402 protein-coding genes, 1 tRNA gene, 2 pseudogenes and 1 riboswitch (1 of these 406 running past the window's edge) are annotated in these 426,908 nt (G+C 70.5%); of the genes and pseudogenes, 255 read left to right on the forward strand and 150 right to left on the reverse strand.

What is annotated here, in order from left to right; genetic code table 11:
* Positions 1 to 71 carry the start of a glucose-6-phosphate dehydrogenase gene (locus ACFC1J_RS04575; RefSeq protein ID WP_375902926.1) on the reverse strand. Its footprint begins 1,303 nt before the window's first position, so the window shows 71 of its 1,374 coding nt (coding positions 1–71); the start codon lies at positions 69 to 71; the stop codon falls past the left edge of the window.
* 59 nt (positions 72 to 130) lie between these two features.
* Here ACFC1J_RS04575 and ACFC1J_RS04580 point away from each other — a divergent pair, with 59 nt between their 5' ends.
* Positions 131 to 2,041, forward strand: a complete 1,911-nt coding sequence (locus tag ACFC1J_RS04580) for a glycoside hydrolase family 15 protein (protein ID WP_375902928.1) — start codon at positions 131 to 133, stop codon at positions 2,039 to 2,041.
* A 151-nt stretch (positions 2,042 to 2,192) separates the two neighbouring features.
* On the opposite strand, the gene ACFC1J_RS04585 is transcribed toward ACFC1J_RS04580, so the two are convergent.
* From ACFC1J_RS04585 to ACFC1J_RS04620, 8 genes are all read right to left on the reverse strand, one after another.
* The gene (locus tag ACFC1J_RS04585; protein WP_105688746.1) at positions 2,193 to 2,777 is read right to left on the reverse strand and encodes a nitroreductase family protein; all 585 of its coding nucleotides are present in this window, start codon (positions 2,775 to 2,777) and stop codon (positions 2,193 to 2,195) included.
* Positions 2,778 to 3,008: 231 nt separating this feature from the next.
* Positions 3,009 to 4,118, reverse strand: a complete 1,110-nt coding sequence (locus ACFC1J_RS04590) for an ABC transporter permease (protein WP_375902931.1) — start codon at positions 4,116 to 4,118, stop codon at positions 3,009 to 3,011.
* Positions 4,115 to 4,999 carry an ABC transporter ATP-binding protein gene (locus ACFC1J_RS04595; protein WP_375903619.1) on the reverse strand — a complete coding sequence of 295 codons (885 nt, stop codon included), beginning with the start codon at positions 4,997 to 4,999 and terminating at the stop codon, positions 4,115 to 4,117. The genes ACFC1J_RS04590 and ACFC1J_RS04595 overlap by 4 nt, the downstream gene beginning before the upstream one ends.
* 238 nt (positions 5,000 to 5,237) lie before the next feature.
* Entirely contained in the window at positions 5,238 to 5,633 is a 396-nt protein-coding gene (locus tag ACFC1J_RS04600) for a PIN domain-containing protein (RefSeq protein ID WP_375902932.1), read from the reverse strand.
* Positions 5,634 to 5,653: 20 nt separating this feature from the next.
* Positions 5,654 to 5,917 (reverse strand): AbrB/MazE/SpoVT family DNA-binding domain-containing protein, encoded by a 264-nt coding sequence (locus ACFC1J_RS04605; RefSeq protein WP_375902934.1) that lies wholly within the window; start codon positions 5,915 to 5,917, stop codon positions 5,654 to 5,656.
* Between the two features lie 144 nt (positions 5,918 to 6,061).
* Positions 6,062 to 7,279, reverse strand: coding sequence for a benzoate/H(+) symporter BenE family transporter (locus ACFC1J_RS04610; RefSeq protein ID WP_375902936.1), 1,218 nt, complete (start codon positions 7,277 to 7,279; stop codon positions 6,062 to 6,064).
* 170 nt (positions 7,280 to 7,449) lie between these two features.
* On the reverse strand, positions 7,450 to 8,235 hold the full coding sequence (locus ACFC1J_RS04615) for a response regulator (RefSeq protein WP_375902938.1): 786 nt from the start codon (positions 8,233 to 8,235) through the stop codon (positions 7,450 to 7,452).
* Positions 8,232 to 9,530 (reverse strand): sensor histidine kinase, encoded by a 1,299-nt coding sequence (locus ACFC1J_RS04620; protein WP_375902940.1) that lies wholly within the window; start codon positions 9,528 to 9,530, stop codon positions 8,232 to 8,234. Before ACFC1J_RS04620 ends, ACFC1J_RS04615 begins: the two co-directional genes overlap by 4 nt.
* 75 nt (positions 9,531 to 9,605) lie before the next feature.
* On the opposite strand from ACFC1J_RS04620, the gene ACFC1J_RS04625 reads away from it, so the two are divergent.
* The 13 genes from ACFC1J_RS04625 to ACFC1J_RS04685 all read left to right on the forward strand — a co-directional run bounded on the left by ACFC1J_RS04625 (position 9,606) and on the right by ACFC1J_RS04685 (position 21,080).
* The gene (locus tag ACFC1J_RS04625) at positions 9,606 to 10,784 is read left to right on the forward strand and encodes an MFS transporter (protein WP_375902942.1); all 1,179 of its coding nucleotides are present in this window, start codon (positions 9,606 to 9,608) and stop codon (positions 10,782 to 10,784) included.
* 96 nt (positions 10,785 to 10,880) lie between these two features.
* Positions 10,881 to 11,321 (forward strand): VOC family protein, encoded by a 441-nt coding sequence (locus tag ACFC1J_RS04630; RefSeq protein ID WP_375902944.1) that lies wholly within the window; start codon positions 10,881 to 10,883, stop codon positions 11,319 to 11,321.
* Positions 11,322 to 11,339: 18 nt separating this feature from the next.
* Positions 11,340 to 12,020 (forward strand): winged helix-turn-helix transcriptional regulator, encoded by a 681-nt coding sequence (locus ACFC1J_RS04635; protein WP_375902946.1) that lies wholly within the window; start codon positions 11,340 to 11,342, stop codon positions 12,018 to 12,020.
* 74 nt (positions 12,021 to 12,094) lie between these two features.
* The gene (locus ACFC1J_RS04640) at positions 12,095 to 12,712 is read left to right on the forward strand and encodes a dihydrofolate reductase family protein (RefSeq protein ID WP_375902948.1); all 618 of its coding nucleotides are present in this window, start codon (positions 12,095 to 12,097) and stop codon (positions 12,710 to 12,712) included.
* Between the two features lie 308 nt (positions 12,713 to 13,020).
* The gene (locus ACFC1J_RS04645; RefSeq protein WP_375902950.1) at positions 13,021 to 15,054 is read left to right on the forward strand and encodes a collagen binding domain-containing protein; all 2,034 of its coding nucleotides are present in this window, start codon (positions 13,021 to 13,023) and stop codon (positions 15,052 to 15,054) included.
* Positions 15,055 to 15,232: 178 nt separating this feature from the next.
* Positions 15,233 to 15,514, forward strand: a complete 282-nt coding sequence (locus tag ACFC1J_RS04650; RefSeq protein ID WP_375902952.1) for a hypothetical protein — start codon at positions 15,233 to 15,235, stop codon at positions 15,512 to 15,514.
* Positions 15,514 to 16,827 (forward strand): C2 family cysteine protease, encoded by a 1,314-nt coding sequence (locus ACFC1J_RS04655; RefSeq protein ID WP_375902954.1) that lies wholly within the window; start codon positions 15,514 to 15,516, stop codon positions 16,825 to 16,827. The genes ACFC1J_RS04650 and ACFC1J_RS04655 overlap by 1 nt, the downstream gene beginning before the upstream one ends.
* An 89-nt stretch (positions 16,828 to 16,916) precedes the next feature.
* Positions 16,917 to 17,684, forward strand: coding sequence for a hypothetical protein (locus ACFC1J_RS04660; protein ID WP_375902956.1), 768 nt, complete (start codon positions 16,917 to 16,919; stop codon positions 17,682 to 17,684).
* Positions 17,685 to 17,763: 79 nt separating this feature from the next.
* On the forward strand, positions 17,764 to 18,528 hold the full coding sequence (locus ACFC1J_RS04665) for a hypothetical protein (protein WP_375902958.1): 765 nt from the start codon (positions 17,764 to 17,766) through the stop codon (positions 18,526 to 18,528).
* Between the two features lie 62 nt (positions 18,529 to 18,590).
* A complete protein-coding gene (locus ACFC1J_RS04670; RefSeq protein ID WP_375902960.1) occupies positions 18,591 to 19,178 on the forward strand; it encodes a suppressor of fused domain protein in 588 nt (195 codons plus the stop codon).
* A gap of 60 nt (positions 19,179 to 19,238) precedes the next feature.
* Complete coding sequence (locus ACFC1J_RS04675) at positions 19,239 to 19,817, forward strand: hypothetical protein (protein ID WP_375902962.1); 579 nt, start codon at positions 19,239 to 19,241, stop codon at positions 19,815 to 19,817.
* A 47-nt stretch (positions 19,818 to 19,864) separates the two neighbouring features.
* Positions 19,865 to 20,413: a hypothetical protein gene (locus tag ACFC1J_RS04680; RefSeq protein WP_375902964.1), complete on the forward strand. Its 549-nt coding sequence runs from the start codon at positions 19,865 to 19,867 to the stop codon at positions 20,411 to 20,413.
* Positions 20,414 to 20,492: 79 nt separating this feature from the next.
* A complete protein-coding gene (locus tag ACFC1J_RS04685) occupies positions 20,493 to 21,080 on the forward strand; it encodes a hypothetical protein (RefSeq protein ID WP_375902966.1) in 588 nt (195 codons plus the stop codon).
* A 48-nt stretch (positions 21,081 to 21,128) separates the two neighbouring features.
* Here the strand turns inward: ACFC1J_RS04685 and ACFC1J_RS04690 are convergent, their stop codons facing one another.
* On the reverse strand, positions 21,129 to 22,103 hold the full coding sequence (locus ACFC1J_RS04690) for a Cof-type HAD-IIB family hydrolase (RefSeq protein WP_375902967.1): 975 nt from the start codon (positions 22,101 to 22,103) through the stop codon (positions 21,129 to 21,131).
* Positions 22,103 to 22,948 (reverse strand): exodeoxyribonuclease III, encoded by an 846-nt coding sequence (locus ACFC1J_RS04695; RefSeq protein ID WP_375902969.1) that lies wholly within the window; start codon positions 22,946 to 22,948, stop codon positions 22,103 to 22,105. The genes ACFC1J_RS04690 and ACFC1J_RS04695 overlap by 1 nt, the downstream gene beginning before the upstream one ends.
* A gap of 166 nt (positions 22,949 to 23,114) precedes the next feature.
* Between ACFC1J_RS04695 and ACFC1J_RS04700 the strand changes: the two genes are divergently transcribed.
* A complete protein-coding gene (locus tag ACFC1J_RS04700; RefSeq protein ID WP_375902971.1) occupies positions 23,115 to 23,642 on the forward strand; it encodes a DUF6611 family protein in 528 nt (175 codons plus the stop codon).
* A 125-nt stretch (positions 23,643 to 23,767) separates the two neighbouring features.
* Here ACFC1J_RS04700 and ACFC1J_RS04705 read toward each other — a convergent pair whose 3' ends face one another.
* From ACFC1J_RS04705 to ACFC1J_RS04715, 3 genes are all read right to left on the reverse strand, one after another.
* Positions 23,768 to 25,948 carry a malate synthase G gene (locus tag ACFC1J_RS04705; RefSeq protein ID WP_375902973.1) on the reverse strand — a complete coding sequence of 727 codons (2,181 nt, stop codon included), beginning with the start codon at positions 25,946 to 25,948 and terminating at the stop codon, positions 23,768 to 23,770.
* On the reverse strand, positions 25,945 to 26,376 hold the full coding sequence (locus tag ACFC1J_RS04710) for a heme-binding protein (RefSeq protein WP_375902975.1): 432 nt from the start codon (positions 26,374 to 26,376) through the stop codon (positions 25,945 to 25,947). Before ACFC1J_RS04710 ends, ACFC1J_RS04705 begins: the two co-directional genes overlap by 4 nt.
* Before the next feature lie 128 nt (positions 26,377 to 26,504).
* Positions 26,505 to 27,047, reverse strand: coding sequence for a YbhB/YbcL family Raf kinase inhibitor-like protein (locus ACFC1J_RS04715; RefSeq protein ID WP_375902977.1), 543 nt, complete (start codon positions 27,045 to 27,047; stop codon positions 26,505 to 26,507).
* Between the two features lie 118 nt (positions 27,048 to 27,165).
* Between ACFC1J_RS04715 and pyrE the strand changes: the two genes are divergently transcribed.
* Genes pyrE through ACFC1J_RS04730 form a run of 3 tightly spaced genes read left to right on the forward strand, consistent with a single transcriptional unit; the run spans position 27,166 to position 29,902 of the window.
* Positions 27,166 to 27,741 carry an orotate phosphoribosyltransferase gene (pyrE, locus tag ACFC1J_RS04720; RefSeq protein ID WP_375902979.1) on the forward strand — a complete coding sequence of 192 codons (576 nt, stop codon included), beginning with the start codon at positions 27,166 to 27,168 and terminating at the stop codon, positions 27,739 to 27,741.
* Positions 27,738 to 28,691 (forward strand): ROK family protein, encoded by a 954-nt coding sequence (locus ACFC1J_RS04725; RefSeq protein WP_375902981.1) that lies wholly within the window; start codon positions 27,738 to 27,740, stop codon positions 28,689 to 28,691. Before pyrE ends, ACFC1J_RS04725 begins: the two co-directional genes overlap by 4 nt.
* Before the next feature lie 2 nt (positions 28,692 to 28,693).
* Positions 28,694 to 29,902 (forward strand): anhydro-N-acetylmuramic acid kinase, encoded by a 1,209-nt coding sequence (locus tag ACFC1J_RS04730; RefSeq protein ID WP_375903621.1) that lies wholly within the window; start codon positions 28,694 to 28,696, stop codon positions 29,900 to 29,902.
* Between the two features lie 50 nt (positions 29,903 to 29,952).
* Here ACFC1J_RS04730 and ACFC1J_RS04735 read toward each other — a convergent pair whose 3' ends face one another.
* The 5 genes from ACFC1J_RS04735 to ACFC1J_RS04755 form a co-directional block, all read right to left on the reverse strand.
* The gene (locus ACFC1J_RS04735) at positions 29,953 to 30,108 is read right to left on the reverse strand and encodes a hypothetical protein (RefSeq protein WP_375902982.1); all 156 of its coding nucleotides are present in this window, start codon (positions 30,106 to 30,108) and stop codon (positions 29,953 to 29,955) included.
* Positions 30,105 to 30,677 carry a YdeI family protein gene (locus ACFC1J_RS04740; RefSeq protein WP_375902984.1) on the reverse strand — a complete coding sequence of 191 codons (573 nt, stop codon included), beginning with the start codon at positions 30,675 to 30,677 and terminating at the stop codon, positions 30,105 to 30,107. The genes ACFC1J_RS04735 and ACFC1J_RS04740 overlap by 4 nt, the downstream gene beginning before the upstream one ends.
* A 3-nt stretch (positions 30,678 to 30,680) precedes the next feature.
* A complete protein-coding gene (locus ACFC1J_RS04745) occupies positions 30,681 to 31,511 on the reverse strand; it encodes an HAD-IIA family hydrolase (RefSeq protein WP_375902986.1) in 831 nt (276 codons plus the stop codon).
* A 168-nt stretch (positions 31,512 to 31,679) separates the two neighbouring features.
* Complete coding sequence (locus ACFC1J_RS04750; RefSeq protein WP_375902988.1) at positions 31,680 to 32,312, reverse strand: metal-dependent transcriptional regulator; 633 nt, start codon at positions 32,310 to 32,312, stop codon at positions 31,680 to 31,682.
* Between the two features lie 109 nt (positions 32,313 to 32,421).
* Positions 32,422 to 32,772 (reverse strand): hypothetical protein, encoded by a 351-nt coding sequence (locus ACFC1J_RS04755; protein ID WP_375902990.1) that lies wholly within the window; start codon positions 32,770 to 32,772, stop codon positions 32,422 to 32,424.
* Between the two features lie 173 nt (positions 32,773 to 32,945).
* On the opposite strand from ACFC1J_RS04755, the gene ACFC1J_RS04760 reads away from it, so the two are divergent.
* Entirely contained in the window at positions 32,946 to 33,578 is a 633-nt protein-coding gene (locus tag ACFC1J_RS04760; protein WP_375902992.1) for a DUF1003 domain-containing protein, read from the forward strand.
* Positions 33,579 to 33,687: 109 nt separating this feature from the next.
* Here ACFC1J_RS04760 and ACFC1J_RS04765 read toward each other — a convergent pair whose 3' ends face one another.
* Positions 33,688 to 34,977 (reverse strand): Nramp family divalent metal transporter, encoded by a 1,290-nt coding sequence (locus ACFC1J_RS04765; protein WP_375902994.1) that lies wholly within the window; start codon positions 34,975 to 34,977, stop codon positions 33,688 to 33,690.
* Positions 34,978 to 35,077: 100 nt separating this feature from the next.
* Here ACFC1J_RS04765 and ACFC1J_RS04770 point away from each other — a divergent pair, with 100 nt between their 5' ends.
* The 4 genes from ACFC1J_RS04770 (at position 35,078) to ACFC1J_RS04785 (ending at position 39,151) form a co-directional block, all read left to right on the forward strand.
* Positions 35,078 to 35,743, forward strand: a complete 666-nt coding sequence (locus ACFC1J_RS04770) for a TrmH family RNA methyltransferase (RefSeq protein WP_375902996.1) — start codon at positions 35,078 to 35,080, stop codon at positions 35,741 to 35,743.
* A 158-nt stretch (positions 35,744 to 35,901) separates the two neighbouring features.
* Positions 35,902 to 37,197, forward strand: a complete 1,296-nt coding sequence (locus tag ACFC1J_RS04775) for a sensor histidine kinase (protein WP_375902998.1) — start codon at positions 35,902 to 35,904, stop codon at positions 37,195 to 37,197.
* Positions 37,194 to 37,850 (forward strand): response regulator, encoded by a 657-nt coding sequence (locus ACFC1J_RS04780; RefSeq protein ID WP_375903000.1) that lies wholly within the window; start codon positions 37,194 to 37,196, stop codon positions 37,848 to 37,850. The genes ACFC1J_RS04775 and ACFC1J_RS04780 overlap by 4 nt, the downstream gene beginning before the upstream one ends.
* A gap of 95 nt (positions 37,851 to 37,945) precedes the next feature.
* On the forward strand, positions 37,946 to 39,151 hold the full coding sequence (locus ACFC1J_RS04785; RefSeq protein ID WP_375903002.1) for a hypothetical protein: 1,206 nt from the start codon (positions 37,946 to 37,948) through the stop codon (positions 39,149 to 39,151).
* Positions 39,152 to 39,238: 87 nt separating this feature from the next.
* On the opposite strand, the gene ACFC1J_RS04790 is transcribed toward ACFC1J_RS04785, so the two are convergent.
* The 3 genes from ACFC1J_RS04790 to ACFC1J_RS04800 all read right to left on the reverse strand — a co-directional run bounded on the left by ACFC1J_RS04790 (position 39,239) and on the right by ACFC1J_RS04800 (position 42,644).
* Positions 39,239 to 39,496, reverse strand: a complete 258-nt coding sequence (locus tag ACFC1J_RS04790; protein ID WP_375903004.1) for a hypothetical protein — start codon at positions 39,494 to 39,496, stop codon at positions 39,239 to 39,241.
* A gap of 172 nt (positions 39,497 to 39,668) precedes the next feature.
* On the reverse strand, positions 39,669 to 41,036 hold the full coding sequence (locus tag ACFC1J_RS04795; protein WP_375903006.1) for an MATE family efflux transporter: 1,368 nt from the start codon (positions 41,034 to 41,036) through the stop codon (positions 39,669 to 39,671).
* 45 nt (positions 41,037 to 41,081) lie between these two features.
* Complete coding sequence (locus ACFC1J_RS04800) at positions 41,082 to 42,644, reverse strand: DUF222 domain-containing protein (RefSeq protein ID WP_375903008.1); 1,563 nt, start codon at positions 42,642 to 42,644, stop codon at positions 41,082 to 41,084.
* 282 nt (positions 42,645 to 42,926) lie between these two features.
* Between ACFC1J_RS04800 and ACFC1J_RS04805 the strand changes: the two genes are divergently transcribed.
* Positions 42,927 to 43,478 carry a DUF1992 domain-containing protein gene (locus ACFC1J_RS04805; protein ID WP_375903010.1) on the forward strand — a complete coding sequence of 184 codons (552 nt, stop codon included), beginning with the start codon at positions 42,927 to 42,929 and terminating at the stop codon, positions 43,476 to 43,478.
* Positions 43,479 to 43,496: 18 nt separating this feature from the next.
* Here ACFC1J_RS04805 and ACFC1J_RS04810 read toward each other — a convergent pair whose 3' ends face one another.
* Positions 43,497 to 43,994 (reverse strand): hypothetical protein, encoded by a 498-nt coding sequence (locus tag ACFC1J_RS04810; protein ID WP_375903011.1) that lies wholly within the window; start codon positions 43,992 to 43,994, stop codon positions 43,497 to 43,499.
* Positions 43,991 to 44,461: a DM13 domain-containing protein gene (locus ACFC1J_RS04815; protein ID WP_375903013.1), complete on the reverse strand. Its 471-nt coding sequence runs from the start codon at positions 44,459 to 44,461 to the stop codon at positions 43,991 to 43,993. Before ACFC1J_RS04815 ends, ACFC1J_RS04810 begins: the two co-directional genes overlap by 4 nt.
* Before the next feature lie 151 nt (positions 44,462 to 44,612).
* Here ACFC1J_RS04815 and ACFC1J_RS04820 point away from each other — a divergent pair, with 151 nt between their 5' ends.
* From ACFC1J_RS04820 to ACFC1J_RS04875, 12 genes are all read left to right on the forward strand, one after another.
* Complete coding sequence (locus ACFC1J_RS04820; protein WP_375903015.1) at positions 44,613 to 45,323, forward strand: response regulator transcription factor; 711 nt, start codon at positions 44,613 to 44,615, stop codon at positions 45,321 to 45,323.
* Positions 45,320 to 46,468, forward strand: a complete 1,149-nt coding sequence (locus ACFC1J_RS04825) for a sensor histidine kinase (protein ID WP_375903017.1) — start codon at positions 45,320 to 45,322, stop codon at positions 46,466 to 46,468. The genes ACFC1J_RS04820 and ACFC1J_RS04825 overlap by 4 nt, the downstream gene beginning before the upstream one ends.
* A 194-nt stretch (positions 46,469 to 46,662) precedes the next feature.
* The gene (locus ACFC1J_RS04830) at positions 46,663 to 47,115 is read left to right on the forward strand and encodes a prepilin-type N-terminal cleavage/methylation domain-containing protein (RefSeq protein WP_375903019.1); all 453 of its coding nucleotides are present in this window, start codon (positions 46,663 to 46,665) and stop codon (positions 47,113 to 47,115) included.
* 65 nt (positions 47,116 to 47,180) lie between these two features.
* The gene (locus ACFC1J_RS04835; RefSeq protein ID WP_375903020.1) at positions 47,181 to 47,555 is read left to right on the forward strand and encodes a Tfp pilus assembly protein FimT/FimU; all 375 of its coding nucleotides are present in this window, start codon (positions 47,181 to 47,183) and stop codon (positions 47,553 to 47,555) included.
* The gene (locus tag ACFC1J_RS04840; protein ID WP_375903022.1) at positions 47,552 to 48,136 is read left to right on the forward strand and encodes a PilW family protein; all 585 of its coding nucleotides are present in this window, start codon (positions 47,552 to 47,554) and stop codon (positions 48,134 to 48,136) included. Before ACFC1J_RS04835 ends, ACFC1J_RS04840 begins: the two co-directional genes overlap by 4 nt.
* A complete protein-coding gene (locus tag ACFC1J_RS04845; protein WP_375903023.1) occupies positions 48,127 to 49,860 on the forward strand; it encodes a hypothetical protein in 1,734 nt (577 codons plus the stop codon). The genes ACFC1J_RS04840 and ACFC1J_RS04845 overlap by 10 nt, the downstream gene beginning before the upstream one ends.
* Entirely contained in the window at positions 49,857 to 50,777 is a 921-nt protein-coding gene (locus ACFC1J_RS04850) for a prepilin peptidase (protein ID WP_375903025.1), read from the forward strand. Before ACFC1J_RS04845 ends, ACFC1J_RS04850 begins: the two co-directional genes overlap by 4 nt.
* 34 nt (positions 50,778 to 50,811) lie before the next feature.
* Positions 50,812 to 51,870, forward strand: coding sequence for a pilus assembly protein PilM (gene pilM / locus ACFC1J_RS04855; RefSeq protein WP_375903027.1), 1,059 nt, complete (start codon positions 50,812 to 50,814; stop codon positions 51,868 to 51,870).
* Positions 51,870 to 52,550, forward strand: coding sequence for a hypothetical protein (locus ACFC1J_RS04860; protein WP_375903029.1), 681 nt, complete (start codon positions 51,870 to 51,872; stop codon positions 52,548 to 52,550). Before pilM ends, ACFC1J_RS04860 begins: the two co-directional genes overlap by 1 nt.
* Entirely contained in the window at positions 52,547 to 53,305 is a 759-nt protein-coding gene (locus ACFC1J_RS04865; RefSeq protein WP_375903031.1) for a hypothetical protein, read from the forward strand. The genes ACFC1J_RS04860 and ACFC1J_RS04865 overlap by 4 nt, the downstream gene beginning before the upstream one ends.
* Positions 53,302 to 54,441 carry a type IV pilus twitching motility protein PilT gene (locus tag ACFC1J_RS04870; RefSeq protein ID WP_375903033.1) on the forward strand — a complete coding sequence of 380 codons (1,140 nt, stop codon included), beginning with the start codon at positions 53,302 to 53,304 and terminating at the stop codon, positions 54,439 to 54,441. Before ACFC1J_RS04865 ends, ACFC1J_RS04870 begins: the two co-directional genes overlap by 4 nt.
* The gene (locus tag ACFC1J_RS04875; protein WP_375903035.1) at positions 54,429 to 55,679 is read left to right on the forward strand and encodes a type II secretion system F family protein; all 1,251 of its coding nucleotides are present in this window, start codon (positions 54,429 to 54,431) and stop codon (positions 55,677 to 55,679) included. Before ACFC1J_RS04870 ends, ACFC1J_RS04875 begins: the two co-directional genes overlap by 13 nt.
* On the opposite strand, the gene ACFC1J_RS04880 is transcribed toward ACFC1J_RS04875, so the two are convergent.
* Positions 55,676 to 57,343, reverse strand: coding sequence for a GspE/PulE family protein (locus ACFC1J_RS04880; protein WP_375903037.1), 1,668 nt, complete (start codon positions 57,341 to 57,343; stop codon positions 55,676 to 55,678). The two genes, ACFC1J_RS04875 and ACFC1J_RS04880, sit on opposite strands and share 4 nt — an antisense overlap.
* 184 nt (positions 57,344 to 57,527) lie before the next feature.
* Here ACFC1J_RS04880 and ACFC1J_RS04885 point away from each other — a divergent pair, with 184 nt between their 5' ends.
* The 5 genes from ACFC1J_RS04885 (at position 57,528) to ACFC1J_RS04905 (ending at position 61,802) form a co-directional block, all read left to right on the forward strand.
* On the forward strand, positions 57,528 to 57,758 hold the full coding sequence (locus ACFC1J_RS04885; RefSeq protein ID WP_375903039.1) for a hypothetical protein: 231 nt from the start codon (positions 57,528 to 57,530) through the stop codon (positions 57,756 to 57,758).
* Complete coding sequence (locus ACFC1J_RS04890) at positions 57,755 to 58,150, forward strand: type II toxin-antitoxin system VapC family toxin (RefSeq protein WP_375903041.1); 396 nt, start codon at positions 57,755 to 57,757, stop codon at positions 58,148 to 58,150. Before ACFC1J_RS04885 ends, ACFC1J_RS04890 begins: the two co-directional genes overlap by 4 nt.
* A 143-nt stretch (positions 58,151 to 58,293) precedes the next feature.
* Positions 58,294 to 60,261 carry a M13 family metallopeptidase gene (locus tag ACFC1J_RS04895; RefSeq protein WP_375903043.1) on the forward strand — a complete coding sequence of 656 codons (1,968 nt, stop codon included), beginning with the start codon at positions 58,294 to 58,296 and terminating at the stop codon, positions 60,259 to 60,261.
* A 223-nt stretch (positions 60,262 to 60,484) separates the two neighbouring features.
* A complete protein-coding gene (locus tag ACFC1J_RS04900; protein ID WP_375903045.1) occupies positions 60,485 to 60,877 on the forward strand; it encodes a hypothetical protein in 393 nt (130 codons plus the stop codon).
* 49 nt (positions 60,878 to 60,926) lie between these two features.
* On the forward strand, positions 60,927 to 61,802 hold the full coding sequence (locus ACFC1J_RS04905) for an NAD-dependent epimerase/dehydratase family protein (RefSeq protein ID WP_375903047.1): 876 nt from the start codon (positions 60,927 to 60,929) through the stop codon (positions 61,800 to 61,802).
* Positions 61,803 to 61,872: 70 nt separating this feature from the next.
* Here the strand turns inward: ACFC1J_RS04905 and ACFC1J_RS04910 are convergent, their stop codons facing one another.
* Positions 61,873 to 63,342 carry a peptide MFS transporter gene (locus ACFC1J_RS04910; RefSeq protein WP_375903049.1) on the reverse strand — a complete coding sequence of 490 codons (1,470 nt, stop codon included), beginning with the start codon at positions 63,340 to 63,342 and terminating at the stop codon, positions 61,873 to 61,875.
* A 47-nt stretch (positions 63,343 to 63,389) separates the two neighbouring features.
* Positions 63,390 to 63,806, reverse strand: a complete 417-nt coding sequence (locus tag ACFC1J_RS04915) for a VOC family protein (protein WP_375903051.1) — start codon at positions 63,804 to 63,806, stop codon at positions 63,390 to 63,392.
* A 90-nt stretch (positions 63,807 to 63,896) separates the two neighbouring features.
* Between ACFC1J_RS04915 and ACFC1J_RS04920 the strand changes: the two genes are divergently transcribed.
* From ACFC1J_RS04920 to ACFC1J_RS04930, 3 genes are all read left to right on the forward strand, one after another.
* Positions 63,897 to 64,505: a hypothetical protein gene (locus ACFC1J_RS04920; protein WP_375903053.1), complete on the forward strand. Its 609-nt coding sequence runs from the start codon at positions 63,897 to 63,899 to the stop codon at positions 64,503 to 64,505.
* Between the two features lie 128 nt (positions 64,506 to 64,633).
* Positions 64,634 to 66,019, forward strand: coding sequence for a glycine--tRNA ligase (locus ACFC1J_RS04925; RefSeq protein ID WP_375903055.1), 1,386 nt, complete (start codon positions 64,634 to 64,636; stop codon positions 66,017 to 66,019).
* A 2-nt stretch (positions 66,020 to 66,021) separates the two neighbouring features.
* Entirely contained in the window at positions 66,022 to 66,816 is a 795-nt protein-coding gene (locus ACFC1J_RS04930) for a hypothetical protein (protein ID WP_375903057.1), read from the forward strand.
* A gap of 9 nt (positions 66,817 to 66,825) precedes the next feature.
* Here the strand turns inward: ACFC1J_RS04930 and ACFC1J_RS04935 are convergent, their stop codons facing one another.
* The 5 genes from ACFC1J_RS04935 to ACFC1J_RS04955 all read right to left on the reverse strand — a co-directional run bounded on the left by ACFC1J_RS04935 (position 66,826) and on the right by ACFC1J_RS04955 (position 71,159).
* Positions 66,826 to 67,722 (reverse strand): RNA polymerase sigma-70 factor, encoded by an 897-nt coding sequence (locus ACFC1J_RS04935; protein WP_375903059.1) that lies wholly within the window; start codon positions 67,720 to 67,722, stop codon positions 66,826 to 66,828.
* Positions 67,719 to 68,315, reverse strand: coding sequence for a carboxymuconolactone decarboxylase family protein (locus ACFC1J_RS04940; protein ID WP_375903061.1), 597 nt, complete (start codon positions 68,313 to 68,315; stop codon positions 67,719 to 67,721). Before ACFC1J_RS04940 ends, ACFC1J_RS04935 begins: the two co-directional genes overlap by 4 nt.
* A gap of 214 nt (positions 68,316 to 68,529) precedes the next feature.
* Positions 68,530 to 69,126, reverse strand: a complete 597-nt coding sequence (locus ACFC1J_RS04945; RefSeq protein WP_375903063.1) for a GNAT family N-acetyltransferase — start codon at positions 69,124 to 69,126, stop codon at positions 68,530 to 68,532.
* A 145-nt stretch (positions 69,127 to 69,271) separates the two neighbouring features.
* Entirely contained in the window at positions 69,272 to 70,159 is an 888-nt protein-coding gene (locus ACFC1J_RS04950) for a hypothetical protein (protein ID WP_375903065.1), read from the reverse strand.
* Between the two features lies 1 nt (position 70,160).
* The gene (locus ACFC1J_RS04955) at positions 70,161 to 71,159 is read right to left on the reverse strand and encodes an SPFH domain-containing protein (RefSeq protein ID WP_375903067.1); all 999 of its coding nucleotides are present in this window, start codon (positions 71,157 to 71,159) and stop codon (positions 70,161 to 70,163) included.
* 89 nt (positions 71,160 to 71,248) lie between these two features.
* On the opposite strand from ACFC1J_RS04955, the gene ACFC1J_RS04960 reads away from it, so the two are divergent.
* Together ACFC1J_RS04960 and ACFC1J_RS04965 are read left to right on the forward strand one after the other, a co-directional pair.
* Entirely contained in the window at positions 71,249 to 71,929 is a 681-nt protein-coding gene (locus ACFC1J_RS04960; protein WP_375903069.1) for an NUDIX domain-containing protein, read from the forward strand.
* Between the two features lie 80 nt (positions 71,930 to 72,009).
* The gene (locus ACFC1J_RS04965) at positions 72,010 to 72,825 is read left to right on the forward strand and encodes a serine hydrolase domain-containing protein (RefSeq protein WP_375903071.1); all 816 of its coding nucleotides are present in this window, start codon (positions 72,010 to 72,012) and stop codon (positions 72,823 to 72,825) included.
* A 96-nt stretch (positions 72,826 to 72,921) separates the two neighbouring features.
* Here the strand turns inward: ACFC1J_RS04965 and ACFC1J_RS04970 are convergent, their stop codons facing one another.
* Positions 72,922 to 73,902: a helix-turn-helix transcriptional regulator gene (locus ACFC1J_RS04970; RefSeq protein WP_375903073.1), complete on the reverse strand. Its 981-nt coding sequence runs from the start codon at positions 73,900 to 73,902 to the stop codon at positions 72,922 to 72,924.
* A 66-nt stretch (positions 73,903 to 73,968) separates the two neighbouring features.
* Here ACFC1J_RS04970 and ACFC1J_RS04975 point away from each other — a divergent pair, with 66 nt between their 5' ends.
* The 3 genes from ACFC1J_RS04975 (at position 73,969) to ACFC1J_RS04985 (ending at position 76,461) form a co-directional block, all read left to right on the forward strand.
* A complete protein-coding gene (locus ACFC1J_RS04975) occupies positions 73,969 to 75,111 on the forward strand; it encodes an epoxide hydrolase family protein (protein ID WP_375903075.1) in 1,143 nt (380 codons plus the stop codon).
* Positions 75,112 to 75,190: 79 nt separating this feature from the next.
* Positions 75,191 to 75,862 carry a hypothetical protein gene (locus ACFC1J_RS04980; RefSeq protein ID WP_375903077.1) on the forward strand — a complete coding sequence of 224 codons (672 nt, stop codon included), beginning with the start codon at positions 75,191 to 75,193 and terminating at the stop codon, positions 75,860 to 75,862.
* Between the two features lie 125 nt (positions 75,863 to 75,987).
* Complete coding sequence (locus ACFC1J_RS04985) at positions 75,988 to 76,461, forward strand: S-ribosylhomocysteine lyase (RefSeq protein WP_375903079.1); 474 nt, start codon at positions 75,988 to 75,990, stop codon at positions 76,459 to 76,461.
* 176 nt (positions 76,462 to 76,637) lie between these two features.
* Here ACFC1J_RS04985 and ACFC1J_RS04990 read toward each other — a convergent pair whose 3' ends face one another.
* Positions 76,638 to 79,733: an alpha-mannosidase gene (locus ACFC1J_RS04990; protein ID WP_375903081.1), complete on the reverse strand. Its 3,096-nt coding sequence runs from the start codon at positions 79,731 to 79,733 to the stop codon at positions 76,638 to 76,640.
* Between the two features lie 91 nt (positions 79,734 to 79,824).
* Between ACFC1J_RS04990 and ACFC1J_RS04995 the strand changes: the two genes are divergently transcribed.
* Together ACFC1J_RS04995 and ACFC1J_RS05000 are read left to right on the forward strand one after the other, a co-directional pair.
* The gene (locus tag ACFC1J_RS04995; protein WP_375903082.1) at positions 79,825 to 80,847 is read left to right on the forward strand and encodes a LacI family DNA-binding transcriptional regulator; all 1,023 of its coding nucleotides are present in this window, start codon (positions 79,825 to 79,827) and stop codon (positions 80,845 to 80,847) included.
* Positions 80,848 to 80,975: 128 nt separating this feature from the next.
* The gene (locus ACFC1J_RS05000; RefSeq protein ID WP_375903084.1) at positions 80,976 to 81,452 is read left to right on the forward strand and encodes an adenylyltransferase/cytidyltransferase family protein; all 477 of its coding nucleotides are present in this window, start codon (positions 80,976 to 80,978) and stop codon (positions 81,450 to 81,452) included.
* 65 nt (positions 81,453 to 81,517) lie between these two features.
* On the opposite strand, the gene ACFC1J_RS05005 is transcribed toward ACFC1J_RS05000, so the two are convergent.
* Together ACFC1J_RS05005 and ACFC1J_RS05010 are read right to left on the reverse strand one after the other, a co-directional pair.
* The gene (locus tag ACFC1J_RS05005; RefSeq protein WP_375903086.1) at positions 81,518 to 82,879 is read right to left on the reverse strand and encodes a glycosyl hydrolase; all 1,362 of its coding nucleotides are present in this window, start codon (positions 82,877 to 82,879) and stop codon (positions 81,518 to 81,520) included.
* Entirely contained in the window at positions 82,876 to 84,303 is a 1,428-nt protein-coding gene (locus ACFC1J_RS05010; protein ID WP_375903088.1) for a sulfatase, read from the reverse strand. Before ACFC1J_RS05010 ends, ACFC1J_RS05005 begins: the two co-directional genes overlap by 4 nt.
* Positions 84,304 to 84,475: 172 nt before the next feature.
* Here ACFC1J_RS05010 and ACFC1J_RS05015 point away from each other — a divergent pair, with 172 nt between their 5' ends.
* From ACFC1J_RS05015 to ACFC1J_RS05035, 5 genes are all read left to right on the forward strand, one after another.
* Positions 84,476 to 85,771 (forward strand): ABC transporter substrate-binding protein, encoded by a 1,296-nt coding sequence (locus ACFC1J_RS05015; protein ID WP_375903090.1) that lies wholly within the window; start codon positions 84,476 to 84,478, stop codon positions 85,769 to 85,771.
* A gap of 29 nt (positions 85,772 to 85,800) precedes the next feature.
* On the forward strand, positions 85,801 to 86,772 hold the full coding sequence (locus ACFC1J_RS05020; protein ID WP_375903092.1) for a carbohydrate ABC transporter permease: 972 nt from the start codon (positions 85,801 to 85,803) through the stop codon (positions 86,770 to 86,772).
* A complete protein-coding gene (locus ACFC1J_RS05025) occupies positions 86,769 to 87,749 on the forward strand; it encodes a carbohydrate ABC transporter permease (protein WP_375903094.1) in 981 nt (326 codons plus the stop codon). The genes ACFC1J_RS05020 and ACFC1J_RS05025 overlap by 4 nt, the downstream gene beginning before the upstream one ends.
* Positions 87,746 to 89,206 (forward strand): family 20 glycosylhydrolase, encoded by a 1,461-nt coding sequence (locus tag ACFC1J_RS05030; RefSeq protein WP_375903096.1) that lies wholly within the window; start codon positions 87,746 to 87,748, stop codon positions 89,204 to 89,206. Before ACFC1J_RS05025 ends, ACFC1J_RS05030 begins: the two co-directional genes overlap by 4 nt.
* Before the next feature lie 127 nt (positions 89,207 to 89,333).
* Positions 89,334 to 90,623 (forward strand): alpha-L-fucosidase, encoded by a 1,290-nt coding sequence (locus ACFC1J_RS05035; protein ID WP_375903098.1) that lies wholly within the window; start codon positions 89,334 to 89,336, stop codon positions 90,621 to 90,623.
* Between the two features lie 128 nt (positions 90,624 to 90,751).
* Here ACFC1J_RS05035 and ACFC1J_RS05040 read toward each other — a convergent pair whose 3' ends face one another.
* Positions 90,752 to 91,318, reverse strand: a complete 567-nt coding sequence (locus tag ACFC1J_RS05040) for an HhH-GPD-type base excision DNA repair protein (protein WP_375903099.1) — start codon at positions 91,316 to 91,318, stop codon at positions 90,752 to 90,754.
* A gap of 71 nt (positions 91,319 to 91,389) precedes the next feature.
* Between ACFC1J_RS05040 and ACFC1J_RS05045 the strand changes: the two genes are divergently transcribed.
* On the forward strand, positions 91,390 to 91,614 hold the full coding sequence (locus tag ACFC1J_RS05045; RefSeq protein ID WP_292715576.1) for an antitoxin: 225 nt from the start codon (positions 91,390 to 91,392) through the stop codon (positions 91,612 to 91,614).
* On the forward strand, positions 91,611 to 91,994 hold the full coding sequence (locus ACFC1J_RS05050; protein WP_375903101.1) for a type II toxin-antitoxin system VapC family toxin: 384 nt from the start codon (positions 91,611 to 91,613) through the stop codon (positions 91,992 to 91,994). The genes ACFC1J_RS05045 and ACFC1J_RS05050 overlap by 4 nt, the downstream gene beginning before the upstream one ends.
* Before the next feature lie 99 nt (positions 91,995 to 92,093).
* Here the strand turns inward: ACFC1J_RS05050 and arr are convergent, their stop codons facing one another.
* Positions 92,094 to 92,504 carry an NAD(+)--rifampin ADP-ribosyltransferase gene (gene arr / locus ACFC1J_RS05055; protein WP_375903103.1) on the reverse strand — a complete coding sequence of 137 codons (411 nt, stop codon included), beginning with the start codon at positions 92,502 to 92,504 and terminating at the stop codon, positions 92,094 to 92,096.
* A gap of 29 nt (positions 92,505 to 92,533) precedes the next feature.
* Entirely contained in the window at positions 92,534 to 93,868 is a 1,335-nt protein-coding gene (locus tag ACFC1J_RS05060; RefSeq protein WP_375903105.1) for a glutamyl-tRNA reductase, read from the reverse strand.
* A gap of 119 nt (positions 93,869 to 93,987) precedes the next feature.
* On the opposite strand from ACFC1J_RS05060, the gene hemE reads away from it, so the two are divergent.
* From hemE to hemB, 9 genes are all read left to right on the forward strand, one after another.
* Positions 93,988 to 95,046: a uroporphyrinogen decarboxylase gene (gene hemE / locus ACFC1J_RS05065; protein ID WP_375903107.1), complete on the forward strand. Its 1,059-nt coding sequence runs from the start codon at positions 93,988 to 93,990 to the stop codon at positions 95,044 to 95,046.
* Positions 95,043 to 96,584 (forward strand): protoporphyrinogen/coproporphyrinogen oxidase, encoded by a 1,542-nt coding sequence (locus tag ACFC1J_RS05070; protein ID WP_375903109.1) that lies wholly within the window; start codon positions 95,043 to 95,045, stop codon positions 96,582 to 96,584. The genes hemE and ACFC1J_RS05070 overlap by 4 nt, the downstream gene beginning before the upstream one ends.
* A 108-nt stretch (positions 96,585 to 96,692) precedes the next feature.
* On the forward strand, positions 96,693 to 97,094 hold the full coding sequence (locus tag ACFC1J_RS05075; protein WP_375903111.1) for a hypothetical protein: 402 nt from the start codon (positions 96,693 to 96,695) through the stop codon (positions 97,092 to 97,094).
* 1 nt (position 97,095) lies between these two features.
* Entirely contained in the window at positions 97,096 to 97,500 is a 405-nt protein-coding gene (locus tag ACFC1J_RS05080) for a phage holin family protein (protein ID WP_375903112.1), read from the forward strand.
* Positions 97,490 to 97,765 carry a hypothetical protein gene (locus ACFC1J_RS05085; RefSeq protein ID WP_375903114.1) on the forward strand — a complete coding sequence of 92 codons (276 nt, stop codon included), beginning with the start codon at positions 97,490 to 97,492 and terminating at the stop codon, positions 97,763 to 97,765. Before ACFC1J_RS05080 ends, ACFC1J_RS05085 begins: the two co-directional genes overlap by 11 nt.
* A 150-nt stretch (positions 97,766 to 97,915) precedes the next feature.
* Complete coding sequence (hemQ, locus tag ACFC1J_RS05090; protein WP_375903116.1) at positions 97,916 to 98,620, forward strand: hydrogen peroxide-dependent heme synthase; 705 nt, start codon at positions 97,916 to 97,918, stop codon at positions 98,618 to 98,620.
* Positions 98,617 to 99,648: a hydroxymethylbilane synthase gene (hemC, locus tag ACFC1J_RS05095; RefSeq protein WP_375903117.1), complete on the forward strand. Its 1,032-nt coding sequence runs from the start codon at positions 98,617 to 98,619 to the stop codon at positions 99,646 to 99,648. The genes hemQ and hemC overlap by 4 nt, the downstream gene beginning before the upstream one ends.
* 11 nt (positions 99,649 to 99,659) lie before the next feature.
* Entirely contained in the window at positions 99,660 to 100,454 is a 795-nt protein-coding gene (locus ACFC1J_RS05100) for a uroporphyrinogen-III synthase (RefSeq protein WP_375903623.1), read from the forward strand.
* Positions 100,451 to 101,455, forward strand: a complete 1,005-nt coding sequence (hemB, locus tag ACFC1J_RS05105) for a porphobilinogen synthase (protein WP_375903119.1) — start codon at positions 100,451 to 100,453, stop codon at positions 101,453 to 101,455. Before ACFC1J_RS05100 ends, hemB begins: the two co-directional genes overlap by 4 nt.
* Positions 101,456 to 101,488: 33 nt before the next feature.
* Here the strand turns inward: hemB and ACFC1J_RS05110 are convergent, their stop codons facing one another.
* Positions 101,489 to 102,616 (reverse strand): hypothetical protein, encoded by a 1,128-nt coding sequence (locus tag ACFC1J_RS05110; RefSeq protein ID WP_375903120.1) that lies wholly within the window; start codon positions 102,614 to 102,616, stop codon positions 101,489 to 101,491.
* Positions 102,617 to 102,788: 172 nt separating this feature from the next.
* Here ACFC1J_RS05110 and ACFC1J_RS05115 point away from each other — a divergent pair, with 172 nt between their 5' ends.
* Positions 102,789 to 104,111, forward strand: a complete 1,323-nt coding sequence (locus ACFC1J_RS05115) for a glutamate-1-semialdehyde 2,1-aminomutase (protein ID WP_375903122.1) — start codon at positions 102,789 to 102,791, stop codon at positions 104,109 to 104,111.
* 707 nt (positions 104,112 to 104,818) lie between these two features.
* The gene (locus ACFC1J_RS05120) at positions 104,819 to 105,277 is read left to right on the forward strand and encodes a hypothetical protein (RefSeq protein ID WP_375903124.1); all 459 of its coding nucleotides are present in this window, start codon (positions 104,819 to 104,821) and stop codon (positions 105,275 to 105,277) included.
* Between the two features lie 141 nt (positions 105,278 to 105,418).
* On the opposite strand, the gene ACFC1J_RS05125 is transcribed toward ACFC1J_RS05120, so the two are convergent.
* Complete coding sequence (locus ACFC1J_RS05125) at positions 105,419 to 107,950, reverse strand: ATP-binding cassette domain-containing protein (RefSeq protein ID WP_375903126.1); 2,532 nt, start codon at positions 107,948 to 107,950, stop codon at positions 105,419 to 105,421.
* 188 nt (positions 107,951 to 108,138) lie between these two features.
* Here ACFC1J_RS05125 and ACFC1J_RS05130 point away from each other — a divergent pair, with 188 nt between their 5' ends.
* The 3 genes from ACFC1J_RS05130 to ACFC1J_RS05140 all read left to right on the forward strand — a co-directional run bounded on the left by ACFC1J_RS05130 (position 108,139) and on the right by ACFC1J_RS05140 (position 113,464).
* A complete protein-coding gene (locus ACFC1J_RS05130; RefSeq protein ID WP_375903128.1) occupies positions 108,139 to 109,254 on the forward strand; it encodes an enoyl-CoA hydratase/isomerase family protein in 1,116 nt (371 codons plus the stop codon).
* 209 nt (positions 109,255 to 109,463) lie between these two features.
* On the forward strand, positions 109,464 to 111,191 hold the full coding sequence (locus tag ACFC1J_RS05135; protein WP_375903130.1) for an ABC transporter ATP-binding protein: 1,728 nt from the start codon (positions 109,464 to 109,466) through the stop codon (positions 111,189 to 111,191).
* Between the two features lie 89 nt (positions 111,192 to 111,280).
* The gene (locus ACFC1J_RS05140) at positions 111,281 to 113,464 is read left to right on the forward strand and encodes an ABC transporter ATP-binding protein (RefSeq protein WP_375903625.1); all 2,184 of its coding nucleotides are present in this window, start codon (positions 111,281 to 111,283) and stop codon (positions 113,462 to 113,464) included.
* A gap of 207 nt (positions 113,465 to 113,671) precedes the next feature.
* On the opposite strand, the gene ACFC1J_RS05145 is transcribed toward ACFC1J_RS05140, so the two are convergent.
* On the reverse strand, positions 113,672 to 115,396 hold the full coding sequence (locus ACFC1J_RS05145) for a D-alanyl-D-alanine carboxypeptidase family protein (RefSeq protein WP_375903132.1): 1,725 nt from the start codon (positions 115,394 to 115,396) through the stop codon (positions 113,672 to 113,674).
* 107 nt (positions 115,397 to 115,503) lie between these two features.
* Positions 115,504 to 115,613, forward strand: a riboswitch (TPP riboswitch).
* Here ACFC1J_RS05145 and ACFC1J_RS05150 point away from each other — a divergent pair.
* The 3 genes from ACFC1J_RS05150 to ACFC1J_RS05160 all read left to right on the forward strand — a co-directional run bounded on the left by ACFC1J_RS05150 (position 115,609) and on the right by ACFC1J_RS05160 (position 118,536).
* The gene (locus tag ACFC1J_RS05150) at positions 115,609 to 116,250 is read left to right on the forward strand and encodes an ECF transporter S component (RefSeq protein ID WP_375903134.1); all 642 of its coding nucleotides are present in this window, start codon (positions 115,609 to 115,611) and stop codon (positions 116,248 to 116,250) included. It overlaps the preceding riboswitch by 5 nt.
* A gap of 1 nt (position 116,251) precedes the next feature.
* Entirely contained in the window at positions 116,252 to 117,706 is a 1,455-nt protein-coding gene (locus ACFC1J_RS05155; protein ID WP_375903135.1) for an ABC transporter ATP-binding protein, read from the forward strand.
* A gap of 32 nt (positions 117,707 to 117,738) precedes the next feature.
* Positions 117,739 to 118,536 carry an energy-coupling factor transporter transmembrane component T family protein gene (locus ACFC1J_RS05160; protein ID WP_375903627.1) on the forward strand — a complete coding sequence of 266 codons (798 nt, stop codon included), beginning with the start codon at positions 117,739 to 117,741 and terminating at the stop codon, positions 118,534 to 118,536.
* Between the two features lie 72 nt (positions 118,537 to 118,608).
* On the opposite strand, the gene ACFC1J_RS05165 is transcribed toward ACFC1J_RS05160, so the two are convergent.
* Positions 118,609 to 119,253: a TetR/AcrR family transcriptional regulator gene (locus ACFC1J_RS05165; RefSeq protein ID WP_375903137.1), complete on the reverse strand. Its 645-nt coding sequence runs from the start codon at positions 119,251 to 119,253 to the stop codon at positions 118,609 to 118,611.
* A gap of 193 nt (positions 119,254 to 119,446) precedes the next feature.
* Between ACFC1J_RS05165 and ACFC1J_RS05170 the strand changes: the two genes are divergently transcribed.
* The 3 genes from ACFC1J_RS05170 to ACFC1J_RS05180 all read left to right on the forward strand — a co-directional run bounded on the left by ACFC1J_RS05170 (position 119,447) and on the right by ACFC1J_RS05180 (position 125,095).
* Positions 119,447 to 120,754, forward strand: coding sequence for an MFS transporter (locus ACFC1J_RS05170; RefSeq protein ID WP_375903139.1), 1,308 nt, complete (start codon positions 119,447 to 119,449; stop codon positions 120,752 to 120,754).
* A gap of 17 nt (positions 120,755 to 120,771) precedes the next feature.
* Positions 120,772 to 122,553 (forward strand): glycoside hydrolase family 3 protein, encoded by a 1,782-nt coding sequence (locus ACFC1J_RS05175; RefSeq protein WP_375903629.1) that lies wholly within the window; start codon positions 120,772 to 120,774, stop codon positions 122,551 to 122,553.
* Between the two features lie 415 nt (positions 122,554 to 122,968).
* On the forward strand, positions 122,969 to 125,095 hold the full coding sequence (locus tag ACFC1J_RS05180; RefSeq protein WP_375903141.1) for an MMPL family transporter: 2,127 nt from the start codon (positions 122,969 to 122,971) through the stop codon (positions 125,093 to 125,095).
* Between the two features lie 225 nt (positions 125,096 to 125,320).
* On the opposite strand, the gene ACFC1J_RS05185 is transcribed toward ACFC1J_RS05180, so the two are convergent.
* Positions 125,321 to 126,109, reverse strand: a complete 789-nt coding sequence (locus ACFC1J_RS05185) for a helix-turn-helix transcriptional regulator (protein WP_375903143.1) — start codon at positions 126,107 to 126,109, stop codon at positions 125,321 to 125,323.
* Between the two features lie 138 nt (positions 126,110 to 126,247).
* Here ACFC1J_RS05185 and ACFC1J_RS05190 point away from each other — a divergent pair, with 138 nt between their 5' ends.
* Positions 126,248 to 127,039, forward strand: coding sequence for a class I SAM-dependent methyltransferase (locus tag ACFC1J_RS05190; RefSeq protein WP_375903145.1), 792 nt, complete (start codon positions 126,248 to 126,250; stop codon positions 127,037 to 127,039).
* Between the two features lie 313 nt (positions 127,040 to 127,352).
* Here the strand turns inward: ACFC1J_RS05190 and ACFC1J_RS05195 are convergent, their stop codons facing one another.
* Together ACFC1J_RS05195 and ACFC1J_RS05200 are read right to left on the reverse strand one after the other, a co-directional pair.
* The gene (locus tag ACFC1J_RS05195; RefSeq protein ID WP_375903631.1) at positions 127,353 to 128,519 is read right to left on the reverse strand and encodes a PQQ-dependent sugar dehydrogenase; all 1,167 of its coding nucleotides are present in this window, start codon (positions 128,517 to 128,519) and stop codon (positions 127,353 to 127,355) included.
* A gap of 281 nt (positions 128,520 to 128,800) precedes the next feature.
* Positions 128,801 to 129,526 (reverse strand): phosphotransferase, encoded by a 726-nt coding sequence (locus tag ACFC1J_RS05200; RefSeq protein ID WP_375903147.1) that lies wholly within the window; start codon positions 129,524 to 129,526, stop codon positions 128,801 to 128,803.
* A 358-nt stretch (positions 129,527 to 129,884) separates the two neighbouring features.
* On the opposite strand from ACFC1J_RS05200, the gene ACFC1J_RS05205 reads away from it, so the two are divergent.
* On the forward strand, positions 129,885 to 130,646 hold the full coding sequence (locus ACFC1J_RS05205; RefSeq protein ID WP_375903149.1) for an SDR family NAD(P)-dependent oxidoreductase: 762 nt from the start codon (positions 129,885 to 129,887) through the stop codon (positions 130,644 to 130,646).
* 130 nt (positions 130,647 to 130,776) lie between these two features.
* Positions 130,777 to 131,634, forward strand: coding sequence for an SDR family oxidoreductase (locus ACFC1J_RS05210; protein WP_375903151.1), 858 nt, complete (start codon positions 130,777 to 130,779; stop codon positions 131,632 to 131,634).
* Positions 131,635 to 131,937: 303 nt separating this feature from the next.
* Here the strand turns inward: ACFC1J_RS05210 and ACFC1J_RS05215 are convergent, their stop codons facing one another.
* On the reverse strand, positions 131,938 to 132,528 hold the full coding sequence (locus tag ACFC1J_RS05215; RefSeq protein ID WP_375903153.1) for a ribosomal protein L7/L12: 591 nt from the start codon (positions 132,526 to 132,528) through the stop codon (positions 131,938 to 131,940).
* 74 nt (positions 132,529 to 132,602) lie between these two features.
* Here ACFC1J_RS05215 and rlmN point away from each other — a divergent pair, with 74 nt between their 5' ends.
* Positions 132,603 to 133,856: a 23S rRNA (adenine(2503)-C(2))-methyltransferase RlmN gene (gene rlmN, locus ACFC1J_RS05220; protein WP_375903155.1), complete on the forward strand. Its 1,254-nt coding sequence runs from the start codon at positions 132,603 to 132,605 to the stop codon at positions 133,854 to 133,856.
* A gap of 95 nt (positions 133,857 to 133,951) precedes the next feature.
* Here rlmN and ACFC1J_RS05225 read toward each other — a convergent pair whose 3' ends face one another.
* Together ACFC1J_RS05225 and ACFC1J_RS05230 are read right to left on the reverse strand one after the other, a co-directional pair.
* The gene (locus tag ACFC1J_RS05225; protein ID WP_375903157.1) at positions 133,952 to 134,428 is read right to left on the reverse strand and encodes a histidine phosphatase family protein; all 477 of its coding nucleotides are present in this window, start codon (positions 134,426 to 134,428) and stop codon (positions 133,952 to 133,954) included.
* A 206-nt stretch (positions 134,429 to 134,634) separates the two neighbouring features.
* Positions 134,635 to 135,549 carry a LysR family transcriptional regulator gene (locus ACFC1J_RS05230; RefSeq protein ID WP_375903159.1) on the reverse strand — a complete coding sequence of 305 codons (915 nt, stop codon included), beginning with the start codon at positions 135,547 to 135,549 and terminating at the stop codon, positions 134,635 to 134,637.
* A 63-nt stretch (positions 135,550 to 135,612) separates the two neighbouring features.
* Here ACFC1J_RS05230 and ACFC1J_RS05235 point away from each other — a divergent pair, with 63 nt between their 5' ends.
* Positions 135,613 to 136,386 (forward strand): 3-hydroxybutyrate dehydrogenase, encoded by a 774-nt coding sequence (locus ACFC1J_RS05235; protein WP_375903161.1) that lies wholly within the window; start codon positions 135,613 to 135,615, stop codon positions 136,384 to 136,386.
* 389 nt (positions 136,387 to 136,775) lie between these two features.
* A complete protein-coding gene (locus tag ACFC1J_RS05240) occupies positions 136,776 to 138,803 on the forward strand; it encodes a DUF4407 domain-containing protein (protein WP_375903163.1) in 2,028 nt (675 codons plus the stop codon).
* 161 nt (positions 138,804 to 138,964) lie between these two features.
* On the opposite strand, the gene ACFC1J_RS05245 is transcribed toward ACFC1J_RS05240, so the two are convergent.
* Genes ACFC1J_RS05245 through ACFC1J_RS05260 form a run of 4 tightly spaced genes read right to left on the reverse strand, consistent with a single transcriptional unit; the run spans position 138,965 to position 143,425 of the window.
* Positions 138,965 to 139,858 carry a carbohydrate ABC transporter permease gene (locus ACFC1J_RS05245; RefSeq protein WP_375903165.1) on the reverse strand — a complete coding sequence of 298 codons (894 nt, stop codon included), beginning with the start codon at positions 139,856 to 139,858 and terminating at the stop codon, positions 138,965 to 138,967.
* A complete protein-coding gene (locus ACFC1J_RS05250; RefSeq protein WP_375903166.1) occupies positions 139,855 to 140,835 on the reverse strand; it encodes a carbohydrate ABC transporter permease in 981 nt (326 codons plus the stop codon). Before ACFC1J_RS05250 ends, ACFC1J_RS05245 begins: the two co-directional genes overlap by 4 nt.
* Before the next feature lie 4 nt (positions 140,836 to 140,839).
* Positions 140,840 to 142,153 carry an ABC transporter substrate-binding protein gene (locus tag ACFC1J_RS05255; protein WP_375903168.1) on the reverse strand — a complete coding sequence of 438 codons (1,314 nt, stop codon included), beginning with the start codon at positions 142,151 to 142,153 and terminating at the stop codon, positions 140,840 to 140,842.
* A 54-nt stretch (positions 142,154 to 142,207) separates the two neighbouring features.
* Complete coding sequence (locus ACFC1J_RS05260; RefSeq protein WP_375903170.1) at positions 142,208 to 143,425, reverse strand: aminotransferase class V-fold PLP-dependent enzyme; 1,218 nt, start codon at positions 143,423 to 143,425, stop codon at positions 142,208 to 142,210.
* A gap of 174 nt (positions 143,426 to 143,599) precedes the next feature.
* Between ACFC1J_RS05260 and ACFC1J_RS05265 the strand changes: the two genes are divergently transcribed.
* Positions 143,600 to 144,277, forward strand: coding sequence for a FadR/GntR family transcriptional regulator (locus tag ACFC1J_RS05265; protein ID WP_375903172.1), 678 nt, complete (start codon positions 143,600 to 143,602; stop codon positions 144,275 to 144,277).
* Between the two features lie 169 nt (positions 144,278 to 144,446).
* A complete protein-coding gene (locus ACFC1J_RS05270; protein WP_375903174.1) occupies positions 144,447 to 145,460 on the forward strand; it encodes an aldo/keto reductase family protein in 1,014 nt (337 codons plus the stop codon).
* 122 nt (positions 145,461 to 145,582) lie between these two features.
* Here the strand turns inward: ACFC1J_RS05270 and ACFC1J_RS05275 are convergent, their stop codons facing one another.
* The 3 genes from ACFC1J_RS05275 to ACFC1J_RS05285 all read right to left on the reverse strand — a co-directional run bounded on the left by ACFC1J_RS05275 (position 145,583) and on the right by ACFC1J_RS05285 (position 148,061).
* On the reverse strand, positions 145,583 to 146,092 hold the full coding sequence (locus ACFC1J_RS05275) for a glycine cleavage system protein R (RefSeq protein ID WP_375903176.1): 510 nt from the start codon (positions 146,090 to 146,092) through the stop codon (positions 145,583 to 145,585).
* Between the two features lie 71 nt (positions 146,093 to 146,163).
* On the reverse strand, positions 146,164 to 147,228 hold the full coding sequence (locus ACFC1J_RS05280; protein WP_375903178.1) for a PLP-dependent cysteine synthase family protein: 1,065 nt from the start codon (positions 147,226 to 147,228) through the stop codon (positions 146,164 to 146,166).
* 296 nt (positions 147,229 to 147,524) lie between these two features.
* Entirely contained in the window at positions 147,525 to 148,061 is a 537-nt protein-coding gene (locus ACFC1J_RS05285) for a CGNR zinc finger domain-containing protein (protein ID WP_375903180.1), read from the reverse strand.
* Between the two features lie 39 nt (positions 148,062 to 148,100).
* Between ACFC1J_RS05285 and ACFC1J_RS05290 the strand changes: the two genes are divergently transcribed.
* From ACFC1J_RS05290 to ACFC1J_RS05310, 5 genes and pseudogenes are all read left to right on the forward strand, one after another.
* Complete coding sequence (locus ACFC1J_RS05290) at positions 148,101 to 149,081, forward strand: DMT family transporter (protein ID WP_375903182.1); 981 nt, start codon at positions 148,101 to 148,103, stop codon at positions 149,079 to 149,081.
* A gap of 93 nt (positions 149,082 to 149,174) precedes the next feature.
* Positions 149,175 to 149,804, forward strand: a pseudogene (locus ACFC1J_RS05295) (GntR family transcriptional regulator); the annotation flags it as partial.
* Between the two features lie 155 nt (positions 149,805 to 149,959).
* Positions 149,960 to 151,486 carry an MmgE/PrpD family protein gene (locus ACFC1J_RS05300; protein ID WP_375903184.1) on the forward strand — a complete coding sequence of 509 codons (1,527 nt, stop codon included), beginning with the start codon at positions 149,960 to 149,962 and terminating at the stop codon, positions 151,484 to 151,486.
* A 131-nt stretch (positions 151,487 to 151,617) separates the two neighbouring features.
* Positions 151,618 to 152,526 (forward strand): methylisocitrate lyase, encoded by a 909-nt coding sequence (gene prpB / locus ACFC1J_RS05305; protein ID WP_375903186.1) that lies wholly within the window; start codon positions 151,618 to 151,620, stop codon positions 152,524 to 152,526.
* A gap of 120 nt (positions 152,527 to 152,646) precedes the next feature.
* Positions 152,647 to 153,780, forward strand: a complete 1,134-nt coding sequence (locus ACFC1J_RS05310; protein WP_375903188.1) for a bifunctional 2-methylcitrate synthase/citrate synthase — start codon at positions 152,647 to 152,649, stop codon at positions 153,778 to 153,780.
* Between the two features lie 131 nt (positions 153,781 to 153,911).
* Here ACFC1J_RS05310 and ACFC1J_RS05315 read toward each other — a convergent pair whose 3' ends face one another.
* The 5 genes from ACFC1J_RS05315 to ACFC1J_RS05335 all read right to left on the reverse strand — a co-directional run bounded on the left by ACFC1J_RS05315 (position 153,912) and on the right by ACFC1J_RS05335 (position 159,467).
* The gene (locus tag ACFC1J_RS05315) at positions 153,912 to 154,508 is read right to left on the reverse strand and encodes an antibiotic biosynthesis monooxygenase (protein ID WP_375903190.1); all 597 of its coding nucleotides are present in this window, start codon (positions 154,506 to 154,508) and stop codon (positions 153,912 to 153,914) included.
* Positions 154,509 to 154,757: 249 nt separating this feature from the next.
* A complete protein-coding gene (locus tag ACFC1J_RS05320; RefSeq protein WP_375903192.1) occupies positions 154,758 to 155,723 on the reverse strand; it encodes an acetylxylan esterase in 966 nt (321 codons plus the stop codon).
* A 10-nt stretch (positions 155,724 to 155,733) separates the two neighbouring features.
* On the reverse strand, positions 155,734 to 157,056 hold the full coding sequence (gene xylB, locus ACFC1J_RS05325) for a xylulokinase (RefSeq protein WP_375903633.1): 1,323 nt from the start codon (positions 157,054 to 157,056) through the stop codon (positions 155,734 to 155,736).
* Positions 157,057 to 157,187: 131 nt separating this feature from the next.
* Positions 157,188 to 158,378 carry a xylose isomerase gene (xylA, locus tag ACFC1J_RS05330; RefSeq protein ID WP_375903194.1) on the reverse strand — a complete coding sequence of 397 codons (1,191 nt, stop codon included), beginning with the start codon at positions 158,376 to 158,378 and terminating at the stop codon, positions 157,188 to 157,190.
* A 90-nt stretch (positions 158,379 to 158,468) separates the two neighbouring features.
* Positions 158,469 to 159,467 (reverse strand): LacI family DNA-binding transcriptional regulator, encoded by a 999-nt coding sequence (locus ACFC1J_RS05335; RefSeq protein WP_375903196.1) that lies wholly within the window; start codon positions 159,465 to 159,467, stop codon positions 158,469 to 158,471.
* 147 nt (positions 159,468 to 159,614) lie between these two features.
* Here ACFC1J_RS05335 and ACFC1J_RS05340 point away from each other — a divergent pair, with 147 nt between their 5' ends.
* Genes ACFC1J_RS05340 through ACFC1J_RS05365 form a run of 6 tightly spaced genes read left to right on the forward strand, consistent with a single transcriptional unit; the run spans position 159,615 to position 168,012 of the window.
* The gene (locus ACFC1J_RS05340; protein ID WP_375903198.1) at positions 159,615 to 160,907 is read left to right on the forward strand and encodes an extracellular solute-binding protein; all 1,293 of its coding nucleotides are present in this window, start codon (positions 159,615 to 159,617) and stop codon (positions 160,905 to 160,907) included.
* A 27-nt stretch (positions 160,908 to 160,934) separates the two neighbouring features.
* A complete protein-coding gene (locus ACFC1J_RS05345; RefSeq protein WP_375903635.1) occupies positions 160,935 to 161,924 on the forward strand; it encodes a carbohydrate ABC transporter permease in 990 nt (329 codons plus the stop codon).
* Positions 161,921 to 162,811, forward strand: coding sequence for a carbohydrate ABC transporter permease (locus ACFC1J_RS05350; RefSeq protein ID WP_375903200.1), 891 nt, complete (start codon positions 161,921 to 161,923; stop codon positions 162,809 to 162,811). The genes ACFC1J_RS05345 and ACFC1J_RS05350 overlap by 4 nt, the downstream gene beginning before the upstream one ends.
* Before the next feature lie 2 nt (positions 162,812 to 162,813).
* Positions 162,814 to 165,240 (forward strand): glycoside hydrolase family 3 N-terminal domain-containing protein, encoded by a 2,427-nt coding sequence (locus ACFC1J_RS05355; RefSeq protein ID WP_375903202.1) that lies wholly within the window; start codon positions 162,814 to 162,816, stop codon positions 165,238 to 165,240.
* A complete protein-coding gene (locus ACFC1J_RS05360; RefSeq protein ID WP_375903204.1) occupies positions 165,237 to 166,805 on the forward strand; it encodes a family 43 glycosylhydrolase in 1,569 nt (522 codons plus the stop codon). Before ACFC1J_RS05355 ends, ACFC1J_RS05360 begins: the two co-directional genes overlap by 4 nt.
* A gap of 37 nt (positions 166,806 to 166,842) precedes the next feature.
* Positions 166,843 to 168,012: an ROK family protein gene (locus ACFC1J_RS05365; RefSeq protein WP_375903206.1), complete on the forward strand. Its 1,170-nt coding sequence runs from the start codon at positions 166,843 to 166,845 to the stop codon at positions 168,010 to 168,012.
* A 366-nt stretch (positions 168,013 to 168,378) separates the two neighbouring features.
* On the opposite strand, the gene ACFC1J_RS05370 is transcribed toward ACFC1J_RS05365, so the two are convergent.
* The 5 genes from ACFC1J_RS05370 to ACFC1J_RS05390 form a co-directional block, all read right to left on the reverse strand.
* Positions 168,379 to 169,914 (reverse strand): alpha-N-arabinofuranosidase, encoded by a 1,536-nt coding sequence (locus tag ACFC1J_RS05370; protein ID WP_375903208.1) that lies wholly within the window; start codon positions 169,912 to 169,914, stop codon positions 168,379 to 168,381.
* Positions 169,915 to 169,934: 20 nt separating this feature from the next.
* Positions 169,935 to 170,831, reverse strand: coding sequence for a carbohydrate ABC transporter permease (locus tag ACFC1J_RS05375; RefSeq protein ID WP_375903210.1), 897 nt, complete (start codon positions 170,829 to 170,831; stop codon positions 169,935 to 169,937).
* The gene (locus ACFC1J_RS05380; protein ID WP_375903212.1) at positions 170,828 to 171,784 is read right to left on the reverse strand and encodes a carbohydrate ABC transporter permease; all 957 of its coding nucleotides are present in this window, start codon (positions 171,782 to 171,784) and stop codon (positions 170,828 to 170,830) included. Before ACFC1J_RS05380 ends, ACFC1J_RS05375 begins: the two co-directional genes overlap by 4 nt.
* Positions 171,781 to 173,115, reverse strand: a complete 1,335-nt coding sequence (locus ACFC1J_RS05385; protein WP_375903214.1) for an extracellular solute-binding protein — start codon at positions 173,113 to 173,115, stop codon at positions 171,781 to 171,783. Before ACFC1J_RS05385 ends, ACFC1J_RS05380 begins: the two co-directional genes overlap by 4 nt.
* Positions 173,116 to 173,394: 279 nt before the next feature.
* Complete coding sequence (locus ACFC1J_RS05390) at positions 173,395 to 174,441, reverse strand: LacI family DNA-binding transcriptional regulator (protein ID WP_375903216.1); 1,047 nt, start codon at positions 174,439 to 174,441, stop codon at positions 173,395 to 173,397.
* Between the two features lie 101 nt (positions 174,442 to 174,542).
* Between ACFC1J_RS05390 and ACFC1J_RS05395 the strand changes: the two genes are divergently transcribed.
* From ACFC1J_RS05395 to ACFC1J_RS05455, 13 genes are all read left to right on the forward strand, one after another.
* Positions 174,543 to 175,790 carry an FAD-binding protein gene (locus ACFC1J_RS05395; RefSeq protein ID WP_375903217.1) on the forward strand — a complete coding sequence of 416 codons (1,248 nt, stop codon included), beginning with the start codon at positions 174,543 to 174,545 and terminating at the stop codon, positions 175,788 to 175,790.
* Positions 175,791 to 175,936: 146 nt separating this feature from the next.
* The gene (locus tag ACFC1J_RS05400; RefSeq protein ID WP_375903219.1) at positions 175,937 to 177,130 is read left to right on the forward strand and encodes a LacI family DNA-binding transcriptional regulator; all 1,194 of its coding nucleotides are present in this window, start codon (positions 175,937 to 175,939) and stop codon (positions 177,128 to 177,130) included.
* Positions 177,131 to 177,290: 160 nt separating this feature from the next.
* Positions 177,291 to 178,238: a hypothetical protein gene (locus ACFC1J_RS05405; RefSeq protein ID WP_375903220.1), complete on the forward strand. Its 948-nt coding sequence runs from the start codon at positions 177,291 to 177,293 to the stop codon at positions 178,236 to 178,238.
* A gap of 308 nt (positions 178,239 to 178,546) precedes the next feature.
* A complete protein-coding gene (locus ACFC1J_RS05410; RefSeq protein WP_375903222.1) occupies positions 178,547 to 179,269 on the forward strand; it encodes an L-ribulose-5-phosphate 4-epimerase in 723 nt (240 codons plus the stop codon).
* Positions 179,266 to 180,870 carry a xylulokinase gene (locus tag ACFC1J_RS05415; protein ID WP_375903224.1) on the forward strand — a complete coding sequence of 535 codons (1,605 nt, stop codon included), beginning with the start codon at positions 179,266 to 179,268 and terminating at the stop codon, positions 180,868 to 180,870. Before ACFC1J_RS05410 ends, ACFC1J_RS05415 begins: the two co-directional genes overlap by 4 nt.
* 75 nt (positions 180,871 to 180,945) lie before the next feature.
* Positions 180,946 to 182,469 carry an L-arabinose isomerase gene (gene araA / locus ACFC1J_RS05420; protein ID WP_375903226.1) on the forward strand — a complete coding sequence of 508 codons (1,524 nt, stop codon included), beginning with the start codon at positions 180,946 to 180,948 and terminating at the stop codon, positions 182,467 to 182,469.
* Positions 182,470 to 182,471: 2 nt separating this feature from the next.
* Positions 182,472 to 183,464: an aldose 1-epimerase family protein gene (locus ACFC1J_RS05425; RefSeq protein WP_375903228.1), complete on the forward strand. Its 993-nt coding sequence runs from the start codon at positions 182,472 to 182,474 to the stop codon at positions 183,462 to 183,464.
* Between the two features lie 83 nt (positions 183,465 to 183,547).
* Complete coding sequence (locus tag ACFC1J_RS05430) at positions 183,548 to 185,032, forward strand: hypothetical protein (RefSeq protein WP_375903230.1); 1,485 nt, start codon at positions 183,548 to 183,550, stop codon at positions 185,030 to 185,032.
* Between the two features lie 305 nt (positions 185,033 to 185,337).
* Positions 185,338 to 186,840 carry a CoA-acylating methylmalonate-semialdehyde dehydrogenase gene (locus ACFC1J_RS05435; protein WP_375903232.1) on the forward strand — a complete coding sequence of 501 codons (1,503 nt, stop codon included), beginning with the start codon at positions 185,338 to 185,340 and terminating at the stop codon, positions 186,838 to 186,840.
* 125 nt (positions 186,841 to 186,965) lie between these two features.
* Entirely contained in the window at positions 186,966 to 188,201 is a 1,236-nt protein-coding gene (locus ACFC1J_RS05440; RefSeq protein ID WP_375903233.1) for an acyl-CoA dehydrogenase family protein, read from the forward strand.
* Positions 188,198 to 189,082, forward strand: a complete 885-nt coding sequence (mmsB, locus tag ACFC1J_RS05445; RefSeq protein ID WP_375903235.1) for a 3-hydroxyisobutyrate dehydrogenase — start codon at positions 188,198 to 188,200, stop codon at positions 189,080 to 189,082. Before ACFC1J_RS05440 ends, mmsB begins: the two co-directional genes overlap by 4 nt.
* A 183-nt stretch (positions 189,083 to 189,265) precedes the next feature.
* Positions 189,266 to 190,048 carry an enoyl-CoA hydratase-related protein gene (locus ACFC1J_RS05450; RefSeq protein ID WP_375903237.1) on the forward strand — a complete coding sequence of 261 codons (783 nt, stop codon included), beginning with the start codon at positions 189,266 to 189,268 and terminating at the stop codon, positions 190,046 to 190,048.
* Positions 190,045 to 190,590: a putative immunity protein gene (locus ACFC1J_RS05455; protein WP_375903239.1), complete on the forward strand. Its 546-nt coding sequence runs from the start codon at positions 190,045 to 190,047 to the stop codon at positions 190,588 to 190,590. The genes ACFC1J_RS05450 and ACFC1J_RS05455 overlap by 4 nt, the downstream gene beginning before the upstream one ends.
* 48 nt (positions 190,591 to 190,638) lie before the next feature.
* Here ACFC1J_RS05455 and ACFC1J_RS05460 read toward each other — a convergent pair whose 3' ends face one another.
* The 5 genes from ACFC1J_RS05460 to ACFC1J_RS05480 all read right to left on the reverse strand — a co-directional run bounded on the left by ACFC1J_RS05460 (position 190,639) and on the right by ACFC1J_RS05480 (position 193,152).
* Positions 190,639 to 191,061: an organic hydroperoxide resistance protein gene (locus ACFC1J_RS05460; protein WP_375903241.1), complete on the reverse strand. Its 423-nt coding sequence runs from the start codon at positions 191,059 to 191,061 to the stop codon at positions 190,639 to 190,641.
* A complete protein-coding gene (locus ACFC1J_RS05465) occupies positions 191,058 to 191,552 on the reverse strand; it encodes a MarR family winged helix-turn-helix transcriptional regulator (RefSeq protein WP_375903243.1) in 495 nt (164 codons plus the stop codon). Before ACFC1J_RS05465 ends, ACFC1J_RS05460 begins: the two co-directional genes overlap by 4 nt.
* 102 nt (positions 191,553 to 191,654) lie before the next feature.
* A complete protein-coding gene (locus ACFC1J_RS05470; protein ID WP_375903245.1) occupies positions 191,655 to 192,095 on the reverse strand; it encodes a YdeI/OmpD-associated family protein in 441 nt (146 codons plus the stop codon).
* A gap of 47 nt (positions 192,096 to 192,142) precedes the next feature.
* Complete coding sequence (locus ACFC1J_RS05475) at positions 192,143 to 192,616, reverse strand: SRPBCC family protein (RefSeq protein WP_375903247.1); 474 nt, start codon at positions 192,614 to 192,616, stop codon at positions 192,143 to 192,145.
* Positions 192,616 to 193,152: a MarR family winged helix-turn-helix transcriptional regulator gene (locus tag ACFC1J_RS05480; protein ID WP_375903249.1), complete on the reverse strand. Its 537-nt coding sequence runs from the start codon at positions 193,150 to 193,152 to the stop codon at positions 192,616 to 192,618. The genes ACFC1J_RS05475 and ACFC1J_RS05480 overlap by 1 nt, the downstream gene beginning before the upstream one ends.
* Before the next feature lie 259 nt (positions 193,153 to 193,411).
* Between ACFC1J_RS05480 and ACFC1J_RS05485 the strand changes: the two genes are divergently transcribed.
* From ACFC1J_RS05485 to ACFC1J_RS05495, 3 genes are read left to right on the forward strand one after another with little or no spacing between them, the layout of a single operon-like run.
* Positions 193,412 to 194,188: an electron transfer flavoprotein subunit beta/FixA family protein gene (locus ACFC1J_RS05485; protein WP_375903251.1), complete on the forward strand. Its 777-nt coding sequence runs from the start codon at positions 193,412 to 193,414 to the stop codon at positions 194,186 to 194,188.
* Between the two features lie 2 nt (positions 194,189 to 194,190).
* Positions 194,191 to 195,171 carry an electron transfer flavoprotein subunit alpha/FixB family protein gene (locus ACFC1J_RS05490; RefSeq protein WP_375903253.1) on the forward strand — a complete coding sequence of 327 codons (981 nt, stop codon included), beginning with the start codon at positions 194,191 to 194,193 and terminating at the stop codon, positions 195,169 to 195,171.
* Between the two features lie 2 nt (positions 195,172 to 195,173).
* A complete protein-coding gene (locus ACFC1J_RS05495; protein WP_375903255.1) occupies positions 195,174 to 196,859 on the forward strand; it encodes a cytochrome b/b6 domain-containing protein in 1,686 nt (561 codons plus the stop codon).
* A 145-nt stretch (positions 196,860 to 197,004) separates the two neighbouring features.
* On the opposite strand, the gene ACFC1J_RS05500 is transcribed toward ACFC1J_RS05495, so the two are convergent.
* Positions 197,005 to 197,511 (reverse strand): GNAT family N-acetyltransferase, encoded by a 507-nt coding sequence (locus ACFC1J_RS05500; protein ID WP_375903257.1) that lies wholly within the window; start codon positions 197,509 to 197,511, stop codon positions 197,005 to 197,007.
* A 141-nt stretch (positions 197,512 to 197,652) separates the two neighbouring features.
* Between ACFC1J_RS05500 and ACFC1J_RS05505 the strand changes: the two genes are divergently transcribed.
* Both ACFC1J_RS05505 and ACFC1J_RS05510 read left to right on the forward strand, forming a co-directional pair.
* Entirely contained in the window at positions 197,653 to 198,216 is a 564-nt protein-coding gene (locus ACFC1J_RS05505; protein ID WP_375903259.1) for an acyl-CoA thioesterase, read from the forward strand.
* A gap of 56 nt (positions 198,217 to 198,272) precedes the next feature.
* Positions 198,273 to 199,640 carry a hypothetical protein gene (locus tag ACFC1J_RS05510; RefSeq protein ID WP_375903261.1) on the forward strand — a complete coding sequence of 456 codons (1,368 nt, stop codon included), beginning with the start codon at positions 198,273 to 198,275 and terminating at the stop codon, positions 199,638 to 199,640.
* Positions 199,641 to 199,646: 6 nt separating this feature from the next.
* On the opposite strand, the gene ACFC1J_RS05515 is transcribed toward ACFC1J_RS05510, so the two are convergent.
* From ACFC1J_RS05515 to ACFC1J_RS05525, 3 genes are read right to left on the reverse strand one after another with little or no spacing between them, the layout of a single operon-like run.
* Positions 199,647 to 200,198: a hypothetical protein gene (locus ACFC1J_RS05515; protein ID WP_375903263.1), complete on the reverse strand. Its 552-nt coding sequence runs from the start codon at positions 200,196 to 200,198 to the stop codon at positions 199,647 to 199,649.
* Positions 200,198 to 200,821 (reverse strand): hypothetical protein, encoded by a 624-nt coding sequence (locus ACFC1J_RS05520; RefSeq protein ID WP_375903265.1) that lies wholly within the window; start codon positions 200,819 to 200,821, stop codon positions 200,198 to 200,200. The genes ACFC1J_RS05515 and ACFC1J_RS05520 overlap by 1 nt, the downstream gene beginning before the upstream one ends.
* Positions 200,818 to 201,510: a hypothetical protein gene (locus ACFC1J_RS05525; protein ID WP_375903266.1), complete on the reverse strand. Its 693-nt coding sequence runs from the start codon at positions 201,508 to 201,510 to the stop codon at positions 200,818 to 200,820. Before ACFC1J_RS05525 ends, ACFC1J_RS05520 begins: the two co-directional genes overlap by 4 nt.
* A 122-nt stretch (positions 201,511 to 201,632) precedes the next feature.
* On the opposite strand from ACFC1J_RS05525, the gene ACFC1J_RS05530 reads away from it, so the two are divergent.
* The 3 genes from ACFC1J_RS05530 (at position 201,633) to rocD (ending at position 207,879) form a co-directional block, all read left to right on the forward strand.
* Positions 201,633 to 205,535: a proline dehydrogenase family protein gene (locus ACFC1J_RS05530; RefSeq protein ID WP_375903267.1), complete on the forward strand. Its 3,903-nt coding sequence runs from the start codon at positions 201,633 to 201,635 to the stop codon at positions 205,533 to 205,535.
* A 161-nt stretch (positions 205,536 to 205,696) separates the two neighbouring features.
* Positions 205,697 to 206,602, forward strand: coding sequence for a dimethylargininase (gene ddaH, locus ACFC1J_RS05535; RefSeq protein ID WP_375903269.1), 906 nt, complete (start codon positions 205,697 to 205,699; stop codon positions 206,600 to 206,602).
* Positions 206,602 to 207,879, forward strand: coding sequence for an ornithine--oxo-acid transaminase (gene rocD / locus ACFC1J_RS05540; protein ID WP_375903637.1), 1,278 nt, complete (start codon positions 206,602 to 206,604; stop codon positions 207,877 to 207,879). Before ddaH ends, rocD begins: the two co-directional genes overlap by 1 nt.
* A 33-nt stretch (positions 207,880 to 207,912) precedes the next feature.
* Here rocD and ACFC1J_RS05545 read toward each other — a convergent pair whose 3' ends face one another.
* A complete protein-coding gene (locus ACFC1J_RS05545; RefSeq protein WP_375903271.1) occupies positions 207,913 to 208,686 on the reverse strand; it encodes a helix-turn-helix domain-containing protein in 774 nt (257 codons plus the stop codon).
* 150 nt (positions 208,687 to 208,836) lie between these two features.
* Between ACFC1J_RS05545 and ACFC1J_RS05550 the strand changes: the two genes are divergently transcribed.
* Positions 208,837 to 209,112 carry a helix-turn-helix domain-containing protein gene (locus ACFC1J_RS05550; protein WP_375903273.1) on the forward strand — a complete coding sequence of 92 codons (276 nt, stop codon included), beginning with the start codon at positions 208,837 to 208,839 and terminating at the stop codon, positions 209,110 to 209,112.
* Between the two features lie 421 nt (positions 209,113 to 209,533).
* On the opposite strand, the gene ACFC1J_RS05555 is transcribed toward ACFC1J_RS05550, so the two are convergent.
* From ACFC1J_RS05555 to ACFC1J_RS05585, 7 genes are all read right to left on the reverse strand, one after another.
* On the reverse strand, positions 209,534 to 210,025 hold the full coding sequence (locus tag ACFC1J_RS05555) for a GbsR/MarR family transcriptional regulator (protein ID WP_375903275.1): 492 nt from the start codon (positions 210,023 to 210,025) through the stop codon (positions 209,534 to 209,536).
* Between the two features lie 27 nt (positions 210,026 to 210,052).
* Entirely contained in the window at positions 210,053 to 211,663 is a 1,611-nt protein-coding gene (locus tag ACFC1J_RS05560; RefSeq protein WP_375903277.1) for an ABC transporter permease, read from the reverse strand.
* Positions 211,663 to 212,649: an ATP-binding cassette domain-containing protein gene (locus tag ACFC1J_RS05565; RefSeq protein WP_375903279.1), complete on the reverse strand. Its 987-nt coding sequence runs from the start codon at positions 212,647 to 212,649 to the stop codon at positions 211,663 to 211,665. The genes ACFC1J_RS05560 and ACFC1J_RS05565 overlap by 1 nt, the downstream gene beginning before the upstream one ends.
* Before the next feature lie 84 nt (positions 212,650 to 212,733).
* Entirely contained in the window at positions 212,734 to 214,311 is a 1,578-nt protein-coding gene (locus ACFC1J_RS05570) for a molybdopterin-dependent oxidoreductase (protein ID WP_375903281.1), read from the reverse strand.
* Positions 214,312 to 214,380: 69 nt separating this feature from the next.
* The gene (locus ACFC1J_RS05575) at positions 214,381 to 215,604 is read right to left on the reverse strand and encodes a multidrug effflux MFS transporter (RefSeq protein WP_375903283.1); all 1,224 of its coding nucleotides are present in this window, start codon (positions 215,602 to 215,604) and stop codon (positions 214,381 to 214,383) included.
* Positions 215,601 to 217,049, reverse strand: coding sequence for an MFS transporter (locus ACFC1J_RS05580; RefSeq protein WP_375903639.1), 1,449 nt, complete (start codon positions 217,047 to 217,049; stop codon positions 215,601 to 215,603). Before ACFC1J_RS05580 ends, ACFC1J_RS05575 begins: the two co-directional genes overlap by 4 nt.
* Positions 217,050 to 217,054: 5 nt before the next feature.
* A complete protein-coding gene (locus tag ACFC1J_RS05585; RefSeq protein ID WP_375903285.1) occupies positions 217,055 to 217,501 on the reverse strand; it encodes a MarR family winged helix-turn-helix transcriptional regulator in 447 nt (148 codons plus the stop codon).
* A gap of 155 nt (positions 217,502 to 217,656) precedes the next feature.
* Between ACFC1J_RS05585 and ACFC1J_RS05590 the strand changes: the two genes are divergently transcribed.
* The 4 genes from ACFC1J_RS05590 (at position 217,657) to ACFC1J_RS05605 (ending at position 221,480) form a co-directional block, all read left to right on the forward strand.
* Positions 217,657 to 218,403 (forward strand): copper homeostasis protein CutC, encoded by a 747-nt coding sequence (locus ACFC1J_RS05590; protein WP_375903287.1) that lies wholly within the window; start codon positions 217,657 to 217,659, stop codon positions 218,401 to 218,403.
* A 57-nt stretch (positions 218,404 to 218,460) separates the two neighbouring features.
* A complete protein-coding gene (locus ACFC1J_RS05595; protein WP_375903288.1) occupies positions 218,461 to 219,330 on the forward strand; it encodes an alpha/beta fold hydrolase in 870 nt (289 codons plus the stop codon).
* A gap of 42 nt (positions 219,331 to 219,372) precedes the next feature.
* A complete protein-coding gene (locus ACFC1J_RS05600) occupies positions 219,373 to 220,422 on the forward strand; it encodes a biotin/lipoate A/B protein ligase family protein (RefSeq protein ID WP_375903290.1) in 1,050 nt (349 codons plus the stop codon).
* A gap of 89 nt (positions 220,423 to 220,511) precedes the next feature.
* Positions 220,512 to 221,480, forward strand: a complete 969-nt coding sequence (locus ACFC1J_RS05605; RefSeq protein WP_375903291.1) for a DNA-methyltransferase — start codon at positions 220,512 to 220,514, stop codon at positions 221,478 to 221,480.
* A gap of 210 nt (positions 221,481 to 221,690) precedes the next feature.
* On the opposite strand, the gene ACFC1J_RS05610 is transcribed toward ACFC1J_RS05605, so the two are convergent.
* Both ACFC1J_RS05610 and ACFC1J_RS05615 read right to left on the reverse strand, forming a co-directional pair.
* Positions 221,691 to 222,017, reverse strand: a complete 327-nt coding sequence (locus ACFC1J_RS05610) for a hypothetical protein (protein ID WP_375903293.1) — start codon at positions 222,015 to 222,017, stop codon at positions 221,691 to 221,693.
* A 459-nt stretch (positions 222,018 to 222,476) separates the two neighbouring features.
* A complete protein-coding gene (locus ACFC1J_RS05615) occupies positions 222,477 to 223,373 on the reverse strand; it encodes a LysR family transcriptional regulator (protein ID WP_375903295.1) in 897 nt (298 codons plus the stop codon).
* 262 nt (positions 223,374 to 223,635) lie between these two features.
* Here ACFC1J_RS05615 and ACFC1J_RS05620 point away from each other — a divergent pair, with 262 nt between their 5' ends.
* Positions 223,636 to 227,112 carry a bifunctional proline dehydrogenase/L-glutamate gamma-semialdehyde dehydrogenase gene (locus tag ACFC1J_RS05620; RefSeq protein ID WP_375903298.1) on the forward strand — a complete coding sequence of 1,159 codons (3,477 nt, stop codon included), beginning with the start codon at positions 223,636 to 223,638 and terminating at the stop codon, positions 227,110 to 227,112.
* Between the two features lie 284 nt (positions 227,113 to 227,396).
* Here ACFC1J_RS05620 and ACFC1J_RS05625 read toward each other — a convergent pair whose 3' ends face one another.
* Together ACFC1J_RS05625 and ACFC1J_RS05630 are read right to left on the reverse strand one after the other, a co-directional pair.
* Positions 227,397 to 228,872 (reverse strand): carboxylesterase/lipase family protein, encoded by a 1,476-nt coding sequence (locus ACFC1J_RS05625; protein ID WP_375903300.1) that lies wholly within the window; start codon positions 228,870 to 228,872, stop codon positions 227,397 to 227,399.
* Between the two features lie 137 nt (positions 228,873 to 229,009).
* The gene (locus tag ACFC1J_RS05630; RefSeq protein WP_375903302.1) at positions 229,010 to 229,576 is read right to left on the reverse strand and encodes a TetR/AcrR family transcriptional regulator; all 567 of its coding nucleotides are present in this window, start codon (positions 229,574 to 229,576) and stop codon (positions 229,010 to 229,012) included.
* Positions 229,577 to 229,740: 164 nt separating this feature from the next.
* On the opposite strand from ACFC1J_RS05630, the gene ACFC1J_RS05635 reads away from it, so the two are divergent.
* Together ACFC1J_RS05635 and ACFC1J_RS05640 are read left to right on the forward strand one after the other, a co-directional pair.
* On the forward strand, positions 229,741 to 231,048 hold the full coding sequence (locus ACFC1J_RS05635) for an MFS transporter (RefSeq protein WP_375903304.1): 1,308 nt from the start codon (positions 229,741 to 229,743) through the stop codon (positions 231,046 to 231,048).
* A gap of 57 nt (positions 231,049 to 231,105) precedes the next feature.
* Positions 231,106 to 232,656 carry a carboxylesterase/lipase family protein gene (locus ACFC1J_RS05640; RefSeq protein ID WP_375903306.1) on the forward strand — a complete coding sequence of 517 codons (1,551 nt, stop codon included), beginning with the start codon at positions 231,106 to 231,108 and terminating at the stop codon, positions 232,654 to 232,656.
* Positions 232,657 to 232,810: 154 nt separating this feature from the next.
* On the opposite strand, the gene ACFC1J_RS05645 is transcribed toward ACFC1J_RS05640, so the two are convergent.
* Entirely contained in the window at positions 232,811 to 233,410 is a 600-nt protein-coding gene (locus ACFC1J_RS05645; RefSeq protein WP_375903308.1) for a TetR/AcrR family transcriptional regulator, read from the reverse strand.
* 124 nt (positions 233,411 to 233,534) lie between these two features.
* Here ACFC1J_RS05645 and ACFC1J_RS05650 point away from each other — a divergent pair, with 124 nt between their 5' ends.
* Complete coding sequence (locus tag ACFC1J_RS05650; RefSeq protein ID WP_375903310.1) at positions 233,535 to 235,802, forward strand: glycoside hydrolase family 3 C-terminal domain-containing protein; 2,268 nt, start codon at positions 233,535 to 233,537, stop codon at positions 235,800 to 235,802.
* A gap of 319 nt (positions 235,803 to 236,121) precedes the next feature.
* Here the strand turns inward: ACFC1J_RS05650 and galE are convergent, their stop codons facing one another.
* The 3 genes from galE to galT form a co-directional block, all read right to left on the reverse strand.
* Entirely contained in the window at positions 236,122 to 237,099 is a 978-nt protein-coding gene (galE, locus tag ACFC1J_RS05655; RefSeq protein WP_375903312.1) for a UDP-glucose 4-epimerase GalE, read from the reverse strand.
* A 218-nt stretch (positions 237,100 to 237,317) separates the two neighbouring features.
* Complete coding sequence (gene galK, locus ACFC1J_RS05660; protein WP_375903314.1) at positions 237,318 to 238,619, reverse strand: galactokinase; 1,302 nt, start codon at positions 238,617 to 238,619, stop codon at positions 237,318 to 237,320.
* A gap of 126 nt (positions 238,620 to 238,745) precedes the next feature.
* On the reverse strand, positions 238,746 to 239,933 hold the full coding sequence (gene galT, locus ACFC1J_RS05665) for a galactose-1-phosphate uridylyltransferase (RefSeq protein WP_375903641.1): 1,188 nt from the start codon (positions 239,931 to 239,933) through the stop codon (positions 238,746 to 238,748).
* A gap of 192 nt (positions 239,934 to 240,125) precedes the next feature.
* Between galT and ACFC1J_RS05670 the strand changes: the two genes are divergently transcribed.
* The 6 genes from ACFC1J_RS05670 (at position 240,126) to ACFC1J_RS05695 (ending at position 246,942) form a co-directional block, all read left to right on the forward strand.
* Positions 240,126 to 241,082, forward strand: a complete 957-nt coding sequence (locus ACFC1J_RS05670; protein WP_375903643.1) for a LacI family DNA-binding transcriptional regulator — start codon at positions 240,126 to 240,128, stop codon at positions 241,080 to 241,082.
* A gap of 606 nt (positions 241,083 to 241,688) precedes the next feature.
* The gene (locus tag ACFC1J_RS05675; protein ID WP_375903645.1) at positions 241,689 to 242,816 is read left to right on the forward strand and encodes a Gfo/Idh/MocA family protein; all 1,128 of its coding nucleotides are present in this window, start codon (positions 241,689 to 241,691) and stop codon (positions 242,814 to 242,816) included.
* 8 nt (positions 242,817 to 242,824) lie between these two features.
* The gene (locus ACFC1J_RS05680) at positions 242,825 to 244,060 is read left to right on the forward strand and encodes a dihydrodipicolinate synthase family protein (RefSeq protein WP_375903316.1); all 1,236 of its coding nucleotides are present in this window, start codon (positions 242,825 to 242,827) and stop codon (positions 244,058 to 244,060) included.
* Positions 244,057 to 244,926: a sugar phosphate isomerase/epimerase family protein gene (locus tag ACFC1J_RS05685; RefSeq protein WP_375903318.1), complete on the forward strand. Its 870-nt coding sequence runs from the start codon at positions 244,057 to 244,059 to the stop codon at positions 244,924 to 244,926. The genes ACFC1J_RS05680 and ACFC1J_RS05685 overlap by 4 nt, the downstream gene beginning before the upstream one ends.
* 178 nt (positions 244,927 to 245,104) lie before the next feature.
* Positions 245,105 to 245,887, forward strand: a complete 783-nt coding sequence (locus ACFC1J_RS05690; RefSeq protein ID WP_375903320.1) for a sugar phosphate isomerase/epimerase family protein — start codon at positions 245,105 to 245,107, stop codon at positions 245,885 to 245,887.
* Positions 245,884 to 246,942 (forward strand): LacI family DNA-binding transcriptional regulator, encoded by a 1,059-nt coding sequence (locus tag ACFC1J_RS05695; RefSeq protein WP_375903322.1) that lies wholly within the window; start codon positions 245,884 to 245,886, stop codon positions 246,940 to 246,942. Before ACFC1J_RS05690 ends, ACFC1J_RS05695 begins: the two co-directional genes overlap by 4 nt.
* A gap of 278 nt (positions 246,943 to 247,220) precedes the next feature.
* On the opposite strand, the gene pgm is transcribed toward ACFC1J_RS05695, so the two are convergent.
* Complete coding sequence (gene pgm, locus ACFC1J_RS05700) at positions 247,221 to 248,864, reverse strand: phosphoglucomutase (alpha-D-glucose-1,6-bisphosphate-dependent) (RefSeq protein ID WP_375903323.1); 1,644 nt, start codon at positions 248,862 to 248,864, stop codon at positions 247,221 to 247,223.
* Positions 248,865 to 249,082: 218 nt separating this feature from the next.
* Between pgm and pheA the strand changes: the two genes are divergently transcribed.
* A complete protein-coding gene (pheA, locus tag ACFC1J_RS05705) occupies positions 249,083 to 250,045 on the forward strand; it encodes a prephenate dehydratase (RefSeq protein WP_375903647.1) in 963 nt (320 codons plus the stop codon).
* 207 nt (positions 250,046 to 250,252) lie between these two features.
* Here pheA and ACFC1J_RS05710 read toward each other — a convergent pair whose 3' ends face one another.
* Together ACFC1J_RS05710 and ACFC1J_RS05715 are read right to left on the reverse strand one after the other, a co-directional pair.
* The gene (locus ACFC1J_RS05710; protein WP_375903325.1) at positions 250,253 to 250,378 is read right to left on the reverse strand and encodes a hypothetical protein; all 126 of its coding nucleotides are present in this window, start codon (positions 250,376 to 250,378) and stop codon (positions 250,253 to 250,255) included.
* A gap of 174 nt (positions 250,379 to 250,552) precedes the next feature.
* Positions 250,553 to 251,596 carry an LLM class flavin-dependent oxidoreductase gene (locus ACFC1J_RS05715; protein ID WP_375903327.1) on the reverse strand — a complete coding sequence of 348 codons (1,044 nt, stop codon included), beginning with the start codon at positions 251,594 to 251,596 and terminating at the stop codon, positions 250,553 to 250,555.
* 290 nt (positions 251,597 to 251,886) lie between these two features.
* On the opposite strand from ACFC1J_RS05715, the gene ACFC1J_RS05720 reads away from it, so the two are divergent.
* The 4 genes from ACFC1J_RS05720 (at position 251,887) to ACFC1J_RS05735 (ending at position 255,084) form a co-directional block, all read left to right on the forward strand.
* On the forward strand, positions 251,887 to 252,534 hold the full coding sequence (locus ACFC1J_RS05720; RefSeq protein ID WP_375903329.1) for a phosphoribosyltransferase: 648 nt from the start codon (positions 251,887 to 251,889) through the stop codon (positions 252,532 to 252,534).
* Positions 252,535 to 252,728: 194 nt separating this feature from the next.
* The gene (locus tag ACFC1J_RS05725; protein ID WP_375903331.1) at positions 252,729 to 254,471 is read left to right on the forward strand and encodes a cation:proton antiporter; all 1,743 of its coding nucleotides are present in this window, start codon (positions 252,729 to 252,731) and stop codon (positions 254,469 to 254,471) included.
* 62 nt (positions 254,472 to 254,533) lie between these two features.
* Positions 254,534 to 254,767 (forward strand): hypothetical protein, encoded by a 234-nt coding sequence (locus ACFC1J_RS05730; protein ID WP_045270769.1) that lies wholly within the window; start codon positions 254,534 to 254,536, stop codon positions 254,765 to 254,767.
* Positions 254,767 to 255,084 carry a type II toxin-antitoxin system PemK/MazF family toxin gene (locus ACFC1J_RS05735; RefSeq protein ID WP_045270768.1) on the forward strand — a complete coding sequence of 106 codons (318 nt, stop codon included), beginning with the start codon at positions 254,767 to 254,769 and terminating at the stop codon, positions 255,082 to 255,084. Before ACFC1J_RS05730 ends, ACFC1J_RS05735 begins: the two co-directional genes overlap by 1 nt.
* 81 nt (positions 255,085 to 255,165) lie before the next feature.
* On the opposite strand, the gene ACFC1J_RS05740 is transcribed toward ACFC1J_RS05735, so the two are convergent.
* The 3 genes from ACFC1J_RS05740 to ACFC1J_RS05750 all read right to left on the reverse strand — a co-directional run bounded on the left by ACFC1J_RS05740 (position 255,166) and on the right by ACFC1J_RS05750 (position 257,812).
* Positions 255,166 to 256,659 (reverse strand): dicarboxylate/amino acid:cation symporter, encoded by a 1,494-nt coding sequence (locus ACFC1J_RS05740; protein ID WP_375903333.1) that lies wholly within the window; start codon positions 256,657 to 256,659, stop codon positions 255,166 to 255,168.
* A gap of 298 nt (positions 256,660 to 256,957) precedes the next feature.
* On the reverse strand, positions 256,958 to 257,578 hold the full coding sequence (locus ACFC1J_RS05745; RefSeq protein ID WP_375903335.1) for a glyoxalase: 621 nt from the start codon (positions 257,576 to 257,578) through the stop codon (positions 256,958 to 256,960).
* 9 nt (positions 257,579 to 257,587) lie between these two features.
* Positions 257,588 to 257,812, reverse strand: a complete 225-nt coding sequence (locus ACFC1J_RS05750; protein WP_375903337.1) for a hypothetical protein — start codon at positions 257,810 to 257,812, stop codon at positions 257,588 to 257,590.
* A 99-nt stretch (positions 257,813 to 257,911) separates the two neighbouring features.
* Here ACFC1J_RS05750 and ACFC1J_RS05755 point away from each other — a divergent pair, with 99 nt between their 5' ends.
* Positions 257,912 to 258,502 carry a hypothetical protein gene (locus ACFC1J_RS05755; RefSeq protein ID WP_375903339.1) on the forward strand — a complete coding sequence of 197 codons (591 nt, stop codon included), beginning with the start codon at positions 257,912 to 257,914 and terminating at the stop codon, positions 258,500 to 258,502.
* Between the two features lie 27 nt (positions 258,503 to 258,529).
* Here the strand turns inward: ACFC1J_RS05755 and ACFC1J_RS05760 are convergent, their stop codons facing one another.
* On the reverse strand, positions 258,530 to 259,795 hold the full coding sequence (locus ACFC1J_RS05760; protein WP_375903341.1) for an LCP family protein: 1,266 nt from the start codon (positions 259,793 to 259,795) through the stop codon (positions 258,530 to 258,532).
* A 318-nt stretch (positions 259,796 to 260,113) separates the two neighbouring features.
* On the opposite strand from ACFC1J_RS05760, the gene ACFC1J_RS05765 reads away from it, so the two are divergent.
* From ACFC1J_RS05765 to ACFC1J_RS05775, 3 genes are all read left to right on the forward strand, one after another.
* The gene (locus ACFC1J_RS05765) at positions 260,114 to 261,619 is read left to right on the forward strand and encodes a DUF222 domain-containing protein (RefSeq protein ID WP_375903343.1); all 1,506 of its coding nucleotides are present in this window, start codon (positions 260,114 to 260,116) and stop codon (positions 261,617 to 261,619) included.
* Positions 261,620 to 261,745: 126 nt separating this feature from the next.
* Positions 261,746 to 262,132: a YbjQ family protein gene (locus ACFC1J_RS05770; RefSeq protein WP_375903345.1), complete on the forward strand. Its 387-nt coding sequence runs from the start codon at positions 261,746 to 261,748 to the stop codon at positions 262,130 to 262,132.
* A gap of 5 nt (positions 262,133 to 262,137) precedes the next feature.
* Entirely contained in the window at positions 262,138 to 262,815 is a 678-nt protein-coding gene (locus ACFC1J_RS05775) for a hypothetical protein (RefSeq protein ID WP_375903347.1), read from the forward strand.
* A gap of 33 nt (positions 262,816 to 262,848) precedes the next feature.
* Here ACFC1J_RS05775 and ACFC1J_RS05780 read toward each other — a convergent pair whose 3' ends face one another.
* The gene (locus ACFC1J_RS05780; protein ID WP_105689105.1) at positions 262,849 to 263,088 is read right to left on the reverse strand and encodes a helix-turn-helix transcriptional regulator; all 240 of its coding nucleotides are present in this window, start codon (positions 263,086 to 263,088) and stop codon (positions 262,849 to 262,851) included.
* A complete protein-coding gene (locus tag ACFC1J_RS05785) occupies positions 263,085 to 263,711 on the reverse strand; it encodes a hypothetical protein (protein ID WP_375903349.1) in 627 nt (208 codons plus the stop codon). The genes ACFC1J_RS05780 and ACFC1J_RS05785 overlap by 4 nt, the downstream gene beginning before the upstream one ends.
* 325 nt (positions 263,712 to 264,036) lie before the next feature.
* Between ACFC1J_RS05785 and ACFC1J_RS05790 the strand changes: the two genes are divergently transcribed.
* Positions 264,037 to 266,562, forward strand: a complete 2,526-nt coding sequence (locus ACFC1J_RS05790) for an ATP-dependent Clp protease ATP-binding subunit (protein ID WP_375903351.1) — start codon at positions 264,037 to 264,039, stop codon at positions 266,560 to 266,562.
* A 195-nt stretch (positions 266,563 to 266,757) separates the two neighbouring features.
* Here the strand turns inward: ACFC1J_RS05790 and ACFC1J_RS05795 are convergent, their stop codons facing one another.
* A complete protein-coding gene (locus ACFC1J_RS05795; protein ID WP_375903353.1) occupies positions 266,758 to 267,015 on the reverse strand; it encodes a hypothetical protein in 258 nt (85 codons plus the stop codon).
* A gap of 268 nt (positions 267,016 to 267,283) precedes the next feature.
* Here ACFC1J_RS05795 and ACFC1J_RS05800 point away from each other — a divergent pair, with 268 nt between their 5' ends.
* The 3 genes from ACFC1J_RS05800 to ACFC1J_RS05810 all read left to right on the forward strand — a co-directional run bounded on the left by ACFC1J_RS05800 (position 267,284) and on the right by ACFC1J_RS05810 (position 269,104).
* Positions 267,284 to 267,787, forward strand: a complete 504-nt coding sequence (locus ACFC1J_RS05800; RefSeq protein ID WP_375903355.1) for an amino-acid N-acetyltransferase — start codon at positions 267,284 to 267,286, stop codon at positions 267,785 to 267,787.
* A gap of 9 nt (positions 267,788 to 267,796) precedes the next feature.
* Positions 267,797 to 268,477 (forward strand): hypothetical protein, encoded by a 681-nt coding sequence (locus tag ACFC1J_RS05805; protein ID WP_375903357.1) that lies wholly within the window; start codon positions 267,797 to 267,799, stop codon positions 268,475 to 268,477.
* A gap of 216 nt (positions 268,478 to 268,693) precedes the next feature.
* On the forward strand, positions 268,694 to 269,104 hold the full coding sequence (locus tag ACFC1J_RS05810; RefSeq protein ID WP_375903359.1) for a dehydrogenase: 411 nt from the start codon (positions 268,694 to 268,696) through the stop codon (positions 269,102 to 269,104).
* Between the two features lie 7 nt (positions 269,105 to 269,111).
* On the opposite strand, the gene radA is transcribed toward ACFC1J_RS05810, so the two are convergent.
* The gene (gene radA / locus ACFC1J_RS05815; protein ID WP_375903360.1) at positions 269,112 to 270,479 is read right to left on the reverse strand and encodes a DNA repair protein RadA; all 1,368 of its coding nucleotides are present in this window, start codon (positions 270,477 to 270,479) and stop codon (positions 269,112 to 269,114) included.
* Between the two features lie 104 nt (positions 270,480 to 270,583).
* Here radA and glp point away from each other — a divergent pair, with 104 nt between their 5' ends.
* The 7 genes from glp (at position 270,584) to cydD (ending at position 279,868) form a co-directional block, all read left to right on the forward strand.
* Positions 270,584 to 271,819 carry a gephyrin-like molybdotransferase Glp gene (gene glp, locus ACFC1J_RS05820; RefSeq protein WP_375903362.1) on the forward strand — a complete coding sequence of 412 codons (1,236 nt, stop codon included), beginning with the start codon at positions 270,584 to 270,586 and terminating at the stop codon, positions 271,817 to 271,819.
* The gene (locus ACFC1J_RS05825; RefSeq protein WP_375903364.1) at positions 271,804 to 272,544 is read left to right on the forward strand and encodes a molybdenum cofactor guanylyltransferase; all 741 of its coding nucleotides are present in this window, start codon (positions 271,804 to 271,806) and stop codon (positions 272,542 to 272,544) included. Before glp ends, ACFC1J_RS05825 begins: the two co-directional genes overlap by 16 nt.
* Positions 272,541 to 272,813 carry a DUF6457 domain-containing protein gene (locus tag ACFC1J_RS05830; RefSeq protein ID WP_292715991.1) on the forward strand — a complete coding sequence of 91 codons (273 nt, stop codon included), beginning with the start codon at positions 272,541 to 272,543 and terminating at the stop codon, positions 272,811 to 272,813. The genes ACFC1J_RS05825 and ACFC1J_RS05830 overlap by 4 nt, the downstream gene beginning before the upstream one ends.
* Before the next feature lie 178 nt (positions 272,814 to 272,991).
* Positions 272,992 to 273,723: a helix-turn-helix transcriptional regulator gene (locus ACFC1J_RS05835; RefSeq protein ID WP_375903366.1), complete on the forward strand. Its 732-nt coding sequence runs from the start codon at positions 272,992 to 272,994 to the stop codon at positions 273,721 to 273,723.
* Positions 273,710 to 275,122, forward strand: a complete 1,413-nt coding sequence (locus ACFC1J_RS05840; protein WP_375903368.1) for a cytochrome ubiquinol oxidase subunit I — start codon at positions 273,710 to 273,712, stop codon at positions 275,120 to 275,122. Before ACFC1J_RS05835 ends, ACFC1J_RS05840 begins: the two co-directional genes overlap by 14 nt.
* Before the next feature lie 14 nt (positions 275,123 to 275,136).
* Positions 275,137 to 276,162, forward strand: coding sequence for a cytochrome d ubiquinol oxidase subunit II (cydB, locus tag ACFC1J_RS05845; RefSeq protein WP_375903370.1), 1,026 nt, complete (start codon positions 275,137 to 275,139; stop codon positions 276,160 to 276,162).
* 310 nt (positions 276,163 to 276,472) lie between these two features.
* The gene (gene cydD / locus ACFC1J_RS05850; protein WP_375903372.1) at positions 276,473 to 279,868 is read left to right on the forward strand and encodes a thiol reductant ABC exporter subunit CydD; all 3,396 of its coding nucleotides are present in this window, start codon (positions 276,473 to 276,475) and stop codon (positions 279,866 to 279,868) included.
* Positions 279,869 to 279,935: 67 nt separating this feature from the next.
* Here the strand turns inward: cydD and ACFC1J_RS05855 are convergent, their stop codons facing one another.
* Positions 279,936 to 280,307, reverse strand: coding sequence for a DUF4406 domain-containing protein (locus tag ACFC1J_RS05855; protein ID WP_375903374.1), 372 nt, complete (start codon positions 280,305 to 280,307; stop codon positions 279,936 to 279,938).
* A 47-nt stretch (positions 280,308 to 280,354) separates the two neighbouring features.
* Between ACFC1J_RS05855 and ACFC1J_RS05860 the strand changes: the two genes are divergently transcribed.
* Positions 280,355 to 281,110, forward strand: coding sequence for a DeoR/GlpR family DNA-binding transcription regulator (locus tag ACFC1J_RS05860; protein WP_375903376.1), 756 nt, complete (start codon positions 280,355 to 280,357; stop codon positions 281,108 to 281,110).
* A 64-nt stretch (positions 281,111 to 281,174) separates the two neighbouring features.
* Here ACFC1J_RS05860 and ACFC1J_RS05865 read toward each other — a convergent pair whose 3' ends face one another.
* Positions 281,175 to 281,951, reverse strand: coding sequence for a hypothetical protein (locus ACFC1J_RS05865; protein WP_375903378.1), 777 nt, complete (start codon positions 281,949 to 281,951; stop codon positions 281,175 to 281,177).
* A 121-nt stretch (positions 281,952 to 282,072) separates the two neighbouring features.
* Between ACFC1J_RS05865 and ACFC1J_RS05870 the strand changes: the two genes are divergently transcribed.
* Together ACFC1J_RS05870 and ACFC1J_RS05875 are read left to right on the forward strand one after the other, a co-directional pair.
* On the forward strand, positions 282,073 to 283,125 hold the full coding sequence (locus tag ACFC1J_RS05870) for a hypothetical protein (protein WP_375903379.1): 1,053 nt from the start codon (positions 282,073 to 282,075) through the stop codon (positions 283,123 to 283,125).
* 206 nt (positions 283,126 to 283,331) lie between these two features.
* Positions 283,332 to 283,422: transfer RNA gene (locus ACFC1J_RS05875), tRNA-Ser, on the forward strand.
* 198 nt (positions 283,423 to 283,620) lie between these two features.
* On the opposite strand, the gene ACFC1J_RS05880 is transcribed toward ACFC1J_RS05875, so the two are convergent.
* Positions 283,621 to 284,070, reverse strand: coding sequence for a hypothetical protein (locus tag ACFC1J_RS05880; RefSeq protein WP_375903381.1), 450 nt, complete (start codon positions 284,068 to 284,070; stop codon positions 283,621 to 283,623).
* A 155-nt stretch (positions 284,071 to 284,225) separates the two neighbouring features.
* Here ACFC1J_RS05880 and ACFC1J_RS05885 point away from each other — a divergent pair, with 155 nt between their 5' ends.
* Positions 284,226 to 284,390: a hypothetical protein gene (locus ACFC1J_RS05885; RefSeq protein WP_375903383.1), complete on the forward strand. Its 165-nt coding sequence runs from the start codon at positions 284,226 to 284,228 to the stop codon at positions 284,388 to 284,390.
* An 82-nt stretch (positions 284,391 to 284,472) separates the two neighbouring features.
* On the opposite strand, the gene ACFC1J_RS05890 is transcribed toward ACFC1J_RS05885, so the two are convergent.
* Both ACFC1J_RS05890 and ACFC1J_RS05895 read right to left on the reverse strand, forming a co-directional pair.
* Positions 284,473 to 285,273 (reverse strand): M23 family metallopeptidase, encoded by an 801-nt coding sequence (locus ACFC1J_RS05890; RefSeq protein ID WP_375903385.1) that lies wholly within the window; start codon positions 285,271 to 285,273, stop codon positions 284,473 to 284,475.
* Between the two features lie 182 nt (positions 285,274 to 285,455).
* Positions 285,456 to 285,734, reverse strand: coding sequence for a hypothetical protein (locus ACFC1J_RS05895; protein ID WP_375903387.1), 279 nt, complete (start codon positions 285,732 to 285,734; stop codon positions 285,456 to 285,458).
* 357 nt (positions 285,735 to 286,091) lie between these two features.
* Between ACFC1J_RS05895 and ACFC1J_RS05900 the strand changes: the two genes are divergently transcribed.
* On the forward strand, positions 286,092 to 286,790 hold the full coding sequence (locus tag ACFC1J_RS05900) for a VOC family protein (RefSeq protein WP_375903389.1): 699 nt from the start codon (positions 286,092 to 286,094) through the stop codon (positions 286,788 to 286,790).
* A gap of 290 nt (positions 286,791 to 287,080) precedes the next feature.
* Here the strand turns inward: ACFC1J_RS05900 and ACFC1J_RS05905 are convergent, their stop codons facing one another.
* A complete protein-coding gene (locus tag ACFC1J_RS05905) occupies positions 287,081 to 288,400 on the reverse strand; it encodes an isochorismate synthase MenF (protein ID WP_375903391.1) in 1,320 nt (439 codons plus the stop codon).
* A gap of 74 nt (positions 288,401 to 288,474) precedes the next feature.
* On the opposite strand from ACFC1J_RS05905, the gene ACFC1J_RS05910 reads away from it, so the two are divergent.
* The 4 genes from ACFC1J_RS05910 (at position 288,475) to ACFC1J_RS05925 (ending at position 292,412) form a co-directional block, all read left to right on the forward strand.
* On the forward strand, positions 288,475 to 289,116 hold the full coding sequence (locus ACFC1J_RS05910; protein WP_375903393.1) for a hypothetical protein: 642 nt from the start codon (positions 288,475 to 288,477) through the stop codon (positions 289,114 to 289,116).
* Positions 289,117 to 289,181: 65 nt separating this feature from the next.
* Positions 289,182 to 289,907 carry a class I SAM-dependent methyltransferase gene (locus tag ACFC1J_RS05915; protein WP_375903395.1) on the forward strand — a complete coding sequence of 242 codons (726 nt, stop codon included), beginning with the start codon at positions 289,182 to 289,184 and terminating at the stop codon, positions 289,905 to 289,907.
* Positions 289,908 to 289,951: 44 nt separating this feature from the next.
* Positions 289,952 to 291,013, forward strand: coding sequence for a polyprenyl synthetase family protein (locus ACFC1J_RS05920; protein WP_375903397.1), 1,062 nt, complete (start codon positions 289,952 to 289,954; stop codon positions 291,011 to 291,013).
* 25 nt (positions 291,014 to 291,038) lie between these two features.
* Positions 291,039 to 292,412: an FAD-dependent oxidoreductase gene (locus ACFC1J_RS05925; protein ID WP_375903399.1), complete on the forward strand. Its 1,374-nt coding sequence runs from the start codon at positions 291,039 to 291,041 to the stop codon at positions 292,410 to 292,412.
* A gap of 58 nt (positions 292,413 to 292,470) precedes the next feature.
* On the opposite strand, the gene ACFC1J_RS05930 is transcribed toward ACFC1J_RS05925, so the two are convergent.
* On the reverse strand, positions 292,471 to 292,905 hold the full coding sequence (locus ACFC1J_RS05930; protein ID WP_375903401.1) for a hypothetical protein: 435 nt from the start codon (positions 292,903 to 292,905) through the stop codon (positions 292,471 to 292,473).
* Positions 292,906 to 292,994: 89 nt separating this feature from the next.
* Here ACFC1J_RS05930 and ACFC1J_RS05935 point away from each other — a divergent pair, with 89 nt between their 5' ends.
* Positions 292,995 to 294,038, forward strand: a complete 1,044-nt coding sequence (locus ACFC1J_RS05935; RefSeq protein WP_375903403.1) for an alpha/beta hydrolase — start codon at positions 292,995 to 292,997, stop codon at positions 294,036 to 294,038.
* Positions 294,039 to 294,081: 43 nt separating this feature from the next.
* Here the strand turns inward: ACFC1J_RS05935 and ACFC1J_RS05940 are convergent, their stop codons facing one another.
* From ACFC1J_RS05940 to ACFC1J_RS05950, 3 genes are all read right to left on the reverse strand, one after another.
* A complete protein-coding gene (locus ACFC1J_RS05940) occupies positions 294,082 to 294,717 on the reverse strand; it encodes a GntR family transcriptional regulator (RefSeq protein ID WP_375903405.1) in 636 nt (211 codons plus the stop codon).
* Between the two features lie 184 nt (positions 294,718 to 294,901).
* Entirely contained in the window at positions 294,902 to 295,186 is a 285-nt protein-coding gene (locus ACFC1J_RS05945; protein WP_375903406.1) for a DUF1905 domain-containing protein, read from the reverse strand.
* A complete protein-coding gene (locus ACFC1J_RS05950) occupies positions 295,183 to 295,590 on the reverse strand; it encodes a VOC family protein (RefSeq protein ID WP_375903408.1) in 408 nt (135 codons plus the stop codon). The genes ACFC1J_RS05945 and ACFC1J_RS05950 overlap by 4 nt, the downstream gene beginning before the upstream one ends.
* Before the next feature lie 341 nt (positions 295,591 to 295,931).
* Between ACFC1J_RS05950 and ACFC1J_RS05955 the strand changes: the two genes are divergently transcribed.
* The gene (locus tag ACFC1J_RS05955; protein WP_375903410.1) at positions 295,932 to 296,612 is read left to right on the forward strand and encodes a M23 family metallopeptidase; all 681 of its coding nucleotides are present in this window, start codon (positions 295,932 to 295,934) and stop codon (positions 296,610 to 296,612) included.
* A gap of 441 nt (positions 296,613 to 297,053) precedes the next feature.
* Here ACFC1J_RS05955 and ACFC1J_RS05960 read toward each other — a convergent pair whose 3' ends face one another.
* Positions 297,054 to 297,542, reverse strand: a complete 489-nt coding sequence (locus ACFC1J_RS05960; RefSeq protein ID WP_375903412.1) for a YajQ family cyclic di-GMP-binding protein — start codon at positions 297,540 to 297,542, stop codon at positions 297,054 to 297,056.
* Positions 297,543 to 297,567: 25 nt separating this feature from the next.
* Positions 297,568 to 298,587 carry a LacI family DNA-binding transcriptional regulator gene (locus tag ACFC1J_RS05965; protein WP_375903414.1) on the reverse strand — a complete coding sequence of 340 codons (1,020 nt, stop codon included), beginning with the start codon at positions 298,585 to 298,587 and terminating at the stop codon, positions 297,568 to 297,570.
* Positions 298,588 to 298,912: 325 nt separating this feature from the next.
* Here ACFC1J_RS05965 and ACFC1J_RS05970 point away from each other — a divergent pair, with 325 nt between their 5' ends.
* The 41 genes from ACFC1J_RS05970 (at position 298,913) to map (ending at position 332,170) form a co-directional block, all read left to right on the forward strand.
* Complete coding sequence (locus tag ACFC1J_RS05970) at positions 298,913 to 300,151, forward strand: extracellular solute-binding protein (protein ID WP_375903416.1); 1,239 nt, start codon at positions 298,913 to 298,915, stop codon at positions 300,149 to 300,151.
* A gap of 86 nt (positions 300,152 to 300,237) precedes the next feature.
* Positions 300,238 to 301,854, forward strand: a complete 1,617-nt coding sequence (locus ACFC1J_RS05975; RefSeq protein WP_375903418.1) for an ABC transporter permease subunit — start codon at positions 300,238 to 300,240, stop codon at positions 301,852 to 301,854.
* Between the two features lies 1 nt (position 301,855).
* Positions 301,856 to 302,788 (forward strand): sugar ABC transporter permease, encoded by a 933-nt coding sequence (locus ACFC1J_RS05980; protein ID WP_375903420.1) that lies wholly within the window; start codon positions 301,856 to 301,858, stop codon positions 302,786 to 302,788.
* 97 nt (positions 302,789 to 302,885) lie between these two features.
* Positions 302,886 to 304,787 carry a glycoside hydrolase family 13 protein gene (locus ACFC1J_RS05985; RefSeq protein ID WP_375903422.1) on the forward strand — a complete coding sequence of 634 codons (1,902 nt, stop codon included), beginning with the start codon at positions 302,886 to 302,888 and terminating at the stop codon, positions 304,785 to 304,787.
* A gap of 87 nt (positions 304,788 to 304,874) precedes the next feature.
* Entirely contained in the window at positions 304,875 to 305,015 is a 141-nt protein-coding gene (locus ACFC1J_RS05990) for a hypothetical protein (RefSeq protein WP_375903424.1), read from the forward strand.
* 123 nt (positions 305,016 to 305,138) lie between these two features.
* On the forward strand, positions 305,139 to 306,260 hold the full coding sequence (locus ACFC1J_RS05995; RefSeq protein WP_375903425.1) for an ABC transporter: 1,122 nt from the start codon (positions 305,139 to 305,141) through the stop codon (positions 306,258 to 306,260).
* A 132-nt stretch (positions 306,261 to 306,392) separates the two neighbouring features.
* Positions 306,393 to 306,794, forward strand: a complete 402-nt coding sequence (locus ACFC1J_RS06000; protein ID WP_375903427.1) for a hypothetical protein — start codon at positions 306,393 to 306,395, stop codon at positions 306,792 to 306,794.
* Between the two features lie 81 nt (positions 306,795 to 306,875).
* Complete coding sequence (locus tag ACFC1J_RS06005) at positions 306,876 to 307,523, forward strand: spermidine/putrescine ABC transporter substrate-binding protein (RefSeq protein ID WP_375903429.1); 648 nt, start codon at positions 306,876 to 306,878, stop codon at positions 307,521 to 307,523.
* Positions 307,524 to 307,732: 209 nt separating this feature from the next.
* Positions 307,733 to 308,209 carry a DUF2975 domain-containing protein gene (locus ACFC1J_RS06010; protein ID WP_375903431.1) on the forward strand — a complete coding sequence of 159 codons (477 nt, stop codon included), beginning with the start codon at positions 307,733 to 307,735 and terminating at the stop codon, positions 308,207 to 308,209.
* Positions 308,209 to 308,424: a helix-turn-helix domain-containing protein gene (locus ACFC1J_RS06015; protein WP_375903433.1), complete on the forward strand. Its 216-nt coding sequence runs from the start codon at positions 308,209 to 308,211 to the stop codon at positions 308,422 to 308,424. The genes ACFC1J_RS06010 and ACFC1J_RS06015 overlap by 1 nt, the downstream gene beginning before the upstream one ends.
* Entirely contained in the window at positions 308,421 to 312,308 is a 3,888-nt protein-coding gene (locus tag ACFC1J_RS06020; protein ID WP_375903434.1) for an SCO7613 C-terminal domain-containing membrane protein, read from the forward strand. The genes ACFC1J_RS06015 and ACFC1J_RS06020 overlap by 4 nt, the downstream gene beginning before the upstream one ends.
* A gap of 231 nt (positions 312,309 to 312,539) precedes the next feature.
* The gene (gene rpsL, locus ACFC1J_RS06025; RefSeq protein WP_013584051.1) at positions 312,540 to 312,908 is read left to right on the forward strand and encodes a 30S ribosomal protein S12; all 369 of its coding nucleotides are present in this window, start codon (positions 312,540 to 312,542) and stop codon (positions 312,906 to 312,908) included.
* A gap of 5 nt (positions 312,909 to 312,913) precedes the next feature.
* Positions 312,914 to 313,384, forward strand: coding sequence for a 30S ribosomal protein S7 (gene rpsG / locus ACFC1J_RS06030; protein ID WP_045271034.1), 471 nt, complete (start codon positions 312,914 to 312,916; stop codon positions 313,382 to 313,384).
* Positions 313,385 to 313,520: 136 nt separating this feature from the next.
* A complete protein-coding gene (fusA, locus tag ACFC1J_RS06035; protein ID WP_375903436.1) occupies positions 313,521 to 315,635 on the forward strand; it encodes an elongation factor G in 2,115 nt (704 codons plus the stop codon).
* 158 nt (positions 315,636 to 315,793) lie between these two features.
* On the forward strand, positions 315,794 to 316,984 hold the full coding sequence (gene tuf, locus ACFC1J_RS06040) for an elongation factor Tu (protein WP_292718950.1): 1,191 nt from the start codon (positions 315,794 to 315,796) through the stop codon (positions 316,982 to 316,984).
* Between the two features lie 210 nt (positions 316,985 to 317,194).
* Positions 317,195 to 317,419, forward strand: a complete 225-nt coding sequence (locus ACFC1J_RS06045) for a hypothetical protein (protein WP_375903439.1) — start codon at positions 317,195 to 317,197, stop codon at positions 317,417 to 317,419.
* A gap of 322 nt (positions 317,420 to 317,741) precedes the next feature.
* Positions 317,742 to 318,521, forward strand: coding sequence for a helix-turn-helix domain-containing protein (locus ACFC1J_RS06050; protein ID WP_375903441.1), 780 nt, complete (start codon positions 317,742 to 317,744; stop codon positions 318,519 to 318,521).
* Between the two features lie 221 nt (positions 318,522 to 318,742).
* Positions 318,743 to 319,312: a hypothetical protein gene (locus ACFC1J_RS06055; protein ID WP_375903443.1), complete on the forward strand. Its 570-nt coding sequence runs from the start codon at positions 318,743 to 318,745 to the stop codon at positions 319,310 to 319,312.
* Between the two features lie 451 nt (positions 319,313 to 319,763).
* Complete coding sequence (rpsJ, locus tag ACFC1J_RS06060) at positions 319,764 to 320,072, forward strand: 30S ribosomal protein S10 (protein ID WP_017201594.1); 309 nt, start codon at positions 319,764 to 319,766, stop codon at positions 320,070 to 320,072.
* Positions 320,073 to 320,082: 10 nt separating this feature from the next.
* Positions 320,083 to 320,742, forward strand: coding sequence for a 50S ribosomal protein L3 (gene rplC / locus ACFC1J_RS06065; RefSeq protein ID WP_045271040.1), 660 nt, complete (start codon positions 320,083 to 320,085; stop codon positions 320,740 to 320,742).
* Positions 320,743 to 320,747: 5 nt separating this feature from the next.
* Positions 320,748 to 321,404 (forward strand): 50S ribosomal protein L4, encoded by a 657-nt coding sequence (rplD, locus tag ACFC1J_RS06070; RefSeq protein WP_375903446.1) that lies wholly within the window; start codon positions 320,748 to 320,750, stop codon positions 321,402 to 321,404.
* Positions 321,401 to 321,718 (forward strand): 50S ribosomal protein L23, encoded by a 318-nt coding sequence (gene rplW, locus ACFC1J_RS06075; RefSeq protein WP_045249924.1) that lies wholly within the window; start codon positions 321,401 to 321,403, stop codon positions 321,716 to 321,718. Before rplD ends, rplW begins: the two co-directional genes overlap by 4 nt.
* Positions 321,719 to 321,738: 20 nt before the next feature.
* The gene (gene rplB / locus ACFC1J_RS06080; RefSeq protein WP_105686034.1) at positions 321,739 to 322,578 is read left to right on the forward strand and encodes a 50S ribosomal protein L2; all 840 of its coding nucleotides are present in this window, start codon (positions 321,739 to 321,741) and stop codon (positions 322,576 to 322,578) included.
* A gap of 12 nt (positions 322,579 to 322,590) precedes the next feature.
* A complete protein-coding gene (gene rpsS, locus ACFC1J_RS06085; RefSeq protein ID WP_045271043.1) occupies positions 322,591 to 322,872 on the forward strand; it encodes a 30S ribosomal protein S19 in 282 nt (93 codons plus the stop codon).
* A complete protein-coding gene (rplV, locus tag ACFC1J_RS06090; RefSeq protein WP_375903449.1) occupies positions 322,872 to 323,252 on the forward strand; it encodes a 50S ribosomal protein L22 in 381 nt (126 codons plus the stop codon). Before rpsS ends, rplV begins: the two co-directional genes overlap by 1 nt.
* Positions 323,252 to 324,007, forward strand: coding sequence for a 30S ribosomal protein S3 (gene rpsC / locus ACFC1J_RS06095; RefSeq protein ID WP_233312362.1), 756 nt, complete (start codon positions 323,252 to 323,254; stop codon positions 324,005 to 324,007). Before rplV ends, rpsC begins: the two co-directional genes overlap by 1 nt.
* Entirely contained in the window at positions 324,007 to 324,426 is a 420-nt protein-coding gene (rplP, locus tag ACFC1J_RS06100) for a 50S ribosomal protein L16 (RefSeq protein WP_045271046.1), read from the forward strand. Before rpsC ends, rplP begins: the two co-directional genes overlap by 1 nt.
* Complete coding sequence (gene rpmC, locus ACFC1J_RS06105; RefSeq protein ID WP_045271047.1) at positions 324,426 to 324,740, forward strand: 50S ribosomal protein L29; 315 nt, start codon at positions 324,426 to 324,428, stop codon at positions 324,738 to 324,740. The genes rplP and rpmC overlap by 1 nt, the downstream gene beginning before the upstream one ends.
* A complete protein-coding gene (gene rpsQ, locus ACFC1J_RS06110; protein WP_052674221.1) occupies positions 324,740 to 325,057 on the forward strand; it encodes a 30S ribosomal protein S17 in 318 nt (105 codons plus the stop codon). The genes rpmC and rpsQ overlap by 1 nt, the downstream gene beginning before the upstream one ends.
* On the forward strand, positions 325,054 to 325,422 hold the full coding sequence (rplN, locus tag ACFC1J_RS06115; RefSeq protein ID WP_375903452.1) for a 50S ribosomal protein L14: 369 nt from the start codon (positions 325,054 to 325,056) through the stop codon (positions 325,420 to 325,422). Before rpsQ ends, rplN begins: the two co-directional genes overlap by 4 nt.
* Positions 325,423 to 325,425: 3 nt before the next feature.
* Positions 325,426 to 325,785, forward strand: coding sequence for a 50S ribosomal protein L24 (gene rplX, locus ACFC1J_RS06120; RefSeq protein WP_045249916.1), 360 nt, complete (start codon positions 325,426 to 325,428; stop codon positions 325,783 to 325,785).
* Positions 325,785 to 326,375 (forward strand): 50S ribosomal protein L5, encoded by a 591-nt coding sequence (gene rplE / locus ACFC1J_RS06125; RefSeq protein WP_292722884.1) that lies wholly within the window; start codon positions 325,785 to 325,787, stop codon positions 326,373 to 326,375. The genes rplX and rplE overlap by 1 nt, the downstream gene beginning before the upstream one ends.
* Before the next feature lie 209 nt (positions 326,376 to 326,584).
* Complete coding sequence (gene rpsH / locus ACFC1J_RS06130) at positions 326,585 to 326,983, forward strand: 30S ribosomal protein S8 (RefSeq protein ID WP_045271051.1); 399 nt, start codon at positions 326,585 to 326,587, stop codon at positions 326,981 to 326,983.
* Between the two features lie 6 nt (positions 326,984 to 326,989).
* Positions 326,990 to 327,526: a 50S ribosomal protein L6 gene (gene rplF, locus ACFC1J_RS06135; protein WP_375903455.1), complete on the forward strand. Its 537-nt coding sequence runs from the start codon at positions 326,990 to 326,992 to the stop codon at positions 327,524 to 327,526.
* Between the two features lie 2 nt (positions 327,527 to 327,528).
* Positions 327,529 to 327,888, forward strand: coding sequence for a 50S ribosomal protein L18 (gene rplR / locus ACFC1J_RS06140; RefSeq protein WP_267920971.1), 360 nt, complete (start codon positions 327,529 to 327,531; stop codon positions 327,886 to 327,888).
* Positions 327,885 to 328,574, forward strand: coding sequence for a 30S ribosomal protein S5 (gene rpsE / locus ACFC1J_RS06145; RefSeq protein ID WP_374208780.1), 690 nt, complete (start codon positions 327,885 to 327,887; stop codon positions 328,572 to 328,574). The genes rplR and rpsE overlap by 4 nt, the downstream gene beginning before the upstream one ends.
* Complete coding sequence (gene rpmD / locus ACFC1J_RS06150; protein WP_045249910.1) at positions 328,574 to 328,759, forward strand: 50S ribosomal protein L30; 186 nt, start codon at positions 328,574 to 328,576, stop codon at positions 328,757 to 328,759. The genes rpsE and rpmD overlap by 1 nt, the downstream gene beginning before the upstream one ends.
* Positions 328,759 to 329,280, forward strand: a complete 522-nt coding sequence (rplO, locus tag ACFC1J_RS06155; RefSeq protein WP_105686040.1) for a 50S ribosomal protein L15 — start codon at positions 328,759 to 328,761, stop codon at positions 329,278 to 329,280. The genes rpmD and rplO overlap by 1 nt, the downstream gene beginning before the upstream one ends.
* Before the next feature lie 103 nt (positions 329,281 to 329,383).
* Positions 329,384 to 330,706 (forward strand): preprotein translocase subunit SecY, encoded by a 1,323-nt coding sequence (secY, locus tag ACFC1J_RS06160; RefSeq protein WP_375903458.1) that lies wholly within the window; start codon positions 329,384 to 329,386, stop codon positions 330,704 to 330,706.
* Positions 330,703 to 331,317, forward strand: a complete 615-nt coding sequence (locus tag ACFC1J_RS06165) for an adenylate kinase (RefSeq protein ID WP_375903460.1) — start codon at positions 330,703 to 330,705, stop codon at positions 331,315 to 331,317. Before secY ends, ACFC1J_RS06165 begins: the two co-directional genes overlap by 4 nt.
* A gap of 1 nt (position 331,318) precedes the next feature.
* Positions 331,319 to 332,170: a type I methionyl aminopeptidase gene (gene map, locus ACFC1J_RS06170; protein ID WP_375903462.1), complete on the forward strand. Its 852-nt coding sequence runs from the start codon at positions 331,319 to 331,321 to the stop codon at positions 332,168 to 332,170.
* Positions 332,171 to 332,287: 117 nt separating this feature from the next.
* Here the strand turns inward: map and ACFC1J_RS06175 are convergent, their stop codons facing one another.
* A complete protein-coding gene (locus ACFC1J_RS06175; RefSeq protein WP_375903464.1) occupies positions 332,288 to 332,893 on the reverse strand; it encodes a hypothetical protein in 606 nt (201 codons plus the stop codon).
* 675 nt (positions 332,894 to 333,568) lie between these two features.
* Between ACFC1J_RS06175 and ACFC1J_RS06180 the strand changes: the two genes are divergently transcribed.
* The 7 genes from ACFC1J_RS06180 to rplQ all read left to right on the forward strand — a co-directional run bounded on the left by ACFC1J_RS06180 (position 333,569) and on the right by rplQ (position 337,503).
* Positions 333,569 to 334,240, forward strand: a complete 672-nt coding sequence (locus ACFC1J_RS06180; RefSeq protein WP_375903466.1) for a DsbA family protein — start codon at positions 333,569 to 333,571, stop codon at positions 334,238 to 334,240.
* Positions 334,241 to 334,385: 145 nt separating this feature from the next.
* Entirely contained in the window at positions 334,386 to 334,607 is a 222-nt protein-coding gene (gene infA, locus ACFC1J_RS06185) for a translation initiation factor IF-1 (RefSeq protein ID WP_018171468.1), read from the forward strand.
* 66 nt (positions 334,608 to 334,673) lie between these two features.
* Positions 334,674 to 334,790, forward strand: a complete 117-nt coding sequence (rpmJ, locus tag ACFC1J_RS06190) for a 50S ribosomal protein L36 (protein ID WP_005050492.1) — start codon at positions 334,674 to 334,676, stop codon at positions 334,788 to 334,790.
* 201 nt (positions 334,791 to 334,991) lie between these two features.
* On the forward strand, positions 334,992 to 335,366 hold the full coding sequence (rpsM, locus tag ACFC1J_RS06195) for a 30S ribosomal protein S13 (protein ID WP_292723411.1): 375 nt from the start codon (positions 334,992 to 334,994) through the stop codon (positions 335,364 to 335,366).
* A 30-nt stretch (positions 335,367 to 335,396) separates the two neighbouring features.
* Positions 335,397 to 335,795, forward strand: a complete 399-nt coding sequence (gene rpsK, locus ACFC1J_RS06200; protein ID WP_017829189.1) for a 30S ribosomal protein S11 — start codon at positions 335,397 to 335,399, stop codon at positions 335,793 to 335,795.
* 126 nt (positions 335,796 to 335,921) lie between these two features.
* Complete coding sequence (locus ACFC1J_RS06205) at positions 335,922 to 336,911, forward strand: DNA-directed RNA polymerase subunit alpha (protein ID WP_105686048.1); 990 nt, start codon at positions 335,922 to 335,924, stop codon at positions 336,909 to 336,911.
* Positions 336,912 to 336,978: 67 nt separating this feature from the next.
* Positions 336,979 to 337,503, forward strand: coding sequence for a 50S ribosomal protein L17 (gene rplQ, locus ACFC1J_RS06210; protein ID WP_375903469.1), 525 nt, complete (start codon positions 336,979 to 336,981; stop codon positions 337,501 to 337,503).
* Between the two features lie 197 nt (positions 337,504 to 337,700).
* On the opposite strand, the gene ACFC1J_RS06215 is transcribed toward rplQ, so the two are convergent.
* Together ACFC1J_RS06215 and ACFC1J_RS06220 are read right to left on the reverse strand one after the other, a co-directional pair.
* The gene (locus ACFC1J_RS06215) at positions 337,701 to 339,266 is read right to left on the reverse strand and encodes a hypothetical protein (RefSeq protein WP_375903471.1); all 1,566 of its coding nucleotides are present in this window, start codon (positions 339,264 to 339,266) and stop codon (positions 337,701 to 337,703) included.
* Entirely contained in the window at positions 339,263 to 340,069 is an 807-nt protein-coding gene (locus ACFC1J_RS06220; protein WP_375903473.1) for a glycosyltransferase family 2 protein, read from the reverse strand. Before ACFC1J_RS06220 ends, ACFC1J_RS06215 begins: the two co-directional genes overlap by 4 nt.
* 140 nt (positions 340,070 to 340,209) lie before the next feature.
* Between ACFC1J_RS06220 and ACFC1J_RS06225 the strand changes: the two genes are divergently transcribed.
* Complete coding sequence (locus tag ACFC1J_RS06225) at positions 340,210 to 340,686, forward strand: GtrA family protein (protein ID WP_375903475.1); 477 nt, start codon at positions 340,210 to 340,212, stop codon at positions 340,684 to 340,686.
* Between the two features lie 88 nt (positions 340,687 to 340,774).
* Here the strand turns inward: ACFC1J_RS06225 and ACFC1J_RS06230 are convergent, their stop codons facing one another.
* The gene (locus tag ACFC1J_RS06230) at positions 340,775 to 342,349 is read right to left on the reverse strand and encodes an AMP-binding protein (RefSeq protein ID WP_375903477.1); all 1,575 of its coding nucleotides are present in this window, start codon (positions 342,347 to 342,349) and stop codon (positions 340,775 to 340,777) included.
* Between the two features lie 194 nt (positions 342,350 to 342,543).
* On the opposite strand from ACFC1J_RS06230, the gene truA reads away from it, so the two are divergent.
* The 3 genes from truA to ACFC1J_RS06245 all read left to right on the forward strand — a co-directional run bounded on the left by truA (position 342,544) and on the right by ACFC1J_RS06245 (position 345,389).
* On the forward strand, positions 342,544 to 343,422 hold the full coding sequence (truA, locus tag ACFC1J_RS06235; RefSeq protein WP_375903479.1) for a tRNA pseudouridine(38-40) synthase TruA: 879 nt from the start codon (positions 342,544 to 342,546) through the stop codon (positions 343,420 to 343,422).
* Positions 343,423 to 343,501: 79 nt separating this feature from the next.
* Positions 343,502 to 344,170 (forward strand): endonuclease/exonuclease/phosphatase family protein, encoded by a 669-nt coding sequence (locus ACFC1J_RS06240; protein WP_375903481.1) that lies wholly within the window; start codon positions 343,502 to 343,504, stop codon positions 344,168 to 344,170.
* A 100-nt stretch (positions 344,171 to 344,270) separates the two neighbouring features.
* On the forward strand, positions 344,271 to 345,389 hold the full coding sequence (locus tag ACFC1J_RS06245) for a hypothetical protein (RefSeq protein ID WP_375903483.1): 1,119 nt from the start codon (positions 344,271 to 344,273) through the stop codon (positions 345,387 to 345,389).
* A 104-nt stretch (positions 345,390 to 345,493) separates the two neighbouring features.
* Here ACFC1J_RS06245 and ACFC1J_RS06250 read toward each other — a convergent pair whose 3' ends face one another.
* A complete protein-coding gene (locus ACFC1J_RS06250; protein WP_375903485.1) occupies positions 345,494 to 347,248 on the reverse strand; it encodes a DUF4012 domain-containing protein in 1,755 nt (584 codons plus the stop codon).
* A gap of 473 nt (positions 347,249 to 347,721) precedes the next feature.
* Here ACFC1J_RS06250 and ACFC1J_RS06255 point away from each other — a divergent pair, with 473 nt between their 5' ends.
* Together ACFC1J_RS06255 and ACFC1J_RS06260 are read left to right on the forward strand one after the other, a co-directional pair.
* Positions 347,722 to 349,401: a glycosyl hydrolase family 28-related protein gene (locus tag ACFC1J_RS06255; protein ID WP_375903487.1), complete on the forward strand. Its 1,680-nt coding sequence runs from the start codon at positions 347,722 to 347,724 to the stop codon at positions 349,399 to 349,401.
* A 51-nt stretch (positions 349,402 to 349,452) separates the two neighbouring features.
* Positions 349,453 to 349,650, forward strand: coding sequence for a DUF3263 domain-containing protein (locus ACFC1J_RS06260; protein WP_375903489.1), 198 nt, complete (start codon positions 349,453 to 349,455; stop codon positions 349,648 to 349,650).
* 291 nt (positions 349,651 to 349,941) lie between these two features.
* On the opposite strand, the gene ACFC1J_RS06265 is transcribed toward ACFC1J_RS06260, so the two are convergent.
* Together ACFC1J_RS06265 and ACFC1J_RS06270 are read right to left on the reverse strand one after the other, a co-directional pair.
* The gene (locus ACFC1J_RS06265) at positions 349,942 to 350,268 is read right to left on the reverse strand and encodes a PqqD family protein (RefSeq protein WP_375903491.1); all 327 of its coding nucleotides are present in this window, start codon (positions 350,266 to 350,268) and stop codon (positions 349,942 to 349,944) included.
* A 46-nt stretch (positions 350,269 to 350,314) separates the two neighbouring features.
* Entirely contained in the window at positions 350,315 to 351,217 is a 903-nt protein-coding gene (locus tag ACFC1J_RS06270) for a nucleotidyltransferase family protein (RefSeq protein ID WP_375903493.1), read from the reverse strand.
* 242 nt (positions 351,218 to 351,459) lie between these two features.
* Between ACFC1J_RS06270 and ACFC1J_RS06275 the strand changes: the two genes are divergently transcribed.
* Complete coding sequence (locus ACFC1J_RS06275) at positions 351,460 to 353,562, forward strand: acyltransferase family protein (RefSeq protein WP_375903495.1); 2,103 nt, start codon at positions 351,460 to 351,462, stop codon at positions 353,560 to 353,562.
* 111 nt (positions 353,563 to 353,673) lie between these two features.
* Here the strand turns inward: ACFC1J_RS06275 and ACFC1J_RS06280 are convergent, their stop codons facing one another.
* From ACFC1J_RS06280 to ACFC1J_RS06305, 6 genes are all read right to left on the reverse strand, one after another.
* Positions 353,674 to 355,137 carry an MOP flippase family protein gene (locus ACFC1J_RS06280; RefSeq protein ID WP_375903497.1) on the reverse strand — a complete coding sequence of 488 codons (1,464 nt, stop codon included), beginning with the start codon at positions 355,135 to 355,137 and terminating at the stop codon, positions 353,674 to 353,676.
* Positions 355,134 to 356,117, reverse strand: a complete 984-nt coding sequence (locus ACFC1J_RS06285) for a glycosyltransferase family 25 protein (RefSeq protein WP_375903499.1) — start codon at positions 356,115 to 356,117, stop codon at positions 355,134 to 355,136. The genes ACFC1J_RS06280 and ACFC1J_RS06285 overlap by 4 nt, the downstream gene beginning before the upstream one ends.
* 80 nt (positions 356,118 to 356,197) lie before the next feature.
* Complete coding sequence (locus ACFC1J_RS06290; protein WP_375903501.1) at positions 356,198 to 357,601, reverse strand: O-antigen ligase family protein; 1,404 nt, start codon at positions 357,599 to 357,601, stop codon at positions 356,198 to 356,200.
* A 31-nt stretch (positions 357,602 to 357,632) separates the two neighbouring features.
* Positions 357,633 to 358,823: a glycosyltransferase family 4 protein gene (locus ACFC1J_RS06295; protein ID WP_375903503.1), complete on the reverse strand. Its 1,191-nt coding sequence runs from the start codon at positions 358,821 to 358,823 to the stop codon at positions 357,633 to 357,635.
* A 68-nt stretch (positions 358,824 to 358,891) separates the two neighbouring features.
* Positions 358,892 to 359,782, reverse strand: a complete 891-nt coding sequence (locus tag ACFC1J_RS06300) for a glycosyltransferase family 2 protein (RefSeq protein WP_375903505.1) — start codon at positions 359,780 to 359,782, stop codon at positions 358,892 to 358,894.
* The gene (locus ACFC1J_RS06305; RefSeq protein ID WP_375903507.1) at positions 359,779 to 361,011 is read right to left on the reverse strand and encodes a glycosyltransferase family 4 protein; all 1,233 of its coding nucleotides are present in this window, start codon (positions 361,009 to 361,011) and stop codon (positions 359,779 to 359,781) included. The genes ACFC1J_RS06300 and ACFC1J_RS06305 overlap by 4 nt, the downstream gene beginning before the upstream one ends.
* Before the next feature lie 327 nt (positions 361,012 to 361,338).
* On the opposite strand from ACFC1J_RS06305, the gene ACFC1J_RS06310 reads away from it, so the two are divergent.
* Positions 361,339 to 362,442: an acyltransferase family protein gene (locus ACFC1J_RS06310; protein WP_375903509.1), complete on the forward strand. Its 1,104-nt coding sequence runs from the start codon at positions 361,339 to 361,341 to the stop codon at positions 362,440 to 362,442.
* A 13-nt stretch (positions 362,443 to 362,455) separates the two neighbouring features.
* Here ACFC1J_RS06310 and ACFC1J_RS06315 read toward each other — a convergent pair whose 3' ends face one another.
* The 9 genes from ACFC1J_RS06315 to rplM all read right to left on the reverse strand — a co-directional run bounded on the left by ACFC1J_RS06315 (position 362,456) and on the right by rplM (position 372,085).
* Entirely contained in the window at positions 362,456 to 363,502 is a 1,047-nt protein-coding gene (locus ACFC1J_RS06315; protein WP_375903511.1) for a glycosyltransferase family 4 protein, read from the reverse strand.
* Positions 363,499 to 364,599: a glycosyltransferase gene (locus ACFC1J_RS06320; protein ID WP_375903513.1), complete on the reverse strand. Its 1,101-nt coding sequence runs from the start codon at positions 364,597 to 364,599 to the stop codon at positions 363,499 to 363,501. Before ACFC1J_RS06320 ends, ACFC1J_RS06315 begins: the two co-directional genes overlap by 4 nt.
* Complete coding sequence (locus ACFC1J_RS06325) at positions 364,599 to 365,909, reverse strand: UDP-glucose dehydrogenase family protein (protein ID WP_375903515.1); 1,311 nt, start codon at positions 365,907 to 365,909, stop codon at positions 364,599 to 364,601. The genes ACFC1J_RS06320 and ACFC1J_RS06325 overlap by 1 nt, the downstream gene beginning before the upstream one ends.
* A gap of 72 nt (positions 365,910 to 365,981) precedes the next feature.
* A complete protein-coding gene (locus tag ACFC1J_RS06330; protein ID WP_375903517.1) occupies positions 365,982 to 367,442 on the reverse strand; it encodes a sugar transferase in 1,461 nt (486 codons plus the stop codon).
* A 184-nt stretch (positions 367,443 to 367,626) separates the two neighbouring features.
* Positions 367,627 to 369,084 carry a sugar transferase gene (locus tag ACFC1J_RS06335; RefSeq protein ID WP_375903519.1) on the reverse strand — a complete coding sequence of 486 codons (1,458 nt, stop codon included), beginning with the start codon at positions 369,082 to 369,084 and terminating at the stop codon, positions 367,627 to 367,629.
* 234 nt (positions 369,085 to 369,318) lie between these two features.
* The gene (locus tag ACFC1J_RS06340; protein ID WP_375903521.1) at positions 369,319 to 369,756 is read right to left on the reverse strand and encodes a VanZ family protein; all 438 of its coding nucleotides are present in this window, start codon (positions 369,754 to 369,756) and stop codon (positions 369,319 to 369,321) included.
* Between the two features lie 2 nt (positions 369,757 to 369,758).
* On the reverse strand, positions 369,759 to 371,114 hold the full coding sequence (gene glmM, locus ACFC1J_RS06345; RefSeq protein ID WP_375903523.1) for a phosphoglucosamine mutase: 1,356 nt from the start codon (positions 371,112 to 371,114) through the stop codon (positions 369,759 to 369,761).
* A gap of 15 nt (positions 371,115 to 371,129) precedes the next feature.
* The gene (gene rpsI, locus ACFC1J_RS06350) at positions 371,130 to 371,612 is read right to left on the reverse strand and encodes a 30S ribosomal protein S9 (protein ID WP_375903525.1); all 483 of its coding nucleotides are present in this window, start codon (positions 371,610 to 371,612) and stop codon (positions 371,130 to 371,132) included.
* A 26-nt stretch (positions 371,613 to 371,638) separates the two neighbouring features.
* Complete coding sequence (rplM, locus tag ACFC1J_RS06355) at positions 371,639 to 372,085, reverse strand: 50S ribosomal protein L13 (RefSeq protein ID WP_045249783.1); 447 nt, start codon at positions 372,083 to 372,085, stop codon at positions 371,639 to 371,641.
* Between the two features lie 304 nt (positions 372,086 to 372,389).
* Between rplM and ACFC1J_RS06360 the strand changes: the two genes are divergently transcribed.
* Positions 372,390 to 373,616, forward strand: a complete 1,227-nt coding sequence (locus ACFC1J_RS06360) for a glycosyltransferase (RefSeq protein ID WP_375903528.1) — start codon at positions 372,390 to 372,392, stop codon at positions 373,614 to 373,616.
* A complete protein-coding gene (locus ACFC1J_RS06365) occupies positions 373,607 to 374,038 on the forward strand; it encodes a hypothetical protein (protein WP_375903530.1) in 432 nt (143 codons plus the stop codon). The genes ACFC1J_RS06360 and ACFC1J_RS06365 overlap by 10 nt, the downstream gene beginning before the upstream one ends.
* A gap of 33 nt (positions 374,039 to 374,071) precedes the next feature.
* Here the strand turns inward: ACFC1J_RS06365 and ACFC1J_RS06370 are convergent, their stop codons facing one another.
* Entirely contained in the window at positions 374,072 to 374,383 is a 312-nt protein-coding gene (locus ACFC1J_RS06370; RefSeq protein ID WP_375903531.1) for a hypothetical protein, read from the reverse strand.
* Positions 374,380 to 375,174 carry a nucleotidyltransferase family protein gene (locus tag ACFC1J_RS06375; protein WP_375903532.1) on the reverse strand — a complete coding sequence of 265 codons (795 nt, stop codon included), beginning with the start codon at positions 375,172 to 375,174 and terminating at the stop codon, positions 374,380 to 374,382. The genes ACFC1J_RS06370 and ACFC1J_RS06375 overlap by 4 nt, the downstream gene beginning before the upstream one ends.
* Before the next feature lie 247 nt (positions 375,175 to 375,421).
* On the opposite strand from ACFC1J_RS06375, the gene ACFC1J_RS06380 reads away from it, so the two are divergent.
* On the forward strand, positions 375,422 to 377,107 hold the full coding sequence (locus tag ACFC1J_RS06380; protein ID WP_375903534.1) for a polysaccharide biosynthesis tyrosine autokinase: 1,686 nt from the start codon (positions 375,422 to 375,424) through the stop codon (positions 377,105 to 377,107).
* A 14-nt stretch (positions 377,108 to 377,121) separates the two neighbouring features.
* Here the strand turns inward: ACFC1J_RS06380 and ACFC1J_RS06385 are convergent, their stop codons facing one another.
* Positions 377,122 to 378,417, reverse strand: coding sequence for an O-antigen ligase family protein (locus tag ACFC1J_RS06385; RefSeq protein WP_375903536.1), 1,296 nt, complete (start codon positions 378,415 to 378,417; stop codon positions 377,122 to 377,124).
* Between the two features lie 41 nt (positions 378,418 to 378,458).
* Here ACFC1J_RS06385 and ACFC1J_RS06390 point away from each other — a divergent pair, with 41 nt between their 5' ends.
* The 10 genes from ACFC1J_RS06390 to ACFC1J_RS06435 are packed head-to-tail and all read left to right on the forward strand — an operon-like array spanning position 378,459 to position 391,660.
* A complete protein-coding gene (locus tag ACFC1J_RS06390) occupies positions 378,459 to 379,385 on the forward strand; it encodes a glycosyltransferase family 2 protein (RefSeq protein ID WP_375903538.1) in 927 nt (308 codons plus the stop codon).
* Positions 379,382 to 380,359 (forward strand): glycosyltransferase, encoded by a 978-nt coding sequence (locus ACFC1J_RS06395; RefSeq protein WP_375903540.1) that lies wholly within the window; start codon positions 379,382 to 379,384, stop codon positions 380,357 to 380,359. The genes ACFC1J_RS06390 and ACFC1J_RS06395 overlap by 4 nt, the downstream gene beginning before the upstream one ends.
* Positions 380,350 to 381,414 carry an RNA-binding protein gene (locus tag ACFC1J_RS06400; RefSeq protein ID WP_375903542.1) on the forward strand — a complete coding sequence of 355 codons (1,065 nt, stop codon included), beginning with the start codon at positions 380,350 to 380,352 and terminating at the stop codon, positions 381,412 to 381,414. The genes ACFC1J_RS06395 and ACFC1J_RS06400 overlap by 10 nt, the downstream gene beginning before the upstream one ends.
* A complete protein-coding gene (locus ACFC1J_RS06405; RefSeq protein WP_375903544.1) occupies positions 381,411 to 382,208 on the forward strand; it encodes a cytidylyltransferase domain-containing protein in 798 nt (265 codons plus the stop codon). Before ACFC1J_RS06400 ends, ACFC1J_RS06405 begins: the two co-directional genes overlap by 4 nt.
* Positions 382,205 to 384,451, forward strand: a complete 2,247-nt coding sequence (locus tag ACFC1J_RS06410; RefSeq protein ID WP_375903546.1) for an N-acetylneuraminate synthase family protein — start codon at positions 382,205 to 382,207, stop codon at positions 384,449 to 384,451. Before ACFC1J_RS06405 ends, ACFC1J_RS06410 begins: the two co-directional genes overlap by 4 nt.
* Positions 384,442 to 385,557, forward strand: a complete 1,116-nt coding sequence (locus ACFC1J_RS06415) for a glycosyltransferase family 4 protein (protein WP_375903548.1) — start codon at positions 384,442 to 384,444, stop codon at positions 385,555 to 385,557. Before ACFC1J_RS06410 ends, ACFC1J_RS06415 begins: the two co-directional genes overlap by 10 nt.
* Positions 385,554 to 386,492: a glycosyltransferase family 2 protein gene (locus tag ACFC1J_RS06420; RefSeq protein ID WP_375903550.1), complete on the forward strand. Its 939-nt coding sequence runs from the start codon at positions 385,554 to 385,556 to the stop codon at positions 386,490 to 386,492. The genes ACFC1J_RS06415 and ACFC1J_RS06420 overlap by 4 nt, the downstream gene beginning before the upstream one ends.
* Complete coding sequence (locus tag ACFC1J_RS06425; protein WP_375903552.1) at positions 386,485 to 388,749, forward strand: glycosyltransferase; 2,265 nt, start codon at positions 386,485 to 386,487, stop codon at positions 388,747 to 388,749. The genes ACFC1J_RS06420 and ACFC1J_RS06425 overlap by 8 nt, the downstream gene beginning before the upstream one ends.
* Entirely contained in the window at positions 388,743 to 390,560 is a 1,818-nt protein-coding gene (locus ACFC1J_RS06430) for an ABC transporter ATP-binding protein (RefSeq protein WP_375903554.1), read from the forward strand. The genes ACFC1J_RS06425 and ACFC1J_RS06430 overlap by 7 nt, the downstream gene beginning before the upstream one ends.
* The gene (locus tag ACFC1J_RS06435) at positions 390,557 to 391,660 is read left to right on the forward strand and encodes a glycosyltransferase family 4 protein (RefSeq protein WP_375903556.1); all 1,104 of its coding nucleotides are present in this window, start codon (positions 390,557 to 390,559) and stop codon (positions 391,658 to 391,660) included. The genes ACFC1J_RS06430 and ACFC1J_RS06435 overlap by 4 nt, the downstream gene beginning before the upstream one ends.
* Before the next feature lie 4 nt (positions 391,661 to 391,664).
* Here ACFC1J_RS06435 and ACFC1J_RS06440 read toward each other — a convergent pair whose 3' ends face one another.
* Genes ACFC1J_RS06440 through ACFC1J_RS06450 form a run of 3 tightly spaced genes read right to left on the reverse strand, consistent with a single transcriptional unit; the run spans position 391,665 to position 396,666 of the window.
* Positions 391,665 to 392,591 (reverse strand): glycosyltransferase family 2 protein, encoded by a 927-nt coding sequence (locus ACFC1J_RS06440; RefSeq protein ID WP_375903558.1) that lies wholly within the window; start codon positions 392,589 to 392,591, stop codon positions 391,665 to 391,667.
* Positions 392,588 to 393,424 (reverse strand): alpha-1,2-fucosyltransferase, encoded by an 837-nt coding sequence (locus ACFC1J_RS06445; protein ID WP_375903560.1) that lies wholly within the window; start codon positions 393,422 to 393,424, stop codon positions 392,588 to 392,590. The genes ACFC1J_RS06440 and ACFC1J_RS06445 overlap by 4 nt, the downstream gene beginning before the upstream one ends.
* On the reverse strand, positions 393,421 to 396,666 hold the full coding sequence (locus tag ACFC1J_RS06450; RefSeq protein ID WP_375903562.1) for a glycosyltransferase: 3,246 nt from the start codon (positions 396,664 to 396,666) through the stop codon (positions 393,421 to 393,423). Before ACFC1J_RS06450 ends, ACFC1J_RS06445 begins: the two co-directional genes overlap by 4 nt.
* Positions 396,667 to 396,799: 133 nt before the next feature.
* Between ACFC1J_RS06450 and ACFC1J_RS06455 the strand changes: the two genes are divergently transcribed.
* On the forward strand, positions 396,800 to 397,681 hold the full coding sequence (locus ACFC1J_RS06455) for a glycosyltransferase (protein ID WP_375903564.1): 882 nt from the start codon (positions 396,800 to 396,802) through the stop codon (positions 397,679 to 397,681).
* Positions 397,682 to 397,719: 38 nt separating this feature from the next.
* On the opposite strand, the gene ACFC1J_RS06460 is transcribed toward ACFC1J_RS06455, so the two are convergent.
* Positions 397,720 to 398,760: a glycosyltransferase gene (locus ACFC1J_RS06460; RefSeq protein ID WP_375903566.1), complete on the reverse strand. Its 1,041-nt coding sequence runs from the start codon at positions 398,758 to 398,760 to the stop codon at positions 397,720 to 397,722.
* 213 nt (positions 398,761 to 398,973) lie between these two features.
* Between ACFC1J_RS06460 and ACFC1J_RS06465 the strand changes: the two genes are divergently transcribed.
* Positions 398,974 to 399,504, forward strand: coding sequence for a hypothetical protein (locus ACFC1J_RS06465; RefSeq protein WP_375903568.1), 531 nt, complete (start codon positions 398,974 to 398,976; stop codon positions 399,502 to 399,504).
* Positions 399,505 to 399,645: 141 nt separating this feature from the next.
* Here ACFC1J_RS06465 and lepB read toward each other — a convergent pair whose 3' ends face one another.
* Positions 399,646 to 400,371 (reverse strand): signal peptidase I, encoded by a 726-nt coding sequence (gene lepB, locus ACFC1J_RS06470; protein WP_375903570.1) that lies wholly within the window; start codon positions 400,369 to 400,371, stop codon positions 399,646 to 399,648.
* Between the two features lie 201 nt (positions 400,372 to 400,572).
* Here lepB and ACFC1J_RS06475 point away from each other — a divergent pair, with 201 nt between their 5' ends.
* The 4 genes from ACFC1J_RS06475 to ACFC1J_RS06490 all read left to right on the forward strand — a co-directional run bounded on the left by ACFC1J_RS06475 (position 400,573) and on the right by ACFC1J_RS06490 (position 404,781).
* Positions 400,573 to 401,061, forward strand: a complete 489-nt coding sequence (locus ACFC1J_RS06475; RefSeq protein ID WP_375903572.1) for a hypothetical protein — start codon at positions 400,573 to 400,575, stop codon at positions 401,059 to 401,061.
* 286 nt (positions 401,062 to 401,347) lie between these two features.
* Complete coding sequence (locus ACFC1J_RS06480) at positions 401,348 to 401,989, forward strand: hypothetical protein (RefSeq protein WP_375903574.1); 642 nt, start codon at positions 401,348 to 401,350, stop codon at positions 401,987 to 401,989.
* Positions 401,990 to 402,217: 228 nt separating this feature from the next.
* Positions 402,218 to 403,696 carry a polysaccharide biosynthesis tyrosine autokinase gene (locus ACFC1J_RS06485; protein ID WP_375903576.1) on the forward strand — a complete coding sequence of 493 codons (1,479 nt, stop codon included), beginning with the start codon at positions 402,218 to 402,220 and terminating at the stop codon, positions 403,694 to 403,696.
* Entirely contained in the window at positions 403,693 to 404,781 is a 1,089-nt protein-coding gene (locus ACFC1J_RS06490) for a hypothetical protein (RefSeq protein ID WP_375903577.1), read from the forward strand. Before ACFC1J_RS06485 ends, ACFC1J_RS06490 begins: the two co-directional genes overlap by 4 nt.
* 74 nt (positions 404,782 to 404,855) lie before the next feature.
* Here ACFC1J_RS06490 and ACFC1J_RS06495 read toward each other — a convergent pair whose 3' ends face one another.
* From ACFC1J_RS06495 to ACFC1J_RS06505, 3 genes are all read right to left on the reverse strand, one after another.
* Entirely contained in the window at positions 404,856 to 405,689 is an 834-nt protein-coding gene (locus tag ACFC1J_RS06495) for a helix-turn-helix domain-containing protein (protein ID WP_375903579.1), read from the reverse strand.
* A 172-nt stretch (positions 405,690 to 405,861) separates the two neighbouring features.
* Entirely contained in the window at positions 405,862 to 406,773 is a 912-nt protein-coding gene (locus ACFC1J_RS06500) for a hypothetical protein (RefSeq protein WP_375903581.1), read from the reverse strand.
* 42 nt (positions 406,774 to 406,815) lie between these two features.
* Positions 406,816 to 407,757 (reverse strand): Ppx/GppA phosphatase family protein, encoded by a 942-nt coding sequence (locus ACFC1J_RS06505; protein ID WP_375903583.1) that lies wholly within the window; start codon positions 407,755 to 407,757, stop codon positions 406,816 to 406,818.
* A gap of 46 nt (positions 407,758 to 407,803) precedes the next feature.
* Between ACFC1J_RS06505 and coaA the strand changes: the two genes are divergently transcribed.
* The 8 genes and pseudogenes from coaA (at position 407,804) to ACFC1J_RS06545 (ending at position 416,210) form a co-directional block, all read left to right on the forward strand.
* Positions 407,804 to 408,754: a type I pantothenate kinase gene (gene coaA, locus ACFC1J_RS06510; RefSeq protein ID WP_375903649.1), complete on the forward strand. Its 951-nt coding sequence runs from the start codon at positions 407,804 to 407,806 to the stop codon at positions 408,752 to 408,754.
* 93 nt (positions 408,755 to 408,847) lie between these two features.
* Positions 408,848 to 409,882: a MauE/DoxX family redox-associated membrane protein gene (locus ACFC1J_RS06515; protein ID WP_375903585.1), complete on the forward strand. Its 1,035-nt coding sequence runs from the start codon at positions 408,848 to 408,850 to the stop codon at positions 409,880 to 409,882.
* Positions 409,883 to 410,035: 153 nt separating this feature from the next.
* A complete protein-coding gene (locus ACFC1J_RS06520) occupies positions 410,036 to 410,905 on the forward strand; it encodes a helix-turn-helix domain-containing protein (protein WP_375903587.1) in 870 nt (289 codons plus the stop codon).
* A 113-nt stretch (positions 410,906 to 411,018) separates the two neighbouring features.
* Positions 411,019 to 412,869, forward strand: coding sequence for a glutamine--fructose-6-phosphate transaminase (isomerizing) (gene glmS, locus ACFC1J_RS06525; protein ID WP_375903589.1), 1,851 nt, complete (start codon positions 411,019 to 411,021; stop codon positions 412,867 to 412,869).
* Between the two features lie 233 nt (positions 412,870 to 413,102).
* Positions 413,103 to 413,450 (forward strand): annotated as a pseudogene (locus ACFC1J_RS06530) (holo-ACP synthase); the annotation flags it as partial.
* 161 nt (positions 413,451 to 413,611) lie between these two features.
* Complete coding sequence (alr, locus tag ACFC1J_RS06535) at positions 413,612 to 414,721, forward strand: alanine racemase (protein ID WP_375903591.1); 1,110 nt, start codon at positions 413,612 to 413,614, stop codon at positions 414,719 to 414,721.
* On the forward strand, positions 414,718 to 415,206 hold the full coding sequence (gene tsaE, locus ACFC1J_RS06540; protein WP_375903593.1) for a tRNA (adenosine(37)-N6)-threonylcarbamoyltransferase complex ATPase subunit type 1 TsaE: 489 nt from the start codon (positions 414,718 to 414,720) through the stop codon (positions 415,204 to 415,206). Before alr ends, tsaE begins: the two co-directional genes overlap by 4 nt.
* Before the next feature lie 122 nt (positions 415,207 to 415,328).
* Positions 415,329 to 416,210: a response regulator transcription factor gene (locus ACFC1J_RS06545; protein WP_375903595.1), complete on the forward strand. Its 882-nt coding sequence runs from the start codon at positions 415,329 to 415,331 to the stop codon at positions 416,208 to 416,210.
* A gap of 274 nt (positions 416,211 to 416,484) precedes the next feature.
* On the opposite strand, the gene ACFC1J_RS06550 is transcribed toward ACFC1J_RS06545, so the two are convergent.
* Positions 416,485 to 417,705 (reverse strand): chitinase, encoded by a 1,221-nt coding sequence (locus ACFC1J_RS06550; protein ID WP_375903597.1) that lies wholly within the window; start codon positions 417,703 to 417,705, stop codon positions 416,485 to 416,487.
* Between the two features lie 234 nt (positions 417,706 to 417,939).
* On the opposite strand from ACFC1J_RS06550, the gene ACFC1J_RS06555 reads away from it, so the two are divergent.
* From ACFC1J_RS06555 to ACFC1J_RS06585, 7 genes are all read left to right on the forward strand, one after another.
* Positions 417,940 to 419,535 (forward strand): ATP-binding protein, encoded by a 1,596-nt coding sequence (locus ACFC1J_RS06555; protein WP_375903599.1) that lies wholly within the window; start codon positions 417,940 to 417,942, stop codon positions 419,533 to 419,535.
* A complete protein-coding gene (locus tag ACFC1J_RS06560; protein ID WP_375903601.1) occupies positions 419,532 to 420,692 on the forward strand; it encodes a hypothetical protein in 1,161 nt (386 codons plus the stop codon). The genes ACFC1J_RS06555 and ACFC1J_RS06560 overlap by 4 nt, the downstream gene beginning before the upstream one ends.
* Before the next feature lie 66 nt (positions 420,693 to 420,758).
* A complete protein-coding gene (gene tsaB / locus ACFC1J_RS06565; protein ID WP_375903603.1) occupies positions 420,759 to 421,433 on the forward strand; it encodes a tRNA (adenosine(37)-N6)-threonylcarbamoyltransferase complex dimerization subunit type 1 TsaB in 675 nt (224 codons plus the stop codon).
* Positions 421,430 to 422,044, forward strand: coding sequence for a ribosomal protein S18-alanine N-acetyltransferase (gene rimI, locus ACFC1J_RS06570; RefSeq protein ID WP_375903605.1), 615 nt, complete (start codon positions 421,430 to 421,432; stop codon positions 422,042 to 422,044). The genes tsaB and rimI overlap by 4 nt, the downstream gene beginning before the upstream one ends.
* On the forward strand, positions 422,037 to 423,137 hold the full coding sequence (gene tsaD, locus ACFC1J_RS06575; RefSeq protein ID WP_375903607.1) for a tRNA (adenosine(37)-N6)-threonylcarbamoyltransferase complex transferase subunit TsaD: 1,101 nt from the start codon (positions 422,037 to 422,039) through the stop codon (positions 423,135 to 423,137). Before rimI ends, tsaD begins: the two co-directional genes overlap by 8 nt.
* Positions 423,134 to 423,577, forward strand: coding sequence for a hypothetical protein (locus ACFC1J_RS06580; RefSeq protein WP_375903609.1), 444 nt, complete (start codon positions 423,134 to 423,136; stop codon positions 423,575 to 423,577). Before tsaD ends, ACFC1J_RS06580 begins: the two co-directional genes overlap by 4 nt.
* 4 nt (positions 423,578 to 423,581) lie before the next feature.
* Complete coding sequence (locus ACFC1J_RS06585; RefSeq protein ID WP_375903611.1) at positions 423,582 to 424,775, forward strand: hypothetical protein; 1,194 nt, start codon at positions 423,582 to 423,584, stop codon at positions 424,773 to 424,775.
* A gap of 6 nt (positions 424,776 to 424,781) precedes the next feature.
* Here the strand turns inward: ACFC1J_RS06585 and ACFC1J_RS06590 are convergent, their stop codons facing one another.
* On the reverse strand, positions 424,782 to 425,990 hold the full coding sequence (locus tag ACFC1J_RS06590) for an SAM-dependent methyltransferase (RefSeq protein WP_375903613.1): 1,209 nt from the start codon (positions 425,988 to 425,990) through the stop codon (positions 424,782 to 424,784).
* 400 nt (positions 425,991 to 426,390) lie between these two features.
* Between ACFC1J_RS06590 and groES the strand changes: the two genes are divergently transcribed.
* Positions 426,391 to 426,687 (forward strand): co-chaperone GroES, encoded by a 297-nt coding sequence (groES, locus tag ACFC1J_RS06595; RefSeq protein WP_292720108.1) that lies wholly within the window; start codon positions 426,391 to 426,393, stop codon positions 426,685 to 426,687.
* The last annotated feature ends 221 nt before the right edge of the window (positions 426,688 to 426,908 follow it).

Genomic DNA, 426,908 nt, shown 5'->3' on the forward strand with positions numbered 1-426,908 from the left:
GCGGGCAGGAGGAGGCGGGAGGTGAGGTCGCCGGAAGCGCCGAGGATGAGCAGCGTCGTCGGGGTGGTCATGCGCCCACGATACGGTCCGCGTCCCTGATCTGTCTCTGTGACGGGCGCGGATCGCCTCGATGCGCCGGATCCGGATCCGGATCCTCCTGGGCGGGCGTTGCCCTCCGTTGCGCGCCGAGGCCCGTGCCAGACTGCGGAGGATGGAGACTGCTCCGATCGAGGACTACGCGCTGCTCAGCGGCGGGCGCACCGCCGCGCTCGTGTCGCGGGCCGGCAGCATCGACTGGTTCTGCGCGCCGCGGCTGGATTCCCCATCGCTGTTCGGCGCCCTGCTCGGCGGCGTCGAGCAGGGGCACTGGAGCCTGCGGCCCGCGGATCCCGAGGCGACCGCGACCCGGCGCTACGACGGCGACACGTTCTGTCTCGTGACCCGGTGGGAGAGCGCCGACGGCGTCGCCGAGGTGCGCGAGTGGATGCCGGTCCTGCTCGCGAAGGAGCCGGGATCGCTCGAGGGCGCGCAGGCGGCGCTGGGCGCCGACCGCACGGACATCGTCCGCCGCGTCGTGGGGATCAGCGGGCGGATGCCGTTCGCGCAGGAGCTGAGACTCCGATTCGACTACGCCAGGGCGCTGCCGTGGGTGCGCCAGACCGGCAGCGCCGGATCGCCCGAGCTCACCGCGACCGCCGGCCCCGACGCGGTCGTGGTGCGCGGCGCAGAGCTGCAGCCGCACGGCCACAGCCACGTCGGCACGGTCGAGGTGGCCGCGGGAGAGAGCAGGGATCTGGCGCTCACCTGGTTCCCGTCCTATCGCGCGGCGCCCGCGGCGCTCGATGTGGAGGCCGCGGAGCGGGCGACCTCGGCCTGGTGGCGCGACTGGGCCGACGGCATCGCGCACGAGGGGCCGCACGAGGACGACGTGCGGCGCTCCCTGCTGCTCCTGCGCGCGCTCACCAACCGCGAGACCGGCGGGATCGCGGCCGCCGCGACGACCTCGCTGCCCGAGGAGTTCGGCGGCGCGCGCAACTGGGACTACCGCTACGTCTGGCTGCGCGACGCCGCGCTCACGCTCGAGGCGCTGCTCGCGCACGGGCTCGCCGATGAGGCGCGGGCGTGGCGGGACTGGCTGCTGCGGGCGGTGGCCGGGGATCCTGCCGACCTGCAGATCATGTACGGGCTGGCGGGGGAGCGGGATCTGGTCGAGCGGGAGATGCGATCCCTGCCGGGCTACGCCGGATCCGCCCCGGTGCGGGTGGGCAACGCCGCGGCCGAGCAGTTCCAGGCCGATGTCTTCGGCGAGGTGATGGTGACGCTCGCCGCCGCCCGCAGGGCGGGCCTCGGCGAGTTCGCGCGGTCCTGGTCGCTGCAGCGGGTGCTGCTGCGGCGGGCCGAGAAGCAGCTGGACCATCCGGACAACGGCATGTGGGAGATCCGCGGGGATCCGCAGTTCTTCACGCACTCCCGGGTGATGCTGTGGGCGGCGTTCGACCGCGGGGTGCGCGCGGTCGAGGAGGACGGCGCTCATGGCCCTGTGGAGCGCTGGCGGGGCGTGCGCGACCGGCTGCGCGCGGAGATCGACGAGCACGGGGTCCACGACGGGCACTTCGTGCAGCACCGCGGCACGGACGAGGTCGATGCCGCGCTGCTGCTCATCCCGCGCACCGGATACTGCGCGCCCGACGACCCGCGCATGCTCGCGACCGTGGCGCGGATCGAGCAGACGCTGATCCACGGCGGACTCGTGAACCGGTATCGCACCGGCACCGGCGTGGACGGCCTGCCCGGAGGCGAGAACACGTTCCTCGCCTGCTCGTTCTGGCTCGTGGAGCAGTACGCGGTCACCGGCCGCATGGCCGAGGCGCGCGCGCTCATGGACCGGCTGTGCGCGCTGCGGAACGACGTCGGCATGCTGAGCGAGGAGTACGACCCCGTGGGACACCGCCACGCCGGGAACACCCCGCAGGCGTTCTCGCATCTGTCGCTCGTGCGCGCCGCGGACGCGCTCGCCGCCGGCCGGCACCGCAATCGCTGACCCCGGGGGCGCCGAACCCCAGGTTCGCTCGCCCCGGGCGGCGCCCACCGTGGCATCCGCGCCCCGCCTGGAGCCCCTCCACATACGAGTCGTCCCCGTCAGCGGAGCCTATGGCGTGCGCTGGCGGGGACGACCCGGAGGTAGGGGAGGGTCAGGCGTTGATCAGGAGGGTGTCGGCGATGGGGCGGCGCTCGCGCGGGGCGTTCTCGCGCTGCTGCAGCTCCTCGGGAGCGGTGCGGATGTCGCCCAGCTCGCCGACGGCCATGACCGAGATCGGGGTGAAGTCGGCGCTCAGGTCGAACGCCGCGGAGATCGCGTCGCGATCGAAGCCGCCCATCTGGTGGGTGGAGAGGCCGTTGGCGTGCGCCTGCACGGTGAAGTGCGCGGCCGCCTGGCCGGTGTCGTAGAGGGCCCAGGTCATGGGCTGGCCGTCGCGTGTGGTCTCGGCCACGAACACCACGAGTAGGGCGGCGTCGCCGGCCCAGGCGCTGTTGAAGCCGGCGAGGGTGCCGAGAACCTTGGCGTGCTCCTCGGATCCGCGGCGGGCCACGATCACGCGCCACGGCTGCGTGTTGGCGGCGGTCGGTGCCCAGCGGGCGGCTTCGAGTGCGCTGGCCAGAGCCTCCTCGTCGATGGTCGAGGCGGCGTCGAAGATGCGGGTGCTCCAGCGCTCGGCGAGGATGTCGAGGATCGGGGCGTCGGTGACAGCGGTGCGGTCGGAGGCGGGGGTGCTCATGGCGATGAGGCCTTTCGGGTCGGTGGATCTGCTGCCGGACCCCATCGTCCGCACCCTGAGGCTAACAATGCATGCGCATGAATATTCCTGCAGCCCGGATCCGGATCCGGATCCGGATCCGCCCCCTCCCTGACCGCGAGACTCCAACTGGGCGACGAGACTGCACTCCTGAACTGCAGTCTCGTCGCCCAGTTGGAGTCTCGCGGTCAGTGCTCGCGGTCAGTGGGTGACTCAGTGTCCGGAGAGAGCCTCGGACAGCTTCACGCGCGCGCCCATGCGCAGCAGGGAGTTCTCGTAGATCTTCGCCGCCACGAGGATCGCGGCCACGCAGGCGGCGAGCAGGATCACCAGCGACGCGAGCGGCTCCCACCACTGCGCCTCGCCGACGAACAGCCGCACGGGCATCGCGACCGGGGCCGAGAACGGGATGTACGACAGGATCGTCATCACCAGCGGGTTGTCGTTGAAGATGATCACCAGGATGTACGGGGCCATCACGAGCATCGTGATCGGCATGGTCGTGGATCCGATGTCCTCCTGGCGCGACACGAGGGATGCGGCCGCGGCGAACAGCGAGGCCAGCAGCACGAATCCGAACAGGAAGAACACCGCGAACCACACCAGCGGGGATCCGAGTCCCTGCAGCACACCGTTCTGCCCGGTCACGATGAGCCCGACCACGGCGATCGCCGCGAGCAGCAGGATCTGCGCCATCGCGAGCACCGTGTTGCCGATGACCTTGCCGGCCAGCAGCACGCGGGCCGGGATCGCGGCCAGCAGCAGCTCGACCACGCGTGTGGACTTCTCCTCGACGACGCTCTGCGCCATGGTCGCGCCGAACGTCGAAGCGGCCATCAGGAAGACGACGCCGAAGCCGATCGCGACGAGGTAGCGCAGCAGCGGATTGGTCGTGTCCGGTTCGAGGATCGTGACCTTCGGCGTCTTGGCCAGCAGGCTCTGCAGGCTGTTCGGCGCGCTCTTCAGCGCCACGATCTCGTAGCCGAATGCGCTGTCGCCGGACGCAGGGATCAGCGCCGCCTCGACCGTGCCGTCGCGGACCAGCTTCTCCGCGGCGGTCGCGTCGGCGACCTCGGTCGGCGCGAGTCCCGGCAGGCCGTGGACCGCCCGGGCGGTCTCCGACGTCACGGCGATCTTCGTCTCGGACGAGTTGGTGCTCATGAACCCGCCGATCAGCACCGCGGCGAGGGCGATGAGCAGCAGGATGCCGGTCGAGATCAGGAACGCCTTGCTGCGCAGCTTGGATCCGATCTCGCGTTCGGCGACGAGGAAGATCCCGCTCGACGCGGAGAGCGCGCCGTTCTTAGTGGTCGCAGTGCTCACTGGATGACCTCCTTGAAGATCTGGGCGAGGGACGGATGCTGCGGGGTGAAGGCGTGCACGACGCCGTGGCCGAGGGCGGTGCGCAGCACCCGCTGCGCGTCCTCCGGGGTGGCCGCGTCGAAGACCGCGGTGCCGCGCTCGAAGTCGACGACCGTGATGCCCGGCTCGGAGCGGATCCATCCGGCATCGGCGTCGGAGATCAGCTCGTACCGCGGTGCGGAATGCTGCGCGCGCAGCTGCTCGCGGGATCCGGAGGCGCGGATGGTGCCGCCCGCGATGATGACGAGGTCGTCGCAGAGCCGCTCGACGACGTCGAGCTGGTGCGAGGAGAACAGGATCGCAGCCCCCTGCGCGGCGCGCGCCTGCAGCACTCCGGCGACGACGTCGACCGCGAGCGGATCCAGTCCGGAGAACGGCTCGTCCAGGATGAGCACCTCGGGGTCGTGCACGAGCGCGGCGGCGATCTGCGCGCGCTGCTGGTTGCCGAGCGAGAGCGACTCGATGGAGTCGTGCAGCCGCTCGCCGAGTCCGAGTTCGGACAGCAGCGCCTCGCCGCGGGCCGTCGCCTCGGACTTGCCGAATCCGTGCAGCCGCGCGAGGTACGCGACCTGCTCGAGCACCTTCATCTTGGGGTACAGGCCGCGCTCCTCCGGCATGTATCCGAAGTGGCGCCGGTCGGTGGCCGCGACGTCGTGCCCGCCGAGGCGCACGGTGCCGCCGTCGGCGCCGAGCACACCCAGCACGATCCGCATCGTGGTGGTCTTGCCGGCGCCGTTGCCGCCGACGAAGCCCGTGAGCCGCCCGGGCTCGACGCGGAACGAGACGTCGTCGAGCACGCGCCGTGCGCCGTAGCTCTTGGTGAGGCCCTCGAGTTCGAGCAGCCCCGTGGTCGTGGTGCGGGTGAGCACTGTGGTCATGGCTCCACGGTATGCAGCCCCGCCGCCCCGGGCATCCCCCCTGCGGCGGATCCGGTGGCGTCGTTCGTGCGATGGATCGAAGGCAGTGGTCTTCGCATGCCTGACGATGTGCGCCGCGCGGACTCGGGGCCGGGCGGGCCAACTGAGACACTCAGCCCCGTCCGAGGTCGCATGCTCCGCCCCGCGGGGGAGCGGGCCGGAGTCAGCCCTCGAGCAGACGCCATCCGAGACGCTGTGCCGCGCGGCGGTCGAAGGTCACGGTCTCCGTGACGCCGAACTGCGCCATAGTGCTGTCGATCAGCGCGTCGGCGAAGTCGGCGCCGTCGCCGGCGGCTTCGAGCGCCCGCACGACCTCCTCGCCGTCGTCGAACTCCAGAACGTCGGATTCGACGAGGCCGCGGATGAGGGCAAGCGCGGTGTCCTTGCTGAAGCCCTCCCGTCTGCGGACGATCCAGAAGACCTCGGCGAGGGTGACCATCGTCACGAAACCCGGCGCCGCGCGCGTCAGAGTCTCGAGCAGCTCTTGCGCGAGGCGGGACTGCACCGGGTCGTCATCGAGGGCGGCGCGCAGGATGACGTTGGTATCGATGCCGGTCATCGCATGCGGAACCAGCATTGTCAGGTGCTCCGGGTCCGCGCGTCATCCTCGGCGACCGCCTCCGCGACCGCGTCGTCCATCTGCTCGATCGTCAGAACCGGTGCATCTTCGCGATGCAGCATCCCGAAGATGGCGGAGATGCTCCCTGTCTTCGGCACCACGGAGTACTGTCCGGTGGGCAGCCGTACGAACATGACCTTGGATCCGGCCACGAGCTTCAGCTCGTCGCGCATCTCCTTGGGCAGAGTGATCTGGCCCTTGCTCGTCATCGTGGCGATCGGCATGATTCCTCCTCGGACGCGTCCTCCTTTCCAGGATCCGCCTGAAAGGAGATAGTCGCAAGAGTAAGGTTCCACCCTTCGGGTCGTCCCTCTCAGCGGAGGCTATGGCGTGCGCTCACGGGGACGACTCGGAAGTAGGAAAGTGGGTCAGCGGCGTCCGAGGTGCAGGACGGCGCGGACGAGCAGGCCGGCGAGGAGCGCCCAGAACGCGGCGCTGACACCCCAGAACGCCATGCCGGAGGCAGCGACGAGGAACGTCACCACGGCCGGGGTGCGCTCGCCCGGGTCGTCGATCGCCTGCTGCACGGCGGATCCGAACGCGCCGAACAGCGCGAGACCGGCGACGGCCGGGATCACCGCGATAGGGGCGAGCACCACGAGCGCGGCGAACGCGGCCGAGAACGCGCCCAGCACCAGGTACGACGCCCCCGTCGAGACGCCGGCGATCCAGCGGCGCTTCGGATCCGGCTCCGCGTCGGGTGCGGCGGCGAGGGCGGCACTGATCGCGGCGAGGTTGATCGCGTGCCCGCCTGCCGTGGCGCCGAGGGCGCTGCCGATGCCGGTCGCCAGCATGGCCGGACGCCACGGCACCTCATAGCCGAAGCTGCGCATCACGGCCACGCCTGGCACGTTCTGCGACGCCATGGTCACGATGAACAGCGGCAGGGCGATGCCGACGAGCGCCCCGACGGTGAACGTCGGCATCGTGAGCTCGAGATGCGGCAGGAGCGATGCCGGATCCACCAAGGCTCCGGAGCCCGTCGCAGTGCCGCCGGTCACGATCCCGATCACGATGACGACCGTCGCGGTGAGGAACGCCAGCGGCACCGCCCAGCGGGGCGCGAGCCGGGCGAACAGCAGCCAGGTCAGCACCACGGGGATCACCGCCCACGGGTTCTTGCCGAGCCCGGTGATCGGAGCGAGGCACAGCGGCAGCAGCACGCCGGCGAGCATGGCCTGCGCGATCGACGGCGGGATCGCGGCGATGAGGGATCCGAGTTGCGGCACGAGCGCCGTGAACAGGATGAGTCCCGCGACGATCAGGAAGGCGCCCACCGCGGCGGGCCAGCCTCCCTCGATCGAGCCGGAGGCCGCGAGCAGCGCCGCGCCCGGCGTCGACCAGGCGGACGTGATGGGCATGCGGTAGCGCCAGGCCAGCAGGAGGCCGGCGACACCCATCGTGAGGCAGAGCGCGAGTAGTCCGCTCGCGGCCTGGGCGTGGGTCGCGCCGACAGCGGCGAGGCCGGTGAGCACGACCGCGAACGAGCTCGTGAACCCGACCAGCGCCGTGACGACCCCGGCCATGATCGGGCGGGACGGCGACGTACGAGGGTGGGGCGCCGGAGGGCTCGCGGTTTCTGGCATGGGGAGAGGCTAGCGGGGCGCCGACCCGCGCCGACGCTGCGGAGCGCCGATATCGCGCCGTGCCGGTCGACTCTGCAGGACGTCCGCAACTCCGCAGGATGGAGACAGCAGGATCGACCTGCAGAGTTGCAGACGTCCTGCGAACGTGGGCGGGGAACCGCGGCGCGCGACTACGCCAGGCCCAACCGGTGCGCCAGCACCACGGCCTGCACGCGATCGCGGGCGCCGAGCTTCTGCAGGATGCGCGACACATGCGTCTTCACGGTCGCCTCGCCGATGAACAGCTCCGCCGCGATCTCGGCGTTGCTCCAAGCCTCGGCGACCAGCCGCAGCACCTCGGCCTCCCGGTCGGTGAGCGGCTCGGGAAGCGCCGCGCTGGGCAGAGCGGCGGACGCGAAGGCCTGACCGGCCCCGAAAGCCGGACCCGACCCGCCCGCCGGATCAGACCCGCCCGCGAGACCGGATCCCCCCGCGAGACCGGATCCCCCCGCAGCGTGCGCACTCGGAGCGCCCGCCCCCGCCGTCCGGGCCGCGAACCGCTGCAGCACCCGGCGGGTCACCTCGGGCGCGAGCATGCCGTCGCCGGCGGCCAGCGCGCGCACGGCGGCGACGAGCTCCTCCGGGCCGGCGTTCTTCAGCAGGAAGCCGCTCGCGCCGGCGTCCAGCGCGTCGAACAGGTAGTCGTCGCGGTCGAAGGTCGTCACGATCGCGATCGACGCGCGGATCCGCCCCTCCGCCCTGATCCGCCGGGTCGCTTCCAGCCCGTCCATGTCGGGCATCTGCACGTCCATCGTGATCACGTCGGGCAGCAGGGATCCGGCGAGGTCCACCGCCTCGGATCCGGTGCCGGCCTCGCCGACGACCTCGATGTCGGGCTGCAGGTCGAGGATCGTGCGGAACCCCGCCCGGAGCATGGCGTGGTCGTCGACGATCAGCACGCGGGTCGGGGCGCTCACCTGGTCTCCCCGCGGTCGCTCAGGGCACCGGATGCGGACTCCGCCACGGCGGCGCCGGAGGCCGCCGCGGGCACGGGCAGTGTCGCCCGCACCCGGAATCCGCCGGCCGGCCGTGCGACGAGCTCGATCGATCCGCCGGACGCGGTCGCCCGCTCGCGCATGCCGAGCTGACCGAGGCCGGGCCGGAGGCCCGTGACCACCCGCCCCGTGTTCACGACCTCGACCTCGACGGATCCCTGCTCGTAGCGGATCCTCACGTCCGCAACGGCGTCGGGGCCGGCATGACGGCGGGCGTTCGTGAGCGACTCCTGGGCGATCCGGTAGAGGTTGACCGCGGTCACGCGCGGCACCGGCACGGCCTCGCCGATCACCTGCAGCCGCGTGGGCAGGCCCGCCGCCGTCGAAGCCGCGGCGAGCTCGGCGATGTCGTCGATCCCGACGGTCGAGGCCGCATCATCGCTGTCGCCCGGATCCCGCAGCGTATCGAGCAGCTGATGGAAGTCGCGGATGGCATCGCGGGCCGCGGTCTCGATGCCGGCGACGATCGCCGTGGCGGCCTGCGGATCCTGCGGGATCATCATGCGCGCGGCGCCCGCCTGCACGCCCATGACCGAGACGTGGTGCGCGACCACGTCGTGCAGCTCGCGGGCGATGCGCACGCGGTCCAGGGCGACGGCCTGGGCGGCGCTGAGCGCGCGTTCGCGTTCGAGCTCGGCGGTGCGCTGCTCGAGCGCGGCCCTCTGCCGGGCGGCGCTCCAGCTGCGCTCGCCGAAGTAGTAGGCGCCGCCGAAGTACAGCACGTTCAGCAGCACCTGCAGCATGAGGAACGCCACGAGGGGGGAGAACATCCCCGCCACCACATCCGCCTTGTGCGCCTGGTCGATCGCCTGCCGGTACATCTCGATGATGAGCCAGACGGCCATCACGACGATGATCCCCGCGCGCACCAGGAATGCGGTGCGACGCGAGTCCATCCAGGCGCCCACCGTGTAGAGGGCGATGAACATCGCGATGTTGCCGGCGTAGATCTCCGGGGCGTGCAGCGAGGTCGCCACCACGAACGCGACCGAAACCACGACGGCGACCGCGGCCGGCCATCTTCGCCGCACCGCGAGCGCCGCGGAGACGACGACGACGTACGGGATCGCCGTCCACAGCTCGGCCTGCGCCGTGCCGTAGACCTTGGCGATCGACGACAGGGCGGCGCTCAGTATCCCGCCCACCAGCATGACGCCGGCCAGGAGCACGTCCTGCCGCAGTTCGCGCGCGGTCGGGGTGCGGGTGAACGGCGGCATCCCTCCACCGTAGGGCGGGCGTCGCCGGAGGGCATCCCCCGCACGGCGGATGGGACAGGATGGGACACTGGAGCGGTGACCTCGCCTTCGCCGGCGCCGCCGCGGCCGCGTCTCGCACCGCTGTATCTCGCTGGCTTCACGACCGCCTTCGGCGCACACGGCATCGCCGCCGCCCTCGGCGCGGAGACCGAGGACATCGGCTGGACCCTGCTGGCGTTCGGCTTCACCCTCGCGCTGTACGACCTCGCCGAGGTGCTGCTGAAGCCCGTGTTCGGTGCGCTCAGCGACCGGATCGGCGTGCGCCCGGTCATCGTCGCAGGGCTCCTCGCCTTCGCCGCGTTCTCCGTGCTCGGCGCGCTCGTGCCCGGCACCGTGGGGCTGATCGTGGCGCGCTTCGGCCAGGGCGCGGCGGCCTCGGCGTTCTCCCCGGCTTCGTCCGCCGCGGTCGCGCGGCTCGCGGACGATGCGTCCCGCGGCCGCTACTTCGGACGCTACGGATCGTGGAAGGGTCTCGGCTACGCGCTGGGCCCGCTGCTCGGCGCCGGGCTCGTCGTCTGGGCCGGCCTGCCCGCCCTGTTCTGGGCGCTCGCCGCGGTGGCGCTGGTCGCCGCCGCCTGGGTGCGATTCGGCGTGCCGGCGGTGCCGGTGCTGCCGCGCAAGCGCGTGACCGTCGCCGATCTCGCGCGCGAGCTCACCGCCCCCGGATTCCTCGTGCCGACCCTCGTGCTCGCCGCGACGACCGGTGGCCTCGCGGTCGCGGTCGGCTTCCTCCCGTTGCTCGGCCGGGAAAGCGGGATCGGCACGATCGGCAGCATGGCGCTCGTCACGGTGCTGGCGGTCGTCAGCAGCATCGTGCAGCCCTTCGCCGGATCTCTGCACGACCGCGGCCGCCTTCCCGTGCGGCTCGGAGCGGTCGGCGGATTGGCGCTGCTGGCGGGCGGGATCCTGGTCGCCGGGCTGTGGCCCGAGCTGCCGACGCTGCTGATCGCCGCCGTGCTCATCGGCGGAGGAGTGGGACTCGCCGCTCCGGTCGCGTTCTCGCACCTGGCCGCGTCCACGCCGCCGGAGCGGATGGGACGCACGATGGGTTCCGCGGAGCTGGGGCGGGAGCTCGGGGACGCCGGAGGACCTCTCGTCGCCGGTGCCGTGGCGACCGCGACGCTCCCCGGCGTGGGGCTCGTCGTCGTGGCGGGGCTCACCGCCGGTGCCGGGGCGCTTGCGGTCTGGGGGCTGCGGGCGCCTCGACAGCGTTGAGCGGAGATCCCGTCACTTGCTATTGACAACCTTACTTGTAAAAAGCAAGCTTGTCTCAACGGGCCCGACGGAGGACCCACCGACAGAGGAGTCAGCATGACGAACGTCTTCATCAGCTTGCCCGTCACCGACCTCGAGCGCACCAAGGCCTTCTACACGGCGCTCGGCTGCGCGATCAACCCGGAGATGTCCGACGAGAACGGGGTCTGCGTCGTCTGGGACGACAACGTCTACTTCATGATGATCACGCGCGGGTTCTTCGCGACCTTCACCGAGAAGCCGATCGTGGATCCGAAGGTCTCGCTGCAGACGTCCGCGTCGTTCGCCCTCGACTCGCGGGAAGAGGTCGACGCCGCGATCGCCAAGGGGCTCGCGGCGGGCGGCACCGAGCCCCAGCCCGCGCAGGACTACGGGTTCATGTACTCGCGCGACCTCGACGACCCCGACGGCAACTCGCTCGGCTTCCTCTACATGGTCCCGGCGGGAGAGCAGGGTGTTGACGTGCCGGTGTCTGCGGCGAGCGACGCGACCTCCTGATGGGCGGGCTGCGCTGAGATGGCCGCACGCAGCTACGGCCAGTATTGCGGCGTCACCACCGCCGTCGAGCTGATCGGCGAACGCTGGGCGCTGCTCATCGTGCGCGATCTGCTCGTCGGACCGCGGCGCTACACGGATCTCAAGCAGGGGCTGCCGCGCATCCCGACGAACATCCTCTCCACGCGGCTCAAGGAGCTGCAGGAGGGCGGGATCGTGCGCCGGGTGCCGCTGCACGGCTGCGGACTCGTCTACGAGCTCACGCCGTACGGCCGCGCGCTCGAGCCGGTGATGCTCGCGCTCGGGCGCTGGGGCTTCCAGGCCATGGGCGACCCGGACGAGGGCGATGTCATCACGCCCGACTCGCTCACGATGGCGCTGCGCACCGCGTTCCGCGCCGAGCACGCGCAGGACCTCGACGTCGAGCTGCACGTCGGCGACGTCGCGCTGCGGGCGATCGTCCACGACGGCGCGCTGACGGTCGCGCAGCTCGCCCCGCCGGCCCCGCCCGTTGGGGGCGTTCTTCCGCCGGGCGATCCCGAGGCCGTGCTCGTCGCGGGCCCGGGCATCCGGCGCGTCATCGGGGGCGAGGTCTCGCCGGCCGAGGCGATCGCGCAGGACCTCGTCGCCGTGGTGCGCGGCGAGGAACGGATCCTGGGCGCGTTCGCACAGACCTTCCATATCCCCCGACTCGCGGCGTAGCGTCGCCGAGGGGCGGGAAACGCAGCCGTCGCCCCCTGAGCCTGTCCCCGGGCCCGACCACGAAGGAGCACATCATGACCGGACGCATCATCATCGACCTGTTCACGACGCTCGACGGCGTCGCCCAGGCGCCGGGTGGACCGGAGGAGGACACGAGCGACGGTTTCCGCTTCGGCGGCTGGCAGGCGACGCTTCCCAGCGAGGCCGTCATGCGCAGCGTGACCGAGGGCATGGAGACCCTCGACGCGCTGCTGCTGGGACGGCGCACGTACGACATCTTCGCCGGCTACTGGCCCGAGCACACCACCGGACCGGAGGGCTTCATCGGACAGCTCTTCAACCGCGTGCCGAAGTACGTGGCGTCCCGCAACGCCGGGATCGAGCTCGACTGGCAGGGCAGCACCCGGGTCGGAGCGGATCTGGCCGCGGAGATCGCGGACATGCGCGAGAACCACCGGGACGTGCACGTGATCGGCAGCGTCGACCTCGTGCAGACCCTGCTGGACGGGCAGCTCTACGACGAGCTGCAGCTGTGGGTGTATCCGATCGTGCTCGGCCAGGGCAAGAAGGTCTTCCCCGACGGCGCGACACCGCACAACATGCGCCTCGTGCACGCCGAGTCCGGCGACGGCGGCACGCTGCTGCTGCGCTACGCCCCGCTGCCCGGGGAACCCACCACCGGCACGATGTGAGGACGAGTGTCGGCGTGTTGCCCGAGCGGCGCCGTGTCGGATTCGTGACCGGAATATCGCGGATCCGTCTAGCTGGCAGGGTGCCGCGAAACTACAGTCATCGATAACGCGTGGGGACGTTGACCCGAACACCCGCACTCTGGGGGGTGCGGGTGTTCCCATGTCCGGATCCGACCTACTGGAATTTGCCTCTTTCCTGAGAGAACCCTGTGACGATAGATTGCATCGACGCCTGGTTCTTCAGGCGCCGGTCCGACCCTATGGCGGGCGGCCGTTGACCCGATGGGGGGACCAGGATGTCTTCAGGCGTGTCCGGACGTCGCGGCTGGAAGGGCGCGCTCACCGCGCTGCTCGCCGCGGCACTGATGTTCGCAGGGGTCGGGGCGGCCCATGCCGACCCGACGCCGGGGACCGGAGGCTCGATCTCTGGTGTCGTCACGAGCGACGTGGACGGCTCCCCGATCGCAGGCCTCTACGTCCAGGCGCAGAACGACGACGGGTCGTCCATGTCTTCGGGGATGACCGGGGCTGACGGCGCGTACCGCATCGACGGCCTGCTCGCGGGTCCTCACCGTGTGCATTTCCTGACTTTGGGCACGCCGTACATCTCCGAGTACTGGGACAACTCGACCGGCTACTTCGGTGCCACGACCGTGGATGTGCAGGATGGCGCGGTCACGACCGGGATCGATGCCGGCCTTGCCGAGGGCGCGACGATCAGCGGGGTCGTCACTCGCGAAGACGGATCACCCGCCACGCACGCCTTCATCGCCGCGAACGGCACGAACGGCGGGTTCGGCAACGCGGTGACGGATTCCGACGGCGCCTACACGCTGCAAGGCCTCGTCGCCGACTCCTACACGGTGCAGTTCTCGGCGAGCGCGGACGGCCTCATCAGCGAGTACTGGGATGACGCGTCCGACCGCTCGACGGCGACGAAGGTCGCCGTGGCATCCGGTGGCGCGGTCACCGGCATCGACGCCGTGCTCTCGGCGGGCGGATCGATCCAGGGGGTCGTCACGCTGGCCTCCGACGGCTCCGCCGTCGCCAATGGCGGGGTCGCCGTGCTGGACGCAAGCGGTAATTCCGTCGCAAACGGATGGCTCGCCTCCGACGGCTCGTACCGGATCGATGGCATTCGTCCCGGCGACTACAAGATCAAGTTCGCCTCGTACGATCCGAAGCTGCTGACCCAGTACTGGGCCGGGGCCGCCACCGCGGCCGACGCGACCCCTGTCACGATCGTCGCGGGACAGACCGTAAGCGGTATCGACGCAGCGCTGCGGGCCATCTCGTCGCAGATCAGCGGCACCGTGACGCGCGCGGCTGACGGCCTCCCCGCGGCGGGCATCTCCGTGAGCGTGCAGGGCAGTAGCGGTTACTACTCCGCGACGACCGACGACACCGGTGCCTACCGGATCCCCGTCGTGCCGGGTACGTACACGGTCTCGTTCCGGGATCCGTCCGCGAAGCTCGCCACGCAGTGGTGGAGCGGCGCGGCGAACTCGAAGGACGCGACGCCGGTCACCGTCGTCGACGGCGCGGACAGCACGGGCATCGATGCGCAGCTCGCCGCGAACGTCACCATCAAGGGCTCGGTGCTCATCGACGGCTCGACGGACCTGCGTGGGAACTCGTCGAAGATCGCGGTGGTCGCCGCGGTCGGCAATGAGTACGTGGGCATGTCCTACGTCCGCCCGGACGGGACCTACAGCATCACGGTGGCTCCCGGCACGTACACGGTCAAGGTCGAGCTCACGGAAGGCCTGGGCTACGCGATCGCGCCGCAGTACTACTCGCACGCGAGCTCCGCAGCCGATGCGACGCCGGTTGTCGTTTCGAGTACGGGCGACACGACGGGCATCGATTTCGATCTGTCATCGCTCACCGCGAAGGTCGAACTCTCAGCGGGCACCGTCCAGCCGGGCGCTGCGGTGCACGTGACCGGATCCGGCTTCATGCCGGGAGAATCCGTCGCTATCGAGCTGCATTCCGACCCGATCTCCCTCGGTACCCTCACCGCAGGTTCCGACGGCGTGGTCGACACCACCGTCACGATTCCGGCGGACGCGCCCGCCGGCGCGCACCGGATCGTGCTCACGGGGCAGAGGTCGACGCTGACCGGCGGTTCGGCGCTGACCATCGCCGGTGTGACCACTCCCGGCGGATCCGACGGATCCGGAACCGGTGGTGGCTCCACGCCGGCGTCCGGCTCCGGCACCGCCTCCGGCTCCGCGCAGCTCGCCGCGACCGGTGCGGAGCTCCCGGACGGGATGCTGCTGCTCGGTGCGCTGATGCTGCTCATCGGCGTCGCCGTGATCCGCATCCGTCGCAGGGCCTGACTCCGGGCCACGGGCGGCAGGGCGGCCGCGCGGCTGCGCTGCCCGCCCGAGGGCCGGACGGGCCCGTGCTGTCGGCGTCGGGCCCGTCGACGTCCGCCGTGCGATGGGGAGCTCTCCCCATCGCACGGCGTCGTCGCGTTCGGTAGGTTCGATCCCGACAGAGACGCAGGGGGGCTGCATGACTGCGGACAAGGTCGTCATCGACTACGACATGCTGGACGGTGTGCGCACGTCGATCACCACGATCATCGCCGAGCTGAAAGACGCGCCGGAGCGCAGCCATGACGCGGCCGGCGCGATCGACCAGCCGTTCGAGCAGGCGCAGCTCCAGGCGCTCGCGGCAGAGTTCCGCGGATCCTGGGAGCCGAGACGCGAGGACCTGATCGCGTCGCTCGAGGACGTCTCGCGACGCATCGGGGACGTCATCGACTCGTACCTCGGACTGGACAGGTGGTTCTGATGGGGGGAAAGGTCGAGCCGGGGACCGCGGGCGTCGCGCTCGGCACCGGGCAGCAGATCCGGTCGATGGCGGGTGAGCCCGATGTCGTGCACAAGGCGGGGCAGAAGATGGCCGACTACGGGCATCTGATGGCGCAGGTCGGCGGGCAACTGCTCGCCATCGAGGCGGCCGAGATGTCGCAGTGGCGATTCGCCGGCGAGGCAGCGGACACGCTGCGCGCGAACGTCTCCGATGTCGCCCAGATGCTCGCCATCGCCAGTGCCCTGTATGCGCCGGTCGGGCAGGCGCTGTCCGACTACGGGTCGGGGACGAGCGCGGATCAGACGGAGCTCGACAAGCTGGCGCAGATCTGCCAGGAGCAGTGGGCGGCGCACGAGCAACTTGTCGCCGCGTACAAGGCACTCCCTGCCCCGTCGCCCGGCGATCCGGGCCACGAGCAGAAGCAGCAGGAGCGCACCGACGCGGAGAACGCCGCGATGGACGCGGGGAGCTCGTGGTCCCGCAGCTCGGCGCAGTGGAACAACGCGTATGTCGAGTGGTTCGGGCGCTACACCGCCGCGGTGGCGAGCCTCTCCGATCCTCAGCTGGAGACGATCCGCAAGGGAGAGCTGCCGCCGGTCGCCGCTCTCACACTCTTCCCGAGCGGCGAGCCCGAGCCGACCGACGTCGATCAGGGCGGCGCCGGCGACTGCTATCTGCTGTCGGTGCTGGCGGGCATCGCGAAGGGCGACCCGGACCGGATCAAGGATCTGATCACCGCGAACCCGGACGGCACATATACGGTCCATTTCAAGGACGGCGACATCACGGTGCGCGGCGATCAGCTGCCGGACGATGGTCAGGCGGACTGGGTGCGCGTGATCGAAGGCGCGTACCAGGTCCACGAGGGAAGCTTCGAGGAGTTCGACAACGGCGGCGACCCCGCGGCCGTGATGAAGGCCATCTACGGCGGGGACGTCGATTACAAGGACAACAAGGGCGGCCCGTTCGACTGGCTGACCGGCGGCAACGACATCGACGACAGCGGTGACCAGATCAAGAACGCCCTCTCGCACGGGCGCCCTGTGGTGGCGATCGCCTCGGACGGTGCGCTCGGCTTCGAGGGAGGCGGTCACGCCCTCACCGTGACGCGGGCCTACGACAAGGACGGTGTGGCGATGGTGCAGATCCGCAATCCGTGGGGCAACAACAGTCAGCACGAGGGCGTCATCCGTGACGCCGGCGGCACTCTGCACGACCCGGACGACGGCTATTTCACGATGACGTTCGCGGACTTCGCGAAGGCATTCACCGCCGTGGAGATCCAGAGATGACGCGCGGGCACGTCGTGCGCGCCGGCGTGGTCGTCATCGTCGCGAGCCTTCTGCTCACCGCGTGCAGCGCACATCCCGAGGAGGAAACCATGCCCACTTCGTCCACTCCCTCGCCGTCCGCCGCGAGGGCGGCGGATCCGAACCCGCAGGAGCCGGTCGCGGAGCTGCTCGCGGAAGCCGATCTCGTCGTCGTCGGGAAGGTCGACTCCGTGGACGTCGCCATCGACGCGGATCAACCGCGTCCGCGCCAGGCGCAGACCGCCACCGTGACGGTGGATCAGGTGCTGAAGGGCGAAGCCGCCACGACGATCACGGTGACGAAGCCGGCCGGCACCTGGTATTTCCTCGCCGACGCGAGGCAGAAGTCGTACGACGCCAAATGGGCGGGGGTGTTCACGCTGCGCAAGAGCGGCACGGGTTACGAGCTGTTCGGGAATACCGGTGTGCAGGACGACGCCGGGGCGCTGCCGGCGTTCCAGCGCGTGCTCGCGGGGCGACCCGAGCGGGCCCCCGCGGCGACCGAGGCGCAGCTGAAGGACTGGACTGCCCGGGCCGACATCATCGTGTTCGCGACCGCCCGCGGCGCATCCGATCACGTGACGCTGCGCACGCCGCGAACCGACTTCTCGACATCGGCCACCCTCACCCCGATCGAGGTGCTGAAGGGGACGATGACGGCGCCGATGCAGGTCGTGCAGGGGCCGCAGCCCGAGACGGTCGGCGGCACGTGGGCGTTCCCGGTGACCGAGTCGGGCGAGGACGGGATCTACTTCATCGACACCTCCAGCGGCACCCCGACGGTGCTCAACACGACCAGGCCCAGCCAGATCAACGAGAACCGGATCCCGCGGGGCTGACGGCGTCAGTCCGCGAGCACCCGCTCCAGCACGATCGCGACGCCGTCCCCGGTGTTCGATTCCGCATGCGGTGTCGGGCGTGCAGACCGTGACGGGTTCGCAGGTGACGACGGCGTCGTACGGGTATGACGCGTCCGGGTCGACCACGACCTATGCGGGGACGACGGTCTCGTACGACGAGTCCGGCCGTTTGAAGCAGGTCGGCACCGGGACCACCGCGGAGAAGAGCATCTATACCGCGGACGGGCAGTTGTTGCTGCGGTACGGGGGTGCCGATGGGGCGTCGCTGTTCCTGGGCGACACGATCCTGCGGTCGAAGGCCGGCGTGACAACCGGGGTCCGGTCGTATGTGGTTGCGGGGATCGGGTTCGCGGAGCGCGTGTCCGGGGCTGGCGGCGGGTTGTGGTGGTCGTCGCCGGACATGGTGGGCACGGTCGGGATGGAGGTCAACACCGCCGGGGCCGGGACGGTCACTCGTCGGTGGACGGATCCGTTCGGGCAGGCGCGTGGAGTTGGAGCGAACATGCTGAAAGACGGATCTAAGACTGTTGAGGGCGCCTTGCAGGCTTCCAACCAGGCAGGACTTATGAGTATGGCGGGCTTCGGCGCTGGCTTAGCCGTACCTGCCGTGGCCAACATCGCAGTCCAAGCTCTGGAGAAGGCTGCGGCCACCGCGGCCACCAAGGCCGCGGCCGCAACGGAAAGCGCGGCGATCTCAGCAGCAGACGCAAGCGCAACCAGCGCCACGGATGCCATGGTCAGTGGGACTAACACGGGTGGCATGGTCAATTCGCGGGACTCGTTCCGGGTGGGGGACGAGCGTCAGCCGAAGCGAAGTCCTTGACAACTACAATCAAGGGGTGAGCTTGGAATGCCCCGTCTGCAATCGACTTGGTGGGAATAACGATGCGCGATTCGGACAGTGACGCAGCAGGCATTGTCGAGCACTTCGAGAAGGCCCTTGGGCCGATCACGCTCGGCTGGGCACTCGATTCGGACGGAACAAAGATGCCGTTCCAGATCGTACGATTTGCGCGAGGTTCGGACGACAACTCGGTAGGCTTCGCAACAATCGGCCTAAGTCGATACGCGTTGTCGTCGCCAGTGTCCGGGCGGGAGATTCGCCAGGAGCTCTTCATGCTGGCGCCCAAGTCGCAAGCGCCCGACACGGTCGTTTCGTTGCTGCTTCAAGTTGGAAGCGCAGCGCTGGGCCGTGGAAGGCCGTTGCTGCGCGGTGACGTCATCGGTCCGGCGGGGAGCATCGCCCCGGGGTCTGAGCTGACTGCGCTTTATGTGACTATGCCGGTGTACTTTCCTGACGAGTTCGCCACATTTACTGGATCCGAGGGAAGCGTCGTCGTAGCCTGGTTGGTCCCCATTAGCACTCCTGAAGCAGATTTTGTTGCGCTCCGAGGCTGGGACGCATTCGAGGCGGATCTTGCGCAAAAGGATCCCGACCTTGTGGACTTCTATCGGGAGAGCGTGACATCGTAGCGACCGCAGCGGCTCGCGGCGCAACCAAGAGGCACACGGAGCAATGAGGCGAAGTTGCAAGTGACCAATTTTGATCCCCAGCAGAACGTGACTTTCACGGACGTGTTGTTTCGAGGCGGGTGGAGAGGGAAAGAAAAGAAGCTCATCCTCACCCTCGCACTTGGTGCGGTCGTCAGTATCGGGGTGGCTATCGGGACGCCGATGCTGTTGACCTACGCGGATCAGTCGGTGTCTGCGGCTCAGGGGTACGAGTACTCGGGTGGCAATTACCGGGTGCTGTTCCCGGGGGAGCCGACGGTGAGTTCACGATCCGTGCCGGGGGCTTCGGTGATGGCGGAGCTAGCGCTTTGGAGCAACAAGCAGAAGGTGTATCAAGTGATCGATCTGCCACAGGTCGGCGAGACGGGAACGGTGCAGTCGATGTTGCAGGGGACCGTGATCTCGAGCGGGGCGACCGTTGTGGAGTCGCATCCGGTGAAGATCTCGGGCGGCACCGCGCTGGCCGCTCACTTGACGGCGGATTCGTCGGACATGTGGATGCTGGCGGTGATCGCCGATGACCGCAGTCACGCCCTGTCGGTCTTGCAGAGCGGTGACCAGCGGGACGATGCGTTTTTCGATTCGCTGGCACTGAAGTAGCAGCAGCGGCGTGATCGGACGCCATGGTCTAGGAGGGGGATCGGGACATGGAACGTGGGGACGAACTCGGCAGTGATGGACGGCCCGGGGCTCAGGACGGAGTCATCGTCGATGAAGACACCCAAGAGCGCGTGATCGCAGACCTGCGGAACAAGCTGACCGAGGATGCGATGCCGACAATGGTCCTGTTCGGTCTGGTGGGCTTCCTGTCATTACTCATGCTGGTCGGCTTCTATCGGGATTTCGCCACGACGGGAGTGATCTGGGTGGTGGCTGTGCCGGTCGTCCTCGGCCTGCTCATTCCGATCCGGATCATCGTCCAGCTTCGGACAGCGCCGCGAAAGGTGGTGTCGACGTCCTATCCGATCGCGTCCTGGGTGGTTGCGGGGACTGACGACGGCTATCTGTGGCACTCAGCGGCGCTCGGAAGTGCCAGGACGATCCTCAGCGTCTATGGCAAGCTGCGGCTGACGGCCGACAGCGTGATGCTGAAGCACGCCTCAGCGCCGACCACGATCGTCTTGCCGCGGAAGGCGTTCACCGAGGAGGACATCCGCACGCTGGAGGCGCACTTCGCGCCGAGAAGCGGGAGCTGAAGCCGTGTCCCTGCCTCGAGGCGGTGGGAGCGAGCTCTCCGCGCAGGACGGTGTTCTGGCATCCGAGCCGAGACGCGGGATGACCCGCTGGCTGAGCGTCGCCGCCGCGATGATCGGGTGGGTCGCCGTGCAGGAGCTCACCCCGTCGCTGTCCGCGTTCGATCCGCGGGTGATGGAGTCGCAGGCGCTGCTGCTGCAGGGGTGCGTTGCGACAGCGGTGGCCCTCGTTCTCACGCTGGTCTATCCCGATGATGCGCGCGCCATGTTCGCGTACTCGAAGGCGACCTGGCTCTATGCGCTTGTGCCCGTCGCTGTCGTGGTGCTCGTCGTCCGCACGGGGGCGGGACCTGATCTTCTCGCGGTGCTGTGGTGGGTTGCGGTCGCCGTCGTCTGGCGATGGTTCCTGTTCGGCATGCTGCAGCGCCGGCTGAGCGAATGGCTCCCGCCGAGCACCGTGCTGCTGACGAGTGCGGCCCTGCTGGCTTCCTGGCTGCTCTTCGGCGTGGTGGCGAGCGCGGCCGAGGCTCTCCGGTTCCCGCTCGGCGTGCTCATCGCCCTGCTGCTGAGCACGCTGCTCGCGATCATCCCCTCGGCGATCATGCTGGCTCAGAAGAACGTGCACGTGCTCGTGGTGATGAATCTCGTCGCGGCGACGCTCGTCGTGTGACGCCATCGGGCGCCGGTGACCTGTTCGCCCCCGGATGTCGCGGTCCCGTCAGCCTGCGAGGATCCGCTCTAGCACGACCGCGACGCCGTCCTCGCTGTTCGAGGGGGCGACCTCGTCCGCGGCGGCGAGGGTTTCGGGCTCGGCGTCCGCCATCGCGACGCCCCGGCCGGCCCAGCGCAGCATCTCGACGTCGTTGAGGGCGTCGCCGAACGCGAGGACCTCGCTGCGGTCGATGCCGAGCCGGTCGCACAGGTGCGCGAGCCCAGTGGCCTTGGTGACGCCCTCGGCCATGACCTCGACGAACGGCGCGCCGGACAGGGTGGCCTCGAAGCCGCTCTGGTCCAGGGGGCGCAACGCGGCGAAGATCTCCGCGGGCGGCATCGAGCGGTGACGGATCACGAGCTTCAGGCTCGGCGCGGCCAGCACCTCGGCGAGCGGGACCGCGCCCATCGACGCCGGATCGCGTTTGTGGTCGCCGTGCGCCGCGACCTCGGCATAGCCCTCCTGGGCGACGAAGACCTCACCGGCCTCGCGCACGCTCGCGAACAGCAGCCCGTTGATCCGCGCGCCCAGCTCGCGCGCGATCCGCTGCTGCACCGGCACGGCGATCTCCGTGGCGAACAGTTGCTCGTGCGTGTCGAGGCGGATGCCGTACGCCCCGTTGCCGCACAGGGCCCAGTCATCGAAGCCTGCTTCCGTGGCGATCGCGCGCAGGCCGATCGGCTGTCGCGCGGTCACCGGCACGACGACGATCCCAGCGGCGCGGGCGGCGTCGAGGGCGACGCGGGTGCGTGCGCTCACGCGTCCCGCCGGATCGAGCAGGGTGCCGTCGAGATCCGTCGCGATCAGGCGGATCCGGGATCCGCCGGTGAACTCGCGAGCGTGCGGCGTTTCGTCTCGGTCGCCTTCGGCGTCCTCGCTCAACGACCCCGGGGAGGGGACGCCTTCGGCCGGTCTCTGAGCCTGTCGAACGGCGCTCACCGACCCTGCGGATGCCGCGTCGTCCGAGACGTCCGTGCTCATCAGGCGAAGATCATCGGCATGTCGCCGTCGTCCTCGGCGCCACCGAGCTCGAGGTCGACGACCACCGGCACGTGGTCGCTGGGCTGCTCGCCCTTGCGTTCCTCGCGATGGATCGAGGCGCCCTTGACGGCGTCGGCGAGGGCCGAGGATCCGAGCACGAAGTCGATCCGGATGCCCTCGTTGCGCGGGAACTTGAGACGCTGGTAGTCCCAGTACGTGTAGCCCTCGGGAAGCAGCGGTCGCACGACGTCCTGCACGCCCGCCGACTCCAGCGCGAAGAACGCCGCGCGCTCCTCGGGGGAGACGTGCGTGGACCTTCCGACGACGATGTCCGGATCCCCGTTGTCGTGGTCGAAGGGGATGATGTTGAAGTCCCCGACGAGTGCGAGGGGCAGGCCGGGGGCGGCGGCGAGCTCGGCCGCGGTCGAGGTGCGCAGCGCGTCGAGCCAGTGCAGCTTGTACGCGAGGTGCGGGTCATCGAGCGAGCGGCCGTTGGGCACGTACAGGCTCCAGACGCGCACGCCGTTCACGATCGCGCCGAGCGCCCTGGCCTCGAGCGGCGCATCAGGGCCCTCGTGGCCCTTGGCGAAGCCGGGCATGTCGTCGAAGGACGTGCGCACGTCGGTCATCGGCTCGCGGCTGGCGATCGCGACGCCGTTCCACTGGTTCAGGCCGTGCACCTCGACGTGATAGCCGGCCTCCTCGAACGGCGCGTACGGGAACTGCTCCGGCTTGCACTTGATCTCCTGCATCGCGAGCACGTCGATGTCCTCGCGCACGGCGAACTCGACGGTGCGGGCGACGCGGGTGCGGATGGAGTTGACGTTCCAGGTGGCCAGGCGCATGGATCCAGCCTACGGGCGGGCGACGACATCGCCGGTCGCGGGTCGAAGTCGGCCGCATGCTCGTCCTGGCGCGCACCCGTACGAGAAGCGCAGGGATCCCGGCCGCGCCCGTTTGCGTTCCGTAGGGACAGGATCCGCGTTGCGGACGGCGGCGCAGGGTGGATCCATGGTCATGGAACAGCGGTTCACGCCCTCGGAGCACCGGCATCCGGCGGCGGTCGCACGCCGGCCCCGCCCGCACTGGGGCCACCTGTCGCGGTCGGTCAGTCGGTATGGCGTGGTCTCGAGCGAGCTCGTCATCTACTCGCCGGACGCCGCGGAGCAGGACCGGCGCTGGGCGGAGCTGTCCCGCGTGTTCGGCACGGTCGTCGCCGGAGGCGCGCTGCTCGCCTGGATCGGGTTCGCGGCCGCGGGCGTCTCCCCGCTGATCGCGCTCCTGGCGATCGCGGCGGTCGCGATCCCGGCCGGCGTCGTCCTGGCGCGGAGCACGCGGGCCGTGCGGCATGGCGCGGCCAGGGTCGCGTCCTGCACCTCGGGGCTCCAGCCCGACACCGCGGATCGCGAGGCCCAGCGCCGCCTCGACGCCCTCGCCGATGCCATGCAGCAGGCGAGCGAGGAGTACCGCTCCGGCGAGATGGATCCGGAGCGTTTCCTGCAGGTCTGGCGCGCGACCTACGTCCACGCTCAAGCCTGACGCCGCGCTTCAGTGCGCCCCCATCACCGAGTCGTCCCCATGAGCGCACCCCATGGGGTCCGCTCATGGGGACGACTCGGAAGTGGAGGAGGGCAGACGCGGAGGAGGGCAGACGCGGGGGAGGGTCAGGCGCGGGCGAGCTGCTCGACCTTCTTCTCGCGGCGCAGGCCGTGCAGGAGGGGCTCCGTGTAGCCGCTCGGCTGCGCGGCGCCCTCGGTGATCAGGCGGCGGGCGGCGGTGAAGGCGATGCCGGGGGCGGATCCCTCCGCGAACGCGAGCGGCTCGTAGTTCTCGTCACCCGCGTTCTGCGCGTCGACGACCACTGCCAGGCGGCGGAGGCTGTCGTCGATCTGCGCCTCGGTGATCACGCCGTGCTGCAGCCAGTTCGCCAGCAGCTGGCTCGAGATGCGCAGCGTGGCGCGGTCCTCCATCAGGCCGACGTCGTGGATGTCCGGCACCTTCGAGACGCCGATGCCCTGGTCGATCCAGCGCACCACGTAGCCGAGGATCGACTGCACGTTGTTGTCCACCTCGGTCGCGACGATCTCGGGCGTCAGCGAGCCCTCGGGCGCGAGCGGCGGCACCAGCAGGCGGTCCAGCGCCTCGTCGGAGATCGCGGGCAGCGCGGCCCGCGCGGCGAACGCGTCGACCTGGTGGTAGTGCAGGGCGTGCAGGGTCGCGGCGGTGGGCGACGGCACCCAGGCGGTCGAGGCGCCGGCACGCGGGTGCGCGATCTTCTTCTCGAGCATGTCGTGCATGAGGTCGGGCTCCGCCCACATGCCCTTGCCGATCTGGGCGCGTCCGCTGAGGCCGCTCGCGACGCCGATCGCGACGTTGCGATCCTCGTACGCCTGCATGAACGGCTGCGCCTTGATCCCGGCCTTCGGCAGGAACGGGCCGGCGTGCAGCGAGGTGTGGATCTCGTCGCCGGTGCGGTCGAGGAATCCGGTGTTGATGAAGACCACGCGGTCGCTCGCGGCGGCGATCGAGGCGGCGAGGTTCGCCGACGTGCGGCGCTCCTCGTCCATGATGCCGATCTTCATGGTGCCGGCGGGAAGGCCCAGCAGCTCCTCCACGCGGCCGAACAGCTCGGCGGCGAAGGCGACCTCCTCGGGGCCGTGCATCTTCGGCTTCACGATGTACATGGATCCGGTGCGGGAGTTGGTGCCCTTGTTCGCGCCCTCGAGCTCGGGCATGGATCCGAGAGCGGTCATGATCGCGTCGAGGATCCCCTCGTACACCTCGTCGCCGTCGCGATCGAGCACGGCGGGGGTGCGCATGAGATGTCCGACGTTGCGGACGAACAGCACGGCGCGTCCGGGGAGGGTGGCCTCGCCGCCGTCGGCCGTGCGGTAGACGCGGTCCGCGGCGAGCGAGCGGGTGAACGTCTTGCCGCCTTTGGTGACGGACTCGGTGAGGGTGCCGTCCATGAAGCCGCGCCAGTTGCGGTAGCCGAGCGCCTTGTCGTCTCCGTCGACGGCGGCGACCGAGTCCTCCAGGTCGAGGATCGCGGTCAGCGCGGACTCGAGGACGATGTCCTGCACGCCCGCCGCGTCGGTGCGGCCGATGGCTCCGGTGCGGTCCACCAGGATCTCGGCGTGCAGGCCGTTGTGCACGAGCAGTACGGTCGCGGGCGCGCCGGCGTCGCCCGTATAGCCGACGAAGCGCGCCGGATCCGCGAGACGACGCTCGCCGGACGCGGTCGTCACGACAAGGCCGGCGGCGTCGACGCGGTATCCCGTGGCGTCGCGGTGCGAGCCCTCGGCCAGAGGCGCGATCTCGTCGAGCAGCTCGCGCCCGAAGGACACCACGGCGGCGGCGCGGGCCGGATTGAACGCGGTGCCGGGGGCGAGCTCGCCCGTGCGCTCGATCGCGTCGGTGCCGTAGAGCGCGTCGTACAGGGATCCCCACCGGGCGTTCGCGGCGTTCAGGGCGAAGCGGGCGTTCAACAGAGGCACGACGAGCTGGGGGCCTGCCATCGTGGCGATCTCGGGGTCGACGTTCTCGGTGGTCACGGAGACCTGCTCCGGAACCGGGACCAGATAGCCGATCTCGGTGAGGAAGGCGCGGTAGGCGGCTGGATCCGGCTGTCCCGGGTTCTGGCGGTGGAACTCGTCGATCTGCTGCTGCAGCTCCTCGCGCCGGGCGAGCAGCGCGGCGTTGCGCGGCACCAGGTCGTGCACGATCTCGCTCACACCCGCCCAGAACGCCGTGGCGTCGCGACCGGAATCGGCAAGCGACGCTTCAGCGAACTCGACGATCGGCGCGGCGACCGACAGGTCTGCGCGGGAGAGGTACGAGGTCATAGTTCCATTCCTTCTGTGCGGGCGCCGAGGCGCTTGAGGGTCTCCAGGGCGATCTCCGCGTCGAGCGCGGGAGGGCCGCCGGCGATGCCGAGGCCGCCGACGTGGTGCTCGCCGAAGAAGATCGGCACGCCCCCGTCGATCGTGGTCATGGCGCCGCCCGTGCCGAGGGGCAGGGTCGCGGAGAGCGCCTCGGCGATCTGTCCGGTGCGGCGGCGGATCGACGCGCTGCTCTTGGCCTTGCGCTGAGACGTGTCGGCGCTGTGCGGGGTCGAGCCGTCGGCCATGCCGTAGGCGATGAGCGTCATCGACGGATCCGCGACGGAGGCCACGGTGGGCAGGCCGCGCTCTGCGCCGATCTCGAGGGCGAGGGCCACGGCACGGGCGGCCGTCTCGTACGTGATCGTGACGGTCTGTCGGTGCGTGGACATCGGTGTCCTCCCTCGGCGTGATTTATCTCGATATCGAGATGACCTTCGCGAGGAGATTATCATAATGCGAAGCTTAAGTTCCACATGTCGAAAGAAAGCGACGAGAATCGGTGTCCCATCCGGTCCGCTCAGTGCTCCGAGGGATCCGCCGTCCCGACCAGGATCCCGCGCGCGAGCACGTGGAAGTGCCGGTTGAAGCCGAGGTAGGCGGGCGTCTCGCCGCCGTCCAGGTCGATCTCCTCGATGTCGAGCGCGTCGACTGTGATGACGTAGCGGTGCACGCCGGTGCCGGCGGGCGGAGCGGCGCCGATGTAGCGCGGCACCCGGGCTTCGTTCGGCAGCGTGATCGCCTGGGCGGGGAGGGATCCGGGTTCGCCGTCGCCCGCGCCCGCGGGCAGCGAGCGCACGTCGGCGGGGATGTTCGCGACGGCCCAGTGCCAGAAGCCGGATCCGGTCGGGGCGTCCGGATCGTAGATCGAGAGGGCGAAGCTCTTCGTACCGGCCGGCGGCTCGCCCCAGATCAGCGCGGGGGAGCGGTCGTCCCCGCCGCGGGACTCCGACCAGGCCCAGACCGGCAGCGGCCCGTTCGCGTCGAAGTCGGGGCTGGAGAGCTCCAGTGGGGGCACCGGCTTCAGCCGGGCGAGGGCGGCGTAGGTGTCGACATCGAGCATGCAGGACCTCCTCGTGAGCGCGGATACGGCCACTCTAGGCCGCGCATCCGCGGCTGTCGCCTGTCATGCGGCCGACCGTCTCCGCTCAGGCCGGGAGGGCGCGCCCTAGACTTGAGCCGTGACGCTCAGCACCCCCGAACTCGAAGCCGACCGCCAGGCCCTCATCGCCCTGATCAAGGACGAGGCGGTGTTCCACGGACACTTCACTCTGGCCAGCGGCAAGCAGGCGACCTACTACGTCGACATGCGCCGGCTCACGCTCGACCACAGGGCCGCGCCGGCGATCGGCCGCATCGTGCTCGACCTCATGCAGGGCCTCGACGGCATCGCCGCCGTCGGCGGTCTCACCCTGGGGGCGGACCCGATCGCGAACGCCGTCATGCACGAGTCCGTGCGCGCCGGATCCCCGGTCGACGCCTTCGTGGTGCGCAAGGAGCCCAAGGATCACGGTCGCGGACGCCAGATCGAGGGTGCCGACGTCACGGGCAAGCGCGTGGTCGTCGTCGAGGACACCTCGACCACGGGCGGATCCCCGCTCAAGGCCGTCGAGGTGCTGCGCGCCGCCGGCGCCGAGCCGGTCGCCGTGATCTCGATCGTCGACCGCAAGACCGGTGCGCAGGCCGCGATCGAGGCCGCGGGCCTGCTGTGGCTCGCCGCGATCGATCTCGAAGACCTCGGGCTCGACCCGCAGTGACCGCCGCGACGACCGGCGCTGCGGCCGGCGAGAGCACCGCAACCGAGGACCGCCGGGTCGCGCTCGCGGTCGACGTGGGCGGGACCAAGCTCGAGGCCGCCCTGGTGCGCGCCGACGGGACCGTCGTCGACGGCACGCGCAGCCGCCGCCCGACCGGACCCGACGCGACCTTCGACTCGCTGCGCACGGCGATCGGCGAGGTCGTCGCCTTCGCGCTCGCCGGACGCGCGTCGGAGGACGAGCTGGTCGGCGCCGGAATCGGCAGCGCCGGTCCGGTGGACCGCGAGCAGGGCGCGATCGTCCCGGTGAACATGCCCGCCGCGCGCGGCTTCGGGCTGCGCGACGCCGTGCGGTCCGCCGCCGAGGCCGCGCACGGGGCTCCCGTCGAGACGGTGCTCGCGCACGACGGCGGCTGCCTCGCGCTCGCCGAGGCCCGGTACGGGGCGACGCGCGGCGCCGCGGCGTCGCTCTCGATCGTGGTGTCGACCGGGGTCGGCGGCGGTTTCGTCGTGGACGGCCACTACCTGCCCGGATCCTCGGGCAACGCCGGCCATCTCGGCCAGGTGCACGCGACGCCGGAGCTCACGGTCGAACAGGTCGCCTCCGGTCCCGCGAGCGTGGCCTGGGCGCGCACGCAGGGATGGACCGGGCAGCAGGGCGAGGACCTGGCTCGCGACGCGAAGGCGGGCGACACGGTCGCGCGCGCCGCGATCGAGCGCTCCGCCCGCACGGTGGGCGCGGCGCTCGCCGATGCTTCGACCCTCGTGGATCTGGAGGTCGTCGCGATCGGCGGCGGATTCTCCCGCGTCGCCGAGGACTACATCGACCTCGTGCAGGCGGCGCTCGCCGAGAGCGCGCAGCACGACTACTCCCGTCGCACGCGCGTCGTGCGCTCCGGGCTCGGCGACGAGGGCCCGCTCATCGGGGCCGCGGCGCTCGTGCTGCAGTGACGATGCGCGTCCTCGGTCTGCAGTCCGGCACGTCCCACGACGGGATCGACGCCGCCGTCGTGGAATTCCGCATCGACGAGCAGCCGCACGGCGTGGCCCCGCACAGCGCGGCCCCGCACGGCGTCGCGCTGCGGGGGACCGTGCTGCACACGGCCGAGACCCCGTATGCGCCGGAGCTGCGCGCCCGTCTCGTCGCCGCGCTGCCTCCCGCCGCGACGACGCTCGCCGAGGTGTGCGAGCTCGACACCCTGATCGGCCAGGCGTTCGCCGAGGCCGCGGCCGCGGCGGCGGACGCGGTGGGCGGCGTGGACGCCGTGTGCTCGCACGGGCAGACCGTCTTCCATTGGATCGAGGAGGGCCGCGCGCGCGGCACGCTGCAGATCGGCCAGCCCGCGTGGATCGCCGAGCGCACGGGCGCTCCGGTCGTCTCCGACATGCGGATCCGCGACATCGCCGCGGGAGGCCAGGGCGCGCCGCTCGTCTCGCTCCTCGACGACCTCCTGCTGCGGAACGCCCTGTCCGAGGGCGGCGTGGCGGCCGCGCTGAACCTGGGCGGCATCGCCAACGTGACCGTGGTCGGATCCGGGCCGGTGCTCGGCTACGACATCGGCCCGGCGAACGCGCTCATCGACGCAGTGATCCAGGACCGAGGGCTCGACGAGCGCGGCTACGACGCCGACGGACGGATCGCCGCGGCCGGCCGGGTCGACGAGCACCTCCTCGCCGCGCTCCTGGACGATCCGTACTATGCGCTGCCGGCGCCGAAGAGCACGGGCAAGGAGCACTTCCACCTCGCGTACGTGCGGGACCACGTCGCTGCGCAGGGCCGCGGCATCGCCGACGCCGACCTCGTGCGCACGCTCACCGAGCTCACGGTGCGGACGGTCGCGCGCGACATCGCCGCACGGGGCGTGGCCTTTCTCGCTGTGTCCGGCGGCGGGGCGCACAACCCGGTCGTCATGGACGGTCTGCGTGCGGCGCTCGACGGCGTCGAGGTCGTGCCGGCCGATGCGCTGGGCGCGCCCGCCGATGCCAAGGAGGCGATCCTGTTCGCGCTCATCGGCTGGTGCACCCTGAACGGCGTCCCCGCCGTCCTGCCCGGCGCGACCGGCGCGAGCGCGCCGCGGATCCTCGGCACGATCACGCCCGGATCCGGCCCGCTCCGGCTGCCGGAGCCCGTCGCCGGGATCGCGTCGCTCACGCTGGACTGAGGGTCAGCGGTCCCGGCGCCCGAGGGGCGACGGTCGCTTCCGGCCGTGGATCAGCGGTCCCGCTCGTCCTCGTCCCAGGGGCCTTCCCACCACGGGCCACGGCCGTCCTCGCGGCGGCGCCGGCTGAGCACGATCTGCACGATCCACGCGGCCAGCGTGCCGAGCGCGATGACGGCGGCGACCCAGATGATCGGATTCGAGGTCATGGGCGCTTCCCCTCCGCCGCATCGGCGACGATCTTCGCGATCCGCGCGGCCCTGGTCTCGGCCCGCTTCGCCATCGCGATCTGCGTCAGGCCGACCTTCTTCGCCGACGGCGGGAAGGCGTCCCACCCCGCGCGGCCGGCGGGGGATTCCGCGAGCGCGGCCGTGAGGTCGTCGGGCTCTATCCCGGCCTCGGGGCCGTCGAGCACGGTCCACGCGCCGTTGGCCTTGGCGATCTCGATCGCGCGGATGCCCGCGGGCTCGAGCAGCCCCGCGTCCTCGAGCAGCGCGATCCTGGCCTTGTTCGTCGCGGCCCAGCCGCTGGACGCACGACGGGGCGCGAACCACAGGCCGCCGACGCGCTCGTCGAAGCTGCGCACCGGCCCGTCGATCCAGCCGAAGCACAGTGCTTGCAGGATCGCCTCCTCGTAGCCGACGTGCACGTCGTCGTTGCCGGGACGAGGCCGCACCAGCCAGGCGCCGGTCACGGTCGCGTGGTTCTCGATCAGCCAGGCGCGCCAGGTCGCCGCGTCGGCGGCCGTGATCCGCACGCCCTCGTCGAGTGCGCCCATCGGTCAGTCCTTCGTCGCCTTCGGCGCCTTCTGCGGGATCGTCCTGATCGTGTCGGTGATGCGGGGGAGCAGGTCGGCGACCGACTGCACGACCTCATCCGGCCGGAACGGATACTTCTCGATCTCGGCGGTGTCGCTGATGCCGGTGAGCACGAGGATCGTGTGCAGACCCGCCTCGATACCCGCGATCACATCGGTGTCCATGCGATCGCCGATCATGCCGGTGCGCTTGGAGTGCGCGCCGATCTTGTTGAGCGCCGACCGGAACATCATCGGGTTCGGCTTTCCGACCACATACGGATCCTTGCCGGTCGCCTTCGTGATGAGGGCGGCGATCGCGCCGGTCGCGGGCAGCGGACCGTCGGCGCTGGGCCCCGTGGCATCGGGGTTGGTGACGATGAACCGCGCACCGTCGTTGATCAGGCGGATCGCCTTGGTGATCGCCTCGAAGGAGTAGTTGCGGGTCTCGCCGACGACGACGAAGTCGGGGTTCGTCTCGGTCATGATGAACCCGGCCTCGTGCAGCGCGGTGAGGATCCCGGCCTCCCCGATCACGAACGCGGATCCGCCCGGCAGCTGCTGCTTCAGGAAGTCGGCGGTCGCGAGCGCGGAGGTCCAGATCCGATCCTCCGGCACGTTCAGGCCGCTCGCGCGCAGGCGAGCGGACAGATCGCGTGCGGTGAAGATCGAGTTGTTCGTGAGTACGAGGTAGGGGATCCCGCTGCTCTCCCAGCCGCCGAGCAGCTCGGACGCTCCGGGGATGGCATCGTTCTCATGGACCAGGACACCGTCCATGTCGGTCAGCCAGCATTCGATGTCATCGCGTTGTGCCATGCGCTCAGCCTAGGACCGTCGGGTTACGGGCGGATGACGACGGGTCACGGTACCCCGTTCAGGTCGGATTCGCGCCAGAACCCCGAATCCGGCCATGTTCACGCCATCATGTGAGATCCGTCCTGAGAACGGTCCGCGTCGGCTAGCTGCCGCCGACCGGTGACGGCGTCAGGCCGACAGCCAGACCACCTCGGCCGCGGCATCGGGGAGCGCGACGTCGGTGCGATCGATCCGCAGACCGCCCGGGATCACGACGACGTCGCCGCCGATCGCCAGTCCCGCGGACTCCAGGGTGCGCAGCAGCTCGGGATCCCGGTCGTCCACACGCAGGACGCGGCCCGCGTGCCCGGCCACGGCGTCGGCGAGCACCACGAAGGGCTCGCGATCGATGCGTCCGGCGGGGTCGGGGATCGCGTCACCGTGCGGGTCGAAGCGGGGGCGGCCCAGTCGGGCGTCGATGCCCTCGAGCAGGCGGTCGCTGATGGTGTGCTCGAGCACCTCGGCCTCGTCGTGCACCTCGTCCCACGCGTAGTCGAACTCGCGTACGAGCCAGGTCTCGATGAGGCGGTGCCGGCGGATGATCGCGAGCGCGCGCTGCTCGCCGTCATCGGTCAGGCGGACGGCGCCGTAGGGCACGTGCGAGACGAGGCCTGCCGCGGCGAGCTTCTTCACCATCTCGGTGACGCTGGACGGGGCGATGCCGAGCTTCGCGGCGAGCTGCGACGGCGTGATCGGCGTCGGCTGCCATTCGGTGTGCGCGAACACCGTCTTCAGGTAGTCGTCGGCCGCAGGGGATGCCACCCGTCCACCCTAACCGCCGCCGCCCCCTTCCCACCTTCGCGTCGTCCCGATGAGCGCACGCTATGGAGTCCGCTCACGGGGACGACGCGGAAGATAGGGGGCGGCGGAGTCAGGATGCGACGGCCGAGAGCACCGCGAATGCGGCCTGGCCGGCGAAGAACATGATCCCGAAACCGGCGAGAGCGCCGATCAGGGAGAGTCGGCCGTCGAAGCCCTCGACGCCGCGCATGCCGATCGCGCGGGCTCGGAACGACAGGATCAGGGTCAGTGCGCCGAGCGCGAGCTGCACCCACGGGCCGCCCGCCGGCAGCAGCCTCGGCAGGGCGAGGAGCAGGATCCCCAGGGCGGCGGTGACGAGCGAGGCCCACGTGCAGATGCGCACGGCCCGGCGCGCGGACGCCTGCGCTTCAGCCTTCTCTGCGGCGCGCTGCGCGGCGGACGGGCGGCGGGATCTGGCCATCCCCCGAGCCTACCCGCGGCGGCTGCGGCTCCCGTCAGACCGGGGTCATCCGTCCGATGGATCCCGCACCGGCCCCCGCACGTCGCGGCGCCAGCGAGTCGTCGGGGCGTCGACGGGCGACGCGGGAGACTGGATCAGGTCCGGCGATGGCGTCGGGCGCGGGGGAGCAGAGCATGCCGAGGGAGAAGGCGATGTCGATCGAGGATCTCAATACGTTCCTCAGGCAGCTGCCGGAGGGAAGCGCGCGACCGCTGCCCGACAGCACCTGGCACGAGCAGGCGAAGGAGCGGCTCACGCTCGGCGAGCGCTCCGCCGATCGCCTCCGCAACGGGATGGGCAGCTGGGCCTTCGTCGGCGTGTTCATGCTGTTCATGGCGGTCTGGTGGGTGCTCAATCTGACCAGAACCACGGCGTGGGATCCGTATCCGTTCATCCTGCTGAACCTGTTCCTCAGCATGCTTGCGGGGCTGCAGGGGGCGATCCTGCTCATCGCCGCGAAGCGTCAGGACGCGATCTCGGCGGCTCTCGCACAGCACGACTTCGATACCAACGTCGCGGCGAAGATCGACATCGAGGCGCTGCTGGAGATCAACCGGCGCCAGCTCGAGATGATCGCGGAGTTGCAGGGGGTCGCACGGGCCCTGGTTCCTGCCGCCGCCGACAGCACCGGTGCGCCGGGCGTCGACGCGCAGGATGTCGCGACGGAGGTCGCCGCCGCGAAGGACAGCGCACGGGCTGCCGACACGAGTGCCGAGTTCCGGGCCGAGGCACAAGACGGGAAGGCGGCCCCTTCGCCCGAGCGATAGCGGCGACCTGCCGACCGCGAGACTCCAACTGGGCGACGAGACTGCGGTCCTGGTGCGCAGTCTCGTCGCGGAGTTGCAGTCTCGCGGTCAGGCTCCGGTCAGGACGCGGTCAGGCTCCGGTCAGGAGCAGCCAGAGCAGCACGGCGTTGAGCGCGATCAGCAGCGCGGCGGCGGCGACGCCTGCGATCGTGGTCCACAGTCGGTTCGCGTGGCGCCCGAGCGTGCGCTGCTGAGCGGTGAGGGACACGAGAGGGATGAGGGCGAACGGGATCCCGAACGACAGCGCCACCTGACTGAGCACGAGGGCGAAGGTGGGATCCACGCCGAGCCCGAGGATGAGCAGCGCCGGGATCAGGGTGATCAGGCGCCGCACCGGCATCGCGATGCGCACGCGCAGCAGCCCGTGCATGATCTCCGCGCCCGCGTAGGCGCCGACTGCGGTCGACGCGAGGCCCGATGCCAGCAGGCCGACGGCGAAAAGCGTTCCGATGAGCGGACCGAGCTGTGCGCTGATCGCGGCGTGCGCGCCCTCGAGGGAGTCGGTGCCGTCCACGCCGGGCAGCGTCGCCGCGGCGAGCAGCAGCATGCCCAGGTTCACCGCACCGGCGACGACCATCGCGAGCGTGACGTCCCACCGGGTGGCGGTGAGCAGCCGTGCGATCGGTGTGCGCCTGGCGGGCTCGGGGTCCCCGCCGGGGTGCACCGGAGCGGATCCGAATCGGTCCCTGGCGAGAGCGGAGTGCGCGTAGATCGCGTGCGGCATGATCGTCGCGCCCAGGATCGAGGCCGCGAGCAGCACGGATCCGGAATCCGTGAACCGCGGCGTCAGCCCGCCGAGGGCGGCCGCCGGATCCGGCGGGGCGACGAGCAATCCGGCGAGGAACCCGACGGTGACGACGGCGAGCAGGCCGATCACGACGAACTCGAACGGCCGCGCGCCGCGACGCCCCTGCACCGCGAGCAGGACCATCGAGACCGCGCCCGTGATGAAGCCGCCGAGCAGCAGCGGGATCCCGAACAGCAGCTGCAGCGCGATCGCGCCGCCGATCACCTCGGCGATGTCGGTCGCCATCGCGACGAGCTCGGCCTGCAGCCAGTACGCACGGCGCGCGAACCGGTGCTTCAGCCGGTCGCCGAGCAGCTCGGGCAGACTGCGCCCCGTGACGACGCCGAGCTTCGCGGACAGGTACTGCACGAGCCACGCGATCACGTTGGCCACGACGACGACCCACACCAGCAGGTAGCCGTAGCCCGCGCCCGCGGTCATGTTGCTGGCGACGTTGCCCGGATCCACATACGCGACCCCGGCCACCAGCGCAGGCCCGAGCAGCGCGACGCCGCGAACCGGGCCCGGGGCGTCGGAGCGCGGAGGTGCGATGGTCACCGTAGTTTTAGGCACACCGAAAACCTACCCTATTTTTAGGGACACCGAAATATCTGATGTCAGGCGAGGGGCTGGGTGGACCGTCGGGGCGCGCTCCCGCGGCTACGCTGGCGGGATGCAGGATCCGGCGCCCGAGAGCGAATCAGCCACGACGGCGAAGGATCCGGCGGAGCCGGTCGAACACGGCGTCGGTCCGTGGCCGGGCGGCCCCGACGCGTGGCCCGCGGGGGAGCGCTTCGATCCCGACCTGCTCGCCCACGGCGACCGGCGCAACGTGATCGATGCGTACCGCTACTGGCGCATGGAGGCGATCGTCGCCGACCTCGACTCCCGGCGGCACGCGTTCCACGTGGCGATCGAGAACTGGCAGCACGATATGAACATCGGCTCGATCGTGCGCAGCGCCAACGCGTTCCTCGCCGACACCGTGCACATCATCGGGCGGCGGCGCTGGAACCGCCGTGGCGCGATGGTCACCGACCGCTACCAGCACGTCGTGCACCACGAGACGGTGCAGGAGTTCACCGCCTGGGCCGAGGCCGAGGGCATTCCGATCATCGCCGTGGACAACCTCGACGGCGCGGTCCCGGTGGATCGCGCGGAGCTGCCGGAGCGCTGCGTGCTGCTCTTCGGCGCCGAGGGTCCAGGCATGTCGGACGAGGCGCTCGCCGCGGCGTCCGGGCACGTCGAGATCACGCAGTACGGATCCACCCGCTCGATCAACGCCGGCGCCGCGGCGGCCGTGATCATGTACGAGTGGTGCCGGAGGCACGCCGGCTGACGCCGCAGCGCCGCGAGGCAGCGACGCCGTGACGCTGTGACGTCGGCTGACTCCGTGACGCCGGCGACCCGCGGTTCAGCACCCCTCGATCCAGAAGGCGCACACGGGTCACCCGCACGGGTGAGGACGCGCGCGCGACCGCATGCCAGCATGGGGACGTGCGGACAGGGAAGGCGCGGAGCGGCGTGCGCGGCGACAGTGCCTCGCTGATCGTGGCGCTGGCGGCCCTCGTCGTGCTGCTGCCGATCAGTCTCGCCTCGCTCGCGTGGTCGACCCCGCACCCCGCGCTGCCGGCCGTGGTCGGTCTCGCCCTCGGCTTCACGGCGCTGCACGGCGCCTCGTTGCTGTCGGTACGGCGCCCGGTCGCGGGCTTCCTCGTCGCGAGCGCGGTGATGCTGCTCCTGGTGCTGATCCCCGCGGCGCGCGAGGCCTCCGCGGTCATGCACCCGTCGGCGGTCGCGTATCTGCTGTGCCTCGCCCAGGTCGCCGCACGCGAGCGGGTGCAGCTCTCCGTCGTCGCCCTGGGCGTGGGGCTCGCGGGCGCCGGGTTGATCTCGCTCGCGGAGCCGACGTTCGGGTCCGCGGCGGGCATCGACGTCGCATTGCTGCGGCTCGGTGCCTTCCTCGGGCTCGCGGCCAGTGCGACCGCCGCGTGGGCGTGCGGTCTGCTAGTGCGCTTCGCGACGAGCCGCGCCGAGGAGCGCACCGCGGTGCACGTGCGGCAGGCGATCGCGGATGAGCGGATGCGCATCAGCGGCGAGCTGCACGATGTCGTCGCGCACGCGATGACGGTCATGATCGCGCAGTCCGAGGTGGCGCGGGCGCTCGTTCGAGAGCGTCCGGAGGTCAGCGAGCGCGCCCTCGGCGTGGTCGTGGACACGGGGCGCGACGCGCTGCGCGGCATGCGCGCGATCGTCGCCGCCGAGGGCGACGCCCCGAAGGAGCCGTTGCCGACGGCGGAGTCGCTGGCCGAGTTGGTCGCCTCGGTGCGCAGTCCCGCCTGCGCGACCCGGCTCGTGGAGACCGGAAGGCGTCGCGCACTGGCGTCCACATCGGCGCTCGCGCTGCACCGCGCGGTGCGCGAGGGGCTCACGAATGCCATGCGGCACACGCTGCCGCCCGTGCGCATCGAGGTGCGCCTCGCCTGGACCGAGGAGCGGGTGGTCGTCGAGGTCGAGGATGACGGCGGATCCGGGCACAGCGGATCCGACCTCGGTTCCGGGACCGGGCTGGTGAGCCTCGGCGAGCGGATCCGGCTGGCGGGCGGGTCGCTCGCGTCGGGAGCGGTGGGCACAGCGAACCCGGGATCGGCCTCGTTCGGGGCAGCGGGATCGCACGGCTGGCTGCTGCGGGCCGAGCTGCCGGTGCTGCCGATGCCGCCGGAGGAGACGGGCGCCGCGAGAGGCGAGGCTGCTCCTGGCGCGCGTTCGGCGGACGAGGGGGAGGGCGCATGACGATCCGGGTGCTGCTCGTGGACGATCAGGAGCTGTTCCGCGAGGCGGTCGCGATCATGCTCTCCCGGGATCCGCGCATCGCCGAGGTCGCCACCGCGGCCGATGCGCACGGAGGCATCGCGCACGTGCGCGGTCACGCCGTCGACGTCGTGCTGATGGACATCCGCATGCCGGGGATGGACGGCATCGCCGCCACCAGGGAGATCCTGCGGCTGAAGCCGGAGATCCGCATACTCATGCTCACGACGTTCGACCTCGACCAGTACGTCGTCGAGGCGATCCGCGAGGGGGCGAGCGGGTTCCTCACGAAGGACGCCACCCCGCAGGACCTCGCCGACGCGGTCGTCGCGGCTGCTGCGGGGGACGCGGCCATGTCGCCGCGCGCGACGGCGGCACTGCTCGGCTTCGTGCGGGAGGCCGGGCCCTCCGCCGATCCCGACGCGGCGCTCGCGCCGCTCAGCGGCCGGGAGCGCGAGGTCGCGCAGGCCCTCGCGAGCGGTGCGTCGAACGACGACATCGCGCGAGCCATGTTCCTCAGCGAGAACACCGTGAAGACGCACGTGAAGGCGATCCTCGCGAAGCTCGGACTCGCAGACCGCCTGCACGTCGTGATCTGGGCCTACGAGAACGGCGTCCGCCGCCCCGGTCGGTAGGGGCGCCTGCGTGCCGCGGATCATCCCTGCGGGTGATCCGGAACCGTCCTCGGGGGCGACGCGAAGAGCGGATCCGGATCCGTAGCGTTCGGGGCATGAGAAACAGAACGCGTGTCGTGCTGCTGATCGTCGGCCTTGCGCTCGGGGCGGTCGTCGCCCTTCTCGGCGCGATCGGACTCCTCGTGCCCGGCATCGTCCCCGCCGGAGCGGCCGCGAGTCTCGTGGCCACCATCGTCGGGGCGCCCATGGCCGCGGCGGTGGCGATCGCCGCGGGGCTCGCCGCGGTGGCCGTCGGGGTGCTCGGGCTGCGTGGACAGCGAGGCGGTGGTGTCGCCGGAGGCGTGGTCGGCGCCCCGTCGGGCGGGTTGCGCATCGCCGCGGTGATCGTGGCGCTGCTGGTGGCGGCACTGATCCCCGGAGGGATCATCCCGGTCGCCGGGTACTCGTTCGTGCTGGTGGTGGCGGGGCTGGTCGTCGTGGGACTGGTGCTGCTGACCGTGCGGCGGCCCGTGATCGGCGTCGTCGGGATCGCGCTCATCGCCGGCGTCGTCGTGATCGCGGCGCTCCGGCTGCCGTTGACGACGTTCGCGCCCCGCGTGCTGGAGGCGCTCGCTCCGCGGCTCGGCGAGCTCGCGGTCTCCTTCGCGCACCTCGTCGCCGCGGGTGCGCTCGCCGCGTGGGCGATCGGCGAGCCCGCGGTGCGGGGCCGGTTCGCCGCGGGCGTGCTGCGGCATCGGCGGGCGATCACCGTCGCGGCGGCGCTGTGCGCGCTGCCGTACGTGTTCTGCCGTCTCACGTGGCTGACACCCTGGCCGCTGTTCGCGCCGACGGGCGCTCTGGCGCCGGATATCCTCATGGTGGGACTGCTGCTCGGCGGGGCGATGCTCGCGGCGGGGCTGCTCACGCTCGCCCTGTGCCTGCCGTGGGCGGACCGCTTCCCGCAGTGGATGGGCGGCATCGGGGGGCGTCCGGTTCCCGTCGGGCTCACGGTGGTCGCGGCGTCGTTCGTGGCGGTGATGTTCACGGTGGGAGGTGTGGATCTGGTGCGCGTCGTCACGACGAGCGGCGGTGCGCTGGCCGTGGGCGTGCTGGAGCTGCTGCTCGTGCTGCCGTTCTGGCTGTGGGGGCCGCTTCTCGGGTTCGCCGCCTGGGGCTATGCGATGCATCGCGGACGCCCCGACGAGCGGCCCGCGGTGCCCCGTGCGATCGGCGACCGCGGGCTGTCCGACACCGTGCGGGCGCGGGCGACGGCGGAGCTCGACGCGATCGAGGAGCGCGAGGTGCATCGCAGCGGGCGCTGATCGCGGGCGAGGCCGGCCCGGACCGCCGTCGGTCTGCGCGGATCGCGAGTCTTCGCCGGTCCGTGCGGATCCGGTCCGGGTCGCTCGTCAGTCGCGGTCGATGCCGAAGGTGTGCTTCATCAGGGCGCTGACGTCGCGGTCGACGTTCCGGATCTCGGTGCGCAGCCCCGCGATCTCGCCCTTGAGGTCCGTGCGCAGCTCGGACAGCTCGCCCTTGAACTCGGTTCGAAGGCCGCTGATCTCGCTCCGGACGACACGCGTGAACATCGTCGTGACGATCGTGATCATGCCGAACATCCCGGCGGCGAACACCCCGATGAGCGTCCACACCTGCGGTTCGTTCATGGTCAGCACCCCTTCAGTGTCGCGTGGATCCGCCCAGATTGCCAGGTCCTGAGTCCTCTGGGCAGCTGATCACGGGATCGGTGCACAAGATCGCGGGGACCCTCACTGTGCGGACCGGATGCTCCGGATCGGGGCCCTCTCCACGATCAACCCGGGCCTGACGCGGGCCGTCTCAGACCTCGAGCGCGAGCCAGCGTCCGGTCCGCACCCGGAGACCCAGTGTGGCGAGCCTCGCGCACAGGTACACGCCGAAGAATGCGACGGCGAGCCAGACCAGGCCTGCGACGCCGTTCACCCCGGTCGCGGCGATGATCGCGAGCGCAGGCAGGAACGGCACGAGGTTCAGGCCGCCGGCGATCGCGAGGTAGCGCGCGTCGCCGGCGCCCATGAGCACTCCGTCGAGCACGAACACGATGCCCGCGATCGGCTGGGCGATGGCGAGCACGACGAGGGCGGGCTGGATCAGCGCTGCAAGGGCCGGGTCGCCGGTGAAGGCGAGTCCGATGACCGCCGACAGCGCGGCGATGAGCACGCCGACGATCACTCCGAACCAGGCGCCCCAGGCGACGGTGCGGGCGAGCACGTGCCGTGCCCCGTTCGGATCCTCCGCGCCCAGGCTCTTGCCGATGAGGGCCTGGGCGGCGATCGCGAGCGCGTCGAGCGCGAATGCCGCGGCGGAGAAGATCGTGAACACGACCTGCCAGCCGGCGAGCTCGCGCGTGCCGATGCCGGTCGCGATGCCCACGGTCGCGAGCAGTGCCACCCGCAGGCTCACGGTGCGCAGGAACAGCCAGCCCCCGGAGCGTGCGGATCCGCGGATTCCGCTCAACTCGGGTGCGACCGAGGCTTCGTGCCGGCGGGCCAGGCGCCCGATCACGAGCACGTAGGCGCCGACCATGCCCCACTGGGCGACGACCGTGCCGAAGGCGGATCCGGCGATGCCCCAGCCGAATCCGTAGATGAAGAGCCAGTTCAGCAGTGCGTTCGCCGCGAAGCCGATGCCCGCGATCCACAGCGGCGTGACGGTGTCCTGCATGCCCCGCAGCAGACCCGTCGCGGCGTAGACGACGAGCATCGCGGGCAGCCCCCACATGGAAGGCGCGAGGTAGGCGGCGGCCTGCGCCGCGACCTCCGGGCTGGCGCCGAACAGCGGGATCACCGCGGGCGTGAGCAGCGAACCGATCACCGCGAGCACCGCGCCGAGGCCGAGCGCGAGCCACATGCCGTCGATGCCGACCGACACGGCGTCGCCGTGCTCGCCCGCGCCGAACCGCCGCGCGACCGCAGGGGTGGTCGAGTAGGCGAGGAAGATCATCAGCCCGACGATGGTCTGCAGGATCGCCGACGCGATGCCGAGCCCCGCCAGCGGCGTGGTGCCGAGGTGCCCGACGAGGGCCGCGTCGACCATGAGGAACGCGGGCTCCGCCACCAGTGCGCCGAGGGCGGGCACGGCCAGGCGGATGATCTCGCGGTTCAGAGTCGGTGCCCCGCTCGGGCGCGATCTGTCACCCGGGCTCGGGTTCGGCGTCGGGGAGGGCACCGTACGAGCCTAGAGGCGGCAGGGGACACGGTGCGCCGCCGGTGCTCATCCCGGCGGGGCGAGGCCCGTGGCGAGGAGTCTTCGGATCGCACCGGGGGCGCCGCCACGGGTGCGAGGGCGGTGCCAGGTGCGGGTGCGATCCCACCAGGCGGGGCCGCGGATCTCTGGCACGCCGTGACGCATGCGGATCTGCCAGGCGGACACTCCGAGCGTGCGGTGGTGGTGCCAGCACAGGGCGACGCCGTTGCTGGTGTGCGTGGGCCCGCCCTCGGCGTGCTCGCGGACGTGATGGATCTCGCACCAGGTCGCGGGGGTGTGGCAGCCGGGGATCAGGCATTCCCGGTCGCGGAGCAGGATCGCGCGGCGTTGCGCCGCGTTGAAGATGCGGGCCGTGGTGCCGATCGACACGATCTGCCCCTGTTCGTCGAACAGCACCCGCTGCACCCCTCCCGCGCAGGCCGTGTGCTGAGCGACGCTGCGGGGCACGTCGACCCCAGAGCCTTCGATGAATGCCCGCCCGGTGCCGTTCGCGTAGTCTTCGGCCGCCACCGACACCACGAGTGTCGGGGCTGCACCGCCGAGGGCGGGCATGGCGGAATGCCCGGCCGCGATGTTCAGGATCGCCGCGAGGTTGTCGTGATTGCGCTGCGCGCGCGTGCGGGCGTCGATCGGGGCGCTCGGGCCACCGGCGAACACCGGCTCGAGAGGGTTCGTGTCGTCCTCGACGAATCGGACCGCTCCCTGTGCTTCTTGCGTCGCAGGTTCCCCGGATGCCAGGCCGTCGAGGACGTCACAGCCCGTCTCGCCGAGGCGCCGGGTGAGGCACGGCGCATCCGTCGCGGCAGGGTTGTTGAACGCGTCGAACAGACGCTCCAGTGCCCCCGCGACTTCGGGTAGCAGCCCGCCGTGCACCGGACGCACCCCGTCGCGGAGCCGGCCGATCGTGAACCCCCGGTTGCGCTCCGCCTTCCGGTCGTCGGGTTCGGCGCCGTCCGGGTCCAGCGCGAGCATGAGGGCCTGCGCATGATTCGCGAGCTCGTCCGTCGACGGCGCGGGGCCCGGCCTGCCGCACTCGTCGGGCAGATCGAGACCGCGCGCCATGGTCGCGAGGATCTCGTCGACGGCGCCTCGGGCGTCGGCGCTGATCCTGTCACCGGATCGCTCGACCGGCCCGATCGCGGCGAGCAGCCCGGCCGTCGAGATCTCCCCGTCGCGCAGCACCTGCCCCAGCGCCTCATACCGCGCAGCCCCATGATCGCCCGAGGAGTGCAGGAAGCCGCGTCCGACCGCGTCGGCGGCGCGCACGTACCGGCGGGCGGCGGCGGTATCCACGCGCAGCGCCCGACGCAGCAGTTCGGTCACGTCTGCGCACCCTGCCGAGGTGGTGAGCGTGGTCGACGCGGCTCCTGCGTCGCGGTGCACGGCATGCACGGTCGCGGTCGTGATCGTGCCGTCGAGCAGCCGCTGCATCCGCCCCAGGGCCTGCAGGATCCGGATCGCTTCGTCGTCGGAGACTCCGTCGAACTGGCCCGCCATCTCGCGCGACGCGCACACTTGCCGGAGCAGGTGCTCGACCTGCTCCAGAGTCTCGTGCGTGGTGGCTGCCATGCCTCCATTCAACAGGGGGCCACCGACATTCGAACCTCCAGATCAGGGGTAATTTCCGAGCTGTGCAGAACTTCCGCGGATCGGTCCCTGTGGAGGACGATGAGTCCCTCGTCCCGTGGTCGCGAGCGGCGTTCGTACTGCACTCGAAAGACCGACTCGCAACCCACGGACGAGGCAAGGGGCCGCTCGCGCCTGCGAAGGAACCGGCCGGATCCGCTCGTCCGAGGCGTGAGCGGCCGCATAGGCTGGCAGCACCCGAGGCGATCGACCGGAGGAGGCGTGATGAGGGATCCGGACCGCGTGCGCCGCGCGCATGATGCGGCACGGAGCGCTCATGGAGCCGCGGCGAGCTCGGGTCAGGAGCATCAGACCGCCCCGCCCGCCGCCCTGAACGCCGAGACGATGCCCGCGATCGTCGAGACCGCGATCCAGGTGGCCATCCGGCAGGGGCAGTTCGACGACCTTCCCGGAGCGGGCAAGCCGATCCCCGGTCTCGGCGATCATCACGACCCGGACTGGTGGATCCGTCGCAAGATCGAGCGCGAGAACCTCACCGGCCTCGGTCCGCCCGCGCTCATGCTGCGCGTGGAGGACCGCGAGCTCGACGCTCAGCTCGACGCCCTGCGGCGGGAGAGCGATGTGCGCGCGGTGCTGGAGGACTTCAACCGGCGCGTGATCGAGGCCCGGCGTCAGCTGCTCGGCGGCCCGCCCGTGGTGACGAAGCCCCGCGATGTGGACGCCGAGATCGAGGCGTGGCAGGGCCGCCGGGCGGCCACCGCTGCCGCGGAGCCACCGCTTCCGGAACCGAAGAAGCGCTGGTTCCGTCGGAGCTGACGAGGCCTCCCGCACGCGTCAATGCCCGCGCCGTCGCCCCCACCACCAGGCGACCCCGATGCGGCCCGACCCCGGCAGCGCCAGCACCAGCGCCGACAGCAGCACCATCGCCGGGTACTGCGCGATGAGCTGATCGGACGACCAGTACAGCATCAGGGTGGCGATGGATCCGAGCGCCGCGATCGTGGTCAGCACTCGACCCAGGCCGAGGACGAGCAGCACCCCCAGTGCGACCTCGAGCGCCGGGATCGCGATGCCGAACAGGTCCGGCGCCGCCTGCATGAGCGCTCCCAGAGGCCGGAAGAAGAATGGCACCCGGCTGTTGCCGGCGGTGCCCTGCGCGACGAGCAGGATGTCGGCGGATCCGAATCCCGCGCGGTATTTCAGGATCCCCTCGTTCAGCCACAGCGCGCCCACCGCGATCCGAGCCGCCGCGCCGAGTAGTGCGGAGGCGAGCGGCCAGGGCGCGGTGCGGGCAGGCTCCCCACGGCCGACCCGCACCGCGGTCGCGGTCATGAGAGGGAAGCGGCCCCGAACACCGCCTTGGCCTTGTCGCAGTGGATCACGACGTCGGTGTACTTCGAGAGGTCCACGCCGCTCAGCATGAACGTCTGCGACGCCTTGTCGAAGGCGATCGCGTCGATCTGCGTGCCCGCGGAGACGGCGGCCTCGTCGGTGCCGTTCGTCAGGTACACGTGCAGGTCGGGACCCTCGTCGGAGGAGAAGTCGCTGAGCATGAGCTCGGATCCGGAGACCGTCACGGTGCCGTCGACCTTCTTGCCGTTCAGGCCCATGAAGGTTCCGGTCTTGTGCATGTCGTCCATGGAGGCCATCGGGGACGAGCTCGGCTCCGACGAAGACGTCGACATCGTGTCGGACGACGGCGTGGATCCTCCCGGAGTCGAACTGCAGCCCGCGAGCGACAGGCCCAGGGCGAGGACGGCCACGCCGAGCGAGGCGGGGACGAAAGCGATCTTGCGCATGAGTGCTCCATTCCGTGGATGCGCCGGCGACGGACGTGCCGGCTGTCGGGGACGAAACCGACGGTAGATACGGCACGAGCGCCGCGGGGGAGTTCTTTCGGGGCCGTAAGGAACCCGGATCCGGCACGTGCACCGGGATTAGCCTCTGAACATGGAGACGTCAGCGATCGCGCTGCCCCGCGTGGTGGTCGTCGAAGACGACCCCACCGTGCGCGCGGCCGTCGAGCGCTACCTCGGCGCGAACGGCTACCTCGTGGAGGCGTTCGGGGACGGGATCTCGGCGCAGCGCGCGGTGCGAGCGGATCCGCCCGACGTGCTCATCGTCGATCGCATGCTGCCGGGCATCAGCGGCGACGAGCTCGCGCGCGATGCCCGGGCGCGCTCCGCCGTGCCGATCATCATGCTCACCGCGCTCGGCGAGGTCGAGCAGCGCATCGAGGGGCTGGAGACCGGCGCGGACGACTACCTCGTGAAGCCCTTCGCGCTGCGGGAGCTGCTGCTGCGGATCGGGGCGCTGCTGCGCCGTTCCAGGGCGGCGGCCGCGCCGACCCGTGAGATCGTGCGGGGCGACTTCCGGCTGGATCCGGCCCGCCGTCGGGTGCACGTGCGCGGGGAGGAGGTGCCGCTCGCCGCGCGCGAGTACGAGTTGCTGGCCCACCTCGTGCAGCACGACGGGGAGGTGCTGTCCCGCGACGACATCCTGCGCGAGGTCTGGGGCTGGTCGTTCGGCGAGGCCAGCACGGTGACCGTGCACGTGCGCCGGCTGCGGGAGAAGATCGAGCAGGATCCGCGTCGTCCGCTGCATCTGCTCACGGAATGGGGCGCCGGCTACCGGTTCTCGGCGGACGGGTCCGGCTCATGATGCCCCTCGGTGTCGCGGATGTGCTGCTCATCCTGCTCACCGCGCTCGTCTGCGCCGCCGTCGTCACGTATCTGGCCCTGCTGGTGCTGCGCCGGGCACGACGGGCCGGGCTGACGCTGCGACTGGTGGTCGTCGGGGTCGCTTCCGTGCTCGCACTGGCGACCGGCGTCCTGGCGATCTCGGCGGAGATGTACCTGTCGGCGCACGACTTCACGGTGCTGGTCTGGGTGCTCGGTGCGGCGCTGCTGTGCGCGCTCGCGACGGCGTGGATCACGGCCCGCGCGGCGCGGAGCTCGGTGCGAGGGCTGACGGCCGCGGTGCGCCGGGTCGGCGAGGGCGATGTCGTCGACGGCGGATCCAGCGGCTGGCGGGAGTTCGACGAGCTGTCCGCCGAACTCGCCGAGGTGTCCGCGAAGCTCAGCGAAGCCAGGGGCGATCTGGAGCGGCTGGACTCCGACCGCCGCCGCTTCCTCGCCTGGGTCTCGCACGATCTGCGCACCCCGCTCACCGCGATCCGCGCGCTCGCCGAGTCGGCCGAGGCGGGGCTCGCGGACCCGGATGCCTTCCCCGGCCAGGTCCGCGCCCAGGTCGAGACGATGGGGCGTATGGTCGACGACCTCTTCGAGCTGTCCCGCATCACCTCGGGCTCGCTGCGGTTGCGCGCCGAGCAGGTCGAGCTGCTCGACGTGGTCTCGGACGCGGTGGCCGACGTGCGCGCGGCGGCGGGGGAGCACCGCGTGCGCATCGTGCAGCAGGGCATCGACGGGCACGTGCTGTGGGCCGATCCGCACCAGCTCACGCGCGTGATCGTGAACCTGCTCACGAACGCCGTGCGGCACGCGCCGGAGGGATCCGAGATCCTCGTGTTCGCGGAGTCGCCATCGCCGCACCGTCTCGTGCTCGCCGTGCTCGATCACGGCAGCGGGGTGGCCGTCGAAGACCTGGATCGCATGTTCGAGGTCGGCTGGCGCTCGGATCCGTCCCGTACCGGCGGTGCCGCTCCGGATGCCGTGGCGTCGGGGGCGGGGCTGGGCCTCGCGATCGCCCGCGGGCTCGCCAGGGCGCACGGCGGAGACGTGTTCGCCGAGCACACCGACGACGGCTTCTGCCTGAAGGTGCTGCTGCCGGTGACGCCGGGATCCTGAGGCCCTCCGCGGGCCCGAGACGGCGCGGACTTCCGGTAGCCGGGATCTCGGACGACTGCGCTTGGTATCCCGAAATAGTGGTTTCGGCTTTCCTCTTGCGCTGACACGATGACAGGTCCATCCTTTTCCCAGGATGAGAGCTCTGGGACAGCTCGAGTCCGAATCTGGGGACCGGGACAACCCGGCATTGGTTGATGGGCGCAGGGACGCGTCGGTTCGCAGAGTGCGTTTTTACCCGAAACGACTCTCTGAAATGGGGACAAGCAATGCTCGCTATTCGTCGCGCCCTCGAGGCGAAGAAAGAAGCACGTGAGAACGGTGAAGAAGCCGGGTTCTCACTGATCGAGTTGATCATCGTGGTGGTGATCATCGGCATTCTCGTGGCCATCGCGCTGCCGCTGTTCGGATTCATCCAGAAGACCTCGGTGGACGGGGCGACGCAGTCGAACACCAAGAACGCGTCGACCACGGCCGTCGCTCAGGTCGCCTCCGGAGCCACCGTCGATGTGACGGCGCAGGCCGTCAATGGCACGGTCCTGGCAGTTTCGGGAACCACCGCATCGACGATCTGCGTCAGCGGATACAACCCGAACGGCCAGAACTACATCAGCGTGGCGACGGCGTTCAAGTCCGGGCCCGGCTGCTAACTGTCCGCGCACTGCGGCCGGGATCGACTCTCGGTCCCGGCCGGATCGGTCGAGGGGTGGTCAGAGTGTCCACGACGCGAACGGACGACGAGGGCTTCGGCCTCGTCGAACTCATCATCGCGATGTTCCTCCTCGCCCTCATCACGATCGCCCTGATCCCGGCGCTCTACAACGGGATCATCTATTCCTCGCAGCAGGCGACGACCGCGACCGCGACGCGTCAGTTGAACACCCTGGTCGAGCAGGCCCGGCAGACGCACACCTGCAACGCGTTGAGCTCGGCCGCGTCACTGCGGAACTTCGCCGACGGCGCTCAGCAGGGCTTCTCGACGTCGGGGACGTACGACTGCGGCACGAGCCCGGCACGGCTGTCGCTCACCGCCAAGGGCGCGAACAACTCGACGCTCGCCACGGTCGAAGCACTGGTGTACCTGCAATGAACATGCACAGCGACGTACGGGACGACGACGGGCTCTCGCTCGTCGAACTCGTCTTCTATGTCGTGATCCTCGGACTCATCACGACGGGCATCGCCGTCGTCTTCTTCCACACCTGGAAGGCCCAGGCCAGCGTCAGCGATCAGGTGGACGCGACGGAACGCGGTCAGCTCGTGTCCTCGCAGATCGAGAAGGCCCTGCGCAGCGCGGTCGCGTACGAGATTACGGATCCCTCGCTCACGGCATCGGGATCGACCGGATCCACTCTCGTGGTGGCGACCGCGATGACCGGCTCGAACGCCTGCATGGCGTTCGGCCTCGGCGGCGGGACCGCGCAACTCACCACGACCTCCGGCGGGGCCGTGACACCGGCGCCGTGGCCGACCTGGCAGACGGGGGTCACCGCGCACCGGACCTCCGCTGGCACACCGGTTCCGTTCTTCACGCAGATCGGCACGGACGTCAGCTACTCCTTCGACGTCACAAGCGCGAACGGCCCGGCCGTCCATTTCGAGGGCACCGCCTATCTGCGCAATCCCACGTGGGGCATCCGGCCGGGAGGGGGGAGCCAGACATGCTTCTGATCCACCACCTGTCGGTGCGATGGCGCAGAAGCCAGGCTGAGGACCAAGGCGTCGCCCTCGTCCTGGTCGTCTTCGTGATGCTGATCGGCCTCATCGCCACGGCGACCATCGCCGCAGCCATCTTCTTCGTCATCAACGGGAACGTCGGCAACAGGCGCAGCACGCAGTCCTTCATCGCGGCGGAGTCTGGCAGGGATTCGGTCGTGGCGGCGCTGACGGCGGCCATCGCGGCGAACAGCTGCGGCGCGTCGACGATGACGGCGAACAGCATGTCCCAGGGGTCCGGTCCCTACTTCGACACCGCGGCACAGGCGATTCAGGTCGCCGCCGGCGGCAGTGCCCCGACCTCCTGGAACAATGCCGTGTCGCCGGACTGCCCGACGAAGGACACGAGCTACGTCGTCATCCGGTCGACCGGTTACGGCACGAGCAGCGTCGCGGGCGAGAAGACGACGATCCTGTCGGTCTACCAATGGCAGGTCACGCAGCACACCTCGCAGAGCGGGACCATGGCGGGAACCAACGGCTCGTTCCACGGAGTCGGCGGAGGCTCTTCGAGCAATACCCTCACCGGCGACCTCGTCGTCCGTACCAGCGACTACACCTGCAGCGGCTCGAGCGTGATCGACGGCGACCTCTGGGTGCTCGGCGGATCGGACGGCACGAACGGAGGCAACGTCACGCTCACGGGCGGCTGCCACATCACCGGGAGCATCTTCGCGAACGGGTCGATCGGCACCAACGGTGCCAATCCGTCGAACCCGATCATCGTCGGGAAGAGCCTCCTGGCCGGCGGCGCGATCACGATGTCGTCCAATGGCACGACGATCGGCGGAGCGTGCGCGGCCGCGGACGGATCGTCCTGCGGGCAGGTCGCCTCCGGTGGCGCCGTACAGCTCAGCAAGACCGGCAGCGCAGGGACCATCAAGGGCGCCGTGACCGGCAGGACCGCGCCCGTGATCGACCCGCTGGGCTGGACCCATCCGGACGGTTCGGCGCTCGTCGGCGCCGTCGGCCCCGCGCCGACGTTCACCCCGCCGCTCAACTCCGCGCAGAACGGCGGCTCGACCGCCGGCACGGTCTACGCCATGACGACCTGGATCGAATTCGGTGCGGGGATCGCCTGGCAGGGCACGCCGGCGACGGCGACGACCTCCGTCTGCCCGGCCGATCCGAACGCCGTCCTCGCGGCGGCGACCGGCCCGGTGATCCTGGACTACTCCCGATCCGGGTGCTCGGCCACCTCGGGGAACACGACGACGATCGCCCTCACGGCGGGCAGCGTGCCGCAGGACGCGGTCTTCCTCGTCGCGCCGGGCAAGAGCATGAAGGTCCAGATCAACGGGAGCCTCACGGGTCCCTCCAGCCCGACCTCGCAGATCTTCTTCGTGCACCAGAGCCTGAACACCGGCAACGTCGCGACCGATTGCGGCCGGCCGTCCGGCGACAGCTTCACCTCCGGATCGGTGACGATCGCGCCGCGGATCATGGTCTACACGCCCTGCGGCATGGACGGGACCTGGACCGGAACGCTGACCGGACAGTTCTACGTCGGCGGATCGATGACCTACAACGGGGACTTCACCTGCCTTCCGATGTCGTGGATCCCGACCCCGTCGCCGATGCCGAACATGAACTGCAAGATCCTCGGTTCGGGCGGGGCGGCGGGCAGCACGACCTACACCCTGTCGCTCGGCAACCTCATCTCCCAGGCGGAGCAATGATGTCGTTCCTTGTGCTCGCCGTCGCAGGCCTCTACGGATTGATCATCGGATCCTTCCTCAACGTCGTCGCGTACCGCGTGCCCGCCGGGATCCCGCTGGTCCGCGAGAGCCGGTGCCCGAGCTGCGGTGAGCACATCCGCTGGTGGCAGAACGTCCCCGTGATCTCGTGGGTCGTGCTCCGCGGTCGGTGCGCGGCGTGCGCGGCCCGCATCAGCGGCCGCTATCCGATCGTGGAAGCCGCCACGGGGATCGCATTCGCCGGGGTCGCGTGGTGGGCGATGACGGCGGGCGCCGCCCGTTTCGTCGAGGGCGGCGCGGCGGCGCTGCCCTCGCGGGGACTCCTCGGAATCGCGGGGGTCGGCGACCCCGCCGTCACGTGGTCGAGCGGCCCCGAGGTCTGGATCGTGCTGGTCGCGTTCCTGGGCTTCGCCGCGGTGTCGATCGTGCTGACCCTCATCGATCTCGACACGCGGCGGTTGCCGAGCGCGATCGTCGTGCCGAGCATCGCGGGGGGAATCGTGCTGCTGGGCGCGGCCGCCGTCGTCGCCACGGCGACGGGATCCGCGGATGCCGGGTGGGGGGAGCTGCTGCGCGCGCTTGCCGGCGCCGTGATCCTCTACGCCTTCTACTTCACGCTGCGACGGATCAAGCCGCGCGGGATGGGCGGAGGAGACGTGAGGCTTGCGGCCCTGGTCGGGCTGTACCTCGGGTGGACGGGATGGGGTGCGCTCGCAGTGGGGGCTTTCGCGGCCTTCCTGTTCGCCGGGGTCTACGCCGGCGTGCTGATGCTGCTGAGGCGGGCCGGACGCAAGACGGCGATTCCTTTCGGCCCGTGGATGATCGCCGGCGCCTGGGCCGGGATCGCGCTCGGCGAGCCGGTGTGGCGCTGGTACCTCGGACTGCTGGGGATGCACTGAGCCGCAACGGCTCAGCGGGGGAAGGGGAACGGACATGGCGAAGACTCACGTGGGCGTCGAGATCACGGAGGAGAGCGTCCGCGCGGTGGAGGTGAGCGTCGAACGTCAGCCGCAGGTGCTGGCCTATGGCGAGGTCGTCCTGCCCCCGGACTCCGCGCACGACTCGGAGGTGCTCGATCAGGGGGCCGTGGCCGTGGCCATCCGGCAGCTCTGGAATATCGCGAAGATCGGATCCAAGTCGGCGACCCTGGGTATCGCGAGCCGTCGCGTGCTGGTGCGCGAGCACACCACGACGGCCCTGGCGCCGGAGCTGCTGCGCCAGGCACTGCCGTTCCAGGTGCAGGATCTGCTGCCCGTGCCGGTCGCGCAGGCCGTGCTCGACTACTACCCGACCTCGCAGCACGGCGACCAGTTGCACGGACTGCTCGTCGCCGCCGTCTCGGAGACGATCGAGTCGATGATCGCCTCCTTCGCCCGGGCGAAGATCCGCGTCGACGGCGTCGACCTCGGAGCGTTCGGCCTCGCCCGCGCCGCCGCTCGGGTCGTGCCGGCGGGCACCGCGGCCGTGGTCCACATCGGCGACCACACCACGCAGATCGTCATCCTGCGCGACGGGATCCCGGACTTCGTGCGCATCACCCCCGTCGACCTGGAGACGGTGGCGGTGCGCAGGCGCGCGGCCCAGATGGTCGCGCCCGACGGCGCGGGGGACGGGACGTTCGTCGCCGCCGGTGCTCTGGATCCGGCTCGCCTCGTCGTCGCCGACCTCGCGGGGGCCGCGGGCATCGTGCCGCATGGCGCGCTCCGCTCCGACACCGCGCTGCGCCCGGTCGCCGACGTGATCGGCCGGATACGGGGCACGCTCTCCTTCTATGCGAACAGGCCGGCCGCCCCGCCCGTCGAAGAGGTGCTGCTGTGCGGGGCCGGGGCCGCTGTCGACGGCGTTCTCAGCGGCTTGGTGGAGACCGTCGACGTGCCCGTCCGCACCCTCGGCATCGCCGATCTGCTGCCGCTGCGAGTCCCGGAACCGACCGGGGAGCTCGCTCTCAACCTCGTGAGCACGCTCGGGCTCGCCCTCGGAAAGGAACGCTGATGGCACGCATCGTGACCGCCGCGCCCGGCGGGGTGCCACGGGTCGACCTGCTGCCCCGGTCCGAGATCGAGCGCAGGGAGCGCGAAGCCCTCTCCGCCGTCTGGGTGCGGATCTGCCTGCTCGCCGTCCTGCTCGCGGCGGTGCTGATCGGCGGGGCGTTCGTCTGGAACCTCTTCGCGCAGCAGCGGCTCTCCGCGGAGCAGGACCGTTCGCAGCAGCTGATCGGTCAGATCGCCGAGCTCTCCGACGTGAGCAAGGCGCTGGCGACCGAGAGCGAATTGCAGGGCTTCCGCTCCGAGGCCATGGGATCCGACTTCGCGTGGAGCGGCATATTCGACAAGGTCCGGAACTCCCTGCCCTCCGGCACGTCTCTCATCGGCTTCGCCTTGACTCCGGGAGCTTCCCCCGCCGCGACGACGAGCGGCGTGGATGCGGCGAAGAAGGCGAGCGCGGCGAAGAAGGCGGTCGGGCTCACCGGGACGCTCACGATCGACAGTCCGACGGCGGTGGATCTGGGTTCGTACGTGCGCTCCCTGCGAGGGGTCGCCGGCATCCTGTCGGCCGATGCCAATGCGACCACGAGCGGCGCCTCCGCCGTGGGGCGGTTCACCTACAAGGTCGACATCACCTTCGACCAGACGGTCTACTCGGGCCGCTTCGCCGAGGAGGCGACGAGATGACGAAGTCCCTGATCACGCTCATCGGCGCGATCGTCTCGATCGCTATCGTGGCCCTCGCGGTCGTCTTCGGCGTGCTGCCGCTGGTCGGCCAGTCGTTCACGGCGCTCGGCGACACCGGACAGGCCGCGACGACCAATCGTGGGTACGAGAAGCAGATCAGCGACCTGCAGAAGCAGAAGGCGCGGAAGGACGAGATCGACGCCGCGGTCTCCGACTTGCGTGCGCAGATCGCCGCGGCACCCGACCTCGACCAGGCGTTCGACGTCATCTCGGGCTCCGCCCAGACCGCCGGCGTGGTCATCACCAGCATCGCCCGCGGCGACCTCGCGGCGTACATCGCGCGCACCTCGCCGATCCAGGCGGGCCCCGAGGCTGCCGCCGCCGCGAAGAAGACGCCGCCCGCCGCCCCGACGACCCCTCAGCCGACCGGTCCGTCGGATCCGGTGGCTGCGGCGAACAGCACGGCGGCGCAGGCGAGCAGCAGCGCGGCAGAGACATCGAAGGTCGCCGGAGCCGGTGCGTCCCCCGCGCCGGCTCCGGTGGGGGGAAGCCGCCAGCAGATCCCGATCACGGTCGTCGCGAACGCGGCGGACATGACCGCGGTGCAGGCGTTCCTGGACGGACTGCGCGGATCCGGCCGGCTGCTCGGGATCGACAAGGTCGAGGTCACGGGCAGTGACGGCAGCTTCGTCGTGAACCTGGATGTGCTCGCGTTCGTCAGCCCTGACGACCCGACCTCTGGAGCCTCGAAATGAGCGCCGCGGAGCTCACGCGCATCCTCGCGATCGGCGCCCGCGCCGGCGCGAGCGACGTGCATGTGACCGCGGGGGCCGCGCCGCTCATGCGCGTCGACGGCGACCTCGTGCCCGTGCCGCGGCATGAGCAGGCGCTGAGTGCCGGCTGGGTCGAGCAGGCGGCGTACGACCTCATGACCCCGGCGCAGCGGGAGGAGTTCGCCACCCACCACGAGGTCGACCTGGCCCATGCCGTGGACGAGATCGGGCGCTTCCGCGTGAACATCTTCCGCCAGCTCGGCGAGATCGCGATGGCGCTGCGCTTCATCCCCGGCCGGGTGTTCAGCCTCGAAGAGCTCGGCGCCCCGGCGATCGCGTACGATCTGGCCCTGCGCCCGCGGGGGCTCGTGCTGCTGACCGGTCCGACCGGATCCGGGAAGTCGACGACGCTCACGGCCATGGTCGACATCATCAACGCGACCCGTCCCGTGCACGTCGTGACGATCGAGGATCCGATCGAGTTCCACCACACCAGCCGGCGAGCCCTCATCCACCAGCGCGAGGTCGGATCCGACACCGCGTCCTTCGCCGAGGCGCTGCGACGCGTGCTGCGGCAGGACCCCGATGTGATCCTCGTCGGCGAGCTGCGCGATCCGGAGTCGATCTCGACCGCGCTGTCGGCGGCGGAGACCGGACATCTCGTGCTCTCCACGCTGCACACGCAGGGCGCGGCGAAGTCGGTCAACCGCATCGTCGACGTGTTCCCGGCCGATCAGCAGCACCAGATCCGCACCCAGCTCGGCGACACGCTGCAGGGCATCATCAGCCAGACGCTGCTCCCGCGCGCCCAGACGGTGGGGCGCACGATCGCGACCGAGGTGCTGATCAACACTCCGGCGGTCGCGAATCTGATCCGCGAGGGCCAGGTGTCTCAGCTGTACTCGACGATGCAGTCGAGCCAGTCCGTCGGCATGCACACGCTCGACCAGGATCTGCGCCGCCTCGTCGGAGACGGCGTGATCGCCGCGCACGTCGCGCGCACGTTCGCCGTGGATCCGAAGTCGATCGACGGCGTGCACGTGAAGCCCGCGGATCTGGACGCCGAGTCGTGGTCGACGTTCGCCGCCGGGCGGCAGCTCGAGGAATGGGGATCCTGATGGCCGGGGTGCAGGAGTACGAGTACCAGGCGCTCGACGCCGCCGGTGCGCAGACCGTCAAGGGCACGATGGATGCGGTGAGCGACAGCGCGGTCGTCGCCAAGCTCCGCGCGCAGGGCCTCACGCCGCTGCGCGTCGCGCCAGTCGCGAAGACGGGCCTGCATCGCGAGATCTCGCTGCCGTCGCTGCGCAAGGGGGTCTCGGCGAAGACGCTCGCGATCTTCTCCCGTCAGATGGCGGCGCTCATCAACGCCGGCCTTCCGCTGCTGCGCACCCTCACCGTGCTGGCGGAGCAGGCCGATGACAAGAAGCTGCAGCAGGCGCTCGTCATCGTGCAGACCGACGTGGAGTCCGGATCCTCCCTGTCCGCGTCGATGGGACGGCACCCGCAAGTGTTCCCGCCGCTCATGGTGTCGATCATCCGCGTCGGCGAGGCGGGCGGGTTCCTCGGCAAGGCGCTGACCTCGATCGCCGAGACGTATCAGAAGCAGGCAGACCTGCACGCGAAGATCCGCGCCGCCACGACCTACCCGCTGGTCGTGCTGATCATCGCGATCCTCGGCGTCACGGCGATGCTGATCTTCGTCGTCCCCGTGTTCAAGAGCATGTTCGCGGGACTCGGCACGAGCCTTCCGCTGCCGACCCAGATCCTCGTCACGGTCTCGGAGAACATGAGGTGGATCGCGCCGGCGGTCGCCGTGCTGGTAATCGCGCTGTGGATCTGGTGGGCGCGCAACCGCTACACGGACGCGTACCGCAAGGTGGTGGATCCGTTCCTGCTGAAGCTGCCGATCTTCGGCAAGCTGCTGACGAAGATGGCGGTCGCCCGCTTCACCCGGAACCTGTCGATGATGCTCGACGCCGGCGTGCCGATCATCCAGGCGCTCTCGATCGTCGGACAGGCGTCGAACAACTGGAAGATCGAGCAGACCGTGCGCGACATCCAGGAGTCGATCCGCGGCGGGCGCTCGTTCGCCGCGCCGCTCGCCGCGGCCGAGGTGTTCCCGGCGATGGTGTCCCAGATGGTCGCCGTCGGCGAGGAGTCCGGCACGCTCGCAGAGATGCTCGGCAGCATCGCCGACTTCTACGAGGACGAGGTCGAGACCGCCACGGAACAGCTGTCGTCGCTCATCGAGCCGGTCCTGATCGTCGGGCTCGGCGTGGTCATCGGCGGCATGGTGATCTCCCTCTACCTGCCGATCTTCACGCTGTACGGCGACCTCGCGAAGCAGCACTAGACCGAGACCCGCAGCACCTCTTCGATCGTCGTGATGCCCTGCGCCACCTTGGCCCAGCCGTCGTCGCGCAGCGGGATCATGCCCTGCTCCAGGGCGATCTCACGCAGCTCACCGCCGGTCGCACGGCCCACCAGCGCCTGCTCGATGCGGTCGGTGACCTCCATCGCCTCGTGTAGTGCGACCCGGCCGCGGTAGCCGGTGCTGGAGCACGCCGTGCACCCCACCGCCTGGAACACGGTGGCGCCGTCGACGAGGTCGAGCGGCATGCCGACGGCCTCGAGCATCGCCCGGTCGCCGTCGATCGGCTGGCGGCATTTGGTGCACAGCCGGCGCGCGAGTCGCTGGGCGATCACCGCGCTCAGCGCCGTCGCCACGAGGAACGGCTCGGTGCCGATCTCCACCAGCCGGGTGAGCGCGCTCGGGGCGTCGTTGGTATGCAGCGTCGAGAGCACGAGGTGGCCGGTCAGCGCCGCCTCGATCGAGATCGCCGCGGTCTCCCGGTCGCGGATCTCGCCGACCAGCACGACATCCGGATCCGCCCGCAGGATCGATCGCAGCGCGGTCGCGAACGTGAGGCCGGCCCGCGGGTTGACCTGGATCTGGTTGATGTCGGGGATCCGGTACTCGACGGGATCCTCGACCGTGATCACGTTCACGCGCGGGTTCGCGACGGCCCGCAGCGCCGTGTAGAGCGTCGTGGACTTGCCGGATCCGGTCGGACCCGTCACCAGCACCATGCCGTGCGGGCGGGAGATCGCCTGCGTGAAGCGCTCCGCATTGCGCTCGGAGAACAGCAGATCCGACATCAGCATGACCTGCCCGCTGTTGTCGAGGATGCGCATCACGATCTTCTCGCCCCACACCGTCGGCAGGGTCGCCACGCGCAGGTCGACGCTGCGCCCCTCGTGCAGCACCGAGATGCGCCCGTCCTGCGGCACTCTCTTCTCGGCGATGTCGATCGACGACATGATCTTCAGCCGCGAGATGACGCCGTCCTGGATGCTGCGGTCCGCGCGCTGCATCTCATGCAGCACGCCGTCGATGCGGAACCGCACCGTGAGCCGGTGCTCGCCCGGCTCGATGTGGATGTCGCTCGCACGGTCGTTGATCGCCTGCGTGATGAGCAGGTTCACGAACCGCACCACGGGCGCATCCGCGTCCTGATCGTCGAGCTGCTCGGTGAACACGATGTGGGCGGAGGTCGACGCCTCGCCGATCTGCTCGGACAGGTCGGTGAGCTCCTCATCCGAGCGCAGGAACCGTTCGAACGCCTGGTTCAGCGCCTCGCCGGTGACCACGACCGGGCTCACGCGCAGGTCCGTGATGCTGGCGACGTCGTCGAGGGCGATGATGTCGGTCGGATCCAGCATCGCCACCGTCAGCTGATCGCGGTACTGCCGCAGCGGCAGCAGGCGGTAGCGCCGGCACATCACGCCGGGCACGAGCGAGATGACCTCAGGATCCAGCGGGTACGCGGAGAGGTCGACGAACGGCGTACCGGTGTTCATCGACACCGCCTCGGCCAGCTGCGCCTCGCTGATCAGCCCCTTGCGCAGCAGATACGGCGACAGCGCGTCTCCGTCTCCGACCACGCCGATCGCTGCAGTGACGTCTTCGGCCCGCGCCGCGCCAGACAGCACGAGCATCTGCCCCATTCCGCGCATGGGATCCCCATCCCGCAGCGCCCCAGACGCCGCTCTCCTGCTCATAGTAGGACCGCGCGGGGCTGCATGGTGGATCGATATTCCGGTCGACATGGCGAAGACCCTCCCGGAGTCTTGACGCGGTCACCGGATCCAAGTCGCCGGGCACTTGCAGATGTGATCGTGATGAAGTCATCATGGAAAGATGACGATGATCCAGGTTCGCAACGTTCCCGAGGATCTGCACCGCCTGCTCAAGATCCGTGCGGCGCAGGAAGGGCTGACGCTCTCGGAGCTCGCGCTCAATGAGCTGCGCCGTGCGATGGAGGTGCCGTCGGCGGCGGAACTCAAAGAGCGCTTCCGCAATCGCCCGACTCGGCCCTACAACGGCGAGACCGCGGCGGAATCGACGCGTGCGGAGCGCGACGCCGCGTGATCGTGCTCGACACCTCTGCGCTGGTCGAACTGCTGCTCGCCCTCCCGCTCTCGAGACAGGTGGAGGAGCGGCTCGATCGAGCGGACTGGCAGGTCGCTGCTCCGCAGCTTCAGGCCGTCGAAGTGCTGCAGGTGCTTCGCCGCCGCGTGAGTGCCGGCATCACCACGCTCGCCGAAGCGGACCGAGCTCGCGAGCTTGTTCGCGATCTGGGGATCCGTCCGTTCGAACATGATCTGCTCGTCGAGCGGATCTGGCAGCTGTGCGAGAACCTCACGGCGTACGACGCGAGCTATGTCGCCCTCGCGGAATTGCTGGGTGTCGAGTTGGTGACGACGGACGCTCGTCTCGCCCATGCGCCCGGGAACGACGCGCGCGTGGTCCTGCTGAGCTGACGCGTTCGCCCGCGGCGTCGGCTGCCGCTCAGCGGTCGCGCAGTGCGGCTTCGGGATCTGGATTCCCGCAATCCGCGACCAGCGAACAACCGGGACGCGGATCCGCTCTCCTCTTGTCGGGGCGTCCGCATAGGCTGGGCCTCATGACCGACGTTCTTCCCTCCGGCCTCGCCATCGGCGACTTCGACCCCGCGATCCGCCCTCAGGACGACCTCTACCGGCACGTGAACCACACGTTCCTCTCCACGACCGAGATCCCCGCCGACAAGGCGCGCTGGGGATCCTTCCACCTCCTCGCCGATCAGTCCGAGAAGGACGTCCGCGCGATCATCGAGGAGGCGCAGGGCGCGGAGCCGGGCACGGAGGCGCGCAAGATCGGCGACCTCTTCACGAGCTTCATGGACACCGAGCGCATCGCCGCGCTCGGCACCGCTCCTCTGGCCGAGCCGCTCGCCGCGGTCGACGCGATCACGACGATCGATGAGTTCCTCGCGACGATCGGATCCTTCGACCGTCAGGGCATCGCCGCGCTCATCGGGGTGTTCGTCGAGCCCGACCCCGGCAACCCGGAGCGCTATGTGCCGTTCGTGGTGCAGGCCGGGATCTCCCTGCCCGACGAGAGCTACTACCGCCTCGACAGCTTCGAGGCCACGCGTGCCGCCTACCGGGCGCACCTCGAGCGGATCCTGACCCTGGCCGGCGTCGCGGACGCCGCAGGTCAGGCCGACCGCGCCTTCGCGCTCGAGCACGACATCGCGGGGCACCACTGGGACAACGTGGAGAGCCGCGACGCGGTCAAGACCTACAACCTGAAGAGCTGGGACGAGTTCCAGACGCTCGTCGGGGTCGACCTCGCCTCCTGGCGCGACGCGGTCGCCGGTCCCGCGGGAGCTGACGCCTTCGCCGAGGCCGTCGTCTACCAGCCGAGCTTCTTCGAGGGGCTCGGATCCCTGCTCACCGCGGGGCGCCTGGAGGACTGGAAGGCGTGGCTGCGCGCCAAGGTCGTGCACGGCCTCGCGGCCTACCTCACGGATGACATCGTGCAGGAGAACTTCTCCTTCTACGGCACGGAGCTCACCGGCGTCCCCACGATCCGCGAGCGCTGGAAGCGCGGCGTCTCGCTCGTCGAGGGCTCCCTCGGTGACGCGGTCGGCAAGGTCTACGTCGAGCGGCACTATCCGCCGGCCGCGGAGCAGGCGATGGGCGATCTCATCGGCAACCTGCTCGAGGCCTACCGGCAGTCGATCACCACCCTCGAGTGGATGAGCCCGGAGACCCGGGAGAAGGCGCTCGCCAAGCTCGACACGTTCACGCCCAAGATCGGGCACCCGAAGGTGTGGCGCGACTACTCGACCGTGACGGTCGACGCGGGCGACCTCATCGGCAACGCCGGTCGCGCGGCGCAGTTCGAACACGACCGCACGATCGGCAAGGTGGGCAAGCCCATCGACCGTGACGAGTGGTTCATGCCGCCGCAGATGGTGAACGCGTACTACAACCCGCTCATGAACGAGATCGTATTCCCTGCGGCGATCCTGCAGTACCCGTTCTTCGACGCCGGGCGCGATGCGGCGGCCAACTACGGCGGGATCGGATCCGTCATCGGTCACGAGATCGGGCACGGCTTCGACGACCAGGGCAGCCGCTACGACGGTGACGGCAAACTGCAGGACTGGTGGACGGACGATGACCGCGCCGCGTTCGAGGAGCGCACGAAGTCGCTCATCGCGCAGTACGACGCGCTCGTGCCGGAGGGCCTGAGTGCCGAGCACCACGTGAACGGCGCCCTCACGATCGGCGAGAACATCGGTGACCTCGGCGGCCTCGGCATCGCGCTGAAGGCGTACGAGATCGCGCTCGGCGGCGCAGAGGCCCCGGTCATCGACGGCCTGACCGGCGTACAGCGCCTGCTGCTGTCGTGGGCACAGGTGTGGCAGCAGAAGAGCCGCGAGGCCGAGACGATCCGCCTGCTCACGATCGACCCGCACTCGCCCAACGAGTTCCGCTGCAATCAGATCCTGCGCAACATCGACGCCTTCTACGAAGCTTTCGATGTGACCGAGTCGGACAAGCTGTGGCTCGCCCCCGAGGAGCGCGTCACGATCTGGTGACACTCCCTTCACGTGACGCCCGCCCTGGCCTGTGCCGGGGCGGGCGTTCGACGTTGCGGGCCCTTTTCGGGGTCGTTGAGCGAGCACGCCCGGAGGCCGAGCGAGACGAAACGCGGTTCCTGCGAAGGCACCGCGTTTCGTCACTTCGACTCGCTGCGCTCGCTCGGTTGCCGCCTTGGGCGTCCTCGCTCAACGACCGGGGCGGCGCGGGTAGGCTCGCCGGATGATTCCCGCAGACTGGACTCCGCATCGCCGCGAGGATGGCGAGCTCCTCGGCTGGATCCGCCCTGAAGGCGCCGACTGGCTCGCGGTCGACGTGCTCGGCCGCGAGCTCACCGGCGAGATCGACTGGCTCGACGCCGAGGCCGCGCTCGAGGAACACGGGATCCGGTGGCTCGCGGATCCGTGGGTCCTCGAAGGCGAGGCCGAAGGGCCGCTGCGGGTGCAGATCGTCGAGGTCGTGCCCGAGGGCGAAGGGCGGATCACGGTCAAGGTCGACGACTTCGGCGACATGCAGCGCCCGCCGACGCAGCGCTACACCCTGGCGTGGCCGCTCCCCGCACGCCTGCGTCCGCACGGTCCCGGCGACCCCGACGGGCGCACGATCACACGCTAGTCGCGGGGGATCCGGGAATATCCGAGCGGGTGCGGCGTTCGCGAAAGGCATGAAGGTTCTTCTCACCGGCGCGACCGGCTACATCGGCACTTCCGTCCTCGACCGGCTGCTCGCAGAAGGTCACACCGTGACCGCCCTCGTCCGCGATGCGGTGAAGGCGAGCGCCGTGGAGGCGGCCGGGGCGACCGCCCTCATCGGCGACGTCACGGATCCCGTGCTCGTGGCGGAGGCCGCGGCCGCCGCGGACGGCGTCATCCACACCGCCTCCACGCCCGAGGGCGATGCCGCATTCATCGACGCCGTGCTCGGTGCGCTCGAGGGCACGGGCAAGCCGTTCGTGCACACGGGCGGAATCTGGAGCTACGGCGCGGCGAGCGACATCACGGAGCAGACTCCGATCGACCGGCCGGCCCTCACCGCCTGGCGCGGCGCAGGGGAGGCGAAGGTGCTCGGCGCCTCCGGCGTCCGCGGCATGGTCGTCGCGCCCGCCGCGGTCTACGGACGCGGCGGCGGCCTGGTGCGGATCCTCACCGACGCGACCGACGGGGGTGTGCTCCTGATCGGCGACGGCAGCCAGCACTGGACCACGGTCGACGTCGACGACCTCGCCGCCTTGTACGTGCTCGCGCTCGAGAGCGGCCGCGCGGGGGAGACCTATATCGGTGCCTCCGGGGAGAACCCGACCGTCCGCGAGCTCGGCGAGGCGATCGCGTCCGGATCCGACGTGGCAGAGGGCGTCCGCGCCGAGAGCGTCGAGCAGACCCGCGCCCGACTCGGCGAGGCGTTCGCCGACGCGCTCCTCCTCGACGAGCAGGCCTCGGGCGCCAAGGCGCGCACCGAGCTCGGCTGGACCCCGACCGCGCGCCCGCTCCTGGAGCAGCTCGCGGCCGGCACCTACCTGGAGAGCGTCGCCGCGCGGGCCTGATCCCGAGACGCTCTCGCCGAACTGGGGGGCTGCCTCGAACAGAGAGGCAGACCCCCGGATCATGGCGCGGTCAGCGCACGCCCTTCATCAGCGCGAGCACGGGCTTGACCGACACCAGCAGGCCGATGCCCACGACGATCGCGATCGCGCCGAGGATCGAGAAGTACGGGACCTCGTTGTGCGGGTCGTAGAACTGCACGAGCCAGCCCGAGATCGCGGTGCCGAGCGAGACCGACAGGAAGAACAGCGCCACCATCTGCGTGTGGAACGCGGTCGGGGCCAGCTTGGTCGCCGCGGACAGTCCGATCGGCGACAGCAGCAGCTCGGCGACCGTGAACACGAACAGGATCCCGATGATCGCCAGCAGCGGCGTGGAATTCGCGGCGCCGCCGGCGAACGGCAGGAACAGCAGGAACGCCGCGCCCATGATGATCGCGCCGAGTGCGAACTTCACCGGCGTGGAGGGCTGGCGGGCGCCGAGCTTCGTCCAGATCGCGGCGAACACCCCGGACAGCACGATGATGAAGACCGGGTTGATCGACTGCACCCACGACACCGGCATCTCCCAGCCGAAGAGATCGCGGTTCAAGCGCTCGTCCGAGTACACGGTCAGCACGGTGAACTGCTGCTGGTACAGCGACCAGAACGCCACGCTCGTGATGAACAGCGGCAGGAAGCCCCACACCCGTGAGCGCTCGGTCGCGTCGATGCGGCGACTTGTGAGGATCACGGCGAAGTAGGCGATCGCGGCGACCGTGGCCGCGATGATCACGACCGTGGCGAGGTTGTCCGCCGTGATGACCCCGGTCAGCACGAGCGCGACGAGGACCAGGATCCCGGCGATCGCGATGACGACCGCCGTCGCGTAGCGGTTGCGCGGCAGCGGGTTCGCGATGCGGTGCGCCTCCGCGGGCAGCTTGCGGCGCCCGAACGAGTACTGCGCCAGGCCGGCGGCCATGCCGATCGCCGCGAGGCCGAAGCCGAAGTGGAAGCCCAGAGTCGACTGGAGCAGGCCAGTGAGGATCGGCCCGAAGAACCCGCCGAGGTTGATGCCCAGGTAGAACAGCGAGAACCCGGCGTCGCGCCGCGGGTCCTCGGCCGAGTAGAGGGTGCCGACCACGGAGGTCGCGTTGGCCTTGAGCCCGCCGGACCCGATCGCGACGAGCACCAGGCCGACGCCGACGCCGACGACGCCCGGCAGCAGCGCGAGGGCGATGTGTCCCGCCATGATCACGATCGCGCTGTAGAACAGGGTGCGCTCGGATCCGAGGAGCCGATCCGCGACCCACGCGCCGAGGATCGTCGCGAGGTAGACGGATCCGCCGTAGGCGCCGACGATGCCGCCCGCGACCCCCTTGTCGAGCCCGAGTCCGCCGTCGGTGACGGAGTAGTACAGGTAGATGAGCAGGATGCCCTGCATGCCGTAGAAGCTGAACCGCTCCCACATCTCGACGCCGAACAGGTGGGCGAGCGCCCACGGCTGCCCGAAGAATCGGGTGTCGCGTTCGCCGTGCGTGCGGGCTTCCTGTGCGGTGCTCATCATTCCAGGGTAAGCCGCGTCGCGGCGGGCCGGGGAGCGGGGCGGGGTCAGACCCTGGGCGCGAGCACGAACGCCCCGGTGTCGCCGGGGTTCATCGCGATCTCCCACCGGAACCCGTCGGGGTCGGCGAAGTAGCCCGAATAGCCGCCCCATTCGCGGTGCAGGGCGGGTGTGACGGGAGCGCCCAGCGCCGCCGCCTCGGCGAGCACCGCGTCGACCTCGGCGTCGGTCGCCACGTTGTGCGCCAGCGTGAGCGGGGCGATGCCGGGGGCGGGCGGTGCGCCGATCTCCGCGGTGAAACCCTCCACGCTCCAGAGCGACAGGATCATCCGGTCCGCGACGGGGAGCATCAGGACCTCGTCGGCTTCGAAGATCGGCTGCCATCCGAGACCGTCCACGTAGAAGGCTCTGCTGCGCGCGACGTCCGCGACGGCCAGGGTGATGAAGCTCACTCGCTGTTCCATGGGGGCCATGGTGCCACCGGCCTCTGACATCGGCCGCGGGCGGCGCCGGATGCGGAGAAGAGCGTCGAGGCGGTGTGATTCGATGAAGAGATGAGCGCAACGCAACACCCGGCGGAAAGCCCGTATCACGCACGTCTTCCGATCGGCGAGCGGCTCGACGCCACGCCCCTCACGGAGGGGTTGCCGTGGGCCTTCGAGCAGATCACGATGCGCCCGCTCGAGCCCATGCTGGTGCCGGAAGCACCGCGCGGCGGCGAGAGCGGTCCTGAGGACTGCGGACCCTGCGAGCCCAGCGCGCACACGATCTGGCGCGACGATCTCTGGCAGGTGCGCTCCGGGTGGGAGATCGGCGGTCTACCGTTCGTCGGCGCGATCTCGCCGCGTGAGCACTGGCTCCTCGAAGATGCGCCCGTCGACGTGCTCGCCGCCTTCGGCCCCCTGATGCAGCGCGTCTCCGCCGCGGTCAAGAGCATTCCCGGTGTCGCGCGCTGCCATTTCGCCCGGTGGAACGACGGATCCGCCCACCTGCATCTCTGGGCGCTGGCACGTCCGGCCGGGATGATGCAGGGCCGCGGCGCGGGTCTCGCATTCTGGGACGAGATCCTCCCGGCGATGCCGCCGGAGATGGCGGAGGCGAATCTGCGCAGGGTCGCCGAATCGCTTGCCTCTGGCGGTGGCGCGGCGTTCCCCGGACGCTGACTCGGTCGACCGCGGGTGGGGCACCGGCGCCGCCTCGGGTGCCCTCTCGCGCTCCGGAGGGCACCGATAGGATTGATCCGCGCCTCTTCGTGCGCATTCCCCGCATCATCGCGACCATTGGAGCCACCGTGGCCGAACAGTCCCGTCTTGACAAGGTCATCGCCCTCGCCCGCCACCGCGGGTTCGTGTTCCAAGCGGGTGAGATCTACGGCGGTTCCCGCTCGGCCTGGGACTACGGCCCCCTCGGCACCGAGCTCAAGGAGAACATCCGGCGGCAGTGGTGGCAGACCTTCGTGCGCGGACGCGGCGACATGGTGGGCCTGGACTCCTCCATCATCCTGCCCAAGCGCGTGTGGGAGGCGTCCGGTCACGTCGCGACCTTCACGGATCCGCTCGTCGAGTGCCTGCAGTGCCACAAGCGGTTCCGCGCCGACACCCTCATCGAGGACTTCGAGGCCCGCAAGGGCCGTCCCGCCGAGAACGGCCTGGCCGACGTGCCCTGCCCGAACTGCGGCACGAAGGGCCAGTACACCGAGCCGAAGGCTTTCTCGGGCCTCGTGAAGACCTACCTCGGCGTCGTCGACGACGAGTCGGGTGTGTACTTCCTGCGCCCCGAGACCGCGCAGGGCATCTTCGTGAACTTCTCGAACGTGCTCACCGCGAGCCGCAAGAAGCCGCCGTTCGGCATCGGCCAGGTCGGCAAGGCGTTCCGCAACGAGATCACGCCCGGCAACTTCATCTTCCGCACCCGCGAGTTCGAGCAGATGGAGATCGAGTACTTCGTGCCCCCCGCCGAGGCGCAGGAGTGGTTCGAGCACTGGGTGCAGGAGTGCTGGGACTGGTTCATCGATCTCGGGATCAACCCGGAGAACATGCGCCAGTTCGACGTGCCGGAGGACGACCGCGCGCACTACTCGGCCGGCACGATCGACGTCGAGTACCGCTTCGGCTTCGCGGGCAAGGAGTGGGGCGAGCTCATGGGCGTCGCCAACCGCACCGACTTCGACCTGTCCAATCACAGCGAGGCCTCCGGATCCTCCCTGACCTACTTCGACCAGGCTTCGGGTGAGAAGTACACCCCGTACGTGATCGAGCCGTCGTTCGGCCTCACCCGCTCGATGATGGCGTTCCTCGTGGACGCCTACGTCGAGGAGGAGGTGCCGAACGCCAAGGGCGGCACCGACGTGCGCACCGTGCTGAAGCTCGATCCGCGCCTCGCCCCGGTCAAGGTCGCGGTGCTGCCGCTCTCGCGCAACGAGCGCCTCTCCCCGCTCGCCCGCGAGGTCGCCGACAAGCTCCGCGGTCACTGGGCGATCGACTTCGACGACGCCGGCGCGATCGGGCGACGTTACCGTCGCCAGGATGAGATCGGCACCCCGTTCTGCGTCACGATCGACTTCGACTCGCTCGACGACGACGCCGTGACCGTGCGCGACCGCGACACCATGGCGCAGGAGCGCGTGCCGCTGGCCGAGCTCGACGCCTACCTCTCGGAGCGTCTGAAGGGCGCCTGAGCATGACGTCGGCGGCACCCCCACCGGAAGTCTCGGCAGGGGCGCCGTCTCGTGCGCACACCGTCGTCATCGTCCTCGCGGTCGGGATCGCGCTGGCACTCGGGTGCGCCGTCGTCGTGTTCGCGCTGCGCGGCGCGGAGGATCTGGAGTCCACGCGGCTGATGGTCCTCGGCGGGATCCCGTCGGCGTTGGTCGCGGCGATCGTCACCGCGCTCGCCCTGACCGGCTTCCCCGTCACAGCGCGTGCGGCGGCGTGGGGCGCCGGAGGTCTGGTGCTGGCCGCCGGCCTTCCGTGCGCCGTGGCGATCACGATGCAAGACGGATATGCCGAAGGGCTGGGCTCCGCGCTGCTGTTCGCACTGCTCCTCGTGCCGCTGGCCGAGCTGCTCGGCATCCTCGCGGGCATGATCGTGCTGTGGCCGGTGGCAGTCGTGCTGCACGCCCTGACGCGGCGACGCGGTCGCACGTCGCCGCGCGTCCTTCTCATCATGGTCCTGCTGCTCCTCGTCGCCGTCTCCGGCGTGACGGCCATGCTGGCCCTGGACACCCATGGATGGGCCCCGGGGCGCGGGTCGGGTCCCGCGATGCTGGGCGTCGTGTTCGGCCTCCCGATCGAGGACGTCACCGTGCGATCCGCGCCGATGCTGTGGGCGACCCGCGCCATCGTCGTGGTGATGGCGGGATGCGTCGTCGCACTGCTGGGCATCGAACGGTCCGAGGAGCGCGCTCGCCGCGAACCTCGGACGGGGCAGGGGCGGCGACCGCGCGGCAACCGATACCGCGGACCGGCCGAATAGTGCGACGGGTCAGCGGGCGAGCGGAGCCTCGGCCTCGAGCCCCGAGAGCTTCTTCGGATTGGCGACCGAGAACACCTGCGTGATGCGACCGTCCTCCACGGCGAAGCTCACCGCGGCGAGCAGTTCGCCCCCGACCTGGATCCCGGCGCCGAGCATGCCGTTGACGCGCAGGGGCACCACCGCAAAGGCCGTGTCGAGCTTCGCGATGCTGCCCTGCAGGAACGCCACGACGCGCTCTGCGCCGTGCAGCGGCCGCCGGGCCGCGTGCCGGACGAGTCCGCCGCTGTCGGTCACCGACACCACGTCGGGTGCGAGCACGTCCATGAGCGACTGCACGTCGCCCGAGTTCATGACCGCGATGAAGCGCTCCACGACGCGATCGTGCTCCGAGGCGTCCACCGCGACGCGCGGACGCCGGGCAGCGACGTGGTCGCGGGCGCGGTGCGCGATCTGCCGCACCGCCGCGGGCGTCTTGCCCACCGCCTCGGCGATCTCGTCGAACGGGACGTCGAACACCTCGCGCAGGACGAACACGGCGCGCTCGGTCGGCCCGAGCGTCTCGAGCACGGTCAGCATCGCGAGCGAGACGCTCTCCGCGAGCACCACATCGTCCGCGACGTCCGGTGTGGTGCGCAGGGGCTCCGGCAGCCAGGGGCCGACGTACTCCTCGCGCCGGCGTGAGGTCGTCCGCAGCTGATTGAGCGCCTGCCGCGTGACGATCCGCACCAGATAGGCGCGCGGGTCGAGCACGGCGCCGCGGTCCTCGGCGGACCAGCGCAGCCAGGATTCCTGCAGCACGTCCTCGGCGTCGGCCGCGGATCCGAGCATCTCGTACGCGACCGTGAACAACAGGCCGCGGTGCGTGACGAACGGATCCTCGGTCGCCGGCCGGCTCACGTCGCTCATGCCGGCGACGTTACGCGGGTCTCGCCCCGCGTCGCCAGCGGAGCGAGCCCGCAGGCGTCCGCGAAACCGTCGGAGTGGATCCCGAGCGCGATGTTGGATCGGGCCGTCGCGTTCAGGTAGCCGACCTTCGCGGCGAGCTCGAGGAGAGCCGGGGCGCCCAGCTCCGCGAGCAGTGCGTCGGAGAGCTCGTCGGTGACCGCGGGCGGCGTCAGGCTCATCGCCTCGGCGTACTCCATCACGAGACACTCCCGGTGCGTGAACCGGGTGGACTCGCGCCAGATCGGCACCTCGCGGGCCTTCTCCTCAGCGAGCCCGTGGTCGTGGGCCATGAAGTAGTGCAGGTCGAGGCAGAAGCTGCAGCCGACGGTCGCCGCCGCCGTCATGGCGGCCAGCGTCGACAAGCTCTTGTCGAGCTCGTGCCACTTCTCGGTCTTGCGGCCGAAGTTCATCATGTCGGTGAACACCGGCCGGTGGTGCCAGAGCACCCCGATCGAGTCGGGCACCCGGCCGAACATCTTCTTCGTGGCGAACTTCACCACGGCGCCGTACAGTCCGGTCACCTCGGTCGCGGGGATGCGGGCCTGAATCGTCATGATCTGCTCCTTCTGCGGCACGGTTCTCGTGCCTTCGAACATGGAGACACCGGCCGGCGCGGAAGTGTGACATCGGCGCAGACTCGCTTGCCGAGTGCACGGCATCGCGCCGAGGGCACCGGAAGTTCACGCGACCATGCCGCGCACTCGACGGCTTCCCGTGCACTCGGGCGCCCAATGCGTCCTACTCCGTCACTGCTGACCGGGCGGCGAGTCAGCCTGCCGCCTGCGGGGCCCGCCAGTAGGTCTGCACCCGCGCGCCGCCGGCGAGCTCCACCAGAGCGTGCGGGCGGTATCCGAGCCTCTCGTAGCGCACGTCGTTCGCCGGGTTCGACGACTCCAGGTAGGTGGGGATCCCCGCCTCGTCATAGCGGGCGAGCGCCGCCCGGAGCAACCCCATGCCGTACCCTCCGCCGCGTGCCTCGGGGGCTACGCCGAGCAGGGTCAGGTAGGCGTGCGGCTCGCTCGGCCGGGCCTCTGCGAACTGCTCGCCGGCCCGTTCCAATGCGGCGGCGGCCTCCGTGTCGAGCAGGTCGTCGACCAGGGCGTCGTAGGCGGGGTAGGCCTCCGCCGAGATCTCGTCCTCGCCCGGCGGGTACCAGACGGAGACCGCACGAAGAGTTCCGTGCTCGACGGCTTCTGCCGGGCCATCGAGCGCGAAGTCGAGCACCCGCGACTCGGAGAAGCGCAGCGCCTCCCCGACCATGAACCGCCAGTACGCACCGGCCACCTGCGGACGCGTCGCGCGGTCGGGGAACGAAGGGCCCCACACCGGATCGTCCAGGAAGGACGCGGTGAGGATTCGAGTCATCTCGTCTAGGTCGGCAGGCGTCGCCGGACGGGCTCCCCGCGGGAGTAGGGCGCTGCTCAAGAAGGTCCTCGTCTCACTCGTGCTCGTCGAGCGGTCAGCCTACAGATCCCCCGATGCGATCCGCGAAGGCCGCGGGCGCCGCGGCTCAGGCCACGACAGTACGGAGGGTGCGTGGGCTGATGCCGACCGTGACCCGCTGACCCCACCGGAGACTCAGGCGGTCGCTCTCGATCCCATCGCCGAACGCGACGAGCGTGTCCGACTCGACCCGCAGTGCGAGACGGTCGCCGTCCAGTCGTCCGGCGATGAGGTCGACCCCCGTAGTGGGGGAGGGCCATGGCTCGCGGACGAACCAAGCCAGCACCTGCTCGGTCGGCTCCGGCAGGAGGAGCTGCGGCGCCTGGATCCGTGCGATCGAGCGACACCATCCGGATGCGCCCGTGCCGGTGCCGACGATGATGCCCGAGGACGATTGCCGCTCGACGATGCCGCCGACCTCGAGCAGATACCGCGCCGACTGGTGCCCGGGCTGGCCGATCATGATCTCGTTGAGCGCGACGAGCGATTGGCTATCATCGCTGCGCGCCTCGACCATGGTGCGCTCGTGCACGGCCGCGATGCCCTGGCGGACGCGCGCGAGCAGCGCCGCGGTCGCGGCGGGCGCGTGCGGAACGAGCACTCCGGCGTTGCGCCCAGGTGCAGGGTCCACGCCGATCACGGGCTGGGCGTCGAGGTACTTCGCAACGTTGGCGACGAGTCCGTCCTGGCCGACGACGAGCACGACATCTTCGGGTTCGAACGCGAACCGGGAGAGCTCGGCGCGCTCAACCGTCGCACGTCGCCAGTCGGAAGGGATGCCGGCGGCAACCGTCGAGAGGGCCGCGTCGAGCTCGTCGTGCCGGGCCGAAACCTCGGCCGGCGACTGGTCGCGCTGCTGCAGGAAGAACGCGACCTGGCCGCGGGTACCGTGCCGGGCGAGCAGTTCGGTCCATTCGCTCGCCCGATGCACGACGACGACGCGGGGAGCGACCATTTCAGCGGCTCCCGCCCAGACGGCCGAGCAGGTCGTTCAGCAGATCGGGGGTGACGGTGAGGTGGTCGATCGCGGGCAGGTTGCCGGCGAGCTCCCGCATCGCGAGTGCGGTGAGCACCGTGGTGGGCACATCGCGCACGGCATCCATCCTGGCGCGTTCGGCGGCTGCCGCCGCCTCACCGGTCGCTCGCGCGGCATCGGCCTGCGCCTCCGCAGCTGTGCGGATCCGTCCGGCCTCGGCCTCGACGGCGATGGCGGACGCGGCCGCCGCCTGCTCCGCCTCGATCCGAGCGTTGCGTCCGCGGGTGGCCACCAGTTCCTCCTGGCGACGGGCGAGCTCCACCTGGTTGGCCAACTCGTTCTCGCCGATCGCTGCTTCGCGCTCGACGGCAAGCGCACGTCGCGCGAAGGTCGCCTTGTCGGCGTCCTGCTGGATCGCCTCGCGTGCCGGCGTCTGCATGGCCCGCTCCACATCGGGCTCGGCGCGCAGCAGCGCGAAGCGCACTCCGACGATCTCCACGCCCAGATCGACCAATCGGACATCTGCGGCGAGGATGCCCGTCGCTCGCGCGCCGAGTGTGGCGAGGTCGCTGAGGAGGGCCTGTTCCAGCGGCTGTGCGGCCAGCAGGTGCACGACCGCGGCGGTGGCTGCGCCATGGAGCGGAGCGGCGATGGCATCCAACGGCTGCTCGGCCCACAGCCCGGTGCGCAGGTCGATCGAGAAGTCGATGCGCTGCGCCGCGAGAGCGGGATCCACGATCCGATAGGTCACGGTGACCGGCGCCGACAGCTGCTGCAGGTCGGCGGTGCGCAGTGCGACGACGACCGACAGCTCCCGGTCGTCCATCGGGATCTCGCTGATCGCCGCGTCGAGCGGGCGGAACCAGAACGCCTGGCCCGCGCCCGCGTGCCGCAGAGCACCGCGGTGCAGATGCTGCACATGCATGGTCGGCGCCGCGCTGAGGTGGCGGATGAACGGGGCCGAGGTGATGGTGGCCATGATGCCCTCCAAGGGTGTTTATGTCACTATGACGATAACCATCCGCACACCTTCATGTCAACCTGACGATAAACCGGTAGGCTGGCGTCATGTCTCCGTTCTCCTCCGCGGTCGCGGTCGATCTCGTCGTGCTGACCATTCGCGACGATGTGCTGCAGCTCCTCCTGGTGGAACGCGGGATCGAGCCGTTCTCCGGGAGCTGGGCGCTGCCTGGCGGATTCGTCCTCGATGAGGAGGATCTCGAACGCGCCGCGTACCGCGAGCTCGAGGAGGAGACCGGCGTGACGCGGGGGGTGCACCTGGAACAGCTGCGCTCGTACGGTGCGCCAGGGCGCGATCCGCGCGGCCGGGTGATCAGTGTCGCCTGGCTCGCGCTGGCGCCGGGGCTTGGCGAGGCCCTCGCCGGATCCGATGCCAGGCAGGCGCGCTGGTGGCCGGTCTCGGAGATCGAGGGCGGCACGGTTGCGCTCGCCTTCGACCATGCGCAGATCTTCGCCGACGGAATCGAGAGGGCAAGGGCGAAGCTGGAGTACTCGGCGCTCGCGACCGCCTTCTGCCCGCCGGAGTTCACGATCGCGCAGTTGCGGGCGGTGTACGAGGCGGTGTGGGGCGTCGAGGTCGACCCGCGAAACTTCCATCGGAAGGTCACCGGATCGGCTGATTTCCTCGAGCTCACCGGCGGAGTCGCGCGCGACGGCGGCCGCCCGGCGCAGCTCTACCGGCCGGGTGCGATCGGCGTGCTCCAGCCGCCCTTCACCCGACCGTCCTGATCGTGGGACGGTGCGGCACCGCCCGCGGGGTTCTCGCGGAGGGCGGAGGAGGGCATCCGGCCCCATGGGACGATGGATCCGTGGAGACGACGACCTTCGCCGCGACCGACGGCTTCCCGCACACCGCCCTCGTCGGGGTCACAGGCCCCGATGCGCCCCTCGCGGTGCAGGGGGATCCGCAGGCGGTGCTTCCGTTGGCCTCCGTGACGAAGCCGCTGACCGCGTGGGGCGCCCTCGTCGCCGTTGAACGCGGGCTCGTGGATCTGGATGAGCCGGCGGGGCCCGCGGGCTCGACCGTGCTCAACCTGCTCGACCACACCAGCGGGCTGCCGATGGAGGGATCCGAACCGCAGAAGGCCCCGGGCGAGCGGCGCATCTACTCGAACGCCGGGTTCGACGCCCTCGCTGCCCACGTCGCCGACGCCGTCGGCATGGACTTCTCGGACTGGATGCTGCGCGAGGTGACGCTTCCCCTCGGCATGGAGCGCACCGATGTGACGGGCCGCCCGTCGGCCGGGGCGTCTTCCTCGATCGAGGATCTGCTGATCTTCGGCCGCGAGGTGCTGCGACCCACGCTGATCCCTGCCGCGCTGCGGGATCTCGCGCTCACCGTCTCGCACCAGGGGCTGCGCGGCCTCGTGCCCGGCTACGGCTCCTACCCGGACAACCAATGGGGCCTCGGTTTCGAACTCAAGGGCGTCAAGAGTCCGCACTGGCTGAGCGACGAGTTCCCGCCCGAGACCGCCGGCCACTTCGGCGCCCTCGGCAGCTTCCTGTTCATCGACCGATCGCGCGATATCGCGGCGGCGTTCCTCTCCGGGGTGCCGTTCGGCGAGGAGCACAAGCGGATCTGGCCTCCGCTCACCGAGGAGATCGTCGCTCGCTACGGGCGCTGACCGGACCCGACGCCGGATCCGGAGAGATGGAAAAGGCAGCTCGGAAGGCGCTCGCAGCGGCGTTTTCCATCTCCTGACCCTTCGCGCGCCGGAAGCTCAGGATCCGGATTCCGGTCCGGATCCCGACCCCGCGACGGCCCTGGCGTAGCGCTCGGACAGCAGACGCAGCCGGGGGATCAGCTCGGGCGGGCTCTCCACGGTGAAGTCCATCATCAGCATCCCGATGTAGGCGGCGACGGTGTCGAGGCTGTCCGCGCCGGTCACCAGCACGCAGTGGTCGGCGTCGAGCGGTTCGACCACGCCGACGGTGGGGTTGATGCGGTCGAGCACGCTCTGCGCGGGGGCGTCCACGCGCAGCCGCGCGTGCACCTTCCAGCCGCTCGCCGCGATCGTCCGCATCGCGAAGGCGGTGTAGTCGCCGCCTGCGAGCGGCTGCGGCGTGAACGGCCGTCGCGTCGGCATCCGCAGCGTCATCCAGTCCACCCGATAGGTGCCCCAGGATCCGTCCTGCGGGTCGCGGGCGACGAGGTGCCACCGTCGCTGCCAGCTCAACAGCCGGTACGGCTCGACCAGCACGGGGGAGTCGTCGTAGTCGAAGCGCAGCCATTCGGTGTCGCGGATCGCCGCGGCGACCGCTCGCAGCACGGCGGGATCGACCTCGGGGTCCGGCGCATCGGTGCCGACGTTCTCCTGTCCGCGGTCGACGGTGGATCCGAGAGCCTCCACGGTGGGCCGCAGATGGGCGGGGAGTACCTGCTCGATCTTGGCGAGCGCCCGTGCGCGGACGTCCTCGATGCCGGCGATGCCCGCGGCGGCCTGCAGGCCGACGGTCACCGCGACGGCCTCCTCGTCGTCGAGCAGCAGGGGCGGGAGGGATCCGCCGGCACCCAGGCGATAGCCGCCGACCGCGCCGCGCGTCGCGTCCACCGGATAGCCGAGCTCGCGCAGCCGTTCGATGTCGGCGCGCACGGTGCGACCGCTCACGCCGAGGCGCTCGGCGAGCTCCGTGCCGGTGCGCGCGGATCCGGTCTGCAGCAGCGAGAGCAGCGCGAGAAGCCGCGCGGACGGGGCGGTCACGGGATCTCCGATCGGCGTGATTCATTAGGAACGAATCCAGCCTAATGGGCTCATAGTGTCGGAGACATGAACAGCACCGCAGCCCTCGCCTTCCGCCCCTTCACCGTCTCCGTCACCGATGCCGAGGTCGCCGACCTGCAGGATCGCCTGGCGCGCACCCGCCTGCCGCAGCCGGCTCCCGCCGACGACTGGACCACCGGCACCCCGAACGACTACCTCCGCGAGGCGCTCGCCGCGTGGCGCGCCTTCGACTGGCGTGCCGTCGAGGCCCGCATCAACGCCTTCCCGCACTTCGTCGCCGAGATCGACGGCCAGGACATCCACTTCATCCACGTGCGCTCCGGGCACGAGGGCGCGACGCCGCTGCTGCTCGCGCACACCTACCCCGGATCCTCCGTCGACTACCTCGACGTGATCGACCGCCTCGTCGACCCGGTCGCGCACGGCGGCCGCGCGGAGGACGCCTTCGACGTCGTCATCCCCGACGCACCGGGCTACGGTTTTTCGCAGCCGGTGACCGCGTCGGGATGGACGATGGCGCGCGTGGCCAGGGCGTACGACGTGCTCATGCGCGGCCTCGGCTACGAGAGCTACGGCGTGCACGGATCCGACAACGGCGCGATGGTCGCGCGCGAGCTCGGACTGCTGGCGCCGGAGAGGTTCCTCGGCCTGCACGTGCTGCAGCTGTTCTCGTTCCCCTCGGGCGACCCGAAGGAGTTCGAGCGCCTCGAGCCGGCCGACTACGCGGGGCTCGAGCACATGCAGTGGTTCCAGTCGGTCGGCGGCTACAACACCATGAACGCCTCGCGCCCGCAGACGGTCGCTGTGGGGCTCAGCGACTCGCCGATCGCCCTGCTGGCGTACAGCGAGCTGTTCAACAGCTTCGGCAACGGCACCTCGCTCGTGCCGCTGGAGAAGATCCTGCTCGAGGTCAGCGTCAACTGGTTCGCGAACGCGGCCGCGGGCATGAGCCGCAGCTACTTCGAGAACGCGCAGGCGCAGGTCGAGCCGCAGGTGAACCACGCGCCCACCGGCGTCGCCGTCTTCAAGGACGACTTCCAGACCATCCGGGTCTTCGCCGAGCGCGACAACGACAACATCGTGCACTGGAGCCGCTTCGACGAGGGCGGCCACTTCGCCGCCCTGGAGCGCCCCGACGTGCTGGCCGGCGACGTCCGCGCGTTCTTCGCGGGGATCCGCACCCGCTGAGACGGTCCTCTGATTGCAGAGCCCGCGGTCTGGGACTCCGGGCGGCGGGCTCTGCTGTGGTCGGGAGTAGGGTCGGGGCATGGTCACCGTGGACCCCGCATCCGGATCCGATGCCGTGCAGCGTCGGCGCACCTGGGTGCTGGGCGGCGCGCTGCTGGCCGCGTCGGCGTTCGCCGTGCTCGCGACTCAGGGGCGGCTTTTCGTGCTGTCCTCGCTGATCGACCCGCTGTTCGCGCTCGGGGCTCTCGTGCTGGCGGTCGGGATCGGTCGGGCCGGGAGCGTGACCGCGCGCCGACCGCTCGGCACGGGGGCTGTGATCGGGCTGGTCGTCGTCATCATGTCGCAGCCGTTCGTCTACTCGGTGCTCGCACCTCCCCCGCAGCGGGAGCTGCCGCTGCGGAACTCTGCGTCTCCCCTCGAGCTCGTCTTCCCCGTGACTCAATCGGTGATGCTCCTGCTCGCCATCACCGCCGTCGTGCAGATAGGCCGGACCGGTGTCGTGCCCCGGCCATGGAACTGGGCGCCGCTCTGGGCGCTGGTCGCTGTCATCCTCGCCAGGGCGCTGCCGGTCGCGCCCTTCTGGTCGCCATTGCTGGCGTCCAGGGAGAACGTCGCCCCGCTTTTCTCGGTGTTCGACGTGCTCTCGCTGCTCAACCCGCTCGCGGTGGCCTTCCTCGGCATCGTCGCGATCGTGCTCGGTTCCCGCACGGAGCCGGGACCCGTTCCCGTCCATCCGTCCGCGACGCCGTGAGGGACCTGATCGCGCCGGTCCGTCATCGTGTTGCGGGCGGCGGCCCTCGGCACGGGTCCGCGGGGTAGCCTCGGATCCGGGCTGGATCCGGCCCGTCATCCATCCGTCACCCGAAGGAGATCCGCATGGCCGAGGTCGAGAGCTTCACCCTGGACCACACCGCCGTCAAGGCACCCTATGTGCGCCTGATCGGCGTCGAGCAGGGACCGCGCGGGGACGAGATCTCGAACTTCGACGTGCGCTTCGTGCAGCCGAACGAGGGCGAGATCCCCACCGCCGGCCTGCACACGATCGAGCACCTGCTGGCCTCCCTCCTGCGCGACCGCGTCGACGGCGTCATCGACATCTCTCCGTTCGGGTGCCGCACCGGGTTCCACCTCATCATGTGGGGACGTCACGAGGTTCCGGCGCTCGTGGACGCGATCACCGACAGCCTGCGCTTCATCGCCGAGAAGGCCCAGTGGAGCGACGTCCCCGGTGTGAGCGCCGTGGAGTGCGGCAACTACCGTGACCACAGCCTGCACAGCGCCCGCGAGTGGTCCGCGCGGATCCTGGAGCAGGGCATCAGCCGCGACGCGTTCACCCGCGTCCTGGGCTGAGCCGCGCCCTCGCGCCGCATCGCGAGCGCTCCGGAGCGCGCCCAGATACGCCGACGCCCCCTCTGCCTGCGCACCGACGCCCCCTCCGAGGTGCGTCAGCGGGAGGGGGCGCCGGTGCTGCGAGGGGGTCTCGGCGGGAGTGGGGCACGCTAGCCAGCGCGCGAGACCTGCGTGCGTCAGGCCCGGGCGATGCGGAGCGTGCGCACCTCGAAGGGGCGCAGCGACAGCGCCTCGCCGATTCGCGGCGCGTCCAGCTCGTCCTCGATGAGCGAGACCTCGCGGATCCCGCTGTGCGGGAAGCCGACCGTCAGGGATCCGGACGTGCGCCGGCCGAGCGACTCGTAGACGCGCACGATCACGTCGCCGGAGCGGTCGTCGGCGAGCTTCACGCTCGACACGACGATGCCCTCGCCGGACACGGCGACCAGCGGTTCGACCTCGTGCGCACCGCGGACGACGGTCGACGGTGCGTTCAGCGCGATGCCCTCCGCGGTCGCGATCGCGGCGTCCGCGCCGATCACGAGGCCCACCTGGATCTCGTGCCGCCCGTGATCCGTGTCGGGGTCGGGGAAACGAGGGGCGCGCAGCAGCGAGAGGCGCACGGTCGTGGTGACGTCGTCGCCGTCCACGTCGCGCGTGGTGTCGAAGCCGTAGATCGAGTCGTTCACGAGCGCCGCGCCGAATCCGCCGTCCTCCTGCACGAGCACGAAGCGGTGCATCGAGGTCTCGAACTTCGCCGCCTCCCAGCTCGTGTTCACGTGCGTGACCCGGCGCTGGAATCCGAACTGCGTCTCGGCGGCCGTCTCCCGGGCGAACACGTCGAGCGGGAACGCGATCTTGAGCAGCTTCTCCGTCTCGTGCCAGTCGATCTCGTTGCGGAGCAGAACCGTGCGGGATCCGGGGCGCAGCGTGATCGACTGCCGCAGGGAGGACTCGGAGAACGGGCGTTCCACGACGATCGTCGCGACGCCGTCCTCGACGGACGCGGAGATCGACGACACCGCGGTGAGGTCGTCCACGCGGTTGCGGTAGTACTTGTCGATGTCCCACGCATCCCACATGTTCGGGAAGTCCTGGTGGAGCTGGAACAGGTTCGCCGGCCTGCCCGCCGGGATCGTCTCCCGGCCCGATGCCTTGTCGATCGCCGAGGTGATCAGGCCCTCGTGGGAGACCGTGACGATCACCGACCCGTTCTCAAGACGGTAGCCGTCGGGCACCTCGGTGAGGGTGACGGGCAGGGGCACGTAGCGGATCTGGGCCGGTGCTTCGGCAACCGGCGTTTCGTCTCGGTCGGCTCCGCCGTCCTCGCTCGACGACCCCGGAGCGGATGTGAGGGCGGCGCCGAGCGCGCGAGCGCCGGGTCCGACACCGACCGACGTCGGCGTGAACACGAGCTCGCGGTCGCCCTCGCCTGCGAGCGCGGCGCGCGCGGCAGAGGAAAGTGCGCGGGCCCCGTCGAGCACCCCGGAGAGCACGGAGACCGCCTCGCGGTGCACCCACGCGATCGAGGTGCCGGGGAGTATGTCGTGGAACTCGTGCAGCAGCACGGTCTGCCACAGTCGGTCGAGCTCATCGTGCGGATACGCCGCGCCGAGGCGCACGGCCGCGGTCGAGGCCCACAGCTCGGCCTCGATCAGCGCCTGCTCCGCCCAGCGGTGCAGCGCCTTCGTGGCGTGCTGGCTCGTGAGCGTTCCGCGGTGCAGTTCGAGATACAGCTCGCCGACCCACACGGCCGGATCCGGAAGCTCCGCCTTGGCGGCGTCGAAGAACTCGTCGGGGTGGATCCACTCGACCTGGGCGGAACCCTCCAGCGAGGCGAGGCGGGAGGCCTTGCCGGTCATCTCGCGGGTCGTGCCGCCGCCGCCGTCGCCCCAGCCCACCGGGGCGATCGACCGCGTCGCGACGCGGTTCTCCTTGAACTGGCGCGAGGCCTTGGCGACCTCCATGCCGCTCAGCTGCGAGTTGTAGGTGTCCATCGGCGGGAAGTGCGTGAAGATCCGCGATCCGTCGATGCCCTCCCAGTCGAAGCTGTGATGCGGGAACACGTTGCGCTGGTTCCAGGAGATCTTCTGGGTGAAGAACCACTCGAAGCCGGCCCGGCGCATGAGCTGCGGCAGGGCGGGGGAGTAGCCGAAGCTGTCCGGCAGCCACACGCCCGTCGACCGGATCCCGAACTCGCGCTCGAAGAAGCGCTGCCCGTGCGAGAACTGCCGGACGAGCGACTCGCCGGTCGGCATGACGGTGTCGGACTCGACCCACATGCCGCCGAGCGGCAGGAACCGCCCCTCGGCGACTGCGGCCTTGATCCTGGCGTAGACCTCGGGGCGGTGCTCCTTCATCCAGGCGTACTGCTGCGCGCTGGACATGCCGTAGCGGAACTGCGGCTGCTCCTCGAGCAGCGTCGTCATCGACGAGGTGGTGCGGGCGACCTTGCGCACGGTCTCGCGCAGCGGCCACAGCCAAGCCGAGTCGATGTGCGCGTGCCCGATCGCGGCGATGCGGTGCGCGCTCGCGTCGGCGGGCGCGGCGAGCACCTCGGCCAGCTGCGCCCTGGCGTCGCCTGCGGTCTGCACGATGCGCTGCAGGTCGAGCACGTCGAGCGCATCGTCGAGCGCCTGGAGGATCCGCATGCGGCGCGGGCTGGTCTCGGGAAGCTCGGCCTGCAGCTCGAGCAGCACCTCGAGGTCGAGGGAGAGCTCGAACACCTCGGTCTCGAAGACCGCGAGGTCCATGTGCCGCACGCGGTAGAGCGGTTCCGGCGAGGAAGTGAGGATGTCGCCCTCCTGCGTCGGCAGGAAGGGGTGGTAGTCCAGCAGCACCGGGTTGGAGGCGCCCTCGAGGAACAGCTCGATCGCCTCCTCGCCCTCGGCCCGCTCCGTGACGGGCAGCCACTGGTTGCGCGGGTTGAGGCTCTTCACCGGGACCGGCTCGCCGCCGGCCCCGGCGCGATAGGCGAGGGCCTCGCACTGGAAGCCGGTCATGTTGATGTCGAAGCCGAGATCGACGAGGGCCTCGACGCGCTTGCCGGCCCACTCGGCCGGCACGGCGCCGCGGACGCGGAACCACGTGGTGCCCCAGGCCGGGCCCCACTGCTGACCGGCCGAGAACGGTGCATAGTCGAGCGCCATGCCCTCGGCGGCCGGGATCGGCTCGCCCGGCAGGACGTGGGCCGCGATCTCCAGGGGGATGCGGGCGGAGTGGACGGCGGGGCGCACGCGCTCGCCGAGCACGCGGGTGACGCGGCCGACGGTGAGCGAGGTCTCTTCGTGCACGGGGGTGCTCCTTCGCGGTGCGAGAATGTCAGAACGCCTGGGGAAATCCTCTCCCACAAGGCCAACTAAAACGATCTAGTACGGTGAGTCTATGTCACAGGCGAAGCGCACCACCATCGCCGATATCGCCCGGCTCGCCGGAGTGTCCCCCGGCGCGGTCTCCTTCGCGCTGAACGGGCGCCCCGGCGTCAGCGAGCAGACCCGTCAGCGCATCCTCGACATCGCCGAGGAGCACCAGTGGCAGCCGAGCTCGGCCGCCAGAGCCCTGGTCGGATCCCGCGCCGGCGTGGTCGGCTTCGCGGTGAACCGCCCTGCGCGCACCCTGGGTACGGAGGCGTTCTTCACCGACCTCATCGCGGGCGTGCAGTCGGCGCTGGCTCAGCACGGCGTCGCGCTGCAGCTGGTCGTGGTCTCCTCGATCGAGGAGGAGATGGCGACCTACCGGCGCTGGCGCAGCGCGAACCAGGTCGACGGCGTGATCGTGATCGACCCGCGCGACGACGATCCGCGTCTGACGCTGCTGCCCTCGCTGCCGCTGCCGGCCGTGGTGATCGGCAGCCGGGACACGGCGGGGGATCCTCCCGCGATCTGGCTCGATGACGAGGCTGCCGCCCACTCGCTGTTCGACTACCTCGCCGCGCTCGGGCACCGTGAGATCGCCTACGTCTCCGGGCCCGCGGAGTTCCAGCACACCCGTATCCGCGCCGACGTTCTCACCGCACTCGCGGCACGGGACGTCACGGGTGAGACCTTCGTCACAGACTTCTCCCCGGCGGCCGCCACCGCCGCCACCCGCACTCTGCTCAGCCGCGCGACGAGGCCGACGGCCGTCGTCTACGACAACGACGTGATGGCGATCGCGGGGCTCAGGGTCGCACAGGAGATGGGCGTCGGGGTGCCGCAGGCGCTGTCGGTGGCGTCGTTCGACGACTCCGTGGTGACCGGGCTCGTGCACCCGTCCATCACGTGTCTCACCCGCGACACCTTCGCCCTCGGCGAGCAGGCCGCGGCCTTCCTGCTGGAGCGGATCGGATCCGCGGACCCGCTGCCGTCCCGCCGCGGCACCGCCCCGGCCCTGACGATCCGCGAGAGCACCGCCGCGCCGGCACGCTGAAGCGCGGAGGCCCATGGCGCGTCCGCGCGGAGCGGCGTGTCGGGCATGCGTGGCCTTCGGAGCCGGGCGTGGAAGGAATGATCCGGCGGATTCGATAGAGTTCTGTGGGCCGACGAAAGGGGATTCGCATGGCGCCGGACACCGTGAAGAAGCACCAGGACTACAACCCGGGACCGCGCGTGGGGATCACCTTCTCCACCTTCGACCTGCTGCACGCCGGGCACATCATGATGCTCGCCGAGGCCAAGCGGCAGTGCGACTATCTCATCTGCGGCCTGCAGATGGATCCCACCCTGGACCGTCCGGAGAAGAACGCTCCCACCCAGACCGTGGTCGAGCGATACATCCAGCTGCGCGGCTGCGAGTACGTCGACGAGATCGTCCCGTACTCGACCGAACAGGATCTCGAGGACATCCTCCGCTCCTTCAAGCTCGACGTGCGCATCGTCGGCGACGAGTACGAGGACCGCGACTTCACCGGCCGCGCGTACTGCGAGGAGGCGGGCATCGAGCTGTACTTCAACAGCCGCGACCACCGGTTCTCCAGCTCAGGTCTGCGCAAGATCGTCGCGGCCAAGGAGGCCGAGCGCGAAGCGCGCGGCTGACCTCGACCCCTCCGGACCCGAGTCCGGCGGACCCCGATGCGGGGTGCGACCCTCGCTGCGGCGTGTCAGGCGGACACCGTCGGCGCGGGTGCGGTGTGGTCCACGACGGTGTTGTTGGAGGAGTAGGTCCCGGATCCGGTGCTCAGATCGGGACGGATCAGGTCGGTGATCCCGCGCGCGGCGAGGTCGGCCGGATCCGCCGCAGTGCGGGAGGTGACGAACGTCGCGTCGAGACCGCCCTCGCACACGTCGACCCACGCCTGGAAGATGGCGCCCCCTGGGCTCATCGCGGCACGGCTGGCCGGGATCTCCTGCGCGTCGACCTCGATCACGATCGCCGTCGTGCGGGCGGGAGCCTGCCGCCGCGCGCGCAGCTCGGGGATGATCTCCGCGAAGCGTCGCCCGATGGGCTTGGCCTCGCCCGTCTGGTCGATCAGTCCGAGAGAGTACTCGAGCTCGGGGTAGTCGGCGAGCTCGCGGCCCACGTCGTGCGAGCACCACCAGGTGACGCCCCAGAGGTTCTCCGTGCGCGTCGCGGCGCGCACGGTCGCCTCGAGGAAGTCGGGGGTCTGCTCGGGCGTCAGGCAGTTCGACGGTGCGCCGACCTCCTGCAGCCAGACCGGACGGCGCGGATCCGTAGCGAAGGCGCGGGACAGCTCGATCATGTACTCGGCGTGCCGGTCGCTTGCCGCGCTCCGCCCGCCGTAGCGCTGGGCGGTGCCGTTGAAGATCCACGAGTGCACCGTGGTCATCGCGCCGATCCTGCTGGCGTGCGTCGGCACGAAGCCGTGGCCGTCCATGTACCAGGCGGCGTCGTACTCGCTGTGCACATGGGGTAACCCCGGTGCGGAGCGCTCCGCCGCGTCCAACAGGGCGGTGAGCCAGCCGGCCGCCTCGTCGGGGGTGACAGGCCACGGGTGCGGGTGCACGGCCGCGGAGAACTGGTTGACCTCGTTGCCGAGCGTGAAGCCGAGGAAGTTCGGGGCGTCGCGCAGCGCGGCACCCAGGCGCTCCACGAGCGCGACCTGCCCGCTCAGCGCCTGCGGGTGCGTGAACATGTTCTTGTCGTGCCAGGTGAACAGCCACGACGGGATGAAGTCGAAGCTCGACAGGTGGCCCTGGATCACGTCGACGCTCGCGTCCATGCCGAACTCGGCGGCGACGTCGACCACGGCCCGCACGTCCGCGACCGCCTTCTCCCGGATGAGGGTCCGGTTGGGCTGGAGTACCGGCCAGAGGGGGAAGATCCGCACGTGGTCGAGCCCGAGCGCGGCGAGCCCGGCGAAGTCGCGGCGCACGACGTCGAGGTCGAGGTCGAGCCAGGAGTGCATCCACTCCTTCGACGGGGTGTAGTTCGCGCCGAACCGCAAGGGTGCGTCCGGGCGCAGCGGAACGGCGGAGGGTGCGGCGTCGGGGCCGAGGGTCATCGAGTACGTCCTTCCGGGACGGGTTGGCGCGGGTGAGGGGAATCGCCGAGGTCCTGCTGGAGATCCCACAGCTTCAGGGTCAGCTCACGCCGGATGCCGGCGTACGCGGGATCGAGATGCACGCTGGTGAGCTCGTACGGATCCTTCTCCAGATCGAAGAGCTCCCACTCCGGAGGATAGGACGTGTCGCCCGTGTTGGGCAGCCCCATTCCGTCGGCGTAGTAGTAGATCAGCTTGTAACGGTCGGTGCGCACGCCGTAGTGCGCCCAGACGTGGTGCATGTGATCGTCGTGCTCGTAGAACCGGTAGTAGTGGGCGTCGCGCACCGGAGCCGGATCCTCCGCGGTCAGGAGCTCCACGAGGCTACGGCCCTGCATGCCCTCGGGCGCCGCGACCCCGGCGAAGTCGAGCAGGGTCTGCGCGATGTCGACGTTCGAGACGAGCGCATCCGTGCTGCCGCCGGCTGCGACGCGGGCGGGATAACTGAGCACGAGCGGCATCCGCAGCGACTCCTCGTACATGAACCGCTTGTCGAACCAGCCGTGCTCGCCGAGGTAGAAGCCCTGGTCGGATGCGTAGATCGTGATCGTGTCGTCGAACCGGCCGCTCTCATGCAGGAAGCCGGTGAGCGCCTGCACGCCCTCGTCCACCGCGGCGACGCAGCGCAGGTAGTCCTGCATGTAGCGCTGGTACTTCCACACCGCGCGCTCGGCGTAGCCGAGCTCGGCGGGTGGATCCTCCTTGAGGTCGATGTCCGTGAGGTCGTCGGCGATGCGCATCGTGGCGTGGTGCGCGGGGGTGCCGCGGCCGTCGTAGTCGTCGTCGAAGGTGGGCGGCAGCGGGATCGGATCCGTGAACAGGTCCGTGTGCCGCGGGTGCGGAAGCCACGGGCGGTGCGGGGCCTTGTGCCACACCAGCACGCAGTAGGGCTCATCGCCCTGCGCCTCCATCCACGCCATCGCGTGGTCGGTGATGAGGTCGGTGACGTAGCCCTGGTGGCGCACCGGGCCGTCCGGCGTGAAGAACTCGGGATCGAAGTACTCGCCCTGATCCGGCAGCACCTCCCAGTGGTCGAAGCCCACGGGATCGTGCTCCGGGCCGTGGCCGAGGTGCCACTTGCCGAACATCGCGGTGCGGTACCCCGCCGTCTTGAGCGCCGTGATGAAGGTCTCGTGGTCGTTCGTCAGATGCGTGGCGAGCGTGGTGACGGCGCTCGTGTGGCTGTAGGTGCCGGTGAGGAACGCCGCCCGGCTCGGCGTGCACAGCGCGTTCTCCACCAGGGCGCGGTCGAAGCGCATCCCGGCCGCCGCGATCGCGTCGATGCCTGGCGTGGTGTTGACGACCGATCCGTAGCAGCCGATCGCATTCGAGGCGTGGTCGTCGGTCAGTACGAACACGATGTTCGGGCGACGGGGACTGCTCATCGCGTTCCTCCTTGAGTCGCTGAAGGGATTTGGTTCACCGCGTCGGCGGTGTGCGGTGCTGTTGGACGATACCGCGTCCTTGTGGCATGCTAGGCACACTATATCGTTTTAGTGATGGGATGCCAGCGCCGGCCGGCGATGCACCCGGGACACTTCGAAGGAGAACACGTCCATGAAGATCCGATCGACTATCGCCGTCGGCATCGCCGCGGTCGCGGCGCTCGCTCTCACCTCCTGCACCGGGGGAGGGGCGGCCTCCGGAGGAGGATCCGCCGACGGCGAGATCAAGGGCACGGTCACGTTCCAGACCTGGTCGCTGAAGAACGACAAGTTCACGCCGTACTTCGAGAACATCGCGAAGAGCTTCGAGAAGGAGCACCCCGGCGTCACGGTCAAGTGGATCGACCAGCCCGCCGACGGCTACGAGGACAAGATCCTGCAGCAGGCCGAGTCGAACGAGCTCCCCGACGTCGTGAACCTGCCGCCGGAGTTCGCGCAGGAGCTCGCCAAGGCCGGCCAGCTCGCCGATCTGAAGAAGGACTCGACCATCATCGGCGACTACGTCGACGGCGGCGTCGCGGCCTACACCTACGACGGGCTCGAGGGCACCTACGCCTTCCCCTGGTACCTCGGCACCGAGCTGAACTACTGGAACATGGACCTGCTCGGCAAGGCCGGCCTCACCGCCCCGCCGAAGACCTTCGACGAGACGCTGGAGGCCGCGTCGAAGCTCGGCAAGCTCGGCATCGCGACGCTGTCCGACGTGCCCAGCCCGAAGTCGCTGCAGATCGACATCAGCGACCAGGGCAAGACCTTCGACTTGGTCAAGGACGGCAAGTTCGTCTTCGACACCCCCGAGGCCGAGGCGATCGTCGAGCGCTACGCCGAGCTGTACAAGGAGGGCGCGGTCAGCCCCGAGGCGCTGCAGAACGCCGGCACCGCCAACGCCAACGTCGACAACTTCAACAAGGGCAGCGTCGCCTGGACGACCGCGGGCCCGAACTACATCGACAAGAACCTCGCGGTCAACTCGCCCGCGCTGCTCCCCTCGGTCAAGGTGACCGGCGGATTCGGCGAGCCGCCGCTGTTCGTGCAGGGCATCAGCGTCTCCAAGAACGCGAAGAGCCCGGCCGCCGCGGTCGCCTTCGCCGAGTACGTCACGAACGACGCGAACCAGGTCGAGTTCATGAAGCTCGCCGCCGGCTTCTTCCCCGGCACGAAGAAGGCCAACGAGGATCCGTCCGCCTTCGCCGGCACCGCGCAGAACGCGGAGCAGACCCAGGCGACGACCTTCGCGGCGGCGCAGATGGACAAGGCCCGCGTCCCCGGCGCACCCGGCAGCGGCTACGTCGACTCCATGGAGAACTACGCCAAGCAGCAGATCGCGCTCGCGATCAAGGGCGACATCACGGCGAAGGACGCGCTGAAGAAGGCGCAGGACTACGCCAACCAGAACGTCTCGAAGTGACCCGATGAGTGAGAGGAGGGGGTGAGCAGATGAGAAGACAGCGTTGGTACACGCCGTATCTGCTGGTGCTTCCCGGTGTGGTCTGGGTGCTCGTCTTCGCCCTGTGGCCGTTCCTGAACACGGTGGTGCTCGCCTTCACGGACGCCCGCCCCCTCCGTCCCGTCTCCTTCGTGGGGTTGGACAACTTCACCCGCCTCGCGAGCGATGAGCGGTTCGGCTACGCGCTCACCACGTCGCTCGTGTACGTGCTGGTGTGCGTGCCGCTGCTCACCTTCCTCCCGCTCCTGCTGGCGCTGCTGGTGCGCGCGAAGATCCCAGCGATCGGATTCTTCCGCACGACGTTCTACTTCCCGGTGATCGCTTCGGCCGTGGTCGTCGCGATCGTGTGGGAGTTCCTGTTCTCCAGCACCGGAACGATCAACTCGGCGCTGACGTTCTTCGGACTCGCGGACCGGCCGATCGAATTCCTCTCCGATCGCTGGCTGCTCATCTTCTGCGCGATCGGCCTGACCGTATGGAAGGGCCTCGGCTACTACATGGTCGTGTACCTCGCCGCCCTCGGGAACGTCGGGCGCGAGCTGCACGAGGCGGCCGCGATGGACGGCGCCGGCGCCTGGCGCCGGTTCTGGTCGGTGACCGTGCCCGGTGTGCGCGGACCGATGATGCTCGTCTCGGTGCTCATCTGCGTGGCCGCGGTGCGCGTCTTCACCGAGCTGTTCATCCTCTCCTCCGGATCCGGTGGACCGGGAGGGCGGTCGATGAGCATGGTGATGCTCATCCAGTCGATGGGCAAGGGCCTGAACGGGCAGATCGGCTACGCCTCGGCGATCTCGATCGTGCTGTTCCTGCTGACCCTCATCCCGCTGACCGTGGTCGGCATCGCCAACAATGGCGAGATGATCCGCGACGCCCTCGCGGGCCGTCGCACGCGCCGCGACCTGCGCGCGCAGCAGCGCGCCGAGCGCCGCGATGCCAAGGACCGCGCGGAGGTGGCGGCATGACTTCCTTCCAGACCCCGGGCAGCGCCGGCGTGATCGAGGAGCAGGCGACGGCCGCCCTCCACGCGGCTCAGGATCCGGCCGGCCGCGGGCACCGTACCCGTCCGCCGCGGCGTGAGAAGGCGTACCGCACGCGCGGATCCGCCGACATCATGAAGCCCTCCCTGGCCGGGCTGATCGGCAAGTACGTGCTGCTCGTCGTCGTCCTCGGGATCATGGTGTTCCCGTTCCTGTGGCAGCTCTCCACGTCGTTCAAGGGATCCGCCGAGAACATCTACGGCTTCCCGCCGAGCCTCATCCCGAGCGCTCCCACGCTCGACCACTATGCGGAGGTCTTCCGCACGATCCCGGTGCTCGACTACGCCCGCAACTCGCTGCTGGTCGGCGTCGGCACCGTGATCACCAATGTGATCTTCGCGACCCTCGGCGGCTACGCCCTGGGGTGCCTGAAGTTCCGCGGCAAGGGGATCGTGATGGCGATCTTCTTCTCCACCCTGCTCCTGCCGGGCGAGGTCACGCTGACGAGCCAGTACCTGACGGTCAAGTCGCTGGGGCTGGCGAACACCCTGTGGGGCGTGTTCCTGCCCGGTGCGATCGCCGCGATCAACGTGCTGCTCATGGCCGCAGCCTGCCGAATGATCCCGGCGGACACCCTGGACGCCGCGACGATCGACGGCGCCAACACGATGCAGCGCCTGCGCCACATCGTGTGGCCGAACATCCGCGGCATGGTCTCGGTGGTCGCGCTGTTCGCGTTCATCGGCGCCTGGGACGAGTTCCTCTGGCCGCTCGTGGTGCTCTCGGATCCGGCGAACTACACGCTCACGGTCGGCATGAACTACCTGAACTCGAACTTCGGATCCAATCCGCGCGTGATCGCGGCCGGCACGATGATCGCGCTCGTGCCGATCATCGTCCTCTTCGCCGTCCTGCAGAAGCAGTTCTTCAAGGGCGTCGAGGAGGGGAGCGTCAAGGGATGACGGATCCGGCCCGCTGGATGGCGATCCCGCAGCCCACGGCGTTCGAGCCGGCGGGTGGGAGGTGGCAGCAGGAGCGGGTGCGGGTGATCGCGGCGAGCCGGGGCCTGCGCCGGGAGGCCGAGCGCCTCGAGGCCGAGCTGCGGGCCTGTGGGATCGCGGCGGCCGCCGACGTCTCGGATCCGGTGATCCGACTGCGGCTGAGCCCGCTGGCGACCCGGGATCGCGCCGACGAGTCGTTCACGATCGATGTGGCGGACGACATCGTGGTGACCGCGGCCTCCGCGGCTGGGGTGTTCCGCGCCACCCGGCAGCTGCTGCACAATCTCCGTGCGCAGGGAGCTGTCCCGCGGGGCGCGGTGCAGTCCGCGCCGGCCGTCGCCGAGCGCGGCCTGCACCTCGACGCGGGCCGCAAACACTATCCGGCGGAGTGGATCCGCGCGCAGCTGCACGCCGGCGCGGACGTCGGCGTCAACGTCTTTCAGTGGCACTTCTCCGAGAACCCCGGATTCCGGCTCGAGTCGGAGGCGTTCCCCGAGATCGTCTCGGACGGGCGGATCGGCCGCGCCGAGGCAGCGGACATCGTCGCCACCGCACGCGACCTGCACATCGAGCTGATCCCGTCGCTCGACATGCCGGGCCACCTGCAGCATGTGCTGACGGCGCACCCCGAGCTGAGGCTGCCGGAAGCGCCGGGGCTCGAGACGGATCACGCCCTCGACATCACCCGCGAGGATCCTGTCCGCTTCGCCCTCGCCCTGATCGACGACATGATCCCGGTCTTCCCGCACAGCACCCGCTGGAACCTCGGCGGCGACGAGTTCGTGGACTTCGACCGGATGGCCGAGTTCCCCGCGCTCGCGATGGCCGCCGCGGAGCGCTACGGCGCGCAGGGCACAGGGTTCGACCTGCTCACCGCGTTCGTGAACCGGGTCGCCGTGCATCTGCGGGAGTGCGGCTTCGAGGCGCGCGCGTGGAACGACGGCCTGCTGCGCAGCGCGAGGGAGCGGCTGGATCCCGACGTCGTGCTGACCTGGTGGACGAACTGGAACGCCGGGATGCGCCCCGTCGCGGACGCCGTCGCCGCAGGCCACCGGCTGGTCAACGTCAACGACGCGATGTTCTACTACGTGCTCGGCGAGAACGCGGGCTATCGCTACCCGACCGCGGCGCGCATCTGGGACGCCGACTGGCATCCGGGGCTCTTCCCCGCCCTATGGGGACCCGAAGGGCAGGGCACCGTGCGGCAGGAGCTGGTGCACCCCTATCCCGCACTGCTGCTCGGGGCGTCGTTCGCCGTGTGGTCGGACCGGCCGGACGCGCAGACCCCGGCCGAGGTCGCCCGGGGGATCCGCGAACCGCTGCGCGCGATGGCGGAGCGGTCCTGGAACGCGGGATCCGCCCTGGAGCTTGCGGACTTCGCGGCGCTCGACGTCGCGATCGGGGAAGCCATCGCCTGAGGCCGCGCGTACCGCGCTCAGGACGAAGGCGTCGGATACGCGCTGAGGCAGCGATTCGACGCGCATCCGCCGAATCCCTCCTGAATTGCGGACGTCGGACGGGAGAGCCCGCCTACTCTGAGACTCTGTGACCACCATCTCCGCGCAGACCGCCGCTCTGCATCCCACGGCCGCCCAGCTGCAGTGGCAGCGGGACGGCGTCGGCGTCTTCCTGCACTTCGGGCTCAACACCTTCTACGGCGTGGAGTGGAGTGACGGCACCCTTCCCGCATCCGGATTCGACCCTGCACTTCTCGACGCACGGCAGTGGGTGGCCGCCGCGCGGACGGCGGGAGCCGCGTACGTGGTGCTCACCGCGAAGCACCACGACGGGTTCTGCCTGTGGCCGACCGTGACGACGGACTACTCGGTCGCGGCGAGCCCCTGGCGAGGCGGCCGCGGCGACGTCGTCCGCGAGCTCGCCGATGCCTGTGCCGAAGCGGGGATGGGGCTGGGGCTCTACCTCTCGCCGTGGGACCGGCACGATCCGCGCTACCCGGATCCGGCCGCCTACGACGAGGTCTACTGTGCACAGCTCGTGGAGCTCTGCACGCAGTACGGCGACCTCGTCGAGGTGTGGTTCGACGGCGCCGGATCCGCGGGCCGCGTCTACGACTGGGCGCGGATCACCGGCATCGTGCGGGAGCATCAGCCGGGCGCCGTGATCTTCAACATGGGCGACCCCGACATCCGGTGGATCGGCAACGAGGACGGCCTCGCGGCCGACCCCGTGGAGTACGTCGTCGACGTCACGCCGAACGACGTGCACACCGACGCGATGCTCGGGCTCGGCGGGGCGCGCTACCTGCCGCCGGAGTGTGACGTGTCGCTGAGGCACGGCTGGTTCTGGCAGCCCGGGGATGAGCCGAAGAGCCTCGAGCACCTGCTCGGGATCCACTACCGCTCGCTCGGCCTCGGCGCGAACCTGCTGCTCAATGTCCCGCCGAACCGAGACGGGCTCATCGACGTCGCGGATCTCGCGCGGCTCATGGAGTACGCAGCCGAGCTCGCGCGGCGGTTCGGCGCTCCGCTCGACGGCGAGCTCACGATGCTTGCCGATGGCCGGTGGCGCGTCGACTTCGGAGCGGACGTCGCGATCGACCACCTCGAACTCGAGGAGGGGCTCGCCGAGGGGCAGCGGATCGCGGGCTATCGGGTGCGCGACGGCGATGCCGAGGTCTGCGCCGGCGGGACCGTCGGGGCGCGCCGGCTGCACGCCTTCCCGACCCGCATGGTGCGGTCTCTGGAGATCGCGCTGGATGGGCCGTCGCCCGTGCTCGCCGCCGTGCGCGGCTTCCGCACGGGCGTCGAGTCGGCGCCGGTTGTGCCGTCGACCGAGGACTACCGTGCCGGCGACGCCGACATGATCATGATGTGAGCCACCGGTCCCTGAGCGAGCGCAGCGAGACGGAGGGAGGGCGGTCCCGGTGCCTGAGCGAGCGCAGCGAGACGAAGGGAGGGCGGTCCCGGTCCCTGAGCGAGCGCAGCGAGACGAAGGGCGCCCGGTCAGGCTTTGGCAGCAACCTTCATCGCGCGCTTGTGCTCCCTGACCTTGGTGAGCGACTCGGGCGAGACGATGTCGGCGACCGAACGGAAGGATCCGTCCTCGCCGTAGGGCGCCGAGGCCTCGCGCCAGCCGGCGCCCGAGAAGCCGTACTGCTTGCCGAGCAGGGCCAAGAAGATCTTCGCCTTCTGCTCGCCGAACCCGGGAAGGGTCTTCAGCCGGCGCAGCACCTCGGCGCCGTCCGGATCCCCCCGGGTCCAGAGGTTCGCGGCGTCGCCGTCCCAGTCCTCGACGAGCCTCTCGCACAGGGTCTGCACGCGGGCGGCCATGGAACCAGGGAAGCGATGCACCGAGGGCGACTGCTTGAACGCGGCGAGGAACTCGTCGGGATCGTAGGCGGCGATCGTGGCGGCGTCGACGGCGCCCGTGCGCTGCTCGATCTTGAGCGGGCCGGCGAAGGCGGTCTCCATCGCGACCTGCTGATCCAGCAGCATGCCCACGAGCAGGGCGAGCGGGTTGTCGCTGAGGAGGGTGTCGGCGGCGGTGTCTCCGGTGATGTGAAGGGCCATGGGACCAGTCTCGCATCCGAGCGAAACAGAATACGTGTGCATGCACTACGCATGTGAGATATGCTATTCGCATGACAACGATTCAGGTTCGCAACGTCTCCGACGAGACGAGCCGCGCGCTCAAGGCGAAGGCTGCGCTCGAGGGCCGCTCGCTCAGCGACTATCTGTTGCGCGAGCTCGACCGCCTCGCGACACGTCCGAGTCGTGCCGAGCTCCTGGAGCGGATCGCGAGTCGCGGCGTCGCCACGCTCGAACCGGCTGCGAAGGTCCTCGCCGAGCAGCGACCCGGACGATGACACTCGTCGTCGACGCATCAGCGGTCGCCGAGATCCTGTTCGGAACCGAGGCGGGGCGAAGGGCGGCAGCGCTGATCGATGGGCACGAGCTGCTGGCGCCGCAGCACCTCACGGCTGAAGTCGCCTCCGTCATCCGGGGATGGTCCCTCAGCCGACAGATCACCGATGAGCAGGCGCTGCGTGCGTTCAGCGAGTTCGACGCGCTCGGCGTCGAGCAGATGCCGATGATGTCGATGCTGCCGGCTGTCTACGCACTGCGGCACAACGTCAGCGCGTACGACGCGATGTACGTCGTGCTCGCACGCGCGGCGCAATGCTCGCTGCTGACTCTCGATGCTCGTCTCGCAGCATCCGCTCCGGATTGCGCATTGCTGCCGTAGTTCTTCGTGCGGTCAGAGGGCCCGCCACCCGGGCGTCACACCGTCCTCTTCAAAATGTCCCTTCCCGCCCCGCGCCTGCCCGCGCCGGCGCGGGGCGCCTCAGTTGATGATCTCGCCGCGCTCGTCGGCGAGGAGCGACGCCAGGCGGTCGCGCCAGTCCTGCAGCGCCTCCGGGGTCAACCGGGTCCAGTCGTCGACCTCGGCGACCACGCGGAGCGGATCCGCGCTGCGGTACGAGCGCGTCGGGTTGCCGGGGAACTTCTTGTCGGTGACGTTCGGATCGTCCTCGAAGGCGCCGGTCGGCTCGACGAGGTACACGCGCGGGGCGCCGTCGCCCGCCGCGAGCTCCGCGGCGAGGCCGGCCCCGTCGCGCAGCGCGGTGAAGTAGATGTGGTTCATCACGACCTCGGGCCGGTAGTTCGACCGGAATCCCGCCGTGAGGAGGTCCCCCGGCTGCAGATCAGCCTTGGTTCCGTGGAAGAAGGGACCCTCGTCTGTCACGTCGCTCACCGTCCCAGGCTCATCGTGAGGGCGTCCGTTCAGGCCGTGGCGGCGTCGTCCTGCCGCGCCTCGACCTCGGCGCTGAGGCCGTAGAGCGTCTCGACGGCGGCGATGAACTCGGATCCGCGTCCCTGCGCGGCGAGCTCGTGCGCACGGCTGGTCGGCGTGTGCAGCAGCACGCCCGCGAGGTGGCGCATCGCCTGCTCGACCTGTCCGCCGTCATCACCGCGCTTGCGGGCGCGGTCGATCTCGGCCTCGAGCAGACCGAAGATGTGCGCGCGGAGGGCGACGACCGCCGGGGTCACGCTCTCGCGGGCGCCGACCTCGTGGAATGTCGCGGCGGCGGCGCGCACGATCGAGCGGGCGGCGTCGGTCGCCTGCAGCTCCTCGAGCGGCGCGTGCAGGCGGATGGTCTCCAGGTCGAGCAGGGCGACGCCCTCGACCTGGGCGACGTCGGGCGTCACGTTGCGCGGCATGCCCAGGTCGACGATGAGCTGCGACGGCGTCGCGCCGACGGAGAAGCCGTGGCCCGGGATCGGGCAGTCGACGGCCGAGCCGTCCGGCGTCGGCAGCGCGGACAGCGCCGGCCCGCGGCCCTCGCGCAGGGTCGCGGCATCGAGCACGGGCTGCTCGGCGCTCGTGCAGGTGATCACGATCGAGGCGTGCGCGGCGGCGCGGGCGTACTCCGCCTTGGGCAGCGCGCGGATGCCGTGCTTCGCGGCGAATGCGGCGCCGCGTCCCGAGGGCGAGTGCACGCTGATGTCGTGGGCGCCGCGCTCGCGGAGCGTCGCCAGGGTCACCGCGGCATAGGCGCCGGTGCCGACGAGCAGCACGCGGGCGGCGCTCCAGTCGGCGATGCGGCTATCGGCCAGCTCGAGGGCGAGGCGCACGAGCGACCGCCCTGCGCGCCCCAGGGCGGTGTCGTTCTTGACCTTGCGCTGCGCCTCGCTCGCGCGCTGGAACAGGCGCTCGAGCTCGGGGGAGGTGGTGCCGTGCGAGCGGGCCGAGGTGAGCGCGCGCCGCACCTGGCCGGCGATCTCGCCTTCGCCCGAGACCACGGACTCGAGTCCGGACGCGACGGCGAAGAGGTGCTCCACGACCCGGGCGCCGGAGTGCACGGCAGAGGAGGCGTTGAGGGTGTCGGCGGGGATGCCGCTGCGCTCCGAGACGGTGCTCAGGATCCGGGCGACATCGCTCTCGTCGGCCGTGCCGTCGACGTCGACATAGGCCTCGAAGCGGTTGCAGGTCGCGAGCACGACGGCGCCCTTGGATCCTTCGGAAAGGGATCCGGCCAGGTCATCCGGGGTGCGACTGAGTCGTTCGAGGAGGTCGAAGGGGGCGGTCTTGTGATTCGCCGTGACGCAGAGCAGCACCCTGGGAGTTTACGCCTCGCGCCCTTTGCGGATCCTGGGTGCGGTCGCGGGGCGACACGGAACCGGCTGCCCGACGGATCCCCATTCGCTGCAAAGCAGAGGTCAGGGAGAATGGATCCATGCCCCTCAACGACGCCCCCCTGCTGCGCGCCCTCGCCGGAGACCGCCCCGACACCGCCCCCGTGTGGTTCATGCGCCAGGCCGGCCGCTCGCTGCCCGAGTACCGCGACCTGCGGGTCGGCACCCGGATGCTCGACGCATGCCTCACCCCCGACCTCGCCGCGGAGATCACTCTGCAGCCCGTGCGCCGGCACAAGGTCGACGCGGGCATCTTCTTCAGCGATATCGTCGTGCCCCTGCGCCTCGCCGGCGTCGAGGTCGAGATCGAGCCCGGTCGCGGCCCGGTCTTCGCCGAGCCCGTGTGCACAGCGGCCGACGTCGACCGGATCACGGCGATCGACCCGGCGTCCCTCGACACGACGCAGATCGCGGAGGCGGTGCGCCTCGTCGTCGCCGAGCTCGGCGACACCACCCCGCTGATCGGCTTCGCGGGGGCGCCGTTCACGCTCGCGGCCTATCTCGTCGAGGGCGGGCCCTCGAAGGAGCACCTGCGCGCCAGGGCGATGATGCACACGGATCCGGACTCGTGGAACCGGCTCGCGGGCTGGCTCGCGCAGATCTCCCGCACCTTCCTCGACGCGCAGCGCGCGGCCGGGGCGAGCGCCGTGCAGCTCTTCGACTCCTGGGCGGGTTCCCTCAGCCCGGCCGACTACCGGGCCTTCGTCGCCCCGCACTCGGCCGCCGCCGTCGATGGGATCGACGCCCCGGTCATCCACTTCGGCGTCGGCACGGGGCCGTTCCTCGCCGACATGCGCCTGGACGGACGCGCCGACGCGGTCGGCGTCGACTGGCGCCTGCCGCTCGACGAGGCCGTCGCCCTGCTCGGCGACGACGTGACCGTGCAGGGCAACATCGACCCCGCGCTGCTCACGGCGCCCTGGCCCGTGCTCGAGGCGCACGTCCGCGACGTGCTGCGCCGCGGCACCGCCGCCCGCGCGCACATCCTGAACCTCGGCCACGGCGTGCCGCCCGAGACCGACCCCTCTGTGCTCACCCGCATCGTCGAGCTCGTGCACGAGGTCCGCACGGAGCCCGCGGCCGCCGGAGCGGCGCGATGAGCATGTCGGATCCGGGGCGCCCCCAAGACCCGGCACCCGCCGCCGACCCGGCGCACACCCCGGAGCTCGCCGCGAAGGCGGCGCACCTGCGCGTCGCCGTGATCGGCGGCGGCGTCGCCGGGCTCGTGGCGGCGGAGTCGATCGCAGCGATCGGCGCGCACGCGACTGTGTTCGAGGCCCAGGAGCGGGCCGGTGGCGCGGTGCAGCAGGGCGAGGCCGACGGGATCGCCTTCGACGCCGGCGCCGAGAGCTTCGCCGTGCGCGGCGGACACGTGCGCGCGCTGCTGTCCGACCTCGGCCTCGACGAGCGGGTCGTCTCGCCCGAGCCGGGCGGCGCCTGGGTCGCGGGCATCCCCGGCGGCGCCGCCCCGCTGCCCCGGGGCGGCCTGCTCGGCATCCCGGCGAACCCCTTCGCCGAGGACGTGCGCCGCGTGATCGGCGGGAACGGCACCTGGCGCGCCTGGCTGGATCGCGTACTGCCCCCGCTCACGATCGGCCACGACCACAGCCTGGGCCGTCTCGTGCGCAAGCGCATGGGCGCCCGTGTGCTGGACCGCCTCGTGGCCCCGGTCAGCACGGGCGTCTACTCCGCGCACCCCGACGACATCGACGTCGACGTCGCCGCGCCGACCCTGAACGCGGCTCTGACCCGGACCGGATCCCTCTCCGGCGCGGTCGCCGAGATCACCGGCGGATCCGGGCGCGCTCCCGGTGCGGCCGTGCAGGGACTCGCCGGCGGCATGTCGAGCATGGTCGACGCGCTGATCGCCCGCATCGAGCTGCTCGGATCCGAGGTGCGCACCGGCGCTCCGGTCGAGGGGCTCGCGCGCGCCGACGACGGCTGGACCGTCCTGGTCGCGGATCCGGAACCGGCGACGGGGACGGAGTCCGAGGGGGTCGAGGGCGGCCGCGAGGACGCGGCCGCCGCCCGGCCCCGCTTCGACGCGGTGATCGTCGCCGCCGACGAGGCGACGGCGCGCCGGCTGCTCGCCCCGCACGTGCCGGAGCTCGCCGCGGTCGCAGCAGGATCCTCGCCGCGCATCGAGATCGTCACCCTCGTCCTGGACGCTCCCGAGCTCGACGCCGCTCCTCGCGGATCCGGCGTGCTCACGGTGCCCGGATCCCACACCGCGAAGGCCCTCACCCACAGCACGGCGAAGTGGGCTTGGCTGCGCGAGCGGGCGGGATCCCGGCACGTCGTGCGGGTGTCCTTCGGCTCGGCGGGGGAGGATCCGGCGACCGGTGCCCTCGACGACGAGGCGGCGGGGATGCTCGCGCTGGCCGAGGCCTCGGCGCTCCTCGGCGTCGCCCTTCGTCCCGCGCAGCTGCGCGGCAGCCACCGGGCGCGGTTCGTGCAGGCGCAGCCCTCCGCGGTGCTGGGCGCGGCCGAGCGGCGCACCGCGGCGTCGGCGGCGGTCGCGGCCGTGCCGGGTGTCGCAGCAACCGGGGCGTGGCTGAGCGGCACGGGCCTCGCGCAGGTCGTCCCGCACGCGAAGGCCGAGGCCGAGCGCATCCGGCACGCCCTGCTCTGGGACTGACGACTCGGACATCGCCGTCGTTACGCGGTCCTCCGGCCGATAGATGCCGAAATCGGCATACAGGGTTACGCTGGAGGTCCGCAGAGACCGCAATCGTGAGGAGACCCCATGAAGGGGAAGATCGGACTCGTCGTCGGACTCGGCGTCGGATACGTGCTGGGGACCCGTGCAGGGCGCGAGCGCTACGAACAGATCAAGAAGCAGTGGCTCAAGGTCTGGCACCTCGACCCGGTGCAGGCGCAGGTGCACAAGGTGCAGGACTTCGCGAAGACGCAGGCGGCCGCCGTGCCGCAGGCGCTGTGGACCGGCGCCGTGAAGATCGTCAAGGCCGTCACGTCCGACGGAACGCCCGGCGAGCGCGTGGACTCCACCATCGCGAGCGGCAAGACGGTCGCGGCCGAGGTCAAGCAGGCCGCGGAGGAGACCGTCGCGGCAGCCGAGGGCAAGACCAAGCCCCGCACGGCGTCCGGCGCGAAGAGCGCGCCGAAGAAGCCCACCGCGGGCGCCTGACATGGCCGGTGACTTCCGGGATCGCGCCGACGACAGCCTGCTGACGCTGCTCGGCGACCTGCCCGACCTCGTCAGCAACCTGGTCAAGGCCGAGATCGACGCCGCCAAGACCTGGATCTCGCGGACCGCGAAGGACGCCGGCATCGGCAGCGTCTGGTTCCTGGTCGCGCTGTTCTTCCTGTTCTGGACCGTGCCGGTCGTGCTCGTGTTCGCGATCGCCGGGCTCTCGTCGTGGTTCCCGGTCTGGCTCTCGGCGATCATCACGTTCGGGATCCTGCTGCTCGCCGTGCTCGTGTTCGCGCTGCTCGGGATCCTGAAGTTCCGCAAGGTCCTGCGCCGGGAGAACCCCGCGCAGGCCGTCGCGACCGACATCCGCATCGTGAAGGAGGCCGGCGATGGCCGTTGACCCGGTGAACGTCCCGCGCACCGCCGTGCCGAACGGGATCGTCGATCCCGTCGCGTCGGCCCGTGCCGAGCTGAAGGCGGCGCTGCTCGCGATCGAGGAGAAGGGCAACGTGCCCCGCCGCCTCGAGAAGGCGACCGTCGAGGGCAAGGTCAAGCTGCGCGCGTTCGCGCGGCACAACCCGGTCGGCGCTGTGGTGGCGGCCGTCGGCGTCGCCGCGGTCGTCGGCGGCATCGTCTGGGCAGTCGCCCGCAGCATCGCGCGCTGACCCGCACCTTCCCCCTGCCCCCGTTCCGCCCTCTTCTCTGACCGCGAGACTCCAACTGGGCGACGAGACTGCATGTCAGGTGCGCAGTCTCGTCGCCCAGTTGGAGTCTCGCGGTCTGCAGCTCATAGCTGGAGGGGGCAGACTGGATCCATGGCCGAAGCTGCAGAAACGCCCGTGCTCGCCGCCGACTCCGACGCCTCGCCCCAGGGTTTCACCCTGTGGGCCGTGTGGCGCCGCGACCCCTCCGCCCCCGTGGTCGAGTCCGACGCGACCGAGCTGGAGGACATCGTCCGTCTCATCGAGGACGGGGGGATCTCCGTCCGCGGGTTCTACGACGTCTCCGGGCTCAAGGCCGACGCCGACCTCATGGTGTGGCTGCACGGCCCCAGCCCCGAAGAGCTGCAGAAGGCCCTGCGGCGCCTCCGCCGCACCGAGCTCCTGCGCACCCTGCTGCCGACCTGGAATGTGATGGGCGTGCACCGCGATGCGGAGTTCAACCGCGCGCACGTGCCCGGCTTCCTGCGCGGCGTCGACGCGAAGGACTGGCTCTGCCTGTACCCGTTCGTGCGCACGCCGGAGTGGTATCTGATCGAGGAGGACGAGCGCCGCCGCATGCTCGCCGAGCACGGCCGCAAGGGCGCCGCCTTCCGCGGCGTCATCGCCAACACCGTCGCCGCCTTCGCGCTGGGCGACTACGAGTGGCTGCTGCCGCTCGAGGCGGACGACCCGACCGAGCTCGTGGACCTCATGCGCGACCTGCGCTACACCGATGCGCGCCGCTACGTGAAGGAGGAGGTGCCCTTCTACACCGGGCGCCGCCTGCGCTTCGAGGAGATCCCCGAGGTCCTGCAATGACCGCTGCCGGCGACGTCATCCGCCTCGGCACCCGCCGCAGCGCTCTGGCCCAGGCCCAGTCCGGCCACGTGGCGAAGGCGCTCGAGGCGGTCTCGGGACGCCGGGTCGAGCTGGTCCCGATCACGAGCGAAGGCGACACCAACCGCGCGTCACTCAGCGAGATCGGCGGGCAGGGCGTGTTCGCCACGGCCCTCCGCGATGCGCTGCGACGGGGCGAGTGCGACATCCTGGTGCACTCCCTGAAGGACCTGCCCACGCAGGTGCCGGACGACCTCGTCATCGCCGCGATCCCGGCGCGCGCCGATGCCCGCGACGTGGCCGTCACCCGCGACGGCACGCCGCTGCACGAACTGAAGGCCGGATCCGCGATCGGCACCGGATCCCCTCGCCGCATCGCGCAGGTGCACGTCCGCAACCCGCGCCTGCACACGGCGGATCTGCGCGGCAACGTCGACTCCCGGCTGCAGCGCGTCGCATCGGGCGAGCTCGACGCCGTGATCCTCGCCGCCGCCGGGCTCGACCGGCTCGACGGCGACCCGCTCGGAGGGCTGAAGGCCGAGCCGCTCGGGCTGGCCGAATGGCCGACCGCACCGGGGCAGGGCGCGCTCGCGGTGGAGACGACCGCCGACGCTCCGGCAGAGCTGCTCGCGGCGCTCGCCGCCCTCGACGACGAGGCCACCCGCATCGCCGTCACGGCCGAGCGGGCGGTGCTGGAGGGCCTCGACTCCGGCTGTCAGGCGCCGATGGCCGCGCACGCCGAGGTCATCGACGGGGACCTGCGCGTGCGGGCCGTGGTCTACGCCCCGCGCGACGGCTGGCGGATCGGGATCGACGTCACGGAGCCGCTGCATCCAGACTCCGTGAAGGTGGGGGCACCGGGCGAGGAGTATATTCATCCCAACGGCAGTGGCAACGGTGCGGACTCTGCCGATGGTGCAGACCCGATCAGCGCATCACGCGCGATCGGGTTGTCTGTTGCCCATCGGCTGCTCGAACGTGGGGCGGCTGACCTCCTTCCCCGCCCCTGAATCCGATGATGATGACTGAATCGAAGCAAGAGGCCAAACCGCTCACCGGGTGGCGCGTGCTCGTGCCGCGCGGAGGTCCCTGGGGCGACGGCGTGGCGGCCAGCCTCCGCGCGCAGGGAGCGGTGCCCGTCGTGGCCCCTCTCATCAACTTCGCGCCCACGAACGACCAGGCGGCCCTCGACGACGCCCTCGCGAAGCTCTCGGCCGGTGAGTTCGACTGGCTCACCATCACCAGTGCGACCACGGTCGATGTGCTCTTCGCGCACCGTGCGGAGATCCCCGCCACCACCAAGATCGCCGCAGTCGGGGAGACCACCGCAGCCGCGCTGGCCGCGGTCGGCTACCACGTCGATCTCGTCCCGGAGGACGACAACTCCGCAGAGGGGATGGCCGGGCAGCTCATCGCCCTCGAACCCGAGCCGAAGCGGATCCTGACCCTGCGCAGCGAGATCGCCAAGCCGCTGCTGACCAAGTCGCTGATCAAGGCAGGGCACGACGTGTCCAGCGTCGTCGCCTACCGCACGGTCGGCGTGCCGGTGACCGAGCGGATCATGCGCGACGTGCAGAACGGCCGGATCAACGCGATCCTCGTCACGAGCGGATCCGTCGCGGAGCAGGTGCGCGAGCAGTTCCCCGACATCCCCGACTCCACGCTGCTCGCGGCGATCGGCCCTCGCACCGCGAAGGACGCCAAGAGGGCGGGCCTGCCGATCACCGTGGTCGCCGACAAGCAGACGGTCGACGCGCTCATCGACGCGGTCTCGCAGTTCACCCTTCCGCACGCCGCCGACGAGTTCGCCCCGTGAGCGCTGGACTCGGCGCGTCGGCCGGCTTCCCCGACGTCCGCCCGCGGCGGCTGAGGCAGTCCGCGGCGGTGCGCTCCCTGGCGCGCGAGACGGACCTGCTTCCGCGCCATCTGGTGCTCCCGGCGTTCGTGCGCGAGGGGCTGACCGATCCGGTGCCGATCGGATCCATGCCCGGCGTCCTGCAGCACTCGCTCGACTCCCTCCGCCGCGCCGCCGTCGAGGCGGCGGAGGCGGGCGTCACCGGCATCATGCTCTTCGGAGTGCCCGCCGTGCGCGACGCCGTGGGATCCGGCGCCGACGACCCGGAGGGGATCCTCAACGTCGCGACCGCCGCACTGGCCGCGGAGGTCGGCGACGCTCTCGTCGTCCAGACCGACCTGTGCCTGGACGAGTTCACCGACCACGGCCATTGCGGCGTGCTCGCGGCGGACGGATCCGTCGACAACGACGCGACCCTGGAGCGGTACGTCGCGATGGCGCTCGCGCAGGCGCGCGCCGGGTCGCAGCTGCTGGGCCTGAGCGGAATGATGGACGGCCAGGTCGCCGCGGTGCGCCACGCGCTCGACGCGGAGGGCCTCCGGGACGTGCTGCTGCTCGGCTATGCGGCGAAGTACGCGAGCGCGTTCTACGGCCCGTTCCGCGAGGCCGTCGACTCGCAGCTGCAGGGCGACCGCCGCACCTACCAGCTCGACCCGGGCAACCGGCGCGAGGGCGTGCGCGAGGCGCTCCTGGACGAGGCAGAGGGCGCGGACGTCGTCATGGTGAAGCCCGCGATGGCGTTCCTCGACGTGATGCGCGAGGTGCGCGACGCCGTGCGGGTGCCCGTGTGGGCCTATCAGGTGTCGGGCGAGTACGCGATGATCGAGGCCGCCGCGCAGAACGGCTGGCTCGATCGCGAGCGCACGATCCTGGAGTCCCTGCTGTCGATCCGCCGCGCCGGTGCCGACGTCGTGCTGACCTACTGGGCGACCGAGGCCGCCCGCTGGCTCGCCCGCGGCTGAAGCCTTTCCTGGCCGGGATGACCAGCGCACGCATCATCGCAGCGGCGGCCACCAGCTCGCGTCCGCACCGCCGCCGGTGCTGCCGCTGTAGCCGACTCTGGCTCCGCCGTGCGCGCCGCACCATGCGTCCGACACCGGCTGATCCGCCGACTGCCACCAGGACCCGGCCGTCGCAGTGATCCGGAACGGCGCGTCGCCGTCCGTCGTGAACCTCAGCTCCGCGCCCTGCGGCCCGCTGGCTGAGATCTCCATCGGCGCCTCCTGATCCAGGGTGACCGTCCAGCCGGCATTCGTGAGCGCCTTCGTCAGCGCGTCGTGGTCGAGCTCCAGGCTTGCCGCATGGCGGAATGCGATGCGCAGCCGGTACGCGTCCCACCCGAGCCCGTCGTCGTTCAGAGACTCCGCGCACGCCTCTTGCGCTTCCCACTCCTGCGGTGCCACGGCGGCGCGCAGATCGGAGACCACCCGCTGCACCGCGTCGTAGCGCTGCTCCGCGAGCGCGATCTGCTTCTCGGCCGTGCGGGCCGTCGCCTGCGCGCGGACTTCGCCGGCGGCGTCCCCCTGCATCTGCCCGGTCGCGACACCGAGTCCTCCGACAGCCGCGAGCAGCAGCGGCGCCAATCCGAACCCGGCCCATCCGAGGCCCTCCCACCGCCGGGCATGCCCGATCGCCGCACGGCCGGATGCCGTCACGAGCAGCAGTACCCAGGCCGCGATCCCGCAGGCGATCGCCGCGACGAAGACCCAGGTCGTGAACACTCCGCCCGCGGGACCGCCGGCCAGCTGCTGCAGCAGCGACGGCACCGGCACCGAGTCGGAGGGGCCTGATGCGATCGTGCGATCCGGCATGGCGATCACGAATGCCACCCAGCTCCACCACAGCAGGATCAGCACCGGCACCTGCCGCGCCGGCGTCGCACTCGCGCCCGCTCGACGCTGAACGACGCGAGGCAGCGATCCCAGGCCGCCTGCCAGAGGGACGAACAGCGGCGAGGTCAGCACGATGATGAAGGACAGTTCGCCATGAGCGGTGCTCACACGCCACAGACAGAACAGCGCCACGCCGATCGGCAGGAGCCAGGCCAGCCACGGCCAGATCCGCCAGGTGGCCCGCCGCAGGGCGGACGTGCGGTGCCGGAGCTCCGGCGGATGCTGCTGCATCCCGTCACGCTAGCCGCGCACCCTGAACGATCGGCGTCAGCCCCTGAGCCGCTCCGGCCGATCTGCAGCACGCGAAACGCGTCGATGGCTCTCTGAGGGAGCCGTCTGCGGCCTTCGAAGCGATGAGGTTCGCTCGGGAGAGCGGCACAGGATCCTCCGGGAGAATGGATCCATGACCGACCGCAATGACGACCTGTTCGACGCCGCCCGTGCCGTGATCCCCGGCGGGGTGAACTCGCCCGTGCGCGCCTACGGATCGGTCGGCGGCACGCCGCGGTTCCTCGCGAGCGCTTCCGGCGCGACGGTCACCGATGCCGCAGGCACGACCTACCTCGACCTCGTCGCGTCCTGGGGCCCTGCGCTGCTCGGGCACGCACATCCCGAGGTCGTCGCGGCCGTGCAGGAATCGGCGACCCGTGGCCTGTCCTTCGGAGCTCCGACCGAGGGCGAGGTCGAGCTCGCCGCCCTCATCGCCGACCGGGTGCGGCACGGCGACGCCCGCCCCGTCGAGCGCGTGCGGCTGGTCTCCACGGGCACCGAGGCGACGATGACCGCGATCAGGCTCGCCCGCGGTGCGACCGGACGCGACCTTCTCGTGAAGTTCGCCGGACACTACCACGGTCACTCGGACGGCCTGCTGGCGGCGGCCGGCTCCGGTGTCGCGACCCTCGCCCTGCCCGGATCCGCGGGCGTCCCCGCTCCGATCGCGGCGCAGACGCTCGTCATCGACTACAACTCCCCGGAGGCGCTCGCGGCGGTGTTCGCCGAGCACGGCGACCGGATCGCGGCCGTGATCGTCGAAGCCTCCGCGGCGAACATGGGCGTGGTCGCACCGCAGCCCGGATTCAACCCCCTCATCGCCGAGACCGCGCATGCGCACGGCGCCCTCATGATCCTTGACGAGGTGCTCACCGGTTTCCGCGTGCACCCGGCCGGATTCTGGGGCCTGCAGCAGGCTGCGGGCGAGGAGTACCTGCCCGACATCATCACGTTCGGCAAGGTCGTGGGCGGCGGGATGCCGCTCGCCGCGCTCGGCGGCCGTGCCGAGGTCATGGACCAGCTGGCTCCGACCGGGCCGGTGTACCAGGCCGGCACGCTGAGCGGGAACCCGCTCTCGGTCGCCGCGGGCCTGGCGACCCTGCGCCTCGCGACGCCCGAGGTGTACGCCAGGATCGACGCTGCGGCGGAGCGTCTGTCCGGAGCGCTCGACCGCGCTCTGACCGATGCCGGCGTCGCGCACGCGGTGCCGCGCGCGGGCAACCTGTTCGGCGTGGCCTTCGCGTCGGAGGCCCCGCGCGACTACGCCGCGGCTCAGGCGCAGCAGGTGTTCCGGTACGCGCCGTTCTTCCACGCGATGCGCGAGCAGGGCGTGGCGCTGCCGCCGAGCGTGTTCGAGGCCTGGTTCCTCACGGCCGCCCACGGAGACGCGGAGCTCACGGCGATCGAGGCGGCGCTGCCCGCCGCCGCCGAGGCCGCAGCCCGCGCGACGGCCTGACGGCCGGTTTAGGGGCGCTCTCTCACGTTCTGGGGCGCAGCCTGCGGGGATTCCCGGGTGAGACGCGCCCCAAAACGGAGGGATGCGCCCCAAGTCCGCACTGGACCCACCGGCCAGATCTGGCCGGACCCGGGCCCAGCATGGTCGGATCCTGGCCCATCGTGGTCGGATCCCGGTCGTCCACGGGGTCGAAGCCGGTTCGGGGCGCTCTCTCACGTTTTGGGGCGCACCCTGCCGGGAATCCGGGCCGCGGCGCGCCCCAGAACGTGAGGACGCGCCCCAAAGTCTGCGTCCCCGGCACAGGCCGCCGCTCGTCGACGGGAACCCTACCTACGAGACCCCCCGACCAGGTTCGGGCCTACGAGACCCCGACCGGGGCCGGCCCCGTCCCGGCTCCCCCTTGCCTCGTTTGGGGCGCATTTCGATGTTTTGGGGCGTACCCCGCCAAGAGTCCGGGTCGTGACGCGCCCCAAAACGTGCGGACGCGCCGCAAACGGACCGCCAAACGGACCCCCGAACCGCCCCCCGAACCGACCCCCGAACGGACCGCCGATCCGACTCCGATCCGCACCCGAACCGACCCCGAACTGCACATCCGACGGCGCCCCCGCCGACCGTCGCACTTGTCGGACTTCGCCAGCGGGATCGTTGCCGTCCTGTGAGGTGCCTCGCGGGCGGATCCGGGGCTGCGCTGGCAGACTGGGGGGATGGTGACGCTGCTGCTGGATCGGACCCGCCTCGAGGTGGAGCTCTCTCCTCTCGAGCGCGCCGTCTCGTTCCGCCGCGACAACCTGCACATCGCCCGTGAGGCGATCGTCAAGGTGCAGCTCACGGATGACGCCTGGACGTGGCTGCGCGGAGTCGGCAGCCCTGGCACGCATGTGCCTCTCGTGCTCGCGGCCGGTACCTGGAAGTCGGCGAACGGCGACGACTTCGTGCTCATCCGACGGCACAAGCCCAGCGTCGTGATCGACCTCGAGGGCGCGGAGTTCCAGCGACTCGTCCTCACCACGCGGCACGGTCTGGCGCTCGCTCAGGCGCTGCGCCTCGATGCGAGCTCCGAGCTCGCCGAGGTGACCGACATCGCCGCGACCGGCGCGATCCCCGTCGCCGGGCCCTCCGGAACCCGCGGACGCAAGCGCAAGCCCTCGCCCCGTCCCGCCTGACGGCGCGGAGCAGCCGGGCTGAGCCCCGAGGGGATGTCCGCCCGCGTGCGCCGCGAAGCCGCGTCCGCCTCGACGACGCTCTGACGCCGAAGCGGCGACCGTCCTCGGACGATCGCCGCTTCGTGCGGATGCCCTCCCGGGTCAGTGCCCGTGGTGCTCCGCGTGGTTGTCGCCCTCGGGGTGCTCGTCGTCCTGACCCTGCTCGTGCGGAGCCTCCTCGCCATGCTGCTCCTCCGACGAGGCTGGCGCGTCCTGCCCGTCGGCGTTCTCGCCGCTGGGGCCGGGCGTGTAGGAGGGAGCGTCGTCCGTGAAGAACGCGCGTGCGGCCGCGGCGAGCGACGCGCTGACGGCGGCCGCGCGGGGGTCGTCGTCCTGGTGGATCTCGCCCTGCGTCACGTCCTCGAGGTCGTCGTCCTCATCGGGCGTCTCGTCGAGGATGACCTGGATCTCCTGGGTGCGTCCATCGGCGAGAGCCGCGAAGATCTCGATGCCGGCGATCTCGGTGGTCTCGGTGCTCGGCTCGGGGGTGGCGAACTCTCCGTCGGCGGTCGGCGCCGTGATGACCGTGGTCGCCGCCGTCGGGGCGTCGTCGATGTCGCCGTGCTCGGCGCTCTCGTCCTCCGCGTCGCCTCCGCTCTCCGCGTCGCCCTCGTTGGCGTCCTCCGGGGACTGAGCGGCCGACGGCACGCCGGTGATCAGATCGTCGAAAGACACCGGCGCCGCATCCGGGATGGTCAGGGCGGCGGTCTCGAAGGATCCGAGCGCGGCGCCGTCCGCGTCCGTCTCGCCATCGGCGGCGTGCGTGAGCGGGGCGTCCTGCTCGTCGGCGCCGGACCCGGTGTCGGTCCCGGCGGGATGCTCGGCGTCCTCCGCATCCTCGTGGTGCGCCTCGCCCGGCGTGTAGTCGGCGACGATGGGGGCGGTCAGCGCGACCCCCGCGGCGATCGCGCCCTCGTCGCGCGCATCCTCGGATGACCCCTCGGATTCGTCGGCCGAGTCCGTCGCGTCGGTGGCGGCGTTCTCGTCGTCGGCCGGCTCCGCGTCCCCGGGTGCCTCGGAGTCGGACGACTCGGACTCGGACTCGGACGATGTCGGCTCCGCGTCCTCCGCCGGGGCCTCTGCATCCGTGCCCTCGCCGAGGTCGGCGACCGGCCCCGCGGATCCGTCCTCGGCAGAGGCATCCTCGTCGGAGTCGGAGTCGGAGTCGGAGTCGGAGTCGGAGTCGGACGGCTCGGCGCTCTCGGCCCCGTCCTCGGCAGCCTCGCCCTCGGCACCCTCGTCGTCGGAAGCGTCCTCGTCGCCGGAAGCAACCCCGGAAGCGTCCTCGCCTTCAGCCTCGGCGCCTTCAGCCTCGGCGCCTTCACCCTCGGAACCCTCGGCGTCTTCCGCCGCGGCGTCGTCCGTGGCCCCGGATCCCTCGGCCGACGCGTCTTCCGCGCCTTCGTCCTCGCCCGTGGCCGACTGCGCGGCGGCGAACTCGGCGGCCTCGCGGCGGGTGGTCGGAATCGCGACCGTGCCCTCGGCCGGGGCGGCCTCGGCCGCGGCTCCGAAGAGACCGGCCACGCCGGCGCTCGCGGCGGCCATGACCGGGACAGCCGCTGCGGCCCCGAAGAGGCCTGCGGTGGGAACGTGCTCGGCGTCCGCCTGGCCGCCCTCGCCCGAAGCGTCCGCCGCCCCGGTCCCGTCTTCGGCCGGATCCGACGCCGCGCCGGATCCCGGCTCCTCGACGGCGGCGACCGCGGGAGCGCCCACGACCGGGATCGAACCCGTGAGCGGGTCGCGACGGCCGTGCACGAGGTCGAGGAAGACCTCCTCCAGGCTCGGTCCGCGCTGCAGCAGCGTGGTGAGCGCGAGGCCGGCGGAGGCGGCGACGGCGCCGACCGCCGCGGCGTCGGTGTTGTGCACCGTCAGGCCCGACCGCAGTACGTCGAAGGTCAGCCCGGCGTTCTGCAGGGCGGCTGCGAGCGCCGCGCGGTCATCGGCGTCGACGACGACCGATCCCGTGGTCGGATCCGAGAGCTTGCCGATGCTGTCCGCGTAGACCAGCCGGCCCTTGGAGAGCACGAGCACGTTGTCGGCGATCTGCTCGATCTCGCTCAGCACGTGCGAGGAGACCAGCACGGTGCGGCCCTCGTCGGCCAGGCGGCGCATGAGCAGGCGCATCCAGCGGATGCCTTCGGGGTCGAGGCCGTTCGCGGGTTCGTCGAGCACGAGCGCGCCCGGGTCGCCGAGCAGGGCGCCGGCGACGCTGAGGCGCTGCCGCATGCCGAGGGAGTATGCGCCGATGCGCGTCTCGGTCTCGTTCTGCAGGCCCACGAGGGAGAGCACCTCGTCCACCCGCGAGAGCGGGATCCCGTTCGCCTTCGCGGCGATGGAGAGCTGGCGCGGGGCCGTGCGGCGCGGCCGGTAGACGGCCTCCTCGAGGACGGATCCGACGGTGCGCAACGGGTGGCGCAGGTCGGCGTGCGGGACGCCGCCGATGGTCGCGGTGCCCGAGGTCGGGCGGATCTGGCCGAGCATCATCCGCAGCGACGTCGTCTTGCCGGCGCCGTTCGGCCCGAGGAATGCGGTCACCGCCCCCGGCTCGATCCGGGCGGAGAGGTCGTCGACGGCGGTGAGAACGCCGAAGCGCTTCGTCGCATGCGAGAACTCGAGCACTTGTCCGTCGGTCATCCGCGGCCTCTCATAGATACAGCAGTACCCCTCTATCTTGTCGGATGAGACATGAAAACGCTCGTTGATCCGGGGCATTCCGCGCAATGCGCGGGCCGTCACCCCCTCGGCGGGACCGTGGATGCGCGCTCCGTCCGTCCGGCCGCCGACGGCTCGGGCGGAGCACCCCGCGGGGTAACGTGGCATCCGTGAGCACCGTCGAAGACGCCCAGGGATCCGCCGCCGCAGACGCCGAGGTGCTCGTGCGCACCGAGGGAGCGCTGGGCTGGATCACCCTGAACCGCCCGCGGGCGCTCAACGCGCTGAACGTCGGGATGATCCGTGCGGTGCATGCGGCGCTCGACGCCTGGCGCGACGACAGCGACATCGAGATCGTCTACATCGACGGCGCGGGGGACCGCGGCCTGTGCGCGGGCGGCGACGTGCGCGAGCTGCACCGGCAGATCACCGCGGGACGGAGCGCCGACACGGTGGAGTTCTTCCGCGAGGAGTACGCCATGAACGCGGCGATCGCGGAGTATCCCAAGACGATCGTCGCGATCGCCGACGGCATCACGATGGGCGGCGGTATCGGCGTCGCGGGGCATGCCGCGATCCGCGTGGTCACGGAGCGCTCGCAGCTCGCGATGCCCGAGGTGAAGATCGGATTCACGCCCGACGTCGGCGGCACCTGGCTGCTCGGCCATGCGCCCGGTCGCCTGGGCGAGTTCCTCGCCCTCACGGCCGGGACGATGAACGGATCCGATGCGCTCTACGCCGGGTTCGCCGACTTCTCCGTCCCGTCCGAGCGCCTCGAGGCGCTGCGCGACGCCCTCGCCCACAGGGCGGATCCGACCGGTCCGAGCGAGATCGTCATGCTCTTCGACGAGACACCGGATCCTGCGCCGCTGTCCGCGCAGCAGGGGTGGATCGACGAGGCCTTCTCCGCCGGCACGGTGCCGGAGATCGTGGCCCGCCTGCGGGCGATGCCCGCCCCGGAGGCGCCAGACGGAGCCGGCCCCGGGCCCACGCCGGCGGACACCGCCGACCTGCTCGAGTCCCTCGCCCCGACGGCGCTCGTGGTCACGCTCGACGCCGTGCGCGAGGCCAGGGCGATGGACTCGGTGCGCGACGCCCTGGCGGGGGAGTACCGCCGGGTGCTCTGGTTCGTGCACAACCACCCCGATCTCGTCGAGGGGATCCGTGCGCAGCTCGTGGACAAGGACCGCGATCCGCACTGGGATCCGCAGACCCTCGCCGACCTCGCGCCGGACGCCTCCGCCGAGGCGCGCGACTACGTGCCGCCGGTTCCGCTCTGGGCGTAGCGAACGTTCCGCAGGGCGTCCCGGTTTCTTAACCGGATCCGTAAATCTCGGCACGAGCAGGGATTCGTTTCGCCCTCAGCGAAGATCTGAGTCGATCCTCCTCAAGGGGGATGTGAATGTCGGTGCTGCGTGGCAGGGTGATTCGTGGTCGTTTCTCGACTTCTTCCGCTTCCCCTCGGGAAGTCCGCTCCCACAAGGAAAGTCCGCCTGTGCTCGGAAAGATCCTCTTCCGCTATCTGAAGCGTTACAAGTGGCTGCTGCTCGGTGTGCTGGTGTTCCAGTTCGGCAGCGCCTTCGCCTCGCTGTACCTGCCGCGCCTCAACGCCGACATCATCGACAAGGGCGTCGCCAACGCCGACACCGCCTACATCTGGTCGCACGGCGGGCTCATGCTCGCCGTCTCGCTCGGCCAGATCATCGCCTCCGTCATCGCGACCTACTTCGCCGCGCGCGCGGCGATGAGTCTCGGCCGCGACATCCGCGCCGACGTGTTCGCCCGCGTGAGCGGCTTCTCCGAGCGCGAGGTCTCGCAGTTCGGCGCAGGATCGCTGATCACCCGCAACACGAACGACGTGCAGCAGGTGCAGATGCTGGCGATGATGGGCTCGACGATGTTCATCACCGCGCCGCTGCTCGCGATCGGCGGCATCATCATGGCGCTGCAGACCAATCTGGGGCTGAGCTGGCTGATCGCCGTCTCGGTGCCCGCGCTGCTCATCGTCGCCGGCATCATCATCGGCCGTATGGTCCCGCTGTTCCGCAGCTATCAGGGCAAGCTCGACAACGTCAACCGCATCATGCGCGAGCAGCTCACCGGTGTCCGCGTCGTGCGCGCGTTCGTGCGCGAGCGCATCGAGGAGGAGCGCTTCCGCGGCGCCAACACCGACATCATGGTCGTCGGCCGCAACGTCGGTTCGCTCTTCGTCCTGCTCTTCCCGCTGTTCATGCTGATCCTGAACGTCACCATCGTCGGTGTGATCTGGTTCGGCGGCATCGAGGTGAACAACGGCACGGTCGAGGTCGGCACGCTGTTCGCGTTCATGCAGTACATCGGTCAGATCATGATGGGCATCATCATGTCCAGCTTCATGGCCATGATGATCCCGCGCGCCGCGGTCTCCGCGGAGCGCGTCGGCGAGGTGCTGGACGCCGAGCAGAGCATGACCCGGCCGGAGAACGGCGTCAAGACCTTCCCGGTTCCGGGATCCGTGGCCTTCGACGACGTCTCCTTCACCTACCCGGGGGCCGAGTCGCCGGTGCTGCACGGGATCAGCTTCGCGGCGGAGCCCGGCGAGACCGTCGCGATCGTCGGATCCACCGGCGCGGGCAAGACCACGCTGATCTCGCTCATCCCGCGGCTGTTCGACGTCACGGGAGGCGCCGCCTTCGTCGGCGGCACGGATGTGCGCCAGGCCGATGTCGATGCGCTATGGAAGAGCATCGGTCTTGTGCCGCAGCGCCCGTTCCTGTTCAGCGGAACGATCGCCTCCAACCTGCGCTACGGGCGCGAGGACGCGACCGACGAGGAGCTGTGGGCTGCGCTCGACATCGCTCAGGCGCGGGACTTCGTCTCGGAGATGCCCGACGGCCTGGACTCGAACATCGCCCAGGGCGGTACGAACGTGTCCGGTGGCCAGCGCCAGCGGCTCGCGATCGCCCGCGCGATCATCCACCAGCCGGAGATCCTGGTCTTCGACGACTCCTTCTCGGCGCTCGACCTCACCACCGACGCCCGGCTGCGTCAGGCGCTGTGGCGGGAGCTGCCGCAGGTGACCAAGATCGTCGTCGCGCAGCGCGTCTCGACCATCACCGACGCGGACCGCATCGTCGTCCTCGAGGGCGGCACGATGGTGGCCGTCGGCACGCACGAGCAGCTGCTCGAGACCAGCGACACCTATAGAGAGATCGTCGAGTCGCAGCTGGGGGTGGACGCATGAGCGACAACGTGGACAAGAAAGCCGCGCGCGCAGAGCGCATGGAGGCCCGCCGGGCGAAGTACGCCGGCGCATCCGCCGCGACCGCGGAGATGACCGACGCCGAGAAGGAGGAGGCCGAGCAGGCCGAGAAGGCGCGCCAGCAGGGCGGCGGGATGTTCGACGGCCCCGCGCCCGGCAAGGCGAACCAGTTCGGTCCGAGCTTCAAGCGGATGATCGGGCTGCTCAAGCCCAGCGCCGTGTGGTTCGTGCTGGTCTCGATCTTCGGGGCGCTCGGTGTCGTCCTCGCGGTGGCCGCGCCGAAGGTGCTCGGCAACGCGACGAACATCATCTACGAGGGATTCACCTCGCTCGCGCTGGGCAAGGGACAGAACGGCTTCCCCGGGTTCCCGAAGGGAACGGATCAGGCGCAGGTCGTCGAGGCACTGCGCGCCGCGAAGCAGAACCAGTTCGCCGACATGGTCGCGGCGTTCGGCCCGTTCAAGGTCGGCGACGGGATCCAGTTCGAGCAGCTGCGCTGGGTGATCACCGCGGTGCTCGCGATCTACGTCGGATCCGCTCTGCTGAGCTGGATCCAGGGCTACGTCATCAACGTCATCATGGTGCGCACGATGTGGCGCCTTCGTGAGGACGTCGAGGCGAAGATCAACCGCCTGCCGCTGTCGTACTTCGACAAGGTGCAGCGCGGAGAGCTGATCTCCCGCGTCACGAACGACATCGACAACATCACGCAGACCATGCAGCAATCGCTGTCGGGCGCGCTCACCTCGGTGCTCACCGTGGTCGGCGTGCTGATCATGATGTTCTCGATCTCGTGGCAGCTGGCCCTCGTCGCGCTCGTGGCGCTGCCGCTCATGGCCGTGATCTTCGGCGTCATCGGGCCGCGTTCGCAGAAGGCGTTCGGGATCCAGTGGAAGAAGGTCGGCCGCCTGAACGCCCGTGTCGAGGAGGCCTTCTCCGGCCACGCGCTGGTCAAGGTCTTCGGTCGTGAGAAGGACGCGCTGGACAAGTTCCAGGTCGAGAACGAGGAGCTGTATCAGGCCGCGTTCAAGGCCCAGTTCCTGTCCGGGCTGATGATGCCGGCCATGACCTTCATCGGCAGCCTGACCTACGTCGGCCTCGCGGTGCTGGGCGGCCTGATGGTCGCGAGCGGTCAGCTCCGCCTCGGCGACGTGCAGGCGTTCATCCAGTACTCGCAGCAGTTCACCCAGCCGCTCAGCGAGCTGGGCGGCATGGCGGCGGTCGTGCAGTCCGGTACCGCCTCGGCGGAGCGCGTGTTCGAGCTGCTGGACGCGGAGGAGCAGGATCCCGATGCCGAGGACGCACCCACCGTCACCGACGGCAAGGGCGTCATCGAGTTCGAGCACGTCGCGTTCTCCTACACGGAGGACCGTCCGCTCATCACGGATCTGTCGTTCCGCGTGGAGCCGGGCCAGACGGTCGCGATCGTCGGCCCGACCGGTGCGGGCAAGACCACGCTGGTGAACCTCATCATGCGGTTCTACGAACTGAGCGGCGGGCGGATCCTTCTCGACGGGCAGGACATCGCCGAGATGGAGCGTTCCGACCTGCGCGCGCGCACGGGCATGGTGCTCCAGGATCCGTGGCTGTTCGCGGGCACGATCCGGGAGAACATCCGCTACGGCCGTTCGACCGCGACGGATGACGAGGTCATCGACGCCGCGAAGGCGACCTACGTCGACCGCTTCGTGCACGCGCTCCCCGAGGGCTACGAGACGAAGCTCGACGAGGACGCCTCGAACGTGTCGGCGGGTGAGCGCCAGCTGATCACGATCGCGCGCGCGTTCGTCGCCCAGCCGTCGATCCTCATCCTGGACGAGGCCACCTCGGCCGTCGACACCCGCACCGAGTTGCTGCTGCAGCACGCGATGGCGGCACTGCGGAACGGACGCACGTCGTTCGTGATCGCGCACCGCCTGTCCACGATCCGCGACGCCGACCTCATCCTCGTGATGGAGCACGGCGACATCGTGGAGAAGGGCACCCACGAGGAGCTCATCGCGGCGCAGGGCGCCTACTGGCGGCTGTACCAGTCGCAGTTCGAGCAGGCCGCGAGCGACACCGACGCCGACGAGGCGCTCGTCACCGGGACCATCACGGTTCCGGCGGACGGATCCGTCGCCTCCGAGGTCGAGGCCGGCGCCGCCGCCGTGATCGGTGCCGGGACCGCCCCGGTCGCCGTCGCGGAGCGCGTCGTCGAGTCGGCCGAGTCGCCGGAGCGCTCATCCTGGGAGATCGAGGACGACAGGGTCTGACCTCGGTTGACCTCGTCCGCACCGACGTGAACGCCGTCGTCCTGTTCGCAGGGCGGCGGCGCTTTCCTGTGGCGCGCCCCGGGGCCGGACGCCGTCGTTCAGGTCGCGATTTCGGCTCGTGCGGATCCGTTTTTGGAGCCGATAGTGCGACCTGAGCGCAGGTGGGTGGCCCGGATCCGGCGCCGGGCGCGGGCCGGCGCCGGGGCGCTACTTCGTCAGGCCGAACAGCTCGAGGGGGTGCGTGAGGCGCCACCAGAAGCTCGGTCCGTGCAGGGCGGTGCGCAGCTCCAGCGGCACCGAGGCGGAGTCCAGTGGACCCTTGAGGCTGAGCGTGCCCGCCTTCTCGCCGGCCTTCCAGTCGTCTCCGAGTGAGAACTTCGTGGTCGCCGACGCCGAGGCGCCGTTCCAGAGCACGACCCGGGCGCTCTCGGCGGCCACCACCTGGGTGGTCTCACCCCATGCGGTGTCGATCGTGCCGAGCGTCGCACCCTTGTCCACCGTCTGCGGCTGGTCCTTCAGCGCGGCCTCGAGGCCTGCGTAGAGAGCGCGCGAGGCGTCGACCCGGCCCGCGTCGCTGTCCTGCCCGAGGGCCGCGACGTAGATCCGCACGACGGCGTCGCCGTCCCTGACGTCCTTGGCCGAGAGCAGGTTGTAGCGGGTGTCCGCACCGTCGCCGATCGTGCCGGTCTTGATGCCCACGATGCCGGCGTCGTCGATGAGCCCGTTGGTGTTCTTCACGATGCCGGCGCCCGGCAGCTCGACGCTCTTCTGCTTCACGATCTCGGCGATCACCGGGTTCTTCTCGGCGATCTCCCCGAGCTGGATGAGCGCGCGCGGGGTCGAGACGTTGCCGAAGTCGAAGCCGGAAGGGGTCACGACCGTGATGTCGGTGAGGTCGTGCTGGCTCAGCCACTGGTTCGCGGCGGCCGCGTAGTTCTCCTCCGAGCCCCACACCTCGCGGGCGAGGCGGTCGGCGTAGTTGTTCGCCGAACCGAGCAGGATCCCCTCGTACAGCTGATACTGCGTGAGGGATCCGCCGACCGGGACGTCGAGCGCGGACTGATCCTGGCGGAGGTAGTCCCAGTAGTCGTCGCTGTCGGCCTGCGTGAACGCGAAGGACGGACCCTGCTCGCCGGCCTTGAGGGGCATCTTGTCGAGCGAGGCGAGCACCGTCACGAGCTTCGTGATGCTCGCCATCGGAGCGCGCTGTTCCGCCGAGGCGATCGTGCCGATGCCGGCGACGCCCACGGCGGCGCTGCCCGTCGCGGGCCAGGCCGCGGCGGCGGCAGGGGCGGCGGCGGGCTGGAATGCGACCGGCGCCGCGACGGGCTTCACGGAGTTGAGCGGCCAGAGTGCGGTCGTGGCGCCGTAGGCGATGATGACGGCCAGCACCCCGCCCAGCGGCAGCAGCACCCCCGGTCGGGCGATGCTGCGGTGCGGGGCGTCGTCCAGCAGCGCGCGGGACGGCGTCGCGGCGGCCGAGGCATTGCCTGCACCGACCCGAGCCACATCGACCCAGGCGAGCGCGGCGGTCGGCGGACGGTCGGGGCCGCGGACGAGCGATGCCGAGGGCAGCGGCTGCTTCGTAGGCGCGGTGGCGACAGGCGCGGCAGCAGGGGCTGTGGCCGGGTCGGAGGCGGTCGATGCGGCAGCGGCAGTGGCAGCGACCCCGGGGGCGGCTTCCGCGCTGTCTCCGAACAGCGGTGCGGAGGCGGGGGAGTCCGGCGCGGGGAACAGCGGTTCTGCCGCGGGGGTCTCACGCGGAGGGAACAGCGACGCGGGTTCGGCCTGCTCCGGCGGGGCAGGGAACAGCTCTGCCGGTTCCGGTGCGACCTCGTCGATGGCCGCGCGGGAGGCGTCGGCAGCGGGTGCGTCGGCGTCGGCGATCGTCGGATCGACCTGGGCGGCCCCCGGACCGTCGTCATTGTTCACCCCCCTACCGTATCTGGCGGCCCCGTCAACGGCCGGTATCGCGGGCGTACTCGGCTCACGCCGTGTGACGAGGCGGTCGCCGGTGCGCCCTGGCGGGGCTAAGATGGGCGGATCACCACGGGAGTCCGGCGAGCCGGGCTGAGAGGGAGCGAATCGCGCTTCGACCGTCGAACCTGATCCGGATCATGCCGGCGCAGGGAGGAGCATTTCTCATGCACGCATCTGCAACCGCACAGAACGCGAACAGCAGCGGGGCGGCCGCACGCCGCCTGAACTGGCGCGTCGTCGACATCGTCGTGGCCGCCGTGCTCGGCGTCGCGATCGGCCTGGTCTTCTGGGTCTGGAACACGATCGGCTACGCGTGGTTCACGGCGGCCGACGGTCTCACCCCCGGCCTCGGCGGCATCGCCGTCGGGATCTGGCTGCTCGGCGGCGTGGTCGGCGGGCTCGTGATCCGCAAGCCCGGAGCAGCGCTCGTCGTCGAGGTCGTCGCGGCGATCGTGTCGATGCTGATCGGCAACATCTGGGGCGTCTCCACAGTGCTCGAGGGCATCGCACAGGGCCTCGGGGCCGAGCTGATCTTCGCGATCTTCCTGTACCGCCGGTTCTCGCTCCCCGTCGCCGCCCTCGCCGGTGTCGCCGCCGCCGCGGGCGCCTGGCTGTTCGAGCTGTTCTACGGCAGCTCGCCGAACATCCTCAAGTCCGCCGAGTTCAACGCGATCTACCTCGGCACCCTGGTCGTCTCGGGCGCGCTGCTGGCCGGTGTCCTCGGCTGGCTGCTCGTGCGCGCTCTCGCCGCGACCGGTGCCCTGAGCCGCTTCGCCGCCGGACGCGAGCTCCGCCGCGAGGTCTGACATGACCGCGGGTGCCGCCCGCGTCGTCGCGGACGGGTGGGGCTGGCGTTACGCCGGCCGCCGCCTGCCCGCGGTCAGCGACGTGACGTTCACGATCGAGCCGGGGGAGCGGGTTCTCCTGCTCGGCGCGTCCGGTGCCGGCAAGTCGACCCTCCTGACCGGCATGGCGGGGCTGCTCGGCGACGCCGACGAGGGGGAGAGGCGCGGATCCCTGCAGGTCGACGGATCCGATCCGGAGACGCAGCGGGGCAGGATCGGTCTGGTCCTGCAGGATCCGGACGCCGGCGTCGTGCTGAGCAGGGTCGGCGACGACGTCGCCTTCGGCTGCGAGAACCTCGGCGTGCCTGCGGAGGACATCCCCGTACGCGTCGCCGAGGCGCTGGACGCGGTCGGTCTCGATGTGCCGCTGGACCGCCCCACCGCGGCGCTCTCGGGCGGCCAGAAGCAGCGGCTCGCGCTCGCCGGGGCCCTCGCCATGCGGCCGGGGCTTCTGCTGCTGGACGAGCCGACGGCCAACCTCGACCCCGACGGCGTGCAGGAGATCCGAGCGAGCGTCGAGCGCGTCGTGGCCGCGACCGGAGCCACGCTCGTGGTGATCGAGCACCGCACCGCGGTGTGGGCGGATCTGATGACCCGCGTGATCGTCATCGGCGCGGACGGCGGCCTCCTCGCGGACGGCACCCCGGACGAGGTGTTCCGGGTGCACGGCGACGCCCTCGCGGAGGCCGGCGTGTGGGTGCCGGGGCATCCGGTGGGCCTGCCGGTGCTGCCGGCGCGTCCGGCAGCGGACCCGGCCGAGGCGATCCTCGCGACCCGTGACCTCGCGGTCACCCGGGACCGCCGTCATGCCGTGCAGCGCGGACTCGACCTCGCAGTGCCGGGCGGCACGGCGACCGTGATCGTGGGTCCCAACGGCGCCGGCAAGTCCACGCTGGCGCTCACCCTCGCCGGACTCCTCGATGCCCTCGACGGCGCCGTCCAGGCGGCGGAGGGCCTCCGGGGGAGACGCGGGCTGGATCCCATCCGCTGGACGTCGCGCGAGCTGCTCACCCGCATCGGCATGGTGTTCCAGGATCCCGAGCACCAGTTCCTCACGCAGACCGTGCGCGACGAGCTCGCGGTCGGGCCGCGCGCGCTCGGCTGGGACGACGCTCGGATCGATGCCGTCGTCGACGCCCTGCTGGAGCGGCTCGGGCTGACCGCGCTCGCCGCCGCGAACCCCTTCACGCTGTCGGGCGGGCAGAAGCGCCGCCTCTCGGTCGCGACCGTGCTCGCCGCCGCGCCCGCGGTGATCGTGCTCGACGAGCCGACGTTCGGGCAGGACCGTCGCGGCTGGATCGGCATCGTGAGCCTGCTGCAGGAGGAGATCGCCCGCGGCACGACCGTCGTCGCCGTCACGCACGACGCCGACGTGATCCACCACCTCGGCGGCCACCGGATCGAGCTGGCCGCATGAGCACGGGTTTCGACGCGCGCAAGACGCTCGAGATGTCGGCCGAAAGCGGCCATTCGGGCGCTTCGAAAGCGGGCGCGGCCTGGATCGACGGGGTCAACCCGGTCACCCGGATCGTGCTGGCGCTGCTGCTTTCGGTGCCGCTGTTCGCGTCGATCGACGTCACGAGCGGACTCGTCGCGATCGGGCTGCAGCTGCTGTGCATCCCGCTCACCGGCCTGCGGCTCGGCACTGTGCTGCGCCGGCTCGCGCTGCTGCTCGTGCTCGCGCCGGTGGCCGGCGTGAGCATGCTGCTCTACGCCGCTCCGGGCGGGCAGGTGTTCTTCAGCTTCGGGTTCGCGCACATCAGCGAGGCATCGATCCAGCTCGCGATCGCCGTGTCGATCCGCGTCGTGGCGCTGGGGCTGCCCACGATCCTGCTTTTCGCCCGCACGGATCCGACCGACCTCGCCGACGCCCTCGCGCAGGTCGCGCATCTGCCCAGCCGCTTCGTGCTGGGCGTGCTCGCGGGTACCCGGATGCTCGGGCTGTTCCTGGACGACTGGCGCACCATGTCGCTCGCCCGCCGGGCGCGCGGGGTGGGGGACCGTGGCGCGCTGCGGCGCTTCTTCACGATGTCGTTCGTGCTGCTCGTGTTCGCGGTGCGCCGCGGCACCAAGCTCGCCCTCGCGATGGAGGCGCGCGGCTTCGGATCCGACATCCCGCGCACCTGGTCGCGCCCGTCCCGGCTGTCCGGGCGGGATGCGGTCGCTCTTGCCGGTGGCGCGGCGATCATGGCGCTGTCGATCGTTGCCGCGGTGCTGCTCGGAACGTTCCGGTTCGTCTGGAGCTGAGCGTCGTCCGACGGCCGGCGTGGATCATGAGACATCACTTCGAGCGTGAGAAACCACGCGAGGAGTGGGGTCTCATGCTGAAACGGGTGCCTCGCGAGCCGAGGTCGGCGCCGCATCGAGGGGCGCCACGAGCAGTTCCTCGATGCGGCGCCGCACGGTCTCGGCCATGTCGACCGAGGACGGATCCAGCAGCCACTGCAGCTGCAGCCCGTCCATGAGCGCGGTGAGCTCGGCGGCCGCACGGTCCTCGTCGACGTGCGGGGCGAGGTGGCCTGCGGCGCGCGCGTCGCGCAGGGCCTTCGCCGTGCCGGAGCGGATCCGCTGGTAGCGACGGACGAAGTAGTCGTGCGCGGGATGCGAGGGGTCGGCCGCTTCGGCGGACAGCACGGCGTACAGGGCGATGATGCCGCCCACCTCGGTGTTGTGGCGGGCGAGATCGACCATGCCGCGCAGGATCCCGATGCCGTCCTGACCCTGCGAGCCGTTGCGCCGGAACCGCTCGCGATCCTCGTGATCCCTGGTCTCCAGCACCGCCTCCATGAGCGATTCCTTCGTGGGGAAGTGGTGGGCGAGACCCGCCCGGGAGATCTCACAGACCTGTGCGATCTCGAGCATGGTGGCGCTGTTGAAGCCGACGCGTCCGAAGAGTGCGGTCGCAGCCGCGATGATCCGCTCCCGCCGGGCGCGGCCCGTCGTGTATCCGCGTTCGGTCGTCATCGGTGTCCCATCGTATGCGTCCTGCAGGCATCGGCGGGGTCGTGTCGATGCCGGATCCGGGGAAGGAGATGCCTGCGGAATAAAAACCTACACTTGTGCCGGTTTTCATGCTAGCTTTCCATCAACCGGATTCGAGGACGCCGCGTGCACCCTCCTCCGGCGACCCGATCCCACTGCCACGCAAGGACTGACAATGTCGTCGACTTCTTCTGACGCGCCTGAGCTGCGCCCGCCCATCACCGAGACCACGTTCGTGGCCACCGCCTCCGGCGAGGACGACCCGCCCGCGCCGATCAAGGGGGTGAGGCGGCTGCTCGGCTGGATCATCCCTGCGAATTTCGCGATCTTCGTGATCTGGGGTGCCGTGCCCGGGATCCTCCTGCAGGCGCAGATCATCGCGATGTTCCCCGATGAGAAGACCCAGGTCGCGAACATCGCGATCGTGTCGACGATCGGCGCCCTCGGCGCGATGATCGCCCAGCCGGCCGCCGGACAGCTCTCCGACCGCACCCGTTCGAGGTTCGGCCGTCGCGCACCCTGGATCATCGCAGGTGCGATCGTCGGGGGCATCGCACTCATCGCTCTCGGGTTCATGAACAACCTCGTGGGCATCATCGTCGCGTGGACGCTGATCCAGGTCGCCTACAACTTCGCGCAGGGCCCGCTCTCGGCGATCCTGCCGGACCGCGTTCCGGTCGCCCGCCGCGGCACGTTCGCGGCGCTGTCCGGCATCGGCCTCATGTTCGGCGCGCTCGGCGGTCAGATCATCGGATCCCAGCTCGCGCATTCGATCACGCTCGGCTACATCATCTTCGCCGTCTTCGCGGTGGTCGTGCTGCTCGGGTTCGTCGTCGCGAACCCCGACCACCCCAGCCTCAACTTCCAGAACGAGCCGTTCAGCTTCGGGGAGTTCCTGCGCACGTTCTGGGTCAGCCCGATCAAGCACCCCGACTTCTTCTGGGCGTTCACCGGCCGGCTGCTGCTCTACACCGGGTACTTCGCCGTCACCGGGTTCCAGCTGCTGATCCTGAAGAACTACCTCGGCGTCAAAGACCCGTTCGCGGTCATCCCGATCCTCGGCATGCTCAGTCTCGTGGGCATCCTCGTGGCGACGGCGGTGTCCGGTCCGCTCTCCGACAAGGTCGGCCGGCGCAAGCCGTTCGTCTTCGGATCCTCTCTGCTCATGGCGGTCGCGCTGGTGTTCCCGCTGGTCTCCCCGTCGTACACGTCGTGGATGATCATGACCGTGATCAGCGGCTTCGGATTCGGCATGTTCCAGGCCGTCGACACCGCTCTCATGAGCCAGGTCCTGCCGTCCGCCAAGAACTTCGCCAAGGACCTGGGCGTCGTGAACATCGCGGCCACTCTGCCGCAGACGTTCGCCCCCGGCGTCGCCGGTGCGATCGTGCTGGCCTTCGGATACGGAGCGCTCTTCCCGATCGCGATCGTGCTGAGCGTGCTCGGCGCGGTCAGCGTCTGGTTCATCAAGTCTGTCAAGTAGCTGAGGAGAACATGGATATGACGGACACCGTGCACGAGGCCGTGCTGCCGTACCGCGACGCCTCCCTGCCGATCGACGAGCGCGTCGAGGACCTGCTCGGCCGGATGGAGCTCGCCGACAAGGTCGGGATGCTGTTCCACACCATGGCGGCCTTCGCCGAGCTCGACGAGGGCAACCCGACCTTCGGTCTTCCCTCGATCTCCTCGATGGTGCGCAAGCGCCGGATGAGCCACTTCAACCTGCTCGGCGCCGCACCGGGCGGCCGCGAGTTCGCCGCCTGGCACAACGCCCTGCAGCGGATGGCGCTGGACACCCCGCTCGGCATCCCGATCACGCTCTCGACCGACCCGAGGCACTCGTTCAGCGACAACCCGCTCACCTCGCTCATGGCCGGGCCGTTCTCGCAGTGGCCGGAGACGCTCGGCTTCGCGGCCCTCGGATCCCCGGAGCGCCTCGAGCGCTTCGCCGACATCGCGCGGCAGGAGTACCTCGCCGTGGGCCTGCGGGTCGCGCTGCACCCGCAGATCGACCTCGCCACGGAGCCGCGCTGGTCGCGGATCGCGGGCACGTTCGGCGAGGACGCCGACCTCACCTCGCGCCTCGTGGTCGGCTACATCCGCGGCTTCCAGGGGGAGGAGCTCGGGCCGGACTCGGTCGCGACGATGGTCAAGCACTTCCCGGGCGGCGGCCCGCAGCTCGACGGCGAGGACCCGCACTTCGCCTGGGGCAAGGAGCAGGTCTACCCGGGTGATGCGCGCGACTACCACCTGCGTCCGTTCATCGCGGCGATCGGCGCCGGCGCCACCCAGATGATGCCGTACTACGGGCAGCCCGTCGGCACCGATTGGGAAGAGGTCGGGTTCGGCTTCAACAGGGGCGTGCTCACGGATCTGCTGCGCGACGAGCTGGGCTTCGAGGGCATCGTCTGCACCGACTGGGGCCTGCTCACCGACGTCGTCGTGTTCGGCGCGGACATGCCCGCCCGCGCCTGGGGCGTCGAGCACCTCACCCGGCCGCAGCGCATGGTCAAGGCCCTCGACGCGGGCATCGACCAGTTCGGCGGCGAGCTGTGCACCGAGGAGCTCCTCGGACTCGTCGAGCGCGGCGAGGTCTCGGAGGCTCGCCTCGACGTCTCGGTGCGGCGGCTGCTGCGCGAGAAGTTCCGGCTCGGGCTGTTCGAGAACCCGTTCGTCGACGAGGAGGCTGCGGACGCCATCGTGGGCCGGCCCGACTTCGTCGCCGAAGGCTTGGACGCGCAGAGCGACTCGCTCACCCTGCTCACGAACACCGCCGTCGACGGAGGAACCCCGATCCTGCCGCTCTCGAAGGGTGTGAAGGTGTACGCCGAGGGCGTGGCCGCCGACGCGCTCGCCGCGTACGCGACCGTCGTCGCGAGTCCCGAGGAGGCCGAGGTCGCGATCCTGCGCACCAAGGCCCCGTTCGAGGACCGGGATCGCGGCGGTTTCAGCGACCTGTTCCACTCCGGATCCCTGGAGTTCCCGGCCGAGGAGCACGCCCGTCTGACCGCGATCGCCGCGGCGGTGCCGACGGTGATCGACATCTACCTCGACCGTCCTGCTGTGCTCGGCGGCCTCGAAGAGGCAGCACACGCGGTGCTCGCGGACTACGGCGCCTCGGACGAGGCCGTGCTGCGGGTGCTGTTCGGCGAGCGCGGACCGCAGGGCGCGCTGCCCTTCGACCTGCCGCGCTCCGACGCGGCCGTCGCGGCGAGCCGCACCGACGTGGCGTTCGACACCGAGAACCCCACGTTCCGATTCGGTCACGGCCTGCGGTACTGACCGGCTCCTCCGCCCCGGGCGCTTGGCCTCCTCCCTGGTGGTCGTTGGGCGAGCAGGGCCGCCCTTCGTCTCGCCTTCGGCTCGCTCAGGGACCGATCCACGGCCCGGTCCCTGAGCGAGGAGCGCTGTGACCGACCCACGGCCCGGTCCCTGAGCGAGGAGCGCTGTGACCGACCCAGGGCCCGGTCCCTGAGCGAGAAGCGCAGCGACCGATCCACGCACCGGTCCCTGAGCGAGGAGTGCAGCGACCGATCCACGGCCCGGTCCCTGAGCGAGGAGCGCAGCGACGAGACGAAGGGCGCTTCGCTTCGCTCAACGACCCCGGAGGGCGGGATCCGGTCTCGTCCCTTCGATCGATCTTTCGATCAACCTTGTGCACGATGGCACGCGACGCGTGCGGCGGTGGACTGGAGGCATGTCAGTTCCCGCTGCGCGCTCGCGCCTCTCCGATGCTCTGACCTCGCGCCGCGGCGCGTGGATCTCGCTCGGGCTCGTCCTTCTTCTCATGGTGCTCCTGTTCGGCGCCTTCGGCTCGGCCAAGGCTCCCGGCGGTAACGCGCAGGCTCCGGCCGCATCGGAGTCGACCAGGGTCTCCGAGCTCCTGAAGACCTTTCCGAACGCCGATCGGCAGTCGGTGCTCGTCGTGGCGTCGCGGGAGGACGGTGCGGCGCTGTCCGAGGCGGACCTGGCGGGGCTGAAGGATCTGGTCCCCGTGCTGGACGCCCGCGCGGCGGCGGATCCGTCGGGACCGGTGGTCAGCGATGACAAGAAGGCTGCGGTGATCATCACCCCGATCACCGCCTCGGACGCGAACGCCGAGAACGCGAAAGCGATCGCCGCGTTGCGCTCCGACGTGGCCGCGCACGCCCCTGACGGCCTCGCGCTGCAGGTGACCGGAGGTCCGGCGTTCGGTGCCGACATCGCTTCATCGTTCGAGGGCGCCGACTTCACCCTGCTGATCGTCACGATCCTCATCGTCGCGATCCTGCTCATCCTGACCTATCGCTCGCCGATCCTGTGGCTGATCCCGCTCGTGGTCGTCGCGCTCGCGGACGGGCTCGCCGGCAGGATGACGGCCGCGGCCGGATCCGCGTGGGGCCTGCAGTTCGACGCGGGCATCATCAGCGTGCTCGTGTTCGGCGCGGGCACGAACTACGCGCTGCTGCTGATCTCGCGCTATCGCGAAGAACTCCTGCGGGAGTCCGATCACCGCCGCGCGCTCAGCACCGCCTGGCGGAAGACGGCGCCCGCGATCGTCGCGTCGAACGTGACCGTGGTGCTGGCGCTCCTGACGCTGGTGCTCGCGGTCATCCCCGGCACGCACGGGCTCGGGATCTCCTCGGCGATCGGCCTGTTGATCGCACTCGGGTCGGTGCTGTTCCTGCTGCCGCCGCTGCTCGCGGTCTGCGGGCCGAAGGTGTTCTGGCCGTTCGTGCCGCGCCCCGGCGAGCAGCGGAGGCAGGGACGGGTCTGGCGCGGGATTGCTGGCGGCGTCGTGAAGCGCCCTGCCGCGGCGCTGCTCGCGGGCGGCACCCTGCTGGCGGTGATGACCGCGGGCCTGTTCGGCACCTCGGTCGGGCTCGACCAGGTGGAGAAGTTCCGGGTGCCCTCGGAGTCAGCGGCGGGGCTCGAGGTGTTCTCGGCGCACTTCCCCGCAGGTGAGGCGCAGCCGATCCTCGTGGTGGCGGACAGTGCCGAGGCCGACGCGGTCGTCGCCGCGGCGGAGGGGGTCGCGGGCGTCGTGCGCGTGCAGCCGGTCGGCACGACCGAGGACGGCGACCTCACGAAGATCATGGTGACCAGCGAATACGGCCCCAGCACCGAGAAGAGCCTGGACCAGATCACCGCGCTGCGCGATGCCGTGCACGCCGTGCCGGACGCGCACGCCCTCGTCGGCGGGGCGGTCGCGACCGATCTCGACGCCCGAACCGGCAACCAGCAGGACCTGCTGCTCATCGCGCCCCTCGTGCTGCTCGTGAGCTTCCTCGTGCTGCTGATCCTGTTGCGCTCGGTCGTGGCGCCCGTGCTCCTGCTCGTGGTGAACCTCGCCAGCGCGCTCGCCGCGATCGGGGCGGGGGCGTGGCTGAGTCGGGTGCTGTTCGGTCAGCACGCGCTCGATCTGCAGGTCCCGCTGCTCGCGTTCCTGTTCCTCGTCGCACTGGGCATCGACTACACGATCTTCCTCGTGCACCGCGCCCGTGCCGAGGCCGCGGAGCACGGCACGAGGGCGGGGATGGTCGAAGCGATCGCGCACACCGGCGGCGTGATCACGAGTGCGGGCATCGTGCTGGCTGCGGTCTTCGCCGCGCTCGGCGTGCTGCCCCTGGTGACCCTGGGCCAGCTCGGCCTGATCGTCGGCGTCGGCGTGATCGTGGACACGCTCGTGGTGCGGACCGTGATCGTGCCCGCGATCTTCGCCCTCGTCGGCGATCGGATCTGGTGGCCCGGCCGGCTGAGGCGCTCGCCGCGGGCGACGGTGTCCGCGGACGCGGGCGTTGAGGATCCGGATCCGGATCTGGTCTTCTCTCCCGAAGGTCGTTGAGCGAAGACGGGAGGCGCCCCCGGGGTCGTTGAGCGAAGACGCCGAAGGCGACTGAGACGAAACGCGGTGCGCTGACGGACTCGATCCGCGAGCGCACCGCGTTTCGTCTCGCTTCGCTCGCTCAACGACCTCAGGTCTCGCTTCGCTCGCTCGACGACCTCAGGTCTCGCTTCGCTCGCTCGACGACCCCGGGGGAGCACAGCGGCGAAGCGACCGTCCTGGCCGTCAGACGGCGGGGAGCCAGAGGGTCATCCGCATGCCGTCCTCGGGGAGGTGCAGCACCTCGTAGCGGCGGGCGGTGACGGTGCCATCGGCGGAGCGCACGTGCGTGATGTCGCCGCGCCGGCGCTGCACGAGGTGACCGCTCCACCAGGTCCGGAACAGCGGGCTCTCGGTGCTCAGTTCCTCGACGAGGGCGGAGAGCTGCGGATCCTGCAGATCGTCCACGTTGGCGGCACGGAGGTGCGCGACGGCACCGCGGGCCAGTTCTTCCCACTCGACGAACGTCTCCCGGGCGCGCGGATCGAGCAGCAGGGAGCGGCACGTGTTGCGCTGCGCGGGCGGGAGATCGGCGAGCCCCTCGTGAAGTGCGAGCCCCTCGGGGTTCGCTGCGACGACCGTGCTGAGCCGGTCCAGCACGTAGGCCGGGTTGGGGCGCACAGCGTCGACGAGCATCGTCATGCGGGCTACCAGAGTGGCGGCGGCGGCGGGCGGATCCGCGGGCTCGGGGCGTGCGGCCCCGGGGTGGGCGTCGCGCAGCCGGTGCAAGTGGTGGGTCGCATCCTGGTCGAGTCGGAGCGCACGGGCGAGGGCGTCGAGCACGGCGTCGCTGGGGTGCGTCTCGCGTCCCTGCTCGAGGCGCGTGTAGTAGTCGGCGCTGATGCCGGCGGAGGTCGCGACCTCCTCGCGGCGCAGGCCCGTGGTGCGGCGGCGCCCGCCCGGTCGCGGCGCCTCCGTCTGCAGCCGGGCGTCGGTGCGCCGGGCGCGGAGGAAGTCTCCGAGTGCGTTCGACATCCGCGGCCTCCTGGCTCCTCCGCATCGGCGGGCGCCGCCGAACGAGGGTGCGGCGCTCCTAGGAAGACTACGGTCTTCCGCACGGTGCGCCGAACCGGAACGCTGGGGATCCAAGACCCCCGAAACAGAGGAGAGCCGATGGCCGCCTACACCCACGGACACCACGATTCCGTGCTGCGATCGCATCGCTGGCGCACGGCGCAGAACTCGGCCGCGCACCTGCTGCCGCACCTGCGCCCGACGGATCGCCTTCTCGACGTGGGTGCGGGACCCGGCACGATCACCGCGGATCTCGCGGGGCTGGTGGCCGAGGTCGTGGCCACGGAGGTCGGCGCGGAGGAGCTGCAGCTCAGCCGCACCACCGCGGCCGAGCGCGGCGTGACGAACATCGAGTTCCGCGTCGCCGATGTACACGCCCTGGACTTCCCGGACGACAGCTTCGACGTGACCCACGCGCATCAGGTGCTGCAGCACGTCGCGGATCCGGTGCAGGCCCTGCGGGAGCTGGCCAGGGTGACCAAGCCCGGCGGGGTCATCGCGGTGCGCGACAGCGATTACGGCGGCTTCCGGTGGTGGCCCGCCCTGCCGGCGCTGGACACCTGGCTCGACCTCTACCGCACCGCGGCGCACGCGAACGGGGGTGAGCCGGATGCTGGCCGGGTGCTGCTGTCATGGGCGCACGCGGCGGGGCTCACGGACGTCGTGGCGACCTCGAGCACCTGGTGCTACGCGAACGCCGAGGACCGCGCCTGGTGGGGCGGCATGTGGGCGGACCGGATCCTCGATTCCGCGATCGCGCCCCAGCTGCTGGACGCGGGAGCAGCGACGCGCGCCGACCTGCAGCGCGTCAGCGACGGCTGGCGTGAGTGGGCGGCGAGCGAAGACGGCTGGCTCTCGGTCCTCCATGGCGAGATCCTCTGCCGCGTCTGACCCGCCCCCTGGGCCTCGTTCGAGTCGTCCCCGTGAGCCCTTTCGAGTCGTCCCCGTGAGCCTTTCGAGTCGTCCCCGTGAGCGCACGACATGGGCTCCGCTGGCGGGGACGACGCGGAGGGGGAGAAGTCTGAACCCCGAGTCGTCCCTGTGAGCGCACGCCATGGGGTCCGCTGGTGGGGACGACGCGAAGGGAAGGGGAGAGTGCCCCGGGTGTCGAGAGTGCCCTCGGTGGGTCGGCCCCACTTCCGAGTCGTCCCCATAGGCGCGCCCCAGGGGCTCCGCTGGTGGGGACGACTCGAAAGGTGGAGAGTCAGGGGCGAGGGGCGGCGGCGAGGGGGAGCTGGAGCAGGCGGTCGTCGGTGTCGCCGGGGGAGCCGCGGCCGTCGGTGTTGTTCGTGAGCGCCCAGAGCGCACCGTTCGGGGCAGCCACGACATCGCGCAGGCGGCCGAACTCGCCGGTGTACGCGGCCTGCGGCTGCGGATCCGGGGACCTCGTGTCGAGCGTCCACAGCCGCTCGCCGCGCAGGCCCGCGACGTAGACGACGTCGTCGACGATCGCGATGCCGCTCGGGCTGGCCTCCGACGGCCGCCAGGTCACCACCGGATCGATCGCGTCGGCGGCGCCGGCGCGGCCCTCGTGATCGGGCCAGCCGTAGTCGCCGCCGGGCTGGATGCGGTTCAGCTCGTCCCAGGTGTCCTGCCCGAACTCGCTCGCCCACAGGGTCCCCGCGCTGTCCCACGCCAGGCCCTGCACGTTGCGGTGCCCGAGGCTGTACACCGCCGTGCCGAACGGATTGCCCGGCGCGGCCCGGCCCGCGGGCGTGAGCCGGAGGATCTTGCCGCCCAGGTCGTCGCGGTCCCGCGCGCCATCGCGCTGCCCGGCGTCGCCGGTCCCGACGTAGAGCATCCCGTCCGGGCCGAACGCGATCCGCCCGCCGTCGTGGTTCCCGGCCCGGGGGATGCCGGCGAACACGACCTCCGCCGTTGCGGGATCGAACCGCAGCGCGCCGGGATCGCCGGTGAGACGCAGCCGCACCACGCGGTTGTCGGTGGCGGTCGCGTGATACGCGTAGAGCCACCGCATCCGGCCGTCCTCGTGGATCGCGAGCCCGTTCAGACCCGCCTCGCCGCCCGAGGCCACGCCGGGGACCGTGCCCACCTCGTGCGCGCCTCCGGTCGGGGTCCACTCGAGCACGCGCCCGTCGTCCCGCTGCGAGATGAGCGCTCCGGATCCGATCGGCACGACCGACCAGGGTGCGACGAACCCGGTCGCGAGGACCGAGGGCGAAGACGGCGCAGAAGTCGAGGACGAGGACGACGGGGGCTGCGAGGACGCGACGGGCCCGGTCGGAGTTCCCGTCACGGTCGAGGCGGTCGTCGGCGCGCAGGCCGCCAGCGCGCCGGCGGCGAGCGCGGTCGCGAGCAGGGCGGCGACGGGCCCGGAGCGCGCCCCTGCCCGCCGTGGGGACCCGCTCATGGTCACCGCCCGATGCTCTCGTGCATCCTCTCAGGATCCTCGCCGCCGGGGATTCCCGCCAGAGCCGGCGCACCGCGCCCAGGCCGTGCCGGTTGGGCCGGCGCACCCCGCGCCCCAGACCCGCCGGCCGGCCTCCACTTCCGAGTCGTCCCCACGAGCGCACGCCATAGCGTCCGTTGACAGGGACGACCCGGAAGTGGGGGAGCCGGAACGCCGAGTCGTCCCCATGAGCGCACGCTATGGCGTCCGCTGGCAGGGACGACTCGGAAGTGGGAGGGAGGTCAGGTCGCGTCCCAGAGGTCGCGATAGTAGGCGAGACGCTCGCGATCCGGATCCACGCCGTACGCCTCGATCAGGAGGTCCTCGTATCCGGGGCCGTAGTTCCACTCGGTGCTCATCGAGGCGACCGCGATGTCGGCCCAGCGGTCGGCGGTCCCGAGCGCGGCGAGGTCGACGTGCGCGATGCCGTGGCCGGCGTCGTCGAGCAGGGTGTTCGGCACGCACGCGTCGCCGTGGCAGACGACGAGACGGTCGATCGACGGGGGCGTATGGAGGCGCTCCGGCACGACGATCCCGCGCTCTGCGGCGTTCGCGATCCGATCCTCGACGCTCCAGCTCCACGGGCATTCCTCGGCCGGCAGCGTGTCGTGCAGCTGACGCAGCGCCGATCCGACGGCGCGTACGGCGATCTCGGGCCGCGCGATCCAGGACGGATCCACGGCGCTGAGGCCGGGGATCGACGAGGTCACGAGCCATTCGTGCGTGCTGTCCTCGCCCTGGTCCAGGACGTGCGGCGCCAGGGTCCAGGCGCCCGCCCAGCGCATCCGCTCCGCCTCCGCGCGCATCGTTGTCTCACGGTGGCGCGGGCCCCACTTGACGAATCTCCCGTCGTCGGTGCGGAAGGTGAGCCCGCCGATCCCGTTCTCCCACACCGGGGTGAGTGCGGCGGATCCGGCCAGCTCCCTCACGCGATCGGGAACCTTCACCTCGTCGACGGGGATGCTCATGCATTCATCCTGCCCGCACGAGAGGCTGCCCGCACGAGAGGGTGCCCGCACGAGAGGGAAGGAGAGCCGGCGACGCCGACTCCCCCCTGTCATGATGGACTCCTTCCGTACGTCGCGGGTGCGACGTCGATGCGGCGCAGGTGCGACCGCGAGATCACGGCAGGTAGGGGGCCACAGTGCGGGGCCGTAGGCTCGCCTCACGACGATCCCCGCCATCGGCGCCGTCGGATCTCCGATCCCGGCGTCAGCAGAGTGCGTGCGGGGTGAGACGCGGACTCACGTAAGCTGAGACTCAGTCGCAGGCCTCGGAAGAGGCCGTGCCGTCTCACGGAACAGAGCTGTTCGAAAGGAGTGGGCAATGCAGATCCAGGGATCCGGAGCCCTTGTCACCGGCGGTGCCTCGGGGCTCGGCCTCGCCACCGCGCGCCGCCTCGCCGCCGCCGGTGCGACCGTCACGATCATCGACCTGCCGAACTCGAAGGGCGCGGAGATCGCGGAGGAGCTGGGCGGCGTCTTCGCCCCGGCGGACGTGACGAGCCCCTCTGAGGTCGCCGCGGCCGTCGCCGCCGCGCAGGCCGCGGCGCCGCTGCGCATCGTGGTGAACTGCGCCGGCATCGCCCCGCCGGCGAAGGTGCTGGACCGCGACGGCAACCCCGCCGACCTCGCCGGCTTCGAGCGGATCGTGCGGATCAATCTCGTGGGAACGTTCAACGTGATCTCGCAGGCCTCTGCGGTCATCTCCACCAACGAGCCTCTGGACGGCGGTGACCGCGGCGTCATCGTGAACACGGCGAGCGTCGCGGCGTTCGACGGTCAGATCGGACAGCCCGCGTACTCCGCCTCGAAGGGGGGCGTGCACGCGATGACGCTGCCGATCGCGCGCGAGCTCGCCCGCTACGGGATCCGCGTGTGCACGATCGCCCCCGGGATCATGGAGACCCCGATGCTCGCGGGCCTGCCGCAGGCCGCGCAGGACTCGCTCGGCGAGCAGGTGCCGTACCCTGCCCGCCTCGGCCGTCCCGACGAGTATGCCTCGCTCGTGCAGCAGATCGTCGAGAACGGCTACCTGAACGGCGAGACGATCCGCCTCGACGGCGCGATCCGGATGGCGCCGAAGTAAGCGGATCCGGATCCCGACCGCGCTCTCCCGCTCAGGTCGCGATATCTGCTCTTCAGGGACGCCGCGTGGAGCAGAAAGTGCGACCTGAACGTCGACACCCCGCCCGCCGACCTACGAACCCGAGGAAGACATGACCGAGACTGCGTTGACCACCGACAGGCCCCTCGCGGGCAAGACCATCCTGATGTCCGGCGGCAGCCGGGGCATCGGCCTCGCGATCGCCCTGCGCGCGGCGGCCGACGGCGCCAACATCGCGCTGCTGGCGAAGACGGACACCCCGCATCCGAAGCTCGAGGGCACGATCCACACCGCCGCCGAGCAGATCCGCGCGGCCGGCGGTCGCGCCCTGCCCATCCTCGGCGACGTGCGCGACGACGAGAGCGTGACCGAGGCCGTGCTGAAGACGCAGGGCGAGTTCGGCGGCATCGACATCGTCGTCAACAACGCGAGCGTGATCGACCTGTCCGGATCCCTCGATCTCGCCGCCAAGAAGTACGACCTCATGCAGGACGTCAACGTGCGCGGCACGTTCATGCTGTCCCGCGCCGCAGTGCCGGTGCTCAAGGACGCCCCGAACCCGCACATCCTGTCGCTGTCGCCGCCGCTCAACATCACGCCGCGGTGGCTCGGCGCGCACACCGGATACACGCTCGCGAAGTACGGGATGACGATGGCGACGCTCGGTCTCGCGGCCGAGTTCGCGACCGATGGCATCGCCGCCAACACGCTGTGGCCGCGCACGACGATCGCGACGGCCGCGGTGCAGTTCGCGCTCGGCGGCGACCGGATGATGAAGGTGAGCCGCACGCCCCAGGTGTATGCGGACGCCGCTCACGCGGTCCTCGCCCAGCCGGCCCGCGATTACTCCGGGCAGACCCTCATCGTGGAGGACGTGCTCGAGGCCGCAGGCGTCACGGACTTCTCCGGCTACGCCGCGGTGCCCGGCACCCCCGACGACCAGCTGTTCCCGGACATCTTCCTGGACTGAGAGGATCCGGATCCGGATCCGTTGACATGACGGATCCGGATCCGCGCGAGACGCGCCTCGGAATCCGAGGCGCGTCTCTGCGTTCGGGGCCCGGCTCAGGCCTCGTCGATCGCGGCGACGATGCCGCGGTAGCCGCTGTAGCCGCGGGAGGCGGCGAGGTCGCACGGCAGAGGCGGGAAGCTGGGCAGGGAAATGGCATACCACGCGATCGTGAACGGCGAGGAGGTCGACGTCTGGTACGACTGTCGGGATCCGTCCGATGAGAACCGGATCGTGATCCGTCGGCGGGGGTGAGAAGGCGACTCAGCGCCAGGACTCGACGGCGTTCTTGGAGTCCTTCAAACCGAGGCCGGTGGCTTCGCGCAGCAGCTTGATCGCCGCGATCTTCTGCTCTGCGGCGATGAGACGGCCGATCTCGGCGCGCACGTTCGGATCGAGGTGCGCGATCGCGTCGGCCGCGGAAAGCTCGCCGGCGTACGAGGGCGCTCCGGCAGGGCGGGAGTCGGATCGGGTGAGCGAGACAGGGGCCGAGGTCATCGTGTCGCGTGCCGACGGAACCCAGACGTCGATCTGGTTCTTCGCTTCGCGCAGGGAGAGGCCGGAGTGCTCGCGCAGCACCTTGATCGCGGAGATCTTCTGATCGGCGGCGACCAGTGCGTCGATCTCCGCGATGACGGAAGGGGCGAGCGGGCCGGGCGCCGCCGACCGAGACTCGCTGCGCGTCGAGGCCGCGGCGGCCGCCGCGGTCATGGCGGGAGCGGCGGATGACGGTGTCGCGAGAGCGGTCCTCAGCGGCTCCGGCGCCTTCGGCCGGATCGCGCGAAGGGTCACGGCGATCGCGACGAAGAGGATGACGATCACGCCGGCGAGGAGGATCCAGATCCAGAGGTCCATTCCGCCAGCGTAGGGGCGGATCCGCCGAGCCGCGCCCAGCGCCTTCGCACCTTGCAGGCTCTACCCTGGAAGACATGTCCGAGACTCCTGCGTCCGCCCGCTCCGGCGCGCCCGCGAAGCGCGCCGCCCAGGTGCGCCCCGCCACCGAAGGATGGACGCAGAAGAAGGACGCCGAAGGGCGCCCGCTGCTGCAGTTCGCCAGCCCCAAGCGGGGCAAGCCCCCGGTGCACCTCGCCGACCTCACGCCCGCCGAGCGCGTCGAGAAGGTCAAGGAGCTGGGCCTGCCCGGATTCCGCGCCAAGCAGCTCGCGACGCACTACTTCACGCACTACACCTCGGATCCGGCGCAGATGACGGATCTGCCCGCGGGTCAGCGCGACGAGCTCGTCGCGGGGATGCTGCCGCCGCTGCTCACCGAGGTACGGCGCCTGGAGACCGACCGCGGGGACACGATCAAGTTCCTCTGGCGCCTGCACGACGGCGCGCTCGTCGAGTCGGTGCTCATGCGCTACCCGGGCCGCATCACGCTGTGCGTGTCGAGCCAGGCGGGCTGCGGCATGAACTGCCCGTTCTGCGCCACGGGCCAGGCCGGGCTCACGCGCAACATGTCGACGGCCGAGATCGTGGAGCAGATCGTGCGCGCCAACCGCCTCATCGCGGAGGGCGGACTCGGCGGCAAGAAGGCCGACGACCACTCCATGGAGCGCGTGTCGAACATCGTGTTCATGGGGATGGGCGAGCCGCTCGCGAACTACAAGCGCGTGATGGATGCGGTGCGTGCGATGGTCGCTCCCCAGCCCGAGGGACTCGGCATGAGCGCCCGCGGCATCACGGTGTCGACGGTGGGGCTGGTCCCGGCGATCAACAAGCTCGCCGACGAGGACATCCCCGTCACGTTCGCGCTCTCCCTGCACGCGCCCGACGACCAGCTCCGCGACGAGCTCATCCCGGTGAACTCGCGGTGGAAGGTCGACGAGGCGCTCGATGCCGCGCGCCGGTACTTCGAGAAGACGGGACGTCGCGTCTCGATCGAGTACGCGCTGATCAAGGACATGAACGATCACCCCTGGCGCGCCGACCTCCTCGCGGAGAAGCTCAACGCCCGCGGCCGCGGCTGGGTGCACGTGAATCCGATCCCGCTGAACCCGACCCCCGGATCCATCTGGACCGCGTCGGAGAAGGACGTGCAGGACGAGTTCGTCCGCCGTCTCAACGACGCCGGCATCCCGACGACCCTCCGCGACACCCGCGGCAAGGAGATCGACGGGGCCTGCGGTCAGCTCGTCGCGACCACCGAGGACGAGGCCGCCGCCGCAGCGATGGCCTGATTCTCCACTTCCGAGTCGTCCCCGTCAGCGGCGCCGATGGCGTCCCGCTGGCGGGGACGACTCGCAGGTGGAGGGAGCGTGGGGCGGGGCCTGGGTCAGTCTCGGGGGGTGCGCAGGCGGAGCAGGGAGCCGGATCCGTCGATCAGCTCGGACCAGGAGGCGACGTCGACCGCGCACTCCGCGATCGCGCACGTCGGGAACTCCACGAAGAATCCGGTGAGCTCGGCCACCGCGTCCGCCATCCCGGGGTTGTGGCCCACCAGCATCGCGACCTCGACAGCATCCGGGAGGGCGGACGCGACCGCGAGGATCGTGCGGGCGGATGCCGCGTAGAGCGCGGTCTCCTCGACGACGGCGAGCTCGAACGCCGCCGCGTACTCGTCGGCCGTGCTGCGCGCGCGGATCGCGCTGCTCGACACGATCCGCTGCAGGCCCACGCCGTCGTCGCGCAGCCGCCGGGCCATCATCGGGGTGTCTCGGCGGCCGCGGGCGTTCAGCGGCCGGTCGTGATCGCGCAGACCCGCCGTCTCCCAGTCGGACTTCGCATGGCGCGCCAGCAGCAGGGTCTTCACCCTCCCCAGCGTGCCACCAGGCGAGCACCGACGCACGCCCGCGCGCCTTCGTGCTTCGCGTCGTCCCCGTGAGGGGAGCCTCTGGGGTGCGCTGGTGGGGACGAGTCGAAGTGGGGCGCGGGCGCGTCCTCCCCTACTTCGGGTCGTCCCTGTGAGGGGAACCTCTGGGGTGCGCTGGCGGGGACGACGCGAAAGGAGGGGTCGCGCTACGGGCGAATGCCGAGCAGGAGCGGGCGCACTTCGGCGAGCCGGGTCTGGAGCGCCTCGAGGAACGCCGCGATCGCGGGCTGGTTCAGCGCCTCGGGGCGTGCGATGAGCCAGTACGGCAGCCGTTCGTCGATCTCGTCCGACAGCACGCGCACCAGATCCTCGTGCCGATCTGCGAGGAACGCGGGCAGCAGCCCGAAGCCCGCGCCGCCGCGGGTGGCGTCGACGTGCACGTACACGTTCGTGCTCGCGACGGCGTCGATCATGCCCGGAACCGCCCGCCGCGCGTCGTCGAGGGAGTCGACGTGCAGCATCGACTCGATGAAGTAGACGAGCGGCTGTCCGGCGAGCTCCTCCGGATCCCGGGGCGTCGGATGCTCGCGCAGCCAGTCGCGGCTCGCGTACAGGCCGAGCGCGTAGTCGGCCAGGTGGATCGCGCGCGCTCGCCGCACCTGGGGGCGTCCCACCACGACTTCGAGGTCGGCACCCGTGCGCTGATGCGAGGCCTGCCGGGTGCCCGTGATGAGCTCCAGCTGCACCTCGGGGTGGGAGCGCCGCAGAGCGGCCATCGCGGGGGCGGCCACGAATCCGCTGAAGCCGTCCGTCGCGGAGAGCCGGATCAGCCCTCCGATCCGCGCGGTGTCCCCGCCGTCCAGGCGTCCGAGTGCTCGTTCCACGCCCTCGGCTGCGGCCAGGGCGCGGGAGCCGAGTGGAGTGAGTTCCCACCCCGCGCCCTCACGCGAGAGCACGCGTCCGCCGAGCTGCGCCTCGAGCGCGGCGATGCGGCGCGCGATCGTGGTGTGATTCAGCCCGAGCTGGGCTCCGGCGGCGGTGAACCGGCCGCTGCGCGCGACGGCGAGCAGCACGAGGAGGTCGTCCGCGCTGAGCGGCGGTGCGGGGAAGTGCGCGTCCATCTGTGCAGTTTTGCATAGCCGGATCCTCTTCCGTCGTGCGTGGGGGTGAACTACCGTGCAGGCATGGCAGCGCAGCGAACCCCGGGACCCGACACCGATCTCCGGGGGCGCACCGCCCTCGTCACAGGAGCGGGAAGCGGCATCGGGGCCGCGTGCGCCAGGGCGCTCGCGCGGGACGGGGCGCACGTGCTGCTGCTGGACCGCGACGCGGAGGGGGCCGCCGCGGTGGCCGCGGAGATCGGCGGCGAGGCCCTGCCGATCGACCTCGGCGACCTGGATGTACTCGCGGCGCGCACCTTCGACGCCGACATCCTCGTGAACAACGCGGGGCTGCAGACCGTCGCGCCCATCGTCGAGTTCGACCCCATGATGTTCCGGCGGATGCTCGACATCATGGTCACGGCGCCGTTCCTGCTCATCCGGGCCGTGCTGCCAGGCATGTACGCCCGGGGGTGGGGGCGGATCGTCAACATCAGCTCCGTGCACGGACTGCGCGCGAGCGAGTTCAAGTCGGCCTACGTCACCGCCAAGCACGCGCTGGAGGGGCTCTCCAAGGTGACCGCGCTCGAGGGCGGTCCGTCTGGCGTGACGAGCAACTGCATCAATCCGGGGTACGTCAACACGCCCCTCGTGCAGAAGCAGATCGCGGATCAGGCCCGCACGCACGGCATCCCCGAGACCGACGTCATCGAGAAGGTCATGCTCGTCGAGTCGGCGATCAAGCGACTGCTCGAGCCCGACGAGGTCGCAGATCTGGCCCGATGGCTGTGCGGCCCGACCGCGGGCGCGGTCACCGGCGCGTCGTACACGATGGACGGCGGATGGAGCGCACGGTGACCAGCGACGGGGTGACCGGCGGCGGGCGTGCCCGCGCGGAATCCGGGTGGCGCGTGATCCGCGTCGTCCCCGTCAGAGGACCCTATGGCGTGCGCTGACGGGGACGACTCGGAGGTGGAGACGGCTTGGCCGGCGACGCGGATCCGCCCGGGGCGGGTCGGGCGGTTGCCGGGGCCGGGCCGGGGTCAGGCGGTGGTGGTGGCCGGCGCGGGAGCGCGGTCGATCGGATGCTGCCTGCTTCCGCGTCGTCCCCATGAACGGACCCCATAGCGTGCGCTGGCGGGGACGACTCGAAGATGGAGGGTCCATAGGCGGCGCTTCGGATCCGTCCGGCGTGCGCCCAGGGTTCGCCCACCGCTCTTACAGGCGGGTTTTCGTACGGTAGAGGGATGTCCTATTCCGCCCACCGCCCCGGCCGCATGGATTCCCAGGGCCGGATCGCCTTCGACGTCGATGGACAGCCCGACCCCGCGAACCCCGCCGGCCCGACCGCCGAGGACCCGTTCATCTTCGTGCGCGACTACACCCCGAGCGGATCCGATCCCGCCGAGGCGGCGACCGGATCCGGTCCCGCCGCAGAGGCGTCGACCGCTCCGATCGAGCCCGTCGCCCCACCGGTGCCGGAGCCCGCGCAGCCGTCCGCGGCGGAGTCCGACCCCGCGACCCGGATCGAGGACCTGTTCGCCGCGGCCGAGGAGCCTGCCGCGCAGTCGGAGCCGCAGTCGGCCCCTGTCCCCGAGCCCGGCCCCGTCGTCGCCGCGCCCGCGCCGGCCGCGGCCATGCCCCCGAAGCAGCCCAAGCCTCCGAAGCAGCCGCGCGAGCCTCGCCCGCAGGGCTGGTTCTGGCGCCGGCTGGCGATCCTCGGCGGCGCCGACGGTGCGATCCTCGACCGCGTGCCCACCGAGCAGCCGCGCTTCGTGCAGATGTTCTTCGTGCTCGCGGGCACCGCGCTGGTGTCTGCGCTCTCGATGCTGTTCGCCCTGACCACGGGCGTGCAGGTACTGGTCTGGCTGGCCGTGCCGCTCGCGATCGTCTGGGCGCTGCTGATCTTCAACCTCGACCGCTTCCTCACCTCGACGATGCGCTCGACCCGCAACCTCTGGCGGCTCCTGGGCCTCGCGATCCCGCGTGTGCTGATGGCCGCGATCATCGGGTTCGTCGTCGCCGAGCCGATCGTGCTGCAGGCGTTCCACAACGACATCGCCCGCGAGGTCACCGCGACCAACCTGGTGCAGGCGCAGTCCGATCAGAAGGCCGTGACCAGCGGTCCGGAGAAGAAGGCGCTCGACGCCGCCTCCGCCCGCCTCACCGACCTGCAGAATCAGGCCTCGACCGGCATCGTGAAGGGCACCTCCAGCGACTCCGCCTCGCAGAAGGCGGCGCAGGACACGGTCACCAAGATCACGGGCCAGATGACGGATCAGCAGAAGGTCATCGACCAGGCGCGTGCGCTCTACCAGTGCGAGCTCACCGGAGAGGGCGCCGGCACGGTCCCCGGCTGCACCGGCGTGCAGGGCGACGGCGCGAGCTCGGACGCCGCGAAGTCGCAGCTCGACCAGGCGCAGCAGACCTACGACGCGCTCGCCGCGCAGCTGCGTCAGGCCAACACCGACCTGGAGTCGGCGGACAGCTCGTCGAAGTCGGCGACCTCGGCCTCCGAGGCGCAGAACCGCCAGCAGGCGAAGGACCAGATCCCTGCCGCCGAGCAGGCGTACAAGACCGCGCTCGACGCGTACAACGCGCGCGCGGCGTCCGTGGCCGGCACGAACGCCGGTGCGGTGGGCCTGCTCAGCCAGATCTCGGCGCTCGACCGCCTCTCCGCGAAGGAGCCCGTGCTGGGCTTCGCGCACTGGCTGATCGCCGCGCTGTTCTTCATGATCGAGCTGCTGCCGGTCATCGTGAAGGTGCTGACCAGCTGGGGCGATCCGTCCCTCTACGAGAAGGCCGAGGCGATCGCGAAGCAGGTCGAGCTCGACCGGGTCACGTCGAAGGGCTACCGCGACCGCGCCGCGATCATCGCCGAAGAGTCGAGGCACCGCGCCTTCGCCGACGCGCACGAGGCCGAGACGGCCGCCGCAGCGGATCCGGATCCCGAAGCGGTGAACGCGGCGGATCCGGATCCCGTTCCGGCCGCGGCGCCCGTGCAGCCTGCCCCCGCAGTCCCCGCGGCCTCCCCCGAGACCGCGCCCACGACCGCCCTCCCCACGGTCGCGCAGGCCGCCCCGTCCGCGCACCCGGCTCCGTCTGCTCCGCCCGCGCCGTCCGGCGCACCCTCGTGGCCGGTGCCCGCCCATCCTGGCGTCGCGTCCGCGCATCCGGCCCCGGCCTCGGCGCATCCTGCTTCGTCGTCGGCGCACCCGGTGGCACCCGCCCCGCAGCCCGCGCCGCCGACCGCGCCCGACGACGCCCGCGTCTGACCCACGCAGACGCCTGTCGACCTCGTTCCCGTCGCAGAATCTGTCGTTCTGACGGCGCTTGAGCGGCAGAAATCGCGACGGGAACATGGGGTTCCGACGAGAATCGCGACCCGACGTAGGAGCCGGCAGCCGGGAACCAGGATCGAGGCTGGGCGGGCCGGCTACTCCTTGACGGATCCTGCGGTGAGGCCGGCCACGATCCAGCGGCTGGCGACCGCGAAGAGCACCATGGTCGGCAGGATCGTGAGCACCGCGGCGGCCGACATCGAGCCCCAGTCCACGTTGAACGTGGAGATGAAGCTGTTCAGCGCGGCCGGGATCGTGCGGTTCTCCTCGGACTGCATGAGCACGACGGACAGGAACAGCTCGTTCCAGCAGTTCACGAAGTTGAAGATGAACGCGGCGATGATCCCGGGAGTCATGACCGGCACCAGGATCCGGAACAGCGCGCCGAGCCGGGAGCAGCCGTCGATCATCGCCGACTCCTCGAGCGCATCCGGCACGTTCTCGAAGAAGCCGCGCAGCATCACGGTCGAGAACGGGATGCACACGGCGATGTAGACGAGGATCAGCCCTGGCTTGCTGTCGACCAGGCCGAGGTCGGTCATCATCGTGTAGAGCGGGCCGAGCGCGATGAACGCGGGGATCATCTGAGTGAGCAGGAACGCGATGAGCACCGCGCTCTTGCCGCGGAACTCGAACCGCGAGATCACGTACGAGCTGAGCAGCGCGATGAGCGTCGAGGTCGCACCCGCGATGAGGGCGACGATCGCCGAGTTCGCCAGGAACACCCCGAAGTTCGCGTCGGAGAACAGCTTGGCGTAGTTCTGCACCGAGGGCTCGGAGGGCCAGTACTCGATCGGGAAACGGTTCACGGTCTGCGGCGACTTGAACGAGGTCAGCACGATCCAGTACAGCGGGAACAGTGTGATCAGCAGCCAGAGCGCGAGCCCGACCACCTTGACGACGCCGCCGACGGTGATCCGGGAGCGGGAGGAGCGCGCCGGCCGCGAGGAGCCCGTGCGTCCGGTCGTGAGGGTCATGGTGGCGCTCATCGGCTGGCCTTCCGCATCGCGAAGAGGTAGAACGCACAGAACACGAACAGCACCGCGACGACGATGAGGCCGATCGCGCTCGCCGTGCCGTAGTTGCCCTGCTGCGTGAAGTTGATCATCCAGGTCGTGATGATGTGCGTCCGGTTCGCCGGCCCTCCGCCCGTCATCGCCCAGATGATGTCGGGGAAGTTGAAGATCCAGATCACGCGCAGCAGCACGGTGAGGAACAGGGTCGTGGAGATGTACGGGATCACGATCGAGAAGAGCTGGCGCGCCTTGCCGGCGCCGTCCAGGCTCGCCGCCTCCAGGACCTCCTCCGGCACGGACTGCAGCGCGGCGAGGATCATGATCGCGAAGAACGTCACGCCGTACCAGATGTTCGCGACGATCACCGCGAACATCGCGAGCTTCGGATCGGCGAGCCACGGCAGGGGCGCCGAGATCAGATGCGTCTTCATGAGCAAGTCGTTGATCACGCCGAACTCGGCGTTGAACATCCAGCGGAACAACATCCCGATGAGGAATCCGGACACGGCCCAGGGGAAGAACACGAGCGCCTGGTAGACGCCGCGGAAACGGAACCGCTGGCGCAGTGCGAGGGCGATGAGGAAGCCGATCACGAACTGCGGGACCAGGGATCCGATCACCCACAGCACGGTGTTGCCGGCGACGGTCGGGAAGACCGGGTCGGAGAGGACCTTCGCGAAGTTGTCGAAGCCGACGAACGGCGTCGAGGTGAGATCCCAGAGGTTGTAGTCCAGGAACGCCATGCGCGCGCCCTGGAGCATCGGCAGATACGTGAACCAGCACACGAACACGATCGCGGGCGCGAGGAAGGCGAGGATCGTGAGCGCGTGCCGCGCGCGGAACGTGGTGCGGCGGCGCCCGGGGTCCCTGGGGGCGGGGTGCGGCCGCACAGGCCGAGCGGCCCGGCCGGAGGAACCGGCCGGGCGCTCGGCGGCGGAGGTCGAGGTCACGACATCAGCCCTTCTTGTACTTCTCGGTCCAGTACTGGTCCCACGAGGTCAGCAGCTCCTTCGTGGTCATGTTGCCGAGCAGCACGCTCTGCACGTCCTGGTCGGACTTCTGGATCCACTCCGTCCACCACGCGACGCCGCGGGGCTGCTGCACGTTGACGTAGGTGTCGGGGTGCTCGGTCATGGTGACGTAGCTCGTCCACGGACCGGTCGAGTAGAACGGATCCTTGGCCGCGGCCGCGATGATCGGCACCAGGCTGTTCTTCTGCGCGAACGTGGTGGCCGGCTTCGCCGAGGACAGGTACTCGACGAGCTTGACCGCCGCGTCCTTGTGCGCGCTCGACTGCGCGACACCCCAGCCGGCGACGGCGAGGGGCTGCGCCGCCTTGCCGCTCGGGCCGGTGAGCAGCGGCGCGGTGTTCCACTGGTCCTCCTTCAGGCTGGACGCCGAGACGGTCGCGATGACCTCGGGGTCCTGCAGCAGGAAGGCCGTGGTGCCGTTCGTGAAACCGGCCACCATCTCCGGGTAGCCCCAGGAGACGGCCGACGGCGGCGAGGCCTTCTTGAACAGCGCGAAGTAGTCGTCGACGCCCTTCTGCGCGTCGGGCGAGGAGAAGATCGTCTTGCCGTCCTTGAGCAGGAACGCGTTCGAGGTGTCGAGGTCGTCGATCGTGTACGCCTCGATCGCCGCGACCACGTTCGAGTTGGCGTTCTTGCCCCCGCGGAACGCGTAGCCGTACTGGTTCTTCTCCGGATCCTGGATCTTGGAGGCCTGCTCGAGCAGGTCCTTCCAGGACTTGGGCGGCCCGTCGAAGCCCGCGGACTTCACGAGATCGGTGCGGTAGAAGAGCGAGAGGCCGTAGAAGCCGTAGGGGACGAACCAGGTCTTGCCGTCCGAGACGCCGGCCTTCTTGGCGTTGTCGGTGAGCGCGCTCCAGTCGTCCCAGCTCTTCAGATCCGCCGTCATGTCGTACAGCCAGTGGTTGTTCGCGAACGGTCCGACCGTGATGTCACGGGTCTCCAGCACGTCGATGCCCTTGCCGGACTGCAGCATCTGCTGGATCGTCGTGTCGGCCTGCTCGGTCGGCGGCGAGACCAGCTTGACGGTGATGTTCGGGTTGGCCTTCTGGAAGTCGTCGAGCAGGCCGCGGAGGAGCTTGGTGCGGTCGGGGTTCGTCAGGCTCTCGACCATCTGGAGGGTGACCTTGCCGTCGGCGGATCCGCCTCCGCTCGAGGCTCCGCCGGAGCAGGCGCTGAGTGCGAGGAGGGCGACGATGCCGACCCCGGCGATCGAGGCGAGTCGGGTGCGCTTCACCATGGGGCTTCCTTTCATTGGGTGTTGCAGGGCTGGAGCAGGTGGGGGAGGGACGGGTCAGCGACCGGCGAGCTCGAGGATCCGCGGCACGCAGCGCTCGGCGAACGCCTCGAAGTCGGAGGCCTCGTTGTACAGGTGTGCCGAGAGGCGGAAGTAGCCGGCCCCGGCGAAGCTCGTGAAGGCGGTCTCCACGCCGACCTCGTCGAACAGGCGCATGCGCAGGTCGTCCGCCTCCTCGCGGGTCCGCCCGATGCCGAGCGGCAGGCGGATCAGGCGCATCGAGGGGACCGGCATGGGCAGGTCGACGAGCGCGGGCTCGTCGGCGGCGCGCTCGAAGGCCTCCGCGATGATCGAGGCGCCGGCGTCCGCGATCTCGGAGACCGTGTCGCGCGTGCGGTCCCAGCCGTGCTCCCGCTCGATGAACGCGATCGCGGCGGGGGTGGCGAGGTAGGCCGTGGCGTCGATCGTGCCCTGGGTGTCGAAGCGCGCGGGGTACGCGTCCGTCGCGGCCCAGGAGTCGATGAGCGGCCAGAGCTCGTCGCGGTCGGGCGCCTGCGTCACGAGCAGGGCGGATCCGCGCGGTGCGCACGGCCACTTGTGCAGGTTGCCGAACCACCAGTCGCCGCCCCCGACGACCGCCGCATCGGGGATCAGACCGGGCGCGTGGGCGCCGTCGACGAGCACGCGTACGCCGTGCTCGTGCGCGAGTGCGGTGATCTCGGCGGTGGGGAAGCGGCGGCCCGTGGAGGACGTGATCTGGTCGACGACGATGAGCCGCGTGCGCGGGCCGATCTCCTCGGCGAAGCGGGCGACGACCGTGTCCGCGTCGTCCAGCAGGCCGAGGGCGACCGTGCGCAGCCGGGCGCCGAAGCGGCGGGCGAGCCGTGCCGCCCCCATGGTCACGGCGCCGTAGCCGTGGTCCGTGACGAGGATCTCGTCGTCGCGATCCAGCCGCAGGGCGTTGTAGACGACTGTCGCGGCGGCGGAGGCGTTAGGCACGAAGGCGGTGTTCGCGGCATCGGCGCCCACGAGCGGCGCGACCTCGCCGCGGGCGGCCGCGACCTTCTCCGCGATCCGGGGGAACCAGCCGACCGGGCTGAGGTCGGCCTCCCTGCGCAGCGCGTCCTGAACGGCGACGACCTCGGTCGGCACCGCGCCGAAGGACCCGTGGTTCAGGTGCACGATCCGGGGATCGAGCGGCCAGGCGTCACGGGCCCTGTCGTACGAGAGGAGCGGCACCGGGGCGATGCGGGCGGCCGTGCGGGGGTCGTCCATGGGATCTCATCCTTGAAGGGGGCGGGGGGAACAGGTCAACTTGTCGCACAACTTTGGCACAGAAGTCGTGTGCAGGCCAGAGAACGACGACTTTTGGCCCAAAGTCGTCCGACGACTATTCTCAAACCCGGCGGTGCTCCACACTCGTGAGAGGACTCGCCCAGGGAGGAAGCCATGAGCGCACTCGAGACCGCGCTGCACGGGTTGCGTGCGCTCGTCGCGGACGGGGAGCTGCGCCCCGGCGACAAGCTGCCCAGCGAGGGCGAGCTGTGCGAGCAGCTCGGGGTGTCCCGTGGCTCGGTCCGGGAGGCGATCCGGATGCTCGCCGCCCTCGGCGTGCTGGAGACCAGGCACGGATCGGGGAGCTACGTGAGCACGCTCCGCCCCGCCGACCTCATCCGCGGCCTCTCGCTGACGGTCGATGTGCTGCCCCTGGACGCGATTCTGGAGCTCGTCGAGATCCGCCGTCCGCTGGAGGCGCACGCGGCGGCGATCGCCGCCGCACGCGCAGACGAGGAGATGCTCGCGGAGCTGGCCGACCTCGTCGAGCGGATCGCCGACAGCCCCGATCACGACGAGGCATCCCGGCTGGATCACGAGTTCCACATGCGCATCGCGGAGCTCGCCGGTAACGCCGCGCTCACGAGCCTCCTCGAGGTCCTGCGCTCGCGCACCCGGCAGTACCGGATCTTCGACGACGCGGATGCGGCGCAGCTCAAGGTCCTCTCCGACGCCGGGCACCGCGCGATCGCCCGCGGTCTGCTCGCGCGGGATCCCGCCGCGGCCTCGGCGGCGGCTGCCGGGCACGTCGCGCAGACCGAGTACTGGCTGCGCAAGCAGATGGCGGAGTGACGCGTCGGCGCCCCGGCTTCTGCCGTGGCCACGGCTCCCACCCCAACCGCTCACGTCGCGAGAACTGCCGGAACATCTGCCGGAAAGCGGCAGGAGATGCGACGGGAATGTCAGTGTTCGGATGACGGACACGGATCCTGCCGTGACCGGACACGCCTACGCTGGAGCCATGGTCAACTACCGATACCTGGGCAACAGCGGTCTGAAGGTCTCCGAGATCACGTACGGCAACTGGGTCACGCACGCCTCGCAGGTCGAGGACGCCGCCGCGGTCAAGACGGTGCACGCCGCCCTCGACGCCGGCATCACGACGTTCGACACGGCCGACACCTACGCGAACACGGCCGCGGAGGTCGTGCTCGGCAAGGCTCTCGAGGGCCAGCGCCGCGAGAGCCTCGAGATCTTCACGAAGGTCTACTTCCCGACCGGCCCCAAGGGCCCGAACGACACCGGCCTCAGCCGCAAGCACATCCTCGAGTCGATCAACGGATCCCTGAAGCGCCTCGGCACCGACTACGTCGACCTGTATCAGGCGCACCGCTTCGACTACGAGACGCCGCTCGAGGAGACGTTCCAGGCCTTCGCCGACGTCGTGCGGCAGGGCAAGGCGCTCTACATCGGCGTGTCCGAGTGGACCGCTGAGCAGCTTCGCGAGGGCCACGCGCTGGCGAAGCAGCTGGGCGTGCAGCTCATCTCGAACCAGCCGCAGTACTCGATGCTGCACCGCGTGATCGAGGGCAAGGTCGTGCCGGCGTCCCAGGAGCTGGGGATCTCGCAGATCGTCTGGTCACCGATGGCGCAGGGTGTGCTGAGCGGCAAGTACCTGCCCGGGCAGCCGGTGCCGGAGGGCTCGCGCGCGACGGATCCGCACTCGGGCGCGCACTTCATCCAGAGGCTCCTGCAGGACGACATCCTCACCGCCGTCCAGCGGCTGAAGCCCATCGCGGCGGATGCGGGCCTGACGATGCCGCAGCTCGCGATCGCCTGGGTGCTGCAGAACAAGAACGTGGCGGCCGCCCTCGTCGGCGCCTCCCGCCCGGAGCAGCTGGCCGATACGGTCAAGGCCTCCGGCGTGGTGCTCGACGCCGACACCCTGTCCGCGATCGACGGTGCTCTAGCCGGCGTCGTGAACGACGACCCCCAGGACACCTACGAGGTCTCCCCGAAGCAGCGCCTGGTCTGAATCTGGTTCGCCGGGTCCGGCTGCCCCCTCCTGACCGCGAGACTCCATCTCCGCGACGAGACTGCACGCCTGAGCTGCAGTCTCGTCGCCCAGATGGAGTCTCGCGGTAGGTGTGGGGCGGGTCAGGCGACCGTGATGTCGACCTGCAGGTCGTGCGCGATCCGCTCGAGAGCGGCGCGCAGGGCCTCCGGATCCGCATCCGCGGGCACCCGAGCGACGACCGAGGCCTCGAACAGGCGTCCGCCCGCCATCGCCGCATCGCGGGTCTCGGTGGTCATGCTCTCGATGCTCAGGGCGTGCGCGTTCAGCACGCCGGAGATCTCGCGCACGATGCCCGCCCGGTCGTTGCCGAGCACCTGGATCGACAGCTCCTGCGGGGCGTCGGCCGCCTCGGATCCGGATCCGGGGTGCACCGCGACCGTGAGCAGTCCGTCGAGCCCGTGCAGCGACGCGCGCAGCTCCTCGACCCGCTCGACGGGCACCGACACCTGGATCACGCCGGCGAACGTGCCCTCGAGCTCCGCGAGCCGGCTGTTCTCCCAGTTGCCGCCGTGCTCGTCGACGATGTGCGCGACGGTCGCGACGAGGCCTGGGCGGTCGGATCCGACGACGGTGAGGATGAGCGTGGTCATGCCGCCAGCGTAGCGACCGGGGTCCACGCGGTCACGCCCGGATCGCCGCGACGCCGGTCCGGCGGACGGGCTCAGCCCTCGATCCACTCCCCGGTCGTGAGGAAGTGCTCCATGCGCGCGCGATGCGGGGCCAGATCCCAGTCCTGGGCCGCGACCCAGTCGTCGGAGTAGTAGGTGTCCAGATAGCGCGCGCCGCCGTCGCAGATGAGGGTGACCACGCTGCCGCGCTCGCCGGCCCGCAGCATCCGGGCGATGAGCTGGAACGCGCCGACGAGGTTCGTCCCGGTGGATCCGCCGGCCCAGTGCAGCGTGCGCTGCTTGAGCAGCCGGATCGCGGCGACCGAGGCGGCGTCGGAGACCGGGATCATCTCGTCGATGACGCCCGGTACGAACGAGGGTTCGACGCGCGGCCGGCCGATGCCCTCGATCCGGCTCGGGGTGCCGGTGGTGAAGGACGGATCCCCGTTGCGCCAGCCGCCATAGAAGGCCGAGCCCTCGGGATCTACGACCGCGATGCGGGTGTCGTGGCAGCGGTATCGCACGTAACGGCCGAAGGTCGCGCTCGTGCCGCCGGTGCCCGCGCCGACGACGATCCAGCTCGGGATCGGGTGGCGCTCGCGGCTCAGCTGGCTGAAGACGCTCTCAGCGATGTTGTTGTTGCCGCGCCAGTCCGTGGCGCGCTCGGCGTAGGTGAACTGGTCGAGGTAGTGCCCGCCGCACTCGGAGGCGAGGCGTTCGGCCTCGGGATACATGTCTCGCCCCGAGTCCACGAAGTGGCAGCGCCCGCCGTAGAACTCGATGAGGTCGATCTTCTCCTGACTGGTCGAGCGCGGCACGACCGTCACGAACGGCAGGCCCAGCATCCGCGCGAAGTACGCCTCGGACACGGCCGTGGATCCGCTCGAGGCCTCGACCAGCGTCGTGCCCTCGTGGATGCGCCCGTTGACCAGCCCGTACAGGATCAGCGACCGGGCGAGCCGGTGCTTGAGGGATCCGGTCGGGTGCACCGACTCGTCCTTGAGGTAGAGGTCGATGCCCCATTCCGCGGGCAGGGGGAACACGTGCAGGTGCGTGTCGGCGCTGCGGTTCCCGTCCGCCTCGAGCAGGGCGATGGCGGATCCGGTCCAGTCGGTCATGTTCACGAGGGTATCCGCCCCCTCCCACTTCCGCCCGCGCGCCCTCGTGCCCTCGTGCCCTCGTGCCCAGCTCTCCCACTTCCGAGTCGTCCCCACCAGCGGAGGCTATGGGGTGCGCTCATGGGGACGACTCGGATGTGGAGTGTTGCGATCTCCGAGTTGTCCCCACCACCGGAGACTATGGGGTGCGCTGATGGGGACGACTCGAAAGTGGAGGGAGTGCCGGGGGCTGCGGGGGTGGAGGGAGTGCCCGGGGGCTGCGGAAGCGGAGGGGCTCCGGGGGCTCCGGGAGGGGGCTATACCTCGGCGCGGCGGGCGCGGTAGGCGGCGACGGCGTTGCGGTTCGCGCAGACCGTGGAGCAGTAGCGCTTGGAGCGGTTGCGGGAGAGGTCGAGCGCGAGGGCTTCGCAGGTGTCGTCGGCGCAGACCGAGATGCGGGATCCCTCCTCGGCCCGGATCACGTCGATCAGCGCCATCGCGGTCTCCACGATCACGCGCTCGCGCAGGGGGTGGTCGTCGGCGACCGCGTGCAGATGCCAGTCCAGGGTTCCGTGCCGCGCGAGGCGAGGCGTCAGGGCGAAGCCGGCGAGGGCCTCGTTGACGGCGAGGGCCATGTCGTCGCGCGAGGCGAGCAGCATCGCGCGCAGCTGCGGGCGGATCTCGCGCAGCTCCGCCAGCTCCGCCTCGTCGCGATCGATCCGTCCGGTGTAGCCGAACTGACTCACGAAGGCCGCTTCCTCGCTCAGAGAGGTGAGCGTGTCGGGATCCTCGGCCGAGTTCACGAGCCACACGGCGGCCCGGAGAGTCTCCTCGGTGTCATCGGTGAAGATCATGTTGACATCTTACATTGCCGACGAGTAGCGTCACATGTCATGAGCACAATGGCGAATGACAGGCGTGCCGCCGGCATGCGTTCCGGACTGGTCTTCGCCCTCGCTGCCGCGCTCTCCTTCGGGATGAGCGGAGCATGGGCCCGCGGCCTCATGGATGCGGGGTGGAGCCCCGGTGCCGCCGTCACGGTGCGCATGTGGGTTGCCGCGCTCGTCCTGCTCGTGCCGACCCTGCTCGCACTGCGCGGGCGCTGGGGGACGGTCCGGAAGAACGCCGGAATGATCGTCGTGTACGGGCTGCTCGCAGTCACGGCCGCGCAGCTGTGCTTCTTCCAGGCCGTCGCCGTCATGGACGTCGGTCTCGCGCTCCTCATCGAATACACGGCGCCGATCGCGGTCGTGCTCTGGCTCTGGCTCCGGCGCGGGGAGCGCCCCGGCGTGCGTGGCATGGTCGGTGCGGTCGTCGCGTTCATCGGGCTCGTGCTCATGCTGGAGATCTTCACCGGATCCCGGATCGACCCGATCGGGATTCTGTGGGCGCTCGGCGCGATGGTTGGCGCCGCGACCTACTTCCTGCTCTCGGGGCGCAGTGACACCGGGCTGCCTCCGATCGCCCTCGCCGGACTCGGCCTGCTGATCGGATCGATCGGCCTGACCGTCGCGGGCGCGACCGGGATCCTGCCGATGGTCTGGAACACCCGCGACGTCACCTACCGGTTCGGCACGCTGCCGTGGTTCGTGCCGGTCCTCGCGGTCGGGGTGATCGCGACGGCGCTCGCCTACGTGCTCGGCATCGTGTCGACGCGGAGGCTGGGATCCCGCTTCGCGTCGTTCGTGGCGCTCTCGGAAGTGATCGCCGCGCTGCTGTTCGGCTGGCTGTTCCTCGGGCAGCTGCCCGACCTGCTGCAGGCGTTCGGCGGCGCGCTCGTGCTCGTCGGCGTGGTGCTGGTGAAGCTCGGGGAGCCCGTCGTCGACGAGGTGGATCCCGATGCGGTTCCGGAGCCGGCCGAGGCGCTGCACTGACTTATGTATACGAAATAGGCCAGTCTCGGCAGAAACTCGCCTAGCGTTCGCCTTTGTGTATACACTGGCGACATGACCATCGTCGCCGAGGGGATGCGCGCGGGGGAGTTCGCCTACCGTGCGCTGCTCGAGGAGATCCAGTCCGGATCCCTCGCCGCCGGCACCGTGCTCGCCGAGGTCGAGCAGGCCGAGCGGCTCGGTGTGAGCCGAACCCCGCTGCGCGAGGCCCTGCGCCGGCTGACGGCGGACGGGCTCGTCGAGCAACTCTCGCCGCGCATCACGGTGGTCGCCGCGATCGACGCCGACGACATCCGCGATCTGTTCGTGCTGCGCCGCGCGCTCGAGGAGAGCACCGCGCGCGCCGCCGCGGCCGCGGGCGACCGCGCGGAGTTCACCGAGCTCGCCGCCCGCTTCGCCCACGCCGCCGAGGCGCTCGGGGACGAGGCGGGGCGCGCGCAGTACTACGCGCTCATCGCCCGCTTCGACGAGGCGCTCGACGCGGCCGTCGGCAACGACTACCTCACGGCCGCGCTGCGCACCGTGCGCACCCACCTCGTGCGCGTGCGCCGGATGGCGCGGGACAAGCCCGCGCGTCTCGCCGCGAGCGCCGGTGAGCACCGGCTGATCGCGGAGGCGATCGGATCCGGAGATGGCGACCTCGCTGCGCACGCCACTCACGTCCACCTGCACAACGCGCTCGCGAGCATCCTCGACTCGCTGAGCACGGAAGAGCACGGCGTTTCGTCTCTGCGTTTCGATTCGCCTTCGGCTCACTCAACGAACACCGGCTCCGCCGGTGCTCGCTCAACGACCCCGGGGGAGTCCGCCGGCTCCGCCGGTGCCCGCTCAACGACCCCGAACGGAAAGAAGGCCAGAGCATGACCGTCACCCACCACCTCCGCGTGCACCGCAGCGACGAGCAGCTCCCGCGCGAGGGGCAGCTCGCCTGGCGCATCGCCGAGATCGCCGCCGACCCGGTGGAGGTCGACGCCGACGTCGTCGACATGATCATCAACCGCGTGATCGACAACGCGTCCGTCGCGGCCGCCTCGCTCACCCGCGCCCCCGTCAGCGCCGCCCGTCAGCAGGCGCTGGACCACCCCGTCTCGGTGAACGGATCCGGATCCACCGTGTTCGGCTGCGCACTCGAGCGCCGCACGAGCCCGGAGTGGGCGGCGTGGGCGAACGGCGTCGCCGTGCGCGAGCTGGACTACCACGACACCTTCCTCGCCGCCGAGTACTCGCACCCCGGCGACAACATCCCGCCGATCCTCGCGGTGGCGCAGCACGTCGGCGCCGACGGCCGCGCGCTCGTCCGCGGCATCGCGACCGGCTACGAGATCCAGGTCGACCTCGTGAAGGCGATCAGCCTGCACGCGCACAAGATCGACCACGTCGCGCACCTCGGGCCCTCTGCCGCCGCCGGCATCGGCACCCTGCTCGGCCTCGACGTCGAGACCATCTACCAGGCCGTCGGGCAGGCACTGCACACCACCACCGCCACGCGGCAGAGCCGCAAGGGTGAGATCTCCACGTGGAAGGCGCACGCCCCCGCCTTCGCGGGCAAGATGGCGGTCGAGGCCGTCGACCGGGCGATGCGCGGCGAGACCTCGCCGAGCCCGATCTACGAGGGCGAGGACGGCGTGGTCGCCTGGATGCTGGACGGGCCGGACGCGTCGTACGACGTGCCGCTGCCCGTGACCGGCGAGCCCAAGCGCGCGATCCTGGACACCTACACGAAGGAGCACTCGGCGGAGTACCAGGCGCAGGCCTGGATCGACCTCGCCCGGAAGCTGCACAACGAGCGCCCGGAGCTGACGGATCCCGCGAACATCTCCTCGATCGTGATCCACACCAGCCACCACACGCACTACGTGATCGGATCCGGCGCGAACGACCCGCAGAAGTACGACCCGCACGCGTCCCGCGAGACGCTGGACCACTCGATCCCGTACATCTTCGCGGTGGCCCTGCAGGACGGCGCCTGGCACCACGTCGACTCCTACGCGCCCGAGCGCGCGCAGCGCGAGGACACGGTCGCGCTCTGGCACAAGGTCACCACCGCCGAGGATGCGGAGTGGGCTCGTCGCTACCACTCGATCGACCCCGCCGAGAAGGCGTTCGGCGGGCGCGTCGAGATCCGCCTGACGAACGGCGAGACGGTGACGGACGAGATCGCCGTGGCCGACGCGCACCCGCTCGGCGCGCGGCCGTTCGCGCGGGAGGACTACATCCGCAAGTTCCGGATCCTCGCTGAGCCGGTGCTCGAGCCGGCCGAGATCGAGCGGTTCCTCGCCCTCGTGCAGCGGCTGCCCGAACTCACCGCCGCCGAGGTCGCCGAGCTGTCGATCGTCGCGGCCCCCGGCGTGCTCGCGGCCGCGCCGGCGCCCAAGGGCCTGTTCTGATCGATCGTGTCCCGTTTCCGGCGCTGTGATGTCCCATATCCGGTTCGGAATCCCGCAGATTCCGAGCCGGAAGTGGGACACGGTCACGGCGCCGGCCTGAGGAAGAACTGAGAAGGACTGAGGAGAGACTGATGCTGTACGCCACCACACCGGCCGCGGAGAAGCGGCGGATCCTCCGCGAGCGGCTCGCCGCGGGCGAGCTGCTGCGCTTCCCCGGCGCGTTCAATCCGCTCTCCGCCCGGCTCATCGAGCGCAAGGGCTTCGACGGCGTCTACATCTCCGGCGCCGTGCTGTCGGCGGATCTGGGCCTGCCCGACATCGGCCTCACCACGCTCACCGAGGTGGCGGGGCGGGGGCAGCAGATCGCCCGGATGACCGAGCTGCCGGCGATCATCGACGCCGACACCGGCTTCGGCGAGCCCATGAACGTGGCCCGCACGATCCAGACGCTCGAGGATGCCGGCCTTGCCGGCACTCACATCGAGGACCAGATCAACCCCAAGCGCTGCGGGCACCTCGACGGCAAGGCTGTGGTCGACGAGTCCACCGCGACCAAGCGCATCAGGGCCGCGGTCGACGCCCGGCGGGATCCGAACTTCCTCATCATGGCGCGCACCGACATTCGCGCGGTGGAGGGCATCGACGCCGCCGTCGACCGGGCCAAGGCCCTCGTCGACGCCGGGGCGGACGCGATCTTCCCCGAGGCGATGCGCACGCTCGCGGAGTTCGAGCGGATGGCATCCGAGCTCGACGTGCCGATCCTCGCGAACATGACGGAGTTCGGCAAGAGCGAGCTCTTCACGACCGAGCAGCTGCGCAGCGCCGGCGTGAGCATCGTGATCTGGCCGGTCTCGATGCTCCGGATCGCGATGGGCGCGACGGGGCGTGCGCTGGATACGCTGAACGAGGAGGGGAGTCTGACCTCCGCGCTCGGCGAGATGCAGCACCGGGCGGATCTGTACGACCTCATCGACTACGAGTCGTACAACCACTTCGACACGAACGTCTTCAACTTCACGATCGACACCACCGGGCGTTGAGCGCCCTTCGTCTCGCTGCGCTCGCTCAGGGACCGATAGAGGGAACGGTTCCTGAGCGAGGAGCGCAGCGACGAGACCAAGGACGCTCAACGACCCCGTGAATTGCAAAGGAGCAGCACCATGAGCGACCCCGACATCAAGAAGGGCCTCGCGGGCGTCGTCGTCGACACGACGGCGATCTCGAAGGTCAACCCCGAGACCAACAGCCTGCTCTACCGCGGGTACCCCGTGCAGGAGCTCGCGGCGACCCAGCCTTTCGAGGCTGTCGCCTACCTGCTCTGGAACGGCGAGCTGCCCAGCGCCGACCAGCTCGCGGCCTTGCGCGCGACCGAGCGCGAGCACCGTGCGCTCGCCGCCAACGTCAAGGCCGCGATCGACCTGGTGCCGGTCGAGGCCCACCCGATGGACGAGATCCGCACGGCGGTCAGCCTGCTCGGCGCCTCGGATGCGGGGGGATCCGGATCCGTGCTCGACGCGAGCGGCACCCCCGAGCAGAACCTCGAGCGCAGCATCCGGCTGTTCGCCGCGCTCCCGGCGATCGTCGCCTACGGGCAGCGCCGCCGCCGCGGCGAGGACATCGTCGCCCCGCGCGACGACCTGGACTACTCCGCGAACTTCCTCTGGATGACCTTCGGCACCGAGCCGGATCCGGTCGTCGTCGATGCGTTCAACCGCTCGATGATCCTGTACGCGGAGCACTCCTTCAACGCGTCGACCTTCACGGCGCGCGTCATCACCTCGACGCTGAGCGACCTGTACTCCGCGGTGGTCGGCGCGATCGGCGCGCTCAAGGGCCCGCTGCACGGCGGTGCGAACGAGGCGGTGCTGCACATCTTCGACGAGATCGGCGAGGCGTCGAACGTGAACGCCTGGCTGGACACGGCGCTCGCCGAGAAGCGCAAGATCATGGGCTTCGGGCACCGCGTCTACAAGAACGGCGACTCCCGGGTGCCGACCATGAAGGCGGCGCTGGACACGCTCGTGGAGCACTACGACCGCCCCGACGTCGAGGCGCTGTACACGACGCTCGCGAACGAGTTCGTGGCGCGCAAGGGGATCCACCCGAACCTCGACTACCCGTCGGGCCCGGCGTACAACCTCATCGGCTTCGACACGCTGACCTTCACGCCGCTGTTCGTGGCGTCGCGGGTCACGGGCTGGACCGCCCACGTCATGGAGCAGGCCGCATCGAACGCCCTGATCCGCCCGCTCTCGGCCTACGACGGGGTGCCAGAGCGCCACGTCGAGGTCTGACCGGACGGTCTGCCCACCTCGCACGTTCGAAGGACGATTGTCGTTCTGCAGGAGGATCCCCTCGGATCCGTCCTGCGGAATAGCGGTCGTTCTCTGTTCTCAGGGGCGGATCAGGTTTCTTGGGGACGGGGTCAGCGGGCCAGCCACCGGCGCAGCGAGCGCGTCACGAACGGCAGCACCCAGTACGTCATGATCGGTGTCAGTACGACCGTGGTCGCGAGCACGCGGAGCCAGATCGGCAGGCCGTTCCAGCCGGGCACGGGGCTCATCAGATAGGTGAAGACGAGGTTCACCGGGAAGAAGCCGAGCCAGATCGACACGGCCTGCTTCCACCGCGGCGGCGACGGCGCGACCAGGACCGTGGTCGCGCCGGTCGAGGAGGACACCGAGATCGTCTCGGTCGAGGGCTCGTCGAACCAGCCCTCGATCCCGGTCCGCCGCCGGGTGCGCTCGCTGCGCACGAAGCCTTCGCCCATCGACAGCCACCACGTGCGCTCCTTCGACGCCTCCCAGGCGTCGAGGGCCGCCTCGTCCGCGAAGCGGTAGAGCATGTGCCAGTGGTGCGAGTCCTCGCCGTCGCGCACCCAGCCGGATCCGAGGAAGCCGGGGTGGGAGCTTGCGAGGTTCACCCCCGTCTGCACCCAGGCCGTGGCCTCGGCGATGCGGGCGGGATCGACCTCACGGCGGATCGACACGGTGATGGGCGCGGGCGACGGCGTACCGGACATGGTGGGTCCTTCGGGGGAGTGCGTGCTTGTGGCGTCCCCGAGTGTACGCATCCCGTGTTTCCCGGATGTTGCGGACTGCCGGCCCCGGCCGCGCGGAGCGCTCCTCAGGTCGCACTTCCCCGGTTCAGGTCGCACTTCCGCCGTTCAGGTCGCACTTTCGGTCCCAAAGTCGGGTTTTTGGAGCCGAAAGTGCGACCTGAACGGCCCGCGGGTCTGCAGGCGGATCCGACCCGCCAGAACGGCGGCGTGTCAGAGGCGCTCGGCGAGCCAAGCGGTCTGGCGCAGCCACTGGGCGAAGCCGCCGCCCTCGTGGCCGTTGAACTCGTAGACCTCGATCGTCGCGTCGTCCGTCACCAGGTGGTTGTAAGCGGCGAAGACGCTGGACGGCAGCACGATGTCGTCCATGAGCGCCACCGAGAACAGCGCCGACTTCGTGATGCGACGTGCGAAGTTGACGCCGTCGAAATACGACAGGGTCCGGAAGGTCTGCTCGACGCGGTCGCGGTGCACGGCGAGATAGCGCTCGATCTCGCGGAACGGATGCTCGGGGGTCAGCAGGACCGAGCGTCGGAAGTGGCTCAGGAACGGCACGTCGGGCATGACCGCGGCGACGCCGGGGTGCAGTGCCGCCACGGCGATGCTGATGCCGCCGCCCTGGCTGCCGCCGGTGACCGCGATCCGCGCCGGGTCGGCGAACGCGAAGCCCTGCACGGCATCCACGAGCAGGGCGGCGTCGGTGAACACCCGGCGGTAGTAGTAGTCCTCGGGGCGGGCGATGCCGCGTGTCATGAAGCCGGGCGTCGCCCCGTCCGATCCGTGCGGATCCGGGGTGGTGCCGCCGGATCCCCAGCCGGCGCCCTGGCCACGGGTGTCCATGAGCACGTGCGCATACCCCGAGGCGGCCCACTGGAGCCGCTCGCCGGGGATGCCCCGGCCACCGCCGTAGCCGAGGTATTCGATGACGACGGGCAGGCGTCCCTCCCGGCGAGGGCGGGTGACCCAGCCGCGGATCCGCTCGCCGCCGAAGCCGGAGAACGCGAGGTCCTCGACGATGAGCTCGTCGATCGGGGTCGCGGCGGGTGACAGCTCGGCAGGGGCGGCGAGTTCTCGAGATCCGGTGAGCGTGTCCTGCCAGAACGTGTCGAAGTCGGCGGGTTCGGCGACCTCGGGAAGGTAGGTGCGCAGGTCGGCGAGGGGAAGATCGGTCAGCGGCATGCCCGTCAGCCTAGGGGCGATCCGCGCCGTGGGGCGCGAGCGCCGGGTGCGTCAAGGCGGCGGCCTGCCGTGCGGCCCCCAGTGCCACGTACTCGCCCGGTTCGGGCACGATGACCGGCAGGCCGAGGATCTCGGGCGCGATCCGGCGCACCGCCTCGGACTGCGCGCCACCGCCGATGAGCAGCGCGCGCTCGAGGGGGATGCCGAGCCCGCGGAGGGCGTCGAGCCCGGCGCCCAGGCCGCGCAGCATCCCTTCGACGGCGGCGCGGGCGAGGTTCGCGCGCGTGGTGGAGGCGAGCGTCATCCCGGTCAGCGACGCCGTGGCGTCGGGGAGGTTCGGGGTGCGCTCGCCCTCGAAGTACGGCAGCAGAGTCAGCCCGTCGGCCCCCGCCGCGGCGTGCAGGGCGAGGGTGCTGAGCTCGTCGTGCGTGACGCCGAGCAGGGCGGCCGTGACGTCGAGCACACGGGCCGCGTTGAGGGTCGCGACGAGGGGGAGGAAGCGCCCCGCGGCGTCGGCGAAGCCCGCGACCGTGCCAGAGGGATCCGAGATCGGCGCGCGGCTGATCGCGCACACCGTGCCCGAGGTGCCGATCGACACCACGACGTCGCCGGGCTCCGCTCCGAGTCCGAGCGCGGCGGCGGCGTTGTCGCCGGCGCCGGGACCGACCGCGCGGCCGGCGGGATCCGTGACCGCGTCGGCAGGTCCCAGCACGCGCGGCAGGATCGCGTCGTGTCCGAGCGCGGCGATGAGCAGCTCCCGGTCGTACGACCCGTCGGCGGGGTTCCAGTAGCCGGTTCCGCTCGCGTCGGAGCGGTCGGTGACGAGCTCGTCGAACACCGGGCCGAGCGGCGACGCGCCGGCCGGGCCGTAGCCGCGCAGCCGCCAGGTCAGCCAGTCGTGCGGGAGTGCCACCGCCGCGACGCGTGCGGCGTTGTCCGGCTCCGCGTCCCGCAGCCAGCGCAGCTTCGTGAGGGTGAACGACGCGACGGGGACGAGCCCGGTGCGGGCGGCGAGCGCGTCCGCACCGAACTCGGCGATCAGATCCTGGGCAGCCTGCGCCGAGCGGGTGTCGTTCCACAGCAGCGCATGGCGGACGACGGATCCGGATGAATCCAGCGCGACCATGCCGTGCTGCTGCCCGCCGATCGACCAGGCCGAGACGTCGGCGATCCCGCCGGCGTCGGCGATCGCGGCGTTCAGCGCGTGCCACCACGCCTCGGGGTCGACGGTGGTCCCGTCCGGATGCGACGCCCTTCCGGTGCGGACGACGGATCCGGATCCGGCGTCGACGATCACGACCTTGCAGGACTGGGTGGACGAGTCCACGCCCATCACGAGCGGCACGGGAGCTTCCTTTCGCGGGTTCGAGGTGTCGAGGCCCCTCCGTGGTACCGATGCCCCCTCTCAGCAGCGTGTCTGGGAGGGGGCCTCGGCGCTCGGAGGGGGCGTCGACGGGAGGGGACTCAGCGGGCGCCGAGGAGGTGCTCGGTCGCGAGCTGCTGCACGCGCACGAACCCGAAGCCCTTGCCGCCGAAGTACGCGTCCGTGTCGAAGTCCTCGTAGGCGGAGCGGTCGGCGAGCAGGGTATCGTAGCCCTCGCCGGACGCGAGGGTGGGCGTGGACAGCTCGTCGACGCGCGACGCGGCCAGTGCCTCCTGCACCTCGGGATCGGCCCGGAACGCTGCGGCGCGCTCCTTGAGCAGCAGGTAGGTGCGCATGTTCGCGCTCGCCGAATCCCACACGCCGGTCTCGTCCTCGGTGCGGCTCGGCTTGTAGTCGAAGTGGCGCGGGCCGTCGTAGGCGGGCACGCCGCCCGGACCGCCGTTCTCGAGCAGGTCGACGAGGGCGAACGCGTTGTGCAGGTCGCCGTGGCCGAACACCAGATCCTGGTCGTACTTGATGCCGCGCTGTCCGTTCAGATCGATGTGGAAGAGCTTGCCGTGGTACAGCGCCTGCGCGATGCCGGCGGCGAAGTTGAGTCCGGCCATCTGCTCGTGGCCGACCTCGGGGTTGAGACCCACGAGCTCGGGGCGCTCGAGGGAGTCGATGAACGCGAGCGCATGGCCCAGCGTCGGCAGCAGGATGTCGCCGCGCGGCTCGTTCGGCTTCGGCTCGATCGCGAAGCGGATGTCGTATCCCTTCTCGGTCACGTAGTCGCCGAGGAGGTTCACGGCCTCGCGGTAGCGCTCCAGCGCTGCGCGGATATCCTTCGCGGAGTCGTACTCGGCGCCCTCGCGCCCACCCCACATGACGAACGTCTTCGCGCCCAGTTCGGCGCCGAGGTCGAGCTGGCGCAGCACCTTGCGCAGCGCGTAGCGGCGCACGGCGCGGTCATTCGAGGTGAAGCCGCCGTCCTTGAAGACCGGAGCGCTGAACAGGTTCGTGGTCACCATCGGCACCACGAGTCCGGTGTCGGCCAGCGCTCCGGTGAGGCGGTCGATCTGGGTCTGCCGCTCGGCGTCGGTGGATCCGAACGCGAACAGGTCGTCGTCGTGGAAGGTCAGGCCGTAGGCGCCGAGCTCCGCCAGCTTCTCCACGGCGTGGACGACGTCGAGGGCCGGGCGGGTCGGGCCGCCGAAGGGGTCGGCGCCGTTGTAGCCGACGGTCCAGAGTCCGAACGAGAACTTGTCCTCGCGGGTGGGGGTGAGTGACATGATGATCCGCCTTCAGCGTCCTCGGTGAAATGTTGTAGCAGCGAACATATCAGTGAGGCCCAGCGTCCGCAACGTCCGGCGGATCGGTGCTCAGCGCCGGGCGGCGGCTGTCGAGTTCCGCACGATCAGCTCGGCCGGCATCCGCACGTGCTCCCGCGGCGCCCCGTCGAGCATCGCCAGGAGCAGGTGCACCGCCGCCGCGCCCATCTCCGTGAGGGGCTGGCGCACGGTGGTCAGCTGAGGCGTGTGCGCCGCGGCCTCCGGCACGTCGTCGAAGCCGACGACGGAGAGGTCGTCCGGAACGCGCAGGCCGCGCTCGACGGCGACGCGGATCATCTCGATCGCGGACAGGTCGTTGGCGGCGAACACCGCGGTGGGCGGGTCGGCGAGATCGAGGAGCGCGTGGGCGCCGGCGGTGGATGCCGCGGCGCGATAGCCGCCGTCCGCGACGAGTGCCGGATCGAACGGGATCCCGGCATCCTCGAGGGCTCGCCGATAGCCGTCCTCCCGCTGATGCGCCGACTCGAGATCCGTCCGGCCGCGCAGGTGCGCGATGCGCCGGTGCCCGAGGGTGACCAGGTGCGCGGTCGCGGCGCGCGCCCCGTCGACGTTCAGAACGCTCACGCTCGCGGGCCCCTCGGATCCCTCGTGGGGGTCGATCGCCACGATCGGCACGGCTCCCTCCGTCGGCGTCGTGGTCGGCGTCACCAGGATCGCGCCGTCGATCAGGGTTCCGCCCAGGCGCGACAGGGAGCGGCGCTCCCATCCGCGGTGGTCGCCGGCGGACACGGTCCCGGCATAGGCCAGCACGTCGAACCGCGTCCCCTGCAGGGCTGTCGACACACCCTGCAGCAGCTGCACGGCGAACGGCTCGAACTCGGCCACCAGCACGCCGATCACGTCGGTGCGGCGGCGTCGCATGGAGGTCGCGACCAGCGAGCTCTCGTAGCCGAGCCGCTCGACGACCTCCTGGACGTGCGCGAGCGTGGTGGGTGCGACCCCGTCGCGGCCGTTGATCGCCTTCGAGACGGTCGCGACCGAGACGCCCGCGGCCCGGGCGACGTCATGGATCGTGATGCGTGGGCTCATCGCATCAATCTATCGATAGAAAACGTTATCGATATCGTTTGACATGCGCGGATCCGGGGTGCCAGAGTAGGCGCACAGCACATTCGCTGTAGCCGACAACAAATTGTCGACTCAGTGCTGAACTCGACGATGAGGAGAAGACACAGCATGAAGATCCGCAAGGTGCTGACCGCCGCCGTGGCGCTCGCAGCCGTGGGAGCACTCGCCCTCACCGGTTGCTCCGGAGGCTCCGGTGGTGGCGACAAGGGCGGCATGCAGACACTGACCGTCTGGCAGAACTCGACCACCGGCGACGGCAAGCAGTTCTGGACCGACGCGGCCGCGGCGTTCCAGAAGGCGAACCCCGACGTGACGGTCAAGGTCACGTCGATCCAGAACGAGGACATGGACGGCAAGCTGCAGACCGCCGTCAACTCGGGAGACATGCCCGACGTCTTCATGGCGCGCGGAGGCAGCAAGCTCGCCGACGTCGTGGCCGCGGGCAAGGTCAAGGACCTGTCGGACAAGATCGATCCCGATGTCAAGAAGGCGATCGGAGACGCGGCGCTGAGCGCGTTCACCGTCGACGGCAAGCTCTACGGCGTGCCCATGGCGGTGCTGCCCGGCGGCCTCTTCTACAGCAAGGATCTGTTCGCGAAGGCGGGCATCACCGAGACCCCGAAGACCATGGACGAGCTCGAGGCCGCCATCACCAAGCTCAAGGCCGCCGGCATCGCGCCGATCGCCCTCGGTGCGAAGGACGCCTGGCCGGCCGCGCACTGGTACTACTTCTTCGCCGTGCGCGCCTGCGGCAAGGACCTCATCACGAACCTCGCCACCAAGAAGGACTTCACCGACGGCTGCTGGCTGACCGCGGCGAACAACCTGCAGAAGTTCGCGCAGGTCGAGCCGTTCAACGAGGGCTTCCTCACCACCTCGGCCCAGCAGGGCGCGAACTCGTCCGCCGGCCTGGTCGCCAACCACAAGGCGGCGATGGAGCTCATGGGCGCCTGGGACCCGGGCGTGATCGCGAGCCTCACGCCCGACAAGAAGCCGCTGGCGGACCTCGACTGGTTCCCGTTCCCCGAGGTCTCCGGGGGCAAGGGCGAGCCGGGCGCGATGATGGGCGGCGTCGACGGATACTCCTGCTCCGAGAAGTCCCCGTCCTCCTGCGAGAAGTTCCTCAACTTCGTCTCATCGAAGGCGCAGCAGGAGAACTACGCGAAGGCGTTCCAGACCATCCCCGCCAACCAGGACGCGAAGGGCGCCGTCGACAACGCGTCGCTGAAGCCGCTCATGGAGGCGTACGGAAGCGCCCCGTACGTGGCGCTCTGGCTCGACACCGCCCTCGGACAGAACGTCGGCAATGCACTGAACACCGGCGTGGTCGAGATGCTCGCCGGTCAGGGCGACCCGAAGAACCTTCTCCAGAAGATCACCGACGCCGCGGCGAGGGGCTGAGCGAGAGCGATGACTGGCACCCAGGTGATGGCCGAGGCTGTGCCTGAGAGCGACCGCCGCACCGGGACCGGGACCACCCCGGCCCCGGTGCGGCGAGCCCGCGCCGACTGGCGCAAGCGCGGCGAGATCGCGCTGCTCTCGGGGCCCGCCCTGCTGATGTTCGTCGGATTCGTCATCCTCCCGGTGGGGATGGCATCCGTCTACGGGTTCTTCAAATGGAACGGGTTCGGCTGGCCGACGCAGTTCGTCGGTCTCGACAACTACATCCACATGTGGCAGGACCACACCTTCCGCGACGCGGTGGTGCACAACTTCGCGATCGTCGTGCTCTCGCTCGTGCTGCAGGGGCCGATCGCGATCCTGTTCGCGCTCCTGCTGAATCAGAAGTTCCGCGGGCGGTCGCTGATCCGCGTGCTGATCTTCGTGCCCTACGTGATCTCCGAGGTCATCGTCGGCACGGGGTGGAGCCTGATGATGCAGGACGCGGGCGCGCTGAACTCGCTGCTCGGCAAGCTCGGACTCGGCTTCCTCCAGAACTCCTGGCTCGCGGATCCGAAGCTCGCCCTGTGGACGCTGATGATCATCATCACCTGGAAGTACATCGGCTTCGCGGTCATCCTCATGCTCGCGGGGATGCAGTCCATCCCCGAGGAGCTCTTCGAGGCGGCGGCGATCGACGGCGCCGGATTCTGGAAGATCCAGTGGAACATCACCGTGCCGCTGCTGGGCCCGACGATCCGGATATGGGCGTTCCTGTCGATCATCGGCGCCCTGCAGCTCTTCGACCTCGTCAACATCATCTGGGGGCAGTACATCTCCGCGACGGCGGGCACCTCCACGATGGCGACGTACATGTACCAGAACGGGCATCTGGCCGGCAGCTACGGCTTCGGCAACGCGGTCGCGGTGATGCTCTTCCTGATCACCCTCGTCGTCGCCCTGATCTATCAGCGGTTCGTGCTGCGGCGCGACACCGACGGCGCCCTGACGGGCGACAGCGGAAAGGCCCGCAGATGACCACCGACACCCTCCGCACCACGGCCATCGTGCAGCCGCGCGGCCGCAGGGGCGGCCGCCGCTCCGAGAAGGCGCCCTGGGGGAGTCCAGGGCTGTATCTGATCGCGATCGTGCTCGTGACGATCTGCATCACGCCCGTGCTCTACATCATCATCGGCGGGTTCCGCACGAACTCGCAGATCACGAAGGATCCGTCCGGCTTCCCCGCCCCCTGGCAGTTCTCCAACTACTCCGACGTGCTCGCCGGATCGGAGTTCTGGACCGCCCTGGTCAACTCGACCGTCGTGGCGATCGGCACGACCGCCGGCGCCGTGCTGCTCGGCGTGATGGCGGCGTACGTGCTCGCCCGGTACGAGTTCGCTGCGAAGCCGGTCATGTACTCGCTGTTCGCCGCCGGGCTGATGTTCCCCGTCACCGTCGCGATCACCCCGCTGTACCTGCTGATCCGCAACCTCGGCCTGGTCAACAGCCTGGCCGGCATCATCGTGCCGCAGATCGCGTTCGCGCTCCCGACGACGATCATCATCCTCGTGCCGTTCCTGAAGGCGATCCCGAAGGAGCTCGAGGAGGCGGCCTCGATCGACGGCGCGTCCCGCCTCGGCTTCTTCTGGCGGATGGTGATCCCGCTCAGCCTGCCGGGCGTCGTCACCGTCGGCATCCTCGCCTTCGTCGGATCGTGGAACGGCTACATGCTGCCGCTGTTCATCCTCAACGATCCGAGCCTGTTCACGCTGCCGCTCGGCGTGCAGAACTTCTCCTCGCAGTACTCGGTCGACACCGCCCGGGTGCTCGCCTACACCTCGCTGTCGATGCTGCCCGCGCTCATCTTCTTCAGCCTCTTCGAACGCCGCATCGTGGGCGGCCTGACCGGCGCGGTGAAGGGCTGAGCATGGCTTCGGACACGTCCCTGGAGACCCTCCCCTCGACGGAGGAGGTCCCGGCGTTCCCGATCGCGTCCGACCGCGTCGGGGCGCTCCTCGCGCGGATGACGCTCGAGGAGAAGGCAGCACAGCTCGTCGGATACTGGCTCGACCAGGGCGGCGAGGTCGTGGCCCCGCTGCAGAACGAGATGGCGGCCGCGGGGCGTCACGACACCCTGGCGGACGTGACCCGCAACGGCATCGGCCACTACACGCGCGTGTACGGCACGCGTCCCGTCGAGCCGGCCGAGCGCGCCGCCTGGCTGTGGGCCGAGCAGCGCAGGCTCAAGCGCGAGACGCGGCTCGGCATCCCCGCGCTCGTGCACGAGGAGTGCTTGACGGGTCTCGCCGCGTGGAAGGCGGCGACGTTCCCGACCCCCCTCGCCTGGGGCGCCTCGTTCGACCGCGAGCTGGTCGCGGAGATGGGCGCGCTCATCGGCGATTCGATGCGGCGGCTCGGCGTCCACCAGGGCCTCGCTCCGGTGCTCGACGTGGTCCGCGATCCGCGCTGGGGACGGGTCGACGAGTGCATCGGCGAGGATCCGTATCTGGTGGGGACGATCGGGACCGCCTACGTGCAGGGCCTGCAGTCCGCGGGGGTGCACGCCACGCTGAAGCACTTCCTCGGCTACTCCGGGTCCCGCGCGGGCCGCAATCACGCGCCCGTCTCCGCGGGGCCGCGCGAGGTCGCCGACGTCTTCCTTCCGCCGTTCGAGATGGCGATCCGCGACGGCGGCGTGCGCAGCGTGATGAACAGCTACGCCGAGATCGACGGTGTTCCGGTCGCCTCGGATCCGGAGCTGCTGACCAGCGTGCTGCGGGAGCGGCTCGGCTTCGACGGCGTCGTCGTGGCCGACTATTTCGCCGTCGCGTTCCTCGAGGTCATGCATGCCGTCGCGGCCGACCGGGGCGAGGCCGCGGAGCTCGCGCTGCGGGCGGGGATCGACGTCGAGCTGCCCTCGGGCGACGCCTACGCGACGCCGCTGATCGACCGGATCCGCTCGGGCCTGCTGGACGAGGCGTATCTGGACCGCGCGGTGATCCGTGTCCTCGCTCAGAAGGAGCAGCTCGGCTTGCTCGAGGCCGACGCCTTCGAGGACGAGCCGCCGTCCGCCGTCGACCTCGACACCCCGCGGCACCGCGAGGTCGCGCGTCGGCTCGCGGCCGAATCGCTCGTGCTGCTGTCCAACGACGGCACGCTGCCGCTCGCCGGGACGGCACGGCGGATCGCGCTCATCGGCCCGAACGCCGATCGCACCGAGGCCCTGCAGGGCTGCTACTCGTTCGCGAACCACGTGCTCGCCCACCACCCGGACCACGAGCTCGGCATCGAGATCCCGACCGTGCGCGAGGCGCTCGCCGCAGCCCTCCCCGCCGCGGAGATCGTGCACGTCCGCGGGGCCGAGGTCGAGGGCGACGACCGCACGGGGTTCGCCGAGGCGGAGCGGGCCGCCGCGGCCGCCGACGTCGCGGTCGTCGTGGTCGGCGACCAGGCCGGCCTCTTCGGGCGCGGCACGGTCGGGGAGGGCAACGACGTGGAGTCGCTGGATCTGCCCGGCGTGCAGCGCGACCTCGTCGAGCGCATCGTGGCGGCGGGGACCCCCGTGGTCATGGTCGTGCTCTCCGGCCGGCCCTACGCGATCGACTGGGCGCTCGACGGCGGCGCGGCGCGACCCGCGGCCGTGCTGCAGGCCTTCTTCCCCGGGGAGGAGGGCGGGGCGGCGATCGCGGACGTGCTGACCGGCGCGGCGACGCCCTCCGGACGTCTGCCGCTCAGCCTGCCGCGCTCCTCGGGAGCGCAGCCGTACAGCTACCTGCATCCGATCCTGGGCGGCCCCTCGGACGTGACCTCGGCGGATCCTTCTCCGCTGCGGCCGTTCGGCTTCGGACTGTCCTATACGACCTTCTCGTACGACGCGTTCGAGGTCTCGGCCGAGGCGCCGACGAGTGGGGCGTTCACCGCCTCGGTGGTCGTGGCGAACACGGGCGCTCGGCGAGGGGCCGAGGTCGTGCAGCTGTACGGGCGGGACGTCGTCGCGAGCGTCACCCGGCCCGTCGCGCAGTTGCTCGGGTACGCGCGGGTGGAACTCGATCCGGGTGAGCGCCGTACGGTGCGCTTCGAGGTGCCCTCCGCCCGGTTCGCGTTCAGCGACCGCGCCCTGACGCGGGTCGTCGAACCGGGGGAGGTGCAGGTATGGGCCGCCGCCCACGCCGAGGCCTCCGCCGCGGCGCCCGAGATCGCGGGCGTCACCGGGGGTGCCATCTCGAACGAGCGCGCACACCGGCGCCGGGCCCTCCCGGGCTCGGCCACGCCTGCGCTCTCCGTGGCGCTCACCGGCGAGGTGCACGAGGTGACCTCCGCGGACGCCCGCGTGGTGGCGGTGTCGATCGCGTGATCGAGACCGACAATCCGATCCTGCCCGGATGCCATCCGGATCCGTCGGTCTGCCGGGTGGGCGAGTGGTACTACCTGGTCAGCTCGACCTTCGAGTACCTTCCCGGCCTTCCGGTGCTGCGTTCGCGCGACCTGGTGCGGTGGGAGACGATCGGGCACGTGGTCGACCGGCCGGGGATGCTCGAGGTCGACGGCATCGGATCCTCCGGAGGCCTCTACGCACCGACGATCCGCCACGGGCTCGGGTTGTACTGGGTCGCGTGCACGCTGGTGGACCGGGAGGATCCGTCCCGGGGTGGGAACTTCCTCGTCACCGCGACGGATCCGGCGGGGCCGTGGAGCGATCCGGTGATGCTCGACGCCGGGGGCATCGACCCATCGATCGCGTTCGACGACGAGGGGCGCGTGTGGCTGCACGGCACCCGCCTGACCGCGGAGCCGGAGTGGCCCGACCAGACCGAGGTGTGGGTGCGCGAGTACTCGCCGGCGCGGCAGGCGCTCGTCGGCGAGGAGTACGTGATCTGGCGCGGCGCGGTGCACGGCGCGGTCTGGGCGGAGGGGCCGCATCTGTACCGGATCGACGGGCGCTGGTTCCTGATCGCGGCGGAGGGCGGCACCGAGTTCCATCACGCGGTGAGCGTGGCGCGCGCGGACCGGATCACCGGGCCCTACGTCGGCAACCGGGCGAACCCGGTCTTCACGCATCGGCACCTCGGGCGCACGAGCGAGGTGATCGGCGCGGGGCACGCCGATCTCGTCCAGGCCCCCGACGGGTCCTGGCAGGCGGTGATGCTCGCGATGCGCGCGGCCGACGGGCAGCACTACCCGCTCGGGCGGGAGACGTTCCTGTGCCCGCTGTCGTGGGAGGACGGCTGGCCGGTGTTCGCGCCGGGCGAGGGCCGGCTGCCGCGCACGGTCCGGATCCCCTGGCCGGCCTCCGCGGCCCCGCCCGGATCCTGGCAGCCGGACGACCGCGTCGCGGGCGTCGTCGCGCCGGCCGATCCGCGGTGGACGGCCCTTCGTGCGCTGCCCGCGGAGGTCGCGGTCGCCGAGGGCGGCACGTGGCGGCTGCCCGTGCGCGCTGCGTCCTTGCGGGAGCCGTCGACACCGGCGTTCCTGGGGGTGAGGCAGCAGCACCGGGACGTCGAGGTGCGCTGCGTGCTGGACGTGCGCGGCCTCGCCAGGGGCGAGAGCGCGGGCCTCGTCCTGCGGCAGTCCGAACGGGATCACGTGACGCTCTTCGTCCGCCGCACCGAGGAAGGGCTGCTGCTGTCTTCCGAGCGCTGCCGCGCCGGCGACGTGCTGCGGCAGGATCACGGTGCGACGGCGGACGCCGACGAGGTGGAGTTCGTGTTGAGCGGGCGCGGCTACGACTACGTCTTCCGGCACGAGGGCGTCGAACTCGTCACGGCCGACGGGCGGGAGCTGGACGCCTCCGCCACGGGCGGCTTCCTCGGGCTCTGGCTCGGCGCCTACGCGACGAGCGCCGGGGCGGATCCCCGCGGAGAGGTGCGCGTGACCCGCTTCGAGTACGCGCCGGCGCGACCGGGAGGGTGCGATCGGTAGCCTGGAGTCCCACCCCGTGCAGGAAGCGAGACGCCGGATGAACGAACGCGCCACGACCGTCGAGGGGGTGCGGCGCACCAACCTCGCCGAAGTGCTGCGCCTCGTGCATCACTCCGGTCCTCGCTCGCGCGCGGTGATCACCGCGGAGACCGGGCTGAACCGGTCCACGGTGTCGGACCTCGTCGGGCGCCTGGTCGAGGCGGGCCTCGTCGAGGAGCACGAGCCCGATCCCACGCGCAGGGTGGGGCGTCCGTCGCCGGTGGTCGTGCCGAGCCCCGATGTCGTCGCGATCGGCGTGAACCCCGAGATCGACGCCGTCGAGATCGGCGCGGTGTCACTGGGCGGCGCCGTGCGCGAACGGGTGCGGATCCCCGTCGAACGCCCGGACATCGCGGATGTCGTCGAGATCGTCGCCCGGGTCGTGGAGGGCTGGCGCGGCGGCGCGCTGGAGGGGTGTCGCATCGAAGGCGTGGGAGTCGCGGTGCCCGGTCTCGTCCGGGTCTCCGACGGACTCGTGCGGCTCGCGCCGCACCTGGAGTGGCGCGACGCGGACATCGCGGGACCGCTCGCCGCGGCGCTCGGCGTCGACGTCGTGGTGGGCAACGACGCCTCCTTCGGCGCGCGGGCGGAGCGGCTGTTCGGCGCCGCTAGGCAGCACGAGGACGTCGTCTACCTCAACGGCGGCGCCAGCGGCATCGGCGGCGGGCTCATCCTGCACGGCAGGCTCATCGGCGGCGTCGGTGGATACGCCGGCGAGTGGGGGCAGACCGCGGCGAGCGTGGCGGAGGCCGCCGATCGGCGCGCCGAGGGCGGCGTGCTGGAGGACGAGGTCAACCGGGCGCGCCTCGTGCAGGCCGCGGACCTGGCCGCGCCGGAGGACGACGAGCTCCGCGTCGCCCTCGCCGCCGCCTCCTCCTTCGACACGGGGCCGGCGGCCGCCGAGGTCGCACGGCAACGGCGCATCCTCGCCGCGACGCTCGGCAACGCCGTGAACGTGCTGAACCCGTCGATGATCGTGCTGGGCGGATTCCTCGGGATCCTCCGGGACCTCGATCCGCAGGGCTTCGACGAGGAGGTGCGCGGGCGCGCGCTCGCCGCGTCCGCCGAGGGGCTGGAGCTCTCCGCCGCCGCGCTCGGAGCGGATCGCCTCCTGATCGGCGCCGCCGACGCGGCCTTCGAGCGCCTGCTCGCGGACCCGCTGGGCTGATCCGCTGGGCTGACGGCCCGCCCCGGTCGGGGTCCGTTCGGGTCGCACTTTCTGCTGTGTCGGGCAGGTTGTTAGCGCCGAAAGCGCGACTTGAGCGGATCCGGGGCGCCGAAAGTGCGATCCGAGTGGATCCCGAGCGTCAGCTTGCGTACTCGCTGGGCTGATGGCCGCTCAGGTCGCACGCGGCCAGTTAGGGTCGCACTTTCTGCTGTGTCGGGCCGGTCTGGAGAACCGAAAGTGCGACCCCGACCGGATCCCGAGTGTCGAAAGCGCGACCTGAGCGGATCCGGAGCGCCGGAACTGCGACCTGAGCGGGACCGGGCGACCCGAACCGACCGGGCACCCGACGCCGCCGGCGCGCCGGGGTTAGGCCCGTGCCACGTCCAGCTCGACCGCCGACCATGACAGCGCCGGCAGGGTCAGGCGCACCGCGCCGTCGTCGAGGGCCACCCCGGCGAGCGGCCGCAGCCCCACGGCGTCCGGGGTGCCGAGCAGGTTCGCGGTGAGGCGGTCGCCGTCCTCGGGCACCGTGAGCACCTCCGCCGAGCGCAATGCGGTCGCGCGCAGCCCGTGCAGATCCAGGTCCACCGTGGCCTCGGCGTCGAGAGACCGGTTCGCCACGAAGATCGCGAGCCGGCCCGACTCCTCATCCCAGGTCGCGACCGCGTCGACCTCGTCCACGTCGCCGTAGCGGGCGGTCGGGGCCTTCGTCGAGGAGACCGCGAGACGCAGGATCCGCCCCTTCGCCATCTTCGCCATGCGCGCGAACGGCCAGAAGATCGACTGCCGCCAGGCGGGCCCGCCCTCTTCGGAGCGGATCGGGGCGATCACGTTCACGAGCTGCGCCTGGTTCGCGATCTTCACCCGGTCGCCGTGGCGCAGCAGGCTGTGCAGGAACGTGCCGACCACGACCGCATCGGTGACGTTGTAGGTGTCCTCGATGAGGCGCGGGTGCTCGCGCCAGGTCTTCTCCACCTGGTGCGGCTGGTCCTCGGTGTCCAGGCCCGACTGGTACCAGACGTTCCACTCGTCGAACGAGATGTCGACCTGCTTGGTGTGCTTGCCCGCGGCCTTGACCGCATCGATCGTCGCGACGACGCCGTCGATGAACGCGTCCATGTCGACCGCCTCGGCGAGGAACGACGCGGCGTCGCCGTCGTGCTCCTGGTAGTACGCGTGCATCGAGATGTAGTCCACCTCCTCGTACGCGTGCGTGAGCACGGTGTGCTCCCAGGTGCCGAAGGTCGGCATCTGCCGATTCGAGGAGCCCACGGCGACGAGCTCGATGCTCGGATCCACGAGCTTCATCGCCTTGGCGGTCTCCTGCGCGAGGCGGCCGTACTCGGCGGGCGTCTTGTGGCCGATCTGCCACGGGCCGTCCAGCTCGTTGCCGAGGCACCACAGTGTGATGCCGAAGGGATCCTCGGCACCGTTGCGTCGCCGCAGGTCCGACCAGTACGTGCCGCCGGGGTGGTTCGCGTACTCGACCAGTGCGCGTGCCTCCTCGACCCCGCGCGTGCCCAGGTTGATCGCCTCCATCACTTCGACGTCGGCCTCGCGCGACCAGTCCATGAACTCGTGGAGCCCGAACGCGTTGGTCTCGATCGTGTGCCAGGCGCCGTCCATCCGGACCGGACGATCGGCGACGGGGCCGATCCCGTCCTCCCAGCGGTAGCCGGAGACGAAGTTCCCGCCGGGGTAGCGCACGACCGTCGGGCCGAGCTCGCGCACGAGCTCGAGCACGTCGGTGCGGAATCCGCGGGCGTCCGCGGCGGGGTGGCCCGGCTCGTAGATGCCGGTGTAGACGCAGCGGCCCATGTGCTCGACGAACTGGCCGAACAGGCGGCGGGGGACGTCGGCGATGGTGAAGTCGCGGTCGATGGTGATGCGGGCGTGGGTCATGAGGGTCCTTTCGGGGCGGGTCATTGACCGCCGAAGCCGCTGGTGGCGACTCCCTTGACGATCTGCTTCTGGAAGATGAGGAAGACGATGATGAGGGGCAGCGCGGCGAGCACGGCCTGGGCCATGACCTGCGCGTACTGCACGCCGTAGGCGCTGATGACGGTCTGCAGACCGACCGGCAGCGTCATCAGGCCGGTGTCGTTGATGACGAGGAACGGCCACAGGAAGTTGTTCCACGCGCCGATGAACACGAAGATCGCGACGGAGGCCAGGATCGGCCGGCTGAGCGGCAGCACCACCGACCAGAACACCCGGAACCTGCTCGCGCCGTCGACGCGTGCCGCGTCCTCCAGCTCGATCGGGATCGCGTCGAAGAACCGCTTCAGGATGAACACCATCGCCGGCGCCACGACCTGCGGCAGGATCAGGCCCCAGTGGGTGTCGACCAGGTTGAACGCCAGCATCTCGTAGAACAGCGGGATGATCAGCACCTGGGGCGGCACGACGATCGCGGCGATGATCGCCACGAACAGCCACTTGCGCCCGCGGAAGTCCAGACGGGAGAACGCATAGGCGGCCAGGGCCGAGATCGTGACCGTGATCGCGGTGACGGCGGTCGCGGTCCACAGGCTGTTCCACGCCCAGAGGTACACGTTGCCCTGCGACAGGATCGCGGTGAACGCCTGGGCGGTCGGGCCGCTCGCTCCGATCCAGCCGGAATCGCCCGAGGCGGCGTCCGTCTCGGTCTTGAACGCGGTCGCGACGGCCCACAGGAAGGGCAGCAGCCAGCCGATCGCGAGGAGCAGGAGCACCGCGAAGGCGAGGACGGTCAGCACGGTGAACCGGCGGCCGACCGGCCGGCGGGTGCGGGCGCGCACGGCGCCGGGGACGACGAGGGTGCGGGTCGCAGTGGTCATCGGGCGTCCTTCCGTCGACGGGTGATCAGCGCCTGCACGACGCCGAGGATGATGATGATCGCGAAGAACACGTACGAGATCGCGGCCGAGTAGCCGAATCGGTATCCGACGAAGCCGGTCTCGTAGATGTACTGCACGATCGAGCGGGTGGTGTCGCTGGAGAGGCCGCCGAGCATCTGGTACGCCTGGTCGAAGAGCTTGAGCGACGCGAGGATCTGCAGCAGGCCGATGAGCGTCGTCGCCGGGCCCAGCTGGGGGAGCGTGATCGAGGTGAACTGCCGCCAGCCGCCCGCCCCGTCCAGCGAGGCCGCCTCGTACTGCTGCTGCGGGATGTTCTGGAGGGCGGCGAGGTAGAGCAGGAAGTTGAATCCGACCGTCCACCACACGGTCGCGATGACGATCGCGAGCATGTTGACCTTCGGATCCTGCAGCCACGCGATCGGCTCGAGGCCGAAGGCCTTCAGCACGTTGTTCGCCGCGCCGATCTGCGGGTTGAAGATCCAGATCCAGATCTGCGAGATCACGGTGGAGGCCAGCAGGTACGGCATGAAGAACGACAGTCGCCAGAGCCACTGGCCGGGCAGGCCGCGGTCGACGAGCACGGCCATGACGAGCGCGATCACGACGAGCGGGATCGTGGACAGCAGCGTGAACCACACCGTGTTGCCGAACGCGCCCCACATGACGGGGTCGATCAGCGCCTCGGCATAGTTCGCGAACGCGACGAATCCTCCACCGGATCCGGTCAGGGACTGGTCGGTGAAGCTCAGGTAGAGGCCGTGCAGGATCGGCCAGACGAGGAACAGCGCGAATGCGATGAGGAAGGGCGTGAGGAACACCCACCCGATCAGCTGCTCGTTGCCCTGGGATCCGCCCGCATGCCGGCGCAGCGCGCGGGAGGCGGGGCGCCCGGTGACGAGGGTCGTCGTGGTGGGGGAGGCCGTGGCGGTCATCTCCGTGCTCCTTCCGGATCGGCGGGATTGGGTTGGCCGAGGAAGCGCTGGACAGCCTGCGCGAAGCGGTCGACGGCCTCGGCGGGGCTGCCGCCGGTGAGCAGCGCGGGCTGGGCCGCGGCGCCGAACTGGCCCTGGAAGTTGGATCCGGACCCGGTGAACCACGCCGGCGGGTCGTACCGCACGTACTTCGCGGCCTCGGCGTAGTGCGCCTGGGGGACCAGCTCCGCGTACTTCGCGGACTCGGTGACCGGGAGGTACGCGGGGACGTGCCCGGCCTCGGCCCAGCCGAAGGATCCCTTCAGCATGTCCGCCACGAACCGGTAGACGAGATCGCGGCTCGCGGAATCAGGGTGCGACTGGTGCGGCAGCACGAACGAGTGCGAGTCGGCGTAGACGGCTCTGGTGCCGAAGAGCGGAGGGATCATCGCGATGTCGAACGGGATCTTCGCCGCCTGCATCGTGCGCAGCTCCCACACCCCGCTGAGGAACATGCCGCTCTTGCCGGTCGCGAACTCCGCCACCGCCGTGCCGTAGTCGGCCTGTGCGGCGGCGCGCTTGCCGTCGAGCAGCTTCTGCATGAAGGCGAGCGAGGCGACGGCGGCGTCCTTGTCGATCATGGCAGGGCTGCCCTGCGGCAGCTCCATCTCGATCCCGTGCTGCGTGTACAGCGTGTAGAACAGGCGCCACATCTGGGCGCCGTCGCCGAGGTAGCCGTAGGAGAGGCCGTGTCCGCCGGTGACGGCGGCGATCGCGTCGACCATGGCGAGGAACTCCTCGGGGCTCGTCGCCTCGGTGAGGCGCCCGTCCCGATCCAGCACGCCCGCCTTCCGGCAGATGTCGGTGTTGTACATCAGCACGAAGGGATGCGCGTCGAGGGCGATGCTGAGGCGCCTGCCGTCGACCTCGCCCTTCTTCCAGATCGGATCCGGGAAGGTCGACGCGTCCACGCCGAGGTCCGCGAGGCGGCCGGTGTCCCAGGCGTCGAGGAGGCCGCCCGGGGCCCAGCCCAGTACGCGGGTGGCGTGCATGATCGCGACGTCGGGGGCCCGCCCGCCGGCCGCGGCCATCGCGAGCTTCGTGTAGTACGGCGTGCCCCAGGCGAGCACGGTGGGGCGGATGCGGTACGCGGACTGGCCGGTGTTCGCGGCGTCGAGCAGGCCCGACATCGTGACGCCGTCGCCGCCGGAGAGCAGGTGCCAGAACTGCAGCGTGCGAGGCCCGGATGCGGTCGATGCGGACGGGGCGCATCCGGCGAGCAGGGCGGCGCCGGCGGTCAGGCCCGCGGCGCCGAGGAACTGCCGCCGGTTCAGATCGAGAGGTGGTGTCATCGTCACTCCTTCGTGGACGATCAGGGGATGCCGACATCATTACATCGATGAAATAACCTGCGCAAGAGGGTTTCCGGGACCGGTCACGGCACGCGCGGTCTTCGGACACTCGCGCGGTGGGAGATGGATACCGCTGCGCGGGGATCCGGCGGGTGTGCGTTTTCCCTCTTCAGGACGGGGTTCGCCCGGTTGCGAGATGGAAGACGTCGCGCGGACGTGAGGATGAGCGCTGTTTTCCCTCTCGCCGCGGTATCGGTGCCGGCGCCGGCCGGCAGGGGGTCAGGAAACGGGCGTCCAGCCCTGCGGGGAGGCAGCGGTGCTGTCGCGCACGATGAGCCGGTGCGGCACCGTGATCGTGCGCGGGGTGCCGGTCGGATCCGCGATCCGCTCGGAGAGCAGGGCGACCGCAGCCGTGGCGAACGCCGCTCGGTCGATCTGCACCGTCGACAGGGCGGGATCGGTGAAGCGGGCGAGCTCCACGTCGTCGAAGCCGGTGACGAGCACGTCCTCCGGTACACGGATGCCGCGCCCGTGCAGCACGTGCAGGGCGCCGGCGGCGAGCGAGTCGGTGAACGCGAGGACGGCGTCGAACGGCACGCCGCGTGCGAGCAGCTCGCTCATCGCGGCCGCGCCGCCGCTCATCGTCCAGTCCGCGTGGTTCGCCGTCAGGCGAGGATCCGCGGGCAGCCCGGCTTCGGCGAGGGCCTGGCGCACCCCGTGCAGGCGGAGCCGGCTGGTGGCGGTCGCGATCGCGTGCTGGTCGTCGCCGCCGACGACTGCGATCCGCCGGGCGCCACGGGCGATCACGTGCCGTGTCAGCTCGGCCGCCCCTGCGACGCTGTCGATACCGACGTGGTCGGCGAGCTGGTGCTCGACCTCGCCGATGAGCACCACCGGCAGCTGGCGGTCGGCATCGGTGAGCGCGCTGTCCTCGAGTCGGATCGGGTTGAGGATCAGCCCGTCCACGAGGTGTGCGCGGGCGCGCGAGAGCAGCTCGCGTTCGCGGCGCGGCTCGGATCCGGTCTGCTCGACCTGCACCGCGAGGCCTCGGGCGCGCGCCGCCTGCACGATGTGGTCGAGGAGTTCCGCGGAGAACGACGTGGCCAGGTAGGGGAGGGCGAGCGCGATGACCCCGGAGCGGCCGTTGCGCAGGCTCCGGGCACTGAGGTTGGGGACGAAGTCGAGCTTGCGCATCGCCTCCTCGACGCGTTCGCGGGTGTCGTCGCGCACGAACACGGCGCCCGTGACGACGTTCGAGACGGTCTTCGCCGAGACCCCCGCCAGCGACGCGACATCGCGCATCGTCGCGCGCGTGCTCCCGGCCATGCGCTCAGCCTATGCCCGAGATGTCGCGTCGGGTGGCGCGAGCGGTTCTATCGATGTAACGAGCGCGTCGTGCGGGATCCTCGCGCCTCTATGATGTGGCGATGAGCATCGGGACGAACTGGGCCGGGAACGTGACGTACGGCGCGGCGGCGATCGCCAGCCCGCGCAGCCGCGACGAGCTGGAGAGCGCGCTCGCGGCACCGGGGCCGCTGCGCCCGCTCGGGTCGCGGCACAGCTTCAGCACCATCGCCGACACCGACGGCACCCTCGTCGATCTCTCCGCGATGCCCGTCGTGATCGAGCAGGTCTCTCCCGACGCGGTGCGCGTCTCGGGTGGCATCCGGTACGGCGAGCTCGGGGCGGAGCTGCAGCGGCGTGGTCTCGCCCTCGCGAACCTCGCGTCCCTGCCCCACATCTCCGTCGCGGGGGCGGTGTCGACCGGCACCCACGGATCCGGCGACGCCATCGGATCCCTCGCCACGGCCGTGCGCGCGGTCACACTCGTCGGGCCGGAGGGGGAGCGGGTCGTGCGACGCGGCGACCCGGACTTCCCCGGGGCGGTCGTCTCGCTCGGAGCTCTCGGCGTGATCGTCGAGCTCGAGCTCGACGTCGAGCCGTCGTATGACGTGGTGCAGACCGTGCACGAGGGGCCCGCGTGGGATGCGGTGCTCGCGGAGTTCGACCGGGTCACCGCGCTCGGCACGAGCGTCAGCATCTTCAGCCGCTGGACGGATCGCGACCGCGCGGATCAGCTCTGGGTGAAGACGCGTGCGGGCGGGCCCGCCCTCGACGACGAACTGCTGGCCCGGCTCGGCACCAGCCCGGCGACGGTACCGCGGCACCCGATCCTGGGCGCTCCGGCCGAGGCCTGCACGCCGCAGCTCGGGCGGCCCGGCCCGTGGCACGAGCGGCTGCCGCACTTCCGGCTGGCTTTCACGCCGTCGGCGGGCGAGGAGCTGCAGAGCGAGTACCTCGTGCCGCGTCGCGACGCGGTGCGCGCGATCGAGGCGGTCCGCGCGCTCGCCGATCGGATCGCCCCGCTGCTCCTCGTGAACGAGATCCGCACGGTCGCGGCCGACGAGCTGTGGCTGAGCCCGGCCTACGGCGAGCCCGTCGTCGGCCTGCACTTCACTTGGCGGCGGGATCAGCCCGCGGTCGAGGCGCTGCTGCCGGTGATCGAGGCGGCGCTGCCCGAGACCGCCCGCCCGCACTGGGGCAAGCTGTCGACGCTGGATCCGGCGGAGATCCGTCGTCGCTTTCCGCGGTGGGACGACTTCGTCGCGCTCGCCCATCGGATGGATCCGGCCGGCCGGTTCCGCAACGCGTTCCTGGAACGGCTCGGCCTGTAGCGGTCGGCTTGGGGGTTCAGGTCGCACTTTCGGTTGCTCGGGAGGCCCCGAAGGAGCAGGAACTGCGACCCCGACTGGAGGATTGCGACCTGAAGAGGACGGGCGGACGCGGGTGGGGTCCGCGTCCGGGCCGTACACTCGCAGGCGTGAGTGAGTCGAAGCCTCAGCGTGCCGTGGGAGTGCGCGATGTCGCCGCGCGGGCGGGGGTCTCGCGGCAGACCGTGTCGCGCGTGCTCAACGATCATCCGGATGTGGCGCCCGACACGCACGCCAGGGTCGTCGCCGCGATGGCCGAGCTCGGCTACCGCATGAACAACGCCGCGCGGGCGCTGGGCACGCACCGCACGAGGACGATCGGGGTGCTCGCCTCGGACGCGCTCCAGTACGGGCCCTCGCGGAGCATGGCGGCCATCGAGGCGTCGGCGCGAGAGGCCGGGTACTGGATCACGGCGGCCTTCGCCGACTCCGGCGATGAGGCCTCGGTCACCGCCGCGATCGAGCACCTGCGCGCGCAATCCGTGGACGGGCTGATCGTGTTCGCGCCCCACGCCCGCACGCTCGGGGTGCTCGACGCGCTGCGCATCGGGATCCCCGTCATCATCCTGCACGCCGCAGAGCGGTCGGACTTCTCCGTCGATCAGCGCGCCGGCGCGAGGGTGGCCGTGGCGACCCTCGCCGATGCGGGGCACGAGCGCATCGCGCACCTCGCTGGTCCGGCGGACTGGCTCGAGGCGGAGGCGCGTGCGGCCGGTTTCGCCGAGGAGCTCGCGGCCCGCGGTCTGCCCGCGGGTGCGGTGTTCGGCGGCGACTGGAGCCCGCGCTCGGGACACGAGGCCGCGCGGGCGGTGATCGCCTCGGGTGCGACGGCGGTGTTCGCGGCCAACGACCAGATGGCGCTCGGCCTGATCGGCGGGTTGCGCGCGGCCGGAGTGGCCGTGCCAGAGCGCATCAGCATCGTGGGCTTCGACGACGTGCCGGAGGCGGCGTATGCCTGGCCGCCGCTCACGACCGTGCGCCAGGACTTCGAGGAGCTCGCGCACCGCGCGGTCGCGCAGGTGATCGCGGAAAGCGGATCCGCCGTGGTCGCTCCGTCGGCTCGCGCGGGCTCGACCGGTCCGACCGCCGCCGCGGGCCCAGCCGGTCCGACAGCTGCTGCGGGTGCGGCGGGCGCCGCGGGCCCGGCCGGCGGAGCGGGTTCGGAGGGGGGAGCGGCCCCGGCGGCCGGAGTGGGTCCGGAGGGCGGGGTCGGTCCGGAGGGCGCAGTCGATCCGGAGGGCGGAGCGGCCCCGATCCCCCCGGTCCTGATCCTCCGCGACTCGGTGGTCCCGCCGCCGCTCTGACGCCCTGTCCCCGGCGCCGTCCGGATCCGTTGCTTCAGGTCGCACTTTCGGCTGCCTGAGGGGTGGATTGGGAGCCGAAACTGCGACCCGAGCCTCGGGGGCGCGAGGGGCCTGTGGATAACCGCCGCGGGGGTGGCGGGCCAGCTGACACGGTGGGGGAATGCCGCGCTCGCAACCGCTCCCCGAGGACCTCGGCGCCTCGTTCACGATCGGCGCGGCGCGGGATCTCGGGGTCGGCGCCGGTCGGCTCCGCGGTGGCGATCTGATCCGGCCGTACTCCGGTGTCAGAGCCCGGATCCCCCCGCGACTCGAGCGCGAGGAGGATCCGTACGCGGAGCAGCGCCGGCTGCGGATCGAGCAGGCGCTGCGATACGCGCCGCGGCTGCGCCCGCGCCAGTACTTCAGCCACGAGACCGCGGCCGCGCTCTGGGGCGGGCCCCTTCCGCTCGTCCCGCAGGGGAGGGGGATCGAGGTGCATGTGAGCACGCTCGGCGAGGGGCCGCTCGTGCGCGCCGCGGGGGTCGTGCGGCATCGCGGCGATCCGCGGCTCGTCCGGGTGCGCACCGATCTCGGCGTGCCGGTCGCCTCGCCGGTCTCGACCTGGGCGCAGCTGGGACGCCTGCCGTTCCCGGATCTCGTCGCGCTCGGAGACTTCCTCTGCCGCGTGTGGCGGCGGGGCGTCGGCCGCCCGCAACCGGGGCGTGCGCCGTTGGCGACCGTCGCACAGCTGCGCTCCGCGGTCGCCGCCGGACGCCGCCCCGGAGGCCCCTCGCTGCGAGAGGCGATCGAGTGGATCCGGGAGGATTCGTGGTCGCCCCGCGAGTCCGAGGTCCGCTGCCTGCTCGTCTCCGCGGGGCTGCCGGAGCCCGAGCTCAACGTGGACCTCTTCGACGGGGGCGCCTTCCTCGGCTGTGTCGACCTGGTCTACCGCGCGCAGAAGGTCGCGATCGAATACCTCGGGCGGGTGCACGCGGACAGCTGGGGGACGGACGTCGAGCGGCTGGCGCGGCTGCGCGCGGCGGGCTGGACCGTGATCGAGGTCACGGCCGAGCTGCTGGCCGATCCGCGAGAGCTCGTCCGCCGCGTCCACCGCGCCCTCGGGTTCTGACCCCGTCGGATCCTTCGGCTCACACTTCCGCCGTCCAGGTCGCAATTCCTCGGTTGGGGTCGCAGTTTCGGCTGCCTGATGGGTTGGTTGAGAGCCGAAAGTGCGACCCGAACTGAGGAAGCCGGCCCCGCCGGCAGCGCAGCCACCAGTCCGGCCACCAGCCCAGCCACCGGCCCGGCCACCAGCCCGGCCGCCGGGACCGGGCGAACCGGGGGAGGGTTGACGGCGGGGACGCCGGGGTGTCACAATCGCCGTGACCGGTCACAGTCGTCCAGGGGAACCTCGGGCGGAACTCGGAGAGGACCCGAATGCCCACCTTCGCCCCCGAGGTCGAGCAGGCGATCGCCGCCGTGCGCGCCGATGTCGCGCGGCTGCATGCCGAGCTCGTCCGCTACGGCCTCGTCGTCTGGACCGGCGGCAACGTGTCGGGCCGCGTCCGCCTCTCCGAGGACGGGGCCGGCGACCTCTTCGTCATCAAGCCCTCCGGTGTGGGCTACGACGACCTGGCCCCCGAGAACATGATCCTGTGCGACGTGGACGGCCGGGTCGTCCCGGGCTCGGAGGGCTCGGACCGGGGCCCGTCCAGCGACACCGCCGCGCACGCCTACGTCTACCGGCACATGCCCGACGTCGGCGGCGTCGTGCACACGCACTCCGACTACGCCGTGGCCTGGGCGGCGCGCGGCGAGGAGATCCCCTGCGTGATCACCGCGATGGCCGATGAGTTCGGCGGCCCGATCCCGGTCGGCCCGTTCGCCATCATCGGCGACGACTCGATCGGCCGCGGCATCGTCGAGACGCTGCGGGGGCACCGCAGCCGCGCGGTGCTGATGCAGAACCACGGCCCGTTCACGATCGGAGTGGACCCGAAGGATGCAGTCAAGGCCGCCGTCATGGTCGAGGACGCCGCGCGCACCGTGCACCTCGCTCGCGAGGCGGGTCCGCTCATCCCGATCCCGCAGGAGGCGATCGACCGCCTCTACGCGCGGTATCAGAACGTGTACGGCCAGAACACGGACACCCGCCGATGACCCCGGGACGACGTGCAGGGGGCGCGCGCGACGACATCCTCGCGGGGCGCACGAGCCTCGGCATCGAGCTGGGATCCACGCGCATCAAGGCGTGCCTGATCGGATCCGATCCGTCGCAGGTGCTCGCGACCGGATCCTCCGCGTGGGAGAACCGGCTCGAACAGGGCCTGTGGACCTACGGACTGGATGACGTCTGGGCGGGGGTTCAGGAGGCCTACGCGGGTCTCGTCGCCGACGCGCACGACCGCCACGGCGTGCGGCCGACGTCCTTCGGGGCCATCGGGATCTCCGCCATGATGCACGGCTACCTCGCGTTCGACGCCGCGGGCGGCCTGCTCGTGCCGTTCCGCACCTGGCGCAACACCAGCACCTCGGCTGCCGCAGCCGAGCTCACCGACCTGCTCGGCGTGAACATCCCGTTGCGCTGGTCGATCGCGCATCTGCACCAGGCCGTGCTCGACGAGGAAGCCCATGTGCCGCGGATCGCGAGCGTGAACACCCTCGCCGGGTACGTGCACTCCCGGCTCACCGGCCGACGCGTGCTCGGCGTCGGCGACGCCTCCGGCATGTTCCCGATCGACTCCGCGACGCGCGAGTACGACGAGGACATGCTCGCGGCCTACGACGCTCGCGCGGCGGGGCGACTGCACTCGCCCCTGCGCGCCCTGCTCCCGGAGGTGCTCCCGGCGGGGGCCGACGCCGGAGCGCTCACGTCCGCGGGAGCGCTGCTGCTGGATCCGACCGGATCCCTCATCCCTGGAATCCCGTTCTGCCCGCCCGAGGGCGACGCCGGCACCGGCATGGTCGCGACGAACTCGGTCGCCCCTCGCTCCGGCAACGTCAGCGCGGGCACGAGCATCTTCGCGATGGTCGTGCTCGAGCGGCCGCTCGCCGGCGCGCACCACGAGCTCGATCTCGTGACGACCCCGGCCGGCGACGCCGTCGCCATGGTGCACTGCAACAACGGAGCGAGCGAGCTCGCCGCCTGGGCGGGGCTGTTCGCCCGCTTCGCCGCGGCGGCGGGCGCACCGATCGGCGACGACACGGCCTTCGAGGCGCTGTTCCGCGAGGCGCTCACGGGCGAGGCCGACGCCGGCGGGCTCCTGGCCTACAACCACCTCGCGGGAGAGCCCATCGCGGGCCTCACCGAGGGCCGCCCGCTGTTCGTGCGCACGCCGGACAGCGCCTTCACCCTGGCGAACTTCATGCGCGCGCAGCTCTACGGGGTGTTCGGCACGCTCGCGCTCGGCATGCAGACCCTCGCCGCCGAGGGCGTGCAGCTCGACCGGATGTTCGCGCACGGGGGGATGTTCCGCACGGCCGGGGTCGCCCAGCGTTTCCTCGCCGGCGCGCTCGGTGCGCCGGTCGCGGTCGGCGAGGCGGCTTCCGAAGGCGGCGCGTGGGGCATCGCGGTGCTCGCCTCCTATCTCGCGCACGGGGACGGGCTGAGTCTCGGCGAGTACCTCGACCAGCGCGTCTTCGCTGCGGCGGTGCAGGAGGTCGTGGATCCGGATCCCGCCGACGTCGCCGGCTTCTCCGCCTATCTCGACCGCTACCGCGCCGGTCTCGCCATCGAAGCCGCCGCGGTCTCCTCCCTCTGAACGCACGACTCCCCCTGAACGCACGACCGACCGCGCGGCTCCTGCCGGGCCGCGGATCCGAACGGAAGAACCCCGATGACCCGCACCCCGCTCACCACCTCACTCGACGGCTACGAGGTCTGGTTCCTCACCGGAAGCCAGCACCTCTACGGGCCGGAGACGCTCGCGCAGGTCGCCGAGCAGTCGCAGCGGATCGCCCGGATCCTGGAGGAGTCGGACGACGTGCCGGTGCGGATCGTCTGGAAGCCCGTGCTCACCGACTCGGCCGCGATCAAGCGCATCGCGCTCGAGGCCAACGCCGATGAGCGCGTGATCGGACTGGTCGCCTGGATGCACACCTTCAGCCCCGCGAAGATGTGGATCGCGGGCCTCGACGCGCTGCAGAAGCCGCTCGCGCACCTGCACACCCAGGCCGACGTCGAGCTGCCGTGGGCCGACATCGACTTCGACTTCATGAACCTGAACCAGGCCGCGCACGGTGACCGCGAGTTCGGGTACATCCAGACCCGGCTCGGCGTGCCGCGCAAGACGATCGTCGGGCACGCGTCCGACTCGCGCGTGCAGAGGGAGCTCGGCACCTGGCAGCGCGCGGCGGCGGGGCTCGCGGCGTCGCGCGATCTCAGGCTCGCGCGCTTCGGGGACAACATGCGCTTCGTCGCGGTGACCGAGGGGGACAAGACCGAGGCCGAGCTGCGCTTCGGCGTGCAGGTGAACACCTGGGGCGTGAACGAGCTCGCCGACGCCGTCGCGGCGGCCGCCGAGGCCGACATCGACGCGCTCGTCCTCGAGTACGAGGAGCTGTACGAGGTCGTCCCCGAGCTGAGGCGGGGAGGGGAGCGTCACCAGTCGCTGCGCGACGGCGCGGCGATCGAGCTGGGCCTGCGCTCGTTCCTGGAGGAGGGCGGCTTCAGCGCCTTCACCACCTCGTTCGAGGATCTGGGGGCGCTGAAGCAGCTGCCCGGCCTCGCGGTGCAGCGTCTCATGGCCGAGGGCTACGGCTTCGGTGCGGAGGGCGACTGGAAGACGGCCGTGCTCGTGCGCATCGCGAACGTCATGGGCGCGGGACTGCCCGGCGGCGCGAGCCTCATGGAGGACTACACCTACGACATGACCCCGGGCGACGAGCTCATCCTCGGCGCGCACATGCTCGAGGTCTCGCCGACGCTCACGACGCAGCGGCCGACGCTCGAGATCCACCCCCTCGGCATCGGCGGCAAGGACGACCCGGTGCGCCTGGTCTTCACCGCGGATCCCGGATCCGCCGTCGTCGTGGCGCTCAGCGACATGCGCGATCGGTTCCGCCTCACCGCGAACGTCGTGGAGAACATCGCGCCCCGCGCGGCACTGCCGAAGCTGCCGGTCGGCCGCGCCGTCTGGAAGCCTCGGCCCGACTTCACCACCTCGGCGGCCGCGTGGCTGACCGCGGGCGCGGCGCACCACACGGTGATGTCGACCGCGGTCGGGATCGAGGCGTTCCGCGACTTCGCGGAGATGGCCGAGGTGGAGCTCCTCGTGATCGACGAGGGCACGACCCTGCCCGAGTTCCAGAAGCAGGTGCGCTGGAACCAGGCGTACTACCGGCTCGCGCAGGGACTGTGACGGTGGCGGATCCGGACCGACCCCGCTCCGGCCGGCAGCTGCGCATCGCGGCGCACGGCTACGAGGCGGACATCGCCTCGGTCGGTGCGACCCTGCGCACGCTGCGGTTCGAGGGGCGGGACCTCGTGGTGCCGTTCGCGGCGGACGAGGTGCGTCCGAACTATCGCGGCGCGACGCTCGCGCCGTGGCCGAACCGCATCGTCGACGGGCGCTACACGTTCGGCGGGGTCGAGCACCGGCTGCCGCTCACCGAGCCCGAGCGCGGCCACGCACTCCACGGCCTCGTCGCCTGGAGCGAGTTCGCCGACCGGGTCGTGGAGCCGGATCGCGTCGTGCTCTCGGCCGTGATCGAACCGCAGGCGGGCTATCCGTTCCGCGTCCAGGTCGAGGTGGAGTACCGCCTGGATGCCGAAGGACTCACGCAGACCGTGACCGGCCGCAACCTCGGCGCCGAGGCGGCGCCGTGGGGGACCGGTCCGCATCCCTATCTGGTCGCAGGACCCGACCCGGTCGCCGAGCACGGTGACGCCCCGCGCGCCCCGGACCTCGCCGCCCCGCCCGTCGACGGGTGGACTCTGCTGTTGCCCGCGTCGGCGGTGCTCACGGTGACCGCGGACCGGCTCAGCCCGGTCGCGCTGGAGCCCGTCGACTCCCATCCGGAATGGGACTTCCGTGCACCGCGGCGGATCGGATCCGTGTTCATCGACCACGCGTTCACGGCGCTGTCGCGGACCGGGGGCGCCACGACGGTGGAACTGCGGGGCCCCGATGGGCGCGGTGTCGCGATGGTGTGGGACGAGGCGTGTCCCTGGGTGCAGGTCCACACCGCCGACACTCCGGAGGTTCCCGCCACGCATCGGCGAGGGCTCGCGGTCGAGCCCATGACGTGCGCACCCGACGCCGTCAACTCCGGGACCGGCCTCGTCGAGCTGGCCCCCGGTGCCGAGCATGCCGCGAGCTGGCGCATCCACGCCCTGCCGCCGATCGCGCCGTGATCCCGACCGGTGGAGCGGCGTCCCGGGGGCGACGGGGAGATCTGCCCATCGAACGGACCCGCGCCGCTCGGTAGTCTGGCTCCATGTCTACCGAGGGGGAACCGCCGCAGGGCGGACATGAGCTCGATTTCGGAACCGGATCGCAGGATCCGACCCCGCCACCTCCGGCGGCGGCACCGACGGAGGGTGAGGCGGTGAACCCCGCGTCCGGTCCTCCGGTCGCTCCGGAACAGTCGCATCCCGCGCCGGAACAGGCCTTCCCGCCGCCGGGTCAGACCTCGCCGGCGCAGCCGGATCAGCCGCAGGGTGCGCAGTCGAGCCAGCCCTCTGCGGCACAGCCCGGACAGTCGTATCCCGGCCAGCCCGCGCAGCCCTATGCCGCACAGCCCTACCCCGGCCAGCAGTACCCGGGTCAGCCTGGTCAGCCCTATGGAGCGCAGCCCGGCCCGCAGTATCCGGGCCAGCCGGGACAGCCGTACGGAGCCCAGCCGGGCCAGCCCTACGGAGCCCAGCCGGGCCAGCCCTACACGGGCCAGCCCTACGGCGTGCAGCCCGGTCAGCCCTACCCCGGTCAGGCCGGTGGCGCGCAGCCGCCGAAGAAGTCGTCGAAGGGCTTGCTCTGGGGCCTGATCGGTGGCGGTGTCGCCGTGCTTATCATCGCGATCCTGGTCGTCGCCCTGCTCGTGGTGCCGGCTCTCACCCGCTCCTCGGTGACGGCGGCAGACGCGGTGAAGACCTACCTGACGGCCGTCTCCAAGAGTGACGCGAAGGCCGCGCTCGGCTATCTCGAGAGCGTCCCCGACAAGACGCTGCTCACGGACTCGGTGCTGAAGGCCTCCGACAAGCTCGGTGGCGTCAGTCACATCTCGGTGAAGAAGGGCGGCGAGAGCAAGTACTCCGCCACGGTCCCGGCGACGTTCGAGGTGGGCGGGCGCACCGTGTCGACGACGTACGAGGTGTACAAGGACAAGGACACCTGGAAGATCGCGAACGGTGTGACGCCGATCTCGCTGGACAGCCTGCGCGGCTTGGATGCGACATTCAACGGCGTTCCCGCGGACGAGATCAGCAACGCGTACGTCTTCCCCGGCACCTACGAGATCGCACTGGACTCGAAGTACTTCTCGATCGATGGCGACTCGACCTTCGCCATCGCATCGTCCGACGACGCCTCGGCGTTGTACGACGTGCGCACGAAGCTCAACGACGCCGGTGTCACCGAGTTCCGCTCGCTCGTGCGCACCGCCGTCGAGGCGTGCGTGGCCATGAAGACGCTGGCGACGCCGTGCGGCATGGACATCACCGCGATCGACCTCTCCGGGGCGAGTCCGGTGGAGGGTTCGGTCACCCGCACGCTCACGGCCGACGGCAGTGCAAAGCTCGACGCCCTGCAGCCGGAGAGCAGTGGATCCACGCCGACGGTCGTCTCTGCATACGACTACATCAGCGTCGACATGAGTCTGCAGGGCAGTGACGGTCAGACCTACACCGTCACGTTCGGCGGGACCCTCGACACCCCGACCGTCGACTTCGGTAAGAGCGATCCCCAGGTTACCTGGCAGCAATGAGCGACTGACGCCGCCCGCGCACGAGAGGACCCCCGCCGACCCGATTCGGCGGGGGTCCTGCGGTTCGTGACCGCGTAGGCGCCCGTGCGAGAAAGCCGGGCGCATCCCGTTGCGCGGGGAAAGACGAGCACCCGATCCGGTCAGCGTCCGCAGCCCGCGCAGGGTCTTTTGTACGTGCCGAAGGTGACCGGAAGGTGAACGGCCCGACAGGTGCCGGTGAATTACATGGAACCCCTCCTAACTAGATGGGCGACCATGTATTCTTGAGGGTGGCGCCGACGACGACGCAGAACCAGGAGCACACGATGGTCCGCGACATCACCCACTTCATCGGGGGATCCCCGACCTCCGGCACCTCGGGACGCTGGGGGGAGGTGTTCGAGCCCTCGACCGGCGCCGTCCAGGCGCGAGTGCCGCTCGCGAGCGGGGACGAGGTGCGCGCCGCGATCGCGAATGCCGAGGCCGCCCAGCCCGAGTGGGCGGCGACCAACCCGCAGAAGCGGGCTCGGGTGCTCATGCGCTTCCTCGAGCTGATCCGCGACGAGATGGACGACCTCGCCGCGCTGCTCTCGCGCGAGCACGGCAAGACCCTGGACGACGCCAAGGGCGACATCCAGCGCGGCGTCGAGGTGATCGAGTTCTGCGTCGGGGCCCCGCACCTGCTCAAGGGGGAGTACTCCACGGGCGTCGGCACCGGCATCGACGTGTATTCGCTGCGCCAGCCGCTCGGCGTGGTGGCCGGGATCACCCCGTTCAACTTCCCGGCGATGATCCCGCTGTGGCAGATGGGTCCGGCCATCGCCGCCGGCAACGCCTTCATCCTCAAGCCCAGCGAGCGCGACCCCTCGGTGCCCGTGCGGATCGCCGAGCTGTTCTTGGAGGCGGGTCTGCCCGCGGGGATCCTCAACGTCGTGCACGGCGACAAGGAGGCCGTCGATGTGCTGCTCACCGATGAGCGGGTGCGCGCGATCGGCTTCGTCGGCTCCACTCCGATCGCCGAGTACATCTACACGACCGCGAACGCGCACGGCAAGCGCGCGCAGTGCTTCGGCGGGGCGAAGAACCACCTGGTCGTGATGCCCGACGCCGATCTGGACCAGGCCGCGGACGCGCTCATCGGCGCCGGCTACGGCTCGGCGGGGGAGCGGTGCATGGCGATCTCGGTCGCCGTGCCGGTCGGCGAGGAGACCGCCGACGCGCTCGCCGCGAAGCTCGCCGAGCGCGTGGCAGCGCTCAGGGTCGGGCCCTCGCTCGAGCTGGGAATGGACTACGGACCGCTCGTGAACCGCGCCGCGGTCGAGCGCGTGACCGACTACATCCAGCAGGGGGTCGATGCGGGCGCCGAGCTGCTCGCCGACGGGCGCGGCTTCTCCGTCGCCGGTCACGAGGAGGGCTTCTACCTCGGCCCCACCCTGTTCGACCGGGTTACGACCGACATGTCGATCTACCGCGAGGAGATCTTCGGCCCGGTGCTCGTGATCGCCCGCGCGGCGGATTACGAGGAGGCGCTGCGCATGGCGTCCGAGCACGAGTTCGGCAACGGCGTGGGCATCTTCACGCGGGACGGCGATGCGGCCCGGGACTTCGTGGCGCGCGTGAACGTCGGCATGGTCGGCGTGAACGTGCCGATCCCCGTGCCGATCGCCTACTTCACGTTCGGCGGCTGGAAGCGCAGCGGGTTCGGCGACCTCAACCAGCACGGCGCCGACGCCTTCCGCTTCTACACGAAGACCAAGACCGTGACCTCGCGGTGGCCGGCAGCGGGCGTCCGAGAGGGCGCCAGCTTCGTCATCCCCACGATGCACTGACCCTTTCCTGGCCGTTGAGAGAGGAAGCGAAGCGACCGAGGCGAAACGCGGTTCGCCCGCGAGGTCGCCGCGTTTCGTCTCGCTTCACTCGCTCAACGACCGGTCTGACCTACGAGGAGCACACCATGACAACCGTCGCCACCCCGACCACGATGACCAGCGAAGAGCGCGCCGCCATCCTCGGCGCCGTGCGAGAGTTCGCCGAGACCGAGCTCGCCCCGTTCGCCGCCGAGCGCGATGAGAAGCACCTGTTCCCGCGCGACACCCTGATGCGCGCCGGTGAGCTGGGCCTCGGCGGGATCTATGTGCGCGAGGAGTCCGGGGGAACCGGACTCGAGCGCGTCGACACCGTCGCGATCTTCGAGGAGCTCGCCAAGGGCGACCCCACCATCGCCGCCTACATCTCGATCCACAACATGGTCGTGTGGATGATCGACGGCTACGGCACCGACGCGCAGCTCGCGCGCTGGATGCCCGAGCTCATCGCGATGGAGGGCCTCGGCAGCTACTGCCTCACGGAGCCGGGGGCGGGATCCGACGCGGCTGCGCTCGCGACGAGCGCGATCCGCGACGGCGACGAGTATGTGCTGACGGGCGTGAAGCAGTTCATCTCCGGCGCCGGCGAGGCCGCGGTCTACATCGTGATGGCCCGCACCGGGGCTCCGGGCGCGCGCGGCATCACCGCCTTCCTCGTCCCCGGCGATGCGGAGGGCCTCAGCTTCGGCGCGCCCGAGAAGAAGATGGGCTGGCACGCGCAGCCCACCCGCCAGGTGATCCTGGACGGCGTGCGGGTTCCCGCGACGAACATGCTGGGATCCGAGGGGCAGGGCTTCGCGATCGCGATGAGCGCCCTGAACGGCGGCCGCCTCAACATCGCGGCCTGCTCGATCGGCGGCGCGCAGTGGGCGCTGGACCGCGCCGTGCAGTACGTGCACGAGCGGGAGGCGTTCGGCGAGCCGCTCGCCGAGAAGCAGTCGATCCTGTTCGCCGTCGCCGACATGCGCACGGATCTGCAGGCCGCACGGCTCATGGTGCGCGACGGCGCGCAGGCCGTCGATGAGAAGGCGCCCGATGCGACGATGCGCTGCGCGATGGCCAAGCGCTTCGCGACGGATGCGGGATTCGACGTCGCCAACAAGGCCCTTCAGCTGCACGGCGGGTACGGGTACCTTCAGGACTACGGGATCGAGAGAGTCGTCCGTGATCTGCGGGTGCATCAGATCCTGGAAGGGACGAACGAGATCATGAGACTCATCGTCGGGCGCGAGATGCTGCGCCCCTCCGGATCCGCATCGCTCCAGCGCAACGGCGGGAACGTCCCGCGCAGCGGCGATGACCAGCACCCCGGGAGCGCGTCATGACGCGGATCGCGTTCCTCGGACTCGGCCACATGGGCCTTCCGATGGCGAAGAATCTGCTCGCCGCGGGGCACGAGGTGGTCGGCTTCGACGTGGTGCCGGCCGCGGTCGACGCTGCCTCGGCCGCGGGGCTGCCCGTCGCGCAGTTCGGGGTGGACGCGGTGTCGGGGGCGGAGGTCGTCATCACGATGTTCCCCGCGGGCAAGCACGTGATCGCCGCGTACCAGGACGGGCTGCTGGCGGCGGCCGACCCCGGAACCCTGTTCATCGAGACCTCCACGATCGCCGTCGACGAGGCGCGCGCCGCGCACGACCTGGCGGTCGATGCGGGTCATCGCAACATCGACGCGCCGGTCTCTGGTGGCGTGGTGGGGGCCGAGAACGGCACGCTCGCCTTCATGGTGGGCGGCTCCGACGAGGACTTCGCCGCCGCGCTCCCGCTGCTCGAGACGATGGGCAAGCGCATCGTGCACTGCGGCGGTCCTGGGCTCGGTCAGGCCGCGAAGGTCTGCAACAACATGATCCTCGGCATCTCGCAGATCGCCGTGGCAGAGGCGTTTGTGCTCGGCGAGCGGCTGGGTCTGGAGCATCAAGCGCTGTTCGACGTCGTGTCGCAGGCGTCCGGCCAGTGCTGGTCGATCACGACGAACTGCCCTGTGCCGGGCCCCGTGCCGACGAGTCCCGCCAACCGCGACTACCAGCCGGGGTTCGCGGGGGCGCTCATGGCGAAGGATCTGGGACTCGCCCTGCAGGCGATCGAGGGCACCGGCACCGACGCGCAGATGGGCCGGCTCGCCCAGCAGATCTACGCGACGTTCGCGGCCGGCCCCGGCGCCGCCCGCGACTTCTCCGGGATCATCACCGACATCCGCGACGCGTCCTGACCGGACCCCTGACCCGGATTCCTGACCGCGAGACTCCAACTGGGCGACGAGACTGCGCCGCGCGCGTGCAGTCTCGTCGCCCAGTTGGAGTCTCGCGGTTCCCCCTGAGGCGATGCGGACACCGTCTGTTCACCGACATCGGAGATACTGGAAGTGCCACGAAGGTGCGGCGAAAGGATGACCATGGCCACGAGCGAGTACGAGACGATTCTCACGGAGCAGCGCGGACGAGTCGGCTGGATCACCCTGAACAGGCCCCAGGCGCTCAACGCCCTGAACTCGCAGGTCGCCGAGGAGGTCACCGCCGCCGCCACCGCGTTCGACGCGGATCCGGGGGTCGGGGCGATCGTCGTCACCGGTTCGGAGAAGGCCTTCGCGGCAGGCGCCGACATCAAGGAGATGGAGGGGATGTCCGCCGCGGAGATCACCGCGACCGACCACTTCGGCGTGTGGCGTGACTTCGCCGCCGTGCGCACCCCGGTCATCGCCGCCGTGTCGGGCTTCGCCCTGGGCGGCGGATGCGAACTCGCGATGATGTGCGACATCATCCTCGCCGCGGACAATGCGAAGTTCGGCCAGCCCGAGGTGAACCTCGGCGTCATCCCCGGCATGGGCGGTACGCAGCGGCTCATCCGCGCGGTCGGGTACTACAAGGCCGCCGAACTCGTGCTGTCGGGCCGGATCATCGGCGCCGAGGAGGCCGAGCGTGCGGGCCTGGTGTCCCGCATCGTGCCGACCGCCGACCTGCTCGCCGAGACGTCGACGCTCGCCGAGACGATCGCGTCGAAGTCGCTGCCGTCGATCATCGCCGCGAAGGCGACGCTCGACGCGGCCATGGAGACCACGCTCGCGGTCGGGCTCGATATCGAGCGCGAGGCCTTCGCGTCCCTGTTCGACACGGCGGACCAGAAGGAGGGCATGGCCGCCTTCCGCGAGAAGCGTCCGCCGCAGTTCGTGAACCGGTGATCGCCGTGGCCGACATCCGCTCCCTCGGATCCTTCGCTGATCCGTCCCGCCGGATCTCCTCAGGACGCGAGGATCCGGCGTCGAACGTCGTGCCGCTCTTCGCCGACGGCGCGCTGCCGGACATCGAGGATCTGCGCCTCTCGGAGGACGACCGGCGCGAGCTGGTCGGCTGGACCATCGCCTGCGCGGAGCGGCTCCTGCCGCTGTTCAAAGCCGAGCGCCCCGACGACGACCGCCCGCACCAGGCGCTCGCGGCCGCGGAGGCGTTCCTGCGCGGCGAGCTCGACATCGACGCGGTGCGGGAGAAGGCGTTCGCCTGCCACGAGGCCGCCCGCCAGGCGCAGGATCCGAGCGCCGTCGCCGCCGCCCGCGTGTGCGGGCAGGCGGTGGCCGTCGCACACCTCGCCGGGCACAGCAGGCAGGTGCCGCGGCACACGGCGCGGGCTTTCCCCGGTGACCGCTCCCGCCGGGACGAGGAACTCGCCTGGCAGCGCATGAACATCCCCGACCGCTTCGACGCCTACGTGTACGACGGCGACTGAGCCCGCTGGCCGCACCGGCGGGCGACGGTCGTGATCCGCGTCGCCGTGTCAGTCCTCCGAGACGACGACCGTCACCTCGATGTTCCCGCGAGTCGCGTTGGAGTACGGGCAGACCTGGTGTGCGGCGTCTGCGAGAGCCTGCGCCTGGGACCGCTCAAGGCCGGGGAGGACGACGTCGAGGCGCACCGCGAGCTGGTAGCCGCCCTGGCCGTTCGGGCCGATCTGCACGCGGCCGGCGACCGAGGAGTCGGAGATCGACACCTTCTGCGCACGGGCCACGGACTGGAGCGCGGAGTGGAAGCACGCGCTGTATCCGGCGGCGAAGAGCTGCTCGGGGTTCGCGCCATCGCCCGAGCCGCCCATCTCGCGGGGGATCGCGAGATCAAGATCGACGCGACGGTCGGTCGTGACGACCCGTCCGTTGCGGCCGGCTCCCGTCGCAATGGCTTCTGCGGTGTAGAGGACGTTCATGAGCGATCTCCTTCGGATCGAGGTGCGGATGGTCGAACGGGTGAGGGCTGCGGGGCGCCGGCGGCGGCGACCGCGTGCATGGAGGACGAGATCGTGTGCAGTCTGCGGATGAGGTCCTCCGCGCTCGTGCGGTCGGGGAGGGCGAATCCCTCGGCGATCTGACGAGGGATCTCGCGGAGCTCCTCGCGCAGTCGGCGGCCGTGAGGGGTCAACCCGATCGAGACGACGCGCTCGTCGGAGGAGCGCCGTTCGCGCACGATCAGATCACTGCTCTCCATGCGGCGGAGAAGGGGGGACAGCGTGCCGGAGTCGAGCTGCAGGCGGTCGCCGAGCGACGAGACCGTCTGCTCGCCGTCCAGCCACAGCGTCACGAGCACCAGGTATTGCGGGTAGGTGATACCCCAGGGCTCGAGCAGTGCGCGATAGGCCTGGGTCGTGGCGCGCGTCGCGGCGTAGAGCGCGAAGCACACCATCTCGTCGGTTGCAGCCATGCGAAAAGCATTGCACACAAATATGTTGTGTACAACTTAATGAGAGGAGCCACGCGCAACGGACCCGGATCCTGCCTCGAGCGGGTTCGGTGCGAGCCTCGGTCAGCCGCGCAGCTCGTCCAGGGCCTTGGCGATGCGGCGCTCGCGCGTCGCGTCCTGCTTGGCGTCGGCGACGGAGACGGCGAGCTCCTTGCGGCGCGTGAAGCTCAGCGCCTCGTAGGCGGCGGTGAGCCCGGCGTCGGCGAGAGCGGCGGACAGCGCCTCGGGTACCTCGACGGTCCGTTCGGCCGTGTCGGCGGCGATCACCGCGTCGAACTCGTCGCCGAGCTCGACGCCCATCGCGGCGCGGTTCGCCTTGCTGAAGCCGATGCAGTTCTTCCCGCCCATGCGCCCGAGGCGCAGGCGCGCGGTGCGGCCGCCGATCGTCACCGTGACGGGGAAGGCCTTCGCGGTGCTGATCTCGGCGACCTGCGCATCGGTGAGCACGATGGCGCCGGCCGGACCGAACGGCTCGAGGACGGTGCGGATCCGCAGTTCACTCATGGGCGCCAGCCTACGGTGGCGCCGCCCGTGCGGCGAGGAGGACGCGATCAGAGCGCGATGGCCTGTGCAGCGAGCATGTCGTTGCGCTGCTCGATCAGCCGGACGAGATGCCGGCGCATCACGAGCGCGTCGACGATCCGCCCGATCGGTCCGAACGGGGAGCGGAACACGATCTCGTCGCGCATGAGGGTGCCGTGTTCGCCCGGCGCCGAATCGGCCGGGACGGACGAGAACGTGTGCCGGTGCCGGAACTCCGCGAAGGGGCCGCGGATCTGCCGGTCGGAGAAGGCGTGGGGTGCGTCCACGTCGAACACGAGCGAGGTCATCCGGAAGCGGATCCCGAAGTGCCTCGCATCCCAGGTCACCGTGTCGCCCTCCGCCATCCGGCCCGCGCGCACGCCGTCGGCGATCCGCTCGTCGTGCGCCGCCATCGAGTCGACGTGCACGCCGACGTCGAGGGAGAGGGCGAACACGCGCTCGACGGGAGCGGCGATCGTCCGTTCCAGGACGAACGAACCCATCAGAGCGGGTCCGGCTGCGGACGCGGGTCCGCGAAGTCCCCGGCCGCCTTGCGCATGCGCGCCACGATCGCGACGAGGTCCGCCGAGTCCTCCGAGGAGATGCCGGGAGCGGCGAACACCTCATCGTTGAGCGCCGTGGTGGCGCGTTCGACGAGTTCGCGGCCGACCTCGGTGAGCTCGAGCAGCGCCGCGCGGCCATCGTGGGGATCACGATGCCGGGCGATGAGGCCGTCGCGGACCAGCCGGTCCGCGGTGCTGGAGACGCTCGTCGCGTGCACCTGCAGACGCGCGACCACGCTCGACAACGGCAGCGTTCCTGTGCGGCTGAACGCGAGCAGGCGCAGAACTTCGTAGCGCGCGAAAGACAGCGCGAACGGGCGCAGGGCGGCGTCCACCCGCGCGAGCAGCAGCTGCTGGGCCCGCATGACCGAGGTGACCAGAGACATGCCGTCGGCGGCGTGGCCCCAGCCGTGCGCGAGCCACTGCCGCTTCGCCTCGGCGAGAGGATCGACGGGCAGGGGGTGCGGACGGGCCATTCCCCTACGTTACCGGGGCGGGAATCGGATCCGGATCCGCGGAGAACCGCCGCGCGGGCGTGTTCGTAGCGCTCCGCCAAGGCTCTGCGGGCTGGGCGGCATCCGGGTTGGAGGGTTGCTCCAGGGTGTGCCCGCAGGAGTCGGACGCGGTCGGATCCCGGCACCGCGCTGAGGTACGCTGGCACCACGTTATCGCCCGGTAACCGGGGTGATTCGCCCGCGGCCGGACCGGCCGATCGAGGTCGCGTGAGGAGGCTCGATGAAGATCTTCGTCCTGGTGAAAGAGGTGCCCGACACCTACGGGGACCGCAAGCTCGACCTGGAGACGGGTCTGGCCGATCGCGGCGCCGGAGACGTCGTGCTCGACGAGATCACCGAGCGCGCGCTCGAGGTCGCACTGAGCTATGCCGACGCCAATCCCGGGACCGAGGTCGTGGCGCTCTCGATGGCTCCCGAGTCGGCGACCGCATCGATCCGCCGGGCGCTCGCGATCGGCGCCGGATCCGCGGTGCACGTCGCCGACGAGGCGCTGCACGGCGCGGACCTGGGGCTGACCGCGGCGGTGCTCGCGGCGGCGATCCGGCGCGGTGAGCCGGATCTGGTCATCACCGGCAACCTCTCCACGGACGGATCCGGGGGCGTGATCCCCGCAATGCTCGCCGAGCACCTCGGCTTCGCGCAGGCGACGGCCCTCAGCGCCGTGACCATCGGCGCCGATGCCGTGACCGGCACCCGGGCGACGGACTTCGGATCCCAGCAGGTGAGCGCGCCGCTTCCGGCCGTGATCTCGATCACTGAGGCCCTGCCCGACGCCCGCTTCCCGAACTTCAAGGGCATCATGGCGGCGAAGAAGAAGCCGCTCGAGGTGCTCTCCCTGGCCGACCTCGGCATCAGCGCCGATCCGGCGGAGGCGCCGCAGACGATCCTGACCGCGGTGGCCGAGAAGCCGCCGCGCGCCGCGGGTGTGAAGATCACGGACGAGGGCGACGCGGCCGCGCAGCTCGTCGAGTTCCTCGCGCAGAACAGGCTGGTGTGAGCATGGCGTACCCCGAGAAGGCGATCCTCGTCCTCATCGACGTGACTCCGGCCGGTGCCGCCGCGCCGTCGACCGCGGGCCTGCTCGGCGCCGCGGCGCTGCTGGGCTCCCCGGTCGCGCTCGTGGCCGCCCCTGCCGGCACCGCGCAGGCGGCGGTCGATGCCGCCTCCGCCGCGGGCGCACAGGTCGTGCTCACCGCGGACGTCGACGGCGGATCCGTCACGGTCCCTGTGGTCGACGCACTGCAGGCCGCGTACCGCGCGGTCCGCCCCGACGCCGTGCTCGTCTCGAACTCGATCGCCGGCCGCGACGCCGCCGCGCGTCTCGCCGTGCGCGAGCACCTGGCGCTGTCGGTCGACGCGATCGGCGTCTCCCGCGACGACGAGGGCGTGGTGGCGCACCACTCGGTCTACGGCGGGGCGTTCCTCACCGACTCCGCTCCGACCTTCGGCGCTCCCGTGATCACGGTGCGTCAGGGCGCGATCGATGCCCGCGCGGAGGCCGTGGTCGACGTCCGCGTCGAGGCGCTCGCGGTGGAGGCGTCGGGTGCCGCTGCGGCCGCCGGCGAGCCCATCGAAGCCGTGGAGGCCGCCTCGTCCCGGCCCGAGCTGCGCGGCGCCAAGGTCGTCGTCTCGGGTGGGCGCGGACTCGGGTCCAAGGAGAACTTCTCCCTTGTCGAGGACCTCGCCGACGAGCTCGGCGGCGCGATCGGCGCCTCCCGTGCCGCTGTCGACGCGGGATACATCCCCTACGCGCACCAGGTGGGCCAGACCGGCGTCTCCGTCTCGCCGCAGCTCTACATCGCACTCGGCATCTCGGGGGCGATCCAGCACCGCGCCGGCATGCAGACCGCCAAGACGATCGTCGCGATCAACAAGGATCCGGAGTCGCCGATCTTCGACGTCGCGGACTTCGGTATCGTGGGCGACCTGTTCGCGGTCGTGCCGCAGGTGATCGAGGCGCTGCGGGCGCGGAAGAAGTAGCGATGACCACCGTGCGCAGGGGGCTGCCCCGCACCCGCGGAGGCGAGGCCTGGCCGCCTTCCGGAGTGGTCGTGGCGGGCGCGGAGGTCACGCCCGTGGTGGTTGAGCGAGCACCGGCGGAGCCGGCGCGAGACGAAACGCGGCACGTTGCGGACCACGTCTCGTCTCCGTCGCCTGCGGTGTCTTCGCTCAACGCCCCCGGAGAGGCGGCGTCAGCGGACCGTGCCGCCAACGCGGGATCGGCGTCGGCTCCTGCCGGCTCCGCCCTGCGCCGTGGCCTGCCGCGCATCGCGGGTGGTGAGCCCTGGCCTCCGGCGGGCACCGCGCCCGTCCTCCTGACGAGCCCGGCCGCTCAGGCTGTCGAAGGATCCGCGGCCGTGGCGCCGAGCACGGCGACTGCCTCGGCGATCGAGGCTTCGGCGGCGGCCAGTACGGCAACTCCCGCAACGGCGGCCGCGTCGAGCGCCCCGGTCCTGGCATCCGCGGGCGCTCCGGCTGCGAGCGGATCCGCCCTGCGCCGTGGTCTGCCGCGCGTCGGCGGGGGAGAGCCCTGGCCTCCGGCCGGAACCGCCGCCGTGGCTCGCAGCGCGGTCGAGTTCCTGCCCTCCGAGGCGACGGAGTCCGTTGCCGTTGCGCCCGCCGTCGCCGGCCCTGCCTCGGCATCGGCGGCGCCGGTCGTGCCTTCGACCGCCGTCGCCCCGCGCCCCGACGTCTCCGCACCGCTGTCGTTCACGCGCACCGTCTGGAACGGGTCGGCTCCGCGACATGCCGTCGCTGCGCCCGCCGCATCGAAGCTCCGACCGACCTGGCTGCAGGCGATCGGCGGCCTGTTCGCCGCCGCCGGCCTCGCGGTCCTGGCCGGCGCCGCGATCGTGCTCGTGCGCGCGTTCCTCAGCTTGCCCTTCATGCAGGACTTCCTCACGACCTACCCGGGCGAGTACCACCTGCCCGAGGGGGCGCCCGTCGGGATCCCCGGGTGGATCGGCTGGCAGCACTTCTTCAACGTGTTCCTCATGACGCTGATCATCCGCTCCGGCCTGCAGGTGCGCACGCAGAAGCGTCCGACCGCGTTCTGGACCCCGCGCGGTAATCCCAAGGGCAAGATCAGCCTGACGCTGTGGTTCCACCAGGGCCTCGACCTGCTCTGGATCGTCAACGGCGTGATCTTCGTGGTGCTGCTGTTCGTCACGGGGCAGTGGATGCGGATCGTGCCGACGAGCTGGGACGTGTTCCCCAACGCGCTCTCCGCCGCCCTGCAGTACGTGTCGTTCGACTGGCCGACCGAGAACGGCTGGGTCAACTACAACAGCCTGCAGCAGCTCGCCTACTTCACGATCGTGTTCCTCGCGGCACCCGTGGCCATCGCCACCGGGTTCCGGATGTCGGGACTGTGGCCGAAGAAGGCGGAGGGGCTGTCGAAGGCGTATCCGATCGAGCTCGCGCGCGCGGTGCACTTCCCGACCATGCTGTTCTTCACGGCGTTCATCGTGGTGCACGTGGCGCTGGTGCTGCTCACCGGCATGCTGCGCAACCTGAACCACATGTTCGCCTCGCAGGACGCGGTGACCTGGACCGGGTTCTGGGTGTTCGTGCTCTCGCTCGTCGTGATCGCCGGAGGATGGGTCGCCGCGCGACCCCTCGTGATCGCCCCCCTCGCGAAGGTGTTCGGCCAGGTGTCTGGCCGGTAGCTCCGGTGCCCTCCCGGCCGGATCCGTCGTCGCCGGATCTGTCGTCGGCGCCCCCTCGCAGCGTCGAGGCCCCCTCCTGGCGGCGGACGCCCGTGGGGGCGCGGGTGCTCAGAGGGGGCCTCGACGCAGGGGGTGGCCGGCGGGGTCAGCGCACGAAGCGGACTTCCTTGATGGTCTCGCCGAGGAAGGGCTCCTGCTGCGAGGCGCCGTCGAGGGTGAAGCCGTTGCGCACGTAGAAGCGGTGCGCACGGGGGTTGTCCTCGGCGACCCAGAGGTAGGAGTTCTCACCGGCGCCGACAGCCGCGTCGAACAGGCGCTGGCCGATGCCGGTGCCGTGCCAGGCGTCGAGGAGGTAGATGAAGTAGAGCTCGCGCTCTGCCGGGGGGTTCTCGTCCCGTGCGGGGCCCGAGCCGACGAAGCCGACGATCTCGCCGTCGACGAGCGCCGCGCTCATGCGGTACTCCTCGCCCTGGGAGGCCCAGTGCGTCCAGAGCTCGGCGAGCCGCTTGGGCGAGACCGCCTCGAGCGTCGCGGTGCTGATCAGGTGGTCGTAGGTCTCGTGCCAGCACTTCGCGTGCACACGGCCGAGCGCTTCGGCATCGACATCGCGAACGGGCCGGACGGTGATGGTGGGAAGGGCTTCGGCGCTCATGATCGCGACTCTACGCGCGCCGTGCGCGGACACGAAATCGAGTGACGACAAGCATTTCCGGCAGGTTTCCCGCCCTGGAGCGTCTGTCGGAATCCGACAATCGATCAGAGGGATCCGTGCCGGATTCACTACGCTCCTCCTGTGAACGTGATCTGGCGCACTCTGCTCGTCGTCCTCTCCGCCCGTCGGCGCTCCCGCCGCGGTCAGACGCTCTCGCCGACGGCGGTCGGGCGGATCCGTCTCACCACGCTGCCGACGGACCTCGACATCCTGCGGCACATGAACAACGGCCGGTATCTGTCGCTGTTCGACCTCGGCCGCTGGGACCTGCTGATCCGCACCGGGTTGTTCGACGCCATGAAGGAACGCGGCTGGTACGCGGTGGTCTCGAGCGAGACGATCACCTTCCGCAAGTCTCTCGAGCTGTGGCAGCGCTTCGACGTCGAGTCCCGGTTCATCGGGCACGACGACAAAGCGCTGTTCATGGAGCACCGCGCGGTGGTGGACGGCGAGGTCTACGCCAAGGTGATCGTGCGGGCGCGAATGCTGCGCCGCACTGGGGGGACCGTCTCGCATGAGGAGTTCTTCGGAGCCCTGGGGCGCCCGGAGGACGTGCCCGGCGTCGAGGACTGGATCCACGACTGGGCCGCGGCGTCCGCGCTGCCGCCGACCAAGGCGCCCGCGCCGAGCGTCTGGGCGGACTGACGGCATACGCCAGGGCGGCCTCGTCGCCGTCGGGGCGAGCGCGCTAATCTGAGCCCGTGGGGGCGATGCTGAGGACGACCGGCCGGGTGCTGTGGATGCACTGGCCGGCGATGCTCGCGTGGTATCTGGCGGGGACGATGGCGCATTACTGGGTGACGGCACTGGCGGGATTCGTCGGCGCCTACACCTCGGTCGGCGGGCTGCTGATCATGCCGTTCGCCGTGCTCGCCCGGCTGATCAGCCTGGTCGGCATGCTGCTGGTGCTGCGCGACGGGCTGACCTCGCTGCAGACCGTGGCGCCGGTGCCGGAGTCCGTCGCCGACCGTCGGCACAGCTTCCTTTCCGCGGTCCTGGCGAGCATCCTGCCGTTCTTCGCGGTGTACGCGGCACAGGGCCTCTTGGGCGAGGACGTGAGGTCGTACTCCCTGCGTGCGCTCGCGAAGGTGGACGAGGAGAACAAGGCGCGCGTCTTCACCGGCGGCTTCGACCACGGCGACAACGTCACGACTCTCTCGTTCAATGTCGGGACCGTGCTCATCATCGTCGTGGCCTTCGCCGTCCGCTGGGCATGGGGCCGCTGGTCGGACAGGGTGCCCAGGGCGCTCGCGCTGCTCGCTGTGTACAGCGAGGTCGTGTGGGTGTTCTTCTCCGTGCTGCTGCTCAAGGACCTCACCGACGCGGTCACCGCATGGGTCGACGCGCGCGCGGCGATGATATGGCTCGCGGATCTCCGCACCACTCTCGCGGGCTGGGTTCCCCCGCTCGTGTGGCTCGGCGACGGCATCGGCTGGCTCTTGTCCCAGGCTGGTCCGGTCCTCCTCGCCCCCCTGGCGTGGCTCACGGTCGCGGGCGTCGTCTACGGGCAGGCGATCGTGGCGGAGAAGGTGCAGATCCAGCACCGCCTCGTCGCCCAGATGCGTGAGCGCGCCGCGCGCGTTCCGAATCCGGTGATGCGGCGGCTGCGGGATCTCGGCACCGAGCTCGGCTCGCGGTTCCTCCCGATCTGGCGGGCCATCCTGCTGATGTGGCGCGCAGGTCCCGTGATCATCGCGTCTTACGCGCTGTTGTACACGGTCGTGATCGTCGCGCAGTCCTGGCTGCGCTACGGGGTGAGCCGCTGGGTCGGGCCGCACGAACTGGACGCCTTCTGGACCGTGTACTGGCCGGTGATCTTCTTCATCCCGCCGCTGATCGTCGAGCCGATCCGCCTCGCCCTCGTCGCCGGCGCCTACGACACGACGTTCGGCATGCTGCGCCGCGCCCAGGACGTGAGGACCGACGCCGCCGCTCCGACGACGGCGGAAGAGGCGGACGCAACGGCCATCGCCGCCGCGGCGGGCGCACTGCCGCGTGGGATGCAGACGGTCGCGTCGCCGCTGCCCCCGGGAGCACCGCCGCTGCCGGTCGGCGGCCCTCCCGAGTGATCCGCGTCACGGGTCGATGGGGAAACGCACGAACTTCGATTCCGCTTGGCCAGGGTCGATGTCCACCCAGAACGGGCCTTCCGCGTCCTCGGGCACGACATAGGGCAGGACGAGCTGATAGGGTTCGGCCTTCTCGCCCTCCAGCGTCGGCACGCAGCCCTCGGGTTCGTCCGTGCTCCAGCTGAGGCCGAGTTCGCCACGGACCGACTGCCAGGAGCGCCCGGTGCTCTGCTCGACGAGTTCCGGGGCGTAGCAGTCGGGCCCTTTGTCCTCGTGCGGGGTGACCTCGACGGTGACGCCGATCAGCGTGGCGCCGGCGGGCATGTCCAGGCCCGTGGTGTCGGTGATCACCTTGGCCTTCACCGGACCCCAGGTCGCGCCCTTCAGATCGACGGTGCCGGACACGCCGGGCGTGACCGGCCAGAGCGGCATGCCCGAATCGGGATAGGCGTGCTTCCAGCCCCACCACGCCGCGCCGACGACGGTCGCGGGCAGCAGTACGGCCACCGCGACGAGGGCGAGGGCGTTACGGCGCCACCAGCCCCTGGTACCGGCCATCAGCGCGCCCATCCGACCGGATCCAGCTCGACCTCGTTCTGCATCGGCACGTCGTCCAGGTCGACGGGGACCTCGATCACGCCGTCCGCCGAGGTGTCGTATTCGGTGGCGAAGACCAGCGTCGCCGGGCCGGTCAATGCGCCCTCAGGCAGCTCGAATGCGATGCTGCCGTGCCGGGGGACGCCGGTCACGAGCACCATGCTCTTCGCCGTGTCTCCACGCTCCGTGGCCGAGTACGTGCGGTCGCCGAGGCGCAGGTCCGTGGTGGCCAGGAGGGCGCCGAACTGATCGTCGAGCGCAGCCGCGTCGAAGTCCACGACGAGCCACGTGCCTTCGGCGCGCCAGCGCTGGCCGTCGGACACCGATCGCGCGGCGTGGACCTCCGTCACGGTCACCGAGAGGTTGCGGGTCTCCGCCCGCTCTCCGACGGTCGTCGAGCTGACGAAGCTCTCGTAGGGCGCGTCTTCGTGCTTCTGCACCTGGGTGAGTCCCCATGCCGCCGCGACGAGGACGACGGACAGTGCCCAGGGCGCGGCCCGGCGCAGGAATCCTCGGCGGGAAGTCACCGGCGCCACGGGAACCGCGGCCGGCGAGCTCGGGACGGGCGGAGGAGGGATGGTCATGGCGCCTCCTCGTCGACGGACGGGATCTCGTCCAGCGTCACCGTGACGTACGCGCCGGGGCGGACGTCATACCAATACTCGCCCCGTCCCACGAAGCTGCCCGTGAAGCGCGTGGAGTCGGGCAGCATGATGCGGATCTCGTTGCCGGGGCTGACGGCCTCCCCATCGACGGTCCACGCGATCCGCACTCTGGTGGGGACATCGGGCTGCAGGAAGCTCGCCCCGCTGCCGTCGACGACACGGTTGACGTCGTATCGGTGCGTCTCGATGCCGTCGAGCTGGATGCCGCCCAGTGTGTCCTTTGCGCGGACGGTCCGGGGCGCCGTGTACTCGTTGGTGACGTCGAGGACGACGACGACGGTCTTCTCTCCGACGTCCGGGGTGACGCCCGCGCCCTTCACCTCGCCGCTGCCGATCGCCGCGCTCACCACGGACATGTCGAGCTCGGATCCGACGAAGTGCTCACCGGCTCGCAGCTCTGCGGGCTTCGGCTTCGGGACGTCGGCGAGGCCGCCGAACGCCGCGGTGGACGCGAGCAGGACGGCGCCGGCGCCGCTGATGAGCCAGCCCGTCGGCACGCGGTCGGTCATCTTCCGGGCCCAGGCCGCCATGCGCGCTTCGGAAGCCGCGCGCGTGGCGGCGCCCGCCACCCCCGGTGTCGCGGGCTCCGCCTCCTGCTGTTCCCCCACGGGTACAGCATAGAGAGAGGAGCGGAGGGCGCGCCGCCCTCCCGTGCGGGCCGAGGAGCGCCATGCTGGGAAGGAGCATGCCGCGCCCATCCCCGAAGGCGCGAGGCGGGAAGGACGAACCGATGCCGCAGTGGCTGAACGCCGCCGAGACCGAGCGTGCCCGCCGGGCCGTCGTCCTCGCCCAGCGCTGGATCGATGAGGCCGCCGCGGCGCATGCGGATCCGGCCGCCGAGCGACTCGCCGGAGTGCTGCGGGACCCGAAGGGGCTGCCGTTCACGCTCGGCTTCGTCGACGACGTGATGCGGCCGGAGAGCCTGGGCGCGGCGGCGGCCGGGCTGAATCGCGTGGCGCCGCTCGTGCCCGGATTCCTGCCCTGGTACCTGCGCGCCGCCGTCCGTGCGGGCGGGCTCGTGGCGCAGGGGCTCCCCGCGCCCACCGTGCCGATCGCGCGTACCGTGCTGCGCGAGATGGTCGGCCACCTGATCGCCGACGCGCGCCCTGCCAAGCTCACCCCGACGATCGCGAAGCTGCGCGCCGGCGGCGCCAGGCTCAACCTCAATCTGCTCGGCGAGGCCGTGCTGGGGGAGGACGAGGCGCAGCGGAGGCTGGACGGGATCCACGAGCTCATCCGCCGCGATGACGTCGACTACGTCTCGGTCAAGGTCTCGGCGGTCGTGAGCCGCATCTCGATGTGGGCGTTCGACGAGGTCGTCGAGCAGGTCGCGGAGCGGCTGCTGCCGCTGTACCTGACGGCAGCCGGGGATCCGTGGACGTCGACGAGCCCGAAGAGCGCGCGGACCTTCATCAACCTCGACATGGAGGAATACCGCGATCTCGACCTCACGATCGCGGTGTTCACGCGGATCCTGGAGGATCCGCGGCTCAAGGACCTCGAGGCGGGCATCGTGCTGCAGGCCTACCTGCCCGACGCCCTGCCGGCCCTGCGCGAGCTGACCGCATGGGCGAAGGATCGCGTCGACCACGGCGGCGCTCCGATCAAGGTGCGCCTCGTGAAGGGGGCGAACCTCGCGATGGAGCGCGTGGAGGCCGCCCTGCACGGCTGGACACCGGCGCCCTACGACACCAAGATCGACACCGACGCGAACTACCTGCGCTGCCTGGACGAGGCGCTCACGCCCGAATCCGTCCGGGCCGTGCGCATCGGCATCGCCGGTCACAACCTCTTCGACATCGCGTACGCATGGCTCCTCGCCGGCGACCGCGGCGTTCGGCCCTCGGCGGGGCTGCTGCCCCCGGACGTCGAGCGAGGACGCCCGGAGGGCGACCGAGACGAAACGCGCCCCGACGCAGAAGGCGATCCGTCTCGCTCCGATCGCTCGACGACTGCGGGACCGGGATCCGGATCCGCGCCGATCGAGTTCGAGATGCTGCTCGGCATGGCACAGGGGCAGGTCGAGGCGGTGAGCCGAGAGGTCGGGCACGTGCTGCTCTACGTGCCCGTCGTGAAGCCGCGCGAGTTCGACGTCGCGATCAGCTACCTCGTGCGGCGTCTCGAGGAGACGGCGTCACCGGAGAACTTCCTCTCCTCGGCCTTCCGGCTCCATGAGGATCCGGATGCGCTGGACCGCGAGATCAACCGCTTCGCGCTCTCGCTCGAGCGCTCCGCCGACCCCGCGCTGCCCGCCCGTCCGCGCCGCCGCCAGAACCGGCTCGCCCCGGTGCACGAGTCCGCCGCGCTCACCACGGATCCGGATGCGGAGTCCGCCGCACTCACCCAGGCCGTGCTCGGGATCGCCGAGGCCGTGGATCCCGGCGACACCTTCGTGGAGACGGCCGTGTTCGCCGCGCGCGAGGACGAGTCCGCGATCGCCGCGGGCGCCCCGGGCTTCCGCAACGCCGTCGACAGCGATCCGGCCCTTCCGGCGAACCGGGAGTGGGCGCGTGAGATCCTCGCCCGCATCCCCGGATCCACGGCGGGGGACGGGATCGTGCGCAGCGCCCGCGTGACCGACGCGGAGGAACTCGAGCGCATCCTGTCCCGCGTGCGCGCCGCGGCCGGCGCGTGGGGCGCGCGCCCGGCGGCCGAGCGGGGTGAGGTGCTGCTGCGGATCGCCGCCGTGCTGGAATCGCGCAGGGCAGAGCTCATCGAGGTCGCCGCCGCCGAGACCGGCAAGGTGATCTCCGAGGGCGACGTCGAGGTCAGCGAGGCCGTCGACTTCGCGCGGTACTACGCCGCGAAGGCCCGCGAGCTCGACGCGATCCCCGGGGCCGCGTTCGCGCCGTCCCGGCTCACCGTGGTCGCCCCACCGTGGAACTTCCCGCTGTCGATCCCCGCCGGCGGCGTGCTCGCCGCGCTCGCCGCCGGATCCGGCGTCGTGTTCAAGCCCGCCCCTCAGGCGCGACGCTCGGCCGCCGTGATCGCCGCAGCGCTCTGGGACGCCGGGATCCCGCGGGATCTGCTCGCGTTCGTCGACATCTCCGAGGGCGAGCTCGGCCGGGACCTCATCGCGCACCCCGACGTCGACCGCGTCATCCTCACCGGGTCCTTCGAGACCGCCGCGCTGTTCCGCAGCTGGCGGCACGACCTCGCACTGCACGCCGAGACGAGCGGGAAGAACGCGATCGTGATCGCGCCCTCCGCCGATCTGGACCTCGCGGTCGCCGACCTCGTGAAGAGCGCCTTCGCGCATGCGGGGCAGAAGTGCTCCGCGGCGTCGCTCGCGATCCTGGTCGGCCCCGTGGGCCGCTCCCGGCGGTTCGCGCGGCAGCTCGTGGATGCGGCGCGGTCGATGCGCGTGGCCTGGCCGGAGGATCCGCGCGCCGAGGTCGGTCCCGTGATCGAGCCGCCGCAGGGCAAGCTGAAGTGGGCGCTCACCGAACTCGACCCGGACGAGAAGTGGCTGCTGAAGCCGCGCGAGATCCCCGGATCCGAGGGGCGGTTGTGGACGCCGGGCATCCGCCTCGGTGTGCAGCCCGGTTCGCGCTTCCACCGCGAGGAGTTCTTCGGCCCGGTGCTCGGCATCATGCACGCGCCGACGCTCGCGCGGGCGGTCGACCTGCAGAACGCCGTGGACTACGGCCTCACCGCAGGGCTGCACACGCAGGATCCGGCCGATCTCGCGCTCTGGCTCGACCGGGTGCAGGCCGGCAATCTGTACGTGAACCGCGGGATCACCGGTGCGATCGTGCAGCGTCAGCCCTTCGGCGGCTGGAAGCGCTCCTCGGTCGGCACCGGAACCAAGGCGGGCGGGCCGAACCACCTCATCGGGCTGGGATCCTGGCGCGACACCGGCGGCGCCGGATCCACGACCCTGCACCTGCGCGGGCTGGACTCGCGGATCACCGCGCTCATCGAGGCCGCGCAGCCGTCGCTCGACTACGCGGCGTTCGAATGGCTGCGCCGCGCGGCGCTCTCGGATGCGCTGGCCTGGGATCGTGAGTTCGGCCGGGTGCGCGACGTGTCGCGCCTGGGCGTGGAGCGGAATCTGTTCCGGTACCGCTCGGTGCCGGTCGCCGTGCGCGCGACGGGAGAGGCTCCGCTGCGCGCGCTGCTGCGGGTGGCGATCGCGGCGATCCGCGGCGGGGGAGCGTTCACGCTCTCCTCGCCGATCGGTCTTCCCGCCGCGGTGCGCCGCGTGCTGGGCGAGGCCGGCGTCACCGTGTTCGTCGAGAGCGACGAGGAGTGGACCCAGCGGTTCACCGGCCCGGCGGCCCCCGCGGACGGATCCGATCCGCTCGGATCCGGTCTGCTCGCGTCGCAGAAACTGCCGGAGAGCCAGACGGAAAGCGGCGGAAATCGCGACGGGAGCGAGAAGGGAACCGCGGTCGGAGGTGCGCCGGCGCGGCCGAGTCGCGTGCGCATCGTGGGGGCGGCGGACGACGTCGCGGCCCTGCACGCGGCGCTCGCCGAGGCGGTGCAGGGGGATCCGGATCTGGCGATCTTCGCCGGCGAGGTGACCACGGCCGGCCGGATCGAGCTGTTGCCGTTCCTGCACGAGCAGGCCATCGCGATCACCGCGCACCGCTACGGCAACCCGGATGACTGGAGCGCGGGGGTGATCTGAGCCGGCGCCGTGCCGTGATGGCCACGTCCAGCCTCGGGTGAGACAATGGACGACGGCGTGCCCGTGTCGCATCTTCTCCTCGCATCCACGATGTGCCGGATCGAAGGACCGCCGGGCCTCAGGACAGCGTCCGCCGCGACCGAAGATTCGCAAGGAGCCTCATGTCGACGCCTGAGACCGCCACCGCCACGCCGGCCCGTACCGCGCACCACCGCCGGTACCTGATGTGCAAGCCGGAGCACTTCACGGTGAACTACAGCATCAACCCGTGGATGGAGCCGGCCAACCCGACCGACACGGCCAAGGCCGTCGCGCAGTGGCAGAAGCTGCACGACCTGTACCTCGAGCTCGGCCACGAGGTCGAGCTGATCGAGCCGCTCGCCGGCTACCCCGACATGGTCTACACCGCCAACGGCGGCTTCGTGATCGGCGGCCGTGCGTACGTGCCGTCGTTCTACTACGCGCAGCGTCAGGGCGAGTCCCCGGCGTTCGCCGACTGGTTCCGCACCCACGGCTTCGACACCGTGATGCCGAAGGAGATCAACGAGGGCGAGGGCGACTTCCTGCTCGCCGGCTCCGTGATCCTCGCCGGCACGGGCTTCCGCTCCGCCGGCGACAGCCACCGCGAGGTGAGCGAGGTCTTCGGCCGCGAGGTCGTGACGCTGACGCTCGTCGACCCCCGCTTCTACCACCTCGACACGGCCCTCACCGTGCTCGACCCCGTGGTCGGCGAGGAGAACGGCGGCCCCGAGTCCGCCAACATCGCCTACCTTCCGCACGCCTTCGACGACGCCAGCCGCAAGGTCCTGGAGGAGCGCTTCCCCGACGCGATCCTGGTCTCCGACGAGGACGGTGCCGTGTTCGGCCTGAATTCCGCGAGCGACGGCTACAACGTCATCATCTCGCCGCGCGCTACGGGCTTCGAGAAGCAGCTGCGCGAGCGCGGCTACAACCCGATCATGGTCGACCTCAGCGAGCTGCTGCTCGGCGGCGGCGGCATCAAGTGCTGCACCCTGGAACTGCGCGGTGCCCTGAGCGAGCGGAGCGAGACGAAGGGGGGCGCGTGATGACGCCCGAGCAGGTCAGGGAGTTCGCCGAGAACGGGACGATCGCCGGCCAGGATCCGGATGTCGGTGCGATCGGAGCCGTGGTTCCTGAGCGAGCGGAGCGAGTCGAAGGGCACGTCGCGCGCAACTACGCGCCGCTCGACGTGACGATCGCCCGCGGCGAAGGCGCCTGGGTGACCGACGTCGAGGGCAAGCGCTACCTCGACCTGCTCGCCGCGTACTCCGCCGTGAACTTCGGGCACCGCCACCCCGCGCTCGTCGCCGCGCTCGAGGAGCAGCTGGGTCGCGTCGCGCTCACCAGCCGCGCCTTCCGCAACGACCGGCTCGAGCCGTTCGCCGCGGCGCTCGCTCGGCTGTGCGGCAAGGATCTGGTGCTGCCGATGAACACCGGCGCCGAGGCGGTCGAGACCGGCATCAAGGTCGCTCGCGCCTGGGGCTATCGCGTCAAGGGCGTGCGCCCGGATGCCGCGCGCATCGTCGTCGCGCACGGCAACTTCCACGGCCGCACGACGACGATCGTCGGCTTCAGCGACGACGAGTCGGCGCGTGACGGGTTCGGTCCGTTCACGCCCGGCTTCGACGCGGTGCCGTACGCCGACGCGGAGGCGATCGCCGCCGCCATCACCGACGACACCGTCGCCGTGCTCATCGAACCGATCCAGGGCGAGGGCGGCGTGGTCATCCCGCCCGAGGGCTACCTGCGCCGCGTGCGCGAGATCTGCACCGAGCGGAACGTGCTGTTCATCGCCGACGAGATCCAGTCCGGTCTCGGACGCGTGGGCGAGACCTTCGCGTGCGACCGCGAGGGCGTCGTGCCCGACCTGTACCTGCTCGGCAAGGCCCTCGGTGGCGGGATCCTCCCCGTCTCCGCGGTCGTCGGGAACGAGGACGTGCTGGGCGTCATCCGCCCGGGCGAGCACGGATCCACCTTCGGCGGGAATCCGCTGGCCGCGGCCGTGGGGCTGCGCGCGGTCGAGATGCTCGAGTCGGGGGAGTTCCAGGAGCGCGCCCGTGCGCTCGGCGCCCACCTGCGCGAAGGGCTCGAGGCGTTCCTCGGTCACGGGGTGACCGAGGTGCGCGTGGCGGGCCTCTGGGCGGGCATCGACATCGATCCGTCGCACGGCACCGGCCGCGAGATCGCGGAGAAGCTTCTCGACCGCGGTGTGCTCGTGAAGGACACGCACGGACAGACGATCCGCATCGCCCCGCCGATCGTGGTGCGCGCGACCGAGCTCGACTGGGCCCTCGAGCAGCTCCGCGTGGTGCTCGCCGGCTGAGATCTGGGTGGGCCAGGGCGGCGCGGCGGGGGATCAGAACCCTGCCGCCCGCCGGGCGCGGGCAGGCGTCGGCGCGTGTTCGGCGCGCATCGCCCTCGCCAGGCCGGCGCCGTCGCGGAATCCGACGAGTCGCGCGACGGCGGTGACGGTCAGTCGTTGATGCTCGCCGTCCGTCAGCAGGCCGAGCGCGCGTTCCACCCTCGTGCGGCGGATCTCCCTGGCGATCGTCGTGTCGCGGACATGGAACGCTCGTTCGAGTTGGCGCAGAGAGATGTTCATGGTGCGCGCGACGGTGGCGGGCCGCAGCTCCGGATCGGGATAGCGCGCCGCGATCGCTGCCAGTGCGGATACGAACCGCTCCGGATCCCGAGGAGGCTGTTGCGATCGCGGTGCCTGAGTCAGATTGCGCAGCAACAGGACGGAGAGCAGTCGCTCGATCAGGAGGCAGTCCGCCGCAGAACCGGCCAGCGCGTGCAGGGTCGCGGCGAACACGGCCGTCGGGCGGAGCCACGTGGCCGAGGCGGGAAGCAGATGTGCACGGTCGGGGGAGAGGCCGCTTCTCTGCCAGAGCTCGGACGGGGCGGAGAGGACGATCAGGGATGCCGCGTGGCGCGCCAGGATCTCGGGCCGGCGCGGGTCGGAGCAGACGAAGCCTGTTCCCTCGGGCAGATCGGGGTGATCGGGGTCCGCGAGATTCGGTGAGAGCGCGATCCTTCCCGCGATCACGATGTACAGGCGGAGGCCGTCATGCGCGGGAAGCATCCCGTCCTGAAGTCGCGCGTGCGGGGCGATCGTGACCGTGCTCACAAGGATCGCGCCGAAACATGTCGTCCGGGTCGCACGCGACGTGTTTCTCGGAGATCGCCCTTCGACCATGTGTCACCTTTCGAAGACGGGTACTTTCACCCGGGTGCATCTACCCTGGCACTGGTAACCGACACTCTAGACTCTTGATAGGTGTCTCGTGTTCCTTCTGTCGCCGCCGCCCATGTCGGTGCCAGGCTCCGAGGTGCACGACTGTCGGCGACGATGACGCAGGATCAGCTCGCCGCGAACAGCGACATCGATTCATCGAACATCCGGGCCTACGAGGCGGGACGCGCGATGCCCAGCATCCCGACGTTGATCCGCATCGCGTCGGCGCTGCGGGTATCGCCGGGCTATCTGCTCGACGGCCTCACCGTCGACATGTTTCCGGTCGCCGCGGTCGACGGCCGGCGACGCTCCGGCTGAGCGGGCACCGCGCGGGCAGCCGGAGATCGGGGGATGCCGCCCCTCCGCGGCGCGGCGACGGTGCACCTTCTCGAAATTCGTCGTCTTCGTGTGCAAACGCGACAGAGACGGCGGATCGCCACGTCGGCGGAGGGCGACGTCGGTAACCATGGGAGCAGCACGGATCCGTCCCGATCCGGTGCAGCTCCGGGTGAGGGCGTCGTGGCCTTCGCCCGGGGCGGACCGCTTCTGCGTTCACGACCGCAGGCGGTCCGGGCGGCGCGGCGTGTGACGCGATGCGCCGCGATGATGCGAGAGCGCTGGGGCGTGTTCTTCCGAGAACGCGATGCTCATCATCATCGTGGCGGTCTGCGATGTCTCCCGACTCACCCCGCGCCGCCCTCTCCGTCCTGTCGGCTCGGCGCAGACGGGTCCGGTCCGCTCAGCGCTCGTGGAGTCCTGCCCGGTACGCCTCCCACTCGTCGACGAGCTCCGGCATGCGCCGTGCCATGAAACGGAAGAACTCCGCCATCTCCGACGCCCGGTCCCTGGCGGCGTGATCCTCGTCGTGCTCCGCGCCGATCGCTTCGATGTGCGCGGCGAGGCGATCGTAGATGGGGCCGTTGTTGGTCATGAGTCCGTACCAGGTGTCCGGGATGATCACGTAGTGATCGCGCCGGCGGTCGGGCCGGGAGACGCGGCGGATGACCTGGATCGTCTGCAGATAGCGCACGGCGCCGGAGACCGCCGCGGGGCTCACCCCGAGGCGGTCTGCGAGCTCGGCTGCCGTGTATCCGTCGGCGGGTGCGGCGATCAGCGCCATCATCACCCGGCCCGGCATGCGCGGAAAGCCGACGGCGGCGATCATCGCCGCCGCCGCCTCCGCGGCATCGACCCCGTGATGCATGGGGAGCACCGGATCCTGTGCGTTCATGACTCCATCTTCCCGCGGCCGACCCGGTCAGCCCGCCGGCTGCAGTTCGCGACGACGCATGAGTGTGAGCCCGGCCGTCGCGCCCGCCGCGACGATGAGGACGAGCCACCAGGTGCCGCGGAGGTCGACGTCGCCGTTCGCGACGATCGGGGTGACCGAGAACGGCGAGAACCGCGTGGTCCACTCCGGCAGTCCGAACAGCGGTCCGAACAGTCCGAACAGGGTGGCGAGCAGCACGAGCCCCCAGGCGATGCCCACGGTGCCGCGGGGGAGCAGCACGAACACGAGGCTGGTGAGCACGGTGAACACGCAGGCGGCGAGTCCCTGCCCGAGCCCGACCACCGTGACGACCTGCGCGAGCGAGGATGCGTCCTCGCTGCCCGCGAGCCCGGCATAGCCGGCGAGGATCGTCGCGGCGACGACGATCGCGATCGCGAACGTCGCCACGAGCAGATAGTCCAGGAGCCATCGCACGCGTCCGACCGGCGGGGCGAGCACGCTCTCCGCCGTGCCGTGCGCCTCCTCCTGCCGTGCGCGTGCGACGATCTGCACGGCCGCGCAGGCGGCCAGGATCCCCATCATCGTGAAGAACACCGAGACGACGGTCTCCTCGAGGTTGCCGGCCTTGCCGATCTTGTCGAGGATCTGCTGCACCGCGGGGTTCTGCCCGGAGATCTGCCCGGCGAGTCCGGACAGCCTGGTCGCGAGCAGGCCCGTGAGCGCGCCGCCGATGGCCCAGCCGATGATCGCGCCGTGGGTGAGCCGCCAGACGAGGGCGTGCGGCGTCGACAGCGCGGGACGTGCGTGCACCCGGCCGGGGCGGGCCGGGACGAAGCCCTCGCCGATGTCCCGCGCCGATTGCAGCGCCACGGCGACGATCGCGAGGATCAGTCCGAAGGCGAGCCCGAGCAGCACGGGCCAGCCGTTGTCCGTGTCGTACGGGCGGGCCTGCTCGGCCCAGCCGAAGGGCGAGGCCCAGACGAGCCCGGAGCTCGTGATGCGGGTGAGGTCGTCGCTGGGGGTGCCTGCGACGTTGCCGATCCCGTTCACGAGGAACGTGCCGACCAGGATCCACACGGTGAGCGCATTGGCCCCGCGCGAGGTGCGCATGAGCTGCGCCGCCATGAGGCCGATCCCGAGGAAGGCGATGCCCGTGGCCGCGGAGGTCGCGCCCATGAGCCAGGATCCGGTCGCGTCGAGCGTGGATCCGATCAGCGCGAGTGAGACCAGCACGCCGAGGACGACGTTCGCGGCGACGCCGTGGATGATCGTCGCGATGGTGGGCAGCGCGCGCCCGACGGGCGTGGCGGCGACGAGCTCGGCCCGCCCCGCCTCCTCGTCGCCGCGCGTGTGGCGGACGGCGAGGAACGTGCTCATCAGGGCCGCGAGCATCGTCAGCCAGGGCAGGATCTCGAACGAGAGGAACTGCCCCTCCGATGCGCCGGACGGGAGCCCGCGGAACATCATGATGACCGGGTTCGCCATCACGGCGGACAGCACCTCGACGCGGTCGGTGTGCGTCGCGTAGGACTGGGTGACGCCGGCGTAGCCGGCATAGGCCATCAGGACCGTGGCGAGGATCCACAGGAGCACCTGCAGCCAGTCGCGGCGCAGGCGCTGCCGGAGCAGGGCGCCCATCATGACTCCTTCGCGGCGGCCCGGCGCGACGCGCGCGTGCCGGGCCTGGTTCCTGCCGAAGGGTCGTCCTCGGCGGCGCGGAGGGCGGCGAGGTCGTCGCCGTAGTGCCGCAGGAACAGCTCCTCGAGGGACGGCGGCTCGATCCGCAGGCCCGTCACGCTGCGCTGGGCCAGCACGGGGAGCACGCCCGGGATCGCGTCGCTGTCGACCGTGAACCGTGCACGGCCGTCGTCGATCATGCCGTCGTGCGCTCCCGGGATCCCGGTCAGCGCCGACGCGTCCGTGGCCTCGAACGACACCTCGGTGCGGGTGAGGTGGCGCAGCTCGGGGAGCGTGCCGGATTCCACGATCCTCCCGGCACGGATGATGCTGACCCGGTCGCAGAGCAGTTCGACCTCGGACAGGATGTGGCTGGACAGTAGCACGGTCGCGCCGGAGCGCCGGATCCGCTGCACCTCGTCCCGGAACACGACCTCCATGAGCGGATCCAGCCCGCTCGTCGGCTCGTCGAGGATGTAGAGGTCGGCGGGCACGGCGAAGGCCGCGATGAGCGCGACCTTCTGCCGGTTGCCCTTGGAGTAGGCGCGGCCCTTCTTGCGCGGGTTGAACTGGAACGCCGTCATCAGCCGCTCCCGCTCGGAGCGGTAGCCCTGATCCTTGGTCCTCGCGCCCCGCAGCCGCGCGAGGAAGTCGATCGCCTCACCGCCGGAGAGGTTCGGCCAGACGCTGACGTCGCCCGGCACGTAGGCGACGCGGCGGTGGATGCCGACGGCCGCGGTCCAGGGGTCCTCCCCGAAGACCGTGGCGGATCCGCCGGTCTTGCGCGCGAGACCCAGCAGGATCCTGATCGTGGTGGACTTGCCGGCCCCGTTCGGGCCGAGGAAGCCGTGCACCTGGCCCTCGTCGACACTGAGGTCCAGCCCGTCGAGCGCATGCACGCGGCCGTAGTGCTTGGTGAGGCCGTCGGTGCGGATGATCGTGTTCATGGCGGCGATGCTACGCCGATTTCACAAATTCGTGAAGGAAGTGAAGCGCATGGATTCCGTGAGGATGCCCGGAAAGGGGCGGGGTCAGGCGTTCACCGTCACGCCGACGGTGTGCCAGCCGGTCGCACCGTCGGGGGCGGGGGGAGCCGTCTGCGCGGTCTGCACCGTGCCGTCGGCGCCGATCGCCCGGCAGCGGATCACGCGCTGCCCCGCGGCGGCGTGCCAGGGGAGTCGCCACTGCACCCAGGTGTCGGCCGAGATCGCCGGGGCGAGCTCGGCGCGCTGCCACGGGCCATCGTCGACCTGCACCTCGACCGCCGAGATGCCGGCATGCGGCTGCCAGGCCACACCGGCGATCACGGCGTCGCCGGCGGGGATCGGACGGTTCGGGTGCGGCACGTCGATGCGCGAGGAGAGCTTGATCGGACCGCGCGGCGACCAGCCCCGATCCGTCCAGTACGCCCTCGCGCGGTCGAAGCGGGTGACCTCCAGATCCGTGACCCACTTCGTCGCGGAGACGTAGCCGTACAGGCCGGGGACGACCATCCGCACCGGGAAGCCGTGCTCGATCGGCAGCGGCTGGCCGTTCATGCCGATCGCGAGCAGCGCGTCGCGGTCGTCGGTCAGGGTCTCGAGCGGCGTGCTCGCGGTGAATCCGTCGACCGAGGTGGAGAGCACCATGTCGGCGTCGGCCGAGGGCTGCGCCCTCGCGAGCAGCTCGCGGATCGGGTAGCCGAGCCACATCGCGTTGCCGACGAGGTCGCCGCCCACGTCGTTGGACACGCAGGACAGCGTCGCCGCCGACTCCACGAGCGGCAGCGCGAGCAGCTCGTCCCAGGTGAGCGTGACCTCGTGCGCGACGAGGCCGTGGATGCGCAGCTTCCATTGCGCCGGATCCACCTGCGGGACGATCAGCGCCGTGTCGATGCGGTAGAAGTCGGCGTTCGGGGTGAGCAGCGGGGTGATCCCGTCGACCTTCAGCGCCGCGCCCGCGGGGATCGGCGGGGCCGGCACGGCCGGCTTCGGCAGGTGGAGTGCGGCGCGCACCGCGCCGACGGCGACGGATCCGGCCCTTCCCGCGGTCGCGCCGACGGCGGCGAGGACGCCGATCGCGGCGGTGCCGACGGTCCAGGCGAGGAAGCGACGGCGGGAGGCACCGTCGCCGACCGTGGGCGCGGCCGGCGCGGCGGAGGCCGGTGCCGGGTCCGCGGCCGCGGCCGGCGCGGGCAGACGCCGCATGAGCATCCGCAGCGCGACCGCGGCGATGATGCCGGCCAGCAGTGCGGGCAGCCAGGACAGGGGGGCGGCGTCGGCGCGCAGCGGTGCGAGCACGGCGACGACGGCGCCCAGCACGACGAATCCGGCGACTCCGACGCCGCGCCATCGTCGTTCGCAGAGTCCCAGCGCGGCGGCCGCGGCGAGCAGCACGATCGCGATCCCGGTGAGCAGCGCCGCCTTGTCCCCGGTGCCGAACCACGCGATCGCGGTGTCCTTCGCCCAGGCGGGGGCGGCGTCGATGAGAATGCCTCCGACGACCGCGAAGGGGCTCGACGACGGCGCGAGCAGCGTCGCCACGAGCTCGCCGGCGCCGATGCCGAGCAGGGCCGCTGCGACGCCGGCCGCGGCGGCCAGGGCCCTGTCGCGCGACGCGGATCCGGTCATGTTCTCAGCGTAGGAACCCGCGCGAGGCCCGGCGCGGGGAGATCACGGATTCGTAAGAAGTTCCCGGCATCAGTCCCGGGCCCGGGTGACGCGTCCGGTCGCGGCGAGCAGAGCCAGGGCTGCCGCGAACGCGATCAGCATCGTCGCACCCATCAGGGTCGCCGTGACCCCCGCGTGCGACAGCAGCGGCGGCAGGACCGCACCCAGCAGTGCGGCCATGGTGCCCAGCACGGCGGAGGCGGATCCGGCTCCGCGCGTGATGCGGGACAGGGCGAGCGCGGTCAGGGTCGGGTTGTTCACGCCGTGCAGGCCGACGAGCACGAAGAGCGGTGCGAGCAGCCAGGGCAGCGGGCTGTGCAGCAGCGCGCTCAGCAGGACCGCCGCGGCCGCCGCTGTCCCGACCATGAGCGAGGTCAGCACGATGCAGCGTCCGTCGATGCGGCGCGCGCCGGTGCCGCGGGCGAGGCGGCGGCTGATCCACGCGCCCAGCACGATACCTGCGGAGTTCATCGCGAAGATGAGTGCGAAGCCCTGCGCGTCGACGCCGAACTGATTCTGCAGCACGAACGACGACATCTGCAGATAGGCGAAGAATCCGGCGGAGGCCAGACCGAGCGTGAGGGCGAACACCATGAACGGCCCGTTGCCGAGTGCCGCCCCGATGCCGCGCAGGTCGTTGCCGAGACCGCCCGTGGTGCGCTCGGCGATGGGATGCGTCTCCGGCACGTACAGCGCCGCGATCAGCAGGAGCAGCGCGCCGATCACGCCCAGCGCGACGAACAGGCCGCGCCAGTCGGTGAAGGTCAGCAGCGCTCCGCCCAGGAGCGGCGCGAGCACGGGCGCCGCCCCGGAGATCGCGGTGAGCGTGGCGAACCCGGCGGTCGCCTCCGAGCCCTTGTGCACGTCGTGCACCACGGCGCGGGCGATCGCCATCCCCGCCGCCCCGCAGAGTCCCTGCAGCAGGCGCACGACGATCAGCACCTCGATCGATGGAGTGACCGCGCACAGGAACGAGGCGACCGCGAACGCCGCCACCGCCCACAGCAGCGGACGGCGGCGTCCGTAGCGGTCGCTGATCGGCCCCCACAGCAGCTGGCCGAGGGCGAGTCCGATGAGGCACGCGCTCATCGTCACCTGGGTGAGGGCCTCGGTGGTGTGCAGGTCGCGGCCCAGCTGCGGGAGCGCCGGGATGTACAGATCCATCGAGAGCGGCCCGAACGCCGAGAGCGCACCGAGCGCGGGCAGCAGCGAACGGCGGGCGCGGGCGTCGCCGACCGGGGCGCCGCCGCTCACGCGTCGTCGCCCGTTCCGTCGCGCTTGGTCGCCTCGGCCCGGCGGGCGTCGAGGACCGTGCGGCCGGATCCGGTCGGGTCGGATCCGGTCCGGTCGAGACGCTCGGCCCCCGGCGCGGCACCGGAACGAGGCTCGACCCGGATCGGCGTGGTCGCGCTCGTGATCGGCGGGACGAAGGCGCGCCGCATCGCCTCGACCACGCGCACGGGGCGGGTCTCGTCGAGGGTGAGCAGGAAGCGGGCGTCCTCGCGGCGGTGCAGTCGTCCGGAGTGGAGCATCCAGCCGGCGCCGATCGCGAAGGATAGGAGACCCGCGGCGCCGCCGACCATGATCGCGGCGCGCGGTCCGAACGCGTCGGCCACCCAGCCCGCGATGGGGGCACCGATCGGGGTCGCGCCCATCACGACCGCCATGTAGAGCGCGAGCACGCGCCCCCGCAGGGCGGGATCCGTCGTCGTCTGCACATAGCCGTTCGCCGTCGTCAGCATGGTCACCGTGGAGAACCCCACGAAGACGAGCGTGATCGCGTAGGCCAGGTAGGTCGGCATCTGCGCGGACACGATCGATGCGACGCCGAACCCGCCGGCGGCGATCATGAGCACCCGCACCCTGGCGCGATCGCGCCGTGCGGCCAGCAGCGCCCCGGTCAGGGATCCGATCGCGAGCACCGAGCTGAGCACGCCGTAGCCGTCGGCCTGCATGTGGAACTCGAGCGCCATGGTCGAGGCGAAGATCGGGAAGTTCATCCCGAACGCGCCGATGAGGAACACCATCGCGAAGACGACCAGGAGATCCGGGCGGCTGCCGACGTACCGCATGCCCACGATGAGCCCGCCCGCGCGGCGATTCTTCGGGCGCGGCATGAGCTCGCGGGTGCGGATCATGAGCAGCGCCACGATCATCGCGAGGAACGTGGCCGCGTTGGCGACGAAGACCCAGCCGGATCCGAGCGCGACGATCGCGAGACCGCCGACGGCGGGGCCGATCAGGCGCGCCATGTTGAAGGACGCGGAGTTCAGCGCGACCGCGTTCGAGGCGTTCTCCATCGCCACCATGTCGGACACGAACGCCTGCCGGGCCGGGGCGTCGAACGCGTTCGCGATGCCGAAGCACGCCGCGAACACGAGCATGAGGGGCAACGTCATCACGTGCGTGAGCAGCAGCGCCGCGACGCCGAGGGCGAGGAGCATCAGTGCGGTCTGCGTGACGAGCAGGATCCTGCGCCGGTCGAAGCGGTCGGCGACCCTGCCCGTGAGCCCGACCAGCACGAGGGGCGGACCGAACTGCAGCGCCATCGTCGCGCCCATGGCGCTGGCGTCGTTGTGCGTGAGCTCGGTGAGCACGACCCAGTCCTGGGCGGTCGACTGCATCCAGCCGCCGATGTTTGAGACGATCGCGCCGAAGAACCAGACCCGGTAGTTGAACACCCCGAAGGAGCGGAACATCTGGCTCACAGCTCGGCCAGCTTCCGCATCAGGATGCTGGCCTCGTGCAGGATCCGCAGCTCGTCCTCGGTCAGATGGAGCGCGGTGATCTCGGCCATCAGCAGCTGCGTGCGCCGCTCGAACGTCTCCGCCACGATCGCCTCGCCGGAGGGGGTGATCTCGACGTGCACGCGGCGCCGATCCTGGTCGTCGGGGATCCGCGTCGCGTATCCCTGCTCCTCGAGGCCCGTGACGAGCGAACTCATGGTCGGGGCGGTCACGCGCTCGCGATCGGCGAGCGCGGTGAGGGAGTGGCCGCCGTGCGCGCGGAGCGCGGCGAGTACGGCGAGCTGGGCGTCGCTCATCGCGGTGTTGCGGCTGTCCACGGCGCGCACGGCGCGCAGACGGCGGGCGAGCCGGAACGTGGCGAGGCGCAGTTCGGTGGCGGTCTCGTGCAGGTTCTCAGAAGTCATTGCTTAGATAGCCTAACTAAGTATTCGAGGGCGTGGGCGCATCCGGGTCGCGCGGTGCCGGGGCGGGCCGGGAGCTTACGCCGGTCATGCAAGCGGCTGAACAAATGCTCCGCGCGTCCGGGTCGCTCCCGACGCCGACCGGTGAGAATGGACGAATGCCGCTCGCGCTCGAAGTCGCCGTCCAGGATGCCGCCGGGGTGCGCATCGCCCGGGAGATCGGCGCGCGCCGCGTCGAGCTGACGCAGGCCCTCGCGCTCGGCGGACTCACGCCGTCGCCGGCGACGCTCGAGTGCGCGATCGAGGCCGCGGGGCCGGGTGCAGTCCCGGAGGTGCACGTGCTGGTGCGCCCGAGGGCGGGGGGATTCCACTACGACGCGGAGGAGATCGCGACCGCGGTGCGGGATGTGCGGTGGATGCTCGCGCACGGTGCCGCCGGAGTCGTGATCGGCGCGCAGACGGCCGGCGGCGAGCTCGATGCGGACGCCCTGGCGCGATTGCGCGATGCGGCCCGCGAGGTGCGCGCCGACGCCCAGGTGACGCTGCACCGGGCGATCGATGCGACACCGGATCCGCGGGCGGGGCTCGACGTGGCCCTCGCCCTGGGGCTCACCCGCGTGCTGACCTCGGGCGGAGCCTCGGCCGCGTGCGACGGGCTGGGCGTGCTGCGCGCCCTCGTCTCGGCGGCCGGAGGGCGGATCGAGGTGATGGCCGGCAGCGGCGTCACCGCGGCGAACGCGGCCGAGATCGCCGCGACCGGCGTGCACGCGCTGCACTTCTCCGCCAAGCGCACGGTCGCCGCGGCCGGATCCGTGCGGATGGGGTCCGCGGCGGACGACGGCGGCGGCCACGAGGTCACCGACCTCGCCGAGGCCCTCGCCGTGCGCGCAGCGGTCGGGCTCTGAGCGCGTCATCCGCGGACCCGATCCGCGCGCGGCGGCCGGGATCCGTAGACTCGGGGCATGGCTGAGCCCCGCACCGCCGAGTTCACCGACGCGCACGGCATCGCGATCGTCTACGACGTCCACCCCGCCGCTGACGGCGTCGCCCCCCGCGGAGCGGTGCAGCTGCTGCACGGCGTCGGCGAGCATGCCGGCCGTTACGGCGCGCTGATCGCCGCGCTCACGGCCGCCGGGTTCACGGTCTACGCCGACGACCATCGCGGCCACGGGCGCACGGGCATGAAGCAGCACGGCGACGCGGCGAAGCTGGGGCGGCTCGGCCCCGGCGGCATGCGCGCGGTCGTCGCGGACGAGTGGCAGCTGACCGAGCTCATCCGCGAGGAGAACCCCGGGCTCCCGCTCGTGCTGCTCGGCCACTCCTGGGGATCGTTCCTCGCGCAGATGGTCCTCAATGCCCACCCGGACGGCTACGACGCCGTGATCCTCACCGGATCCGCCCACCGCACCCCGACCGACCTCAACTCGCTGCCGCTGAACGCCAAGTGGAAGGGCCCGGGCGCGCACGGCCTCGAGTGGCTCAGCCGGGACCCCGCGGTGGGGGAGGCGTTCCGCGCCGATCCGCTCACGACCGAGGTCCCGCTGCTGAAGCTGTTCGGGCCGATCGAGGCCGCGCGACTCTACGGCCGCCCCTCCAAGGACTTCCCGAACGACGTGCCCGTGCTGCTCATGGTCGGCCGGGACGACCCGGTCGGCGGACCGCGCAGCGTGCACCGCCTCGCCGACGACTACCGCAACCGCTCCGGCCTCAGCGATGTGACCACGCTCGTCTACCCCGACGCGCGCCACGAGATCTTCAACGAGCTGCAGCAGGACGAGGTGCGGGCGGATCTGCTCGCCTGGCTCGACAAGCACATCCCGCGCCGCGACTGAGCCGCGGATCCGCGCCCGCACGCCGCCGCGTAGGCTGGAGCGGTGCACGGTGAGTACAAGGTTCCTGGCGGCAAGCTGGTCGTCGTCGACTTCGAGGTGACGGACGGCGCGATCGCCGACTTCCGGCTCGCGGGCGACTTCTTCCTCGAACCGGACGACGCCCTCGACGACATCAACGCCGCGGTCACGGGGCTGCCCGTCGAGACGGACGCGTCTGCGATCGCCGCGGCCGTGCGCGCGGCGCTCCCCGCGGGTGCGCAGCTGCTCGGGCTCACGCCCGAGGCCGTGGGCACCGCGGTGCGCCGCGCTCTCGTGACGGCACCGGGCTGGGGCGACTTCGACTGGGAGATCGTGCACGACAAGGCCGTCTCGCCGCGGATGAACCTCGCCCTCGACGAGGTGCTCACCACGCGCGTCGGCGAGGGCCGCCGCCGTCCTACTCTGCGGATCTGGGAGTGGGACGAGTCCGCCGTCGTGATCGGGTCCTTCCAGTCCTATCGCAACGAGGTGGATCCGGAAGGGGCTGCGAAGCACGGCTTCGACGTCGTCCGCCGGATCTCCGGCGGCGGCGCGATGATGATGGCCGCGGGCCAGATCATCACCTACTCGCTGTACGTGCCGGCGTCGCTCGTGCAGGGCATGACGTTCGCCGACTCCTATGCGTTCCTCGACGACTGGGTGCTGCAGGCGCTGCGCTCGCTCGGCATCGACGCGACCTACCAGCCGCTCAACGACATCGCCGGTCCCAGCGGAAAGATCGGTGGCGCCGCGCAGAAGCGCCTCGCCAACGGCGGAGTGCTGCACCACGCGACGCTGTCGTACGACATCGACGGCCAGATGATGACCGAGGTGCTGCGCATCGGGCGCGAGAAGCTGAGCGACAAGGGCACGGCCTCGGCCGCCAAGCGGGTGGATCCGCTGCGCAGTCAGACCGGCCTCAGCCGGGCCGAGATCATCGAGCGGTTCAAGGACACGTTCCGCAGCATCACCCGCGCCGAGGACGGCGCGATCGCCGCCGACGAATACGAGGCGGCGGAAGACCTGGTGCGCACGAAGTTCGCCACCGAGGCGTGGCTGCATCGGGTTCCGTGAGCGACGGGGCTGAAGCCGCTCCGGCCGCTGAGCGACCCATCGACTCGCTGTCGCTCGCTCAGGGCGAGTCTTCGCGAGACGAAACGCCCGTGCCCCGCGTCGGATCCGTCGAGATCGTGCACGGCGAGGCGCTCGACGTGGCCCGCACGCTGCCCGACGGATCCTTCACGCTCGTCTACCTGGATCCGCCGTTCAACACCGGCCGCACGCAAGAGCGGCACGCGGTCTCGACTCGTCGTGCCGACCGTCCGGCGTCTGAAACTCCGTCAATTCCGGACTCGCATGCGGATGCATCCGCGGAACTTCGAGGATTCGCTGACATGCCTGCGCAGAATCGACTGAGTTCCGAACGCGGCATCGCCGAGACGCGCCCCCGCGAGGTCAACCACGGCTTCCACGGGCACCGCTACGAGCGCGTGCGCGAGCTGCTGCACGCGTACGACGACCGCTTCGACGACTACGGCGACTTCCTCATGCCCCGGCTGGAGGAGGCGTGGCGGCTGCTTGCCGACGACGGCACGCTGTACCTGCACCTCGACTACCGCGAGGCGCACTACGCCAAGGTCATGCTCGACGCGGTGTTCGGCCGCGACTGCTTCCTGAATGAGCTCATCTGGGCCTACGACTACGGGGCCAAGCCGCGCACCCGCTGGCCCACGAAGCACGACACGATCCTGGTCTACGTGAAGACGCTGGGCGGGCACGTGTTCAACGTCGACGACATCGAGCGCGAGCCGTACATGGCGCCGAGCCTGGTCAGCGCCGCCAAGCGCGAGCGGGGCAAGCTCCCGACCGACGTGTGGTGGCACACGATCGTCCCGACCACCGGGCGCGAGAAGACCGGCTATCCCACGCAGAAGCCGGAGGGGATCCTGCGCCGCATCGTGCAGGCGTCGAGCCGCCCCGGCGACCGGGTGCTCGACCTCTTCGCCGGCTCCGGCACGACGGGCGCCGTCGCCGCCGCGCTGGGCCGCGACGCCCTGCTCATCGACGTGAGCCCCGAGGCCGTGCGGGTGATGCGGCAGCGGATCCCGCATGCGAGCGTGCGCGAGGGCTGACCCCCGAGGTCGTTGAGCGAGCACCGGCGAAGCCGGAGCGAGACGAAACGCGGCGCGCTCGCGGAACCGCTCCGTGAGTGTCGGCGCGACGATCCGCGCACAGCGCGACGATCGGCACACGGATCCGCATGGAAACGTGTGCTGATCCTGGCCTGATGTGCAGATCGTCGCGCGGTCGGCCCCGACCCTGTCCCCGCGGATTCCGGGGGATCAGAAATACGCGGCGAGCATGAGCAGGCCGCCGAGCGCACCGAGCGCGATGCCGGCGATCGCGAGACCGCGCACTGTTCGCCCGCGCGCACCGGCCGCACGACTCTGCCGCAGCGCTCCCGAACCCAGCGCGATCGGAAGGATGACGATCCAGATCCAGATCACGCGATAGCTGAAGGCGCCCAGGATCTCGGCCAGCGAGAACAGGGTCAGCACACCGCCGAGGACGACGCTCGCCACGGCACTGCCGAATCCGGTCTTGACCCCCGCCGGGGGCGTGCCGTACGGCTGTTGCGGCGCGCTCCCGTACGGTGCCGGCGGGGTCATGCCGTAGGGCTGCTGCGGGTACATCCCGGCCGGTGGTGCGCTCGTCTGCGGTGCGCCGGCCTGCGGAGGCGCGTACTGGCCGTATTGCGGCTGCGCGGGCTGGCCATACGCCGGTGCGGCCGGTCCGGTGCCGAATCCGGGTGGTGGGGGAACCGGCGGCGTCCCATGCGCGGACGGCTGGCCGAACCCTGGCGCTGCTGCGGGCGTGCCGAATCCGGGTGCTACCGGGGGCGTGCCGAACCCTGGCGCCGCCGGGGGAACCGGCGGCGCCGTATGCGGGATCGGTCGGCTGTACACCGGCGGTGCGACGGGCGGCGGAGGCGGCGGAGAGCCTGGTGCGCTCAGTGGCGCGGCCGTGTCCTGCGGCTCCGGGGCCGGTGGAAGAGAACTTGATTGCGTCATGGACCCCCCTGATGTCTGTCCCAGAGCATAGTGGGAGGTTCGTCCCGTGTCCCGGCCTCAGCGGCTCCGGGCATGACGTTGATGCGGCCTGAAGGCGTCCGCCAGTGCGCCGCGGACGGCGCCGATCGCCTCCGAGGCGCGCGCCGATTCGCGCACCGCGGTGAACACCTCGCGCACGGGGGATCCGGGCAGCTCCGACAGCGTGACCTGCGCGGGGGCGTCGCCCCAGATGAGGTCGGGCAGCATCCCGACCGCGTGACCGGACTCGATGAGCCGCACGTGCGCCGTCAGATCCGCCGCCTCGAAGCGCACGTCGGGTTCGAACCCCGCGGCCCGGCACTGCTGCACGGCCCACTGCCGTGCGGCGGATCCGATCGGCTCCATCACCCAGGCGCGATCCCGCAACAGGGGGAGCGACACCGCGTCCTCGCCGGGAGGCAGGACGAGGCGGATCGGATCCTCTCCGATCAGCTCGTGCAGATTGCCCGCGTGCCGCTCGCGGGTGTGGCCCGGATACTGCTCGGCGATCACGAGGTCGAAGCGGCGCGCGGTCAGCTCGAAAAGCCCCTCCTCGGGCGGCGCCTCGGTCATCTCGACGCGCAGGTGCGGGTGCGATGCGGCGACGGCGGTGAGCGCTGCGGGGACGATGGTCTCGGCGGCGGTCGGCATCGCGCTGATCCGCACGGCCTCGGCGGGCGCCTGGCTGAGCTCTTGCCTGGCCTGCTCGTCGAGCTCCAGGGCGCGGGCGGCGTGCGCGGCGAGCACGCGTCCCTCGGCCGTCAGCCGGATCCGCCGTCCGTCCGGTTCGAGCAGGGCGACACCCGCCTCGCGCTCCAGCAGGGCCAGTTGCTGCGACACCGTCGACGGGCTGTACGCGAGCGAGTGCGCGACCTCTGCGATGGTCCCGCGCAGCGCGAACTCGTGCAGCAGGCGCAGCCTCCGCAACTCGAACATGCTCTCTCCTCGCTCCCTGGTGACCGCGAGACTCCAACTCCGCGACGAGACTGCAGACCGCAAGCGCAGTCTCGTCGCCCAGATGGAGTCTCGCGGTCAGAGGGCGGCGGAACCATCGGGTATGTCGAATGATACTCGCCATGAATGATCGCTTTTCCTGCAGGGAGAACGGATCCATGCTGGGAGCATCCCCGCGCGCGTGCGCGATCCCCCAGCGCGCGTATGCGAACCCCGCCCCCGGGCACCGAACCCACGAGGAACCATGACCGCCAACGAAAGCCCTGTCGGCACCGCAGCCGGCATCGACGATCTCTCCGCCCTCGCCGACGACGCCGTCGCCCTCGTCAAGAAGTGGCTCGTGGAGAGCCGCGAGGTGCCCGTCGACGCCGCGGGCGAGCGTCTCGCCGGCGTGCTGCGCGACCCCCACGGCCTCGACTTCACGGTCGGCTTCGTCGACGGCGTCGTGCGCCCGGAGGACCTCAAGGTCGCCGCCGCCAAGCTCAAGGAACTCGTGCCGCTCACCCCCGGCTTCCTCCCCGCCCCGATGCGCGCCGCGATCGGCCTGGGCGGCGCGACCGCGGGCATGCTCCCCGGCGTGGTCGTCCCCGCGGCCCGCACCGTGCTGCGTCAGATGGTGCGCCACCTCATCGTGGACGCCCGCGACGAGAAGCTCGGCAAGTCGATCGCGCACATCCGCGAGACGCAGGGCGTGAAGCTCAACATCAACCTGCTCGGCGAGGCCATCCTCGGTCGCGAGGAGGCCGCGCGTCGCCTGGAGGGCACCCGCCGCCTGCTCGAGCGCGACGACGTCGACTACGTCTCCATCAAGGTGTCCTCGACCGTCGCCCCGCACAGCCCGTGGGCGTTCGACGCCGCCGTCGCGGACGCCGCGGAGGCGCTGCTGCCCCTGTACCGGATCGCGCGCAAGGGCATGCCCGATGGATCCGCGAAGTTCATCAACCTCGACATGGAGGAGTACAAGGATCTCGATCTCACGATCGCGGTCTTCACCTCGATCCTGGACCGCCCCGAGTTCACCACGCTCGAGGCCGGCATCGTGCTGCAGGCGTACCTGCCGGACGCCCTCGGCGCCATGATCCGCCTGCAGGAGTGGGCCGCGAAGCGCGTGGCCGACGGCGGTGCACCGATCAAGGTGCGCGTCGTCAAGGGCGCCAACCTGCCCATGGAGACCGTCGACGCCGAGTCGCACGGCTGGCCGCTCGCGACCTGGTCGACCAAGCAGCAGTCCGACGCCTCGTACAAGGCCGTGCTCGAGTACGCGCTGCGTCCCGAGCACGTGACCAACCTGCGGATCGGCGTCGCCGGTCACAACCTCTTCGACATCGCCATGGCCTGGCTGCTCGCCGAGAAGCGGGGCGTGACCGAGGGCGTCGAGTTCGAGATGCTGCTCGGCATGGCCTCCGCCCAGGCGCAGGTCGTCAAGCGCACGGTCGGATCCCTGTTGCTCTACACGCCCGTCGTGCACCCGGACGAGTTCGACGTCGCGATCGCGTACCTCATCCGCCGCCTCGAGGAGGGGGCGTCGCAGGAGAACTTCATGTCCGCGGTCTTCGACCTTGACGCGGACCCGAAGCTCTTCGAGCGCGAGAAGGAGCGCTTCCTCGCCTCCGTGCGCAGCATGCCCACCGAGGTGCCAGGCACCAACCGCGTGCAGGACCGCACGGCGCCGATCGAGCCGGGTCTGACCGACGGCTTCCTGAACGCCCCCGACACGGACCCGTCGCTCGCGGTGAACCGCACCTGGGGCGACACGATCCGCGCCCGCATGAAGGGCTCCGAGCTCGGCAACGCGACGGTCGAGTCGAACACCCTCTCCACGCCGGAGCAGGTCGACGCGGCGATCTCGACCGCGGTCGCCGCGGGCGGGGCCTGGCGTGCGCTGGGCGCCGAGGGCCGTGCCGCGATCCTGCACAAGGCTGGCGACGTGCTCGAGGCGCGTCGCGCCGAGCTGCTCGAGGTCATGGGATCCGAGGCCGGCAAGGTCATCGAGCAGGGCGACCCCGAGGTCTCCGAGGCGATCGACTTCGCACACTACTACGCCGAGAGCGCCAAGAAGCTCGCCCACGTCGACGGCGCGACCATGCAGCCGGTCGGACTGACGGTCGTCACCCCGCCGTGGAACTTCCCGGTCGCGATCCCGGCCGGATCCACCCTCTCGGCGCTCGCCACCGGATCCCCGGTCATCATCAAGCCCGCCCGTCAGGCCCGCCGCTCCGGCGCGGTCATGGTCGAGGCGCTGTGGGAGGCCGGCGTGCCGCGCGAGGTGCTGCAGTACGTGCAGCTCGACGGCCGCGACCTGGGCACGAAGCTCGTGAGCGACCCGGCTGTGGGCCGTGTCATCCTCACCGGCGGCTACGAGACGGCCGAGCTGTTCCGCGGCTTCCGTCAGGACCTGCCGCTGCTCGCGGAGACGAGCGGCAAGAACGCCATCATCGTCACGCCCTCCGCCGACCTCGACCTCGCTGCGAAGGACGTCGCATACGCGGCATTCGGCCACGCCGGACAGAAGTGCTCCGCGGCGTCGCTCGTCGTGCTCGTCGGATCCGCCGCGACCTCCGAGCGGTTCCGTCGTCAGCTCGTCGACGCCGTCCGCGCCTACGACGTGGGCGAGCCGAGCAACGGCTCCAACCGCATCGGCCCGCTCATCGGCCCTGCCGAGGGCAAGCTGCTCGGCGCCCTGACCACCCTGCATGCGGGCGAGAGCTGGCTGCTGAAGCCGGAGAAGCTCGACGACGCCGGTCAGCTGTGGCGTCCCGGCATCCGCGACGGCGTCCAGCGCGGATCCGAGTTCCACCGCGTGGAGTACTTCGGCCCGGTGCTCGGCATCATGACGGCGGGCTCCCTGGAGGAGGCGATCGACGTCGTGAACGACATCGACTACGGCCTCACCTCGGGTCTGCACTCCCTCGACGAGGACGAGATCCAGACGTGGCTGGCCGCCATCCAAGCGGGCAACGTCTACGTCAACCGCGGCACCACGGGTGCGATCGTGCAGCGTCAGCCGTTCGGCGGCTGGAAGAAGGCCGCCGTCGGCGCCGGTTCCAAGGCGGGCGGCCCGAACTACCTCGTGGGCCTCTCGGAGTGGACCGATGCCCCCGTCTCCTCGACGCGCGAGCTCGACGCGCTCGCGACCGCCGCGGTGGGTGCGCTCGCCGCCGCGGGCGATGCGGACGCCGACATCGCGTGGCTGCGCGGCGCGCTCGTCACCGACATCGACGCCTGGGCCGACGAGTTCGGCGTCGTCCGCGACGCGACCGGTCTCAGCACCGAGCAGAATGCGCTGCGCTACCAGGCCGTGCCGGTCACGGTGCGCTTCGAGGGATCCCGCGTCGCCGAGCTCGTGCGCGTCGTCGCGGCCGGACGCCGCGCCCGCGCGCGGGTCACGGTCAGCACGCTCGCTCCTCTGCCCGGGGCCGTGGCCACCTGGCTCGGCACACAGGACGTCACGGTCGCGACCGAGGATGCCGCCGCGTGGGCCGCGCACAGCCAGCGCCTCGCGGCGCGCGACGGACGGGTGCGCCTCATCGGCGCCACGGCGGCCGGCACCGCCGCCGCCGTGAACGGCTCGCCCAGCCTCGCGCTGTACGCGAACCCGGTGGTCGCCGCGGGCCGTGTGGAGATCCTGACCTTCCTGCGCGAGCAGGCGGTCTCGGTCACCGCGCACCGCTTCGGCACGCCGCACCGCTACGAGATCCCGCTGCTCGACCCGATCGCCTGATCGGATCCGCCGCGGGGCCTGCGGGCCCTGCTGAGACCCGGACCCGCCGTCCCGCTCCCATCGGACGGCGGGTCCGTCGTATCGACCCGGGGTCGTCGGGCGCACTTCGTGGATCCGTTCTGTCCTGCGGTCGTTGAGCGAACACGGCCGAAGGCCGAGTGAGACGAAACGCGGCGTCCTCCCGAGAGCACCGCGTTTCGTCTCGGTCGTGCTACGCGCGTCCTCGCTCAACGACCCCGGATTTACCGGCCTGCGGGGTCCTCGCTCAACGACCCCGGACGCGCTCAGGCCAGGGGTAGTGCGCCGTCGTAGGCGGTCGCCGAAAGCGCGGGCTCCGCGGGACCGGCTCCGAAGACGCGGGAGAGGCCCGGATCCGTGCGCCACTGCGGCCAGCCGGGATCGCCCTCCTCGACGAATCGGACGGCGGCGGTGTGCATCTCCGTCGCGAGGTGCTGCGGCGGGGTGGGGCCGGCCAGGCCCTCCACGAACGGATCGTCGAGCACGTCGAACCAGAACGGCACGTCGAGGCAGTGGCACGACCAGCCCTTCGCGGGGGACACCCAGGCGAAGCGGTACGCCCAGGTGGGGGCATCGCCGCGGGCCTGCGCGGCCCGCACGACGAGCGAGCGGAAGACCCGGTCCGTCACGAACCGCCCGAGCAGCGCCGGGGTGCCGAGGCGGCGCTGCGGCCCGTTCGCGGCGAGATAGGCGCGACGCACGCCCCGATCCCGACAGAGCAGGGTCAGCGCCAGCGGAGCGGGGACGAACCGCAGCACGCCGGGCGCGTGGTCCATGGTCATGGTGAACTCGTCGTCGGTCGCGCCGAGCAGCAGAGGCTTGTCGGCGCCGATCCCCGCCTGCAGCGCTGCGACGGCCGGGCGCGGCACGACCTCGCCGTCGACCACAGGACCCCAGGGCAGCCCGTCGGCGAGCGGGGCCAGCAGCGCCTTCAGCCGCGTCGCGCCGAGCAGGGCGGCCTTCGGCTGCGCGCGCTGCAGGGTGCGCTCCGGCACCGTGCGGAAGCCGGCGGCATCGGGCGCGCAGCCGAGCAGCACGCCGAGAGCTCGCGTGCGTCGCGACGCCAGCGCCGGGTCGATGTCGGCGAGGGCGGGGGAGAAGGCCATCGCCGCGTGGAAAAGGTGCTGCGCGCTCTCCAGGCCCAGCAGAGTCAGCACCGCGCCGGCCCCGGCGGACTGCCCCGCGATCGTCACGCGCGACGGATCCCCGCCGAACGCCGCGATGTTGCGCTGCACCCACTCCAGCCCCGCGATCCAGTCCAGCACCCCGCGATTCGCGGGAGCGCCGGGCATCAGGCCGAAGCCGTCGAAGCCGAGCCGGTACGACACGGTCACGGTCACCACGTCGTCGCGATTGAACGCGGCGCCGTCGTACCAGGGGCTCGCGGGTGAGCCGTCGACGTAGCCGCCGCCGTGGATCCACACCATGACGGGACGGGATCCCGCGAGAGACGGGGTGAACACGTTCACGTTCAGCGTCGCGGCGCCGGGGATGCTGGGCTCGGGGATGAGCGTCTCGCCCTTGTCGCCGCGCTGCGCGGTCGACCCGAACGCGGTCGCGTCGCGCACCGCGGTCCAGGGCTCGGGCGGCTGCGGAGCGGCGAAGCGCCGCTCCGCCACGGGTGCCGCGGCGAACGGGATCCCGAGGAACGCCGCGGAGGCGTGCGGAGTGCCGGGCTCGGCCCGCCAGAATCCCCGGACGGAACCGGAGTCGGTCTGGGCGAGAGGGGCGTCGGCGGTCACCCGATCAGCGTATCCGGCGGTCTCCTGTGTCGAACTCAGTCGAAACGGGTGCGTTCGGCGGGACTCGCGAAGTGAGCAACCGAAATCGACTGAGTTCAGAACGAGCTATGAGGATGACCTGGCTCAACACCCCGGTGTCACGCCCGCAGGAGCGCGAAGAACTGCTCGATGTCGGCGGCCATGTCGATCGTCGGATCCAGGATCCAGGCGTTCTGCAGCCCGTCGGCGAGGGCGTGCCCGGCGCGGATGACCCACTCGACGTCCAGATCCGCGCGGATGCGGCCCTCCCGCTGGTCCGCGAGGAGTGCCTCGCGTGCGGCCGCGTGCACGGTCTCGGTGCGGTCGAGGAAGAACCTGCGGGCCGGGTGCTCGGGGTCCGCGGACTCGGCGGCGAGGCGCGTGTAGAGCTCCACCAGTCCCGGCACCTCGGCATTGTGCCGCACCACCTCGAGGAACGACGCGGTGAACCCGAGGTCGTCGAACCGCTCCGTGTCGTGGGCATCGCGCGCGCGGAGGATCTCGACGAAGAGCTGCTCCTTGGTGCCGAAGTAGTGCAGGAGTCCCGCGGGGCTGAGTCCCACCGCATCGGCGATCTCGCGCACCGAGGCGTTGCGGTAGCCGCGTCGGCCGACGATGTCGAGCGCCGCTTCGAGGATCTCCTCGCGCTTGACGACGCCCTTCGCGTACGCACCCCGTTTGGCCATGGGGTCAGAATATCCGGCCCTCACGAAACCTGAACGATCATTGGCTTTCAGCTCCCGACAGCCTTGCATTGTTCGCGCTCCAGTGCGACAATCGTCCCGGATCCAGAAACCAAACACAGTTTGGTATTTAGATCTGCATTCGTTCTGCTCGATGAGGAGCCCCCATGACCATCACCCCTCCCGATCCCGCCACAGGGATCGCGCCGACCGGACTCATCCGTGCCGAGGCGCCCGCTGCGGGGGATCCCGCAGCCAGCCCGCCCGCGACGAAGCGGCTGCTTCCCAGCCTGCTGGCCGCCTCACTGACCCTGTTCGCGACCTATGGCGGGCTCATCGCGATCCTGCTGCCGTCGCAGATCGCGGTGCTGGATCCCGCGCACAAGGTGCAGAACCTGGCGATCGTCACGACCACGTCGTTCGTCTTCACGCTCTTCGCCCAGCCTCTCGCCGGCGCGTTCAGCGACCGCACCCGGTCCCGTTTCGGCCGCCGTGCACCGTGGATGGTCATGGGTGCGCTGGTCGGCGGCATCCTGCTGTTCGGCATGGGATCCCTCCAGGACGTCTTCTGGATCACGGTGTTCTGGGTGGCGATCCAGGTGGCCCTGAACTTCCTGCAGGCGCCGCTCACCACGATCACGGCCGACCGCTTCCCGCGCGCCAAGCGCGGCGGTGCGAGCGCCATGATCGGGCTCGGCACCCAGCTCGGCATGACGGTCGGCGTCATGATCGCGGCCGCGCTCGGCGCGCAGATCGGCATCGGCTACTCCGTCTTCGGCATCGCCGTGATCGTGGTCACCGTGCTCTTCGTCGTGCTCAACAAGGACTGGTCCTCGAAGAACGCCGCGGTCGCGCCGTTCCGCTGGGGCGCGTTCTTCCGCGGGTTCTGGATCAACCCCCGCAAGCACCCGGACTTCGCCTGGGCGTTCGCCGCCCGCTTCCTGCTGATCCTCGGCTACTTCGCCGTCACGGCCTACCAGCTGTACCTGCTGACCGACTACATCGGGATGTCGCTGGCCGAAGCGCAGGGCGCGACCCTTACTCTGACCCTGATCCCGCTGGTCCCCACCATGGCGGCGATCGCCCTCTCCGGCTGGTGGAGCGACAGGGTGGGCCGCCGCAAGGTGTTCATCTACGCCGCGACCGTCGTGATGGTGATCGGGCTGACGTTCCCGCTGCTGATGCCGAACATGACCGGGATGATCCTCATGAGCGTCGTGAACGGCATCGGCTTCGGCCTGTACATGTCGGTGGACGCGGCCCTCATGACCGAGGTGCTGCCCAGCGAGGGCAGCGATGCCGGCAAGGACCTCGGGATCCTCAACGTTGCCACCAACATCCCGCAGGCGCTCAGCGCGCCGATCGCCGCGGTGATCATCGGATCCTTCGGCGGCTACCCCATGCTGTTCGTGTTCGCGATGGTGTTCGCCGTGCTCGCGGCGATCGTCACCGCCCCGATCCGCGGCGTCAAGTAGCATCCGCCGGGGCGGGATCAGCCCACCCCGGCGCCACCCTCCACGAAAGGACTCCCGATGGAGAACACCCAGACCACCTCCGCCGCCGCGGATGCCGCCGAGGCCGCTGCCGAGCACCCGGAGGTGCAGATCGGCGCGGGGCGTGTGCGCGGACGCTGGCGCGACACCACCGCGCCCGGATCCGGTCCGCGCGGGAACCTCCGCTCCGCGGCGTTCCTCGGGATTCCGTTCGCCGAGGCGCCGGTGGGCGAGCTGCGCTTCGCCGCGCCGGTGCCGAAGGCCCCGTGGCAGGGCGTGTTCGACGCCGCTGCGTTCGGTCCCACGGCGCAGCGGGGCGACCCCGGTGTGACGCTCATCCCCGAGCCGAGCGTTCCGGGGGAGTCGACGCTCAATGTGAACGTCTACACGCCGACGATCCCCGAGGGTCTCGAAGGCCCTGCCGCGACCGGCGCCGGGCTGCCCGTGCTCGTGTACATCCACGGTGGCGGGTATTTCGCGGGGTCTCCGGCGAGCCCCTGGTATGACGGGCGCAACTTCACCCGCGACGGCGTGGTGACCGTGACGCTCTCGTACCGGCTCGGCTTCGACGGCTTCGGCTGGATCGAGGACGCGCCGTCGAACCGTGCCGTGCGCGACTGGCTGCTCGCCCTGGAGTGGGTGCAGCAGAACATCGCGGCCTTCGGCGGGGATCCGGCTCGGGTCACGATCGCCGGCCAGTCGGCCGGCGGCGGAGCGGTGATGACCCTGCTCGGCATGGAGAAGGCCCAGCACCTGTTCCACGGCGTCTATGCGATCTCCGGGGCTCTGGCCGACATCTCGGCGGCCCGTGCGGAGGAGTTCGGCCGGCGGCTGGCCGCCGAGCTCGGCGTCGCGCCCACGCGTGCGGGGCTCGGCGCACTGAGTGAGGAGCGCATCCTCGAGGTCCAGAAGAAGCTCACGGCCTTCGACGGTGGCGACATGGGCGACATCGTCGAGAACGGGCTGCCGCTCGGCCCGTCCGTCGACGGCGACCTCATCCTGCGTCCCACACCGGAGTCGTTCCGCGCTGGGATCGGATCCGACAAGCCACTCGTGCTCGGCGCGACGGACGACGAGTTCACGATGGCGACGGCCGATGCGGGCAAGGCCATGGCGCTCGTCCCGAAGGGGATGCTGCTCGGCAAGCTCGGCGTGCCGAAGGAGGCGCGCAAGCCGTACCTCGCCGCCAACGCCGATGTGCTCGCGAAGGGCAAGGCGCGCCTGGCGGGGCGCGTGCTGACCGACCGGATGTTCCGGGTCGCGATCCTGCGGATCCTGGCGGATCGCGGCACGGCTCCCACCTGGGTGTACCGATTCGCCTGGCCGTCCGGACACTTCGGGTTCGCGGAGCACTGCCTCGACGTACCGTTCTTCTTCGATTGCCTGGACGGCCCCGCGATGGATCCGCTCGCCGGCCCGAACCCGCCGCACGCGCTCGCCGACGAGGTGCACGCCGCCGCGGTCGCATTCATCGCGGGCGGCGACCCGGGGTGGGCCCGCTACGACGACGCGGCGAAGATCGCGCGCGTGTACGACACCCCGTCGCGGGACGAGTCGGATGCGTACGCCTCGGTGCGTCCGCTGCTGTAGGGGTGACGGGATCCCGGTCCGGGGTGCGGCATCCCGGGGTCGTTGAGTGCCCCGTCGTCTCGCTGCGCTCAGGGACCGATCTATGGACCGGTCCCTGAGCGCCCTTCGTCTCGCTGCGCTCGCCCAGGGACCCAGCCATTGGCCGGGTTGGCGGTCAGCGCCGATCTGGCGACTGCATCAGGTCGAACAGCGTCTCGATGAGGACCACCATGTCGAGTTCGGGTTCGACGAGCAGCTGCATCTGGGCGCCGTCGGACACGGCCTGCAGCAGCCTCGCGGCGAGCAGCGGGTCGATGTCGCCCCGGATCATGCCCTCGGCCTGCGCGTCGGCGATGGTCCCGGCCCAGCGCTCGCGGAGGCCGGTGCTGCGCTCCGCGAAGAACGCGCGGGACGGGTGCTCGGGGTTCGCGGCGTCGGCCGCGAGGCGGGTGAACAGCTCGACGAGCCCCGGCACGCGCGCGTTGTGCCGCACGATGTCGAGATAGCCGTCGCGCATCTCGTCGAGCGTCGCGGCGTCCACGGCACCGGAGTGGCCCGCCATGTCGACTTCGTCGCGCGTGCGCAGGATCTCGACGAACAGCTCGTCCTTGCTGTCGAAGTAGTGCAGCAGACCCGCCTGGCTGAGGCCGACCTCCTCGGCGAGCTCCTTCACGGAGGCGCCGTGGTAGCCCTCACGGGCGACCACCGCGAGAGCTGCGCGCAGGATCTCCTCGCGTTTCGCGATCCCCTTCGCGTACGAACCTCGTCGTGCCATGACCCGAGACTATCCCGGTGCGGAGCCGCCGCATCCAAAAACCGAGTAATACTTGCTTTCTGTCGCGGAACCTGATCGACTGGCCCTGCCCGTCACCCGTGAGTCGTCTACGAAGGAGTCGACAATGACATCGCCCCGCGATCACCTGCCCGAGCTCAGCACCGAGGAGAAGGCCTCGCTCACGAGCGGCGCCGACTTCTGGACCCTGAAGTCCATCGACCGCATCAGCCTGCCGTCGATCATGGTCACCGACGGTCCGCACGGCCTGCGCAAGCAGGCGGCGGACAGCGATCACCTCGGCCTCAGCGAGAGCGTTCCGGCCACTTGCTTCCCGCCGGCCTCCGGACTCGGATCCGCCTTCGATCCCGAACTCGCCGAGCGGGTCGGTGTCGCCCTCGGCGTCGAGTCCGCGATCGAGGACGTCGCGGTCATCCTCGGCCCCGGCATCAACATCAAGCGCTCGCCGCTGTGCGGACGCAACTTCGAGTACGTGTCGGAGGATCCGATCGTCTCCGGCGTCATCGGCGCAGGGCTCGTGAAGGGCATCCAGTCCCAGGGCGTCGGCTCGTCGCTCAAGCACTTCGCGGCCAACAACCAGGAGTTCGAGCGGATGACCGCGTCGAGCGACGTGGACCCTCGGCCGCTGCGCGAGATCTATCTGCGCGGCTTCGAGCGCGTCGTGAAGGACGCCCAGCCGTGGACCGTGATGTGCTCGTACAACAAGGTCAACGGCGTCTACGCCTCGCAGGATCCGTGGCTGCTCACGCAGGTGCTGCGCGATGAGTGGGGTTTCGAGGGTCTCGTCGTCTCCGACTGGGGTGCGGTCAACGATCGCGTCGCGGCGCTCGTCGCGGGCCTCGACCTGGAGATGCCCGGCAGCGACGGCGCCCCCGATCGCGCCGTGGCCGCCGCCGCGGGATCCGACCCGGCCGTCGCGGCCGCGCTGGACGCCTCGGCCGGTCGCGTGCTGGATCTCGTCGGGCGCGCCCAGGTCCGCCCGGCCGTCGCCGGCCCGCTCGACGTCGACGCGCACCATGCCCTGGCCCGGGAGGTCGCCGGACGCTCGATCGTGCTGCTCAAGAACGATGCGGTCGACGGCGCCCCGCTGCTGCCGCTCGCCGAGGGCGCCTCGATCGCGCTGATCGGCGAGTTCGCCCGCACGCCGCGCTTCCAGGGCGGCGGCTCCTCGCACATCAACCCGACCCGCGTGGACTCCGCGCTCGACGCCCTGACCGAGGCCGCCGGAGACCGGGTCGCGTTCGCGCCGGGCTTCGTATTCGACGCCGCGGCCGAGGGGCAGGACGCGCTCCGCGACGAGGCCGCGGCGCTCGCCGCGTCCCGCGATGTCGCCGTGGTCTTCCTCGGCCTCACCGATGCGGAGGAGTCGGAGGGCTTCGACCGCGAGCACATCGACCTCGCCGCGCACCAGCTCGCCCTGCTCGACGCGGTCGTGGCGGCGAACCCGCGCACGGTCGTCGTGCTGTCGAACGGCTCGGTCGTGGCGCTGCCCTTCGCCGACCGCGTGCCCGCGATCGTCGAGGCGTGGCTGCTCGGCCAGGCCGGCGGATCCGCGACCGTCGACGTGCTGCTCGGCACGGTGAATCCGTCCGGCCGCCTGGCCGAGACGATCCCGCACCGGATCGAGGACACCCCGGCGTTCGGCAACTTCCCCGGCTCGAACGGGCACGTGCGCTACGGCGAGGGGATCTTCGTGGGCTACCGCTGGTACGACGCCCGCGACATGGCGGTGACCTACCCGTTCGGGCACGGCCTGTCGTACACGTCGTTCTCCTATGGCGCGGTCGCAGCCGAGGTCACGCCGTCGGGCGACATCGCGGTGACGGTCCCCGTGACGAACACCGGATCCCGCGACGGCCGCGAGGTCGTGCAGGTCTACGTCGCCCCGGTCGCCTCCGCGGTGGAGCGCGCTCCCCGCGAGCTCAAGGCCTTCGCATCGGTCGAGATCGCGGCCGGCGCCACGACCGATGTCGTGCTGACCGTGCGCCGCGAGGACCTCGCGTACTGGGACATCCGGGTCGACCGGTTCGTCGTCGAGGGCGGCGCCTACCGCGTCGAGGCCGCGGCATCGAGCCGTGACCTGCGCGGATCCGTCACGGTCGACGTCGCCGGCGATGCGGTCCTGGTGCCGCTGACTCCCGAATCCACGCTCGCCGCGGTGTTCGCGCACCCGGTCGCAGGTCCCATGGTCGCGGGCGCGTTCGCCGCGCTCCAGGAGCAGTTCGGCGGCGAGGGCGACGGCATCATGTCGGGCGAGGCCATGGAGAAGATGATGGGCTCGTTCCCGATCGGCCGCCTCCCCGCGTTCGGCTGGGGCCTCGACCGCGAGGGCGTGGACCAGCTCCTCGCCGCCGCGAACGCCCCGCAGGGCTAATCCCGCGCTCTCGCCCCCTGGATCGTCGAGCGAGCCGTAGGCGAGACGAACGCGGTCTCCTCTCGGGGAGGCCGCGTTTCGTGGTGCGGGGGCGGGCGGGGCGTGGGGTGTGTGCGGTCGGCGAGCGCACGGGATCCTGCCTGGTGCACGGGATCCTGCCGGGTGCACGGGATCCTGGCGGAGCGATCCGGGAGCGCACGGGATCCTGCCGGGTGCACGGGCTCTTGGCGTCATGGAGCCGTGCATTCGACAGCAGACGGTGCACTCGGCGCCGATGCGCTCAGCATGCTGTGCACTCGGCGCCGAGGTGCGTCCGGGCTCAGCCGGCGCTGCGGCGGGCCTCCCAGCCCGAGCGCACCATCTCGTCGACCGTGTGACGCATCCGCCAGTCCAGGTCGCGCGCGGCGAGCTCGCCGGTCGCGACGATGCGGTCGGGGTCGCCGGGGCGGCGCGGGCCGATCTCGGGCGTGAAGGAGATGCCGGTCACGCGCGCCATCGCGTCCATGATCTGGCGGACCGAGAGACCCTCGCCGGATCCCAGATTGTAGGCGGCCTCCACCGGCTGCCCCGCGATCATGCGCTGCGCGGCGGCGACATGGGCGAGCGCGATGTCAGCGACGTGCACGTAGTCGCGCACGTTCGTGCCGTCCTCGGTGGCGTAGTCGTCGCCGTTGATCCGCGGCGCCTCACCGGCGAGCAGCTTCTCGAAGACGATCGGGAAGAGGTTGTGCGGGCTCACGTCGTAGACGGACGGATCCGCGGATCCGACCACGTTGAAGTAGCGCAGCGAGGTGTGCGCGAGCGGGTTCGCGGATCCGGCCGTGGCGACGGCCTCGTCGCGCAGAAGCCATTCGCCGATGAGCTTGGACTCGCCGTAGGGGCTCGCGGGCCGCTTCTCCGTGTCCTCCACGACGACCGGCACGTCGGGCGTGCCGAACACCGCGGCGCTTGAGGAGAACACGATGTTCGCGACGCCGGCGGCCGCCATGGCCTCGAGGATCACCCTGGTGCCCTCGACGTTCTGCGCGTACGTGTGCAGCGGCCGCTGCACCGAGACGCCGGCGTACTTGTAGCCGGCGACGTGGATCACGCCCTGCACCTCGTGCTCGCGGAGCGTGCGCTCGACCAGCTCCCCGTCCAGGATGCTGCCCTGCACGAACGCCACGCCCTCGGGCACGAACGACGCGACTCCGCTGGAGAGGTCGTCCAGCACGACCGGGGTGAGCCCGGCCTCCGCGAGAGCGCGCACGACGTGCGATCCGATATAGCCGGCGCCGCCGGTGACAAGCCAGGACATGGGACTCCTTCCGTCGCGCGGGTGCGCGGATCTCTCATTCTGTCGGGGCTTCGCTGGGGGAATCCCGGGGTGGTTCTGGAGGCGAGGCCGCGGGATCCGCGCTTCCGCCGCGGAGGAAGTCGAATCCGACTGTTCCCGTCGCGGAGGCTGTCGCCATCGGGCCTGCAGAGCGGCAGCTTCTTGCGACGGCGGCGGCGACGAACCCGGATCCGGCGCGCTCAGGCGTCGCGACGCGGGCCGGCCGACGGCGTGACCGTGAACAGGTGCGGCGCGGCGAAGCCGGCCTCGGCGAACGCCGCGCGCACCGCCTCAGACACCGCGGGCACGCGGTCGTGGTCGACGAGTGCGATCGCGGCGCCGCCGAAGCCGCCGCCCGTCATGCGCGCGCCGATCGCGCCGTGCGCGAGGGCGACGTCGACCGCAGTGTCGAGCTCGGGGATCGAGATCTCGAAGTCGTCCCGCATGGATGCGTGCGAGGCGACGAGCAGCTCGCCGATCGCGCGCGGTCCGTGCGCGGCGAGGGCGGCGACCGTGTCGAGGACGCGCTGGTCCTCGGTCACGATGTGCCGTACCCGGCGGAGGTCGACGTCGTCGAGCAGTTCCGCGGCGCGCGGCAGATCCGCCTCGGTCACGTCACGCAGCGCCGCCACCCCGAGCGCGGCGGCCCCGCGTTCGCAGGATGCGCGGCGCTCCCGGTAGCCGCCCGTGGAGTGCGCGTGCTTCACACCCGTGTCGATCACGAGCACCTCGAGTCCCGCCTCGGCGAATCCGAGCGGGATCGATCGGGTCTCGAGCGAGCGGCAGTCCAGGAACACCGCGGCGTCGGTCTGTCCGAGCGTCGACGCCATCTGGTCCATGATCCCGGTCGGGGCGCCCACGGCCTCGTTCTCGGCGCGGCGACCCGCCTGCGCGAGGGCCACGGGATCCAGCCCCAGACCCCAGAGCTCGTTCAGTGCCGCGCCCGTCGCGCCCTCGATCGCCGCGGACGAGGACAGCCCTGCCCCGACCGGCACGTCGGAGGCGATCGCGATGTCGACGCCCGCGAACGTGCCGGCGGCCCACGCGGGCACCAGCGCACGCAGCGCCCAGGCGACGCCGAGGGGATACGCCGCCCACTCGGGCACGACGGATCCCTGTTCCTCGGCCGTTGCCGTTGCCGTCGCCGCGCGACGGGCGTGGCCGGATGGGAACAGCCTCTCGAGGTCGTCGAGCGCGACCTCGACCGGTTCCGCGGCGAACGTGGACGCGACGCGGATCCGCCCGTCGGCGCGCAGCCGTGCGGCGGCCGCCGTGCGGTGCTGGATCGCGAAGGGCAGCACGAACCCGTCGTTGTAGTCGGTGTGCTCGCCGATGAGGTTCGCGCGCCCCGGCGCCGACCAGACGCCCGCAGGCCCGGTCCCGGTCAGGTCGCGGAACAGGGTCTCAGCGGCGGCGACCGCGGTCGGGGCGTCGGCGTCGGCGCCCGCGGGGGGCGCGGCGGCGGCGCCGTCGGAGGGGGCGGCGGTGCGGGCAAAGGTCATCGGGTCTCCTCGGAAGGGTCGGTCTGCCGACCGTGTCCCACTTCTGGTGGGGTCATGTCCCACTTCCGGCGGCGAAAGCGCCGATTCGTGAGCGAAAAGTGGGACACGGTCGGAAAGGCGGGCGGATCAGGCGATCGGGGCGGGGACGGTCGCGATCGCCTCTCTCAGGCGCGCGGCGGCGTCCTCGGGGAGGATCTCGGCGGTCCATGCGGACATCGCGGATTCGGATCCGGCCAGGAACTTCAGCTTGTCGGCGGCGCGACGCGGGCTGGTCAGCTCCAGACGCATCCGGATCTCGTCGCGTCCGACGCGGACCGGAGCCTGATGCCACGCCGCGATGTACGCGGTGGGGGTCTCGTAGAGCGCGTCCACCCCGCGGAGCAGGCGCAGGTAGAGCGGGGCGAGCTCGTTGCGCTCGGCGTCGTCCAGCGCTGCGAAGTCGGGCACGTGGCGGTGCGGCAGCAGCTGCACCTCGAGCGGCCAGCGCGCCGCGAACGGCACGAACGCGGTCCAGTGCTCGCCCTGCAGGACGACGCGCTCGGAGTGCCGCTCCGCGTCCAGGATCCGCTCGAACAGATCGGCGCCGGTGCGGGCGATGCTCTCGCGCAGGCGCTGCGTGCGCGGCGTGACATAGGGGTAGGCGTAGATCTGCCCGTGCGGATGGGGGAGGGTCACGCCGATCGCCTCGCCGCGGTTCTCGAACGGGAACACCTGCTCGATGCCGGGGAGGGCGGAGAGCGCCGCGGTGCGGTCGGCCCAGGCCTCGATCACGGTGCGCGCGCGGGTGACGGACTGGGTGCCGAAGGACCCGGCGTGCTCGGGGCTGAAACAGACGACCTCGCACCGGCCCACGCTGGTGCGGGTGCGCTCCAGACCGATCGCCTCGAGGTCGTCCAGGCCCCGCGGCGGATCCACGGCCTCCGGGGCGGTGCCCACGGCCGCGGCGAGGGCGGGGCCGAACGAGGGGGAGCGGTTCTCGAACACCGCGACGTCATAGCGCGACGGCACCTCGGAGGGGTTCGTGGGGGACTGCGGGGCGAGCGGATCCGCATCCGCGCTCGGCATCATGACCCGCGTCTGGCGCTTCGTGGCGAACGTGATCCAGTCGCCGGTCAGCACGTCCTGCCGCATCGTCGCGGTGTCGGGACGCGGGTCCAGCGTGCGGGCGTCGATCGAGCGCTCGGCGGGGAGGGTGGATCCGGGGTCGTCGTAGTAGATGAGGTCGCGGCCGTCGGCGAGGCGCGTGGTGCGCTTGACCACGCCGGCTGAGAGCGCGGTGACTTCCGCCGCATCGAACTCAGGAGCGATTTCCATGTTCACGTAAACACGATAGGGCACGCGACGTGATAGCGTCAACAATCCTGAGGTCGGTACACGCGGGACCGGCGGGTGAGAGGCGGGCCGATGCCGAATCGCGACGACGAGCTCGAAGAAGCGCAGCGGGTCGAGAGCGGCCCACCGTCCGCCCCCGTGCGTCGCGGTCCGAGGCCGACGGGGCGCGTGTCCATGGCGATGGTCGCGGCGCGCGCCGGGGTGTCCGGGCAGACCGTCTCACGCGTCGTGAACGACAGCCCTCGGGTGGATCCGACCACGCGCGGGCGGGTCGAGGAGGCCATGGCCGAACTCGGGTACCGTCCGCACCGCGCGGCGCGGGCGCTGCGCACCGGGCGCTCCGAGACTCTCGGCGTGGTCGCGCAGACCCTCGCCACGGTCGGCAACTCCGCGTTGCTCCAGGCCGTCACCGAGGCCGCAGAGGCGCGCGGCTACGCGCTCGCCGTGGTGACGCTCGGGTCCGCGGGGCGGATCGGGGAGGCCTTCGACCGGCTGCACGACCAGGGTGTGGACGGGGCGATCGTGCTGAACGAGGCCTCGGCGCTGGCGCGCGACGCGGATCCGGCCGGGCTCGCGCTCGTCGTCGTGGACGCCCCGGCCGATCCGCGTTTCACCGTCATCGGGACCGACCACGCGGCGGGCGCCCGTGCGGCGACCGCGCATCTGCTCGACCGGGGGGCGGCGACCGTGCACCATCTCGCGGGGCCCGAGGGATCGTTCGCCGCGGCGGAGCGGGAGCGCGGCTGGCGGGAGGAGCTCGCGGCGCGCGGACTCCGGATCCCGGATCCGCTGCGCGGAGACTGGAGTGCGGGATCGGGGCACGACCGCGGTGGAGTGCTCGCCGCGGATCCGACGGTCACCGCCGTCTTCGCCGCCAACGACCAGATGGCGCTCGGTCTGCTGCGCGCTCTCGCCGACACCGGCCGCGGGGTTCCTGAGGACGTCGCCGTCCTGGGCTTCGACGACATCGCCGACGCATCCGAGTTCCGCCCGCCGCTCAGCACGATCCGGCAGGACTTCGCCGCGCTCGGCGAGTTGGCCGTGCGCCTCGTCGTCGACCGTGTCGAGGGGCGTGACATCCAGGATCCCGCGCTTCTCGCCCCCGCCCTGATCCCCCGGGCGAGCGCCTAGCCCTCCTCGCCCTCTCCTCTCCCGCTCCCCTTTCGAGTCGTCCCTCTGAGCGGGCCCCATGGCGTGCGCTGATGGGGACGACTCCGAGATATGGAGTCGCCGGCGTCGGTCGCCGCCCTCCCTGTTTCGAGTCGTCCCCGTGAGCGGGCCCCAGGGCGTGCGCTGGCGGGGACGACCCGAAAGTGGCCAGGCGTCGCGGCGGGGTGTGGGTGCGGCGGGGATGGGAGTGTGCGGTTGTAGGGAGTCTCGTTGTGCGTGGGCACCCTCCTTCGCGTCGTCCCTGTGAGCGGACCCCCTGGCGTGCGCTGGTGGGGACGACCGGAAGGTGGGGGAGACGCCCCCGCTCCCCGAGCGCTCCCACTTCGAGTCGTCCCTGTGAGCGGACCCCAGAGCGTGCGCTGGCGGGGACGACCGGAAGGAGGGCGCTCGATGTCGGCCTTGCGGTGGGTGGATTCCCGTGTCACCATAGTTCGGAAAGCGCTTACCGACAAGCGCCCACGCACCACACGCACCACATGCGACGCAACCGGCGAGGCCACGAGGGCCGCCGAGGCAAGGAGAGGGGACACCGTGTCCGAGACGACCACCCGCGAGATCGGCATCATCATGAACGGCGTCTCCGGGCGCATGGGCTACCGCCAGCACCTGGTGCGCTCGATCCTCGCGATCCGCGAGCAGGGCGGCATCGAGCTGCCCGACGGCAGCCGCGTCACCGTGAAGCCGATCCTGGTCGGCCGCAGCGGGCCGAAGCTCGCCGAGCTCGCCGCCCAGCACGGCATCGAGGACTGGACGACCGACCTCGACGCCGCGCTCGCGGATCCGCAGTGGGAGATCTATGCCGACTTCCTCGTGACCAAGGCGCGCGCGACCGCGATCCGCAAGGCGATCGCCGCGGGTAAGGCGATCTACACCGAGAAGCCGACCGCCGAGTCCGTCGAGGAAGCCCTCGAGCTGGCCCGCCTGGCTCGGACCGCGGGCGTCAAGACCGGCGTCGTGCACGACAAGCTCTACCTGCCCGGCCTGCAGAAGCTCAAGCGCCTCATCGACTCTGGCTTCTTCGGGCGGATCCTCTCCGTCCGCGGCGAGTTCGGCTACTGGGTGTTCGAGGGCGACTGGCAGCCTGCGCAGCGCCCGAGCTGGAACTACCGCACCGAAGACGGCGGCGGCATCATCAGCGACATGTTCCCGCACTGGAACTACGTGATGGAGAACCTGTTCGGCGAGGTCAAGAGCGTCTACGCACAGGCCGCTGTGCACATCGCCGACCGCTGGGACGAGGACGGCGAGCACTACACCGCCACCGCCGAGGACGCCGCGTACGGCATCTTCGAGCTCGAGGGCGGCATCGTCGCCGAGATCAACTCCAGCTGGACCGTGCGCGTGAACCGCGACGAGCTGGTCGAGTTCCAGGTCGACGGCACGCACGGATCCGCCGTCGTCGGCCTGTTCGGCGCCAAGATCCAGCACCGCAACGCCACCCCGAAGCCGGTGTGGAACCCCGACCTCGCCGACGCGCACGACTACGACGCGGACTGGGCCGAGGTGCCCGTGAACGACGTGTTCCTCAACGGTTTCCGCCAGCAGTGGGAGGAGTACCTGGCGTCCTACGTGCTCGGCACCGACTACGCCTTCGACCTGCTCGCCGGCGCCAGGGGCGTGCAGCTCGCCGAGACGGGACTGCAGTCCTCCGCCGAGGGCCGCAAGGTCGCGCTGCCCGCGCTGAGCCTGGACTGAGGCCGGCCATGACGACGATCCGCCTCCTCGCGGCATCGGGGGAGACCTCCGACACCGCCCTGAACGACTCCGGCGCATACGCCCGCCCCGCCTCGCCGCTGCAGAGCCGCGTCGCCTACGCGGCGGCGCATGTCGTGCCGAAGGTGCACGGCGACAACACCCCTGGGCAGCCGGCCGACATCGACTGGGATGCCACGCTCGCCTTCCGCCGCAACGTGTACTCCTGGGGCCTCGGCGTCGCCGATGCCATGGACACCGCGCAGCGCAACATGGGGCTCGACGCGGCGGCCACCCGTGAGCTCATCGCGCGCAGCGCCGAGGTCGCGCGAGAGGAGGGCGGATCCGTCGTCGTCGGGGTCAACACCGACCACGTCGGCGAGGAGCGCATCCCGCTGCAGCAGGTGATCGACGCCTACGTCGCGCAGCTGCACTTCGCCGAGGAGCAGGGCGCGGGTCCCGTGCTCATGGCCTCGCGTCACCTCGCCCGCGTCGCCGAGTCGCGCACCGACTACCTGCGCGTCTACGCCGCGGTGCTGCAGCAGGCGACCACCCCGGTCGTGCTGCACTGGCTCGGCACCGCGTTCGACCCGCAGCTGGAGGGGTACTTCGGATCCGGTGACTGGCGCGACGCGTCCGGCACGCTGCTGCGGATCATCGCGGAGAACCCGGGCAAGGTCGCGGGCGTCAAGATGAGCCTGCTGAATGCCGAGTCCGAGATCACGGTGCGCGAGCAGCTCCCGCCCGAGGTGCGCATGTTCACCGGAGACGACTTCAACTACGTCTCCCTGATCGGCGGATCCTCGATCCGGTCGTTGAGCGAGGCCGACGAAGCCGACCGAGCCGAAACGCTGTCCTCCGCAGGGCGCTCGACGACCGGACGCACGCACTCCGACGCGCTGCTCGGCGCGTTCGCGGCGATCACCCCGGTCGCCTCGGCGGCGATCCAGACGCTCGACGCGGGGGATCCGGCCCGCTACCTCGAGATCCTCGGTCCGACGGAGGAGCTCAGCCGGCAGGTCTTCGCCGCGCCCACGTTCTACTACAAGACCGGCGTCGCATTCCTGGCCTGGCTGAACGGGCACCAGCCCGCGTTCCAGATGGTGGGCGGGCTGCACTCCGCCCGCAGCCTGCCGCACCTCAGCCGCATCGTCGAACTCGCGAACGCGTCGCTCGCCCTCGAGGATCCGGAGCTCGCGCGGGAGCGCTGGCACGGGATGCTGCGCCTGAATGGAGTGGACGCATGAGCGCCGCTGCGGATCCCCGCCTCTCGATCAACCAGGCCACGATCAAGTACGCCGACCTGGCCACCGCGCTCAGGGTCACCGCCGAGGCGGGCGTGCAGGGCATCGGTCTGTGGCGGGAGCCCGTGAACGAGGTCGGCCTCGACGTCGCCGTCCGCATGCTCGCCGATTCCGGGCTCCGGTTCACCACGCACTGCCGCGGAGGGTTCTTCACGCTGACGGACGGCCCGGAGCGGCGCGCGGCGCTGGACGACAACCGGCGCGCGATCGAGGAGACCGCGACGCTCGCAGCTGCGGCGGCCGAGGGATCGACGGCCGTGCTCGTGCTCGTCGCGGGCGGACTGCCCGAGGGATCCCGCGACCTGATCGGCGCACGGGAGCGGGTGCGCGACGCGATCGGCGAGCTGTCGGCCGATGCTGCCGCCGCGGGCGTGACCCTCGCGATCGAGCCGCTGCACCCGATGTTCGGATCCGACCGCTGCGTCGTCTCCACGCTGGGGCAGGCCCTCGACATCGCGGCGGACTTCGACCCCGCGGTGGTCGGCGCGGCGGTCGACACCTTCCACATCTGGTGGGACCCGCAGGCGCTCGAGCAGATCGCCCGCGCCGGCCGCGAGGGGCGCATCGCGACCTACCAGGTGTGCGACTGGAAGACCCCGCTGCCCGCCGATGTGCTGCTCAGCCGGCATTACCCGGGGGACGGCGTGATCGACTTCGCCTCGCTCACGCGGGCGGTCGTGGCGACCGGCTACGACCGGGACGTCGAGGTGGAGATCTTCAACGCCGACATCTGGGCTCAGGATCCTGCCGAGGTCGTCCGCCGCACGGCGGAGTCCTTCACCGCCACCGTCTCCCCGCACCTCCCCTGACCGCCCCTGACCGCCCCTGGCTCCCGCCCGCCCGCCGCTCCCGCCCCCTTCCCCTTGACCGCGAGACTCCAACTCCGCGACGAGACTGCATGCCGGAAGCGCAGTCTCGTCGCCCAGTTGGAGTCTCGCGGAAAGAAGATGCGGGGGAGGAGAGGGCGCCTCGTGAAAGGCTGATCGTATGACCATCCGAACCGGGCTGTGCTCCGTGACTTTCCGGCAGCGGGATCCGGCGGCGATCGCCGCTCTTGCGGTCGACGCGGGACTGCAGGCGATCGAGTGGGGCGGAGACGTGCACGTGCCCCCGGGCGATGCCGCGCGCGCCGCAGAGGTCGCCCGCCTCACCGCGGACGCGGGACTCGCGGTGTGCTCGTACGGCTCGTACTTCCGCGCGCGGGCGGGGGAGGACATCGTCCCGGTCCTGGACTCGGCCGAGGCGCTCGGCGCCGACCGGATCCGCGTGTGGGCGGGGAGTATCGGATCCGCGGACGCCACCGCCGCCGAGCACGCCGAGGTCGTCGACGCGCTCGCGGACGCGGCGGAGCAGGCGGGGCGCCGCGGGATCTCGCTCGCCCTGGAGTTCCACGGGCGCACACTCGCCGACGACGCCGAGCAGACGCTGCGGGTGCTGGCCGAGGTCGCCAGCCCGCACCTGTCCACGTACTGGCAGCCCACCGTCTCGGCTCCCGACGAGGTCGCCGTGGCCGAGTACGAACGCCTCGCCGACCGGGTCTCCGCCGTGCATGTGTTCTCCTGGTGGCCCGTGGCCGAGCGGCTCCCGCTCACCGCGCGGGATGGCCTGTGGACGGCGTTCGCCAGGGCGGCTGCCGTCGCGGCGAACCCCCCGCGCGACGCCCTGCTCGAATTCGTGCCGGGCGACGATCCCGCCGCGCTCGCCGCGGAAGCCGCGGCTCTGCGCGGGTACCTCGCCGAGGGAGCGGCGCGCACTAGGCTCGGGGCATGAATCCGGGAAGCCCTTCCCCGCGCGCCGCCTCCGCGGTCGGACACGCGGCGACGCTGCAGGACGTGGCACGGGAGGCCGGGGTCTCGCTGGCCACCGCCTCGCGTGTGCTCAACGGCTCGGAGCGCAAGGTCGCCGGACCCTTCCGCGAGCGCGTGGAGCGCGCCGCCGAGGCGCTCGGCTACACCCCGAACGTGTCGGCGCAGGCGACCGCCCGCGGTCATTCCCCGGTCATCGCGCTGCTCGTCGCCGACATCGCAGATCCCTACTTCGGTCAGATCGCCGCGGGCGTCGCGCGGGGCGCCGACGAGCAGGGTCTCGTCGTGACGATCTCGATCACCGAGCGGGACCCGGAGCGGGAGAACCGGATCCTGCGGGCACTGCGCGGCCAGCGTCCGCAGGGACTGATCCTCGCGGCGTCACGCGCGGACGATGCCGAGGGCGGATCCGCATCCGCCGAACTGGAGGCGTTCGAGCGCTACGGCGGGCGGGTCGTCGCCTTCGGGGACCTGCCGGGCGACGGGGACGCCGGCGGGCGCACCATCCTGATCGACAACGCCGGCGGCGCCGAGGAGCTCGGGCGCCGCATGGCGGCACTGGGCTATCGAGCCGCGATCGGCATCGGCGCCGCCGAAGGCGTGCGCACGTCGGACGACCGCCTGAACGGCTTCGCCCGGGGCTTCGCGTCGGGCGGCGGGGCGATGGACCGGATCCACCGGGGCGACTTCCGGCGCGAGTCGGGCGCCGAGGCGATGGCTGCGGCACTGGATGAGGGCGTCGAGCCCGGCACCCTGGTCTTCGGGATGAGCGATGTCGTCGCGCTGGGCGCGATGTCCGCGATCCGCGCCGCCGGCCGCGCGGTCGGGACGGACATCGCCGTGTGCGGCTTCGACGACGTCTCCGCGAGCGGCGACGTGACGCCCGCGCTCACCACCGTGCGCGTGCCCTTGAACGAAGCGGGCTATCAGGCGTTCCGCGCGGTCGTCGACGACGACTGGACCCAGGCCCCGCTCCCCGTCGAGGTGGTCGTGCGGGGGAGCACCCCGGGGCTCGCCTGACTACCGTGTCCCACTTTCGGCTCAGAATCGGGTGATTCCGCGCCGAAACTGGGACACGGTACGGCCGAAACCGGGACACGGACCGGGTGATCGGCCCCGGGGGCAGCCCGGACTACCTTGTCCCACTTTCGGCTCCGAAACCGGGCGGTTCTGCGCCGAAACTGGGACATGGTAGGGCCGAAACCGGGACACGGCTGCACCGAAACTGGGACATGGTAGGGCCAAAACCGGGACACGGTAGCGCCGAAACCGGGACACGGCAGGAGCCCCGAGCCGGATCAGCCCCCGAGCGCGGCGCTCACGACCGCCCTGGCCTCTTCCTGCACGCGGGCGAGGTGCTCGGGGCCGAGCAGCGACTCGGCGTAGAGCTTGTAGACGTCCTCCGTGCCGGACGGGCGCGCAGCGAACCAGGCGTGCTCGGTCTGCACCTTGAGCCCCCCGATCGCCGCGCCGTTTCCGGGCGCGTGCGAGAGCTTGGCCGTGATCGGCTCGCCGGCGAGCTCTGTCGCGGTGACCGATTCCGGCGACAGCCTGCCGAGCGTGGCCTTCTGCTCGGGCGTCGCGGGGGCGTCCACGCGCTGATACGCGGAGGCGCCGAACGCCTCCTCGAGCTCGCGATAGCGCTCCGACGGCGTCTTGCCGGTCACGGCGATGATCTCCGCGGCGAGCAGGCAGAGCAGGATGCCGTCCTTGTCGGTCGACCACACGGATCCGTCCCTGCGCAGGAACGACGCCCCGGCCGACTCCTCGCCTCCGAACGCGACGGATCCGTCGAGGAGCCCCGGCACGAACCACTTGAACCCGACGGGGACCTCGAGCAGACGCCGGCCGAGCGACTCCGCGACGCGGTCGATGATCATGGACGACACCAGCGTCTTGCCGATCGCGGCGTCGCGGCCCCAGCCCTCGCGGTGCGAGAACAGGTAGTCGATCGCGACCGCGAGGTAGTGGTTCGGGTTCATCAGGCCCGCATCCGGGGTCACGATGCCGTGCCGGTCGGCGTCGGCGTCGTTGCCCGTGAGCACGTCGTAGTCGCCCTTCTTCGCGACCAGCGACGCCATCGCGGAGGGGGAGGACGGATCCATCCGGATCTTCTCGTCCCAGTCCAGGGTCATGAAGCGCCAGGTCGGGTCGACCTCGGGGTTCACCACGGTGAGGTCGAGGCCGTGCATCTCGCCGATGAGGGCCCAGTACTCGACCGAGGCGCCGCCGAGCGGATCCGCCCCGATCCTGACGCCCGCGCGCTTGATCGCCTCGACGTCGATGATCGATGGCAGATCGCGGACGTAGCCGTCGCGGAAGTCGTAGGTGCCCAGGCTGTCCGCGTCGATGTCGGCGAAGCGGGTGCGCTTCACGCCCTCGAGCCCGGCCTCGATGAGCTCGTTCGCGCGGTTCGCGATCCAGCCCGTCGCGTCGGTGTCGGCGGGGCCGCCGTGCGGGGGGTTGTACTTGAAGCCGCCGTCGCGGGGCGGGTTGTGCGACGGGGTGACTACGATGCCGTCGGCGCGGCCGGGCTCGTCGTCGGAGCGGTCGCGGTTGTAGGTGAGGATCGCGTGGCTGAGCGCGGGCGTCGGCACCCAGGCGTCCCGGGAGTCGACGAGCACGTCGACGTCGTTCGCGACGAGCACCTCGATCGCGCTGCGCTCGGCCGGGCGGCTGAGCGCGTGCGTGTCGCGGCCGAGGAAGAGCGGGCCGGTGATGCCCTGCGCCGTGCGGTAGTCGACGATCGCCTGGGTCGTGGCGAGGATGTGCTGCTCGTTGAAGCTGCCGCTCAACGAAGACCCGCGATGTCCGCTCGTGCCGAACACGACTCTCTCCGTGGAGACCTTCGGATCCGGGATCCGGTCGTAGTAGGCGGCGATCAGCTCGTCGACGTCGATCAGGTCGCTTTCCTCCGCGGGGAGGCCGGCACGGCTCGTCATGCAGCTAGTCTGCCCCGGCGGGCCCCGGATCGCATCATCGTTTCGGCGCGCGGCGGCCGCCGGTGCACCGGGCGCCGACCTCGTTCGCCGGATCATGGGCACGAATGCACGATCCGCGCGGGTGCAGGACCGGATCCGGAATCCTCTCGTGCGCCCGTGACGGGATCGTGCCGTCGTTCGCGTCATCGACCGGTGGGGCGGCCGCGCCCCGGACTAGGCTGAACGCCGTGACCGATGCCGCCCCCGCCCGCCGTACCTACAGCTATCTCGGCCCCGCGGGGACGTTCACCGAAGCGGCTCTGGAGCAGGTGCCCGAGGCGCGCGGGCACGAGTGGCGTCCCGTGCACAACGTGGGCGAGGCGCTCGCGGACGTGCTCGAGGGGCGCAGCGATGCCGCGATGATCGCGATCGAGAACTCGGTCGAGGGCGGGGTCACCACGACCCTGGACGCGCTGGCGACGCTGCCCGGCCTGCGGATCGTCGGCGAGTACCTGGTGAAGGTCGACTTCGTGCTGGTCGCGGCGCCCGGCACCAGGATCGAGGACGTCACGGTCATCGCCGCGCACCCCGTCGCCTACGCCCAGTGCTACGGCTGGCTCGGCGAGCACATCCCGAAGCACCAGCACGTCCCCGCCGCGAGCAACGTGGCGTCGGCGCTGGGGATCCTGGACGGCACGCTGACGGCCGACGCCGCGATCGCGGCGCCCGGGATCGTGCAGCACCACGAGCTCGAGCTCCTCGCCGACGGCATCGGCGACAACGACAACGCCGTGACCCGGTTCGTGCTGGTCTCGCGCACTGTGGCGCCCGCCCCGCCGACCGGCGCCGACAAGACCTCGCTCATCGTGGAGCTGCCCGTGGACCACGCGGGCGCCCTGCTCGAACTGCTGGAGCAGTTCTCCACGCGCGGCATCAACCTGTCCCTGCTGCAGTCCCGCCCCATCGGCGACGAGCTGGGTCGGTACCGGTTCGTGCTCGACGCGGACGGTCACGTCCAGGACGAGCGGATGGCCGATGCGCTGCTCGGCATCCGCCGGTTCAGCCCGCGGGTCGTCTACCTCGGCTCGTATCCTCGTGCCGACCGGCGCATCGTGCAGTACCCCGAGCGGTACGCGGACGACGTGTTCGTCGAGGCGCGCGACTGGCTGCGCGGCCTCATCGCGGGCGAGCCCGAGGCGTAACCCCGGCCGGGCCGGTCGAGGCTGAGCCGGTCGCCGGGTCGAACCGGCTCCCACGGACGACGTCGAGGTCGCCGACCTTGGCCGGGTGTCGGGCGACGGGGACGATCAGGTCCGCCAGCCCTCTGCGGGCGTGGATCCGTTCGCCGAGGTGGAAGCCGTCCATCGGCAGCCACGTAACGGGCACGCTCCGGCTCTCGAGGGCCGCTTTCAGCGCCAGGGCGAGCGTCGTGTCTTGCCGGATCCTGGTTCGCCGACGACCCTCAGCACCACGCGATCGCCGCGCCGGGCGAGTGCCGCGGCGCGGTCGACGAGGGCGGGTTCGAGCTCGAGCACCCTCGCCCTCTACGGCGGGCGCGCCTTCTTCCGTGCGGGGCGCCGTGTTCCTGCGCGGGTCGCAGGTCTTCCGTTCAGGTCGCATTTTCTGCGGCAATCTGAGGGTCTTGGGGACGGAAACTGCGACCTGAACGTCAATCCGGGTGTTGGTTCCCCGCCGGCCAGCGCCGCGCGTCAGCCGGCGAGCAGCTCCAGCGTCTGGGTGCGACCGGGGGTGCGGTCGGGATCCTCGTCGGCGAAGGATCCGGCGACGGGGGAGACCATGATCTCCTCGACGCCGTGCTTCTCCGCGAAGGCGTCGAGCTGCCCGCGGACGGTCGCGCCATCGCCGACGAACCAGTTCGCGAGCGCGGCGGCGTGGATCTGCTCCTCCTGCGGGTCCGGGTTCGCGGCGAGGGCCGCGCGGGCCTGCTCCACCGTCTCCAGCGGGGTGAGCGGGCGGTTCAGCCGCAGCCGCGCCATCATCCGCAGCTGCGGGATCGCGCGGTCCGCCGCCTCCTCCGCGGTGGGCGCTGCGACGACGTTCGCAGTGAGGAAGGTGCGCGGCTCTGGGTGCGCCTCGGTCGGCCGGAAGCCCTCGCGGTAGAGCGAGAGGGCGCGGTCGAGGCCCTGGCCGGAGAAGTGGTTCGCGAACACGTACGGCAGGCCGAGCGAGGCCGCGAGCTGCGCGGAGTAGTCGCTGGATCCGAGCAGCCACACCTCGGGGGCGCCCGTCGCGGCGGGCGTGGAGCGCACCGCGTACTCGCCGCCCGAGGTGAACTGCACGGTGGCGCCGTCGGGCTGCAGCATGAGTGCGATGTCCTGCACGTGATCGGGGAAGCGCTCGACGTCGCCGGCGGTCCCTGCGGCGCGCAGCAGCTGGGTGATCACCGGATCGCTGCCCGGGGCGCGGCCGATGCCGAGGTCGATCCGGCCCGGCGCGATCGCTTCGAGCGCGGCGAACTGCTCCGCGACGATGAGCGGAGCGTGGTTCGGCAGCATGACCCCACCGGATCCGACGCGGATGCGCTGGGTGCGCGCGGCGGCCGCGGCGATCAGCACGGGCGGGGTGGTCGAGGCGACGGCCGGCATGTTGTGGTGCTCGGCGAACCAGTACCGCCGATAGCCGAGTTCGTCGGCGCGCGCGGCGAGGGCGAGCGACGACGACACCGCCTGAGCGCTGGTCTGCCCGGTGCGCACCGGGACGAGGTCGAGGACGGAGAGCGCGAGAGTAGACATCGTTTTCGACAACGCGGGGGATACGGGGCGCATTCCGGATCCGTCGCCTTCGGGGTCGTTGCGCGCCTTTCGCCGGGCACAGGAACCGGCCGCAGGCGACCGAGACGGCAGGTGGTGCCTTGGCGGAGCCGCACCGCGAGAGCGCCGCGTCTCGGCTCACTCCGGCTGCGCCGGTCTTCGCTCAACGACCCCGAGGGGAGGCGCGCCGACGACCCCGAGGGAGGCGCGCCGACGGTCCCGGGGGGAAGCGCGCCCTTGACCGCGCGTCCGCATCGGCGTAGTCCGGAAGCATGCACGGGTTCGCGGATCGCGCCGACGCCGGGCGGCGGCTCGCCGCGCTGCTGGAGGCGGATCCGCCTGCCGATGCGGTCGTGCTCGGTCTGCCCCGCGGCGGCGTTCCGGTGGCGGCGGAGGTGGCGCGAGCGCTCGGCGCGCCGCTCGATGTGCTCGTCGTGCGCAAGGTCGGGGTGCCGTGGCAGCCCGAGCTCGCGATGGGCGCCGTCGGCGAGGAGGACGCCGCGGTGCGCAATCCCGACGTCGTGCGCGCCGCCGGGGTCGACGCGCAGACCCTGCGTGGAGCCGAGCGCCGTGAACGCACCGAAGTGGAGCGCAGAGCGGGACTGTTCCGCGGCGGGCGTGCGCCAGAGCCGCTCGCCGGACGCACCGCGCTCATCGTCGACGACGGCATCGCCACAGGCGCCACGGTGCGAGCGGCCTGCGCGATCGCGCGCGCCAGGGGAGCGGCGCGGGTCGTCGTCGCCGTGCCGGTCGCGCCGCCGGAGGCGCTCGAGGAGCTGCGGGCCGGGCCGGATCCGGACGCCGACGAGGTCGTCTGCCTCGAAGCGCCGGAGGACTTCATGGCGGTGGGCATGCACTACGTCGACTTCCGGCAGACGCCCGACGAGGAGGTCGTGCGGATCCTGACGGCCGGGCGGTAGCGGATCCGGATCCCTCGACCGTGTCCCACTTCTGGTCGGTTCCGGGGCTCCGAGTCTGCCGGAAATGGGACACGGTCTGACCAGAAGTGGGACACGGTCTGGCCAGAAGTGGGGACACGGCCGGACCGGATCCGGATCGCCCTCGACAGTGATCGGAAAGCGGCGCGACAGCGGCGCCCCGCTAGCCTGACGGCATGGATCCCGAGATCTTCTACGTGCTGGTCGGATCGGTGGTCGTCGCGGCGTTCGCGCGCTGGAGGGGCTGGCCCGCGCCGCTGCTCGTGACGGTCGTCGCGCTCGCCGTGTCCTTCATCCCCGCCGTGCCCAACCTGCGCATCGACGGGCACGTGCTGCTGAACCTCGTGCTGCCGCCGCTGCTGTACTCCGCGTCGCTGGACGTCTCGTTTGTGAGCTTCCGTCGCAGCATGCCGCAGATCCGTCGGCTCGGCGTCGGCCTGGTCGTCGTGACCACGGCCGTGGTGGGGCTGATCGCGTGGCTCATCATGCCGTCCCTGACCCTGCCGGGGGCGCTGTTGCTCGGTGCGATCGTCGCACCGCCCGATGCCGTCTCCGCCGCGGCGATCGGCCGCAGGCTCGGACTGCCGCGCCGGGTGATGACGGTGCTGTCGGGGGAGAGCCTGATCAACGACGCGACCTCGCTGACGCTGTACCGCGTGTTCGCGGCGATCGTGGCCGGCGCGACGATCAGCCTGGGCGGCGGCGTCTGGCAATTCGTCGTGGCGGTCGTGGTCGGGGTCGCGATCGGCGTGGTCGCCGGCCTCGGCATGCATCAGCTGCGCATGAGGATCTCGGATCCGGTCGTCATCGGAACGTTCGGGCTGCTCGCGCCGTTCGGGGTGTACGCGATCACGGAGCACCTGGGCGGATCCGGAGTTCTCGGCGTCGTCGCGATGGGGCTGGTGGTCGGCTACAACGCGCCGCGCACGAGCTACTCCACGCGCATGCAGGAGGCGCCGATCTGGCTCTCGGCCGACTTCCTGCTGGAGGCGTTCGTCTTCGCGTACATCGGGCTGCAGCTGCCGCCGGTGATCGCCGAGCTGGGCGCGACCCAGGTCGCCGGCGTGCTGTGGCTGTCGGCCGCGGTGTTCGTGGCCGTGCTGCTCGTGCGACCGCTGTTCGTGTACCCGGCGTCGGCGTGGGGCGCGTTCTGGTCGAAGCTGCGGCTGCGCCAGTTCGAGCGCGCGCTGGAGTCGGGGCAGCTCGAGCAGCGGATGCAGGCGGTCGAGGAGAAACGGGCGCGGAGGGGCTGGTCGAGCCGCAGGCGACCCAGCGAGGAGCAGCTGCGCGAGCGCTTCCGCGAGTCGCAGCTGAGCTGGCGGGACAATGCGGTGATCTCCTGGGCCGGTATGCGCGGCGTGGTCACCCTGGCGACCGCGCTCGCCGCGGCGGACCTGGCCGGTCTCGACTCCGGCGCCGCGCACGCGATCGTCGTCGTTGCGTTCGTGGTGACGGTCGGCACCCTGCTGCTGCAGGGGCTCACGCTGCCGCTGCTGATCAACGGGCTCGGGGTCGCCGACGTGAGCGACGAGGACGACGAGGACCGGCGTCAGCTCGCCCAGGTCCGAGCCAGGACGCGCGAGGCGGGCAAGGTCTTCCTCGACGCCAAGCGCAAGGCCTGGGAGGCGGAGTACGGACCAGAGGCGCTCGCCGGCTTCGACCGCTTCGCGCAGCGGTTCACCCGCGTCGAGCGCGACACCGAGAAGGGCCAGCGCGAGGAGGACCGGATGCCGCGCCCCAGCCGCGACGAGCTCGTCGGGCTGTCCAAGGGCTGGTTGCAGGTGCGCCGCGACGTCCTCATCGCCGAGCGCGACGCGGGCGAGCTCAACGAGGAGGTCATGCGCGAGCTCATCACCGCGATGGACGCCGAGGAGCTCGCCCTCGACACCCGCCTGGCCAGCCCGACGGCGGAGCGCTGAGGCCGGATACTCACCCTCAGGAATGCATCCCACTTCGGGATTCACAGGGGTATGATGACGGCATGAGCACCCAGATCGCTGTGCGCCTGCCGGATCCTGTCGTGGAGTTCCTCGATCGGGAGGTCTCCGCCGGGCGGGCGAGCAGCCGCGCCGCGGTCGTGGCATCCGCACTCGAACGCGAGATGCGTCGGCTCCTCGCCGAGCGCGATGTCGAGATCCTGCGGCGGGAGGGGGCGGCGGACGACCTCGATGGACTCGTCGACTGGACGGCCGGACGCGCGGAGCTCGACGACTGATGCGCGAGATCTGCCTCGCGCGGCTCGACAAGACCCGTCCCGTGCTGGTGCTGACGCGCGAGGTGGCGCGGGCGGCGATGACCAAGGTCACGGTCGCACCCATCACCACGACCGTGAAGGGGCTCAGCAGCGAGGTGCTCCTCGGGGCGCAGAACGGGCTTGACCACGCCTGTGCGGCATCGATCGACAACCTCGTGACGATCCCGAGCGCGAGCCTCGGACGCACGATCGGGTTCCTCTCCGAAGAGCAGGAGCGCCGGCTGGCTCATGCGATCGTGCTCGCCTTCGATCTCGAACTGCCGTTGATGGAGTCGTGAATCGCGTAAAAACGAAGGCCGCACGGCAAAGGCCCTCGGATCCGAAAGGGGATCCGAGGGCCTTCTCATGCACGTGGCAGATCAGCGCACCGAAGCGGTCTCCTCAGCGTCAGCGGATCCTGCCGCCGCAGCGGCGTCCTCCGGCGAGCCGGCGTCCGCGGCCTCGTCGGCGGCGGACTCGGCGGATTCCGGGGCCTCGTCGTCGATGTCCTCGGCGAACGGCAGGCCGTTGCGCGGCGCGTTGTAGAGGTCGAGGTCGAGAATGCCCTCGCGCTTGGCGACGATCGTCGGGACGAGCGCCTGGCCGGCGACGTTCACCGCGGTGCGGCCCATGTCGAGGATCGGGTCGATCGCGAGCAGCAGGCCGACGCCCTCGAGCGGCAGGCCCAGGGTCGACAGCGTGAGCGTGAGCATCACGATCGCGCCGGTGGTGCCGGCGGTCGCGGCGGATCCGACCACCGAGACGATCACGATCAGGATGTACTGCATGATGTTCAGGTCGATGTGGAAGAACTGGGCGACGAAGATCGCGGCGAGAGCCGGGTAGATCGCGGCGCAGCCGTCCATCTTCGTGGTGGCGCCGAGCGGCACGGCGAACGACGCGTAACCGCGAGGCACGCCGAGGTTGCGCTCGGTCACGCGCTCGGTGAGCGGGAGCGTGCCGATCGAGCTGCGGCTCACGAAGCCCAGCTGCACGGCGGGCCACACGCCCGTGAAGTACTGCTTGACCGAGAGGCCGTGCGTCTTCACCAGGATCGGGTAGACCACGAACAGCACGAGCGCGAGGCCGATGTAGATCGCGCCGGCGAACCAGGCGAGCGAGGTCAGCTTGTCCCAGCCGTAGTTGATGACGGCCGATCCGATGAGACCGAAGGTGCCGAGTGGGGCGATGCGGATGATCCACCACAGCACGCGCTGGATGACCTTGAGCAGGGACTCCGTGAAGACGAGGAACGGCTCGGCCTTGCGACCCGCCTTGAGCGCGGCGATGCCGACGACCGCCGCGACGACGATGACCTGGAGGATGTTGAAGTTCACGCCGGAGACGAACGTTCCGTCTGTGGGTCCCGCGGTCGTGTTGACGGCGAGGCCGAGGAAGTTCTGCGGGATCAGGCCGAGGAGGAAGTTCCACCAGGTGCCCTGGGTCGCGACGGCGCCCTTCTCCAGACCGGTGCCGGCGTGCGCGCCGGGCTGGATCGTGATTCCGAGCACGATGCCGATCGAGACCGCGATGAACGCGGTGATCGCGAACCAGAGGATGGTCTGGCCGGCGAGGCGGGCGGCGTTCTGCACCCGGCGCAGGTTGGAGATGCTCGCGACGATCGCGGTGAAGATGAGGGGCACCACGGCCGCGCGCAGCAGCGTGACGTACGAGCCGCCGATCTTGTCGAGCGTGTCGGACAGCACGGTGTGGGTGTCGTGCGTCGCTCCCAGCTGGCGCCCGATGAGGCCCGCCGCGATGCCGAGCACGAGCGCGGCGAGGATCTGGAAGCCGAACGAGGTCAGCAGCTTGCGGACGGGACCGCGCGTATCCGGCGCCTTCGGGCGTCGTGCGGTCGGAGTAGAGGTGCTCATGGAGACTCCAAGTCGGAGCGCGGGGATGCGCGGGAGACGGGGCGGCGCGTGGACGGCGCCGGATGTCTGCAACGCTATGCGTCTGCTGATATTCCGGACCCGGGTGTGACGAACGATGACACGCCCCACCACCCCCCCGGGGGGCCGTTGAGCGAGCGCAGCGAGACGAAACGCGGCGCGCTCACGCACCCCTGGTCGTTGAGCGAGCGGAGCGAGACGAAACGCCGCGTCCTCGCGGACTCACCCGGATCCCGGCACCCCTCCCGCGCTCACCCGGATCCCGGCGCCCCTCCCGCGCTCACCCTGCGCTGACGGTGCTCTCCGCGGTGAGCCACGCGTAGCCGTCGGGGTCGGTGAAGGTCCCGTCCGCGACGACCGCGAGGCGGTGCGCCCCGCTGCCGCTCGGATCGATGCCGACCTGCTTGGCGAGGGAGGAACGTTTGTAGAGGGCGAGCTTCACGTCGCCGGAGTCGAACTCCACGTAGGAGGGGAAGCTCTTCGCGACGGCCAGGCCCTGGTCCTGGTAGAAGCGCTTGCTGGCCTTGACGTTGTCGACGCCGAGCAGCAGGACGAACCGCTCGACCTCTCCCGTGGCGGGTGCGGTGGCGGTCTTGTTCGCGCTCGCGATCTGCCATGCCGTGCCGTCGGGCGCCAGGAACGAGCCGCCGTAACCCCAGAGGCTCTTCGCGACAGGCTTGATGACCGTCGCGCCGGCGGCCAGCGCCCGCTCGCCAGCCGCGTCGACATCGCCCGGCTGGACGAAGATCAGCGACGGCGCGAAGCCGCGGAAGCCGGTGCTCGGTGCGGAGGTGGCGCGTACGCCGACGCGGTCCGCGAGGCCGAGGGCGTCCCGGTAGAAGGTCTCGGCCGCCGGCACGGCGTCGGAGGCGGTCTCGATGGTGATGCGGTGAATGTTCATGCCTCGAGGCTAGGAACGCGGGCGCGGCGGGGCTTCTCGATTCCTGCTCGATGCGTGAGCACAGGGCGAGGGCGAGGGATCGGGCGCGGTCTTCGGCTCGGCCGTGGACACCGCGCTCGCGCTCGGATGCTCAAGACCGCCGAGCGCGGCGAAGGCGGGGTAGGCGAGCACGACCAGGCCCTCGACGACGGCAGCGGCCGCGACACCGGTGGCGACCTTGGCTGCGCGGCTCACGAGGATCACCGTAGTGCGGCCGGGCGTGTCGACGCCATAGGATGCTGCGTGCGTCGGCTCCCCACCGGCTGCAGCCCGCCGTCGCAGTGAAAGACAACGATGACCGACGCCCCCGCACACCCTTCCCGCGGCATGCTCTCCCGGCGCACGGTGCTCCGTGCCGCGGCGTGGAGCACGCCCGTCGTCATGGCGGCGGTCGCGGTTCCGTTCAGCGCGGCGAGCGTCGCCGCGATCGATGCCGCCGGCGTCGCGCTCACGTTCACGGGACCCCAGTGGAGTTCGGAGTTCCGTCTCAGCGGCGTGCTCCAGCTGTCTCAGACGGCGCCGACGGCGACGACCGTGTCGGCGACCGTCACATGGCAGGGCACGGGATCCAACGCCGCGGCCCAGGGCCTCTACCTCTACAAGGGCAACATCCCTGGCGGAGACGCCGGCATCGTGGGCTGGACCACGGTGACGGGCGCGCCCGACGACCAGCTCCACCAGATGTTCGTGTTCGAGACGATCGTCCCTGCCGGCTCGTCACAGGCGCCGGTCGTCTCCAGCTATGACGGATCCACGGCGAACGGCTTCATGTACGGCGCGGAGACGCCGAACAACGGGTCCGCGTTCTGGGACGGCGTGATCACGATCCGCTTCTCGGCGCCGGGGTTCGCGGACGCGGTGCTGACCGTGCCCTACGTCCAGTAAGACCGGCGTTCACCACCCGCAGCGCGGTCAGTTCACGCAGGGCACGTTGCCCGACTGCAGAGGCGACGACGAGTCCGTGTAGACCGGGTGCGGCGCCGGGGTGGAACCGGATCCCGAGGCGCCGGTGGATCCCGAGGACCCGGAGGAATCGGATCCGGAGGACGACGCGGGAGACGACGACGGTGCGGCGGTCGGTGTCGGCGGGTTCAGCAGGTCGTGCACCTGCGCCCGGATCGCGTCGACGTCGACGATGTTCACGCTCTGCCCGTCGATCGTGTCGAAGTGGTCGATCGGCAGCGTCACGAACGAGATGTTCCCGCCGGCCAAGCTTTGCGCCTGCTGGGCGAACGACAGCAGATCCAGCTTGTCGTCCATCGCCACGTCCTTCTTCGCGACGTCGATCAGCTTCTGCAGCTTGCCGAAGTCGGTGAAGGTCGACGCCTGCTTGAGCTTCACGGCCAGCGACACCATGAACGCCTGCTGGCGCCGGGTGCGGTCGAGGTCTGTCATATCGAAGTCGCTCGAGGTGGTGTCGCGACGCTGCCGCACGAACGCCATTGACTGCGCGGCGTTCAGCTCCTGCACCCCGGCGGGGAAATCGGCACCTGAGAAGGTGTCGGCCGTCGCGTGGTTCAGGCACACCGTGATCGGCTGCACGGCCTGCGCCACCTCGTAGAACGCGGCCATCGTCACCTCGACGAAGTGATCGATCCGCACCCCGCCGAGGAACGCCGACACCGTCTTGATCGTGCTCTGCCGCGCCGCCGTGCGGGACTGCTGATACGCATCCGCCTCGGCGACGCTCTTGTCCGCGAGCTTCTTCATCGAGGCGTCCATGGCATCGCCGTAGGCCTCCTTGATCTTGCCCTTGTCCACGCCGTCGGGGGAGTCGGGGAAGTCCACGTAGTCGTCGCGCGGGATCGAGATCCCCACGGCCTTGCCGCCGTTCGCGGGGATGTGGATCAGCATGAGCACGTTGGTGTTGTAGCCGCCGACCGACGCGTCCTCTGCGTGGATCTGGTCGTAGATCGCCTGCGGGAACGGCTTGCCGTTCTCGTCCACGCGGCTGTCCAGCCCCATGATCAGGATGTTCGACTCGCCCGTGTTCTGCTCCGGACCGGTCAGCCCGCCGATCGGGGAGCGGTGGATCCCGTTGTTCGCGTCCGCGTACGTGATCGCGACGAACGCGGCGGCCGCGATCAGGGCGAGCACGACCACGGCGATGATGCCCACGGTCCACCGGCGTCGACGGTACATGCGGCGCCGGGCGGCGTGCTGGGGGCTCATCGTCATCGTGCGGATCCGTTCCTGGGGGGCTTGGCTGTGGACGGGTCGGTGGGCTGGGGCCGCGTTTCGGGCTCGCTCCGGGGATGCGGGTGTTCGGGGAAGGGGCTGCTCGACGCTGTGCGGAAGGCCCTCGTCGAGGGCCTTGTCGATCCTCCGTCGGGCACCTGTGTGGACTCCGGGAAAGGCGTGGGGAAGGACCCGACGCGGGGTGCCGTCGGACGGCCGATCGTCCTCCACAGTTTGGTCTTCGATTGAGTCATCCCGGTTTGGATATCTGGGTTGATCTGGGGTTCGAATGTCGGTGGTGGCGGGGAGGATGGGGGTATGAGGACGTTGGATGCGATCGCGGCGCTGATCCCGACCCTGGCCGGGCGGATCGGGGCGGGTGCGGGCGCGTCGGAGGTGCAGGCGGTTGTGGAGGGGCTCGCGGATGACGCGGCGGTGGCCGCGCTCGAGGAGATCTCCGAGCATGTTCGGCTGCTGGATCAGTTGCGGTTGATCGTCACGGGTGTGATCGCGGGCCGTTCGACACGCGAGGCCGGTCATGGCGGGCTGGCGCAGTCCCGCGGGTATCCCTCAACGGTGTCCTTGGTGCAGCAGCTCACCGGGGTCACGAAGACGGAGGCTGCCCGGCAGGTGCGAGTGGGCGAAGCACTGCTCGACGACGGCGCCGCCGTGGGCGGTGTCGAAGCTGAGTTGCCTGACCGCACGCCGGATGACGCCGCGCCGGATGCGCTCACCACGCGGGACTGGAGGCAGGTGTTGCGGGAAGGGTTGCGGTCAGGGGCGGTGACGTCGGCGCAGTTCGACGCGATCCGCCGCGGACTCGGTGACCCACCACCCGCACCAGACGGTTGCCCTGACGCCGACCGTGCCGCCCACGACCAGGCCACCCGCGACGCGTGGGCGCACGCCGCCGAGCAGCTCATCGACGAAGCCGGGCGGCGGACCGTGGAAGAACTGGCCGCTGCGGCCCGGACCGTGCGTGATCTGCTCGACCCCGACGGCGCCGAAGCCCGGTTCCTCGCCCGGTATGAGAAGCGGGCGTTCCGGACCTGGTTCGACCAGGACGGTGTCCGGCGGGCGTCGATCGCGTTCGACGACGAAGGCGGCGCCTACCTCGACACCATCTTCAACGCCGCGTTGCGGCCCCGCCGTGGCGGGCCACGGTTCGTCGACACCACCGAGAAGGCGTCCGCGGCCGACCTGTCCGCGGATCCACGCACCAACGACCAACTCTCCTACGACCTGCTCCTCGACCTCATCCGCGCCGGAGCGCTCGCCGACCCGGCCGCAGTGTTCGGCACCCGGCAGGCCGGACTCCGGCTCGTCCAGGTCACAGGCGACGGCGCACCCGCCCGGGTGGCGGTCACCGAAGACGGGCTCACCGCCCTCCCCGCCACGGTCGCCGAACGACGGGTCTGCGACACCGGGACCCTCCCCGTCACCGTGGATGCGAGTGGGAACCCGCTCGACGTGGGACGGGAATCACGGCTGTTCACCCCGACACAACGCGTCGGGCTCGCTGTCAGAGACGGCGGATGCCGGTGGACCGGGTGCGACCGGCCCGCGTCCTACTGCGAAGCCCACCACATCGACGAATGGGCCCGAGACGACGGCCACACGAACATCGACCGCGGCATCCTGCTCTGCCGCTTCCACCACATGCAACTCCACCACGGCCGATGGCACATCACCCGCCACGGGAAACACGACTTCATCCTGCACCACCCGAGCGGGGAACAGAACGTGCTGCACCCGAGGCTCCCCCTTAAATACGCATGGGGCGACATCGACCCACCACCCAAACGATTCCACCCCGCAGCCTGAAGTCTCGGGGGTGAAGCGCTGCGCAGGGGGGTGGCCACACCGCCCGGCCTCGGATCAAGACGCAGAGACTCGGATCAAGACGCAGAGACAGGTGCGCAGGCTCGTCCATCGTGCGACGATGAGCGCATGTTCATGGTGACGACGAACGACGTTCCCGGCTATCGCGTGACCCAGGTGCTCGGCGAGGTCATGGGCCTCACGGTGCGGTCCACGAACTTCGGGCAGGGCTTCACCGCGGGTTTCCGAGCCCTCGGCGGAGGAGAGATCCCCGAGTTCACGCAGCTCATGTACGAGAGCCGGTACGAGGTCATGAACCGGATGTGGGCCGAGGCGGTGCAGCGCGGAGCGAACGCCGTGATCGCGATGCGCTTCGACTCCGGCTCCCTCGGCAGCTTCAGCGAGATGTGCGCCTACGGCACCGCCGTCGTGATCCAGCCGGTCGATGGCGCTATGCCCGCGCAGCCCGCCGCCCCGGCGCCGCCGACCGCGCCGCCGGCACCGCCCGTGGCCTGATCGCGGTGGTGCAGCGCGCCGGAGATGGTGCGTTCGCCGACGCCGACGCCGACGCCGACGCCGCCGCGGGTGCGCCCGCGGACGTGCACGCATCCGCTGACGCAGCCGCAGCTGCGCGCGTCGACGCGGATGCGCCCGCGAACGCCGACGCGGGTGCGCCGGCCAACGCCGCCGCAGGTGCGCCCGTCGAGATCGACCGCAGCCCCGCGGACGCGCCGGATGAGCGCATCGTGGGTGAACAAGGCGCTCCGGCCTGGTTGCCCGCGGGCAGTCGCGTCCAGTGGGTCACCGGCGCCATGCCTCCGTCGCCCATGGGGCTGGTACGGTTGCTGATCCGCGACGGTGATCGCGTCTTCTGCGTCCCCCGTGAGCGCAATGGCAAGCTCGACCTCCCGACGCGAGAGGTGGGCGAGGCGGATCCGACCGGTCTGAACGCGATCCTCGCCCTCAGCCTCGACATCACCGGTTCCGACGAGCCTCCGCGCTGGGTGGGCGCGGTGCGGAACATCGTGCCCGACCCCTCCGGGGACTACCGATGGCCCGTCCCGATCGCGCATTTCGGCGTGTGGCAGGTGGACAACGCGCCGCGGGTCGACGGCCAGTGGCTGGACGCGGGGGCGGAGACCTCGTCGCTGAAGGAACGGCACTGGTTCCCGCTGATCGCCCGCGATGACCTGCCGTAGCAGGTCGCGTACTCCGGAGGGTCCGAACTCCGCTCAGCCCCGCGGGGCGAGGACGAGCAGCTCTCCGACTTCGCACTGCAGCGCATCGCAGATCGCGCGCAGCGTCGAGTAGCGGATCGCGCGCGCCCGGTCGTTCTTGAGCACCGAGAGGTTCACGATGCTCACGCCCACCCGCTCGCTCAGCTGCGTCAACGTCATCCCGCGGGCGGCGAGCAGCTCGTCGAGACGGCAATGGATCCCGGAGTCCTCCTCGTCCTGCGCCGCCGGAGTCACACCAGACCCTCCGCATCCTTCTGCAGGCGGGTGCCGAGCTGGAACGCGGTCGCGATGAGCGCGAGTGCGAAGCCCCACCCGACCGGGGCGAGGTCGAACTGCGCGAGGAAGGGCCAGAGCACATCGTGCACACGCGGATCCGCCTCGGCGAGGTGGCTGACGGCGATCGCGCGCCCGAAGGCGCCGGCCAGCTGTCCGAGCACGCCTCCTGCGAGGACGAGGCAGGCGGCGACGCCGATCGCGACCGACGTCAAGCGCCGGAACGGGCGCGACCGGATCAGCGAGACACCGAGCCACCATGCAACGGCGCCGACGCCGACGGTCGCGAGTGCCGGCAGGGCCCCCTCGAGCAGGAACAGCCAGCGCGCCCCGGCGGGCAGCCCGCCGATCGTCACGATCGCGGCCGAGTAGCTCGAGGAGAGCACGGCGGGCGCATCCTTCAGCGCGCCGACCATGCCCCCGTCGTGGAGGGGGAGGGTGACGGCGACCGCATCGCCGAAGAGGTCGACGCCGCGCAGCACGATCGCCACGATGGAGGCGACCGCGACGCTCACGGCGCCGGTCGCGATGAGTCCGAGGACGAACCCCTCGCCGAGGCGGGGGCGGTGCGCGGGGGAGTTCATTGTCGGCCCTCCTTATCGAGAATCGGTGTTATCGATGTTCGTTAACATAACGACAGTCGATAAACAGATCAAGAGCGGATCCGCCTCCCGTCGCGACGGTCGACAACTCCACAGGACGAAGGCAACAGCGAAGGACGGATCCGGCTCGAATCGCCTTCAGAGTTGCAAACGTCCTCCGTTCGGGGCGGCCACCGCCGCGTCACGCTTCGTCGCAGGGGTTAGCCGACGGCGAACAACGGCTTGCACCGCTCGCACGGTCGTTACTCTCGATGTATCCGGCACGGAGCGTGCCATCGCCCCCACCGGGCAACGAACAAGGAGTGACATGTTCGAGAGATTCACTGACCGAGCCCGTCGTGTCGTCGTCCTCGCCCAAGAAGAGGCGAAGATGCTCAACCACAACTACATCGGCACCGAGCACATCCTCCTCGGCCTGATCCACGAGGGCGAGGGAGCGGCGGCCAAGGCGCTGGAGTCCCTCGGCATCTCCCTCGAGTCCGTGCGCGAGCAGGTGCAGGACATCATCGGCCAGGGTCAGCAGCAGCCGACCGGCCACATCCCCTTCACGCCGCGCGCGAAGAAGGTGCTCGAGCTGAGCCTGCGCGAGGCGCTGCAGCTCGGCCACAACTACATCGGCACCGAGCACATCCTCCTCGGCCTCATCCGTGAGGGCGAGGGCGTCGCCGCCCAGGTGCTCGTCAAGCTCGGCGCCGACCTGAACAAGGTCCGCCAGCAGGTCATCCAGATGCTCTCCGGATCGCCGGGGCGCGAGCCCGCCGCCGTCTCCGGCGCCGCGCACGACACCCAGCAGCAGGCCCAGGGCGGATCCCAGGTGCTCGACCAGTTCGGCCGCAACCTCACCCAGGCCGCCCGCGACGGCAAGCTCGACCCGGTCATCGGGCGCGAGAAGGAGATCGAGCGGGTCATGCAGATCCTCTCCCGCCGCTCCAAGAACAACCCCGTGCTGATCGGCGAGCCCGGCGTCGGCAAGACCGCGGTCGTCGAGGGCCTCGCCCAGGCGATCGTGAAGGGCGACGTCCCCGAGACGCTCAAGGACAAGCAGCTCTACTCGCTCGACCTCGGATCCCTCATCGCCGGATCCCGCTACCGTGGCGACTTCGAGGAGCGCCTGAAGAAGGTCACCAAGGAGATCCGCACGCGCGGCGACATCATCGTCTTCATCGACGAGATCCACACCCTCGTGGGTGCGGGCGCCGCCGAGGGCGCGATCGACGCGGCGAGCATCCTGAAGCCGCTGCTCGCCCGCGGCGAGCTGCAGACGATCGGTGCCACGACGCTCGACGAGTACCGCAAGCACTTCGAGAAGGACGCCGCGCTCGAGCGCCGGTTCCAGCCGATCCAGGTCAACGAGCCGAACCTGCCGCACACGATCAACATCCTGAAGGGTCTGCGCGACCGCTACGAGGCGCACCACAAGGTGCAGATCACCGACGGCGCGCTCGTCGCCGCGGCGAACCTCGCTGACCGCTACGTGGCCGACCGGTTCCTGCCCGACAAGGCGATCGACCTGATCGACGAGGCCGGCGCCCGCCTGCGCCTGTCGATCCTTTCCTCCCCGCCGGAGCTGCGCGAGTTCGACGACAAGATCGCCAAGGTCCGCGAGGAGAAGGAGCTGGCCTCCGAGGAGCAGGACTTCGAGAAGGCGGCCTCGCTGCGGGACCAGGAGAAGGAGCTGCTCGCCGAGCGGCTGCGCCTGGAGAAGCAGTGGCGCTCGGGCGACGTCGCGACCAACGCGGTCGTCGACGAGGGCCTGATCGCCGAGGTGCTGGCCCAGGCCACGGGCATCCCGGTGTTCAAGCTCACCGAGGAGGAGTCCAGCCGCCTCGTCTTCATGGAGAAGGCGCTGCACCAGCGCGTCATCGGCCAGGAGGAGGCGATCGCCGCCCTGTCCAAGACGATCCGCCGTCAGCGCGCGGGTCTGAAGGACCCGAAGCGCCCCTCGGGCTCGTTCATCTTCGCCGGCCCCACGGGCGTCGGAAAGACCGAGCTCGCCAAGGCGCTCGCCGAGTTCCTGTTCGACGACGAAGGCGCCCTGATCTCGCTCGACATGAGCGAGTTCGGCGAGAAGCACACCGTCTCGCGGCTGTTCGGAGCCCCTCCCGGGTTCGTCGGCTTCGAAGAGGGCGGCCAGCTCACCGAGAAGGTGCGCCGCAAGCCGTTCTCCGTGGTGCTGTTCGACGAGATCGAGAAGGCCCACCCGGACATCTTCAACTCGCTGCTGCAGATCCTCGAAGAGGGCCGCCTCACCGACGGCCAGGGTCGCGTCATCGACTTCAAGAACACCGTGATCATCATGACCACGAACCTCGGTTCGTCGGCGATCGCCGGTGGTCCGGTCGGCTTCCAGATCGAGGGCAACTCGCAGACGACCTACGAGCGGATGAAGGGGAAGGTCGACGAGGAGCTCAAGCGCAACTTCAAGCCCGAGTTCCTGAACCGTCTCGACGACGTCATCGTGTTCCCGCAACTGAACAAGGACGAGCTGCGTCAGATCGTCGGCCTGTTCACGAAGCGCCTGAGCGATCGCCTGCTCGACCGCGACATGACGGTGGAGCTGACGGACGCCGCCAAGGACCAGCTCATCGAGATCGGGTTCGACCCGACTCTCGGCGCCCGCCCGCTGCGTCGTGCGATGCAGCGCGAGGTCGAGGACCAGCTGTCCGAGAAGATCCTGCACGGCGAGCTCACCCCCGGCGACCACGTCCACGTGGACGCGAAGGACGGGAAGTTCGTCTTCACGACGGGTCCGCGCGGCGAGAAGGTCTCGGTCGGTGTGAACACCGCCGGCACGATCCCGACCACGCCGGACATCGCGGCGGGCGCGGCCTGATCGGATCCGGATCCCGTACGTACGACGAAGGGGGACGAGCACTTCGGTGCTCGTCCCCCTTTTCGTGCGTTCGACGGGGTCGTTGAGCGCCCTTCGTCTCGCTGCGCTCGCCCAGGGACCCGCAGCGACGAGACGAAGGGCGTCTCGCTCCGCCTGCGGCGGTGCTCGCTCAACGTCCTCGGAGAGGGCTGCCCCTCAGCGGCCCCGGGCGGGGGAGGTGCGCCGCCGGTTGTGGGCGGAGCGGCGCGGGCGATGCGGCGCCGCGGATGCGGGCGCACCGAAGGACTCCAGCGCGCTGCGCGCGGCGGAGAGGGACGGGTAGCTGCCGAGACGGCGGCTGTGTCGATCGTGCAGGACGTGGGACGCGCCGTCGACGGCCACGAAACCGGCGTACTCGCCGTCCCGGGTCGCCACGTACACGTCGTGGTCGGCCTGTTTCCAGGTGATGTTCATGATGATGCTTCTTCGTGCTGTTCGGTGGCGCGCGGCCACCGGGAAAGTCGGATCCAGCGCGGACACGCGAACACGCGTCTGTGCGGTTCGCGGATGTCAGTCCGAGCGGGGCGGCCCCTTCGATGAATTCGGGGGCCGGGTGGCGCGGCGCCGAAGAGACGTCGGCAGGCCATGCGCGCAATCCAACAGCATAGCAGGCCGGGCGGAAGGGTGCACGTCGGGCCGCGCCGGTCCCACCCGTGCCCCGCTGCGCCTCTACCCTGGAGGGATGAGCGAGTATCTCGTCCGGCCCGCGCGGGCCGGAGACGTCCAGGGCATCTACGCACTCCTGGAGCCGCTCGTGGAACGACGCATCCTGCTCGGCAAGGACATCGCGGTGCTCTACGGCGCGGTGCAGGAGTTCGTGGTGGCGGAGGCCGACGGCCGGCTCATCGGCTGCGGCGCGCTGCACGTCATGTGGGAGGACCTCGGCGAGGTGCGCACCCTGCTCGTCGAAGAGGGCTGGAAGCACCACGGCGTCGGACGGGCGATCGTGGAGCGGCTCGAGGCGCACGCGGTGGACCTCGGCCTCAGCCGGCTGTTCTGCCTGACCTTCGAGGTGCCGTTCTTCGAGCGCCGCGGCTTCGCGCCGATCGGAGAGCAGGTCGTGGATCCGGACGTCTACACCCAGCTGCTGCGCAGCGGCGATGAGGGCGTGGCCGAATTCCTCGACCTCGCGCACGTGAAGCCGAACACGCTCGGCAACACGCGGATGCTCAAGCACCTTGTCTAACCTGGAAGCATGAGCCCTCGCCAGTCCGCCGCCGTCTATCGTCGTCGTCGGATCGTGGTCCTCGGCGTCATCATCGTGCTGCTCGCGCTGCTGATCGGGCTCGTGTGGGCGCTCGTCAGCCGCGGCGCATCCGGCGCGGATCCGAAGCCGGTGCCCACGACGTCCTCCACGCCATCGCCGACCGCCTCGGCTCCGCCCGCCACGCCGGATCCGGGCGCCGACGCGGCCCCCGACCCGGCCGCGACGACGCCGGGGCCGACGAGCACGGCGGGTGCAGGGCCGGTGCCGTGCACCGCGGCAGAGGTGCAGGTGACGGCCGTCGCCGATCACGACAGCTATTCCGCCGACGAGAACCCCAAGCTGTCGATCACGCTGACCAACAGCAGCGGCAAGGACTGCACGATGAACGTCGGCACCACGACGCAGTCGTTCACGATCACCAGCGGGAACGACACCTGGTGGCGCTCCACCGACTGCCAGCAGACCCCGAGCGATGCGGTCCAGACCATCAAGGCCGGCGCCACGATCACCAGCTCGACCCCGGTCGTCTGGGATCGCACGCGCTCGAGCGTCGACACCTGCGAGGCGGCCGACCGGCAGCGTGCCCCGGGCGGCGGGGCGGCCTACCGCCTGACCGTCTCGATCGGAGGGTTCCAGAGCACGAATCCGGTGCAGTTCCTGCTCAATTGAACCTGGGCGGAACGTGAGAATATGTCGACTGGGTTCAACCTTTGGGATACCATAGAAGCCAAGTCTTCGAGATCTTGACGGTTGCCATCCCCAGTGGCTTCGACAATCTCACGCGTCCCCAGCGCATCGTCGTCCGTCGTCGAGGACTTTGAGGGCCTCTTCGATCGTCTGTCCCCAAGCGATGAGCGAAGAGGTCCTCTTCTCTATGCTGGAACGATGGCCGTGAAGAAGTCGAAGAAGAAGGCACTGGCCGCGGCGGACTTCCGCTCCGAGGCCCTCGCGCAGGCGCTCGAGAAGCAGGACATGGCCGCGGTGGCGCTCGCACTGCGCAACGGCAACACGGTCGTGCCGCTGATCCGGCCCGGTGCGAGGGACGATCCGCGGGACGGCGGCGAGGTGTGGACCTATCGGGATCCGGCCACGGGCGATGTCGCCCTGCTGCTGTTCAGCGATGCGAAGCACAAGCCGGCGAACCTCCCGCCCGGCGTGGGGATCTACTCGCCGCTCTGGCTGCGCTCGTTCCTCACGACCCATCGCGAGGTGATCACGACGGTGTTCCTCGACATCGCCGGGCCGCACCCGATGCAGGCGCCTCCCGAGGAGCTGCTGCGCGCACTCGAGGCCTGACCGGGCGTCAGAACGCGGGGATCTCGTCGTCGAGGCGGCGCGGGGCGCGATGCGCCTTCACATCGCCGAGCGCTCCGCGCAGGGTGGCCGAGCGGTCGTCGATCACGTGCGCGTAGCCGAGCCGGGCCGCCTCCGAGCGGCGCTGCGAGGCCTGGGTGACCGGGCGCACCTCGCCGGCGAGGCTCAGCTCGCCCACCGCGGCGAGCGTGCGCGGCACGGCGTCGTCCCTGAGCGAACCGGCCACCGCGATCGCGATCGCCAGATCCGCCGCCGGCTCGACGAAGCGCACCCCGCCCACCGTCGACACGTACACGTCCTTGTCGCTGGTCTTGATCCCGGCGCGCCGCTCGAGCACCGCGAGCACCATCGCCACGCGGGAGGAGTCGAGGCCGTTCACGACGCGGCGCGGGTTCGGCGCCTGGGTGGGGATCGTGAGCGCCTGCACCTCGACCGGCATCGCGCGCCGTCCCTCGAGCGCGATCGCGACGCAGGTGCCGGGCTCGGGGCGTCCGCGCGAGAGGAACAGGCTCGACGGATCCGGCACCTCCGCGATCCCTGATCCGGTCATCTCGAAGCAGCCGACCTCGTCGGTCGGTCCGAAGCGGTTCTTGAGCGCCCTGATGAACCGCAGCGAGGTCTGCCGGTCGCCCTCGAAATGACAGACGACGTCGACGAGGTGCTCGAGCACGCGGGGACCGGCGACCGACCCGTCCTTCGTGACGTGCCCCACGATCACGATCGGGAGATCCCGCTCCTTCGCCACCCGGATGAGCGCCGACGCGACCTCACGCACCTGCGCGGGCTGGCCCGCGGCGCCCTCCGACAGCGCCGAGGCGACGGTCTGCACGGAGTCGACGATCACGAGCCCGGGGGAGACCTCGTCGATGTGGCCGAGGATCGTGCCGAGGTCGGTCTCCGCCGCGAGGTACAGCTCGTCGTGCAGAGCACCGGTGCGCTCGGCGCGCAGCCGCACCTGCGCCGTGGACTCCTCGCCGCTCGCGTAGAGCACCCGGCGGCCGGAACGCGCGGCCGCGGCCGCCACCTCGAGCAGCAGCGTGGACTTGCCCACGCCGGGCTCGCCGCTCAGCAGGATCGCCGCGCCGGGCACGATGCCGCCGCCGAGCACGCGATCGAACTCGGCGACCCCGCTCGAACGACGCGGCGACTCCTCTGACGTGAGCGACGTGATCGGGCGCGCCTGGCGGCCGGCCGCCGGGCTCGTCGCCTCGACCCGGCGGACGATGCCGGTCTGCGCGGCCTGCTCGGTCACGGTGCCCCACTGCTGGCATTCGCCGCACCGGCCCACCCATTTCGCGGTCGTCCATCCGCACTCGGTGCAGACGTACGCGGGGGCGGAGGGTTTCCGGGAGGCCATGCAGCAAGGCTAGCCGGGGGTGCCGACGCTGGACCCCTCAGCCGGATCGACCGCGCCGGGAGAGGGGCACCGGTAGCCTCGAAGCACACGATGAGGGAGCGCGCATGAGCCACGGCACCACCACCTTCCGCACGGTCGAGGAGCAGCAGGAGCGCGTGCTCGCCGCCGTCCGCCCGCGGCCCGCGGTGACGATCCCGGTGGATGCGGCCTCGGGATTCACGCTCGACGCCGACGCCATCGCCGTGAACCCGGTTCCCGTCTTCGACAATTCCGCGATGGACGGCTTCGCGGTGCGGTACGCCGACGTCGCCGCCGCGAGCGAGGCGGATCCGGTGGCCCTGCGCGTGACGGCGGATCTGCCGGCCGGAAGCCCCGAGGATCCGCCTCTCGACCACGGCCGCGCCATCCGGATCATGACCGGATCCGCCCTCCCGACCCAGGCCGACACGATCGTCCCGTTCGAGGACACCGCCGGCGGGCTCGCGGATTCGCTGCAGACCGCCGTCGTGCAGCGCGCCCCGCGCGCGGAGGGTGCGCACGTGCGCCGGGCCGGGGCCGACGCGGCCGCCGGCTCCGTCGTCCTGCCCGCCGGCGTCCTGCTCGGACCGCGGCAGCTCTCGGCGCTCGCCTCGGTCGGGATCGCCGAGGTGCAGGTCGCGCCCCGCCCCCGCGTGGCGGTGGTGTCGACCGGATCCGAGCTGGTCACCTCTGGCGCACCGCTGCGGCGCGGGCAGATCCCCGAGTCGAACGGCGTGCTGCTGGCCGGGCTCGCGGCCGAGGCCGGGGCGGAGGTCGTGCTGCGCGAGGTCGTCGGCGACGAGGGCGACGGCCCCGCAGAGGCCGCCGCGCGGGCCGCCGCGCTGGGCGCGGACGTGGTGATCTTCTCCGGCGGCGTGAGCGCCGGCGCATACGAGGCCGTGCGGCTGAGCATGGGCGAGGCGATGGAGTTCGTCGCGGTGGCGATGCAGCCCGGGAAGCCGCAGGCGTTCGGTGCGACCGCCGAGGGCATGCTGCTGTTCGGGCTGCCCGGCAATCCGGTCAGCGCCGCGGTGTCGTTCGAGACCTTCGTGCGCCCCGCGCTGCTGCGGCTGCAGGGTCGCTCCGAGGTGCATCGCCCGCCCCGCCGCCTGCCCGCGGGCGCCGCCTGGCGCACCCCGCCGGCACGCCGCCAGTATCTGCCCGCCGTGATCGTCGACGGTGCGGTCGTGCCGGCGACACGGGGCGGATCCGGCTCGCACCTCACGGTCGGACTCGCCGGCGCCACCGCCTACGCGATCGTTCCGGCCGAGGTCGAGACGGTCGAGGTCGGGGACCTCGTCGACGTGTGGGAGCTGCACTGAGCACGCCCGCGGGGTCCGTCGGCGCGCTCGTGCTCGTGGGCGGCCGCGCACGGCGCTTCGGCGGTGCTGCCAAGCCCCTTCTGGAACTCGGCGGATCGACGCCGTGGGAGCGCACCCTCGTCGCCCTCCGGGAGTGCGGGGTCGCGCCCGTCGTCGCGGTCGGGCCGGGCTGGGGCGATGCCGGATCCGGTGAGGGGCGTGCTCCGACGACCATCGCGGCGACCGCCCCCGTGCGCTGGGTGCGGGAGGATCCGCCCTTCGGCGGGCCCGTCGCGGCGATCGCGGCGGGGCTACCGGTCCTCGGCGAGGCGGAATGGACGCTGCTGCTCGCCGGGGACCTCGTGCATCCGGCCGACGTCGTGCGGACGCTGTGCGAGGCCGCGCGCGCTGCGGACGACGCCGGCACCCGCAGCGAGCGGCGCACCGCCGGAAGTGGCACGGGCGGCGACGATACCGGCGACCGCGTCGATGCGATCGTGTTCTGCGCCGACGACCGGGCGCAGTGGCTGGCCGGCGCCTACCGCGTGGCGGCCGTGCACGCCGCGCTCGCCGCGATCGCCGAGCCGTCCGGCGCTGCCGCGCGAGAACTTCTCGGGGGGCTTCCGACCCGGTGGATCCGCGACGAGGATGGCATCACGGCCGACATCGACACCCCCGCCGATCTGGAGCGCGCCCGTGCGGCGCTGGCCGATCCGTCCGCCCACCACGAGGAGGAGCCCCGATGAGCCCGAACGACCGCACCCTGCCGCCCGAGGCGCTGGACGACTGGGCCGCCGAGCTGCGCGAGCGGTTCGGCCTCGCCGAGGAGGACGTGCCGATCGCCCTGATCCTCGACCTCGCGCGCGACGTCGCGAACGGTGTCGCGCGTCCCGCCGCGCCGTTCAGCGCCTTCGTCGCCGGGCTCGTGGCCGGCCGCGCGGGCGGAAGCCCCGGCGACGTGCGCGCCGCGGTCGCCGCGATCTCCCAGCTCGCCCTCGCACACGGCCAGGACTGATCCGTCCCGGGCGGCGCTCCCGGGCAGTGCTCCGGGGCGGCGCTCCCGGGTGGTGCTCCCGGGCGGTGCTCCCGGCATCCGCGATCCGCATGGTCGTGATCCGAACCTCCTATCGCGCACGGCATTATTCACGGCCGAAGTCCCCATGTGCGGCGGTGCGCGGTGCGAGTATGGAGCCATGGCCAGCGCCGGGCCCGTCTGCGGGCCGATCTCCAGCTATTCGCGGGTGCGGATCCTGCATCTCGTACAGGCACGTCCGCACCGCACGATCGGCGAGCTGTGCGACGCCACCGCGCTGCACCCCAACACGGTGCGCGAGCACCTGCAGCGGCTGATCGAGGGCGGCTACGTCGTGCAGGCGACCGAGCACCGCACGACCCGCGGACGTCCGCGCGTGCTGTACAGCGCCGCCACGGGCGCGCCGGAGGCGTCGAGCGCCGTCGCCAAGCAGAAGGCCGACGACGCGGCCCGCCGCGGGGATCTGCTGCGCCGCGTGCTGCAGACCGAATCCTCGGGCCTCGGCCAGCAGGCGGTCTATCAGCTCGACGCACTCGTCGAGCACCTCGAGGAGAGCGGTTTCGAGCCCGTGATCGACGAGGACCGCCTCACCGTGGAACTCACCCCGTGCCCGCACGCCGCCGCCCGGCCGGAGCACCGCCCCGTGCTGTGCCAGGTGCACCTCGGTCTCATGCAGGGCGTGCTCGCCCAGGCCGGCGGCCCGCTCACCGCGCGCTGCGTGCGCTCGGCGGTGCGGCCGGAGGAGTGCACCGTCGAACTGGACCGGGTCGGAGGATCCCGCTTCTCGATCGACGACCGCGTCGGATCCCCGACCGTATCCGCATCCGTTCACCCCACAGGATCCGTCATCGGATCCGCGAACGCAGGAGGCTCCGCGCATGGATTGGCTTGATCCGCTCGTCCTGTCCCGCTGGCAGTTCGGGCTGACGACCGTCTACCACTACCTGTTCGTGCCGCTCACGATCGGCATGGCCACCGTCACCGCGATCTTCCAGACCGCGTGGGTGCGCACCGGCAAGATCGAGTACCTGCACCTGACCCGGTTCTTCTCGAAGATCTTCCTGATCAACTTCGCCATGGGCGTGGTGACCGGCATCGTGCAGGAGTTCCAGTTCGGCATGAACTGGTCGGACTACTCCCGCTTCGTCGGCGACGTGTTCGGCGCCCCGCTCGCCTTCGAGGGCCTCCTCGCGTTCTTCCTCGAGGCGACCTTCATCGGGCTGTGGATCTTCGGCTGGGACAAGCTGCCGAAGAAGGTGCACCTCGCCACCATCTGGGGCGTCGCGATCGGCACGATCCTCTCGGCGTACTTCATCATCGCGGCGAACGCGTTCATGCAGAACCCGGTCGGCTACACGTACAACCCCGCCACCAACCGTGCGGAGCTCACCGACTTCGTGGCGCTCCTGACCAACAAGGTCGCGCTCGCCGCGTTCCCGCACACGATCTTCGGCGCGTTCATGCTCGCGGCGGGTGTGGTGATCTCGGTCTCGGCCTGGCACCTGTCCCGCGGCCAGCACGTCGCGACCATGCGCAAGTCGCTGACCTTCGGTCTGTGGGCGATCCTCGTCGCGACCGCCGGCATCGTGCTCTCCGGCGACCAGCTGGGCCTCGCGATGTACGCGACGCAGCCCATGAAGATGGCCGCCGCCGAGGCGACGTTCAACACGGTGTGCGGCAAGGACGCGGCGTTCAGCCTGTTCACGCTCGGCACGCCGGACGGCAAGACCGACCTGTTCTCGATCCGCGTGCCGTATCTGCTCTCGCTGCTGTCGAACCACACCATCGACGGCTGTGTGCACGGCATCAACGACCTGAACGCGGAGTATGCGCAGAAATTCGCTTCCACCGGCCTCACCGAGTTCAACCCGGTGCTGTGGGTCACGTACTGGGCGTTCCGCTGGATGATCGGCCTCGGAATGGCCCACGCGCTGGTCGCCGTGGCCGGCCTCTGGTTCACCCGCAAGAACGCCAAGCGCGAGCCCGCGCAGTGGATGTGGAAGGTGGCGATCTACTCGTTCCCGCTGTCGCTGGGCGCGAACATCGTCGGCTGGGTCTTCACCGAGATGGGCAGACAGCCCTGGATCGTCTTCAGCCTGATGACGACCAAGAACGGCGTCTCGCCCGGCGTGAGCGGGGTCGAAGTGCTCATCTCGCTCATCTCCTTCACTGCGATCTACGCCGCCCTCGCAGTCGTGGAGGTCGGGCTCATCGTCCGCGCCGCCAAGAAGGGGCCCGACATCACAGAGAAGCACGACGAGGACGCCCCTGTCCCGTCGGTCGTGTACTGAGGAAGGAGACGGACATGGATCTCGCAACGCTCTGGTTCTGGATCGTCGCCCTGTTCTTCGTGGGCTACTTCGTGCTCGACGGCTTCGACTTCGGGGTGGGCATGTCGTTGCCGTTCTTCGGCAAGGACGACGTCTCGCGCCGCCAGGTGATCAACACGATCGGCCCGGTCTGGGATCTCAACGAGACCTGGGTGATCGTGGCGGGCGCCTGTCTGTTCGCGTCGTTCCCCGAGTGGTACGCCTCGCTGTTCAGCGGCTTCTACCTGCCGTTGCTTTTGATCCTGCTCGCGCTCATCCTGCGCGGAGTGTCGTTCGAGTACCGCCACCAGCGGGACGACCCGCGCTGGAAGCGCCGCTTCGACACGATGATCGTGATCGGATCCGCCGTCCCCGCGCTGCTGTGGGGCGTCGCGTTCGGCAACATCGTGCAGGGCGTGGCGCTGGACGAGAAGCACATCTTCCGCGGATCCATGTTCGATCTGCTGAACCCGTACGGACTGCTCGTGGGTGTCACGACGCTGCTGCTGTTCTTCCTGCACGGGCTGTACTTCGTGGCGCTCAAGACCGACGGCGTCGTGCACGAGCGCGCCCGCCGGGTGGCGCGCCTCGCCGCCCTGCCGACGATCCTCGCCGCGGCCGGGACCGTGGTGTGGACGATCGCGATCGCCGCGGGACGCCCGTCGCTGCTCTGGGCCGTGATCGCGCTCGGCGCCGTGGCCGCGGTGTTCCTCCTCGTGTCGGTGGTGTTCTCGCTGCGCGGCCGCGACGGCTGGGCCTTCACCGCCGGGGTCGTGACGATCCTGACCGCCGTGCTCATGCTGTTCTCCGCGCTGTTCCCGAACGTGCTGCCGTCGACGATCGACGCCGCGAACTCGCTCACGATCCAGAACGCGTCGAGCACGCCCTACACGCTGCAGATCATGAGCTGGACGGCGCTCGTGGCGATGCCGCTCGTCCTCGCGTACCAGGCGTGGACGTACTGGGTGTTCCGCAAGCGCGTACGCCGGTCGACGATCGAGGCCGCCCCCGCGCACGCATGATCCCCCTGCCGTCCCTCGCGTCCCTGCCGTCCCTCGCGTCCCTGCGCCGCCTCGTGACCGCGCCGCCCGTGCGCTGCCGCGCAACCGTGCCGCCCGTGCGCCGCCTCGCGACCGCGCCGCCCGTGCGTCGCCCCGCGACCGCGCTGCCCGTGCGTCGCCCCGCGAGCACACCGCCCGCCCTGGCACCCCTCCACTTCCGAGTCGTCCCCATGAGCGCACCCCAGGGCGTGCGCTCATGGGGACGAGGCGAAGGCGGAGGGGACGCTTCGCACGCGGGGGCGCACGCGGTCGCGGGGGCGGAGCGGATCCGATGAAGCCGATCGATCCGCGGCTGCTGCGGTGGGCGCCCGCCGCGCGCACCTACCTCGCGGTCTCGGCGGGCATCGCGCTCGTGCAGACCGCGGTCACGATCACGTTCGCGGGGCTGCTCGCCGCGGGGATCACGGACGTGGCAGAGGGGCGCTCGCCGCTCGGCCACCTGCCGTGGCTCGCACTCGTGGTGCTCGTGCGCGCGGTGCTGCTCTGGGTGTCGGAGGCGTGGGGCGCCCGCGCCGCCGCGCAGGCCGGGCGGGAGCTGCGGACGGCCCTGCTCGACGCGATCGCCCGCCGCGGCCCTGCCTGGCTCGGCACGCGCAACCGCGCCGCGCTCGCGGTCACGGCGGGGCACGGGCTCGACGCACTGGATCCGTACTTCTCCCGGTACATCCCGCAGCTCGTGCTCACCGCGATCGCGACACCCGTCATCGTCGCCGTGATGTGGTGGCAGGACTGGCCGAGCGGGCTCGCGGCGGCCGTCACGCTGCCGCTCATCCCGCTGTTCCTCATCCTCATCGGCATCGCCACCCGCAGCGTGCAGCGCACGCAGCTGCAGGTGCTGCACGCGCTCGCGGCACGGTTCGCCGACACCGTGCAGGGCCTGGCCACGCTGCGCCTGTTCGGGCGGGAGCGCCGCGCGGCCGCCCGCATGCGCGAGACCGCCGACCAGTACCGCCGTGAGACCATGCGCGTGCTGCGGTACTCGTTCCTCTCCGGCTTCGCGCTCGAGCTTCTCTCCTCGCTCGCGGTGGCGATCATCGCCGTCTCGGTGGGCCTGCGCCTGCTCGGCGGCGAGCTGAGCCTCGGCGTCGGCCTGTTCGTGCTGCTGCTGGCGCCCGAGGCGTTCCTGCCGCTGCGCCAGGTCGGTGTGCAGTTCCACGCCGCGGCCGAGGGCGTCGCCGCGACCGAGGACGTCTTCGAGGTTCTGGAGTCGGATCCGTCCGCGGCCGGGCCCGGCGTCCAGGGTGCGCACGGTGCGGAGGATCGGGCCGGGATCGCGCCGGCTGCGCGCGTCAGAACGGGAGGGGCGGTCCGGCTGGTCGTCGACGGGGTCGCGGTGCGGCACGGGGCGCGGCGGCTGCCGGAGGTGTCGTTCGTGGCGGAGCCGGGGACCGTCACGCTCATCGAAGGGCGGAGCGGATCCGGCAAGTCGAGTCTGCTCGCGGCGCTGCGTGGGGCGGCGGAGCACGACGGAACCGTCGCGGCCGAGGGTGCGGCGGATCCGGATCCGGCCACGTGGCTCGCCTGGGCCGGTCAGCGCCCTGGCCTCATTCGCGGCACGATCGCCGCGAACGTCGCACTCGGCGACCCCGCGCCCGACCTCGCGCGCGTGCGCGTCGCGCTCGCCGACGCCGCCGCGCCCGACCTGGATCCGGCGCAGGAGCTCGGCGTGCAAGGCGCCGGACTCTCCGGTGGCCAGGCGCAGCGCGTCGCCGTGGCCCGCGCACTGTACCGGCTCGGATCCGGAGCGGGCGTGCTCGCGCTCGACGAGCCGTCGAGCGCCCTCGACGCCGAGACGGAGCAGCGACTGTGGGCGTCGCTGCGCCGCGCCGCGGACGACGGGGGAACGGTCCTGCTCGTGTCGCACCGGGAGTCCGCCCGCGCGATCGCCGACCAGGTGGTGCAGATCGGCGCCCCTCCCGCTCCGTCCGTTCCCGCTCAGGTCGCACTTTCGGCTGCTCCGAGGCGTCCGGAAGAGCCGAAAGTGCGACCCGAACCCGCGACGGATCTCCCGGTCTCCGTCGGGGGGATCCTGCGCTTCGCGATGCCCCGCGCCCGTCGGTTCCTGCCTGCGATCCTGGCCGGGATCGTCTCGGCGGCGGCCGCGGTCGGCCTGCTGCTCGTGAGTGGCTGGCTCATCGTCACGGCGTCGCTCGTCGACAACCTCGTGCCGCTGTCGGTCGCGATCGTCGGGGTGCGCTTCTTCGCCGTGACGCGCGCCGTCACCCGGTACCTCGAGCGCCTCGTCGGGCACGACGCCGCCCTGGGCCGGCTCGCGGATCTGCGGGTCGCGGTCCTGCGCCGGCTCACTCCGCTGGCCCCGGCGGGGCTCGGCTCCACGGACCGCGGCTCGGTGCTCGCCGCCCTCGTCGACGATGTGGAGAACCTGCAGAACCTACCCCTGCGCGTGGTGCAGCCGCTGCTGACCGGGGGTGTCGTGGCGCTCGTCTCGATCGGCGTCCTCGCCGCCATCGCCCCCTCGGCGGCCCTCGCGCTCGCCGTCTGCCTCGTGCTCGCCGTCGCCGGTGCGGTCATGCTCGGCGGCATCGCAGGAGGACGCGCCGAACGCGCGCTCAGCCGCGACCGCGCCGAGCTCGCCGGGGCCCTGGTCGACGAGTTCACCGCGCTCGACGTGCTGCAGGCCTATGGTGCAGAGACGGTCGCGCGCGGACGGATCCGCGACGCCGACGACGCCCTGCGGCGCACGGCCACCAGGGCCGCGGTCGCGCAGGCGCTGTCCTCCGCGGTCGTGTCGCTCGCGGCCGGCGCCGCCTCGATCTGGGCGCTCGCGGTCGCCGCGCCGGGGCAGGCCGGAGGCGCCGTCGACGCGCCATGGTTCGCGGTCGCGGTGCTGCTGCCGATGGCCGTGTTCGACGTGTTCTCCGCCGTGCCGCAGGCCGCCTCGGCGTGGCGAGGCGTACGCGCCGGCGCGGAGCGGATCCACGCGCTGCTGCCCTCCGCCCTGCCCGCCGAAGTGCGCGGCGACGAGGGCGAAGGTCGCATCGAGGACGGGGCGCTCCGCCTCCGCGGAGTGACCGCGTCGTGGCCGGGCGCCCGCACCCCCGCCCTGCGCGACCTCGACCTGGACGTGGCGCCGGGCGAGCGGATCCTCGTCACCGGATCCAGCGGCGCGGGCAAGTCGACGCTCGCCGCCGTCCTCGTGGGCTTCCTCCGCTTCGGCGGCTCCTATCGCGTCGGCGACAACGACGCGGCCCTGGTGGCGGGGCCGGAGCTGCGACGCCACGTCGGGCTGTGCGAGCAGGATCCGATGCTCTTCGACGAGGACATCCGGCAGAACCTGCTGTTCGCGCGCGAGACGGCGACCGATGTCGAGTTGTTCGCGGTGCTCGACCGGGTCGGCCTCGGCCCCTGGGTGCAGGAGCGCGGCGGGCTCGACGCGCGGGTGGGGGATCGGGGCGCCCTCGTCTCCGGCGGCCAGGCGCAGCGCATCGCGCTCGCCAGGGCGATCCTGCGCGGATTCCCCGTGCTCGTGCTCGACGAGCCGACGGCGGGGGTGGATCCCGACGCGTCCGACGCGCTGCTGCGCGACCTGCTGGGTGCGGCCGGATCCCAGACCGTCGTCCTGGTGTCGCACGTCGAGCCGCCGGCCGGCACGATCGACCGGACCGTCCGGCTCGATGCGGGACGCATACGCGCCGTCGAGGCCTGAGCGCGGCGGGCCCCGGCCGCCGGGCGCGGTGGGGTGTCGCCGCCGCGCCCGTCGGCCGCCGCGTGGGTCAGGCGGCGATCCCCGGCACCTCCGCGAGGCGGCGGTAGACCGGGATCCCGCGACCCTCGGCGATCGCGACGTCCTGATCGGCCCCGCGGGACTCGCCGGGCAGGCGCAGCACCGCGTCGCAGTGCTGCAGCAGTCGCTCGGCGGTCGGGTACATCACCTCGGTCGCGAGGGGATCGCCGGGGCCGGTCGCACCGGCGCTGGACAGCACAGGAAGCGCCACCCACTCGCCGATCATCGGGATGTGTCCTGCGCGGAAGATCGGCCAGGCCGCCTCCTCGAGTCGGGCCAGGTTCTGCGCCATGAGCGCGGGGTCGCCTCCGGTGCCCGATGCGTAGGGGCCGGCGATGAGGATCATGAGTGGCTTCGTCATATCGGGTACAATACAGCAGAAACGTGCATGAATCGGAAGGATTCGGAATGCTGGCTGCCGCGCGCAAGGACATGCTGCTCGAACGACTGCGCCGCGACGGCCGTCTCGTCGCGAAGGACATCGCCGCAGAGCTGGGCCTGTCGGAGGACAGCATCCGCCGCGACCTGCGGGAGCTCGATGCGGCGGGACTCGCGGTGCGCGTCTACGGCGGCGCGCTCCCGGCATCGCCCGCCGTGGTCGATTACGGGCGGCGCACGGCCGTGGCCCCGGACAGCAAGGTGCGGGTCGCCGCCGCGGCCGCAGCCCTCATCGAGCCGGGTGCCACAGCGATCCTCGACGGCGGCACCACGGCGCTCGCGATGGTCGCCGAGATCCCGCTCGCGCTGCCGTGCACCGTCATCACGCACAGTCCGACGGTCGCCGCCGCGCTGCTCGATCATGCCGCCGACGTCTTCCTCATCGGCGGGCAGCTGTTCAAGCACTCCGCCGTGGCCTGCGGGGCGGCGGCCGTCGAGGCGGCGCAGCGGATCAGCGCCGACCTGTTCTTCCTCGGCGTCACGGGCGTCCATCCGACGGCGGGGCTGACCACGGGGGATCCCGAGGAAGCGGCGATGAAGCGCATCCTCGCCTCACGCGCCGCGGAGACCTACGTGCTCGCGAGTGAGGAGAAGATCGGAACGGCCTCCCGGTTCGGCGTCCTGGCACTGGACGAGGTGGCCGGCGTCGTCACGGATGCGGATCCCGCGGATCCGACGCTCCGCGATCTCGTCGCCGCGGGCGTCCGCCTCATCCCGGCCGACTGATCCGATCCCACGGTCCGGATCGCGAAGCCCGGATCCCGAAGCCCGGCCCGGATCTCGGGGGCCGTCAGGGCCAGAGCGGAACGGTGGGCTCGAGCACCTCGCCGAGCGCCTCGAAGGCGTGGCGACGCTCCTCGATGCGCCGATGCAGCTCCTGCTGGGCATCGTCGATGACGCCCGGATCCAGCGGCGCCGACGTCACGTCGGAGCGTGCGTGCTCGGCGGCGAGGTGCGCGTCGAGCTCCGGACCCGAGGTCCAGGAGGTGATGAGCGCGTACCGCGGCGCCGTGCCGCGATGCCAGACCGCGTGCCAGAAGCGCTGGGTGTCGACGACGATCCGCGAGCCGGCGGGCAGCGGGAGCCGCACCTCGGTGGCCGGATCGAAGCGGTCCTGCCGCAGGATCAGCAGCGACTCCGGGTCGTCGGTGAGGTTGTAGAAGCCGCGCACGACCCAGCCCGTGCCGTCGGGGTTGAGGCGGTTGTTATCGTCCTGGTGCAGGTTGTAGATCGCGTCGGCGTAGGTGTTCGGCTGCAGCTCGACCACGCGGCAGCGCCCGATGTTCGCGCCGGCCTCCTGCGCGCGCCGCACGAGCGTCGGGGCCAGGGCCGTCTGCGCCGCGACCCAGACGCCGTCCTTGTCGGTGCGCGGCGGGGTGCGGTTCCAGAAGCCGTCGCAGTCTGCGTCGCCGGAGTGGCTCGCGAGCGCCGCGAACCGGGTCACGCCCGACGAGCGCCACGGCGCGTACTCGAGATCGAGCCATTCGGCCGGGTCCGCGGTCTGGTCGTACGGATCTAGCACCGCGAATCCGGTCTTCTCCAGTGCAGGCGAGTGGATGTGCGACATGGCGGCGTCCTCCGATCCGTCTTTCGCAAGCTACTTAGGGCATCCTAACTCGATGACGTGGGGCGGGTGCGGGATGCCACCGTGCAAAACCGGCTCCGGGAACCGTCCTACGCTGGCAGGCATGACCAACCCCCGCGGAGCGCTGCTGGTCGGCAGCGTGAACTACGCCGACGCCGAGACCACGATGCGCACCGCCGCCGAGCTCCTCGGGCCGCGGCTGCGGCGCATCCCCGACGGCGAGGTCGGCGTCCGCTTCCACTGGATCATGTTCCAGCCCGATGTGCTCGGGCAGGCGCAGGGGATCGAGCGGGTCGGCGCCGAGCGGATCCCCTTCGGCGCGGGTCTCGACGCGCGGCCCCTGCGGATCGAGGACGGCGTCGACGCATCCGCGATCGCGCTGCCGCCGCTCGGCTACGCGTCCGCGGCGCTCGAGTCCTACGAGACCTTCCGTCGGCTGCGCGCGGAGGGCGCGATCGCCGAGGGCGTGCGCTTCCAGGTGTCGCTGCCCACGCCCCTCGCCGTGGTCGCATCGTTCTTCGCGGGCGGCGACCGCGCGGCGATCGAGCCGGTCTACACGGCGGCGCTCCTCGGTGAGCTTGACCAGATCCTGGCCGCGATCCCGCACGCCGACCTCGCGATCCAGTGGGACGTCGCGAGCGAGCTGGGCATCATCGAGCGCGCGGCCGGCTACGGCAAGGTCATGGACGCGTGGTGGCCCGGTGATCCGTTCGACGGCCTCGTCGCGCGCCTGGCGGCGCTCGTGGACGCGGTGCCCACGGACGTCGAGGTCGGCGTGCACCTCTGCTACGGCGACGCCGCCGAGAGGCACTTCATCGAGCCGGTCGACGCCGGGACGCTGGTCCGCTACGCGAACGCCGTGGTCGCGGCGGCCGGACGTCCGCTGACCTGGCTGCACCTGCCCGTCCCGATCGAGCGCGACGACGACGCGTACTTCGCCCCGCTCGACGCGCTCGCGCTCGGCGACGGCGTCGAGCTGTACCTGGGGCTCATTCACCGTGAGGACGGCTCCGGGGACGCGGAACGCCGCATCGCCGCCGCCTCCGCGCACGTCGCCGAGTTCGGCGTGGGCACCGAATGCGGCATCGGACGCGCCCCCGCCGGATCCACCGAGGGCGTCCTGCGCACCCACGCCGAGGTCGCCGCGGCCTGGTGACGACGGCGGGCTCGGTCTGTCGCCGCCGAGTGTGCGGGATCCCGTCGAGTACACGGGACATTGGCGTCGACATGCCGTGCTCTCGGCAGGATCCGGTGGACTCGTCATGCCGCGCAGGTGACCTGGATCCGGTGGCTCGGACGAGACGCGCCCGGGCGGCATCGCCCGATTCGCGATCGATCCCGCCGTCGCGTAAGCTATTCCGCGGTGACGTGTCCGAGCGGCCGAAGGTGCAACTCTCGAAAAGTTGTGTAGGGTAACCCCCTACCGTGGGTTCAAATCCCACCGTCACCGCCACCAGCAAGGCCCCGACTCTCCTAGGAAACACTGGGAAGTTGGGGCCTTGCTCATTTCCGCTCAGGACGCCTTGCCCACGATTTGACCACGCCGCGATTCGAGGGCATCCGCAACAGCTTCCAGGTCATCGTCGAAGAGGTTGGCGTACGTGTCGAGTGTCATCGCTGCCGAGGCAGTTGAGCATCCGCTGCAGGGCTTTCACGTTGGCCCTGCGGCAATCGCGAGTGATGCCGTCGTGTGGCGCAGATCGTGCGGGGTGACGCGCGGCATCGACGGATCCTGCGCCTGCACACGCTTGACGGCGCCAGCGAACCAGGCATCCTTCGAGTTCGGAAGGTGTACAAGCGAGAAGTCGTCGCCGAACACCATCCGCTCGCGACCCTTCCCCGCGATGGCGGCCGTCAGGTAGGGCCGTAGGAACTCGGGCCACGGGATCCACCGCTGTCGGTGCCCCTTCGGCGTGCCGACGACGATCGTCGAGCCAACCATGACCGCATTGTGGGCGACCGCGGCGCGTCGGCGAACGAAGTTCAGCTCTTCGACGAGCAAGCCCGTTGCTTCATCCGCCGCGCCGTGTAGCTCGTCGATGCGCTCGGTGAGCTGCCCGAGTGCATGGAGCGGATCCGCCATCAGGTGGAGAACGACCACGACACGAACCTGCGCGACGAGGTGACCCAGCTTCTAGAGCTTGTGAACGACCTCGCGGCGAAGTTCGCAGCTCTACGACTGGCAGAAGAACCACGAGAAGCGATCCGCCGCCATCGTGGCGAGCATCGCAGCTCTGAAGAAGAAGGAGAAGGTGGATGGCTGATCAGATCATCCCAGCCGCGGTGAAGCTCGCGGCCAAGCGCGCATTCGTGGGAACGACCACGCAGGCTTACGGCGCGATGCTCGCGGCCGGCATCACGGCTACTGCGGTGCTCGCCGTGATTCGCGGAGATGTCAAACTGCGTCGCGACTACCGTTGACCGACGAAGACCCCCCGCCCCGGCTTGGCCGGTGGTGGGGGTCTTCTGTCGTTCCCGACGCGGCGGACTGTTTCTGGTTTGATCAGGGCTGGGTCGGCGAAGGGGAAATCTGCTGGTATCGGTACGAGACGGCCGGTGACTGGAGGCCGCTGAGTTCGCGGTAGCCGACAGTCTTGAGGAAGTCGTACTCGGCGCCATCGATGTTGCGCTTCGTCCCTGCCGCGGGGTCCATGACCCAGCGATAGATTCCGGCGTCTGCGTTGGAGCCGTTGATGGGTGTGATGCAGAGGAAGGTCACGTCGAGTCCAATCGGTGAGGGTGCGAGCGGCGTGGTGCCGTTGATCCGGGCAGTGAGGAATGGGACGGGGTCGATCTGTCCGTTTCCCGGGTTGATTTCGAGGTGGAGGTGCACGCCGTAGGAACCGCCGGTGTTGCCAACGGTTCCGATCGGCGTTCCGGCGGATACGGACTGGCCCGTGCTGACTTGAGCGCTGCCATTGACCATGTGCAAGTAGCGAGATGTGAAGCCGGCATGCTGAACCAGCACCTGATAGCCGCCGGCTTCCCAACCCGACAGCCATCCGATCGCGACGACTGTTCCGGCCTCTACTGCATGCGCCGTGGGAAAGCCGACGAAGTCAACTCCAGCGTGAAACGGAAGCCCGGCCGATCCGGGTGGGCGCCAGCCGAACGGATCGCTGATCGTTGGGCGGGTGGTTGATCCGTTGGGCCAGACGGTGCCGGCGGCGGAGGCCGACAAGGGGCGCCCGGCAAGGTCGATGCCAACTGTGGCAGCGCCAGCAACAGCGCCCACGCCAAGAATCAGTGAGCGTCGAGATAGTGAGACTGCTCCGGGCGGCGGTTCCTTCTTGGGTGGTGTCATAAAACCAACGTATGAGCGCCCTGACGATCTGCGCTGTCCTCACTTTTGCCTACAGACGGTGCCCTCGTCAGCCGATAGGTTTGTGCGGAGTGTGTCTAGATTCAAATGAATCGACTGGTCCGCGCGCAGCGACCTCACGCACGTCAGCGACCGTGACCGCACACTGGCTTTGCCCGCTGAGATCAGAACCCGTCGCGCGCGACTGACGCCGAGATCTTCGCCTTCTCCTCGGCGGTGCGGCGGATCTCGTCACGGCGCCAGTTCTCTGCGGCGAGGAGCCCGTCGCAGACGGCTTTGACGTGACGCTTCTTCGGAACCGGCGCCCACCATTCGATGCGGTGCTTCATCATCGTCTCGCCGGTTTCGCGCAGCACGAGCGGTCCTTCGACGATGAGGAAGCGGGCGCGGCAGCGGTTGTCCACCACGAGCCACTGCAAGCGGGCGAACTGGATCACGTGCACGATTGCACTTTACCCGCGGTAGAATCTATGTACTATATTGAGTGCTGTATGTGGGGTATTTCGACGTATCAACGTACGGGGCTCGTGCTCACAATTTGCCCGCCCAAAGTGTCTACCGAGGTAGTTTGAAGGGCACCGGTGTATACCCAACTTCCGCCGGATCTTGCGGCGGGCGCGGAAACATGGGCCTGCCCCGGAAGTTCAAATCCCACCGTCACCGCCATGAAAACCCCCGAGAAATCAGGGGTTTTCGCATATCCGGGTGGAGTGTGGCGCCTGATGCCGGGTATCAGGCGCACGAGGGATCCGGCACCCAGGGACAGTCTTTTGGATCCCGCGATCAGCTACCCTCGAGCCATGCCGCTGGAACTCGAATCCGTGATGTTTCGCGGCACCGATCCCGCCCGTGCCGCCGCGTTCTGGGCGACGATGCTCCATCGCACGCCGCAGGAGGACGCGGACGGCATCCTCCTGGCGGGGACGCCGACACAGGTGGGCCTGCGGTTCGGCCGGGGCGGCGCGCATTCTCCGCTCAAGAACCGCGTGCACCTGCATCTGAGCCGGGCCGAGCGCACACAAGGGGAGACGATCGCGGCAGCGGAGGAAGCCGGCGGCCGCCTGCTTGGAAGTGGGAACATCCCTCCCGGAAGCTACGCGGTGATGTCCGACCCGACCGGAGACGAGTTCTGCGCGATCCAGGACGAGAACCGGTATCTGGACGGGTGCGGGCCACTCGGAGAGGCCACCTGTGAAGGGACGCGAGCCTCTGGCCGGTTCTGGTCCGAGGCGCTGGGCTGGCCCCTGGTCTGGGATCAGGACGAGGAGACCGCGATCCAGTCGCCTGCCGGCGGCACGAAGCTGGCCTGGAGCGGCGATGCGGTCGACCCCGCGCGCGACCCGTCACGGCAGGTGTTCGTGCTCGCGGTCGATCAGAGAGGGCTCGCGGGAGAGCTCCAGCGCCTGACGTCACTCGGTGCCACGCTGCTCGGCGCCGGCCCGACCGGAGCGACGATCCTGCGCGACCCCGACGGCGTGGAGTTCCTGATCCGCTCATAGCAATCGGGAGGGCGGCAACGCGCTCCCGATTCTCGCCTCACCGCGCCGTCGCTGATGTCGCCGGTGCGCTGGGCTCTTCTTCGCCCGCCGCGTTCTCCCACGCCGTTCACCGCGCGTTCGATGTGCCCCACGATGTCGTTTCACCGCGCATTCGATGTGACCCCGATGTCGCTGCGTCAGTGACCCCACGGACTTCTTCCTTCGAGTCGTCCCCGTCAGCGGACCCCATAGCGTGCGCTGATGGGGACGACTCGGAAGTGGGGTGTCGGTTGCCGGCGGCGGAGACGAGGTCAGGCGAGGGCGTCGACGATCGGGCGGAACTTCACCCGGGTCTCGAGCAGCTCCGTCTCCGGGTCGCTGCCGGCGACGATCCCCGCACCCGCGTAGGCGGTGAGCGGGATCGGCTGGCCGGACCCGGATCCGGTCACGTCGAACTGCGCGCACCGCAGCGCGATCGCCCATTCGCCGTTGCCGTGCCCGTCGATCCAGCCCACGGGGCCGGCATAGCGCCCCCGGTCGAAGGGCTCGAGCTCGCGGATCGCCGCGATCGCGGCATCGGTCGGGGTGCCGGCGACCGCGGCCGTCGGATGCAGCGCGGCGGCGAGGTCGAGCGCGGAGGCGCCGTCGCTGAGGCGCGCCCGCACATCGGTCGCCAGATGGAACAGGTTCGGCAGCTCGAGGATGAAGGGGCCGCCCTCCGCGTCGAGCGCGGTCGTGTGCGGGGCGAGCGAGGCCACCACGCTGCGCACCGCGAACGCGTGCTCGTCGTTGTCCTTGGGGCTGTCGGCGAGCGACGCCGCGGCGCGGGCATCGGTCACGGCATCCGCACCGCGCGCGGCCGTACCGGCCAGCACGCGGGCGGTCACCACGCCGTCCTGCGCGGTGACGAGTGTCTCCGGGCTTGCGCCGATGAGGCCGTCCACCGCGAACGCCCAGGTGTCGCGGTATTCGGTGCTGAGGGCGCGCACCAGGCGGCGGAGGTCGGATCCGGCCGGCACCGTGCCGACGAGATCGCGCGCCAGCACGACCTTGCCGTACCGCGCGTCGGCGATCGCGGCGAGCGCCCGGCGCACCGAGGCCTGGTAGCCCTGCGCCGTCTGCGCGCCGGGGCCGAGCGTGCCCGCCCAGTGCGGGCCGAGGGCGGTGGGCGCCGGGACGTCGTCCGCGAAACCGTGGTCTGCCGGCGCGCCATCCGCATCGCCGGCGGAGGTGTCGACCGAGACGTCCGCATCACCGGCGTCGACGATGCGCGTGATCCAGGTGCGTCCGCCGTGCCGGCCGATCACGGTGCGCGGAACGATGAGCACGCTGTCCGCGGCGGAGGCGTCGTCGAAGACCAGCGCGGCGAACGCGACGAGGCCCGTGCCGGGCAGCCGCACGGCGTCGTCGATGCGCGCGGAGGCGCGGATCCCGTCCCAGGCGCGGCTGAGCGCGGTGGTGCGGGGCTCTGCGCCGGACGCGATCCGGACCACGGTCGCGGTCTCGGATCCGACCGCGACGATCCCGTCGCCGCGGCGCAGCCACGCCCGCGGATCCACCGGATCCGCGTAGGCGAGCAGGTCGTCGGCGAGGTCGAACTCTCGCGTCTGAACGACCAGGCCGGCACTCACGGATCCAGCCTATTGCGTGCCGGAAGCGCCACTGTGCCCCGGGGAGCGTCAGGGTCGCGCCATAGAGTGGCACGGTGACCTCAGAGCGCCCCGCATTCGGAACCGAGATCGTCTTCCAGTGGCGCAAATGGGATGGATCCCCGCACTGGCGTCACGAGTGCGTCTACCTCGGCGCGGACGAGTGGGGCGACTGGGTGGGCCAGCCCGCCGGCTGGGGGAGCGCACGCCCCGGCCGCACCTTCACGGCGCACGGCCCCAATGTCACGCTCGTGCCGCCGAGCGGCGACTACGCCCTCACCGTCAACCGCGACCACCCCCACGGCATGCGGATCTACATCGACCTCGCCTGGGATCTGCGCCCCTCGAACTCTGCGGAAGGCCCTTCGGAGGACCTCGGGCACCGGATCCCCGGAGCCGTCGAGGATGACGGGTCCCTCGCTCAGGGCGAAGGCGCGCCGGTGCTCTTCACGGGCATCGACATGGACCTCGACGTCGTGCGCGTCGAGGGCGAGCGCGGCACCTGGATCGACGACGAGGACGAGTGGGACGAGCATCGCGTGCAGTACGGCTACCCCCTCGAGGTGCAGCGGCACCTCGAGGCCCTCGCCGCCGACCTCGCCCAGCGCGTGCGCGCGCAGCTGCCGCCGTTCGACGACGCCACGGCCGACGTCTGGCTGGACCGGCTCGAGACTCTCGCCCTGTCGGTGCGCCGGTAGTCGCCGGTGACGCACGACGCACGGCGTCCGGCGTGCGCACGGCTCCGCCCGCGTAGGCTGGACCCGTGAGTGCGAACGAGCAGCCGAACCGCGCAGACCTCGGCAAGGATCCGTCCCGTGTCAGCGGCATGTTCGACCAGGTCGCGGCCGGCTACGATCGCACCAACACCGTGATGACGGTCGGCAACGACGCGCTCTGGCGCGCGGCGACGACCCGCGCGGTCGCGCCGAAGAAGGGCGAGCGGATCCTCGATCTCGGCGCCGGAACCGCCTCCTCCTCGGCCGCGCTCGCCCGCAGCGGCGCCGACGTGGTCGCGGCCGACTTCTCGCCGGGCATGCTCGCCGAGGGGAAGCGCCGGCACGGAGACCTGTCGAACCTCAGCTTCGTGGAGGCGGACGCGACCGACCTCCCGTTCGACGACGACTCCTTCGATGCGGTCACGATGTCGTACAGCCTCCGCAACGTGCAGGACCCGAAGAAGGCCATCGCCGAGCTGTTCCGCGTCACCAAGCCCGGCGGCCGCGTCGTGATCAACGAGTTCTCCACGCCGCCGGCCAAGCTGCTGCGCGGCTTCTACAGGTTCTACAACGCGCAGGTGCTGCCGCGCGTCGCCCGTCTGGCCGGCACGAACGGCGAGGCCTACGACTACCTCAACGAGTCCATCAGCGCCTGGCCCGACCAGCGCACTCTCGCGAGCTGGCTGCGCGAGGCCGGCTGGATCGACGTCGCCTGGCGCAACCTGTCCTTCGGCATCGTCGCGCTGCATCGCGCCCGCAAGCCGCGGGCGTGACCCCGGGAACCGGGGACGGTTCGCGCCCGGGTAGGCTGGACGACGTGACTTCGAGCCCCGCCGCCACGGGTTCGCGCCTCGCGAGCCGTCTCGGTTTCAGCGACCGCGTGTTCGTCGGCCCCGCCGCGCGCAAGCTGGCCCGTGAGGTCGAGGCGGGCCTCGACCTGGTCGAAGAGGGCCTCGCCGTCGACCTGCGCGTCGCCGACTCGATCGCCGACGCCCCCAGCCGCTACCTCTACGAGGCGGGCGGCAAGCGCGTGCGCCCCGTGCTGTCCCTGCTCACCGCGCAGCTCGGCGCCGGAAACGTGCCCGCGGTCATCGACATCGCGAAAGCGCTGGAGATGACGCACCTCGGCTCGCTGTACCACGACGACGTCATGGACGGCGCGGATCGTCGCCGCGGCGTTCCGGCCGCCCAGACCGTGTGGGGCAACAACATCGCGATCCTCACCGGCGACATCCTGTTCTCCCGGGCGAGCCAGCTCATGTCGCGCCACGGCGACCGCGCGATCCGGCTGCAGGCGGACACCTTCGAGCGTCTCGTGCTCGGGCAGATGCACGAGACCGTCGGCCCTCAGGAGGGCGACGACCCGGTCGAGTTCTACATCCAGGTGCTCGCCGACAAGACCGGATCCCTCATCGCCGCGTCCACGCAGGCCGGCGCGATCTTCTCCGGCGCACCCGCCGAGTACGAGGAACCGTTGCGCGACTACGGCGAGAAGGTCGGCGTGGCCTTCCAGCTGCTCGACGACGTGATCGACCTCTCCGCGAAGCCCGAGGACACCGGCAAGGTGCCGGGCACGGATCTGCGTGCGGGCGTTCCGACCATGCCCTCGCTGCTGCTCAGCGTCGAGACGGATCCGGAGTCTGTCGCCCTCGCCGCGGAGATCGACGCCGGCGTGCAGCGGATCGCCGAGGGCGAGGATCCGGCGATCCTCGACGACGCCCTCGCCCGCCTCCGCGACCACGCCGTCACCCGGAAGACCCTCGACCTCGCCCGCAGCTGGACCCAGGGCGCGATCGACGAGCTCGCCGTACTGCCCAAGGGGCCCGTGCGCGATGCCCTGACCCGGTTCGCGGAGTCGCTCGCGGACCGCAGCAGCTGACGTCCTGCTGCCGAAAGGAACCACCATGACCAAGCTCAGGCTTGCCATCGTCGGAGCCGGCCCCGCCGGCATCTACGCTGCCGACCTCCTGCTCAAAGCCGAACGGCGCTTTGACGTGTCGATCGACCTCTTCGAACAGCTGCCCGCGCCCTACGGCCTGGTCCGCTACGGCGTCGCCCCCGACCACCCGCGCATCAAGGGCATCATCACGGCCCTGCGCGACGTGCTGGACCGCGGCGACATCCGCCTGTTCGGCAACGTGAACTTCGGCACCGACATCACGCTCGAAGACCTGAAGCAGCACTACAACGCGGTGATCTTCGCGACCGGCGCCCGGCGCGACACCGGCATGGACATCCCGGGGATCGACGCCGTCGGATCCTACGGCGCCGCCGACTACGTGAGCTGGTTCGACGGGCACCCCGACGTTCCGCGCGAGTGGCCGCTCGATGCGGCGTCCGTGGCCGTCATCGGCAACGGCAACGTGGCGCTCGACGTGTCGCGCATGCTTGCGAAGCACGCCGATGACCTGCTGGTCACGGAGGTGCCGGCGAACGTCTACGAGGGCATGAAGGCCAGCGCCGTCACCGACGTGCACGTGTTCGGCCGCCGCGGGCCGGCGCAGGTGAAGTTCACCCCTCTCGAGCTGCGCGAGCTCGGCGAGCTGCGCGACGTCGACATGGTCGTCTACGACGAGGACTTCGACTACGACGAAGCGTCCCGCGACGCGATCGCCAGCAACAAGCAGGTCATGGTCATCGACCGGGTGCTGCAGGCCTGGCGCAAGCGCGACTCGGTGAACAACGCCGGCGGATCCGCGTCGCGCCGTCTGCACCTGCACTTCTGGGCGCGTCCCGTCGAGGTCCGTTCCGACGAGAACGGCCGCGTCGCCGCGCTCGTCTACGAGCGCACGAAGCCCGACGGCACGGGCGGCGCGGTCGGCACCGGGGAGATGCGCGAAGTGCCGATCCAGGCGCTCTACCGCGCGGTCGGATACTTCGGTTCGCCGCTGGACGGGGTGCCGTTCGACAAGAAGCACGGCGTGATCCCGAACCGCGAGGGCCAGGTGCTCGCGAAGGACTCCAACCAGCGGGTGCCGGGCATCTACGCCACCGGCTGGATCAAGCGGGGACCGGTGGGCCTCATCGGCCACACCAAGTCCGACGCGATGGAGACCGTGCGCCACCTCATCAACGATCAGGGCTCCTGGTGGCAGCCGGAGGATCCGTCCGAAGAGGCGATCCCCGCGCTGCTCGCCGAGCGCGGCGTGCGCTGGACCGACCTCGACGGCTGGCACCGGCTGGACGAGCACGAGATCGCGCTCGGCGCCCCCGAGGAGCGCGCCCGCGTCAAGCTCGTGCCGCGAGAGGACATGGTCCGCGTCTCCCGCGGGGAGTGACCTCCCCGGTCGAGCCCGGTCCCTGAGCGAGCCGTAGGCGAGACGAAGGGCGGATCCGTCACTTCTCGGCGGTCACCTCGACCGTGAAGTCCACGTGCGCGCCCGAGGCGCTGTTGTCCATCGTGACCTTCGTCGTGCCCTCGGCGAGGGGGTCGAGGCCCGGGTTGAACTGGGCGGATCCGTCGTCCTTTCCCGGCACGAAGGAGAGGATCTTCGGGTCGGTGATGTCGGCCGTCCAGTGCGTGAAGTCCTTGTCGTCGCCGGTGAGGTCGATCGTGTTGCCGAGGGGCACCTGGACCGTGGTCCCATCGATCGAGCCGAGGTCCGCGATGACCGGGGGCAGCACGCCGGCCCCCGTGGTCCCGGTGGCGCTGCTCGTGCTCTCGGCGGGTGTCGCGCCGCCGGAGCAGCCGGCGAGCCCGAGGGCTGCGGTCGCGAGTGCGGCGCCCGCGACGAGGCCGGCGATCGAACGATGCAGTCGAGTGCGGATCATGGTTCCTCCTGTGCGGCGTGCGTCGGTGTGCCCAGCGTAGGGGAGGAGGAACCGCGAGCGACCCCGGGCGGCGCGGATACTCTGGGTCCATGAGTCGCTCCGACCCCGCCGTGTGGACGGCCGACGTACTCGGCGACGAGTTCGAGCAGCTCACGCTGCCGCTCGGATCGGACGACGAGGGTGAGGTCGTCGCGACCCTGGTGAGAGCCCTGCCGCAGCGTACCGCGTGGCAGCAGCTGTTCGGAGACGGCCGCCAGCTCGCCGACACCGACGTGCTGTACGTGCACGGCTGGTCGGACTACTTCTTCCAGAAGCGGCTGGCGCGGTTCTGGACCGGCCGCGGCGCCCGGTTCTTCGCGCTGGACCTGCGCAAGTACGGCCGGAGCCTGCGCGAGCACCAGACCCCGGGCTACATCGGGAACCTCGCCGACTACGACCAGGACATCGCGGCCGCCCTCGCGGCGATGCAGACCGGATCCGAGGCGGTCGGCCGCCGGCTGGTGCTGCTCGGCCACTCCACGGGAGGGCTGATCCTCAGCCTGTGGGCGGCCCGCAACCCCGGGATCGCCTCCGCGGTGATCCTGAACAGCCCGTGGCTGGAGTTCCAGCTGCCGCGCTTCACGCGCGAGACGATCACGCCGCTCGTGGAGCTGCGTGCCAAGTACCGCCCGCTCGACCGGGCGCCGCAGGTCGATCTCGGCTACTACACCCGTGCGCAGCAGGAGGCCGCTGACCCGGCGGATCCCGTGGACGTGAACCTCGCCTGGAGACCAGCGCAGACGATGGCCGTGCACGCCGGGTGGCTGCACGCGATCCTGGCAGGTCACGCGACCATCGCGGCGGGGATCGCGATCGGCGTTCCGGTGTGCGTGCTGCTGTCGGCGCGCAGCGCCGTGCCGACCGCCTGGTCGGACGATCTCACCCGCGCGGACAGCGTGCTGGTCGTCGACGACATCGCCCGTGCCGCGCTGAAGATCGGCCCCTCGGTCACGATCGAGCGGATCGACGGCGCGCTGCATGACGTGTTCCTGTCCCGGCACGATGCGCGTGAGCAGGCCTACGACCGGCTCGGGTACTGGGTCGACGGATGGGCGGCCGCGGACCGAGCGGCCCGGCGCACGTCGCAGGCCTGATCGCCCTCGCGGACGCGGATCGGGGACGGATCCCGATCCGGACTCAGTCCACGAGATGGATGGCGCGCATGAGGTGCTCCGCGGAGCGGCCGTCGCCGGCGAGGATCGCCTCGGCCAGGGCGGCATGCCGCCCGCGCATGGCCTCGCGCTGCGACGCGTCGACGGACCACGGTCGCAGGTTGCGCGTCAGCGGCATGCTGGTCTCGTCCAGGACGGAGCTGAGGATCGCGTTGTCGCACCGTTCGGCCAGATAGTGCAGGAGGGCCCAGCGCTCCGTCGAGAGTGCGGCCGGATCGTCGAGGCCGTCGTCCAGGGCGCGGGCCAGGGCGGCGGCCTCCTTGCACTCTGCGGCGCTCAGCCGTGGCACGGCGATCGCCGCGACCGCCCCGCCGAGATAGCCCGCGTACTCCAGGGTCTTCGCCGTGAGCTCGGGCGGGACCTCGGTGACCTGCGTGTACCGGCTCGGATACATCTCGACCAGGCCGACCCGCTCGAGCCGCTGCAGCGCCTCGCGGATCGGCATCCGTGAGACGCCGAACTTCTCGGCCAGATCCGCATCCCTGATGCGCGATCCCGCCGGCAGCGTGCCGTCGATGATCGACGCACCGACCTGCTGATACACCTCCTCCGCGAGGAGTTGTTTCGTCGCCCCCAGCGGCGACCGTACTACGCCAGTCAACGGACCGCGTTCGCCCATCACTACCCCCAAGTAGTTACCCCAGAACAGCACTATCTCACCGGGAGCGGGCAAACCCAAATACCGGTATCGAAGCGAGGGGGAGCCGTGCATTCGGCGACATCGAGCGGCGATTCCGCGACGTTCCGGGCTTCCTCGGGGTCGGAGCGAGAGTCGAGGGCGGGGCTCAGCTGCGCCGGCGGGTGAGATGCACCGCGACGTCATCGCCCTCCGCCTTGCCGATCGCCCGTCGGATCGAGCTCGAGACCGGAAGCTTGTGGGTGCCGTCGCCCAAGGCCATGAAGGCGCCGTCGAACGGGTGCCTGTCGACGGTTCCGGAGACCTTGACGAGCCCCCGCGTGCCGAAGATCGTCGCGGAGTCCGGCAGCTGCACGCAGATCCAGGTGTCGCCCTCGCGGACGCGCCCGAGCGTGGCGGTGAAGGCGATGTCCAGCGGTCCGACCGTGCTCATGATGCGATCCTCCCACCGGCACCGTGATCCGTCGAAGGATCCGCACCCGTGATCGAGAACGCGTTGCCGTCGGGGTCGCGGAACGCGAACATCGCCGGCACGCCGGGCCACCGCAGGATCTCGTCGACGTCGATGCCCTCGGCGAGCATCGCGGCGTGGGCGGCGTCGACGTCGTCGGACGTGAACCGGATCCCGATCGATCCGCGATGGACCGCGGCATCGGCCGGCTCCAGGGTGAGGATCACGTTCCCGCGTCCGGGAGTCAGCTCGATCCAGCGGCCGCTCGGCGTCGGTGCGTCGCGCAGGACCGCGAACCCGAGCCGACGGTAGAAGCGCAGCGCCTCGTCCTGGTCGTTCACCGGGATGCTGACCGTGCGGACTCCGGTGATATGCATGCTGTCCATGACGTTTCCTTTCCGGAACGGAGGTTCCGTTCGGAAAGGTGACGATCGAGGAGGCGCGCGATCGACAGGCCGCCCCGGCTTCGAGGCAGCGCGCCGGATCAGCGGAAGTTGCATGAGTCGCGGAGTTCACCGACAAACCCAGTGGTGTTCCCACGGTTCCGCCAGAATCGATCGCCTGAATATAGACGCACGCCGCCCAAATCTAGGGGTACGACGTGGCGCTGTCTGTAGGCAAAAGAGAGGACAGCGGAAAGCGCTTGACGCGCCCTAGATTGTGACGCATGAGCCCTCCACAGAGACCCTTAACCACTCCAGCGGGACCGAAGATGACGCGTCGATCGATGCTCATCGGAGGCGGAGTTGCCGCCACTGCGGCAGCTCTCGGTGTCGATCTCGCCATCAATCCAACCCTCGCGATGGGCGCCGGCCCCGTGGTCTGGCCCAACGGATCGGCGACTCAACCGACAGTCACCAGCCCCTTCGGTCCCCGTGACGGTGGTTGGCACTACGGCACCGACTTCATCGGATTCTCGGCGATCCGCGCGGTCGAAGGCGGAACAGTCACCGACGTCGGCAAATGGGGCAACGGCGGCAATCAGGTCTGGATCAACCATGGCGGGTATGTCTCCCGGTATCTCCACATGGTCGACGGCAGCATGCCTGTATCGGTCGGACAGACCGTCTACGCGGGAACGATTCTCGGCACAATGGGCGCGACTGGCAACGCAGAAGGCGTCCACCTTCACTTCGAGGTCGATCCCGGCAACGGGCAGATCGACCCCGTTCCTTTCCTCACCGCACGCGTCACCGGACTTCAGCCCACACTTCCCTTGGAGGACAACATGATCAAGATCTCTTCACCCAACCGCGGCACCGCCCTCGTCGGCCCCGGATACGTTCGCCAGCTCACCACCCAGGAGGAGATCGACAACTCCGGCCCGATGGTGTCCGCGTCGTACAACGGCAACGACCGCCAGTTCGACCTGTGGCGGTCGATGGCTGTCGGCGGCACCCGCACCTGACCAAGCCTCCCAGAGTGGCCCTCGCCTGCGCCCTGGGTGAGGGCCACTCCTCTGCGCGGGCGTGCGCGGGAGGACGCGCATGCCCGCGCTCGACTGGTGTCCGGCCCTGGCTACGCCACCCGCGCGGGGGCACAGTCGATCGGCGCTACACCCACCAGGATGCGGACTTCGATCGGCTCCGACGCCGCACCTACATCAACGAGGAGCGACTACAGGAAATCATGCCCGACGCGCCACTGTGGCGAATCCGGGACGGTTCCTGAAGTCCACGCTGAAGCTCGTGGTCTGCATCGAGGAGGAGGCGCGCGATTGGGCTGCGAATGCCGCCGATCTCCGCGATCGTGACTCCTTGACGCAAAGAGTCCGCAGCGTGCGATCTCTCGTTGATCTCGCACACTCCTCGCGAGCCGTGGGTAAGAAATCCCAGGTCAGATTCCTGCTTCAGCGGAAGTTGATGAACTGCAGATCGAGATCCAGGTCGGATCCCTTGAGCAGCGCGATCACGGCCTGCAGGTCGTCCCGGCTCTTGGACTGCACGCGCAGCTCGTCGCCCTGGATCTGCGACTTCACCGACTTCGGGCCCTCGTCGCGGATGATCTTGCCGATCGTCTTCGCGTTCTCGGAGCTGATGCCCTCCTTGAGGGTCGACTCCAGACGGAACTCCTTGCCGCTCGCGGTGGGCTCGCCGGACTCCAGGCTCTTCAGCGAGATGCCGCGCTTGATGAGCTTGGTCTGGAACACGTCCAGCACGGCTCGCGCGCGCTCGTCCGAGTTCGCCAGGATCACGATCTTCTCGCCGCTCCACGCGATCGAGGCGCCGACTCCCTTGAAGTCGTAGCGCTGCTCGATCTCCTTGCGGGCCTGGTTGAGGGCGTTGTCGGCCTCCTGGCGATCCACCTTGGACACGATGTCGAATGAGCTGTCAGCCATACAGGCAGTGTAACGAGCGTCGGCGTCAGGCGGTTTCGTGCACGGCGCCGCCCGGGCGCGCCGTCGAGGAGCGCACCATGAACCGCGGAGTGAGCGTGCGGTGCTCGGGGGCGGCCCCCGGATTGTCCAGCTGCGCCAGCAGCAGATGCGCAGCGAGACGACCCTGACCGGCGGGATCCTGCGCGAGCGTGGTCAGCCCGAAGAACGCCGACAGCTTGTGATCGTCGATGCCGACGACGGACAGGTCGTCCGGGACGCGCAGACCCAGGTCGCGCGCGGCGAGCATGCAGCCGATCCCGATCTCGTCGCTCGCGGCGAAGATCGCGGTCGGCCGGTCATGCGCGAGCAGCGCCTTCGCCGCCGCATATCCGGAGGGGATGTCGAAGTCCGCCTCCCAGAACCCGGTCTCCTCGACCTCGAGCCCCGCGGCGCGCATGGCCGACAGCCAGCCGTCGTACCGCGCGTCGCCGAGCTGGAACGCGCTCGCGATCGTCCGCCCGGCCCCGACGTAGGCGATCCTGGTGTGCCCGAGGGAGAGCAGGTGCTCGGTGGCGAGGGTCGCCATCCGCGCGTTGTCGACGTCGACCGCGGTTGCGCCCTCGATGTATCCGCCGATGCTGACCACGGGCTTGCCGAGCGCCCGCAGCGCGCGGACCTCGTCGGGCGTCAGTTCGATGCTCGCGGCGATCAGGCCGTCGATGCTCGCGCGGCGCAGCGAGCTGCCGAACACCTGGTCGCGCTGGGACTCGTTGCCCTGCAGGTCGTACAGGGTCACGTCGTACCCCTGGCTGAGCAGCACGGACTCGATGCCCGTGAGCAGGTCCGTGAAGAACCAGCGGTCGATGAACGGCACCATGAAGCCGATGTGCCTGGTGCGTCCCGAGGCGAGCCCGGAGGCGTTCGACGAGACCACGTAGCCGAGCTCCGCCGCTGCGGCGAGGACCTTCTCCCGCGTCGCGGCCGAGGCGGTCTTCCCGTTCAGGGCGCGCGAGACCGTGGCGGTGGACACACCGGCGAGACGCGCCACATCGGCGATGTCAGCCACGGGGCCTCCTGGGAAGTCGGGTCAAGGAAGGGTACCGGTCCCGCCCGGCGGGCGTGGTTCGCAGGAGAGACCGGCGAGGCCCGTTCGGATCATTGTTGTAAACGCTTCCGTGCAATGCAAGCCTGTGTCGTGTCTGCCCCGATGCCAATACTGATGCGGATCTAGCGGAGTTGTCGCGATGGGGAATGCCGCAAGCGAGGGTTGCGCGATCCGATCCAGATCCGCATACTGTAAACGCTTGCGTTCTGGCAGGCGGGGCGCGCGCCGATCCGGCGCATGATCGGAGCCGATCACGCCCCCACGAAGCACCGAGAGAGGTACACCGATGAAGGTGAACAGGAAGAGCGTCGTCGCGTTCGGCGCACTCCTCGTGGCCGGCGCGCTGGCGCTGACCGGCTGCGGCGGCAGCGGAAGCGGCAACGGATCGTCCGCGGGCGGCGACAAGACCGCGAGCTCGCTCACGGTCTGGGTCGACTCCAACCGAGCGGCCGCGATGAAGCAGGTCGCCGCCGACTTCAAGAAGGACAAGGGCATCACCATCAACCTGGTGGTCAAGGACTTCGGCAAGATCCGCGACGACTTCACCGCCCAGGTCCCCACCGGCAAGGGGCCCGACATCACGATCGGCGCGCACGACTGGATCGGATCCTTCGTCAAGGACGGCCTGGTCGCGCCGATCGAGCTGGGCGACTCGGCCTCCAAGTTCGAGAAGGTCGCGATGTCGGCGGTCACCTACGACAGCAAGGTCTACGGGCTGCCCTACGCGATCGAGAACATCGCGCTGCTGCGCAACACCGCCCTCGCCGACTCCACGCCGGCCACCTATGACGAGATGATCGCGAAGGGCAAGGCCGCGGGTACCAAGTACCCGTTCCTGATCGGACTCGACGCCGCCACGGGCGACGCGTACCACACCTACCCGTTCGAGACGTCGTTCGGCGGCCAGGTCTTCGCGCAGAACGCGGACGGCAGCTACGACGCCAAGAAGCTCACGATCGGCGACGAGGCAGGGCAGAAGTTCGCCGCCTGGCTGGGTGCGCAGGGCGCGGCCGGCATCTTCAACCCCGGTCTCACCGGCGACCTCGCCAAGGCCGCGTTCAACGCCGGCGAGGCCCCGTACTTCATCAGCGGCCCGTGGAACCTGCCCGACGCCGAGAAGGCGGGAATCAAGGTCTCCGTCGACCCGATCCCGAGCGCCGGCGGCCAGGAGGCCCGTCCGTTCGCCGGCGTGCAGGCGTTCTTCGTGAACGCGAAGTCGAAGAACACCCTCGCTGCGAACGAGTTCCTGGTGAACTATCTCGCCACCCCAGAGGTGCAGACCGCGCTCTACAAGGCCGGCGGACGTCCGCCGGCACTGACCGAATCGTTCCAGGCCGCTCAGTCCGACCCGGCCGTCGCCGGTTTCGCCAAGGTCGGCGCGAACGCCGTCCCGATGCCCTCGGTGCCCGAGATGGGCTCCGTGTGGGATGACTGGGGCAAGTCCGAGGTCGCGATCATCAAGGGCGCCGACCCGGCGAGCACCTGGACCAGCATGGCCCAGGCGATCCAGACGAAGATCGGCTGACCCGGTCCAGAACCCGGTGCGGGGAGGCGCGCGATCGCGCGCCTCCCCGCACCACCGCCCGCTGACGACGTTGTGAAGGGGTCGAGATGACGGGTCCTGCCGTGCAGGAGAAGACGGTCATGTCCGCCGAGGACAGGGCCAGGAGCCGCCGCCAGCGACGCGCCGCGGCCTACGCCGAGGCCGCATCGGCCGGCTGGAAGGTGTGGCTGGTCAAGATCGTCGCGCTCGCGGTGATCGACGCCCTCGCGCTGTACGCCGTGTTCGCACTCGCCGCGAGCGCGCAGTGGACCCCGGCCGTGCTGGTCGCCGTGGGCGTCCTCGCGATCAACGCGGTCTATCTCATCCCCGGGCTCCTGCCCGCGAAGTACCTCACGCCGGGCCTCGTGTTCCTGCTGATCTTCCAGATCTTCGTGGTGCTCTACTCCGGATACGTCGCCTTCACGAACTATGGATCCGGGCACAACTCCACCAAGGACGATGCGGTCCAGGCGCTGCTGCTGCAGTCGCAGACCCGCGTGGCGGACTCGCCGACGTTCTCCGTGAAGGTGCTGGAGAAGGACGGGAAGTACTTCTTCCTCACCTCGGAGCCCGGCAGCGCCGCGCCGCTCATCGGCGGCGCCGACCGCCCGCTCTCGACCGAGCCCGGCATCACCGCCGATGGAGCACCCGGCTTCACGACCCTCGACTTCCCGAGCGTGATCGCCCACCAGGACGACATCGCCGCCCTCGCCGTGCCGCTCTCGCACGATCTGAACGAGGGCTATCTCAAGACGACCGACGGATCCAAGGCGTACCTGTTCACCTCGACGCTGAAGTGGGATCCGAAGGCCGACACGATGACCGACACCAAGACCGGCGTCGTCTACAGCGACACCGGCAAAGGTGCGTTCACTGCTGAGGACGGCAAAGCTCTGCAGCCCGGCTGGCAGGTCTGGGTCGGGATGGACAACTTCGTCCGCGCGTTCTCGGACCAGTCGATCCGGGGCCCGTTCTTCGCCGTGCTGCTGTGGACGTTCGCGTTCGCGATCCTCTCGGTCGCGACGACGTTCATCCTCGGCCTCTTCCTCGCGATCGTGTTCAACGATCCGAAGATGCGCAGCCGCAAGTACTACCGGCTGATCATGATCCTGCCGTACGCGTTCCCGGCGTTCCTGTCCGCGCTGGTCTGGGCCGGCCTCTTCAACAAGGACTTCGGCTTCATCAATCAGGTGGTGCTCGGCGGCGCGTCCATCCCGTGGCTCACGGATCCCTGGCTCGCCAAGGGGGCGATCCTCATCGCGAACCTGTGGCTCGGCTTCCCGTACATGTTCCTCGTGACCACCGGTGCGCTGCAGTCGTTGCCCGACGACGTCGTCGAGGCCGCGCGGGTGGACGGGGCGAGCGTCTGGCAGACGTTCCGGCTCATCAAGTTCCCGCTGCTGCTCGTGGCGGTGGCCCCGCTGCTGATCGCGTCCTTCGCGTTCAACTTCAACAATTTCGGGCTGATCTTCCTGCTCACGAACGGCGGGCCGCAATTCACCGACGCGAGCATCAACGTGGGATCCACGGATCTGCTCATCTCGATGGTCTACAAGGTCGCCTTCGTCGGCTCCGAACGGGACTACGGTCTCGCCAGCGCCTTCTCGATCATTATCTTCGTGCTCGTTGCCGCGATCTCCCTGATCGGATTCCGGCAGACCAAGGTGCTGGAGGATCTGAACTGACATGACCGACATCGCATCGATCTCCGCCCCGACCGCGACCGCGACCGCGGCGCTGCTCGCCGCTCCGGCGCCCCGCGCCCGTCGTCCGTTCGGCCGCTGGTTCCGGGAGACCGGGTGGCGGCACCTCATAGGCATCGTCATGCTCGTGTTCGCCGGCTTCCCGCTGGTCTACGTGCTGTCCGCCTCGCTGAACCCCGGCGGCACGCTGCTCAGCACGAACGGGCTGTTCTCGAAGATCAGCCTGGACAACTACGTGCAGCTGTTCCAGGATCCGTCCCGCCCCTACGGCGCCTGGTTCCTGAACACGATCTTCATCGGCGTCCTCGCCGCGGTGTGCAGCGTGTTCCTGTGCGCGCTCGCCGCATATGCCTTCTCGCGCATGCGCTTCCGCGGACGCCGCACGGGGCTCATGACCCTGCTGCTCGTGCAGATGTTCCCGCAGCTGCTGGCGATCGTCGCGATCTTCCTGCTCATGTCCGCGATCGGCGACATCTTCCCGGCGCTCGGCCTGAACTCGCAGATCGGCCTGATCCTGGTGTACCTGGGCGGCGCTCTGGGCGCGAACACGTTCCTGATGTACGGCTTCTTCAACACGATCCCCGCGTCGATCGACGAGGCGGCGAAGATCGACGGCGCGGGCCATGCGCGGATCTTCTTCACGATCACCCTGCGCCTGGTCGCGCCCATCCTCGCGGTGGTCGGGCTGCTCGCGTTCATCGGTATCACGGGCGACTTCCTGATCGCGTCCACCGTGCTGATCTCGCCGGAGAAGCAGACGCTCGCGGTCGGCCTCTACCAGTACGTCTCGACCGACGCGAAGAACTACGCGGTGTTCGCGGCCGGGGCGGTGCTGGCGGCGATCCTGCCGATGATCCTGTTCCTCTCGCTGCAGAAGTACATCGTCGGCGGGCTCACCGCCGGTAGCGTGAAGTAACGATCCTCGAAACACAACTCAAGGGCTCTGTCACGGCACCGGTCGTGCAACCACGTCGATTCCCGGCGGGCTGCCGCCGCACTCGGAAAGGCCTGACATGACCGCTCTCCTCCCGCACCACGACGGATCCGCGCTGCACGTCTCGGACGACGCCCCCGCCCTGGGCGACGTCGTCCGGGTGCGGCTGCGCGTGCCGGAGGGCTACGGTCCGCTCACCGCGGTCCGCACTCGCTCCAACCCCGACCACGAGCCGGAGTGGACCGACGCCGAGCGGATCGCCTCCGCGGACGGATGGGACTGGTGGGAGGCGCCGGTCACCGTGCGCAACCCGCGGCACGGGTACCGCTTCCTGCTGCAGCACAGGGACGGCCGGATCGAGTGGCTGAACCAGACCGGCATCCACGGCCTGGAGACGCTCGACGCCGAGGACTTCGCGCTCGTCGCCGAGCCCGCCCCGCCCGCGTGGCTGCACGAGTCGGTGATGTACCAGGTGTTCCCCGACCGCTTCGCCCGCTCCGCGCAGGCCGACGCGCATCCGACCCCGGACTGGGCGATCCCGGCGGACTGGGACGCCCCGGTGGATCCGGTCATGCCCGGCCGCGCCCATCAGTTCTACGGAGGAGACCTCCCCGGCGTCGCCCAGCACCTCGACCATCTCGTCGAGCTCGGTGTCAACCTGCTCTACCTGACGCCCGTGTTCCCCGCCGCGTCCAACCACCGCTACGACGCCTCGAGCTTCCTCCGCGTCGACCCGCTGCTGGGCGGCGACGAGGCCTACGCGCGCCTCATCGAGGAGGCGCACGCCCGCGGGATCAGGGTGATCGGCGACCTGACCAGCAACCATTCGGGCGACCGCCATGAGTGGTTCCGCGCGGCGTTCGGGAACCCAGGAGCCCCCGAGGAGGACTTCTACTACTTCACGGACGACGACAACACCGAGTACGAGTGCTGGCTGGGCGCCCGGAGCCTGCCCAAGTTCGACTGGTCCAGTGAGGAGCTGCGCGAGCGTTTCATCACGAGCGAGGACTCGGCCGTGGCGCGCTGGCTCAAGCCGCCGTACGGGGCGGACGGCTGGCGCGTGGACGTCGCGAACATGACCGGACGCCTCGGCGCGATCGACCTGAACGCCGACGTGCGCCGGCTGCTGCGGGACACGGTGCGGGGGATCAACCCGGACGCGATCCTGCTCGGGGAGTCGACCAACGACGCCACGAGCGACCTCCAGGGCGACGGCTGGGACGGTGCGATGACGTACCCGTCCTTCACCCGCCCGGTGTGGGCCTGGCTCAGCGAGCCGAACGGCGCGCCGTACCTCACCGCAGAGGGGGAGGAGCGCACCGAGAGCTGGTTCTTCGGCATGCAGACCGGCGGGATCCCGCGCTACACCGCGCGCGACGTCGTCGACTCGATCACCCGGTTCACCGGAGGGATCCCCTGGCGGGTGCGGCTCGGCAACATGCAGCCCCTGGACACGCACGACACCGCGCGGTTCGCCACGAACGCCGCGCCCGGCACCGTGCCGGTCGCGGTCGGGCTGTCGATGACGCTCCCGGGGTTGCCCGTGGTGTTCGCCGGCGACGAGTTCGGGCTGACCGGAGTGGACGGAGAGGCCAGCCGCACGCCGATCCCGTGGGGCACCGAGGACCGGCCGGAGACCGCGGAACGGATCGCGCTCTACCGCGACCTCGTCCGGCTCCGGCGTGCGCACCCCGTGCTCGGAACGGGCGGGCTGCGCTGGCTCCACGTCGACGACGAATGCCTCGTGTTCGTGCGGGAGTCCGAGGCCGAGACCGTGCTCGTGCTCGCGGCGCGCGGAGACGTCGACATCGAGCTCCCGCCCGGGGCGCTGACCGGGTCCTCGGCTGCCGAGGACCTGTTCGGGGAGGCCACGCTCGCGGTGGCGGAGGGCGGCGCCGTCGCGCTCGCCGCGGAAGGGCCGGCCTTCGCCGCGTGGGCGCTGCCCGGTGTGGCCGCCCCGACGCCGGTTGATCTCCGGTAGGTCTCCCGACGCCCCGCGAGGGCGCGGGGGACCACCTCCGCCGCGCGCCGCCCTCGCTCGCGCGCTCCGCGCTCGTACCCTCGAGGTATGGCACGGATCGGGGGGCGCAACACCGGGATCGCGTGGCTCGCGGGCGTCGTCTGCGCCGCGGTCATCGCGGGGCTCGTGTACCTCGCCGCGCCCATGGGACCCGTGATGGTGAACTACTTCGCGGACCTGCTGCGGTAGCGACGCGAATCAGGCCGTGATGCGGATCGGGATCCGGCATCCGCACTTTTCCGGCACGTCTCCGCGACGGCGCCCCGCCTCGGAGATAGCCTCGGATCACCGTATCCGTATGGAGGAGCTCACATGAGTGACCACGAGGTTTCGAAGCCGGCGCAGGCGCACGACGTCGACGACGCCGTGGCCGCCGCGCCCGAGACCGACGCCCAGGGCGTCGACACCCCGGCCGCGCCCGCGGAGGCCGTCGACGTGCATCCGGCTCCGGCCGAGGCCGCCGAGACGCAGGCTCCGGCCGCCGACGCCGCATCCCAGGGCACCGGTGAGGACGTCGCCGGGGCCGAGCGACCCGACCACGCCGCCGTCGCGCAGAGCGCGAACGACAGCCTCGCGGAGGCCGAGCGCGCCGCCGACGGGGCGACCGCACGAGGCGAGGCCCCCGCCGCGGACCAGAAGGCCGCCGTCGACGCGGATCTCGCCGCCTTCGAGGCGGCGGAGGCCGCGTACCCCGGCACGTTCGGCGGCACCTTCACGCCGCCGTCGCCCGAAGCCCCCACCGTGGTCGCTGCCGCGGCCGCCGCGGAGACCTCGACGTTCGAGCACGCGACCACCCGCGTCGACACCGTCGCCGAAGCGCCCACGCAGGTGCTCGCGCCGGCCGTCATCACCCCGGGCGCGAGCGATGTGCCGCCGCCGATCTTCGTGCAGGCGCCGGAGCCCCCGCGGGAGCGCGGCAACCGCGGCGCGATCTTCGGCATCGGCCTGCTGGCGGCCGTGGCCTTTGCGATCCTCTACCTCGGCACGGCTCTCGGTATCGCCGCGATCGACGGCAAGGTCACCACCGACAGCATCGGCACCTACCTGCTCGACCAGGCCCGCAGTGCAGGCCTGTGGATCCCGGTCGTCGTGTTCGCGATCGGGTTCTGGCTGCTCGGCGGCATCATCAACCGCGGTCGCTGGGGCTACTGGGTCGTCTTCGGCATCATCGTCGGCGGGTTCGCGTACGGCGGGCACCTGCTCGGCGCGATCGGATCCGTCGAGTTCTGGAAGCTCGGCGCGACCCAGCTGGCCGACACCGTGAACGGACAGCTGCTCGCCCCGCTCGCGATCGCCGCCTTCATCTTCGGCCGCGAGCTCACCATCTGGTTCGGCGCATGGGCCGCCCGCGCCGGCGCCCGCCGCACCGCTCAGAACGAGGAGGCGCAGCGCGAGTACGAGCGCGTCCTCGAAGCCGGACCCCAGCTGCCCTAGCGGCGCCGGCCTGCCCCGCAGGAGAGCATCACGAACGAGTCACCGCCGAACCCCCGCGAGCCCCGGCCCGCGGGGGTTCGGCCCGTCCTCGCCTGGGCGATCGGGGTCATCTCGTTCTTCGCGCTGGCGATCATGGGCCTCGGCGTGCTGAGCCTCTTCGCCGAGCGCGACCTCATCTCGGTGCCCCGCCTCGGTCAGCTGCCGGGCGTCGTCGGCATGGTGCTCGCCGTGGTGGTCTTCGCCCTGGCGCTGTGGGGAGTGCTGGCGAACGCTCATCCGTCGTTCGTCGCGACGGTGTTCCTCGCGCTCGGTGCGGCCCTCGTCCACCTGGGCGGGGTCTGGGGCGCTGCGGTGGCGGAGGGCGCGGGCGCGATCGACGCCACGGCGGCCGCGGGCCAGCTCGTGCTGGGCGGAGCGAGCGCCGTGATCGTGGTGGCGGCGCTCGTCGCGGCGTGGGGGGCGATCGCGCTGCGGCGCACGGAGGCCAGGGCTCCGCGCTGGCCGTGGGAGAAGGACGACGACGAGCAGCCGTGACCCGCGCTCCTCGTGAGCGGCACGGCACCCGATCTCGCGTGCCGTGACCACCCGGGCGCGTCCGCGCCGTACGCTGGAGGCGTGGAGCGCTCGCTGGAGACGCAGGTGGACCAGGCCGTCGAGGCCTGGCTGCGCTGGGTGCCGCGCTGGGAGCCCTCCACGCATCGCGGTCGGGTCGCGCCGTGCCGTCGCTGCCTCGGCTCTCCGGTGCTCTCGGCGGCGGGTATCGGCGGGAACGTGCCGCACGGCGTGCAGCACGGGCTCTCCACGCGCATCAAGACCATCGTCGATCACGCGGTCGCCGAGTACACCGCGCGGAACCTGCCGATGCTGCAGGGCGAGCTCGACCATCAGGCCGCGCGCAATCGCGCCCGCGCCTACCGGCCCACCGAGGATCTCGAGCCCGAGTACGAGGGCATGCCCCTGGATCCGGATCCGGTCCCCGGCGCGCCGTTCCTGTTCACCCTCGCGGGCATGGCCGACGAGGATGCGGGGGAGCTGCCCCCGCTGCCGCCGCTCAGCGAGGACGCGAAGGCCGCGCTGCGTCACGAGGTCGCACTCGCGGACGACTACGCGAACGTCGTCGGGCGCGAGATCTGCGGGCTGCTGCTGCGCCACCGCCTGCGGGTGCAGGCCGCGATCAGCGAGTTCGTGGAGCCGCAGATCGAGGCGATGCTCGCCGAGCTCACCGAGGCGCTGGACTCGCCCTTCGATCCCGACACGCTCTGACCCCGCGCGGGACCTGGACCGGCGAGAAACCAGATCCGGCACGAGACCGACCTGTAGAACGCAGGTCTCATGCCGGATCCGGTTTCTCGCCGAACGGAGGCGCTCGTGCAGCCGAGCGTTCGCTGGGAGCCGCGGTACGGACTGGCGTCTGCCTGCGCGCATGGCTATCGTTTTTCGATAGATACAGATCGCTTTTCGATAGGAGCGCCATGCAACCCCGGATCACCGCCGCACTCAAGGCGCTCATCGTCGTGCTGCTCGCGCTGCTGCTGGCGACCCAGGTGGCGCTCATCCCCGGCGTCGCGGTGCTCGCCGCCGAGCGCAATCCCGAGCTCGCGTATCTGACCGGACCGGGGATCGTCGGCGGGATCGTGCTGGTGGCGCTGATCGAACTCGTGCTCGTCTGCGTCTGGCGGCTGCTGTCGCTCGTCCGCCAGGACCGCATCTTCAGCTCGGGGGCCTTCCTGTACGTCGACATCATCATGGTGACGATGGCCGCCTCGGCGGTGCTGATCGCGGCCGCCGTGGTCGTGCTCCTGCTGGGGCACGCGGTGAACCCCTCGATCCTGCTGCTGGGCGTGGTCGGAGTGGTGATCGGCATCGCCCTCGCCCTGCTGGTCGGCGTGATGCGCGGGCTGCTGCGCAAGGCGCTCGACCTCGAGCAAGATCTGTCCGAGGTCGTCTGATGCCCATCGTGATCGATCTCGACGTGCAGCTCGCGACCAAGAAGATGAGCGTGCAGGAGTTCGCGGACGCCATCGGCATCACACCGGCGAACGTCGCGGTGCTGAAGAACGGCCGCGCCAAGGCGGTGCGGTTCACGACGCTCGACGCGATCTGCCGGGTGCTCGAGTGCCAGCCCGGCGACATCCTGCGCTGGACCGTGGAGGGGGAGGCATGACCGCCTCCGCGGCCTGGGCCGCGATGGCGCTCGACCGGCTGCGCGACGTCGGGCACTGCCCGGTCTGCGACACCGCGGTCGCAGGGCCCACGTGCCCGGCGTGCGGCGCCGACTTCCGGGGGCAGGAGGCGCAGGAGCTGTGGTCGGCATCGCAGCGAGCCGCCGCCGCACTCGCGCGCCGCGAGCAGCTGGTGGCCGCGCTGCCGCGGGTGAGGATCGCGGAGGCCGGCGTGCCGGTCGCGGCGCGCGCGGACGCCGCAGGCGGGATCCCACCCGTCACCGGGATCCCCGGCGCGCCGATCCTCCCGCCTTCGGGTCCACGAGGCGCGGCGTCCGAGCGGAGCACATCGCTGCAGTCGCTGCTGTCCCTGGCAGGTGCCGGACTGTTCGGCACGGCGGCGATCGTGTTCAGCTTCTTCACGCCGGATCTCGCCGCCGCGGCCCGCACCGCCATCGTCGGCGCGACGGGTGCGCTGTTCGTCGCCGGAGCGGTGCTGCTCGCCCGGCGGGGCCTGCGCTTCTCCGCGGAGACGGTCGCGGCTCTCTCGCTGGTCTTCGCCGGGCTCGCCGCGCAGGGCGTCGTCGCCGCCGTCGCGGGCGCGGATCCGTGGCTGCTCAGCGCCGTGCTGACCGCCGCGGGCTCGGCCGTGCTCCTCGCGTCCGCCGGCCGGGCACGGCTGCGCGTCTGGCTCTGGACGGGCGCGATCGGGCTCGCCGTCGCCCCGGCGATGCTCGCGGGCGTCGCGGGCATCGGCGACGTGGGGCTGCTCGCGATCCTCGCCGTCGCCTTCGTGGCGCTCGCCGAGGTCGCCGCGCTGCCACGGCTGGGGGCGCGGTTCCTCGCCGCGGATGCGGCGGATCGCCCCGACGCGGTGGATCGTGTCGACGCCACCGGATCCCCGGAGGCGGAGCAGGGTCGATCCGTCCCCTCCGGCGCGGCTACCGCGTTCGCCCTCGAACGCGGCTCGCTGATCGTGGCGCAGGCGGTCGCCGTGACGATCGTGATGCTGATGAGCGCCGGCCGGCTGGCGACGTTCTCCGGGACGATGCCCGTGCTGGCCCTGACCGCGGTGCTCGTCTGCGTGCACGCGCTGCTCGCGACGCGCAACGGGGGAGCGGTCGTGTGGAGCATCGTCGCGGGCGTTGCCGGCTCTGGCGCCCCCGTGCTCGTGGCGCTGAGCATCGCACCAGGGATGGGCGTGCCGTGGTTCCTGGTCTCCTGCGCCGCGGGCGTCGGACTCGGGCTCGTGCTGCTCTCCGCCGTGCTGCCCCTGCCCCGCACCGCGAGTCCGGCGGCTGTCGGCGGCGGCGGTCTGGGCGTGCTCGCCGCGGCCCTCGCGCCGGGAGGGATCTTCACCGCACTCGCGGGCGGATCGGTCCTGGCCCGGCTGGCCGGCGGCGCGGCCTTCGCCGACGGACCGGTCGCGGAGCTGCCCGCCGAGCTGGGCTGGGCCCTGGTCTCGAGCCTCGTCATCGGGGCGGCCGCACTCGGATCGGTCGCGCTGCTGGCGCACCGCAGGACCGCCCCCTTCCGGGGCGTGTTCGTCGCACTCGCGATCGTGCCCGCCTCGCTTGCGGTGCTGGCCCTCGGGGCGTCCTCGCTGCTTCCCGCGCCGATCCGCATCGGCCTGCTGCTCGGGGCCGCGGTCGCGGTGTCGCTGGTCGTGCGGGTGCCGCGGCACGCGGGGGAGGTCGCACGGATCCTGCTGCTCGTCGCCGCCCACGTCGCGGTCGCGCTCGCCGCCTTCGTCGGCGCGGAGGATCCGACGCTCATGCCCCTCGCGGGCGCGGCGACCCTCCTCTCGCTCCTCGCGCTCGGCGCGGCGCTCCCGCCGGGCGCGCGATTCCTGCTCGTGGGCGCGGGCTTCGGCTACGCGCTCGTGGTGCTCTCGTCGGCGCTCGCACTGGCCGGCATCGGCGGCGTCGCGCTGCTCAGTCTCACCGCGACCGCGGGGCTGCTCGTGGCCGCGGCGGTCACGGCACTGCGGCCGGTGCCGGCCCGCTCCTGGCAGGCGATGCTCGTGGTCGCCGCGGCGCCGTTCGCGATCGGGGTGGCGCAGGTGCTGATCGAGCGCAGCGGCTGGACGGCGCTGCCCACTGCGGCGATGGCGGTGCTCGCCTCGCTGCTGCTGCAGACGCGGCGCGAGGGCGCGGCGCCCGCGGTGCGGCTGCTCGCGGCCGTCGTGATCGTGCCGGCGCTCGCGGTGTCGGTGCTGTGCCTGGGTGCGCAGGTGCTGCCGATGAGCGCCTCCCCAGTGGTGCTGCCGGTGATCGCCGCGCTCGTGGCCGGCGTGCTGCCGATCACCCGGCGGATCCGGCGGGCGCTCGCAGACCGCGGAGTGGGGCGTATCGTCTCGGCCCAGATCCAGACCGCGCTCGAGGCGGGCGCGCTGCTGACCGGAGTGCTCGCCGTCCTGCTGGCGCTCGTGCGCGAGGCGGCAGGCTTCGGCACCGCGTGCGCCGTACTGGCGCTGCTCGCGGCCGGAGCGGGACTCGCCGCCGCGACGACCGGGCGACGGCACCTGCGTGCGGTCGCGGCGATCGCGGCCACGGGTGCGCTGTGGTCGGCGTGGGCCGCGCTCGGAGTGCCCCTGACCGAGGCCTACCTGCTGCCGCCCGCCCTCGCCGCGGTGGCGTTCGGAGTCGTGCGCGCACTCCGGGGCGGGGCCGGAGCGGCGTTCGCGGCGGTCGGATCCGCAGGCGCGATCGTGCCGGTGCTCGTGCTCATCGGCGCCGGCACCACACAGGCGTCGCTGTGGCGGACGGGGGCGCTGCTCGCAGTGTCGTGGCTGCTTGCGGCGGTCGTGGGCGTGCTCGCCCGGAGCGTGCGCCCCGACGACGGCGAGAGCGCCGCGGCGTCGCGGGCATCCGTCGCCGCCCGCCGCCTTCGTCCGGTGGCGTCGTGGCTGGCCGCGGCCTCGGTCGTGGCGGGGCTGGCGGGGACGGCTCAGGCGAACCTGCTCGCCAGGGGCGACGGCGTCGCAGGGCTGCTCCCGGCCCCGCTGACCTCCGGCGCGCTGTTCTTCGCGTGCGTCGCGCTCGCGGCGGCGGGAGGCGCTGGCATGGCGGCGGGCGCCGCCGCGCTGCGAGCGGTCACCACGTCGGCCGCCGTGCGCGGCTCGCGCTGGCTGTTCGTGCCCGCGCTCGTGGCGGCCGCGGCGGGGGTGTGGCCCGCGATCCAGCGGGACTGGCTCTCGATCTGGGGGATGTGGTCGCTCATGCTCGTGCTGCTGGCCGCGATGGCGCTCACGGCACGCCGGGCCGCGCGCGGTGCGTCCACCGTCGCGCCGGTGTGGATCCTGTTCGCCCTCGCGTTCGTGACCGCGGTCGTCGCCTGGAGTCCGCGCGATCTGCGCGTGGAGTGGTTCTCGCTCCCGCTCGGGCTGTTCCTGATCGCGGCGGGGATGCAGGGCCGCTTCGACCGGGCCGCGACGTCCGCGTCCTCCGACGCCGGGCGTGCGGCGCCGAGCTCGGGAGCGGCGACGCCCTCTCCGTCGTTCGCCGCCCTCCACGACTGGCCGAGGGGCGCGACCGGATCCTGGGCGCTGCTCGCCCCCGGCATCGTGGTGACGATGCTCGCCTCGGTCGTGTCGACGTTCACGGATCCGCTCACCGCGCGTGCGATCCTGGTCATGGTGTGCGCGCTGATCGCGATCCTCGTCGGCGCGACCCGGCGGCTCGCGGCGCCGTTCCTGATCGGGCTGATCGTGCTGCCGATCGAGAACGTGTTCGTGTTCGTGGTGCAGATCGGCCGGGGGATCGAATCGATGCCGTGGTGGATCACGCTCGCGGTGATGGGGGCGGTCCTGCTCATCATCGCGACGACCGCCGAACGCCGGGCGGAGCATGCCCCGATGACGGCCCGTCTCCGCGACCTGCGCTGAGCCGCCCGGAGCCCCGGCGCGCCGTCCGAGCGCATTTGACCGGGCGTGTTACCGCGCATTACCATAGAGCGGGTATGCGTGCGTCTTGACGCGCGCGTACCGGGCACCGGCACTCGCCGGTTCCGCCCCCACGGCATACCCACCATTCAAACGCACGGCGTTCTCGGCGCGCGGGCGGGTCTGATGTGAAACCCATCACGCTGTCACCGTGCAGCACAACAAGGAGAAGCAGTGCCAACTATTCAGCAGTTGGTTCGCAAGGGTCGTTCGCCGAAGGTCTCCAAGACCAAGGCTCCCGCCCTGAAGTCGAACCCGCAGCAGGCCGGCGTGTGCACCCGCGTGTACACCACCACCCCGAAGAAGCCGAACTCGGCGATGCGCAAGGTCGCTCGTGTGAAGCTCCGCAACGGTACCGAGGTCACGGCCTACATCCCCGGTGAGGGCCACAACCTGCAGGAGCACTCGCTGGTGCTCGTGCGCGGTGGTCGTGTCAAGGACCTCCCCGGTGTCCGCTACAAGATCGTCCGTGGCGCCCTGGACACCCAGGCCGTCAAGAACCGTAAGCAGGCTCGTTCCCGCTACGGCGCGAAGAAGGGTTGAGTTAGATGCCTCGTAAGGGCCCCGCCCCCAAGCGCCCCGTTGTCAACGACCCGGTCTACGGTGCTCCGATCGTCACCTCGCTGGTGAACAAGATCCTGGTCGACGGCAAGAAGTCCCTCGCCGAGTCGATCGTCTACGGCGCCCTCTCCGGCGTCGAGGCGAAGAACGGTCAGGACGCCGTCGCCACCCTGAAGAAGGCGCTCGACAACGTGCGCCCGACCCTCGAGGTCCGCAGCCGCCGCGTCGGTGGCTCGACCTACCAGGTCCCGGTCGAGGTGAAGCCGCACCGCGCGAACACCCTCGCCCTCCGCTGGCTCGTCAGCTACGCCAAGAGCCGCCGTGAGAAGACCATGACCGAGCGTCTCCAGAACGAGATCCTGGACGCCTCGAACGGCCTGGGTGCCGCGGTCAAGCGCCGCGAGGACACTCACAAGATGGCCGAGTCGAACCGCGCCTTCGCGCACTACCGCTGGTAAGAACCAGTCGGGCCGGGATCGGCACTTCGACGGGCTCAGCGACCGACTGAGGTCCCTGAGCCCGTCGAAGGGCCGGTCCCGGCACCCCACACTTTCCTTCGTCGCGTGACGACAGCAAGAAGATAAGGACACCCCCGTGGCACAAGAAGTGCTCACCGACCTGAGCAAGGTCCGCAACATCGGCATCATGGCGCACATCGATGCCGGTAAGACCACGACGACCGAGCGCATCCTGTTCTACACGGGTGTGAACCACAAGATCGGCGAGACCCACGACGGCGCCTCGACGACCGACTGGATGGAGCAGGAGAAGGAGCGCGGCATCACGATCACGTCCGCCGCCGTGACCTGCTACTGGAACAAGAACCAGATCAACATCATCGACACCCCCGGTCACGTGGACTTCACGGTCGAGGTGGAGCGCTCGCTCCGCGTCCTCGACGGCGCGGTCGCCGTGTTCGACGGCAAGGAGGGCGTCGAGCCCCAGTCCGAGACCGTGTGGCGTCAGGCCGACAAGTACAACGTCCCGCGCATCTGCTTCGTCAACAAGATGGACAAGCTCGGCGCCGACTTCTACTACACGGTCGACACCATCGTGAACCGCCTGGGCGCCAAGCCCCTCGTGCTGCAGCTGCCGATCGGCTCCGAGAGCAGCTTCGTCGGCGTCGTCGACCTCATCGAGATGCGCGCGCTCGTCTGGGCCGGCGACTCGAAGGGCGACGTCACCATGGGCGCCTCCTACGAGGTGCAGGAGATCCCGGCCGACCTCAAGGACAAGGCCGAGGAGTACCGTCAGGCGCTGCTCGAGACCGTCGCCGAGAGCGATGACGTGCTGCTCGAGAAGTTCTTCGGCGGCGAGGAGCTCACCGTCGCCGAGATCAAGGGCGCGATCCGCAAGATGACCGTCGCCTCCGAGATCTACCCGGTGCTGTGCGGTTCGGCGTTCAAGAACCGCGGCGTCCAGCCGATGCTCGACGCCGTCATCGACTACCTGCCGAACCCGCTCGACGTGGGTTCGATCGAGGCGCACGACCCCAAGGACTACGACACGATCATCGAGCGTCACCCCGACGCGAAGGACCCGTTCGCGGCCCTCGCGTTCAAGGTCGCCGTGCACCCGTTCTTCGGTCGCCTCACCTACGTGCGCGTCTACTCGGGACACCTCGACTCCGGTGCCCAGGTCGTCAACTCGACCAAGGGCAAGAAGGAGCGCATCGGGAAGATCTTCCAGATGCACGCCAACAAGGAGATCCCGGTCTCCGCGGTCACTGCGGGCAACATCTACGCGGTCATCGGTCTGAAGGACACCACCACGGGTGACACCCTCACCGACCCGGCCTCGCCGGTGGTCCTCGAGTCGATGACCTTCCCGGAGCCCGTCATCGAGGTCGCGATCGAGCCGAAGACCAAGGCCGACCAGGAGAAGCTGGGTGTCGCCATCCAGAAGCTCGCCGAAGAGGACCCGACGTTCCGCACGGAGCTCAACCCCGAGACCGGTCAGACGACCATCAAGGGCATGGGCGAGCTGCACCTGGACATCCTCGTTGACCGCATGAAGCGCGAGTTCAACGTCGAGGCCAACGTCGGCAAGCCGCAGGTGGCGTACCGCGAGACGATCAAGAAGGCCGTCGAGAAGCACGACTACACGCACAAGAAGCAGACCGGTGGTTCGGGTCAGTTCGCGAAGATCCAGTTCACGATCGAGCCCCTCGATCTCGCTGCCGAGAAGTCGTACGAGTTCGAGAACGCCGTGACCGGTGGTCGCGTGCCGCGCGAGTACATCGGATCCATCGACGCCGGCTTCCAGGACGCGATGAACGTCGGCGTGCTGGCCGGCTACCCGATGGTCGGGGTCAAGGCGATCCTGACCGACGGTGCCGCGCACGACGTCGACTCCTCGGAGATGGCGTTCAAGATCGCCGGATCGATGGGCTTCAAGGAGGCCGCGCGCCGCGCGAACCCCGTGCTGCTCGAGCCGCTGATGGCCGTCGAGGTCCGTACTCCCGAGGAGTACATGGGCGATGTCATCGGCGACCTGAACTCGCGTCGTGGCCAGATCCAGTCGATGGAGGACGCCCAGGGCGTCAAGGTCGTGCGCGCGTCGGTGCCGCTGTCCGAGATGTTCGGCTACATCGGCGACCTGCGCTCGAAGACCTCCGGCCGTGCCGTCTACTCCATGGAGTTCGACAGCTACGCCGAGGTCCCGCGCGCCGTCGCCGACGAGATCATCCAGAAGACCAAGGGCGAGTAAGCCCTAGGAGCCTGGCGGATCCGGGGCCCGTGCCCCGGATCCGCCAGGCACTCAGACAACTTCACATCGTCTCTCTACTAAACTGAGAATCAAACCCGTAGGAAAGCGGTCACAATCCAGTGCCCGGTGCCCCTACATGACGTCCTGAGGAGGACCCAGTGGCTAAGGCCAAGTTCGAGCGGACCAAGCCGCACGTGAACATCGGAACGATCGGTCACGTCGACCACGGCAAGACCACGCTCACCGCTGCGATCTCGAAGGTGCTCGCCGACAAGTTCCCGTCGGCCACCAACGTTCAGCGCGACTTCGCGTCGATCGACTCCGCTCCCGAGGAGCGTCAGCGCGGTATCACGATCAACATCTCGCACGTCGAGTACGAGACCCCGAAGCGTCACTACGCTCACGTCGACGCGCCCGGTCACGCCGACTACATCAAGAACATGATCACCGGTGCGGCTCAGATGGACGGCGCGATCCTCGTGGTCGCCGCCACCGACGGCCCGATGGCGCAGACCCGTGAGCACGTGCTGCTCGCCAAGCAGGTCGGCGTGCCGTACCTGCTGGTCGCGCTGAACAAGGCCGACATGGTCGACGACGAGGAGATCCTGGAGCTCGTCGAGCTCGAGGTCTCCGAGCTGCTCGCCAGCCAGGGCTTCGCCGAGGACGCGCCGGTCGTGCGCGTCTCGGGCCTGAAGGCTCTCGAGGGCGACGAGAAGTGGACGCAGTCGATCCTCGACCTGATGGAGGCCGTCGACAACTCGATCCCGGACCCCATCCGCGACAAGGACAAGCCGTTCCTGATGCCGATCGAGGACGTCTTCACGATCACCGGTCGTGGCACGGTCGTCACCGGTCGCGCCGAGCGCGGCACCCTCGCGATCAACTCCGAGGTCGAGATCGTCGGCATCCGCCCGACGCAGAAGACCACGGTCACGGGTATCGAGATGTTCCACAAGCAGCTCGACGAGGCGTGGGCCGGCGAGAACTGCGGTCTTCTCCTCCGTGGCACCAAGCGCGAGGACGTCGAGCGCGGCCAGGTCGTGGTGAAGCCGGGTTCCATCACCCCGCACACCAACTTCGAGGGCACCGCGTACATCCTGTCCAAGGACGAGGGTGGCCGCCACAACCCCTTCTACACGAACTACCGCCCGCAGTTCTACTTCCGTACCACGGACGTCACCGGCGTCATCTCGCTGCCCGAGGGCACCGAGATGGTCATGCCCGGTGACACCACCGACATGTCGGTCGAGCTGATCCAGCCGATCGCCATGGAGGAGGGCCTCGGCTTCGCGATCCGTGAGGGTGGCCGCACCGTCGGCGCCGGCACGGTCACGAAGATCGTCAAGTAAGCACCTGCTTCCGCGCACAGGGGTCGAGCCTTCGGGCTCGGCCCCTTTGTCGTCGCCGCGGGCGGTCGGCCAGACAGTCCCCGGCGAGGCGCGGAACGACTCTGTGACGCGGGGTGTCACCTCGTGGGAAAGGGCTTCCGTTCACGGGCTCGTCCGGGCAGAATGGCCACGTGCGGGCCGAACGCCGGCTCGATCTAGGGAGGGAACCCCATGGGTCTCGAAGACGCCATCAACGACGCCGTGAACAAGGGCAAGGATTTCATCGAGCAGAACAAGGACAAGATCGACGAGGCTCTGCACAGCGAGCAGGCCGAGGGAATCAGCGACACCATCCTCGGGGGAGCCGCGGATCTCGCCAAGAAGGTCGCCCCCGGTGCGGCCGAGCAGATCGACGGCGTCCGCGAGAACCTCGACAAGTCCGTGGGCAACGAGTGACCCCGAACTGACTTCCTCCGAAGGGCGGAGTGCTGCGGCGCTCCGCCCTTCGTCGTGCCTCGGCCGTGCACGGGGCTCTCGGCGTGCGCTCTCCCGCCATGCACTAACGTGAGTACGGTCCTCCGGGGGAGGACGAGTCCGCTCTCATGGGGTTGAGCGGATGCATGGGGAGACGCTGCTGGGGAGCGGTAGACATGATGTATGGCGGCAGGCGGGCTGTCCGCAGCACGCCCTCGATCCGCGGAGCGCGGAGTTGAGCGTCTTCGGGGCGGCGGAACGCACGGTCGGCGGGTTCGCAGTTCCTGCGGATGGCCTCCGCGGGATGCAGATCCTGGAGCGCGCGTTCGGCGTCGTGCGCATCCGCGTGTGCCGCGTCACGGGGGGCGGGCTGAGCCTCAGCGCCCCCGAAGGCACGGTGAGCCTGCACGGGGTGCGACGCGGACGCCTCGCTCTGCGTGGGGGAGAGACGCCCTTCGAGCTGACCGCGAAGCACGCACTGCTGATGTCGGGGACCGAAGCGACGTTGGCAGTGCTGCGTCCCGTGGAGCTCGTGTCGGTCTCCCTCCCCGCGCTCCCCGCATCGCACCATGGCGTTGCTCCGGGCGTACGCCGGGTCTCCGGGAACAGGGCGCTCGTCCGCGGCGTCCTCTCGTTCGCCGCGGACGTCGCCGGGGCGCCGGTCCGAGAGGACGCAGTGCAGGACGCGCACATTGAGGCGCTCCTCGGCGACATGATCGCACGCCTGGCCGCGGAGGGCGACGTTCAGGATGCGCCTGAGCCGTTGCGGCAGGCGACAGCCGCGATCCTGCGTGCCTATCCGGATCCGGACCTGGGTTCCCGCCGCATCGCGGAGGCGGCCAACCTCTCGGTGCGGCAGCTGGAGCGGCTGTTCCGCGCCCAGGGGACCTCGATCGCCGCGGAGGTTCGGCGCGTCCGCATCGATGCCGCCGTCCGCCTGATCGCAGACGACCCGGCCGGGTCGTCCAGCATCGATGAGATCGCGCGGCGCATCGGGTTCTCCGGAGGCTCCTCCCTCGCGCGCGCGATGGTTCGCGAAGGTCTGCCCGCGCCCTCTGCGCTGCGCAAGGCGAACCACCACTGACTCCCGGCGCCCTGACGCGCGCGATACCGCGTGCGTCGTGTCGTCATACCTGCTGCGACGCATCGTCTCCCGTCCACGGACCTCTCTCATTTCCATGCGTTTGCATCGAAATCATGCGGTCGTCCTGGGGCGCCGCGCGCCGAGGGATCGGCGGACTCGAAGCAGGGCATGGCGGAGCCGATGCCCGGGACATCGCGGCGGTGAGCCGTTTGGGAGGCATTGTGAGCAGGGAGCGCATCGATGGAGCAGGAATCCCGCGACGACGGATCCTGAAGGGCGCGGCGTGGAGCGTCCCGGTCATCGCCGCCGTCGCAGCCGTCCCCGCTCATGCGGCGAGCACCGGAACGCCGAGCGCGCACACGACGGTCCATGTGGATACGTTCGCGCAGAACGGGGTCCAGTCGAGCTGGAGCCCGGAGGCGAAGGCGAACCTCTTCGTCACGATGACCGGTTCGGCGGATTTCCGAGTCGACTGGAGCGCGGCGAGCCCTGTCACCAGCGCCGTTCTGGTGATCGACGTGCCCCTCGCCGGCCTGGACACGACGACCGTGCCGACGGTCACCGGCACCGGATGGAGCTTCGCCGGGGTCGTGGTCTCCGCGGATGTCGCGCACTACGCGTTCGCCTTCGCGGGCGCGGTAGGACCCGATCAGACCTCCAGCCGCCTCCAGTACGTCCTGCCAGGCGACCAGGTGACCCCGGTCGCCGCGGCCTTCTCGAAGACGGTCTCCGGAACCCTGTCCGGCACGCAATTCGATCAGGTCGTCACGCAGGTCACCTGGTACGCCTGACCCGAGGAGGCAGGTCGCGGCGGCGTGCGTGCGACACGCCGCCGCGACACGCCCGAGTTTGCGACACGCCCGGGCTGCACGTAGACTATTGAGGTTCCACATTCCGGTGCGCGTCCCGATGCGCGCCGGATCACTGCCAGGGCAGTGCACAGACGGCGCCCTTTCCACGGAGAGATCCAGGGAAGCGGTCGCAGGGATCTGGGCCGCGGGCAGCAGAACAGACAACCGACACCTCTTCACCGAGGCCCTGCCCTGTGCGGGGGTCGGCTTCCGCGGGTCGCAAGGCCCCGGGCTGACAGCAGAACAGTGGTGCGCCCCTTCGAAAGGCTCGATCCGCAAGGATCCGGGCCAGGAGGAGGAGTGCGAAGGCGCAGAACGCGCCGTCGCGCGTCCAATGCCCCCGGATCACCCGGTCCGGGCAGGTAAGACGCTTAATGAGAGAGAGCAGACAATGGCGGGACAGAAGATCCGCATTCGCCTGAAGTCGTATGACCACGAGGTCATCGACACGTCGGCCCGCAAGATCGTCGACACCGTGACCCGTGCGGGCGCGACTGTCGTCGGCCCGGTGCCGCTTCCGACCGAGAAGAACGTCGTGTGCGTCATCCGGTCGCCCCACAAGTACAAGGACAGCCGCGAGCACTTCGAGATGCGCACCCACAAGCGTCTGATCGACATCGTCGACCCGACGCCGAAGGCCGTTGACTCGCTCATGCGTCTCGACCTTCCTGCTGACGTCAACATCGAGATCAAGCTGTAAGGGGATCACGATGGTCGACATCAACGCAAAGATTTCCAAGGGCCTGCTCGGCACCAAGCTCGGCATGACCCAGGTCTGGAACGAGAACGGCAAGCTGATCCCGGTCACCGTGATCGAGCTGGCCCCGAACGTGGTCACCCAGATCCGCACCCCCGAGAAGGACGGCTACAACGCCGTGCAGATCGCGGCCGGTCAGATCGACCCGCGCAAGGTCACGCAGCCCCTCGCCAAGCACTTCGAGGCCGCCGGGGTCACCCCGCGTCGCCACGTCACCGAGATCCGCACCGCGGATGCCGGCGACTACGCGCTGGGCCAGGAGCTCACCGTTGACGGCACCTTCGAGGCCGGCCAGCTGGTCGACGTCGTCGGCACCAGCAAGGGCAAGGGCTTCGCCGGTGTCATGAAGCGCCACAACTTCAAGGGTGTCTCCGCTTCGCACGGTTCGCACCGCAACCACCGCAAGCCCGGTTCCATCGGTGCTTCCTCGACCCCGAGCCGTGTCTTCAAGGGCATGCGTATGGCGGGTCGCATGGGTGGCGAGCGCGTGACCGTCCTCAACCTCACGGTGCACGCCGTCGACGCCGAGAAGGGTCTGCTGCTCGTCAAGGGCGCCGTCCCCGGTGCACGCGGCCGCATCGTCTACGTCCGCAACGCAGTGAAGGGTGCCTGAGTCCCATGGCTGACACCACTCTGACGCTCGACGTGTTCGCCGGCGGCAAGAAGACCGGTACGGTCGACGCCCCCGCCGCGATCTTCGACGCCAAGACCAACGTTCCGCTGATCCACCAGGTCGTCGTCGCGCAGCTCGCCGCGGCACGCCAGGGCACCCACTCGACCAAGCGTCGCGGTGAGGTCTCCGGTGCCGGTCGCAAGCCCTTCAAGCAGAAGGGCACGGGTAACGCCCGTCAGGGCTCCATCCGCGCGCCGCACATGACCGGTGGTGGCATCGTCCACGGCCCGAAGCCGCGCGACTACTCGCAGCGCACCCCCAAGAAGATGATCGCCGCCGCCCTCGTGGGTGCGCTGAGCGACCGCTTCCGCGGTGAGCGCCTGCACGTCGTCGAGTCCTTCGGCATCGAGGGCAAGCCGTCCACCAAGACGGCCGCCGCCTACCTGAAGGCGCTCCCGGGCAAGAACGTCCTCGTGGTCATCGACCGCGAGGACGACCTCACCGCCCTGAGCGTCCGCAACCTGGTCTCCGTGCACGTGCTGTACGCCGACCAGCTGAACGCCTACGACGTGGTCAACTCCGACGACATCGTCTTCACCAAGGCGGCCTTCGACGCGTTCGTCGCGCAGAAGTCCGGCGCAACCGAGGAGGTCTCCGCATGAGCGACAACATCCTCGCCGCGGCTGCCAACAAGGACCCGCGCGACATCATCCTGAAGCCGGTCGTCTCCGAGAAGAGCTACGGCCTGATCGACGAGGGCAAGTACACCTTCCTGGTGGACCCCCGCGCCTCCAAGACCGAGATCAAGCTCGCCATCGAGAAGATCTTCGACGTCAAGGTCGCGAGCGTCAACACGATCAACCGCGTCGGCAAGGCTCGCCGCACCCGCTTCGGCACCGGCAAGCGCAAGGACACCAAGCGCGCGATCGTGGCCCTGAAGTCGGGCACCATCGACATCTTCACGGCAGTGAACTGACCGGGGGATAAGGACAGAACATGGCTATTCGCAAGTACAAGCCCACGACCCCGGGTCGCCGCGGCTCGTCGGTGGCAGACTTCGCCGAGATCACCCGATCGACGCCGGAGAAGTCGCTGCTGCGCCCGCTGAGCAAGACCGGTGGCCGCAACAACCAGGGCCGCATCACGACCCGTCACATCGGTGGTGGCCACAAGCGCCAGTACCGCGTCATCGACTTCCGTCGCAATGACAAGGACGGCATCGACGCCAAGGTCGCTCACATCGAGTACGACCCCAACCGCACCGCGCGCATCGCGCTGCTGCACTACTTCGACGGCGAGAAGCGCTACATCATCGCGCCGAACAAGCTGAAGCAGGGCGACATCGTCGAGTCGGGTGCCGGCGCTGACATCAAGCCGGGCAACAACCTCCCGCTGAAGAACATCCCGACGGGTACCGTCATCCACGCCATCGAGCTCCGCCCCGGCGGCGGCGCGAAGATGGCGCGCTCGGCCGGCGTCTCCGTGCGCCTGGTCGCGAAGGACGGCCCCTACGCCCAGCTGCGTCTGCCCTCGGGCGAGATCCGCAACGTCGACGCGCGCTGCCGTGCGACGATCGGCGAGGTCGGCAACGCCGAGCAGTCCAACATCAACTGGGGCAAGGCCGGCCGCAAGCGCTGGTTGGGCGTTCGCCCGACCGTCCGTGGTGTCGCCATGAACCCGGTGGATCACCCGCACGGTGGTGGTGAGGGCAAGACGTCCGGTGGACGTCACCCCGTCTCCCCGTGGGGCCAGGCTGAGGGACGCACCCGTCACGCCAACAAGGAAAGCGACAAGTACATCGTGCGTCGCCGTAACGCTGGCAAGAAGCGCAAGTAGGAGTAAGAGAAGATGCCTCGCAGTCTTAAGAAGGGCCCCTTCGTCGACGAGCACCTGCTTCGCAAGGTGATCGTTCAGAACGATGCCGGTACCAAGAACGTCATCAAGACCTGGTCGCGCCGGTCGATGATCATCCCCGCCATGCTGGGACACACCATCGCCGTGCACGACGGACGCAAGCACATCCCCGTGTTCGTGTCCGAGACCATGGTCGGTCACAAGCTGGGCGAGTTCGCGCCCACCCGCACCTTCCGCGGCCACGAGAAGGACGACAAGAAGGGGCGGCGCCGCTAATGGTCGAATCCGTCGCACGCGTGAAGCACATCCGCGTGACCCCGCAGAAGGCTCGTCGTGTCGTCGCCCTCATCAAGGGCAAGCAGGCGCAGGAGGCCCTCGCCATCCTGAAGTTCGCGCAGCAGAGCGCCTCCGAGCCGATCTACAAGCTCGTGCACTCCGCGATCGCCAACGCTCAGGTGAAGGCCGATCGTGACGGCGAGTTCCTCGATGAGCAGGATCTCTACATCAAGAACGCCTTCGTGGACGAGGGGACGACGCTCAAGCGTTTCCAGCCCCGCGCCCAGGGCCGCGCGTTCCAGATCAAGAAGCGCACGAGCCACATCACGGTCGTGCTGGCCACCCCTGAGGTCGCCAAGAACGAGAAGGCGAGCAAGTAATGGGACAGAAGGTAAACCCGTACGGCTTCCGCCTCGGCATCACCACGGACCACGTGTCCCGGTGGTTCTCTGACTCGACCAAGCCGGGTCAGCGCTACGCCGACTACGTCGCCGAGGACATCAAGATCCGCAAGCTCCTGCAGACGCAGCTCGACCGCGCCGGCGTGAGCAACATCGAGATCGAGCGCACCCGCGACCGCGTGCGTGTGGACATCCACACCGCACGCCCGGGCATCGTCATCGGCCGCCGCGGCGCCGAGGCCGAGCGCATCCGCGGAGACCTCGAGAAGCTCACGGGCAAGCAGATCCAGCTGAACATCCTCGAGGTGAAGAACCCCGAGGCCGACGCTCAGCTCGTCGCCCAGGGCATCGCCGAGCAGCTCTCTGCTCGCGTCGCGTTCCGTCGTGCCATGCGCAAGGGCCTCCAGGGTGCCCAGCGCGCGGGTGCGAAGGGCATCCGGATCCAGGTCTCGGGTCGCCTCGGCGGCGCGGAGATGAGCCGGTCGGAGTTCTACCGCGAGGGTCGTGTGCCGCTGCACACGCTGCGCGCGAACATCGACTACGGCTTCTACGAGGCCAAGACCACCTTCGGCCGCATCGGCGTGAAGGTCTGGATCTACAAGGGCGACCTCACCAACAAGGAGCTTGCTCGCGAGCAGGCCAACGCACCGAAGTCCCGTCGTGACGACCGTGGTGGCGACCGCCGCCGTGGCCCGCGCAACGAGGCTCCCGTCGCAGAAGGAGCGTCTGCCTGATGCTTATCCCTCGTAAGGTCAAGTACCGCAAGCAGCATCACCCCAAGCGTGATGGTGCGGCGACCGGCGGCACGAAGGTCTCCTTCGGCGAGTTCGGCATCCAGGCCCTCACCCCCGCCTACGTGACCAACCGTCAGATCGAGTCCGCTCGTATCGCGATGACCCGTCACATCAAGCGTGGTGGAAAGGTGTGGATCAACATCTACCCCGACCGTCCGCTCACGAAGAAGCCTGCCGAGACCCGCATGGGTTCCGGTAAGGGTTCCCCCGAGTGGTGGGTCGCCAACGTCAAGCCGGGTCGCGTCCTCTTCGAGGTCGCGGGCGTCAGCGAGGAACTCGCTCGCGAGGCCCTCACCCGTGCCATTCACAAGCTGCCGCTCAAGGCACGCATCATCAAGCGCGAGGAGGGCGACGCGTAATGGCGATCGGCACCAAGGAGCTCGGTGTGACCGAGCTCGACACGTTCGAAGACCAGCGCCTCGTCGAGGAGCTGCGCAAGGCCAAGGAGGAGCTGTTCAACCTCCGTTTCCAGTCGGCCACCGGCCAGCTGGAGAGCCACGGCCGCATCCGCGCCGTCAAGCGCGACATCGCGCGCCTGTACACCGTGATCCGCGAGCGCGAGCTGGGCATCCGTGCGACGCCCGCTCCGGTCGAGGCTCCGGCCAAGAAGGCGTCCAAGGCAAAGGCGAAGAAGGCCGACGAGGCTGACGCGCCGAAGGAGGAGGCCGAGTAATGGCTGAGAAGAAGGCTGCTGCCGCTGAGGCAGAGGTCGTCTCGCACGACGTGCGCGACGCCGATGCTCGTGGCTACCGCAAGTCGCGCCGCGGCTACGTCGTCAGCGACAAGATGGACAAGACCATCGTCGTCGAGGTCGAGGACCGCGTGAAGCACCCGCTGTACGGCAAGGTCATCCGCCGTACGACGAAGGTCAAGGCGCACGACGAGAACAACACCGCCGGCATCGGCGACCTCGTTCTCATCAACGAGACCCGCCCGCTGAGCGCCACCAAGCGCTGGCGTCTGGTGGAGATCCTGGAGAAGGCAAAGTGATCCAGACCGAGTCCCGACTCAAGGTCGCCGACAACACCGGCGCCAAGGAGCTGCTCACCATCCGCGTGCTCGGCGGCTCCAGCCGTCGCTACGCGGGCCTGGGCGACATCATCGTCGCCACGGTCAAGGACGCGATCCCCGGTGGGAACGTCAAGAAGGGCGACGTCGTCAAGGCGGTCATCGTCCGCACCAAGAAGCAGACCCGTCGTTCCGACGGCTCGTACATCAAGTTCGACGAGAACGCCGCCGTGATCCTGAAGAACGACGGGGAGCCCCGCGGCACCCGTATCTTCGGTCCGGTCGGCCGCGAGCTTCGTGACAAGAAGTTCATGAAGATCGTCTCGCTCGCCCCGGAGGTGCTGTAACTCATGGCGAACATCAAGAAGGGTGACCTGGTTCAGGTCATCTCGGGCCGCAAGCAGGAAAAGGGCGGCGACCGCGGCAAGCAGGGCAAGGTCCTCGAGGTCCTCGTCGAGCAGAACCGCGTGATCGTGGAGGGCGTGAACTACGCCACCAAGCACACCCGCGTCGGCCAGACGCAGCGCGGCACGAAGACGGGCGGCATCGAGACCATCGAGGCCCCCATCCACATCTCGAACGTCGCCCTGGTCGACCCCGAGACGAAGAAGCCGACCAAGGTCGGCCACCGCGTCGAGGAGCAGGTCAAGGACGGCGTGAAGCGCACGGTCCGCGTGCGCTACGCGAAGAAGAGCGGTAAGGACCTCTGATGGCGGCTGCTGACGCCGCGGGCGCTGTCAAGGTGCAGCCCCGCCTCAAGGCGAAGTACAACAACGAGATCAAGAAGGCTCTGCAGGACGAGTTCGGCTACGAGAACGTCATGCAGATCCCCGGCCTGGTCAAGGTCGTCGTCAACACCGGTGTCGGTGAGGCGGCTCGCGACTCCAAGGTGATCGATGGTGCGGTCGACGACCTCACCAAGATCACCGGCCAGAAGCCGATCGTCACGAAGGCCCGCAAGTCCATCGCGCAGTTCAAGCTGCGCGAGGGACAGCCCATCGGCGCGCACGTCACCCTCCGCGGTGACCGCGCCTGGGAGTTCGTGGACCGCCTCGTGAACCTCGCACTGCCCCGTATCCGCGACTTCCGCGGTCTCTCGGACAAGCAGTTCGACGGCAACGGCAACTACACCTTCGGTCTCACGGAGCAGAGCGTGTTCCACGAGATCGATCAGGACCGGATCGACCGCGTCCGCGGTTTCGACATCACCGTCGTCACCACGGCGAAGAACGACGACGAGGGTCGCGCCCTGCTGCGCCACCTCGGCTTCCCGTTCAAGTCGAACGACGCGCAGGCGTAAGGCCATGTTCTGAAGACCGGATCCCGGGGCTTGTCCTCGGGATCCGGTCTTCGGGCCGTTTCGGCTCCGCGGCTCCGCCGCCTCGCTCAACGACCGTTCCGCGGTCTGCGCGGCAGTCCGCGGTGACGTACAATTGAAAATTGCGTGCTCATCGCAGGCCGTCTGCCGTGTAACGGCAGCCGGAACCTCATGAACGAAAGAAGACAACTATGACGATGACAGACCCGGTCGCAGATCTGCTGACCCGTCTGCGCAACGCGAACTCGGCGCATCACGACTCCGTGACCCTGCCGTCGAGCAAGCTGAAGACCCACATCGCTGAGATCCTCCAGCAGGAGGGCTACATCTCGGGCTGGGAGGTCACCGACGCCCGCGTCGGCACCAACCTCACCATCTCGCTGAAGTACGGCCCGAACCGCGAGCGGTCGATCGCCGGCATCAAGCGCGTCTCCAAGCCCGGCCTCCGCGTCTACGCGAAGTCGACCGAGCTGCCCAAGGTCCTCGGCGGCCTCGGCGTCGCGATCCTGTCCACCTCCTCGGGGCTCCTCACGGACCGCCAGGCAGAGCAGAAGGGCGTGGGCGGAGAAGTTCTCGCCTACGTGTGGTGATCTGAAATGTCGCGTATTGGACGACTTCCCATCGAGATCCCCGCGGGCGTGACCGTTTCGGTCGACGGCCGTGCGGTCTCGGTGAAGGGCCCGAAGGGCGAGCTCACGCTCACCGTGGCCTCTCCCATCGAGGTGTCGGTCGAGGAGAACCAGGTTCTCGTCACCCGTCCGGACGACGAGCGCGCCTCGCGTTCGCTGCACGGTCTGACCCGCACGCTCATCAACAACGACATCATCGGCGTGACCCAGGGCTACTCCAAGGGCCTCGAGGTCGTCGGCACCGGTTACCGCGTGCAGCAGAAGGGCAGCTCGGTCGAGTTCGCCCTCGGCTTCTCGCACCCGGTCCTGATCGACCCGCCCGCCGGCATCACCCTGACGGTCGAGGGCAACAACAAGCTCACCGTCAGCGGCATCAGCAAGCAGGCCGTCGGCGAGGCGGCTGCGAACATCCGCAAGATCCGCAAGCCCGAGCCGTACAAGGGCAAGGGCGTGCGCTACGCCGGCGAGGTCGTGCGTCGCAAGGCCGGAAAGAGTGGTAAGTAACCATGGCTATCAAGACGAAGTCCGACGCCCGCTCGCGTCGTCACGCCCGTCTTCGCAAGAAGATCCAGGGCACCGAGGCGCGTCCGCGCCTGGTCGTCACCCGTTCGGCCCGCCACGTCTTCGTGCAGCTGGTCGACGACAGCAAGGGCCACACCGTGGCCAGTGCCTCCACCCTCGAGACCGACCTGCGCGGCTTCGACGGTGACAAGACCGCCAAGGCGCGCAAGGTCGGCGAGCTCGTCGCCGAGCGTGCGAAGGCCGCCGGCGTCTCGGAGGCCGTGTTCGACCGTGGTGGCAACCGGTACGCCGGTCGCGTCGCGGCCATCGCCGATGGCGCCCGTGAAGGGGGGCTGGCACTGTGAGTGACATCAAGGAGAACGAAGTGACCGAGACGGCTCCTGCCGCCGAGAACGCGGCCGGTTCCGAGGCTCCGCAGCGCGATGAGCGCCGCGGCGGCCGTGGTGGCCGTGACCGCGGCCAGGGCGGCCGCGACCGCAACTCCCGCGACCGTGGGGACAACCAGTTCCTCGAGCGCGTGGTGACCATCAACCGCGTGTCCAAGGTCGTCAAGGGCGGCCGTCGCTTCAGCTTCACCGCGCTCGTCGTGGTGGGCGACGGCAACGGTCTCGTGGGTGTCGGCTACGGCAAGGCCCGCGAAGTCCCGCTCGCCATCTCGAAGGGTGTCGAGGAGGCCAAGCGCAACTTCTTCCGCGTGCCGCGCTCCGCGAGCACCATCCCGCACCCGGTGCAGGGCGAGGCCGCTGCCGGCGTCGTGCTGCTCCGTCCGGCCGCTGCCGGTACCGGTGTCATCGCCGGTGGTCCGGTCCGCGCCGTGCTCGAGTGCGCCGGTATCCACGACGTGCTGTCGAAGTCGCTCGGTTCGTCGAACACGATCAACATCGTGCACGCGACGGTGGAGGCCCTGAAGCAGCTCGAGGAGCCCCGTGCGGTCGCCGCGCGTCGTGGCCTCGAGTTCGACCAGGTCGCCCCGGCGCGTCTCGTCCGCGCAGAGGCCGAGGCCATCGCTGCGCAGAAGGCAGGTGCCTGATGGCTGCGCGCCTCAAGGTCACGCAGGTCAAGTCCAAGGTGAGTGAGAAGCAGAACCAGCGCGACACGCTGCGTTCGCTCGGCCTCAAGCGGATCGGCGACTCGGTCGTCCGTCCCGACGATGCCCAGACCCGCGGCTATGTCCGCGCGGTCGCTCACCTCGTCAAGGTTGAGGAGATCGACTAATGGCTGAGAAGAAGGAAGCGGCCACCAAGACCGCTGCCAAGAAGCCGGCTGCCAAGAAGGCGGAGGAGACCACGGTCTCGCGCCCCGGCGTCCTGAAGGTGCACCACCTGCGTCCGGTCCCCGGCGCCAACACCGCGAAGACCCGTGTCGGTCGCGGTGAGGGCTCCAAGGGCAAGACCGCCGGTCGCGGCACCAAGGGCACCAAGGCCCGCAACACCGTTCGCGTCGGTTTCGAGGGTGGGCAGATGCCGCTGCACATGCGCACCCCGAAGCTGCGCGGGTTCAAGAACCCGTTCCGTGTGGAGTACCAGGTCGTGAACCTGGAGAAGCTCGCCGAGCTCTACCCGGCCGGTGGCGACGTGACCGTCGCCGACCTGGTCGCCAAGGGCGCGGTCCGCAAGAACGAGAAGGTCAAGGTCCTGGGCAACGGCGACATCGCCGTGGCTCTGACCGTGTCGGTCGACAAGGTCTCCAGCTCCGCTGAGCAGAAGATCGTCGCCGCCGGCGGATCCATCAAGTAACACCCGTCGAGAGGGGCCGGAGATATCTCCGGCCCCTCTTGCGTTACCCTGGGTAATTGACTGTCCCTCGTCGGGCGTCATCCCTTTGCAGGAAGGCAAGCTTTTGTTCAGCGCCATCGCGCGGATCTTCCGCACGCCTGATCTTCGACGCAAGATCGGCTTCACGATCGTGATCATCGCGATCTACCGCCTCGGATCCACCGTGCCCGCTCCGTTCGTGAGCTTCCCGAACGTCGCAGAGTGCCTCGCCCAGAACAGCGGCACCGAGGGACTGCTCGGGCTCGTCAATCTGTTCTCCGGCGGCGCGCTGCTGAAGCTGTCGATCTTCGCCCTCGGCGTCATGCCGTACATCACGGCCTCGATCATCACCCAGCTGCTGCGCGTGGTGATCCCGCACTTCGAGGCGCTGCACAAGGAGGGCCAGGCCGGCCAGGCCAAGCTCACGCAGTACACGCGCTACGTCACCATCGCGCTGGCGCTGCTGCAGTCGACGACCCTCGTCACGGTCGCGCGCACCGGCCAGCTCTTCGGCCAGACCGGCGTCGCCGCCTGCAACCAGCTGCTCACCAACGACGTGTGGTGGGCGCAGCTGCTCCTCATCATCACGCTGACCGCCGGCACCGGCCTCATCATGTGGTTCGCCGAGCTCGTCACGGAGAAGGGCATCGGCAACGGCATGTCGCTGCTGATCTTCACCTCGATCGCCGCGACCTTCCCCGGCGCGATGTGGGCCATCATGCAGACCAAGGGCTTCGAGATCTTCCTGCTCGTGCTGCTCGTCGGCATCGTCGTGATGACGCTGGTCGTCTTCATCGAGCAGTCCCAGCGCCGGATCCCGGTGCAGTACGCGAAGCGCATGGTCGGCCGCCGCACGTACGGCGGCACCAACACCTACATCCCGATCAAGGTCAACATGGCGGGCGTGATCCCCGTCATCTTCGCCTCGTCGCTGCTGTACATCCCGATGCTGGTCGCGCAGTTCAACATCCCGCAGGACGGCAAGACGCCGCCCGCGTGGGCGACCTGGATCATGACGTACTTCGTCAAGGGCGACCACCCGATCTACATGATCACGTACTTTCTGCTGATCATCGGCTTCACCTACTTCTACGTCGCGATCACGTTCAACCCGACCGAGGTCGCGGACAACATGAAGAAGTACGGCGGCTTCATCCCCGGCATCCGTGCGGGCCGTCCCACGGCCGAGTACCTCGACTACGTGCTCACCCGCATCACGCTGCCCGGATCCCTCTACCTGGGCCTCATCGCGCTGATCCCGCTGATCGCGCTGGCCACGGTGGGGGCGAACCAGAACTTCCCGTTCGGCGGCGCGTCGATCCTGATCATCGTCGGCGTCGGCCTGGAGACGGTCAAACAGATCGATGCACAGCTGCAGCAGCGACACTACGAAGGGCTCCTACGATGACGGCATCCGCAACCTCCACCGCACGCCTGCTGATCGTGGGCCCCCAGGGCTCCGGCAAGGGCACGCAGGGGGTGCGGATCGCGGAAGCGTACGGTGTTCCGGTGGTCTCCACGGGCGACATCTTCCGTGCCAACATCAAGGAGGGCACCCCCCTCGGCAAGCAGGTCACGGCGATCCTCGACGCGGGCGACCTCGTCTCGGACGAACTGACCGGCGCACTCGTGCGGGACCGCCTGTCCCAGCCCGACGCCGAGGCCGGCTTCCTCCTCGACGGCTACCCCCGCAATGCCGCGCAGGTCGGCGACCTGGACGCGTTCCTGGCCGAGGCGGGCACGGCGCTCGACGCCGTGATCCTGCTCGACGTGCCGCGTGCGGAGAGCATCGCCCGCCTCGAGCTGCGGGCGACCGAGCAGGGCCGCGCCGACGACACCCCCGAGGCCATCGCGCACCGTCTGGACATCTACGAGGCTCAGACCGCTCCGATCCTCGAGGCCTACGGCGCGCGCGGCATCGTGGACACGATCGACGGCGTCGGCAGCCTCGACGAGATCACGGAGCGCATCTTCGCGGCGCTGGGCGTCCGCGGTCTCGTGCGCACGGCTGCGGTCTGACGTGGCGTTCCGCCGCTCCATCTACAAGAGTCGTGCCCAGCTGGGGACGATGGTCGAGCCCGGCCTGATCACCGGCGCGGCGCTCACCGCGGTGCGCGCCGCCGTGCGTCCGGGCATCACGACGGGGGAGCTCGACGCGATCGCCGAGCGCGTGATCCTGGATCGCGGCGCCGAGTCGAACTTCAAGCTCGTGCGCGGCTACCGGCACACGACGTGCATCTCGGTCAACGACCAGGTCGTGCACGGGATCCCGGGCTCCCGCGTGCTGCAGCCCGGCGACATCGTCTCGATCGACTGCGGCGCCCAGTTCCGGGGCTGGAACGGCGACAGCGCGATCACCGTCATCGTGCCCGACGCGGAGCAGGCGGAGCTCGTCGCCGCGCGGCAGACCCTTTCCGACGTGACGGAGGGATCCATGTGGGCCGGGATCGCGGCAATGGCGTCCGCGAAGCACCTGGGCGACATCAGCGCGGCCATCGAGGACCACATCCTCGGCGCGGGCCCCTCACCCGTCTCCGGGAAGCCTTACGGGATCCTGCGCGAGTACGTCGGGCACGGCATCGGCCGCAAGATGCACGAGGCGCCGAGCCTGTTCAACTACCGCACGTCCGACCGCGGCGCCGAGGTGCGCCCCGGCCTCGTGCTCGCGATCGAGCCCATGGTGACCGCGGGATCCGACCAGACGTACGTCGAGGACGACGACTGGACCGTCTCGACGACCGACGGATCCGACGGTTCGCACTGGGAGCACAGCGTCGCCCTGCACGACGGCGGCATCTGGGTGCTGACCGCCGCCGACGGCGGAGCGGCGGGCCTCGCCGCCTACGGCATCACGCCGGCCCCGATCGCGTAGCGGCCGGCCGCGCGCCGCGCGGCGGTCCCTCGTGGTCCAGCCCGAGAAACCAGATCCAGCATGAGACCTGCGTTCTGTGGCTAGGTCTCGCGCTGGATGCGGTTTCTCGGGCGCCCACTACGCGGGGCGATGGCGGGTCACCTCGCGAGGGCGTGCCCGGAGCGTAGCGAGCATCGCGCTCTCTCTCGGGCGCGTCAACGGGACGCGTGCGGCATCGAGCGCACGGCACAGCGGATCGATCCGCCACGCGTCGGCGAGTTCCCACCGAGCGAAGGGGTGGTGGTGGCGTCGGAGCCGATCCTCGCGCCTCTTCTCGTCGCGCAGGTGCGCGGCCGCCTTCTCCGGATCCTCCAGGTCGTACTTCCCCCAGCCGTCCGTCTCGCCGACGGCCCCGACCGAGCGGAACAGGAAATCGACCCGATCCAGGATGCCGTCGTAGTGGAACTCGTGCTGGAGCTCCGGCTCCTCGTAGCCACACCAGCGGATCACGGCCCGACTGACGCTCTCCGCCGGCGACTCGGCGCGGCCGTCGGCGTGCTCCCACAACCGACGCAGTTGTGCGGAGCCTCGAGAGGAAGCCTGTCCCGCAGTGAGGGTGCGCAGTGACTCCACGCGCAGGGTTCCACCCTGCCGCCGCGAGATCGCGGCATCGACGACGGCCAGAGCCTGTGCGGGAGGCAGACTCCGCGCCAGATCGGCGGTGGTGTCGAGCAGCGATGTCACGAACAGCGGTCCGCGCTGCTCGATGACGCGAGAATGCGTGCTGGTGTGGACGCAGACGTCTCCGAAACGCCGGGAATGAGCGCGACCGCCATCGAGGACGTGGATGTCACGGGTTTCACCGAATCGAGGCAGTCCGTGCCCGACTGCCGCGGACTCGAGGCAGAGCACCGCGTCCGGATGGGTGCGCACGAAGGCGTGGACCCGCGCTGCATAGCGGTCCCAAGCCGGAAGCTCCGCGTAGCTCTTCGTCGGGGCATAGACCCCGGCGCGGATCCGCGTGTGGGCCGGCGTATCCAGCCTGATCCCTCGCGCCCGAGCTTCTGCCCGCGTCAGCAGAGGTACGGGGGAGGTCAGTGCGGCACGATCGGCAAGGAGCAGTGGCATCCCACCAGCGTGTGCCACGGTCGGTACGCGGAACGTGCCACCCCGCATTCCGCGGACAAGTGAGCGCGCCTGTCTGTTGTGGAGGACCAAGCTCGAGTGCATGAGAAACCAGATCCAGCATGAGACTCGCCAGCAGGAGGCAGGTCTCATGCAGGATTTGGTTTCTCGCAGGGGGACAGCGCTGCGGGCGTGAAATCCGCACTCCCACGACCCTCAAAGGCGGGACACGGCACAATGGGGAGACATAGCTGAGCGGATCCGCCGGGCGGGTCTGGACAAGGAGACACACACATGGCCGCTGCCAAGGGCAGGACCAACGGGTTCGCCATCGGAATCACCGCTGCCGTCGTCGCCGTGCTCATCGCACTCGTCGGCGTCGTCGTCTGGCTCAACAACAAGGCGACGGATCCCGGCGCTGTGCCGAAGAGCGCGATCATCAACACCGACACCGGCGCCGTCACCACGGGCTCCGGCAAGGACAAGGTCGCCGTCTTCGTCGACTTCCAGTGCCCGATCTGCAAGACCTTCGAGGGCGAGTACGGCTCGAAGCTCCAGGCGCTCGCGAAGGAGGACAAGATCACGCTCGAGTACCACCCGATCGCGATCCTGGACCGTTTCTCGCAGGGCACGAACTACTCCTCGCGCGCGGCCGCGGCGGCGTACAGCGTCGCGCAGGAGAACCCGGACAAGTTCCTCGACTACCTGAACATCCTGTTCGAGAACCAGCCGCAGGAGAACACGCCCGGCCTCACCGACCAGCAGCTGATCGACTACGCGAAGCAGGTCGGCGCCGACAAGGCGGAGGCCACGATCAAGGCGAGCACCTTCTTCAAGTTCCCGACCGCGCAGGCGACGTCGCACAAGATCCAGGGCACGCCCACGATCGAGATCAATGGTCAGCGCCTCGACACCAGCAAGCAGAGCGACGTCGCGAAGCTGCAGGCCATCGTCGACCAGAAGTAACCACGCCGCATTTTGCGGATCCGCGGATCCGGACTACCATAGATCCTTGGTGCTTTGCGCCTTGGTCCGGCGTGTCCGGATCCGCACAGTTCCACTCCACCCACCCACCGCAGATCGACCGGTCTGCAGAAGCGTCAGCGAGGCTATGGCTAAGAAAGACGGTGTCATCGAGATCGAAGGCGTCGTGTCCGAGGCGCTGCCCAACGCGATGTTCCGCGTTGAGCTCTCCAACGGACACAAGGTCCTTGCAACGATCTCCGGAAAGATGCGGCAGAACTACATCCGCATCATCCCTGAGGATCGCGTCGTCGTGGAGCTCTCGCCCTACGACCTCACGCGCGGCCGCATCGTCTACCGCTACCGCTAGGCCGGTCGAGAAGTAACACCCCAGGCGTCCGCGCCTGCCCGGTGAAGACAGCGATAAGGAAACAACATGAAGGTCAACCCCAGCGTCAAGCCGATCTGCGACCACTGCAAGGTGATCCGCCGCCACGGCCGCGTCATGGTGATCTGCAAGAGCAACCCGCGCCACAAGCAGCGCCAGGGCTGAGCTGCGGGCTCCGGCCCGACACTCTCGCAATCTCACAACTCAATACAGGTCGCGCGAGCATCCGAGGCGTTTCGTCTCGCTCCGCTCGCTCAACGACCGGCACATCATCGGCAGGATCAGAACCCGCAAGGGGGACACCTCGGGCGGAGGCCCGGGCACCGATCCTGCTCCACACCTCCACAACACTCCAGGAGTTACCGCATGGCACGTCTTGCCGGCGTCGACATCCCGCGCGACAAGCGCGTGGTGATCGCCCTCACGTACATCTACGGCATCGGCCGTACCCGCTCGGTCGAGATCCTCAAGGCCACCGAGATCGACGAGTCGATCCGCGTCAAGGACCTCTCCGACGACCAGCTCGTCGCCCTCCGCGACTACATCGAAGGCACCTACAAGGTGGAGGGTGACCTCCGTCGCGAGGTCGCCGCCGACATCCGCCGCAAGGTCGAGATCGGCTCCTACGAGGGCATCCGCCACCGTCGTGGCCTGCCGGTCCGCGGTCAGCGCACCAAGACCAACGCGCGCACCCGCAAGGGCCCCAAGCGCACCGTCGCCGGCAAGAAGAAGGCCCGCTAAGCGGCGGCCAGGGAATAGGAGAAAACTTTCATGGCTGCACCTAAGGCCGCCGCGCGCAAGCCGCGCCGCAAGGAGAAGAAGAACATCGCGCTGGGCCAGGCCCACATCAAGTCGACGTTCAACAACACGATCGTCTCGATCACCGACCCGTCCGGCGCTGTCATCGCCTGGGCGTCCTCCGGTGGCGTGGGCTTCAAGGGCTCGCGCAAGTCCACCCCGTACGCCGCCGGCATGGCCGCGGAGTCGGCCGCCCGTCAGGCCGCCGAGCACGGCGTGAAGAAGGTCGACGTCCTGGTGAAGGGTCCGGGCTCCGGCCGCGAGACCGCGATCCGCTCGCTGCAGGCCGCTGGCCTCGAGGTGGGTTCGATCCAGGATGTGACGCCGCAGGCGCACAACGGCTGCCGTCCGCCGAAGCGCCGTCGCGTCTGACGCGTTCTGAGGATCCCCGGATCTCGATCCCGTCGAGACCGGGGATCCTCACCCGCGTTTCTTCCACAACTCAAGACCTCACCCACACGTGTCATATAGCGGGCACGTGATCGAAAGGAACACACAGTGCTCATCGCACAGCGTCCCACTCTCACCGAGGAAAAGATCTCCGAGAACCGCAGCCGGTTCGTCATCGAGCCGCTCGAGCCCGGCTTCGGCTACACGATCGGCAACGCGCTGCGTCGCAGCCTGCTCTCCTCGATCCCCGGCGCGGCCGTGACCAGCGTCCGCATCGACGGCGTCCTCCACGAGTTCAGCACCATCCCCGGTGTCAAGGAGGATGTCACCGAGATCATCCTCAACATCAAGCAGCTGGTCGTCTCCTCGGAGCGCGACGAGCCCATCACGGCCTACCTGCGCAAGACCGGCGCCGGCGAGGTCACCGCGGCGGACATCTCCGCTCCGGCCGGTGTCGAGGTGCACAACCCCGAGCTGGTCATCGCGACCCTCAACGAGACTGCCAAGTTCGAGCTCGAGCTCACCATCGAGCGCGGCCGCGGCTACGTCTCCGCGGCGCAGAACCGCAGCGAGTACGCCGAGGCCGGCCAGGTGCCGATCGACTCGATCTACTCGCCCGTGCTCAAGGTCAGCTACCGCGTCGACGCCACCCGCGCCGGCGAGCGCACCGACTTCGACAAGCTCGTGCTGGATGTCGAGACCAAGAACTCGATCGCCCCGCGCGACGCCGTCGCTTCGGCCGGTCGCACGCTGACCGAGCTGTTCGGTCTCGCCCGCGAGCTGAACGTCGAGGCCGAGGGCATCGAGATCGGCCCGGCGCCGGTCGAGGCCGTGCTCTCGAACGAGCTGTCGATGCCGATCGAAGACCTCGATCTGTCGGTCCGCTCGTACAACTGCCTCAAGCGCGAAGGCATCAACACGGTGTCCGAGCTCGTCGCCCTCTCGGAGACGCAGCTCATGAACATCCGCAATTTCGGACAGAAGTCGGTGGACGAGGTGCGCGACAAGCTCGTCTCGCTCGGCCTGTCGTTGAAGGATTCGGTGCCCGGTTTCGACGGCGCCCACTTCTACGGCGGCTCCGAAGACGAGTCCTTCTGACCTACCCGTTCTGTCATCTGGCAGCGGCCAGCTGACCCGAACCTTTCCGATCCAGGAGTAAGAACAAATGCCTAAGCCCACCAAGGGTCCCCGCCTCGGAGGCGGCCCGGCCCACGAGCGTCTGCTGCTTGCGAACCTCGCCGCCCAGCTGTTCGTTCACAAGTCGATCAAGACCACCGAGACCAAGGCCAAGCGTCTGCGTCCGCTGGCCGAGCGCCTCGTCACCTTCGCCAAGCGCGGCGACCTGCACGCACGCCGTCGCGTGCTGACGGTTCTGCGCAGCAACAAGGAGGCGACGCACATCCTGTTCGCCGAGATCGCGCCGCTCGTCGCCGAGCGTGAGGGCGGCTACACCCGCATCACCAAGGTCGGCAACCGCAAGGGCGACAACGCGCCCATGGCCGTGATCGAGCTCGTGCTCGAGCCCGTCGCCCCCAAGGTGAAGAAGGCCGCCGCGAAGCCCGCCAAGGCCGAGAAGGCTGCTCCCGCCGCCGAGGCTCCGGCCGAGGTTGTCGAGGAGGCCGTCGAGGCCCCCGCCGCCGAGGCTGCTGAGGCCCCGGCCGAGGCCGCCGCGGAGGAGAAGGCCGAGTAAGGTCCCTCGCTCGTACGAAGCCCGTCGCCCTCTGTGGGGCGGCGGGCTTCGTCGTTGGCGGCGGTGTCCGGCGGTGTCCGTCGTTGCCCGTCGACGCCCCCCACCCCCTCCGGTCGCCGACACCACATTCCGCGTCGTCCCTGTGAGCGCACGCCATAGGGTGCGCTCACAGGGACGACTCGGAATATGCAGGGGGGCTAGGGAGCGGGGCAGATCACGATGCCGTTGGCGGCGGCGAGGGGGGATCCCGTCTCGCACGTGCCGTAGCCCAGGGTGGGGGTGTGGCGCATGGCGGGGGCGTCGAACAGCCCCAGGTGCGCGCCGGTGAGCACGACGGACGACACCGGACCGCCCCAGGGCTTCGCGGCGAGCCACTCCACGTCGTTGTCGCGCACCCACTCCGCAAGAGGCGCGACGGCGGCCCGCTGCTGGGCCAGGGATTCGGCAGGGGCGCGGGTGGCGCGCACGGTGTCTCCGAGCGCGCCACCGGAGACCACGGCGGCCAGCGCGACGGCGGCGGCGACCGCCGTCGCGCGCATGAGGCCGCGGGCGCTCGAGGCGCCGCACCGCCGCCACAGCGTCACCACGGCGCGCACCGTGATCGCGGCGAGGATCGGGGCGAAGGCGAACACGCCCACCGCGGGATGACGCACCCACAGCGGCAGCTGAGCGGCCTGCGCCCACCAGCCCACGAAGGCGAGCAGGCCCACAGCGGATCCGAACCCGATCGCGAGCAGCTGCGGATCCCGCTCCCACCAGCGCGGCGGGCGCGGCTGCGCGAGCGCATCAGCGCCCTGCGGATCCGCGTCAGGTGAGAGGAGGCGAGTGCCGCCCTCTGCACGCCCACGACGACCGGGAAGCGCAGCCCACACCACGACGACCGCGGCGAGGAGGACCGCGACGGCGACGAGCCACCACGGCACGAACCAGGATCCGGCCAGCGTGCCGAGCTTCTGCGGCACCGTGGTCGGCTCGATGTGCTGGCCGCCGCTGAGCAGGAAGCCGCCCAGCGCGCGCACATGGCGGGCATAGCCCGTGAGGCCGAGCGAGACGAGCGCGATCAGCTCCATCAGCACGGTGGGTGCGGCCACGAACACCAGCGGCACGATCGCGCGACGCAGGGTGGCGCCGAGCCTTCGCCAGAACGGCGCGGCGGGGGCGAGCAGGAAGAGCGCGACGGCGAAGGCGGGCAGGGCGAGCAGGGCGATGAGCTTCGCCTGCACCGCCAGTCCGAGCAGCAGCCCCGCGAGCCAGGTGCGGCGCGGCAGCACGATCAGCGCCCACACGATGAACGCGGCTGCGGCGATCTCGCCGAGCAGGTCTGCAGGACCCTGGATGGGGGAGACGCTGTCGGCCGTGTTGAACGCGAGCGGGAGCACGACAGCCGCGAGGGCGCCGAAGCGGCCGGCCAGGCGCCGTCCCAGCACGCCGAGCCCCACCAGCAGCAGCACCCAGTACGCGAGCGGCACGAGCCGGGCGCCGATCACCGGATCCACGCCCAGCGCCAGCACCCCGGCGACCGGCAGCAGCACGACCGGTCCGGTGGAGATCCGCGGATCGAAAGGCGTCAGGGTCGAACCCGACAGTGTGCCGTCGCTCGCATAGCCGAGGCCGGCGAGCAGATTTCGCGGCACGGTGAGGTTGAAGGCCTCGTCCTCCCAGAATCGCAGCACGGTCAGGCTGTGCCACATCACGATCGCGTTCGCGACGATCAGCAGCCCGAGCAGGATCCAGAACGCGATTCCGGAGAGGCGTCGAGTCATGCGGATCCGGGTCCTTCGAACTGGAGCGCCCGCAGCGGCGCCCCGGGGCGCAACGACCACATCCAGGTCTCGCGCAACGCGCTGAGCGCGAAGAGCACGAGCTTCTTGGGCGGCAGCGACGGGCGGGCGACCTTGCCCCACATCGTGCCGGTGCTCGACGCGCCGCGGCGCGGGATGCTGCGCACGCGCAGGTAGCGCACGGCGAATCCGGCGCGGACCTCGGCGAGGGAAAAGTGCACGTGCGGCACGAGGGCGTCGGAGGGCACGGCGTTCAGGAGGATCTGCAGCGCCTCGGGGCGATACGCGCGCAGCGGGGTGTTCACGTCGGGGACACCGCGTCCGACGACGACCGCGGTCAGCAGGCGCACGCCGGCGGTGAGCAGGCGGCGGTACCAGGCGTCGGTGCGGGAGTGGCGCACGCCGTGCACGACGTCCGCGCCCGTGCGACCGAGGGCACGCACGGCGGACGCGATCTCGGATCCGAGGAACTGCCCGTCGCCGTCGACGTGCACGATCGCGTCGGGAGAGAGTGCGAGCCCTCCGCGATACGCGGCGAGAGCGGTGGGGCCGTGGCCGCGGTTGGCCGGCTGGGTCTGCACCTCGACGTCGTCGATGGCGGACAGGGCGCCGGCCGTGCCGTCGGTGGAGCGGTCGTCGGCGATGACGAAGGTCACCCGTTCCGCCAGCGGGGCGACCGCGGCGCGGATCTCGTCGATGAAGCCGCTGATGCCCTCGGCCTCGTTGTAGGCCGGCATCACGACGGCCAGGTGGGCGTACTGCACTCGAACCTCGAGCCTTCTCATGGAGGGCCCGTGCGGGCCGGGGCGGGACCCATCGGAGCCACGGCGGCACCGGTGGAGTCTTCGCGGAGGAAGGAGCGGGATCCCACCCGATCACGCTGGCGTCCCGGGCCGCACCGTCCCCCGGGTATTCTAGTAGGGCTATGGATCGCCGCTCCCGGTTGCGCCGTCTGGCGGGAGTCGGCACCCGCTTCCTGATCGTCGGCGGCATCAGCACACTCATCGAGGTCGGCGCATTCAACCTCTTCGTCTACGCCTTCGGGTGGGATCTCGTCGTCGGCAAGATCGCCGCGAGCCTGGTCGCCCTGGTGAACGCGTACATCGGCAACCGCGAGTGGGCGTTCCGCGGACGCGACCGGCGCGGGCGCGTCGCCGAGATCGTGCTGTTCCTCGCCGTCAACCTGGTCTGCACCGGGCTGGGCGCGGGCATCGTCTGGCTCGGCGCCGACGTGGTCGAGGGCATGACCGGCCGCGCACCGGGACCGGCGATGGTGAACCTGATCAACCTCGGCAGCATCGCGGTGATCGTGCTGGTGCGCTTCGTGCTCTACCACTACATCGTCTTCCGGCACACGCCCAAGGCGGCGCCGGCCGCGGCGGAGACCTCGCGAGACTTCTGATCCGGCATGAGACACCATGTCTGGGCTGGTGTCTCATGCCGAAAGTGGTGTCTCGCGGATCCGCATCGCACCGACGCCGGACCGGCTCTCAGGGGCGGGCGCGGAGGTCCTTGCGCAGGATCTTGCCCGAGCTCGACTTGGGGATCACGTCGATGAACTCCACCAGGCGCACCTTCTCGTGCGGGGCGACGTGGGCGGCGACGTGCGCCTTCACACCCTCGGCGTCGAGCTCCCCGCCCTGCTGCCGCACCACGAACGCCTTGGGCACCTCCTGGCCGTCCTCGTCCAGGACGCCGATCACGGCGGCGTCGGCGATCGCGGGGTGCTCGAGCAGCACGGCCTCGAGCACGGCGGGCGCGACCTGGTAACCCTTGTACTTGATCAGCTCCTTCAAGCGGTCCACGATCCGGAACACCCCGCCGGCCGTCACGGTCGCGACGTCGCCGGTGTGCAGCCAGCCGTCCGGATCCAGCATGTCGGCGGTGGCGTCGGGACGGTTGAGGTACCCCTTCATGACCTGCGGGCCGCGGATGAGCAGCTCTCCGGGCTCGCTCGCGCCCTCGGCGGGTACGACGACGTCGGATCCGTCCTCGGCGAGCAGGCGGGCCTCGGTGTTCGGGATCAGGAGTCCGACCGTGGAGAGGTCGATGTCGTCGCGCTCCACCGGGATCGTGTGCGTGACCGGACTGGTCTCCGTCATGCCGTAGCCCTGCCGCACGATGCAGTCCAGGCGCTCCGCGACGGCGTGCGCGAGGGCGCCGTCAAGTGGCGCCGCTCCCGAGAACACGACCTTGACCGCGCTCATGTCGTACTGGGCGACGAGCGGGTGCTTGGCGAGCGCGACGGCGATCGGCGGTGCGATGAACAGCCAGCTCGTGCGCTGCTCCGCGATGATGCGCAGGAACTCGACCAGGTCGAACCTCGGCATGGTGACGAGCGTCGCGCGCAGTCGCACGGCGAGGTTGAGCAGCACCGTCATGCCGTAGATGTGGAAGAACGGCAGTACGGCGAGGATCCGGTCCTCGTCCTTCAGGTCGATCGAGACCGTGCTCTGCGCGACGTTCGCGACGAGGTTGCGGTGTGTGAGCATCACGCCCTTGGGGCGACCCGTCGTGCCGGACGAGTAGGGGAGCACGGCGACGTGCGTGGCGGGGTCGAACGTGATCGCGGGCGCGTGATGCCCTTCGGAGAGCAGGTCGCGCAGCGAGGGGTGGCCTTCGGCGCCGTCCAGGACGATGAGCTGGTCGGCAGGCAGGCCCAGCTGCGCGGCGGCGGCCTCCGCCTGCGGCAGCAGTGGGCTGACCGTGATGAGCCAGAACGCGGAGGCGTCGCGCAGCTGGTTCGCGATCTCGTCCGCGGTGTAGAGCGCGTTGATCGTGGTCGCCGTGGCGCCGGCGCGCAGGATCCCGTGGAACACGGTCGCGAACGCCGGGACGTTCGGGCAGAGGAGCCCGACCGCGTCGCCGACGCCGATGCCGCGCGCGGCGAGCGCTCCCGCGAAGAGGTCGATCTGCCCGATCAGCTGTCGGTAGGTGGTCTCGGCGCCGGACATGCCGTCGACGAGTGCGACGCGGTCGAGATCGTGCTCCGAGATGTCGCCGAAGAGGTACTCGTGGATCGGAACCGCGGGGATCTCGATCTCGGGGTGGATGCTGCTGACCATCGGATCTCCTTCGATCTCGGTCGCGTGCGGTCGGGCGCCGCCTCGCTTGCGATTCAGTCTCGCATGAAACGGCACTGGGTGTCAGGGCCGGTTTCGGGATCGTCCGATCCGCGGCGCTGGACGCAGCGGATCCCGAGGGGGCGCCCGTGCGGCATCGGCGGAACGGCGCGAACGGCCCCGGGTACCCTGTATTCGTGCGCATCCGTCTCGACATCGCCTATGACGGCACCCACTTCCGGGGATGGGCGAAGCAACCGGGGCTGCGCACCGTGCAGGGCACGATCGAGCAGGCGCTCGCCCGCATCGTCGGGCCGTCGGCCGGTGACGGCGCCGCGAGCGGGTCCGATCCGCGCCTCGTGGTCGCGGGGCGCACCGATGCGGGCGTGCACGCGACGGGGCAGGTCGCGCACGTCGATCTCGACGAGCAGCAGTGGGCGCGTGTCATCACCCGCAACGGGCGGTCGGCGACGGATCCGGTCGGTTCGCTCGCATCGCGGATCCGGGGGGTGCTCGGCCAGTACCCCGACGTCACGGTGTCGCGCACCTCATCGGCGCCGGAGGGCTTCGACGCCCGGTTCTCGGCGGTGTGGCGCCGCTACCGGTATCGTCTCGCCGATTCGCGCGCCGGCTACGACCCGCTGCTGCGACACGACACGACCACCATTCGAGGAGCGCTCGACGAGGCCGCCATGGACGCCGCCGCGCAGACCCTCATCGGCCTGCACGACTTCGCCGCGTACTGCAAGCCGCGCGAGGAGGCCACCACGATCCGTACCCTCCTCGACTACCGCTGGACGCGCGACGCGGCCGGAGTGCTCGTGGCCGAGGTGAAAGCCGACGCGTTCTGCCACAGCATGGTGCGCGCGCTCGTCGGCGCATGCGCGGCGGTGGGGGAGGGACGCCTCGAAGCGGCGGATCTCGCCCGCCTGCGCGATGAGCTCACCAGGACCAGCGCGTTCAAGGTGCTCGCCGCCCGCGGTCTGACGCTCACGGAAGTGGGGTACCCCGCCGACGACCTGCTCGCGGCCCGCGCCGAGCAGACCCGCAACCGCCGCGACCGCGACAGCGACTGAGAAGCGGATCCGGAAACACGGGGTGAATACCGTGCGCTCGCCCAGGGTCCGAGGAGAGCGCGCGAGTAGCGTGGGGGACGTGCGGATCATCTCCTACAACCTGCGCAAGCACCGGGCGGCGCATGAGCTCGACGACCTCGTCGACGCCCATGACCCCGATGTGCTGTGCCTGCAGGAGGGGGACACCGCCTCGCTGCCGGAGCGCGCGGGGGGCCTGGTGCTCGCGCACACGACGCAGCGCAACCGGCTGGGGCTCGCCATCTACTACCGCTCCAGCGCGTTCCGCCTCGTCGACATGGCGGCGGTCTCGGTCAAGAAGTCGCTGCACGACCACGTGCTCCGCCCCGCCCACGAGCGCCTCCTCGGCGTACGCCTGCGGGACATCGACGCCGGACGCGACTTCCTCGTCGCCTCGCTGCACGCGGCACCGCTGACCGCGCGCAACGCCCTGCGCCGGGACCAGATCCGCGCGGCGCTGTCGGAGCTCTCCGAACTCGGCTGGGGCCTGCCGCAGCTCATCGTCGGCGACTTCAACTACCCCGTGTTCAAAGAGCGGCTCAGCGAGCACATGCGCGATGTCGGCTACGAGCTCGTCATGAGCGACCAGCACACCTATACGCGCTACCGGGTCTTCCGCGGGTTCTACGACTTCGCCGCCGCCTCCGGGTTCATCGTCGATTCCGTGCGCACCCTCCCGCAGGGGGAGTCGGACCACCTGCCGATCCTGGTCACCGCGACGCCGAAGTAGCGCGGCGTCGATCCCGCCCGTCCGTGGGTCACGACACGCACGGGCAGCCTCGGCTTTGTCGATAGAGTCGAGTACCGCATCGACGTGGAAGGGGGGACAGATGCCGAACGATGATCTGCCCCGGGAGGGGGCCGGCGCCGCAGAGGCTGTGAACGGCGATCGCCCGCGACAGACCGATGGGCGTGCTTTCGATCTGTCGTCGCTGTTCCCGCACGAGCACCAGGAGAAGCCCGAGGCGGGCCAGCACGACGATGTGGGCATCCTGTTCCCGGAGCCCGTCCGGACGCCGCGGTCGGCAGCACGACAGGATCCGGTCGAGGACCTGCACCTGGCGCCCGCGGACGTACTCATCGACACGGCCGAGGGGCATCTGTTCGACGAGGCCGAGACCGAGGCGCACCCCTACACGCGTTCGTTCCCCGCCCCGGTGCCCGCCCGGCCGGAACCCCTGCACGCCGCTCCGCGGTACGGGATCGCACGCCCGCAGGTGATCGCGATGGCCGTCGGGCTCGTGATCACCGCCGCCGGCGCCGGATGGGCGCTGGCGACGCCGGGCGCGTCCGCGCCGGTGGCCGTCCAGGCATCTCCGACCGCGACGGTCGAGCCGGAGCGCGTGGCGAAGGTCAACGAATCGGTCGACGTGCTGGCCACGGCCGTGCAGACCGCGCAGGCCAGTGCCGACTCCTTCACGGCGCCGCTGGCTGCGATGGCCGGATCCAGCGATGAGTCCGCTCGGCTCGCCGCGGATGCTGCTCGTCAGGCCTACGTCGCCGCGATCGCCGCGGTGAAGGTGCCGAAGCCTGCGGGCAAGAGCGCGACCAGCGCATCGCTGGACCAGCTCGAAAGGGACGTCGCGGCGGCGAACACGTCGCTCGCCTCCGCGAATGCGGGCTTCCGCGGCGCGATCACCACGTTCCGGCAGTCGCTTCCGGCGTTCGCCGCGACGGTCGTGGCCGAGAACGCCGACGCGGCCGAGCCTTTCCGCACTGCGGCAACCGAGACCGCCGCGGCGGCAGCCGCGTCGGATCCCTTCGGTCCGACCCCGTTCGCCGCTCTGGACGCCTGGCGGGGCGCGCTCGCCGCCCTCATCGCCGACCAGGCGCGCGTCGTCGCCGAGACGGGCACGAGCGGCGCCGGCGGATCCGAGGGTTCCCCCGGCAGCGGCGGCACGGACGGCGCCGCCACGACCGATCCGACGGCCCCGCCCACGTCGCCCTGATCCGGTAGGGCCCCCTGATCCGGTAGGGCCCCCTGATCCGGTGGCCGGGACCCCTGATACGATCCGGTGGATCCGTCGACGTCGACGGCGTGGCCCGAGCCGACCTACTTCTTCGCGGGCGTGCACCCCGGGGTGTCGATCGTGATGGGCGTGGCCTTCACCATCGGGGTATGGCGTACCTCGAGCGGGCCATACGTGCCGGCCGGGGCGCTGAAGGAGGCCACGATGGTGGCGGTCTGCCCCGGCGCAGTCAGCACATTCACCTTGACTGCGCTGCGTCCCAGGTGCGGCTGGCCCGGTGCGGCCACGGGCTGTCCGTTGATCGTCACCCCGGTGAGGGTCGAACCGACCGGGCCGTAGAGGTACATGTCCGTCGATACGTCGCCCTTGGCGAAGAAGCGGCCAGGCGCGATGTACACCGGCAGACCGGGGACCGCAGCCGGGTCCAGGGTGTTCTGCAGCGTCACGGTGCTCGTGAAGGTCGGCGCGGCGTCCTTCTGGCACTGCGTGCTCGACGCGGCGATGCCCATCTGCATGTAATAGTCGAGCTTGCCCTCCGTGATGTCGTCGATGTAGACGCCGAGGTCGGTCGTCTTGGCGTTGTCGGCGGGCATGTTGCCGCCGACGGGCGTACCGGCCAGCAGCTCGGCCTGGGCTTTATCGGAGGGCGAGTACATCAGGCGGCCCTCGTTCGAAGCCTGCACGAGCGCTGTCAGCAGTGCCTTGGGATCGGCGTGCGTGGTGAGCAGCGCGTCGAACACGCTCTTCGCGGCGGCGGCGAAGAACGCGTCCTGCACGGTCGGGTCGGGGTACTTCGCGTACACCTCGTTCAGGAGCAGCGGCACGGCGTTATCGGCGGTGAGCGTCTCGCCGAACGGCTCCGGCATCGTCACCGGCCCGATCGCGCGCAGCAGGTAGCTGAGCGCGACCGGATCCATCGATGCGACCGCGTCGATCGGAGTGCCGAAAGACTCGGCCCAGTAGGCCCGCACGATCTGCGCCGTCTCGCTGAAGTCGGGGGAGAGCGTGGAGTCCTGGATGTAGCGGCCGACCTTGGTGCCGTACAGCGCCTCGGTCTCGGGGTTGAGGGGGATGATCGGATCCGTGCGGCCGTTCGTGAAGTCGCCGGAGCCTGCCTGCTGGGTGAGCGAGATCTTGCCGTTCTCGGCCGTGAGCATCGCGATCGCGGCCGGGTTGCCGCCGGTGCCGCGGGACTCTGCATTGTTCTGGAAGATCAGCAGATAGTGCTGCGGGCCGTTGGCGCCGAGCGCTTTGGGCAGGATCGTGAGCGCGTTGTGGATCGGCGTCACGGCCGGCTCGATCTTCGCCATGGCAGCGTCGAGCTGGGCGACTCCAGAGGCGACTTGCTCGATGAGTGCGGAGCGGTCGAGCTTGTCGAGACTCGTGCGTATGCGGGTCACGCTCGCGTTCGCCGTCTCGATCGTGGTGGCCAGTTTGGAGAGGTTCGCGACGTCAATGCCGCCGTCCTTCGGCATCAGCGCGTTCAGGTCGATCGCCGTGAGCGGCGTGATCGCGTTGCGGACGAGGTCGTTGACGGATCCTGCGACCACGCGCGCCGCAACGAGGTTCGGCCCGGCCACGGGCACCCATTCGGCGCTCTTCCACAGCTGTCCGGTCGTCTCCTTCTCTGCGGAGGCGGTGAGCTGCGAGATCTGCGCGATGGTGGCCTTCGCTCCCGCGGTGTCGCCATCGAGCATCTTCGTCTGCACTTGATCCACGAGCGGGATCGCCTTCTCGAGATCGGCCTTGGCGGCCATCGCGTGCCCGTACAGCTGCTTCGCCGCGAGGAAGCCGGCTACGGCGAGGCCGATGAGCACGAGCAGGATCACGATCGGCACCCAGAAGCGCGCACTCTTTAGCAGGGGGCGACGCGGCTTGCGAGGAGGTTTCCCGGATCGGGCTGGGCGAGCAGGGACGCTCTCGAAGGACGCAAGGAGGTCATCGTCCGCTCCGGCGGCGGACGGGGCATCGGCGGCCTGGCGCGCTTCACGGGCTTCGCGTCGGGAGTTCACGGCTCGATTCTAGGGAACAGGGCTGTGGAATCGCCCGGGCGGCCAGGGGTTAAGGCGTTGTGACGCCGAGCCATCGACGCCACGACGCTCAACCGCGGGTACAGCGCCGCGCCGCGCCCGTTATCCTGGATCGCCGTTTGCATGCGGTCCACCCTGGAATGGCACCGGCGCGGCCCAACAGCACCTAACGATGAAAGCCCGACGCTAGCATCCGAGTTATTGCGCTTGCTAGCATCCGGATCATGGGAGTTGGGCGTCGTACTTTTCTGAGTACAGCGAGTCTGTCTGTGGGATCGATGATGGGGTCGATGGTCGGTGGACCGTCGTTGTCGGCCGTGTCAGCAGCTCAAGAGGAAAAGTGGATCGACCCCGTGGATTTCGGTGCCGATCCGACCGGAGTCTCAGACTCGACGGCGGCTCTGCGATCCGCGCTGGCCCACGCCGAGTCGATCGAGACTGGTCAGCGTGCCAACTACTGGCAGGGGCAGGCGGGTCACTCGCAAACCCCGAAGAAGCTGCATCCTCCGGTCTACTTCTCCTCCGGAACGCTGAAGATCACGAGCACTGTCGAGATCCCCGAGGGCGTGACACTCCGCCTTGGCGTGTCCGCGGTCATCAAAGCGGGTGCGGTGATCGACGGTCCTATGTTGACGACGCCGGACGCATCCGAGAGGACGCAGTACCACACGGTCATTGTCGGTGACGCCGAGACAGCCCTGATCGACTGCGCTGGCAAGGCGAGGGTAGGAGTCGCGATCCCTTACGCGATCGCGGCTCACATCGCCAATCTCACAGTGCGCGACTGGACGTCGTCGGTCTCGAAACCCGGCGGAGGGTTCTGGTTTGGCAGGGGGGTTTCGGGCGACGACAACCGCTCTTGGGAGATCATGGCCGCCAACCTCAACACATGGCGCACGCGGGGCACCGGCCCTGGCCCGTCGCCCACCCCCGGTGACGGATCGACTGCCATCTGGTACAGAAATGTGTCAGACAGCCACTTCCATAAGGCATTGGTAAATGGCGGATCGACGGGCGTCCGGGTTGATGGCGAGAACAACGAGATCTCTTTCGTGCATGTCTGGAACACGGCCGATCAGCCGCTGGAGAAGTGTTTCGTTGGTATGCGGCGGAGCCGATGGTCCCATTGCTTCGCGGATTCTCCGACGCAGGTGGGGTTCGACTTCGGGTCTCCGGATGCTGCAGGAACGATGTTGATCAACTCGACGGTCTTCAATGGAGGGCAAGACGGCATTCGTGTACCAGGCGGGAGCTTCGTCGCGGTCGGGGTGTACATGAGCGGTGACGCCCTAGTGAACGCCTTCGTGGGCGACACGAAGAACGCCTCAATCCTCGCGTGCCAGCTGCCCGCGGGGGTCGATCCAGCCACGCGCACCCAGTCGCTCGGACTCTCGGGCGCCGTGACCCGGCTGTATGGCACGGGTCTCGACGTCATCGACGGTGCCGCACCCTCGTGGCCGGGTTCTTTCAAAGGACTTCGTATCAGCGGACCCGCTGGCGGCGACTCGGCGTACGGCCTTTTTCTCGGCGGCGAGGATCCGCAGTCGTACGCACTTCCGACTGGCGCTCGTCGGGTGATCTGGTTCACACCATCCAGTCTCTCCGCGCCTCCGAGCGGGATCGCCGTTGGGCTCTACGCCCGTTCGGACGGAACGCTGGCGGTGGCGAACTCGACGGGGATCCATCAGGTCGTGCAGACGCGTCGACGCGTGGTCGTCTCAACGGACACGACCCTGTCAGTGGCCGACGAGACGGTTGTCTGCACCGCCACGCTCGTCGTCACCCTGCCCGATCCCGCGACACTCAGCAATATTCCTTTCACCTTCCGCGTCCTCAACACCTCAGGGGGGGTCGTTACCGTCAAGAGTGCCGGTTCAGCGTCCGTGCGGGGACCTGCGAGTCCTGCACAGCATCAGTGGATCGAGTATCTGACCGATGGAACGCATTGGTACGGGAAGTAGGAGCGTCCGAACCTGTCGAGCGCCCCGTTGCCGGCATCCTGCGTCTCGGCGATGGTCACGGTCTGCATGCCGCCGGCCTATGTCGGTACCCGGTGGGAGCAGCACGGGCATGCACAGCCTACCGATCTGCTCGCCTTCGAAGCCGCACACCCGGGATGGTCGAGCAACAAGGAGATGCGTATCCGGCACGAACTCGGGATCACACCGGTCCGCTACGCGGTGCTGCTCGAGCGTGCTGCTGAGAGCTGAAGGGATCTCCGCGGATCCGATCACCGCGCGCCGTGTCCGGACTCCTGGGCGTAGGCAGCACGCCCTCAATTTGCCCACCCCTCCGCCCATCGGACCCTCCAAACACCCGACACCTGCCAACGCTTTCCCCGCGTGATTCCGCGGGCGTGTCGTCACCATGCGGAGCAGGGCGTAGTTAGTAAGGCGTTGTGACGCCGAGCCATCGACACCACGACGCTCAACGGGCGAAACCGTCGGTTCCGAGGCTGCCAGTGCCGGCCGCGGTGTGCGACTCAGCAAAATCCGACCCGGTCAGTGGCGAGCACGTGGCGGCCACGGCCCCGCCGGTGACGATGTCGTGACGAGATGTTCGTCGCGCAGGCGTTCCAGGAGCGAGAGGATGTCGTGGCGTACGACATCGTCGGCCACCTCGTACGCGGCCGCGACGTTTGCCACGAGCGCCTCGGTGGTGATCGGCCCGTTCAGCGCGATCTCCTCCCAGACGTACGCTGCCGTCTGCTCGAGTGTCATCGGATGCGCCGTGAGTGAGCGGAGATCGAGGACGACGATGTCCGTAAAGCTGGTTGTCCAGGCGACGGCGTCGCTGACGCGCCAGTGCTCCCCCCGTGCTTCACCCACGCGGCCAGCCTAGCGGCGTCCGGAGGAACCCTCTGCAGCCGCGCACTTACTGCTTGAACAGGCGAAGGCGCACATAATGCAACAGCGCAACAGCGCCGCGGCGCCACCGCATGGTGCGATGACGCCAGGCCTCGAGCGCCGTCGGCAGGGTGTTCGGATCGTTGCGGGGGATCTCTTCACGAGAGATCCACAGAGCATGAAAGATCACGACCGGCTTGCGATACCAGCGCTCGCCACGCAGAGCCGTAAGCCAAGACACTGCGGCACCATCTTCGATCGTCGCCCTGTTCGTGTTCCAGAGCAGCTGCTGGGCGGGGGTGGCGTCAGGATTCTCTGAGACTCCGATCCCCGCGAGAACCTCTTGAAGGACCCAAAGGGCACCTCCTGCGCGGGCGACCTCGACGAACTGCTCACGCTCTTCGTCGGAGAAGTCGTCCGCGAGTACCCGTTTGACTTGGGTCAGCTCGCCCACGTGACGACTCGAGTGTGTATAGCGCAACGCGTGCAACGCGGCGATCACTGTGGCGCCGGCGCGCGATGGCACGTTCACTTCGGTCTGGGCAATGGTCATCGTGGAGCGCGATGACCACAAGGCGTCGAACGCGTCTTCATAGCGGCCGAAGAAGCCGGGGAAGTAGATGTGTGCATCGATGTCGTTCGGCCAACCGTCGTGGATGTAGGTGGCTGAATGCTGAGCCATGAGCGAAGGCACTTGCCGTTCATGGCGGAGTCTCCAACCACGGGCGCTGAGAAGGGCGCAGAAGTCGTCGAACCGGCTCGGCTCGATCAGCACATCCGCGTCTGCAGCGACTCGTGGTTCGCGCAGACCGTAGCGGTCGGCGACGAAGCCTTTGATCGAGAGCACGCGTATGCCGGCTCCGGCGGCGAGGTGCGCCATCAGCGCGTGCGCGAGGTCATTGCCTGCAGACAGCGCGAAGGTCGATGACATCCTTCTCCGCTCCCCGAAATCCGGACTCGTATCTTCGACCATAGCGCTAACGAAGGAACATCGCCCTCGCGTGCAGGCCCGAGCGCTGGTGAATCTCAGTGGCGAACGACTGCGCGTGGTCAGCACGCCTGGCTGACCGCGGTTTTGGAACAGACGAGTCTGAAAGCTAGTCTGAACGTGACTTTTGGGGGCCGTGCATGTCATCACGTCGAGCGAGCGAAGGTAGTCGTGGTCGGACACGCTTGTCCGGAATCCGGGGGGACGTCCAGGGGCTACGCGCCGTCGCCGTCCTGATCGTTTTTGCGGACCATCTCTTCGGGTGGCCCGTCGGCGGCTTTGTCGGCGTCGATGTCTTTTTCGTGATCTCAGGATTTCTGATCACCGGGATCCTCGTGCGCGAGTTTGAGAAGACCGGCCACATCTCGTTCACGGGATTCTATAAACGTCGCATCCGGAGAATTCTTCCTGCTGCTGTCACGACCCTCGTAGTGACCGTCGCGCTCGCTTTCGCCCTATTCCCCCGCTCGAAGGCAAGTGGTGTGCTGTGGGATGCGGTCGCATCCTTCTTCTTCGTCGGCAATTGGCGCTTCGCGGCGACCGGAACCGACTATTTTTCTCAAGGAGACCCGAGCCCGATCCAACACTTCTGGTCGTTGGGGGTTGAAGAGCAGTTCTATTTCGTGTGGCCGTGGCTGATGCTCGGCACGCTCATCCTTGGCGTACGAATAACACGCCGAGGCTCCGACATGGCAATTCGGGCTGCGGGATTGCTGATGGCAGCTATCGTCGTAGGCTCGTTTGTTTTTGCTCTGACGCAGAGCATCTCGAATCCCACCGTCGCCTACTTCTCGACCCTTACACGAGTTTGGGAGCTCGGCGCTGGCGCGGTTCTCGCAATCTTTGGTTCTACGTTGACGAAGCTACCCATGTCGGCACGAATCGGGATGGCCTGGGGCGGCCTGTCGATCGTCGCGATCAGCATCTTCATTATCACTCCCCAGAGCGCCTTCCCTGCCCCCTGGGCGGCAGCGCCGGTTCTGGGAGCGGTGCTCGTGATCGCGGCGGGTGTCGGCACGGAGCCCCGCGGCAATGTGGTGCTTTCCAACCCCGTCTTTCGCTATATCGGCGATATCTCATACAGCCTCTATCTCTGGCATTTCCCAGTCATCATCCTGGGCGCCGCGATGTTCCCACAGCGGGGGATCTGGTACTACCTCGGCGCAAGCGCTCTGGGTATCGTGATCGCGGTACTTTCGTACGAACTCATCGAGCGGCCGATGATGAGTTTTCCGGGGTTCGAGACGTTTCCCGACAAGGGTTCGCGTCGTACCGCATGGTCGCGATGGATTGACAAGCACCGCGATCGGGTGCGTCTGACTGCTGTGGCGGCGCTCGTGCCGACCCTGGTGGCGATCGTGGCGATCGTGTGGCTCTTCCCGCCGCAGGGGCTCACCGCGGAGCAGGTCGCGCAGATCCAGCAGGCTAATCGAGAGCAGGGGGCGGGTACACCGACTGGACAGGCCTACGATGCGACGGATGACATCAACAGAGGCGTTTACGATGCACTTTCGATGCTCTCGTTCCCCGCCCAGACGACGCCCAGCATTGATTCTGTGGACGTCGACGGTAGGCCGGAAGAGGACAAGCTTGGATGCGACGTCCTCGAATCGACGCAGTGTCAGTTCGGAGACGGCTCACAGAAGATCCTCGTGTTCGGCGACTCATTAGGGACGACTCTGCTCCCGACGGTTCGAGCTGCTTTCCCTGACTCGACGATTCGTGGTCTCACTAAGGCGGCCTGTGCGGTTACTGACCTCGACGTAACCTGGCGTTCCGACAGCGAACGTGACGGCTGTCTTACGCAACGTCGCAACGTGGTCAGCTACGTTGCCGAGCAGCATCCGGATATTGTCTTCGTGATCCAGAGCTATGCATGGGCGGCAGATCGCCTCGTGTCGAAGGCGACCGGCGACGCCCTTAAGTCTGAGTGGGCTGCGGCCGACAAGAAGCTCGCTGACAGCCTCACATCGTTGGGCGCTGGTCGTGTCATTTTCGTCTCTGCTCCGCCGCAAGGGAAGTCGGTGGTCGATTGCGCGACGTCAACCTCGCCGCCCAGCGCGTGTATTTCCGCTGTGCCAAAATATTGGTCAACGGTCCTCGCGGCGCAGTACGCGTCCGGGTATCCCGTCCTTGACGAGTCGGATTGGTTCTGCGCGGATGGTCGGTGTCCAGTTATCAGTGGAACCACTCTCATCCGCCGCGACTACGTCCACCCGACGCGACAATACGCTGTCCTCATCGCCCCTGGTTTCCGGGCTCGAACCGACGTGCTCCTGGCGGGGTAGTCGCCGAGAAGGAGGCAGGGAACTCGGACAACGTGAGGAATCGACCCGATGGGCCGGGCTGACAACTTCTGCCGGATTGGGACCGATCGACCGCATCACTCGCGGCGGTGATCAGGCGGTGCGTCGTCGTGGTCTCAGCACAGCGAGTAGCTCCAAGAGGAGCGGGTGCCGCGCCGCGAGAAGTGTGACGACATATGTGGCCCCGGCGAGCACGCTCGTCAGGAGCAAGGTCACGAGGGGCGTGACGTCCAGGGCTGTACAGACCCACATCGAAGCCACGCCCACGATCGCGAGCGGGATCGACAGCAGAAGCGGCTGGAAATGATCGGTCAAGCCGGCGCGAATGGGGATGTTCGCTAGCACTCGAAGGAGCACGATGTTAACCGCGATCGTCACGACTCCCATCAACAGGGCAGCGTAGGCAGCGCCGAAGACTCCACCCCAGAGTGCGCCGATGATGACGACGAAGATGTGGATGGTCGATTTGACGACGTTCACGATCAGGCCGACGCCCATGCGATTGAGAGACATCAGGATCGCTCCCATTGGGTTGCCCATCGCACGTGTCAGACCGACGCCGGTGAGAATCTGGATAAGGCCAGCGACCCACAGCCATGTGGGGCCGAAGAACACTTGAGTGAACGGCGTTGCTGCGATCGCGAGAGTGATGAGAATCGGAGCGTTCGCCACGGTGACGGTATCGATGACCCGCCGGATTGCGCGTGCTTGTCGCGTCGGGTCTTCTTGAATCTGTGACATCGCAGGGAATGCCACCCTCGTGACCACGCCATTGAGGCGCGCCGGTGTGTTCACCGCATAGGTAAACGCAAGATTGTAGCCTCCCAGCGCGGTGGGCGACACCAACCGGCCGACGGCAAAACTGCCGATGTTCGCTGCAAAGAAGCTCACGATCATGTCGAGGCTGGTGACGAGACCGAACGAGAGGAATCGAGTTGTCTCACGGAATTGGAAATGAAGTCGTGGGAAGAACGCGCGGCGTGCGGCAACCATGAATAGGAGCGCCTTGACGCTGACGGAGAAGGCGTAGGCAATGGCGACGGCAATAGGACCTGTGCCGAGTACTAGCAATACGAGCGTCACGCCGAGGATTACGGCGGCTCCGATGATCTCGATCATCGCGACTGAGCGGAAGGCCATCTGTCGTTCCAGAATCCCCCGAGGCACCTGGCCGTGGGGAGAAATGAGGAAGCTCAAGGCGATGACGTGTACCAGGCTTGAGAGCTCTGGCATGCGGAAGAACCACTCGAAGATTGGTGCCGATGCATAGAGGGCTGCCGCGATCGCACATCCGACAAGAACATTGAGCCAATACAACGAAGAGAGCTCATCGCGGGACGCGTCCTGGCGCTGAATGATCGAGTTAGCGATCCCCATACTGGCGATCGTGTCCGCCAGCGACAGGATCACAAGGCTCGCGGCGACGACTCCGACCTGCGCGGGCTTCAACATGTGCGCCACGGAGGAGAGCTGCGCTAGCTGGATGATGGCGCCGATCAGTACAGAGATCGCAACCCAGAGCGAGCCCGAGATCGTCGCGCGCTGGAGTCCGGTCACGATGCGAGAGGCCCTTCAACGTGGTCAACGGGAGAAGTGTCGAGTCGGTCAGAACTGGCAGACGCACGCATGCCAAGGTATTCGACGAACTCGGCGTCCCGTCGCCCACCGAGCAGCCGGTCTACGGTGAGCGCCTTTCGGCTGGCAACAGGGAGCGACACAGCGTCCACGGGTACACGATATGGATGTGCTGATCCGAGCGCGAGATGGACGATTCGACGCCGGATCTCCCAGTCATGGTATTCCGTGAGCGAGCGGTAGTGATGCCGTCGTCTCAGCCACTTGACGTAGAGCGTGGATTCCACGCGGTTACCCACGCGAGCCAGAGCGTTGCGTCCTCCACCGCGACTGCCGATGGACGAAGGTGCATCCACTTCGTCCGGTATCACAGGCCAGGGGTACGCCGCCGCGAAACGGACCTCACGCTCGGCGCTGACGGGCCAGTCGGCGGGATTTCTCAGGGGAAGCCCAGTGCTGAGGAAGTGGCGGGCTGCCGCACGGTTGATGAAGTAGCTGGTGGCAGTCATCGGCGTTCGCATGAGCTCATGAATGTCGGCGACGCCGATCTGCGAGTGGTATCGAGGGTCTCCGACCATCTGGCGACCATAGAGCATCAGCACGGCGGGAGTGTTGAATGGAGCCAGGGCCCCGAGGCGATTGACGATGTCCGATACCGCCGCGGGGCGGGCGATCCGCGCGTCGTCTTCGAATACAAGCGCCCATTCCTCGGGGGAGTCGATAAGGCGTTGGTAGCAGACCCTGTGTGCGAGGGCGCAGCCGATCTCCGCTTCCCGGAGGGGGCGACCATAGAGCACCGAGACGGCTGCTGAGTCGGCGTAGCGGGTCACAGGGAGGCCATTGAACTCGACCTCGACGCCCGCGACGCGTTCAGCCGCCACGCCGATCTCCTTCAGCTGACCTTCTAGCGGTGCACCACGAAAGTTGCGCTCAAGTCCGATGATCATCGTGAGCACAGGCATAGCGTGTTCTCCTCATTGCTTTTCTTCGACATGGTCAGCCCGATCGCGACAGGTGGGCCTTGAAAGGTGCAGCTGGCTGACTATCGCGAATGATCGCTCTCGGAAGACAGCACTTCGTCTGTCTTCTTTTTCGGGGCGAGGGTCGCGACGGAGAACAGGCAAAGCCATGAGACCCAGGCCACACCGTCGAACTCGCTCGGACGCACCGGCACTTCGGTGATGGCCAAGGCAAGGATCGTCGCAGTGAGCATGAACGGTATGAGGCTGTCGACCTTCGCGGACTTGAGCGCTGGATGGATGGCGGACAGCAGGAAGACCAACAGCGCGATCAACGCCACCACCCCTCCGACCATCGCGAAGGTGATGACAACGTTGTGTCCATGCCAATAGGCGCCGAGCACCAGTCGAGAGACCGCTCCGTCCAAGCCGAAGACGTTGGGGCCATACCCCCAGATGGGCCTCTCGGGGAACAGCGTGATCGATGCTCGCCAGATGGCGCCGCGATTAGTGAACGCTTCAGCATCGGAAGTCAGTGGCACCACGACCGAGACAACGAAGATCGTGAGCAGCATTGCAGCTCCGAAAAAGATCCGGTTGTTGCGGGGGACGGCTCGAAGGATTATCCCGGCCAGTAACGCGATGCCTGCCGCGATCAGCGCGGTCCGGCTTGAAGCGAGCAACAGCGTGGTCGCGGTCGCCGCAAACCCGAGAAAGCGACTAAGACGTCGTTTGAACATCAGCGTGAACGGCAGCGTGATAGCCATCGACATCCCCAGAGGATTCATCTGGGGAAAGAAGCCAGCTAGCACCGCATTGCCGATGAGCGCCTTTGAGTCGATTGTCTCGTCAGTCCAGGCTTTGTCGGTCGTAAGCGCCATCACGAGGGAGATGAGGGCAATCACGAATCCGATTCGCCCGATCACGACGAGATCATCGGTTTCGAGGCCAATGCTCCACACTGTGACCGCAATGATCGCGATCAGTACGGAGAACCGAAGTCCCGAGGTGAGTTGCCCCGTCGACACTGACATTGTTACCCAGAGAAGCAGTGCTCCCAGCAGCGGAAGGAGCAACCCCCTTAGAGGCCGCTTCCCCATCCTCGTAATGTTGCTGAGGACGATGACGCCAGCGACAGCATAGACGAGGTAGGGACCGCTGTTGCGGAGCGTGGTTCCGAGCGAAGTGAGTTCGACGGATGCGGTGGTCAGCGTGGTTGGCGGGACGCGTCCCGTCTGGAAGAGAGAGACGGCCCACCCCAGGGTCGTGTAGCAGAGTAGCGCGATCGCGATGACAGCGAGCTGCAGTCGTTCGCGACGGCGGCCCGACGGGTTCTTCCTTCGTGCAGATCGGGGATTGGCGGGATTCTCGACGGAGCGGGTAGCTTCTCGCCCGTGTCGATCGTGCGCTGTAATGGTCATCCGCAAGCCCCCAGCTCTCCAGACCGTGGTGATCACGTCCCGGTCGGCGATCACGGCTGCGGACAATCCGGCCGCATGCTATGAGGCTGATTCTACCTCAGAGCGATGCCAGTTCTCGTTCGAATTCCTGATCGGCGGATTCAGCCACCCTCTCCCAGGTGAGCTCGCTTGCTCGATCCCATCCGAGTAGGCGCAGCCGGTCGAGCGCATCCGGGGCGAGGTGCTCCTCCACAGCATCGGCGAAGGCTGAGACGACCGATGTCTTCGATTCCGACGTGTTCGAGATGACGACTCCTCCATCGCGGACGACTTCGGGGAGGCCGCCCTTCGCCGACACGAAAGGAACGCAACCCTTGGCCATCGCTTCCAGCGCGACCATGCCGAACGGTTCCTCCCACGCTGAGGGGAGCACAAAGAGGTCCCCTTCCTCGAAGAGACGGAATACCTCCGGATGAGGCCTCGGGCCGAGGAGCCGGGCGACTTCGACGCCGACCGTCTCGTTGAGATCGCGCACAGCGGACTCCACCATCGCGAGGTACGGAGTCGGACTATTGTCGCTGCCCGATCCGGTGCCGCCCACCAGATCGATGCGTGCATCGATCCCTCGACGACGCAGCTCTACGCACACCTCAACTGCTTCGAGCGGTCCTTTCTCCGGCATTATTCGTCCGGCGTAGATCAAGCGCAGGGGGGCATCCGTGCGGGATTCACGAAAGCGATCGATCTGCGTGCTCGAGACCCCGTTGGGGATCGCGACCGTTCGAGGAAGATCACGGAAGTGCTCCAGAGCGCGGTCCATGATGAAAGCGCTGCAAAATGCGATGCTGTCGATATGAGAGAAAACCATCTCCGCCTCCGCATCGTTCACATAGCTGCGCAGGTCATTGTGCATGTGTAGCATGATGCGGCCCCGGTAACCGGCTTCACGGAGGAGCCTCGCATAGTGCGGCCGGTTGTGGATCTGGATCAGGCGCGCATCTCCAATGTGTCGAAACGCGGAGCGTACCCAAAATCTGTCCCAGAGCAGGCGATTGTAGACGACATGGAGCGGCTTGCCGATCTGGCGGGAGAGCACACGAGAGCCTGCGCGCAGACAGCGCTCGTAGGCGTCGTAGGGGGCGACTCGCGCATAGCTGACGGGATACGCGAATGCCTCAGTCGCGCGCGGACTCGCGACCATGGTCGAGTATCGTGACAGCGAATATGTCTCGCGGACCCAGGTGGCGATGGCGCCCCCCTGGCCGTCGAACCTCTCGGCGCCAGGGAGAAGAGACGCGACATCGGTCATATCTGATCCTGCCTCGGTCGGTGGGTGCACGGGGTGTCCGTGCTGTCGGCGATGGGGTGGATCACGGCCTAGAGGTTCCTTCCCCGCGTCATGACCTTCAGCGGCAGCATCAAGACTGACGGGAGCGCGCGCAACGTCGGCGGCCCCCAGGAGAAGGCGACCCCAAGTACCCTGACTGCCGCAGAATAGTCCTTGTGCCGCAGCGCCTGGAAGTAGGTCACCGTCACGAGGAAGTCCGCTCGAGTGCCGGGGGCGACATGAGCGAGCGCGCGGCGGGCCCATGCCAGGGACTCAAGCGGTTTGATGCCTCGGGACACCGAACCTCCGCCTGCACGTAGCCGAGTGAGTGGTTCCGGGACTTGGATCACTGCGGTACCAGGGGCTTCGCGGTCCAGTCGCATCAGCCAGTCTGTGTCCTGATGGAAGCGGAGATTCTCATCGAACGGATGCTTCAGCGCCAGCGCGCGAGGAAAGAGCAACGTCGAGGTGTGGATGGCACCCTGCCCCGCCTTAATCCTTTGCTTTCGGAAGAGATAGTCGGGAAGACGCTCGCCGACTTCGATCCGGCGTTCCGGCCAGTGCCTGCCGCCGGGCTCTTCCACCAGAGTGCAGCTGAGCCAAGTGTCATCTAGCCGGCCCCGCGAATCCCTGATCGCACGGATCTGATGCTCAAGCTTCTCAGGCGCCCAAAGATCATCATCGTCGAGAAGCGCGATGAGGTTGCTGCTGGCTGCTCGGATGCCGGCCATGCGTGCGACGTTTCCCCCGGCACGAGGCCCGGTGCGTACCACCGTCACGCGCGAATCCTGGGGAAGATCTAACTCGCCGTCGGTATCGGCCGCGACGATGATCTCGTGCAGATGTGCGGTTTGGGCCAAGACCGACTCCACCGTCGAACGCAACTCCGGTCGCCCGATCGTAGGGATCACCGCGGTGACGGAATCTTCCCGAGGCGTCATGAGAGCGCTCCAATTCGATGTAGAACGGTGTCGGCATACTCGCTCCATGTCGTGGCGGCACCGTCGCGAGCGCGATCTGCATTCGTCGTCCGCTGATCCCAGGAGAGGAGATCCAGTGCGTCGATGGCATGTCTGAGCTGGGCCACGTCGCCGGCATCGATGACCTGATGCTCCGCGCCGAGGAGCTCGTGTGCACCGTTTTCGAATGTTGTGATGACGGGGAGGCCTGCCGCGGCCGCCTCTGCGACGACCAACGCAAAGCAGTCTTCAATGGTGGGTAGGACGAATGCGTCCGAGCGTGCGTACAGATCGGCGATCTGCGCAGCCGTGAGTACCCCGGCATGAGTGACGTTGTCCGGCAGGTCTGTCATGATACGCCGGTCGAAGACCTGACCGACCAAAGTCAGATCGACGGGCATATCGCGGACAGCGTCGAGGAGGAAGGGTGTGCCTTTGCGAAGACAGATCTGTGCTGTGCAGACAAGACGTAGACGGCGCCGCCTCTCGGTCGGCCTGATGGATGGAGGACGGAATACGGTGGGGTCCACACCATAGGGCACCTGGATGATCTTCTTCTCCGAAATGCCATTGTTGCGCATTTGTCCGGCGACAACTTTGCCCGGCACGAGGACCGAGTCTGCGAGTTCGAGTTCAGCTTCGATCCGCTCTACGAACCAGCGGGGATAGGTCTCAGCGGCAGCTCGGCGTGCGCCGTAGAAGGCCTCGAGACGTTCATTGCGAACCCGCGGGTGCGCGTCGATTTCGTGTAGGACGAGCCGACGATATCGGTTTCGTTCGAAGGTGCCGAGTGACGACCCCGGCATCGAGATCAGTGTCCGGGCGTCACCGAAGTCGATGTGTCGCGCGGCATTGTCGAATACCACCTTCCAGGTGGCGTTACCCAGCGTGTGGGTGAGGGGGGTGCGTACTCGTCCGCCGAACACCCGCAGGAACTCCGACGTTGTTGACAGTCGGATGTCCTCCGGGGTGGCGCTGTCCCCAACCCGCGCGGACTGCTTCGCGACGAAGGAGCGGATGACGCGAGAACCTGGTAGAAGGCGTCCTGCGCCGCGCGCCAGGTTGAGAAGTGGTGCCTGATCCCGAATCGCCCGTCGCGTCAAGACGTCGTGTCGATGTGCTCCGAGCGCGATGGCGCGGATTGCGTTCTCATCGAACGCGCACGAGATGGCAACAGGCTGTCTGCCGGGGGAAGGGCTCGTAAGACTCATCTTTCCTCGGAGAGTCGGTCCAGTGGCACTGACTTCCGTCCAGCATCACTGAGATCTTTGTAGCCCGTTCGCCGAGCAAACGCGGTCAGGCTGCCCGCTGAGCTGTCCAAAATGGCCTCCCCGGGGCTCATCTTCGCCACGTCGCCGACGGCGCGCGGTGGCAATGCTACTTCTATTCTGTCTGATTCTTGTCACGCCTCACGCCTCACGCCTCACGCCACCGCGATCGCTCGACGATCGGCGGTCTTCCTGACGGACTCGACTGCCTCATGAGCGGAGCGCTCGGCCGGACGCTCGACCAGCGTTTCGGGCCCGTAAGGTGTGCTTGTGACCGCAACCTCATCAGCCGTACTCCGCACAGATGCGACATCCGGACGATACCTTCACATCGACGCGCTCCGAGCGATGGCCGTGCTCCTTGTCGTTGCGATGCATGCGGGTCTGCCAAAGGTTCCGGGTGACAGCGGGGTGATGGCGTTCTTTGTCATCTCAGGATTCGTGATCACTCATGTCGTGCTCCGGGAGCAAGAGAAGACGAACGCATTCCGCATCGGAGACTTCTATTTCAAGCGAGCGTTCAAGATCTTGCCACCGTTGTTGATTGCTGTCGTTGTGCCCACGATCATCTTCGGCTTTGTATTCAAGGTGTTCTCGGTCGACCTCGGATCGGTCGCGGGGCAAGTCTTCTTCTATTCGAACTGGCAGCAGGCATTCGGTGGCGGGTCCGGGATCCTTCCGGGAACGAATGTGGTATGGAGTCTCGGCATCGAGGAACAGTTCTACATCGTATTCGCGATCCTATGGGTCGTACTGGTGCGAGGTCGGAACAGCCGACGGGATCTTGCCACGATCGCCATCGCGTTGATCGTCCTCGTTCCTCTCTGGCGGGTGGTGCTCATCCTGCAAGGGGCGGACATCGCGCGCTTGTTGCGGGCGACGGACACACGGATCGATGCGATTGCGTGGGGTGTGCTCCTCGCAACGGTGTATGCGATGTACCGACAGAATGGGGCTCGGTATCTCACTCGTCTCGGACATCCTCTCTGGATCGGAGTCGCACTCGTCGTCGCCGTGACGGGCTTTGTCTCGTCGAACGACATCTACGAGATAACCGTGCGTTTCGTAACCGTCCCGGCGGCGACAGCGTTTCTCATCGCGTTCGGTCTGGTCGCGCCCGCAGGCGTCGTTCAGTCAGCATTTCTCCGTCTTGCGTCCGCGAGGATCGTCCAGCTGATCGGCCTGTCGAGTTACAGCATCTATCTCGTCCACTACCCGTTCGCCAAACTGATTGACGCGTGGGTCCCATGGGGGCCGTCTCTCCAAGGTGTCCTGGTGAAGATCGTCGTCGGTGTGCTTGCCGGCATAGCCATGTACAAAGTCGTCGAGATTCCCTCTCTGCGTCTCAGGCGGAGCATTGAGACGCGGTCCTGAGGGCCGTCGCGAGTCACGTGAGCAGCGAACTCAGTTGCGCCGCTGAAGTGCGCCATGAGAAGCGCTGGGCGTTCTCGAAACCTAGGGAACGATATTTGTTTCGTGCCGCCTCGCGGGTATCGAGTTCGCAGATCTGACCGATGAGCTGTTCCTCGTCGGTCGGGTCGAAATAAAGCGCAGAAGCCCCAAGGACTTCAGGGATCGATGCGGCGGCAGCGGCGATCACGGGAAGGCCAGCAGCTTGGGCCTCGATCGGGGGAATGCCGAATCCCTCGTAGAGGGAAGGGAAGATGAAGGCTCGCGCGTGCGCATAGAGCTCCACAAGCTCCTCGTCGCTGACGCGTCCAAGGAAATCGATATGGGACGAGTCGGAAGCCTCGACGCGCCCGCCCACTTTCTCCGCCTGCGGTGCTCCGACGAGCTTGAGAACGGTGGTTGTGCCGCTTTCCTCTGCGTAGCGCTGGAACGCGGTCGCGAGGAAATCGATGTTCTTGTGCGGCAGCAGCGAGGAGACCGCGAGCATGTATGGAGGAGTCGTCTCTCCTGCGTGCGCTTGTTGGAAGGCCGCACCAGCAGCATTGGGGATGACACTGATGCGGTCCGTCGGGATGCCGTACACCGCGGCGATCTCGGACCGGGAGAACTCGCTGACGGTGAGAACCCTGCGCGCATGCCGAAGAGTCGCCCGGGAGAGCATTCGATAGCCGACGCGAAACTTGCGGGTGTAGGTGGCGGGGAAACGGACATAAGTCAGATCGTGGTGCGTGACGATCTGATTCCGGTAGAGAACCGGACCGGTGTTCATCAGGGAGAGGAGCAGGGGGCTGTCGTGCGTGCGCCGAAGGAATCGAGGAAGATCGAGCTGCTCCCATCGATGCCCCTGAGATGTGCCGACTCGGGCGACTCTTACGTTGCCGATCTTCTCGTAGCGCAGCTCGCCCGGGGGAGCAACCAGTGTGAGGTCGTCGCGAAGCTCGACGAGTTCCCTCGTGATCTCCTCCGCGAATCGTTGCACCCCAGTGCGTTCCTGGGCGAGGAAACGGCAATTGACGACGATCATCGGAGCAACCCGCGGAGCTTCGTGACGAATGCCTGCTCGGAGTACGGGGATGTGACAGCGCTCGGGTCGAACGACGGCAGGTTCAGAGCCGTGGCGATGGACTCGTTGAGATGCGCGATCGACGTCGACTCGGCGATGACGCCGCTGACACCGGGAACGAAGGTCTCCGTCTGCCCGCCCACGGGTCCCGTCACCACGGGAGTCCCCGCGGCTTGAGCCTCGACCGGAACGATCCCGAAGTCTTCGACGGGGGGGAAGACGAACACGGAGGCGCGCTGCATCAGCGCATACAGCAGGGCATCGGATGGTGACACGACGATCCGGACGGGCACCTTCGCTGCTGCTGCTACTGCTCGGAGACGCTGCTCCTCCGGGCCTCGACCGGCGATCACGACCGGGAGCCCCACGGCGTCGGCGGCGCGGATGACGAGGTCGAGACGCTTGTACGGGATGAACCGCGACGCGCCCATCACGAAGTGCTCGGGGAGCGCGTCGAGGAGGCTCTTCTCGGCATCGTCGGCAACCCGCGTGCGCCAGTCGGACTCGGACAGGATCCGGTCGACGGCGACCGGGGGATGGATGACGACGGCATCGCGTTCCCAGGCGGCGGTGATGCGGTCGCGCACGAAAGCGCTGTTGGCGGCGATCGCTGTGGCCTCTTGCGCTCGACGCCGGTCGATGCGCCGGAAGAGCGGAGACACTGCGCGGACGGCGGCGCTGTTGCCGCGCTCGTCGAGCTCGGGGTTCCAGATGTAGCGCGCCGGTGTGTGCGCGTAGACGTACTTCGGCACGTCCTGCCCGCGCAGGTGGGCATGGTGGGCGAACAGATGGGAGCTGATCAGCATCCAGTCGTAGTCCGTCCGTCCCCGCAGCCCGCGCCATGTCGGCACCGTGAAGGGGAGCGCAAGGGCCTTCTTCCGGCGCAGAGGGGTGCGCGCGATCCAGGTCTCCTCCACGTGGCGGCCGGCGAACCGCTGCGGGGCGTCGTTCCACAGGCACTGGATGTCCGCATCGGGGAAGGCCCTCGCCATCGCCTCGAGCACGTTCTCCGCGCCGCCGGATGACTCGATCCACTCGTGAACGAGCAATCCCGGCACTACGGGCGCCCCATCCCGTAGTAGGTCCAGCCGGCCGCGCGCCACGCGACGGCGTCGAGGCAGTTGCGTCCGTCGACGACCACGCGACCGGAGGTCAGCGAGGAGACATGCGACGCATCGAGCTCGCGGCGGTACTCGTCCCATTCGGTGACCACGAGCACGGCATGCGCGTCGCGCAGGGCTTCATCGCGCTCGGCGATGTAGGTGAGCTGCGGATGGAACCGGCGGGCGTTCTCGATGGCCTGCGGATCCGTGACGACGACGTCGGCGCCGAGACCATGCAGACGTACGGCGGCGTCGAGGGCGGGGGAATCGCGCACGTCGTCGCTGTGCGGCTTGAAGGCCGCGCCGAGCACGGCGATGCGCTTGCCGTAGACCGTGCCGCCGAGCCCGTCCACGACGAGCTGCACGGCGCGCTCACGGCGGCGCAGGTTGATCGCGTCGACCTCGCGGAGGAAGTTGACCGACTCGCCGCGACCGAGTTCTTCGGCGCGTGCGGCGAAGGCGCGGATGTCCTTCGGCAGGCAGCCGCCGCCGAAGCCGATGCCGGCTCCGAGGAAGCGGCGACCGATGCGGGCGTCGTGGCCGATCGCATCGGCGAGCTGGGTGACGTCGGCGCCCGTGACCTCGGCGATCTCGGCCATCGCGTTGATGAAGGAGATCTTGGTCGCCAGGAACGCGTTCGCGGCGACCTTGACGAGCTCTGCGGTCGCATAGTCCGTCACGATGAACGGCGTGCCCTTGGCGACGGCAGGGTGGTAGACCTCGCGCAGGATCCCGGCGGCGTGCTCGCCGCGCTCACCCGCGGGAACGCCTGCGACCAGACGGTCGGGGTCGATCGTGTCCTGCACGGCCCAGCCCTCACGCAGGAACTCGGGGTTCCAGACCAGGGTCGCCCCTGTCGGCGCGACGAGCTCCGCCAGGCGCGCGGCGGTTCCGACGGGCACGGTCGACTTGCCGGCGACGATGTCCCCCGATCGCAGGTGCGGGAGCAGGGCGGACACGGCCGCATCGACGTAGGTGAGGTCGGCGCCGTAGCCCCCGGCCTGTTGCGGTGTGCCCACGCCGATGAAGTGCACGGTCGCTCCTGCCGCATCCGCCGTGTCGGTGCTGAAACGCAGTCTCCCCGACGTGATGCCCTCGGTCAGGATCTGCTGCAGGCCGGGCTCGAAGAACGGAGCCTCACCCCTCGACAGAGCGTCGATCTTGTGCGTGTCGACGTCGATCCCGACCACCTCGTGGCCGATCGATGCCATCGCTGCAGCGTGCACAGCCCCCAGATAGCCGCATCCGATCACAGACAGACGCATACGCGTTCTTCCCCCCACATGTCAGTCTTTCGTTCCGCAGACCTAACCATCATCCCCTACCCCCGGCGGCGGTCAGTGCGCGGTCTCGCCGGGCGCGAAGACGGCCTTGAACGTGCGGAACAGGATGTTGAGGTCTCCGGTGAGCGACCAGTTCTCGACGTAGTACAGGTCGAGACGGATCGCGTCCTCCCAGCTCAGCGAGGATCGGCCGCTGACCTGCCACAGGCCGCTCATCCCCGGCTTCACGATGAGGCGTCGCTGTGCGGCATCGTCGTAGAGGGCGACCTCGCCGTCGCGTTGCGGGCGAGGGCCGACGAGGCTCATCGAGCCCAGGAAGACGTTGAACAGCTGAGGCAGCTCGTCGAGGGAGAATTTTCGCAGCACCCGGCCGACCTTCGTGATGCGCGGGTCGTTCTCGACCTTGAAGAGGGGCGCGTCCGAGCGCCCCTGCTCGGCGAGCAGTTGCGAGAGCTGAGCGTCGGCGCCGACCACCATCGACCGGAACTTCAGCATCATGAACGGCACCCCGTTCATGCCCACCCGTTCCTGCCCATAGAGGACGGGACCGTGACTGGTCGCCTTGACGAGGAATGCGATGACGAGCAGCGCCGGCGACAGCAGCAGAATGAGCGCTCCGGATCCCAGAAGATCGAATGCGCGCTTGGCCACGACCTGCGGACCCGTGTATCTCGGCGTCTCGACGTGCATCAGCGGGAGGCCCGCGACCGGGCGCATGTGGATGCGCGGGCCGCCGATATCCGTGAGATTCGGCGCCATGATGAGGTGCTGCTGGCCGGCCTCGAGCTGCCAGCTCAGCGCCCGCACGCGATCGGCGGGGAGCCCGCTCTCACTGGAGACCAGCACGGTGTCGGCACCGGTTGTCACGAGGGCCTCGGCGACGTCGTCGAGCCCGCCGAGGACGGGGACGCCGGTGGGGCCGAGTCGATCCGAGCGCTCCGGCGAGGTCGAGCAGGCCCCGACGACGACGAAGCCGCTCTCCGGGCTGCGCAGCAGTTCGGAATGGATGCGCAGGTTCGCGGCGGTGTCGCCGATGAGCAGGACCCGCGAGATCATCTCGCCGTGCGTGCGCTGGCTGTGCAGCCAACGACGCCACAGCCAGCGACTGAGGATCAGGAGGAGCACGCCGAGCGGGAAGCTGATGAGGATATAGCCGCGTGAGATGTTCGCCTGCAGGAGGAACGAGATGATCGCGACGACGCCGAACAGTCGCAGCGCGCCGTTGACGATCGCGCGATACTCCGCTGTTTCGTAGCCGACGACGCGCGGGCTGCGCGTGTCGTAGATCGTGAGCGTCGCCGCCCAGGCGATCGCCAGCAGCAGAGACAGCGCTGTGTAGTCCAGGATGCTGAGCCCGCTCACATCCTGGGAGTTGAATCCCAGCCAGAAGAACTGGGTGCCGAAGATCACGGCCACGACGATGAGCAGATCCGTGACGGCGAGCCGGGCCGCGTACCGACGCTGCCAGCTCGTCGCGGCGTGGTCCGATCTCGTCGCTGCGCGATCCGATCTCATCCCCATGTGATCCGATCTCGTCGCCGGCGACGCGTTCATTCCGCGGTCTACTGACATTCCCAATGCCCCCCAGTGCCTCCGTGTCGTACGGATCTTCGGGTGAAGCGCACGACAACATTCAGCGTCCTTGCAGATTCTACCTTTTCGGGCACGGCCCCTCGCTCGTGAGGCGTCTCCTGAGCGCTCAATACGCGCCCGTTCCGGCGACGACGACCCGCAGCGTGCGCCACAGGATGACCAGGTCTCCGGTCAGAGACCAGTTCTCCACATAGAAGAGATCGAGCCGGACGCTGTCGTCCCACGACAGGTCGGACCGTCCGTTGACCTGCCATAGTCCCGTGATACCGGGACGGACCAGGAACCGGCGCTGCATGCGGTGGTCGTAGTGCTCCGCCTCCGACGTGAGCGGGGGGCGCGGGCCGACCAGGGACATGTTCCCGCGCAGCACGTTGACCAGCTGCGGCAGCTCGTCGAGGCTGTGCCGGCGCAGCGCCCGGCCCACCGCGGTCACCCGGGGATCGTTCCGCATCTTGAACAGCACGGTGTTGCCGTCGCTCTGGTCGAGCAGGGAGGGCAGCCGGTCTTCGGCGTTCACGACCATGGTGCGGAACTTGAGCATCTCGAAGCGTCTGCCACCGGCACCGATGCGCTGCTGGCGGAAGAGCGCCTTTCCGCCGTCCTGTCGCACCCACATGGCGAGGATCATGAAGAGGGGGCTCAGAACGACAAGAGCGATCACGGAGCCCACGAGGTCGAACGTGCGCTTGGCGAGATATTTCGTGCCCTCGAACGCCGGATAGTCGACTCGGATCAGCGGAAGGCCGGGCGCAGGGATGGAGTGCAGCCGGGGGCCGGCGATGCCGGTCAGGGCGGGGGCGACCAGCAACTCGATCTTCGCCGCCTCCAGGCCCCAGCCGAACTCCTGCAGCGCCTCGGGGCTGAAGCGATCGGATCCGCTGTAGACCACCGTGTCCGCACCGGAGGCGAGCACCGCTTCGAGCGCGTTGTCGAAGCCGGCGAGCACGGGCACCCCGGGGAGGAGATCCCGGTCGCTGCCGTTCTCGGTCACGGCACCGAGGAGCTGGACGCCCAGCCCTGGTTCGCGCAGAATCGAGGCGCCGACGTGACGGGACTTCTCCCGCTCGCCCACCACGACGGCGTGATGCGCGAAGCGCCCGCGGGTGCGCTGGTTCAGCAGCCAGCGCCGCCACTGCCAACGGCCGAGGAAAAGCAGAGCGAGCCCGATCGGGAAGGCGATCAGCACGTAGCCGCGGGCGAGCTGCAGCTGGAACCCGAAGGCGAGGATCGCGAGCACGCCGAACAGCCTGATCGTCGTGTCAGCGACCCGCTTGTACTCGAGCGAACCGCCGCCGATGACCTTCGCGTTCCGCGAACCGGACAGCTGCAGCGCGAGTGACCACACGAGGGCCAGCGCGATCGAGAACATCGAGTACTCGAGCTCCGCGTTCAGGAGATTGAGACCCACGACGCGGGAGTCACCGAATCCGAATCGGGCGATCTGCGCGAAGGCGACCGCCGCGCAGACGATGATCGTGTCGGTGACGGCGAGGCGTTTCGCGTACGCGTGGCGCCAGAGCGCGACGGTGTGCGCCGTCGCTACGAAGTCTACTTTTCCAGACACTCCCCAGAACTCCCCAGAACCGTTCCCACAACGGCGGATGGCAGAGGCCATCCTCCCCGGACCTCAACCCTCCCAAGGCTGCGGTCCATCGCCGATCGGTGGCTGCTCTTTCGGGGCGAGAAGCTGCCGAGCCGACGTCCGCATCCTCCCAAAGGCTGCGGCGTGGCTTCATGCTAGCCCTGAGACGGCTCGGAATCCAGAGTGCGGAATATCGGATCTCGCCTCGAGGCCGCTTCAGCGGTCGCGGGCGCCCCGGCCCACCGCATCCACGAACTCGACGACGAGCAGTCCGACGCAGGTTCCGGCGGTGTTCGCGATGAGGTCGGAGATACTCGACGTGCGTCCGGACAGGAAGACTCCCTGCGCGGATTCGATCGTCAGCGAGACGACGACGCCGATCGGCATGATCAGATAGCGTCGGCGCGACAACAGGATGGCCAGCAGGATGCCGAGCGGCACGAAGAGCAGGATGTTCGAGGCGAACTCGATGCGGTTGTAGGTGAGGGCCGGCAGATAGCGGGTGATCGTCTTGAGGAAGAACCCCATGCCCTTGTCGACGTGCTGGGGCCAGAACGCGATCAGCGCGAGCGCGACGCCGTAGGCGAGCAGCAGGGGCCACGTGCGGCGCAGCATTCGCTGCGCCGGCACGGTCCCGGATGCCTCGTCGGTCATGGTCAGAGGGCGAGTCGCTCGCGCACGACCTCGGCGAGCTGGTGCGCGTATTCGTGCGCGGACTGCTCGTCTGCGGCCTCGACCATCACCCGCACGAGCTGCTCGGTGCCGGAGGGGCGCAGCAGCACCCGGCCGGTGTCGCCGAGCTCGGCCTCGACGGCCTTCACGGCCTTTTGCACGTGCTCGTCGTCCGTCTTGGTGCGATCGACGTCCTTGACGTTGACGAGCTTCTGCGGGTAGACGGTCATGATCGACGCGAGCTCGGCCAGCGTCTTCTTCTGGCGCGCCATCTCGGCCACGAGATGCAGGCCCGTAAGCACGCCGTCACCGGTGGTGGCGAAGTCGCTCATGATGACGTGGCCCGACTGCTCGCCGCCCAGCGAGTAGCCGCCGGCGTTCATGTCCTCGAGCACGTAGCGATCGCCGACTGCGGTCTGGCGCACGGTGATGCCCTGCTCGCGCATCGCGACGTGCAGACCGAGGTTGCTCATCACGGTGGCGACGAGGGTGTTCTCGGCGAGTCGCCCGCGATCCTTCATGGCGACCGCCAGGATCGCCATGATCTGGTCGCCGTCGATGACGTTGCCATCGGCGTCCACGGCGAGGCAGCGATCCGCGTCGCCGTCATGCGCGATGCCGACATCGGCGCCCACGCGCACGACCTCGGCGGCGAGCTTGTCGAGATGCGTGGATCCGACGCCGTCGTTGATGTTGATCCCGTCCGGATCCGCACCGATCACGGTCACCTTGGCGCCCGCGTTGCTGAATGCCTCGGGGGAGGCGCCGCTGGCGGCTCCGTGCGCGCAGTCGAGCACCACGTGGAGGCCGTCGAGGCGGTGCGGGAGCGACGCCAGCAGGTGCATGACGTAGCGGTCCTCGGCGTCCGAGAAGCGGCTGACCCGGCCGACGTCGGCGCCGGTGGGGCGCAGCTTCTCGCCGGCCATGGCCTCTTCGATGCGCTGCTCGACGACATCGGGGAGCTTCACGCCTCCGCGGGCGAAGATCTTGATGCCGTTATCGGGCGCCGGGTTGTGAGACGCCGAGATCATCACACCGAAGTCGGCGTCGATGTCGGCGATGAGGAACGCCGCGGCCGGGGTCGGCAGCGTTCCCGCATCGAGCACGTCCACGCCGGAGGAGGCGAGTCCTGCCTCGACGGCGGCGCTGAGGAAGTGCCCCGAGATGCGCGGGTCGCGCGCGACCACGGCGGTGAGACGCTTGCCGGCCGCCTTGCGAGCCTCGGCAATACGGCCCTGGCCCAGGACGACGGCAGTCGCCTGGGCCAGGGTGAGCGCGATATCGGCAGTGAGGGGGCCGTTGGCCAGCCCCCGCACCCCGTCCGTACCGAACAGAGCCATTGAGGTCCGCGCGGCTTAGCGCTTCGAGTACTGAGGAGCCTTGCGGGCCTTCTTGAGACCGGCCTTCTTGCGCTCCTTGACGCGAGCGTCGCGCGAGAGGAAGCCGGCCTTCTTGAGGGTCGGGCGGTTGTTCTCGACGTCGATCTCGTTCAGCGCGCGGGCGATGCCCAGGCGCAGCGCACCGGCCTGGCCCGAGGGGCCGCCGCCGGAGATGCGGGCGATCACGTCGTACGCACCCGTGAGGTTCAGCACCGTGAACGGGTCGTTGATCAGCTGCTGGTGCAGCTTGTTCGGGAAGTAGTCCTCGATCGAGCGGCCGTTCACCGTGATGGTGCCGGCGCCCGGGACCAGGCGCACGCGGGCGATGGCCTGCTTGCGACGACCCACGGCAGCGCCGGGGACGGTCAGAACGGGACGCGGAGCGGTCTCGACGGCGGCGGCCTCAGGGGTCTCGGTCGAGAAGTTCTGCGGGAATTCGGTGGTGTCGTTGTCAGCCACGAGTATGTCCTTATTCGTAACGGCGCTTACTGGGCGACCTGGTCGAGGGTGTACGTCTTCGGCTGCTGAGCGGCGTGCGGGTGCTCGGAGCCCGTGTAGACCTTGAGCTTCGCCAGCTGCTGGCGGCCCAGGCTGTTCTTCGGGAGCATGCCGCGGATGGCCTTCTCCACAGCGCGGACGGGGTTCTTCTCGAGCAGCTCGGAGTAGGCGACGGCCTTGAGCCCGCCCGGGTGACCCGAGTGGCGGTAGGCGATCTTCTTCTGGAGCTTCTGACCGGTGAGCGCGACCTTGTCGGCGTTCACGATGATGACGAAGTCACCCGAGTCGATGTGGTTGGCGAAGGTGGCCTTGTGCTTGCCGCGCAGGAGCGCTGCGGCGTGCGAGGCGAGGCGACCGAGAACGACGTCGGTGGCGTCGATGACGACCCAGTCACGCTGGACCTGCCCGGCCTTGGGGGTGTAAGTGCGCGTCACAATAGTGCTGCTTTCTTGATCGAACGGAGAGGTTCGTGAATCCCACTCCGGGGTGGTTCTGATCGATCCTCGAGCTTGTCAAAGAACGAAAGGGAACACGCCAGTGGAGGGCTCACGTTCGTGCGTGCGACCAGCAGTGACCGCACACCAAGGGGAGAGTCTACGGCACGGGCCGGCTCCGCGCGAATCGACGTTGCGCCCGTGCTTCCCGTCGTGCCGATTCTGACGTAGTCTGACCTCTAGCGACCTGTGGGAGGTCGCGATGCCTGTGGGAGGCATCTGACGTGCCACTGGGGAGGCACCGATGAGCGATGTTGCCCGGCCGCTGCGCGCGGCCGCGACGCCGTACGCGGTCGACGATGTCGACGTCTCCAGCGCCTGGAAAGAGGAGATCGCGGCGCAGGCCGTGCGTGCCGCTCCGCGGGGAAGCCGCCAGACGGGGACGGCTCGCAGGTTTCCGCGCGTCTATCTCGCGGCGAACAACGGCGGCATGGGCGGGGGCGAGGTGATGCTGCTCCGCATCGCTGCCGTGCTTCGCGACCTCGATGTCGACGTCACCGCGGTCCTCCCGGCGTCGTCGTCGGTGATGGCGGCCGCGGTGCGCGAGGGCCTCCCCGTGATCGGGCTCCCGGCGCGGAACCGCATCCTGTGGATGTGCGCGCTGCGATGGTGGAGCCGAACCCGCCCGGAAGGCCTGCTGTGGTGCAACGGCCTGGTGCCCGCGGCGGCGACGCTGGGGCACAGGGACCGGCTGGTGCACCTGCACCAGCGACCGAGCGGCCTGCGCGGCCTGATCTCCACGATCGCGCGTCACCGTGCCGTCGCCACGCTCGTACCCTCGACCGCGATGGCCGAAGCGGTTCCTCATGCGCTGGTGCTGCCGAACTGGACGGATGCGATCCGGCGCGCGGACCCGCGCCCCGACGACAACGGACACATCCGGATCGGTTTCCTGGGACGCCTCGGACTCGACAAGGGCGTGCATGTGCTGGCGGCCGCGGCTCAGCTGCTGGACGAGTGCATGCCGGGACGCTACCGGCTGGTGCTCGCCGGGGAGCCGCTGTTCGTTCCCGAGGCCGACCTCGTGCAGATGGAGGAGGCACTCGGCCCGGTGGCGCATCTCACGCATCGTCCGGGATGGGTCGACGCCGCCGAGTTCTTCGACACCGTGGATCTGCTCGTCGTCCCCTCGGTCGTGGAGGAGTCCTTCGGACTTGTCGCCGCGGAGGCGATGGCGGCACGGGTGCCGCTGATCGTGAGCGACGCGGGGGCGCTGCCGGAGGTGGTCGGTCCGAGAGGGGCGATCGTGCCCGCAGGGGATCCGGTCGCGCTCGCCGAGCGGATCGCGGATCTGACAGCCGGGTCGGGATCCCCGCATCGGGGGTCGCTGTTCGAACGATGGTTCGCCGAATACTCGCCGGCCGCAGGGGCCGCGCGGATGCTCACCCTCATCGACGCATTGGGTGTGCAGCGGAATTCGGCGGAGTCTTCGCGTCATAAAACGTCGAAAGCAGAGTCTCTATGGGTATGAACGACATCTCGCACGCGGTGGCAGGCACGCGCCTCCGCGGAAAAGCGCAGCAGGATCTGGACGCCGAGGTGCAGAGGGAACTCAAACGGGGTGAGACCTTCGGCGTCACGCTGCCCGCCCCTCTCTGGGAGCTGCTCAACCGCGTGGTGTCTGCAGAGGGAGTGGAGCAGGAGGCCCTGCTCGGACCGGGTGGACGGGTCACGGCCTTCCGTGTCTTCCGCGCGCGGCGACGGATCGATGAACTCCGGCGCCTGGGATATGTGCGCCGCGACGGGGATCGCTGGATGCCGACAGTGGCCGGCATGGGCGTCGTTCGTCCTTTCATGTCGCCGAAGACCAGCAGCGCCATGTTCCCGGTCCTGCGAGAGATGCGGCGCGCTGAGACCGCGCGGGTCGCGTCGAGCGCAGAGGCTCTCCTCTGACCGGTCGTCGCAGTGGCGGCGGCGCTGATCCGCTCACAGGAGACGGATCAGTCCATCGCGGACCAGGGCATCGAGGAAATCCTGCAGGGACGCATCGGCGAATGAAGGCCGATCGACGTCCGGACCGAGTTCGTCATGGATCCGATCCAGTTCGCGACGCAGCGCGGGCACAGTCGAGACCCCATCCGACAGCAGCATCCACACGAGCCACGCCGTGTCCGTGAACGCGAACTGGGTTGCCGTCTCCAGCTGCGCCGCCCACACCAGATGCGGCGTGCTGCCCAGGTCCGATGCCTCGACCCAGGCCACATCGGCGCTGATCTCATAGCGCGCCTGGGCGGTCACCGTCGTCCGCCCCAACGCCGGCCCAGTTGCGCCAGGGCCAGCTGGATCCGCGCGAACTGCTCGCGCAGGACTTCGCCGTGCCGCGGTTCCCGGCCGAGGCGCAGCGCAAGATGCGTGCGATTCACCGGCAGCGCGCGCCGCAGCACCGCGAGTTTCGCCCGGACGCCCGAAGCGGAGCGGATCCGAGCCATCCACTCGTCCACCCGGTCGCCATCAGGACTCGACCAGAAACGCCACAGTGCGAAGTCCGGCGCATCGCGGTGCCGCGCCAGCTCGCCGATCCCGGCTGCCAGCGCCGTGCCCGCCGCGAGCTCGTCCGCGAGCGCCCGCACTTTCCGGCGCAGGTCGTCATCGCAGTGATCCCACGCCTCGGCGCGCTCCGATGCGTGCGAGCGCGCCGCATGCGTGACCTGCACGAGGACCTGCCCCGGCAGGGAAGGCACCGCGCAGGGACGATGCGCGATCAGCGCCGCTTCGCGATCGCGCCAGAGCCGATCGAACACCGTCTCCGCGTCGACGAGGGGCCCCGGCAAGTGGCGGTGCACATCGACGAAGCTCCATGTCGCGTGCCGCAGGTTGGCGGCGTGACCGAACGGCGACCCCTCCTCGAAGTCGGTGAACAACGCCCAGCCGTTCTCCTGCAGAGCCGCCAGAAGGCGCTCGACGTGGCCCGGCCGCACCAGAACATCCACATCGGAGGACCGGTGCCGGTTCGCGCGCAGGAACTCGGCGGTGGCCGGGCCCTTGACGTGCAGCAGATCCACGCCTGCCCGATCGGCCACGCGCTGCACCGCCGCATGAGAGAGGTGGACGTTGACCCAGACCGGCACCCTTGCGGGAGCGCCCGACGCGGACCCCCCAGCAGGTGCGATGCTCACGCGCTGATTCTAGGACGAGGGCGCCTGCGCGGTGCCGGTCGGTGATATTTCGGTTCGTGCTTTCGGGGGACCCCTCGGCATAGACTACGGACGGGACGCCACTGGGGAGTTGGCTCTCGCGGTCTTTGGCATACGCTCCCCACAAGCAGAGGAGCTGCTGGTGACGGTGCTCGACTTCCTCATCCTGATTCGGCGCGGATGGTGGTTCCTCGCGCTCGGACTGCTCCTCGGTGCGCTGGGCGGCCTTCTCAGCGCGCAGCTCACCGCGCCGGTGTACACCGCTCAGGCGACCGGGTTCATCGCCGGCACCGGCGGATCGGTGATCGCCGGAACCACGACGGCGATCGATCGCGCCGGCGCCTACATGCCTCTCGTCGACACCGCGCAGGTGCGTCAGGAGATCGCGAAGGACGCGAACGTCCCGCTGTCGAAGCTCAACGGCTCGCTGAGCGCAGAGGTGGTTCCGGGAAGCACCATGGTGCGGGTGACCGCGAACGCCCCGGATCCGCAGAGCGCATTGAAGCTGGCCAACGGCGCCTTGCACGCGCTCGCCAACGTCGTCGCCCGCATCGAGGACGCCGCGGGGGCCGGGGCGACGCCGCCTCCTGACGGAACGACAGTCCAGCGCGACGGGATCGTGATCGTGCCGCTCGACGATGCCGTGCCGCCCACCTCGCCGTCCGCGCCCGACAAGCGCGCCATGATCCTGTCCGGTGCCCTCATCGGCCTCGCCGCGGGGCTGCTGCTCGTGCTGCTGCGACGGGCTCTCGACGTGCGCGTGCGGTCCCACACCGACGTCGCGGCCCTCGTCGGCACCGGTGTGCTGGGCCGGGTGCCCACGCTCGACGTCGGTGGGCGCGGCAAGAAGGAAGCGATCACCCGCGCCGTCGCGCATGAGGCGTATCGGCAGATCCGCACCGGACTGCGCTTCGCGAGCGTCGATCAGGAGGTGCGCGTGGTCATGGTGACGAGCGCCAACCTCGGCGAGGGCAAGTCGAGCACGACCCGTTCCCTCGCTCAGGTGCTCGCGGAGTCCGGCCAGCGCACCCTCGTGATCGATGGCGACCTGCGCCGCCCGTCCGTCGCGGATGGCTTCGAGCTGGACGGCACTGTCGGGCTCAGCGAGGTGCTCAGCGGACAGATGCCGATCGGTCCGGCGATCCGGCGCACCTCGGATCCGAACCTGTTCGTGCTGCCGGCGGGAGGCATCCCGCCGAACCCGTCGGAGATGCTGGGGTCCACGGCCTTCCAGCGCTTGCTGGGCGAGTTGCGGCGAGACTTCTTCATCGTCGTGGACGCGCCGCCCGTGCTGCCGGTGACCGATGCGAGCGTGATGAGCGCGTTCGTCGACGGCGTGGTCTTCGTGATCGCCATGGGCCGCACCCGCAAGGCGGAGATCGTGGAGGCCCGCACCCAGCTCGATCAGATCCGCGCGCGGATGCTCGGTGTCGTGCTGAACTTCGTGGCCATGCGCAACAGCGCCAACGGCTACGGCTCCTCCCGCAAGAACCACCGGTACTACGTGCAGACGAGCGTGCACGACGCCGACAAGGAGGGCGACGTCGACACCGTCGCCACGATGAGCGCCGACTCGGAGCTCGCTCCCGCGGCGCTGGACGGCGACGCGTCCCCGGCGAGCGCCGACGGGCCGGAGCCGGCGGGCGCCGGCGGCGAACGCCGTACGGGCCGCGCACCCGCTCGCTCCCGCAGCGTCGCCGATGATGCATCAGTGGCGGCCGACGCCGCGCATGCCCGACCGCGACCGGCGGGAGGCCAGCGCAACGTCCCCGCGCGGGCCCACCGCTCCGCGGATACGCACGGCGTCGGTCCCGACGCCGCGGTCTGACCGGTTGCGGAAGGTCAGGGCGGCGGATGAGCAGCGTGCGAGATGTCGCTCCGGGGGAGGCCCGGGTGCATCGCCACGGCCAGCACGAGCGCCCAGCCGATGGTGAGGAACACCTCGCCGAGCTGCGTCGCCGTGACCAGGATCACGATCGTCGCCGCCTCCATCGCGCGGGCGCTGAACGGACCAGGATCCGATCGCAGGGGACGCAAGCCGATCCACGCCGTGACCGCCACGACGACGATGAGCGCGACGAAGCCGCCCTCGACGAACAGCGTCGCGTAGGAATCATGGAACAGGAACATCTGCCCCGTGGTCATCTGCACGAACGCCGTGCCGAGACCGGATCCCTGCGGCGGTGTCTCGGCGAGCTTGCGGGCCACCCGATCCGCGATCTGGGCGCGGAGCGTGTCGGTGCCGACGCGATCGGCGAAGATGCCGATCCGTGCCAGATTGTCCTGCACGTAGGCGAGGGCGAACCACAGTGCGACGCCCCCGAAGATGCGAGTCACCAACGTCCGGCGGGTGAACACCGCGAGCCAGACCACCGAGGCGAGCAGCCCCGCCATCGTCGTCCGGGAGCCGGTGAGGAAGGTGAGCGCGCCGAAGGCGGCCACGGTGCTGCATCGCGCCCAGCGCGAGGTCTGCGTGGCCGCGAGCAGCAGTCCGCCGATCGCGTACAGCAGACCGGCGGCGTTCTTGTCCCCGACGTAGCCGGAGAGGAACTGCTGGTAGTCGTGCGGCGCGATCCCCGCGTAGAACAGGACCGCGTTGAGCACGAGCCCGCACGCGAAACCCTCGATGAGTGCGACGAGGCGCAGCCGGCCGGTCCCCGCGAAGACGGTGAACGCGAGCAGGAGTCCGAGCCGGATGAGGCGCTGGCGCCAGTCGGACGCACCCGTCATGGGCGCCGCGGACGCCGAGACGATGAGGTCGTAGACGACCAGCACCACCGCGGCGACGATGAACAGCCGCAACTGCGGCGAGGCGAATCGCGGGCGGCGGGTCGTCGCGACCGCCACGAGCACGGCCATCGCGAAGTAGCGGATCGGGATGTCGACCGGCAGGCCGGGCAGGTTGTAGCCGGCGGCCAGCAGGATCGCCATCGTGAATTCGAGCAGCGGGGTCTCGGAGAGCCAGCGCTTCGACGCGGTGAGAGCCTCCGCGCCCCAGGACGCGCCGCGGCCCGCCGTGGTCTTCGGCGCAGCTCCGGCCTCGGTTCGAGCGGGAACGAGAGCCGGCCGCCCCGGGGCGCCTCCGGTGCGGTCCGCGCGACCGCGGCGACCGTCTGCGGCAGAGCGCGGGTCCGACATGGTCTGATTGTGACAGGTCAGGACCGCGCGGGGGAGGCCCCATGAGCGCCCTCGAGGCCTCCGGCGACCGCACGCCGAGCGGGATCTCCGTCGTGGTGCCGCACTACGGGGACCCGGCTCCGGCGCTCGCACTACTCGACGCGCTGCGGGCGCAGGTCGGCGCGCCCCCGCTGCAGCTCATCGTGGTGGACGACGCGTCGCCCGATCCGTTCCCTGACGCGGCCGGGGCGACCGTGCTGCGTCGCGAGACCAACGGCGGCTTCGGCGCCGCCGTCAACACCGGGGTCGCCGCCGCCTCCCAGGAGCGGCTGCTCGTGCTGAACAGCGACCTGCGGCTGGATCCCGCGTTCGTGTCGTCGCTCGTTGCGGCGGCCGCGCCATGGCCGCAGGCCGTGGCGGCGCCCATGGTCGTCGGCCTCGACGATGTCACCCAGTGGACCGGCCGCCGCTGGCCGCGCACCAGGCACCACGTCGTGGAGTGGCTGACGCCGCTCGCCCGATTCCGGCCGAGCCTGGAGGAGGCCGTCGGACACGACACCCGCTGCGTGGCCGGCGCGGTGCTGCCGGTGGACTGGGTGCTGGGGGCGGCGCTGCTGATGCCCGCCGACGTGTTCCGCGAGGTCGGCGGCTTCGACGAGCGGTACTTCATGAACGTCGAGGAGGTCGACCTGCAGCGACGGCTCACCGCGGCGGGAGTGCCCTCGATCTTCCTCGGCACGGTGCAGGTGCGGCATGAGGGCGGCGGCTCGTCGGACTCCGCCCGTCGCGTGCGCTGGGTGACCCAAGCGCGGATCCGGTACGCCGAGAAGTGGGGCGAGCATCCGGGGCTGCTCCGGTTCGGGCTGAGGGCGGCGAGCGCGGTGAACCTGGCGTTCAACGCCGGACGGCGGATGTTCGGGCGGGACGTGCGGCCGCTCGAGACGTACCGGCGGGAACTCGCGGCGATCCGGCCGGGAGGCGAGCGATGAAGGTGCTCCTGGTCAGCCCGGTGTTCCACGGATACTGGAGCGCCTTCGCCGCGGCGCTCGAGGCGCTCCAGTTCGACGTGACCGTGCACTGCTACGACGCCGGCGGGATCGGCAACGCCCTCGCGCACCGCGCGCCGGGATCCGCTCTCGCCGCCCGGGTGCGCGGGGCCGCGACGGCCGCCGCGATCCGCGCGCTGACGGAGACGGACCCCGATGCCGTCCTCGTCGTGAAGGGCGACGCCCTCGAGGCGGACTGGTGGCACGCGCTCGCCGCGTCGGGCGCGCGCAGCGCCCTGTGGCTCTACGACGAGCTCGCGCGGATGCGCTACGACGACGAGACGCTCGGCACGGTCGACCGCGTGTTCAGCTACAGCCCCGACGACACCCGCACGCTGCAGGGCCGGGGCATCGATGCCGCGGTGCTGCCGGACGGGTTCGACGCGCTCACCCCGTTCACCCCGCGCCCCAGTCACCGCACGAGCTTCATCGGCGCGCGTTACCCGGAGCGGGAGCGCCTGCTGCGGGTGCTCTCCGAGGCCGGTGAGGCCGTCGAGGTGTACGGGCGGGAGTGGTCCCGGAGCCCCTGGGACGTGCTGCGGACGGCGCGCTGGCGCGGGGCAGGTGTTCCCGCGCACGGCGACATCGACCGGGCGACGTACTTCGGCGTCATGGCGGGCAGCGCCGCCACCCTCAACATCCACGGCGACGGCCACGACGGCTTCTCGATGCGCACCTACGAGGCGCCGGGCGTCGGCGCCCTGCAGCTCATCGACCGGCCCGACGTCGCCCAGCACTACGAGGTCGGATCCGAGACGCTCGTCTTCCGCAGCGACGACGAGCTCGTCGACCAGGTGCGCCGGGCGAGGCGGGACGAGAGCTGGGCGCGCGGCATCAGAGACGCCGGACGACGGCGCACGCTCGCCGAGCACACGCTCGTGCACCGCATGCGAGAGGTGCGTGCGGCATGGGCGTGACCGGAGTCTCGATGCCCCCCGGGCTGCGGTTCCCGGCGGATCTGGATGCGTGGCGGCGCTGGCAGCGCAGCAGGCACGTGGTGCGGCGCGTGCGCGATGCGGTGCGTTCCCCCGCCGCGCCGTCCTCGTTCGCGCTGCACCTGCGCGGAGCGGATCCGGCCGTGCTGTTCGCGCTCGATGCGGTGACCCCGACCGCGCTCGCCTCGATCCTCGAGCCGCTCGCCCACCTGGGGGACGCCCCGGTGGCGGTCATCGCTCCGGCGGACGTCTCGGCGCGGCTGCCCGGCGCCTGGCGGGTGGAGCCGGTGGACCCCGGCGCGGCGCCCGCATCGCTGCGGGCGGTGCGGGCGGTCGTCTCCGCCGGGCACTTCCTGCCGGTGGGCGCGGCCGCGTTCGCGTGGTCTCGGGCGCGGGGCTGGAGATACCTCGTGGTGCAGCACGGACTGCTCACCCCGTTCATGGCGCCGCTGCCGGAGAGCGCCCACCTGCTCGCGTTCTCGGAGCGCGACGCCGACTACTGGCGCTCGGGACGGACCGACGTGACGAGCGAGGTCGTGGGCAGCCAGCTGCTGTGGGCCGCGTCCGGGAGCGCGGGAGCGGGACGCATTCCCGCGGATGCGCCCCCGGTCTTCCTCGGACAGCTGCACGGGGCGGAGCTGCCGCGACGGCTCAGCGCGGCCACCGCGGCGGCCTTCTGCCGCGCGCACGGGGCGCTGTACCGCCCGCACCCCGCCGAGGTCGACCGCCTGTCCCGCTGGCAGCATGCGCGGTGGCGGCGGCAGGGGATCCGGTTCGACGCGTCCGGACCGCTCTCGGCCTCGCGGGCGCCCGTCGTGTCGATCTTCTCCACGGGCGTGCTCGAGGCCGCGGCCGCAGGCAGAGACGCCTGGGTCACATGCGTGCGCCCGCCCGACTGGGTGCGGGAGTTCTGGGACCGGTACGAGCTGAGCGTGTGGGGCGGATCCGCCACCCGCGCCCCGGTGCGCCCCGCCGTCGAGCCCGCCAGGGCGATCGCCGGTGCGGTGCAGGGCATCACGGAAGAAGGGCGACGATGAGCATCCTGTGCGTGATCCCCGTGCGCGGCGGATCCAAGGGCGTGCCGGGCAAGAACGCCAGGGTCGTCGCAGGCAAGCCGCTCCTGGTGTGGAGCATCGAGCAGGCGCTCGCCGCGTCGCTCGACGTGCTCGTCTCGACCGACGATCCGGAGCTCGCGGCGATCGCCAGGGAGGCCGGCGCCGACGTGCCGTTCCTGCGGCCCGCGGAGCTCGCGCAGGACGCCACTCCCACGGAGCCGGTGATCCTGCACGCGATCCGCCACCGCGCCGCCGAGGGGCGTCGCCCCGACGTGGTGATGCTGCTGCAGGCCACCTCGCCGGTGCGACTGCCCGGCACGCTCGCCCGTGCGGTGCGCGAGTTCATCGAGACCGGGGTTGACAGCCTCGTCGGCGTGGTGCCGCAGACGCCGTTCTTCTGGCACCCGGCCGCCGAGGACGGCAGCGCGACCGCCGAGTACGACCCCGCCGCGCGTCCGCGCCGGCAGGACCTGCGCGCGGAGGACTTCTTCTACCAGGAGACCGGATCCCTCTACCTCACCCGCACCGAGCTGTACGAGCGGGAGGACAACCGCATCGGCGGCCGTGTGGGGCTCTTCGTGATGGACGAGGCCGAGGGCGTGGACATCGACACGCTCGTGGACCTGCGGATCGCGGAGCAGGTGCTGGGGGACCTCGCGGCTTCGGCCGCGGGATCCGCCGAGAAACCAGATCCTGCACGAGACGACAGTCGTGACGTGGTGTCCCGCGCAGGAAGTGGTGTCTCGCGAGGGGCACAGAGGGGGGAGCGCTCATGATCATCGAACGGGACATCGCGCCGTACATCGTTTTCGGGGAGGATCCGATCCTCACCGGCCTTGCCAAGATCAACGCGAACCGGCAGCGGATCGTGTTCTGCGTCGACGCGCACGGCATCCTCCTCGGTTCTCTCTCCGACGGCGACTTCCGGCGGTGGCTGATCGCCAACCCCGACGCCTCGCTCGACGTCTCGTGCGCCGCGGTCGCGAACCGCGAGGCGCGCACGGTGCCGCGAGGCGCGCCCGTCGCGGAGATCGCTCCGCTGCTGGGCCGCGACGGCGTGCACCATGTGCCGATCGTCGATGACCGGGGGCACCTCTGGGCGATCGCCGTCGACGAGACCGGCACGCTGCGGATCGGCGGTCACGAGGTCGGGGCAGGGCATCCGACGTTCGTGATCGCGGAGATCGGCAACAACCACAACGGATCCGTCGATCTCGCCAAGCAGCTCGTGGAGCTGGCGGTCGACGCCGGCGCCGACGCGGTGAAGTTCCAGCTGCGCGACATGGACGCGCTGTACCGGCAGCGCGGGGCGGCGAGCTCCGGCGAGGACCTCGGCGTGCAGTACACGCTCGACCTGCTGCGCCGCTTCTCGCTGCCCGCGGAGCGCCTGTACGAGGTGTTCGATCACGCCCGCGCCGCCGGCGTCGACGTGATGTGCACCCCGTGGGACGCACCGAGCGTGCAGGCGCTCGCCGACTACGGCATCCCCGCGATGAAGATCGCCTCGGCCGACCTCACCAACCATGCGCTGATCCTCGATGCGGCGGGGCGCGGGGTGCCGCTCGTGCTCAGCACGGGGATGTCGCGGGAGAGTGAGATCCTCGAGACCGCGGCGCTGCTGCGGGGCCAGGGCGCGCCGTTCGCGCTGCTGCACTGCCAGTCGACGTACCCCGCGCCGTACAAGGACCTCAACCTCAGCTACCTCGACCGGCTGGCTGAGATCGGTCAGGGCGTGGTCGGCTACTCCGGCCACGAGCGCGGCTGGCACGTGCCCGTGGCCGCCGTCGCCCGCGGCGCGCACATCATCGAGAAGCACTTCACCGTCGACCGCGGGATGGAGGGCAACGACCACACGGTCTCGCTGCTCCCGGACGAGTTCCGGATCATGGTCGAGCAGATCCGCGACATCGAGGCGTCGATGGGATCCGGATCCGCGCGCACGGTCTCGACCGGCGAGCAGATGAACCGGGTGACCCTGGCGAAGTCGCTCGTCGCCGCACATCCGCTCGCCGCCGGCACCGTGATCGCGGCGGCGGACGTGGCGGTGAAGAGCCCGGGCCGCGGGCTGCAGCCCAACGCCCTTCCGCAGCTGCTCGGCCGCACCCTCGCCCGCGACCTCGCGGACGGCGACTTCTTCTTCGACGGGGACCTGCACGACGCCGCCCCCGCCGGGCGGCCGTTCACGTTCCGCCGGCCGTGGGGGCTGCCGGTGCGCTATCACGACGCCGCCGCGCTCCGGGCGCAGTCGAACCCCGACTTCCTCGAGTTCCACTTCTCGTACAAGGATCTCGAGGTCCCGCCCTCGGACGTGTTCGCCGAGCGGCTGCCGATCGCGTTCACGACGCACCTGCCCGACCTGTTCGCGGGCGATTTCCTCGTCGATCTGGCCTCCGAGGACCCGGAGATCTGGGAGCGCTCGATCCGCGAGGTGCAGCGCACGATCGACATCACGCGCGACCTCCGCCGCTGGTTCACCGCCGAGACGGATCCGGTCATGGTCGTGACGATGGGGGGCTTCACGAAGGACCGGCACCTGCCGTCGTCCGCGCGCGGCCCGAAGTACGCCCGCATCGCCGACGCACTCTCCCGGCTCGACGCCGACGGCGTGCGGATCGCCGCGCAGACGCTCCCGCCGTATCCCTGGCTCATGGGCGGGCAGCAGTTCCACAACCTGTTCGTGGATCCGCGCGACACCGCACGCTTCGCCGCGGAGACCGGCACCCCGCTGGTCTTCGACGCCTCGCACACCAAGCTCGCCACGACCTGGCTCGGCATGGCGTTCTCGGAGGCCGTCGACCTGCTCGCCCCATACACGATCCACCTGCACCTGGTCGACGCGACCGGCGTCGACGGCGAGGGCGTGCAGGTGGGGGAGGGCGACATCGATTGGCCCGCGTTCGGCGCGCAGCTGGACGCGCTCCTGCCCGGGGTCACGTTCATCCCGGAGATCTGGCAGGGGCACGTCGACAACGGCGCGGGCTTCTGGACCGCGCTCGACCGGCTGGAGGCGTGGTTGTGAGGATCGGCTTCCTCACCCCGTGGCGGACGGACGACCCGGGGGCGTGGTCGGGGATCATCCGCCCGATGCTCGGCGCGCTCGCCGACGTCGCCGACGTCGTGCCGGTCTCGACCCACGACGTCCCGGCGGCGCTGCTCGACCGGGCCGCCGCGCGGCTGTCGCGCCGGACGTACCTGTGGGACTTCGGACTGGCGACCGCGCGCGCCCGCGGACGCGCCGCCGCCGCGAGACTGCGGGCCGCGCGGGTCGACGTCGTGTTCGCCGTGGCGGCCTCGGTCGACGTCGCCCGACTGGGCGGATCCGTGCCGGTGGTCCAGTACGTGGACGCCGCGTTCGACGACCTGAAGGACCGCTATTCCGTCTTCACCGGGCTGAGCCGGCTGTCGGCGATGCAGGTGCGGCGGATCGGGGCGCTCGCGGCGCGGCGCACAGCGGGATACGTGGCGGCCTCGCAGTGGGCCGCGGACGGGCTCGTGCGTGCGGGTGCGGACCCGGCGCGCGTGGTCGTCGCGCCGCCGGGGGCGGCGATCCTGCCGCGCACGGCGGCGGACCGTGCGCCGGCGACATCGGACGCGGCGGCCGGAGGCCCGCTCCGGGTGCTGGTCGTCGCGAGCGACTGGGAGCGCAAGGGCGGCGACCGGGCTCTCGACGCGGTGGCGCAGGCGCGGGCGGCAGGAGCGGACATCGCGCTCACCGTGATCGGATCCGCGCCCTCCCTTCCCGACGACGTGCGCGCCCCGGGACGGCTCACCGCGGACGAGCTGTCCGCCGAATACGCGCGCGCCGACGTACTGCTCGAACTCGCCCGCGCGAACGCCGCAGGTGTCGCCCTCACCGATGCGGCCGCGCACGGGCTGCCGGCGATCGCGACCGGCGTCGGCGGCGTGCCCAGCATCGTGGCGGAGGGGCGCAGCGGATGGCTCGTGCCCGACGACGCGGCGTCCTCTGCGGCGGGGGAGCGGCTCGCCGCGCTCGCACGGGGCGCGGAGGGCGGCGTCTCACGCGCGAGCGCCGCCGCCTGGTACGCGGAGGCGCTGGACTGGGCGGCCTGGGGCGAGCGGGTGGCCGCGCTCTGTCTGCGGGCGCGCGACGAGGCCGTGCGATGACCGCGCTGCGTGCGAGCATCGTGGTCCCCACCAGGGGCGGCGCGACGCGCCTGCTGCACCTGCTCGACGCTCTCCGTCTGCAGACGGAGAGCTCGTGGGAGGCGATCGTCGTGATCGACGGCGATGTCGACGAGTCCGCCGCGGTGGTCGACCTGGCGGCCGGGGAGCTGCCCGTGCGCGCGCTCGTGCTGCCGGAGAACCGCGGCAGATCCACCGCGCTCAACGCGGGCTTCGCCCAGGCGCGCGGCGAGGTCCTCATCCGCTGCGACGACGACCTCCGCCCTGGACCGGACTACGTGGCGGCGCACCTCGCCCGGCACGCCGGGGCGTCGTGCGGCGTCGTCGGTCTGTACCGCAACGTGTTCCCGCCGACGCCGTACGCACGCGTATACGGGGAGCCCCGCGACGAGCGCTTCCGCGCCGAGGCCTACGCCGCGCCCGCCGACCGCCGGTGGAGGTACTGGGCCGGCAACGTGTCGGTGACCAGGGAGTCGTACGAACGGGTCGGCGGGTACGATTCCGCGTTCCGGGCCTACGGCTGGGAGGACGTGGACTGGGGCTACCGTCTGCATGTGGCGGGAGTGCCCGTGCTGCTCGCGCCGGAGCTGGAGACCCCGCACCATGTCGCGGCCACGACGACCGAGGGCCGGGTGCGGCGCGCCTTCCACGCCGGCGCCGCGCGCCGGGCCTTCGAGGCCAAGCACGGATCGGCCGCCCTCGGCGCCGCACCGCCCGCCCGCGGGGCCTGGGGACGGATCGTGGACCGCACGGCCGCCCGAGACGGACGGGCCGCGCTCGAGGCCCGTGCGCGGCGGGCGGACCGCGCCCTGAGCCGGATGCCGCGCTGGGCCGCGGAGAAGCGCGTCGCCTGGCTCGTCGAGGCCGCGGGACTGTCCGGCCAGCGGCGCCCCGACGAGGTGGTGAACGATGTCTGACATCACCCGCGTGCTCGTGGTGTGCGACCTCATCGCCCCCGGTGGTGGCCCCGCCGGCTACACCTGGAACCTGCGTCAGGCGCTCACGGCCCTCGCGCCGCCGGATCTGGACGTCCGGTTCTCCGGGATCGTGACCGAGCGCCGCAACCGGGCGACCGGTGAGCGGCCGGCCCGCCGGGCTCGCCGCCGCACGAGTCCGCGCGCCGCGCTGGGAAGGCTCCGGCATCGGGTGGGCGTCGCACTCAAGGGCGGGATCCCGGATCCGCTGCGCGACGAGATCACGGCCGCCGACCTCGTCATCCTCCAGGGGTATCAGGACGCACGGCGGGCCAGGCTCGCCCGCGGCAGCGGAGCAGCGGTCTGGTACATGCCGCACAGTCCCACCGTCGCCGCGGACGAGTACGCGGCGATGCACCCGCACGAGCACGGGATCCGCAGCGCTCTGACCCGTCGGCGCATGCTCCGGGTCGAACGCGAGCTCTTCCGCGCGGCCGACGCTGTGGTGTTCCCGACCCCGAATGCCGCCACCGCCTACGTCGAGGCGTTCGGGGAGATCCTCGCCGGGACAACCGTGCATCACCTCCTCTCCGGGGTGCCGGAGCCGCGCAGCGCGCCGGGGGAGCAGGAGGCCGTCGCCCCCGCGGCCGAGGATCCGGGGATCCTGTTCGTGGGCCGCTACCTCGCCGACAAGGGCTACGACCTCTTCCTCGCGGCGGCGGAGGCCCTGCACGCCGAGAACCCGGCGCTGCGCTTCAGCACGCTCGGGGCGGGACCGTCCCGGCGACCGTCGCCCGCGGTGCGCGACCTCGGTTGGCGCGACGACCCTGTCCCCGTCATCGCGGCCGCGCGCATGCTCGTGGTGCCGAACCGCGTCGCATACTTCGATCTGCTGCCGCTCGAGGCCGCTGCGCTCGGACGGGGGCTGGTCTTCACCGCCGTCGGCGGCGGGATCGATCAGCACCGGCTCCTGCCGGACTCGGTGCTGTGCGCGCCGGGCGACGTCGTCGGCGGCATTCGCCGAGCACTGGCCCGGCGGGAGGAGGATCCGCACTGGGGCGCCGGCAACGTCCCCGCGTACGAGCGCACCTTCACGGCCGAGGCGATGGCCGATCGCTGGATCGCGCAGGTGCGGGCGTGGCGGGATGAGGCACGGAGCGCGACGCGGACCGCCCTCTGGGTCGTGCCCGTCGCGGAGATCGGCGGCGTCGCCCGGCACGTGCTCGACGCGACCAGAGCCGGGATCCCCGGCTGGACGGTCGCCGTGCTGTGCCCGGACGGGCCGCTCGCCGCGCGGCTGCGGGAGCAGGGGACGGCGGTGATCACGGGCGCCTTCGGCCCGGCCGCCGGGGCGGTCGCCTCCGGTCGCACCCTGCGCGCGGCGGTCCGCCTGGCGCGGCCCGCCGTCGTGCACTCGCACCTCGCCTTCGCCGACATCGTCGTCGCCGGCACGCCGTTGCCGCGCGGGGTGCGGCGGGTCACGACGGAGCACGGGATCGCGGGCGACGACGTCGTGTACCACCACTCCTCGATCCAGGCCAGGATCATGGCGGTCGTGCACCGGGTCCGCCTGCGACGCTTCGATGCCGCGATCGCGGTCGCCGAGGCGACCCGCGCCGCGATGCGCGCGAAGTGGCATGCGCGCGGGCCGATCGCGGTGATCCCGAACGGCGTGGAGATCCCCGCCTCCGCCGCGCCGAGGCGGCAGGGCGGCGCTCCGCGCATCCTGGCGCTGTCCCGACTCGCGCCCGAGAAGCGGATCGACGCCCTCATCGACGCGTTCGCCGCCCTGCAGGCGGAACAGCCGGAGGCGACGCTGACCGTGGCCGGCGAGGGCCCGCTGCGCGCCGAGCTCGAGGCGCAGGCGGCGCGGCTCGGCGTCGCCGTGGCCTTCCCGGGATTCGTGGATCCGGAGGCCGCGATGGCGGAGGCGGACGTCATCGCGCAGCTCTCCGTCTGGGAGAACTGCTCCTACACCCTGCTCGACGCGGTCGCCCACGGACTCGGCGTCGTGGCGTCCGCGGCGGGAGGGAACGGCGAGATCGTCGGGACGGAACGGCTGGTGGATCCCGATGACGTCCCGGCCGTCGCCGCCGCGCTCCTCGACGCCCCCCGCGTCCCCTACGATCGACTGAACTCGACGGACGAGATGACCACGGCCGTCGCACAGGTCTATCGCGGGGTCGCGGGCGTCGGGCGGAGCGCGGGCACCGCGCAGAAGTTGACGACGAGCACCGGGAAGGGGGAGAGCCCATGCTGATCGTGTTCGATCGCACCGTCCGCCGCGGACTCGGAGCGCTCCTGCGTCTCTCCGGCATGCGGCCGGCGCCGTGGATCGCGCTGGCCGCGGTGCTGATGCTCGCGCAGACCGCCCTGGGCACGATCCCGGTCGCGGCGATGGTGCCGCTCATGGAGCTGATCGCACAGGGGCACAGCGACGCCGGCATCGTGCAGTGGGTCGCGGAGCTGCTCGGATCGGGGCGGCCCGAACGGCTGATCCCCGCGTTCGCCGTCCTGATCGCGCTGCTGTTCCTGGTGTGCAGCGGGCTGTCGGTGCTCCTCGTGTGGTGGCAGGCCGGCCGCTCGGCCCGGCTCGCCGTCGCCGCGAACACCGCCATGCTGCGCGCCTACAGCCTCGAGCCCTACGTCTCGCACCGGCGCCGCTCCGACGCGGAGATCCTGCGCAACATCGGCGGCACGGCGACCGTGGGCGCCGCCCTCACCTGCGTGCTCACGATCTACACGAGCGCCCTCACCCTGGTCGCGATCAGCGTGGTGCTGCTCGCCGTGTCTCCGGTGGTCACGGTGCTCACGGTCGCCCTGTTCGGCGGCACCATGGCGATCATGCAGCGTTCGCTGCAACCCGCGCAGCGGCGCACGGGGGAGGCGTCGACCGCGGCGAACCTGCGCGGCTGGGCGACGCTGATCCCGCTCGTGCACGGCTTCCGCGAGGTGCGGCTGTCGGCATCCGGGGCGCGGCTGCTCGGACGCTACGAGCAGTCCCAGAAGGAGCTCGCCGGAGCGAACCGGATGCTCACGACGCTGGGTGCCGTGCCCGCCGCGGTGTCCCAGGTGCTCTTCGCGCTCTCGATCGCGGTGGTCTCGGCGGCCCTGTTCACGACCGGATCCGCGGCGAGCACGATCGGAACCCTCGGCCTCTTCGGCGCCGCGGCGATGCGTGCGCTGCCCACGATGAACCTCATGGCGCAGAACGTGGGGGCCGTGCGCGGCGCCGAGGCCAGCATGCAGATCCTCACGGAGGCGATCGAGGATCTGACCAGCGCCGGTGCGCACGTCGAGGAGCCCGTCACGGCAGAGCCCCTGCGCGGCGACATCACTCTGCGCGGCGTGGAGTTCGCCTACCCCGATTCCCCCGATGCCGTGGTGCGGGCGATCGACCTCGTCATCCCGGAGCACACCACCACGGCGTTCGTCGGATCCAGCGGGGCCGGCAAGTCGACGCTGATCGATCTCATCCTGGGACTCCTCACGCCGACGGCGGGCCGGATCGAATGCGGGGGAGTGCCGATCCTCCAGGATCCGGCCCGCTGGTACGCCGGGATCGGGGTGGTGCCGCAGGACGTGTTCCTGCTCAACGACACCGTGGAGGCGAACGTCGCGTTCGGCGTGGCGGCGGAGAAGGTCGACCACGAGCAGGTCGATCGGGCGCTGCGGCTGGCGCGACTGGACGCGCTGGTCGCCGAGCTGCCCGAGGGACTGCAGACGACGATCGGCGAGCGCGGGACGCGCCTGTCCGGCGGCCAGCGGCAGCGGCTGGGACTGGCCAGGGCCCTGTACCGGTCTCCGCGCGTGCTCGTGCTCGACGAGGCCACCTCCGCACTGGACAACGAGACCGAGTCGCAGATCGCGGGCTCGCTCGCGGCGATGCACGGCGAGCTGACGATCGTCATCGTCGCGCACCGGCTGTCGACCGTGCGGGACGTGGACAAGCTCGTCTTCCTCGGGGACGGCCGGATTCAGGCGGAGGGAACCTTCGCCCAGGTGCGCGACACCGTTCCCGCCTTCGCGCGGATGGTCGAGCTGGGCGAGCTCGGGGCCGAGCGCTCGTGAGCGTCACCGCGGGCCGCGGACTGCGCGTTCTCGGCCTGTTCGACCACGCCGGAATGGGGCGCGGCCCGCACCGGGAACCGGGGGTCGAGCGGGTCGCCGGCCCGTATCGCGTCGACCTGCTCGCCGCGCACGGGATCGACCTCGTCACGGTGCCTCCGGCGCGGGGCGCGCTGCACCGCAAGCTGCGCGACGTGGCGGAGCATCGCAGCGGCGTCGCGCAGGACCTGGCCCTGCGCGGCGCCTGGCGGGCCCTCCGCGCGGATGCGGTGCTGTGCCTGCTCGAGGACAAGGCGGTGCTCCCCGCCGCTCTGCGGCGCCGGCGCATACCGCCCTATGCGCGCCCTCCGATCGTGGCGGTGTCGTGCTGGTGGGCGGAGGAGATCCTGCACGGCTCGGACGAGCAGCGGCGGCGGATCGCCCGCACGGCCCGTGCGCTGGACGCGATCGTGGTGTTCTCGCGCAATCAGGCCGAGGCGTTCGCGCGGATCGGTGTCGCGGACAAGGTCGTGCCCGTCCCGTTCGGGGTGGACGAGGCCTGGTACACGCCCTCGGCGCCGGTGCGTCCGCGGCTGCAGGTGGCGGCGATGGGCATCGATCGAGGCCGCGACTACCTCACGCTCGTCGAGGCCGCCCGGCTCACCCCTGAGATCCGCTACGACCTCTTCACCCAGCCCGAGCGTTTCGCCGAGATCCCGCTCCCGCCGAACGTCGCCGTGCACGCGCCGGTGCCGATGCCCGCGCACCGCGACAACCTGCGCGCCGCCGACCTCGTGGTCGTGCCGACGCACGATCTGGCCTATCCGACCGGGCAGAGCGTCCTGCTCGAGGCGATGGCCTGCGGCCGGTGCACGGCCGTGACCCGGACGGCCGCGATGGCGGAGTACCTCGACGACGGGCGCAGCAACCTGGCTCTGCCGCTGCACGATCCGGTGGGCGTCGCGCAGGTCGTGCGTCGCACCATCGGCGACCCGGGGCTGCGGCAGCGCGTCGGCGATGCGGCGCGCGCCGAGGTGGAGGCCCGGCTGACGTTCGATCGCACCTGGGCGCGTGTCGCCGACGTGCTGCGAGAGGTCGCGGGTCGAGGCGAGCGGCTGGGCTGAGGGTTCAGGCGGCCGCAGGTCCGGCGAAGTCCGAAGGCGCGAGCAGTATCGGATCCGCGTCGTGCCCCCGGTGCACGTAGGTCCACCAGCCGGCGAGGTTGCCGAAAGCGTTGACCACCCAGCCCAGATGGCGGCTCCTGCGGTGCGGCCCGGGGCGCAGCATGCGGTACGGCAGCGCGGCGAGCCTGCCGCCGAGCACCCGCAGGCAGGCCCCGAGCGTGAACGGCTGATACGCGGCCGGGTGGCGCAGCGAGATGAGCACCCTGCCCTGGGCGATCAGGTACTGCTTGCGCACCGCGGCGGATCTCGACGACAGCGTGAAGTTCATGACCGCCCCGCCGCAGTACCCGATCGGGAACCCCTGCTCCTGGGCGCGCCAGGAGAGATCCACGTCCTCGTAGCCGTATCGCGGCAGGGATTCGTCGTAGCCGCCGATCGCGATGAAGCAGGCGCGGGTGAGCGCGAGGTTCGCGTTGCCCGCGTGCGGCAGGTAGTGCGTGGCGACCAGCGCATCGGGGAAGACACCGGGCTGTTCGACGCCCTCGGCCGTGCGCGCCGCGATCCGCCCGCCGGCGATCCCGTCCTGGTCGAGGCATCCGGTCAGCGCCGAGAGCCAGAACGGATCCGCCTCGTCGTCGGCGTCGCAGTAGGCCAGGATCCGGCCGAGGGAGGCGAGCGCGCCGCGATTGCGGGCGTAGGGGATGTGCGGCCGGTCCGCAGCGGACACGAGGCGGGCCGGCACGGCGGGTCGTCCTGGATCGGCCAGCCAGGCCTCGACGATCTCCGCGGTGCGGTCGGTGGAGCCGTTGTCGACCACGACGATCTCGAACGACGGTGCTTCCCGCTGCGCGTCGAGGGCGTGGAGCTGACGGAGGACCGTGGCCGCGCCGTTGCGCACGCACAGGATCACCGAGGCCTCTGGCGCGTTCACGGGTCGACCACCTGCCAGGCGGGGTCGAACCGCTTCCGGTCCGGCACGCCGTCGTCGATGAGGTGATAGGGCGGGGCGAGCACCACGGTGTCGGGACGCAGCGCGGCTGCGACATGCGCGCCCCAGAACGAGAACGTGGAGTTGGCGAGGACGAGGGCGCGGGCGGCCGCGAGCGCGGCGAAGTCGTCGAGGGCCGAGACGCGGTGCGCGAGCGGGCGCAACGGCAGGTCCACGACGGTGGGCAGATGCCGCAGGCACCAGGGGACGTCATCGGACACGACCACGACCTCGTCCGCCGGGACTCCGCGTCCCCGCAGCTCGCGCAGGGACGCGCGGACGTATCCCTCGATGTCGAGGGCGTAGGCCGCCTGCAGGAAGTCGTGCGCGTAGTAGTCGCCCCGGCGCACGTTGACGACGACGGCACCCGGACCGAGCTCGTCCTCGGCCTGCGACAGCCGCTCGCGGAAGGGCGACGACGACGCCACCAGCGCACGGCAGAACCGGTCCACCTCGGCACGGGTGAAGTGCTGGGCGAACATGTCCTCGTGCGAGCCGCGGAAGTCGGCGAAGAGGCGCGGCGCGTCGGCGAGGGGCATCGTCAGCTCGGCCAGCAGGGGGAATTCCGCCAGCCAGGGATCCATGCTCGGCTGGTGCTGCACGCGCGCCGGGGATCCTGGCCGATCGTTCCGGTACGCCCACAGCCAGTCGTAGAGGTGGTTGCCGGCGCCGGTGAGCGGGGAGGTGAGCTGCACGCGCGGCGCGCCGAAGAGGCGCCCGAGCGGGACGAGCGCGCGGGCCCTCAGCGCCGTCCGCACGCGGGCGGCCGCGGTCATGCGTTCCTCCGGGAGCGGGAGGGGGGCGTCGCGCGTGCGGGCAGCCCGGCGCCGAGCCGGGGACGGGGGAGCAGTCGGAGGTACCGGTAGCGCACGGTGCCGGAGAAGACGCCCCAGACGAACAGTGCGCGGCCGGCGAGGCCGGGCCAGTCGCGTTCGGCCCGCGGACGCGACGGCATGCGCGCGGCCGCGCCCGCGAGGCGCAGCGCGAGCGCGGGCCAGGGGGGATCCGCGACCTCCGCCTGCACGCGGTATCTGGTCGCGATCAGCACCTTCGCCTGAGCCATCCGCACCTGGCGGACGGCGATCTCGGCCCCCTGGGCGCGCAGCCGATAGGCGAGGCGGGTGTCCTTGGCGAAGGCGACCTCGATCCCGTGGCGGCGGGCGCGGTAGCCGAGGTCGAGGTCCTCGAACGACGACGGCAGCGACTGGTCGAACCCGCCGAGCTCGAGGAAGAGGGAGCGGGTGATGCCGAAGTTGCCGCCCTGCAGCATGGGGAAGGGGGTGTCGGTGCGCGGCTGCGGCGCGTGCCACGGGGCGCCGTCGCGCTCGTCGAGCACGTCCCGGACGGCCTCGACGCCGGCATCGAAGAGGGCGGCCGCGGCCGGCACGACCCAGCCGCTCCACAGCCGCGTCGACGCGAAGTTCCGGCAGCCGTGGTCGACCCAGTGCGCGGAGACCACATCGTCGGCGTCGCAGAACATCAGCAGCTCGGACCGGGCGTGCGCGGCGCCGACGTTGCGTGCGAACGATGCTCCCCGCTCGGACGCCGACACGAGCCGCAGCGGGGCGCGATGCAGCACCGTCGCGCGCACGATGGCCGCCGTGTCGTCCGTCGACGCGTTGTCCACCACGATCACCTCGAAGGGCGGCGCATCGATCTGCGTGTCCAGCGCGGCGAGCTGCTGCCCGATCGTGGCGGCCCCGTTGAACACGGGGACGATCACGCTGACGACCGGCGCGTCCTGCGCCTCTTCGGCATCGGGTGCGGCGGCGGAGGCCACCGAAGCCGCCGCCGCGAGCAGTGGCGGGGCGATCGTCTGCACCGCAGGGATCCTTCCGAGCAGCCGGTACCGTACGTGCCCGTCCAGGGTTCCCCACGCCCACCCGAGCGCACGCGCCGCGTTGTCGCGCGTCTCGGATCGGAACAGCTCCGGCACGTGGCGCCACGCCCGGAACACGTCCCCCAACGCGCCGCGGCCCGAGAGCGCATCGAGCTCTGCGCCGTCGCGGTGGCGGATCCACAGCAGCACCCTCGTCCTGGCCGAGTGGTAGTACTGTCGCGCGCGTCCGCGCAGGGTGGACCGCTGGTGGTACGAGACGACGGCGGCCGGGGCGTACGCGAGCGTCCCCCCGGCGTGCTGCAGCCGCCAGCCGAAGTCGACCTCGTCGTGACCGCGGCGGAAGCCCTCGTCGAAACCGCCGATGCCGAGCGCGACCGATCTGCGCACCCCGAGGTTCGCCCCCGTCGCGTAGGGCAGGTGCCCCAGCACGGAGCTCAGGGCGGTGGCCTCGCCGGCGGCGGTCGCGCGACCGCCGCGGTCCTCGACGTGGACGAGCCCGCCCCCGACGAGATCGGCCGACGCGAGTGCCTGCACCATCGCGCGCGCCCAGCCGTCGTGCACCTCGTCGTCGTGGTCGCACAGCAGCACCGCCTCGGTGCGCGCGGCGAGCAGCCCCGCGTTGCGCGCGTGGTTCACGCCGACCCTGGCCCCGGCATCGATCACGCGCAGATCGGCGAAGTCGCCCCGGTATGCGAGCGCCACCTGAGCCGTGCGGTCGCGGGAGCCGTTGTCCGCGATCATGACGTCGAGCCGACCGGCGATGTCCTGGCGCGCCAGGGCCGAGAGCTGCCGCGCGATGCCGTGCTCGCCGTCGCGCACGGGGATGACGACCGTCGCGAGCGGAGGGTCCGCGGATCCCGCGGCCGCGGTGGTCTCGGCACGCGCGAGGGGATCGTTTCCGGACGAGTCCGCGAGCCCGTAGAGCCCGGCGACACGGCGGGCGAACGCGTGCGCGGAGTAGGTCTCGGTGGCCCACGTCCGCCAGGATGCCGCGGCCCGGCGGGCGGCGGCGGGATCCCGGAGCGTCTCGATCAGCGCGTCCGCGAACCCGGCGGCGGTCTCCTGCGCCTCCGGGACGTGCGCGGCGTCGCCGATCCCCTCGAACGCGACAGCGGTGCCGACCACCGGAACGCCGCGCACCAGCGCCTCGACGACCTTGAACTTCACGCCCGCGCCCACCCAGAGCGGGGCGACGACCGCGGCGGCGGTCGTGTACAGCGCATCGAGGTCGTCCACGAAGCCGAGCATCCGGAACCCCGGCGTCGCCCCGTATTCGGCGCGCTGCGCGTCGGTCGCCCGCCCTGCCACCCGCAGCTCGGCATCGGGCACCGCGGCCCGGACGAGCGGCCACACCCGGTCGGCGAACCACTGCAGCGCCTCCCGGTTCTCCCCGCGGTGCATCGGCCCGACGAACAGCGCGACCGGCGGTCCGTCCTCCGTCGCGCCCGCCGCCGCGGAGAGTGCGGCCGCGGAGGGTGCTGCCGCGGCGGCGAGCGGCGGGAGGATCACCTCGACCCGCTCCGACCTCGGCAGCAGCGCCCGGTCCTTCTCGCTGAACACGACGGTCGCATCCGCGAGCGCGACCGTGCGCGCCTCGATCCGTCGGGCGAGGGCGGTCGAGGTCGCGAAGCGCACCCTGGCGCGCCAGGATCCGCTCCGCCGCCTCTGTCGGCGCAGGCCCTGGCTGGCGACGTCGTGCAGCGTCGCGATCCGTCTGGCACCTGCGGCGTCGTGGCGCAGCGCCGGCAGCAGTGCCGCCATCGTCGGCCACTGCACGTCGAGCACGTCCGCCGACGCCAGCGCCGCCCTGGCGCCCGGATCGCGCCGGATCGCGGCCAGGAACCCGCGCGGGGCCCTGACCGGTGCGAGGCGACGCGTGATGCTGCTCACTGCGGCCCCCAGGCCCCTCGGCGGCGCCGCGGGCGGCAGCAGGATCACTCCGTACCCGTCGGCGTCCGCGCGCGCCCTGCGCCCCTGAGGGGAGTCCTGGACGATCACGGTGACCGAGGCTCCGCCATCGCGCAGCTCGCGCACGAGACGCATCAGATATCCGGCCCCGGCGTTGTCCGCCGGCAGCGTCGGCGCCTCCTGCGCGACGATCACGATCCGCGGCGCGCCCGGCGCCTCTCCTCGCGCCGCCGAGCGCGCTCCGTGCCGGTGATCGCTGGGGGTGCGCACGCTCACAGCATAGTGAGCGCCCCGACGGCGGGTTCCGGGTGCGTCGACGGCAGGATCCGCGCGGCGGCCGAGCGGGGGACGGCGGAATCGTCACCGGTACGATGTCAGCACCGCAGGAGGGAAGGGGCGGCGCATGACGGTGGATCCGACGGCGCGAGTGGCGGTCGTCATCCCGGTGTTCGACTCCGGCGCGACCCTGACCGAGACCCTGGAATCGGTGTTCGCTCAGACGCATCCGGCCCTCGAGATCGTGGTCGTCGACGACGGCTCCACGGATCCCCTCACGCTCAGCGTGCTCGATGCGCTCCGCGAGGACGACAGGGCGCGGGTCATCCGGCAGGACAACGCCGGCCCCTCCGCCGCGCGCAACGCCGGTATCGCCGCGAGCAGCGCCCCCTATTTCATGCCCGTGGACAGCGACGACCGGATCGATCCCCGCTACATCGCCGAGGCCGTCCGCGTGCTCGAGGAGCGTCCCGACATCCCGCTCGCCTACGCCCGCGCCGAGCTGTTCGGACGCTACTCCGGCCCTTGGCGGCTCCCCGACTTCGATTGGGCCGGCTTCCTGATCCACAACCAGATCTTCCCGTCGGCGCTGTTCCGGCGCGCGGACTGGACCGCGATCGGCGGGTACGACGAGTCGATGCGCCGCGGCCGCGAGGACCACGACTTCGTGATGCGCGTGCTGGCGCGCGGCGGCGAGCCGTATCGCCTCGATGGGGTGCGGTTCTTCTACCGCATCGGCGCGGACGGCTCCTCGGTCAACTCGAGCATGGATCGCGAGGACCTCATCGCCGCGCATTCCCAGATCTTCCGCAACAGCACCCAGGCCTACGCGGACCACGCCGAGGACCTGTTCCGCTTCCTCTTCGATCAGCACGACCAGATCGCGGATCTGCGCTTCCGGTATGCGGCGCTCGAGCGCCTGCGCGTTCGGTTCCCGCGTCTCGTCGCGGCGGGCAAGCGGGTGCGCGACGGCGTGCGCGGGATCGGTCGCGGACGGCGCGGGGTCTAGCCGGCCGGCGCGATCCTCGCCGCCGCCGGCGCGATCGGTCAGGCGCCGGGGCGTGCGTGCTCCGCGACCTCGACCAGGTGCGCGACCCGGCGGGCGGCGACGGACTCGAACGGCTCCAACGCGCCGAGGGCATGCGTGCGCACGGCGTCGAGCTGCTCCGGGTCCAGAGATCGGATCCTCCGGGCGAGCGCCTTCGCGTCCCGCTCCGCCCAGCCCAGGCCCTCGGCGGCCAGCCGGGGCCAGGTGGCGTTCCGCACGCCCAGCACGGGCACGCCGCAGCCGAGCGCCTCGTAGTACGTGCCGGAGGGGTCGCCCTGCGGATGTGGGAGGAGGGCGAGATCGACCTCGTCCCGCATCCGGGACTTCCAGGTCTCGAAGTCGAGGAAGCCCTCGAACCGCACGTTGGACGGCGCGGCGCGCTGCAGATCCGCGCGCAGGTCTCCGTCGCCGAGCAGGAGGAATTCGACCTCGGGCAGCAGCCGGGCCACCTCGAGGACCGTCCCGGGGCCCTTGACGGCCGTCAGCCGTCCGGAGAACGCGACGCGCAGCGGGCGCTCGCCGCGCCAGGTCGGCCGGTCCCTCGCGGCGTCGAGGTCGGCCCGGCGGATCCGATGGTCGCGGAAGAGGAGCGGTCGCGGGCTCAGCGCGGCGTACGCGTCCCAGGCGGCGTGGCCGTTGCACTGGAGCCCCGCAGCCCTGCCTGCGATGTCGCGGTAGACGTGTTCTCGGCGCCGCTGTCCGAGGGCGATCCGGGCCCGATCGATCGCGCCCCCGGCGGTGACCCGCTGCTGCTCGACGCGGATCCGGCGATCGAACTCCGCCGTGAAGACGGCGGGGGCGAGCTCCGTCAGCCACCCGAACTCCGGACGGTGCAGCGCGAGCACGACATCGGGGGCGAGGGCGCGCACGGACGTGACGGAGGGTGCGGACTCGGTGACAATCCGCACGTCCTGGGCGGCCACGGTGCCGGCGTGCGGGACCACGGCGACGACATCGCCCGGCCAGGTCGCCGCGAACTCGGAGAGCCCCTCGACGGCCTTCGCGTCGAGCGGGCCGGGGGAGACGTAGACCAGGCGCACGCGACCATCGTCACACGGGAGTAGTGCGATGTCCCGTTCGGAGAGGCCCCGGCGCACCTCATACCAGAATTCTGGTCGGCAAATCCAGAAGTGCCTTTCCCTGGCGTGTCGCCTGTGGGATACTGAGGTCGGACATCGGGGCCACTGGGGGCTCGGTGGCGCTCGGGTGTTGAATCTGGGGATTCCGCCGAGCGGTGAGTCAAGGGGACGATCATGACGGAATCCGAGCAGCCGACTGGTGTGAGCCGGCGTACGGTCACGAAGGCCATGGCCTGGGCAGTGCCCGCCGTCGCGCTGGCGGCGCCGGTTCCCGCCTTCGCCACCTCCGGTCCGAAGCCGACGGTGACGCAGGGCGACGCGTGCAAGGCCCCGGGCGGATCGGTGACGTGCAACGGCGTCGTGTTCAAATTCGGCTACGGCGTTCCGGTCTACATCACGAACAACAGCCCGCTCGACATCTGGATCTACAGCGTCTCCATCGTGTCGCAGTCCCAGCCGGATCCCGTGCTCTCTCCGGTCGCGGTGGTTCCGCTGCCGGTCAAGATCGCGGCGAACGGCGGTACGCAGCAGTTCCTCATCGGCGGGCAGAACACGAACAGCTTCAACTGGCAGAACGGCTCGCTCACGCTCGATGCCGCGTGGGGCCACACTCCGACGGCCGCCGGTGACACGGACCACGTCGGGGATCCGATCGAGGTCACGGTGAGCTGGGACTCCACCCCTCCGGGATGCACCTGCCCGTGACGCGGTAGCGCACGCGCTTCGGCGGACGTGACCCTCTCCCCGGTGAGGGTCACGTCCGTGCGCCTGCCCGCGGCACCATGCGGAGCATGCGCGCATCATGCGCGGAGCCGGGTGACGCCGGGACCCTCCGGATGGCCGGGGTTACAGCCCCGACCAGCGGTTGACCGGCCAGAGGACCACCACGGCCTTGCCGACGATGTCCTCGGCCCGGGCCCAGCGCCAGCAACCGGCATCCGGCTCGGTGCGTCCTCGGCATTGCACGGCGCCGTCGGAGGAGCTCGAACGGTGATCGCCCATCACGAGATAGGAGTCCTCGGGGACCGTCACCTCCGGCAGGCAGCGTGAGGAGAGGGGCGTCGTCGTGCAGTCCAGCGCGCCGGGGCGGAACGGGAGGTCCTGGAACACGTAGGGCTCGTCGAGCGGCTTGCCGTCGACGATGAGCTTCCCCTCGGCCGTGCAGCACTTCACCGTCTGCCCCGGACCGGCGATCACCCGCTTGATGAGGGTGTGCGGCCCGGAGGGGCCGAAACCGGTCACCTCGCCGACCCAGCGCAACGCGGCCTTGAAGGGATTCTCCGGAGGGCGTGTTGCGCCGTCCCAGGCCTGGTCGGCGTCGAAGACCACGACGTCGCCGGTGTGCGGCGCCGCGCCGCCGACATAGGCGAGGCGGTTCACGAGCACCCGGTCGCCGACCTGCAGGGTCTGCTCCATGGATCCGGACGGCACCCAGTAGGGCTTCGCGACGAACGACAGGACGAGCCCGAACACGACGAACGCGGCGCACAGCTGGAACAGGAAGCTGCCCGTGATCCGCCGCCAGAGCGGGCGGGGCGAGAGAGGCGCGGGCGCCGCGGCGTCGGAGGACATGCGTCCATCATGCCGGGTCACGGGCTTCCGGGCGGAATGCGACCGGTGTCGAGCGGGAGGCGACCTCGGTGCGGCGGCACAGGCGGAACCGCCGACAGCATGACTCCTGTGCACGGCCGGATGCCCCCGCATCCACTGATGAGTACGCCGTCGCGCCGGACGTCCCCACGTCCGCACCTGACGCCCCGGAGGAGCAAATACATGAGTGAAACGAAGAACGTCCAGCGCCGTACGGTGCTGAAGGGCGCCGCGTGGTCGGTTCCCGTCGTCGCGGCCGCCGCTGCCACGCCGTTCGCCGCGGCGTCGACGATCAACGGCTTCAGCGTCGACGGCAACTGCGGCCTGCTGGGCGCACTCGGCGCCGGCTTCACCGTCACGGCGGGCAGCTCGCCGATCCCGGCCGGCACCCAGATCACGATCCACAGCACGGCTCTCGTGTCCCTCAACCTGATCTCGCTCAGCGGCCAGGGCCTCGCCCAGGTCTCGCTGCTCGGCCCCAACGACGCCGTGATCACGCTGACCAGCCCGATCCCCGCCGGCGGCACGATGACGATCCAGTGGCTGCTGAGCGTCTCGGTGCTCACCAACACGACGGCGACGCTGACGCTGCCGGCCGGCGACACCGCGGGCCCCGGCACGAAGAGCGTGGGCACGCTGCAGCAGACCCTCATCCTCTGCTCCGCGGGCTGAGCCCGACCGGACGATCTCTTCTGCAAAGGCCGCTCCTCAGGGAGCGGCCTTTGTCGTGTCTGCGGGCGGCGGAGAGCGGTTCACGATGGCGAAAGCACGCCGAGGGTCTGCCGGCGACAAGGATCGCGCACGTCGCGACAGCGGTTTCGTCGTATTCGCGACGATTTTGTGCGGTACGACGACAAGAATCTTCGCGTGAGCGACATGCGTCGACATGCTCGGACTACTGCCGTGAAGCACCCGTAACGCTTCCGGTCATCCAACGTAAACGCACTGGGGGAGACGTATGTCCAAGATCGAAAACAACAAGCAGGTGGCCCGTCGCACGGTGCTCAAGGGCGCCGCATGGTCCGTTCCCGTCGTGGCCGCGGCCGCCGCGATGCCCGTGTCCGCCGCGAGCGTCACGAATCCCGGATGCGGGTGTCTGCAGACGGGAGCACTCGGAGCGTTCACGGCGCAGGCCGTCACCCTGCTGAACCTCGGCACGGTGACCGGAACCCTGGCGTTCAACCTGGACAGCTCTGCCTGCGACACGGGCTTCTTCAAGCCCGCGTACACCATTCTCGGCCTCGGCGGAAGCATCTCGTTCAGCGACGGGACGACCAACCAGTTCACGATCGGCGGGACGACCGGTGCGGGGACGATCGGCCAGATCAGCGCCTTCGACTCGACCTTCTCCGTGCTCGGCCAGATCAACATGCCGAACGACCTCATCCCGCCGTACACGCCGAAGGTGCCCACCAAGGTGTGCTTCAACTTCACGGCGATCTTCATCCCGCTCCTCCCGATCCCGCAGATCGAGTGCAGCTACCAGCTCTGCTTCGACATCACCAGCCCGTCCAGCCTCGGCACCATCGTCCTCGGCACCGGAACGGTCAACTGGACCGACCTCACGCCGAGCAACCCGGTGCTCACCCCGCTGGGCTGATCACTCCGCGCGACGCGCCGCACCCGCCCCGGTTCCTGGCACCATCAGGGAACCGGGGCGGTTTCGCGTGGGCGAGGTCCAGCGGCTCAGGGCACGGTCGTCCGTCGCAGTCACCCGATACCGGCGCGGTACCGCCGTGTCGCGTCGCGGACCGTGCTTCCGGTAGCATCGGAAGGCCGTTGACTATTCGCCCTCGCAAGGGTGAGCGGAGCGAGGGGGACAGTCTGCATGGATCTGCGTGAGTATCTTCGGGTGTTCCGCGCCCACTGGCTCGGGATGGTCCTCATCACGCTCCTCGGTGTCGCCGTCGCCTTCGGATGGACCCTGTTGCAGCCGAAGGTCTACACGGCCGACGCGTCCGCGATCGTGCAGGCGAACACCGCCGCCGACGCGGGCGACAACAGCCTCAGCTCCGCGATGCTCGGCAACTCGCTGACCTCCGGTCGCGTGAAGACCTACGTCGCACTCGGGCAGTCGCGCGCCGTCGCGGACGGGGTGATCAAGGATCTGAGCCTCGACGTCAGCCCCGACCAGCTCGTCAAGCAGGTCACCGTCACCAACACCGTCGACACGACCACGCTCATGGTCAGCGCGAACGCCGCCACTCCCGAGAAGGCGCGCGACATCGCCGAAGCCTGGGTGCGCTCGATGGGCGCGGAGGTCAACCGGCTCGAGACGACCGATCCCGCGCAGAAGGGCGCCGTCTTCCTCAGCCCCATCGACTCCGCGCGCCTGCCGGATTCCCCGTCGTCGCCGAACACGAGGCTCGCCCTCGCCCTCGGTGCGCTGATCGGTCTCGCCGTCGCCGTCGGGTACGGTCTGCTGCGCTACACCCTCGATCGCCGGATCCGTTCGGTGGAGCAGGTCGAGCGCGAGACCGGAAGGCCTGTGGTCGGCACGATCCCCGAGGAGAAGACCTTCACGGCCGACAACCGGCTGCTGCCCTTCGACGGCGGCACGAGCAGCACGAGCGACAACGCGCACCTGTTCGGCATCGGCGAGGCCATGCGCGAGCTGCGCACCAACCTGCAGTACATGGACGTCGACAACCCGCCGCGCATCATCGTCGTGACCAGCCCGCTGCCCGGTGACGGCAAGTCGACGATCGCCTCGAACCTCGCGGTCACCCTCGCCTCCAGCGGCCAGCCCGTCGTGCTGATCGACGGCGACCTCCGCCGTCCGATGATCGACACCGTGTTCGGCCTGCCCAAGGGCGCCGGCATCTCCGATGTGCTCGCAGGGCGCGCCACGATCGCCGAGGTCGCACAGCGCTTCGGCAACGGTCAGCTGCTCGTCGTCGCGGCGGGCAAGGTGCCGCCGAACCCGAGCGAGGTGCTCGGGTCGGCCCGGATGCGCGAGCTGCTGAAATCGATCGCCCGCGAGGCCATCGTCATCGTCGACGCCCCGCCGCTCATCCCTGTCACCGATGCCGCCGTGCTCGCACACAGCGCCGATGGCGCGGTCATCGTCGGCACGGTCGGCAAGACCACGTTCGAGGTGCTCGGCAAAGCCATCGGAAACCTCGATCGCGCCGGCGCCCGTGCGCTCGGACTCGTGCTGAACCGGGTGCCGCGCCGCGGCAGCGGCGCGGCGTACTACGGCTACCAGTACCACGGCGAGTACTACCGCAACGATGACCAGGAGTTGCCGTCGGGAACCGTGAACGGCGACAAGCCCCGTCGTCGAGGGGCATCGGAGGCGGCGTGACCGTGCCCCTTGCGGGTGCGCAGGGGGGCGGGGGGCGCACCCCGCTCGACGTCAGCGCTCTCGGCGCCCGCATCCGGCTGACATTCGACGACGACCTCGATGACGCCACGGTCGACGCGATCCGTGCCTCGTGGCAGGGAGCACGGCTGCGGTTCGACGAGGCCATCGAGCCCGACGACACGATTTCCGTGACCGCCGCGCTCGAGCCGGAGGCCCTCTCCGAGACGCTCACCGTGCGGGTGACCCTCGCCGCGCTGGGGCGCGGCAGCGGCGAGATGCTCATGTTCCACGCCTGCGGGGTCGCGGATCCGGACGGCCGGGTCGTGGCCTTCGTCGGTCCCTCCGGGCGGGGCAAGACCACCCTCAGTCGCGCACTCGGGGCGGAGCGCGGTTACGTGTCCGACGAGACGATCGCGCTCAGCACCGACCTCGCCGTCGTGCCGTACCGCAAGCCGCTGTCGGTCGTGCGCGACGGGCGTCCCAAGGAGCAGGTCTCCCCGGATGCCGCGGGACTGAAGCCCGTGCCGGACGCGCCCCTGACGCTGACCGCGCTGGTGCTCATCACCCGCGACGCGGAGCATCCGGCGCCGAGCATCGAGCAGGTCGCCTTTCCCGAGGCGATCGCAGAGCTCGCACCGCAGATGAGCTATCTCGCGGAGCTGCCGCGCCCGCTGCAGACCCTCGCGGAGATGTGCGACCGCATCGGCGGCGTCGTGCGGCTGACCTATCCCGATGCCTCCACGGTGCCGCCGATCGTGCCGGAGCTCCTCGATCACACCCGGGTGCACGAGGAGTGGGAGCCCGCCGCCGTCGACGGAGAGAACCCCGAGTTCGATCTGTCGGCCGTGACCGATGCCATCCGGTGCGGAGACCGCGTGATCGTGCTCGCCCAGCGCTGGGTGCATGTGCTCGACGGGATCGCCCCGACCATCTGGGACTCGCTGCGCGCCGGACGAGGTCTCGACGAGGTCGTCGATGACGTCATCGCCGAGTTCGGGCGGCCGGCGGACGGGGATCCGCGGTCGCTGGTCGTCGCGGCTCTCGATCAGCTGGTCGAGGCCGGGATGCTGAGCCCGAAGGCGTGACGGACCGGTTCCGTTCGACGCTCGGATCTCCGTGCCCGGCGGCTCGCTCCGCGCGCGCGGGGACCGCGGCACGCTCAGCGGGACGGGCGGATCCTGGTCGGTGAGGGCAGGCCGTCCGCACGGAGCGCGCGGCGCAGCTGCAGCGCGCTGGAGAATCCGGAGTGCGCGGCGATCTCCTCTATCGTGAGCACGGCGTAGTCGGGGTTCCGCAGCAGCGACTCCGCGAACTCCACGCGAACCTTGCGCAGGGCGTCTCCCGGCGTGGTCCCGATCTTGGCGAAGCCCCGCTGCAGGTGCCGCAGCGACACGTGCAGCTCCGTCGCGAGGTCGGCGATCGTGAACTGCGGATCCTCGCGGTGCAGCAGCATCGCCGAGCGCGCTCTGTCCACGAGCGGCGCCTGTCCGCGCTCGGGCAGGTCGGAGGAGTAGAGCTCGAGCAGAGCGCCGAACACCATCTCCGCGAGCAGCCGCTCGATCGCGTAGCGCGAGATCGACGTGGTGTCCTCGGTGTTGCGCGCGATGGCCAGTGTGAAGGCGCGGAAGGCGAGGACCATCGGCGTCGGAAGGAGCACGAGCGGGCGCAGCGGGGCGTCGTGGATGAAGTCCCGCAGGGTGTCGACGGGCACCCACACCGCGACGACGTCGTTCGACCCGCTCCACTCGATGGTTTCGGCGGCATGAGGCGGCATGAAACGCCCGATCGGCAACGCGGATCCGTCCGGCCCCTCGCCGCTGGGAAACAGCACGACTGCGTGCGGATCGGCGGGCTCGGCCTTCCACGTCCAGTGCGTGCGCTGCGGACGATGCACGGTGACGAAGATCGAGCGGAAGGCGCGGGCGCTGATCAATCCGGCACGGTGCGACGTGAGGCCCAGGTGGGACTCGAGCAGGCGCGTAGGGGATGACACGGAGGGGATGTGCCCTTTCGGACGTGAGGTGCTGACAAAGTACCGCCCCCTGCAGATCAGTATGACGGGTCCGCCTGCATCACGTCGAACTGTGGCGCTCCGTGTCGCGCGGCCCGGACGGCGCGCGCCCCGTGCCGGTGCTGCCCGGACCCGCCCGCGCAGGTGCGGCGGTCTAGGCGAGGACGGCCCGGATGACGCGCTCCACCTCGACGAGGGCGGGCGTCAGCTGCGCCGCCGATTCCTGGTACACCTCGAACGGGCGGCGGTAGGGGTCGACGACGTCCTCGCCCTTGGGCGCGGAGCCGCCCCGGCGGCCGGCGATCGACTCGACCACGGCCACCAGCCGCTGACGCGGATCCGATCCTGCGCCGTCGGCGATCGCGCGCACCTGGGTGTCCGTGACCCCCTGGGCGAGTCGGGCGAACTCCCGCACGGGGAAGACCCGGTGCAGCCGACGCGGCAGCAGCTGCACCGCGTAGTCGCGCTGTTCCGCCGTCATCGTGAGCACGAGGTCGGCGTCATCGAGCAGCGGCTCCGTGAGCAGCCGGGCGCGGTGCGCGGCGGCGACGGCGGCGTCGACGCCGAGGTCGTGGGCGATTCTCTGTGCCGGATCCGTCATCGCGTGCCCGACCAGGCCGTGGGTTCCGGCGCTGTGCACGCGGAGGTCGAGCGCCGCGAGCCGGGTGCGCAGCAGCGACTCCGCGAGCGGTGAGCGGCAGATGTTGCCCGTGCAGACGGCCAGCACGGTGGGCCGCGGCGAGGCCTCCGCCGCGGGAGCGGCGAACATCCCGGCGAGGGATCCGAACGAGACACCACCCGGTGGGCGTGCGGGATCCTCCGGCGGCACCGGCGGGGATCCGGGACCCGAGTCGGGCTGCGACGCGGGGGACGGCTGGTCCGGTGCGACGGGCCGCTCCGCAGCGCCCGGCGCCGAGGGCAGCCCGCCGACGGGTGCCGCCTGGTCGATGTGCGCGCCGGAGGCCTCGGCGATGGCGGCGGCCTCGCGCTGCTGCCGCAGCTCTCGTCGTGTGAGCGGCCTCGGCGATGTGCCGCGCGGTGTCCCCAGATCCCTCGCGTCGTCCATGACACCAGGGTAAGGGATCCGGTCGACGGGGCGGGCGGGGTCTCAGACGCGGCCGTCGCGCGTGCGGTCCTCGATGTAGCGCAGCAGCACGCCCTCGCGAAGGGCCCACGGCGAGACCTCCAGTTCGTCAACATCCATCGCTGTCATTGCGGTGTGCAGCACGACGGCGGCCGCCACGATCTGGAATGTGCGATCCGGCGTGATGCCGGGCAGCTCCTGTCGTGCGGAGGCGGGCAGGCGCGCGAGGCGCGGGATCCAGGAACCGAGCGCCGCGCGCGGCAACAGCATTCGCTCGGAACCCGACCAACCGGGTGCGGGATAGCCGACCAAACGGGCCAGCGAACGGATCGCCTTCGACGAGCCGACCACGTGGTCCGGGCGCGGCAGCGCCGAGAACCGTGCCGCGACGGGAGCGAACACGTCACCGGCATGCTCGCGCAGGCGCGCCACAGCATCCTCGCCCGGCGGGTCTTCGGGCAGGAACATCAGAGTCGAACGCCCCGCGCCGAGCGGCACCGACGCGGCGATGTCCGGGAGCTCCTCGGACCCGGCGGCCATCTCGAAAGATCCGCCGCCGATGTCGAACAGCAGGATCTGTCCCGCAGCCCAGCCGAACCAGCGTCGCACGGCGAGGAACGTCAGTCGTGCCTCGGTCTCGCCGTCGAGCACCTGCAGCGGCTGCCCGAGCGCGGCCTCGATGCGGGCGATGACCTCGGCGCCGTTCGCCGCCTCGCGCACGGCACTGGTCGCCGTGGCGAGCAGTGCATCGACGCGCTGCTGCGTCGCCACGGTGCGCGCCTGCCGCACCGCAGCTTCGAGGGCCTTCACGCCCTCCTCGCCGATCGCGCCGGACGGCGTGAGGAATCGCATGAGCCGCAGCACCGTGCGATCGCTCGTCGCGGCGAGCGGTCGGCCACCGGGATGCACGTCGGCCGCGAGCAGGTGGACGGTGTTGGATCCGATGTCGAGCACTCCGAGACGCACGGGGGAAGAATACTCGGCGAACGTGACGGGAAGCAGCGCCGATACGATGGAGCGCGTGAGCTCCGACACTCTCGCGCCGCTGTCGCCGTACCGCCGCATCGATCGTGCGGACTGGGCGCGCCTCGCCGCCGACCTCGATCAGCCGCTCAGCGAGACCGAGGTCGTCGAGATCCGCGGCATCGGCGACCGGCTGGACCCCACAGAGGTCAAAGAGGTCTATCTGCCGCTGAGCCGGCTGCTGAGCCTGTACGCGACGTCGACCAAGCGCCTCGGCGAGGCCACGAACCAGTTCCTCGGCGAAGCCGATGACACCACGCCGTTCATCGTCGGCGTGGCCGGCTCGGTGGCCGTGGGCAAGTCGACCATCGCCCGCCTCCTGCGGGAGCTCATGAGCCGCTGGCCGGGCACCCCGCGCGTCGAGCTGGTCACCACGGACGGTTTCCTCTATCCCAACGCCGAGCTCGAGCGGCGCGGGATCATGGACCGGAAGGGCTTCCCGGAGTCGTATGACCGCCGTGCGCTGATCGATTTCCTCACCAAGGTGAAGAGCGGCGCGGACGAGGTGCGCGCCCCGTTCTACTCGCACATCCGCTACGACATCGTTCCCGACGCGCACGTCGTGGTGCGCCGCCCGGACGTCGTGATCGTCGAGGGCCTCAACGTGCTGCAGCCGCCGCCCGCCCCGAACGACGTCGCCGTGAGCGACCTCTTCGACTTCTCGATCTTCGTCGACGCCGAGCTCGACCACATCGCGCAGTGGTATGTGGACCGCTTCCTCGCCCTGAGGCAGGGCGCGTTCACCAACCCGTCGTCCTACTTCAACGTCTTCGCGCACCTCACCGACGACGAGGCGGTCACCACGGCCATGGGGTACTGGAACGAGATCAACCTGCCGAACCTCATCGAGAACGTGATGCCGACGAAGCACCGTGCGACCCTCGTGCTGAACAAGGGCGCGTCGCACGCCGTGGAGTCCGTGCTGCTCCGCAAGCTCTAGCGCGCGGCTGCCGCTCTTCGCTTTGCGGCGCTCGTTCGGTGAACGTGGCACAGGAAGGCCCCCGCAGGCTCTGCCGCCTGGAATACTTGCGGGATGGGGACTGCTCTGTACATGTTCATGCTGCCGGCGATGGCGCTGTCGTCGACGCTCATTCTGGTCGGCGTGCTCGCCGTCAGCGGGATCGCGAAGCTCCGCGCTCCCGATGATGCCGCCGGCTGGACGGAACTGGGCATTCCTGCCGTGCTGCGCCAGGCCTGGCTTATCCGGCTGCATCCGATCGCCGAACTGGTGCTCGCTGCAGCACTGCTGTTGTTCGGCGGCTGGCTCGGGATCGTTTCCGCAGCGATCGCAGTGCTGCTGTTCGCCGCCTACCTGGTGCTGGTGTGGCGGGCAAGGCGGCAGACCCCCGACGCCTCGTGCGCATGCTTCGGCGAGCGCCGCCGGATCACCGGCCGGACCTTGCTTCGCAACGGCTGGCTGACGCTGCTGGCGGTCGTCTCGGTCGCGACCATCGGGACGCTTCCGCTGTTCGGGGGAGTCCTCGCCCTTGCCGCAGCATTCTGGCCGTGGATCCTTGCTCTTGCGGCGGTCGCCGTGACGTTCATCCTGGTTCAGGAGTCGAGACCCGCGGAGAGCGATCGGGGGGAGCAGGTGCGCGCCGAAGAGGCGATGTCCGCCGGAACCGACGAGCTCGAGGACTACTTGCGTGCGCGCACCCCCGCGGTGCCCGTTCAACTCGCAGACGGCACGACGGTGACGCTGCGTGACCTCTCGAGACAGGCGCCCATCCTCATGCTGGCGGTTTCGGAGACCTGCGGCACCTGCACACCGGTGATCGAGAGCATCGACGCATATCGGGCGCTGCTGCCGGAGGTCTCCGTGCGCTTTCTTCTCCAGAGTGCGCCCGAGGCCAGCAGGCTCACCTCGATCGAAGAGCCGCAGACCTTGCACGATGTGCACCGGTACGTGGGGCCCTCGATCGCTGACCAGTGGTTCACCCCGACGGCGGTGCTGCTCGGCGCCGACGGGATGCTGGCGGGTGGGCCGGTCGTCGGGGTGACCGCGATCGGCGACTTCGTGGACGACATCTATGAGAGTCTGCACGGCGAACGCCCGCCCGCGGGCTGAGAACGTGTCCGAGCAGGTGCTCGACAGCTCGCATCCAGGAGTGGATGTCGCCGAAACGATGTTTTTGGTGACGCGTTTCATCGCGTAGAGTGTTCGACACGCGGGTTCATGTGGCTGGGGAGCTGCACCTGCGGACCTTTGGGGAGGTCACATATGGGGATCGTCAAGGACGTCGCGGCGGTGATGCGACTTCTCGGGACGGAACGCGAGAATCCGCTCGTCGCGCGGCGCTATCGCGGAGTGCTGGCGACACAGCATGCGCTCTCCACGAGAGCGGAGTGGCGCTGGTCCGCCCAGGCGGCGGATGGTGATGAGGTCGCCATGCTGCTCATCGCGGCGGTGCCGCTCCAGGTCACCGGCGGCGATGGCGTTCCCATCGAGGTGGCTCCCGGGACGCTCTGCTTCCTGCATCCGAATCGCACCGTGAAGATCGAGGCGATCGCCGCCGGTACGGTGATGTGCGCCTGGGCTCCCTGGGACGCGCTCGATGAGATCGAGTCGGGTATGCGTGCGCCGGGCGAGGTGATCCCTGCGAGCATCATCGGCAGGGGGCTGCAGGCGTTCCTGACGTCGCTGCTCACTCAGCACTCCGAACCGACCGTCTACACGGACTACCTTGTGGAGCGACTGATCGTCGAGATGGTGTTCAGCGTTCTGGTCGAGGCGGCCCCGCGCCCCGTTGAAGGGCGCAAGGGCTCTGATATCGACCGAGCGCGGTCGCTCATGCTGGTTCGCCGCGCGGAGCGCGACTTCGGCGTCGCCGCCCTCGCCCGGGACATGCACCTGTCCGTGCGGCAGCTGCAGAGGATGTTCGCCGCCGAGAACAGCACTCCTGCGGAGGAACTGCGCCGGACCCGAGTCGAGCTCGCAAGGGAGCTCATGAGGGACGCCGACTACGCGCCGCTGGGGATCTCCGAGATCGCCGAGCATGCGGGATTCTCGGACGCGGCAGGGATGCGCAGAGCGTTCGCCCTTTCCGGACTGCCCTCGCCTCGCGTCCTGCGCCGATCGGCGCTCGGCTGATCGCGCACGCGCCTGATCGCCGCACGTGTGCGCGTTGAGCGGGTCGTGGTGCCGCACCGCGCATCGAGATTCGTACGGAACCCGCGCAAAATAGCGGCCTTACCCTGGAATCCATGTGCGGAATCGTCGGATACGTGGGGCCGCGGCCCAGCCAGGACATCCTGCTCGCGGGCCTCGCCCGCCTCGAGTACCGCGGGTACGACTCGGCAGGCATCGCCGTCATCGATGAGGCCGGATCCCTCGGCATGCGCAAGAAGGCCGGCAAGCTGCAGATGCTGCGCGACTCACTCGCCGATGCCGCGCTCGCCGACGGCAGTACCGGGATCGGGCACACCCGCTGGGCCACGCACGGAGGCCCGACCGATGCGAATGCGCACCCGCATCTCGCGGACGATGACAAGCTGGCGCTCATCCACAACGGCATCATCGAGAACTTCGCCCCGCTCCGCGCCGAGCTCGAGGCCGAGGGCGTGACGTTCCGCAGCGAGACCGACACCGAGGTCGCCGCAGCCCTCATCGGCCGCGAGTACCGCCGCACGGGCGACCTCCAGGAGGCGTTCCGCGCCGTCGTGAACCGCCTCGAGGGCGCCTTCACGCTGCTCGCGGTGCACCAGGACGAGCCGGGTCTCGTCGTCGCCGCGCGCCGCAACTCGCCGCTCGTGATCGGCCTCGGCGACGGGGAGAACTTCCTCGGCTCCGACGTCGCCGCCTTCGTCGAGCACACCCGTCGCGCGCTCGCGATCGGCCAGGACGAGATCGTCGCCATCACGCCTTCCGAGGTCACCGTCACCGACTTCGCCGGCGTGCCCGTCACGCCGGAGCCCTTCGAGGTCTCGTGGGACGCCACCTCGGCTGAGAAGGGCGGCTGGCCGAGCTTCATGGCCAAGGAGGTCGCCGAGGAACCCGAGGCCGTCGCGAACACGATCCGCGGCCGCGTGCGAGACGGCGCCGTCGTCATCCCGGAGCTGGACGGATCCGACGACCTGTTCCGCGGCGTGGACCGCATCATCATCACCGCCTGCGGCACCGCGTCGTACGCGGGTATGGTCGGCAAGTACGCGCTCGAGCAGTGGGCGCGCGTGCCGGTCGACGTCGAGCTCGCGCACGAGTTCCGCTACCGCGACCCGGTGATCGGCGAGAACACGCTGGTCGTGTCGATCAGCCAGTCCGGCGAGACCATGGACACGCTCATGGCGGTCAAGTACGCCCGCGAGCGCGGCGCGCGCACCCTGTCGATCTGCAACACGCAGGGCGCGACCATCCCGCGCGAGTCGGATGCCGTCGTCTACACGCACGCCGGCCCCGAGGTCGCGGTCGCGTCGACCAAGGCGTTCGTCGCGCAGATCACCGCGCTGCTGCTGCTCGGCCTGCACGCGGGCCGGGTGCGCGGGACGCTCTCGGCCGCCGACGGCGCGTCCGCCGTGGCCGACCTCGACGCGCTGCCCGCGAAGATCGCCGAGGTGCTCGCCGAGGAGCAGGCGCACGTCACGCAGCTCGCGGGCTGGATGGCCGACACCCGCTCCGTGCTGTTCCTCGGACGCCACGTGGGCTACCCGATCGCGCTCGAGGGCGCGCTCAAGCTCAAGGAGATCTCCTACATCCACGCCGAGGGCTTCGCCGCCGGCGAGCTCAAGCACGGTCCGATCGCCCTGATCGAGCCCGGCCAGCCGGTGTTCGTGCTCGTGCCGTCGCCGCGGCACTCCGCCCTGCTGCACGCCAAGGTCGTCTCCAACATCCAGGAGATCCGTGCGCGAGGCGCCCGCGTGATCGTGATCGCGGAGGAGGGCGACGCGGCCGTGCTGCCGTTCGCCGACGAGGTCATCCGGATCCCGCTCGCCGGTGCCCTGTTCGAGCCGATCCTCGCGGTCGTCCCGTTGCAGATCTTCGCGATGGCGCTCGCCACCGCGAAGGGCCTCGACGTCGACCAGCCCCGCAACCTGGCCAAGTCCGTCACGGTGGAGTGACGCCGGGCTTCTGGGGTTTCGTCTCGTCGAGGTGCGTCCGCGCCGAGTGCGCGGGTACGTGTCGAGTGCACGGGTTGTTGGCGTGAAGAGGCGGTGCATTCGGCAGGATCCGGTGAGTTCGCGGATCCTGCCGGTGGCTGCATCGGGGCGTGACGGGCGGACCGGTCCACACGAGCCGAGGTGGACCGCCGGTGGATCCGGGCCCTGCGGATCCCGCCCGGTAGGCTGAATCGGTGATCATCGGCACCGGCATCGACCTCGTGGACATCCCGCGATTCGAGCGGACCGTCGCCCGCACACCGCGGCTCATGCAGCGGCTGTTCGCGCCGTCGGAGCAGGCGCTGCGGCTGCCGTCGCTCGCTGCGCGATACGCGGCGAAGGAAGCGCTGATCAAGGCGCTGGGCGGATCCGACGGGGTGCACTGGACCGAGATCGAGATCGCGTCCGAGCCCTCGGGCCGGCCGTACTTCGTGCTGAGCGGCAGCACCGCTGCCGCCGTGGCCGAGCGCGGCATCACCACACTGCACCTCTCGCTCACGCACGATGCGGGGCTCGCCTCCGCGTACGTGGTGGCGGAGTCCCGCGGGTCCGAGGCGGGGCTTGCGGGACCCGGATCCGTCGACGCCCCCTCTGAGCGTCGGGACCCCCTCGCAGGTGCGCACCTCAGCGGGGGCGCGGATGCTGCAGGGGGGCTTCGACCGGATCCGCCGGCCGCGGACCGCGTCGCAGGGGAGGGGCGGGCATGACCGCGCCGTTCCGCGAGGCGACGATCGACCTCGACGCGATCAGCGACAACACCCGGCACCTGCGCCGGCTCACCGGCGTCGACGTGATCGGCGTCGTGAAGGCGAACGCCTACGGGCACGGCGCCGCCGCGGCCGCTGTCGCCGCGCTCGCGGGCGGGGCGACCAGCCTCGGCGTCGCCACGGTCGAGGAGGGTCTCGCGCTGCGCCGCGAGGGCGTCAACGCGCGAATACTGGCCTGGCTGCACGCCCCCGGCCGGCGGTTCGACGACGCGGCCGAAGCGGGCATCGATCTGGGCATCTCGAGCTTCGATCAGCTTCTCGCTGCGGCCGAGGCGAGCCGCGGGTCGGATCCGGTCCGGGTACACCTCAAGTTCGAGACGGGACTGAGCCGCAACGGCATCGCCCCGGACGACCGTTCCCGGCTGCTGGCGGAGGCGGCGCGCCTGGAACGGATCGGGCGCCTGCACATCGTCGGCCTGTTCAGCCACGTGTCCAACACGTCGCCCGAGGACGACCTGGCCGCGCTCTCCGCCTTCGAGACGGCGTGCGCCGAGGCGGCCGCGCTCGGCATCGCCCCGGAGGTGCGCCACATCGCCGCGACCGCCGCGGCCATCGACCTGCCGCAGACCCGGCTCGACGCGGTGCGCATCGGCATCGGGCTGTACGGGCTCAGCCCGTTCGAGGACCGCAGCTCGGCCGATCTCGGGCTGCGCCCGGCGATGACCCTGCGCGGCGCCGTCGCTGCGGTGCGCAGGGTGCCCGCCGGCACAGGCGTCTCCTACGGCTACACGCACCGCACGGAGGCCGAGACCACGCTCGCCCTCATCCCGCTCGGCTACGCGGACGGGGTGCCGCGCAGCGCGTCGAGCCGCGGTCCGGTGCAGATCGGCGGACGCCGTTTCACGGTCGCCGGACGCATCGCGATGGACCAGTTCCTCGTCGACGTCGGCGACGAGGAGGTCGCCGTGGGCGATGAGGTCGTGCTGTTCGGCGATCCCACGCTCGGGCTGCCCTCGGCGGCGGACTGGGGCGAGGCCGCCGGCACCATCAACTACGAGATCGTGACGAGGATCGGCCCGCGCGTGCCCCGCCGGAGCGTGTCGTGACCGCGCTCGACGACCTGGCCGGCCGGCACGAGATCCGCACCTCCGAGGCGATGGAGGAGCTCGGCCGCCGGATCGGATCCGACCTCGTCGCCGGCGACGTCCTGATCCTCACCGGACCGCTCGGCGCGGGGAAGACCACGTTCACGCGCGGGCTCGCGGAAGGACTCGGCGTGCGCGGACCCGTGCAGAGCCCGACGTTCGTGATCGCCCGCACCCACCCGTCGCTGGTCGGGGGAGCGCCGCTCGTGCACATGGACGCGTACCGGCTCGGATCCGCTGCGGAGCTGGACGACCTCGACGTCGACGTGCCGGGATCCGTCGTCGTGGTCGAGTGGGGGCGCGGGATGGCCGAGGAGCTCGCCGACGTCTGGTGGGACATCGAGCTCGAACGTCCGGTCGGCGCGGACGCCGACGACACCGCGCCCGAGCACCTCGACGCCGATGCTCCGCGCGTCGTCACGATCGCCCGCGCAACCGCCCGCTGAAACGCCCGCGCGACCGCCGCCGGCCGAGTCCGCTGACCGCCGCCGGCACGGCCGAGGTCCCACGTGGTATCGCGTTGCAGGCATATCGGTATGATGCAGACGACCGAAGCGCAGGGAAGAGTATGAGCGAAGACGACACGAGGACCGCGGTCATCATCGAGGACGATCCGGATGTCCGCTCGCTGCTGGACGAGGTGTTCCGTGCCGCCGGCTTCCGCACGGTGCTCGCGGGAACGGGCCTCGAGGGCGTGGCCGCGGTCGCCGCGCACGAGCCGATCATCACGACCCTCGACATCAACCTGCCCGGGATCGACGGCTTCGAGGCCGCCCGGCGGATCCGCGCGGTCAGCGCGACGTTCATCATCATGCTGTCGGCGCTCGGTGAGGAGTCCGACGTCGTGCTGGGCCTCACCTCCGGCGCCGACGAGTACCTCGTCAAGCCGTTCCGTCCGCGCGAGCTCCGCGCGCGCATCGAGGCGCTGTTGCGCCGCCCCCGCAACACCCGCCCCGTCGGCACGGGGCCGGCCGGCGGGGGCGCCGGGGAGCCGCTGCGCGCGGCGAGCTCCGCACCGGAGTCCAACGCCTCTGCCGAAGGACAGCCGATGCCCGCACGCAATCCCTCCGCGACGGCCGCGATCCCGACGATCGGCACCGCGGGATGGCATGCGCATCGCGACATCAGCCTGGACCCGGTCACGCACACCGTGCTCGTGGCGCAACGGGAGGTCGAGCTGACCCCCACCGAGTTCGACCTGCTCGCCACCCTGCTCGAGTCCAAGCGCCGTGTGCGCAGCAAGGAGGATCTGGCGCTCGTGCTGCGCGGGGAGGCCTTCGGATCCGCGTCGTACGTGGGCGAACCCGACAAGCGGGCGATCGAGGCGCACATGGCGAACCTGCGCCGCAAGATCGGCGACAGCACCGCCGAGCCGCGGTACATCGAGACCGTGCGCGGCGTGGGCTACCGCCTCACCGCGCACACGGACGGCGCACCCGCCCAGAGCTGACGGCGCGCTCGCGCAGAGCCGACCGGCCCCGCCAGGGCGGACGGGCAGGGCGCCGAGCCCCCGCTCGGCGCCCCGTCGGCGATCCGTTTCATCGCCCTGTGTGTGCACGGGCCGGCCCCGTGCATCCCGCGGGAGTCCCGGGTGCCGATCCCGATCGGCACCCGGCCTCCGCATACCGGCACCGACTCCCCCATCGGTGTCCGGTCCCGCTCCCGGGCAGGGTCCCGGGAGCGGGGTGGCGCCTTGTCCCGAGGCGCCACCCGCTCCGTCCCGGTTACGGGTCCCTGGTCGGAGCGGGGGTCGATGCCGGCGGCGGCGGCGCCGGCGAGCCCGTGAACGGCGCCGTCGCCTCGCCCGTCGCGGGCGCGGTCGGTGCGGGACTCCCGGTGAGCGCGGGGGCGGCGGCGAACCCGCGCCCCAGCACGGCGGCGAAGGCGGCCTCGCTCTGCGCGATGCCGCTGCAGGAATCAGAGGCGGTGCGCGTATCGGGGGCGTCGGCCCCGCAGGCGCGGTCGCGGTTGAGCGACCACATCGAGATGCGGGCGAGGCGCTGCTTCTGAGCGAAGGCGTTCAGCGTCGCCGCGTCGTCGAGGGCGAACACCTCGTCGGGCACGTCGTTCTGCCCGATCATCGGGGTCGCGCCCATGATCGTCCACGCGCCGCCTGCAGGAAGGGCGAGGTGCAGATCGTCGTAGAGCCGGCCGAGCTGATCGTGCACGGCGGTGAGAGCCGTGATCGCGGCGCCGGCCATCGACCGGTCTGCGAGCGGTGCGCCGTAGTCCATCGTCATCGCGTTGATCCCGGAGAGCCGCACGCCCGCCTGCAGCAGCTGGCGGATCGCGCGCAGCCCGTCGGTGCCGAGACCATCCTGGTCCGAGGGGAGCGTGAGCCAGACCGAGAGATCCGAGCCCTTCGCGCGCGCTCGCCCCTGCAGGCCTGCGATGGCAGCCGCTCGGCGGTCCCCTGCGACGACGTCGCCGAGCGCCGCGTTCTCCAGATCGAGGTCGACCGCCGTGATCGTGTAGCGCTCGAGCACCCTTGCGTAGGCGCCGATCAGGTCGCCGACCGTTCCGCAGGCGCTCGCGAGTTCGGTGCCCCTGGCGCCGCCGAACGACACCGTCACGGCGCTGCCCGCTTCGCGCTTCCGGGCGATCCGGTGGTCCAGGTCCAGCACGCGGCTCGCCTCGGCGAGCGAGTAGACCCCGCCCCAGGTCGGGCTGCACGCCCCGCCGGGCCCGGCGGTGACGAACGCGAGCACGAGGGGGTCGGAGCCCGCGCCGGCCAGGGCGGCCTCGGCCGGGTGCGCCGCCGAGACGTCGTAGTAGCCGCCGAACCACCGGGGGCCCGCGGTGGCGCCGGGCGCCGCCTCGTCGCGGAGGAGGAGCCACGGGACCACGATGATGCCGGTCGCGACGGTGAGGGCGACGAGCAGACCCACCAGCACGCGCCAGACGGACGGGTGCCCGCCGGACGGGGATGCAGAGGGGCCGGTCATCGCAGCACGCTCGCTTTCTGCCCGTCGATGGCGTCGTGCGGATCCGCCGCGGAAGGGGGATCCGGTCAGTGGGGGACCTTCGTTGCTGCGATGCTAGGCGGCGCGATATATCCGTTGAAGGGCCTTCGGCGCTTCTTTGGATAACCTTGCGGAAGCGTTGAGCCACCCGGCGCGGCCGGGTCCGGGCGATGCGTCCCGCAACCGGCTCCACGCCACGCAGGAGAGGGGATCGGCATGTCCCGCAGGGCGTCGATCTGGCGTTGGCAGCTCATCTTCGTCAGCACCACGGTCGCGGTCGCGGTGCTCGTGGCAGCGCTCAAGCCGACCATCTTCGCGACCCCGCTCTTCACCGCCGGACTCGCGCTGTCGGTGCTGACCACGGCTGTGGTGCTGGTGCTGCCGTGGGACCGCATCCCGCCGGCGGGGATACTCGCGGTGCCGATGATCGACATCTGCGCGATCGGCCTCACGACGCAGGCCCCCGACATCCGCCTCGGGTTCCTCTGGGTGATCCCCATCACCTGGATCGCCACCTACTACTCGATGATCGCGGTGTTCGGCGGCATCGCTCTCATCACGGTGTTCCTGTTCACCGTCGCGAACCAGACCGGCCTGATCTCGGACGTGGTGCTGCGCGTGCTCATCACGGCGTTCGGACTCGGTTTCCTCGGCACCACGATCCGGATCGGGGTGCGTCGCTCGCGCGCCTCCCGCCGCCTGCTGCGGCGCCGATCCGAGCAGATCGACCGCGTGGCGCGGCGGGCCGAGACGCACGAGCGCCGGGTCACCCAGATCATCGACGCGCTGGACACCGCGCTCGCCGCCGTCGGTGAGGACGGAGTGATCCTGAAGATGAACGACGCGTACCGGCGCCTGTACGGTCTGGATGCCGACGGTCTCGCGCTGCCTGCGCTCGCCGTGGAGTACGACGACCGGGAGGGGGAGCCGATCCCGGTCGAGGGGACCGTGCTGTCCAGGGCCGCGCGCGGCGAGCACCTCTCCGGGGAGCGGGTGTGGCTCTACAGCGTGGACGGCGAGTGGCGGGCGCTCGAGGTCGGCACGCAGCCGATCGCGAGCGACGCCGACCAGGGCGCCGTCGTCCTGGTGAAGATCGATGACGTGACCGCCCGGCTCGCGGCCGCCGAGGAGCGCCGGCTGATGTCGGCGATCCTCACGCATGAGCTGCGCAATCCGCTCACCGCCATCGTCGGGCACGTCGATCTGCTGCTCGAGCGCGACGATCTGCCGGCCCGAGCGGCCGACCAGCTGAGCGTGGTCGCGGGCGCCGCGGAACGCATGCAGGATCTGGTGACGACGGCGCTGGACGTGTCCCGGCCTCGCCCGCGCGTGCTGTCCGAACCGGTCGACCTGCACGCTCTGGTCCAGGCGTCGGTGTCCTCGTTCCTGCCCACCGCGACGGCGAACCGGCTGCGGGTCGACATGGCGGGCGCGTCGACGCTGCTCATCTACGGGGACGCGTTCCGCCTGCGGCAGGTGATCGACAACCTGCTCAGCAACGCGGTCAAGTACACCGCGGCGGGCGGATCCATCCTGGTCTCGCTCGGCGTCGCCGACGATGCCAGGGCGGAGGTCGTCGTGCAGGACACCGGATCCGGCATGGCGCCCGCCGACGTGGAGCAGCTCTTCCAGCCCTACTTCCGCGGCGAACGGGCAGAGCGCAGCGGCGTGCCGGGGACGGGCCTCGGACTCGTCGCCGTCCGGGACATCGTGACCGCCCACCACGGCGCCATCGACGTCAGCAGCAGGCTCGGCGAGGGCACGCGCATGCGCGTTCTCCTGCCGCGGCGCCCCGAGAGGAACGACGCATGATCCCGCTCACCGCCCCCGTGGGCATCACCGTGAACACGTCCGTGACGCTCGTCGCGCTCGTGACCCTGTCCGCTGCGCTGGTGTTCGGCCTGGCGCTCATGCCGCGCCCCAGCAGGGCCACCATCACCTGGTCGGTCGGGTTCGGCGTCGCGATGCTCGCGACCTACGTGTGGGTGGCGGCCAACCAGTTCGACAGCGCCCCGCTGCGCGCGCTGTCCTCCGGCCTGATCGTGAGCTTCGAACCGCTGCTGTGGCTCGGCATCCGCTACTACGCGGGGAAGCGTGCGCTCTGGCCGGCCGCGGTCGCGGTGGCGTTCGTCGCGATCGGCCCGGCGCTGCTCACGTCGGCCAGCACCTCCGACGCGTATCCGACGGTGTTCCGCATCGTGTTCTCCACGGCGGCCGTGTTCGCAGGGCTCTCGGCGTGGGAGCTGTTCCGGCTGCGGATCAGCGCGCGGGACGTCGTGCTGCCCCTGGCGCTGATTTCATCGGCGTTCGTCGTCGTCGCCGCGTTCGGCATCGTCGCCGGCGTGACGGGCATCGGATCCGCTCCCGGCGACGAGCTCCGGATGCTCCGCGACATCAACGGCGTCGGCATCCTGCTGACCAGTCAGTGCGCCGCCATCACGATCGTGCTGCTCGCCCGCGGCGAGGCGCTGCTGCGCGGTGGCGGCAGGGGCGGCCACGCCGAGGGAGACGGCACGGCCCTGCGGGCCCGTCTCGCCCGCGCACAGCGGCTGCAGGATCCGTCGTGGTCGCTGCTGGACATCCGGCTGGACGATCCGGCCGACCTGCAGGAGGCGTCCGGCGCCGCGGCGTTCGCCAGCATCGTGGACGCGTTCCACGCGCACGTGCTCGGCGCGCTGCCTGCGGCGGCGGACGTCGAGCGGGTCTCCGACGTGCAGGTGCGGGCGCTGCTGCCCGGAACCGAGGAGTCCGTGCGGCGCGAGCTGCGGGTGCTGCTGCAGCAGGTCTCCACGATCGAGGACTCGGGCCCTCGCGCCTCGGTGCGCGTGTCGGCGAGCGTCGGCTGGGCAGGAGCCGCGGTCGCGGGCTACGACTTCGACGCGCTCTCCGCCTCCGCCGCCGACGCCGCGGTCCTCGCGCAAGATCGCGGGGGCGACCGCTGGGAGCGCGCCGGGGCCTCGGCACGCTGACGAGCGGAATCAGGGGCGGATCCCGCGCAGGGACCGGGCTGGGACCATCGCGGCTAACCTGGAGGGGTGATTCTCGGCGTGGACACCTCACTCGGCTCGGCCGTCGGCCTGATCGGCCGGGACGGGCGCACCCTCGCCGACGTGTCGCAGACTGGTCGCCTCGGGCACGCGGAGGCGATCGGATCCCTGCTGGAGCAGGTGCTGGCCGCTGCGCCGTCTGCCGGTGTCGCTGCCGGTGTCGCGCCGTCTGCGGGGGCCGACGCGGATCCGGATCCGCTCACGCACGTCGCCGCAGGGATGGGGCCCGGCCCGTTCACGGGGCTGCGGATCGGGATCTCCGCCGCACGCGCGTTCGCCCTCGGCCGCGGGGTCCCCGTCATCGCCGTGCCCAGCCACCATGCCGCGGCCCTCGAGGTCATCGAGGCCGATGCCCCCGCTGAGCCGTTCGCGATCCTCACCGACGCCCGCCGCCGCGAGACCGCGGTGACCGTGTACGAGGGAATCGACGTCGACGGCATCCCGCACGCGGTCGTCGACACGGTGCTCGTGCCGCAGGCCGACGTCGACCGCAAGCTCGGCGCGCTGCGCCGCATCGAGGTCACCGCGATCTCGGGCGCCGCTGTCGCGCGCATCGCCCGCCGCGCCGTCGCGGCAGGACGCACCCTCACCGGATCCGAGCCGCTCTACCTGCGCCCTCCGGACGCACGCGTCCCGGCGGCGCCCAAGAGGGTCGGGCTGTGATCCGCGCGGCGACCGCCGCCGACCTCGACGCGATCATGCTCATCGAACGGCGCTCCTTCCCGACCGACGCGTGGAGCGCGGAGCTGATGGCGGCCGAGCTGTCGAGCCCGCACGGACGCTACCTCGTCGACGTGGAGCCGGTGGCCGATTCCGGCGCGCAGAGCGCGGGCGGCGAGGTCGTCGTCGGCTACGGGGGCGTGCGGGCGCTGCGCGGATCCGCCGACAGCGACATCCAGACCATCGCCCTCGATGCCGCGCACCGCGGGTCCGGTCGGGGCAGGGCGCTGCTGCGCGCGCTGCTCGCCGAGGCGGCGGAGCGCGGCGCTCATGAGGTGTTCCTCGAGGTGCGCGCCGACAACCCGGTGGCCCAGGGGCTGTACCTCTCCGAGGGGTTCGCCGAGATCGGCCGCCGCGCCGGCTACTACCAGCCCGACGACGTGGACGCCGTGATCATGAGGCTCGATCTCCGCGCGTGGACGTCCCGGGGGCCCGCGGTGGCGGATGCGAGCGTGCAAGACGGCAGGACGAACGCCGGTTCTGAGGAGGATCCGACCGGATCCGTCCTGCAGAATGTCAGGAATCCTGCAGACGTGAAGGGATCCGATGACTGACCAGCCTCTCGTGCTCGGGATCGAGACGAGCTGCGACGAGACCGGGATCGGGATCGTCCGCGGGCGCACCCTGCTGTCCAACACGATCGCCTCGAGCATGGACGAGCACGCGCGCTACGGCGGCGTGGTGCCGGAGGTCGCCGCGCGGGCGCACCTGGAGGAGATGCAGCCGGCCATCGAGCGCGCGCTCGCCGAGGCGCAGGTGCGGCTCGAAGACCTCGACGCCGTCGCGGTGACGAGCGGGCCGGGCCTTGCGGGCGCGCTCATGGTCGGCATCGGCGCGGCGAAGGGGCTGGCGGTGTCGCTCGGCAAGCCGCTGTACGCCGTGAACCACCTCGTCGGGCATATCGCGGCCGACATCCTCACCCCCGACTCCGTGCCCCTGGAATACCCCACGATCGCGCTGCTGGTCTCGGGCGGGCACACCTCGCTCCTGCACGTGCGCGACCTCACGACCGATGTCGAGCTGCTCGGCGAAACGGTCGACGACGCCGCCGGTGAGGCCTTCGACAAGGTCGCCCGGATCCTCGGCCTGCCCTATCCCGGCGGGCCCGAGATCGACAGGGCCGCCGCGGGCGGCGATCCGGCGGCGATCCGGTTCCCGCGCGGGCTTTCCCGTGCGTCGGATCTGGAGAAGCACCGCTACGACTTCTCCTTCTCCGGTCTGAAGACCGCGGTCGCCCGCTGGATCGAGCGCGAGCAGGCCGCGGGCTCCGAGATCCCGGTCGCCGACGTCGCGGCGAGCTTCCGCGAGGCCGTGGTCGACGTGCTCGTCACCAAGGCGCTCGCCGCTTGCACCGACCGGGGCGTGCCGCGGCTGCTGCTCGGCGGCGGCGTGATCGCGAACCGCCGGCTGCGCGAGATCGCACTCGCCCGCGCCGCCGAGGCGGGGGTCACGGTGCGGATCCCGCCGCTGTCGCTGTGCACCGACAACGGCGCCATGATCGCCGGGCTCGCGGCCGAGCTCATCTCCTCCGGCCGGCGCCCCTCCACGCTCGCGTTCGGCGCCGACTCGACGCTGCCCGTGACCGAGATCCAGGTCGCGGAGGACGCCGCCGGCGTCCCCGTCCACGCGGGCAGCGGGGCCGGATGATGTCGACCGCGGACGGGAAGGACCCGAAGCGCTACACGCGGCTGCCGACGGCGCCGGTGCCCGTGGGGATGGAGAGCGGCCCGCAGCTGGACGGCGGGCTGGAGCCGGAGGACCTGGAGCTCGACCGCGACGGCGCGGCGGTGGTGCACGAGGAGTGGCACCCCACGGACGGCACCGCGGCGCCGGTGCGCTCCTCCGCCGAGCCCCGGCTCGCGCCGTGGGCGCTGCTGTCGGCGATCGTCGCGCTGTTCGCCTCCCTGTTCGTCGGCTGGGGGATCCCGGTCGCGATCGTCTCGGTGATCGCCGCGATCATGTCGTTGCGCCGGTCGGGGGAGAGCCGCGCCGTCGCCGTCTGGGCGCTCGTGCTCGGGGCCGTGGCGACCCTCTACAGCGCGGGATGGCTCGTCTGGGCCGGATACCGGTTCGGCTGGTTCGGGTAGCGGCATGAGGGATCCGTCGGAGGACGAAGAGCGGCGCGAGTTGGAGCGCCGTGCCTTCGGGAGGGACGGATCCGGGCTGAGCGAGGCCGAGGCCGCGCGCCTGTCGGAGCTGCGCCGCGAGGACGCCACCGGACGCGATTCGATCCCGGAGCCCGCCTCGACCCCTGAAACGTCTGCCCCGGTCCCTGAGGCTCACGAAGGGTCCCCGCCCGTGGTGCGGGCCGCTTCGCTCCCGGAGCCCGGGTTCGCCGCGACCCTCGTCCCGGACGGGGCCCCCGCGATGCCCGCGGCTCCCGCGGTGCCGGCGACTCCCGAGAAGGCACCGCGGACGCCGATCGGCCGACTCCGCGCCGAGGTCTCGGCCTGGCTCGCGTCGGGTCGCTGGAGACGCCCGCGCTACCTCGTCGGCGGCCTGATCGTCCTGCTCCTGGTCGGAGTCCTGATCGGCGTCGCGATCCCGCGGCCGCCGGATGTCGGACTGGCGTTGAGAGCGGGCGAAGGCGAACGCCGGGACAAGGTCGCAGAGCGCGCCGACTTCGACCCCGGATCCCTCGCCCTGCTGGCCCGCTCCGACCATGCGCTGCTCTGGTACGCGACGCAGTCCCGCGGTGACCTCCTCTGCGCGATCATCGACGTCAAGGGGTCCCCGCCGCAGCACAACTGCCTGCCGCGACGAGCGATTCGCGAGCAACCGCTCGATGTGGTGAGCCAGAGCAAGCCCGGTGCGGACGGCAACGTGGCCGGCGATCAGGGCGCCGTCACGCTGAGCGGGACGGGGGCGCCCCTGGGGTCTCTCCAGCACTGGTCCTTCGCGGCGAATCCCGACCCCGGGCTGAGCCCCGCGGAGACCGAGATGTGGAAGCGCATCACGGCCGAGAACGGATTCAGGTCGACGATGATCGCCGGCCGCATGAGCGGGGTCCCCGTCTGGATCGGCTACCGGGACCAGGGCGATCTCTGCCTCGTCGTGGAGGACGGGGAGACGTACAAGGACTGCGGACAGCAGCTCTCCGCCCCGTCGCCGTCCCGTTTCGGGACGGATGAGGCTCCGCCCACCCTCGCCCTCGATCTGCCGGCGACCGATGCGCACGGCGCCTACCGGCTCGAGTACTGGACCGGCTTCTCGTCCTATCTCGTGATCACCGCCGACCCGGATCCGAGGCCCACGCCGCCGTTCGGCCTCAAGCCGGCGGCCTGACCGCGCTCAGACCCGGTCCGCGAGGATCGCGTGGCGCTTGTCTCCCACGCGCACGAGGATCAGGGTCGCCTCGGCCGATCCGCGGAGCGTCAGCTTCTTGCGGAATGCGGCCGGATCCACGTCCACGCCGCGCTTCTTGATCTCCAGGCGACCGATCCCGGCCTTCTTCAGCGCCGTCGAGATCGCCTTCGGATTCATCGGCAGCACCTCGCGCACGCGGAAGGACGCCGCGAAGGGGCTGTCGGCGGGGGCGTCGGAGGTCAGGTAGGCGATGTGCGGATCCAGCATCCCGGCGTCGAGTCGGCGGGCGAGGTCCCCGATCAGCCGGGCGCGGATCACGGCGCCGTCGGGTTCGTGCACGTACGCGCCGAGCTCGCGCACCTCGGCGTCCTCGGTGTCGGCGGGCGCGGTCAGCTCATGCGCCCGGTCGCCCCGGATCACCAGGGCCGCACGTCGCACGCCCGCGCGCGCGAGCACACCGGACCACAGCACGAGCTCGACCACGTCGCCGTCGGCGCTGACCCACTGCGCCTCGACATCGGCGGGGATCGCGTCACGATCGTGCGCGGGCCCGAGCTTGATGCCGGCGGGGATCCGCTCCGCGAGCGCGAACGCCCAGTCCAGCGAGGGGGAGTAGTCGTCGGCGGCGACGCGACGGGTCTCGGAGTGCCCCGCCGTGCGCCGGGCCGGATCCAGCCACACGGCCGTGGGTCCGGTCTCCGAGCCGGTGGAAGGGACGGGCGCGTGATCCTCCGCGAACCCGTGACGCACCTCGGCGTCGGATCCGAACGGGGCGAGGTTGTAGGCGGCCAGCGCCGCGGTCACCTCGTCGGCGTCGACGGCCGTGACACCGATCCCTGCGCCGGCGAAGGCCAGCGCATCCCCGCCGATCCCGCAGCCGAGGTCCGACACGTGGGTGATCCCGGCGGCGCGCATCCGGCCGGCGTGCCGCGCGGCGACGCCGAGCCGCGTGGCCTGCTCGAGGCCGGCGCGGGTGAAGAGCATCCGGTCGGCGAACCCCCCGAACTTCGCCGTCGCCCTCGTGCGCAACCGCGCCTGGCCGACGACTGCGGAGACGAACTCGGGGGAGTGCCCCTCGGCGCGCAGCCGCATGACGGCGCGGGCGGCGGCATCCGTGGTCGCGATGGGTCCGAGGGCGTCGAGCATCCGCAGCGCCTCGGGCGTCAGCAGGATCCGCAGTTCGCTCATGTCCACGCGCTCCAGGCTATCGACGTCGCGGCGCGCTCCGTCGCGGCACCCGTTGTCGGGGCGCGCGGGTGCGGGCGCCCCCGCGCGCGGGTTCCTGCTGTGTGCACGGGAACCTGCCACGAGTGCACCGGATCCTGCCACGAGTGCACGGGTTCCTGCGGAGTGCACCGGATCCTGCCACGAGTGCACCGGATCCTGCCGAGCGCACGGGATCCCCGCGTCAACAACCCGTGTTCCCGGCAACAACCCGCGCGCTCGCGGGGTGGGACGGCGACAACCCGTGTGATCGGCGGCGCATGGGCTGGCACTCTGATTGCGGGAGTGCCAGCGATGTGCCTAGACTGTCGTTAGCACTCTCAGGCTGAGGGTGCTAATCAGTCTTGAACCGTCAAGAAAGAGGTAGACCGTGTCGGTTTCCATCAAGCCGCTCGAGGACCGCATCGTCATCAAGCAGGTCGAGGCCGAGCAGACCACCGCGAGTGGCCTGGTCATCCCCGACACCGCCAAGGAGAAGCCCCAGGAGGGCGAGGTCGTGGCCGTGGGCCCCGGTCGCATCGATGACAACGGCAACCGCGTCCCGCTCGACGTCAACGTCGGCGACCGCGTGCTCTACAGCAAGTACGGCGGCACCGAGGTGAAGTTCGGCGCCGACGAGTTCCTCGTGCTGTCGGCGCGCGACGTGCTCGCCGTCGTGGTGCGCTGAGCGCCCTTCGAGTTCCCCAGGGAGTGCCCCGCCGCGTGCGTATCGCTCCCTGACACAAGGCCCGGATGCGACGCATCCGGGCCTTCGTCGTCCCCACCACCTCCGAGTCGTCCCCGTGAGCGGAGGCCAGGGGCTCGGCTCGTCGCATCCTGGGGCTGGAGTCGGTCCCAAGGGTTGGGCTGTTCGCCCATTAAAGCGGTACGCGAGCTGGGTTTAGAACG

Origin of the sequence: Microbacterium sp. NPDC056052 (assembly GCF_042266785.1) — a bacterium.
Lineage (GTDB): Bacteria > Actinomycetota > Actinomycetes > Actinomycetales > Microbacteriaceae > Microbacterium.

Coding starts and splice junctions, on each gene's coding strand:
- ACFC1J_RS04580 (WP_375902928.1), top strand. CDS start 131: ATGCGCCGGATCCGGATCCGGATCCTCCTGGGCGGGCGTTGCCCTCCG.
- ACFC1J_RS04585 (WP_105688746.1), bottom strand. CDS start 2,777: ATGAGCACCCCCGCCTCCGACCGCACCGCTGTCACCGACGCCCCGATC.
- ACFC1J_RS04600 (WP_375902932.1), bottom strand. CDS start 5,633: ATGACCGGCATCGATACCAACGTCATCCTGCGCGCCGCCCTCGATGAC.
- ACFC1J_RS04605 (WP_375902934.1), bottom strand. CDS start 5,917: ATGCCGATCGCCACGATGACGAGCAAGGGCCAGATCACTCTGCCCAAG.
- ACFC1J_RS04610 (WP_375902936.1), bottom strand. CDS start 7,279: ATGCCAGAAACCGCGAGCCCTCCGGCGCCCCACCCTCGTACGTCGCCG.
- ACFC1J_RS04620 (WP_375902940.1), bottom strand. CDS start 9,530: ATGCCGCCGTTCACCCGCACCCCGACCGCGCGCGAACTGCGGCAGGAC.
- ACFC1J_RS04630 (WP_375902944.1), top strand. CDS start 10,881: ATGACGAACGTCTTCATCAGCTTGCCCGTCACCGACCTCGAGCGCACC.
- ACFC1J_RS04635 (WP_375902946.1), top strand. CDS start 11,340: ATGGCCGCACGCAGCTACGGCCAGTATTGCGGCGTCACCACCGCCGTC.
- ACFC1J_RS04640 (WP_375902948.1), top strand. CDS start 12,095: ATGACCGGACGCATCATCATCGACCTGTTCACGACGCTCGACGGCGTC.
- ACFC1J_RS04650 (WP_375902952.1), top strand. CDS start 15,233: ATGACTGCGGACAAGGTCGTCATCGACTACGACATGCTGGACGGTGTG.
- ACFC1J_RS04655 (WP_375902954.1), top strand. CDS start 15,514: ATGGGGGGAAAGGTCGAGCCGGGGACCGCGGGCGTCGCGCTCGGCACC.
- ACFC1J_RS04660 (WP_375902956.1), top strand. CDS start 16,917: ATGCCCACTTCGTCCACTCCCTCGCCGTCCGCCGCGAGGGCGGCGGAT.
- ACFC1J_RS04670 (WP_375902960.1), top strand. CDS start 18,591: ATGCGCGATTCGGACAGTGACGCAGCAGGCATTGTCGAGCACTTCGAG.
- ACFC1J_RS04680 (WP_375902964.1), top strand. CDS start 19,865: ATGGAACGTGGGGACGAACTCGGCAGTGATGGACGGCCCGGGGCTCAG.
- ACFC1J_RS04685 (WP_375902966.1), top strand. CDS start 20,493: ATGACCCGCTGGCTGAGCGTCGCCGCCGCGATGATCGGGTGGGTCGCC.
- ACFC1J_RS04690 (WP_375902967.1), bottom strand. CDS start 22,103: ATGAGCACGGACGTCTCGGACGACGCGGCATCCGCAGGGTCGGTGAGC.
- ACFC1J_RS04695 (WP_375902969.1), bottom strand. CDS start 22,948: ATGCGCCTGGCCACCTGGAACGTCAACTCCATCCGCACCCGCGTCGCC.
- ACFC1J_RS04700 (WP_375902971.1), top strand. CDS start 23,115: ATGGTCATGGAACAGCGGTTCACGCCCTCGGAGCACCGGCATCCGGCG.
- ACFC1J_RS04705 (WP_375902973.1), bottom strand. CDS start 25,948: ATGACCTCGTACCTCTCCCGCGCAGACCTGTCGGTCGCCGCGCCGATC.
- ACFC1J_RS04710 (WP_375902975.1), bottom strand. CDS start 26,376: ATGTCCACGCACCGACAGACCGTCACGATCACGTACGAGACGGCCGCC.
- ACFC1J_RS04715 (WP_375902977.1), bottom strand. CDS start 27,047: ATGCTCGATGTCGACACCTACGCCGCCCTCGCCCGGCTGAAGCCGGTG.
- ACFC1J_RS04730 (WP_375903621.1), top strand. CDS start 28,694: ATGCGCGTCCTCGGTCTGCAGTCCGGCACGTCCCACGACGGGATCGAC.
- ACFC1J_RS04735 (WP_375902982.1), bottom strand. CDS start 30,108: ATGACCTCGAATCCGATCATCTGGGTCGCCGCCGTCATCGCGCTCGGC.
- ACFC1J_RS04740 (WP_375902984.1), bottom strand. CDS start 30,677: ATGGGCGCACTCGACGAGGGCGTGCGGATCACGGCCGCCGACGCGGCG.
- ACFC1J_RS04745 (WP_375902986.1), bottom strand. CDS start 31,511: ATGGCACAACGCGATGACATCGAATGCTGGCTGACCGACATGGACGGT.
- ACFC1J_RS04755 (WP_375902990.1), bottom strand. CDS start 32,772: ATGGCCAGATCCCGCCGCCCGTCCGCCGCGCAGCGCGCCGCAGAGAAG.
- ACFC1J_RS04760 (WP_375902992.1), top strand. CDS start 32,946: ATGCCGAGGGAGAAGGCGATGTCGATCGAGGATCTCAATACGTTCCTC.
- ACFC1J_RS04770 (WP_375902996.1), top strand. CDS start 35,078: ATGCAGGATCCGGCGCCCGAGAGCGAATCAGCCACGACGGCGAAGGAT.
- ACFC1J_RS04780 (WP_375903000.1), top strand. CDS start 37,194: ATGACGATCCGGGTGCTGCTCGTGGACGATCAGGAGCTGTTCCGCGAG.
- ACFC1J_RS04785 (WP_375903002.1), top strand. CDS start 37,946: ATGAGAAACAGAACGCGTGTCGTGCTGCTGATCGTCGGCCTTGCGCTC.
- ACFC1J_RS04790 (WP_375903004.1), bottom strand. CDS start 39,496: ATGAACGAACCGCAGGTGTGGACGCTCATCGGGGTGTTCGCCGCCGGG.
- ACFC1J_RS04800 (WP_375903008.1), bottom strand. CDS start 42,644: ATGGCAGCCACCACGCACGAGACTCTGGAGCAGGTCGAGCACCTGCTC.
- ACFC1J_RS04805 (WP_375903010.1), top strand. CDS start 42,927: ATGAGGGATCCGGACCGCGTGCGCCGCGCGCATGATGCGGCACGGAGC.
- ACFC1J_RS04810 (WP_375903011.1), bottom strand. CDS start 43,994: ATGACCGCGACCGCGGTGCGGGTCGGCCGTGGGGAGCCTGCCCGCACC.
- ACFC1J_RS04815 (WP_375903013.1), bottom strand. CDS start 44,461: ATGCGCAAGATCGCTTTCGTCCCCGCCTCGCTCGGCGTGGCCGTCCTC.
- ACFC1J_RS04820 (WP_375903015.1), top strand. CDS start 44,613: ATGGAGACGTCAGCGATCGCGCTGCCCCGCGTGGTGGTCGTCGAAGAC.
- ACFC1J_RS04825 (WP_375903017.1), top strand. CDS start 45,320: ATGATGCCCCTCGGTGTCGCGGATGTGCTGCTCATCCTGCTCACCGCG.
- ACFC1J_RS04830 (WP_375903019.1), top strand. CDS start 46,663: ATGGGCGCAGGGACGCGTCGGTTCGCAGAGTGCGTTTTTACCCGAAAC.
- ACFC1J_RS04840 (WP_375903022.1), top strand. CDS start 47,552: ATGAACATGCACAGCGACGTACGGGACGACGACGGGCTCTCGCTCGTC.
- ACFC1J_RS04845 (WP_375903023.1), top strand. CDS start 48,127: ATGCTTCTGATCCACCACCTGTCGGTGCGATGGCGCAGAAGCCAGGCT.
- ACFC1J_RS04850 (WP_375903025.1), top strand. CDS start 49,857: ATGATGTCGTTCCTTGTGCTCGCCGTCGCAGGCCTCTACGGATTGATC.
- pilM (WP_375903027.1), top strand. CDS start 50,812: ATGGCGAAGACTCACGTGGGCGTCGAGATCACGGAGGAGAGCGTCCGC.
- ACFC1J_RS04860 (WP_375903029.1), top strand. CDS start 51,870: ATGGCACGCATCGTGACCGCCGCGCCCGGCGGGGTGCCACGGGTCGAC.
- ACFC1J_RS04865 (WP_375903031.1), top strand. CDS start 52,547: ATGACGAAGTCCCTGATCACGCTCATCGGCGCGATCGTCTCGATCGCT.
- ACFC1J_RS04870 (WP_375903033.1), top strand. CDS start 53,302: ATGAGCGCCGCGGAGCTCACGCGCATCCTCGCGATCGGCGCCCGCGCC.
- ACFC1J_RS04875 (WP_375903035.1), top strand. CDS start 54,429: ATGGGGATCCTGATGGCCGGGGTGCAGGAGTACGAGTACCAGGCGCTC.
- ACFC1J_RS04880 (WP_375903037.1), bottom strand. CDS start 57,343: ATGCGCGGAATGGGGCAGATGCTCGTGCTGTCTGGCGCGGCGCGGGCC.
- ACFC1J_RS04885 (WP_375903039.1), top strand. CDS start 57,528: ATGACGATGATCCAGGTTCGCAACGTTCCCGAGGATCTGCACCGCCTG.
- ACFC1J_RS04895 (WP_375903043.1), top strand. CDS start 58,294: ATGACCGACGTTCTTCCCTCCGGCCTCGCCATCGGCGACTTCGACCCC.
- ACFC1J_RS04900 (WP_375903045.1), top strand. CDS start 60,485: ATGATTCCCGCAGACTGGACTCCGCATCGCCGCGAGGATGGCGAGCTC.
- ACFC1J_RS04905 (WP_375903047.1), top strand. CDS start 60,927: ATGAAGGTTCTTCTCACCGGCGCGACCGGCTACATCGGCACTTCCGTC.
- ACFC1J_RS04910 (WP_375903049.1), bottom strand. CDS start 63,342: ATGAGCACCGCACAGGAAGCCCGCACGCACGGCGAACGCGACACCCGA.
- ACFC1J_RS04915 (WP_375903051.1), bottom strand. CDS start 63,806: ATGGAACAGCGAGTGAGCTTCATCACCCTGGCCGTCGCGGACGTCGCG.
- ACFC1J_RS04920 (WP_375903053.1), top strand. CDS start 63,897: ATGAGCGCAACGCAACACCCGGCGGAAAGCCCGTATCACGCACGTCTT.
- ACFC1J_RS04930 (WP_375903057.1), top strand. CDS start 66,022: ATGACGTCGGCGGCACCCCCACCGGAAGTCTCGGCAGGGGCGCCGTCT.
- ACFC1J_RS04935 (WP_375903059.1), bottom strand. CDS start 67,722: ATGAGCGACGTGAGCCGGCCGGCGACCGAGGATCCGTTCGTCACGCAC.
- ACFC1J_RS04940 (WP_375903061.1), bottom strand. CDS start 68,315: ATGACGATTCAGGCCCGCATCCCCGCGACCGAGGTGACCGGACTGTAC.
- ACFC1J_RS04945 (WP_375903063.1), bottom strand. CDS start 69,126: ATGACTCGAATCCTCACCGCGTCCTTCCTGGACGATCCGGTGTGGGGC.
- ACFC1J_RS04950 (WP_375903065.1), bottom strand. CDS start 70,159: ATGGTCGCTCCCCGCGTCGTCGTCGTGCATCGGGCGAGCGAATGGACC.
- ACFC1J_RS04955 (WP_375903067.1), bottom strand. CDS start 71,159: ATGGCCACCATCACCTCGGCCCCGTTCATCCGCCACCTCAGCGCGGCG.
- ACFC1J_RS04960 (WP_375903069.1), top strand. CDS start 71,249: ATGTCTCCGTTCTCCTCCGCGGTCGCGGTCGATCTCGTCGTGCTGACC.
- ACFC1J_RS04975 (WP_375903075.1), top strand. CDS start 73,969: ATGAACAGCACCGCAGCCCTCGCCTTCCGCCCCTTCACCGTCTCCGTC.
- ACFC1J_RS04980 (WP_375903077.1), top strand. CDS start 75,191: ATGGTCACCGTGGACCCCGCATCCGGATCCGATGCCGTGCAGCGTCGG.
- ACFC1J_RS04985 (WP_375903079.1), top strand. CDS start 75,988: ATGGCCGAGGTCGAGAGCTTCACCCTGGACCACACCGCCGTCAAGGCA.
- ACFC1J_RS04995 (WP_375903082.1), top strand. CDS start 79,825: ATGTCACAGGCGAAGCGCACCACCATCGCCGATATCGCCCGGCTCGCC.
- ACFC1J_RS05000 (WP_375903084.1), top strand. CDS start 80,976: ATGGCGCCGGACACCGTGAAGAAGCACCAGGACTACAACCCGGGACCG.
- ACFC1J_RS05005 (WP_375903086.1), bottom strand. CDS start 82,879: ATGACCCTCGGCCCCGACGCCGCACCCTCCGCCGTTCCGCTGCGCCCG.
- ACFC1J_RS05010 (WP_375903088.1), bottom strand. CDS start 84,303: ATGAGCAGTCCCCGTCGCCCGAACATCGTGTTCGTACTGACCGACGAC.
- ACFC1J_RS05015 (WP_375903090.1), top strand. CDS start 84,476: ATGAAGATCCGATCGACTATCGCCGTCGGCATCGCCGCGGTCGCGGCG.
- ACFC1J_RS05020 (WP_375903092.1), top strand. CDS start 85,801: ATGAGAAGACAGCGTTGGTACACGCCGTATCTGCTGGTGCTTCCCGGT.
- ACFC1J_RS05025 (WP_375903094.1), top strand. CDS start 86,769: ATGACTTCCTTCCAGACCCCGGGCAGCGCCGGCGTGATCGAGGAGCAG.
- ACFC1J_RS05030 (WP_375903096.1), top strand. CDS start 87,746: ATGACGGATCCGGCCCGCTGGATGGCGATCCCGCAGCCCACGGCGTTC.
- ACFC1J_RS05040 (WP_375903099.1), bottom strand. CDS start 91,318: ATGGCCCTTCACATCACCGGAGACACCGCCGCCGACACCCTCCTCAGC.
- ACFC1J_RS05045 (WP_292715576.1), top strand. CDS start 91,390: ATGACAACGATTCAGGTTCGCAACGTCTCCGACGAGACGAGCCGCGCG.
- ACFC1J_RS05050 (WP_375903101.1), top strand. CDS start 91,611: ATGACACTCGTCGTCGACGCATCAGCGGTCGCCGAGATCCTGTTCGGA.
- hemE (WP_375903107.1), top strand. CDS start 93,988: ATGCCCCTCAACGACGCCCCCCTGCTGCGCGCCCTCGCCGGAGACCGC.
- ACFC1J_RS05070 (WP_375903109.1), top strand. CDS start 95,043: ATGAGCATGTCGGATCCGGGGCGCCCCCAAGACCCGGCACCCGCCGCC.
- ACFC1J_RS05075 (WP_375903111.1), top strand. CDS start 96,693: ATGAAGGGGAAGATCGGACTCGTCGTCGGACTCGGCGTCGGATACGTG.
- ACFC1J_RS05080 (WP_375903112.1), top strand. CDS start 97,096: ATGGCCGGTGACTTCCGGGATCGCGCCGACGACAGCCTGCTGACGCTG.
- ACFC1J_RS05085 (WP_375903114.1), top strand. CDS start 97,490: ATGGCCGTTGACCCGGTGAACGTCCCGCGCACCGCCGTGCCGAACGGG.
- hemQ (WP_375903116.1), top strand. CDS start 97,916: ATGGCCGAAGCTGCAGAAACGCCCGTGCTCGCCGCCGACTCCGACGCC.
- hemC (WP_375903117.1), top strand. CDS start 98,617: ATGACCGCTGCCGGCGACGTCATCCGCCTCGGCACCCGCCGCAGCGCT.
- ACFC1J_RS05100 (WP_375903623.1), top strand. CDS start 99,660: ATGACTGAATCGAAGCAAGAGGCCAAACCGCTCACCGGGTGGCGCGTG.
- ACFC1J_RS05110 (WP_375903120.1), bottom strand. CDS start 102,616: ATGCAGCAGCATCCGCCGGAGCTCCGGCACCGCACGTCCGCCCTGCGG.
- ACFC1J_RS05115 (WP_375903122.1), top strand. CDS start 102,789: ATGACCGACCGCAATGACGACCTGTTCGACGCCGCCCGTGCCGTGATC.
- ACFC1J_RS05120 (WP_375903124.1), top strand. CDS start 104,819: ATGGTGACGCTGCTGCTGGATCGGACCCGCCTCGAGGTGGAGCTCTCT.
- ACFC1J_RS05125 (WP_375903126.1), bottom strand. CDS start 107,950: ATGACCGACGGACAAGTGCTCGAGTTCTCGCATGCGACGAAGCGCTTC.
- ACFC1J_RS05140 (WP_375903625.1), top strand. CDS start 111,281: ATGACCGACGCCGAGAAGGAGGAGGCCGAGCAGGCCGAGAAGGCGCGC.
- ACFC1J_RS05150 (WP_375903134.1), top strand. CDS start 115,609: ATGCACGCATCTGCAACCGCACAGAACGCGAACAGCAGCGGGGCGGCC.
- ACFC1J_RS05155 (WP_375903135.1), top strand. CDS start 116,252: ATGACCGCGGGTGCCGCCCGCGTCGTCGCGGACGGGTGGGGCTGGCGT.
- ACFC1J_RS05160 (WP_375903627.1), top strand. CDS start 117,739: ATGTCGGCCGAAAGCGGCCATTCGGGCGCTTCGAAAGCGGGCGCGGCC.
- ACFC1J_RS05165 (WP_375903137.1), bottom strand. CDS start 119,253: ATGACGACCGAACGCGGATACACGACGGGCCGCGCCCGGCGGGAGCGG.
- ACFC1J_RS05170 (WP_375903139.1), top strand. CDS start 119,447: ATGTCGTCGACTTCTTCTGACGCGCCTGAGCTGCGCCCGCCCATCACC.
- ACFC1J_RS05175 (WP_375903629.1), top strand. CDS start 120,772: ATGACGGACACCGTGCACGAGGCCGTGCTGCCGTACCGCGACGCCTCC.
- ACFC1J_RS05180 (WP_375903141.1), top strand. CDS start 122,969: ATGTCAGTTCCCGCTGCGCGCTCGCGCCTCTCCGATGCTCTGACCTCG.
- ACFC1J_RS05185 (WP_375903143.1), bottom strand. CDS start 126,109: ATGTCGAACGCACTCGGAGACTTCCTCCGCGCCCGGCGCACCGACGCC.
- ACFC1J_RS05190 (WP_375903145.1), top strand. CDS start 126,248: ATGGCCGCCTACACCCACGGACACCACGATTCCGTGCTGCGATCGCAT.
- ACFC1J_RS05195 (WP_375903631.1), bottom strand. CDS start 128,519: ATGAGCGGGTCCCCACGGCGGGCAGGGGCGCGCTCCGGGCCCGTCGCC.
- ACFC1J_RS05200 (WP_375903147.1), bottom strand. CDS start 129,526: ATGAGCATCCCCGTCGACGAGGTGAAGGTTCCCGATCGCGTGAGGGAG.
- ACFC1J_RS05205 (WP_375903149.1), top strand. CDS start 129,885: ATGCAGATCCAGGGATCCGGAGCCCTTGTCACCGGCGGTGCCTCGGGG.
- ACFC1J_RS05210 (WP_375903151.1), top strand. CDS start 130,777: ATGACCGAGACTGCGTTGACCACCGACAGGCCCCTCGCGGGCAAGACC.
- ACFC1J_RS05215 (WP_375903153.1), bottom strand. CDS start 132,528: ATGGACCTCTGGATCTGGATCCTCCTCGCCGGCGTGATCGTCATCCTC.
- rlmN (WP_375903155.1), top strand. CDS start 132,603: ATGTCCGAGACTCCTGCGTCCGCCCGCTCCGGCGCGCCCGCGAAGCGC.
- ACFC1J_RS05230 (WP_375903159.1), bottom strand. CDS start 135,549: ATGGACGCGCACTTCCCCGCACCGCCGCTCAGCGCGGACGACCTCCTC.
- ACFC1J_RS05235 (WP_375903161.1), top strand. CDS start 135,613: ATGGCAGCGCAGCGAACCCCGGGACCCGACACCGATCTCCGGGGGCGC.
- ACFC1J_RS05240 (WP_375903163.1), top strand. CDS start 136,776: ATGTCCTATTCCGCCCACCGCCCCGGCCGCATGGATTCCCAGGGCCGG.
- ACFC1J_RS05245 (WP_375903165.1), bottom strand. CDS start 139,858: ATGAGCGCCACCATGACCCTCACGACCGGACGCACGGGCTCCTCGCGG.
- ACFC1J_RS05255 (WP_375903168.1), bottom strand. CDS start 142,153: ATGGTGAAGCGCACCCGACTCGCCTCGATCGCCGGGGTCGGCATCGTC.
- ACFC1J_RS05260 (WP_375903170.1), bottom strand. CDS start 143,425: ATGGACGACCCCCGCACGGCCGCCCGCATCGCCCCGGTGCCGCTCCTC.
- ACFC1J_RS05265 (WP_375903172.1), top strand. CDS start 143,600: ATGAGCGCACTCGAGACCGCGCTGCACGGGTTGCGTGCGCTCGTCGCG.
- ACFC1J_RS05270 (WP_375903174.1), top strand. CDS start 144,447: ATGGTCAACTACCGATACCTGGGCAACAGCGGTCTGAAGGTCTCCGAG.
- ACFC1J_RS05275 (WP_375903176.1), bottom strand. CDS start 146,092: ATGACCACGCTCATCCTCACCGTCGTCGGATCCGACCGCCCAGGCCTC.
- ACFC1J_RS05280 (WP_375903178.1), bottom strand. CDS start 147,228: ATGACCGACTGGACCGGATCCGCCATCGCCCTGCTCGAGGCGGACGGG.
- ACFC1J_RS05285 (WP_375903180.1), bottom strand. CDS start 148,061: ATGATCTTCACCGATGACACCGAGGAGACTCTCCGGGCCGCCGTGTGG.
- ACFC1J_RS05290 (WP_375903182.1), top strand. CDS start 148,101: ATGAGCACAATGGCGAATGACAGGCGTGCCGCCGGCATGCGTTCCGGA.
- ACFC1J_RS05300 (WP_375903184.1), top strand. CDS start 149,960: ATGACCGTCACCCACCACCTCCGCGTGCACCGCAGCGACGAGCAGCTC.
- prpB (WP_375903186.1), top strand. CDS start 151,618: ATGCTGTACGCCACCACACCGGCCGCGGAGAAGCGGCGGATCCTCCGC.
- ACFC1J_RS05310 (WP_375903188.1), top strand. CDS start 152,647: ATGAGCGACCCCGACATCAAGAAGGGCCTCGCGGGCGTCGTCGTCGAC.
- ACFC1J_RS05315 (WP_375903190.1), bottom strand. CDS start 154,508: ATGTCCGGTACGCCGTCGCCCGCGCCCATCACCGTGTCGATCCGCCGT.
- ACFC1J_RS05320 (WP_375903192.1), bottom strand. CDS start 155,723: ATGCCGCTGACCGATCTTCCCCTCGCCGACCTGCGCACCTACCTTCCC.
- xylB (WP_375903633.1), bottom strand. CDS start 157,056: ATGGGCGTGGACTCGTCCACCCAGTCCTGCAAGGTCGTGATCGTCGAC.
- xylA (WP_375903194.1), bottom strand. CDS start 158,378: ATGTCACTCACCCCCACCCGCGAGGACAAGTTCTCGTTCGGACTCTGG.
- ACFC1J_RS05335 (WP_375903196.1), bottom strand. CDS start 159,467: ATGAGCCCACGCATCACGATCCATGACGTCGCCCGGGCCGCGGGCGTC.
- ACFC1J_RS05340 (WP_375903198.1), top strand. CDS start 159,615: ATGAAGATCCGCAAGGTGCTGACCGCCGCCGTGGCGCTCGCAGCCGTG.
- ACFC1J_RS05345 (WP_375903635.1), top strand. CDS start 160,935: ATGGCCGAGGCTGTGCCTGAGAGCGACCGCCGCACCGGGACCGGGACC.
- ACFC1J_RS05350 (WP_375903200.1), top strand. CDS start 161,921: ATGACCACCGACACCCTCCGCACCACGGCCATCGTGCAGCCGCGCGGC.
- ACFC1J_RS05355 (WP_375903202.1), top strand. CDS start 162,814: ATGGCTTCGGACACGTCCCTGGAGACCCTCCCCTCGACGGAGGAGGTC.
- ACFC1J_RS05365 (WP_375903206.1), top strand. CDS start 166,843: ATGAACGAACGCGCCACGACCGTCGAGGGGGTGCGGCGCACCAACCTC.
- ACFC1J_RS05370 (WP_375903208.1), bottom strand. CDS start 169,914: ATGACCCACGCCCGCATCACCATCGACCGCGACTTCACCATCGCCGAC.
- ACFC1J_RS05375 (WP_375903210.1), bottom strand. CDS start 170,831: ATGACCACTGCGACCCGCACCCTCGTCGTCCCCGGCGCCGTGCGCGCC.
- ACFC1J_RS05380 (WP_375903212.1), bottom strand. CDS start 171,784: ATGACCGCCACGGCCTCCCCCACCACGACGACCCTCGTCACCGGGCGC.
- ACFC1J_RS05385 (WP_375903214.1), bottom strand. CDS start 173,115: ATGACACCACCTCTCGATCTGAACCGGCGGCAGTTCCTCGGCGCCGCG.
- ACFC1J_RS05390 (WP_375903216.1), bottom strand. CDS start 174,441: ATGGCCGGGAGCACGCGCGCGACGATGCGCGATGTCGCGTCGCTGGCG.
- ACFC1J_RS05395 (WP_375903217.1), top strand. CDS start 174,543: ATGAGCATCGGGACGAACTGGGCCGGGAACGTGACGTACGGCGCGGCG.
- ACFC1J_RS05405 (WP_375903220.1), top strand. CDS start 177,291: ATGCCGCGCTCGCAACCGCTCCCCGAGGACCTCGGCGCCTCGTTCACG.
- ACFC1J_RS05410 (WP_375903222.1), top strand. CDS start 178,547: ATGCCCACCTTCGCCCCCGAGGTCGAGCAGGCGATCGCCGCCGTGCGC.
- ACFC1J_RS05415 (WP_375903224.1), top strand. CDS start 179,266: ATGACCCCGGGACGACGTGCAGGGGGCGCGCGCGACGACATCCTCGCG.
- araA (WP_375903226.1), top strand. CDS start 180,946: ATGACCCGCACCCCGCTCACCACCTCACTCGACGGCTACGAGGTCTGG.
- ACFC1J_RS05430 (WP_375903230.1), top strand. CDS start 183,548: ATGTCTACCGAGGGGGAACCGCCGCAGGGCGGACATGAGCTCGATTTC.
- ACFC1J_RS05435 (WP_375903232.1), top strand. CDS start 185,338: ATGGTCCGCGACATCACCCACTTCATCGGGGGATCCCCGACCTCCGGC.
- ACFC1J_RS05440 (WP_375903233.1), top strand. CDS start 186,966: ATGACAACCGTCGCCACCCCGACCACGATGACCAGCGAAGAGCGCGCC.
- mmsB (WP_375903235.1), top strand. CDS start 188,198: ATGACGCGGATCGCGTTCCTCGGACTCGGCCACATGGGCCTTCCGATG.
- ACFC1J_RS05450 (WP_375903237.1), top strand. CDS start 189,266: ATGGCCACGAGCGAGTACGAGACGATTCTCACGGAGCAGCGCGGACGA.
- ACFC1J_RS05460 (WP_375903241.1), bottom strand. CDS start 191,061: ATGAACGTCCTCTACACCGCAGAAGCCATTGCGACGGGAGCCGGCCGC.
- ACFC1J_RS05465 (WP_375903243.1), bottom strand. CDS start 191,552: ATGGCTGCAACCGACGAGATGGTGTGCTTCGCGCTCTACGCCGCGACG.
- ACFC1J_RS05470 (WP_375903245.1), bottom strand. CDS start 192,095: ATGAGTGAACTGCGGATCCGCACCGTCCTCGAGCCGTTCGGTCCGGCC.
- ACFC1J_RS05475 (WP_375903247.1), bottom strand. CDS start 192,616: ATGGGTTCGTTCGTCCTGGAACGGACGATCGCCGCTCCCGTCGAGCGC.
- ACFC1J_RS05480 (WP_375903249.1), bottom strand. CDS start 193,152: ATGGCCCGTCCGCACCCCCTGCCCGTCGATCCTCTCGCCGAGGCGAAG.
- ACFC1J_RS05485 (WP_375903251.1), top strand. CDS start 193,412: ATGAAGATCTTCGTCCTGGTGAAAGAGGTGCCCGACACCTACGGGGAC.
- ACFC1J_RS05490 (WP_375903253.1), top strand. CDS start 194,191: ATGGCGTACCCCGAGAAGGCGATCCTCGTCCTCATCGACGTGACTCCG.
- ACFC1J_RS05495 (WP_375903255.1), top strand. CDS start 195,174: ATGACCACCGTGCGCAGGGGGCTGCCCCGCACCCGCGGAGGCGAGGCC.
- ACFC1J_RS05500 (WP_375903257.1), bottom strand. CDS start 197,511: ATGAGCGCCGAAGCCCTTCCCACCATCACCGTCCGGCCCGTTCGCGAT.
- ACFC1J_RS05515 (WP_375903263.1), bottom strand. CDS start 200,198: ATGGCCGGTACCAGGGGCTGGTGGCGCCGTAACGCCCTCGCCCTCGTC.
- ACFC1J_RS05520 (WP_375903265.1), bottom strand. CDS start 200,821: ATGACCATCCCTCCTCCGCCCGTCCCGAGCTCGCCGGCCGCGGTTCCC.
- ACFC1J_RS05530 (WP_375903267.1), top strand. CDS start 201,633: ATGCCGCAGTGGCTGAACGCCGCCGAGACCGAGCGTGCCCGCCGGGCC.
- ddaH (WP_375903269.1), top strand. CDS start 205,697: ATGTCGACGCCTGAGACCGCCACCGCCACGCCGGCCCGTACCGCGCAC.
- rocD (WP_375903637.1), top strand. CDS start 206,602: ATGACGCCCGAGCAGGTCAGGGAGTTCGCCGAGAACGGGACGATCGCC.
- ACFC1J_RS05555 (WP_375903275.1), bottom strand. CDS start 210,025: ATGAACGCACAGGATCCGGTGCTCCCCATGCATCACGGGGTCGATGCC.
- ACFC1J_RS05560 (WP_375903277.1), bottom strand. CDS start 211,663: ATGGGCGCCCTGCTCCGGCAGCGCCTGCGCCGCGACTGGCTGCAGGTG.
- ACFC1J_RS05565 (WP_375903279.1), bottom strand. CDS start 212,649: ATGAACACGATCATCCGCACCGACGGCCTCACCAAGCACTACGGCCGC.
- ACFC1J_RS05570 (WP_375903281.1), bottom strand. CDS start 214,311: ATGACCGGATCCGCGTCGCGCGACAGGGCCCTGGCCGCCGCGGCCGGC.
- ACFC1J_RS05580 (WP_375903639.1), bottom strand. CDS start 217,049: ATGTTCCGCTCCTTCGGGGTGTTCAACTACCGGGTCTGGTTCTTCGGC.
- ACFC1J_RS05585 (WP_375903285.1), bottom strand. CDS start 217,501: ATGACTTCTGAGAACCTGCACGAGACCGCCACCGAACTGCGCCTCGCC.
- ACFC1J_RS05590 (WP_375903287.1), top strand. CDS start 217,657: ATGCCGCTCGCGCTCGAAGTCGCCGTCCAGGATGCCGCCGGGGTGCGC.
- ACFC1J_RS05595 (WP_375903288.1), top strand. CDS start 218,461: ATGGCTGAGCCCCGCACCGCCGAGTTCACCGACGCGCACGGCATCGCG.
- ACFC1J_RS05610 (WP_375903293.1), bottom strand. CDS start 222,017: ATGACCCCGCCGGCACCGTACGGGAGCGCGCCGCAACAGCCGTACGGC.
- ACFC1J_RS05615 (WP_375903295.1), bottom strand. CDS start 223,373: ATGTTCGAGTTGCGGAGGCTGCGCCTGCTGCACGAGTTCGCGCTGCGC.
- ACFC1J_RS05620 (WP_375903298.1), top strand. CDS start 223,636: ATGACCGCCAACGAAAGCCCTGTCGGCACCGCAGCCGGCATCGACGAT.
- ACFC1J_RS05630 (WP_375903302.1), bottom strand. CDS start 229,576: ATGGCCAAACGGGGTGCGTACGCGAAGGGCGTCGTCAAGCGCGAGGAG.
- ACFC1J_RS05635 (WP_375903304.1), top strand. CDS start 229,741: ATGACCATCACCCCTCCCGATCCCGCCACAGGGATCGCGCCGACCGGA.
- ACFC1J_RS05640 (WP_375903306.1), top strand. CDS start 231,106: ATGGAGAACACCCAGACCACCTCCGCCGCCGCGGATGCCGCCGAGGCC.
- ACFC1J_RS05645 (WP_375903308.1), bottom strand. CDS start 233,410: ATGGCACGACGAGGTTCGTACGCGAAGGGGATCGCGAAACGCGAGGAG.
- ACFC1J_RS05650 (WP_375903310.1), top strand. CDS start 233,535: ATGACATCGCCCCGCGATCACCTGCCCGAGCTCAGCACCGAGGAGAAG.
- galE (WP_375903312.1), bottom strand. CDS start 237,099: ATGTCCTGGCTTGTCACCGGCGGCGCCGGCTATATCGGATCGCACGTC.
- galK (WP_375903314.1), bottom strand. CDS start 238,619: ATGACCTTTGCCCGCACCGCCGCCCCCTCCGACGGCGCCGCCGCCGCG.
- galT (WP_375903641.1), bottom strand. CDS start 239,933: ATGGAAATCGCTCCTGAGTTCGATGCGGCGGAAGTCACCGCGCTCTCA.
- ACFC1J_RS05670 (WP_375903643.1), top strand. CDS start 240,126: ATGGCGATGGTCGCGGCGCGCGCCGGGGTGTCCGGGCAGACCGTCTCA.
- ACFC1J_RS05675 (WP_375903645.1), top strand. CDS start 241,689: ATGAACGGCGTCTCCGGGCGCATGGGCTACCGCCAGCACCTGGTGCGC.
- ACFC1J_RS05680 (WP_375903316.1), top strand. CDS start 242,825: ATGACGACGATCCGCCTCCTCGCGGCATCGGGGGAGACCTCCGACACC.
- ACFC1J_RS05685 (WP_375903318.1), top strand. CDS start 244,057: ATGAGCGCCGCTGCGGATCCCCGCCTCTCGATCAACCAGGCCACGATC.
- ACFC1J_RS05690 (WP_375903320.1), top strand. CDS start 245,105: ATGACCATCCGAACCGGGCTGTGCTCCGTGACTTTCCGGCAGCGGGAT.
- ACFC1J_RS05695 (WP_375903322.1), top strand. CDS start 245,884: ATGAATCCGGGAAGCCCTTCCCCGCGCGCCGCCTCCGCGGTCGGACAC.
- pgm (WP_375903323.1), bottom strand. CDS start 248,864: ATGACGAGCCGTGCCGGCCTCCCCGCGGAGGAAAGCGACCTGATCGAC.
- ACFC1J_RS05715 (WP_375903327.1), bottom strand. CDS start 251,596: ATGTCTACTCTCGCGCTCTCCGTCCTCGACCTCGTCCCGGTGCGCACC.
- ACFC1J_RS05720 (WP_375903329.1), top strand. CDS start 251,887: ATGCACGGGTTCGCGGATCGCGCCGACGCCGGGCGGCGGCTCGCCGCG.
- ACFC1J_RS05725 (WP_375903331.1), top strand. CDS start 252,729: ATGGATCCCGAGATCTTCTACGTGCTGGTCGGATCGGTGGTCGTCGCG.
- ACFC1J_RS05730 (WP_045270769.1), top strand. CDS start 254,534: ATGAGCACCCAGATCGCTGTGCGCCTGCCGGATCCTGTCGTGGAGTTC.
- ACFC1J_RS05735 (WP_045270768.1), top strand. CDS start 254,767: ATGCGCGAGATCTGCCTCGCGCGGCTCGACAAGACCCGTCCCGTGCTG.
- ACFC1J_RS05740 (WP_375903333.1), bottom strand. CDS start 256,659: ATGAGCACCTCTACTCCGACCGCACGACGCCCGAAGGCGCCGGATACG.
- ACFC1J_RS05745 (WP_375903335.1), bottom strand. CDS start 257,578: ATGAACATTCACCGCATCACCATCGAGACCGCCTCCGACGCCGTGCCG.
- ACFC1J_RS05755 (WP_375903339.1), top strand. CDS start 257,912: ATGACCGACGCCCCCGCACACCCTTCCCGCGGCATGCTCTCCCGGCGC.
- ACFC1J_RS05760 (WP_375903341.1), bottom strand. CDS start 259,795: ATGACGATGAGCCCCCAGCACGCCGCCCGGCGCCGCATGTACCGTCGA.
- ACFC1J_RS05765 (WP_375903343.1), top strand. CDS start 260,114: ATGAGGACGTTGGATGCGATCGCGGCGCTGATCCCGACCCTGGCCGGG.
- ACFC1J_RS05770 (WP_375903345.1), top strand. CDS start 261,746: ATGTTCATGGTGACGACGAACGACGTTCCCGGCTATCGCGTGACCCAG.
- ACFC1J_RS05785 (WP_375903349.1), bottom strand. CDS start 263,711: ATGAACTCCCCCGCGCACCGCCCCCGCCTCGGCGAGGGGTTCGTCCTC.
- ACFC1J_RS05790 (WP_375903351.1), top strand. CDS start 264,037: ATGTTCGAGAGATTCACTGACCGAGCCCGTCGTGTCGTCGTCCTCGCC.
- ACFC1J_RS05795 (WP_375903353.1), bottom strand. CDS start 267,015: ATGAACATCACCTGGAAACAGGCCGACCACGACGTGTACGTGGCGACC.
- ACFC1J_RS05800 (WP_375903355.1), top strand. CDS start 267,284: ATGAGCGAGTATCTCGTCCGGCCCGCGCGGGCCGGAGACGTCCAGGGC.
- ACFC1J_RS05805 (WP_375903357.1), top strand. CDS start 267,797: ATGAGCCCTCGCCAGTCCGCCGCCGTCTATCGTCGTCGTCGGATCGTG.
- ACFC1J_RS05810 (WP_375903359.1), top strand. CDS start 268,694: ATGGCCGTGAAGAAGTCGAAGAAGAAGGCACTGGCCGCGGCGGACTTC.
- radA (WP_375903360.1), bottom strand. CDS start 270,479: ATGGCCTCCCGGAAACCCTCCGCCCCCGCGTACGTCTGCACCGAGTGC.
- glp (WP_375903362.1), top strand. CDS start 270,584: ATGAGCCACGGCACCACCACCTTCCGCACGGTCGAGGAGCAGCAGGAG.
- ACFC1J_RS05830 (WP_292715991.1), top strand. CDS start 272,541: ATGAGCCCGAACGACCGCACCCTGCCGCCCGAGGCGCTGGACGACTGG.
- ACFC1J_RS05835 (WP_375903366.1), top strand. CDS start 272,992: ATGGCCAGCGCCGGGCCCGTCTGCGGGCCGATCTCCAGCTATTCGCGG.
- ACFC1J_RS05840 (WP_375903368.1), top strand. CDS start 273,710: ATGGATTGGCTTGATCCGCTCGTCCTGTCCCGCTGGCAGTTCGGGCTG.
- cydB (WP_375903370.1), top strand. CDS start 275,137: ATGGATCTCGCAACGCTCTGGTTCTGGATCGTCGCCCTGTTCTTCGTG.
- cydD (WP_375903372.1), top strand. CDS start 276,473: ATGAAGCCGATCGATCCGCGGCTGCTGCGGTGGGCGCCCGCCGCGCGC.
- ACFC1J_RS05855 (WP_375903374.1), bottom strand. CDS start 280,307: ATGACGAAGCCACTCATGATCCTCATCGCCGGCCCCTACGCATCGGGC.
- ACFC1J_RS05860 (WP_375903376.1), top strand. CDS start 280,355: ATGCTGGCTGCCGCGCGCAAGGACATGCTGCTCGAACGACTGCGCCGC.
- ACFC1J_RS05865 (WP_375903378.1), bottom strand. CDS start 281,951: ATGTCGCACATCCACTCGCCTGCACTGGAGAAGACCGGATTCGCGGTG.
- ACFC1J_RS05870 (WP_375903379.1), top strand. CDS start 282,073: ATGACCAACCCCCGCGGAGCGCTGCTGGTCGGCAGCGTGAACTACGCC.
- ACFC1J_RS05885 (WP_375903383.1), top strand. CDS start 284,226: ATGGCTGATCAGATCATCCCAGCCGCGGTGAAGCTCGCGGCCAAGCGC.
- ACFC1J_RS05890 (WP_375903385.1), bottom strand. CDS start 285,273: ATGACACCACCCAAGAAGGAACCGCCGCCCGGAGCAGTCTCACTATCT.
- ACFC1J_RS05900 (WP_375903389.1), top strand. CDS start 286,092: ATGCCGCTGGAACTCGAATCCGTGATGTTTCGCGGCACCGATCCCGCC.
- ACFC1J_RS05925 (WP_375903399.1), top strand. CDS start 291,039: ATGACCAAGCTCAGGCTTGCCATCGTCGGAGCCGGCCCCGCCGGCATC.
- ACFC1J_RS05930 (WP_375903401.1), bottom strand. CDS start 292,905: ATGATCCGCACTCGACTGCATCGTTCGATCGCCGGCCTCGTCGCGGGC.
- ACFC1J_RS05935 (WP_375903403.1), top strand. CDS start 292,995: ATGAGTCGCTCCGACCCCGCCGTGTGGACGGCCGACGTACTCGGCGAC.
- ACFC1J_RS05945 (WP_375903406.1), bottom strand. CDS start 295,186: ATGAGCACGGTCGGACCGCTGGACATCGCCTTCACCGCCACGCTCGGG.
- ACFC1J_RS05950 (WP_375903408.1), bottom strand. CDS start 295,590: ATGGACAGCATGCATATCACCGGAGTCCGCACGGTCAGCATCCCGGTG.
- ACFC1J_RS05955 (WP_375903410.1), top strand. CDS start 295,932: ATGCTCATCGGAGGCGGAGTTGCCGCCACTGCGGCAGCTCTCGGTGTC.
- ACFC1J_RS05960 (WP_375903412.1), bottom strand. CDS start 297,542: ATGGCTGACAGCTCATTCGACATCGTGTCCAAGGTGGATCGCCAGGAG.
- ACFC1J_RS05970 (WP_375903416.1), top strand. CDS start 298,913: ATGAAGGTGAACAGGAAGAGCGTCGTCGCGTTCGGCGCACTCCTCGTG.
- ACFC1J_RS05975 (WP_375903418.1), top strand. CDS start 300,238: ATGACGGGTCCTGCCGTGCAGGAGAAGACGGTCATGTCCGCCGAGGAC.
- ACFC1J_RS05980 (WP_375903420.1), top strand. CDS start 301,856: ATGACCGACATCGCATCGATCTCCGCCCCGACCGCGACCGCGACCGCG.
- ACFC1J_RS05985 (WP_375903422.1), top strand. CDS start 302,886: ATGACCGCTCTCCTCCCGCACCACGACGGATCCGCGCTGCACGTCTCG.
- ACFC1J_RS05990 (WP_375903424.1), top strand. CDS start 304,875: ATGGCACGGATCGGGGGGCGCAACACCGGGATCGCGTGGCTCGCGGGC.
- ACFC1J_RS05995 (WP_375903425.1), top strand. CDS start 305,139: ATGAGTGACCACGAGGTTTCGAAGCCGGCGCAGGCGCACGACGTCGAC.
- ACFC1J_RS06000 (WP_375903427.1), top strand. CDS start 306,393: ATGGGCCTCGGCGTGCTGAGCCTCTTCGCCGAGCGCGACCTCATCTCG.
- ACFC1J_RS06010 (WP_375903431.1), top strand. CDS start 307,733: ATGCAACCCCGGATCACCGCCGCACTCAAGGCGCTCATCGTCGTGCTG.
- ACFC1J_RS06015 (WP_375903433.1), top strand. CDS start 308,209: ATGCCCATCGTGATCGATCTCGACGTGCAGCTCGCGACCAAGAAGATG.
- ACFC1J_RS06020 (WP_375903434.1), top strand. CDS start 308,421: ATGACCGCCTCCGCGGCCTGGGCCGCGATGGCGCTCGACCGGCTGCGC.
- rpsG (WP_045271034.1), top strand. CDS start 312,914: ATGCCTCGTAAGGGCCCCGCCCCCAAGCGCCCCGTTGTCAACGACCCG.
- ACFC1J_RS06045 (WP_375903439.1), top strand. CDS start 317,195: ATGGGTCTCGAAGACGCCATCAACGACGCCGTGAACAAGGGCAAGGAT.
- ACFC1J_RS06050 (WP_375903441.1), top strand. CDS start 317,742: ATGCAGATCCTGGAGCGCGCGTTCGGCGTCGTGCGCATCCGCGTGTGC.
- rpsJ (WP_017201594.1), top strand. CDS start 319,764: ATGGCGGGACAGAAGATCCGCATTCGCCTGAAGTCGTATGACCACGAG.
- rplC (WP_045271040.1), top strand. CDS start 320,083: ATGGTCGACATCAACGCAAAGATTTCCAAGGGCCTGCTCGGCACCAAG.
- rplD (WP_375903446.1), top strand. CDS start 320,748: ATGGCTGACACCACTCTGACGCTCGACGTGTTCGCCGGCGGCAAGAAG.
- rplW (WP_045249924.1), top strand. CDS start 321,401: ATGAGCGACAACATCCTCGCCGCGGCTGCCAACAAGGACCCGCGCGAC.
- rplB (WP_105686034.1), top strand. CDS start 321,739: ATGGCTATTCGCAAGTACAAGCCCACGACCCCGGGTCGCCGCGGCTCG.
- rpsS (WP_045271043.1), top strand. CDS start 322,591: ATGCCTCGCAGTCTTAAGAAGGGCCCCTTCGTCGACGAGCACCTGCTT.
- rplV (WP_375903449.1), top strand. CDS start 322,872: ATGGTCGAATCCGTCGCACGCGTGAAGCACATCCGCGTGACCCCGCAG.
- rpsC (WP_233312362.1), top strand. CDS start 323,252: ATGGGACAGAAGGTAAACCCGTACGGCTTCCGCCTCGGCATCACCACG.
- rplP (WP_045271046.1), top strand. CDS start 324,007: ATGCTTATCCCTCGTAAGGTCAAGTACCGCAAGCAGCATCACCCCAAG.
- rpmC (WP_045271047.1), top strand. CDS start 324,426: ATGGCGATCGGCACCAAGGAGCTCGGTGTGACCGAGCTCGACACGTTC.
- rpsQ (WP_052674221.1), top strand. CDS start 324,740: ATGGCTGAGAAGAAGGCTGCTGCCGCTGAGGCAGAGGTCGTCTCGCAC.
- rplX (WP_045249916.1), top strand. CDS start 325,426: ATGGCGAACATCAAGAAGGGTGACCTGGTTCAGGTCATCTCGGGCCGC.
- rplE (WP_292722884.1), top strand. CDS start 325,785: ATGGCGGCTGCTGACGCCGCGGGCGCTGTCAAGGTGCAGCCCCGCCTC.
- rpsH (WP_045271051.1), top strand. CDS start 326,585: ATGACGATGACAGACCCGGTCGCAGATCTGCTGACCCGTCTGCGCAAC.
- rplF (WP_375903455.1), top strand. CDS start 326,990: ATGTCGCGTATTGGACGACTTCCCATCGAGATCCCCGCGGGCGTGACC.
- rplR (WP_267920971.1), top strand. CDS start 327,529: ATGGCTATCAAGACGAAGTCCGACGCCCGCTCGCGTCGTCACGCCCGT.
- rpmD (WP_045249910.1), top strand. CDS start 328,574: ATGGCTGCGCGCCTCAAGGTCACGCAGGTCAAGTCCAAGGTGAGTGAG.
- rplO (WP_105686040.1), top strand. CDS start 328,759: ATGGCTGAGAAGAAGGAAGCGGCCACCAAGACCGCTGCCAAGAAGCCG.
- ACFC1J_RS06165 (WP_375903460.1), top strand. CDS start 330,703: ATGACGGCATCCGCAACCTCCACCGCACGCCTGCTGATCGTGGGCCCC.
- ACFC1J_RS06180 (WP_375903466.1), top strand. CDS start 333,569: ATGGCCGCTGCCAAGGGCAGGACCAACGGGTTCGCCATCGGAATCACC.
- infA (WP_018171468.1), top strand. CDS start 334,386: ATGGCTAAGAAAGACGGTGTCATCGAGATCGAAGGCGTCGTGTCCGAG.
- rpmJ (WP_005050492.1), top strand. CDS start 334,674: ATGAAGGTCAACCCCAGCGTCAAGCCGATCTGCGACCACTGCAAGGTG.
- rpsM (WP_292723411.1), top strand. CDS start 334,992: ATGGCACGTCTTGCCGGCGTCGACATCCCGCGCGACAAGCGCGTGGTG.
- rpsK (WP_017829189.1), top strand. CDS start 335,397: ATGGCTGCACCTAAGGCCGCCGCGCGCAAGCCGCGCCGCAAGGAGAAG.
- rplQ (WP_375903469.1), top strand. CDS start 336,979: ATGCCTAAGCCCACCAAGGGTCCCCGCCTCGGAGGCGGCCCGGCCCAC.
- ACFC1J_RS06215 (WP_375903471.1), bottom strand. CDS start 339,266: ATGACTCGACGCCTCTCCGGAATCGCGTTCTGGATCCTGCTCGGGCTG.
- ACFC1J_RS06220 (WP_375903473.1), bottom strand. CDS start 340,069: ATGAGAAGGCTCGAGGTTCGAGTGCAGTACGCCCACCTGGCCGTCGTG.
- ACFC1J_RS06225 (WP_375903475.1), top strand. CDS start 340,210: ATGGATCGCCGCTCCCGGTTGCGCCGTCTGGCGGGAGTCGGCACCCGC.
- ACFC1J_RS06230 (WP_375903477.1), bottom strand. CDS start 342,349: ATGGTCAGCAGCATCCACCCCGAGATCGAGATCCCCGCGGTTCCGATC.
- ACFC1J_RS06245 (WP_375903483.1), top strand. CDS start 344,271: ATGCCGAACGATGATCTGCCCCGGGAGGGGGCCGGCGCCGCAGAGGCT.
- ACFC1J_RS06255 (WP_375903487.1), top strand. CDS start 347,722: ATGGGGTCGATGGTCGGTGGACCGTCGTTGTCGGCCGTGTCAGCAGCT.
- ACFC1J_RS06260 (WP_375903489.1), top strand. CDS start 349,453: ATGGTCACGGTCTGCATGCCGCCGGCCTATGTCGGTACCCGGTGGGAG.
- ACFC1J_RS06270 (WP_375903493.1), bottom strand. CDS start 351,217: ATGTCATCGACCTTCGCGCTGTCTGCAGGCAATGACCTCGCGCACGCG.
- ACFC1J_RS06285 (WP_375903499.1), bottom strand. CDS start 356,117: ATGCCTGTGCTCACGATGATCATCGGACTTGAGCGCAACTTTCGTGGT.
- ACFC1J_RS06295 (WP_375903503.1), bottom strand. CDS start 358,823: ATGACCGATGTCGCGTCTCTTCTCCCTGGCGCCGAGAGGTTCGACGGC.
- ACFC1J_RS06300 (WP_375903505.1), bottom strand. CDS start 359,782: ATGACGCCTCGGGAAGATTCCGTCACCGCGGTGATCCCTACGATCGGG.
- ACFC1J_RS06305 (WP_375903507.1), bottom strand. CDS start 361,011: ATGAGTCTTACGAGCCCTTCCCCCGGCAGACAGCCTGTTGCCATCTCG.
- ACFC1J_RS06315 (WP_375903511.1), bottom strand. CDS start 363,502: ATGATCGTCGTCAATTGCCGTTTCCTCGCCCAGGAACGCACTGGGGTG.
- ACFC1J_RS06325 (WP_375903515.1), bottom strand. CDS start 365,909: ATGCGTCTGTCTGTGATCGGATGCGGCTATCTGGGGGCTGTGCACGCT.
- ACFC1J_RS06330 (WP_375903517.1), bottom strand. CDS start 367,442: ATGAGATCGGATCGCGCAGCGACGAGATCGGACCACGCCGCGACGAGC.
- ACFC1J_RS06340 (WP_375903521.1), bottom strand. CDS start 369,756: ATGACCGACGAGGCATCCGGGACCGTGCCGGCGCAGCGAATGCTGCGC.
- glmM (WP_375903523.1), bottom strand. CDS start 371,114: ATGGCTCTGTTCGGTACGGACGGGGTGCGGGGGCTGGCCAACGGCCCC.
- ACFC1J_RS06360 (WP_375903528.1), top strand. CDS start 372,390: ATGAGCGATGTTGCCCGGCCGCTGCGCGCGGCCGCGACGCCGTACGCG.
- ACFC1J_RS06365 (WP_375903530.1), top strand. CDS start 373,607: ATGGGTATGAACGACATCTCGCACGCGGTGGCAGGCACGCGCCTCCGC.
- ACFC1J_RS06385 (WP_375903536.1), bottom strand. CDS start 378,417: ATGTCGGACCCGCGCTCTGCCGCAGACGGTCGCCGCGGTCGCGCGGAC.
- ACFC1J_RS06390 (WP_375903538.1), top strand. CDS start 378,459: ATGAGCGCCCTCGAGGCCTCCGGCGACCGCACGCCGAGCGGGATCTCC.
- ACFC1J_RS06395 (WP_375903540.1), top strand. CDS start 379,382: ATGAAGGTGCTCCTGGTCAGCCCGGTGTTCCACGGATACTGGAGCGCC.
- ACFC1J_RS06400 (WP_375903542.1), top strand. CDS start 380,350: ATGGGCGTGACCGGAGTCTCGATGCCCCCCGGGCTGCGGTTCCCGGCG.
- ACFC1J_RS06405 (WP_375903544.1), top strand. CDS start 381,411: ATGAGCATCCTGTGCGTGATCCCCGTGCGCGGCGGATCCAAGGGCGTG.
- ACFC1J_RS06410 (WP_375903546.1), top strand. CDS start 382,205: ATGATCATCGAACGGGACATCGCGCCGTACATCGTTTTCGGGGAGGAT.
- ACFC1J_RS06420 (WP_375903550.1), top strand. CDS start 385,554: ATGACCGCGCTGCGTGCGAGCATCGTGGTCCCCACCAGGGGCGGCGCG.
- ACFC1J_RS06425 (WP_375903552.1), top strand. CDS start 386,485: ATGTCTGACATCACCCGCGTGCTCGTGGTGTGCGACCTCATCGCCCCC.
- ACFC1J_RS06430 (WP_375903554.1), top strand. CDS start 388,743: ATGCTGATCGTGTTCGATCGCACCGTCCGCCGCGGACTCGGAGCGCTC.
- ACFC1J_RS06445 (WP_375903560.1), bottom strand. CDS start 393,424: ATGACCGCGGCCGCCCGCGTGCGGACGGCGCTGAGGGCCCGCGCGCTC.
- ACFC1J_RS06455 (WP_375903564.1), top strand. CDS start 396,800: ATGACGGTGGATCCGACGGCGCGAGTGGCGGTCGTCATCCCGGTGTTC.
- ACFC1J_RS06465 (WP_375903568.1), top strand. CDS start 398,974: ATGACGGAATCCGAGCAGCCGACTGGTGTGAGCCGGCGTACGGTCACG.
- lepB (WP_375903570.1), bottom strand. CDS start 400,371: ATGTCCTCCGACGCCGCGGCGCCCGCGCCTCTCTCGCCCCGCCCGCTC.
- ACFC1J_RS06475 (WP_375903572.1), top strand. CDS start 400,573: ATGAGTGAAACGAAGAACGTCCAGCGCCGTACGGTGCTGAAGGGCGCC.
- ACFC1J_RS06480 (WP_375903574.1), top strand. CDS start 401,348: ATGTCCAAGATCGAAAACAACAAGCAGGTGGCCCGTCGCACGGTGCTC.
- ACFC1J_RS06485 (WP_375903576.1), top strand. CDS start 402,218: ATGGATCTGCGTGAGTATCTTCGGGTGTTCCGCGCCCACTGGCTCGGG.
- ACFC1J_RS06500 (WP_375903581.1), bottom strand. CDS start 406,773: ATGGACGACGCGAGGGATCTGGGGACACCGCGCGGCACATCGCCGAGG.
- coaA (WP_375903649.1), top strand. CDS start 407,804: ATGGAGCGCGTGAGCTCCGACACTCTCGCGCCGCTGTCGCCGTACCGC.
- ACFC1J_RS06515 (WP_375903585.1), top strand. CDS start 408,848: ATGGGGACTGCTCTGTACATGTTCATGCTGCCGGCGATGGCGCTGTCG.
- ACFC1J_RS06520 (WP_375903587.1), top strand. CDS start 410,036: ATGGGGATCGTCAAGGACGTCGCGGCGGTGATGCGACTTCTCGGGACG.
- glmS (WP_375903589.1), top strand. CDS start 411,019: ATGTGCGGAATCGTCGGATACGTGGGGCCGCGGCCCAGCCAGGACATC.
- alr (WP_375903591.1), top strand. CDS start 413,612: ATGACCGCGCCGTTCCGCGAGGCGACGATCGACCTCGACGCGATCAGC.
- ACFC1J_RS06545 (WP_375903595.1), top strand. CDS start 415,329: ATGAGCGAAGACGACACGAGGACCGCGGTCATCATCGAGGACGATCCG.
- ACFC1J_RS06550 (WP_375903597.1), bottom strand. CDS start 417,705: ATGACCGGCCCCTCTGCATCCCCGTCCGGCGGGCACCCGTCCGTCTGG.
- ACFC1J_RS06555 (WP_375903599.1), top strand. CDS start 417,940: ATGTCCCGCAGGGCGTCGATCTGGCGTTGGCAGCTCATCTTCGTCAGC.
- ACFC1J_RS06560 (WP_375903601.1), top strand. CDS start 419,532: ATGATCCCGCTCACCGCCCCCGTGGGCATCACCGTGAACACGTCCGTG.
- tsaD (WP_375903607.1), top strand. CDS start 422,037: ATGACTGACCAGCCTCTCGTGCTCGGGATCGAGACGAGCTGCGACGAG.
- ACFC1J_RS06580 (WP_375903609.1), top strand. CDS start 423,134: ATGATGTCGACCGCGGACGGGAAGGACCCGAAGCGCTACACGCGGCTG.
- ACFC1J_RS06585 (WP_375903611.1), top strand. CDS start 423,582: ATGAGGGATCCGTCGGAGGACGAAGAGCGGCGCGAGTTGGAGCGCCGT.